378 protein-coding genes, 1 other RNA gene, 1 pseudogene and 1 riboswitch (2 of these 381 running past the window's edge) are annotated in these 461373 nt (G+C 39.9%); of the genes and pseudogenes, 206 read left to right on the top strand and 174 right to left on the bottom strand.

Features of this window, described 5'->3' with window-relative positions; translation table 11 throughout:
• Both ACTJKN_RS02890 and ACTJKN_RS02885 read left to right on the top strand, forming a co-directional pair.
• Positions 1-158, top strand: the final stretch of a protein-coding gene (locus ACTJKN_RS02890) for an SMI1/KNR4 family protein (RefSeq protein WP_440822519.1). It extends 280 nt beyond the left edge of the window; only the last 158 of its 438 coding nucleotides appear in the window; its start codon lies beyond the left edge, outside the window; the stop codon is at positions 156-158.
• A 1139-nt stretch (positions 159-1297) separates the two neighbouring features.
• Positions 1298-3526 (top strand): tetratricopeptide repeat-containing sensor histidine kinase, encoded by a 2229-nt coding sequence (locus tag ACTJKN_RS02885; protein WP_440822518.1) that lies wholly within the window; start codon positions 1298-1300, stop codon positions 3524-3526.
• A 402-nt stretch (positions 3527-3928) separates the two neighbouring features.
• On the opposite strand, the gene ACTJKN_RS02880 is transcribed toward ACTJKN_RS02885, so the two are convergent.
• Both ACTJKN_RS02880 and ACTJKN_RS02875 read right to left on the bottom strand, forming a co-directional pair.
• Positions 3929-5893: a sigma 54-interacting transcriptional regulator gene (locus ACTJKN_RS02880; protein WP_440822516.1), complete on the bottom strand. Its 1965-nt coding sequence runs from the start codon at positions 5891-5893 to the stop codon at positions 3929-3931.
• Between the two features lie 15 nt (positions 5894-5908).
• Positions 5909-8167, bottom strand: a complete 2259-nt coding sequence (locus tag ACTJKN_RS02875; protein WP_440822515.1) for a sensor histidine kinase — start codon at positions 8165-8167, stop codon at positions 5909-5911.
• A 236-nt stretch (positions 8168-8403) separates the two neighbouring features.
• Here ACTJKN_RS02875 and ACTJKN_RS02870 point away from each other — a divergent pair, with 236 nt between their 5' ends.
• The 3 genes from ACTJKN_RS02870 to ACTJKN_RS02860 all read left to right on the top strand — a co-directional run bounded on the left by ACTJKN_RS02870 (position 8404) and on the right by ACTJKN_RS02860 (position 12729).
• On the top strand, positions 8404-10947 hold the full coding sequence (locus ACTJKN_RS02870; RefSeq protein ID WP_440822513.1) for a BamA/TamA family outer membrane protein: 2544 nt from the start codon (positions 8404-8406) through the stop codon (positions 10945-10947).
• 172 nt (positions 10948-11119) lie between these two features.
• The gene (locus ACTJKN_RS02865; protein ID WP_440822511.1) at positions 11120-12103 is read left to right on the top strand and encodes a type I glyceraldehyde-3-phosphate dehydrogenase; all 984 of its coding nucleotides are present in this window, start codon (positions 11120-11122) and stop codon (positions 12101-12103) included.
• A 23-nt stretch (positions 12104-12126) separates the two neighbouring features.
• Positions 12127-12729 (top strand): pyridoxamine 5'-phosphate oxidase family protein, encoded by a 603-nt coding sequence (locus ACTJKN_RS02860; RefSeq protein WP_440822509.1) that lies wholly within the window; start codon positions 12127-12129, stop codon positions 12727-12729.
• A 355-nt stretch (positions 12730-13084) separates the two neighbouring features.
• Here ACTJKN_RS02860 and ACTJKN_RS02855 read toward each other — a convergent pair whose 3' ends face one another.
• The 4 genes from ACTJKN_RS02855 to ACTJKN_RS02840 form a co-directional block, all read right to left on the bottom strand.
• A complete protein-coding gene (locus ACTJKN_RS02855) occupies positions 13085-14080 on the bottom strand; it encodes an alpha/beta fold hydrolase (protein WP_440822507.1) in 996 nt (331 codons plus the stop codon).
• Between the two features lie 94 nt (positions 14081-14174).
• Complete coding sequence (locus ACTJKN_RS02850) at positions 14175-14591, bottom strand: DUF1348 family protein (protein WP_440822505.1); 417 nt, start codon at positions 14589-14591, stop codon at positions 14175-14177.
• 26 nt (positions 14592-14617) lie between these two features.
• Positions 14618-15406 carry an MBL fold metallo-hydrolase gene (locus ACTJKN_RS02845; RefSeq protein ID WP_440822503.1) on the bottom strand — a complete coding sequence of 263 codons (789 nt, stop codon included), beginning with the start codon at positions 15404-15406 and terminating at the stop codon, positions 14618-14620.
• Positions 15407-15894: 488 nt separating this feature from the next.
• Positions 15895-16929 (bottom strand): proline iminopeptidase-family hydrolase, encoded by a 1035-nt coding sequence (locus tag ACTJKN_RS02840; RefSeq protein ID WP_440822502.1) that lies wholly within the window; start codon positions 16927-16929, stop codon positions 15895-15897.
• A gap of 562 nt (positions 16930-17491) precedes the next feature.
• On the opposite strand from ACTJKN_RS02840, the gene ACTJKN_RS02835 reads away from it, so the two are divergent.
• Positions 17492-18091, top strand: a complete 600-nt coding sequence (locus tag ACTJKN_RS02835) for an FMN-dependent NADH-azoreductase (protein ID WP_440822500.1) — start codon at positions 17492-17494, stop codon at positions 18089-18091.
• 90 nt (positions 18092-18181) lie between these two features.
• Positions 18182-19564 (top strand): alginate export family protein, encoded by a 1383-nt coding sequence (locus ACTJKN_RS02830; RefSeq protein WP_440822498.1) that lies wholly within the window; start codon positions 18182-18184, stop codon positions 19562-19564.
• A gap of 165 nt (positions 19565-19729) precedes the next feature.
• Here the strand turns inward: ACTJKN_RS02830 and ACTJKN_RS02825 are convergent, their stop codons facing one another.
• From ACTJKN_RS02825 to ACTJKN_RS02815, 3 genes are all read right to left on the bottom strand, one after another.
• The gene (locus tag ACTJKN_RS02825) at positions 19730-21517 is read right to left on the bottom strand and encodes an amidohydrolase (protein ID WP_440822497.1); all 1788 of its coding nucleotides are present in this window, start codon (positions 21515-21517) and stop codon (positions 19730-19732) included.
• Between the two features lie 53 nt (positions 21518-21570).
• Positions 21571-22260 carry a hydrolase gene (locus ACTJKN_RS02820; RefSeq protein WP_440822495.1) on the bottom strand — a complete coding sequence of 230 codons (690 nt, stop codon included), beginning with the start codon at positions 22258-22260 and terminating at the stop codon, positions 21571-21573.
• Between the two features lie 146 nt (positions 22261-22406).
• Entirely contained in the window at positions 22407-23282 is an 876-nt protein-coding gene (locus ACTJKN_RS02815) for an alpha/beta fold hydrolase (RefSeq protein WP_440822493.1), read from the bottom strand.
• A 520-nt stretch (positions 23283-23802) separates the two neighbouring features.
• Here ACTJKN_RS02815 and ACTJKN_RS02810 point away from each other — a divergent pair.
• Both ACTJKN_RS02810 and ACTJKN_RS02805 read left to right on the top strand, forming a co-directional pair.
• Positions 23803-24639 (top strand): lysophospholipase, encoded by an 837-nt coding sequence (locus tag ACTJKN_RS02810; protein ID WP_440822492.1) that lies wholly within the window; start codon positions 23803-23805, stop codon positions 24637-24639.
• 97 nt (positions 24640-24736) lie between these two features.
• A complete protein-coding gene (locus ACTJKN_RS02805; protein ID WP_440822490.1) occupies positions 24737-25663 on the top strand; it encodes a LysR family transcriptional regulator in 927 nt (308 codons plus the stop codon).
• A 586-nt stretch (positions 25664-26249) separates the two neighbouring features.
• Here ACTJKN_RS02805 and ACTJKN_RS02800 read toward each other — a convergent pair.
• From ACTJKN_RS02800 to ACTJKN_RS02750, 11 genes are all read right to left on the bottom strand, one after another.
• Complete coding sequence (locus ACTJKN_RS02800; protein WP_440822488.1) at positions 26250-27446, bottom strand: MFS transporter; 1197 nt, start codon at positions 27444-27446, stop codon at positions 26250-26252.
• A gap of 121 nt (positions 27447-27567) precedes the next feature.
• Positions 27568-27819, bottom strand: a complete 252-nt coding sequence (locus ACTJKN_RS02795) for a hypothetical protein (RefSeq protein ID WP_440822486.1) — start codon at positions 27817-27819, stop codon at positions 27568-27570.
• A 65-nt stretch (positions 27820-27884) separates the two neighbouring features.
• Positions 27885-28505 (bottom strand): alpha/beta hydrolase, encoded by a 621-nt coding sequence (locus ACTJKN_RS02790; RefSeq protein ID WP_440822484.1) that lies wholly within the window; start codon positions 28503-28505, stop codon positions 27885-27887.
• 10 nt (positions 28506-28515) lie between these two features.
• Entirely contained in the window at positions 28516-29451 is a 936-nt protein-coding gene (locus ACTJKN_RS02785; protein ID WP_440822482.1) for a ring-cleaving dioxygenase, read from the bottom strand.
• 69 nt (positions 29452-29520) lie between these two features.
• Entirely contained in the window at positions 29521-30054 is a 534-nt protein-coding gene (locus tag ACTJKN_RS02780) for a DsbA family protein (protein WP_440822480.1), read from the bottom strand.
• 294 nt (positions 30055-30348) lie between these two features.
• On the bottom strand, positions 30349-30708 hold the full coding sequence (locus ACTJKN_RS02775) for a hypothetical protein (RefSeq protein ID WP_440822478.1): 360 nt from the start codon (positions 30706-30708) through the stop codon (positions 30349-30351).
• A 43-nt stretch (positions 30709-30751) separates the two neighbouring features.
• A complete protein-coding gene (locus ACTJKN_RS02770) occupies positions 30752-31144 on the bottom strand; it encodes a RidA family protein (protein WP_440822476.1) in 393 nt (130 codons plus the stop codon).
• 117 nt (positions 31145-31261) lie between these two features.
• On the bottom strand, positions 31262-32923 hold the full coding sequence (locus tag ACTJKN_RS02765; protein ID WP_440822474.1) for an FAD-dependent oxidoreductase: 1662 nt from the start codon (positions 32921-32923) through the stop codon (positions 31262-31264).
• Between the two features lie 18 nt (positions 32924-32941).
• On the bottom strand, positions 32942-34351 hold the full coding sequence (locus ACTJKN_RS02760; protein ID WP_440822473.1) for an ATP-binding protein: 1410 nt from the start codon (positions 34349-34351) through the stop codon (positions 32942-32944).
• A 37-nt stretch (positions 34352-34388) separates the two neighbouring features.
• On the bottom strand, positions 34389-35375 hold the full coding sequence (locus tag ACTJKN_RS02755; RefSeq protein ID WP_440822470.1) for an alpha/beta hydrolase: 987 nt from the start codon (positions 35373-35375) through the stop codon (positions 34389-34391).
• 184 nt (positions 35376-35559) lie between these two features.
• Entirely contained in the window at positions 35560-36348 is a 789-nt protein-coding gene (locus ACTJKN_RS02750; RefSeq protein WP_440822468.1) for an alpha/beta hydrolase, read from the bottom strand.
• Between the two features lie 209 nt (positions 36349-36557).
• On the opposite strand from ACTJKN_RS02750, the gene ACTJKN_RS02745 reads away from it, so the two are divergent.
• Complete coding sequence (locus ACTJKN_RS02745) at positions 36558-36779, top strand: hypothetical protein (protein ID WP_440822466.1); 222 nt, start codon at positions 36558-36560, stop codon at positions 36777-36779.
• Positions 36780-37201: 422 nt separating this feature from the next.
• On the opposite strand, the gene ACTJKN_RS02740 is transcribed toward ACTJKN_RS02745, so the two are convergent.
• Both ACTJKN_RS02740 and ACTJKN_RS02735 read right to left on the bottom strand, forming a co-directional pair.
• Positions 37202-37822: a TlpA family protein disulfide reductase gene (locus ACTJKN_RS02740; protein WP_440822464.1), complete on the bottom strand. Its 621-nt coding sequence runs from the start codon at positions 37820-37822 to the stop codon at positions 37202-37204.
• 430 nt (positions 37823-38252) lie between these two features.
• The gene (locus tag ACTJKN_RS02735; RefSeq protein ID WP_440822462.1) at positions 38253-39305 is read right to left on the bottom strand and encodes a sensor histidine kinase; all 1053 of its coding nucleotides are present in this window, start codon (positions 39303-39305) and stop codon (positions 38253-38255) included.
• Between the two features lie 86 nt (positions 39306-39391).
• Between ACTJKN_RS02735 and ACTJKN_RS02730 the strand changes: the two genes are divergently transcribed.
• A complete protein-coding gene (locus ACTJKN_RS02730) occupies positions 39392-39553 on the top strand; it encodes a hypothetical protein (RefSeq protein ID WP_440822460.1) in 162 nt (53 codons plus the stop codon).
• Here ACTJKN_RS02730 and ACTJKN_RS02725 read toward each other — a convergent pair.
• Positions 39540-40268 (bottom strand): LytR/AlgR family response regulator transcription factor, encoded by a 729-nt coding sequence (locus tag ACTJKN_RS02725; RefSeq protein ID WP_440822458.1) that lies wholly within the window; start codon positions 40266-40268, stop codon positions 39540-39542. The two genes, ACTJKN_RS02730 and ACTJKN_RS02725, sit on opposite strands and share 14 nt — an antisense overlap.
• Before the next feature lie 300 nt (positions 40269-40568).
• Between ACTJKN_RS02725 and ACTJKN_RS02720 the strand changes: the two genes are divergently transcribed.
• The 3 genes from ACTJKN_RS02720 (at position 40569) to ACTJKN_RS02710 (ending at position 42071) form a co-directional block, all read left to right on the top strand.
• Entirely contained in the window at positions 40569-41156 is a 588-nt protein-coding gene (locus ACTJKN_RS02720; protein ID WP_440822457.1) for a Crp/Fnr family transcriptional regulator, read from the top strand.
• A 131-nt stretch (positions 41157-41287) separates the two neighbouring features.
• Positions 41288-41758: a MauE/DoxX family redox-associated membrane protein gene (locus ACTJKN_RS02715; protein ID WP_440822455.1), complete on the top strand. Its 471-nt coding sequence runs from the start codon at positions 41288-41290 to the stop codon at positions 41756-41758.
• Positions 41759-41789: 31 nt separating this feature from the next.
• Positions 41790-42071, top strand: coding sequence for a hypothetical protein (locus ACTJKN_RS02710; protein WP_440822453.1), 282 nt, complete (start codon positions 41790-41792; stop codon positions 42069-42071).
• Positions 42072-42132: 61 nt separating this feature from the next.
• Here the strand turns inward: ACTJKN_RS02710 and ACTJKN_RS02705 are convergent, their stop codons facing one another.
• The 4 genes from ACTJKN_RS02705 to ACTJKN_RS02690 form a co-directional block, all read right to left on the bottom strand.
• Complete coding sequence (locus tag ACTJKN_RS02705) at positions 42133-43470, bottom strand: TlpA family protein disulfide reductase (RefSeq protein ID WP_440822451.1); 1338 nt, start codon at positions 43468-43470, stop codon at positions 42133-42135.
• Positions 43460-44833: a RagB/SusD family nutrient uptake outer membrane protein gene (locus ACTJKN_RS02700; RefSeq protein ID WP_440822448.1), complete on the bottom strand. Its 1374-nt coding sequence runs from the start codon at positions 44831-44833 to the stop codon at positions 43460-43462. The genes ACTJKN_RS02705 and ACTJKN_RS02700 overlap by 11 nt, the downstream gene beginning before the upstream one ends.
• Positions 44834-44840: 7 nt before the next feature.
• Positions 44841-47813, bottom strand: a complete 2973-nt coding sequence (locus ACTJKN_RS02695; protein ID WP_440822447.1) for a SusC/RagA family TonB-linked outer membrane protein — start codon at positions 47811-47813, stop codon at positions 44841-44843.
• Between the two features lie 256 nt (positions 47814-48069).
• Complete coding sequence (locus ACTJKN_RS02690; RefSeq protein ID WP_440822445.1) at positions 48070-48219, bottom strand: hypothetical protein; 150 nt, start codon at positions 48217-48219, stop codon at positions 48070-48072.
• 310 nt (positions 48220-48529) lie between these two features.
• Here ACTJKN_RS02690 and ACTJKN_RS02685 point away from each other — a divergent pair, with 310 nt between their 5' ends.
• Entirely contained in the window at positions 48530-48748 is a 219-nt protein-coding gene (locus ACTJKN_RS02685) for a helix-turn-helix domain-containing protein (RefSeq protein ID WP_440822444.1), read from the top strand.
• Positions 48749-49193: 445 nt separating this feature from the next.
• On the opposite strand, the gene ACTJKN_RS02680 is transcribed toward ACTJKN_RS02685, so the two are convergent.
• The 8 genes from ACTJKN_RS02680 to ACTJKN_RS02645 all read right to left on the bottom strand — a co-directional run bounded on the left by ACTJKN_RS02680 (position 49194) and on the right by ACTJKN_RS02645 (position 59474).
• Entirely contained in the window at positions 49194-50525 is a 1332-nt protein-coding gene (locus ACTJKN_RS02680; RefSeq protein ID WP_440822443.1) for a hypothetical protein, read from the bottom strand.
• Positions 50518-51564 (bottom strand): hypothetical protein, encoded by a 1047-nt coding sequence (locus ACTJKN_RS02675; protein ID WP_440822441.1) that lies wholly within the window; start codon positions 51562-51564, stop codon positions 50518-50520. Before ACTJKN_RS02675 ends, ACTJKN_RS02680 begins: the two co-directional genes overlap by 8 nt.
• Before the next feature lie 55 nt (positions 51565-51619).
• Positions 51620-53668 carry a hypothetical protein gene (locus tag ACTJKN_RS02670; protein WP_440822439.1) on the bottom strand — a complete coding sequence of 683 codons (2049 nt, stop codon included), beginning with the start codon at positions 53666-53668 and terminating at the stop codon, positions 51620-51622.
• 1 nt (position 53669) lies between these two features.
• Positions 53670-54122, bottom strand: coding sequence for a hypothetical protein (locus ACTJKN_RS02665; protein ID WP_440822437.1), 453 nt, complete (start codon positions 54120-54122; stop codon positions 53670-53672).
• A 2-nt stretch (positions 54123-54124) separates the two neighbouring features.
• On the bottom strand, positions 54125-55054 hold the full coding sequence (locus ACTJKN_RS02660) for a hypothetical protein (RefSeq protein ID WP_440822435.1): 930 nt from the start codon (positions 55052-55054) through the stop codon (positions 54125-54127).
• A gap of 367 nt (positions 55055-55421) precedes the next feature.
• Positions 55422-55658 (bottom strand): hypothetical protein, encoded by a 237-nt coding sequence (locus ACTJKN_RS02655; protein ID WP_440822433.1) that lies wholly within the window; start codon positions 55656-55658, stop codon positions 55422-55424.
• Positions 55659-56125: 467 nt separating this feature from the next.
• On the bottom strand, positions 56126-57274 hold the full coding sequence (locus ACTJKN_RS02650; protein ID WP_440822431.1) for a hypothetical protein: 1149 nt from the start codon (positions 57272-57274) through the stop codon (positions 56126-56128).
• 130 nt (positions 57275-57404) lie between these two features.
• Positions 57405-59474, bottom strand: a complete 2070-nt coding sequence (locus ACTJKN_RS02645) for an AAA family ATPase (protein WP_440822429.1) — start codon at positions 59472-59474, stop codon at positions 57405-57407.
• 257 nt (positions 59475-59731) lie between these two features.
• Between ACTJKN_RS02645 and ACTJKN_RS02640 the strand changes: the two genes are divergently transcribed.
• The 4 genes from ACTJKN_RS02640 (at position 59732) to ACTJKN_RS02625 (ending at position 64600) form a co-directional block, all read left to right on the top strand.
• Positions 59732-60436, top strand: a complete 705-nt coding sequence (locus ACTJKN_RS02640; RefSeq protein WP_440822427.1) for a class I SAM-dependent methyltransferase — start codon at positions 59732-59734, stop codon at positions 60434-60436.
• Positions 60437-60688: 252 nt separating this feature from the next.
• Complete coding sequence (locus ACTJKN_RS02635; protein ID WP_440822425.1) at positions 60689-61870, top strand: AAA family ATPase; 1182 nt, start codon at positions 60689-60691, stop codon at positions 61868-61870.
• Entirely contained in the window at positions 61870-62421 is a 552-nt protein-coding gene (locus ACTJKN_RS02630) for a DUF4276 family protein (protein WP_440822423.1), read from the top strand. Before ACTJKN_RS02635 ends, ACTJKN_RS02630 begins: the two co-directional genes overlap by 1 nt.
• A 217-nt stretch (positions 62422-62638) precedes the next feature.
• Positions 62639-64600 (top strand): hypothetical protein, encoded by a 1962-nt coding sequence (locus ACTJKN_RS02625; RefSeq protein ID WP_440822422.1) that lies wholly within the window; start codon positions 62639-62641, stop codon positions 64598-64600.
• Between the two features lie 315 nt (positions 64601-64915).
• Here the strand turns inward: ACTJKN_RS02625 and ACTJKN_RS02620 are convergent, their stop codons facing one another.
• From ACTJKN_RS02620 to ACTJKN_RS02580, 9 genes are all read right to left on the bottom strand, one after another.
• Positions 64916-65536, bottom strand: coding sequence for a hypothetical protein (locus ACTJKN_RS02620; RefSeq protein ID WP_440822420.1), 621 nt, complete (start codon positions 65534-65536; stop codon positions 64916-64918).
• A 325-nt stretch (positions 65537-65861) separates the two neighbouring features.
• Positions 65862-66074, bottom strand: a complete 213-nt coding sequence (locus ACTJKN_RS02615; RefSeq protein ID WP_440822419.1) for a hypothetical protein — start codon at positions 66072-66074, stop codon at positions 65862-65864.
• A gap of 100 nt (positions 66075-66174) precedes the next feature.
• Entirely contained in the window at positions 66175-66546 is a 372-nt protein-coding gene (locus ACTJKN_RS02610; RefSeq protein WP_440822417.1) for a hypothetical protein, read from the bottom strand.
• A 492-nt stretch (positions 66547-67038) separates the two neighbouring features.
• Complete coding sequence (locus ACTJKN_RS02605; RefSeq protein WP_440822416.1) at positions 67039-67398, bottom strand: hypothetical protein; 360 nt, start codon at positions 67396-67398, stop codon at positions 67039-67041.
• 79 nt (positions 67399-67477) lie between these two features.
• On the bottom strand, positions 67478-69304 hold the full coding sequence (locus ACTJKN_RS02600; protein ID WP_440822414.1) for a hypothetical protein: 1827 nt from the start codon (positions 69302-69304) through the stop codon (positions 67478-67480).
• 344 nt (positions 69305-69648) lie between these two features.
• Entirely contained in the window at positions 69649-70188 is a 540-nt protein-coding gene (locus ACTJKN_RS02595; protein WP_440822412.1) for a hypothetical protein, read from the bottom strand.
• A 728-nt stretch (positions 70189-70916) separates the two neighbouring features.
• Positions 70917-71732 (bottom strand): hypothetical protein, encoded by an 816-nt coding sequence (locus tag ACTJKN_RS02590; protein ID WP_440822410.1) that lies wholly within the window; start codon positions 71730-71732, stop codon positions 70917-70919.
• 13 nt (positions 71733-71745) lie between these two features.
• A complete protein-coding gene (locus tag ACTJKN_RS02585) occupies positions 71746-72126 on the bottom strand; it encodes a hypothetical protein (protein WP_440822408.1) in 381 nt (126 codons plus the stop codon).
• A gap of 108 nt (positions 72127-72234) precedes the next feature.
• Entirely contained in the window at positions 72235-74793 is a 2559-nt protein-coding gene (locus tag ACTJKN_RS02580) for a UvrD-helicase domain-containing protein (protein ID WP_440822406.1), read from the bottom strand.
• A gap of 416 nt (positions 74794-75209) precedes the next feature.
• Between ACTJKN_RS02580 and ACTJKN_RS02575 the strand changes: the two genes are divergently transcribed.
• The 6 genes from ACTJKN_RS02575 (at position 75210) to ACTJKN_RS02550 (ending at position 85789) form a co-directional block, all read left to right on the top strand.
• Positions 75210-78092, top strand: a complete 2883-nt coding sequence (locus ACTJKN_RS02575; protein WP_440822404.1) for a hypothetical protein — start codon at positions 75210-75212, stop codon at positions 78090-78092.
• Positions 78093-78101: 9 nt separating this feature from the next.
• On the top strand, positions 78102-78464 hold the full coding sequence (locus ACTJKN_RS02570) for a hypothetical protein (protein ID WP_440822402.1): 363 nt from the start codon (positions 78102-78104) through the stop codon (positions 78462-78464).
• A gap of 34 nt (positions 78465-78498) precedes the next feature.
• Complete coding sequence (locus ACTJKN_RS02565) at positions 78499-83880, top strand: DUF6443 domain-containing protein (RefSeq protein ID WP_440822401.1); 5382 nt, start codon at positions 78499-78501, stop codon at positions 83878-83880.
• Positions 83881-83882: 2 nt separating this feature from the next.
• A complete protein-coding gene (locus ACTJKN_RS02560; RefSeq protein WP_440822399.1) occupies positions 83883-84425 on the top strand; it encodes a hypothetical protein in 543 nt (180 codons plus the stop codon).
• Between the two features lie 373 nt (positions 84426-84798).
• Complete coding sequence (locus ACTJKN_RS02555) at positions 84799-85131, top strand: DUF6984 family protein (RefSeq protein WP_440822397.1); 333 nt, start codon at positions 84799-84801, stop codon at positions 85129-85131.
• Positions 85132-85156: 25 nt separating this feature from the next.
• Positions 85157-85789, top strand: a complete 633-nt coding sequence (locus ACTJKN_RS02550) for a hypothetical protein (RefSeq protein WP_440822396.1) — start codon at positions 85157-85159, stop codon at positions 85787-85789.
• A 328-nt stretch (positions 85790-86117) separates the two neighbouring features.
• Here ACTJKN_RS02550 and ACTJKN_RS02545 read toward each other — a convergent pair whose 3' ends face one another.
• The gene (locus ACTJKN_RS02545; protein WP_440822394.1) at positions 86118-87596 is read right to left on the bottom strand and encodes a UvrD-helicase domain-containing protein; all 1479 of its coding nucleotides are present in this window, start codon (positions 87594-87596) and stop codon (positions 86118-86120) included.
• A 191-nt stretch (positions 87597-87787) separates the two neighbouring features.
• Here ACTJKN_RS02545 and ACTJKN_RS02540 point away from each other — a divergent pair, with 191 nt between their 5' ends.
• The 21 genes from ACTJKN_RS02540 to ACTJKN_RS02440 all read left to right on the top strand — a co-directional run bounded on the left by ACTJKN_RS02540 (position 87788) and on the right by ACTJKN_RS02440 (position 111557).
• A complete protein-coding gene (locus ACTJKN_RS02540; protein WP_440822392.1) occupies positions 87788-91714 on the top strand; it encodes a PKD domain-containing protein in 3927 nt (1308 codons plus the stop codon).
• A gap of 20 nt (positions 91715-91734) precedes the next feature.
• Complete coding sequence (locus tag ACTJKN_RS02535) at positions 91735-95316, top strand: DUF6443 domain-containing protein (protein ID WP_440822390.1); 3582 nt, start codon at positions 91735-91737, stop codon at positions 95314-95316.
• 6 nt (positions 95317-95322) lie between these two features.
• The gene (locus ACTJKN_RS02530) at positions 95323-95769 is read left to right on the top strand and encodes a hypothetical protein (RefSeq protein WP_440822388.1); all 447 of its coding nucleotides are present in this window, start codon (positions 95323-95325) and stop codon (positions 95767-95769) included.
• Between the two features lie 207 nt (positions 95770-95976).
• The gene (locus ACTJKN_RS02525; RefSeq protein WP_440822386.1) at positions 95977-96420 is read left to right on the top strand and encodes a hypothetical protein; all 444 of its coding nucleotides are present in this window, start codon (positions 95977-95979) and stop codon (positions 96418-96420) included.
• Between the two features lie 6 nt (positions 96421-96426).
• Complete coding sequence (locus ACTJKN_RS02520) at positions 96427-96861, top strand: DUF3997 domain-containing protein (RefSeq protein ID WP_440822385.1); 435 nt, start codon at positions 96427-96429, stop codon at positions 96859-96861.
• 390 nt (positions 96862-97251) lie between these two features.
• A complete protein-coding gene (locus tag ACTJKN_RS02515; RefSeq protein ID WP_440822383.1) occupies positions 97252-97491 on the top strand; it encodes a hypothetical protein in 240 nt (79 codons plus the stop codon).
• Positions 97492-98387: 896 nt separating this feature from the next.
• On the top strand, positions 98388-98804 hold the full coding sequence (locus tag ACTJKN_RS02510) for a type IV pilin protein (RefSeq protein ID WP_138821434.1): 417 nt from the start codon (positions 98388-98390) through the stop codon (positions 98802-98804).
• Positions 98805-98905: 101 nt separating this feature from the next.
• Entirely contained in the window at positions 98906-99331 is a 426-nt protein-coding gene (locus tag ACTJKN_RS02505) for a hypothetical protein (protein WP_440822381.1), read from the top strand.
• Positions 99321-100745 (top strand): GspE/PulE family protein, encoded by a 1425-nt coding sequence (locus ACTJKN_RS02500; protein WP_440822380.1) that lies wholly within the window; start codon positions 99321-99323, stop codon positions 100743-100745. Before ACTJKN_RS02505 ends, ACTJKN_RS02500 begins: the two co-directional genes overlap by 11 nt.
• A 20-nt stretch (positions 100746-100765) precedes the next feature.
• Positions 100766-102721, top strand: coding sequence for a type II secretion system protein GspD (locus ACTJKN_RS02495; protein ID WP_440822378.1), 1956 nt, complete (start codon positions 100766-100768; stop codon positions 102719-102721).
• 2 nt (positions 102722-102723) lie between these two features.
• Positions 102724-103911: a hypothetical protein gene (locus ACTJKN_RS02490; protein ID WP_440822376.1), complete on the top strand. Its 1188-nt coding sequence runs from the start codon at positions 102724-102726 to the stop codon at positions 103909-103911.
• Between the two features lies 1 nt (position 103912).
• On the top strand, positions 103913-104458 hold the full coding sequence (locus tag ACTJKN_RS02485; RefSeq protein WP_440822374.1) for a hypothetical protein: 546 nt from the start codon (positions 103913-103915) through the stop codon (positions 104456-104458).
• Between the two features lie 547 nt (positions 104459-105005).
• Positions 105006-105848 carry a LytR/AlgR family response regulator transcription factor gene (locus tag ACTJKN_RS02480; protein WP_440822372.1) on the top strand — a complete coding sequence of 281 codons (843 nt, stop codon included), beginning with the start codon at positions 105006-105008 and terminating at the stop codon, positions 105846-105848.
• Positions 105849-105853: 5 nt separating this feature from the next.
• Positions 105854-106792: a hypothetical protein gene (locus tag ACTJKN_RS02475; RefSeq protein ID WP_440822370.1), complete on the top strand. Its 939-nt coding sequence runs from the start codon at positions 105854-105856 to the stop codon at positions 106790-106792.
• A 6-nt stretch (positions 106793-106798) separates the two neighbouring features.
• Positions 106799-107290 (top strand): hypothetical protein, encoded by a 492-nt coding sequence (locus tag ACTJKN_RS02470; protein ID WP_440822368.1) that lies wholly within the window; start codon positions 106799-106801, stop codon positions 107288-107290.
• Positions 107291-107292: 2 nt separating this feature from the next.
• On the top strand, positions 107293-107931 hold the full coding sequence (locus ACTJKN_RS02465; RefSeq protein ID WP_440822366.1) for a toxin-antitoxin system YwqK family antitoxin: 639 nt from the start codon (positions 107293-107295) through the stop codon (positions 107929-107931).
• Positions 107932-108024: 93 nt separating this feature from the next.
• Complete coding sequence (locus tag ACTJKN_RS02460; protein ID WP_440822364.1) at positions 108025-109263, top strand: hypothetical protein; 1239 nt, start codon at positions 108025-108027, stop codon at positions 109261-109263.
• Positions 109251-109616, top strand: coding sequence for a hypothetical protein (locus ACTJKN_RS02455; RefSeq protein ID WP_440822363.1), 366 nt, complete (start codon positions 109251-109253; stop codon positions 109614-109616). The genes ACTJKN_RS02460 and ACTJKN_RS02455 overlap by 13 nt, the downstream gene beginning before the upstream one ends.
• Positions 109597-110073, top strand: coding sequence for a hypothetical protein (locus ACTJKN_RS02450; protein WP_440822362.1), 477 nt, complete (start codon positions 109597-109599; stop codon positions 110071-110073). Before ACTJKN_RS02455 ends, ACTJKN_RS02450 begins: the two co-directional genes overlap by 20 nt.
• A 6-nt stretch (positions 110074-110079) precedes the next feature.
• Positions 110080-111219: a type II secretion system F family protein gene (locus ACTJKN_RS02445; RefSeq protein ID WP_440822360.1), complete on the top strand. Its 1140-nt coding sequence runs from the start codon at positions 110080-110082 to the stop codon at positions 111217-111219.
• Positions 111220-111371: 152 nt separating this feature from the next.
• Positions 111372-111557, top strand: coding sequence for a hypothetical protein (locus ACTJKN_RS02440; RefSeq protein WP_440822358.1), 186 nt, complete (start codon positions 111372-111374; stop codon positions 111555-111557).
• Positions 111558-111887: 330 nt separating this feature from the next.
• Here ACTJKN_RS02440 and ACTJKN_RS02435 read toward each other — a convergent pair whose 3' ends face one another.
• Positions 111888-112109 carry a hypothetical protein gene (locus tag ACTJKN_RS02435; protein WP_440822357.1) on the bottom strand — a complete coding sequence of 74 codons (222 nt, stop codon included), beginning with the start codon at positions 112107-112109 and terminating at the stop codon, positions 111888-111890.
• A 115-nt stretch (positions 112110-112224) separates the two neighbouring features.
• Here ACTJKN_RS02435 and ACTJKN_RS02430 point away from each other — a divergent pair, with 115 nt between their 5' ends.
• The 11 genes from ACTJKN_RS02430 (at position 112225) to ACTJKN_RS02380 (ending at position 136227) form a co-directional block, all read left to right on the top strand.
• A complete protein-coding gene (locus ACTJKN_RS02430; RefSeq protein WP_440822356.1) occupies positions 112225-112491 on the top strand; it encodes a helix-turn-helix domain-containing protein in 267 nt (88 codons plus the stop codon).
• A gap of 821 nt (positions 112492-113312) precedes the next feature.
• Positions 113313-116990, top strand: a complete 3678-nt coding sequence (locus tag ACTJKN_RS02425; RefSeq protein WP_440822354.1) for a hypothetical protein — start codon at positions 113313-113315, stop codon at positions 116988-116990.
• Positions 116991-117102: 112 nt separating this feature from the next.
• Entirely contained in the window at positions 117103-120402 is a 3300-nt protein-coding gene (locus ACTJKN_RS02420; protein ID WP_440822353.1) for a DUF6443 domain-containing protein, read from the top strand.
• A gap of 4 nt (positions 120403-120406) precedes the next feature.
• Positions 120407-120751, top strand: a complete 345-nt coding sequence (locus ACTJKN_RS02415) for a hypothetical protein (RefSeq protein WP_440822352.1) — start codon at positions 120407-120409, stop codon at positions 120749-120751.
• Positions 120752-121202: 451 nt separating this feature from the next.
• Positions 121203-121958, top strand: coding sequence for an ImuA family protein (locus ACTJKN_RS02410; protein ID WP_440822350.1), 756 nt, complete (start codon positions 121203-121205; stop codon positions 121956-121958).
• A gap of 6 nt (positions 121959-121964) precedes the next feature.
• The gene (locus tag ACTJKN_RS02405) at positions 121965-123473 is read left to right on the top strand and encodes a Y-family DNA polymerase (RefSeq protein WP_440822348.1); all 1509 of its coding nucleotides are present in this window, start codon (positions 121965-121967) and stop codon (positions 123471-123473) included.
• A 12-nt stretch (positions 123474-123485) separates the two neighbouring features.
• Entirely contained in the window at positions 123486-126725 is a 3240-nt protein-coding gene (locus ACTJKN_RS02400; protein ID WP_440822347.1) for an error-prone DNA polymerase, read from the top strand.
• A gap of 797 nt (positions 126726-127522) precedes the next feature.
• Complete coding sequence (locus ACTJKN_RS02395) at positions 127523-130885, top strand: hypothetical protein (RefSeq protein ID WP_440822345.1); 3363 nt, start codon at positions 127523-127525, stop codon at positions 130883-130885.
• Positions 130886-130891: 6 nt separating this feature from the next.
• Positions 130892-131332: a hypothetical protein gene (locus ACTJKN_RS02390; protein ID WP_440822343.1), complete on the top strand. Its 441-nt coding sequence runs from the start codon at positions 130892-130894 to the stop codon at positions 131330-131332.
• Positions 131333-131343: 11 nt separating this feature from the next.
• The gene (locus tag ACTJKN_RS02385) at positions 131344-135882 is read left to right on the top strand and encodes a DUF6443 domain-containing protein (RefSeq protein WP_440822341.1); all 4539 of its coding nucleotides are present in this window, start codon (positions 131344-131346) and stop codon (positions 135880-135882) included.
• 6 nt (positions 135883-135888) lie between these two features.
• Positions 135889-136227, top strand: a complete 339-nt coding sequence (locus ACTJKN_RS02380) for a hypothetical protein (RefSeq protein ID WP_440822339.1) — start codon at positions 135889-135891, stop codon at positions 136225-136227.
• Positions 136228-136312: 85 nt separating this feature from the next.
• On the opposite strand, the gene ACTJKN_RS02375 is transcribed toward ACTJKN_RS02380, so the two are convergent.
• The 3 genes from ACTJKN_RS02375 to ACTJKN_RS02365 form a co-directional block, all read right to left on the bottom strand.
• A complete protein-coding gene (locus ACTJKN_RS02375) occupies positions 136313-136456 on the bottom strand; it encodes a hypothetical protein (RefSeq protein WP_440822337.1) in 144 nt (47 codons plus the stop codon).
• 264 nt (positions 136457-136720) lie between these two features.
• A complete protein-coding gene (locus tag ACTJKN_RS02370) occupies positions 136721-136951 on the bottom strand; it encodes a hypothetical protein (RefSeq protein WP_440822336.1) in 231 nt (76 codons plus the stop codon).
• A gap of 56 nt (positions 136952-137007) precedes the next feature.
• Positions 137008-137421: a hypothetical protein gene (locus ACTJKN_RS02365; RefSeq protein WP_440822335.1), complete on the bottom strand. Its 414-nt coding sequence runs from the start codon at positions 137419-137421 to the stop codon at positions 137008-137010.
• Positions 137422-137617: 196 nt separating this feature from the next.
• Between ACTJKN_RS02365 and ACTJKN_RS02360 the strand changes: the two genes are divergently transcribed.
• The 7 genes from ACTJKN_RS02360 to ACTJKN_RS02330 all read left to right on the top strand — a co-directional run bounded on the left by ACTJKN_RS02360 (position 137618) and on the right by ACTJKN_RS02330 (position 141934).
• Entirely contained in the window at positions 137618-138187 is a 570-nt protein-coding gene (locus ACTJKN_RS02360; RefSeq protein ID WP_440822333.1) for a UPF0758 domain-containing protein, read from the top strand.
• 519 nt (positions 138188-138706) lie between these two features.
• Complete coding sequence (locus ACTJKN_RS02355) at positions 138707-139285, top strand: hypothetical protein (protein ID WP_440822331.1); 579 nt, start codon at positions 138707-138709, stop codon at positions 139283-139285.
• A gap of 63 nt (positions 139286-139348) precedes the next feature.
• On the top strand, positions 139349-140131 hold the full coding sequence (locus ACTJKN_RS02350) for a DUF3560 domain-containing protein (protein ID WP_440822329.1): 783 nt from the start codon (positions 139349-139351) through the stop codon (positions 140129-140131).
• On the top strand, positions 140124-140543 hold the full coding sequence (locus ACTJKN_RS02345; RefSeq protein ID WP_440822328.1) for a hypothetical protein: 420 nt from the start codon (positions 140124-140126) through the stop codon (positions 140541-140543). Before ACTJKN_RS02350 ends, ACTJKN_RS02345 begins: the two co-directional genes overlap by 8 nt.
• Positions 140544-140553: 10 nt before the next feature.
• The gene (locus ACTJKN_RS02340; RefSeq protein WP_440822327.1) at positions 140554-140772 is read left to right on the top strand and encodes a hypothetical protein; all 219 of its coding nucleotides are present in this window, start codon (positions 140554-140556) and stop codon (positions 140770-140772) included.
• Complete coding sequence (locus tag ACTJKN_RS02335; protein ID WP_440822325.1) at positions 140759-141073, top strand: hypothetical protein; 315 nt, start codon at positions 140759-140761, stop codon at positions 141071-141073. Before ACTJKN_RS02340 ends, ACTJKN_RS02335 begins: the two co-directional genes overlap by 14 nt.
• Before the next feature lie 417 nt (positions 141074-141490).
• Positions 141491-141934: a hypothetical protein gene (locus ACTJKN_RS02330; protein ID WP_440822323.1), complete on the top strand. Its 444-nt coding sequence runs from the start codon at positions 141491-141493 to the stop codon at positions 141932-141934.
• Positions 141935-142581: 647 nt separating this feature from the next.
• On the opposite strand, the gene ACTJKN_RS02325 is transcribed toward ACTJKN_RS02330, so the two are convergent.
• The 3 genes from ACTJKN_RS02325 to ACTJKN_RS02315 form a co-directional block, all read right to left on the bottom strand.
• Complete coding sequence (locus ACTJKN_RS02325; RefSeq protein WP_440822995.1) at positions 142582-142848, bottom strand: SMP-30/gluconolactonase/LRE family protein; 267 nt, start codon at positions 142846-142848, stop codon at positions 142582-142584.
• Complete coding sequence (locus ACTJKN_RS02320) at positions 142785-143267, bottom strand: SMP-30/gluconolactonase/LRE family protein (RefSeq protein WP_440822322.1); 483 nt, start codon at positions 143265-143267, stop codon at positions 142785-142787. Before ACTJKN_RS02320 ends, ACTJKN_RS02325 begins: the two co-directional genes overlap by 64 nt.
• A gap of 275 nt (positions 143268-143542) precedes the next feature.
• A complete protein-coding gene (locus ACTJKN_RS02315) occupies positions 143543-144469 on the bottom strand; it encodes an aromatic alcohol reductase (protein ID WP_440822320.1) in 927 nt (308 codons plus the stop codon).
• Between the two features lie 360 nt (positions 144470-144829).
• Here ACTJKN_RS02315 and ACTJKN_RS02310 point away from each other — a divergent pair, with 360 nt between their 5' ends.
• Complete coding sequence (locus ACTJKN_RS02310) at positions 144830-145246, top strand: winged helix-turn-helix transcriptional regulator (protein ID WP_440822318.1); 417 nt, start codon at positions 144830-144832, stop codon at positions 145244-145246.
• A gap of 519 nt (positions 145247-145765) precedes the next feature.
• Here ACTJKN_RS02310 and ACTJKN_RS02305 read toward each other — a convergent pair.
• The gene (locus ACTJKN_RS02305; RefSeq protein WP_440822993.1) at positions 145766-146167 is read right to left on the bottom strand and encodes a Pycsar system effector family protein; all 402 of its coding nucleotides are present in this window, start codon (positions 146165-146167) and stop codon (positions 145766-145768) included.
• Between the two features lie 1037 nt (positions 146168-147204).
• Here ACTJKN_RS02305 and ACTJKN_RS02300 point away from each other — a divergent pair.
• Positions 147205-148818: a recombinase family protein gene (locus ACTJKN_RS02300; protein WP_440822316.1), complete on the top strand. Its 1614-nt coding sequence runs from the start codon at positions 147205-147207 to the stop codon at positions 148816-148818.
• 250 nt (positions 148819-149068) lie between these two features.
• On the opposite strand, the gene ACTJKN_RS02295 is transcribed toward ACTJKN_RS02300, so the two are convergent.
• From ACTJKN_RS02295 to ACTJKN_RS02260, 8 genes are all read right to left on the bottom strand, one after another.
• Complete coding sequence (locus tag ACTJKN_RS02295; RefSeq protein WP_440822314.1) at positions 149069-149572, bottom strand: peroxiredoxin family protein; 504 nt, start codon at positions 149570-149572, stop codon at positions 149069-149071.
• 80 nt (positions 149573-149652) lie between these two features.
• Positions 149653-150570, bottom strand: a complete 918-nt coding sequence (locus tag ACTJKN_RS02290) for a DUF4625 domain-containing protein (RefSeq protein WP_440822313.1) — start codon at positions 150568-150570, stop codon at positions 149653-149655.
• Positions 150571-150629: 59 nt separating this feature from the next.
• Positions 150630-151103 carry a DUF4625 domain-containing protein gene (locus tag ACTJKN_RS02285; protein WP_440822312.1) on the bottom strand — a complete coding sequence of 158 codons (474 nt, stop codon included), beginning with the start codon at positions 151101-151103 and terminating at the stop codon, positions 150630-150632.
• A gap of 127 nt (positions 151104-151230) precedes the next feature.
• Complete coding sequence (locus ACTJKN_RS02280; RefSeq protein ID WP_440822310.1) at positions 151231-151938, bottom strand: DUF4625 domain-containing protein; 708 nt, start codon at positions 151936-151938, stop codon at positions 151231-151233.
• A 29-nt stretch (positions 151939-151967) separates the two neighbouring features.
• Complete coding sequence (locus tag ACTJKN_RS02275) at positions 151968-154400, bottom strand: TonB-dependent receptor (RefSeq protein WP_440822308.1); 2433 nt, start codon at positions 154398-154400, stop codon at positions 151968-151970.
• Between the two features lie 143 nt (positions 154401-154543).
• Positions 154544-154891: a hypothetical protein gene (locus ACTJKN_RS02270; RefSeq protein WP_440822306.1), complete on the bottom strand. Its 348-nt coding sequence runs from the start codon at positions 154889-154891 to the stop codon at positions 154544-154546.
• Between the two features lie 989 nt (positions 154892-155880).
• Positions 155881-156258: a hypothetical protein gene (locus tag ACTJKN_RS02265; RefSeq protein WP_440822304.1), complete on the bottom strand. Its 378-nt coding sequence runs from the start codon at positions 156256-156258 to the stop codon at positions 155881-155883.
• Between the two features lie 445 nt (positions 156259-156703).
• Complete coding sequence (locus tag ACTJKN_RS02260; protein WP_440822302.1) at positions 156704-156994, bottom strand: hypothetical protein; 291 nt, start codon at positions 156992-156994, stop codon at positions 156704-156706.
• Between the two features lie 419 nt (positions 156995-157413).
• On the opposite strand from ACTJKN_RS02260, the gene ACTJKN_RS02255 reads away from it, so the two are divergent.
• The 6 genes from ACTJKN_RS02255 (at position 157414) to ACTJKN_RS02230 (ending at position 164945) form a co-directional block, all read left to right on the top strand.
• Complete coding sequence (locus tag ACTJKN_RS02255) at positions 157414-160167, top strand: sensor histidine kinase (RefSeq protein WP_440822300.1); 2754 nt, start codon at positions 157414-157416, stop codon at positions 160165-160167.
• Positions 160167-160928 carry a LytR/AlgR family response regulator transcription factor gene (locus ACTJKN_RS02250; RefSeq protein WP_440822298.1) on the top strand — a complete coding sequence of 254 codons (762 nt, stop codon included), beginning with the start codon at positions 160167-160169 and terminating at the stop codon, positions 160926-160928. Before ACTJKN_RS02255 ends, ACTJKN_RS02250 begins: the two co-directional genes overlap by 1 nt.
• Positions 160929-161633: 705 nt before the next feature.
• A complete protein-coding gene (locus ACTJKN_RS02245; RefSeq protein ID WP_440822296.1) occupies positions 161634-162191 on the top strand; it encodes a hypothetical protein in 558 nt (185 codons plus the stop codon).
• 58 nt (positions 162192-162249) lie between these two features.
• Positions 162250-162717, top strand: a complete 468-nt coding sequence (locus ACTJKN_RS02240; protein ID WP_440822294.1) for a lipocalin-like domain-containing protein — start codon at positions 162250-162252, stop codon at positions 162715-162717.
• Between the two features lie 11 nt (positions 162718-162728).
• Positions 162729-163697 carry an NAD(P)H-quinone oxidoreductase gene (locus ACTJKN_RS02235; protein ID WP_440822292.1) on the top strand — a complete coding sequence of 323 codons (969 nt, stop codon included), beginning with the start codon at positions 162729-162731 and terminating at the stop codon, positions 163695-163697.
• A gap of 777 nt (positions 163698-164474) precedes the next feature.
• Positions 164475-164945 carry a 3'-5' exonuclease gene (locus ACTJKN_RS02230; RefSeq protein WP_440822290.1) on the top strand — a complete coding sequence of 157 codons (471 nt, stop codon included), beginning with the start codon at positions 164475-164477 and terminating at the stop codon, positions 164943-164945.
• A gap of 26 nt (positions 164946-164971) precedes the next feature.
• Here ACTJKN_RS02230 and ACTJKN_RS02225 read toward each other — a convergent pair whose 3' ends face one another.
• The 5 genes from ACTJKN_RS02225 to mqo all read right to left on the bottom strand — a co-directional run bounded on the left by ACTJKN_RS02225 (position 164972) and on the right by mqo (position 170852).
• A complete protein-coding gene (locus ACTJKN_RS02225) occupies positions 164972-166018 on the bottom strand; it encodes a cytochrome d ubiquinol oxidase subunit II (protein WP_440822289.1) in 1047 nt (348 codons plus the stop codon).
• Between the two features lie 30 nt (positions 166019-166048).
• A complete protein-coding gene (locus ACTJKN_RS02220; RefSeq protein ID WP_440822287.1) occupies positions 166049-167359 on the bottom strand; it encodes a cytochrome ubiquinol oxidase subunit I in 1311 nt (436 codons plus the stop codon).
• A 181-nt stretch (positions 167360-167540) separates the two neighbouring features.
• The gene (gene fumC / locus ACTJKN_RS02215) at positions 167541-168959 is read right to left on the bottom strand and encodes a class II fumarate hydratase (protein ID WP_440822285.1); all 1419 of its coding nucleotides are present in this window, start codon (positions 168957-168959) and stop codon (positions 167541-167543) included.
• A 28-nt stretch (positions 168960-168987) separates the two neighbouring features.
• Entirely contained in the window at positions 168988-169350 is a 363-nt protein-coding gene (locus ACTJKN_RS02210; protein ID WP_440822283.1) for a hypothetical protein, read from the bottom strand.
• Positions 169347-170852 (bottom strand): malate dehydrogenase (quinone), encoded by a 1506-nt coding sequence (gene mqo, locus ACTJKN_RS02205; protein ID WP_440822281.1) that lies wholly within the window; start codon positions 170850-170852, stop codon positions 169347-169349. Before mqo ends, ACTJKN_RS02210 begins: the two co-directional genes overlap by 4 nt.
• 533 nt (positions 170853-171385) lie before the next feature.
• On the opposite strand from mqo, the gene ACTJKN_RS02200 reads away from it, so the two are divergent.
• Positions 171386-173005: a Na+/H+ antiporter gene (locus ACTJKN_RS02200; RefSeq protein WP_440822280.1), complete on the top strand. Its 1620-nt coding sequence runs from the start codon at positions 171386-171388 to the stop codon at positions 173003-173005.
• A gap of 51 nt (positions 173006-173056) precedes the next feature.
• On the opposite strand, the gene ACTJKN_RS02195 is transcribed toward ACTJKN_RS02200, so the two are convergent.
• The 4 genes from ACTJKN_RS02195 to ACTJKN_RS02180 form a co-directional block, all read right to left on the bottom strand.
• A complete protein-coding gene (locus ACTJKN_RS02195) occupies positions 173057-174643 on the bottom strand; it encodes an MFS transporter (protein WP_440822279.1) in 1587 nt (528 codons plus the stop codon).
• A 1-nt stretch (position 174644) separates the two neighbouring features.
• Positions 174645-175703: an HlyD family secretion protein gene (locus tag ACTJKN_RS02190; RefSeq protein WP_440822277.1), complete on the bottom strand. Its 1059-nt coding sequence runs from the start codon at positions 175701-175703 to the stop codon at positions 174645-174647.
• A 1-nt stretch (position 175704) separates the two neighbouring features.
• Positions 175705-177096: a TolC family protein gene (locus ACTJKN_RS02185; protein WP_440822276.1), complete on the bottom strand. Its 1392-nt coding sequence runs from the start codon at positions 177094-177096 to the stop codon at positions 175705-175707.
• A 207-nt stretch (positions 177097-177303) separates the two neighbouring features.
• A complete protein-coding gene (locus ACTJKN_RS02180) occupies positions 177304-177882 on the bottom strand; it encodes an outer membrane beta-barrel protein (protein ID WP_440822275.1) in 579 nt (192 codons plus the stop codon).
• Positions 177883-179341: 1459 nt separating this feature from the next.
• Here ACTJKN_RS02180 and ACTJKN_RS02175 point away from each other — a divergent pair.
• From ACTJKN_RS02175 to ACTJKN_RS02145, 7 genes are all read left to right on the top strand, one after another.
• On the top strand, positions 179342-179572 hold the full coding sequence (locus ACTJKN_RS02175; protein ID WP_440822274.1) for a hypothetical protein: 231 nt from the start codon (positions 179342-179344) through the stop codon (positions 179570-179572).
• Positions 179573-179750: 178 nt separating this feature from the next.
• The gene (locus ACTJKN_RS02170; protein WP_440822273.1) at positions 179751-180467 is read left to right on the top strand and encodes a LytR/AlgR family response regulator transcription factor; all 717 of its coding nucleotides are present in this window, start codon (positions 179751-179753) and stop codon (positions 180465-180467) included.
• Between the two features lie 38 nt (positions 180468-180505).
• On the top strand, positions 180506-182704 hold the full coding sequence (locus ACTJKN_RS02165) for a response regulator (protein WP_440822271.1): 2199 nt from the start codon (positions 180506-180508) through the stop codon (positions 182702-182704).
• A gap of 404 nt (positions 182705-183108) precedes the next feature.
• Positions 183109-183468 (top strand): hypothetical protein, encoded by a 360-nt coding sequence (locus ACTJKN_RS02160; RefSeq protein WP_440822269.1) that lies wholly within the window; start codon positions 183109-183111, stop codon positions 183466-183468.
• Between the two features lie 115 nt (positions 183469-183583).
• Complete coding sequence (locus tag ACTJKN_RS02155; RefSeq protein ID WP_440822267.1) at positions 183584-184057, top strand: Dps family protein; 474 nt, start codon at positions 183584-183586, stop codon at positions 184055-184057.
• Between the two features lie 229 nt (positions 184058-184286).
• Complete coding sequence (locus ACTJKN_RS02150) at positions 184287-184484, top strand: hypothetical protein (protein WP_440822265.1); 198 nt, start codon at positions 184287-184289, stop codon at positions 184482-184484.
• A 261-nt stretch (positions 184485-184745) separates the two neighbouring features.
• Positions 184746-184946 (top strand): hypothetical protein, encoded by a 201-nt coding sequence (locus ACTJKN_RS02145; RefSeq protein WP_440822264.1) that lies wholly within the window; start codon positions 184746-184748, stop codon positions 184944-184946.
• A gap of 118 nt (positions 184947-185064) precedes the next feature.
• Here ACTJKN_RS02145 and ACTJKN_RS02140 read toward each other — a convergent pair whose 3' ends face one another.
• The 8 genes from ACTJKN_RS02140 to ACTJKN_RS02105 form a co-directional block, all read right to left on the bottom strand.
• On the bottom strand, positions 185065-186471 hold the full coding sequence (locus tag ACTJKN_RS02140; protein ID WP_440822262.1) for a DHA2 family efflux MFS transporter permease subunit: 1407 nt from the start codon (positions 186469-186471) through the stop codon (positions 185065-185067).
• Positions 186472-186558: 87 nt separating this feature from the next.
• Positions 186559-186741: a hypothetical protein gene (locus ACTJKN_RS02135; protein ID WP_440822260.1), complete on the bottom strand. Its 183-nt coding sequence runs from the start codon at positions 186739-186741 to the stop codon at positions 186559-186561.
• A gap of 29 nt (positions 186742-186770) precedes the next feature.
• Positions 186771-187004: a DUF2630 family protein gene (locus ACTJKN_RS02130; RefSeq protein WP_440822258.1), complete on the bottom strand. Its 234-nt coding sequence runs from the start codon at positions 187002-187004 to the stop codon at positions 186771-186773.
• A 54-nt stretch (positions 187005-187058) separates the two neighbouring features.
• Positions 187059-188315 (bottom strand): hemolysin family protein, encoded by a 1257-nt coding sequence (locus tag ACTJKN_RS02125; RefSeq protein WP_440822257.1) that lies wholly within the window; start codon positions 188313-188315, stop codon positions 187059-187061.
• Between the two features lie 205 nt (positions 188316-188520).
• The gene (gene budA / locus ACTJKN_RS02120) at positions 188521-189306 is read right to left on the bottom strand and encodes an acetolactate decarboxylase (protein ID WP_440822256.1); all 786 of its coding nucleotides are present in this window, start codon (positions 189304-189306) and stop codon (positions 188521-188523) included.
• A gap of 16 nt (positions 189307-189322) precedes the next feature.
• On the bottom strand, positions 189323-190972 hold the full coding sequence (alsS, locus tag ACTJKN_RS02115) for an acetolactate synthase AlsS (RefSeq protein WP_440822254.1): 1650 nt from the start codon (positions 190970-190972) through the stop codon (positions 189323-189325).
• 63 nt (positions 190973-191035) lie between these two features.
• Positions 191036-191551: an RNA polymerase sigma factor gene (locus ACTJKN_RS02110; protein WP_440822252.1), complete on the bottom strand. Its 516-nt coding sequence runs from the start codon at positions 191549-191551 to the stop codon at positions 191036-191038.
• A gap of 272 nt (positions 191552-191823) precedes the next feature.
• A complete protein-coding gene (locus tag ACTJKN_RS02105; protein WP_440822250.1) occupies positions 191824-192345 on the bottom strand; it encodes a DsbA family protein in 522 nt (173 codons plus the stop codon).
• A 442-nt stretch (positions 192346-192787) separates the two neighbouring features.
• On the opposite strand from ACTJKN_RS02105, the gene ACTJKN_RS02100 reads away from it, so the two are divergent.
• The 6 genes from ACTJKN_RS02100 (at position 192788) to ACTJKN_RS02075 (ending at position 199018) form a co-directional block, all read left to right on the top strand.
• Complete coding sequence (locus ACTJKN_RS02100) at positions 192788-193942, top strand: sensor histidine kinase (RefSeq protein ID WP_440822247.1); 1155 nt, start codon at positions 192788-192790, stop codon at positions 193940-193942.
• 91 nt (positions 193943-194033) lie between these two features.
• Complete coding sequence (locus ACTJKN_RS02095) at positions 194034-195077, top strand: cupin domain-containing protein (RefSeq protein WP_440822245.1); 1044 nt, start codon at positions 194034-194036, stop codon at positions 195075-195077.
• A 108-nt stretch (positions 195078-195185) separates the two neighbouring features.
• A complete protein-coding gene (locus tag ACTJKN_RS02090; RefSeq protein ID WP_440822243.1) occupies positions 195186-195875 on the top strand; it encodes a YoaK family protein in 690 nt (229 codons plus the stop codon).
• A gap of 124 nt (positions 195876-195999) precedes the next feature.
• The gene (locus ACTJKN_RS02085; protein WP_440822241.1) at positions 196000-196590 is read left to right on the top strand and encodes a Crp/Fnr family transcriptional regulator; all 591 of its coding nucleotides are present in this window, start codon (positions 196000-196002) and stop codon (positions 196588-196590) included.
• Between the two features lie 133 nt (positions 196591-196723).
• Positions 196724-197884, top strand: a complete 1161-nt coding sequence (locus tag ACTJKN_RS02080; protein ID WP_440822239.1) for an MFS transporter — start codon at positions 196724-196726, stop codon at positions 197882-197884.
• Positions 197885-197902: 18 nt separating this feature from the next.
• Positions 197903-199018, top strand: a complete 1116-nt coding sequence (locus ACTJKN_RS02075; protein ID WP_440822237.1) for an FAD binding domain-containing protein — start codon at positions 197903-197905, stop codon at positions 199016-199018.
• Between the two features lie 26 nt (positions 199019-199044).
• Here ACTJKN_RS02075 and ACTJKN_RS02070 read toward each other — a convergent pair whose 3' ends face one another.
• The 4 genes and pseudogenes from ACTJKN_RS02070 to ACTJKN_RS02055 form a co-directional block, all read right to left on the bottom strand.
• Positions 199045-201375: an FdhF/YdeP family oxidoreductase gene (locus ACTJKN_RS02070; RefSeq protein WP_440822235.1), complete on the bottom strand. Its 2331-nt coding sequence runs from the start codon at positions 201373-201375 to the stop codon at positions 199045-199047.
• Positions 201376-201383: 8 nt separating this feature from the next.
• Positions 201384-201731, bottom strand: coding sequence for a DUF7009 family protein (locus tag ACTJKN_RS02065; RefSeq protein WP_440822233.1), 348 nt, complete (start codon positions 201729-201731; stop codon positions 201384-201386).
• A 1-nt stretch (position 201732) separates the two neighbouring features.
• Positions 201733-202602, bottom strand: a complete 870-nt coding sequence (gene fdhD / locus ACTJKN_RS02060; protein WP_440822232.1) for a formate dehydrogenase accessory sulfurtransferase FdhD — start codon at positions 202600-202602, stop codon at positions 201733-201735.
• Between the two features lie 198 nt (positions 202603-202800).
• A pseudogene (locus ACTJKN_RS02055) lies at positions 202801-203133 on the bottom strand (recombinase family protein).
• A gap of 399 nt (positions 203134-203532) precedes the next feature.
• Here ACTJKN_RS02055 and ACTJKN_RS02050 point away from each other — a divergent pair.
• Positions 203533-203853, top strand: coding sequence for a helix-turn-helix domain-containing protein (locus tag ACTJKN_RS02050; protein ID WP_440822230.1), 321 nt, complete (start codon positions 203533-203535; stop codon positions 203851-203853).
• Between the two features lie 737 nt (positions 203854-204590).
• Here ACTJKN_RS02050 and ACTJKN_RS02045 read toward each other — a convergent pair.
• The 3 genes from ACTJKN_RS02045 to ACTJKN_RS02035 form a co-directional block, all read right to left on the bottom strand.
• Entirely contained in the window at positions 204591-207296 is a 2706-nt protein-coding gene (locus tag ACTJKN_RS02045; RefSeq protein WP_440822228.1) for an outer membrane beta-barrel protein, read from the bottom strand.
• Between the two features lie 134 nt (positions 207297-207430).
• Positions 207431-207622, bottom strand: coding sequence for a KOW motif-containing protein (locus tag ACTJKN_RS02040; RefSeq protein ID WP_440822227.1), 192 nt, complete (start codon positions 207620-207622; stop codon positions 207431-207433).
• Between the two features lie 8 nt (positions 207623-207630).
• Positions 207631-207894 (bottom strand): hypothetical protein, encoded by a 264-nt coding sequence (locus tag ACTJKN_RS02035; protein ID WP_440822225.1) that lies wholly within the window; start codon positions 207892-207894, stop codon positions 207631-207633.
• A 203-nt stretch (positions 207895-208097) separates the two neighbouring features.
• On the opposite strand from ACTJKN_RS02035, the gene ACTJKN_RS02030 reads away from it, so the two are divergent.
• Both ACTJKN_RS02030 and ACTJKN_RS02025 read left to right on the top strand, forming a co-directional pair.
• Positions 208098-210851: a glycoside hydrolase family 2 TIM barrel-domain containing protein gene (locus ACTJKN_RS02030; protein WP_440822223.1), complete on the top strand. Its 2754-nt coding sequence runs from the start codon at positions 208098-208100 to the stop codon at positions 210849-210851.
• A gap of 64 nt (positions 210852-210915) precedes the next feature.
• On the top strand, positions 210916-211920 hold the full coding sequence (locus ACTJKN_RS02025) for a 2-hydroxyacid dehydrogenase (protein WP_440822221.1): 1005 nt from the start codon (positions 210916-210918) through the stop codon (positions 211918-211920).
• Between the two features lie 75 nt (positions 211921-211995).
• On the opposite strand, the gene map is transcribed toward ACTJKN_RS02025, so the two are convergent.
• The 3 genes from map to ACTJKN_RS02010 form a co-directional block, all read right to left on the bottom strand.
• On the bottom strand, positions 211996-212796 hold the full coding sequence (gene map / locus ACTJKN_RS02020) for a type I methionyl aminopeptidase (RefSeq protein WP_440822219.1): 801 nt from the start codon (positions 212794-212796) through the stop codon (positions 211996-211998).
• An 80-nt stretch (positions 212797-212876) separates the two neighbouring features.
• Positions 212877-213488, bottom strand: a complete 612-nt coding sequence (locus tag ACTJKN_RS02015; protein ID WP_440822217.1) for a Crp/Fnr family transcriptional regulator — start codon at positions 213486-213488, stop codon at positions 212877-212879.
• A gap of 176 nt (positions 213489-213664) precedes the next feature.
• Positions 213665-214819: a helix-turn-helix domain-containing protein gene (locus ACTJKN_RS02010; protein WP_440822215.1), complete on the bottom strand. Its 1155-nt coding sequence runs from the start codon at positions 214817-214819 to the stop codon at positions 213665-213667.
• A 341-nt stretch (positions 214820-215160) separates the two neighbouring features.
• On the opposite strand from ACTJKN_RS02010, the gene ACTJKN_RS02005 reads away from it, so the two are divergent.
• Positions 215161-215340 carry a histone H1 gene (locus ACTJKN_RS02005; protein WP_440822213.1) on the top strand — a complete coding sequence of 60 codons (180 nt, stop codon included), beginning with the start codon at positions 215161-215163 and terminating at the stop codon, positions 215338-215340.
• A 94-nt stretch (positions 215341-215434) separates the two neighbouring features.
• Here the strand turns inward: ACTJKN_RS02005 and ACTJKN_RS02000 are convergent, their stop codons facing one another.
• Positions 215435-216160, bottom strand: coding sequence for a LytR/AlgR family response regulator transcription factor (locus ACTJKN_RS02000; RefSeq protein WP_440822211.1), 726 nt, complete (start codon positions 216158-216160; stop codon positions 215435-215437).
• Between the two features lie 121 nt (positions 216161-216281).
• Here ACTJKN_RS02000 and ACTJKN_RS01995 point away from each other — a divergent pair, with 121 nt between their 5' ends.
• Both ACTJKN_RS01995 and ACTJKN_RS01990 read left to right on the top strand, forming a co-directional pair.
• Positions 216282-216503, top strand: coding sequence for a cold-shock protein (locus ACTJKN_RS01995; protein ID WP_440822209.1), 222 nt, complete (start codon positions 216282-216284; stop codon positions 216501-216503).
• Positions 216504-216813: 310 nt separating this feature from the next.
• The gene (locus tag ACTJKN_RS01990) at positions 216814-217305 is read left to right on the top strand and encodes an anthrone oxygenase family protein (RefSeq protein ID WP_440822207.1); all 492 of its coding nucleotides are present in this window, start codon (positions 216814-216816) and stop codon (positions 217303-217305) included.
• Positions 217306-217475: 170 nt separating this feature from the next.
• Here ACTJKN_RS01990 and ACTJKN_RS01985 read toward each other — a convergent pair whose 3' ends face one another.
• Positions 217476-218747: a carcinine hydrolase/isopenicillin-N N-acyltransferase family protein gene (locus tag ACTJKN_RS01985; RefSeq protein WP_440822205.1), complete on the bottom strand. Its 1272-nt coding sequence runs from the start codon at positions 218745-218747 to the stop codon at positions 217476-217478.
• A gap of 294 nt (positions 218748-219041) precedes the next feature.
• Between ACTJKN_RS01985 and ACTJKN_RS01980 the strand changes: the two genes are divergently transcribed.
• Entirely contained in the window at positions 219042-220022 is a 981-nt protein-coding gene (locus tag ACTJKN_RS01980) for a helix-turn-helix transcriptional regulator (RefSeq protein ID WP_440822203.1), read from the top strand.
• On the opposite strand, the gene ACTJKN_RS01975 is transcribed toward ACTJKN_RS01980, so the two are convergent.
• The 4 genes from ACTJKN_RS01975 to ACTJKN_RS01960 are packed head-to-tail and all read right to left on the bottom strand — an operon-like array spanning position 220003 to position 223150.
• Complete coding sequence (locus ACTJKN_RS01975) at positions 220003-220353, bottom strand: transcriptional repressor (protein ID WP_440822202.1); 351 nt, start codon at positions 220351-220353, stop codon at positions 220003-220005. The two genes, ACTJKN_RS01980 and ACTJKN_RS01975, sit on opposite strands and share 20 nt — an antisense overlap.
• A 13-nt stretch (positions 220354-220366) precedes the next feature.
• Complete coding sequence (locus tag ACTJKN_RS01970) at positions 220367-221254, bottom strand: heme ABC transporter ATP-binding protein (RefSeq protein ID WP_440822200.1); 888 nt, start codon at positions 221252-221254, stop codon at positions 220367-220369.
• A gap of 10 nt (positions 221255-221264) precedes the next feature.
• Positions 221265-222308 carry a FecCD family ABC transporter permease gene (locus ACTJKN_RS01965; protein ID WP_440822199.1) on the bottom strand — a complete coding sequence of 348 codons (1044 nt, stop codon included), beginning with the start codon at positions 222306-222308 and terminating at the stop codon, positions 221265-221267.
• A complete protein-coding gene (locus ACTJKN_RS01960) occupies positions 222308-223150 on the bottom strand; it encodes a heme/hemin ABC transporter substrate-binding protein (protein ID WP_440822197.1) in 843 nt (280 codons plus the stop codon). Before ACTJKN_RS01960 ends, ACTJKN_RS01965 begins: the two co-directional genes overlap by 1 nt.
• A gap of 327 nt (positions 223151-223477) precedes the next feature.
• On the opposite strand from ACTJKN_RS01960, the gene ACTJKN_RS01955 reads away from it, so the two are divergent.
• From ACTJKN_RS01955 to ACTJKN_RS01870, 18 genes are all read left to right on the top strand, one after another.
• On the top strand, positions 223478-224209 hold the full coding sequence (locus ACTJKN_RS01955) for an HmuY family protein (RefSeq protein WP_440822195.1): 732 nt from the start codon (positions 223478-223480) through the stop codon (positions 224207-224209).
• Between the two features lie 7 nt (positions 224210-224216).
• Positions 224217-224975 carry an HmuY family protein gene (locus tag ACTJKN_RS01950; protein ID WP_440822193.1) on the top strand — a complete coding sequence of 253 codons (759 nt, stop codon included), beginning with the start codon at positions 224217-224219 and terminating at the stop codon, positions 224973-224975.
• Between the two features lie 30 nt (positions 224976-225005).
• A complete protein-coding gene (locus ACTJKN_RS01945; protein WP_440822191.1) occupies positions 225006-225971 on the top strand; it encodes a hypothetical protein in 966 nt (321 codons plus the stop codon).
• A gap of 87 nt (positions 225972-226058) precedes the next feature.
• Positions 226059-226646 (top strand): hypothetical protein, encoded by a 588-nt coding sequence (locus tag ACTJKN_RS01940; RefSeq protein WP_440822189.1) that lies wholly within the window; start codon positions 226059-226061, stop codon positions 226644-226646.
• Positions 226647-226814: 168 nt separating this feature from the next.
• Positions 226815-227792, top strand: coding sequence for a hypothetical protein (locus ACTJKN_RS01935; protein ID WP_440822187.1), 978 nt, complete (start codon positions 226815-226817; stop codon positions 227790-227792).
• Between the two features lie 52 nt (positions 227793-227844).
• Positions 227845-229074 carry a S41 family peptidase gene (locus tag ACTJKN_RS01930; RefSeq protein ID WP_440822186.1) on the top strand — a complete coding sequence of 410 codons (1230 nt, stop codon included), beginning with the start codon at positions 227845-227847 and terminating at the stop codon, positions 229072-229074.
• 48 nt (positions 229075-229122) lie between these two features.
• Positions 229123-231486, top strand: a complete 2364-nt coding sequence (locus ACTJKN_RS01925) for a TonB-dependent receptor (protein WP_440822184.1) — start codon at positions 229123-229125, stop codon at positions 231484-231486.
• A gap of 26 nt (positions 231487-231512) precedes the next feature.
• Entirely contained in the window at positions 231513-232079 is a 567-nt protein-coding gene (locus ACTJKN_RS01920; protein WP_440822182.1) for a biliverdin-producing heme oxygenase, read from the top strand.
• Between the two features lie 406 nt (positions 232080-232485).
• Positions 232486-233070, top strand: a complete 585-nt coding sequence (locus ACTJKN_RS01915) for an RNA polymerase sigma factor (RefSeq protein ID WP_440822180.1) — start codon at positions 232486-232488, stop codon at positions 233068-233070.
• 145 nt (positions 233071-233215) lie between these two features.
• Complete coding sequence (locus tag ACTJKN_RS01910; RefSeq protein ID WP_440822178.1) at positions 233216-234334, top strand: FecR family protein; 1119 nt, start codon at positions 233216-233218, stop codon at positions 234332-234334.
• A gap of 275 nt (positions 234335-234609) precedes the next feature.
• Entirely contained in the window at positions 234610-237942 is a 3333-nt protein-coding gene (locus ACTJKN_RS01905; protein ID WP_440822176.1) for a SusC/RagA family TonB-linked outer membrane protein, read from the top strand.
• Positions 237943-237974: 32 nt separating this feature from the next.
• A complete protein-coding gene (locus ACTJKN_RS01900) occupies positions 237975-239465 on the top strand; it encodes a RagB/SusD family nutrient uptake outer membrane protein (RefSeq protein ID WP_440822174.1) in 1491 nt (496 codons plus the stop codon).
• 30 nt (positions 239466-239495) lie between these two features.
• On the top strand, positions 239496-240305 hold the full coding sequence (locus ACTJKN_RS01895; protein WP_440822173.1) for a DUF4843 domain-containing protein: 810 nt from the start codon (positions 239496-239498) through the stop codon (positions 240303-240305).
• A gap of 10 nt (positions 240306-240315) precedes the next feature.
• On the top strand, positions 240316-241734 hold the full coding sequence (locus ACTJKN_RS01890) for a PKD-like family lipoprotein (RefSeq protein ID WP_440822171.1): 1419 nt from the start codon (positions 240316-240318) through the stop codon (positions 241732-241734).
• A gap of 69 nt (positions 241735-241803) precedes the next feature.
• Entirely contained in the window at positions 241804-242937 is a 1134-nt protein-coding gene (locus ACTJKN_RS01885; protein WP_440822169.1) for a redoxin domain-containing protein, read from the top strand.
• A gap of 24 nt (positions 242938-242961) precedes the next feature.
• Positions 242962-244830 carry a protein-disulfide reductase DsbD domain-containing protein gene (locus ACTJKN_RS01880; protein WP_440822167.1) on the top strand — a complete coding sequence of 623 codons (1869 nt, stop codon included), beginning with the start codon at positions 242962-242964 and terminating at the stop codon, positions 244828-244830.
• A gap of 69 nt (positions 244831-244899) precedes the next feature.
• On the top strand, positions 244900-245487 hold the full coding sequence (locus tag ACTJKN_RS01875) for a TlpA family protein disulfide reductase (protein ID WP_440822165.1): 588 nt from the start codon (positions 244900-244902) through the stop codon (positions 245485-245487).
• Positions 245488-245490: 3 nt separating this feature from the next.
• Entirely contained in the window at positions 245491-247167 is a 1677-nt protein-coding gene (locus ACTJKN_RS01870) for a trypsin-like peptidase domain-containing protein (protein ID WP_440822164.1), read from the top strand.
• 161 nt (positions 247168-247328) lie between these two features.
• Here the strand turns inward: ACTJKN_RS01870 and ACTJKN_RS01865 are convergent, their stop codons facing one another.
• The gene (locus ACTJKN_RS01865; protein WP_440822162.1) at positions 247329-248600 is read right to left on the bottom strand and encodes a peroxiredoxin family protein; all 1272 of its coding nucleotides are present in this window, start codon (positions 248598-248600) and stop codon (positions 247329-247331) included.
• 137 nt (positions 248601-248737) lie between these two features.
• Positions 248738-248844: riboswitch (SAM riboswitch) on the top strand.
• A 326-nt stretch (positions 248845-249170) separates the two neighbouring features.
• On the opposite strand from ACTJKN_RS01865, the gene ACTJKN_RS01860 reads away from it, so the two are divergent.
• Both ACTJKN_RS01860 and ACTJKN_RS01855 read left to right on the top strand, forming a co-directional pair.
• Complete coding sequence (locus ACTJKN_RS01860) at positions 249171-252338, top strand: SusC/RagA family TonB-linked outer membrane protein (RefSeq protein ID WP_440822160.1); 3168 nt, start codon at positions 249171-249173, stop codon at positions 252336-252338.
• Positions 252339-252349: 11 nt separating this feature from the next.
• Positions 252350-253783, top strand: coding sequence for a SusD/RagB family nutrient-binding outer membrane lipoprotein (locus ACTJKN_RS01855; RefSeq protein ID WP_440822159.1), 1434 nt, complete (start codon positions 252350-252352; stop codon positions 253781-253783).
• 147 nt (positions 253784-253930) lie between these two features.
• Here ACTJKN_RS01855 and ACTJKN_RS01850 read toward each other — a convergent pair whose 3' ends face one another.
• On the bottom strand, positions 253931-254131 hold the full coding sequence (locus ACTJKN_RS01850; protein ID WP_057933945.1) for a hypothetical protein: 201 nt from the start codon (positions 254129-254131) through the stop codon (positions 253931-253933).
• Positions 254132-254451: 320 nt separating this feature from the next.
• Between ACTJKN_RS01850 and ACTJKN_RS01845 the strand changes: the two genes are divergently transcribed.
• The 9 genes from ACTJKN_RS01845 (at position 254452) to ACTJKN_RS01805 (ending at position 272086) form a co-directional block, all read left to right on the top strand.
• Positions 254452-255474 carry a GntR family transcriptional regulator gene (locus ACTJKN_RS01845; RefSeq protein WP_440822157.1) on the top strand — a complete coding sequence of 341 codons (1023 nt, stop codon included), beginning with the start codon at positions 254452-254454 and terminating at the stop codon, positions 255472-255474.
• Between the two features lie 9 nt (positions 255475-255483).
• On the top strand, positions 255484-257076 hold the full coding sequence (locus ACTJKN_RS01840) for a solute:sodium symporter family transporter (protein ID WP_440822156.1): 1593 nt from the start codon (positions 255484-255486) through the stop codon (positions 257074-257076).
• Between the two features lie 380 nt (positions 257077-257456).
• Positions 257457-260732: a SusC/RagA family TonB-linked outer membrane protein gene (locus tag ACTJKN_RS01835; protein WP_440822154.1), complete on the top strand. Its 3276-nt coding sequence runs from the start codon at positions 257457-257459 to the stop codon at positions 260730-260732.
• 21 nt (positions 260733-260753) lie between these two features.
• On the top strand, positions 260754-262691 hold the full coding sequence (locus tag ACTJKN_RS01830; protein ID WP_440822152.1) for a RagB/SusD family nutrient uptake outer membrane protein: 1938 nt from the start codon (positions 260754-260756) through the stop codon (positions 262689-262691).
• A 20-nt stretch (positions 262692-262711) separates the two neighbouring features.
• The gene (locus ACTJKN_RS01825) at positions 262712-263935 is read left to right on the top strand and encodes a DUF4959 domain-containing protein (protein WP_440822150.1); all 1224 of its coding nucleotides are present in this window, start codon (positions 262712-262714) and stop codon (positions 263933-263935) included.
• Between the two features lie 114 nt (positions 263936-264049).
• Positions 264050-265258: a DUF4998 domain-containing protein gene (locus ACTJKN_RS01820; protein ID WP_440822148.1), complete on the top strand. Its 1209-nt coding sequence runs from the start codon at positions 264050-264052 to the stop codon at positions 265256-265258.
• A gap of 182 nt (positions 265259-265440) precedes the next feature.
• Entirely contained in the window at positions 265441-267780 is a 2340-nt protein-coding gene (locus ACTJKN_RS01815) for a glycoside hydrolase family 95 protein (RefSeq protein WP_440822147.1), read from the top strand.
• Complete coding sequence (locus ACTJKN_RS01810; RefSeq protein ID WP_440822145.1) at positions 267781-269823, top strand: alpha-galactosidase; 2043 nt, start codon at positions 267781-267783, stop codon at positions 269821-269823.
• Positions 269824-269875: 52 nt separating this feature from the next.
• On the top strand, positions 269876-272086 hold the full coding sequence (locus ACTJKN_RS01805) for an alpha-galactosidase (protein WP_440822142.1): 2211 nt from the start codon (positions 269876-269878) through the stop codon (positions 272084-272086).
• A gap of 480 nt (positions 272087-272566) precedes the next feature.
• Here ACTJKN_RS01805 and ACTJKN_RS01800 read toward each other — a convergent pair whose 3' ends face one another.
• The gene (locus ACTJKN_RS01800; RefSeq protein WP_440822140.1) at positions 272567-276553 is read right to left on the bottom strand and encodes a hybrid sensor histidine kinase/response regulator transcription factor; all 3987 of its coding nucleotides are present in this window, start codon (positions 276551-276553) and stop codon (positions 272567-272569) included.
• A gap of 717 nt (positions 276554-277270) precedes the next feature.
• Here ACTJKN_RS01800 and ACTJKN_RS01795 point away from each other — a divergent pair.
• The 10 genes from ACTJKN_RS01795 (at position 277271) to ACTJKN_RS01750 (ending at position 294862) form a co-directional block, all read left to right on the top strand.
• Positions 277271-280177, top strand: coding sequence for a SusC/RagA family TonB-linked outer membrane protein (locus ACTJKN_RS01795; RefSeq protein WP_440822139.1), 2907 nt, complete (start codon positions 277271-277273; stop codon positions 280175-280177).
• A gap of 9 nt (positions 280178-280186) precedes the next feature.
• Positions 280187-281815 (top strand): RagB/SusD family nutrient uptake outer membrane protein, encoded by a 1629-nt coding sequence (locus ACTJKN_RS01790; protein WP_440822137.1) that lies wholly within the window; start codon positions 280187-280189, stop codon positions 281813-281815.
• Positions 281816-281918: 103 nt separating this feature from the next.
• On the top strand, positions 281919-285008 hold the full coding sequence (locus tag ACTJKN_RS01785) for a SusC/RagA family TonB-linked outer membrane protein (protein ID WP_440822136.1): 3090 nt from the start codon (positions 281919-281921) through the stop codon (positions 285006-285008).
• Between the two features lie 12 nt (positions 285009-285020).
• Positions 285021-286766, top strand: a complete 1746-nt coding sequence (locus ACTJKN_RS01780; RefSeq protein WP_440822135.1) for a RagB/SusD family nutrient uptake outer membrane protein — start codon at positions 285021-285023, stop codon at positions 286764-286766.
• A gap of 280 nt (positions 286767-287046) precedes the next feature.
• Positions 287047-287322 (top strand): hypothetical protein, encoded by a 276-nt coding sequence (locus ACTJKN_RS01775; RefSeq protein ID WP_440822134.1) that lies wholly within the window; start codon positions 287047-287049, stop codon positions 287320-287322.
• Between the two features lie 458 nt (positions 287323-287780).
• Positions 287781-289214: a hypothetical protein gene (locus ACTJKN_RS01770; protein WP_440822132.1), complete on the top strand. Its 1434-nt coding sequence runs from the start codon at positions 287781-287783 to the stop codon at positions 289212-289214.
• Between the two features lie 6 nt (positions 289215-289220).
• Complete coding sequence (locus tag ACTJKN_RS01765) at positions 289221-290591, top strand: M60 family metallopeptidase (RefSeq protein WP_440822130.1); 1371 nt, start codon at positions 289221-289223, stop codon at positions 290589-290591.
• A gap of 190 nt (positions 290592-290781) precedes the next feature.
• Positions 290782-292239, top strand: coding sequence for a beta-N-acetylhexosaminidase (locus ACTJKN_RS01760; RefSeq protein ID WP_440822129.1), 1458 nt, complete (start codon positions 290782-290784; stop codon positions 292237-292239).
• 179 nt (positions 292240-292418) lie between these two features.
• Complete coding sequence (locus ACTJKN_RS01755) at positions 292419-293921, top strand: alpha-L-fucosidase (RefSeq protein ID WP_440822127.1); 1503 nt, start codon at positions 292419-292421, stop codon at positions 293919-293921.
• 665 nt (positions 293922-294586) lie between these two features.
• Complete coding sequence (locus tag ACTJKN_RS01750) at positions 294587-294862, top strand: hypothetical protein (RefSeq protein WP_440822125.1); 276 nt, start codon at positions 294587-294589, stop codon at positions 294860-294862.
• A gap of 228 nt (positions 294863-295090) precedes the next feature.
• Here ACTJKN_RS01750 and ACTJKN_RS01745 read toward each other — a convergent pair whose 3' ends face one another.
• Positions 295091-295873, bottom strand: coding sequence for an HAD-IIA family hydrolase (locus tag ACTJKN_RS01745; RefSeq protein ID WP_440822123.1), 783 nt, complete (start codon positions 295871-295873; stop codon positions 295091-295093).
• 212 nt (positions 295874-296085) lie between these two features.
• Here ACTJKN_RS01745 and ACTJKN_RS01740 point away from each other — a divergent pair, with 212 nt between their 5' ends.
• Positions 296086-296610 (top strand): hypothetical protein, encoded by a 525-nt coding sequence (locus tag ACTJKN_RS01740; protein WP_440822121.1) that lies wholly within the window; start codon positions 296086-296088, stop codon positions 296608-296610.
• Between the two features lie 21 nt (positions 296611-296631).
• Here ACTJKN_RS01740 and ACTJKN_RS01735 read toward each other — a convergent pair whose 3' ends face one another.
• The 4 genes from ACTJKN_RS01735 to ACTJKN_RS01720 form a co-directional block, all read right to left on the bottom strand.
• A complete protein-coding gene (locus ACTJKN_RS01735; protein ID WP_440822120.1) occupies positions 296632-297360 on the bottom strand; it encodes an esterase family protein in 729 nt (242 codons plus the stop codon).
• Between the two features lie 66 nt (positions 297361-297426).
• Positions 297427-298014 carry a GDSL-type esterase/lipase family protein gene (locus ACTJKN_RS01730; protein WP_440822118.1) on the bottom strand — a complete coding sequence of 196 codons (588 nt, stop codon included), beginning with the start codon at positions 298012-298014 and terminating at the stop codon, positions 297427-297429.
• Positions 298015-298267: 253 nt separating this feature from the next.
• Entirely contained in the window at positions 298268-299353 is a 1086-nt protein-coding gene (locus ACTJKN_RS01725) for a fatty acid desaturase family protein (RefSeq protein WP_440822116.1), read from the bottom strand.
• A 332-nt stretch (positions 299354-299685) separates the two neighbouring features.
• Positions 299686-299856: a hypothetical protein gene (locus ACTJKN_RS01720; protein ID WP_440822114.1), complete on the bottom strand. Its 171-nt coding sequence runs from the start codon at positions 299854-299856 to the stop codon at positions 299686-299688.
• 426 nt (positions 299857-300282) lie between these two features.
• Between ACTJKN_RS01720 and ACTJKN_RS01715 the strand changes: the two genes are divergently transcribed.
• From ACTJKN_RS01715 to cysM, 4 genes are all read left to right on the top strand, one after another.
• A complete protein-coding gene (locus ACTJKN_RS01715) occupies positions 300283-302889 on the top strand; it encodes a DUF7133 domain-containing protein (RefSeq protein ID WP_440822112.1) in 2607 nt (868 codons plus the stop codon).
• A 39-nt stretch (positions 302890-302928) separates the two neighbouring features.
• Complete coding sequence (locus ACTJKN_RS01710) at positions 302929-304812, top strand: heparinase II/III domain-containing protein (protein ID WP_440822110.1); 1884 nt, start codon at positions 302929-302931, stop codon at positions 304810-304812.
• A 217-nt stretch (positions 304813-305029) separates the two neighbouring features.
• The gene (gene epsC, locus ACTJKN_RS01705) at positions 305030-305842 is read left to right on the top strand and encodes a serine O-acetyltransferase EpsC (protein ID WP_440822108.1); all 813 of its coding nucleotides are present in this window, start codon (positions 305030-305032) and stop codon (positions 305840-305842) included.
• 10 nt (positions 305843-305852) lie between these two features.
• Positions 305853-306725: a cysteine synthase CysM gene (cysM, locus tag ACTJKN_RS01700; protein ID WP_440822107.1), complete on the top strand. Its 873-nt coding sequence runs from the start codon at positions 305853-305855 to the stop codon at positions 306723-306725.
• 10 nt (positions 306726-306735) lie between these two features.
• Here the strand turns inward: cysM and ACTJKN_RS01695 are convergent, their stop codons facing one another.
• From ACTJKN_RS01695 to ACTJKN_RS01685, 3 genes are all read right to left on the bottom strand, one after another.
• Complete coding sequence (locus ACTJKN_RS01695; protein WP_440822105.1) at positions 306736-307125, bottom strand: response regulator transcription factor; 390 nt, start codon at positions 307123-307125, stop codon at positions 306736-306738.
• A 15-nt stretch (positions 307126-307140) separates the two neighbouring features.
• Complete coding sequence (locus ACTJKN_RS01690) at positions 307141-307458, bottom strand: hypothetical protein (RefSeq protein WP_440822104.1); 318 nt, start codon at positions 307456-307458, stop codon at positions 307141-307143.
• A gap of 548 nt (positions 307459-308006) precedes the next feature.
• Positions 308007-309593, bottom strand: a complete 1587-nt coding sequence (locus ACTJKN_RS01685; protein ID WP_440822102.1) for a 7TM diverse intracellular signaling domain-containing protein — start codon at positions 309591-309593, stop codon at positions 308007-308009.
• Between the two features lie 155 nt (positions 309594-309748).
• Between ACTJKN_RS01685 and ACTJKN_RS01680 the strand changes: the two genes are divergently transcribed.
• From ACTJKN_RS01680 to ACTJKN_RS01645, 8 genes are all read left to right on the top strand, one after another.
• Complete coding sequence (locus ACTJKN_RS01680; protein ID WP_440822101.1) at positions 309749-311365, top strand: Na+/H+ antiporter; 1617 nt, start codon at positions 309749-309751, stop codon at positions 311363-311365.
• 154 nt (positions 311366-311519) lie between these two features.
• Positions 311520-312413, top strand: a complete 894-nt coding sequence (locus tag ACTJKN_RS01675; RefSeq protein ID WP_440822099.1) for a FimB/Mfa2 family fimbrial subunit — start codon at positions 311520-311522, stop codon at positions 312411-312413.
• A gap of 95 nt (positions 312414-312508) precedes the next feature.
• The gene (locus ACTJKN_RS01670) at positions 312509-313795 is read left to right on the top strand and encodes an ATP-binding protein (protein ID WP_440822097.1); all 1287 of its coding nucleotides are present in this window, start codon (positions 312509-312511) and stop codon (positions 313793-313795) included.
• A gap of 114 nt (positions 313796-313909) precedes the next feature.
• Positions 313910-314650 (top strand): 5-oxoprolinase subunit PxpB, encoded by a 741-nt coding sequence (gene pxpB, locus ACTJKN_RS01665; protein ID WP_440822095.1) that lies wholly within the window; start codon positions 313910-313912, stop codon positions 314648-314650.
• Entirely contained in the window at positions 314647-315651 is a 1005-nt protein-coding gene (locus tag ACTJKN_RS01660; protein WP_440822093.1) for a biotin-dependent carboxyltransferase family protein, read from the top strand. The genes pxpB and ACTJKN_RS01660 overlap by 4 nt, the downstream gene beginning before the upstream one ends.
• Before the next feature lie 2 nt (positions 315652-315653).
• A complete protein-coding gene (locus ACTJKN_RS01655) occupies positions 315654-316409 on the top strand; it encodes a 5-oxoprolinase subunit PxpA (RefSeq protein WP_440822091.1) in 756 nt (251 codons plus the stop codon).
• Complete coding sequence (locus tag ACTJKN_RS01650; protein ID WP_440822089.1) at positions 316406-317590, top strand: NRAMP family divalent metal transporter; 1185 nt, start codon at positions 316406-316408, stop codon at positions 317588-317590. Before ACTJKN_RS01655 ends, ACTJKN_RS01650 begins: the two co-directional genes overlap by 4 nt.
• Positions 317591-317601: 11 nt before the next feature.
• Positions 317602-320163 carry a M1 family aminopeptidase gene (locus tag ACTJKN_RS01645; RefSeq protein WP_440822088.1) on the top strand — a complete coding sequence of 854 codons (2562 nt, stop codon included), beginning with the start codon at positions 317602-317604 and terminating at the stop codon, positions 320161-320163.
• 491 nt (positions 320164-320654) lie between these two features.
• Here the strand turns inward: ACTJKN_RS01645 and ACTJKN_RS01640 are convergent, their stop codons facing one another.
• Positions 320655-320789: a hypothetical protein gene (locus ACTJKN_RS01640; protein ID WP_440822086.1), complete on the bottom strand. Its 135-nt coding sequence runs from the start codon at positions 320787-320789 to the stop codon at positions 320655-320657.
• Between the two features lie 195 nt (positions 320790-320984).
• Here ACTJKN_RS01640 and ACTJKN_RS01635 point away from each other — a divergent pair, with 195 nt between their 5' ends.
• From ACTJKN_RS01635 to ACTJKN_RS01615, 5 genes are read left to right on the top strand one after another with little or no spacing between them, the layout of a single operon-like run.
• A complete protein-coding gene (locus ACTJKN_RS01635) occupies positions 320985-322367 on the top strand; it encodes a mercuric reductase (protein ID WP_440822084.1) in 1383 nt (460 codons plus the stop codon).
• A 2-nt stretch (positions 322368-322369) separates the two neighbouring features.
• A complete protein-coding gene (locus ACTJKN_RS01630) occupies positions 322370-323329 on the top strand; it encodes an ABC transporter ATP-binding protein (protein WP_440822082.1) in 960 nt (319 codons plus the stop codon).
• Positions 323322-324893: an ABC transporter permease/substrate-binding protein gene (locus ACTJKN_RS01625; protein ID WP_440822080.1), complete on the top strand. Its 1572-nt coding sequence runs from the start codon at positions 323322-323324 to the stop codon at positions 324891-324893. The genes ACTJKN_RS01630 and ACTJKN_RS01625 overlap by 8 nt, the downstream gene beginning before the upstream one ends.
• Complete coding sequence (egtB, locus tag ACTJKN_RS01620) at positions 324893-326044, top strand: ergothioneine biosynthesis protein EgtB (RefSeq protein WP_440822078.1); 1152 nt, start codon at positions 324893-324895, stop codon at positions 326042-326044. The genes ACTJKN_RS01625 and egtB overlap by 1 nt, the downstream gene beginning before the upstream one ends.
• A gap of 7 nt (positions 326045-326051) precedes the next feature.
• A complete protein-coding gene (locus tag ACTJKN_RS01615) occupies positions 326052-327026 on the top strand; it encodes an L-histidine N(alpha)-methyltransferase (RefSeq protein WP_440822076.1) in 975 nt (324 codons plus the stop codon).
• Here ACTJKN_RS01615 and ACTJKN_RS01610 read toward each other — a convergent pair.
• Positions 327023-328096: an aminotransferase class V-fold PLP-dependent enzyme gene (locus ACTJKN_RS01610; RefSeq protein WP_440822074.1), complete on the bottom strand. Its 1074-nt coding sequence runs from the start codon at positions 328094-328096 to the stop codon at positions 327023-327025. The two genes, ACTJKN_RS01615 and ACTJKN_RS01610, sit on opposite strands and share 4 nt — an antisense overlap.
• A gap of 115 nt (positions 328097-328211) precedes the next feature.
• On the opposite strand from ACTJKN_RS01610, the gene ACTJKN_RS01605 reads away from it, so the two are divergent.
• Together ACTJKN_RS01605 and ACTJKN_RS01600 are read left to right on the top strand one after the other, a co-directional pair.
• On the top strand, positions 328212-328688 hold the full coding sequence (locus ACTJKN_RS01605; protein ID WP_440822072.1) for a DinB family protein: 477 nt from the start codon (positions 328212-328214) through the stop codon (positions 328686-328688).
• Between the two features lie 116 nt (positions 328689-328804).
• Positions 328805-329188 carry a VOC family protein gene (locus ACTJKN_RS01600; RefSeq protein WP_440822070.1) on the top strand — a complete coding sequence of 128 codons (384 nt, stop codon included), beginning with the start codon at positions 328805-328807 and terminating at the stop codon, positions 329186-329188.
• Positions 329189-329254: 66 nt separating this feature from the next.
• Here the strand turns inward: ACTJKN_RS01600 and ACTJKN_RS01595 are convergent, their stop codons facing one another.
• From ACTJKN_RS01595 to ACTJKN_RS01585, 3 genes are all read right to left on the bottom strand, one after another.
• Positions 329255-330451 (bottom strand): acetate/propionate family kinase, encoded by a 1197-nt coding sequence (locus ACTJKN_RS01595; protein ID WP_440822068.1) that lies wholly within the window; start codon positions 330449-330451, stop codon positions 329255-329257.
• Between the two features lies 1 nt (position 330452).
• Entirely contained in the window at positions 330453-332540 is a 2088-nt protein-coding gene (gene pta, locus ACTJKN_RS01590) for a phosphate acetyltransferase (RefSeq protein WP_440822066.1), read from the bottom strand.
• A gap of 744 nt (positions 332541-333284) precedes the next feature.
• Positions 333285-333503, bottom strand: coding sequence for a DUF6965 family protein (locus ACTJKN_RS01585; protein WP_440822064.1), 219 nt, complete (start codon positions 333501-333503; stop codon positions 333285-333287).
• A gap of 187 nt (positions 333504-333690) precedes the next feature.
• Here ACTJKN_RS01585 and ACTJKN_RS01580 point away from each other — a divergent pair, with 187 nt between their 5' ends.
• On the top strand, positions 333691-334353 hold the full coding sequence (locus tag ACTJKN_RS01580; protein WP_440822063.1) for a competence protein: 663 nt from the start codon (positions 333691-333693) through the stop codon (positions 334351-334353).
• A gap of 109 nt (positions 334354-334462) precedes the next feature.
• Here ACTJKN_RS01580 and ACTJKN_RS01575 read toward each other — a convergent pair whose 3' ends face one another.
• The gene (locus ACTJKN_RS01575) at positions 334463-335044 is read right to left on the bottom strand and encodes a DUF4142 domain-containing protein (protein ID WP_440822061.1); all 582 of its coding nucleotides are present in this window, start codon (positions 335042-335044) and stop codon (positions 334463-334465) included.
• Between the two features lie 272 nt (positions 335045-335316).
• Between ACTJKN_RS01575 and ACTJKN_RS01570 the strand changes: the two genes are divergently transcribed.
• Genes ACTJKN_RS01570 through ACTJKN_RS01560 form a run of 3 tightly spaced genes read left to right on the top strand, consistent with a single transcriptional unit; the run spans position 335317 to position 340304 of the window.
• A complete protein-coding gene (locus ACTJKN_RS01570) occupies positions 335317-337701 on the top strand; it encodes a TonB-dependent receptor (RefSeq protein WP_440822059.1) in 2385 nt (794 codons plus the stop codon).
• A 24-nt stretch (positions 337702-337725) separates the two neighbouring features.
• A complete protein-coding gene (locus ACTJKN_RS01565; RefSeq protein WP_440822058.1) occupies positions 337726-338967 on the top strand; it encodes a DUF4374 domain-containing protein in 1242 nt (413 codons plus the stop codon).
• A gap of 32 nt (positions 338968-338999) precedes the next feature.
• Positions 339000-340304, top strand: a complete 1305-nt coding sequence (locus tag ACTJKN_RS01560; protein WP_440822056.1) for a PepSY-associated TM helix domain-containing protein — start codon at positions 339000-339002, stop codon at positions 340302-340304.
• Between the two features lie 60 nt (positions 340305-340364).
• Here ACTJKN_RS01560 and ACTJKN_RS01555 read toward each other — a convergent pair whose 3' ends face one another.
• The gene (locus ACTJKN_RS01555) at positions 340365-340565 is read right to left on the bottom strand and encodes a hypothetical protein (RefSeq protein ID WP_440822054.1); all 201 of its coding nucleotides are present in this window, start codon (positions 340563-340565) and stop codon (positions 340365-340367) included.
• Between the two features lie 198 nt (positions 340566-340763).
• Between ACTJKN_RS01555 and ACTJKN_RS01550 the strand changes: the two genes are divergently transcribed.
• Positions 340764-341447: a Crp/Fnr family transcriptional regulator gene (locus ACTJKN_RS01550; RefSeq protein ID WP_440822053.1), complete on the top strand. Its 684-nt coding sequence runs from the start codon at positions 340764-340766 to the stop codon at positions 341445-341447.
• 267 nt (positions 341448-341714) lie between these two features.
• The gene (locus ACTJKN_RS01545; RefSeq protein WP_440822051.1) at positions 341715-342299 is read left to right on the top strand and encodes a molybdenum cofactor guanylyltransferase; all 585 of its coding nucleotides are present in this window, start codon (positions 341715-341717) and stop codon (positions 342297-342299) included.
• On the opposite strand, the gene ACTJKN_RS01540 is transcribed toward ACTJKN_RS01545, so the two are convergent.
• The 7 genes from ACTJKN_RS01540 to nirB all read right to left on the bottom strand — a co-directional run bounded on the left by ACTJKN_RS01540 (position 342294) and on the right by nirB (position 352934).
• Entirely contained in the window at positions 342294-343775 is a 1482-nt protein-coding gene (locus ACTJKN_RS01540; protein ID WP_440822049.1) for a rubredoxin, read from the bottom strand. The genes ACTJKN_RS01545 and ACTJKN_RS01540 overlap by 6 nt on opposite strands.
• Before the next feature lie 2 nt (positions 343776-343777).
• The gene (locus tag ACTJKN_RS01535; protein ID WP_440822047.1) at positions 343778-344281 is read right to left on the bottom strand and encodes a nitrate reductase associated protein; all 504 of its coding nucleotides are present in this window, start codon (positions 344279-344281) and stop codon (positions 343778-343780) included.
• Between the two features lie 301 nt (positions 344282-344582).
• Complete coding sequence (locus tag ACTJKN_RS01530) at positions 344583-348134, bottom strand: molybdopterin-dependent oxidoreductase (protein ID WP_440822045.1); 3552 nt, start codon at positions 348132-348134, stop codon at positions 344583-344585.
• A 42-nt stretch (positions 348135-348176) separates the two neighbouring features.
• Positions 348177-349544, bottom strand: a complete 1368-nt coding sequence (locus ACTJKN_RS01525) for an MFS transporter (RefSeq protein ID WP_440822043.1) — start codon at positions 349542-349544, stop codon at positions 348177-348179.
• Between the two features lie 38 nt (positions 349545-349582).
• Positions 349583-349978: a hypothetical protein gene (locus tag ACTJKN_RS01520; RefSeq protein ID WP_440822041.1), complete on the bottom strand. Its 396-nt coding sequence runs from the start codon at positions 349976-349978 to the stop codon at positions 349583-349585.
• Between the two features lie 59 nt (positions 349979-350037).
• Entirely contained in the window at positions 350038-350385 is a 348-nt protein-coding gene (gene nirD, locus ACTJKN_RS01515; RefSeq protein ID WP_029276048.1) for a nitrite reductase small subunit NirD, read from the bottom strand.
• Positions 350386-350420: 35 nt separating this feature from the next.
• Entirely contained in the window at positions 350421-352934 is a 2514-nt protein-coding gene (gene nirB, locus ACTJKN_RS01510) for a nitrite reductase large subunit NirB (RefSeq protein ID WP_440822039.1), read from the bottom strand.
• A gap of 251 nt (positions 352935-353185) precedes the next feature.
• Between nirB and cobA the strand changes: the two genes are divergently transcribed.
• Positions 353186-353950, top strand: coding sequence for a uroporphyrinogen-III C-methyltransferase (gene cobA / locus ACTJKN_RS01505; protein WP_440822037.1), 765 nt, complete (start codon positions 353186-353188; stop codon positions 353948-353950).
• Between the two features lie 340 nt (positions 353951-354290).
• Here the strand turns inward: cobA and ACTJKN_RS01500 are convergent, their stop codons facing one another.
• From ACTJKN_RS01500 to ACTJKN_RS01490, 3 genes are all read right to left on the bottom strand, one after another.
• Positions 354291-355010: a DUF481 domain-containing protein gene (locus tag ACTJKN_RS01500; protein ID WP_440822035.1), complete on the bottom strand. Its 720-nt coding sequence runs from the start codon at positions 355008-355010 to the stop codon at positions 354291-354293.
• A gap of 42 nt (positions 355011-355052) precedes the next feature.
• The gene (locus ACTJKN_RS01495; protein WP_440822033.1) at positions 355053-355304 is read right to left on the bottom strand and encodes a hypothetical protein; all 252 of its coding nucleotides are present in this window, start codon (positions 355302-355304) and stop codon (positions 355053-355055) included.
• A 128-nt stretch (positions 355305-355432) separates the two neighbouring features.
• Positions 355433-356782 carry an alpha-L-fucosidase gene (locus ACTJKN_RS01490; RefSeq protein WP_440822031.1) on the bottom strand — a complete coding sequence of 450 codons (1350 nt, stop codon included), beginning with the start codon at positions 356780-356782 and terminating at the stop codon, positions 355433-355435.
• A gap of 194 nt (positions 356783-356976) precedes the next feature.
• On the opposite strand from ACTJKN_RS01490, the gene ACTJKN_RS01485 reads away from it, so the two are divergent.
• The gene (locus ACTJKN_RS01485) at positions 356977-357828 is read left to right on the top strand and encodes an SDR family oxidoreductase (RefSeq protein ID WP_440822029.1); all 852 of its coding nucleotides are present in this window, start codon (positions 356977-356979) and stop codon (positions 357826-357828) included.
• A gap of 34 nt (positions 357829-357862) precedes the next feature.
• A complete protein-coding gene (locus tag ACTJKN_RS01480; RefSeq protein WP_440822027.1) occupies positions 357863-358687 on the top strand; it encodes an ion transporter in 825 nt (274 codons plus the stop codon).
• Between the two features lie 51 nt (positions 358688-358738).
• Here ACTJKN_RS01480 and ACTJKN_RS01475 read toward each other — a convergent pair whose 3' ends face one another.
• Positions 358739-359050 carry a hypothetical protein gene (locus ACTJKN_RS01475; protein ID WP_440822026.1) on the bottom strand — a complete coding sequence of 104 codons (312 nt, stop codon included), beginning with the start codon at positions 359048-359050 and terminating at the stop codon, positions 358739-358741.
• Positions 359051-359218: 168 nt separating this feature from the next.
• Here ACTJKN_RS01475 and ACTJKN_RS01470 point away from each other — a divergent pair, with 168 nt between their 5' ends.
• The 4 genes from ACTJKN_RS01470 to ACTJKN_RS01455 all read left to right on the top strand — a co-directional run bounded on the left by ACTJKN_RS01470 (position 359219) and on the right by ACTJKN_RS01455 (position 364568).
• Positions 359219-359902, top strand: a complete 684-nt coding sequence (locus ACTJKN_RS01470) for a DUF4142 domain-containing protein (protein ID WP_440822024.1) — start codon at positions 359219-359221, stop codon at positions 359900-359902.
• Between the two features lie 265 nt (positions 359903-360167).
• Positions 360168-361790, top strand: coding sequence for an FAD-dependent oxidoreductase (locus tag ACTJKN_RS01465; RefSeq protein WP_440822022.1), 1623 nt, complete (start codon positions 360168-360170; stop codon positions 361788-361790).
• A gap of 69 nt (positions 361791-361859) precedes the next feature.
• Positions 361860-363809: a glycoside hydrolase family 97 protein gene (locus ACTJKN_RS01460; protein ID WP_440822021.1), complete on the top strand. Its 1950-nt coding sequence runs from the start codon at positions 361860-361862 to the stop codon at positions 363807-363809.
• A 162-nt stretch (positions 363810-363971) separates the two neighbouring features.
• The gene (locus ACTJKN_RS01455; protein WP_440822019.1) at positions 363972-364568 is read left to right on the top strand and encodes an FMN-dependent NADH-azoreductase; all 597 of its coding nucleotides are present in this window, start codon (positions 363972-363974) and stop codon (positions 364566-364568) included.
• A 96-nt stretch (positions 364569-364664) separates the two neighbouring features.
• On the opposite strand, the gene ACTJKN_RS01450 is transcribed toward ACTJKN_RS01455, so the two are convergent.
• Complete coding sequence (locus tag ACTJKN_RS01450) at positions 364665-365027, bottom strand: response regulator transcription factor (protein WP_440822017.1); 363 nt, start codon at positions 365025-365027, stop codon at positions 364665-364667.
• Between the two features lie 281 nt (positions 365028-365308).
• Between ACTJKN_RS01450 and ACTJKN_RS01445 the strand changes: the two genes are divergently transcribed.
• Complete coding sequence (locus ACTJKN_RS01445) at positions 365309-365623, top strand: hypothetical protein (protein ID WP_230141584.1); 315 nt, start codon at positions 365309-365311, stop codon at positions 365621-365623.
• Positions 365624-365870: 247 nt separating this feature from the next.
• Here the strand turns inward: ACTJKN_RS01445 and mnmA are convergent, their stop codons facing one another.
• Positions 365871-366962, bottom strand: a complete 1092-nt coding sequence (mnmA, locus tag ACTJKN_RS01440; RefSeq protein WP_440822015.1) for a tRNA 2-thiouridine(34) synthase MnmA — start codon at positions 366960-366962, stop codon at positions 365871-365873.
• 352 nt (positions 366963-367314) lie between these two features.
• On the opposite strand from mnmA, the gene ACTJKN_RS01435 reads away from it, so the two are divergent.
• From ACTJKN_RS01435 to arsB, 6 genes are all read left to right on the top strand, one after another.
• Positions 367315-369600: a GH92 family glycosyl hydrolase gene (locus tag ACTJKN_RS01435; RefSeq protein ID WP_440822013.1), complete on the top strand. Its 2286-nt coding sequence runs from the start codon at positions 367315-367317 to the stop codon at positions 369598-369600.
• A 151-nt stretch (positions 369601-369751) separates the two neighbouring features.
• Positions 369752-371158: a DUF6794 domain-containing protein gene (locus tag ACTJKN_RS01430; protein ID WP_440822012.1), complete on the top strand. Its 1407-nt coding sequence runs from the start codon at positions 369752-369754 to the stop codon at positions 371156-371158.
• A gap of 225 nt (positions 371159-371383) precedes the next feature.
• Entirely contained in the window at positions 371384-371713 is a 330-nt protein-coding gene (locus tag ACTJKN_RS01425) for an ArsR/SmtB family transcription factor (protein ID WP_230141576.1), read from the top strand.
• Positions 371714-371751: 38 nt separating this feature from the next.
• Positions 371752-372318, top strand: coding sequence for a DUF6428 family protein (locus tag ACTJKN_RS01420; protein ID WP_440822009.1), 567 nt, complete (start codon positions 371752-371754; stop codon positions 372316-372318).
• A 19-nt stretch (positions 372319-372337) separates the two neighbouring features.
• A complete protein-coding gene (locus ACTJKN_RS01415) occupies positions 372338-372757 on the top strand; it encodes an arsenate reductase ArsC (protein ID WP_440822008.1) in 420 nt (139 codons plus the stop codon).
• Position 372758: 1 nt separating this feature from the next.
• Entirely contained in the window at positions 372759-373823 is a 1065-nt protein-coding gene (gene arsB, locus ACTJKN_RS01410; protein WP_440822006.1) for an ACR3 family arsenite efflux transporter, read from the top strand.
• Positions 373824-374024: 201 nt separating this feature from the next.
• Here arsB and ACTJKN_RS01405 read toward each other — a convergent pair whose 3' ends face one another.
• The 3 genes from ACTJKN_RS01405 to ACTJKN_RS01395 form a co-directional block, all read right to left on the bottom strand.
• The gene (locus ACTJKN_RS01405; RefSeq protein ID WP_440822004.1) at positions 374025-374876 is read right to left on the bottom strand and encodes an SDR family NAD(P)-dependent oxidoreductase; all 852 of its coding nucleotides are present in this window, start codon (positions 374874-374876) and stop codon (positions 374025-374027) included.
• A gap of 18 nt (positions 374877-374894) precedes the next feature.
• Positions 374895-375737 (bottom strand): SDR family NAD(P)-dependent oxidoreductase, encoded by an 843-nt coding sequence (locus tag ACTJKN_RS01400; RefSeq protein ID WP_440822002.1) that lies wholly within the window; start codon positions 375735-375737, stop codon positions 374895-374897.
• An 82-nt stretch (positions 375738-375819) separates the two neighbouring features.
• A complete protein-coding gene (locus tag ACTJKN_RS01395; RefSeq protein WP_230141565.1) occupies positions 375820-376731 on the bottom strand; it encodes a helix-turn-helix domain-containing protein in 912 nt (303 codons plus the stop codon).
• Between the two features lie 125 nt (positions 376732-376856).
• On the opposite strand from ACTJKN_RS01395, the gene ACTJKN_RS01390 reads away from it, so the two are divergent.
• The 5 genes from ACTJKN_RS01390 to fabF are packed head-to-tail and all read left to right on the top strand — an operon-like array spanning position 376857 to position 380246.
• Positions 376857-377444 carry a TetR/AcrR family transcriptional regulator gene (locus ACTJKN_RS01390; protein WP_440822000.1) on the top strand — a complete coding sequence of 196 codons (588 nt, stop codon included), beginning with the start codon at positions 376857-376859 and terminating at the stop codon, positions 377442-377444.
• A gap of 38 nt (positions 377445-377482) precedes the next feature.
• On the top strand, positions 377483-377968 hold the full coding sequence (locus ACTJKN_RS01385) for a PaaI family thioesterase (protein ID WP_440821998.1): 486 nt from the start codon (positions 377483-377485) through the stop codon (positions 377966-377968).
• A 12-nt stretch (positions 377969-377980) separates the two neighbouring features.
• A complete protein-coding gene (locus ACTJKN_RS01380) occupies positions 377981-378751 on the top strand; it encodes an SDR family oxidoreductase (RefSeq protein WP_440821996.1) in 771 nt (256 codons plus the stop codon).
• Positions 378752-378765: 14 nt separating this feature from the next.
• Positions 378766-378984, top strand: a complete 219-nt coding sequence (locus tag ACTJKN_RS01375) for a DUF2798 domain-containing protein (protein ID WP_440821994.1) — start codon at positions 378766-378768, stop codon at positions 378982-378984.
• 11 nt (positions 378985-378995) lie between these two features.
• A complete protein-coding gene (fabF, locus tag ACTJKN_RS01370) occupies positions 378996-380246 on the top strand; it encodes a beta-ketoacyl-ACP synthase II (RefSeq protein ID WP_440821993.1) in 1251 nt (416 codons plus the stop codon).
• Positions 380247-380546: 300 nt separating this feature from the next.
• On the opposite strand, the gene ACTJKN_RS01365 is transcribed toward fabF, so the two are convergent.
• Positions 380547-381197, bottom strand: a complete 651-nt coding sequence (locus tag ACTJKN_RS01365) for a YceH family protein (RefSeq protein WP_440821991.1) — start codon at positions 381195-381197, stop codon at positions 380547-380549.
• A gap of 175 nt (positions 381198-381372) precedes the next feature.
• Here ACTJKN_RS01365 and ACTJKN_RS01360 point away from each other — a divergent pair, with 175 nt between their 5' ends.
• The 3 genes from ACTJKN_RS01360 to ACTJKN_RS01350 are packed head-to-tail and all read left to right on the top strand — an operon-like array spanning position 381373 to position 385102.
• Entirely contained in the window at positions 381373-381996 is a 624-nt protein-coding gene (locus tag ACTJKN_RS01360; RefSeq protein ID WP_440821990.1) for a (2Fe-2S)-binding protein, read from the top strand.
• Positions 381993-382976, top strand: a complete 984-nt coding sequence (locus ACTJKN_RS01355) for an FAD binding domain-containing protein (RefSeq protein ID WP_440821988.1) — start codon at positions 381993-381995, stop codon at positions 382974-382976. Before ACTJKN_RS01360 ends, ACTJKN_RS01355 begins: the two co-directional genes overlap by 4 nt.
• 2 nt (positions 382977-382978) lie before the next feature.
• Complete coding sequence (locus ACTJKN_RS01350) at positions 382979-385102, top strand: xanthine dehydrogenase family protein molybdopterin-binding subunit (protein WP_440821986.1); 2124 nt, start codon at positions 382979-382981, stop codon at positions 385100-385102.
• Between the two features lie 144 nt (positions 385103-385246).
• Here the strand turns inward: ACTJKN_RS01350 and ACTJKN_RS01345 are convergent, their stop codons facing one another.
• The 4 genes from ACTJKN_RS01345 to ACTJKN_RS01330 all read right to left on the bottom strand — a co-directional run bounded on the left by ACTJKN_RS01345 (position 385247) and on the right by ACTJKN_RS01330 (position 388726).
• On the bottom strand, positions 385247-386860 hold the full coding sequence (locus tag ACTJKN_RS01345) for a S8 family peptidase (RefSeq protein ID WP_440821985.1): 1614 nt from the start codon (positions 386858-386860) through the stop codon (positions 385247-385249).
• A 154-nt stretch (positions 386861-387014) separates the two neighbouring features.
• Positions 387015-387611 carry a DUF4142 domain-containing protein gene (locus tag ACTJKN_RS01340; RefSeq protein WP_440821983.1) on the bottom strand — a complete coding sequence of 199 codons (597 nt, stop codon included), beginning with the start codon at positions 387609-387611 and terminating at the stop codon, positions 387015-387017.
• 52 nt (positions 387612-387663) lie between these two features.
• Positions 387664-388116: a GNAT family N-acetyltransferase gene (locus tag ACTJKN_RS01335; RefSeq protein WP_440821981.1), complete on the bottom strand. Its 453-nt coding sequence runs from the start codon at positions 388114-388116 to the stop codon at positions 387664-387666.
• Positions 388117-388234: 118 nt separating this feature from the next.
• Positions 388235-388726 carry a YajQ family cyclic di-GMP-binding protein gene (locus tag ACTJKN_RS01330; RefSeq protein ID WP_029275247.1) on the bottom strand — a complete coding sequence of 164 codons (492 nt, stop codon included), beginning with the start codon at positions 388724-388726 and terminating at the stop codon, positions 388235-388237.
• 76 nt (positions 388727-388802) lie between these two features.
• On the opposite strand from ACTJKN_RS01330, the gene ACTJKN_RS01325 reads away from it, so the two are divergent.
• The 3 genes from ACTJKN_RS01325 (at position 388803) to ACTJKN_RS01315 (ending at position 392474) form a co-directional block, all read left to right on the top strand.
• Positions 388803-389432, top strand: coding sequence for a hypothetical protein (locus tag ACTJKN_RS01325; protein WP_440821979.1), 630 nt, complete (start codon positions 388803-388805; stop codon positions 389430-389432).
• A gap of 100 nt (positions 389433-389532) precedes the next feature.
• Positions 389533-391593 (top strand): polyphosphate kinase 1, encoded by a 2061-nt coding sequence (gene ppk1 / locus ACTJKN_RS01320; protein ID WP_440821977.1) that lies wholly within the window; start codon positions 389533-389535, stop codon positions 391591-391593.
• The gene (locus tag ACTJKN_RS01315; RefSeq protein ID WP_440821975.1) at positions 391593-392474 is read left to right on the top strand and encodes a Ppx/GppA phosphatase family protein; all 882 of its coding nucleotides are present in this window, start codon (positions 391593-391595) and stop codon (positions 392472-392474) included. Before ppk1 ends, ACTJKN_RS01315 begins: the two co-directional genes overlap by 1 nt.
• Before the next feature lie 338 nt (positions 392475-392812).
• On the opposite strand, the gene ACTJKN_RS01310 is transcribed toward ACTJKN_RS01315, so the two are convergent.
• The 5 genes from ACTJKN_RS01310 to ACTJKN_RS01290 form a co-directional block, all read right to left on the bottom strand.
• Positions 392813-393166, bottom strand: coding sequence for a DUF5655 domain-containing protein (locus ACTJKN_RS01310; RefSeq protein WP_440821973.1), 354 nt, complete (start codon positions 393164-393166; stop codon positions 392813-392815).
• Between the two features lie 5 nt (positions 393167-393171).
• On the bottom strand, positions 393172-393897 hold the full coding sequence (gene pgl / locus ACTJKN_RS01305; protein WP_440821971.1) for a 6-phosphogluconolactonase: 726 nt from the start codon (positions 393895-393897) through the stop codon (positions 393172-393174).
• 105 nt (positions 393898-394002) lie between these two features.
• Positions 394003-395517, bottom strand: coding sequence for a glucose-6-phosphate dehydrogenase (gene zwf, locus ACTJKN_RS01300; RefSeq protein WP_440821969.1), 1515 nt, complete (start codon positions 395515-395517; stop codon positions 394003-394005).
• 29 nt (positions 395518-395546) lie between these two features.
• Positions 395547-396962 carry an NADP-dependent phosphogluconate dehydrogenase gene (gene gndA, locus ACTJKN_RS01295; protein WP_230141514.1) on the bottom strand — a complete coding sequence of 472 codons (1416 nt, stop codon included), beginning with the start codon at positions 396960-396962 and terminating at the stop codon, positions 395547-395549.
• A gap of 85 nt (positions 396963-397047) precedes the next feature.
• On the bottom strand, positions 397048-397806 hold the full coding sequence (locus ACTJKN_RS01290) for an ROK family protein (RefSeq protein ID WP_440821967.1): 759 nt from the start codon (positions 397804-397806) through the stop codon (positions 397048-397050).
• 163 nt (positions 397807-397969) lie between these two features.
• On the opposite strand from ACTJKN_RS01290, the gene ACTJKN_RS01285 reads away from it, so the two are divergent.
• From ACTJKN_RS01285 to ACTJKN_RS01255, 7 genes are all read left to right on the top strand, one after another.
• On the top strand, positions 397970-399190 hold the full coding sequence (locus ACTJKN_RS01285; protein WP_440821965.1) for a sterol desaturase family protein: 1221 nt from the start codon (positions 397970-397972) through the stop codon (positions 399188-399190).
• Between the two features lie 645 nt (positions 399191-399835).
• Complete coding sequence (locus ACTJKN_RS01280) at positions 399836-403009, top strand: SusC/RagA family TonB-linked outer membrane protein (RefSeq protein ID WP_440821963.1); 3174 nt, start codon at positions 399836-399838, stop codon at positions 403007-403009.
• Between the two features lie 10 nt (positions 403010-403019).
• The gene (locus ACTJKN_RS01275) at positions 403020-404585 is read left to right on the top strand and encodes a SusD/RagB family nutrient-binding outer membrane lipoprotein (protein WP_440821961.1); all 1566 of its coding nucleotides are present in this window, start codon (positions 403020-403022) and stop codon (positions 404583-404585) included.
• A 25-nt stretch (positions 404586-404610) separates the two neighbouring features.
• Positions 404611-406173 (top strand): DUF5689 domain-containing protein, encoded by a 1563-nt coding sequence (locus ACTJKN_RS01270; protein ID WP_440821959.1) that lies wholly within the window; start codon positions 404611-404613, stop codon positions 406171-406173.
• A 96-nt stretch (positions 406174-406269) separates the two neighbouring features.
• Positions 406270-407679 (top strand): calcineurin-like phosphoesterase C-terminal domain-containing protein, encoded by a 1410-nt coding sequence (locus ACTJKN_RS01265; RefSeq protein WP_440821957.1) that lies wholly within the window; start codon positions 406270-406272, stop codon positions 407677-407679.
• 17 nt (positions 407680-407696) lie between these two features.
• Positions 407697-408596, top strand: a complete 900-nt coding sequence (locus tag ACTJKN_RS01260; protein WP_440821955.1) for a glycerophosphodiester phosphodiesterase family protein — start codon at positions 407697-407699, stop codon at positions 408594-408596.
• A 26-nt stretch (positions 408597-408622) separates the two neighbouring features.
• Positions 408623-409318, top strand: coding sequence for a GDSL-type esterase/lipase family protein (locus ACTJKN_RS01255; RefSeq protein ID WP_440821953.1), 696 nt, complete (start codon positions 408623-408625; stop codon positions 409316-409318).
• 221 nt (positions 409319-409539) lie between these two features.
• Here the strand turns inward: ACTJKN_RS01255 and bioD are convergent, their stop codons facing one another.
• The 4 genes from bioD to ACTJKN_RS01235 all read right to left on the bottom strand — a co-directional run bounded on the left by bioD (position 409540) and on the right by ACTJKN_RS01235 (position 412652).
• Positions 409540-410148, bottom strand: coding sequence for a dethiobiotin synthase (bioD, locus tag ACTJKN_RS01250; protein WP_440821951.1), 609 nt, complete (start codon positions 410146-410148; stop codon positions 409540-409542).
• Positions 410149-411270 (bottom strand): aminotransferase class I/II-fold pyridoxal phosphate-dependent enzyme, encoded by a 1122-nt coding sequence (locus ACTJKN_RS01245; RefSeq protein WP_440821949.1) that lies wholly within the window; start codon positions 411268-411270, stop codon positions 410149-410151.
• A gap of 74 nt (positions 411271-411344) precedes the next feature.
• Positions 411345-411797, bottom strand: coding sequence for a hypothetical protein (locus ACTJKN_RS01240; protein ID WP_440821947.1), 453 nt, complete (start codon positions 411795-411797; stop codon positions 411345-411347).
• Positions 411798-411875: 78 nt separating this feature from the next.
• A complete protein-coding gene (locus tag ACTJKN_RS01235; RefSeq protein ID WP_086546492.1) occupies positions 411876-412652 on the bottom strand; it encodes an XRE family transcriptional regulator in 777 nt (258 codons plus the stop codon).
• Between the two features lie 133 nt (positions 412653-412785).
• Here ACTJKN_RS01235 and ACTJKN_RS01230 point away from each other — a divergent pair, with 133 nt between their 5' ends.
• Entirely contained in the window at positions 412786-413136 is a 351-nt protein-coding gene (locus ACTJKN_RS01230) for a GIY-YIG nuclease family protein (RefSeq protein ID WP_029275228.1), read from the top strand.
• Between the two features lie 92 nt (positions 413137-413228).
• Here ACTJKN_RS01230 and blaB3PEDO read toward each other — a convergent pair whose 3' ends face one another.
• From blaB3PEDO to ACTJKN_RS01215, 3 genes are all read right to left on the bottom strand, one after another.
• Positions 413229-414086, bottom strand: a complete 858-nt coding sequence (blaB3PEDO, locus tag ACTJKN_RS01225; RefSeq protein WP_440821945.1) for a PEDO-2 family subclass B3 metallo-beta-lactamase — start codon at positions 414084-414086, stop codon at positions 413229-413231.
• Between the two features lie 25 nt (positions 414087-414111).
• On the bottom strand, positions 414112-417285 hold the full coding sequence (locus ACTJKN_RS01220) for a peptidase MA family metallohydrolase (protein ID WP_440821943.1): 3174 nt from the start codon (positions 417283-417285) through the stop codon (positions 414112-414114).
• A gap of 171 nt (positions 417286-417456) precedes the next feature.
• Positions 417457-419913 carry a transglycosylase domain-containing protein gene (locus ACTJKN_RS01215; protein ID WP_440821941.1) on the bottom strand — a complete coding sequence of 819 codons (2457 nt, stop codon included), beginning with the start codon at positions 419911-419913 and terminating at the stop codon, positions 417457-417459.
• Positions 419914-420057: 144 nt separating this feature from the next.
• On the opposite strand from ACTJKN_RS01215, the gene ACTJKN_RS01210 reads away from it, so the two are divergent.
• A complete protein-coding gene (locus ACTJKN_RS01210; protein ID WP_440821939.1) occupies positions 420058-420936 on the top strand; it encodes a polyphosphate kinase 2 family protein in 879 nt (292 codons plus the stop codon).
• Here the strand turns inward: ACTJKN_RS01210 and rnpB are convergent.
• From rnpB to ACTJKN_RS01165, 9 genes are all read right to left on the bottom strand, one after another.
• An RNA gene (gene rnpB, locus ACTJKN_RS01205) (RNase P RNA component class A) lies at positions 420936-421318 on the bottom strand. The two genes, ACTJKN_RS01210 and rnpB, sit on opposite strands and share 1 nt — an antisense overlap.
• A 180-nt stretch (positions 421319-421498) precedes the next feature.
• Positions 421499-421921, bottom strand: coding sequence for a c-type cytochrome (locus ACTJKN_RS01200; protein ID WP_440821937.1), 423 nt, complete (start codon positions 421919-421921; stop codon positions 421499-421501).
• Between the two features lie 168 nt (positions 421922-422089).
• Positions 422090-422740 carry an SCO family protein gene (locus tag ACTJKN_RS01195; protein WP_440821935.1) on the bottom strand — a complete coding sequence of 217 codons (651 nt, stop codon included), beginning with the start codon at positions 422738-422740 and terminating at the stop codon, positions 422090-422092.
• A 145-nt stretch (positions 422741-422885) separates the two neighbouring features.
• Positions 422886-423149, bottom strand: coding sequence for a YHS domain-containing protein (locus ACTJKN_RS01190; RefSeq protein WP_440821934.1), 264 nt, complete (start codon positions 423147-423149; stop codon positions 422886-422888).
• A gap of 109 nt (positions 423150-423258) precedes the next feature.
• Entirely contained in the window at positions 423259-423690 is a 432-nt protein-coding gene (locus tag ACTJKN_RS01185) for a hypothetical protein (RefSeq protein WP_440821932.1), read from the bottom strand.
• A 10-nt stretch (positions 423691-423700) separates the two neighbouring features.
• Positions 423701-424678 (bottom strand): transporter, encoded by a 978-nt coding sequence (locus ACTJKN_RS01180; RefSeq protein ID WP_440821930.1) that lies wholly within the window; start codon positions 424676-424678, stop codon positions 423701-423703.
• Entirely contained in the window at positions 424641-425651 is a 1011-nt protein-coding gene (locus ACTJKN_RS01175; protein WP_440821928.1) for a cytochrome-c peroxidase, read from the bottom strand. The genes ACTJKN_RS01180 and ACTJKN_RS01175 overlap by 38 nt, the downstream gene beginning before the upstream one ends.
• A 27-nt stretch (positions 425652-425678) precedes the next feature.
• Positions 425679-426449 carry an MbnP family protein gene (locus ACTJKN_RS01170; RefSeq protein ID WP_440821926.1) on the bottom strand — a complete coding sequence of 257 codons (771 nt, stop codon included), beginning with the start codon at positions 426447-426449 and terminating at the stop codon, positions 425679-425681.
• A gap of 203 nt (positions 426450-426652) precedes the next feature.
• The gene (locus ACTJKN_RS01165) at positions 426653-427024 is read right to left on the bottom strand and encodes a hypothetical protein (protein WP_440821925.1); all 372 of its coding nucleotides are present in this window, start codon (positions 427022-427024) and stop codon (positions 426653-426655) included.
• 252 nt (positions 427025-427276) lie between these two features.
• Here ACTJKN_RS01165 and ACTJKN_RS01160 point away from each other — a divergent pair, with 252 nt between their 5' ends.
• Positions 427277-428008, top strand: a complete 732-nt coding sequence (locus tag ACTJKN_RS01160) for a hypothetical protein (protein ID WP_440821923.1) — start codon at positions 427277-427279, stop codon at positions 428006-428008.
• A gap of 124 nt (positions 428009-428132) precedes the next feature.
• Here ACTJKN_RS01160 and ACTJKN_RS01155 read toward each other — a convergent pair whose 3' ends face one another.
• Positions 428133-429869, bottom strand: coding sequence for a phospho-sugar mutase (locus ACTJKN_RS01155; protein WP_440821922.1), 1737 nt, complete (start codon positions 429867-429869; stop codon positions 428133-428135).
• 269 nt (positions 429870-430138) lie between these two features.
• On the opposite strand from ACTJKN_RS01155, the gene ACTJKN_RS01150 reads away from it, so the two are divergent.
• A complete protein-coding gene (locus tag ACTJKN_RS01150; RefSeq protein ID WP_440821920.1) occupies positions 430139-431452 on the top strand; it encodes an aspartate kinase in 1314 nt (437 codons plus the stop codon).
• 318 nt (positions 431453-431770) lie between these two features.
• Positions 431771-432937 carry a diaminopimelate decarboxylase gene (lysA, locus tag ACTJKN_RS01145; protein ID WP_440821918.1) on the top strand — a complete coding sequence of 389 codons (1167 nt, stop codon included), beginning with the start codon at positions 431771-431773 and terminating at the stop codon, positions 432935-432937.
• Positions 432938-433001: 64 nt separating this feature from the next.
• On the opposite strand, the gene ACTJKN_RS01140 is transcribed toward lysA, so the two are convergent.
• Genes ACTJKN_RS01140 through ACTJKN_RS01120 form a run of 5 tightly spaced genes read right to left on the bottom strand, consistent with a single transcriptional unit; the run spans position 433002 to position 438308 of the window.
• A complete protein-coding gene (locus ACTJKN_RS01140) occupies positions 433002-433214 on the bottom strand; it encodes a hypothetical protein (RefSeq protein WP_138821201.1) in 213 nt (70 codons plus the stop codon).
• A gap of 41 nt (positions 433215-433255) precedes the next feature.
• Positions 433256-434068 carry a hypothetical protein gene (locus ACTJKN_RS01135; RefSeq protein WP_440821916.1) on the bottom strand — a complete coding sequence of 271 codons (813 nt, stop codon included), beginning with the start codon at positions 434066-434068 and terminating at the stop codon, positions 433256-433258.
• A gap of 13 nt (positions 434069-434081) precedes the next feature.
• Positions 434082-434462 (bottom strand): SRPBCC domain-containing protein, encoded by a 381-nt coding sequence (locus ACTJKN_RS01130; protein ID WP_440821914.1) that lies wholly within the window; start codon positions 434460-434462, stop codon positions 434082-434084.
• The gene (locus ACTJKN_RS01125; RefSeq protein ID WP_440821912.1) at positions 434449-437109 is read right to left on the bottom strand and encodes a DUF3857 domain-containing protein; all 2661 of its coding nucleotides are present in this window, start codon (positions 437107-437109) and stop codon (positions 434449-434451) included. Before ACTJKN_RS01125 ends, ACTJKN_RS01130 begins: the two co-directional genes overlap by 14 nt.
• Positions 437110-437117: 8 nt before the next feature.
• The gene (locus ACTJKN_RS01120) at positions 437118-438308 is read right to left on the bottom strand and encodes an acyl-CoA dehydrogenase family protein (protein WP_440821911.1); all 1191 of its coding nucleotides are present in this window, start codon (positions 438306-438308) and stop codon (positions 437118-437120) included.
• A 112-nt stretch (positions 438309-438420) separates the two neighbouring features.
• Here ACTJKN_RS01120 and folB point away from each other — a divergent pair, with 112 nt between their 5' ends.
• Both folB and ACTJKN_RS01110 read left to right on the top strand, forming a co-directional pair.
• Positions 438421-438789, top strand: a complete 369-nt coding sequence (gene folB, locus ACTJKN_RS01115) for a dihydroneopterin aldolase (RefSeq protein WP_440821909.1) — start codon at positions 438421-438423, stop codon at positions 438787-438789.
• 1 nt (position 438790) lies between these two features.
• Positions 438791-440206 carry an FAD-binding oxidoreductase gene (locus tag ACTJKN_RS01110; RefSeq protein WP_440821907.1) on the top strand — a complete coding sequence of 472 codons (1416 nt, stop codon included), beginning with the start codon at positions 438791-438793 and terminating at the stop codon, positions 440204-440206.
• A 139-nt stretch (positions 440207-440345) separates the two neighbouring features.
• Here the strand turns inward: ACTJKN_RS01110 and ACTJKN_RS01105 are convergent, their stop codons facing one another.
• Positions 440346-440840, bottom strand: coding sequence for an acyl-CoA thioesterase (locus tag ACTJKN_RS01105; RefSeq protein WP_440821906.1), 495 nt, complete (start codon positions 440838-440840; stop codon positions 440346-440348).
• Positions 440841-440916: 76 nt separating this feature from the next.
• Between ACTJKN_RS01105 and ACTJKN_RS01100 the strand changes: the two genes are divergently transcribed.
• Both ACTJKN_RS01100 and ACTJKN_RS01095 read left to right on the top strand, forming a co-directional pair.
• On the top strand, positions 440917-441351 hold the full coding sequence (locus ACTJKN_RS01100; RefSeq protein WP_440821904.1) for an Hsp20/alpha crystallin family protein: 435 nt from the start codon (positions 440917-440919) through the stop codon (positions 441349-441351).
• A 394-nt stretch (positions 441352-441745) separates the two neighbouring features.
• On the top strand, positions 441746-443062 hold the full coding sequence (locus tag ACTJKN_RS01095; RefSeq protein WP_440821902.1) for a nicotinamide mononucleotide adenylyltransferase: 1317 nt from the start codon (positions 441746-441748) through the stop codon (positions 443060-443062).
• Positions 443063-443248: 186 nt separating this feature from the next.
• Here ACTJKN_RS01095 and ACTJKN_RS01090 read toward each other — a convergent pair whose 3' ends face one another.
• The gene (locus ACTJKN_RS01090) at positions 443249-444271 is read right to left on the bottom strand and encodes a S66 peptidase family protein (RefSeq protein WP_440821900.1); all 1023 of its coding nucleotides are present in this window, start codon (positions 444269-444271) and stop codon (positions 443249-443251) included.
• A gap of 615 nt (positions 444272-444886) precedes the next feature.
• A complete protein-coding gene (locus ACTJKN_RS01085; RefSeq protein ID WP_440821898.1) occupies positions 444887-445048 on the bottom strand; it encodes a hypothetical protein in 162 nt (53 codons plus the stop codon).
• A 348-nt stretch (positions 445049-445396) separates the two neighbouring features.
• Between ACTJKN_RS01085 and ACTJKN_RS01080 the strand changes: the two genes are divergently transcribed.
• The gene (locus tag ACTJKN_RS01080) at positions 445397-446692 is read left to right on the top strand and encodes a DEAD/DEAH box helicase (RefSeq protein ID WP_440821896.1); all 1296 of its coding nucleotides are present in this window, start codon (positions 445397-445399) and stop codon (positions 446690-446692) included.
• A gap of 169 nt (positions 446693-446861) precedes the next feature.
• Here ACTJKN_RS01080 and ACTJKN_RS01075 read toward each other — a convergent pair whose 3' ends face one another.
• From ACTJKN_RS01075 to ACTJKN_RS01060, 4 genes are all read right to left on the bottom strand, one after another.
• Positions 446862-448139, bottom strand: coding sequence for an OmpA family protein (locus tag ACTJKN_RS01075; RefSeq protein ID WP_440821894.1), 1278 nt, complete (start codon positions 448137-448139; stop codon positions 446862-446864).
• 236 nt (positions 448140-448375) lie between these two features.
• Entirely contained in the window at positions 448376-449038 is a 663-nt protein-coding gene (locus tag ACTJKN_RS01070) for a YdeI/OmpD-associated family protein (protein ID WP_440821892.1), read from the bottom strand.
• 72 nt (positions 449039-449110) lie between these two features.
• Complete coding sequence (locus tag ACTJKN_RS01065; RefSeq protein ID WP_440821890.1) at positions 449111-449641, bottom strand: RNA methyltransferase; 531 nt, start codon at positions 449639-449641, stop codon at positions 449111-449113.
• A gap of 62 nt (positions 449642-449703) precedes the next feature.
• The gene (locus tag ACTJKN_RS01060) at positions 449704-450870 is read right to left on the bottom strand and encodes a galactokinase (RefSeq protein ID WP_440821889.1); all 1167 of its coding nucleotides are present in this window, start codon (positions 450868-450870) and stop codon (positions 449704-449706) included.
• Between the two features lie 76 nt (positions 450871-450946).
• On the opposite strand from ACTJKN_RS01060, the gene ACTJKN_RS01055 reads away from it, so the two are divergent.
• The gene (locus ACTJKN_RS01055; protein WP_440821888.1) at positions 450947-451996 is read left to right on the top strand and encodes an aldose epimerase family protein; all 1050 of its coding nucleotides are present in this window, start codon (positions 450947-450949) and stop codon (positions 451994-451996) included.
• A gap of 2 nt (positions 451997-451998) precedes the next feature.
• The gene (locus ACTJKN_RS01050; protein WP_440821887.1) at positions 451999-452394 is read left to right on the top strand and encodes a DUF1398 domain-containing protein; all 396 of its coding nucleotides are present in this window, start codon (positions 451999-452001) and stop codon (positions 452392-452394) included.
• A 151-nt stretch (positions 452395-452545) separates the two neighbouring features.
• On the opposite strand, the gene ACTJKN_RS01045 is transcribed toward ACTJKN_RS01050, so the two are convergent.
• The 4 genes from ACTJKN_RS01045 to ribD form a co-directional block, all read right to left on the bottom strand.
• Positions 452546-453406 carry a nucleoside phosphorylase gene (locus ACTJKN_RS01045; RefSeq protein WP_440821885.1) on the bottom strand — a complete coding sequence of 287 codons (861 nt, stop codon included), beginning with the start codon at positions 453404-453406 and terminating at the stop codon, positions 452546-452548.
• A 75-nt stretch (positions 453407-453481) separates the two neighbouring features.
• Entirely contained in the window at positions 453482-454096 is a 615-nt protein-coding gene (locus ACTJKN_RS01040) for an IMPACT family protein (protein ID WP_440821884.1), read from the bottom strand.
• Complete coding sequence (locus ACTJKN_RS01035) at positions 454083-454952, bottom strand: EamA family transporter (protein WP_440821883.1); 870 nt, start codon at positions 454950-454952, stop codon at positions 454083-454085. The genes ACTJKN_RS01040 and ACTJKN_RS01035 overlap by 14 nt, the downstream gene beginning before the upstream one ends.
• A complete protein-coding gene (gene ribD / locus ACTJKN_RS01030) occupies positions 454953-456005 on the bottom strand; it encodes a bifunctional diaminohydroxyphosphoribosylaminopyrimidine deaminase/5-amino-6-(5-phosphoribosylamino)uracil reductase RibD (RefSeq protein ID WP_440821882.1) in 1053 nt (350 codons plus the stop codon). It lies immediately after the preceding gene.
• 80 nt (positions 456006-456085) lie between these two features.
• Here ribD and prmC point away from each other — a divergent pair, with 80 nt between their 5' ends.
• Positions 456086-456973: a peptide chain release factor N(5)-glutamine methyltransferase gene (gene prmC, locus ACTJKN_RS01025; RefSeq protein ID WP_440821880.1), complete on the top strand. Its 888-nt coding sequence runs from the start codon at positions 456086-456088 to the stop codon at positions 456971-456973.
• A 90-nt stretch (positions 456974-457063) separates the two neighbouring features.
• Here the strand turns inward: prmC and xerD are convergent, their stop codons facing one another.
• Entirely contained in the window at positions 457064-457963 is a 900-nt protein-coding gene (xerD, locus tag ACTJKN_RS01020; RefSeq protein ID WP_440821878.1) for a site-specific tyrosine recombinase XerD, read from the bottom strand.
• A gap of 60 nt (positions 457964-458023) precedes the next feature.
• Here xerD and aroQ point away from each other — a divergent pair, with 60 nt between their 5' ends.
• Positions 458024-458440 (top strand): type II 3-dehydroquinate dehydratase, encoded by a 417-nt coding sequence (aroQ, locus tag ACTJKN_RS01015; protein ID WP_440821876.1) that lies wholly within the window; start codon positions 458024-458026, stop codon positions 458438-458440.
• Between the two features lie 146 nt (positions 458441-458586).
• On the opposite strand, the gene ACTJKN_RS01010 is transcribed toward aroQ, so the two are convergent.
• Together ACTJKN_RS01010 and ACTJKN_RS01005 are read right to left on the bottom strand one after the other, a co-directional pair.
• Positions 458587-459600, bottom strand: coding sequence for a glycosyltransferase family 2 protein (locus ACTJKN_RS01010; RefSeq protein ID WP_440821874.1), 1014 nt, complete (start codon positions 459598-459600; stop codon positions 458587-458589).
• Between the two features lie 4 nt (positions 459601-459604).
• Positions 459605-460477, bottom strand: a complete 873-nt coding sequence (locus tag ACTJKN_RS01005) for a lysophospholipid acyltransferase family protein (RefSeq protein WP_440821872.1) — start codon at positions 460475-460477, stop codon at positions 459605-459607.
• 39 nt (positions 460478-460516) lie between these two features.
• On the opposite strand from ACTJKN_RS01005, the gene ACTJKN_RS01000 reads away from it, so the two are divergent.
• Positions 460517-461128 (top strand): WbqC family protein, encoded by a 612-nt coding sequence (locus tag ACTJKN_RS01000; RefSeq protein ID WP_440821870.1) that lies wholly within the window; start codon positions 460517-460519, stop codon positions 461126-461128.
• A gap of 3 nt (positions 461129-461131) precedes the next feature.
• Positions 461132-461373, top strand: partial view of a magnesium/cobalt transporter CorA gene (gene corA / locus ACTJKN_RS00995; RefSeq protein WP_440821869.1) — the 5' end (the start) only. The gene runs 880 nt beyond the window's last position; only the first 242 of its 1122 coding nucleotides appear in the window; its start codon is at positions 461132-461134; the stop codon falls past the right edge of the window.

Genomic DNA, 461373 nt, shown 5'->3' with positions numbered 1-461373 from the left:
TTGGGCTTAAAAGCCTTGGAGACGGGAACATTAATGTGATATTAACCCCCTTTATTGACCTTGACGAAGAATATCATATTACGATTGGTAGTTCATTTACTGACTTTCTTAAGAGAATGGATAACGGTGATAATTGGTTTAAGGATCATGAAAAATAGAATGATATGTACAGGCTTTCCTATGTGCATATTTCACTAATAGTGACCTCTCCATTTCAGTGCAAAGTGGCCGCCAAATTGATTGCCGAGTAAATACAATATTGTTCCTTTCCCTCTGAACAAATACCAACAACTCCTCCAACTGCTTTTTAGGTGTAGCAATTTACAAAATACTCCGTCCTGGAACTCAAGGTAATCCAAAAGCAGACCCCTGGACACCTTAAGTTATCCAATCTCAAAAAGTGCGATATAAGCAGCTCAGAAGGCATGACGGATTAACATATGCTTATAATCACGGGAGCTCACTACAGGCACTAAATTCGCTTAAATTCGACGAGATATCTGTTGATCTATGATCTAAAAAAGCGGATAAGACAACCAAAACGGTAGTGTTAAACGAAGAAGTAAGATCTGATTTTACCGATCCGTTAGATTGTGATGAATTAGTATTAATTTTTGTTTTCTATTTCTTATTCTAAATTATTTTGGCTTAGCTTCACGGGCACAAAGTCTCGATAAATCTTATATTTAAAATTCAACAGAACTTTAATAATGCTGATAAAAAATATACTTTTTTTGGTAAACCTATCGATCTAATATTCGCATATTATAATGCGACCGAAAAAGGTAATAGGCCAGTTTGGCCTTTACACAATTCAGCATAGGCCCGAATTTTGTACGTTGATCATCACCCAGTCCTAGCTTAGAAGCCTTAGCCGGAATGAGCTTTGGGAAATAACAGGGGATTTATTTACCTGATAGCCATTCATAAATGACTTATGATGACCAATCGCTATATGTTGAATGATTAATTCAGATTGTATCCCGTTCCCAGTACAGCATGAACGTTAACAATTCCACCAGTTACGAATGTGCCTTAAGCTACAGCATAGACCTATCCACAACATATTTTACTTATCCAAGCCGCGCGTAAGATCGCTGTTCCACATTCACAACCTTGTGTTGTATTGACTCTTTCATTGTGGATATTTAATAATCTTGGCGGTTATTAATATCTTTATAGATTAATACTAGGAAATCTTTAGTTCAATGATATGAAATGTTTGATTTTATATATAATCCTATTTTTCTCTGCAATATTTACACATGCCCAGTCGAGCAGGCTAGATGAGTTGCCTATGCCTGTACTGAGGCGGAAACTCGTTGCCAGCAAGGAGGATACAACCAAGGTAAAACTGCAGCTTGCGATTGGACATTTAATGCTATTGAAAGGCTTAAAGGGACCAAAAGATGTGGATTCGGCAATTCGGTTTGCCAACGAAGCCCAAGTTCTCAGCCGCCGGCTTAATTACCATTTCGGAATTATCAATTCAATGTTGTTAAGAGTGGAGACATTGTATGAAAGGGGGGATGCAAAAGCAGCAGTAAAACTTGCAGAAAATGCCCTTCTATTTTGTCGCCAAAATAACAATAGTGACGGAGAAGCAAGGTCTTATCACATGATATCAAAGCACTTTAGCACCAATTCACAGAGCGAACTTCGTACACGCATATGGTATAATGACAAGGCTATCGCCATATTTAGGAAAAATAAGAATTTCCACTCCCTTGCTGATATGTTAACCGTAAATGCAGACATGCTTTTTCAGGCCGATCGGACTACAGAAGCACTAAGATTCCTTTTTGAAGCGCTAAATCTGGGAAAAGGAGTAAGCATGAGAACTGTAGAGGGGATCTACTGGAATATCGGTAGAAACTCCTTCAGATTAGGGGACTACGATAATGCTTTAAAATATAGCTTGCTAGCCCGAGAAACCGCAAGAAAAGTTAATGATACAACAGCTCAAGTATGTGTTATCAACTTAAATATCGCATCCAGTTACATCAAGAAGCAGGATTACTATCGATCCATACCCTATTCTAAAGATGTCGTCAGCCTGGCCAAAAAGTATAATCATGAAGGACTTGTGCGCGAAGGAGCTTACCAGTTGGCCTCAGCATATACCCGTACGAACCAAATCCCCAAAGCATTGGCGGTACTTAATGAAATGAAAAGCCGTCCCGGCGGTTTTTTAAAAGATATTGCACTTAAAATAGAGTATATCAATACCTTGGTTTATGTTAAAAAGTTACCGGAAGCTAAAGAATATGTAAGCGAACTGGAAAGCTTATTGCCAAAAATCTATCCTGAAAACATCCAGCAGATAATGAACGTCCATAATGCTCTCGCTTATTACTATTCCGAGACCGGGAAAGTTAACAAGGCTTATAAACACACAGAGTTGCATGCGCATTTGGCACACAAATTAAATTATGCTAAGGGCATTCAGACCGCCGAATATCGATATTATCAGCTGGTCTCGCTGAAAGGTGATAAAAAGTCTGCTTTGGCGCATTTCCAGAAAGAAAAAGCGATTAAGGATTCGATTGATAATGTTTCTAAAGCCTACCAGATATCCCTGCTGCACATCGAAAATGCAGCAATGGATAGAAACAGGCATATTGAAATGCTTACTAAAGATGCGCTGATCAAAGATATTAAAATGAAACGCAATGAACTAATTCAACGCGTTACCATCAGTGGAATAATCGTACTGCTGATTGTTACTGGGCTGATCTTTAGCAGGTATCGGCTAAAGCAGCGAAGCAATGCCATGTTATTATCGCAGAAATTGGAGATCAACAACCAGAATAATGCGCTTAAGCACCTGGTATCATATAAAAATCAGCTTCTCGGAGAGAAGGATTTGCTTTTAAAGGAAGTGAATCATCGTGTTAAGAATAATTTGCAGATAGTCATGAGCCTACTCGCCTCCAAATCGGCTTATCTGTCCAGCGAAAGTGCCCAGCAGGCCATTTTGGACAGCCAGAACCGAGTTCGATCAATCGCACTTATCCATGATCAGTTATATAAAACAGACAATGTTACTCAAATTAGTGTATTCCTATACATTAACGAATTAGTGGATTCCTTATATGACTTCCTGGATGATGATATCAATAACATTGAGATATTCTGTGAGATTGAGGATTTCATGCTTGATGTTTCCCAAGCAATACCGATAGGTATAATCTTAAATGAAACAGTGACCAATGCTTTGAAGTATGCATTTCCCGATAACCAAAATGGAAAAATAAGCATTCGGGTTAAGAAAGTCGATATGTTCGTGGAAGTAATAATCAGTGATAATGGTGTAGGACTTCCAAGTAATTTTAACTTATCAAACGTAAACACACTTGGAATAAATCTTTTGAAGGGATTGACCCCGCAGCTTGGCGGCACATTTAACATCAAAAATAATAACGGATTGACGATATTCCTGAAATTTCCCTTAGAATCTCCTTCTCATGATTATGGCACTTTAGCTAACGAGCTGGCGGATCAAGAGCAACCATTGCGAGTATGAATCAGATGATATTGACCATAAATTGGTCGATAGTGGATAATACATTTATTAAAAAACTGCCTGCAAGGTATAAACGACGATTGGAGCAAATGGTAGGATAACCTAAACGACAATCGGTAAGTGATCCTTTTATCATAGGACTAAAATAGTCGCTTGTTTTTTAATTTAATTTCAGGGAAGTTATTCAAATCACATTTGGATTCCGATCAGTTAATGCATGTAATACAAATGCCTGAAGATTAAATAGCAGCTATACTCCTGCATCAATGGTAATACATTCAGTTTTCTGGACCTGTAAATAGAGATGATCCATAACTCCTTTATTTAAATTTACTTTTAATTATAGGGATAATCAAAAGTAATTGTTAGAGTCTTGCATCCTTTCTGTACTAATGTTTAATTTTAAATTTCCTGGGAAGGAAAATAATCTTGTCTGCGGATATTTAATTTCAACAATTTTGATTCCAATGTTGTGGGCTTAATTTTAAGCAAATCTGCAGCACCATTCTGCCCCCTAATTCTCCCATTAGCTATTTTGAGAACTGATATTAAATGGGCGCGTTCCGTCTCCATTTGTATCTGCTTAATATCGTCTAATGTTTCGATTGTGCTGATAGGGGACTTGCTAGTGGTCAGATCACTAAGTGGCTGCTTTAATGTTAATTTACTTGTTCCCTCATTTAATATAACAGAACGCTCTATTATATTTTCCAGCTCTCGTACATTGCCTGGCCATTGGTATTCATACAACTGCTCCATCATTTTTTCATCAACATCAGCTATAGGCTTATTGAATTCTTTACAGAATTTATTTTTGAAAAAGCTAACCAGCGCGGGAATATCGCTCTTGCGCTCCCTTAGTGGAACAATGGTAATTGGAAATATGTTAAGCCGATAATATAAGTCCAGCCTAAATTTCCCTGCCGCCACCTCTTTCTCCAGATTTCGGTTGGTTGCCGCAACCACACGAACGTCAACCTTAAATGGTGCATTGGCACCAACAGCATTTACCTCTTTTTCCTGCAGTACCCTGAGTAGTTTTACTTGCATATCTAGTGGAAGTTCTCCAATCTCGTCTAAAAAAATAGTTCCACCGCTTGCAAGTTCAAACTTCCCTTTTCTTTTTTCGGTCGCTCCCGTAAATGCACCCAGTACGTGTCCAAAAAGTTCCGATTCAATAAGCGTGGAAGGTATAGCTCCGCAATTCACCTGAATGAACGGCTGGTCTCTTCGCGGCGATAACTGGTGAACTGCACGTGCAATTTTCTCTTTACCTGTACCACTTTCCCCGAGTATCAGAACCGATGTATTGTATGGTGCAACCTGAACAGTAAGGTCCAAAGCAGCGAGCAGTAGAGAGTGGCGGCCAATAATTCCATTGAACTCATGACGCTCCAAAAGTTTTAGCTCATCATTAATGGGCTCCTGAGGGATTCCGATTACAGGAGAAATTGAAGGACGAAACATTTTCTCGGTAACATTACTCAGGTATTTCTTGAAGAGTTTTAATACTCCTGCGTGCTTCTGCGTATACAAGTCTCTTTGCCGACTATAAAACTGGTAGGAGAATGCAGTTCCGGCGCCAATATCCAATCGGAAAATCAGGTTAGATTCCATTTTGAAATGATCCATCCAAATTCTTTCGCTCGCGATTGTGGAATTGAGGTTGATCTCGATTTCCTCGGTGACATGCGAAAAGAATGCTGGTTCTTCAACGGTATTGAACGTTTTTTTGAGCAGAGATTGTTTTGGTTTCAGCGAGGTTATTAATTCAGTTTCAACAATGAACTCATATTCACTGAAACCTGTCCTTAAATAACCGCAGTTTACGTACCCACTAGCTGAATTAGCCTGGGTAACGATCAAATCAAATGGGATAAAGGTCCTGATCGCCTGACAAAGCTCCAATAATTTTTGCTTTGCTTCAGATTTTCCATTACTAATATCCATTAATTGTTTCTGTAATGATACTTCTTGTAAAAGCCTGGCCTCAAGATTGTTTTTCTGTCGGTACCAAGCAATATCCAGCGTTACGATTAGGTCTTTTTCACGAAAGGGCTTAACCAAAAAACCATAAGGATCGGTTTTTTTTGCTTCTTCCAACATGGCCTGGTTAGAATTCGCGGAAAGATAAACGAAAGCAATATGTTGTGCAGTCAATATTTTAGCTAAATCAATTCCTGAGCGCTCGCCATTAAGCATGATATCGAGTAAAACAATATCAGGCTTCTGCTTCTGCATCTGATCCAACGCTTCCTCGACGGATATCGCAATGCCGATTATGCTGTAACCTGCTTTTGCTAATATCAAACGAAGGTTACTTGCAACTATATATTCATCTTCAACGATGAGCACTTTTTTGGCCATAGGGTATAAATTTAGCTAAATTGTTTTTTCTGGATGAATGAATTTGATTTTTATTTGTACACCGTTATTATTTTCGATCTGAAACGTTCCCTTCAATTGCCTGGCAAGTCCCTGCATTAAGTCAAGACCAAGGGAATTCAAAGGTGATTTATCAATACCTTCCGGTAAGCCCGTTCCGTTATCCGCAATGAAGAGTAATAGATGGTCAGGACCTTCTTGCCCTAAAGAGATATTAACAATTCCAGCTTTGCTGTTCAGGAATGCATATTTTATTGAATTGACTATACTCTCGGTTATAATAAGACCTAAAGGAATAGCCTGGGTGACACCCAGGCTTAATTGTTCGATCTTCTGGTTAAAAATAATCCTGTGGTTATCATCAAAACTGTCACGAAGATAATGAATAAGTTCATCAATATATTCGGGCATAAATATCGTCGATACGCTATCATCCTGATATAACTTTTGATGAATCATTGACATAGCCTGCATTCTCCGCAAACTATCATTGACAGCCAAAATTGCAGCATCATTATCAAGATAGGTCGTTTGAGAGCTCAATAAGCTGGTAACCATCTGGAGATTATTCTTGACTCGGTGGTGGACTTCTTTAATCAACCATTCTTTCTCTTTCAAAAGCTTATCTTGTTGGGTGTTCATAGTTTCAAGGGAAGCATTTTTCTGATCCAATTCGCGCTGACTTTCTTCAAGTTCCCGGTTGGTTCTTTGTTTAAGCCGATATTGGCTAAATATAAGTGCAGTGATTATGGCCAGTAAAACGGACGCGGCAATGATAGCTTTTTGCATCAATTGCGTACGTTTCAATGCATCATCCTTAGCCTGCCCCGCTCTGGTAAGGGCATCAATATCGTTATTCTTTTTCTCCGTATCATTTTCGATTTGCAAAAGCGATACCTGATAGGCTTTGGTAACATTGTCTATCGAGTCTTTAATCCCCTGTGCCAATAAGTGGTGCTTAATGGCAGATTGATAGTTGCCCTGTAGCGAATCGAGCTTATAATACATAATTTCTACTGACCTGACACCTATAGGGAAATTAAAGGATTTGACAACTGCTGCGTATGCGTCTGCATATTGGTAGGCCAGTTTTATCTGTCGGGTCTCAATATAGTGAAAGGCGAGAAAATTATATGCAGTAATCCTATTGTTAAAATTGTCAGGTGGTATTTTTTTGAGAAGCCGTGTAACCTCGCCTGCATACAAAGCTGCCTGCTTATATTTTTTTGCATGGTTGAGGTTGCCTAGGAAGTAGGTCATGACATAAAGGGAATCCGCGTCATTCTTTGCATATTGCCAGACATTCCTCAACAATTTCATGGCATTATATAACTTATTGACTCTGGTATAGTTAAAAGCAGCAGAAATGGATATTGTAAAGATATAATCTGAATCTTTGTAATGCTTCGCGATTTCAAGCGCCTTTAACGCATATGGGAGCGCATTCTTATAATCCCTCATATAAGTGTATATACTTGAGGTAGTGAAGTTTATACTGGCAACGGTTAAGGTAGTGTCATTGACTGCTTTTGCTGATTTAATCGCAAGAAGCGAGTATTTTAAAGCGCTGGGAAAATCGCCAAGTTCATTCAGTGTTCGACCTATAAGCCAATATATTCCCTGAATGGACTTATTTCCGATCGCCTTATTAACATTGATGGCCTCAAACAGCATTTTTATTGCTTCCATATGTTGTCTGTTCAGCAGCAACATTTCCGCATCACCTTGTAAGGAAGAGGCGAGCCGATAAAAATTATGGGTTTTTCTGAAAATAACACTCGCTTTTCGGTAGTAGCCCATTCTCTTAACCAGTTGCTCTGGCTTCGATATGGAGTAGTGCTGCCCGATAACGATGTATGATTCCGCTATCCCCGTTGAGTCCATTATTTTAATTGAATAAGCTAAGGCCTGTCTTGCGGAGTTCAGGCCAGCCTTCGGCTCATTTTTCTTATTATATGAAAGTGCCCGCAGCAAAATGGCGTTAATGATGCCTTTAGTATATCCAATCCTGCGGCTTAAATACTCGGCATCTGCTGAAAACTTCATCGCTGAGTCTATTTCAAAGCCTCCACCGCCTGGCTTAACCAAAAGTACTCTTCCCAGAGCAATTTTTAGTTTTATCGTTGTCGTATCTGCATTGTGCCTGGAAAGCTGTTGTTTCAAGGTCGCGATTGGAAGTGCTTCCAGGTTGCTGTTTTGCGCCACTACAGAAATACTTGAAGCAATAAACACCATCAGCAGATTAAAAATTTTCATAAATAGGTTATGTTTCCTTAGGTATTCAAATTACGGTATAGGCTGGCGAAAGCCATCAAAACAACAGTAATAGTATTTATCAGAATTATAATAAATAGTGCCTTGGATTTTCAGATCGATATTGAATTATAAATATATTGATAGCATTTATGAATATCATTATTTCTGTTTATTCAGTTGTATGCTGACCTTCACGCATTCAACAGGACAATTACAGAATGCTAAAATTAATTGCTATGATTAGACAACATATTTTTTTTACTCTTGCTTTTTTGTTAGCCACTCCCACACTAAAAGGCCAGAATCAGAAACTGGATTCGGTTATAATAATACCCGTGGCAAAATACGATAGTGTGTCCAGATTGCACCGGCAAGTTTTTGGTGAAAACTATCGGAAAGATTATGCCAGGCCTGTCAAAGTTCCTGTTATCCGGCTCTCAGAAATTGCCGGTGGTCTTACCGCAATTCAAGCGGGAGGGGGGAATCAATCAAAAACACTGAGATTGATAGATGCCGCTGGTAAGGAATGGACGCTCAGGTCGGTAAAGAAATTTCCGGCGGTGTTACTTCCACTTCCACTTAGAGAAACATTTCTGCTAGATATTTTAGAGGATAACATGTCTGCGCAATACCCTTTCGGAGCATTGGTTGTTCCTGTTTTAGCTCAAGCCGTTGGGATTCCACATACTAATCCTTTGATTGGGGTTGTGGAGGGCGATATCGGGCTAGGGATTTTTGCAAAGGATTTTGTAAATACTCTCTGTCTTCTGGAGGAGCGGGAACCGCTGGGCGAATCAGACAATACCGCAAAAATGTTAAAGCAGGTAGCAAACAGTAATCGGTACCGGGTTGACTGGCAGACTTATTTAAAAGCAAAAGCATTGGATGTATTGCTGGGGGACTGGGATAGGCATGAGGATCAATGGCGTTGGGCAATGGAGGAGAAAACCGACAGGATTCAATACATTCCCGTACCTCGTGATCGGGATCAGGTATTCTACCGGTCGGACGGTATCGTGCAACGGCTTGCACAGTCCAGCTGGCTATTGCCCATGATGCAGGGCTATGAAAGAGATATTCGAAATATTAACTGGTTTTTATGGGAAGGCAGAAATTTAAACTCACAGATATTTTCTGGCGTCAGCCAGCTGGAATGGAAAAATACCATTAAAGAATTTTGTGCGGTTGTAACGGATTCCCTACTTTCCCAGGCATTGCTCAAACTTCCAGACCCGACAGATCCTGGTATCAAAGCGCAGATTCTAACGCAAATGAGAAAGCGGCGGGATGCGCTGCCTGATTTGATGGACCAGTATTATCTTTTTCTAAACAAAACAGTAGATGTGCCGCTCAGCGATCAGGATGAAATCGTCAGCCTGGTAGAAAAAGGCAATGGCTATATGCAGCTTGATATCTCCAGAGCCGGAGGGGGGAAAGCTGGCTCAAAGCTGATTCTCCAGCGGGAACTCGATCCGGCAATTACAAAAGAGTTGCGCATATTTCTTCGGGCGGGAAATGATAGTGTTTTCATGGAATCATTAAATTCAAAGATTAAGGTTCGTTTGGTAGGAGGGGAGGATATCAAAGATGTCAAGCTCAAGTGGAAGGGAAAGCCATTAATTTATTATGGAAAGCCTCAGGACCGTATTGACAGTTTTCATAACAAGCTGCGGACAAAATTGTCAGCCGATACCGCGAATTTCACTTATTACGCTACTAACCTTTATTCCCGAAAGCTAACTTTAGCCAATGTTGGTTTTAATGTAGATGATGGTGCCATGGTTGGCATTTCACATCGGTTCACCGCCCCGGGTTTTAGAAAACACCCTTTTGCAAGTATTCATTCGCTTTCTGCGCTATATGCATGGAATACCTCAGCTTTTAGCTTGCACTATCTGGGCGAGTGGATGAATTCAATTGGAAATCATGATATTCTTATTGATTTAGAGGTAAATGCACCGAACAACACACGCAATTATTTTGGCTCTGGAAATGAGAGTGTATTTGACCGTGAGTCCTCGCCTTTGAGTTTCTACAGGGCAAGGTTCAACCTTTATACCTTTAAGGCTTTGATAAGGAATCGCTGGGGTGCGAATAATGTTGCATTTGGCCCGTTATTCCAAAATTTTCATTATTCAGGATCAAAAAATATTGGAAAGTTTATTGAGCGTTATCTGGCGGGAGATAATTCTGGTATCCAGGTCAGTCAAAACAGTTTTCAGGCTGGTGCTGTCCTGCAGTTGATGATAGATAACAGGGATAAGGTAGTTCTTACGCAATCTGGAATCCTTTTGAAGTCAAGTCTTGAATTACTGACCGGGCTTGGGCAAAATGCCAGGCGCATTGGAGTGGTGAATTCTGAATTTACATTCTTTTTCAAACTGAATGAAAAAGGAAGTATGGTCTTTAGCAATCGCTTAGGTGGAGGTTTCAGTGCCGGAAAGCCTGAATTTTTTCAACTGCCATATTTAGGAGGCACCGATAACTTAACCGGTTATAGGAAGTTCCGATTTGCGGGTGATTACAGCGCGTTTAATAATGCTGAAATTCGGATAAGAATTGGATCATTTCTAAACTACATTCTTCCCGGGGAATTCGGATTCAATGCAATGCATGATTTCGGCAGGGTCTGGAAAAGGGGCGAGCATAGTGAACGGGTGCATCATGGTTTTGGGGCTGGGCTCTATTTCGCCCCAGCATCGTATGCGCGGATTAATTTGACTGCTGGTTATTCAAAGGAGGGGTTTTATCCTACGCTTACCCTTAAATCCCAACTATAATTTTCAAATAATACCCAAAATCACAGTGGGCTTATCGCTATAAATTCAAGAATAATTATTATTACTTTTCTGATTGTTGAATTCGCCTTGGGTCAAAATAAATTCAATAGGTTTACACAACTGTAACTCAAGGAATTCATAGGTTACAGGATAATTTTCAAAGCAAAAAAACATGAAAAAAATAGGAATAAACGGTTTAGGCCGCATTGGTAGAGCATCGCTAAAATTGATTCTGGATTCTGAGAATTTAAAGTTGGTTGCTGTAAATGACTTAATGAGTATAGAGAATGCTGTTTATCTCTTGAAATATGATAGTATTTATGGGCGGTATGAACGGGAAATTACCCATAGTGAAAATACGATTCATATAGGCGATAAATCTTTTCATTACAGCTCATTCCGGGAAATATCGGACCTTCCCTGGCGCGAATTTCAAGCGGAAGTGGTGATTGAAAGTACAGGGCTTTTCACCAACAGGGCAGATGCGGAAAAACACCTTGCTTCAGGAGCAAAATTCGTTGTTATATCGGGGCCAACCAAAGATACACCTACGATTGTCCATGGTGTGAACACCGAAGAAGGAAAAGTTAACATCTTCTCCTGCGCCAGTTGCACAACCAATAACATAAGTCCAATTATAGAAATTCTGGGCAGAAGAATTGGTATTAAAAAAGCGATTTTGAACACAACCCATGCCTATACTGCATCACAGACATTAATGGATGCTCCCTCAAAGAAGGAACCAAGAATGGGAAGAACAGCAGGAATCAACCTGGCACCAGCGGCAACAGGAGCTGCTCTTGCAACCACCAAAGCACTTCCGCAGTATGCTGGCAAATTTGACGGTGTAGCAGTCCGGGTTCCGGTTTCTGTGGGGTCAATTTCTGATATAACTTTTATCTCTGAGAGACCCACGACTGCAGACGAGATAAATGAGATTTTGTTAGCGGAATCTGTTTCAGAAAGGTATAAAAATGTCGTTGGTACAACAGATGAGCCGCTGGTTTCTACAGACATTATAAAGAGCCCGTTAGCTTCAATAGTGGATTTGGCGATGACCAGAGTGGTAGATGGTGATTTGGTAAAAGTGATGTCTTGGTATGATAATGAGTGGGGATTCACTAATCAGATGATTAGACAAATTAGTGTTTTATAAAAAGTTAAGCTTAAATTTAGTCTATGAACTACGCACAATTAGCCTTCACAGATTCAGTTAAGGCCTTACAGGAAAAGCTTGGCAGCCGGCTGAGTTATGAACGCATGGAAAAAAGAACTTTTGTTGACGGATTAACCGAATATGAAATTGACTTCATAAACCAGATAGATAGCTTTTATATTGCCTCATTTGGTGAGAATCAATATCCCTACATTCAGCACCGCGGAGGCCCTAAAGGTTTTATTAAGGTTATCGACGATACTTCAATCGGGATAGTTGACTTTACGGGAAACCGGCAATACATAACGGCAGCAAACATTTCCAAAAATCCAAATGTTGCACTCATACTTCTTTCCTATCCGCTGAAAGCGCGGCTGAAGATATACGCCAAAGCTGAAGTTGTCGAAATTGGTAAAAATCCGGGACTTTATGAACTTTTAAAACCCGAGAGTTATAAAAATAAGCCTGAATGGATGTTAACCTTTAGAATATCGGCTTACGACTGGAACTGTCCACAGCATATTGTACCAAAATATACCCTTGAGGAAATTGAGGAACTATTAAAGCCGCAGAAAGAATATATTGAGCAGCTTGAACAAGAAATCAAGAAATTAAAAGCAATTTAATAGAAACAGCGTTTCGGCTATAATTTCGCGTGTTGCTATGCGACTTTCTTTAAAATTTCAGACCATTAAGCGTTAATTTATATATTCGTTATCTACATAAAATAAAAAAAGAAAGACTACAGGGTTCTAAAATATCCGCTAATACATTTTAACCTCGACGAATTTCAGAACAACAGCATTGGTTTTTTAACAGCTTAAATAAAGTGGGCAATTCTTCAATTGCGAAAGTCCAGTTTAAATATTTTCGTACAGCTGCACAAATCGAAACCATACGCTACGATCCAGGGATAGAAATCAGCGCTTATTCTTTGCTGAATTAAATAAGGCCTTACATTTGGCGTGTAAGGCCTTATTGTTATCTTAATTTCTTCATAAAGCTTTGTATTAAACCCGCTACCTCTTCACCGCGTTCCTCTAAAAGGAAATGCCCTCCGGAAAAAAGATGAATTTCTGCATGAAGTAAATCTTTCTTGTAAGCGGTTGCTCCGGCGCCGGGGAATATTTTATCATTCTTACCCCAGACCAAAAGAGCTGGCGGCTGATGCTTTCTAAGGTAAGTTTGCCACTGCGGATATTTCGGGAAATTGTTTTTATAATCGCTAAACAGTACCTTCTGAATGTCTTTAATACCGGGCTGCTCAAAAAAGAAGTGGTCCATATTATAACTATCTGGACTGATGCGATTGGGTTGGTTTGAACCATATAGATACTGCTCCTTTATTCCTTCAAACGACATCATGTAATTAACAGCCGCTTTCAAGCCCTCGGTGTCGTTTGCGGCGCTTAGTGCACCAATTTTCTGTACATCCGGACCAATTCCTTCTACATACATGTTAGCGTTCTGAATGATTAATGCCTTAACCAATTCGGGCCTCCGATTAATGATTCTAAATCCAACTGGACCGCCATAATCCTGTAGATAAAAGGTAATGGAATTTAGCTTAAGTTCATCTATAAATTTTTCAATAATCTCTGATAAATGGTCAAAGGTGTAACTGAACGTTTCGGGCGAAGGACTACTGCTCATCCCGAATCCAGGATAATCAGGTGCAATTAGATGATAGTCAGGTGCCAGCTTCGTGATTAGATTCCTGTACATGTGGGATGATGAGGGAAAGCCATGCAAAAGTAATATGACTGGTTTTCCAAGGTCACCCGCCTCCCGATAAAATATTTCTGTATCCCCAACTTTGATTTTATGAAATTCGATAAGATTCGATGTTTGTGAATGCTTTTTTAATACAGGTGCATCCATTGGTTTTTTATTTCCTTGCGTATTTTGTGCGTGGGTTGTTGTCAAGCCTGTTGTTACTATTCCAACTACAATGATGAGAATGCTGAGTTTTTTCATTTTTCTTCTTTAAATCGTTTATTTCTGTTTAATCAAGTGGAAGCCGTCGCAGCGTGCGCTTTACGGATATTTACAATGTAAGTTGACAGAGACATCAGCATCGTAAACGCCTTTCAGTTTCATGGATAGCAAGGTCATTAATACTTGCATATCTCTTTCTCATTAATCCGTCTTCATCGAACTCCCAGTTTTCGTTACCGTAGGCTCTAAACCATTGGGATTGAATATTTTGGTACTCATACTCGAATCTAACCGCGATCCGGTTATCATGGAATGACCAGAGTTCCTTTTTAAGACGGTAGTTCAACTCTTTTTTCCATTTTTTTTCTAAGAATTTAACGATTTCTTCTCTTCCGTTAATGAAAGTGTCCCTGTTACGCCATTCGCTATCTAAAGTGTAGGCAAGGGCTATTCTAAGCGGATCCTGTGAGTTCCAGGCATCTTCCGCAAGTTGAACTTTTTGTAGGGCTGTCTGGAGATTAAATGGGGGTATTAACGGTATGGTTTCCATTTTTTTTTTTAATTTATTTACAATGCTTAATTGAATAGTTTTGTGGGGATTCCGGGTTCAAGAAAGATCAGCTGATTCCCGATACCTAAAATATTGAAAGCCTCCTGTAGATTGTCATTGTTTTCTGTGTAGTGTGACCAGCCTTCTGAGTGGACGGGCACTATTAGGGAATGCCTGAATGCAGCTGCGGTATCCAAGGCGTCGTTGGTACCCATTGTCAAATTGAAAGGACCACGGGGCCTTGCCGCGCCAGCGAAAATAAACACATATGACGGATTTATTTGCTTTGCCAGTTTTTCGATTTCATCGTAGTAAACGGTGTCACCGGTAATGTATAGACTCTGCATAAGCTCGCCCTGGATGCTCAGGTGGAAACCGACGACTTCGCCGGTTATTTTTTCGATACCGGAGGGTCCGTGCCTCGCAGGTGTGGCCGTAACAACCAGTCGGCCACCCGCAGGAATCTGAAATTCCATGGATTCCCCGGGAGAAAGACCAATACTGTTTCCTCTCAATCGTTCTGCCCCCGACCTGGTTGTCAGAACCGCACCGGTCTGGGCCAGAAAACGTCGACCAGCATGATCAAGATTGTCAAAGTGATGATCATGACTTAGCAAAACTACATCTACATATTCTGGGGGAATAACCGCAGGTCCTTTGAGTTTGGTTTCAGTCATGTGCTCGTTGAGTTTAAAAAAACTTCCAGCCTCATCCAATGTCGGATCTGTCATTAATCTTAAGCCTCCTATATCAAAGAGTACCGTCGGACCGCCAATATAGGTGACAGAAAAAGGTAGATTTTTATTCTTTTCCATTATATTTATATGCTAATTAAAGAATCATTTTTTTGGCATGTGCCACCGTTCAATAGATGATTTCCTGGATTTGATTTCTACTTCAATTGGAGGATTTTCAGTATTCGGGAGGCTTATAAAATAATTTAACTTATTATCGTAGACTGATTTGTATTTCATGCGCGTCGCAGTTTTGGCAAATGTGCTTCTACCGGCAATCGAGATTTGCAAAGAGTCAGGGATTTTGCCGCTGTCAGGGTTAAAAGTGATTTGTCCGGAAAAGAATATACTGAAGTAGGAGAATATCACTCCGCTTATACAAGCTAGTTTTTTCATTTTAATACTCATGGCTTAAAATTTAATTCTGATTTAAAGATTATGCTGCTTCCTTCTTTTTCAGTCAATCCCCACGGTGACTAAGAAATGCGCCTAGCTTAGGTAGTCTAAGGCTGCGTTATCTATGATCATTATTTCTGCGGAACATGCCTATTGCCAAGGCCTATCAGCAGTTATTTTTTATCAGCTACGAAACTTTCCTGATTTACATCTTTTAAAAAGCCGATAAGGGCGTTAAAGTAATTGCTCTGATCATCATACATGGCCATGTGGCTGCCATCCGGACATAGATATAGCCTGCTTTTGGGAATTAGCTGTGCTTCTTCTTTCATACTTTTAGGGTTCATCTCGTCATAAACCCCGCCGAGTACCAATGTCGGTACCTTGATGTTTGGTAATTTATCCCAGAAGTCCCAGTTCCGTAAGCTGCCAGTAACATGAAATTCATCTATTCCCTGCATCTGCAGATATATCGTCTGGTTGGGCTTTTTAAATGCTCTTACTAAGGGTTCTGGCCATTGCTCAAGAGGAAGCCGGCAAATCACCTTAGTGTAAAGTTTCTCGTTTAGGAGCGAGGAATAATCAGGAGAAGAATAAGCCTTAGCTCTATCCAATGAGTCAAACAATCGTTTTTCCTCTCCTGTAATGAGTTTCGACTTTAGCACAGCACTATAGTCAACAAAGTCCGCAATGCTGGCGGTCATGTTGGAAAGGACAGCACCCTTAACATGTTTCTGGTATTTGTTTAGGTATTCCATAGCCAGCAGGCTTCCCCAGGAATGCCCCAGAATGTAAAAGTTATCCAGACCCAGTCCCTTTCTTACCTGTTCAACTTCTTCAACAAAACGAGCAGTGTTCCAAAGTGTTGTGTCTGTAGGAACATCGGAATAGCCGCTGCCAAGTTGGTCATAATAATAAAATTCAATACCTTCTTTTGGGAGAAAGTCTTCAAAACATTCGAAATAATCATGTGAAAACCCCGGACCGCCATGTAAAAGCAAAACTTTGATTTTCCCTTCTCCAACCTTTTTCGTCCACACGTTATACTTTCCATCAATGGAAATGAGCTTGCTGCCACCTGTTTTTATGTTTCTTATTGCGTTGGACTGCAACTCCGTTCTCTTTTCGGGAGAGCCGCAGGCAATAACTAGAGAAATTGATGCGAGTATGAGCATCAGTTTGAAAGGGGTTTGATGTAGTGTTTTCATTGTATAAGGAATGTAATTTATTGTTATTGCAAGAGCCATGAACTTAGGCAGGATTACCTATCAGAATGAGGTGCCGGGATGCTGAATTCGTGCGAACCTACATTTTTTCTCCTTCCCAGATCAAACGGAAAACTTGCACGACAAAAATAATCCGGGACAACGTTTGTTTTATATAATGCTAATCATATAACTTATCAGCATTGTAATAATTGAGAAGGCACCATTAGGTTTTATTCCATAGTCTGATTTTCTACACTATTTTGATCGCCCGATTTTGTTGCCCGAGCTTTAAAGGGTTGCCTCGGAATTCAAGAGGCTGAGCCAGATTACCGGTAAATAAAATTTCTGTTTGCATTAAATCCAGGAAACTACGCAATATAGGTTGCCATCAAAAAACTGATAAATCATATCATTAAACTGCGATACATAGTATTGAGTTGCCAGCGTAGTTTTACTTCAGGAAAACAGTACATCAATACTCTTATCCCTCGGGGCGGTTACGCCGATTAATGCAGTTCGACTGGGGGTTGAGTTAAAAAAATATCCACTAAAATTAATGAATATGTCTAATATCCTGCAGATTATTTCAAGCCCAAGAGGTGGGGCGTCAAATAGTATAAAACTATCAGAGGCGATTATTGATAGATTGAAATTAAACTATCCTTCAGCCACACTACACATCAAGGATCTCACCAAGGCACCTTTTCCCCACCTAGAGGAGGTACATCTGAACGCTTTTTTTACAGATGTGGAAAAACATACCGGGGAGCATAGGGAGGCAATAAAACATTCTAATTCAGCAATAGAAGAGCTCAACTGGGCAGATTTTGTAGTGATTGGTGCACCGATGTATAATTTTGGGGTTTCATCAACATTGAAAGCCTGGTTTGACCACATAACCCGCGCAGGAATTACCTTTAAATATACTGACAAGGGCCCTATTGGACTGCTTAGTGGAAAGAAGGTTTTTCTTGCTGTCACAACTGGTGGCATATACAGCTTAGGGGAGGAAATAAAAAAGGATTTTTTAACTCCATATTTAAAATTCATGTTGACTTTTATTGGGATGAATGATATAACTGTATGCCGGGCCGAGGGATTTGCATTATCTGAAACGCGTGATACTGCCCTGGAAAAAGCGATTGGAAGCATCAAAATCTAACAGAAAAGGTTCGTTTCAGGCTGCCATGTTAAGCTCAAAGCGGTTTGACTGAGTTGGAGCAGACGCTTAGAAAAAGCAATTAGAAATGCAATGATTGGCATAAAGTATTTATTGAAAATATCAGCTTTAGTTTTGATTGCAGCCTTCGCTGGGGAAAATGTACAGGCACAAAGTTTTATGTTGCTTAGGTTTGATGAGGATTATACCCATCTGGCGGATTCGAGCAGAAACTTATATAACCGCCTGAAGCATTCACAAATTTTCTCTTCTGGTCCGGTGATACTGTCAATTGGCGGTGAAATACGTTCTGAGTGGGCACTTAAAGAGGATGAAAACTGGATTGCCAATCAGGGGTTCAATTACTCCTTTCTTCAGCGTTATTCCCTGCACGCGGGCGTTCGTTCCGGTGATAATTTCAGGTTTTTTGCGCAGTTAAACAGCAGCCTTGAAAATGGCAGTAAATATGCAGTTTCAACCTTAGATGAGGACAAGCTTGACGTTCAGGACCTTTTTATAGATTACGACTTTTCGTCCACTCCTGAACAGCAACTTCTACTTAGGATTGGCCGTCAAGAGCTCGATTATGGTTCGGGTAGGTTAATTTCAGTTAGAGACGGAAACAACAGTCGTCAGTATTTTACCGGTTTAAAGTTCTCTTACAATAAACCAAAGGTGAGAATTGATGCTTTTGTTTTAGCCATAGATAGAACTAATCCAGGCTTGTTTGACAATCAAACCAAATTGCAGGGAAACCTTTGGGGCGCCTATTCAGACATTAGGTCTGCTCAAACCGGTAATTTTGACTTCTATTATCTTGGTGCCATGCGGGAGCAGTCTCGATTTGAAGCGGGAACGGACAGGGAAGTCCGGCATACTGTGGCGATTCGTCACTGGAAGGATGATAAACTCTTTATGTATAATATAGAGACAGCCTACCAGTTCGGAAAGTTTGGTCAAAATCAAATCAGCGCATGGACGCTGGCTATCGAACTGCGTTATAGATTTAACGGGGTTAAATTTACACCGACGGTGAACCTGCGGAATGATTACATATCAGGAGACAAAAATGCATTGGATAAAAAATTGAATAGTTTTAACCCTTTATACCCGAAAGGTGGTTACTTTGGATTTAATCCGTTAATCGGACCATCCAACCTCATAGATATTCATCCATATCTGACACTCAACTTTACCGATAGATTTTTATTTCAGATCGACCTGGTTTATAACTGGCGGTATTCACTCCAGGACGGCATCTTTCACCCAAGTGGAAGCTTCAATATTGCAGGCTCAAATTCCATAGCGCGTTACATTGGCACGACCTATTTGTTGAGTGCAGATTACCGGATTAATAATCATTTTTCCTTGAGTGCCGGCTACCAATATTTTAGAGTCGGTGGTTTTATTAAAGACGTCGTTCCCATTAATGCAAACTCCAGGTTTTTCAATACACAGCTTTCTTATAAATTTTAATGCTTTTCCAGCTCCAGGATGGTTTGGGATTCGAAGCTACTAATAGTAAGCAGTTAACTTGTACTCGAAATCCTGGTTTGACAAGTGTAAAGAAGTTATATGCCAAAAAAAGGCAAATACTTAATTAAAAGTTTTGCCTTTGATGTTGAGCATTGTGATTTCTATTTAGCGGCTTTGATACTCGCTATAGAAATTGACCGGACTCCAATCCGGCAGTGCCTTTGGAACTCGCGGTGCGATTGTTTGATATTCCCGGGCGCCAAATATAACTTTGCCGTCCAGAATGGTTAGCACTGAGCGAATATCTTTTATTTTCTCCTCTTCAACGCCAAGGTAGTCAGCATTCAGAATGACCAAATCTGCCAGGAAATTTTTCTTCAGCATCCCGCGCTCGTTTTCCTGATGAATTAATGAAGCACTTCCCAGGGTATATATTTTCAGTGCGGATATCCTGTCCACCTGATTTTCGCTGGATGCGAATTTTAATCCACCCATTGACTTTCCGGATACAAATTGATAGATTCCGATCCAGGGATTGAAACTTGAGACCCTTGTGCCATCTGTACCACCCCCAACACGTAAACACTTGTTCAGCATTCTGCGGATGGGAGGTGTGTGGAGCGCAGCATTTTTTCCATATCTTGAAACAAATCCCTCAGCCTGGAAAGCCATGCGGTCTTGGATTGCTAACCCCCCGCCTAAAGCCTTTATCCGGTCTAGATTTGCATCGCTCACAGTTTCAGCATGGTCGAAAAACCAGGTCAAACCATTGAACGGTGTTTCCTGATTTACTTGTTCCATAACATTCAAAAATCTAGTGATACTCTCATTATAAGTTGCATGCAATCGAAATGGCCAACGGTTTTTTACCAGTTCACTTATTACCGCCTTCAGCTGATTCTCCATCGCCAGAGGAAGTTCAGGCCTTGGCTTGAGGAAATTTTCAAAATCTCCACCCGAGGCCACTAAGTTTTCCCCAGCGCCCAGCACACGATATTCAGTCGTCTGGTTTTTCACTTGAACGTCACTTTGATGTTCTGAAATATCAACCATACCGATCCATTTCAGGTAATCTTCCAATTCTGTTCCTGGTTTCTGAGCAAATAAGTAGTATGGTAACCTTACATTTAATTTCCGGCTAGTCGATAACATATCAGTAATTTGATAGTCATCCGGAAAATTCTGGAATCCGCCTCCGGCATCCATTACACTTGTCACACCCAATGAATTTAAATCGTATATGAACCGTTCTGTGGAATTGATTTTTTCTTCCATTGTAAGTTCGGGAAGCTTTGATAGTGTAGAATACAATATGAATGCATTGGGCTCGGCAACTAGAAGTCCTGTAGGTTCGCCATCCGGGTTCTTTTGGATTAGTCCGCCGGTTGGATTGGGTGTGTCGCCTGTGATGCCCAGGACTTGAATTCCCGCCTTATTTAAGAATGCTTGCCCATATAGATGCAAGATGAAGGCTGGGGTATCGCCTGTTGCAGCATTGATTTCATCCAGGGTAGGCAGGCGTTTTTCTTTAAACTGAAACTCACTCCATCCACCGACAACTCTTACCCATTGTCCTGTGGGTGTACGCAAAGCCTGTTCTTTGAGCATTGATAACGCGCCTGCCAGTGTGGTCACTCCATCCCACCTCAGTTCCGCATTATAAAACCGCCCACCGCGAATGACATGGAGATGGGAATCATAAATCCCGGGAATAACCGTTTTTCCTCTGGCGTCAATGACCTGTACATTCTTCCTGAGGTATTTTTTTATTCTTTGGTTACTTCCAAGTTCAATAATTCTATTACCCGCAATAGCAATTGCTTCAGCAGATGGCTGCTCGTCGTTCAGCGTGATGATTTTACCGTTTAGGATGATTTTGTCAACTTTCTGCTGGGAGAATACATTTCCCGAGAATGCAATGATCAAAAATATGGTTGTGTTTGTTAGTTTCATGACCTAGCGGAATGAAAGGGACAACGTTTATGCTGTCCCCGTGTATGTAATCCTTAATGTTTCATTACTTCCTTTGCATACTGGATGCCGATACCATATGCTCCTCCATATTGTTTAATAAGATCGGTAGTCGCATTGTACGTTTCTGATCTGGCCCAGTCTCTCTGCAGCTCTAACAGATACTGAAGTGATGTTATAGGGTGGACACCTGCTTTAACCATTCTGGTAATGGCCTGCTCGTGTGCTTCAGTGGAAACATCACCACTGGCATCAGTAATTACATACACCGTATATCCTTCATTGATCGCCGACAATGCCGGGCCAACTATACAAACACTTGTCCAGAGACCACCCATAACCAGTATTTTCTTACCCTTCCCTGTAATTGCCTTGTGCGCATTGACGTCTTCCCAGGAATTCATAGTGGTTCGATCAATAATAGTCGTTGAAGAAACCGGATAAAATGTACTGATTTCAGGAAATACAGGTCCGCTGAATGATTTTGCTGCCACAGTTGTGACCACTGTTGGTATGTTGAATATTTTGGATGCTCCGGCGCTCAATGCCGCATTATTCCTGAGCACTTCAATGGGCTGATTTTTGACAGCGAATGCCATCTGACTTTGATAGTCTATTAAAACCAGTGTATGGTTTGTAGGGTTCAGTAATTGCGGACTTGGCTTTTGTGCAAATCCATACATAGAAGTTATGAGACCAACTGATAATAGAATTAATTTTTTCATCTTATTTGATTTTGTAAAATAATTATGTGTGATAACAAATGTGTCTGCGCGGGACTTTTGTGTTTATTATGAAGCGCATATATTATTATTGGGGGAGGCTATCGCATCCAGAGCATAGAGTCCTACGGCTTAATACCCCCTAGGCTTTATGATCTTTTAATCTTACGGTCTAAAAAATTCTCAATTACTGCAGCCATCTCATCTCCCTTACTTTCAAGGGCAAAATGCCCCGCATCATACAAATGGTATTCAAGGTTTTTCACATCCTTTTTGTATGCTTCAGCTCCACTCACAGGAAAAATGTAATCGTTTTTTCCATAGACAATAAGCATTTCAGGGTTATGGTCTCTAAAGTATTGTTGCCATTTAGGATAGTTTGGTGGGTTAGTCCCGTAATCATAAAATAAGTTCAGTTGGATCTGGTTATTTTCGGGTCGTTCAAGATGGCGCAGATCGATCTCCCAATTATCAGGACTTATTACCGAGGTATCAGGTACCCCGTGAGTATATTGCCATTTTAACCCGTCCGGTTGATGAAAGGTTTCAAGCGTACTTTCTGCAGCTTTATCATTTCTGTCTTTCCAATAAGCCTTGAACGGGTCCCAGAAAGTTTCCAGGCCTTCTTCATAAGCGCAACCATTCTGGACAATCAATGTGTCAATTTTTTCTGGATTTGCCGAAGCGATCCTCCAGCCAACCGGGGCACCGTAATCCATCAGGTAAAGACTATACTTTGATATCTCCAGTTTTTGAAGCAAGGTGGAAATTATCTCGGCAAAGTTGTCAAACGTGTAATCAAAGTCTGCGATAGGAGGCTGTTCACTTCTTCCGTAACCAGGATAGTCAGGGGCGATTAAATGATATTTACCGGATAGACTGTCAATCAGGTTGCGGAACATGTGCGAGGATGTTGGATAGCCATGTAACAATACCAATGTTGGAGCCGTTTTCAGCCCAGCCTCGCGGTAGAAAATATTGACACCATTAATGTCAATGAATTGATACGTAGTTTGATTTTTCATAATCTTGCAATTAATTTTAACGTAAATATTGAGTGTACGCAGCTATAACTGATTTGTAATAGCGGCATATCAAAAGTACCGGCCAATGCCAAAAATTGTATATTAGCCTATTTATACCAGGTATTATTAAAATTATGAATGCCTAATTTCCAGATTCACACATAAGGTGATCACTACGTGGTGAGTATAACTATTGCCTGCCTATAATTAATTGACGAGGTCTCCGGGAATCGGCAATTTAAAACATTCCATAAAGTTGGTGGCTGGCACGAACAGCCAAATCCCATGAAGCCTTTCGGTGCAGGACGATTTCCCATCAGATATTTTGCTGATAGGTCAACTCCGATATTTTCAGAGTTTACTTTGTTTAAACTCCGAAAAAAATGGAGTTTTTTTTATCTGTGAATCAAAATGCATAATTAAAAATATTTTATTTATCTGATAATCAGTATTTTAAAATTAATTCAGTTTACGTTTGTCTTTTTTTTACTTATGGCACATAATTGACTACTCTTTGGTTATGAAGTCAAACAGTGAACAAACTGCAACGTTTTTAAATCAGAAAGGCCAGAACATTTTTTATCGGAACTGGAAAACTCAGGGCCAGCCTAAGGGAATAATTACAGTTATTCACGGACTCAACTCACACAGCGGATATTATCAAGAGTTTGCATATCAGCTTAACGAAAATGGTTTCGAGGTTTATGCGCTGGATCTGGTCGGTAGGGGACAGTCAGAAGGTGAAAGATTTTATGTACCTGATTTTAAGCATATATTGGCCGATATTGATACGCTCATCGGTATTGCGTCCGCCAGATACCCATTGCTACCGGTTTTCCTTTTTGGACATAGCGCAGGAGGTGTTTTTGCCGCTGCTTATGCTGTTAAAAACCAGCATAGACTTAAAGGGTTAATCTTAGAAAGTTTTGCATTTAAACTTCCGGCGCCGGCACCTGCTCTTGCAGCAATAAAATTCCTTGCCCGTTTTATTCCTCATATTCGGTTAGTCAAATTAACCAATGAAGATTTTTCCCGTAATGCCGCTCATGTTCTAAAAATGAACAATGACCCACTTCTTAGTCACGAAAGACAGCCTGCTAAGACGATGCAGCAGCTGTTGCTGGCATCAGAATATCTCGAAAAACAAATAAGTGCAATTGAGCTTCCGCTGCTGGTACTTCATGGTACCGCCGATAGAGCAACTTTGCCATCTGGAAGTGAATTATTTGAAAAACAGGCATCTTCTCCAAATAAGCTACTAAAACTCTATGAAGGTCATTATCATGACCTCCTCAACGATACATACAACGGAATTGTCATTCGGGATATTATCCAGTGGCTGACCGAGGCGATATAAATCGTGGGAGCAAAACAGCGAAGAGCCATACCGCTCTGCGAATGTTAACCCTGCAAGTTGTACCTAACAATTAGTAAAAAACTTAAACCAACAAACAATGATTAATCTAGAATGGTTCAGAACCTTTAAAGTAATTTATGAAGCTGGAACACTATCGGCTGCAGCAAAAGATTTGTTTATTTCCCAACCAGGTGTTAGCCTGCATTTAAGCTCCCTTGAATCTTTTGCCGGGCATAGGCTTTTTGATCGGGATACCAGAAAAATGGTAGCCACGGAAAGAGGGACAATGTTGTATAATTTTATAATCGACCACATGAATAAGCTGGAAGAAGCGGAACATATCTTCCGCAGAAAATCAAAAGCTGAAAAACCAACTGTTAGTGTGGGCATGTCAATGGAAATATTTCAGCATGTATTGGAGGCACACATCACAGATTTGCCCTTTAACCTGGTTACAAGGTTTGGCGACTGTCCGCAGATGCTCCAGGATCTGAACAATGGTACTTTAGATCTGATTCTTACTACCCTCAAGGGTACACAGCATAACCTTGATTATAGACCATTCAATACAGAAAAAATTATATTAATTTGTGGTAATCAGACCGACACCCAGGAATTTGAAGAACTCCTCTTACAAGATAACCGCCCGGCGCTTAGGGAATGGTTAAACAATCAGGTCTGGTATACTACAGCTTACGACATGGAATACCTTAAAAATTTCTGGTCAGCAAGTTTCGACGCACTGCCAAGTTTCAGGCCAAAATACGTAGTGCCTTCTTTTGCATCGATTTTAAGGTGTATGTCCAATAATAAGGGTTTCGCTGTTGTACCCGATTTCCTATGCGGTAAAGAACTCGCTGGAAAAGGTATAAAATTGGCATGGGATGGAAGTCCTGCTGTAGAAAATACCCTTTATTTTGCCAAGAGAAAAAACACCGCGTACCCGGACGAGATCAAATACCTTGAAGATATTCTAAATAAAAATTGGCCTGTTGATGAGCAGGTGTTATCATTGTTGGATTAGTTGATAGCATGTTACCCGTTAACGGATATTCATGAAAAGCTTGAGTTTAAGAAAGAAAGGATTTCTGGACTATAATGCACTATGATAATGTTAGTGCTTATTTCCGTTAGGCCCGGACCGCTGAACAAAGATCCTTGGTCGGGTATTTGCCATCGGTCTGTGTTTGAAGAACGGCATATAGAAACCATTCGCATTTCGCACCGGCGCAGTGCTTGATGCAGGTTGTTGTTACTTTCCCATCAGCTCAGCTCATAAGGCCGGTAATGCAAAGTGCTTCGCAGGTAACGTGATTTCAAAACGTAACTTCCGTTGGTGGCGATTGGTATGCAGTTTACATTCCAAAAATGTTCGTATTGATGCCAAGTATAGTTTTAGACTCACCAAGCAATAAGTCAGATCCATTATTGTTGTTTATTTAGCTTCTTTTTCCCAAACAACAATAATGGTTTTGTTGAAGGAAAATAATAAAGGGGAAAGGCGGATGTTTTTTTAGATTTACCGAACCTTAAAATCCGGAGGATATGGGCGTTTCTTTCGTCAAAAATATCTATACCCCGGATTCCTTCAAGGCTTAGTCGATTTGTAGCTAAATAACAACCGAATTGGCAAGGATAGCGTTTTTTCGCCAAACACGGAGCGAGATATAACCTAGCGCGATTACCGTTGAGATCAAAAATATTAACCCGATAAACATATCTATGCTGAGCAATGTCAACATCACTAAGGGGCCAACTCCGTAACCTCCAAATAAAAATCCTGTTCCATGAGCGGCGGGAGACAAAAGAGTTTGTCTTCCCTGAGGAAACTTCACGAGACCCACAAACAATGGCTGACTACAACCGAAGCCTATTGAAATAATGGCTAGCAGGCATTCAGCCAATCCTAAAGATAAATCACCCCAGAGTACTAAAAGCCCTAAAATGGTTAATCCCATGGTGGCGTATAGAACGGTTATCATTTTCTTATCCATCTGTAAACGGTGGATTAGAAAGGATACTACAAAACCGGGAAAACCAAAAATAAATAGTTCGGTCGCAATCTCAAATTCATTCAGGCGGTATTTAACTGTGAAATAATGGCTGATCCAAACGAAGACACCAGAGTGAAACAGGCCTGTAAAAAACGAAAAGCCGTATATAAATCCAGCTGTACGCTCCACAGTTTTTACCTCGCCGGCTTTTTCACAGGGCGTTATTGCCGGTGCGAATTTTTGTGCTTTCCCTATAAAGCAGAAAACAAACAGCAAAAAACATAGTATGCTTAGACATTGATATAGAGTTCGCCAGCCATAAATTCCATTTAACCACCCGCCAATGCTTGGGGAAAACGTCATACCCGTGGCGAGTGCAAAAACAACCGGTACGATACGCTCTAGAGACTTTGGCTTTTTAGTATAACAAATGCAGTGGAGAATAGCCATTGGCAGCAGAGTGCCGGTCCCGAAACCTATCAATGCCCTGGTTAAGAGAAAAAAAACTGCAGCCTGGCTGATACTTAACAAATAATTTCCTAAAGCCATAGAAGCAAGTGCGAGTAACAAATGCTTACGAATTGTAAGATTAATCTTTAAATAGGCCGTTGCTGCGGCGGCAATAGAAAATGCTATCGCAAATACTGGAATGCCAAGCGCAGGCAATGGAGAGGCAAAGTCCACCGCTAAACTCTGTGCGAGAGGCGCAATTAGATATGCTTGGAACATTACCAGCATACATGCCAATAAAGGAATGCATTCATGAGTTAAAGACAATAGTCTTTTTGAAGCGCATTTCATTTGTTGAATCATCAGTTGAAAATTTAATGTGGACTACTAATTAATTGCAAACCTGATGATCAGGTTTTATCATTTTAGGATTATAAATAGCGGGTTCTGGTTTTGTACCCAAGATTTTGACTTCGTGTAGCTTTTAGGTGGTACCCTCAATGAGCAGGATCTGCCCCGCCTGAAATTGCCTTTTTTCGCCCAGCGAAGTCTCTATCTCAACAGCACTATCTAGCAACACTACAAACTGCCGGTCCGGAGCTTGATGATAATCATTGTAATCTGGTTTGACTGTTCTAAAAGTCATTTCTTTGACTTGAAACCGACCAGACAGAAAGCCAAGGGGGCAGGCATCCGGAAGTGGATATTCGATGACCTGAAAAATTGGTCTCACCATCCACACCCGCATAGCCTCTCGTGATTATAATGTCTTTTTCATGCTATGCGCCTTATAATCTGAACCTAATAACGATTAAATATCCAGTTATTGGCAATATTAATTTCATCCATCAGGATGCCGTGTGATTTACCCTTGTATACTTCCAACCTGACATTTGCTTGTTGAATTTTAAGTTGTGTCACTGACTCTTTAACTCTAATCAGGGGCACGTGCGGATCCAAATCTCCTGTGGTTATCAATATCCTGGTTCCTGAAAGATCACCCTTATAATTATCGCCTTTCAGAACTTCTCCAATCAAGCCTCCGGTAAAAGCAATAGCACCGCCGTATTTCTTCGCATTTCGGCTGATATACTCCAGCATCAAGCATGCACCCTGAGAAAATCCCATGAAAAAGATCCTTTCCCGGGTTATACCATGATTTACTACATGCTTGACAAGTTCGTCTACAATGCTCAGTGAAAGGTCTATTGCCGGTTGATTGGTAGCAATCGGGGCTATAAAACTATAAGGGTACCAGCTATTGTGTGGCGCTTGAGGAGCGAATATGGCCATTCCCTCAATCTCAAGCTCATCACAAAGCTCCATTATATCTGAAGCATTACTGCCTCTACCGTGAATCATAATGAGTACACCTCCAGCTGAATCAATAGCCTGTCCGCCGACCAGATATTTTTCTTCCATCGCACTCATATTATATTAATTTAGGTAGTGTGATTTCAAGGGTTTCACGCAGCTGCTCATATTGCGCAGGTAACATCAACTTCTCTCCAAGGCTCTCCAGAGGTTCATCTACCGTAAAACCGGGATTTTCAGTGGCCAGTTCAAATAAAATCCCTCCAGGTTCGCGGAAATAAATCGAATAGAAATAGTTTCTGTCAATTTTTTCAGTGACCCTTAGTCCAAGCCCAACGATCGTCTCCCGGAATGCCATCAAAATCTTCTCATCTCTAACCCTGAAAGCGACATGGTGTACCGATCCTGTAGATACGTGTCCTGGAGTTTCAGATTTCCTAACTAAAAGATCAATGATTGCCGCATTTGGAACGGAGTCGGTAATAAAACGGAAAAGATCATCCTTTTGCTCAACTAATCGGTAGCCAAATACTTTTGTCAGTATGTGTGCTGTTGGCGCTAACTCATTGATCATTAAAGTTATACCGTTAAATCCCTTCAGGGCATTATTGACAGGCACGTCCGTGGATGTCCAGGGTAAGCGAGTATCTTCTTTCGAAGAACCTATCAGCTCCAAACGAAGTCCATCGGGGTCAAAAACTGTTAGATATGGATCGTTGAATTTTTCGGCTACATCGATAAAATTTATGCCATTCTTCTTAAAGCGTTGTTTCCAAAAGTCGATGCTTGACTTGTCTATGGAGTATCCTATCGAAGTGGCTTGACGTGTTCCAGGTCGTCCCGGTGGGATTCCTTCATTTGGAAAAAATGTCAAAATGCTTCCCGGTGTGCCCATCTTATCTCCATAATATAGATGATAGGTTTCAGGATCATCGAAATTCACTGTTTTTTTAATGAGGCGAAGCCCGAGTATACGGGAATAAAAATCATAGTTTCTTTTGGCATCACCGGCAATCGCTGTGATATGATGAATACCTTTAATCGTTTTTTCCATATTTCTTATTTTGTTGGAATGGGTTACTTAAATGATACGGCGGGATAATCGTGTCTGTCTATTGGTTGTTTAACCTCGCCCAGACAACCCGCTGAATATTTTTTTGGTTAATTCAAACAGCTCCTTCAAACTTCCCTGAAAAAAATCTCCATTTATCAAAAAGGCCGGAGTGCTTTTCAAACCGTCAAGATGCCCTGCCTGGAAATCCAAATGTATTCTTCTGTGTACATTTTCGCTGATGCTGTCCTTAAAAAACTGGCGCTTATCAAGATTAAACGATTCTGCAAGAGACAGGAATAAATCATCACTGCCAGTAGCCTGTGCCCGAAATACAGCATGGTGCATTTCCCCGTATCTGCCTTGTTTTCCTGCCGCTTCCACTGCACATTCGGCATCAAAGGCATAACGGTTTCTTGCTATGTAAGGATAGTTACGAAAGGTGAAAGAAAACCACTGACCACATTTTTTTAGGGGCTGCCTGATTGCTACATGCGATGAACGCGATAATGTGCATTGGAAATCCCTATATCCGATTAGGTGCAGAACCGGATTTTCTGCGCCCAAAGTATTTTCATTCAGCACCTGAAGTTTATCTCTAGTCATTCCCTGTTATAATTTAACTTGCAAATACGGGGTTATTAGTCTGGGCCGCTACCAGTTTTTTAGTTTCTTCCGCCTTATTGAAGAAGGTATCAACAATAGAATGGGATGAATGAATGTCTGGCTGCCTTAAATTGCGTCAAATCAACCATGTGATTAATTTTCAATAAAGTTCGCCTGAAATTTAAGAAATGGAAAATCACAGGAGTTATACCTGTTATCATTATTTTGATAGCCCTTTAGACTATCAATTGCGAGAAGGTTGATAGATAATATGATCCGGGACCGGCTGTTTTGTTAAGTTATTCCAATATGTCTTTCAATGAGTGCATACAGGGAAATAAGGTCAAAGGGCTTGCCAATATTCGCATCAAATATCCAACGATTCTTTTTCTTAAAAATGTTTTCATTGCAACTCATTGCAACGATAGGGAGATTCGGATATAAAAATTTCATTCGACAGCACCACTCTACGGATTTATCAGAAGGTAAAGATAGGTTAATGAGAATCAGTGATGGTGCTATACTTTGAATTAAATTAATCAGTTCCAGTTCGTGCCCGGAGTAACCAATAGCTTCGTAGTTATTCATTTCCAGCGCATGACAAAGAACTCCCAGCAGGTTGAGGTCCGGATCTATGATTAATATCGTTTTCATCTTGACGAATTACAGGTAAATTCTGTAAAGCTATGCCTGTTGTCTATTTCATGGCTACTATTTTTATCTCCACATATTGGCCAGGTAAAGCCAGTTCCTTTACGCCTAATATTGAACTGGCAATTCTTTTAGGGTCTGGATAAAACTTAGCGCCAATAGCCTTTCTTGCCTGAAAGCCTGCCTGCATGTCGGTTACATAAATTACTTCTTCAATGACATCATCTTCAATATAATGGAAGCCCTGCAAAAGTTTAAGTATATTTGCATAAGCTAACTCCATTTGCTTATCCATCCCTTCTGCCAAAACACCCTTTTCGTCGTGGCCTAACTGACCTGAAATATAGACCATGTTTCCATTTTTTACCGCCTGAACGTAACCGTAATCATCTTCCCATTTCATGTGGAAAGTGTTAAATTTTTTGTTTTCGTTAATCATGTCTTCCTTATTTTATTGTTAATCGATTTTTCTTTTAATTCAATTGAAAATTGAGCTAATTTCCCTGATGTGCATACTTACAATATTGTTCTCTGATATCGTTTTAAAACTGCTTAATTAATTCTCTGCTAAATATTTGTGGACAAAAGAAATTGCCATCGAACCTTCACCAACTGCCGAGGCTACCCGGCTCATTGCTCCGGAACGTACGTCTCCTGCGGCAAATATACCGGGGATACTGGTCTCAAGTAAGTAAGGGTCTCTTTTAAGCTTCCAGAATTCCCCAAACCTGCTGTCAGACCGCAAGTTTTGCCCGGTTCTAATAAAGCCGTTAACGTCCCGTTCAATAGCATCTCCCAGCCAATCAGTGAAAGGTTTAGCGCCTATAAAAATATACAATGCGGCCGCCTTGTGCCTGTCAAGGCGCTTGCTTTTTATATTTTCAATTAATAAATCCTCCAGGTGGTTCCCGCCTAAAGCCTCCCTTATTTTGCAAGTAGTCATAACCTCAACGTTAGGCAGGCTTTCAATTTGCTTGATAAGGTAGGAAGACATCGTACTTAATAAACTTTCTCGTCTGATGATTATATGAACTTTTTTAGCAAATTTAGAAAGGTAAACCGCAGACTGGCCTGCGGAATTGCCGCCTCCAACGATATAAACGTCCTGCCCTTTACATGAGGCCGCCTCGCTTACTGCCGCTCCATAATAGATTCCGGCACCTGTAAAATCGCTAACGCCCTTGGTATCGAGTTTTCTGTAATCGACCCCTGTAGTTATAATAACTGCCCGACACTTGATTGAGCTGCTATCATGGAGTGTTATGGTTTTGTAGTTGTCCATCTCGCTGATGGACAATACTTCTTTTGGAGAAAGTATCTCCGCGCCAAGTCTTATCGCCTGGCTGATCGCCCTTCGGGACAGGTCAGCACCCGTCAGCCCTGAAGGGAAGCCCAGGTAGTTTTCTATTCTCGAACTAGTTCCTGCTTGTCCGCCCGGAGCTTTCCGTTCTATTAACAGGGTTTTTAGACCTTCAGAAGCGCCATAGACAGCAGCAGCAAGTCCTGCAGGACCCGCTCCGATAATAACGACATCATACATTTCTGTAGTCACGTTCGCATCTGTCCCGATTCTTAATGCCAAAGAATAAACATCTGGCTGGATAAAAACTTTTCCCTCCTCGGTTATAACAATAGGTAAATCCTCTAAACTTAACCGGTTGAGTTGAAGTAACAAGTTTGCCTCCGGATCTTTCTCGATATCCAGCCATCGGTATGGAATCAGGTTGCCTGCCAGGAAATCCTTTAGCTTGTGCGAGAAGGGCGAATATTGGAATCCGATCAGCTTGATTCCTTTGAATTCAGGACGGTAATTAGCCTGCCAGTCGGAGAGGAGTTCATCCAGGACGGGATATAAACCTTCCCCGGCAGGATCCCAGGGCTTCATCAGGTAATAATCCAACTGGATACGATTTATGGCCTCTATGGCTGCCTGAGTATCGCTGTATGCAGTTAACAGTACCCGTTTCGCCTCGGGAAAAATGGCCATGGCTTCTTTTAAAAATTCGACACCCTGCATTTCGGGCATACGCTGGTCGCTGATAAAAATAGCAATGGCCCTGGACTGATTCTTCAATTCGGAAATGCTTTCTAAGGCCTGGTGGGCAGAACTACTGCTGATGATCTTATACTTTTTCCCATACTGGGATTTTAAATCCCGTGTGATTGCATGGAGGACTTGATGGTCATCATCTATCAAAAAAATTAAAGGTTTTTCCATTTTTATTTAATCTGTCATTCAATTTTGCTGATTGTCAATCGGGATGCAAACTGTAAAGACAGTGTTGCCCGGAACTGAATTTACTTTAACTGACCCACCATGTCTGAGTATAATCCTTCTGACATTTTCCAGCCCCATGCCTGTGCCTGTACCAATTGGTTTAGTCGTAAAAAAGGGATCAAAGACGTTATTTATGATTTCTTTGGCAATGCCAGGTCCATCATCGGTAAAGCTAACCTTGATGTTGTTGCGCTCGCGCTCGGTCACAATTGTTAGTGATCCCTGTTTATTTTCAAGTATGCTGTCAATTGCATTATCAATCAGATTGGTCCAAACCTGATTAAGTTCTCCGGTGTACCCATTTACCAGTGGAATTCCTTCGCCATAGCGCCTGATGATATGAACTTTTCCAGCCCTGATTTTATGTCCGAGCATTCGGATCGTATTATCCAGTCCATCATGTACATCTGTATATGACTTGTTTTGGCTACGGTCCATATGTGTGTAAATTTTGACTGATCGGACCAAATCTGATATCCGCGAGGAAGCAACCTGAATGTTATGAGCAATTTTTTCGGTAATAAGGGTGTGCGATAGACGCTCAAATACCGCTTCGAGTGCTTTTTGCGGAAGCTGCGATTTGAAAAAGTCGAGCGAGTCCTTGCCAATATTGAAATCTACAAAGATTTCGATCATCTCTTCAGTATGATGGATAGAATTACTATCCATCCAGTTGGTGATGCTATTTTCCTTTTGATCCCGCGCTTTGTAAGATAATTCAGTTTCCTGATATGCGGAGATAATTTCAATAAGGTGGTTATCTATTTCCGCGATGGGCACATTTCCCCAACATTCCACTGTTAATGAATTATTGACCAACCGATCGGCCCGAAGATGTGCTTTGAGTGCTGAAGCATCACTGATTAATGCGGAGGCCGGGTTGTTTAATTCATGAGCTAAACCCGCTGCCAATTTTCCAAGCGAGGCCATCTTGTCATTTTGTTGCTGAAGGGTCGTATAATTTTTGACCCTGTTGTTCATGATATGCACCAATGACTGCGTGAGTTCAAAATGTAAACTGATCATTTCCCTCACCATTAAGGTTTCAAAGGATAATACTTCGACCTGATCGAGTGCAAGTGCATTTAATGGTGCAATGTCGCTTCTTGAGTAGGGGAGGTATCCAAAGATATCACCCGTTTCCAGTGTTAAAAGATCTTGCCTTTCCTTTCCACGATAGATAAACATTAAAATATTTCCCTTCATTAAAAAATGTGGTCCATCAATTTTCCTTCCCTGCACCCCCACAAAGTCTCCTGCTTCAAATTTTCGGATCTTGCTGTGTCTGATCAGCCAGTTCAATTGTTCATGGGGAACTGTTGAAAGACTTACAAAATTCAATAACTGTTGAAGAAGGGGTGGCATCATCTGTTAATCTATATATGGAAAATAGGCTCATTTACACTTAAGCAGACAGATATTTTTGCAACTCAGCTGATGCGTGCGTAATCAGGGACTTCACCTGGGTTAGGTTTGCCAAGGGATTAAGCATACCGAAGTCATGGATCATTCCATTGTAGCGTATGGTGGTTACCTTAACACCCGCCTGATCCAGTTTTCGGCCAAATTTTTCACCTTGGTCCCGCAAAATATCAGCTTCTGCCACCTGAATTAATGTTGGGGGAAGCTTTTTAAGTCGCTTGCGTTCTGCAAGGACTGGGGAGATATAAATGCTATTTAGTGCCTGCTCATCGTTAGTATAGTTGTCGAACATCCATTTCATTTTTTGGGAAGTTAAAAACCTGTCATTGCCGTACTTATCATAAGACTTCCAGCTTGCCGTGTAGCTTGTTACCGGCCACATTAGTATTTGTAGTTTGATCTCGGGTCCCTTGTTTTCAAGTGCCCGGATAGCGCTGGCGATGACCATGTTCGCTCCGGCACTGTTGCCTACAAGAGCCATCCGTGTACCATCCAGACTATGGTTATGACCGTTTTTTGATAACCAGTCCAGTGTGGCAGAAATTTCATCCAGTGCCCGGGGATATTTCGCTTCAGGTGAGCGCGTGTAATTTACAAAAACGCCTGCTGTGCCTGATCGGACAACCAAATCCCTTACCATTCGTTTTTGGCTCGGATAGTCACCCAAAACCCAGCCCCCACCATGTATGAAAACAAAAAAGGGCAAAGTTCCTTCAATGTTCGCAGGTCTTAAAATATTAAGTTTTATCTTATATCCGCCTGAATCCATGCTCAGTTCAGATTCCTCAATTCCAGAATAGTCGGCTTCGCCGGATGCTTGAAGATCGGCGAAAGCTTTTCTCGCATCAGTAACCGATAAATTTACTGCTGTGGTCGATTTTAGGGCATTGAATGCTGTAAGGAATTTTTTTGTTTTTTTTGAAAGCGCTTTGTCTTTCTCAATCGGATATTGTTTTTCGATTTCTTCCATAATGTATAATGTTCAATTTCCGTTGCTGATGAATTAGTAAATAGCCCCTGAAACACCGGTAGTAAATTTGATCAACGGGATTGGAACAGATCAAATATGCGCTGCAAAGCAAGCGGTCTTGCAGCGCAATCTGATTGTACCGGAAAACTATATTTTTCCATCTCTTTAATAGTTAATATCCAAGTTATTTGACGGCCGTCGCCGCATCGGTGATAACTTTTGCAACCTGTTCAGGCTGCGAAATAAATACCGCATGACTTCCTTTTACTTCTGTGACTTTAGTGTTGGAACGCTTATACATTGCTTTTTGAATCGAGGGAACAAGGGTCTTGTCCTCGGTGGAAACTACCGCATAGGTTGGTTTTGTTTTCCATGCAGCACTAGTCAGCGGAGTTACAAAACCTTTGACATTAAAGGCACCCTGTGAGGCTGCCATAAACTCAGCTTGCGCTTTGGGAATATCCGCACCGAAACCCGCATGGAATTTTGCCAGATCATAATAAACCATCCCTTTCTCATCTGGATTAAGTATTCCGCTTTCCGGAGCTGGTGGAGCGGTCATTACCCACTGCAGCACCGTTTCTCCTTTGTCCGGTTGAAAAGCTGCTACGTAAACCAATGCAGCAACTTTGGGGTGGTCACCTGCCTGGGTAATAACAGCACCTCCGTAAGAATGGCCTACCAGAATCGTTGGACCATCTTGTTTATCCAATGCGAGTTTGGTGGTCGCAGCATCGTCTTCGAGTGAAGTCATTGGATTTTGAACCACTGTTACCTTATAGCCCTTTTTAGTCAGGATGGCATAGACAGCACTCCATCCCGAACCATCGGCAAATGCACCATGTACCAATACAACATTTTTAACTTGTGGAGCTTGTGCGGATAATTGCTGCGGAGTTGTAATCACGGCCAGTAATAACATCGCCAAGGTTCCTATCCTGGCCGATTTTTGGATTGATAATTTTGTTTTCATGTTTTTAAATTTATGGTTTAGGAAATATCTCTCAAGGCATTGGTTTCCCAGGACACTTTTTTTCGTTATATCCAGTACAAAGTTGGCGGTTTTCAGCGTTTTGCAAAATCATTTGAATTCTAGCAGTTATTAAAAATATGATGCTATAATTGAGTATAGGTTAAATACCTTCTTTAGAGAAAACAGGTAATTGTTAAAAATCAATGACTATGACCTGCAACAATCTGCCATATTCAGTTATCCCATATCATTTTGGTCATATGCTAATTACGCCAGGCAAAAATATTGTAATTACAGAGGCTGAAACAATGAAGAGGGGGCAACTTCTAGATAAGCAGATCATTGTTAGTGGGCTTTACAGGCCTTGGGAAGTTTGTGGAGGCGGCCACAGCAGCTGTGGCCAGTTTCAGTATGTGGCTAAGCGGTTTTAGCTAAGCGGCAAAGCTGTAGGCTATACAAGGGGCATTTCGATTTATATCGCTTCATCAAGCCGTCTGCCGGCAGGCTATAAATACCAATATATAAATCTTATAATAATACATTACCCAAACCAGCAAGCTGTGTTTGCTGTTCAGTTGGAAGCAAAATCGGGCTTGAAATAGAAATCGCCAACATCCATTACGATGCCGCCGAAACCAATTTCCTCCATACTAAATACAATCCTGACGGGGACAGTCTTCTGGGCGGGGACATTAGTTTTTTAGCTGGACCGGTTATACCCATACTAATGTATTTCCTTAGCGTGCCTTTCATCTGATTGACGGGACACAATTTTTATGTACCGCGGAAAGGCAGGAAATACTTTCCGCGGTTATGGGGTGCGAGCTTTGTTTCCTATCCCACTGAGGCCGGTTTATTTTCTTAGGTTTTCGATCTCCATGGAAATATTCTTTGCACCTTCTTCAGCGGTCTGGCCTGGCTGGAAACCTATGGATTTTGCACGCACAATACCCTGCTTATCAATAAATATCTTAGTGGGGATGCCCGGCATCACATATTGGAGGTAATATCTGTTCATTTTCCCATCTTTGCCATGCTCATCAAATAAAACATCAAAGTCGTATCCGGTTTCTTTCAGAAATTTTTCGACCAGGGTTTTATAATTCTTATCGACCTCCCTGGTATCGATGAAAAGAAATTTGACATCATCATTGTCTTTGTATTTATCCATGGCCAGCTTAACCGAAGGAAAGGAATCTCTGCAGGGAACGCACCAGGTAGCCCAAAAATCAAGTACAATAATTTTGCCCTTGTAATCAGAGAGTGAAACTGATTTTCCCGAAAGGTTCTTCAAAGTGAATGCGGGCGCAGGTTTGTTAAGCGTGCTATCGGGATCCTCAGGAGTGGAGTAGTTGCTTATTTGCAAGCTCGCGGAATGAATGTTGAAATCCAGATCCGTCGCCAGTGCTTTAGTGGCTTGGAAAATCAAAAAAGTAAATCCAAAAAGTAGAATTGTTTTAGTCAAATTGTTCATTCGTGTTTATATTTAATATCAATATTTAAAAGCTGAGGATTTTCGTTTTCTGCAGCTCTGGAGGCCATAGCCGATACAGTTGCTTTCTAACCATCCCAATTGGGCATTAACATCCGGCTAATTTCAAACTAAACGCAATAATTCTAATGATGTTGCATAGATTGAAATACTTAATTATGTGCATTGGCAATGGTATCATGTTGAATTCTGTTATTTTTTATAAAGTAGTGCAGGGGATATTGACGGTGATTAATAATATATGCTCCGTTTATTAATTTATCCCAAAGGAGCTGCTTGCTTGGATTTTTTCGTAACTAATCTATTCACCATTACTGAAAAACGCTTGTCACCACTCGCGGTAAATTTGAGCTTAGCATGATCTCTATAGCTTAGCTTCAACCTTTTTTCATGAGAGACTATGGCACTGAAATTATTTCCGTGATTTTTGATCCAAGGTGATTGTCAACTGCGTCTCAAAGCGGTTTACTTTGGTCCCATACACAAAATCGTAACTGTGCGGATATGCATGCGCAAGCCTGGCGCTGATATTTTTCAGTCCGGTCTGTCCCCCTGCAGTCTTACCGTCCGCTGCGGCCAGGTTACTGGTCCGGAAAGAGATTTCCTGCTCATTGGCATGGATCCCAATGTGGGCAGGGTGATCAGGATCGTTCAATATCCCGTGTTTGAATATGTTTTCGACCAGTGTCAGCAGGATAATCGGCAAAATTATGGCCTTTTCATTGCTGATATCCTTGGTATAATTCAGGTTAAGCTGATCTTCGAACCGCAGGCGGTTCAGCTTGATCAGGTTTTCCATCTGTTCGATTTCCTGGTTAAGCGGAACATGATCACTTTTACTGTCCTCCAGTGCATATTCCATCAGGTCTGTCAGTGCGGATATGGCCAATGATGCATTGGCCGGATTGTGTTTGGTGGCGTGCCGGATAAAATTTAGGGTATTAAAAAGCAAATGGGGATTGATCTGTGCCCGCAGAAAGTCTTTTTCTGCAATCACCAGTTGAGACCTTAGTCTTTCGATCTCCAGTGCCCGTTGCATCTCAAGCTCCCTTCGCTCCAGGTGTCTGTTAAGATAATAATAACCGCTGGCATACATGAGGAAAAAGCTTGCCCTCCAGATTGTGATCCCGAGGTATTTTAAGTTGATGATCAAGGGTGATGCCCTGAGCCCGATACGGCCAAGAAACAGATTCATAAGTGTTGCTGCCACCAGGTATAACACGCATTCGAGGATAACTGCCAGGAAGAAATACAGGAACCGGTTTTTAGCCTTAGTGTTCAATATCGGCATTATCCATAAGGCGTGCAGATAGAATACTGCAATGTTGATCGCATAGAACAGGACATAAAACAGAAAATTGCTGAATTTGCCTGCGATAAATCCGGCCAGCACGACCTCGACAAAGATGTAGGCCGTCCAGCAGATCAGGTGGATCCGCAACTCATTTTTGCTAAAATTTCGCATCTCATATAGTGGTTAAGGCATGTCATATAATAAAAATGTGCAGGCTGTCTGCCTTGGGTAAAATTGGTCAATCAACGCAATAGACCATGAAAAGCACAGCAAAAAAACTTCAAAAAAGAACACTATTTATTTTCAAAAGTGTAAATCAGCCGATCAGATCAACAGGGGGACCTACGACCACCAGTACAGATCCGACTACGGTACTGACCACAACGGCCAACACCGATGTTTTAACTAGCCGCCACTGAGCATGCCCTTGCGCAGGACTTCGGTAAATGCGTTCCGGTATTTTTCACCGATGGGAAGACATTCTCCGTTGCTCATAAAGGCCATATTGCCTTCAACTTTCTTCAAGTAATTGATTGAGATCATATGCGATTTACCGATCCTGATGAAGTCGGGATGTCGCATCAGGTCTCTTTCGAGTTGCTTAAGACCTATGTAGGTGATCTCGGTATTCTTGGTCGTAATAATCTTGATGTGGTTGAGCAGGGCCTCAAAGTAGATGATCTCGCTGTAGAACACCCGGATAAAACTATGCTTGGTATTCCCGGTCACAAAGGCGAACTTCTTTTCGCCGTATTCAATACGCCGGCTTTTTTCCTGGATTTCTTTTAACTGTTCCACTTTTTCGATCAGGCGTTCATGGTTGATGGGTTTGACCAGGTATCCCGATGCGCCTTCGTGGAACGCTTCTTCCGCGTAATTCCGGTGGGCAGTGGTATAGACAAGATGGTCACAATAGACTTTTAACATTCTTGCCCCTTCAATTCCGTTGGTAACCGGCATGCTGATATCACAGAAAACGATATCCACCGGGCCGAAATCCTGAAGGTTGCCAATAGCATCATTGACGGTATTGAATGTCGCACGCAGGTTGATCCCGGGTGTCAGCGATAAAAGGTCTCCGATTTCGGCGAGGGCATGTGGCTCATCATCGATGGCGATACTGGTAAGTTCCATGGGCAGAATAAGTTAAGCTATGCTGCAATATCGTAATTGTCTTTTAAATCAGCAAGCACAGGATTAAAACGGAGACAAAAGTCGCCATGGCTAATTTGCGATTTCATATAGTGGTTATCGGGTTTGCTATAATAAAATATCTTATTAGGCCTTTCGGGCATACCTTGACCGCTGAAATAATCAATTTTTTAACCGATCATTTCGGCCATCGTTCTTTAAACGGATCCGATAGGATTCTTGGATACAGGAGGGAGCTTAGGGCTCCCTTTTTTTTGGTCGGGGTGTATAGTCTATTCAATTATGGTCAGTAAAGAATACTTCGGGCAACTGCTCAGGGTACTGGAACGGCTGTGCCAGGTATCAGCGGAGTTTGAAAACAGATTGGAGCCATTGATCCGGCTCAGGCAGTTTGCCGGACCTAAGAATATTCTCAGGGCGGGAGAGGTGCAGCAGCAGATCTGGTTTGTGGCCGGCGGACTGGTCAGGGAGGTGAGTCTTTCGCCGGACACTGTTTCTGGTAGGACATCCTGGTTCTGGTACGAAGGTGACTTTGTATTTGCCCATCCGGGGTTTTTCGCCGGGCTGCCGAGTCTGGTGGAGATGGAGGCCTATGGGGGAACGGTGCTGTTGGAGTTACCCAGGATGGATCTTGCGGTCCTGATGCAGGATTTTGAGGAGGGATCATTGTTTACTGCAACGCTGCGTTACCGTAATGAGGCTGAAAGGTCTGCTCACATGGCGGATCTGATCAACCTCAGGCATGCTGAAATGGTGCGCAGGTTTCGTCGTGACCATAAATCGGCCTTCCTAATGGCGAGGGCAAAGGACATCGCATCATTTTTAGGGATCAAGGACAACGGTATCCATCGCTTTCTAAAGGGGCTTTGAGCCAGGTTTAAAAACACGGTTTTTGTCGCTGCTTTTCTAGTCAAAAACCTTCACCAGGCAGCGGTTTCAACTACGAGATTAGTACTGGCCTTTCCAAGGGTTGGAATGGCCAGAATGAAATGAACTGACTAATGACTGGAGAATACAGAACAAAATACTTTGCCAGCGAACTGATTATGCTGCTCTCATCACTGTTGCTGGTGCTGCTTTGGGGCTACGCAGGTTTTTCGAAGTTAGCGGACTACCACCGTTTCGTTCAGCAGATGCAGCTGGCCCCGGTGCCGCTGATGAAACAGCTTGCGCCCGTATTGGGAATTGCTGTTCCTTTTGCTGAACTGGTGTTGGTCGGGCTGCTGTTCAGCGAACGTTTCAGAAAGACCGGGCTTTTGCTCTCTTTCTTTTTGCTGCTGGCCTTTACAGCATACATATCCCTGATGCTGCTTTCGGGTCTCAGGCTTCCCTGTACCTGTGGCGGGCTGATCTCGAAACTCGGGTGGCAGCAGCACCTGTTTTTTAATGCATTTTTTATGCTGATTTCCCTGCTTCCTTTTATCTGGGGCAGGTTTTTTCCAAAGTATATTCACCGCGGAGTATATAAATAACCAATTTTTAAATCCTTAAATTTTAAACAAGATGAAAACAAACATTAAAACCGCAATTCTGGGCATTGCATTAATGGCCAGCGTTACCGGAGCTTTTGCTTCGGACATTTCTGAACTGATCAACGGTAAAGCGACTAACACCCACAGCTGGCAGAAATACCAGCCGGACGGAACCACGCCGGATGGTGATCCGCAACTTGGGGATTCAACAGGTCCGTTTGCTGATGAATGTAGTGGTGATAACAACGTTTGTGCCATCGGTACGCCGGTCGTGTCAGGGCAACAGACCATTACTTTACGCTATTCTGAATAAGTAGTTAGTTTGCTATTTTTTTCATGCCCCTGGCCAGTGTGGTCAGTGGCATGTTTGTTTATTACTTTCGCAGGTCAAGGATCTGAAGGACGGAGAAAAATTCATTTTGCACTTTGAATGTGTATCCATATTTAGCGAGCTCCTGGAAAAGCATTTCGGGCTTTAGTCCGTTACTGGCGAGTTCCGGTGCCTTGGAATAATCTAAATCCATGTCGAAGCGCTGCTCGCTGCTGGCTGTACGATCGATAAAGGGATAGGGCAGGGTTGAAGGTGGTAAGCGGCGGAACAGAAAATCCAGGAGTTCCGGAAGATTCGCATTGCGAATAACCAACTTGTGATCAGCGGTAAAGCTAAACTTTGGTTCGAGTTTGCGATTTGTTGCTGCTGGTAGTTTTTCCCCTTTAATTTTGCTGACTACTATGCAGGGGATTTTCTTACGCACGATTTTGGTTTTGATCATAAACATGCGCTCGATATCGGAATAGATATAGCTGGCGAAGAGTGAATCAGGAACAGTGTTAGGCAGGGTCAGTGAATAACAGAAAAGATTTTTTCGCTCCCACTCTCCGCGGTCCTGGTAAGGGTATTTCTGGTAAAAGCTGGCATCCCGTGTTTTAGGGCCAAAAAAACGGGAAGAGTCACTGGTATGCAGGTCCAGCATAATTGGCCGAATTCCGGGATTGAACCGGCTGTAGGCTCCCCAAAGAGCTCGGGTAATGCTTTGGTTAAACTGCGTATATTCTTTCATATTGCCCCTTTCTGGTGACCTTTCGCCATAAGGTATTCCCGGAATAAATGGGGAAAGGATGGACCGGTAGGTATAAATGGAGTCGGCCAGGTGAAAAGTTTCTTCGGGACGGAAACGGAAATTGTCTTTTTTTGTCCTGACGGCCAGTGCTGCAGGATCCCGGCCGAAAGTGAGTAGGTTTTTTTCGCTGATCTCTTCACCCGAAGTGATCGCCCTCACCGTTCCGCTCTGGTCAATCCAGATGTTGTGCGGGATTCCGCGATGGGGGAACATTTTTCCCAGCAAGGTATCTTCTGGAATGATCCGCTCAGAGATGGTTACAAAATCACTGTTCGCAGGTCGCTTCATATATTCGCTGATCACCGCTTTGGTTTGGTTAGTGACCAAAATTGCATGATATTTTCCCGGTTGTTTTTGGCTAAGGGAATCCATATACCTGATCTCCTTGATACAGGGTACGCACCAGGTCGCCCAAAAGTCGATAATCAGGGGTGCCTTTCGGTAGAGGTCGGAAAGCTTCATTTTCTTTCCGTTGTAGGTTTTGACCTCAAGATCGGGCAGTTTATCCCCGATTTGTAGCGGCTCTTGCGCGTAGGCGTTGCACCAGCCAAGGATGAAGACGATGATGCTGAGCTTAAGTTTAGTAACCATTGTTTTGTTTCAAATTAGGGTTGTAGATAATTTCATTATTGGGAATAGGAAAGGCTGCTGAGATACCGGCTTTCCAATTGACTTTTATGGGGACCATTGCCGCCTCTAGTTGCTCGTTGCGTTTAAGGTCCAGGAAACGGTGTCCCCATTCACCAAACAGCTCTGCTTTTCGTTCTTTAGCAATAGCTTCCAGGCAGCCTTCCTGGCTGATGTTTGAATTTATGGGATCAAGGCCTGCCCGGGCTCTGATCAGGTTAAGGTCAGTGCTTGCGCTGCCAGTCTGGCCAAGCTGTGCTTTTGCTTCTGCTCGGATCAGGTACTGTTCGGCGAGTCTTAAGGCCATAACAAATTCAGGTTTTGTGGTACTGGCTATGCGGTTCTTGTATTTAGCCGGGTAGGCGTATATCCGGGTTTGTCCGGAACTGGTTACGCTTGCCAGGCCTATCCATTTATTTTTGCGCAGGTCACCAGCTTCAAAACCGGAATAAAATTCATCCCTTAAGGGGAAAACAGGAAGCGTGGTTGGCGAAGCCGGAATGAGCTGCGCCACATCGGTCAGGAATCCGTTCACCATCCAGAGCTGGAAGATCACCTCCGGGCTCCCTGCGAGGAAAACATCTTCCGCTTTCACTGCTGTTAACTGGTAAACGCTGTTCGCGATCACTTTTGAAGATGCATTTATGGCGTCTTCCCATTCCTTGTTGTAAAGATGGACCCGGGCAAGCAGGGCCTGGCTGCTGGCTTTATTCGCCCGGATGCGGCCGGCACCTTGATAACTGTCCGTAAGGGCGGCGCTGCTTTCAGTGAGGTCACGCTTGATCTGGATATAGACCGAACTCTTGCTTACCTGGCTGGCGCTGCGGTTGAGTGCTACATCGGTAGAAAGGATCAATGGGATATCATCATAGCAATTGGCCAGGTAAAAGTAGGCGAATGCGCGAAGGAATTTAGCTTCGCCCGCAAACTGTTTTTTCGCGGTGGGAGATAGTCCTGCGGAGGCTTCTACACCTTCGAGTATCGTGTTGGCCTGATAAATAACGGAGTAAAGGTTGTTCCAAAGCGCGTTGTTGTTGGTATTGTTGCTCTGGAGTTTGCCATTTGCATATTCTAAATTGATCAGCGCGCTGGAGGTTGTATTATATTCATCAGCATACAGGCTGATGAATTTCATCGAGCTGTGTACGGTGCCTATGGTAAAATAGGCGCCCAGTAAAGCAGTGTTGGTTGTAGTACTGTCTGCAAATACAGTACCGCTTTCAACCTGGTTTTTGGATGCTGGTATGTCCAATAATTTTTCGCAGGAAGAACATAGGAAGGCCAGGGGTAGCAGTAAGACTGCCGTAAATTTTAATGTTGCTTTCATAGTGGTATCATAAACTAAGTTGAAGGCCTAAGACCAAGGTTTTCGAGGGCGGGATGTTCCTGCCGGTGGTGGTAGATATGGCCCCGGATTCCGGGTCCATTACTGCGGAGTTGCGGTGCCACAAAGTGTATAGGTTTTGTCCTTCGGCAAAGACCCTTAAAACGCTGAGTCCCATTTTTCTGGCTTCCTTAATGGGGAGCAAATAGGAAAGGGAGATATTTTTTAACCGGATATAGGAGGTATCAAAAATATTGGCTGAAGACTGTCCGTAGTAAAAGTCGAACTGCGTGGAAGGCGGAGGTACTGTTGAGGTGGGATTGGATGTCGACCAGGATTCCAGGTCGAATTCATTAAAAGTACCGCCGCCGCCTGGGTTCCGGTTAAGGCCGCCTTTTGTACGTTGCTTAACGAATTGTAAAAACAAACTAAATTCGAAGTTTCGGTAAGTAAGGGTATTGCCAAGTCCGCCGTAAAAGTCCGGGGCAGTTTTGCCAAGGGTAAAATTAGCATAGGGTGTGGCTGAGGCTTGCCCGTCCCTGCCGGCGTACAAAACCTTTCCTGTTGAGGGGTCGATTCCCAATGCCTGATAGCCTCTGATACGGGTGATATCATAGCCCAATTCATAAATGGCAGCGTAGCTGGAATTATCGAAGCGATCAAAGGACTTAAGCTTGTTTTTAGGAAGCGTGATGTTGAAGTTGCTTGACCAGCTTAGTTTTTTTCCTTTTAAGTGGGTGGAACTGATACTGAGCTCCCATCCGCTGTTTTGGATGACGGCGGGCAGGTTGGCCTGATAGCTGCTGAAACCGGTAATCAGCGGAATGGCGTAGTTCACGAGTTGGTCGGAGCTGGTTGAAAGGTAGTAATCTACGCTCAGGCTCAGGGCATCCCTGAAAAAGCCAAGTTCCAGGCCGATATCAATTTTGCGGGTACTTTCCCATTTGAAATCGGCATTGCTGATCCGGCTTGGGCGGATGATTGCAGTGCCCTGGTAACTGGAGGAGCCAGGGCTGTTGAAGGTAGAAAGGTAGCCGTAATCCGGAATCTGGTCATTGCCGGTGGTGCCCAGGCTGGCCCTTAATTTACCAAAAGAAAGTACAGGGAATTTTTCTTTGAGCCAGTTGAGGTTGGAAAAGATCCAGCTGCCGCCGATAGAACCAAAGTTGCCATAGCGGTTACCCGGACCGAAACGGGAAGAACCGTCCCGCCTTAAGGTTAGGTTTAAGATATAGCTGTCCTGCAGATTATAGGTAACCCTGCTGAAAAGGGACGCATATCTATATTGGGAGTCGCTCCCGGTGCTGACTATGGTTCCGGCAGATCCGGGATTTTCCATCAGGCTTTCCAGGCTAAAGTTGCTGCCAATGACGGACATGCGTTCCGTGCTTTTGCGTTGATAGGTTCCCCCCAGCAGAAAGGTGAGTTTATGTTTGCCAAAAGTGATGTTATAGTCGGCCTGAGGTTCGGTGATAAAGGACTGCGAGGTACTTTTAGTGAAATTGGTACTATTGGCTGTACCGGGTGGAAGCGATGAAGAAGGGGAAATAAAGGTCTGGTCGTAACTGCTCCGGGTATAACCTGAATTGATCTTAAAGCTTAAGTTGGGTAGCAGCCGGTAGGCGAGTTCTGCGCTGGTAATGCTGTTGTCAGTGGTGTTTTTACTTCGTGCATGGGTTTCGGCTTCAATATTTCCGGCATACCAGTTCGTAGTTCCGTCGGGCAGTGTCAGTGGATAATTAGGTGCGATGAGGAAACTCCTGTCAATATTGTTCACGATATTGCTCAGGTCGCTATATTGCCTGTTGAGCTGATTGGAGATCCTGATGCTGAATTTTTGGTTTTCTGAATAGTGTTGGAGTTGAGAGGATAGTCCGCCGCGGTAATAGCTGTTGTTTCCGGGCAGTACAGTTCGTTCATTCCTGAAATTTCCATTGACCGAGAAGGTGGTGTTTCCTTTTCCGCCGGATACCCTGGCCTGGAGATCAGTGGAACTGGCTGAGCGGCCAAAGATATAGTCTACCCAGTCGGTGCCCTGTGTCTGGCTCCATTGGGTAAGGTCGGGGGCATAATTGGTAGAAGCAGGGTCGGATGAGGGGATGAGTTTATCATTGGCAAAAGCATCCCTGCGCATCTGCAGATAAGCCTGCAGGTCGAGTAATTTTGGTTTGGCGCTGATCGTGCTGATGCCCTGGCGGATGTTGAGGTCGATTTTGGTAGCGCCGGATTGTGCTTTTTTGGTGGTAATCAGGACTACGCCGTTTGCGCCGCGGCTACCGTAGATCGAGGTGGCATCTGCGTCCTTGAGCACGCTGATGTTTTCGATATCAGCGGGGTTGAGGTTGCTCAATGGACTCAGGGCACCTGCGATATTGATCACATCGGTATTTCCTTTGCCGACGGGCGTCCCGTCATAAGGTACGCCATCTACAATGTAAAGGGGATCGGTACCGGCGACCATGGAGCCTTTACCCCTGATCTGTACATTGATGTTCCCGCCTGGAAGGCCATTGGTGGTTTGGATGAACACGCCGGGCATTCTGCCGGAGAGGGTGGAAAGGACATTGGTTACCGGCTGTTCTTCGATCTGTTTAGCGTTTATGGAAGAGATTGCTCCGGTGCTGAGCCTTTTTGTCGTTTTGCCATAACCGATGACCTGGACATCGTCGAAAGAACCCGTGCTTTCCTGCATGTTGATTTCCAGGTTTTTTAGGTTTCCGTTGAAGCTGATTTCCTGGCTTTGATATCCTGTGTAGGTGATGAGCAGGATGCCAGTGGCTGTTTTTGCGGTCAGCGTGAAAGTGCCGTTCTGTGAGGACTGGACGGAAGTATTTGAATTTTTAATGCTGATGGTTGCGCCGGACAGGGCTTTGCCGTCGCTTGCCGTGACGACCCGTCCATTGATCTGGGTGGTTGTCTGGGCGCTTAACCGGAATATTGGGCAAAGCGCGGCCAGTACAATAAATATTATTGTTTTTTTCATGTGGTTTGGGTTAGTTGTTGTTTACCCTGTTTGTTAAAAAACCAGGACGGGGGCCATGCTTGAAATAATCATTAACCGATGAAGGTGGCGGTCCCGCCTGGTCTATAGGGACTATTTAGTATGTTGTATTTTATGGTTTAATTTTTTGGTTTGGTGGATTTGGGTTGATGTAGTGGTATTGTTGTGGCATAGTTCTGCCCGTCCGATACATTATTAAAGAACCTGTTGCAACCAGAGGGGCAGAACTATGCCAAAGCTAGATGGGGTTTTTGGGCTTGAGCGCGTAAAGCCGGTCAAAGGGGTAGAAGGGATGGGGTTTTTGTGTGTGGAAAGGAAAAAACAGGGCAATACCGTTCACCAGTGGGAATGGTGTAGGGTGGGTTGCCTGATTGTTTTTTCTTTTCATGCTCGTATTGGTGATACGAGTCTTTGGTATGGAAAGCACTATAGCTGGGCTCTAAATACCACCTTGCAAGGCTTTCGACGGCCTGAGAAACGGATTTACAATAGAGCCCATAGCGCTATAGTGCGTTCGAAAATACGCAAAATATCGCCATAGGCATTAATCTATTGTCCCGTTCAATTGCATTTGTCGAAATTTAGCAAGCGAGACTCTTATTTAATACCTTAATTACTAATCAAATATAGTAATTGTTGTGTTAAAGCACAACAATTTTTTTATGTTTTTAGTCCAAATTTCTCAAAAGTTAATTTATATGAATGACTCAGAGAACAATTTAAAGAGGTTTGGTGAAAATTTGGCAAGAATAAAAAAAGCAAAAAAAATGTCTTACCGAAAAATTGCTGCTAATTGCGATTTGGAGCACAGTGATATTAAACGTTATGTGGACGGTAAAATAAATCCAACATTATTGTCATTATTAGATCTGGCGAAAGGACTAGGTATTCATCCTAAGGAGTTATTAGATTATTAAGCGAGTCTGAATTTACCTTCACAATGTTGTTAGAAGCCAAATAATCTCATTATTAATCAAAGCAAATTAAAAGTTGTCTTGATGCTTAACAAGTATATTTTGTCTATTAACTCAGGTTTAGTTAGGAAATAAGTCGTTCTGGTGAGATCTTTTTTAACTGTCAAATTCTACTTCCAGTTTTGAAGGGTACATGCTGATATAGAAAATGACAAAAAAAATTCGTCCTTACCAGTAATTTCCAATGGGCAGAATAACTATTCTATAAAATACTCGTATCCAATTATGGAAGAACATCCATATATACTACATGAACTCTTTAGCTTTAACCTTATTAGAAATTGACAAACTTGATTGATATTTACTTATTGTAATCAATTAACTAGTTAATAATTTGTGTCTTGAAATTAAAAAGTAATTAACTATCAAATTTATTTTGACAGTATCTTTATTTATCGTATTCCTCAATTATCGCATTAACCGCTTTTATTACTCCTAATGATTTGGCTGCTAAGCTAGCCTTCAGTAGATTTTTTACATTGGGATCTTTTATCGATTCTACAATTAAATTCATATCCTTTAAGCCACCGATAAAATCGATCCAACGTGATAATGGTTTACTTTGTAGTAATTTATACAGTACACGGTGGTCTGTCAATAAACATTCATCGAAGTAATATAACCAACGATCCTTTGTTACGTTTTTTAAAATATCGTTTGCAGGCCCCTGGGCCTCCCAAGAATTTCCCCACTGATTACCTAACTTAACGCAGAGGGTGGCACTTATGCTTAAAGGCAAAGCAGGAATTGGTATGACACTGCCCATATTAGCCAGAGCTCTCACCGCACTTGCTTCATAATAAAAATTGTTGCTACCCTCATGGACACCAATAATATCATTTGCAGCTTTAATAAAAGCATTTGAACGAAGATCTTCCGGTACGTAGTCAAATCCTTTCACTTTTAGTAAAAGCTTTTTCAGTCCACTTACTGCCGTTGATTTCCCCTCCGTATAAACTTCTGCATATGTTTTTCCTATTTGCCACTTTTCTGGCAACTTGAAGTCTGTCCAAATTTTGGGAATAATGAGATTAACATTTGCTAGACTATTTTCGAGTTGAGCACTTTGCTTTGTCTTAATCATTGATAATAGAATTCTCAAAGTAGCACGTTTGAAAAAATAAGGTGCTTTTAAAAGTTTTTTGACATTATTATCTTCGTCTGTCAATGTGCTTTCTTCAAGGGAATCCCGAAATTCCATGAAATTCAAGCTGAATTCAACCTTATGTTGCCCTAAGATGCTTTGAATGCATGATACAAGTACGGTCTGTGCATCTAGTTTAGTGAAAGATTCCTCTATATCTTCTTCATTTTCTTCACTTTCCTCTTCTGCCTCATTGAAATGACTTATCAAATCCATACTCTGCTTTAGACGAAATGCACTTTTGTTAGATATTAATCCTAAGTCTTTTGCCAATTGCAGAGCATCAAAATCTGTAATTACGTGTTGAAGATTTGTGAAGTCTGTTATGTCCTCTCTATCCAGCATTTCTCCTACAAATGCTCCGCCCATTTTGGCAAGCTGTGATTTTATGGCAGTTATAGTTTTATTCCAAACGTAGTTGCTCAACATTTGGTAATTACCACTCTCATAAGCTGCAACTATCTGATTTCTGTCCGAGGTTTTTAGTTGAACAGCGATGTCGAGAACTGAAGAAATGTCCTCTTTTTTAGATATCGTAATCTCGCTATTACTTTTCCATAAACTTGTATTACTCATGTTTTTTACTTTCAGTGTTACCGTCCTGTGATTGTATATATATTGCTTTAATCGAAGTAGATAATTTATTTTCTAAAACTGCAAATGTTCTACTTCTTGCACCTCCGTCTAGGTTTTCAGCTACATCTTTTGGATGTTTGATAAAAACATTATATGCCAAAACGCCACCTTTATTAGAAAAAACTGTTATGCCGTCACTCATTAGCATTCCAGCTATAATATTGAAAGCCCCATTGAGTTTTGAGTTTAATTCTAATGTATTTACAGCACTGAGCATCTTATTTAATTCACTTATTACCTCATCTACAAAGATAGGTTTTTCCAAAACTATTCCGTCAGTCAGTATTTTCGGATAAGATTTTTTAGAATCAACAACAACACTTAAATTCCCGTGACCATTTTGCATGACATAAAGAAAAAGCCGAGAATAAAAGGTACTCATTTGTTCCTTGACATTAGTATCCGCATTAGAAAGTAACTGGCTAACAAAATCATTCTGTGCCGTTATTATTGAATCGTCCATCGTACTACTTAAACCAAAGTTGATGGTTAAAACATTCCCTTTTACACCTTTTACTTCAACAATTTTTTCAGCGATTTGTCTTACGGCTATTAATGTTTCCTCAACGTTACCATCCTCTATAATGTTTTTAAATATAGGCATTGAAATAATAGTTGCTCCAGCTCGGAATAGCCCGAATTCAAATTTATCTTCATGCCTAAGAACGTAGATACACCATCCCCCGAAAGCAAGGGGTGCACACTTTTTTAATGCTCTTAATATTATACCGGGTAACCTTCCGCCTGTACCTATCTTGATAAATTCGGCGTTAATCAGGGTTGTCCTAATAGAACTCAAATTATCAGTAATATACACTTCCGGAAACAAATTTTTACCTTCCTCTTTATATGCTGAGATTTGGTTAACTAATTTAGTTAGTCCCATATGAGTGTGAGGACAGAACATACCTTCATTATGTAAGAATTCCTCTAATTCCTCCTCGAGTTGCTGATTTAGTGATATTGATTTGTTTGGCATAGGCTTCCGAGTATTTAATTCTAGATAAATTAGTTTTGAAGAAAATGTTAAACTTCTAAGCAACAGCAGATGACTGATCTCCACTTAGCTTTTTAATCAATTTTCCATCAAAAGTTATTAAATTGTACCTCAAGCCCAGGGTTGTAGATTTAAATATATTTTCATCATTATTGAAAGAAGCTGCCACTATTGTTTGGCACTTGTACGTAGCTAATTCTTTGAAAAAGATTTCCAAATCTTTATCTGACATTGAATGTTGCCCTGGTTCGTCAAAGATTAGGAGTTTTGGGTGATTTCCGTTAAACTTCTCTGAAGTAGAGTATAATGCGCATGTATAAGCCCAAATGGATCTAATTAAATCACTTGCTGATGAATCGAAAGCAATATTGTAATTGTTAATAGTAGGAATGAATTTGTCTCGGGAAATTTTAACCTCATTTGTTGGTTTACTACTATAATTATATTTATTTAGTAGCCGTTTGACCTCTGCTGTTAAGAAATCCAATTTTTTCTCGTCCTCGACGGAGAATGAATTTTTTGGTAAATCTTTCAATTGTCGCCTTGTGTCAGTCCATTCAGCCCCAATTTCCATTATTTTCACAATCTGTTGATCGATCTCAGCCTTTAATTTGTAGTAGAATTCCAATTGTTTTCTCAGCTCCATTCTGGTTTCGATTTGCGAAACAGAAGGAATTCTGTCATCGGTGATTAATTCTTTCTTTATTGATTTTATTTCAGATCTTAGATCAGAAATTTGACGAAGAAATTTTGTGTTTTTATCCTCTATGTCCAGTAGGTAGTCTCTATTGCTTTTGATAAATGCATTGACCATCTGCCTCTGTGACTTTAAATATTCAATATTATCCTCGATTAGCATTGGTTTTTGGAGGAGATCTTGAGGCAATAAACTATCGCTAACGGCTTGATGGCAGGTAGCACAAATACCCTTTGCGATGTCTAGTGAAACAATGCCTCCAAGCCTACTGATTTTTGCAACAGATTCATTTTTAGAAAGATCGTTTTCAATTTGGAGTAATTGATTCTTCAATAACTCTAATTTTTTTCTTTCATTGAATATTTCCAAATTCAATTGATCTGAGGCAAAAATAGACCTATTTAGCTTTTCTGTTAAGATGCTCAATTCATTTTGCCTCTGGTTTGTTAAATTGCCACTAGTTTTTACATCGATATCTTTTATTTCATTATATTTTTCTAATAATCTTTTTAAATACTCCGTAAATTCAATGTTTTCGTCTGGGGTAGGATAGTATAATGTTACCTGTTCTGAGGATTTGATGTCATGTGGTGTATCTTGTATTGATGTTGAAGAAATAGATCCTCTATTGATTAAGCTTTTAAAGATTTCCCAATTTAAGAACCATTTAGTTTCAAGATCTTTTTCGTTCTGCTTTAGTTTAGCTTTTTTGTTTTCGATTTGAAATGAGTCTAGCTTTAGAATGAATTCTATAACACGGGCTTCAACACTCTTTATTCCGAAATAGGGAATAGTTGCCAAAAAATTTGACCAACCTTTCTTCTGCTCAATAATAAATGATGCAAAAATTGTCTGTAGATATAGCTTCTTCTCAGAATCATCTACTGTAGAATGAACTTCTGGGACTTGCCAGCCTAAAAAGTTTTCTAGAAACATGTGGAACCCAAAATTTACGTCCATTGCACTACCGGCATCATGCACATACATCAATCGTTCATCGAAGTCAGCTCGCCCATTCTCTTGAAGTAGGAGAGAACCGTTGAATACACTGATGAGTTTATTACTTTTGTTTTGACTAATGATGTGTCGCTTTAGGGTTATCGTTTCTTGACCATTTGAGAGTTCACAAAAGACAGTTGATTCATTTACTCGAATCATTTCATTGCCAACTTCAATAAAATCCTTTAGCACTGACTGCATAGCTTTTTCGTTTCTACCACCAAGCAATTCTTCTAATCCAAGTGAGTAAAGTATAGATTGTAATAGCGTACTTTTTCCCGAAGAATTATTTGCAGCGATGATGTTAAGGCCTTGTTTGAATTCTTGGAACGATCCATATTCACCATTTTTTGTTTTTGCCTCAATCTTTAAAGCCTTTATTATTATCATGTTATTTTGATAAGTGGTTTAACAATTCATCAACTTTTTTCTCATTAAACTTCTTCCCGATCAAATTTAGAAAGCCAATCTCTTTTTCAAATGCTGTTGCATCATCCAAAATTTCACCAATAAGGGCACCCCCTTTTTCTGTTAATTTGAATCTATCTACTAATGTATCGATCAATCCTTCTGAGGAAAGAAATAAAATTGCCTGATTCAATGATGGTTCTATGTTAAAAATTGGGAGTTGAGGATTTCCATCTTCAACAATACTAATTAACTGTTTACGACGCTCCTCATTTTTTATCATCCAGCTAAAGAAATGCAGTTTTAAAAGTGATGAGGTATTACTTCTACTGGATATTTTTAGGATTAGGAGAATTACACACATTTTATATAACGGCCTAAATTCGGGATTCAGCGGAGTAGGCTTCCTGTTAAATGTTAATTTCTGTATAGCCATTTTTAAAATGATAACGGACATCGCAAAATCCAATCTGCTATGACATGATGGGTTAGTTCGTCAATCATCGATTCTGAAAGGGAATCGCTAAATTCGTTCGTCAGTCTTTTTTTAAGATCCTCTCTAATCTTAAGATACCTTTGATTATTATCTTCGGCGGGATTAATGCATAAATCCTCAACTTCGTTTTCAAAATTATTGACAACTCTTATGAAATTTTGGTACTGAACCTCAAAACTTGTTTCCCATTTTTTGATGATATCTTCTCCCTTTAAAAAATAATCGACTGTATGATATACAAATTTATCAACCTTCTCTTTAGTCTCCCTGGTAGCAGTCTGAAACCTTGCTGTATGTTTTGATAGTGCATTATTTATCAATGAAGGTTTATTTTTCTGAAATGTTTCTACCATGCTATCATGGTTTTGCAAATTAGATTTGAAGTCAAGTTTTTGCTTTGCTACACTTAAAGAAAATTGTAATTCAGGGTTTAAGTATTCGTAATCATGTATCAAGACCTCAATTTCTGGATCTATAAAAGATATTCCAGACTCCTTCAATTCGTTAGCCTTTTTATTACAATGCACGCGTAACTCTTTGCTTGTAACAATTGGAGTTAAGAAAATCCACCTTTTAATCTTAACTCCATTCAAAAGTTGTTTAATCTCTTTTTCATAGGTTTTTAGTTTACCTATATCGTCAGTAATCTTTGATCGTTGATTTTCGTATAGTTCCTTATGAGGGTAGTTTTGTTCAGGACTGTAACATTGATAAACATCGCCAGTTGATGAAATTAAACCGTCAATACCAAAGTCACCAGGTGATGCTGGTATTTCCTGATAACCAATTGATGAATATTTTATTTTGAGCGTTGATTGACAAAGTCTTTCCCAAGACTTACCATCCAATGGCCCAATATCGGTTGAGAACATAATTTATACTATTTTTTCAAATATATGCAAAGCTTTTAAGAATGTAAATGAGTTCTACTAATGATTTAATATCTCTTATAAGATTAAGTGATGTTTTGTGGGAAATGCGATCATTTTTTTAATCTGATTTGAATTTATTAATGCTTCCGTATATACTGATCATCTAATTTTACGACAACTGGACAAGTTGTAAAGTTATTGTACTAGAATAGGTAATCTAAATCTTTCATTATAGAAAATCATTTGGTACCATTTCCAGAAGCGCCGGGGTTTTATGGTGAATGTGCGGTATAGGATTTTGTTTGGGTTGGTGGGATGTTGTTTTTAAAGTGCTCAAATCTCATTTTCGCGACTTGGAAATTCTAGCTTATTCCGGTTTGTTCGATAAAGCTGAAACTTCCATCTTTGTTCTGGTAGTGGTAGTTTTCTTGCAGAAGAACTGCAATGGGGGTGTATTGCTGGTGATTATAGTGGCTGTTATGCTGTTTCTTTTTTTATGATACGATTTATTACATGGTCCTTTGCTGGCAGAGATTCTCCCTCCGGCTTCGTTAATATCTGATTTTGGGTCTGTGGATTTTTGTGCACGCAAAGCGCTTGCCATTCTGGCGGGTGTTTTGGCAGAACTTACACCTCCGGGGCCGCCGAGTCCGATAATAATTCTTATCGATATATTACCCGAGAAGATTTAATTGAATAGTTATGGTGGATGACCCAAAATGGAATCTACAAAGATGAAAAATCTTCCAAAGAGCTGCGCAACGCAAATTACTCGTGGTGAAGAGAAAATTTTGAGGTTCAAAAATAGCTTCTGTAAATCAGAAAAGCATATTTACCTCATAATAAGGCGATTGAGCTAGAAGGCTCATAATCCTCTAAATATTTAAGCGGTAGGTTTTCTCATATAGTGTGAAAGGACATTCTATCGAAACGGCAAGAAACTATTGTATACATCCTGAAGTCTTAGGTTGTCATAAGTTCTTCTAGGTAATTATTGCTCTCAATTTTTATTTAGGCCACCGCCAAACCAAAGCCATTAACAAAAAGAAATCGTTGATTTTTGCAATAGCTTTAACTATTGTGTATTTCCTCCAATTCTTTAATTTTTCTTGCCAGAGTTTGGGTATCTCCTAGGCCATCAAGTAATTCAAGCGCCCTGTTATAAAAAGGAAGGATCATTTTTGGAAATGACTTTTTTTTATGAGGGTTCTTTTCTTCGATCATCATGGCTTCTTTTATTTCTCCTGCCTTTATCAATAGTTTAGAAGTTCTGTATAACTCATCCTCCAAATTACGCTCAACAACTTTATCAATCAAGTTAAAAAAGGCAGCATCAGTAACCCTGATATTCCCTTTATTTTCATAGTAGTTTAATCGTTCATCGATTTCAATCTGCTCAATGGACGCAAAATTAAAAGTAAGGTTGTGTCCACCAAAAATGCCAAATCTTTCATCAGTCCATAAGCCTGAGTCATGCCATTCACCGAAAAAGCTAACCGTTTTAAAAAAACGCATTCCTCCTAGACCATTTGGCGTGCCAATGATTACTCCATTTTTACCCAACGGCGTATTATTTATCGGTTTATCCTCCTGATAAGAATTAAAATGATCTAAATAATTTTTCTGAAATGCGATAAAAAAGATGATCACTTCATCTACCAATGGATAGAAAAATTTGCCCGTATCAAACGACTTGTATATTACGCCGCTAATATTAATTTCAGCATCATGTAAAATGTACCGATCATCTTGTAGCGAATATGAACTATGAAAAAAAGAATTTCGGATACTGGGATAATGAATATTTTGAAAAAACTCAACGATAAAATTTTTCGCGGTATCGGTAAGCAATTCTATCAAGAAATCTTGTTTTTCGCCTATGCCAAGCAATCTTTCATGCTTTTTAGTCTTCCAAAAAAGGTAAGACGTCGCCCTCATCCCTAATATACCTCGACACAAATTTCCTATGATGTTATAAAAGTCGCTGTTCTCAAAAAACGTGGAGTATAACAGTGCCGCCATTCTTGTTTTTTCCTTCCCTGAATATTGATTGTAAAGTTCAATGTACATCTGCATGGCCTCAAACCATTCATGTAGATTAGCCTGTACTTGGGGAGATCCGATGCTCTTGTAATTGAGCAAAGTCATCACAAATTCAAATTCATTTTTAGCCTTAGCCTCATTAAAAAGGTTTTGAAGGTCATCGATAGCGTTTCCCATAAATAAATATATACCAAATTTAGGTTGAATTACTGCTCGTGCAATTGTACTGTAAGCCACCAGATCGAAAAGAGCAAATTGTCTTCAACGTCGTAGCCCATACAAAAAACAGTAAATTGAATATCTTTTTCTATACTAAATTTTTGCTGTCAATGAAATCCAATAGTTCCGTAACTAGCTTGGGAATTACTAAGCTTTCCTTTAAATCGGACCAGGTAAACTTTTTCTCCAAGATAGACTTGTATACATACTCGGCAAGACTTTTTTTATAGTCTCCCCTCAGTGTACCTCCTTGGCCCTCAGAAGTGAATTTTCTAAAACGTTTCTTTCCGTAGGAAAACTTGTCTGTAAAATAAGCACCTAACTTCAATGAGTCATCTCGAGAAGTAAAACATGAGTTCACTTCTTGCTCTTTACAACCAATCTCATCTATCAACCATTTTTTTAAGATGCGATCAGTTATGAGGTTTTCAATTTCCGGAAGTTCAGTGTTGAAATATTTAAAGTTCTTCTTTTTTATTGCCTTGTAGAATTCATGTTTGAGTTCTTTGTTAAAATCGGAATCGGCCAGCAGAAATACATTTGAATTAACAAAAAAAGATTTGATTTCCCGCATTACTAACTGATCGCCAGGATCGATGGAACTATCCATGAAGTCATAATGGATTAGATTGGAACCTGCATATTCGATAAAAGTAAAGTTCATTCCCTCAATGGGGGCGAGCCTTGCATTTTCTTCCCAACTACAATAAGCGTACATAAAAGCTCGAACATACAATCTGTCTGTGACGCCTTCTACCCAGATGGTGCAGTTGCTGACCAGTACTGAGGTGTTGAAAACGCCGAGCATTTCAAGGGTAGCATATTCATTGCCTGCAAATGATCTAATCGAGGAAGAAGTCTCGTCATTACGGCTGAAAACTAATATCTCGGTATCCGCAGTACTCAGAAGGGTTTCAGATAGTATATGGTTTGAATGGGTATTGATAAAATACCGATGGTTCTTTTTCAAAATAGCGGTGTTTTCCGAAATCGCTTTAATGAAAATGTTTTGAAAACCCGGATGAAGATTGTTTTCAGGTTCGTCTATGAAAATCCACGAATTGTCAGGCGCGGTAAAAATTGGAAACAACAAATTGATCACTGCCTGAACGCCATCGCCAAGATCATAAATGGCAACATCGTCCATCTCACCTGCAATAGAGAGGCGAATATGTTTATCGCTATTACCCTTGTTTTTTTGAGCAACAATATCAACTTCTCTGCCCTGAAAGAATACCTCGCTTATAAAAGACTCAAATTCAGTAAAGTCCTGTCGGCCTTTTTTTGATCCATTTCGTGCCAGTTCGATCTTGTCATATAAATCAAGACCGGTTTCAATACTGAGGGAGGGCACGTCTGCGAGACCATGCTGCTTGATTAAAGTTGATTTGAAAACATCTCCACTAACTCCTTCAAGCATCCTTGAAGATCTAAGAACAGGAATATAAACCATAGCCTTTCGAAAAGGCTCAAAACTTAGCGTATTTAGTTTAGTTAAATATGCAATTAATTTTCTGAAAATTTCAAGCTTAAGGTCAACGTGCTCGACCCAATCTCCCTCTGGGGTATTAGGCAGGGTTAACCTAATGTTGGATGCAATGTTTCCGGAAGCAGCAGGAAACGGGTTGCAATCTCCTGCATCTTGTATTTGAGTATACATCTTAAAAAGACAGTCGAGCACCGGCATTACCAGTGAAATGAGTTTCTTAATTTCTGAAAATCCCTCCTCAACAATAGTAAGTAGTAATTGATCGTTAATGTTTTTTAGGTGTTCGGCAAGCTTTCCCAAGTGTAACGAATTATTTGGCGAGCTGTGGACAGAAAAGTAATTATTCAGGTCTTGTGAAGCCTGGCTTTCATCAATCGATCCGCTAAAACCCACCATAATAATATGTTCATTGATACTTTTTGCAGAAACCGCAACAAGTGGCTTAAAGATTTCTAGACTTTCCAAATAATCTTGATTGAGATCAAAATCACCCTCTAATAAAAGTTTTGATTCAAGTTTGATAATATTCCGTAAAAACCGACTTTTCCGACTGTTATTAGCTCCGATAATGATGTTTACATCCTTAAGTTGATTTAAAAAGATAGCAGGTCGACCATTCTGTATGAACTCTGACTTGTTTATTGTATCCTGTAGACGAAGAAAATTCATGTATATTGAGAGATTAAATTTTGTGCACAATTTAGATTATTTTCACCTAAATTATCTGATTTTTCAACAGGTGCTCGTTTTTTTGAGATTGTAGATTTAAATACAATTGATGAACTATGTTTAACGCCGACTGAGCAGTTCCGGTTGGTTATAAGGAAATATGCCAAGGTGTTTCACTAACTTAATAAATAGGCTTGGGAGTCTTTGCTCTTTTCCGGGAAGTGAACTAACCCGCTAAAGTAAATAGGATAGGGGCGATGCGCTGCTGCACAAGACCAAGTGCTAACGCTGTCGTTTCTCTGGGCAATGATTTTCATCCCGGACTATTTGTAGGTATCTTTGCTCCAGAGATGAAAAGCGAGCATATACAGGAAACCTTCGGAAACATTGACATTTATATGTTCGACCAGTTATTAAAAGGCACTTATGATGAGTGCAAAATTGTTTTAGATGCTGGATGTGGAACGGGAAGGAACCTGCTTTACTTTTTAAGAAGTGGTGCACAGGTTTATGGGGTAGATCAAAATCCTGAAGCGATAGCAGAGCTTAAAAAGCTGGCCAGTGCCTTTCCCCATATCAATCCTGAAGAAAGTTTCAGCATAGGGCCTGTGGAACAATTGCCATTTGAAAATGAAAGTTTTGATCTGGTTGTTAGTTCTGCCGTACTGCACTTTGCAGAAAACCAGGAACATTTTGAAGCGATGTTAAGCGCCATGTGGCGTGTACTTAAACCCGGTGGGTATTTCTTCTGTCGCCTGGCCTCGGAAATCGGTATTGAATCACTGGTCCGTTTTATCGGAAATGGCAGGTATATTCTTCCGGACGGATCAGAACGGTTCTTGGTTAACCAGGAAATGCTGGTCAGGCTCACCAAAAAACTTGGGGGACAACTTCACGAGCCCATCAAGACGACGAATGTACAGAACATGAGGGCGATGACCACATGGTGTGTGCGGAAATAATATCCGATTTAAAAAGTTTAGCATAGCATATCCATCAGCTGTCACCCCATTTCGCTTTAAAGTGATCACCTATTCCGGAGCAAACATCTAGAAAGATGAGCTCACTTTAAACTTATGTTTCAGCAAAGTCCGAAATCCAGGATCATTTTAATAGATATCAATAATTTGGTTAAGCTCTGTTTGTACCGAGCTATCCAAGAGAATTAAAATTTTGCGTAAGTTTGTTTGAATCCAGAATCTAAAATAAAGAAGTTGAATACATATCTCAAAAAGGCTAAGTTAGCGGGTTATAGGACAATACGCAGTGTGGAAACTGAGTTTAAGCCGACGTTAAACATCATCATTGGAAAGAATGGAAGTGGGAAGACTAATTTTTTATCCTTCCTATACAACGTACTGCAACTGGACTTTAAAACATTCGGAATTTTCAGTTTTCAAATTGAATTGGGTGGCGAACATGGCTGTGAGATATCTGCCTCTCAGGGTTTAAAGACGATAAAAAATAAGAACAAGCCACTATCCAGATTTTTCATTAGTGATCCGTTGATTATCTATAAATCAGAGCAGGGATACAAAACTTTTCCCAGTGCGAAGGAGTTTCAAAATGAAATGCCTATGCTACTGGAGGGTGTTCAACTCATCTCTCATGGTATAGACAAGGAGGGATTTGATCTTTTACTGAATACTCCTTTGGGATTTTCTGTACAACTAGAAAATGGAACGAGTGAGGATCTCCTTTTTCAGGCGAGTACCGAGAATTCATTTTTCATAACCAGTGTATTTACTTCTTTGTTACTAAAGATTTATAGTTTGGATAGGGAGAATTCTTTTTCAGAGGACCTTTTAGATCAAGTTATTAATTTTACTTTTGATGACATATTAGAAAATATTAACTCTGATATCAGTGTCTATTTACCTATCGAAAAAGTACGGTTAAATCCAAACTACAAATTTTATGAGGATCTGGAGAATTCATCGCTCAAAGTTGAAGGCATTTTACTAGATTTTTATGTGCATGGAAGCTGGTTGCCATTTTCAAGTCTAAGCGATGGCACAAAACGGCTATTCTATATTTATGCTGAAATTTTGATATCCGGTCATTTTGATAATAGGCTAAAACTGATGCCGGCAAAAGATAAAATTATTTTGTTGGAGGAGCCGGAGCTTGGTATTCATCCCCATCAATTTCACCTGGTAATGCTATTTCTGCAGAGAGTGAGCAAGCATAATCAGTTGATCGTGACTACACATGCACCACAGGCATTAAACATATTTACAACAGAGGAATTGGATGCCGTTCATATCTGCTCGTTTAATGCAAATGAAGGAACAAGAGTAAAAAGATTGTCCCATGAACAGTTGACTAAAGCTAAATACTTTATGAAAGATATGTACTTGAGTGATTATTGGATGAACTCTGATCTCGAGGAATAGTGAAGGTAGGTTTAGTAGGCGAATCTCCGCACGACACGAAAAGTGTCCAGAATTTATTGTCGAGAATGTATCCTGAATTGGAATTTAAGAATCTCATCTCTAACATTCATGGTTCCATGCTGGATCACCAGCAAACCAAGAATAAACTTAGAAAAGAATTTGAATTCTCAAAGCCGGATGTAGTAGTATTTATCAGGGATTTGGATGCCTTGCTCAGTAATAGGGTAGAACTTAAAAAACGCTTGGAATATTTCCGGGAATTCAGGACGGTGGTTGATAAAAAGGCTGTATATATGTTGAATATATATGAAATTGAGGCATTGATTCTTTGTGATCTGGCTACATTTCGCGTTCATTACGGTTGCGAATGTGCTGAAGTCGGCGCTCCGCACGAAATTGAAGAGCCAAAGGAATTTTTAAAAGCTATTTATAAACGTTACAACGAAGTACACAATCCTGAATTGTTTGCAAAACTAGAATGTCAGCTACTGTTGGAGCGATCAAAACACTTTAGGGAATTTATTGCCAAATTTGATAGAGCGATTAATTAAGCGAATCTAATGGAGATTATTGCTGCCTTGAAGTTATTAATGGCATTTAAGGTGATTTAATGCGTGCAATCATATTGAGGGACAAAATCGGCAAAGGAATGTCGATAATGCAATCACAATAAGAGTCTCCTGTGGTTCTCAGTAATTTTCTGTGAATGAGATAGTTTATCGGTAAGAAAACCTGGTCCAAGAAAGGGCGGTTATAGAACATTTGCATATGGATTTAAGAAAAAAAATGAGGTCTGAAAGGGAATTAAATCCATTCAATGACAAGTTCGACGAAAGCAAGGTGATGAAAGTGCTTGCTGACCTCACGGGGTCGAAAAAACTTGAACAAGAAGGCCTGGGTATTTTTCTTACAGCCTTTTCTAGTATTCAGATGCACGGTTTTTATGTTGAAATTTATGATGTACTCAAGAAAAGAATTTTAAACAGCGGTACCGATACTAATATCTTGTCTGAAAGGCTAATCACTCTTACGAATAGGCATTACCAGATAATTATGGAGGCGGCTATGAAACGGGAGATAGCTGCAGAAAGCCATTTTGAGGATTCCTTTAAGAGGAAAATCCCGTCTGCTGACCCGAGTGTAGGAATGATAGAAACTGCTGCTGCAATGGAAACAGAAATTGATGCACTGCATATCTCATTGAATTTTATCTCTCATTTCAGGGGATTGCCTACATCCGATCCAGCTAAGCCAGATATTTCCTATGTTGAGGACTGCCGTTCTATCTCGAAATGGAGTTCCATACTATTTGTGGTCAAACATTGTTATGATGACTGTGTATGGAACAATGGGCAGATGGTTTTCAGTAAGGATAGTGGTGAGTTTCGTATTACGTTTGATGAGCCTAGAAACTTACTGCTCAACAAAGCCGGTTTTTACCGTCTTTTAAGAAATTCGCAGGCCGTGTACTACATGTTAAAACAGTGGCATCAGAAGACAACAAAGGTTGAACGTGGCGATGTTTTTTTTGAAGAACGGAAAAAAAACGTTCAGATTGCCAGTGTGGCTCACACTGCGGGATATGTATCATATTTGCTAGAAAGTGGTGAGGACAACGAGGAAACCGATTTCGAAATCCATAATAAAGCTGGTCTAGAGGCATATTATAACTACATTGATAATGTTTCACTTCCCAAAATGCCAACGCTTACATTGAACGACCTGGTTTGCATGTTAAGTCTTGTCCAACATCTGTTCAGAAAGGCTGCTCAAAACTGCTTCCGCTCTGATGTGATGAAAAGGGCAGATTTTGATAATTTTCCAGTAAAGATCAAGCGGCAGATGCTGAAGGAGTATTTATTAGAACGAACAACCTATAAATCGGATCAGGTGGACTCATTTATAGATCTGCTTACTAACCCTCAAGACAAGCGAATTAACTTCTGGAACTACCCCTTTGTCGCTTCGAATGAAGATCTCGTATTTCCGCTGTTGACCATAATAGACCCCATCTTACTCTACCTTATCGACAGGTGGCTTGAGGATGCAGGATATGATCTTGATAAAAGGGGGGGGTACTTTGAAAAATATATCAAAGCAAGCATTGCCAGGATCCTGAACAAGAAAAAATATTTTTTCTACATCCCAAGTTCGCCCAAGTTATATAATAAATCAGGAAAATACGAAGAGATCGATTTGCTTCTCAATCTGAGAGATATTGTGGTTGTTGGAGAAGTAAAGTGCGAAAAATATCCTATGGAGGTTAGAGATGGTCATAATGGTCTTGCGCGACTTAAACATGGCAGCCTGCAAGTTATCCGAAAAGCGGCATTTATACTTGAGAATGCTGATGACTTATCGGCCCAGATAGGAGAGATAAAAGGAAAGGAAATAGTAAAGCTCGTGATTACAAACTATCCTTTATATACTGGTTATGAGCTGAATGGCGTCGCAGTTGTTGACTATTTTTTAATCGAATCTTATCTGTCGTCTGGCCGGATTACAGGCAATGCAGTAACGTCTGAGAATGGATTTATAACGACCAGTGAAACATCCGAGATTGTACTACAAACATCCGAAGATGAACTGAATGCAAATTTCAAATCAAATATGTATTCACCAAAGGCGGTAGAGGAAGCCTTGAAGCTGGTAAAACTCACAACAAATAAAATAACTCCTGAAGGACTCAACCTCCAAATTTATGCGCAATCTGCCGAATATATTGCGTAGCTTATTATGGCATTATAATGCCAAACAAGCTTACCGCTCCAGAGTTAAGGTCTGATTTTATACCAGTTACAAATTATGAACGGCCAGATCTGGCAGCTGTTGCGATTTTCTATGTACTTACAGAAGGCTTTTATCTTCCTAAGTTCCGTTCCAGAATGTGGGTGTCTCAATGCAAGCAGAAGTGTACGAGACAGGGTTTTTGCGATTCAGCTCGGGAAAGCAGAACACTTTTATTACCTCTGTTTTCTATTCGGTTAACGCTCGAAAGGAAACAGAGATATTATTCTATACTTGTGAATGTGAAAAAATCACTTACTATTGAATTTCCAGTACTAGGTGATCTGGCTTCACGATTTGAAGGATATCTTCCCTCGTGACTAAATGATTATCGGCGGTAAGGATCTTACAGGCTAATTTTTCCAAAGCCATCCAGGAACCGGACTGGTTAATTAGTCTGTCGATCAGTTTATCAGATTTAATAGCGAGTAAAATGCCGTCAAAACCAATGTTCTCGTGAAAGTCAATCATCGCTTCACACCATAACTTATCGCTACCACTCAGAAAAGATGGAAGTGTATCCAGTTGTAAAAGAGGCAGCTTTAGATACTTCAGTTCCGCCATCGGACCTGCGACGGCAACACAATACCTCATCTTTGCCGCATTCAATAATGTTTCTTCTTCACTTGGTTTATATTGCACCAATCCGTCTAGAATATCGGCAATGATGGCCACCCCAGGTGTCAATAAGCCAAAGTCATATTTTGTTACACCTCCCCATTTTAACTCTTCGTTGATTTTTAATTGACAGGATAACACCTTAACCCCCATGAAGAGGGCACCTAGCACATGGCCAGCTTCGTGATGGGCCACTAATACCTTTTCCTGTGAGAACCCGTTAAAAATTTCAGCTACAGAATGTTTTGGATCAGTAATCATTGCCTATATAGTTTTATGGCCATTAATTGGTACTTCTTTAATATTAAAGTTTTAAGAGATATATGATGATCTATTTCGATTTCGTTCGGTTGATCAACTATTTCTTAGTTGTCTTGTGATTTTTATGTGCGCGAGAATAGCAATTAGGGCGGAAATAGCCTTTTTAAAGCGACGATCCAGCAGATGATACTTTGGTGTTTTACTTAGAATTAATTCCTTAGAGGAGGTTTGTCTGCGTTTTAGGCCAGTTTATTTGCGTTAAAGGCTGATTTTTTTGCGGGCATTAAATGAACAGTAAGTGTTTCATGTTGAATATATTTTCAATTTAGTTTGTATTGTCTGGTCGTATGTCTGCAATAAGTTTAAATGGAAATGTCATACCTCTACCATCTGCATCTGAAAGAAGTATGCTCAGATCTTCTGTGGTAGTGTTTACTACAATCGAAGTTAATATACCTGGAAATACATCTCCGTTTTTCATACTAACAATTACATTCATCCCTACTAGTTGGGCTGCTTTATTACTAAGTTCTTCCATTGGGGTCTTGTTTAATTGGATGCAAAAATAGTGTTTTTAGATGCATTATTTAGGCTAATTTCGCCTATAGTTCTGTAGACCAGCAATGGTTTCGACAAAGTTAATCAGGATTGCTTTCAGTTGTATTTGACCACTTTTGTAGAATTTTTTCCTCAAATTTTTTTATGAGATCGAGGCCATTAGTCATAATTTCTAACAAAGCAATGCAAAAGGTAAAATAGGTATCATCATTGACCATGTTTGCGATCATTAGTTCTTCTGCATTTAATCCAATCAATTTTATAGGGGAATGGTACCTGCGGTTCATATGGGCAACTTTGTTTCGGTATGCCCAAATGCTATCTATCGCTCGAATGACAGGTGATGTTTGGAATGGAACATCAAATAATTTGGACGCATTTTTAAACTTTGCAGACCAAGCTTCCCCTGTGGTAAATAATCCTGAAAGCTGATCAATATATTTCGATTTCATTTCCTCGAGCGAATTAAAAGTAACCAGATCCATTCTGTTCAATGTAAGGTCCTTAATGTCCAATCCTCGCCTCAGAAGATTGGAGTGATTCTTTAGCTGTAATCTAATGAGGTCACCCAGATAGAATTCGGTAGCAGCGGTGTAATTCAAAACCGCACTGGAAATTGCATTTAACCGAATTTCTTTGGTAAGAAAATCTTGTTCATTTATTGATCTGTCTAAGATGCTAGAAACTTCGTTATAGATGTTAGGGTGTGCTTGTAACGCGTGCTGTAATTTTAATGCCCAGGTTGAAAAATCGGAATCCCCGGCTTGGCTGTATAAAAGTAATTCTATTCTGATTCCGCTAAATGTGCTGAGTAATCTGGCTTGACACGCTGTAAACATGTGTTTTTAGCTAAGTTAAATTTATGAAATATATAATTTGAAAACTATTGGTGTTGGCAGAAAGCCCATTTTCCTAAATCCCCGTAAGGAGATAATACAAGGTCCTTAAAGTTGACTCAGGGGGCCATTTACGATTAAACTGTTTTCAGATTTAACAACGACACTAAAATATCTGTTTTCTGAAAGCCAATAACGCTTTTCGGAATTGAAAGGAATACCTTCATCTTGAAATTTTTGGATAAGATCCATGCCGATATTTCCTTCTTGTCTGAGTAGCTCGTCATGCAGAATTGTCTGATCATTTAAATCTTTTTCCAGCTGTTTTTGTAATTCGGTGGTCTCGTTAAACTTTCCATTATCCTTGGCCTGCTGAATTTTTAGACGGATATTACCTATCCTTTCTTTTTGATCTTTAACTTCCTGTTTTTTTGCAAAGTAAATGTTTGCTAGTTGCTCTGTAGTCATTTTTATGGGTTTATTTACAAGGTACCTTATTTTTGAGTTTTTTCCGCTCGAGCTTTTTTAAATTCCTTTGGTAAGTTGTTTACTTGCTAAACTTGCGGAACGCACTCACAATCTGAAAAAGGAAATAAGATACAACAACCCTGCTCAATAAATCAAAAAGGTAGACGACTGATGGATATTGATCAATGTTTTCTGTAAGGTCTTTGATGCGATGAGCTGGATTCAGTAGTATAGCCCACATTTTTATATTATCCAAAAAGACAATTTTGAGATTGAGCAACAGGTCATCAGGATCAAGACTGAAATGGTTGTAATCCAGTTTTTCAGAAGTTAAAAAGCCAACTGGGAGGTAACTCGCAAGCGAAAAAGGAATAAACCACCATAGTGCAGTTGTCCAGTTCTGACCAAATTTATTGGATTGACTAGCCCAAAGAATCAGGTACTCACTCCAGTTTTTTGGCCGCTGATATTTGGTGATTTGTTTATAGATCCTCATTTCTTGGGCTTGGAAGCGATGAACTTCAGGCATGTCACCTTGTTTATGGCTGACAAATTTAAGTTGCCTGTAGATCTCGCGTCTGGTGTTGAGCCAGGAGACCAAACTTGCCCGGCTCATGCTAATTAATTCTTTATCTTTTGTTTTAATACATTTTTGAAATTCCCGGTAATAGTAATATGAATCTGCAGCTTCCAATTGATCCACAGTAAACCAGGTAACTCCTAAAGTGGAAATTTCCGAAAGGATCACATCAGAAATTAAGATCTGTCTAAATGATTCCAAATCGGTTGCGAAGAATTGTGATTTTCCAAAATTGGTGTCGTGTATACTTAACATACTGGAATTGACTTCGCCTTTAGCATTTAATCCATCATTCATTGCCCGGACACCTGAAAAGATCAAAGCGGAATCATTGACAAATTCATTCATGTCAAATTCTCTTATTGAAAGTTGCCGGAAACTCATTTTTGCTGTCGAGTAGCCAGAAAGTTTAAAATAGTGAATTCTTAAGTCACTAAAAGAAATGTTTCCGACCAAGCTGGACGATGCTTTGATATTGCATTCCAATATTTCCGGGAGACTTTTTCCTGGGTTTTTCCTGCCATGTACATTGAATCCGCCTGCAAAGGTTGCGCCGCTGATGTCAAAAGAAGAAATACCAAAAGCATCGGAATGATCAGCATCATGATAGTTGATTTCAAATGGCTTTCTAAACTCAGCATCTAAAATGATCAAACCGCCATTAACTGTGTGGACTATCTCAAAACGTACATCGTCTTTGAACAATCCTCTGTTGAAGTCGATACCATTTTGTACACGGCATCTATAGAGGTATATATCACCATCAAAGTTATTTGCGCCGGCAAATGAGATGTTGTGACAGTTCACATCTGCGATGCTAACTCCATTTGCTACCTTATTAGACATGAGGCCTATAGTTTTTAAATTACAGGCGGCGAAAGTCAATTCATCTTTGAAATCATTTTCCGAGCAAATAACCGAAGCGTTGACGAGTTCAAGTAAACGAAATCTGACGAGCTGGTCAAAATTACTCCGGATCAGGCTGATATTCTTCTGGAATTGCTGTGTCGTGATGCTAAGCATGAATTTAAAATCGCACTTATTAAATTCGATTCCATCGGTGTCTTTTGCATCATTACAGATTACAGCTGTAAACTTTACACTTGCTAAAAAAGTGCATCCAAAAAATGATATTCCACTTCCTAGGTTAACACCGCTAAATTCAAGGACACCTGTGAAAGTACAATCTACAAAAGACAGGGATTGAATGAGGTAATTTTCAGGTGTAAAAGCATGAGGACCAACAGTAATGCCAGTAAATTCCAAAGGGGCGTATTGCAAAACTTCAGGGTAGAGGTCATACGGATCTTGGTTATTTGCTTTCATATTAGACAAAAGTTATTTGCCTGCAAGTTACGACAATCGAAAAGTGAAGTCATTCGAATGGGGAAATGTGGGCATTGCATTGTTAAGATTTTGGATGGATGCTTAATCCCTTTGCAAGGTGATCATAGATTTAGTTAAAATCTCCTTTTTCATGGTATTTCCGGCATTGCTATGAACAGGCTTTTCTGCACCAGGCCGATGGTCTTATTCATTGGTGGTTATGAATCGGTAGTTTGAGCGAGAAAGACAGATCAACACAAAAACACTGCCTTTAGTGATCGACAGTATAGCAAATACAACCTGAAATCTGTTTATGGTAAGAATCAAGATCCTACGGGGGTTGATCAATTTGGATATTTAGCAACAAAAGCCTTTCTTTTTTCTTCGATCTGAGCATCCCTTAATGGTTTACCCTTGGCCTCGTATTTCAGATTTTGCCATTCGAAGAGGAGTACCTGTTGCGTATAGGTAAGCAGTTGATTTATCTTAATATTAATAGGCTCGCCTTCTGCACATGGGTTGATTGCTGCATCTTTAACTTTATCTAGGTGTCTGACAAGATTTCTGTCTATCGAATTTTCTTCGTTGAGATGCAATTTGGTCAAACCGTAGCTTAGTTCGAGATCGCGAAACAATTGTGCAATTTTTTCACTACCAAATGATGCCTTGGACAGTTCTAATGCATGGGAGGTGAATTCGGCAACCTGTTTGCGTAGGCTTTCGATGTATTTCGCCCGTAGCCCGGTGACCTCCTTGATGTAATAACCATTCTTGGTCAGTTTCGATGTTCTGATTAGAGAATAAACAGAAAAACACAATGTAAGGAAGACTCCTATCAATGTGTATGATTCTTTGTACTTGAAAAAATTAAGGGTGTGGTCCATTTAAGAGTGTATTGATGAAGTTTGTTAACCAAAGCTAATCATTTTGCCGGATTTGTTTATCAGTTTTAGTACCTCTGAAGGCCTAGTTCAGCATATAGTCCATTTTGCTTATCCTTGCTAGTATATGCTCCAATTCATCTACCTTAAACCTAATTGCGTTAGGTTTATCACGGGACTTGGCCAATCCCATACCAGTTTCCTGGTCCCAGTCGGCAATCGTGGGGATCGTGGATAATTTATATTCAATTTCCATTTTTTGCACTTTCCTATATTTTATTGATAAAGAGTGGGAACGAGCTCGTTTTTCCGAAATATCCAATTTAGTGTTGTAGTTATATAGATATCAATGAAAATATCCCAATTAAGGCGATAAAATTTAATAAATTTGATTTAAACGCTTGATATTTTTGATTGATCCATTGATTTGATAAAGCGTATTGAAGAAAAACCGATATATGCTGACAGAGAACGATCATTTACTTTCCGCGCTTACTGTAAGAATCCAAGATGTGGAATTTGGAAACACCCTGGGGTCAGGCGTCATTTACAATTACGCAGCCTTAAAGGATAAAATCTACATACTGACGGCAGCACATGTACTTTTTGCTGATGGGGATGATTTGTTTTGTTAAAGGTAACGGTTATATAGCGTGGATTTTGGAAATAATCAAAGCCGTCCTAGTCACAGGTGGGGAAGGCTTTGAGTGTGTTTTGCTAATAGGAAAGCTCTAAAAAGTAATAAGGTTTATACCAACGATCAACCCGTGCCATACCTTCCCTCCATAGACCCATTTGCTGGCACCATAGCCTAGAACCCGGTCTGCACCTATAGCATAACCGATATTGATCGGACCTGTGCCGATCATCAGGAAGCCTCCATAGGAAATTACCGCTGATTTCCGGTCTCCAACAAGCCCGGGAGCATTGCTGGCGGCCTTCAATTCAGCTGCGGAGCCGCCGATCATAGGGCCTGCTGTAACAGCAAATGTTGAAATGCGCTTTCCCCAGATATTTTTCTCCGTATTGTAGGAATTCCAGGTATGTTTGAATCCGTAGGCGAGTGCGAAGCTGGTTCCAGTCTCAACCATTGGTGGAATTCTCGGTATCTCACCTTGTGGAATATTGCCCCTGAACTTTAACAGTATTGTCATAGCCTGGAGGCCATATTTGAATTCGGTATAGCGGAAGTATACTTTTTCTCCAGTGGCGTCATATTTTGCCTCCGGAAAATACAGACTTCCCATATTATCGGTTCTCCACCCCGCAGGCACAGTAGCTTTCTTGATTGGGACTGGGGCTTGAAAGTTAGGCCCAGTGGTGTCAGTTGCCTTGATTATGAGGTAATCGGGATTTTCGGTGATTGTTATTTCTACTGCCTTGTCTTCAACGGGCTTTAATTTTGAAAGCCCATCTACACCATTGCTGCCTGCATTGTTCCATTGGTAAACCGTGCTGCTTTTTGAGATACGGGCAACATTGCAAGCGGACATAGCCATAATAAAAATGGCACAAAAAATGAATTGGGAAAGCATTTTGGTCTTCATCTCGCAAGTGGGATTAGTGGACATTTTTTTTGATTTCACCATCCTGGATGATGTACTTGTTATCGGATTTAAAACTTACCGCCCCGGATTTTAGGATTGCAATTGCTGCAGCCGCATTTTCTGGCGGGAGCTCATAAAATTTGATGAGCTTAGGTACTGGCGACTGATCATAAATATAAATTTCGATTTTTTTGCCACTGTTTTCCAGGCATTGAGCAATCCTATAGGAGCCTATCGGAATAAGTTCTGAGATATTTAGTTTTTTATTGTTTGTGCCTGTAAAACTGTTATCTTTTTTGAAATGAATGGTCAGCGTTACGGCGAGGGCAATTGCCAAAGCCAAAGAGATTATTGGCCAGACCCATTTAGAACTGCCGGTTTGATTTTCTTTCATAGTGCATTAATTTAGTTATCTAAATTTATTCTTTATAGCTGTATTAGGCAATACCTAGTATTTAGTATTTTTTGTCGATTCTTTTAATGAACCTCTTTGTATCAATATTTATTTTGCAATAGCAGCCGCGCGCATAACCTGTTTGCACCGCGGATAATTGCTGCATCCCCAGAACTTTCCCTTAGCTGAGTTTCGCGCTATCATTATTCCGTCGCAGCTTGGGCATTTCTGCTGGGCGGTTTGTCTGTCTCCAATACCATGATCCTGGATGAGTTCAGCTAAGAATTTGCTCATGTTGTGTGGATGATATTGAAGATAGACCTGGTGGCGGGCTCTTGTGAGGGCGACATAAAACAGGCGCCTTTCTTCTGCATTTTCAAAACTGTCACCGTGCTGGAGCAGGTAACCTAAGATCGGATCATCGGCCATCTGGGAGGGAAAACCGTATACGCCGCTGTCCAGATCCAGCAGAATGGCCACGTCACAGGTCAGGCCTTTGCAGGCATGGGCGGTGAAATAGGAAAGCTTGAGTGTTGGAAAGGCTTTCTGCAGTTCCCTTAAGTCTGTGGGTGAATTGTGGTGATAGCGCCCGATCAGGAATACAGAGGCGGTGGCGTGATCTTTCTTGATCTTTGCCAGGGTATCTTTTAAAACATCAAATTTCTGCAGATCCCTTTGCGCTTTATTGCCATAACCGGTAACGGGGCTGAGTATAAAAGAGGGGCGGGTGGCCTTAAAAGGGGAGGACAGGTTTTTTTTCAGCTGGGAGGGATTTGCCTGGATAAAGCCGCTGCTTAAATTAAGTATCTCTTCGTTAAAACGGTAGGTCTGGAGTACGGCATTTTCGGCAGTGGTTCCAAAATGCCTGGAAAATTCGGTGATGATACTGATGTCGCTACCGGTGAAGCGGAAGATGGATTGCCAGTCGTCTCCGACGGCATAAAGTTTGGCTTCTGGATTGGCGGCTTTCAATGCCTTGATCAGGCCATAACGGCCCAGGGACATATCCTGAAACTCGTCCACTAAAATATAACGATACTTTTTATTGAATTCACCGCTGGAGATATAGTGGCTCGCATGGTTCACCATATCGTTATAATCGATACAGCCCGTGCGTTTGAGTTCAGCCTGGTAAGCTTCGCTCAGGGGCGCGAACACGCCCAGGAATACCTCAAAGCGCTGGTCTGTGGCCTTTTCCCTTAACTGCCCGATGGTGCTGTTATTGGACTTCATGAGATTCAGGAAGGTAAAGATCAGGCCCATAAAATCCTCGTAATCATCCAGCGCTTTGATCTTGGTCAAAATTTCGCCCGGGTCCCGTTTCCTCAAGGTTACTTTATAGCTGTCGAGGTGGATTTTTAGCGCTTTGAGCAGCGTTCCATTGCGGTTCTGAAAGGAATAGGTCTTGATCAGGCGGGTCCCGTATTGCTCATGGATCAGTTCCTTCCAGCGCATGCCGCTCTGGTACTGCTCGGTAGGGGTTTTAAAAGGTGGCCTGCATTTAAAATAAGCGGGAACATTGCCTTGCTCGTCAATGCCATAATGCTCATGGTAGATGTCGTATTCCGGCAGATAAAAATCAGGGGAATAGGCGCCAAAATCAGGGTTCTGGTCTTCGGGTTGCAGCGGATAAGTCCGCTCGTATTCAAAGTCCACCTGGTGCAGGTACAGGAAATTGGCGATCATCACTTCTTCTAGACTTTTGCATTCTGTCCCGTTCAGGCTCACATTGCGGAAAGCGCGCTCATGTTTGATCAGATCGTTTTCGGACGCAAATTCAAAGTCGTCCCGCGGCGGCCGGACAAAAAAAGAGATGAAATTAACGGCCTTCTGCGCAAAATCAGCATCAGTTAAAAACAGCCTGTCAAACTCCCGTTGCAAAAATGACTTGGCCCGGTAATCCTTGCCATCGAAAACGAGCTTTACCGGGTAGGGGCTGCAATACCGGCACACCATATTGCCGAAACCATTAAAGGTTTTAAAAGTGATGCCCCTGGCCAGTTCATCATCCCGCAGAAAATTACAGGTCCTGTCAAACATTTCATCCACGGCGGTATTGGTAAAAGAGATCACCAGCAGTTCCTCAGGTCTTGCAAGGTTCTTCTCCAGGATATAAGCGATTTTCGCACTGATGGTGGTTGTCTTTCCGGTACCTGCTCCGGCAATCACCAGGTTATTGTCTTCCTCACAGACTACCGCTCGCATCTGCTCCAGGGAAAGGGGATAGGCCTCCAGGCTGCAAAGGAATTCCCTGAATTCAGCAATCTCATGGGGGATAAAACGCTCATTATACGCTTTGCGTATGGCCTCCAGATTTTGATGGCTGTCCGCAAAACGGGATATTACCGCCTGTTCATCAAGATCCAGGCCGCAGTTGCGGTAGTTTTTTGGAACCGCCTCCAGCAGTTCACGATGCGCTGCGCGGAGGTTTAATGCATCGTAATTGGAGAAATATATTACCATATCCTGCTTTTTGGCGATATCCTTTAAAGCGGAAACAATATCGGGAATGAGTGCCCGGATGTTTTCTCTTCGCTCGAGTTCCTGCTGCCTGGTTTTAAGCCAATAGAGAAAACCACAGGAAAGAATGAACAGTACAACCTTTATGAATGCAGGAAGTTCATCAAACCAGTTGGGTTTTTGATATGGAAGTTTTTTTGGAGGCATTAATCAAAACAGTTGGACAAATATAACATTTCAGCGTGCTTTCACTGGCCGTGCTTAAGGCCGGTATGCTAGGAAATGCAACAAATCCGGCACAGGCACCTGTAGTGCTTGCTAAAATACCTATAACCAAATTGGACAGCCAGTTGGAAAAGGACTGCACTGGTCAATGGGACATCTTTCCTTCAGCACTCTTTCATCATCTGCATAACTAAAACGTTTTAAACAGGGACTGTAGGTTATATTAAAAATACGTACGTTCGTCAACAGAAAACCCTCGTTCGTCAAAAACTTTTATTTTTTTGTTTTTTCTTTTCGACATTCGGTCTGGCTATGGACCTGTTCTGTTGCCTTGCTTTAAGTTTTCATCGACCACTATCAGGAGGTGATGGGAGTAACCAAATTTATTATTGAAATTTATGACGCTCAAAAAGAAGTATTCTACCATTGCAATATGTTGCATTCTGTTTGGTAATGTTTTCTTTGTTTCAGGACAGACCAGTCTTCCAACGATAATCCCACCTTCGCCCGAAACACAGGCACTAATTAATTTGCCTCAGTTCAATTTAGGTACAGCCAATGGTTTGCCAGAAATTTCTATACCTATTTTCGAGGTGAAAAGTGGTACGCTCTCGTTGCCGATATCCATCAGTTATAATCCTCAGGGAAGAAAAGTAACTGATGTTACAGGGCCAGTGGGCATGGGCTGGTCGATCAACTGCGGTGGGGTTATTGCCAGAACGGTTTATGGTAAACCTGACGAATCCTCGTCATTTCCCAGTACTATGCCACAGGCTTACTCGCTTTCAAATCGAGATGACCATTCATTTTTGGCGGCGAGCTATTATGATGGCAATGGTACAGTTCCCGAGAATTATGATACAGAATACGATGTGTTTTCTTATCAATGTGCTGGGAAGTCAGGTAAATTTGTGTATGGCAAGAACGGGGTAACATATTTTTTTCCGTTTAGCAATCTAGTAGTTGATAGGGTTAATGGATTCCCTGGTACAATAACAGATGGCAATGGTGATGTCTACGAGTATGGAAGTACAGAAAGACAAACTTTTTCTAAAAATAGTCAATCAGCCAGTTTTTCGATCACTACAGCAGCATACCTGACAAAAATCAAATCAATTTATGGCGATGAAATTAATTTAAGTTATGTGCCACACCAGATTGAGGTAAACATGAAATCACAGACCAGGACACTTTATGACAATCAGACTGTTGACTGGATCGGTATGCCGAGCTCCTTTCTACAAGTACAAAATATGGCAACAACCATTAATTCAGGCAGGGTGTCGGAAATATCCTTTAAACATGGAAAGGTAGTTTTTGAATTTACAAACATGAATGATCAGATCCGGTATATCCGAATCTATGATTCATCGAATCAGTTGATCAGATCTTTTGAATTTGTCTATTCAATCCTGGATAACTCAAATTATGTATACGCTTTAGGGGGCAATCCGCAACTGCCGAACGTCGATAGCTATCGTAAACTCGATCAGATAAAGATCCTGGATAAAAACGGTAACCAGGTTCAGCATTATGGATTTGAATACAATCCATCAGAATACTTTCCCGTAGAAAGCAGGGATTATTGGGGATTTAGAAATTCCTCTACACAGACAAACCTTTTACCGGATTATTATACCAATTATAATGGAGGGACTTTAAATGTAGGTAACGGTGCTGACCGTACCCCGCATCCGGAATACGCTATGAAGGGTGTGTTAAAAAAAATAATCTATCCAACAGGTGGAACGACTGAATTTATATATGAGGGAAATAAGATCCTTAATGGTATAAACAATATTGTGAACGGTCCCGGGCTCAGAACCAAAGAAATCCGCTTTTTTTCTGAGGGACAGCTTGCCAGTTCAAAGACTTTTCAATACCCTGAATACGGCCAAACGGCTTTTTATCCGACAAGTAATTATCTTTACAGGGCAGAGGAATCCCGTACTTTGCCAAATTATAGGGTTTACAAGCCAGGCAATGACGACAATGACTATTATAATTTTTCGTATAGAAAAAGAGAATTTTCATCTGAGGTAGAAGCTGAATTACAGCCTTTAATGGATGCGGGAATATTTTACCCGACGGTAACGGAATATGTTAACGGTTCTACGGCTGTAGGCAAGACGGTCTATGGTTATGAAGGAGGCTATATTGGATTTCCAAGCGCGGTATATCCGCCGAGCGCTGGAATCTACAGCTCAGGAGGAGTAGTGATACAACAGGATGAATTTGCGCGTCATTATTATCTTCCCGCGCTGATACTGAATAATAGCCCCAGGTTAGGTTCTGTGACCCAGTTCAAATTTAATCCTGCTGCTCCGGATTTTTTTGAAGAAGTCAGCGGCACCGCTTATCAGTATACGATGAGAAATGGTGAACCCTTAAAAGGTCTCAAGATATTCAAATACCTGTTTTATCCACAGGATTATTATACTATCAGCTATGAGCAGCGTGGAAGCGTTATCGACGGTTTCCCTACCTATTCCTATGTCAATTATGAGATTCCAACCGGGAATTATGAACTGACCTCAGTAACCGAAGCTTTAGACGGGATCAGTAAAGTGAAAAACATTATTTATAATACCCACCATTTAGATAGCGTAACTACCAGTAGCTCATCAACGGGGGATGTGATCAGAACTGAAAAATTTTATCCCTTTGATTATCCATTAAATGTTGCAATGCAGTCATTGTTAACTAAAAACCGCATTACCGGTATCATAGAGAGTAAGGTTACCAATGTAACAAAAAACAAAATCATTGACGCGTCGAGGACAAATTACTTTGATTGGGGAAACGGGATTGTTGAGCCCAGTGTGATTGAAGGTTTTTCGACAACAGGCGGGCTGGAGCCTAGGGTAATTATTCATGGTTATGATCCCTCTGGAAAAATTAAAAGTGTCTCAAGGGTAAAGGGACCAAAGATATCTTACCTATACGGTTATAAAGGTGATTCTCCGATCTTGGAAATTGCCAATGCGGAATATGGCGATGTGGAAGCTGCAATAGGAGGCGAGTATAATGTCAACTATTATAGGATGTCAAATCCTGATAAAGCTACAGTTGACGCCCTTGTGGGAACTTTGCAGGGTGCATTGCCAAAAGCACAGATTAAAAGCTTTAGCTACCAGCCGTTATACGGCATGCGTAGCAGTACCGATGTCAAAGGTATGAGTACCTACTATGACTATGATGACTTTCAACGGTTAAAAACGTTGAAGGATCTTGAGGGAAACATCATTAGACAAAACGATTACCATTATAAACAACCATAATATACCAGTATGAAAACAGCGATTTTTGCATTTTTTATTTTTGCTTCATTATTGGCCCTGGGGGAAAGGGTTTCAGCCCAGGAAAAGAAAGAAATTCCACAAAGGCTTGAACAGCGGAACTACTACCGCAAAACGCTGCAGCTGGATTCGGTGAAGGCCGAACAGGTGGCGCAGGTACAGGCCGACTACAAAAAAAGTCTGGCCATTGTTGCAGGGGATTCGGCGCTGACAGACAAGGGCAGGCGGGCAAAGATCGACCTGCTGATTGCCGAAAAGAACAGGCGGCTGAAGATTATCTTAACTCCATTGCAGCAGCAAAAGGTGATACCGACAACCGAACGTGAGCCGGCCGGTGCGGTGAAGCAGTTCTAAAACCCATTCATTCTATTACAGTAAACCACTGACGATGAAATCTATTGACCTCTCTGTGCCCGGAGTTTCCGGATACCTGCGCAGCATATTATCTGTATTTTTTCTGTTTACTTTTTTTTCAACTGTTGCGCTGGCGCAGTCTGGAACTGTTTATGGTCCCTATGTGATCCCCGTAAATGCCTGTGGCCCGACTAGTTTTTCGGATTTTAGGAACAATTACGGTTATCCGAACAATTTTGGGCAGTCAAGCCCTGAGGTATGTTACTCCTTTAGCATTGCACAGGCCACGAATGTCAGTGTTTCGCTGTGCGGGAGCGATTTTGATACCTATCTCCATATCCTTGACCAGAACGGGTCGGTATTATATACCAACGATGATAACGGGATACTCTGCTCGGGAAGCACAAGATCCTCGCTCAGCCAGATCCTGCAGGCAGGTACTTATACCATTGTTACCGAAGGCTATTCCAGTTATACTGGCAATATCGCACTGGATGTGCAGATCCAGGGCGGGGGGGCAGCTTCGCCAGGTTCGGGCATGGCCGGGGCGATAAATGCGGGGACATTTTCATCCACGGGCAGTTTTACCGACACCAGGAGCAATGCGGCTTCCTGTCTGGGCAATACGCTGGGACAGCAAAGTAATGACATTTTCTACAAGTTTGTCTTAACGGGGACTTTCGATGTGGAACTGCTCCACTGTGGCAGTGGATTTGATACCTATCTTCATCTGTTGGATCAATGGGGTACTGAGATTACCTATAATGACGACAGTTCTTCTGGACCGTGTCCTGGATCCCAGGCGTACATAAAAACGACATTGGCCGCAGGAACCTACTATGTAGCGTCCGAAGGCTATTCCAGTAACACGGGCAATATCGTCACCACGATCAATATTTCTTCGGGAGGCTCCTCGCAGCTCCCTGTCGTTTCCTATACAAGTCCTTCCAGCCTCGGGCTTGGGATTCCGGTGAGCCTTTCGCCTACCAACAGTGGTGGTGCGGTTTCGGCTGTTGCTACGGCCAGTACACTTGCTGGGAGCGGCAATACGGGATCTGCAAACGGCAGCGGAAGCGCCGCAAGTTTTTACAACCCGCTCAATACCGCGGTAGATGCCCAGCGCAATGTTTATGTCGCCGATGGGGACAACCATATGATTAGGAAAATCAGTCCTTTGGGAGTGGTGAGTACCCTGGCCGGTGCTGGTTATCCCGGCTATGCGGATGGACAGGGAACCTCTGCACTGTTTCAGCACCCTTCGGCGATTGCCGTTGATGCTTCCGGGACGGTATATGTCTCTGATCAGCAGAACCACCGGATCAGAAAGATCAGTCCGACGGGAACGGTGAGCACGCTGGCGGGCAGCGGCTCTGCTGGTTTTTCGGATGGGAACGGGACCGGGGCAAGCTTCAGTAGTCCGATCGGGCTGGCACTGGATGCTTCAGGCAATCTTTATGTTGCCGATTACGGCAACCACAGGATCAGAAAGATTACCCCTGGTGGGACCGTAAGTACTTTTGCCGGGACGGGCGGAGCGGGCAATGTCAACGGTGCTGGGCTTTCTTCTTCTTTTCGCAACCCGATGGGGCTCAGCTTTGATGTTTCTGGGAATTTATATGTGGCCGATAGGCTGAACCACAGTATCCGTAAGATTACGCCTTCAGGAACCGTGAGTACCCTGGCTGGGAACGGGACTGCGGGATTTGTGAACGGGGCAGGGAGCGGGGCAAGTTTCAACTATCCAAACGGGGTGGCTGTTGATGCCTCGGGCAATGTCTTCGTTGCTGACCAGCAGAACCATAGTATCCGAAAGGTTAGCGGTTCGGGCGCAGTAACGACCTTGGCCGGTAACGGCAGTGCGGGCACGGTAAACGGGAACGGCCCGGTCATCCGTTTCAATTCACCCTATGGGCTGAGCATTGACGCAGGTGGCAGCCTGTATGTTGCTGAAAGCAGCGGACAGGTGATCCGAAAGGTCGGTACCGGTGCCTATTCGGTCAGCCCGGCGCTTCCCGCTGGTCTTTCGATCGATGCCGTGACGGGAGTGATCAGTGGAACACCGATCGTACTTTCCACGATGACGGCCTATACAGTAACTGTGAACGGTAGCTCGGGAAGTTCTACGGCAACGGTGATGCTCGAAGTGGCCTCGGTTGGTGCTTGTGTTACCCCTAGCGCTGATCAGAATTATATTATTACCTATACGCCAAGAATGCCTAATATGACTACGCCAGCTTCTGTGGTTGCAATGAGTTGTTATAAAGACGCCGTTCAAACGAGTATACAGTATTTGGATGGTTTGGGGCGCCCGTCCCAGAATGTTCAGGTCATGGGGAGTCCGACCGGAATGGATATTGTTCAGCCGATTACCTACGATGGCTTTGGGCGTCAGGACAGAAAATATTTGCCTTATCCATCCCAAAGCAATGGCGGTGGCTTTCGTACCGATGCGACCTCGCCAGGCTACGGGGTTTTTAATTATTACTTTCAATATTCTGCAGGAGTCAGCGGTCAACAGCTGGGCGATGCGCGTGTTATCATCCCTACCCCTTTTGGACAGTCGGTATATGAACCAAGCCCGTTAAACAGGGTAATGGAGCAGGGATTTCCAGGTGATCCATGGCAGCCTGTAACAGGGAGTAATACGGGGCATACAGTAAAGACAGAAAATGGCGCCAACGGGATTAATGAGGTAAGGCTTTGGGAGTTCAACCAAAATGGCAACGGGGCTGCGCATAACAATAACTATTATCCGGCCAAAAGATTATATAAGACGACATCAAAGGATGAGAACTGGACTGGAGGAAAGACAGGTATAACAGAAGAGTTCAAAGATTTCGATGGAAAGATGGTTTTAAAGCAAACTTGGAAAGACGAGAATACAGCACTTTCAACTTATTATATATATGATGATTTTGGCAATTTAAGATACGTACTGCCCCCAGCTGTGAATGATGGTGGACAGTCGGTGGTCAATAACTTCACAGAAGCAGACGACGTATGTAAGTACTTTATCTACTGCTATCATTATGATGGAAGAAAGCGGGTGGTGGAAAAGAAAATTCCTGGAAAGGGATGGGAATCTATTGTCTATAACGACCTTGACCAGGTCGTCTATTCCCAGGATGCTAACCAGTATAATCTCCACCAGTGGAGCTGGACAAAATATGATGCCTTTGGAAAGGTATTGATCACCGGTATCGAGAAAAACAATTATCTGTCGCGTACCGTGTTGCAAAACGATTATATCAATGTGATGGAAGCACCGATTTGGGAAGAGCGGACGGGTCAGAGGCCTGACGGTTATACAGCCCGTACACATCCAATGGCCGGAGAGGAGAATGCCAATATCGAATTTCATGTGGTGAGTTACTTTGATGACTATAATTTTCCTGGGGGAGGAACTTTTGGTTTTGCGCAGGCAAGCCCTATGACAAGAGGACTTTTGACGGGAAGTAAAGTGAAGATATTAGATTCACCAACATCTCTACTGGACATAAATTTTTATGATAATAAGGGACAGGTGGTTAAAAGCAGCGGACAGAATCATCTTGGGGGAGAGGACCATGTAAGTAATACGTATAGTTTTACAGGCGAAATACTGTCAAGTACCCGTCAACATCATAAAGCCGGAGGCCCAACCACAGCTGTTTATAACGAATACGAATATGATCATATGGATAGGGCTAGAAAAACTTTCCATAGGATCGGTGATGATCTGAGTAAAAGGGTATTGCTGTCTGAGGTGCTTTATAATGAAATTGGGCAGAACAAGTCAAAACAAGTCAACAATGGACTGAATACGAACAATTATGAGTATAATGAGCGTGGATGGCTGCGGAAGAGTAGTTCCACCGGTTTTGAGTTTGTTTTAAATTATAATATTGGTAATGCGGGGTCTTTTAATGGCAATGTCAGTGAACAGCTGTGGACTACTTCCGGAAGTATGCTCCAGGGATACACTTATGTTTACGATAAGCTGAACAGATTAAATCATGGTTATTCAAGCACGGGAAATAACGAAAAAGACATTGCCTATGATGCCATGGGTAGTATCCTTTCACTCACAAGGAATACAAATGACATCCTGAATTATATATACGAAGGCAATCGTCTGAAGACAGTAAGTGGAGCGGTTTCCAGGATTTATACATATGATGACAATGGGAATGCACTTAGTGACGGCGTGAATGGATTTATTTATAATATGCTTGATTTGCCGGTCCAGGTGAACGGCATTAATACAGCGACCTATACATATGATGCTACGGGTAAAAAACTTAAAAGGGTTACAACAGGGGGAGGGACCACGGATTATCTCAGTGGAATCCAGTACAAGGACGGGATAATCGACTTTATTGAGACTGACGAGGGGCTTGCCAAACGCATTAGCGATACGGAGTACCGCTATCAGTATAACTTAAAAGATCATTTAGGGAATGTGCGTTATACTTTTGATTCCAACGGAAATAAAATCCAGTCAGATGATTTTTATCCTTTTGGAAAATCTTTTAACAGCTTCGTGTCCGGAGAGAAAAATAATTATCTTTACAATGGAAAAGAGCTTCAGGAAGGGCTCGCACAGTATGATTATGGGGCAAGGTTCTATGATCCGGAAATCGGAAGATGGAATTCGATAGACCCGCTTTCCGAAAAGACATTTTCTATAAGCCCGTTCGCTTATACAGATAATAATCCGGTAAACAACATTGATCCGAATGGGATGGAAACCTATTACGGTGATGCAGCCCGGATAATGTATCAGCAACTTCGCGCTACAGGTGGGGGGCAGGATGCGGAGCATGTTTCGGATTTAGGGGAAGATCCACCTAAGAAAAAGCCCGGGTATTTTACAGCTTTTTATAAGAAGCTAGGTGAGAGCAATCCTTTCGATAAGGCCGGAAGAACATGGGAAGGTTGGTTAAGTTCCGGGTCGACTCTGGGAAGTGATATGTGGAATGCCGTTTCAAATACCTTTTGGACAACAGCCTCCTTATTGGACGGTAATACATATGTTAATTGGTATGATGGTCAAAAGGCATATTGGTCTATGTCAGCAGCAGATCGGGGAGCAGCTGACGGTGCGGCTTTTAATGCAATGGCTGAAGGAGCGATAACCAGTGCGCCATTAATATATACCGGTTTCGGAACTAAAAACGTCTTGAATTTCGAGCTGAACGGGGGCTATGGCCAGAAGATATGGAGATTTGAATTTATGTACAAGAATCCAAGGGCTAAAGGAGGGACCATATTTTCTTATACTTCCCCTAAAGTTAACGGTTTCAAATTTCGTCTAGATTATCATGTGGTAAAGGGCGTAGGAAAGTCGCTTCATTATCATACGAATTTTTCCAATTTGACTCTAGGTACCCATCGTAGTTTAAGTTATAAAAATTTTGGAAAAGCAGTAAAATAAATATGGACATTATAAACAAAACAACTGAAGGTGGAGTAGGAATTTTGACTATTGGATTTTTTAATATTTTTGATTCAATGGATGATAGAATCATTCTGAAAAATGCCTTTGAGAACCTTTTTGCTGTTGGCGATAATGTGTTCTTTTTCTTTCACAGAGAAGAAAATTTAATCGCATCAGATGAATTGGCTATCTTAAGAAAAAACATTCTTGAAAAAATTGAGGAAACTGGCGGGTTTAAATATCTTAATAGAATTGATGATCAAAGATTTGAGGCGATAGCCTATGCAAAACTTGATTATAATTTTCCAAATTTATTTATTGATTTATTTAAATACTATTACTCCTGCGATTTTTTTAAGCCTATCAATGACCTGACCTTTGATGAATATGAGGACTACATTGATGTTAATGGGACTGAAGATATTGACGGTGTGAAAATGATACAAAATAAGTTAACTGATATGATCTGTATAAAAGGTTTGGGCGCCGATCATATGGTCGTAAGCTACAATTTAGATTTGCATATGCCGGAAATTCTTTAAATAATATAATAGGGATTTTCTTTGGATGTTGACTATTCTAAATGAAAACAGCTGGCAGATTAAGGACACTCACCATATAATTATGGGGCCGCGATCAGCTAGCGTAGTAAGATCGCGTTTGGCCACTATTTATCCAAATAAAACCAATGGGATTAGAAGACATCCATACTGGCCGAGTTGGAAGTCTTTTTGTAAAGAAACCGTTTCCAGTTTAATTCCGTCAGCGCAAAACAGCTACTTAGCGTAAGGACTTAGGATATCGGAGGAGCAGTACTACCATAGTTCCCGGTTCGGTTATGACCATGTTGGAATATAAAGTGTAATGTATGGAGATTTAAAGATGGTACCTGGACTCAGTAAATCCCCAAGATAAATGATGAAAAGATTGTTAAGACAGGAAGAAATCAATCTGATTAGATGGCTGATTAGAGATGCTCCAGAAGGTGCTAAAATTAAAAACGAATTAGCAACAGTTTTTGTTGAGGAAATGGAAGATGGGGGGATGGGTAGCTTAAGAGTAGTTTCCGATAAAGAGCGCTTTTATTCAAGAGATATCGGTCAAGCTGAAATGCTCGATGAGGATGGCATTCCTTTAATAATTAGTGTAAATATTGATACGGATGGAAATTTTTTTGAACTCGATATATGGAAAGTTGATTTTTCTCCTCTGAAGAAAATTCCGGATATACCAGAGGGGTATGTGTAATGGTATGTAATCTTTAATTTGCATTATGTTTGGATTATTCAAAAGGAAAAAGATTCAATCTTGGGAAGTAGAGCTTTTAGAAAATACGCTCAAAGCTTTACCACAGGATTTTAAGGTATATGTTGAGCAAATAAAATTGGGATTACTAAAAGCTGTTTCGATCGGTAATCCATCGATCCCTGGTTACATTGGTTTTACACGTGATGCTGAGATATATAACGCTATAAATGATGCAAAGGGCCGGGATTTTGAAGTATATGGGATTTTAGTTTATGATTGTATTTCTAATTCTTATCTTGAATATTCCATTTTCTTTTCATTTGGTACTGTCGATGGATATGCCATCAAAAACCAGGGCAAATTTAAAATCGATACTACAAAAATCGATGTTTCTCATATGAGGATTAAGTTTCGTGACAATATCGATTTTGCTAAATTGAAGAAAATACTTAGTCCAAAGGAACTGGAGTTTGTTAATGCCAATGATGTTTATACGGTTAATTTAGATAACAAGGAATACTTCCATTTACTTGATATAGCGGATGGCGACTTCTATGGAATTGACCTCGAAAAAAATCTTTACAGGATTACACACGATCCACATCGTATTGAGAAAGTTGATATTGGTGTGATCGATATTTTTGAAGGTGGTCAGTAAATTTCTTAACGGCTAAGACTGTTATTTGGCTAAAAGAACAGTAAGAGATCCTATCGGGCATTTCGGCAAAAATGGCTTCACTTTCCGAGTTAAGCTGTCACTCCATTTCGCTTCAAAGTGACCGCCTGTTCCGGGCAAATTGGCCGTTCTGATCTCCTTAAACTTCGTTTTTCAAAATCAGATTATGGAGGGGCATCAAAAGCCTCACCATCGGCATTATATGTGTCTCTCCCGGTTTTGACAAATTTTCAAACTTGTTTTTCTTTACTTAGATAAACGTGAACGATTGAATTTCTTTTTCCCGTCGAAGATTGCGGCTAAGACCGAGTTATTTTAGGGCAGCCACGCGCATAACCTGTTTGCACCGCGGATAATTGCTGCATCCCCAGAACTTCCCCTTATCTGAACTTCGCGCTATCATAAGCCCTTCGCAACTCGGGCATTTCTGCTGGGCGGTTTGTTTGTCGCCAATACCATGATACTGGATAAGTTCGGCTAAGAATTTGCTCATGTTCTGCGGATGATATTGCAGATAGAGCTGGTGGCGGGCGCGGGTCAGGGCGACATAAAACAGCCGCCTTTCCTGGGCATTTTCAAAACTGTCGCCGTGCTGCAGTAAATGGCCTAAGATCGGGTCATCGGCCATTTGGGAGGGAAAGCCATATACGCCGCTATCCAGATCGAGCAGAATGGCTACATCACAGGTGAGCCCCTTACAGGCATGGGCGGTGAAATAGGAGAGCTTGAGTCCTGGAAAAGCTTTCTGCAGTTCTCTTAAGTCTGCAGGTGAATTATGGTGGTAGCGCCCGATCAGAAATACGGAGGCGGTGGCGTGGTCTTTTTTGACCTTTGCCAGGGTATCTTTTAAAGCATCAAATTTCTGCAGATCCCTTTGCGCTTTGTTGCCATAACCTGTTACGGGGCTGAGTACAAAAGGAGGGCGAGATGCCTTGAAAGGCGAAGACAGGTTTTTTTTCAGCTGGGAAGGATTTGCCTGGATGAAGCCGCTGCTCAAGTTGAGTATCTCTTCATTAAAACGGTAGGTTTGGAGTACGGCATTTTCGGCGGTTGTTCCGAAATGCCTGGAAAATTCGGTGATGATACTGATGTCGCTACCGGTGAAGCGGAAGATGGACTGCCAGTCGTCTCCGACCGCGTAGAGTTTGGCTTCTGGATTGGCGGCTTTCAATGCCTTGATCAGGCCATAACGGCCCAGGGACATATCCTGAAACTCGTCCACTAAAATATAACGGTACTTTTTATTGAATGCACTGCTGGAAATATATTTGCTCGCGTGGTTGACCATATCGTTATAATCGATGCAACCGGTGCGTTTCAGTTCGGCTTGGTAGGCCTCGCTTAGGGGCGCAAATACGCCGAGGAATATTTCAAAGCGCTGGTCTGTGGCCTTTTCTCTTAACTGTCCGATGGTGCTGTTATTGGACTTCATCAGGTTCAGGAAGGTAAAGATCAGCCCCATAAAATCCTCATAGTCGTCCAGCGCTTTGATCTGGGTCAAAATTTCGCCCGGGTCTCGTTTTCTCAAGGTTACTTTATGGCTATCGAGATGGATTTTTAGCGCTTTGAGCAGGGTTCCATTGCGGTTCTGAAAGGAATAGGTCTTGATCAGGCGGGTACCGTATTGCTCATGGATCAGTTCCTTCCAGCGCATGCCGCTTTGGTACTGCTCGGTAGCCGTTTTGAAAGGAGGTTTGCATTTGAAATAAGCAGGAACATTGCCCTGCTCGTCAATGCCATATTGCTCAAGGTAGATGTCGTATTCCGGAATGACTGACTCGTGGAACATTTTTGGGTTGAAAAACACGAAAGTTTATCGGGTAATAAAACGTTTTAGCATTAAATGTCACTTGATTTGGCCCGTTCGTCAACAGATTTGGCCCGTTCGTCAAAATGTTTTTTTGGTTGTTTACTGAAGCGCTAAATTGGCTGCCTGAATGGCCGTTTATGAACTTTTGGCCAGCTGTCATTTTGATTTTTATGAAGAGAACTATTTTTTTTGCGTCTGTAATGATGGTCCACATGGTGGGTGTTTTTACGGACGTTTTTTCGCAGATTCCAAAGGTTAATGTTGACCACATCTCGGGGGCGGCATCTGTGTCGTTGGCGCTATATAGTCTGCAGAGCGGGCGGCTTCCGCTCTCTATCAGCTTGAATTATCAGAGCAACGGGGTCAAGGTCAAGGATGTAGAAGGAAGTGGCGGGATGGGCTGGAATGTTCAGGCTGGTGGAGGGATCTACAGGGTTTTGAGGGGGCTTCCCGATGACTCGAAATTGGACAATTTGGGGAATCAGCGATTGGGTTGGCTCAACAATAGCAACGGCTCGAAGATCAACTCGTTTTCCATTCTTAATGATAACAGTCAGGGGACCTGTGCAGATGAAACAAACGATATTGCTTATCTGAACAATAACTTTTCTGACCTTTCGGATACCGAGCCTGACGTTTTTATTGTAAATGTGCCGGGTCTTAACTGCAAGTTGGTTTTTGATGCCGATCATAATATCAGGACAATTCCATATATGGACATCAAGGTAACCTATGAACTGGAGACGGGTTTGCCAACAAATTCCCCAAAGTATGGGCGGATTAACAGATTTATCATTGTAACTGCATCTGGAACAAAGTATACTTTTTCAACGGTTGAAACCTCAACCAGACAGACAGTTCCTTCGGGGCCGGCGTCAATTGGTTTTTTTAAAAGGGAATTTGAACAATATAAAAACGGAATTGAATACGTAAGTAGTTGGTATATCAACAGTATCAAAGATGCTGGCGATATCGGGTATGATTTTTCTTATTCTGGTGAAGGGCGGTCTTACGGAAGGAACAGGCTTGGGGTTTCACAGGGGACGGCAAATACAGCCGTTTACCCCTTCACTGTAACCTTATCAAGCAATAGCCCGATGCTCAGAAAGATCGGTTTTGGTGAATGGAACGATGTTCCGTTATCCCAAGGGATAAATTTTTATTACAGCTATGCATCGGCTTCCGGTGTACCTGTTATTGATTCAATCAGTGGAGTGGGCAAAAGTTTTTCCTTTGGTTATAATTCCTATAGGCCGAACAATAATGCAGCCCAGGCCCGTACGTTTCTTAATTCGGTCAGTCTTGGCCGGAAGCTTCAGTTGAGTTTTGATTATAATGGCATTTTGACCGGCAATTCTTTGATCAATCTCCCGGACTCGGGTTCGAAGGCGATCGATGTTTGGGGTTATCACAATGGAAGTTCTGCATCCACGCTTCTTCCACAGGTTTACATCAACCCTTCAAATGCAGGTTTTGAACGTTACCGGAATATAGGTGGTGGATCAGCCGGTGTTTATAACTATACGGTTCCCGGAGAGGCCAGGGCTGTCAACTACAGTGCAATGGTTGCGGGAATGCTCTCAACGATTACCAACAGCGAGGATGGGGGCACTAATTCTTTTGAATATGAGCCTAATGATTACTTTGATCAGACTGCGGGACAGGTTATTCAGGGAGGGGGGCTAAGGGTGAAAAAAACTACTTCTATCGGCGATGGGGGAAATGATATTGTAACCAATTACAGTTATCTGGATCCAGCAACAGGATTATCCAGTGGAAAGCCTATCACTGTTCCACTTCTTTCATTTACCACTCCATATTATGGTTCCGGTACCACCGAAAGTATGCTCCAGAATTCTGTTATGAGGCTGGAAGAGAATATTTCACAGGAAGAAAGCCGGATATTGTATGGGGCGGTCAAGGTTTCACAGCCGGGAGCGGGAAGTTCTCTGTACGAATATACATTGCCCGCGACAAACTGGGACAATAGCTGGGGTGCTGACTGGACGCCGACAGTGACTTATTATGGCAGGACAACATGCGCTGTCGGTGGGTATATGGCCACTGAAAAAAATGCATATCCTTTCGCACCGAATGCCAATTACGATTTTGAACGGGGATTGATCAAAAAACTTGCAAAATATGATGAGGCTGGAAACAAGGTAGCAGAATCAATATACAATTATCAACGTACCGGAGCCCCGGTGATGATCAATGCATTGAGGTTTGAAGAGAACGGAAATGGGATTTCCTATGCAAAATACAGCATATTTTCGAGCGTCGCAAACCTGACGGCCAGGGAGGAGAATACTTTATATTATCCCACTTCTGCAAGTCCTGAAAACCGTACAACTACAGATTACAGCTATAACAGTGCTTTCCATAAAGAATTGACAATGAAGGAGCAGACACAAAGTGATGGAAGCATCACCAGAAGCTATTTTAAGTATTTGCGGGACTATTCACCAGTACCGTCGGCAGATCCAATGGTACAGTCTATGTACAATATGGTTTCCAATGGTCTAAACTTACAGGTTGAATCTTATAACCAGGTGGAACGTAACGGGGTAAACCGTACTTTTTCCGGTGCAATGACCAGCTTTAAAAGATGGGACCTTAAGTACCGCAGCGATCTTAACCTGCCGGAGAACCGGCTTGGTTTTCAAAGCCCAACGGGGCTGAATGATTTTCAGCCTTCGACAGTTATTAACAGTATATTTTCAAAAGACAGCCGTTACCGGGTTAAAGAGCAGGTATTAGCATATGACATGGCCGCCAACGTCGCAACTTCGCTCATTGACGGGGTAAAAAGAAAAGGTGTAGTTACAGATTACCTGATCTCATTACCCGTTGCAGTTTTTGAAAATGCTTCGGTTTCGGAAATTGCCTACGAGAATTTTGAGGCGCGGTTCGTGGAAACCAATTTTGGCGTTAATGGTCATGCTCCGGAAAATGGCACCGGTGGGGTAGGAAGTTTTGTATCGCCCGCCAGGTCGGGCAACCTGGCCCTTAGTACGCCTGCAGGGACTGTCTTTTCCCGCACGGTCAGCAAACTGGAATCTAGAAAAAACTATGTTTTTTCCATCTGGATGAAAACCACCAGTTCTGGATCGATCAGCCTCACACTCAATAGCACAATGAGCGGAGCGACGGCTTACACGCTTCCTTATACAAATACTGCTGGGCTCTGGAAATACTTTGAAATCAAGGTTCCTGTTGCCAACATGTCTTCTTCGTTTACAATTTCCTTTCAGTGCTCTACGGCGGCGATTTTAGATGATATCATTTTTTACCCAGCCGAGGCAACTGTGTCAACCATCGGGTATGATAAAGATTCATTTTTGAAGACTTCATTGACCAATACCAATGGAAAGGCTGAATATTATCTTTATGACAAACTTCAAAGGCCGACCATCGTGCTGGACAATGATAAAAATATTAGGATCAGGAAGACCTATATATCAAAAACAGATCTGAGTACTTATAATGCATCCATCGTTTATGACACAGGCAGTGCCAACACCAACGTCCCGATCGCTTTTTCCGATGGTGCAAGTTTCGCTTCCAGCACCGGTGGGAAGGTGTATACCTGGAATTTCGGTGATGGCACGGCTACGGTAAGCAATACGCAGCTTCAGGGACAGATATCCCATACCTATACCCAGCCGGGTACTTATACGGTCACTGTAACGAAATACCTGGAACCTTATGGAACCACGTCAGCTACCAGGCAAGTGACAGTGACTAACGTTTCGAGTCAAGTGCAAGCATATGCTTATGCGACAATGACCGTGAAATTCTACCAGGGTGCGGTGCTTAAATACACACTTACCAATGCAGGTGGAGGGATTTTAGTTGATCCTGGTACCTATGACATACAGATTGTTGCCCCTGGGCAATATAGCTCGAGTAATCCTTCCGGATATAAATCTGTTAAATACGATGGCTATACAACCCCTACCACTGGACTGATCTCCGGCTGCCAACCTTCTCAGCCCGTAAATAATTATACGTATTTATTCAACGGGATCAACCTTACCGGAAAAAAGAATATCACATTCAGTCTCAGCATCAGCCAATGTTCATTACCAGAATAACAATTTATAGCGTTAGATACATGAAAATAAAATATTTCGCCTTTTTGATATTATCATTCATCATGGCCACCAGAGTGGTTCATGCGCAGAACCGTAGTTTTGTTCAGGAGGATGTGGTCAAGGTTTCCGGCATTTTAACCGATGTACAGGTTTCGGGGCTTGGTATCACCCAGCGCAACACAACAAGGATTTATTATGATGGTCTAGGAAGGCCTATACAATCCGTAGCGCTTTCTGCAAGTCCAGGCCAGAAGGATATTGTCCAGCCTATCGTTTATGATAATCTGGGTCGGCAGGCTACTGCTTATCTGCCATACGCTTCCGCTATTGCAGGGGGTGGTTATAGGAGCAATGCTATTAACGAACAATTGAGCTTTTATCAGACTTCGGGGCAAAAGACTGCGATGGACAGCAATCCATATAGCCAGAAGGTTTTTGAGAACAGTCCTTTGCAACGTGTATTGCAGTCTGGAGGTATAGGCAACGGGTTTCAACCGGGGCAGCACTTTAAAATCCTCTCGACCCGCTCGAATCTTGCGAGTGAAACGGTATGGAAGCGGGACCCGGATGGTACATATCAGGGAAATTATGCAACGGGCGCGCTTATGGTGACTTCTGGAACGGATGAAGAGGGCGCTCAAACGCTCATCTATACTGATCAGAATGGGAAAACGATACTTAAAAGACAATTGCTTGCGCAGAATGGGACGACATGGGCAGATACTTACTACGTGTACAATGATCTTGGTGGGCTAGTTTTTGTAATTCCACCAAAGGCGGTCGCGCTGATGGACGGTTATGGCAACTACAGCCTGCAGCAGCAAGATGTACAAAAGTTGCTCTTTTCCTATGTTTACGATGATAAGGCTAGGCAGGTTGAACGCACGGTTCCGGGCGGTGGTATAACTTATTTGGTTTATGATGCTTTTGATAGACTGATACTGGCCCAGGATGCCAACCTCAGGTCTCAGCAGAAGTGGAACTATATTAAATATGATAGCAGAAATACTCCGGTGGCGCAGGGGATTCATTATAATGGCAGCTATATCACAAGATCTGCAATGCAGGATTATGTCAATGGGCTGAATTTCGCCGCAAATTCCTCAGAACTGCGGAATGGTGATGCTGCTACCGGTTATTATACGAATAGCTGTTTTCCGAATGTGGATATTGAGCCTTTGGGCTACGCTTATTACGATGATTACGATCTCGATGGAAATGGTGCTGCAGACTATGCTTACCAGAATCAGGGAATGGCGGGAGAAGTACCGCAGGCTGATTACAGCAAAGGCATGCCTACTATTGTGAGAAAACGAAGTGTGGGTAACGGGCTGGCTAATATCTGGCTGACTTCGGTCATGTTTTATGATGCCAACAGCAATCAGATCCAAGAACAGACAAATAACCAACTGAACGCAGTGGTAAACAGTATAAGTACAAGCGTTTTCGATTTTGCTGCTAAGGTGATCAGGAGGAGAGCCGTGCAGGTGACTTCGGCAACAACTGTAGTGCACGCCGAATATATTTATGACCATTGGGGTAGGCTTAAGACTGTGGATGAAGGCTATAACTGGGGTGCAGCGGTGAGGATCGGAGCTTATGAATACAACGCGATCGGGCAATTGATCGATAGGAAACTGCACAGTACCAACGGTGGCGGAAGTTATCTGCAATCGGTGGATTACCGCTACAACATTCAGGGGGGGCTTACCAGTATCAATAACAGTAGCCTGGGGGTGGATGATCAGAACGATGAAAATAATGATGTATTTGGGATGGAACTGTTTTACAATCAAGGCGATGCTGGGATCGGCAGTTCTGGCTTATTTAACGGGATGATTTCTGCGGTAAAATGGAAAGTGAATGCACCGGGCGTTGCGATGGGCAATGAACGCAGTTATCGTTTTACTTATGATAAGCTTTCCCGGCTTAACGCTGCTGTATATGCTGAACGAAACGGAGGCGGCTGGAATAATAATGGCGCTTTTGATGAAAAGAATATCAGTTATGACCTAAACGGAAATATATTAACTTTACAGCGGAATGCGATATTGAACGGTAATATTGCTGCGGTTGATGATCTGAACTATAGCTATGATGGTAACCGCTTAAGCAATGTTTCCGATGGACTTGGGGGTGCTTATGGACTATTCGGTGTTAAAAACCTGACGGGATCGGGAGAGGGTTATGAATATGATGCATCGGGCAATATGACCGGTGACGCAAAGAAAGGTATCAGCCTTGGCTATAACGTATTGAACCGCACAGATAGAGTGACTATCAGTTCAGCAAACGGCAGGTACATTGACTATACTTACGAGGCTGGGGGAGGACTGATCCGTAAACAGGCTTTTGATAATTATAATCTGGTGAAGACCACCGATTATATCGGTGGTTTTGTATATGAAAACAATGTCCTGTCTTATTTTGGTATGGCAGAAGGCAGGGTACGCAACAACGGTGGTACCCTTAAGTTGGAGTACATGATCAAGGATCAGCAGGGTAATGTTAGGGTGAGTTTTGAAGAGCAGAATGGGGTTGCTGTGGTAAGACAGGAGAACAGTTATTATCCATTTGGGCTGACGATGCCGGGAAGCGTGATACCGACCGACGCAAACAGAAAACTGTATAATGACGGTAGCGAATGGCAGGATGATTTTGCTGATCTTCCTGATCTGCAGCAGACTTTTTACCGGATGTATGATGCGGCGCTAGGTAGGTTTGTGGCGGTGGATCCAATGCCGGAAGCGGGTGAGAGCCTTGGGACTTATCATTACGCAATGGATAATCCGGTGATGTTCAATGACCCGATGGGGGATGTATCCCAACGGTTATGGGATAAAGTTTTGAATTTTGCCCAGAACGGTACCGGCACGATGTTGGTGGACGGTATGCACTATTATGGCGATGAGGAAAGCCCACTTGAAAAGGAAAATGGAAGTTATGGCTATTACTCCTCGGGTGGGATCAAATTCTATAATGAAAATCATACTGGGGTATCCGATGTGAATGGCTCTTATACGGGCAATGCGTATACTGTTTGGAAATTTAATGCAATTGATACTAAAAGTCTTGGGAAAGTTGATAAAGGCGGACAAGCGGGTAACCAACTTGCTTTTGTAGGCGGAGCAGTTTTATCAGCTGGTTGGGCTGCCGATGGTTTAGATCCTGAACCTGTTACAAAAGTAATTGGAGCGGCGGTAATGATCGGTGTAACAGCGAAGGTTTTATATGATAATAGAACCTACCTTGCTAATTCTGCAGTGTCATTGTACAATAAGATGACGGGTGAGATTGATCGAATCGCTCAGAAGACTAAGGGGCCGAGAGGCTTTACATACGCTTTAGTAGCTAAATCATCAGGATTATATCCAAATGTAAGAGGGGGAACCACATTATTAAATGCAGGTGAAGTTTGGAAATATGGACAAACAACCTCCAGTGACAGATATTCAGATAATTACTTAAATACGGCTGGTTTGGAGCAAATAAATTTATTTCCTGGTAGTCAAATGGAAATTAAAATACAAGAAAAAATAATGATATATAGTTATTTTATAGAGCACGGGGCATTACCTCCTGGAAATAAAATTTTTAGATAAAAAAGTATGAACTTTGGATTAGCAGTAAATGTATCAGTTGAACTGAGAAAAAAAACGCATTATATCCACTTATTATCAGATGAGTTGGAAATGAGTTTCATGAATAAATTTTACGGGGACGACATAAAAAATTTTACTATTGGAATAGTCTGTGTGTCACCAGAATTTGATGAATTTTATAAAGAAAAAAAACCAAAATATACGAAAGGGACAAAAATTATAAACCCTGACGGTATACCTTTTACACTTGAGGATAATTTTGAGTACCGAATTAAAATTGATTATGAAAATTTTAAAAATGCTGATGAACTTGGGGCTAGGAAAATTTTAGCCAAAGAAATCCTTTCATCTTTAGTTATTTTTGAAAAGATGAAATCAAAAATAAAGGACTTTGATATGGGTAGCTTTAAGACAGATTTGGAAGAATATTTTAAAAGCCATGATTTGATTTAGCGTGTACCGAGACATTGAGTAGGAAGGTTGGTGGATTTTTTGGCTTTTATTTAGTAGCTACGGCGTTAAAGTGTGTATCTATAATGGGAAAGCCGTTCGGGTTAAATTTGTGTCGGGCCGAAATAACTGAATCGTCACCAACGTCGAATTAGGATATTAGATTGTCGTTAAGCTGTTGTAAAGTATTCACTTTCAACATGGCATGAATTGAGCTTTAGAGATCCAAATATAGTGAATGGAGACATGATATTAGCTAAAATGTTGATAAACAGTCAGATAGCCATGGAAGCCCCATTTAATATTGAAGCTTCGACATTGGATGTTAATGAGTATAGCCAAAAGCAGCTATGGCTCGAAAACATGAACATTAAGGAGTCAGGGGCTGTAAACTTGTTTCTTGGTGGTGTAAATTCCAAGTCTTTAGCCTTTGGCAAGTTAAAAATGGTTGCTTTGGGAAATGATCAATTTAAGATAAAGGACAATGTGTTTGATTGGAATATTGAAAGAGACCAATATAAAAATGCTATTATTTCTAATCGGAATATTGGTACTGCCATTGGCTGGTGGACTACACATTTTCTACCGGTAAGCTGGGTTTTGGGGGGCGATTTCAACGTTTCATTTTCAGGTTCAGTCAAAATAAAAAAATAAGAATGTATGAAATATAGGTTGAGAAAGATTTTGTTTTTGTTGTTTGGCGCGGCAGTCGGAACAATACTGGGCTGTGCAGAATATCAACCTACAAGTCTAGGGAATGGATATGTCGTCGATTTTAATATTAAAGGAGCGAAGCTATCTATATTAAATTCAAAAAATACTATTCTAGTGGAATCGCAGGTTCTTGGCTATGGATTCGATTCAAGATATATTGTTGCTTCACAAAGACCATGGGACAGTATTCCTGAATGTAAGTTTCTTAATGGAGAAAGCCCAGATCAATGTAAATTAGCATTCGAAAAAAGTAATTTTTGTCAATATTGGATCATTGAGAAAAAAAATGAAAAGGTTTTCGGGCCTTATAGTTTAGAACAATATAATGAACAGCATAGGCAGTTGGGCATTAATGCTGAGATTGAACTTAAAACTAGATAATGATAGCAGTTTTTTTAAAGTAGGTAATAGTGAAAACGGCTAAATCTATTAATGCCGAAAATGAGGGCAATACCTACACTTTAATGCCTGATTTTTATACACAAGTAATAGATTTTGATCTTTTTAATGAGATAAAAATAAATGATTAATAGTTTTGATTATAGAACGTTTTTTGACCATTAAAGACAAAATTAAATCCGAAAAGAATTTCATTGGTTAACTTTCTACTGTGCATTGAGATAAAGACGAAATGAATTGTAAGAGATGAGTTAAATGGTGTTGATAATCTTTCTTTTAAGTTTCCTGCCAGAATATTGCTTGTAGTATTTGTTATTCTTTCTGCCCCAGCTGTAATAACACATATCAATTGTAAAAACGGCAGGTAAATATTTGGGGGTAGCCGGTCAGTTATTGAACACAGCCGTTTATCTTTCTAAATCAATAGATCCAAATGAACATTTAACGACTGGTGACCATGTTGGGTTTTGGACTGGTACGGGGGTATTTGCAGCAGCTATGATGTTTAGCAATCCGGTTACGGCCGGAATTGCTATAGGGGATGGAGCACTTGAGTTGGGATTCTGGCTGTATAACGGTAAGTTGATAGCGCAGAATATTTTTGATAAATAGGGTTTTTGATAATATGATTTTAGATTTTTTGATTTTCATAACATATCGTTTTTTGACACCTATAAGAAAGGCCAGCCCGAAAGGTATGGTATTAAGAAGCTTAAATATTGTCTCAGTTATGATCTCTAACGTTTCTGTATTTATTTTTTCTGTGATTTATATGTTTTTGATCAGTCAAGGTATAATGCAATACAATAAGATCCTGGTCATAATCGTCATCATAATAATCTGGTTAATGGTCTTTTTATTGGTGCGAATAAGATATCGTACTAGTTTTCGGAATAAAATGAAACAGGCTAGCGAAAAATACATGATTAATAACAGAAACACTATCATTCTTTTTGTTATATGTTTTGTCGGCTCATTTTTAGTTGCGGGACTTGGAACCCTCTGTTTCCGGAACATTTTTTATAGATAAGAAAATTCAATCATTTTAAAGAAACATCGTAAAGATGAAAAGTCTTTGTTCACATAATGAACTTTGGATTAAATCAAATCAATAAGTAAATCCTGGTCGCGTACCGGGATTTACGGTTAAATATTGTTTTTTAACGATGACATTGCTAAAGTTTGGTTTTAGCAAGGTTATATTGCCGAGTGGCGAGTTCTTTATAGATATGTCCAATAAGGAAAAGTGAAAAACAATTCGTAGAATATTCCTCAATAATAAGTAATGTCATTTAGTTTGAAAGAATTCACCAAACGGCTTGAGATTTATAGTCTTTCGGTTTGTTTTGGATTTCAGTATGGATTTAATTCGTTCGTCACTTCAAAAGCCCTATTTGTCACTTGATTTCTTTCGTTCGTCAAAAATATTGGCATTTTTCCGATTTTATGTGCACTTTACGGTGTGTTAATATCCTTTGGGCATATTACCCGGCCAAACAGTTTATCCAATGAGAATACAGACTACCAAAAAACTTGATGCTTATACACTTACTGAGATCCTGATCGTACTTGCGATCATCGGGATCCTGATCCTGCTGGCACTGCCCAACCTGATGCCGCTGATCACCAAGGCGAAGACGACCGAAGCCAAGCTGCAGCTGGAACATGTGGCCAAGCTGGAGCAGAGTTATTTCTATGAACACTCAAAATATTCGGCCGATCTGGTGGAGATCGGTTTTATCCAGGAGAAACTGACCTCGGACGCGAAGGACGGTAAGGCCAATTATAAGGTTGAAGTGACAGCTGCATCCAACAATACTTTTACGGCAAAGGCCACTGCGGTGGCGGATTTTGATGGTGATGGGACTTTCAATGTCTGGCAGATTGACCAGGACAAGAATTTAAAGGAAATTGTGGCGGACTGATGTTGCTTTTGCAGGGTGGGATTATGATGGTACTTGTTGGAATGGTGTATCAGGATTTTAGGTTCAGGGGCATTTACTGGTGGCTTTTTCCGCTATTGTTAATGCTTTTTGTACTGGATATTTGGTTACGCTACGCTTTTGTCCGTCTGGCAGCTACGGCTGGAAGTAATATCATTTTTATTATTGTACAGATGTTCTTGCTGACCGCTTATGTTTCGCTCAGGAAGCGGAAGTTCACTAATATTTTTAAAGGTTACTTTGGGCTTGGGGATCTTCTTTTTCTCTTGTGCATCGCATTCTATTTTTCCTGTTTGAATTATATTGCTTTTTACCTGTTGAGCCTGATGATCGTGGTCGTGCTGACACTGATTTTTAGCGGGCGTAACCGCGCAGAAAAGGAAAAGATTCCGCTTGCAGGTTATCAGGCACTGTTCTTGATCCTGATCATGATTGTCAGTTTTCTTATAAAAAGCGTTGACATCCATTCGGACGAGGTATTTTTTAATCTTTTGCCTTATGGAAATTAGACCGGAGATATTGGCACTGGTGTCCAAGGAGACGGCCATGCAGTACAGGATATTTCCAAAAGAAAATGGCGCCAAGGGCGGAATTGAACTTTACTGGGACGGGAACGGCGATGAAGGATCTCTTAGAGATGAGCTTGAGGTCGTTCTGGGCTGTGGGGTGAGCCTTTCAGCATTGGAAAATGCAGAACTGAGCAGGTTGCTGTCCAAACATTATCTTGGTGATGTTTCGGTCGGCGCTGAAAAAAAAGAGGTTTCGGTAATCTCTGCCGGGGATGATTTTCTGGGGCTGCTGATCGAGGAGGCGAGAAGGCTTAAGAGCAGTGATATCCATATCGAGACTTTTGAAAAACGCTCCCGGGTACGGGTGCGGATAGACGGGATGATGATCGAGCGTTACCAGATCGAGAAGAAGGATTATCCTTCACTGATCAATAAGATCAAGATCATGGCCAACCTGGATATTGCCGAAAAACGACTGCCGCAGGATGGCAGGATCCAGTACAGTTCGGCAAGGCAGAGCGCCTTTGATATCCGGGTATCGGTACTGCCTACCCTTTACGGGGAAAAAGTGGTACTCCGATTGCTTAACAACAGCAGTACGGACATCGACCTGAATACTTTGGGATTGTCGGACCAGGATATGCGGCATTACCTGGAGGGGGTGCAGCGCCCGAACGGGATCATCCTGATCAGTGGTCCGACCGGATCTGGAAAGACCACTACTTTATATGCTACACTCAAACTGTTAAATAAAAGTACACGGAACATCCTCACGATCGAGGACCCTATAGAATATACGCTGGAAGGGGTTAACCAGGTGCAGCTCCGTGAAAATATCGGGTTGGGTTTTGCGGCTACGCTGCGTACTTTTTTAAGGCAGGATCCGGATGTGATCATGGTCGGGGAGATCCGTGACCCCGAGACGGCCAATATGGCCATCCGTGCGGCTTTGACCGGTCACCTGGTTTTGTCAACGATCCATACCAATTCGGCATGGGGTACGGTGGCCCGCCTGATGGATATGGGTATACCGGGTTTCCTGGTGGCCAATACGCTCAATACGACGGTGGCGCAGCGACTGGTGCGGCTGTTGTGCCCCGTCTGCAAAAAAGAGGAAGTGATGGATGAGGGACTTTATCCAAGACAGTTCCGGCCGCCTATAATGGTGGAGCGGCATTTCGTTGCTGCGGGCTGTTCAAAATGTTATTATACAGGTTACAGTGGCCGGAAGGCGGTCTATGAGGTCGTGCCGATCGATGCAGACCTCTCGCAGCAGATCAGGAACGGGAACATGGCCATTGATGGAGTATTGGCCGAAAAGGGAATCAATACCCTGTCCGGCAATGCCTTTTCACTTTTTGCCGATGGCCTCACCAGCCTGGAAGAAATTTACCCTTTATTGTTGGCCATCTAGATTTTTTTACGCTCAGAATAATGAAAAACACAACTATATTTTTTAAGACCGGTTGCCTGATGGTACTGCTGCTGATGCTAAGCTTCCATAACGGGTATTCGCAGGGTACCGAACAGTCGCAGCGGCTGAAAGCAGTGGAAGAGCGGCTGAAGAACCTTGCGGTAACGGTGCCGGGGCTTAACCAGCCCGTTCAGATCTCGATCTCGGGCGCCTCGGCGCAGGAGTTTTTAAGGGCGCTGGCCCAGTCGAACAACCTGAACATCAATATCGATCCCGGGCTGAACTTTAAGGTCTATACCAATTTCAGGAACGAAACGGCATTGAACGTGCTGCTTTTTATGGTAAAGGAATATGACCTGGACATCAATCTGATCGGTTCGATCATGTCGGTGACCAAGGCTGCGGTTGCGAAAACCGTTTTGGCGCCGCGGGATATCCGGGTGAACTACAATTCATCGAACGAATACCTGGGTTTTGAGCTCAATAACGATACCTTGGGCCAGGTGGCCAAAAAGATCAGCCAGCTTTCACAGAAAAATGTGGTAGTGCCGGTCAACCTGATGGACATAAGGGTAAGCGGCTTTATCGCAGCGGCTCCTTTTGAGGTGGCACTGGAAAAACTGGCCTATGCCAATGCGCTCAAGATGAACCGGACCAATGACGGGGTGTTCATCTTCCAGCCTTTGGCTGACGGTGAAGAACTTTATGTGAACGGGGACAATGCCACTGCGGTGAAAAGATCCAATAAGCCATCTGGACAGGGAGGCGGACAGCCACAGGGGAATTTTAACCTCAGTGCCAGAAAAGATGCGCAGGGTAACCGGACAGTAAGTGTTGATGCGCTAAATACCCCGATCCTGGACCTGATCAAGTCGGCTTCTGCCGAGGCGGGTGCAAATTATTTTATCTATTCGGATATCAAAGGTACGGTAACCACCAGGCTCAGTGGGATCGGTTACGATTCTTTTCTGACTGCGCTTCTGCAGGGTACCGAATATACCTATAAAAAAGATGGCGGGGTCTACCTGATCGGGGACCGGAAACTCGAAGGGCTTAGGGCCAACCGGATCGTGCAGCTGCAGCACCGTTCATTGGATACCATCCAGATGATGATCCCGACGGAATGGAAAAAAGGGGTGGAGATCAAGGAATTCAGGGAGCAGAATACGCTCCTGCTTTCAGGATCCTCACCGCAGGTGAATGAGATCGAGAACTACATTAAACAGATCGACCGCGTGGTGCCGATGGTGCTCATCGAAGTAACCCTGGTAGATGTGCGCAAGGGCAAAACAGTCAAGACTGGTATTTCGGCAGGGGTATCGGACAGCGTGAGGACCGGTGGCACCGTCCTGCCAGGACTTGATTATACCTTTGGTGCCAATTCGATCAACAGTTTTCTCTCCAGGCTGGGGCGGAACGGCTCGGTGAACCTGGGCAGGGTGACCCCGAATTTTTATGTAAAGCTCAGTGCCCTGGAAAATAACAGTAACGTGGATATCCGCTCGGTGCCGAAACTTTCTACGCTAAATGGACATTCGGCGAGCCTGAGCATCGGAAGTTCGCGCTATTACAGCCAACGGACACAGAACGTAATCCCTTCGCTCAATGCACAGACGGTGGTAACGGAGCAGTTTACAGAGGTGAATGCCAACCTGGAAATCGATATCAGGCCCGTGGTGTCAGGCGATGACCAGGTAACCTTGAATATCAAAGTGAATATCTCCGACTTTATCGGCAATCCACCGCTGAACGCGCCACCGCCCAAATCAACGAGTAAGTTTACTTCGATGATCAGGGCGAGGAATGAAGATATGATCGTGCTGGGCGGCCTGGAAAGGACAGAAAGTAATGAAAGCGGATCCGGTATCCCGATACTTTCCCGTATCCCGGTACTAAAATGGCTCTTTAGCAGCAGGGAGAAATCCAATAACAAAGTGGTGACCCTGGTCTTTATCAAACCTACAATCCTGTACTGATCATGTTTGCGCCTTTTGACCATCTGCTCGGGATTGAGATCGTGCTGCTCCAGCAGGGGCAGTACCGCTGTAGCTATGCTGTGGTGTACAGGAAGGGAAATGCCCTGGAGATCCTGGAACATAAAGAGGTTGAAGGACCTTTGGTAAAGGTGTTGGAATCCCTTCCACGGAAATATCCGGTGGCATTGGCACTGAGCGGAAAGGGGATACTGCATAAACAGCTCGAGGGTAAGGGGGATGGACAGTCCGGCCTTTTTAAGGAAGCTTTTCCCTCAGTGGAGAAAAAAGAATTTTATGTGCAGGAGCTCCTGCAGGAAAAGCAGGCCTGGATCAGTATTGTCCGGAAATCCCTGGCTGACGACCTATTGGGCAAACTAAAGTCTGCAGGGCTTAAGGTGTATGCCCTGAGCCTGGGTGGGCTGCCCCTTGTGGGAATATGGGGGATGCTCGGAGAAACGGACGCGGGATTTTCGGTGGATGGACATGTTTTTTCGGTGGCAGCGGATGGAAGCTTTTTAGGATACGGTTATTCAGAGGCGCAAGCAGGAGAGAGTAAGGTGTCTTTGGGCGGAAACAGCGTGGCTTCCCGGTCGGTATTGCCGTATGCGCTGGCATTCCAGCTTTTTCTGCATGACCGGGTTGAACTGGTCAAAGCTGAAAATGAGGAGGCCGACCTTGCTTTTGTCGCCTTTTTGGAAGATTCCGGCCTAAAAAAAATGATTTCAGTATTTATTTTTGTGCTTTTGGGCCTGCTGCTCATCAGTTTTTTTATGCTCAGTCATTATAACGCGGAGAATGCGGTTTTGAATGAAAGGGCGGGCCATCTGACGGCTACAGCAGACCAGGGTGATGTGCTGAAAAAAGAGATAGCGCTGCAGAAGACCCAGCTGAAGAAAATGGGATGGAACGGTGGATACAGTTATGCTTTTCTGCTGAACGAGATCGGAAGCTCCAGGCCCAGGCTGCTGAACCTGACGCAGGTGCAGTTTGGGGAGGAAAAGAAAACGGGTCCGCTGGAGCAGGCGGGAAATACGATAAAGATATCGGGAGAAACGGCCAACCTGAGCGCGGTAAACAACTGGATATTCATGCTTAAGGAAAAAAAATGGGTGCGCAGTGTCAAACTGTTGCGCTATCAGCAGGATATGGGCTCCGATAGTTATTTCTTTAATCTTTTGATCGGATATTGATATGTTGCAGAAATTAAGTCTAAAAACAAAAAAACTGGCCTTAGGGCTGTTGATGCTACTGATGCTCTATCTGGCCTATGTGCTTTCCTTTAAAAAGTCCATTTCGGCAGCAGTCCTCAACGCCCAGCTTAAATCGGTCGGTGCCGATGGGGGAGAACCGCCATCGGCGATTGCACATTTGGAGCGGGAGCATGGATTTTATCTGGCTGTACTGAAGGGCTATCAGGTACGGTCTGAAGACCGGGAAAGCAGGCTCTGGCAGTCGGTATCGGGGATGGCAATCACGACCGGGACCGCTATCGGTTTTTCTCCGGAAACGGTTACGGCATTTTCGGATACTGCAGCTGTGGACAGTACGGTGATTTTTGATCGTTTTACTTTTTCGGGCGGGTATAAGAACCTGGTGAAATTGCTGGATACGCTTTCGAAGGCAAAGGGGATCGGCAGGATTGCCGCTGCGGATCTTGGCAAGGAAAAGGCCTCTTCGCAGGAGGAGGGGAAAGAAAAACTGGTGCTCAGACTGAAAATTGCTGCGGTAAGAAGATGACCAAAATATGCCTGACATTTTATTTGTAATGTCTTAGCCGGTGCGATTTGATATCCCATGAAAAACCACCGCCTTGCGGAGTTGAAGTAAAAAACGACCGTAGTATATTATAATTGGTACACAAATAGAAAGAAAGCAGCTTTTTAATTGTGTTTTTGACACTTCATATCAGCAAATGTCGATTTTGAGAATTTCAGTCGTTTTTGAAGTCTTATTTTTATTACAGTTTTTTGATTTTCTGTTCGGTTTTAATGCGATGTTATTTGGCTTGAATGTGTGTTTTGGCGTTTGCTGTTGTGGATTCGCTGATTTCTTTTTTTTGTTGTTATTTTTTTGGAATATATTTTTTTATTGGGATATTGTCCACATAAATTTCTACTGACCATGGACTTATCTATTTCAAACGCTCTCAGTTCCGGCAGCCTTTTGCGGCACCGGAAACAATCCCTTTTTATTTGTTTTCAGGTTCGGAATTCAGGTAGCTGAAGTCAGCTACCGGCAATGGATCCTTCGTTTTTGACCTTAGAAACAAATTAAAATTACGCTCATGATAAGCTGTTACGTGATCGGTGAACTTTCCACCGTTGAGTCGCTCTGTACCTATATCCATGATTACCCGCTTACGGTCCTGAAGGGCTATTCGGTGCAGCGGCCCGAGAGTTTTGATGCAGTCTATTCGCTTAGGCCGGATATCGTCTTTATTGATTCGGCGCTGATAGGCCAACAGGACAGTTGGTTGGAACGCATCAGGCAGTTCTCTTCGGTTGTACTGGTATCTCCGGGGACCGAACAGGCTTTTGCTGCCTTTGAGCATTTCGCCTTCGATTACCTGATCAGACCGGTACCTTTTAACCGTTTTGTGAAAAGTATCAACAAATTCGACCATCTTTCCCATTTGGCCAGTTCTGTCTATGTCCAGAACAAGCCACAGGCTATTGACTCATTTTTTATCAAAGCGGATTCCAAGGGCTTTAAGGAGGTGCTGATCAGGTGTGATCGGTTGATCTATATCGAGGCGCTGCAGAACTACGTGATTCTGCATATGGAAGGGGGACAGCGTTTTTCCTGCCACAATTCAATGAAGGAAATGGAGGACAGTCTTTGCGGATCTTCTTTCAGCAGGATACATAAATCTTTTATCATCAATGAGGAAAAGATCACCTCGATCGAGGGGAATATCGTGATCATGAACGGGAATGAAACGGAAAGACTTCCTATCGGCAATACTTACCGGAAGGTTTTTTTTGAAAAAAAGGCACATAAGATGATCAGGAAACAGAAGACGGGAGTACAGGTACTTTCCTATTCCAAACTGGCGCTGTGGTTAGTGGGATTGGCACCCTTGATGGGCGAGATGATTGCATCGGTTGAGATTTTTATATGGGGCTAAGGAAAATGAAAAACAAAAGATTTTTGATATTGCTGCTGCCGCTATTGGCCGCCTGTAGTGAATTTATAGAACCATCGATCGGGTCACGGGAGATCGGTCTGCTTGCCCCTGCCAATCGGCTGGAAACCAATAGCTATCAGCAGACTTTCTGGTGGAATCCGATGGCTGATGCCCTTTATTACCGGCTTCAGGTGGTCTCGCCGCGTTTTGACAGTGTGAGCAAGGTTTTGCTGGATACGCTGATCAACAAGGATAAATTTGTCTATACCCTTGATCCCGGAAAATATGAATGGCGGGTGAGGGGAGAGAACGGCAGTAGTGCAAGCGCTTATGCGCAAAGGTCGCTGGTGATTTATCCTTCTTCTTTGAGCGATCAGGAGCTGCAGCTGAGCCTGCCTTCAAACGGTCTTTCGGTATCAAAGCCCCAGGTGCGTTATGAATGGCTGAAGCTCTTTGGTGCCACGACCTATAGGCTACAAGTGGACCGGAACAATTTTCTTGACGAAAAGAGCATGGACCTGAACATCACGACCGAAAACCTGGTTTTTCTGCAGACCCTGAGTGCGGAGGGCAACTACCAGTTTAGGGTAAGGGCAGAAAATGCAACACAGAACTCCAAATGGAGTACGATAAGAACGCTCACTTATGATGCCACCGGGCCTGAACGTCCTGTGCTGAGTACGCCCCTGAACAGGCAGCTGGTTTCAAGGCCGGTCAGACTGGTCTGGAACAAGGTTGCTGATGCGGACAAGTATGAGCTATGGGTGTACAAAAGCGATGGGGATACCCCCTACAATTCCAGTTATCCAAAAATCCTGACCGCAACCGAGTTGAGTTTTGACGCGGGGGATCCGGGCGAGGTGGTGGCCTGGAGGGTGAGGGCGTTTGACAAGGCGGGTAATGTGGGGGCATACAGCGAACTGCGGACTTTCACCATTCAGTAAGGGCTGATGAAAGACAAGAAAATGACCTATCTTTTGATCTGCGGTGTGGTGGTGGTATGGGGCGTGATCTTTTACCGCGTGTTTTCCGGCCTGGCATCCGAAGCACCTGAGCTGCCGGTAGCCAAAGCTCTTAAGGGGGGGTATTTTAACCTGGTCGACCATGCCGGCGATACGGTACGGCTTGATCTTTCCTATAGCGATCCCTTTTCGGAAACTTATACGGAAACACCGCCGGAAACGCTTTCTGAGAGGGGTGCATCAATTTCCCAGCCTCAGGTGGTACCTTTAAAGCCTAAAACGGACTGGTCGGGGATTGTGTATAGCGGCCAGCTCTATAACAGCGCGCAGCGCAGGCATGTGGCGATTATCAATGTCAAGGGCCGTGAGGTGATGCTCAGTGAGGGCGAGCGTGGGGAAGGACTGAAATTTATCAAACGCATAGGGGATTCCATCAAAGTGGAGTACCAGGGTGCAAGCCGTTATTTATCGATCAAGTAAAAATGAGATTTTTATATATAACTTTATTCCTGCTCCCGATGTGCACTTTGGTGTCCAGGGCGCAGCGTATGCGGAATTATTTCGACGCGGACAGCTATAACCATACCCTTAACTTTGAGGGCTATAAGGCAGTTTTTCGCTTGCAGTCCCCAGACAAAAGCCCCCAGGGAATCGAGATGGATGTGAAATATGCCTGGTTCAGCGGGAACCGGATCAACTGGACCCGGGGCGGCTATAGTGGTAAGCTCCTGGATGGACCCTACTCGGAATTCTATGAGAACAAGGCGTTAAAAACACAAGGGCACTTTGACATGGGCCTGAAAAGCGGAGAGTGGAAAAGCTGGAGTGAAAAGGGCATGCCGGATTCGGTGGTGAACTATTCCAATGGAAAGCTCAGCGGACGTTTTGAACGTTATGATGCATCAGGTGGGCTTTCGGTAAAAGGGAAATATCGTAAAGGACTGATCAACGGGAAACTGGAAAGGCGCGTTTCGGCTGACAGCGTGCTGGTGACCAGGTATAGAAACGGAAAGATCAGCCAGGAAAAACCTTCAAAGGTAAAAGCTTGGGTAAAAAAAATATTCAGGAAGGATAAAAAACGCACAGATGGAACAAAGGGTAAGGAGAGACCAAAAAACTAATGATTCCTGTGAAGATTGTTTCAGGGGTTTGACATTGGATGACTGTTGGTGGAACCTAGGTACTGTTGCTAAGCGCAATAAACTCCCAGGCCAATGTTAAAGGCCGGCGCACTGTATTTTGCGGTGATCTGCGCTTTTCTGATCGCGGTCATCTGTGCTTCGCTGATCATGATCGCGGCCTATTACAGGGAAAGTTATCTCAGGGAGCTTAGGCGGGCCAGACTGGAAAGAAACATGGATTCCTCGGTTGCCTATGTGTTAAAGCATCAGGGGGCTTTGGGGATGGACAGCATAAGGATGGATCTTTTGGGAGAAGGCACGGACAGCGTGAGCATCAACAGCGGCTTATGGGGAATTTTTGAATGTCCGGTCATCAGGGCTTTTGTCTCTATCGATACGATAAAAAAGAGTTTTTTGATCGGTATGGATACGCGGATGGATACCCTCGCACTTTACCTGAGCGATGAGGACCGGCCGTTGTCGGTCAGTGGCGATACCCGGGTTACGGGAGATGCGGAAGTTCCGAAATCGGGGATGCGTAAATCTTATGTGGAGAACAGGCCGTATTCAGGGGACAAGCTCGTTTACGGGAAGATATTGGAAAGCAGAAGGACACTTTCCCCGTTATCGGGAGATATGATCAAGGCGCTGAAAAAGGAACTGGATAGGGATGTTTCGGCAATGGAAGTGTTACCAGGGCAAAATATGCATGTTTCCTTTTTTGGGCCTAGGAAGGTATTTTCGGTTCCCTTGCAGGGAAAGATCACAGGGGAACTCTCGGGCCAGCTTGTGCTGCACTCGGATACTTCGGTATTTATTTCCAGGACCGCGAAGCTGAACAATGTTATCGTTTATGCGCATAGCATTACCGTGGAGGAAGGATTTGAAGGCAATTGCCAGCTATTTGCCAGGGATTCCATCGTTGTCGGGGACAAAGTGGTGCTGCATTATCCTTCGGTACTGGGATTGGTCGGAAAGGAGAAAGCGGTAGACCAGGCCAGGATTTTGGTGGGGAAGGATGTAAGTGTCGCTGGGATGGTATTTAGCTATGAGCCAAAAAGATCGGCGCTGCAGACTATGATCAGTCTTTCAGAGCGGACGAAGGTAAAGGGCGAGGTTTATTCAACGGGACTGATCAAGCTGGGTAAAGGCATGAGCGTGGAAGGCAAGATTTCCTGTAACCGCTTTATTATGCAGACGCCGACAACCTTGTATGAGAATTTTTTGGTAGATGTAACGCTGAACCGCAGGGCAAGAGATAGGCATTATCTTTCTTCGCCGTTATTTGAGGCTAAGAGACAACAGAAAGGGATATTGAAATGGTTAAACTAAAGGCTAAGAAAATAGAAGCTTCGACGCTGGTCGAAGTGCTTATTGCCATGGTCGTGATCATGGTGGTGTTTTCGGTGGCTATCGGTGTGTTCAGCAATGTGCTGAGCGGTGGGATTTCCCTGAAAAAAATGCAAGCGCAGGCACAGATGGAGGTGCTCGTCAAACAGTTCAGGGAAGAGGGTTTAAAGGAGGATCGGGTGCTGAAGATTGACAGCGTGGATTATGAACTGATCAGCAGTGAGAGTGATATGCAAGGCATGTCCCGGCTGGAGATCAGGGCAAGCGAGCGGGGAAGGTCCTTGGGCAATCTAAAATGTTTATTAAGCCGTGATAATGGAAAAGGGGAAGATTGAGGCTTATACACTGATGGAACTTGCGGTGGCCATGCTGCTGGCGGGACTCTGCCTCAGCATCTGTTATACCGCTTACGGGCTGATCGGGAATTATTTTAGTGCCTTTGAAAAAAAGAACAATAGTGCGCAGCTCGTACTTGGCCTGCAGCGGGCGATGGACAGGGACATTGATCGGGGGCGGGTCCTGCTTAGGACTGCTGATGGTCTTGAAATCCCTCAGGACAGTATTCTGGTCCGCTACCATTTTGGCGGCGGGATAATCAGCCGGGAGGTGGAAGGCTTGAGAACAGACACTTTTGTGCTTGTGCCGACAGAAATAGGTTTCCGCTTTGAGGGCCGGGAGGCTGTTGAAGGGGATACGGTTGACCGGGTGGGCTTTGTGCTCGCCCTGGAAAAAGGAGGGAAGGTCCCTATGGTGTTTAAAAAGTTTTACAGTGCCCAGGATTTATTCAGATAAGCAGCTATGGCATCAATAGATATATCCGCATACGGAAAAAAGAACAGACCAAAGGCGAAGCCTGAGGGTAATGGGCTATTGGAGCTGCTGGGCAAGGATATTTCCTTTGGTAACGGCCAGCTCAGTGACCGCAAAAAAGAGGGTTTTTACAATGAGCTGGCTACGCTGATCTGCTCAGGCATCGATCTCCGTTCGGCTTTGGAGCTTACGGCGGGATCCTATACCAATAAAAGGGATGCGGCGCTTTTTGCTTCGGTGCTACAGCAGGTGATCAGCGGAAAATCACTTTCGGAAACAATGGAGGGCGAAAAGAAATTCAGTGCCTATGAGTTTTACAGCATCAGGATCGGGGAGGAAACCGGTAGGCTGGCCGAGGTACTGGGTGAACTGGCGAAATACTACAGGGCCAAGATCAGCCAGCGCAGGAAGATTATTGGGGCAATCACCTATCCGCTGCTGGTGCTGGTGACCTCGTTTGCTGCGGTATTTTTTATGATCAAGTTTGTGGTACCCATGTTTGCTGACGTTTTCAAACGTTTTGGAGGCAAACTGCCTTATCTGACCTCATTGATCGTTAGTTTTTCGGACTGGTTCGACCATTATATCTACCTGATGCTGGGCATCATTGTACTGGTTGTGGTACTGGTACTGGTGAACCGGAAAACACCTTGGTTCAAGAAGTACAGCGCACTGACGTTACTGCGGACCCCGGTGGTGGGTGAGATCACAAAGAAGATCTACCTGGCACAGTTTGCCAATACGATGCGGCTGCTGACCGAGACCAATACCCCGTTGCTTCAGGCACTGGAACTGGTGCGGCAGATGATCACCTTTTATCCGGTAGAGCAGTCGCTCAGGCTGGCCCAGGGGGATATTCTATTGGGCAACAGTTTATCAACTGCATTATCCAAGTACGATTTTTATCCGGCGAAGTTTATCCAGATGATCCGCATAGCGGAAGAGGTGAACAAACTGGAGCACTTTTTTGAGCAGCTTTCCCAGCAGTATACCGAGGAAGTGGAATATAAGACCAATGCGATTAGTGGACTTTTAGAACCTTTGATTATTATCTTTCTAGGTCTAGTGGTTGGGGTGATCCTGATTGCAATGTACCTGCCAATGTTCCAGATGAGCAGTACTTTTTAAAATAATAGTCGTCAAAAAAAGTCATCACTCCCGAAGCTCAGTTTGTCACTTGATTCGGATCGTTCGTCAAAAAGGAAAGGAAGAAGCTACGGGACTATCCTGAAAATCTGAGCATTCGGGAGATCGTAAAGCCTTCATCTGTACTAAAGAAAATGTTCAGGATCCATAAACTGGATGGGTACAGAAAAATCCTGAACACCTGGCTTCACAATGTGCTAAGCACCTCCACCATGGAAGAAAGCCTGTCCAAATCTGAAGTAATCACCGTTTACGAACAATTGGTCAAACTGTTCGAGGCTACCTGGCTGGTTAGTCAGCGCATTGAGACAAAGGTTTAAATTCATTTTAACAGCTTCCCGCCAAAAAAAAATAGCTAGGTGTTTTAGGGCATTCAATAACATGTCATACTTTATGGCTGTTAGGTTTCCTTGACTGTAACTCTAATAATAGATATAAACGAGTATGTTCGTTTATGAAGAAAGTGTTTTTGCGACTCAGAACCTTCAGTCTATTTTTAAATGTTTTGCTGGTTATTTTCAAAGCAAAAGACAGGCTGTCATTTCCCCAGAAGCCCGAGCAAAGAATTTTATAGTATTGACCAGCATACCGCCGCACGCGTGCAGGATCTGTTACAGCCTATGGTACTGCGGATCAACCGTAATTTTTTCCTATGGCCGTTGCAGTAAATGCAACAGTCCTCTGTTATCTAAGTATGCGCTGAGTTCCCCCAGCCAGTTGTAACTAAACCCCTCTTTATTGATCAGTCGTTCAGGCAAAAGAGATGTGATGTCTTTTAATGTGACGAAATTCATTGCGCTACAGGCTTCACCGAATTCAGTACTAAAACCGAGTTTGTCGATAGGGGTCTGTAATAATTCCTCAATTTCCATATTTTTAGTTTCATGAAGCATTATAAAGGTACATTTTTTGTTTCTAATAAGATATCAATTGCGCTGTTTCTTTTTAAGAGTAGCTCTCGCGCATCATTTTGGTTTATTTTACGTTATGAGTAGAGCCAAAAACGAAGAGGAGAGCGAGAATATAAAGGAAGTTTTGAAATTGGTTGGTGCACGGATTCGTTCCCTTAGGGAAGCGAAAGGGGAACGGAACTACGAAAAATTTGCATTTAAACATGATCTTAACCGTACGCAGCTCCGGCGATACGAAAATGGGGAAGATCTGTATTTCTCATCTTTGCTGAAAGTGCTTTCAGCATTGGATATTACACTTGCTGAGTTCTTCAGCGACGGGTTTGATCCATCCGCTAAATGATAACGTAGATGAAGCATCAGACGTATGTTTTTATGATAGTGGGACTCCATGGGTAGAACCTACAAATCCATATAATATTTCTCTTGGGGAAAATTCATCGCCCAAGACATGAAATGAATTTTCGCGCCTTGTCTCTTTGGTATAATTAATCCTATTTTAAAACAATTAGGATTTTGTTCTCATCTTAGATATTGTCCGCGGTTTTCCGAGCAGCTCCTTCCCGACCATTATAGTTCCAATCCTTCAAACTCCCTAGATTATAATCCTTTTTAGGCTTAACCAACATTGCGTTACAATAAAACCTCTCTTTTGTTATTATTGCTTTATGTACAAATTCTAAATATGGAATAAAGATCGGTTTTGTCATATAAAATAGGCGGTTCATGTAAAATTTTTATTGCTTCTTTAATTTAGGAATAGTTTTGTTAAACAAATATCTAAATATGCTCCTCATTCCAATTACCCTGCGGTATGCATCAAAAAATGCACCCCTTGCCAAAAAACTATTATTGATTACCTCATTCTCTTGTTATCACAAGAATATGGTGTCTGGCTGCATCCCTTATTTATGTCTGCAGTATTGTTAAGGCATGTCAATTGAATCTTGACGCTACCTAACTCTGTTTCGTTTTTCCGTAAAGGCGTTTATTGTTTCTTATTATGATACAAATTACCCTGTCGCCGAAGGCGACCAGATGTATTGGTCGAAATGTATGCCGGGCAGGTGAGTGATTTCTCGCAAGCCAAATTTCCGTGATTAATCCTTAAATGCAGTGACTTTAACGAAAAAATATAAGTACCCAAAAACTCTTACCATATTTATGACTACAAGAAAAATTTTGCCGCTGTTCAGTTCCCGTTTTCAATCGCTTCTTTTGGCCTGGGTAGGTTCGAAAATCCTTTATATATATAGAGTTATTTTGGTGGCGGCAGTTGCAGCGATGCCGATTTTAGTTAGCGCGCAGTATGCCGGATTCAATATCAACAAATCCTTTCCCTCACCGGATGTGGCATCTCTTGGTAATTTTGCGACGCTCCCATCCAGCTCTTTTACCGGGCAGACAGACGTATCCATTCCGCTCTACAATGTGAGCTATAAGGATCTGGAGGTTCCCATTTCGCTCGCTTACTCTACCGGGGGAAATAAAATCGATGATCATCCTGGCTGGGTAGGGCTTGGGTGGACTTTAAAATCGGGGGGGACCATCTACCGTAAAGTTAACGGGATTTATGACGAACACCCTAAGCAGCTTGGAAATACAACCTATACCAATGAGATCTGCTACTACTATAATTGCGGAAGGGTTGCAGACGACTTTGGCAACGACCTTGCCATTGGCAAATACACACAGGTCGGTAGCAACGCGGCAGAAATTATAGATAATTCCTATGATGCCTTTCCTGATGAGTTCATCTTTAATTTTAACGGTTATTCCGGTACTTTTTTTCTCACAAGGCCCTATCACAACGGTCCTTTGGAAATAAAAGTTAAAAGTAATGGCGATTATAAGCTTAAGGCCGAAATAGTTACCATAAACAGTTTTATTGAATACGACGACTGGGTAGACAGCAGAACAAATACCGTTGTGAAGTCCCGTACAGACAGGAGCATCTACAAACTGAAAATCACGGATGACAAGGGGGTAATCTATATTTTCGGCGGTAACCCCAATGCCATCGAATTTAGCAACAATGGCGATTTTACCTATAATTTTAACAACATAGCCAATGCCTGGCATCTTACCGAAGTGATCTCTCCTTTAGGATACAAAATAGAGCTGAACTACAAAAAAGCAGGACGGGTTATTGTCCAATCACAGCAAAGGAATGCCCTGTTCTATGATGGCACCTATTCTTTTGGAAGCCGGCTGCTCTTGCTGTTTCAGAACGAATCGGGAAGTGTCTCTTATTCAGGCACACTCTCGCGAAAATCTTTTTCTATACTGAGTCCGTCCTATATCGAATCTATCGTGACACCGGCACAGACAATTGAATTTACCTCATCGGAAAGCAATCAGTTGAACTACCCTTATGCAACTGTCCAAGATGACAGGCAGCAACTGGAATCGATCACCAATCCGATCTACAAATGGGGTGCTACTGCCACGCACTGGCAGAAGCTGGATAAGATAAATGTCGTTGGGCTCAGGCAGATCAACTTTGATTATTTGGATATCGCATCGAGACGCATGCAGCTTAAAGGACTTTCAGTTGCCACAACCGCATCGGTAGTAAAGTCCAGATATGCCTTTTTCTACAATTCTGCCCTGCTTCCGCTCTATAATTCAAAAATGGCAGATCATTGGGGTTATTATAATGGCCGTTCTTATGCCTATAACGACAATTATATGGCGACAAGAGAACCTGTTGCAGCTTATTTGCCTGCAGAGATGCTTGAAAAGATAGTTTATCCTACAGGAGGGTATCTGACCCTGCAATACGAACCGCACACTTACAAAAAGATTGCCCGTCAATTCCCCTTCCTGATAGAAGACCAGACCGAGAATAAAATGGCTGGCGGTCTGAGGATCAGGAAGATTGTTGCCAGCTCTTTACACGGTGCGCTGCCCATTACCAAAGAATTTTTTTATCAAAAAGACTACGCGATCGATGGTACAGCATCTTCGGGGGTGCTGTCTGGGATTCCCAGATATACAAATACGGGGTCTGCAAGAAGTTCGACAACAAGTGGCAGCTTTTGGGGTTCTTCCTGGGGCAGCGCACAGGTCTATTATGGGAGGATGAGTGATAACAACAATTTGCCGATGAGCGATACCAATGGCGCGCACGTAACCTATTCGGAGGTTACAGAAAAGTCTGGTGAGGGATATACCGTATACAAATATTCCAACCAGGACAACGGCTACCAGGATAAGGCTCCCCAAAAAACAATAACAAATTATGATTCACAGTGGCATGAAGAAGGTTTTACCAGTATGGAGGCTTTTAGGGGCTTGCTACTAAATGTGAAGGCATTAGATAAGGAAAAGCATGCCGTTAAGGAAACAGCTTATGAGTACGCCGTTGATACGACCAGCAGCTACTATAAAGTTCCTTATTTTTATAGAAATACAGATAACTCCACTGGGTTTTTCATGTCGAGGGTTTCTGCGTGCTTATTTTATACCAAACCACCCTTGGTAAAAAAGGTAGAGGAAACGATGTATGACCTGGCAGGAGCTACATCGCTCACTACCGTAAAGGAAACAAAGTACTTCCCCGATAAATTTCCGTTGGGGAGTGCCCAAGATGATAATTACAAGCCGTATGAGGAGACTGCTTCAACCAGTGAAAGCAGCAACGTGTTGAATACCTATTCTTATGCCAAACAATTTGCCATGGCTACCAATGTTTACAATAGCATGGTACTTGCCAATATGGTTGCACAACCTATCGAAACGATTAGTTACCTAAACAGAACCGGAGAATCTCCTGTATGTACCGGCGCTTCAATCAGTACCTATTCGGAAGAAGGTGGCAAGATCCTGCCTCTCGAGCAATTGGTTTTCAGTCCCCTAGACAAATCGCCGGCAGAAAATAACCTGATCGCCACTGTGGGGGCTGCAAGTGGCCTTGCTTATGATACAAAATATAAGGTAAGGTTAAAATACGAAGGCTCTGATGCCTATGGAAACCCAAAGAGTATCATCCTTGAAGATAGCAAAAGAACAAATTACCTATGGAGCTACAAGGGTCAATATCCTATTGCCGAAATTGCAGAAGGAACCTATGCAGCCATAGAGGGTATGCTCGGGGAACCGGCAATTACATCGTTTAACAATTTAACAAATCCTGATAAAGCCGCGATTGATAATTTTATCGCACCGCTAAGGGCTGTGTCTCCTAAACTTGCTATAACTACCCGAACCTTTATACCTTCGGTTGGTATAGCCAGTTTAACGGACATGAAGAATATGACGACCTTTTACGAATATGATAGTTTGCAAAGGTTGTCTGTTATAAAGAACCAAAATAGTGACATCATCAAAACATTTACTTATAATTATGGACAGGACTCTGCTCCAGAATGGACAGATACCGGTGTAAAAACATGTGTGGCTGTTGGCGGCGTATTTACTGGCGAAGAGCTAATTGAGCAGGTTGATGGTAATCCCTCCAGTTCAACCTTTAACACCACAAGACAGGTCAGTCTTGGTAATACAGGTAAATGTGTTCAGCCAACGGTATATGCCAGGATGAGCCAAACCAATCTGAACATTACCACCAGAAGGAGATATGCCGACATTGTGGTTAGTTTTTATAGCGATGCCGCCTGTACCGTTCCTTTATCGGTAACCAATCTCACGGTAAGCTACAGGATGGAAAAGTACGATAACCTTTTGGATCCCGTAGACTCTACCGACTATTCAATAGTTATAAATGGCACAACGGCAGTTATTGCCAATCAAGCTATAATTCAGGAAAACAGTGTTTCCGGAGCGCTTGTTAATGTCTACCATTTTTTCTTAAACGCGTTGCCAACTTATACTATTCAATAATATGTATTGCGAAATTAAAAAATCTATGCAGTTGGCTAAATGGGCAATGTGCATGAGCAAAACTGCTGAAGAGGGCCAATTACGATCTACCCCGCTGTTGAGCCATCTCTTTATGAAGAAGCTTTTATTTACATTATTTTTTATCATTTTTTTAATCAGGACGGGATATGGGCAAAGTCCGAGCAATACCCGGAACTATGTTATGGAAAGTACGGTCAGGGCAGCCGGACATAAAACACTCAGCAGCCTTGTGGGTTTTCCTGTTGATTCTGTAAATCGTAACATCCGGTATTTCGATGGATTGGGCCGCCCGCTTCAGTCAGTGCAGTGGCAGGGAAGCCCGGGAAAAAAAGACATTGTGCAGGTAAATGAGTACGATGCCTTTGGCAGGGAGGTTAAGAAATACCTCCCTTACGCAGAACAGACGGGTTCGGATGGAAGCTATAAGCCTTTAGGGATTTCAATGCAGGGCAGCTATTACGGTACTGGTAGCTGGGATGTCAATGTGGTGAAAACCGGCAGCCCCTTTGCAATCACAAATTTTGAGGCCAGTCCGCTGAATCGCGCAGTTGAGCAGGGCTCGCCGGGAGATGCCTGGCAGCCTGTTACGGGCAGTACTTCCGGGCATACGGCCAAGATGGTCTATGGGAGCAATGCGGCAAGTGATGTGCTGTTATGGCAGGTAAATAGTTCTGGTGCATCGGCAGTCGCATATTACCCTGCAGGAAAACTTTTCAGTACGGTTTCAAAAGATGAAAACTGGGTATCAGGCAATGCCGGGAATACCGAGGAGTTCAAGGACATGGAGGGAAGGGTTGTGCTGAGGAGGGTATACAAAAGCGATACCGAGAAACTGAACACCTATTATATCTATGATGACCTTGGAAACCTGCGGTATGTGGTGCCGCCTGCGGTAACGGTCAATAGCTTTACGGAGCTGGAATCAGATCCTGTGTTCGGCTATTTTATCTATGGTTACCATTACGATGGTAGGAGACGCCTGGTGGAGAAAAAGGTGCCGGGAAAAGGCTGGGCGTATATGGTATACAACAAGTTAGACCAGATTACCCATAGCCAGGATGCCAACCAGCGGGAGAGCCACCAATGGAGCTGGATAAAATACGATGCGCTTGGCAGAGTAATCCTTACCGGCGTCGAAAATGGGCAGGGAATCGACAGGCAGGGAATGCAGAATTACAACAACGGTATACAGCCGCAATGGGAACTCCGTACCACTGCCACAACAGAAGGTTATACACATAGTACACATCCTGAAGTTGGTGAGGAATACGTGAATGTGGAGTTCCTGACGATGAACTATTATGATGGCTATGATTTTCCAGGGTATAATAGTGCCTATGCGCCCAGTGTTGCGGTAAGTGACAAACTAAACGGACTTTTAACAGGAAGTTTTGTACGTGTACTGGGCAGTACCACGAAACTATTGACGGTAACGTATTATGATGAGGATGGCAGGGTGAAGGAAACGGTGGCTGAAAATACCAAAGGTGGTAAGGACCGGACCGTGAACAGTTATAACTTTGCAGGGGAACTGACTTCAAGTGTGAGAACGCACGAGGCTGGTGGCGCTGTAACCACCATTATTTCCGGTTATGATTATGACCATGTTGGTCGCAAGCACAGCACCAACAAGCAGATCAATAGCGGCAGTGTAACAGGCCCGAACATCGTGCTCGATGAATTTGTTTACAATGAAATAGGCCAGCTGACCACAAAAAAGCTGCATAACGGCATGCAGAGCACTAACATAACCTATAACGAACGGGGTTGGCTGAAGAGCAGTATCAGTAACGAGTTCAGCATTCAACTGGATTACCAAGAAAACGGTACAAATCAGTACAACGGTAATATCAGCAGGCAATACTGGTCGCAGAACAGTTCGCCTTCCACTTCCCCTAACGTGTTCAGTTATGGCTATGATAAACTGGATCGGCTGACCAGCGGAACGAGCACTGGCATTTACATGAGCGAAGTGTTGAATTATGACAATATGGGTAATATCAACCAGCTAAGCAGGAACGGTGGCCCGATGAACCAGTATTATTATAACGGGAACAGGCTGGACAGGATCGATAATGTTGCAGGGAATTATGTGTACGATTTGAATGGTAATACTAAAACCGATGGCAGGACGGGGATGCAGCTAAGCTATAACCTGTTAAACCTGCCTTCGGGTGCAAGTGGTAATGGTAAGGTGTTGGACTATGTTTATGATGCAGACGGAACCAAACTGAGGAAGATCGTAACCGAAAATGGTTCATCCACGCTGCGGGAATATATCGATGATATTGAATATGTTTGGAACAACATCGATATCATCCGTACAGAAGAAGGGGTGGCACAGCGCAATGGAGATAACAGCTATAGCTATCATTATAATCTAACAGATCACCTGGGAAACGTGCGGTTTACTTTTGATGTTTACAATGGCCTGATCAGGCCGTTGCAGATGGATAATTATTACCCTTTCGGCAAGCGCAATCCTTTAGCTTCCGGAAATAATAAATATCTTTACAATGGAAAAGAAGTTCAGGATGAGCTGGGAGGGCAGCTGGATTATGGGGCAAGGTTTTATGATCCGGAGACCGGAAGGTGGAATGCAGTAGATCCTAAGGCTGAGCTTGGTCGGAGGTGGTCGCCATATAACTATGCATTCAATAATCCGATTATGTTTATTGATCCAGATGGTATGTGGCCAGGTAAGGGATTTTTTAGTGATGCGTGGAATTCTGCGCAAAGTTCTTTTAAAGGATATTATTCATCAGCAATTCGTGCTATCCAGAGCATCCCGTCACAAGTTAAGAGCTTAAAGGGGATGTCGGCTGGTCAGCTGGCTAAAACTTACGTGAAGACTTATACAAAAGTACTACCAATAAATGTTGTAATTAACAACGCCAAAGATGTTGTTCAAGGGGTAAAGGCCCTTGCAAAAGGTGATGGAAAATCTTTTGGAGACGCGGTTGGACGACAAGCGGCAAATACAACGACAGCGGTTGTAACCGAAGGAGCGGCTTCATTAGCTGGTAAAGCTGCCGGTGTATTAAAAACTATATCAACTGAGAGTTTTGCTGCAGATTTATCAGGCTTAGAAATAAAATCGTTTGCTGATTTAACAAATGATCCCATAAAGATTTGGGGTAAGTCTGCTGACGAGGTTGCTACTGGCTTAGGACCGGGTTGGACAAAAGGAGCTCTTAATGACGGATCTGCTGGATGGAAGTTTTTACAGGATGGTAAAGATGGGTTTGTTTCATATACCGAAGGTAATCCAAGACATGGTAATTCAGAATATTATAAAGTAAACAGTGGGCAAGGTAAAAACAAAGTTGTTGATGGAAATTATAAAGCAACTCCAAATGAGAAGTCAAAAACAATAAATGTAGACAATTAAAAAAATGATTGAATTATCGAATGTACATAACCTGTTAGTAGATGCGCTAATTATGGTTTGCGCAGACTTAAACGCAATTTCAGATAGTGATGTAGAAGATTATTTAAGGGAACTGGAAGGTGATTATTATACTTTCTTTGATATGAGTAACTTATTGCCATTACAAGAAGGTGGAATGTTGACTAGAGATCAAATAGATAACATAGCTGCGCTGAAAATTGTTATAAATAAAATTCCAGTAGCTTTATGGAATAAAGATGCTTTTAGGAATGATAGTCATTGGGAAGAAGCAAGAAAACTGTCAAATAGTATTTTAAATTCGCTTGGGGTTTCCAAAAGACAAATATAATAAAGATTGAGGCAAAGACACCAACAGCGTAATACTAAATCCTAAAGACTTAAAACATAAATGAAATTAAATTGTATCTCAGAATAACTACAAACAGTAGACTTGGAGATATTGGGGGAATATCCAGAAAGAAAGAGTCATTTTTGCATAACTATTGGAAAAGAATATACTGTTTTCGGAATGTCACTTTCTTCACATCAGCATGGTAAAGGATGTAACTCCCCCGTCGAATAGTGCTGTTTCTGGAAAAAGGTTCATAAAGCAAATTTAAATATTTTGTTTAATAACTAAAAATATTAGTATATATTATTCCTATTTGTTTTGTTTGCAGGGGTTTGTTAACAAATTTTCCTGTTTTATCCACATTCAAATATTTGCTAACATTTTTAGTATTATGTTTGTTGTTGTAATTAGTAGGCAAAAGGTTTGCCTGCTAATTAGGGGACGAATCATGGATGCAAAAAAGGAAATATTAATCAAACTTCAGCAGGACATCTTGCTGTGGCAGGGCTTTAAGCCGCAGGGCGGTACCAGGGCGGAGCGTGTCGGACTTGGTGAGATCGAACAGGTCTTCCCCGGTGGAGTCTTTCCCAAAAGGGCGATCCATGAATTTATTACCGTTTTGCCGGAAGATTCGGCAGCCAGTGATGGCTTTATTGCCGGGCTGCTTGCTGTCCTGATGCAGGATGGTGCGGCTTGCGTGTGGGTGGGTACCTCCCGGAGGTTGTTTCCTGCTTCGTTAAGCGCTTTTAACGTGGAACCCGATCGGATCATTTTTATGGATGTGCAGACAGAGAAAGAGGCGCTCTGGGTGACCGAGGAGGCGCTGAAGTGCCAGGGACTTGCGGCGGTCGTTTCCGAACTGAATAATCTGAGTCTCATAGAATCAAGGCGGTTGCAACTGGCGGTGGAGCAAAGCGGTGTTACTGGTTTTATCCTGCGCAAGGATGCCGGTAAAGCGGCAAGCACTGTGGCTACCGCCAGGTGGAAGATCAGTCCTTTGCCTACTGATACAGCTGATGGGATGCCTGGCCTGGGCTTTCCGCGCTGGCAGGTGGAGCTGTTGAAAGTGCGTAACGGCAAACCGGGCAGCTTTGTGCTGGAATGGGCGGGTGAAGGTTTCCAGGAGGTTAGCGATCATGCTGCCGTGAAGAAACTGGCTAATGAGGTGGTATGGACCGGACGCGAGGGCAGGCAGATTGGATAGCAGGTGATGCAAAGGCGTTTTGTCTCCATATGGTTTCGTCAGCTCCTGGCTGACTGGCAGCTGATCCGTAGGCCGGAACTCGTTGAGGTACCTTTTGTATTTGCAGCGCCAGATCATGGGCGGATGATGGTCACAGCGGTCAGCCCACTGGCCTTTGGTTCTGGGGTAGAAGCCGGGATGCGGGCGGCGGATGCAAAGGCGATCTGCCCGGGACTCGAGGTGCTGGACGATAAACCCGGACGTCCGCGGAATCTGCTGCGCAGGCTGGGAGAATGGTGCGTGCGGTATTCGCCCATCGTTGCCATTGATGAGTTTGGTATGGATGGGCTGCTGCTGGATGTATCCGGTTGTACGCACCTTTGGGGCGGGGAGCGTGAATATTTAAAAGAGATCGTTTCAAGGTTAAAGCATAAGGGCTATACGGTGCGGGTGGCGATAGCGGATACGCCCGGTGCCGCCTGGGCAGTTTCCCATTATGGTAAAGTAACGCCGCTGGTTCCCGCCGGTGGTCAATCTGAGGCTTTGCTCGGACTGGTGCCGGAGGCTTTGCGTCTGGAGCAGCCGGTACTGGCCAGGCTGCGCAAGCTGGGTTTTTACCAGATTAAAAGTTTTGTTTCTATGCCCAGGTCGGTGCTGCGCAGGCGGTTTGGCGGGGATTTTCTGTTGCGGCTGGGGCAGGCTTTGGGCAGCGAAGCTGAGGCGTTGGTTCCTTTGCAGGTACCGGTGCCTTTTAGCGAAAGGCTTGCTTGCCTGGAACCGATCAGAACGCGCACCGGAATTGAGATTGCCATTACCAATATGCTGGAAAGTTTATGCAGGCGGATGCAGACGGAGGGCAAGGGCTTGCGGACGGGGGTGTTGACAGGTCACCGGATTGATGGCAAAGTTGTGCAGATCGCTATCGGTACCAGCGGGGCTACCCATAGTGTTTCCCATTTGTTTAAGCTTTTCCAGCTAAAGATAGACCAGATCCGGCCGGGACTGGGAATTGAGCTGTTCGTACTGGATGCACCTAAAGTTGATGCAGTCGAAGTTCCGCAGGAGGAGATGTGGACTTCGCGGCCCGGAATGGATGACCAGAGTGTGATCAGGCTACTGGACAGGGTGGCGGGAAAGATCGGGCCGCAGGTGATCCACCGGTATTTACCGGCTACCTGCTACTGGCCGGAGCGGGCAGTGCTGCAGGCCAGCTCTGTTATCGAAAAGCCCGCAAGTGAGTGGCGGGTGGAGAAACCGCGGCCAACCGAACTTTTGAAACGGCCTGACCCGATTGAAGTGATGGCGCTGATCCCTGATCATCCGCCCGCTTTTTTTATTTACAGGGGCGTACGGCATCAGGTGGTGAAGGCGGACGGGCCTGAACGGATAGAGCGGGAATGGTGGCTGGATAGCGGCGAGCACCGGGATTATTATCAGGTGGAGGATGACCAGGGCCGCAGGTATTGGCTGTTCCGTTCAGGCCACTATAACGGAGATCAAAAGTACAAATGGTTTATACATGGATTTTTTGCTTAGAAAGGGGGCGTGATGGGATATAGTGAATTGCAGGTGACTTCAAACTTTAGTTTTTTGCGTGGCGCCTCACATGCCAGTGAGCTGGTCGGTCAGGCGGAGGCTTACGGTTATCATAAGATTGCGGTCACTGACCGGAATACTTTGGCAGGGATCGTTCGGGCGCATGCCGCTTGCCAGGGAAAGAAGGTGAAACTGATCCCGGCCTGCCGGCTGGATTTGCTGGATGGACCAAGTTTATTGGCTTATCCGACGGACAAAGAAGCTTATGGCAGGTTGTCGGCGTTATTGACGCTGGGAAACCTGCGGGCAGAAAAAGGTTCCTGTCATCTTTCCCGGGCTGATGTGTATGCGCATAGTAAGGGCATGATCTTTACCCTGGTGATGCCTGGGGTATTGAACCGCAGGTTTGAGTATGATCCGGATTTTGTTTTGGCATTGGCGCAGTACCGGGAGGCATTGGGTGGCCAGCTTTATCTTGCGGCAACACGGACCTACCAGGGGAATGACGATAAACTGATCTTCCGAACCGCGCAGCTGTCTGATTTTTACGGGATCCCGGTGGTGGCGACCAATGATGTGCATTACCATGATCCATCGCGCCGGGAACTGCAGGATGTGCTGACCTGCGTACGGGAGAAATGTACGGTCCAGGAGGCGGGTTTCCGTTTGCACCAGAACGCGGAGCGCTATATGAAAGAAGTGGCGGAGATGGAGCGTTTGTTCAGGAAGTATCCTTCGGCCATTAAGAATACGATGGTGATTGCTGAGGCCTGTAACTTTTCGCTGGACGAGCTGAAGTATGTATATCCTGAGGAGATCAACCGGAGCGGGCGCGCTCCGCTGGAAGAACTGGAATACCTGACCTGGAAGGGTGCGCATGATTTTTATGGTGAGGTGATCCCGGAAAAGGTGGTCAATATGGTGAATCACGAAATGGCTTTTGTCCGGCAGATGGATTACGCGAATTACTTCCTTTTTGTGGAGGATATCGTCCGGGAGGCAAGAAGCCGTGGGATTCTTTGCCAGGGCAGGGGATCGGCCGCAAACTCTGCGATCTGTTTTTGCCTGGGCATTACCTCGGTCAACCCGATGAAGTTTGACCTGCTCTTTGAGCGGTTCATTTCTTCTGAGCGGAACGAACCTCCGGATATTGATGTGGATTTTGAACATGAAAGGCGGGAAGAGATCATCCAGTACATTTATAACAAGTATGGCCGCGACAGGGCAGCGATTGTGGCCACGGTTACCCAGCAGCACCAGAAAGGGGCGATCCGGGATGTGGGCAAGGCAATGGGTTTATCGGTAGATACGATAAACCGGCTTTCGGGTTCGCTCTGGGAATATACGGATGAGTGGTTTGAAGGAAAACGGGTTACAGAATCTGGCCTGGATCCAAATGATCCACATTTGAAAAAAACGTTGGAACTGACCGGGCAGATGATGGGCTTTCCGAGACAACTGGGGCAGCATACCGGTGGTTTCGTGGTGACGCAGGGGAAGCTCACGGATTTATGCCCGATCCTGAATGCACGGATGGAAGACCGGACCAATATCGAATGGAACAAGGATGATATTGATGCACTGGGCTTTTTAAAGGTGGATGTTCTGGCACTGGGGATGCTGACCTGTATCCGCAAGACTTTTGATCTGTGCCGCGATCATTACGGCAGGCAATATACACTGGCCAATATTCCCCAGGATGATCCGGATGTGTATGATATGATCTGTCTGGCGGATACCCTTGGCGTATTCCAGATCGAAAGCCGGGCGCAGATGTCAATGCTGCCCAGGTTAAAGCCCAGGGAATTTTATGACCTGGTGATCGAAGTCGCGATCGTCCGTCCGGGGCCGATCCAGGGGGACATGGTACACCCTTATCTAAGGCGGAGAAATAAAGAAGAACCTGTGGTGTATCCTTCCAAAGAGTTGGAGGAGATTTTGGGGCGCACGCTCGGCGTGCCGCTTTTCCAGGAACAGGCGATGAAGATTGCGATTGTTGCCGCCGGGTTTACGCCCGCAGAGGCGGACGGCCTTCGCAGAAGTATGGCTACCTTCAAGTTTAAAGGAATGGTGAACCAGTATGAGCAGAAGCTGATTGAGGGCATGATGGGCAAAGGATATACCGAGGAATTTGCCCGCAGGATATTTAAGCAGCTGGAGGGGTTTGGAAGTTATGGTTTTCCGGAAAGCCATGCGGCCAGTTTCGCCCTGCTGGTCTATGTGTCCTGCTGGCTGAAGCATTATTATCCCGATGCGTTTGCGGCAGCTTTGCTGAACAGTATGCCTATGGGCTTTTACCAGCCTGCGCAGATTGTGATCGATGCACAGAAACATGGCGTGGAGGTAAAGGAAGTGGATGTGAACTGCTCGGGATGGGATAATCTACTGGAAGAAAAGACGGTGAAATATTTTACGGTCCGTTTGGGCTTCAGGCAGATCAAGGGATTGCGGGAAGAGGAGATGGAACTGCTGGTCTCGGCCCGGGGAACAGGATATAGGAGCGTTACTGCTTTGCGCGATGCGGGCGTATCGCTTGCTTCGCTGGAAAAACTGGCTGATGCGGATGCGTTCCGTTCAATGGGCCTTGACCGAAGGAAAGCCCTGTGGGAAGTTTCCGCCTTGCAGGATATGCCGGTGGAAATTTTCAGGGGCCAGCCTTCAGAAAGCGTATTGGAAACGCAGGTGGAGCTGCCGCTGATGAGTAAGGGGGAGCATGTCGTGCAGGATTATGCAACTGTAGGTCTGTCACTGAAAGCACACCCGGTGAGTTTTGTGCGCCCGCAATTGGATATGTTGAATATCCGGTCCTGTCATAAGATCAATAATGATTCCATCGACGGGCAGCTGGTCAAAGTCGCGGGACTGGTACTGGTTAGGCAAAGACCCGGAACGGCTGGCGGGGTATGTTTTATTACTATCGAGGACGAAACGGGCTATTCCAACCTGGTGGTGTTTGAGAAGTTGTTTGAAACCTTTAGAAAGGAAATACTGCATTCCAGACTGCTGATGGTAGAAGGCAGGTTACAGCGGGAAGGACAGGTGGTGCATGTGATCGTGAGCAAGTGTTTTGACTTTACCAAGATGCTGAGCAAGCTGGTTCAGCGGGAAACCGATGAACTGCCCGTGTTGACTTTGGCCAGGGGTGATGAGAAAACCGCGCCTTATCCTGCACAGGATAAAAGGTCACAGGTAAGGGAAGATGCTGGCAAAGGGGCTGGACAAGCTTTCCATGGCGGGAGGAATTTTAAATAAATGTCGAACAATATTGATTCCACTGGAAGGTGGTCTTCTAACCCTGCATAGTAATTGGTATTATTGCAGTTAGAATACTTTCATTATGGATAAAAGAATTGCTATACTTAACTTTGCTCGAGTTCCTGCTGTCTGGTTTTAAGCCAGTAGAGAAAACCACAGGAAAGAATAAACAGCAGAACCTTTATGAATGCAGGAAGCTCATCAAACCAGTTTGATTTTTGATATGGAGGTTTTGTTGGAGGCATTAATTAAAACAGTTAGGCAAATATAATATTTCAACAAGCTTTCTCATCAGCCTGGCTTCGCCTTCAGTAAAAACCGATGCTGTTTAAAGCATAGACGCAAATTATGATATCAGTTGCACATTACAGCGAAAGTGGCTCCTCATCACTTTTTTAAAATACTAGATAAACGTTTGTGTAACGTTTTTTTCTAATTGGACTAAAGAATGTAGGTTTTGTCAGGTAAAAGGGTGTGTTGGTGTAATTTTTTTGCAAAAGGATGATTACATGGAGAAATTGACCAAATAAACATTTAAAATATGCCATCTAACATTACTGCTCCCGACTCTCTTTCAATGGGTATTTACTGCCCCAATCGTAAAACATCAAAAAATATTGAGGCATCTAATCGGATGCCGCGCGAGTTTTTGCTGCAATGGTTAATCGTTGTGGTCGTTTGAAGATTTCCACCTAAGACTGTATTGCTTTATTAGTATTGTTTCAAAGTAAATTGGACATTGCTAGCATTAGCTTTGGTCAATTCCACTTTATATTCTCAAAAATTCACTCTTTATGAAGAATAACTATAAATTTCTTTTTGCGCTGTTGTTTTTATTCCTAAAACATCAACTTTCTTTTGGGCAGTTTGAAGTGCCAAAGGTCATTCCACCCTCACCTGATGTAGCATCCTTAACAAGATATGCAGAAATTCCTGTTAGCTACAGCACAGGTGTACCTGATGTAAGTGTCCCTATTTATACGGTTAAGACAGGGGGGATTTCTTTGCCGGTAAGCATTTCTTATCATGCAAGTGGGGTAAAGGTTAGGGATATTGCGAGTGTGGTCGGTCTTGGCTGGGCCCTGAATGCCGGTGGAACAATAGCAAGGACAGTTTTAGGCAGAAGAGACGAGAGCCTTGACTATATCTCCCCTTACAAAACTACAGATGACCTCCAGACTGCCCGAACCTCTGTTACCAGTGAAGGTGATGCGATCAATCTGATGCATCATTTTCAGAACATGAACAAAAATAATTTTGAGACACAGAGTGATAGGTATGCCTATAATTTTGGAGGTAAGTCAGGATTTTTTAGGTTTGACTGGATTAATGGTTCTGTACGGTTGATTCCGTATGCCCCACTTAAAATTACAAAGGAATACACCGATAATAATGTAGCCCCCCAGAATCTTTATTATGCCATAACGGATGAAACTGGTACAAAATATTATTTTCAGGCGGCAGAGTCGACCACACAGAACGGGATGTCGCCGACTACTGCGTGGAATTTAACAAGAGTGGTTTCCGCTGACCAAAAGGATGAGATAAAGCTACATTATTCTTCTGGTGAGGTTATTGTTCAGCTCTCGGAAGTTACTACCGTGGTGAGAAATCCAGGTAACGGGGATGGCGGTATGTATGGAGTTCCACCATCAACTGAATTTGTCCGGACCCCTATAGGAAGCCAGAATTACCCCAAGCGGCTGGATAGCATAACCACTGCAGATGCCGTTGTTAAATTTGAATACAGCGGTGACCGGGTGGATGGAAGACAGATGCGGTTGGTAAAGATTACTGTGAACAACAGGGTTTCAAATGATGCGATAAAAGAAGTTATTTTAGGGCAAAGTTATTTTGGTACCTCGACAGACCATACCTTGAGGATGAGGCTCGATGGGATCCAGGTGAAAGGCGGTCCGGATTCACAACCAGAGAACTATTCCTATTTGTACAACAATAATGTGCCTCCGGGATACTATACTACCAGTGGATATGTTTTTCCTGGCGGAAGTTCATTCCCGCCCTACATATTAGAAGATTATTGGGGGTACAGTGGTGGGGGCAGTGGAATTCCCAGTGAGTTTCTGGGTTTTTTAGATTCTTCGGAATCAAACCTATATGGAGGTAGTAGAAATCCTGTGGCGGCCTTGGTCCAGGATTGCATCCTGCAACAGATAAAGTATCCAACAGGTGGTAAGACGGTATTTGAATTCGAAAATAACAGGTCAGAAAACCCGAAATTTTATAATTATTTAAATCAGACCAATGCGAATAATGGGATAGTAGGCGGTCTGAGAATAAAAACAATAAAAAATTATTCGGATGAAAATTCACTGGCGTTTCAAAAAACATATACTTATGATGCTGTTGGATCTGAGCAGACCATTTCATCTGTGTTGTTCCGGTATCAACAGCCGATATACTACGGTAGAAGTATAGTGAATGATGGGAGCTATGGTGGGCATATTCCTTTAGGAGTAATTACCAGTAATGTTGCCACCTCTTCAAGTGTTTATCCATTGTCAATCATGTCCGGTTCCCCTGTTGTCTACGGACAGGTATCAGAATACAATGGAACGTTAACAGAAAATACGGGAAAGTCGGTCTTTACTTACCATATACCTTTTGACACAAAACTGGAATCTACTAATATATTAAGTGCCCCGAAATTCATCAACGAATTTACGATCGATAGGGGTACAACAAACCCATTGCTAGCGTCTAAAACAATCTATAAGAATATTAATGGCGTGTATACCAAGGTAAACCAGATAGAAAACCGGTATTCTCCCAGAAGAATGAACGAATTTCTAACGGGCATACGTGTTGATCAGGAGGTTCAGTTTAGGGATCTAACAGGGTACTTCTCTCCTGATCGGTACGACACTCCGTATTTATGGGAATATTTAAATTCATACACCTGGGAGGCAACGAAGGGGTATGAAGACGTAACAACGCTTGATACCACCATAACAACGGATTTTTCAGATCTAAATAATCCGGTGAGCCAAACCACGGTCTACAATTATGACAATCTTGATCACCTGATGCCTACCAAAAAGACCGTCACTGATAGTAAAGGAGGGAACATCACAACAGAGATGAAATATCCCCATGATTTTACCGGAACGCAGCCCTACACCGATATGGTAGATACCTATCATATGTGGGCACCTGTAGTTGAACAGCTAGATTACAAGAATTCGGTTACCCCATTGAGTGCAGTTAAGAACAACTATTACAATTGGGGGAATAATATTGTTGCACCGATAACTATTGCGGGCAAGACCGGAACGGGAAACTATGAATCCCGGGTTACTTTTGAGGGCTATGATGATCATGGGAAGATAAAGGGTGTCTCTAAAACAGGAGCTTCAAAAACATGCTATCTCTACAGTTACAGGTCACAGCATCCTATTGCTGAGATCAAGAATGCAGACTATACGACAGTAGAGTCGTTATTGGGAGGTAGTCCGGCTGTTACTGCTTTTAGTAATCTGGTCAGTCCCGACAAAACGGCGATCGATAACTTTCTTTTGCCGCTGAGGAACAATCTTCCCGATGCATTCATTTCGAGCTATGTGTACAAGCCACTTGTTGGTATGGTGAGCCAGACGGACGCAAAGGGTATAACCGTTTATTATGAGTATGATGCTTTCCAGCGGTTGAAACTGATCCGTGACCAGAACAATAATATTGTCAAGACCTATTGTTACAACTATGCAGGCCAGGTCACCGACTGTAATGCTGGCGGAGGGACGACAACTCCTCAGCCTAGCCAGGTCTATGCACGTATCGAGGTATTGAACCCGAGCTGGAGCGCTCCGATAGACGGGAGTACAACAGAGGCGGATATCTACCTTGCCCTTTATAGTGATGCGGCCTGTACGCAGCCGGTTTCTCTGCCGCAGGGCTTTGATGTGAATGTAAGTACTACGGGCACTTATTTTTACAATAACAGTTCTTCGGTTTCGAGCTGGCCGAATACCTATAGTGTGCCAGCCAATACCAGCCGTGTGCTGCTTGGCCGTTATGTCACCGATTCGTGGTACTCTTATTACGATCCTTATTATGGCACGATAATCAATTCAGAAAACTACACCTACCAGGTGGAAGACAACGGCTTAAATGTTTATATCCCCTCACCAACTTATTAGAAAACCATGAGCAGACATTTATATTTTCCATTATTCATCCTGTTGCTGATGGTGACAGGAATATCAAATTCATCTGGCCAGGAAGCTGGCAGGAGCAAAAAAGAGAAAGAAGAAACGGTGGGCAGGGAACTGGGCCTCGACAAAGATAAATCTGCCAGATTGGTGGAACGGCAGGAGCAGTACCGTGTGCAGGTGGCGGCTGTGCTGCAGGATACCAGCCTGCGCCCCCAGCAGCGCAGTGCCAGGTTAAAGGCACTGGCCCGGGAGCAGAGCGCCGCGCTCAATATCCTTTTGAGCCCCCAGCAACGGGAAAAGATGTCGGCTGCGATCAGTTCACGGAACGGGGCCCGAACAGCGGCGCACCAGAAAGAAATGGAATCCAGGCTTCCCGGGAAAAAGGACAAGAGATTGGCCGTTGACAGCACTAAAGTTAAACTAAAGAATTAATGCCTCTCCAGATGAAAACAGGAATAAAGATTACCGGCATATTTACCGGGCTTTTAGCCCTCTGTGCAGGCCTTGCAGGCCATGCGCAGCTTTCGGTCAGCTATTCGCCTTCAAGCCAGAGCTATGGTACAGGGAGCGCTATCTCTACACTTTCCCCGACAGTTAGCGGAGGTGCCGCATCAGCGGGCGGACAGACGACGACTACCTTTGTCAGCAGCGGGCTGTATAACCCGCTGAACACGGCAGTGGATGCGGCGGGCAATGTGTACATTGCTGATTCGGACCACAACCAGATCCAAAAAGTTACACCATTGGGTACCATGAGCATATTGGCCGGTTCCGGATCTGCGGGATCAACAGATGGTACGGGTACGGGGGCAAGTTTCCAGCACCCTTCTGCACTTGCTGTTGATGCTTCGGGCAATGTGTTTGTTTCCGATCAGCAGAACCACCGGATCCGTAAGATTACCCCGGCAGGGGTAGTGACGACCTTTGCGGGCAGCGGATCACCTGGCTTTGTGAACGGAACGGGGACGGGTGCAAGTTTTTACAGTCCGATCGGCCTGGCCTTTGATGCTTCGGGCAACCTTTATGTGGCCGATTATTCGAACAACCGGATCCGCGTGATTACGCCATCAGGTGTGGTGAGTACCTTTGCGGGCACGGGTACGGCAGGGTCTTCCAATGGCAGTGCCTTATCGGCCACCTTTCACAATCCGATGGGTGTGGCGGTGGATGCCTCGGGCAATGTTTATGTGGCCGACAGGCTGAACCATATGATCCGCAAGATCAGCGGGGGCACGGTGAGCACGGTTGCCGGTAACGGATCGATGGGCTCGGCGAGTGGTTATGGTACATCTGCTACTTTCCAGTACCCCAACAACCTGGCGGTGGATGGCTCGGGAAATATCTATGTGGCCGACCAACAGAACAATATGGTCCGCAAGATCGATGCTTCAGGTTATGTTTCGGCCTTTGCGGGCGCGACCTCTTCGGGTACGGTAAACGGTACGGGTTCGGGGGTAAGGCTGAGTTCGCCCTACGGCTTAAGTATCGATAGCCAGGGGACGCTTTATGTGGCGGAGATCGGAAGTCACTATATCCGCAAGATCGCCACGGCTGCTTTTACGGTTGCACCAGTGCTACCGGGCGGTCTGAACTTCAACAATACGAACGGCAACATCAGTGGGGTTCCAACGACAGCGTCTGCTGCAGCCAACTATTATATTACGGCTTACAATACCGCCCAGAGCAGTTCGGCCTTTGCGCTGAACATTACTATAATAGGTGGAAGTGTTGCGGGCATCCAGCCGAGTTACAGCCAAAATTTTGTTATGGAGACCGTTGTAAAAGAGGCCGGTGCAACCAGTTTGGCCCAGGTAGGCAGTTTGCCTGTTGCTCAGGCGAACCGAAACATTCAATATTTTGACGGGCTGGGCAGGCCTATGCAGGCCGTGCAGGTACAGGCAAGTCCAGGCGGAAAGGATATTGTGCAGCCCACAGCTTATGATGCCTACGGGAGGGAAACAGTAAAATACCTGCCTTATGCGGCGCAGTCGGCAAACAACGGAGCTTATAAAGCTGATGCTTTGATCCAGCAGTCGGATTATTACGGTATTAGCACCGGCTGGGATGCAAATGTGGTTAAAACGCCGGTACCTTACAGTGTAACGGTGTTCGAGGCTTCACCATTGAACCTCGTGGAGCAACAAGGTTCGCCGGGTGCAGACTGGCAACCTGTTACAGGCCGGACAGTAGTAAGTGAATACGGGGCCAATGTGGCGGGGGATGTCAGGAAATGGACGGTGAACAGTTCCGGTGCGAGTTCTGGAAGTAGTTATTATGATGCCGGAAAACTTTATAAATCTACTATAAAAGATGAGAACTGGGTACCTGGGGATGTAAAGACGGGTACAACAGATGAATATAAGGACCTGGAGGGACGGGTAGTGCTGAAGCGTGTCTGGGAAACGGATATTAAAAGCCTTTCGACCTATTATGTATATGATGACCTGGGTAATTTGCGCTATGTACTACCACCGGCAGTCAACCTGAACACTGATAGGTTATCCGCTGAGATCGCTGGTTTTACCGAATCGGATGATGTCTTCAAGGATTTTATGTACGGTTATCATTACGATGGCCGGAAACGGTTGACCGAGAAAAAGATCCCCGGCAAGGACTGGGAATATATGGTGTACAATACCCTGGACCAGGTGGTACTGACCCAGGATAAGATACAGCGTAATTCCAGCCAATGGCTGTTTACCAAATATGATGCCTTAGGTGGGACGATCATAACGGGGCTGTATACGGATTCAAGGGAACGCGGGCCTATGCAGGATTATGTGAATGGGCTGTTAGCTGATAACACCTACCAGTTATGGGAGGTGCGGAACAACAGCAATGAAAGCAACACCTATACGGGCTATAGCAACAATGCTTTTCCAAAAAGTGTAACCTATTACCATAGTATCAGTTATTACGATGACTATAACTTCTATAACAATACTTTTGGCCTGCCGATACTGCCGCAGGTCAGCGGTGGGCGTACCAAAACGCTGCTGACCGGAAGCCGGACGACGGTACTGGGTACCGGGACGATGCTGCTGAGCGTAAACTACTATGATGGGGACGGACGGGTAATCACGGCCAAGAGCGAGAACCATATTGGGGGCAGCGATGTGGTGGACAATGAGTGGAACTTTGATGGTAGCTTAAAGAACAGTACACGGGCGCATGTGGGGAACGGTGCGCTGACGACGATTGTTAACAGTTATGCCTATGACCATGTGGGCAGGAAGAAAACGACCAAGTCCCGGGTCAATGGCGGAGACCTGGTGACTTTAAGCAGCTTAACCTACAATGAGATCGGGCAATTGAAGGGTAAGGGACAGCATAGTACCGATGATGTGAATTTTGCGCAGCAGACTGGCTATACCTATAACGAGCGGGGCTGGCTGACCAGCCAGGCCAGTTCGCTGTTCAGTTTTACACTGGGCTATAACAGTGGCATTGCCCCGCAGTACAACGGGAATATCTCCGCGCAGACCTACACCAATGGAGGAGCTTCCAATACTTTTAACTATAGTTATGACAGGTTGAACCGTTTGACGGTGTCCAGTGCCGGGAACAGTTTGGGTGAAAGCATGAGCTATGATGTGATGGGGAACATCAAAACCTTGGGCAGGGATAACTACGAGACCAATGACTATCATATCGATCAGTATCAAGGCAACCAGTTAAAGACCATCAGCGGCTTTACCAATGGAAGTTATACCTATAATGAAAACGGGAACCTCACCATTGACGGCCCTAACGGGAATACAATTGGCTATAATTACCTGAACCTGCCGGTACAGGTGAGCGGGAGCCAGAACGTGAATTATACCTATGACGCAACGGGCAGGAAACTGATCAAGGTAAGTTCTGTAAACGGCAGGGTCGACTACTTTGATGGAATTGTTTATAAGCCCGATGGTACCATTGACTTTATCCAGACCGAAGAGGGGATCGCGCGTAACAGCAGCGGTGTTTATAGTTACGAATACAACCAGGCAGACCATTTGGGGAATGTGAGGGTGAGTTTCCAGAAGAACCCGGTATCGGGCACCGTGGATCCGATCCAGCGGGATGATTATTATGCTTTTGGTTTGAGAAAGGTTGCAAGTGGCGGAACAAATAAATATCTTTACAATGGCAAGGAGTTGCAGGAAGAGCTGGGAAGCCCGGGACACGGACAGTATGATTATGGTGCAAGGTTCTATGACCCGGTTATTGGAAGGTGGAATGTGGTTGACCCACTGGCGGAAGGCAGGGCTGAGATGACTCCTTATCATTATACCAGCAATAATCCCATCAACAGGATAGACCCAGATGGTCGATGGGATTGGTATAAATCTACAGATAATACAACAGTAAAATGGTTTGATGGAGATGGATACCAGGAAGGTTATAATAATATTGGGGCATCGAATGTCATCACAACGACTAATAAGGCTACCGGAGCGGTTCTTGGTTCAGTAAATCTAAATGATGATGGTTCAGCAACGAATGCGCAAACTGGTGAATTTGCAACTTCTTCAATAAGTGGTAACACTAAAATTGAGGCGAATCTAGAGGCTTCATCCATGCGTTCTATGAATTCAATGGGACAAGATTTAGCTATGTTAAGCATGAAATCTGTTGGAATGAGAGTCCTTGGAGAAATTGTTAATGCTTTATATCCAGCTGATAATCGCTACGATGCACCTAAAATTAAATTTCCAGAAAAGAATAATGAAATTGAAAAGCCACAAGGATGGAGAACTGAACCAACTAAAAAAGGTAATGGTACTATAACACGAGATCCAAATAGTGAACATAATTCAATAAGAGAAATGCCTGGAAATCCAAATAGTATTAATCCTGCACAGCACAAACCTTACGTAATCTATAGGAAAGACGGGATAAGTTATGATGCATTGGGTAGACCGGTAGATGCTAGGGATCCAGCTGCACATATTCCAAGAGATATATTTGATATTACTAAAATGCCTAAATTCGAATAACAAAAAATGAAAAAGGTCTTAGAAGATATATTTAATGATATTTTAGAAATATCGGATATAAATATGCAGAAAAAAATGTGGCTGAATGAAAATAATGACACTGGCTTAATATCATCTTATGTTGAATTAATGAATAGATTATTTGATGATAATAATTTTAGTTATGTGATAGAAAACGAGGCAATTGCTTTAGATTTAGAGCCCGAACTAATTTTTGCGCTCAAAACACTTAGAGATGCTCTAGATGGTTACGTTGATAAAGAAACTGATCAAGAAATTATCACAGATCCTAAATGGATTGAAATTTCGGAGCAAGCAAAATCAATTATCAAAATGTGGACATAATTAGACTCTATCTGGTCTTAGCCTCGCTAAGACAAAAATGTAAGTTAAATAACAAGCCCAGCAGTTTAAAAATTGCTGGGCTTCGTTATTTCTGTGCCAGTTCCAGTTTAATGAGCCTTGCTTTTATTGCTCCGTAAGTGCGAGAATGGAGTTTGGCGAGTTGGGTAATCTTGGCGCCTTCGCTGAAACGTTGTGTGAGCAGGTTATCTTCTTCTTCACTCCATGGCATTCCCTGGTTACCTTTTTCAGCTACCGCCCTAAGTTCATTAAGTGCAAAGGATAGCGCCCTTATGATTTCGGGCTGGTTGTACGGGCTATCGGCAGGAAATACTTCTCCGGTTTCGGGGTCGGTACCAGCGGCCAGAGCCTGAAGGATCTCCAGGGTTCTATCCTCGCTTTAAAGCTATAGATAAGTATGCTATCGGTGCCAGTTAGAAGGGTATTTATGATTGTAAACTCAACCTGGTATATTAATTTTTATATTTTGTTGATTCTATAGTCTATATCTTAAGGCTATATTTTTTGCAATAGCTTTAATCAGTCCATGGTCATCCTCAATTGTCCGTTCAAGGGCATCCCATTCTTTGTTTTGGTTTTGCACAAAGGTCAGTTCTTCACCTTGTAGACTGATTTTTATTTCCTTGGTTTCTTTATCGATGATTTTGCTGAGAACGGTATAGGTGTAATCTTTGTTCTCAACGGTGATGCGCATGGGTAGACTCATTGGAACAAAGATAATGGATTGAGGGCTTTGCTCGGAAATCTTTTATTCCACAAATTTCAATATTTGCTGCTGTTGTTGACGTAGGGGTCGCATTTCAGGTATAGGTAGTTTTCGTCCTCGTGCCAGCAAAAAGTAAAGCAGCATTTCCAAAGCCTGTTATTCTCTACGACCGCGCCAGTGCAAAATCTTTGGTCAAAGCCTTGTCTTTTCAGTTCGGTTTTCTTGACCATGCTTTCTCCGATATCTCCCGGTTTAAGGTCGTAATCCAGAAGTATTCTGTAATTGTTTTTTATTGCTTTGAGTACATCTGGAAAAAGCCTGTTTTCTTCTGCACGTTTTACTGACCGGATGCGGCTGTTGTAGTTGTTTTTGCAGTCTACGTTGCAGAAGATTTTTCCTGCCCTGCCGTGGAGTTCTTTTTCACAGTAGCGGCAGTGTGGTTTTTCAGTTGGTGCTGTGCGCTGGTTCATGGTTTTGTTACTGTTTTTCAATGGTTTATAGTACCTAATATCGGATAATTTTTTCTGAAAACTGTTAGGCTCTTTTGGGAACGGTTATCTTTTTCTGGAAATTGTTATCCGGTTTCGTTATCAGATAAGTTGATTTTTTCTGCTGTAATTTTTTTAACTGCATGGAATTTTGGTCTGGAATTAAATTTTATACGTGATGAAAAAATACAACATTTTGGTGTCGGAGACTTTCTCCCGTGGGAGAAGGCGTTATTTTTTGGATTATAAGGTTGCCAGTAACAGGAGTAATTATATCTGTTTTACCCGTAGCGATGCGCGAGGAGATGGTACTTACAATATGGAGCGCTTGCGTGTATTTCAGGAGGATTTTGAAATGCTGATCGAAAGCTTTTCTTCATTGATGATGATGGCCGCTCATTATGGGCAAGGCTATGAATCTATTCAGGATATGCGTCTTTTGAATCAGAAGGAGCTGCGGGGGATTAAAGCAATGGAAGTAGAGCTGCGGCCGCGGGAAAAGATGCTGGACAATGGTCCGGTTGCAATGACTGATACCGAATTGCTGGCCATGCTGATCGGTTCCGGAACGCCCAATGAATCGGCGATTGACCTGGCCCAGCGTATACTGGATAGTGTAGAAGGAAGTTTGCTGGAATTATCTGTTTTGGGTTTTTCCGGGCTTTGCCGTTTTGCGGGGATGGGAATTGCCAAATCGAGTTCGGTTATGGCGGCGATGGAACTGGGCAGGCGGCTTTGGCGGTATTAGATTTATGGATTTCTGATTTCTTTTTGCCCTTGGTATTCCGCCAAGGGCTTTTTTATTCTGGTTTCTTATGCTGATTAAAAAGACTTTGGATTTTTTGTGAAGGATAGATTTGGGAGAATGAGTTTAATGTGAGCGGTTAAGGTGCTTTTAACTGAACAAAATTTTGCTTCTACCTTTTTTGAGCACAAATTTCTGAACAATCCATTTTCCGCCAAGACCGGTGCCCTGCGGGTTTGCTGGAAAAAAATCTTCCCTGTGAGCTAGCGCTCACGAGGTTTTTTTTTCCGCAAAGTCTTGTCTTGAAAAATGGATTGTGTTCAGGTGAGGGTGACTATCAAAAAGGCAGGAGGCTCCTGCCGACTGATATTTTTTAAAACCCAGCGTACCATGAATATGATAAAAGGCAGAAGCCCTCCGATCCCAGTTTTTTGACCTTGTTAGCGCCAGAGGTGCTAGCAGGGTTTGGCGCCGATGGCGGCTGTTTCAATTTTTTTTACTCACATATTAATATTAAAAGTTATGAAAACGACAGTAATTAATTCCAGTGCAATTGCAAATAATGGTTCAGTGGATAATAAAGCTAATGGCTTGGCTGGTAGTGGTGCTGCCGCTTCTAGTGGCAGTGCAATTGTACCGAACAAGGATTTTGATAAGCCTTCGGATAATGCTAAAAAGGAGGTAGAAGCGCGTGAGGGGGCAAAGGTGGAAACTTTGAAGGCTAAAATGGATGCCGAAAAAGGGAAAACTGAGGCTGCGGAGAAAGCCGCGGGTAAAATGCCTGCGGTGGAGCTTAAACCTGTCAGGAATTTGGATTCTACGATTAAACTGGCTTTGGATCTGACCCGCCGTATCAACCAAAGGGGCAAGTTATTGGAAACCATCGGCACGTTGGAGGCTTTTGAGGTGGCGCAGCAGGATGATGCGGAGGAAACAGATGTTAATTTTTATCAGGGCTGTACGCTGACCATTGAGGATGATAACGGCAGGGAGTTTAGCACTAAAAACCCTTTTATCATTAAAGCAGTGGCGGCGGATGTTAACCGTCTTTGCGTGGATAAATTGGCAGAGATTGAAAGCGAGATTTTTATTCCTGCTTAAAATGCTGATGCCCTTTGGCGCGAGACCAAAGGGCATTTATTTTTTGATTTAATTTTTTGAGCGATGAAACACGATTTTAAAGAGCGCAAGGAAAACCGCATCAATTATGCGAAGGCTCAGGCTGCCAAAAACGAAAAAGAATCCGACCAGCTTTACAGCTCGGCCACCGATATGGCTTCTGTCATTCCCATGGGGCAACCGATTTTGATTGGTCACCATAGCGAAAAACGGGACCGCAGGTACAGGGAACAAATACATGATACCATGGGCAAGTCTGTTGAAAAGCAGAAAAAGGCGGCCTATTATGCAGACAAAGCAGAAACCATTGCCTCGAACGATGCTATTTTTTCCGATGATCCCGAGGCCTTAACAAAATTAAGGGAGAAACTTTCTCGGCTGCAAGCCCTGCAAGAGTTTATGAAATCAGCCAATAGGTGTTTGAGGAAACAGGATAAAGCCGCGTTTTTATTGTTGCCCTCAGCAACCGCTGAAATCTGGGCGCAGCTGAATGATACCAGCCGTGGTGGTTATGTTGGCTTTCCTTCTTACAGTTTGACCAATAACAATGCAAAGATCAAAACGGTCGAAAGCCGCATTAAAATGCTGGAGGCAATCGCAGCAAGGGCGGAATTTGATCAGCAGGTTGGCAGCGTTCGGATATGGGAGAACAAGGAGGCGGGTAGGCTGCAAATGATTTTTGATGGTAAACCGGTGGAGGAAATCCGTAAAGAGTTAAAACGTCACGGTTTCCGTTGGAGCGGTTCGCAAGGGGCTTGGCAGCGCCATATTTCTGATAATGCACTTTACTGGGCGAAGCTGATCGCTGCCAAAGTAAATAATGTTTGACCAGCAGGGGGACTCGCTTCCCCTTAGCTTAATTTATCAGCTTATGAAAGCTTTACATGAATTGACCAATACGATGAAAGGGAGACTTTTGTTTGATCTTTTTCCCGATGAAATGCCTGCGCTGCTGGATAACCTTGCAGAGGTGTGCGCTGATTTCCACACAAATCAAGAAGACTATAAAAAGAACTGGCATGATGGGTTTATGCCCTTTGATTATTGGTTCAGCCTATCCGAAGAATGTGCGGCCTTGCTTAAAAAGCACGGCCAAAAGGTGCGTAAAAACAGCAAGGTGTTCTCTGATCAGCTTTTTTACGGTTATACCGCGCTTTTTGTCAATGACCGCATTGTAAAGTATGCGGCCTGTTCGGGGAACAGCAAATTTAAACAGGCGGTAGAACTTTTTTATACTTAAACGATGAGCCATGAAACAATATATTACACACAATGAAGGGAATCTAATTGAAATAGATGACCTGCAGGCGGCGATTTATCAGGTGGCCGATTATATCCATTACCTGCACAGCGATGATGCGCCCGAGATGCACCGCTTTGATCAGAAGCGGCAGGTCTACTGGCGCGATATTTTTATCAAGTTGAACCTGTTAAAAAATAGAAAGGAGTCAGGTTATGATCACAATTAAGGTATCCTTGCTGTTAAGAGAGAAGCTGCGGGAAACAGAAACCGAGATCATCAGCGCAATACAAAAGGAACTTGGCCGTATCGGCAGGTGTGTGGATAGCAGGGAGCTGGAACACATTCCCTTTGATGCCGATTTAGAGGGATATATCGAAGGCCTGCGCTTAGATATACGCGGGACAATCTGGGTAGATACTTCATTTGAAGATATCAAAGAAAAACGGCTGATCGACTTTCTTTCAGACGGGGAGATATGCCTTGAGCTTCTGCTGGATCTGCTGACCCTGCTCGAAGAAATCAGTTAATTTTTCGGTTTGGCTTAGCTGCCTAAAGCCCTGATCGCTTTTGCGGGAGGGCCTTTTTTGCGGCGCTTTAAGTGATGGATGAAGTGAATCTGCCAGGCATCTAAGACGCTTTATTTGTCAGGATTTCCATTGATTGTTGAAGGCAGATCCGTATTTTCATATCAATCTACTGACAGAATTCTCTGAAAAAATATACTGCAAAGCATCTTACTAAAAGTATAATTGCTGCAATAATAAAAATTATCTTTTCCTTTCTTGATATCTTTGGATAAAAATTGGTTAAATCTTTTGCTATTTTGGAATCAAGCCTTTTGGCTAGAAGGCTTTTTTTGTTTACCAGATTTTTTGGCCGTGCGCTGTGGAAAAAATGCCGATTTTTATTCTGGGTGATATGGGTATCAATTTTTAAATTTGGATATGGGCTATACATTAAAGATTGGCCAGGCCATTACCTACACAGATCCAGAAACTGGTATTGAACGTATCGACTGCGAAAAGGTTTTTATGGAGGAAGCACCGGCGTTTGGTGAGGTGACCGATCACACCAATTTAAGGATGCCTTCCTATTCGGCCTGGGAGGATCTTGCGACTGCGTCCGGGCTCTACGATTTTTTCTTTGATCCGGATTATGGGCTATTGAACACTCCGGATGGGGCGACTGTATTGTCTATAGTGCACAAAACTGCCATCGATCAGGCATGCGCTGATTACGTCCAAAAGCATCCTACGGTGTTTTTGGTAAAGCACGAGGCTTCCCTGAGCGCGGAGGACTTTCATTTTGAGCGGCTAAGGTGGCTCAAGTTCTGGATTGACTGGGCACTTAAGAACTGTAGTAGGCCAGTTTTCGTGAACGAGCAGTAAGGCTTTTTTCTGCTCCTTGTCAATATCGGTAATATTCTTTTGAAGGATATCACCCACAAAAACATAGGTTTGCTTGGCATCGATTACCTACTAATACTCAGGCCAACCGATCTGTTTAAACTACTTAATCGAGTCTTTCATAAAGGTTTAGATTCCGCTTACCAACTGCGTTTTATTTCGTACGATCTTTTTATAATACCCATTGCTTAGGCAGCTTAATGCGAGTATTACATGGTCTTTCGTTGTTTGTTAAGGGATGTAGGTAGTGGGGCTGTATTCATGCTTTTTCTCATACAATCTATCATTTTTTACACAGGAATATACACTTATTTGAAGTTTGAGCGATAGTGACAGGTTCGACCCCCGGACGTACTAATGTCGAACCAGTTTATGGAAGATCTGGTGAAAATCGCCCATATACCACTAATATAACGTAGGAATATAACATCGGAAGTGATATGAGAATTATGAAAAAGCTTAGGTAGCTTAAACGATATACTAGGGTAAAAGATTATGAGTCTTTTACCCTTACCTGTCATATTAAGGGGCAGAATGTACTTTCCTTGCTTGCAAGCAATTTAAGATTTTTTTGAAACCGCAATATTTAAAGCCTTTTACGTATGTGTTTCAGCTTTTTTCAATGTGCCTCAATCTACGCCCTTTGTACGCATCGGTAGCTTATAAATTGTAGTTGAGGCAGTTATAAAAAGATCAGCACAGCTTTTACCGCCAAAAAAAACATTCGCTGTCCAAGGCTCTTTTACTTCAATATGACCTACCAGTATACCTGCCGGACTATAAATAAATACACCTTTTCCGGTCAAATAGATATTTCCCTGATTATCTAATGTTATCCCATCAGATCCATGATCGATGACCAGCTTCTGTCCGCTGAGCTTACCATTAGGTTCAATGGTATACCTGTAGGTTTTATTCCGCTCAATATCTGCAATGGCTTTTTCCCTTTTCCCCACGGCAGGTAATAAACTTTCTGCCCTTCTATTTCCAGCATTTTTCTGGTCCAGTAATCACGAGGATAATAAGGGTCTGTAAAATAGATGCCACCCTTCTTATCTGCCCAAAGGTCATTGGGTCCGTTCAGTTTCTTTCCATCCACATCTGACAGTAAAACGATAACTTTGCCACCATTGCTTATTGACCAGATTTCGTTTTTTTCATTCGCACAAGCAAGCAGCTGACTGCGACGGTTAAAGTACAATCCATTTGCACGGTCTGCTGAATCTTTAAAAAGCGAGAGATGACTTTCAGGGCTATATTTCCAGATTTTGTTATTGGGCTGATCAGTAAAATAAATATCCCCCTTTTTGTCCACTGCCGGCCCTTCTGTAAAGGAAAACTGCCGGGATATTAACTTCAGGCTATCCTGATTAAACAATTGTGCTCTTGTATCTAATCCCGTTAATATGAGAGTAACAATAGCAAAACTGTAGGACAGTATCTGCTAGAATTAAATGAATATAGCATAGTGAAATTTATAAATTAAAATTACCATTTTACCCAGGAAATCAAATCATTCGGGTAAATTCAATATGTGCAAAACCTGAATGATAAAACAGTCATCTAAGACATCTGTTCTACTAATTAGGTTTATTTGTTCCATTCAATATTATTTTCCGCCCATTGTCTTGCAGAGGTAGTTTTAATCGAATGTTGGAAATTGAAAGTTTTCTCAAGTTCCCAGGACACACCACGGCCATCTCCAAAAATAGATCTGTATTTTTTTACGAAATTGGTCGGGTCATTTTTCAAATCATTCTTCAACTCGTTAATATCGGATACAGTACGCTCAAATTTTTCTCCTGATAAGGAATCTATTACATCAGCAAACTGTCCATAGGTAATGGTATCACCACCGATATAAACTATAGTGTTTTTTATCTGGGGTTCTGCAAAAAATATTGCTGAGGTTAGTTTGCCGATATCCTCTGGTGTGGTAACGGTTACTGCAGTATCTGGACTACCCAAAACATTTACGATTTTTTTGTCAAAATCTACCAGCCCAAAGGATCTTTCGAAAAGATAGCTGGTAAACATACCAGTTGAAATGATGATCCATTCTGTGTTGTTCTGTGACCTGAGAAGCTCACGCACATCTAGCTGTTCATCGAATAAGTCTTGTGCGCTACCGCGACCAATAACGTCGAAGTCTACACCAAATTGCCATGGTAAGTAACGTTTTACTCCAGCATCAAGTACTGCATTTGCAAGTTTCAATTGAAATCCACCAGCTCCACTACCATATCCAGTACATGAAATTACAACATCGAAGTTTTTGAAAATAGATATCAAATCTGAAGATGGGGCGGACAGATCAGCGGCAAGTAAAGATGCCCCTAATGACCTGATTTCATCTACATTTCTTTTTTTCTCTTCATCGTCGGATTCGATTGTCGTACCACGGAGCAATACTGTGACTTTGACATTATTGTATTTTTTTGATTCGTGCGCTATATTGCGGATTACTGGCATGCCCAGTTCCCCAGCTCCCAAAATTAAAATCGCTTTATTTTCCATATCTATTATTTTTTTTATGATGTGCTGTATAAATGTTGCACTAACTGTGTTTTTTTTGCTTGAACAAATTTAGAATAGTTAAAGTGCTGAAAAGATAAGACACCCTTTGGTTTGTAAGTTACCTACAGGTTAGTATACTGATAATTAAGCTATTAATTTTATACAGAAATTTTTATTTTACATACTGAATACTTACCATTTTTTTAATTTATTTTGACCAGCTTTATCGCCCTGAAATAGCGTCAAAAACTGTCACTTAGATTTTTTTGGCCGATAGAAGAAATAGAAGAATCTGATCTCATTTTGTATATTAATTTGAGATAGATCCTGCTGAATATCTAATACACACAAAAATACGACATGGAAAAACTTATTACCGATGAGAAGATTGTAAAAGCCTGGGATGATATCTGTAAGGTTTTAAACAAAGATCATGATGCGCTGAAGGCCGACATCCTAAACCATGTTGGAAATAAATGGTCATTATTTATTGTACACGCTTTGGGGATTGATGGACGTATGAGATTCTCTGCGCTCCAAGACCACATCAATGGTATTAGTCAGAAAATGCTAACTAAATGCCTCCGTGAATTGGAACGGGATGGCTTGGTATCCAGAAGTGTTTACGCTGAAGTACCTCCAAGAGTTGAATACGCATTAACGAATCTCGGTATTGGTTTATTGGAACAGGTTACCCCACTTTGGTTGTGGATTGCCAACAACATTGGTCAATTTAAAGACTCAAGAGCAAATTATACGCATATAACTCCTGTTTAACTATAACTACTGGATGATGTGTTCTATGCTCTTTCCTGTCAATATTATCACTTAAATCTAAAACCTGTTTTAAAGGACTTTATGAAAGCTTGATTGCTAAAAGTCATCAGTATCAGAAAAATTAAAAACCTTATTTAGGGTAATTCAAGTGGCGATTTTTAGTAATGGGCAAAGCTGGACTCGAAGCATCGGCCAAAATATTCTAAGTCTTCTACTCCATTTAAAGCTTATGAACTATTTGCTTTGCAATAAGTTATTGATATGGCTAACCATGATCGGATAGTTAGCCATATTGTTACTTTTAATAATTCTTTCTCACGAGGCGTTCAATGATATCACGTTTAATCTTGCTTCTTTCTATGAACACTATAGTTACATTATAAACCTTTTTAGTTTCTTCAGATACCCAAATTGAAGTTCTTGTAATCTGTTATTGCATTGCAAATTTTCAATCTGATTTTGAATGAAACAGAATTATCCTCCAGGCAGACCTGAATAATATTATTGTCGTATATTTTATTACCCCAACAAGTGATTATGCCGTACCATTGATTGAAGAAATGTTAAAAATACAATTATTAATCCAAACATAAATACATTATAAGCGGCCCTTAATAACCTGTATTTTCTACCGAGAACTACTCCTTGTATATATTCGTCTTTGATAAGGCTCTGGTATAAAAAGTCATTATTACACAATACATGAGTCATTCCTGCAGAATAATCGTTTATTTTCATTTTGTAGAAATTTCCAAAAAAAAGAAGGTTCACTTTTTTAGTTGATAAATCTTTTGCCGTGAATTTGCCATTGGGGAGTGAAGGCCTGGTTGCTAGAATAGCGAGAATCAAGGCAATAAGACTAGTGGCCAGTAGAATGAGTGATGGAATTATTAAATGAAGTGTATCCTTTAAACGTCCAATCCCAAGACTAAAAATAGCTGATAGAATAATAGAGTTTACCGTAATGAGAATTTGTGTGCTTGTTTACTCTTGTATTCCTCATCAAAGCTAATTTCACATCACCAAATGTTTTATCTGGACTACTATCGTTACCAATAGTTCCATTATAAAAATAATCATGAATGCTCCTAGCGGAGCATGAGCCTTAATGTTCTCAGCCAATTTAAGATTTCTTTCTCGGATTTTTAATTCTTGAACATTTTTAGACCTATTTCTTGCTTGCTTTGCAGGAATGGTATAAATAAGACAAAACCCCATCAGTAGTAATATGGTAAATATGGCGATTCCATCTATATGTGTAAGTTTCGCTAAAACTGTTCAGGCTCTTTCGTGCCAAGCTGGCCACTCTCTTTGCAGCCATTACTCTTAGTGAATGACCTTGACTATCCTCGCAAATATAATTCATTTTTATATTTGCCTTCCATGCCTTATTTTTTCTGGGCAATGCAGTTATCGCTTCTGTATACTGCTGTATGGCTCTTATGGACTTTTTTAATAGGCTGTCGTTAAATTTAGGGGTGAATTGGAGGCTAAGAATTCGGCAGCTTATTGGTGAGTTAACATTTACTTTTATGTAGAGCTTTTAATGGGGTATAGATGTCTAAGGGTGGCTGACCGGATGTTGTACTCGGGTTGTGATTTTGCGATGCTTAAAACGCCTTAAAATAAGCCAAGTGACCAGTTTTCAGCGTATTAAGGTGGTCAGTTTAAGGGTTAATTAGTGGTTAGTTTAAAGGTATATTAACTGACCATTTTTGGGCTTAATCTCCACCCTGCGCAAGCGATTGAAATTCTGGCAGAACATGGAACAAAAGTTACAAAGGAAGAAGCAAAATTGATCTTGGACTTTATGTATAAATTTTGTATATTATCTGTTAATCAATTAGTTACAAATGAAAGGATGATAAAGAAATGAAAACCAGAAATGTCAATAATACAGTGGTATATCGGGATCGAAGAACGCATCGATTTGATCAAAAAGCACACTCAGTAATTCCATGCTAAATGTAAAGAAAATAGCATATTTATATATTCGGGTTAGTACCGATGAGCAGGCTGACCGTGGATTTTCTCAAAGAGATCAAGATCAAAGGCTTCATGAATATTGTGAAAGAAATGATTTACAGGTAGGCAAGGTTATTTATGAGGATTATTCAGCTAAGACTTTTAAAAAGCGTCCTGCATGGTCTAAACTGCTTGCAGACCTAAAAAAAACAAAAGGAAAGAAATGCAATATGATTCTTTTCACGAAATGGGATCGTTTTAGCAGAAATACAGCAAATGCATATAATATGATTGATGTATTAACTGCTATGAATATCGAACCAAATGCAATTGACCAGTATTTAGACTTGAAGGTGCCGGAAAGCAGGATAATGCTGGCAATATACATTGCAAGTGCAGAAGTTGATAATTTACGAAGAGGGTTGAATGTAGTTGTAGGAATGAGACGTGGTAGATTGGAAGGGAGATGGATGGGAAAAGCGCCAGCTGGATATGTTAATAAAATACGGGAAGATAAAACCAAATATATTGAATTGCAGGAGCCGGAAGCCTCACATATTAAATGGGCATTTAAAACATTGGCTGAAGGTACTTATGCAACAGATGTCACTTGGAATTTGGCCAGAGAGAGAGGTATGAAATGTAAGCGTAATACATTTTGGGCAGTTATACGTAATCCGGTGTATTGTGGTAAAGTGGTTGTTCCACCAGATGAACATAATGACATGTTTCTTTCCGATGGAAAACATCAGCCATTAATAAGTGAAAAACTGTTTTGGGAAGTACAGGACATACTTAACGGTAGAAGTAAAGTTCAAAGTATTAAAGCCGAAACGCCATTGAATTTGCCTTTAAGGGGATTTTTATATTGTCCTTTTTGTAATAGAACACTAACTGGCAGCCCATCCAAAGGAAGATCAGAATACTATTACTATTATCATTGTAAATCACCCTGCAAAGCGAGGTTTAAGGGCGATGATATAAATAAAGATTTTGAAAGAGAACTATTAAAATTCGTTCCTAAACCTGGAATGGCTGAGCTTTATAAAAAAGTAATCTGTGACATCACTGTGGATGACAAGGAAAATTTTGAAGTAAGCCGTAAGAAATTGATTAGTGAAATATCAGATCAAAACAATATCATAACTAAGATTAGAGCGATGCTTCTATCCGATGACCTTCATATAGATGATTATAAAATCATGAAATCGAAATGTGAGGAGAAGATAACAAGGTTAGAAGCAGAGCTAAATGATATAAAAGACAAAGCAGCAATAAAGACTGATTATGCTACACTTGTTGATGAAGCATTAAAAAGATTAAAAAAGCTGTATGAATTGTATTGTAACGGCACAATTGAACAAAAACGTTATCTCATTGGTTCGATCTTTCCAGCAGAATGGACAATTTTTGAAAATAAAGGTCGAACCGAAAAAGTCAACCTTGCAGCTCTACTTATCTATCAGATTAACAACACCTTACGGCATAAAAAAACCGGAGTTAGAACTAAAATTAGAACTAACTCCGGCTTGGTACTCCCGAAGGGAGTCGAACCTGTCTGTTATATATCTGTAAATCAGTTAGCTAATGCTCTTATCTCAGATTAAATCTTATGCGACCTATCATAACTGTATAATGGAACTGGTGAACAATAACTATATCAGCTATATCCCTTCCTATCATCCAATTCTTGGTAGCCAAATTGTTATACTCTGAGCAAAAGGGGAGCAGTTTTAAAGTGCATCCGACTAAATATCATTAAACTAATCTTTATCAATTCTTCCATTATGATTTTGCAATACGAATCAGATTTACACCTAGAATTTCCCGAAAACTATGACTACCTCATGCGGAGTCCTATACAGCCTCAAGGTGATATAATGATTTTAGCTGGAGATATTGTCCAAGAGCTGATTTTGGGTCGGCAATGGTTTTGAAGTCGAATTTGTTGTCCTTAAGATACTGCAACAGATCTTCCTTTGTTTCGCGGGCAATGGAAAGAAAAACCACATCCTTTTTTTTGAATTTTGCGACGATCTCATTTAATGGACGAACTTCAAGCTTGCAGGGTTTACAGGCAATAAACCAGAAATTCAATACCACTACCTTTCCTTTATGCCTGGCTAAGCTTACAGGCTTTCCCTCAAGGGTCTGTCCGGAGAACTCAGGAGCCGGAACGCCATCTAGCGCCCCCGGCTTTTCGATATCGTATTTGTGCTCACCGGTAAATTTGGAAAGGGCCTCTTCATAGGCATTGCGCTGAGCAAAGGCAACCTTTCCATTCAGCAGCATGATTATAAACAAAATAGTGCTCAATACGGGAATCCTGCAGGATTTTGTGTGAAGGTGCGGTTTTTTCATTGTATTGGATATTTCAACTGCCTTATACTTCTTATTTATAAAAAATAAGCCTTTATTGAAGGATATGTGATGAATAATTTCTAGTTATAGTTAATAGTGATGGGGATGCTTTTGAATACGCTAATATTGTGGGTTGTATTTTTATATAGAATTACCCATTGATATTGCCCCGATTCCCAAGCCTTTTCGCCAGTGATATTGTTAGGGGATGGTTCGTTATTGTCCATTGCTGCGCCTACAGTGATTGTTTCTCCTCCATATACTCCATTTGAAAGCTTAAGTGTAGAGATCTTTGCTGCGTTGCCAAGTCCCTTATGCTCTACCTTGGTCACCACAATGACCTTACTTAGGTCGAGTTTGTCTATACTCTCGGGATAATAGTTAGCCTTCTTTTTGATCAGCACCGAATACAGGATTCCATCATCTTTGATTTCGCTAACCTGAGCATGAAGGGTCATCTCATCTCCTTTTTTGAAGATCAGTTCCTTCTCCTCAAAAACGTCAGTATAATAGATCAGTGCACCGTTACGGGAAACAAAGTCTCTACCGATCTTGGGGTCGACCGGAAGATTTGCAGGATCCAGAATGATCAGATCTTCTTTGATCTCCAGTTGTGATCCGTTCTCGTCCTGAACAATTACCGCAAAATCATATGTTCCCTCCGGAGCGATAGCGGGAATGGTAAAATGCTTGTGTATATTGGTGTTTTTTGTGCCAATATATTCTGGCCAGGAGAGCTCAAATTTCCAGTTGGAAGCGTAGCTCTGCCCGGGCTTTTGAGATATGACCAGTTTGACATCTTTGATCTTAGTGGCAGCTAAGATGTCTGCATTGAAATGGAAGTCCCGGCCTCTCAGCGCCCGTTTGTTGTTGGCGGTACCGATCTCAACATTCTCAGCTGTAGGCTTCAATGCCTCCTGATCCGTGTTTTCCTTTTTGCAGGCAGAAAGGCCAGCTACGAGCAGCATCGCCGATAGCAATAGATTCTTGATTTTCATGATTTGAGTTTTTATTGATGTGTATGAGTCTGGATGCTTAGTTCAAGTGAGGGTGGTTATTATTTGATCTTTATACTTAGGCCTTTTATCGTTTGCCAGCCTTCTTTATCGGTCAGGCGGATCATAAAATGATAATCTCCCGGATCAATATCACTTGGAACGGTAATCTGCTGCTCCATCAGATATGACTTGTGATCTGGTGGAATGGAAAAGCTCTGTATCAGCAGAAAAGGCTTTACAGGAGCCTTAATGGCATCCATAGTGCATGTCTCCACCTCGGTGCTATGGGTATGGTGATCAAAATTGTGGTGGATATCAATGCTCAGGGATCCCAAAGCAGCATTATCATTAAGCAGCGCACGAAAGGTGAAGCGTTCACCGCGACTTAGTGTGCCGCACTGTTTGGGAAATGCGTTTGTGTCCGAAACATCAATAGTAGGATATTCAGTATCAATCTCCTTTTCGCCTTCTTTTTTACAGGCAGAAAGACATAAAACCGATAGCATGGAAAAATAAAAAAATGCTTTTTTCATTTTGTTGAAATTATAATCGATAACCTGACAGGATTGCCAGGTTATTTTGGGTTTATGTGTACCGCAATACGATATTTAATTGCTTCATATCGCAGCTGATGTTAATTATGTAACCGCTGAACAGGGACTATTTATCAAAGTGTTCCTCAAATTCGACTTCTTTTCCGCTCTGGTCAACTACTTGGAGGTGTACGTGGTAATGTCCTTTCGGAGCAGCCGCTACATCAATATGCTTGTGTAAGTTATAGGTTGTTTTACCTATCACCGCTGCATCTTCGTAGGTCACTTCTTTTTTCCATCCGTTGCCGTGCACTTCAAGCACTATTTTTGCTATTTTGTTGGGAGCGGTAATGGAAGCCTCTACATGTAGATCATTGCCAGCGGTATTTAAGCCTACTTCGAAACCAGTAGCCGTTGCAAGACTTGGATCTGCGGTTACCTGAAGATCGAACTCGACCTCGCTCACCTGTCCGTTCTGGTCGGTAACCTTGAGGTGGCCATGGTATAAACCTACTTTTGCATCAGCAGGCACATCAATATGTTTGTGGAATTCTGCGTTTTTTAAACCGGCAAATCCCTCTGTGTAGGTGGTGTTCACATTCCACCCGGCCCCAGATTCAGGATGAATCTCGAGTACCACATCTTTTATAATGCCTGGTGCACTGATCTCTGCTTCAATGTGGAGGTCGTTTCCTGGATGAGCGATCTTGCTGTTGCTTGTTCCAACCTCAAGTGCTGTAATGGACGGGGCTGGAGCGATTTGCTCATCTTTTTTACAGGCTGTAAAGGTAATCGCGAATAGAAAAAATAATAAAAGGGTTTTTGTTGTTTTCATGAGTTGGATTTTAATTGTTATTGAATAAATTAATGTTTGTTTTTAGTATGGTTAAATGGGATTTTAAGTGATAGCACGATATTTCTTCCCATCTCCGGCAATTCTATCAGCCGGTAAAAACTGGTATGGTTTAGATACCGTGTATTGAGCAGGTTCTGTGCCTGAAGACTCACTGATACGGTTTGGGTGTGAAATTTTATCTTCGTGCCAGCCTGTATGTTGATTAGCTGAAAACCTGGTGTTTTTTTCTCGGGTGGAACGATGTTGTTCTGCGCGCTGGTCAGCCTGTAGTCAAGCGAAAGGTAAGTGCCTTCTGACCTCTTTGTTTGAAATGGTGACCAGGTTAGGTTGAATAGCGCCGATGCAGGTGGATAGAACGGTAATGTGTAACCTGCCTTATCTCCGGACCGCTGCTCGGCATGTAGATATTCCCCAAGGACTTCGGCACTAAGGGTTCTAAGGAGTTTAACTTTGAACTGTAGTTCAGCGCCGTATCTCACCACGCTGCTCTGTGCATACTGAAAGATCTGGTTACCTGCCCCGTAATTTGTGTCATGGCCGGAAGTCGGGTTAAGGTAGATATAGTTTGAAAAATAATTATAAAAGGGACTAAACAGTACAGACCATTCATCAGCCTTCCACTCCAGGCTCAGGTCGGCCTGATAGGATTGTTCCGGTGAAAGGGAAGGATCACCGCGTTCGAAACTGAAATAATGGTAGTTAACCCCATTGGCGCCCAACTCTTTTGCTATCGGCATCCTGAAGCTTTTGCCGATATTGGCCTTCAGCGAAAAATTTTGCAGATTATAGTTTGCCCCAACAGACCATACCAGGCTGCTGAAGCTCCGGTTGAGATCAGATGAGCGGGCTACGTATTCTTCCCGAGTTATTCCGCCTGTAGAAATAGTGGAAGGAAACCAGTCTGTATACTTGAACATTTTGATCCGGCTATGATCAAAACGTAGTGCGGCATGGAGCAAGGTGTTATCATTCAATCTTAATCTGTCATAAACAAATGATCCAATTGAAAATTGCTTAAAGGCAGGCACCAAAAAGGTATATCCATTGATCCCGTTGTTCTGGTGCTCACCATTCAGGCCCAGGCTTAGCTCGTGTTTTCCAAGACTTACCTTATCGCGAAGGTTCGCTGAATAAACTACTTTATCAAACTCACGCTCCAGATCAGCGGGAATGCTCATAAAGGAAGGATAGACAGGCGGCATATAACCATGGTTGACATAAGTACTGAATTCCTTTCTTAAGTTCCGCTGATAGCCCACTTCACCCTCAATTCTATGCTTTCCGCTTTCGTAGACACTTTTGTTGATCAGCTTGAAATGATTAACCCTTTGATTTGGAAGCAAAATATCCCTGGATGATCTGTCATGCAGGACTGCATCAACGTTCCTTGGTTCCAGTCCGTGCGCGTTAGCGAAAAAGCCACTATTGCTAAAGGTATTGCTGAGATAAAAGATAGAACGGAACCGGCCACTTACATATCCGAGGTTTAAATGAGCGCCGGTTTCCCGTCCTGCAGTATTACGTAGGAAATTGTCCTTAAGTTTTACCTGATAGTCATATACGTAAACCGCATCTGTAGGAACCCTGTAGTCGCCATAATTCTGATAGGTAATTCTAGCGTCCAGGAACCAGCGGTTATTTCTTGCATATAAATTTACTGATGTACCAAAAAGACTATTATTGGTTTTGCCGATAAGATCTACAGATCCGCCCAAAGAATTTGCCATGGGAACAGGGGCGGGATTAATGGCTATTGCGCCGGCGATCGCGTCTGATCCGTAGATAAAGGACGCGGCCCCTTTGATTAGCTCAACTTCACTGGCAGCAAACTGATCGATCTCCAGGCCATGGTCAGCGCCCCATTGCTGTCCCTCGTGCTTAACCCCTTTATCTACCACAACTACTCTATTAAATCCAAGCCCACGGATCAGTGGTTTGGACTGTCCGGATCCTATGCCGATAGTTTTTATTCCCGGTAAGCGCTCTAATGTTTTCATCAGGCTTCCGCCCAGATTCCGCTGTATGAAGCTGGCATCAACAGTTTGTAGATTTAAGGATTCAGTTTTCCTTCGCTGCTCAATATGGTCATCCTCAATGATCACTTCCCGTAACTGCTTAACTTCAGCACGAAGCACGATGTTAATCTCACGATCGGATGCTTCGATATTGAAGGTTTTTGAAAGGGTTGTGTAGCCTAATCTTGAAAATATTAATGTTGTTTTACCACTGGAAAGACCATCGACCAGAAAATTACCACTTTGGTCAGTACCAATGAATCTGTTGCTTCCTGAAATGGTTATGGATACACCAGATAGCGGTTGGCTGTTATCATCGGTTATCCGCCCCCTTAAGTTGAAAGTTTGCCCAAAGGCATCCGAAAGCAATGCAATGAATAGAAAAAATGTGCAAATAAACTTTTGCGTGCTATAAAAATCTGACACGTATAACCAAGTAGTTGTCGGCTAATGGATCGCCCCAAAGGGCTGATCAAAAACCAGGTAAGAAAAAAAGGCTCATAGCATTCTCCTTTATGGAAAATGTGTTGACTAAAGATGCTGACGGCTCAGTTAATGAGCTGGCTGATTTAAGAAAAACAGGTTGGAGGGCCTTTATTGGTAAAGCCCTGAAGGGTAAATTCGTAGTTGCAGATACACGCGTTACACTGATAAGTTACTTTGACCGGTGATAGCACTATTATCTCCTGAGAAATATCTGTAGCGATATGCTTGCTTTGTTTCTGAATAATGAAATCACATATCTCACACTTTTCGACGGCAGATACCAGATCTGTAATAATGTTTTCCTCGTTTGAAGGAATAACGCTGTGGGCATGCGCCAGCTGCAAAATAGATATCGAAAGAAACAGCATAACCAGAAGCATCGATAAGAAACGGTGCTTTTTTCCAGGGGAAAGGTCTAGCTGTTTTTTCATTGCTACAAAGTTGCATTAAAAAAATTAATTGACACTTTAAATTTTGTATATTTTTGTAACAGTTTATATACACTGGATTATTTTCGATAATTCGAAGATGACTATTCGGAGTTTTTTGGAAATGAAAGGCAATCTTTCCAGGTAAAACAAAAGTATGACCAGCAACGGTTCCATATTAGGAAAGTTTATGTGTGCGTTGAATAAATATACCTGTCATAGTTTAAGTAGTCAGAGGCGCTTGCTAATATTACTTCCGTTTATTTTTTTATGCTATCAAGGATTTATTGAGCATGGTACTTGCTGCTTTCGGTTTTAAATGTAACTTCTTGCGTCCTTATTCTGACGGGTATTTAACAAAAGAAAAGTTCCCTTAAGTATCCTAAAACGCTTGGTATGATCATTACCTTTGCAGGTATCATCTCTTTGAGATATAAAACATCTGGGAAGAAACGAAACTGTCACAATAGCGAGTAATGAGTAATCCATAAAATGAGACCTCAATTGGCCTCGGGCTTGCCAAATGGAAATAATTTCTCTATTGAACTGAATAAATCTCAAGTACAAAATTCTTGATTACCGTTCTGTAAAAAGTAGCTCAATTGATAATTGTTGTAGTCAGATTGTGTAAGATGGTAATTGAGCTTGGCCGTCCACTTTGTCTTGTCGGTTAGCTGGGCGTGTGACTTGTTTTTGAGAAAAATGTGGAAGATTGAGCTGAAGGGAGAGGATGGGAAGGGGGGGGTACTGTGACCTCTGGCGTTTCCAGGACGGTAAAATGGCGTCCTTGCGTGGTTTTGTGATCCCGAATGGCTAATTTGATTAAGGGATAGTTTTTTAATGGAACCAACTGTTTTTTTGCGGATGCGGGACCAAAATACCGGATTGTCTGCGGAGGTTTTTCAGCGCTAGATTTTTGTAGTCCATAGGTACAAGTGTCAACGGGAAATTCGGAATCGATATGAAGTTTTATTCAGGAGGGATATCACTGCTTAACAAGCCGGATAAAAAGACCGGGAAGAATGAGACTTTAGGTATTCAAGTTTGTAGAAGAAATCCTCTGATAACGCGCTATTGTATAGTTTGGATAAAAAAGCTTCAATCATATCCACATCCGGGATAGCCATAGAATCAAAAAGCAGCATCCTTTGGAATTCTGTATCGGTATGTAAAATGCAGATGTATTTTCCTACAATGTTTATGCTTACTACATCATCGGTGTATATAGATTTTCGTATTTCTATATCTTGAGCATATTCTTCTCCAAAATGATTGATATTTTTAGAAATCTTATCTGGATCCTGGGTATAGCTCAGAAAGCTGTCATTGTTGTTGGCATCTATGTATAATACGATTGGGTCCTGCTTCATAAAGGTTCGTTTCTTAAACTTAATAAAGGTCGGGCGTAAAAACAAGTCATTTCATATTTTGCTGGCTATTGGTCAGAATGGCAAGGTGGCCATGTTTTTTATGGCCAATATACAGAATCCGTATTTTTGTTGGTTTGTGTAGTAAAAAGGGGACTTAAGAAGGGGATGAGTTGTTTTTTGCTGTCCCCTGCGGGCCGGGCCATCTGCTAGATCTTTTGTTCCAAGAGGATGCCGCGTCTGTCCCTGACAGGGGAGTATGTATATATGTAGGGATATTAGGATATTAATTAATTAATTTTTGACCTAAGCTTCCTCTATTTCGGAGCTATTTTCTATTTTCGCGCTGCAAGCCCATAGGGTCTGCACTTTTTATCTAAACTAGCGCTTTCAGGATTGAGGCGCTTTTTTTGTAAACCGGTACCATTTTGGACAGTATGATACAAATCTAGAACAGGTCTGAAAATAAACTAATCTGCTCAACTCCATATAGCTTGATATTCTGCTGAAGTATGTTTTTTAATAAATCAAACTCAGCTTGACCTTGTAAAAAAGATAATGCTGAACCTGATTCATTACGGAATTTGTCCAGTTCAGCAGGAGATAAGGATTTAATTTTGGTTGATATTGTGTTGATTGTATATGGATCAATTTCCAGAAAATAGTTATCGAACTTAATAGTATTGATAATCGCGTTGGTGAAGTAAGGGACTTCATTGGAGAAATGAAGCTCGCCCAATAACACAGAATTGTTTTTGCTGATTTCATCGAAAGCGTTGCTATTGTTTTTTTTAAAAGGTGGGGTAGTTTTTTTGAATCAAACTATCCATTAGGTGGTTTGTGAGTAACTGAAATTGGCAATGAACAGAGTTAGAATTAGTAGTTTGGTTTTCTTCATTTCTTTTTTGAAAGATAAGACAAATTGATTTTATTGCCCTGATGATTCAATAATATACCTCAAGGTATTCCATGGAGGCGGACCGAAGGGGGTTGAAGCTTGTCGATTTATTCGTCAGTAAGCCTATTCTTTAACCATAACCGCAGTAATCAACAAGATGAAATGGTATTATTGCAGAATAATAACTGATATATGTCATCTGCTCAATGAGGCCAAACGAAATAGATAGCTTTAAGTTCTTTTGTTTAAAACTTAGAAACATGAAACAAAAAACACTTTTAAGCCTTGGAATAACTTTGTTGCTTGGGCTTTCGCAACTCTTTGCTCAAAAACAGTATCCCACATCACCGCTCAAGACAGCTGACTGGTTTGAAACAGATATTCGAATCAATAATTTAACTCATACGTCCGATTATCGCTTTGATGTGAGGTATGAAGTCACAAGTAAAGCACAAAATGGCGAGTTAGCTTTTAAAGTCTCTATTGAACGGATGAGATTGAAATATGTTGATGCAAACAAGAATTGGTTTGGCTATGATTCCTACTATCCACCCTATGTTGAAAACAGAAAAAAAAATCTAACTAAACAGATTTATGAAATAACAGCAGATAGTCAGGGGAAAATATCAAAATTGAAGCTATTATCAACTGCTACAAAAGTCAGCTTCTCAGTAATTGATGTTAAAGCACAGTCTGCGGCACAAAAAACAGAATTTACAGCCGATAGGTTTTTTCCAACGGATCATTTAAAGCAAATTTCTGAAACAATAATAAACGCGCTAATTGCTGGCAAGCCCCAAGTTAAAACAGTAGACTTATCAAACTCTGCTAGTGAGAAAAACATCGCTAGTGCAGTTTTAAAATCGGCCTCTTTTAAACTATTGAGAAACGCAGTCATAAAAGGAAACATTACTAATTTAACTAAGGCAGATAGTATTTATTCAATTACTGATTGGGATGAAGAAATTTTTAGGTTTAATAAAAATGGATCTTTTAGTGCAAATATATTGGCGGGCCCAAATACAAGGCGTAGATGGGTTTTTGGTAAATTTGATGGGGATGATGACTTTGATGGATTTAAAACTTTTAGTCTGCTGTTGGAACCCTTAGATACGCTGATCGTTAAAGCAGATGCACTGAATTTTTACAACACCGTTTCTTTCGGAGGGAATGCAGCGGCGAAAGCGGCATTAAGTAAAGATCTGGTAGCTGTTGTTGACAACCAATGGGTTAATAAAAGTAATTATCGCTCTAAATCACTAAAAGAATTTATAGCTTTTCAAAAACAGGGACAAAAAGATTTTGATAGCATTTTAAAAAAATATGCTAACCGTGTTTCTTCAGAAATTTTAGACTATTGCAGAAAAGATTTTAAGTACGTGCAGGCCGGAACAAAACTGATGTATGTTTCTGAATACTGTAAAAAACAAAAACCGGATAGACTTTTAGATGAGCTCCCAAAAGGGTTCTTTCTAAGTATCGATACATTGCCAGTTTCAATGAGTGCTTCGGAAGGTGGTATGTATTATGGCTATTATCTAAAATGGTTACTTTCTTACCAGCAAACAAAATTAGGTTTGATCAATGCCGACCAGTACGGCTTCTATGCTGATTTTGCGACCGCTATGGCATCTTTTGAAGGATATCCCCTATACTTTTCTATTTATGAATCACTAATGGAAGTGCTTCACAAAAGTGAAGTGGAGAGTACAGAAAGGCTGAAAAATTATTATGAAGATTTCATCCATAATTGTGGAAATTCTTCGTTTACAGACCGAATTAAAGAACTATGGGCAAAAGCAAGGCTATGGGCGCCTGGAAATCAAAGTCCAGTGCAGAAACTCTTGTTAAAAGATGGAAGCAGTCTTGATCTTACCCAATTTAAAGGAAAGCCCTTAGTGTTAATTGTGAACAATAATAATCCTGATATATTAAAAGGGTACATTGATCTTATAAAAAAGCAAAATGGTAGTCAGGTTCATTTTGTTATTGCGCAGAGAAATTTCTCTTCGTTTGAAAAAAGCGACATTCATCAAAAACTGAAAGAGCTGAATAATGTCACTTATGTTGAATTAAGTTATGATGGAGATAAACAAGACACTTTTGACCTCTATTATCTGCAGACCAAGGTGTTTACCTTTAACTCAGACTTTAGAGTAATATCGGGGTACCTTATCAATGAATATCCTGGCGAAGTTAAAACCGATAAGGCTGAAGCTCATCTGGTGATACAGGAACTGATCAACAAAGCAATAGGTTCGGGTGTAATGACCAAAGAGCAAAAGGCAACATTAATCAATACAATACAGTGGAGCTCAGGCTCCGCTTTACTTACTTCGATAATTATCTTTTTGGTATATAGAGCAAGAGTCGCCGGCTTAAGGAAGAAAGCTTTTTTAAAGAACAAAATAAAGGATTTGGAGATCAAGGCTATACGGTCACAGATGAACCCGCATTTCATGTTCAATGCTTTGAATTCTATACAGTCCCTGATTAACAATTATCAGTACAAAGAAGCCAATGTTTATCTGGAGAAATTCTCGTTGCTGATGCGGAGGGTGCTGAATAATTCAGAGAAAACCTTTGTAACGCTTTCAGACGAGCTAGAGGCAATAACGCTCTATTGTGAACTGGAGCAGTTGCGCTTTAACTTTAAATTTCAGATTGAGATCTCTTCCGAAGTGAATATCCAATTGACGGAAATTCCAGGTATGATCATCCAGCCGCTTGTAGAAAATTCGATTCTACATGGCTTGGCCCAAAAGGGGGGGGCAGGACAACTTTTTGTAGGTATTAGTTGTGACCAGAAATACCTTAAAATTGTAATAAAAGATAATGGCGCTGGCTTAAAAGAAAGTTTAGCTGATGATAATAAAAGCTTTGGGTTAAAACTGGTAAGAGAACGGTTAATCCTGTTAAATGCTGGTGTAAGTTCGGGGGAATTACATTTAAGTAGTAATTTAGGCGAAAATGAGAGCGGTGTTACCGCTGTATTAACTATTCCAATAGATTGATGGGGGTTTTAAGAGCGATATTAGTTGACGATGAATTGAAAAGCAGGAGTAATCTGCGTCGGTTATTGGTGGAATATTGCGCAAATGTAGAGGTTATTGCCGAAGCAGGTTCTGCTATTGAAGCTCTTAATTTAATTAGGGAATTAAACCCAGATTTACTTTTTCTGGATATAGAAATGGGAGAGCTTTCTGGGTTCGACCTGCTAAAATTATTAAATGGACAGCAAAATTTTGAAGTTATTTTTGTTACTGCATTTGATAAGTATGGGATACAGGCAGTTAAGGCATGTGCTATAGATTACCTGCTTAAGCCCATTAATATTTTGGAACTGAGCAATGCGGTTGATAAAGCAGCAGTCCAGATCAATCCTAAAAAAGAGAATGAAAGGTTAAAGGAGTTGATTGCCAATATTGATAGGGGAGATGATGAGCAAAGGATTGCTATCCCTTTATCTGATAAAATAGAGTTCTTAGCCATCAATAAAATTATAAGGCTCGAAGCTGAAGGCAATTACACGCATATTTACCTGGATAATAATAAACAATACCTGGTCTGCAAAACACTAAAGGACTATCAGGAATTGCTTGAAGGTCATAATTTTATCAGAACACACCAGTCTCACCTGATCAACTTCCGCAAAATCTCTGCTTATGTAAAAACCGATGGCGGTTATATTGCCCTGGAAGATGGTAGTCAAGCGCCAATATCAAGGCAAAAAAGAGAAGAGGTTTTGCTTAAGGTTATGAAAGGAAAGTTTTAGACTTAGCCTGATGTTAAAAGACTTCATAATCGAAAATTAATTTCTCTTGGTTTTTAAGAAATTTAGAATCGGCCAAATACGAACAACATACTGGTTTATACAAGTTACAGACTTAGTAATATACCATAATAGTGAAATCTCAGTAATCTATTCTATAGATGTTCAATGTATGTAATCTAACTCGTCAGCCAAATTAATTATACGTTTTAAATCTGACACAAAGGTTTTCAAGAGAATGCCAATGAGGTGAGCAGCGAGGGAACTGAACCCCAGCTTAAAATCTCGCTCTGTATGATTTAAAAAACACTTTTGATAAATGACTCACCGAATCACTCACCTGTACTTTCTTAACTGCAAATGCTATTAGGTAAAGATATAAATTTTATAGTTAATTAAAAGTAGGCTTAATCAGTGATGTCAATAACATCCCCACCTGTATTTTTTATTCATTTTGAGTTACATTAAATAGTTTATTTAAAGCTACTTATAAAATTTATAAAATCAATGTGTATTTTTTTGCAATGATTTTTAAATATTCCACAGAGGATAAACCGAAAAAAGTATATCAGTTACTTAAACGATTAATTTAATCATTTCAACGATTCATTCCCTTGTTTCGTTGAATAGTGGCTGGCTGGCGGGGGAGATGGTGCTAGATTTACATCAGTAAACAACAAGAAACATTAAACTTAAATTAAAAATAACATGGAAATTCAACAAACTCCCGAAAACGCATTATCTCATTCAACAGTAACCGCGATCATCAATGCGCCATTTGAGAAAGTTAACATTGCAGACTGGCTTTTAAATCTACCTGATGCAGAATATCAGCGCTGCTCAACCCAGCACATTGGTGCAGCAATCAGCAGTACCTATGATGGACAGCCAGTATCATTAAACGTGGAAACCATTGGTGATGCGCTTATGGTTCAGCACTATGTGGCAGATGTTGCCCGCCCTGATTATTGCCGCATGCTTTCAATCTCGGATTCTATTACCAAAGGCGGCCGTACCAAGGTTCAGGTTTTGTGGGAATTAAAAGCGAGTAAAATTGATGATAACACGACCCTTTACACCAACGAAATCCACGCTACTGCAACTCCGGAAATGTTTGAATATATTAAAGAGCATGGCGTTAATTTAAAAGATGCTGCTGCTGCAAGACAAGCTGCCTCAGATGCACATAACCACGAAGAGACTCCTAACTTTGCAAAAAGCATTGAGAATAAAGCGTTAACTGGTAAATATAACCAGCCATTTTAGTCAGAGATTCATATCATTAGTTACGCGCCGATTGGCGCGTAACTCTATATAATACAATATGGAAACTAGTCTATTTAACCAGCTTATTGGATCCTGGACCCTAGTGGATCTTATCGAGGTACCCATAGATGGTGGACCAATTACTCATCCGATGGGAAAGGACGCAAAGGGTCTGATTATCTACAATCCAGATGGATTTATGTCTGCACAGATTATGAATCCAGAAAGAAAAAACTTTGCAAAAGAACATTATACAGGTGCTACAGCTGAGGAATATACCCAGGAAGGTTCAACCTATCTTGCATATTCAGGGCCATTTTCGCTTGATGAGGAGAAAAAGACCTTGACGCATAGCATGTATGTTTCTCTCTTTCCAAACTGGACTGGCCAGACGCAGAGCCGGATTGTCCACTTTGCAAAAGGACTATTACATCTGGAAAGTGGCAAGCCTTTTGTGTCCAACGGGCTTACAGTGACCCACAAGCTTACCTGGAAAAGAGTGACACAAACAAATGTTAGACCTTAACTTTAAACAAGATGAAAGCAATAGTTATAACGCACTACGGAAAAGCGGATGTTTTGCAACAACGTGAATATCCAACTCCAAAGGTATCTGTAGATCAGGTACTCATAGAGGTGAGGGCGGCAGGTCTAAACCGATCGGATGTCTTTCAGCGTGAGGGGAACTATCCCGCTCCAGCAGGTGTACCCGCTGAGATACTCGGACTCGAAGTTTCGGGTACCATAGTTGAGGTAGGGCCTGATGTAAAGGAGTTCAATGTTGGAGATAGGGTTTGCGCACTGCTAGCAGGGGGAGGGTATTCGGAATTTGTTGCTGTGGGCGAGGGGCAATGCCTACCGATTCCTACAGGATTGAATTTTGCAGAAGCAGCAAGTCTTCCTGAAACTGTCTATACTGTCTGGTCAAATGTATTTCAAAGAGGTTCTTTGAAGCCAGGTGAAACACTTCTTGTTCACGGAGGTAGCAGTGGGATTGGCATTACTGCAATCCAGGTGGCAAAAGCTTTAGGATCTCCTGTGGTCGTAACAGTGGGATCTGATGAAAAAGGCCAGAACTGCATCGAACTGGGTGCAGATTTTTATATCAATTACAAAAAACAAAATTTTGAACTTGAGCTTCAGGAACAGGGCGTTGACGTAATCCTCGATATGGTTGGTGGCGAATACTTGAGCAAGAACGTCAATATTTTAAAACCAGAAGGACGGCTTGTTCATATCAATGCTGTAGATGGCAACAATGTCGATCTTGACATTTGGAAAGTGATGATCAAGCGACTCACTATTAGTGGTAGCACGCTTAGAAGCCGCGATTATGATTTCAAAACAAAACTTTCAGAAGAGGTAAGAAAATATGTTTGGCCTTTGATTGAATCCGGGAAGTTTGTACCGGTAATCTTTAAGACTTTTCCGTTCTCAGAAGCTGCTGAAGCTCACAAATTGCTCGAAAAGAATACCCATACCGGAAAGATTATACTTGTTCGCTAAGGCATTATTGCATTGCTGATCTTAAGATACACATACACACATAATGATGGGCCGATTCGCTAATAGTGGATCGGTTTTTTTGTTTAGCTTAAATTTTTTGGAGCGATAAAAAATATCGGAAACTTAAAAGAATTGCCCTCCTGGGACTGCAACTCTCAAAAACGATGAAATCCTTCAAACGATTAATTTAAGTATTTCAACGATTTATTTCCTTGTTTCGTTGATAGGTGGGCATTTCGGCAAAAATGGCCAGCCGTTCCACATTTAAACTGTCACCCCATTTCGCTTTAAAGTGACCACCTGTTTCGGGGCAAACTGGCCGTTCTGATCTTTTGGTCAGCTTTTTTCGCAACTGGCTTTCGGGAATAATTTTTCAATTTCTGCATAAAATAAAGGCTCCTGGGAGCATATCTAATATTCGGGATGGACTACGGTCACTTCGCTGTTTTGAAGGGGGGATGGCGTTTTTTTACGTGTTCCAGTACCTGCGAGTGGATTTTGATCGCTAGAGAGGTCTGAATTGAGGATAAATCCGGCAGTAAGATGGATTAAACCGAAAAGTCCTGACGAAAATGGATTTGGATCCGAAGTGTATATTTGTTCAGAGGGAAAGGAACTTAGATGTGCGTCATCCGGTAATCAAATTGGTGGCCAGTTTGGACCGAAACAGAGGGGTCACTTTCACCGAAATACACACTAGGCTCTTACCTTGAATCTGGAGCAATTAAGGGTCCCAAGCGAAAACTGTTCGTTTCAGAAATAACCGAGATTATTGATATGAGAAAATCGCTAGACTTTACTGGCATACCGGAAGAGGATTGGCTAAGTATCAGAAAAATGTTCGAACAGGCTTCGCATCCTTCTCTTCGAGATGTTTTTGAAGATGCCAAATATCTGCGCCTACTAAATAAGGGTGCCTTGTTGAGTTTAAGACTTTCAGAGAGCTGGCGAATAAACCGAGATTATTCAGGAGCAAAAAATGCCATAAGAGATGCTCTGGTTCAAGAGCACTTTTCAATGTCTCATCGTACCTGGAACGGAATCTTTGTTATGACACTTCATAAATCCAAGGGAAAGGAGTTTAATGAGGTCATTATTTGGGAAGATCAATACCAGTCCATAGTTCCGTACATGGCCAATTCTGTTGCAATAGAGCAAGCCAAGCTTGTTTTGCGAGTAGGAGTGACCCGAGCAAAACAAATGACGACTATCTGTACTCCGGCCAAAAGTCCCTGTATTCTTGTATAACTTATGAAGTAAATGCGGGCATAAGATTAGTCTTTAGATATTCGCGTTTCATTTTCCGTATTACCGTTCTTATAAATGTTCTCCTGCCATTCAAAAGTATAAATGAGGTACCCCAATGCAGGTATGATTAGCAAGGTAGCGGCCATCAGAGTTATTGCAAGTACGTGTATAGTAAGTCCAGAAGATAATATTGTCCCTTGGTCTCCCTTTTTAATAAGGGAGTGAAGTATACCCCTATGAAAATCATTAAAAAGCACCAACTGGATCAGAATAACCTGTGCGGCCGCAAATAATCTTAACCATTTTGTTTCCTCGCTATTGATGATTATCCAAATCGCTATTGTCATTCCAATGATGATTATGGCTACGAGTATGCCCTGTATTCCAATTAGGTTTTTTAGCAAATCAAACCCATCGCCTATTGCTCCGATATTTGCAAGCATGAGTATAAAGGGAATGGATAGGGTCAACATAAATGCTTGGGACTTGATCATGAACCGATCATTACCATAATTTTTATTTCCCATAACATATAATGACGCCAGATAGGCACATACGACCACTGTGAGTAGTCCTATTGATAGAGGAAAAAGACCCATCCAGTTATACACGTAACGCTCAGAAAAACTTCCGCTAGCCAGCACTGTCTTTCCAGAATATATGCAGGCGCCAATCACTCCAATGAAAAATGGAGTAATAATGCTTGAAACAATGTAGATTACTTTATCAAGCTTTTTAAGCTCGTCCTTCACTTTGTCACCATTTCTAAACGAATAAGATGTTCCCCGAGCTATAATTCCCATTAACATGATTGTTAATGGTATAAACATAGAACTGGAGATATTAGCATAGAGGTCTGGAAATCCGACGAACGTAATTACGATCGCTAATATAAGCCACATGTGGTTGGCCTCCCATATCGGCGCAGTAGATCTGTGCATCATTTCAGTAATTTTTTTACTGTTCCTTTTCTCGCTAAGAAGCTCAATCATTCCGGCTCCGAAGTCAGCTCCACCAGTAATTAAATATATTGAAATTGATGCCCAGAGGTATACGATAACTATAGTTAACATTATAGAATTAATTAAGGGTTAATTGAATTGTTAGTTTGCCTCATAACTTGCGTCCAGCGATTGAATCTGCCGGTAAAGCATAGAAACTACCATACAGGAAAGCGATACATATACTACTGTAAATAGATAGAAGGAAAACTGAATTCCCGGCATAGGATTCACAGCATCTGCAGTCCGCATGATGCCCTGGATAATCCATGGCTGACGCCCGACCTCTGTAACCGTCCAGCCGGCCTCTACCGCAAGAAACCCGGCAGGTGTCATAATCGCATACATCAGCAGAAACCATCTTCTACCCATCCATCTTCGGAATTTGAAATTTGCCAACATGAACAGTAGACTTGCTCCAAGCATAAGCATGCCCAGGGCAACCATTATCTGAAAGGCATAATGCAATATCGCAACCGGAGGGCGATCCTTGGGAGCGAACTTATCCAGTCCGATAACTTCGGCCTTAAAATCATGATGAGCAAGAAAACTCAACATCCCGGGTAATTCTATTGCCCCTTTTAATTTTTGGGTCTTGGCATCATATATTCCGCCAATGACTAATGGAGCACTGGGGCCGGTTTTATAGTGCACTTCCATTGCCGCCAACTTTGCAGGCTGTCTTTTTGCCGCCCCTCGGGCAGATATGTCGCCACTCAAGGGTTGGATAAGACTTGCCACAAGGCCAAATGTTGCAGCTATTTTAAATGCTCTTTTATGAAGTTCCACACTCCTTTTTCGCAGCAGCAAAAATGCATGAACGCCTGCAACTGCGAAACCCGTCGCTGCAAATGCAGCTACTGTCATATGCAAGGCCTGAGAAAACCAAGCCTGATTAAACATTGCCTTTATCGGATCTATATTGGAAAATATGCCGTTTCTGTAAACAAATCCACTCGGAGCATTCATCCAGCTATTAGCCGAAACAACTAGAATACCCGAAACCACTCCGCTGACCCCCACGACTACACCAGTTGCCCAATGGAACCATTTGTTGAACCTTCCCCAGCCGTACGCAAAAAATCCCATCGCAATCGCCTCAACGAAAAATGCCGCTCCTTCCATGGAAAAAGGAAGTCCAAATATCGGCCCTGCATGTTTCATAAACTCAGGCCAAAGCAATCCCAGTTCAAAGCTTAGGACCGTCCCGGAGACTGCTCCGGTAGTAAAAAATATGGCCACTCCCTTAGCCCATGCGCGGGTAAGCAGTTCATAAACAGGGTCTTTTTTCTTTAGCCATATCCAATGTGAGACTGCCATGAAAAATGGCATCGCCATACCAATGCATGAGAAAACAATGTGAAAGCCCAGTGAAAGTGCCATCTGGGATCTTGCAGAGATTAGATCTGTCATAGGATCATTTTTAAATTTATATTATAGATATTTCAAGATTGCGTATCTGGCTTTTTTTTTGAAAAAATGGATTCGCTATACCAGCGCTCCTGCAGTACAGGTCAGGAGCATATGTCCAAGACCTGTACTTTTCAGGAACAATCCAATGAGATCACTTTTTGAACTATCGTTTATTTGGATCTTAAACCATTTTTTTCGGGTCAACGATCTCATCAAACTTTTCTCCGTCGATATATCCACTTGAAAGTGCAGCCTCGCGGAGAGTTAGATTTTTATTCATTGCCTCGTGGGCGATAGAAGATGCTTTATCGTACCCTATTACTGGACTTAATGCCGTCACAAGCATCAGGGAACGATTCAGGAATTCATTTATCTTTTCCAGGTTAAGTTCTGTTCCCTCCACAGAGTAAGTCCTGAATTTCTCAGCCCCATCTGCTAGTATACTCGCGGCATGCAGAAAATTGTTTATCACAATTGGTCTCATCGCATTCAACTCAAAGTTACCTTGGCTACCCGCAAAGGCAACTGCAGTGTCCTCGCCAATGACCTGGATACAAATCATGACAATCGCTTCACATTGAGTAGGGTTTACCTTTCCAGGCATTATACTTGAGCCCGGTTCGTTAGGTGGCAATATTAGCTCCCCAATTCCACAGCGCGGGCCTGATGCCAGCCACCTCATATCATTTGCAATTTTCATCAATGCTACTGCCACCCCTCTTAGAGATGCCATTGCCGCCACCATCGCATCAAGCGAGCCTTGTGCCGCGAATTTATTCGGTGAGCTCACAAATGGCTTTCCTGTAAGAAAAGCTATTTTGTCAGCAAAATTTTCTGCAAAGCCTTCTGGGGCATTTAATCCGGTGCCTACTGCTGTTCCGCCTTCAGCTATTTCGTAAAGTTTCTGCCTGCTATCCTTCACTCTCTGTATGGCATCGCTTAGTTGATAGGCATATCCTGACCATTCCTGTCCCACAGTAAGCGGAACTGCGTCCTGCAGATGCGTCCTTCCTATTTTAACTACATCTTTCCATTGATCTACTTTGGTATTCATGGCATCCACAAGATTTTCCAAAGAGGGAATTAATTGGCTGTCAATTGCCGTAACCGCAGCGATGTGCATCGCCGTTGGAAAACTATCATTTGAGGATTGACCCATATTTACATGGTCATTGGGGTGCACAGGTTTTTTGCTGCCAAGTTCTCCGCCCAGCAACTGAATGGCCCTATTGGAAATTACCTCATTGACGTTCATATTTGACTGCGTTCCTGATCCTGTCTGCCAGACATATAAGGGGAATTCTGTATCAAGCTTCTTCTCAATCACCTCATCTGCCACTTTTATGATGGTTTCTGCCAGCTCATCTGATAGCCTACCATCTTCCTGGTTTACAAGTGCTGCGGCCTTTTTCACGTATCCATAGGCATGATACACCTCTTTAGGCATTCTATCTTCACCTATTGAAAAGTGGACAAGGCTCCGCTGTGTCTGAGCTCCCCAGTAGTGTTCTGCAGGTACATCTATGACACCCATAGAATCACTTTCTCTTCGATTTCCGGTCTGACCGGTGCCGATTGCATTTGGAGTTTGATTTTCCATGTTATTTATCTTTATGGCGCTATCACTTCTATTCTCCGTCTGCAATGAAATGCGTATCTGCACCTTTCTCAAAAACAACATAGACGCGTTTCCATGGCTCATCATTTATCAATCGCCATTTATGCCCGCTTCCGGTATTGTCAATTGCCAACAATATATCTCCAGGATGGATAATGAAAGACTCGCCCGTTTTCGTGGTAAACTCCAGGACTCCCGAAAGGGTAATTACATATTGTGGGATAGGATCATTGTGCCAGTCAAATTCCGAGTTCGCAGGTGTTTCCTTAAATTGTGTATGTTCTGCTTTTACGAGCGCATCTTCGGCGATGCGGCCTGTTTTGAAATGGGAGTTTCCGTCTTCTCCCGTGTATAAAAGATATGCTTTGATCATGATTTTATATTATTAATGTTTAATACTTTTGCTGTTTTCTCTCTTAATTCCAGGCACAGCTCTGGATTGTCGATAAGAGACTGTCCATACGAAGGAATCATTTCTTTTAATTTTTCTGTCCAAACCCCGTTCTGTACCTTATCGTTGAAACACTTTTCCAGTACATCGACCATTATGGCTACGGCAGTCGAAGCTCCAGGAGAGGCGCCCAACATGGCAATAATACTATTGTCAGATGAGCCTACCAGCTCTGTGCCGAATTGAAGAATTCCTCCATGTACTGGATCTTTCTTGATAATCTGAACGCGTTGGCCAGCAACTTCCAGTTTCCAATCATCTTCGTTTACCTCGGGAAAGAAATCTCTCAGGGAAGCAAATTTTTCTTCCTTGGATTCAAGGACCTGGCCAATAAGGTATTTGGTGAGGGCCATGTTATCTCGGCCTACTGCAAGTAATGGCAGTATGTTATCTATGTCTATCGATCCGAATAGATCAAGGTAAGAACCGTGCTTTAGAAACTTGGTAGAAAATCCAGCATATGGACCAAACAGTAAGGATAACCTACCATCGATGTGGCGCTGATCCAAATGCGGAACGGACATCGGAGGAGAACCTACTGAAGCCTTTCCGTAAACCTTGGCCTTATGGCGAACAGCTAAATCCTCTCGATCGCAGCGTAACCAAACCCCGCTTACAGGAAAGCCTGCGTAGCCATGGGCCTCTGGAATTCCAGATCTCTGTAACAATGGTAATGAGCCGCCGCCCGCACCGATGAAAATAAATTTGGCAGTAATATAGTGGTGCTCGCCACTTCCCTCGTTACGGATCTGGGCCTGCCAGTTTTTACCCTCACGCTTAAGATCCTGAACCCTATGCCTGTAATGGGTGAAGACATTTTCCTTATCTCTAAGTGAGTCCAACAGGATATTTGTCAATGAACCATAGTCAACATCCGTGCCCGTTTGCATTCTTGTGGCTGCTATCGCTTCAGAGGGATCTCTTCCTTCCATGACCAATGGAATCCATTCCTTAATTACCTTGGCATCATCGGTAAACTCCATACCATGGTAATGAGGATCTGCAGAAAGGGTTTCAAATCTCTTTTTAAGATAACTTACATTATCTGCTCCAGTAACGAAGCTCATATGTGGCACTGAATTTATGAATGCCTGTGGATCTTTTATAATCCCAACGGAAACCAGGTAGGACCAAAGCTGGCGAGAAAGATCAAATTCGGTATTGACCTGAAGTGCCTTTGAAATATCTATTGTACCATCTGCACGTTCTGGCGTATAGTTTAGCTCGCAAAGTGCAGCATGACCTGTACCAGCATTGTTCCATGCATTTGAACTTTCTTGTGCCGGTTTGTCCAATACCTCATAGATCCTGATTTTGAGATTTGGATCCAATTGGTTGAGGATAACTGCTAATGTTGCGGACATAATTCCCGCTCCGATGAGCACTACATCGGGATGGTGGCTTGATGTGATCGAATCTTTCATAGTCTATGTTTTTAAGTATCTAAGCTTTTTGACCCCTTGACATTAATAAAAAAATGGCACGGCTTAATATCCTTTGCTGTTGAGCGCTTCCTGGACAACTCTCTGATAGAAGCTCTCGCGGAATTCTGCCAATGGCATCACCACTATTTTAAAATCCTGGAATCTTTTCTAGCTTTTGCATAAAATTATTGCTGTTGGAACACAATCGGATTTTGTAATCGTTCAAAAGTTAATTACTGTCGGTGAATTCAGGTTTTGAGCATATAAGAACAATTAGAGGAGGTTGGGAAATTATAAATGATCCATCTTTCATTTTATCTGCTATTTTGTAATGGATAATGCCATAAAGCGCCAAATTTCAAGATATCGAGTGATTAATCGTTGCGTCAAATAGGAAGGGCGTTAAGAACATATATAATCGTTAATCCACTTTATTTCGTAAAATAAAAATGGATTTGTAGTGGTTTTATAGGTTTAACTGTTTGGTTTTTAGATTTTTATCCTGTTGGTTGCTTTTTTGTAAGACATGTTGCATGCAATTTCCTTTATTACAATTTTTGATTTTGCTATCTGTGGCATTTATGCTCATAATGCTGGCCCAGAAGCTTAAGATATCCTATCCGATATTTCTTGTTGTCGCAGGGCTTGCCATCAGCTATATCCCAGGAATACCTTCAATGTCCATCGATCCTGAAGTAATATTCCTGATCTTTCTTCCTCCATTGCTTTACGACGCTGCATGGTATACCTCCTGGGACGATTTCATAAAATGGCGTAGGCCAATTTCCCTTCTGGCCTTTGGGCTGGTAATCATCACTTCTGTTGGGGTAGCCATAACCACATCCTATTTTATTCCGGGTTTTACGCTAGCGCTTGGATTTCTCTTGGGGGGTATCGTCTCTCCGCCAGATGCAATTGCGGCAACCTCCATATTAAAGAACATGAAGATTCCAAAACGAATCAATACCATTTTGGAAGGAGAAAGCCTAGTAAATGATGCCTCAAGTCTCATTGTTCTCCGCTTTGCCCTGGCTGCGGTCCTGACCGGACAATTTTCTATATCCGGAGCTATTTACGAGTTTTTTTCTAACACGATAATGGGCATATTAATTGGACTTTCTGTGGCTTACGTAATCTATCTGATCCACAAGTTTCTCCCAACAACTGCAAGTATAGATGCCGCATTCACCCTTGTAAGTCCCTATTTTATGTATCTGGCAGCCGAACAGTTTGAGTTTTCTGGGGTTATGGCAGTTGTTAGTGGTGGGCTTTTTCTCTCACATCGATCCACCGAGATCTTTGCAAATGGCCAAAGTAGACTCCAATCAATCAATGTATGGGCAACGCTGACGATCGTATTAAATGCTTTTGTCTTTATTCTGATCGGACTTGAACTTCCAGTTATTGTATCCGGACTCGAAGGATATTCTCTTACCGAGGCCACAATTTATGGACTTCTGATTAGTTTTCTTGTAATAATGATCCGGATTGCATGGATTTTTCCCGCAACATTTATACCTCGATGGATCTCAAGAAAAATAAGAAACAAAGAGGCAAGTCCTGGATGGAAAGGACCATTGGTAATTGGCTGGGCGGGAATGCGTGGAGTTGTATCATTGGCAGCAGCACTTTCACTTCCAATTTCGATGTCCGATAATCTACCATTTCCCAACAGGAATCTTTTAATATTCATAACGTTTGTTGTCATCTTAGTTACTCTAGTATTTCAGGGTCTTACCCTGCCATTACTTATCCGCGCAATAAGTATTATTGAAATAGATCCCATGGTTCCAGATAAAAAGCAGGAGGCCACGGTCCGTTTGAGACTTTTAAAAGCCTCTCTGAACATTTTAGAAGAGGATTTTTCAATTCAGTCGCAAGAGATAGATCTTGTTAACGACCTTAAGACCGATCTTGAGAACAGAGTCGAACATTTATCCAGAAGCCTTGAGTCAGATGAACTCGAAAAGGCCGAGAACAGTGAAATGGAAATCTTCAATAATATTAAAAGGCGTGTCTTAGGAGCGCAAAGACAAGAGCTGCACAGGATACGTAAGGAAAAAGAGTTCAGAGATGAAATATTAAGGAAACAAGAAATGGAAATCGATCTCTCGGAGATCAAGATTCCAAAACCAAAAAAGAGTATTAAATAGAATAGGGTTTGTATACTTGGTATTCCTTATGATTCATCGGCAATATTTTGCTTAAACAGGCACATCATGGATGCCATCCAAGGGTACCTTTTTATATTTTACGCTCGGACCAACTGCGATAATTAATATTACCATGGCCAGTAGAATGCTAATAAGCACGTAATAGTCTATTTCGGTTCTTATGGCGGCTTGATGGTCTATCACATTTTTGAGTAGCTGGTTGGCCGATAGCTCAAGGTCATGAGGATCGCTATATTTCCTCGCAAGAACTTGCCGATACTGGCTTAATCTCTGCTCTAACATCCCTCCATCTGCCGATAGGTTTTGTTGAAACCTGTCAATATGCAACTGGCTTGCAGACAGCTGAAAATAATTGATAAGTCCCATACTTAGTAATGTTCCTAAAAGACGTACGGAAATTGCGGTGGAAACAGCTGCACCCCCCAGTTCTAAAGGTACTGATGTGACCATATATACAATAATTGGTGCTAACATTAACCCAGCCCCAAATCCCTGTAAAAAAAGGGGAATGATAAAGGCCTGTTCCTCACCCTGGGAATTGAACAGAAAAATCATCCAGATTTGGTGCATTAACAGAAAAGAAAGTCCGCTTATCCAGATCATTCTAAAGGAAACCTTCGCAATCATCAGTCTTGAGGTAATCACAGTGCCCGCGATTGCTCCGATAATATTATAGATCAAGAAAAATCCAAGATGTGCTGGAGAGAAGCCTAAAGATTGAACAAAATAAGCAGTTGTGAAGTTAAATGCCCCTCTAGAAATATATAGGACCAGCAAAAGCAATGTGCCGATCCAAAAGTTTGTATATCTAAATACAGCGGTGGAAAGAAATGCTCGCTCAAGATGAGACTGCCTTAGGAAATGAGCCAAGACCGAAATGAAAAAAAGAAAAAGCGCTAGAAGTATTTTGCTACTTTCGAACCAATCAAGTTGCTGTCCATAAGTCAGCGTATAGGAGAGAGAAACCAAAGCTGTGGAATAGATGATGAAACTCTTCCAATCTACACCATGTATGGGAATACTCTCATTCAATCTCCTTTCGTTTAGGATGTAAAAAGCAAAAAGCCCTCCAGGAACAAATGCTATAGCGGTATATAGATAAAGTTTATTGTAGTCAATCTGATCTATCAGAGGTGCCGTTAACAAAATAGTAATTGGGGAAATACATAGGAGAATACAATAAAGTACTGAATAGCCAATCTCTCTAGATCGCTCCGTTCTAAGACTGCTGAAAATAAGATTGATACAAATTGCGACTAAGCTGATGTTGGCAAGTCCTTGGAGAAATCTGATTACAATCAGAACTGTGAAATCCCTTGTAAGATATGCAGCATAAGCCGTCGTTATCTCCAAGATGACGCTGATCACAAGATAATTTCTTGTTGAAAGAAAACCGGAAAGATGTCTCTCCAACGGGAAAAAGGAAACTACTCCAGCATATAGAATGATCAGGGAGAATTGTGCGTCATCCGAATCAATCCCGTAAAAACCACTTGCCGCGGCAATATTCGCCGTAGATATGCAAAATAGCAACAGATTTGGGATGAGGAGCATGAAAATGCATACCCTTATGCCCCATGGGGAAATCCCAGGTCTAAACGTGTCTTGTCCAGCCATATCACTTTATTACCTTTACTGTCATATTCATGCCCGAACGCAGCATGCCCTTGTCCTCATGCCCGTCGCTGAAGATGATCTTAATGGGAATACGCTGCACAACCTTTACAAAATTCCCCGTAGAGTTGTCCGGCGGTAGAAGCGTAAAGCTGGAGCCAGTTCCAGGTGAGAGAGACTGGATCTTTCCATGGAACAAAGTTCCAGGATATGCGTCCGCCTCCAATAGGACGCTCTGGCCATCATGTATCCCTGAGATCTGTGTTTCCTTAAAGTTTGCTACCACCCATTTGTCAATGCTCGAATTTACTATATTGGCAAGGCTCTGGTTTGCCTGTACAAACTGTCCAACCTGAATGGATTTTCTACTGATCTTGCCATGATAGGGCGCGGTGATTACTGTATAGGAGAGCGAAAGATCCGCTTGCTGTTCAAGGGCCTTACGCCTTTTTATCTCTGCTAGTATTCCGTCGCGTTCAACTCTATAATTATTGATCTTGGAAAGATCTGCCTGATAATTCGCCATAGCAGAAGCATATTCAGCACTGGACACATCCTGGGCCTCTTTTTTTGCCTCAACCTGCTGTCCAGTGGCCGATTCTTGACTAAGGAGCATATTATATCGCTCAAAATCTTTCTTTGCCCTTACCAGCTTAGCTCGGGCTGCATCAATCTGGTTCCGGGAAGCTTGTGCTAGCTTTTCGGACGTTTCTATGTTACTCTGAAGCACTTCGATCTGGGCACTGGCAGCATTGACTGCTTCTTGGGATTCTTGCTTTTTTGCATCATATTCTTTTGGATCGATTATGATCAGTGTATCTCCTTTTTGCACTTCCTGATTCTCTTCATACCTTATTTCTCTGACATATCCATCGACCCTGTTTACTAACGGATTTATATACTCCTGCACCTGGGCATCGTTGGTTTCTTCGTATCTGTAGAGATCGACCAATATCCGGATCCCTTTGTAAACTAGAAAAATAATGATAACAACGGCAAGATAAGAGGTTATCCTGGTTATCACTCGATCAGTGGCCGTAGGGCCTGTAATTGGCTTTTCCATATTATAATTTCCCTATTGTTTTCTGTAACTGATAAAAATGGTATTGAGCAGAAATTTGTGCTGAGGCGAGATCAAATCTAGACTGAAGAAGCTGAAGCTGTGCATCCAGATAATCGGTAATTAGTGCCGTTTGGTTGAAATAGCTATTTTTGAGGATTCTCTCATTTTCAGTTGCCTGAATGATATTGGATCGTGAAACCGATATACGCTCAGCATCATCCTTTAATGCCAACACGCTTTCTCGTATCCTGTTTTTTATCTCATCCTCAAGTCTGAGGTTTTCAAGAGACTGTTCACTCATTTCAAGCTTAGCCGCAACAATTCTATTGCCACCCTTGTACAAAGCTGATAGGGGATATGAAATCCTGATTCCAGCAGTTCCCAATCCGTAAACCGAAAGCGAATATGGGTAAAATCGTCCCTGGGGGTAATTGTATCCGTAATCTGCATAGAATCCTATTTTTGGTAGCATAATGGACTTGGCATCCCTTATTCCTATTTTTTTTACTTCCTGCTGTAATCTGGAAATACCAATCTCGTGAGAGTTTTCTATTGCCATAGCAAAATATGACTGGTAACTATTGATTTTCAGAGAGTCATTATCTATATTTTCCTCAGCCTTGATTATTTCTTCTTCCTGTTGACCCATAAGAAGATTTAGCTTTTGTGATGTCAGGGCAATCCGGTTCTCTATCTGGTGGCTCTGCAATACCTGCTTTGAGATTTTGAGCTCTGCTCGAAGGACATCACTTTTCAGCACCACTCCACTTTTATAAAGAGATGTAATCTGAAGTGCAACTTTTCGCTGCTCCTGTATATCCTGTAAAAGAAGGCTAAGGAAGCGTTGGTCCCGAATCAAGTCCAGGTAATATCCTGTTGCCACCAGTTTGATCTCTGAGAGGGTAAGCTCAATTTTTCGCTCCCCTATGTTCTTTGAAATTTTGGCTGCCTCAAGTTTCCGGTTCAGATTGTTTCCGTTATATATATTGAGGTACAACGAACTTCCAAAGCTATATGTGGTGTGCGTAAGAGGATAGTAGTTTGCCCGCTCAAAAAGGCCGTTCTCATATTGGGGCAGATTGCTCAGCTTGGTAAAGTCACCCGTAATATCAAGGTCCGGAAGTCTTTCTTTTCTGATGTCCTCAATATTCTCGGCTACAACCAGAAGTCTCAGCCTTTCGAGATTGACAGATCTGTCCAATTTGGAAATACTGTTAAAAACCTGGTTTAGGGTATAAGGGACCTCAACGGCCTTTTGTGGCAACTGCTGTCCGATTGAAGGATATGGAAAAAAAACAAACAATAGAGCAGAGATTACAATAAAGTTCATAACCCCTGAGTTCTTTTCCCTGATCCTTGAAATACATCTTAAATTATTTGCCACTGTTATCATTTCTTTATAATATTATTGGTGAACACGATCGTCATAATATTTCTTCTAAGCACATCCTTTTATTTGTCATTGGATTTTTAGTTAGAGATTTATCCCTTTCCCAGAGTATTTATCACGGATGACAATGAATTGAGTCGATCGCAACCAGGACTAAAAAGGTTATATGGAAACCCCAAAACAACATATAAATTGTTCCGGGGCGTTTTCCTAAAAGCCAAAAGCGTAGGCAACCCTTAAGGCGAATATATTGCCACTCGATCCACTCTGGGTAAATCTTGTATTGCTTTCATAACGAACCCCTGCATCAATCCTGTTCTTTTCTCCAACTGGGATAAGTATACCAACCTGAGGAGCATAAAGGAAGCTTGCTGAATTGCTATAGCCGACATCCTTTTTGTTTAGAATAAAACTTACTCCTGCTTCTCCCTGAACATATATATCGTTGATTAGGAAGTATTTCAGGCCTGCCTTAACGGGAATTAAATTGATGTCCTCTGGAGCTGGCGAAAGGTTCTTATCTGCAAAAACGGTCGTATATCCAGCATTTAACGTTGCAAAAAGACTATTGGAAGATAAAGGGATATCAGCCTGGATAGACCCGCCAAGGCTCCAGTTATAATTCGTGTTTAGTCTGCCCGATGCCAAGCCTGCATCTACACCAACGCTAAAGCGTGTCGGAGAAACGGTTTTGATCTCTATTTTTTCTATCTCTTGTGCGGATGCTGCGAAAGTTGCGAATGAGGAGATTGCTAAGGCCACTAGGCCGATTTTGATTGAATTTTTCATGATTGTAATTGTTTATTTATATATAATTAAGATAATTTGACTAATTAATGTGTATGCCCTAAGCATGATATATTTGGCGTTTCCTTCCGTTAAAAACTGGATGGGCCTTTTAAGTGTGTACATTGTTCGCTCGCTTACTATTGATTCGAATATTTCTCTAAATGTTCCCATCTTTCTCTAGGTTGATTACTATTTTTTATTTGTTGCTCAAAACTATTAGCTCCCCAATAAATTTGGCTTAGCCAATCGGTGAAGTAGTATCAACTCTCGTTGAAATGGGAAAATCGACCTTTAATCAGCTAAACACGCTACTGCCAAATCCCCCCAGTTCACTTTGAACCAGAGACGGTTTTTTCTTCTACAGTATTCTGTTTTTAGGAACTAGAGGGGCAGGCCTACATTTTGTTTGTTCATTATTTGCTATAATTGTATTCTGATTTGTCTGGAAGGATCGCTCAGGAATGAATATGCTAGCTATACCAATAATGATTTAACCGAACTTTTACGAGGTGGGGACAGGTATGCCTTTGAAGAAATCTATAGCCGATATAAATTTATCCTACATAATCACGCCTGGAACAAGCTACGGAGTAAAGTGGAAGCCCAGGATCTGATCCATGAGGTGTTTTCTATGGTGTGGGAAAAGCGCTAATCACTTACTGTAAAAAGAAATGTATCGGGCTATCTTTTCAGCTGTATCGACGAATCATTCCTGAACATGTCGGCACTCAAGAATCAAAGGACAGGTACATCAGCTACATCAAGCACTTTACGACTAGATGAGGAAATTGTTAATGACGTTGAACTATTGCCAAAGTGTAAAAAATAGATTTTAACGGCTTGGGGAGATATTTTTATGGAATAGCAAACTTTGAAAGCAAGAAAAGGAATAGTCATCAGAATCAATCTGAGGGAAGGATATGGTGTTAAAGAAGGTGAGAACCAACAGGGATATGATTCAATTTGCAGGGTAGAATACTAGATATTTTCCTCAGACAATATGTTGTATTTGAAGTCATCTTCTCGCAAAAGGGGCTGATAGCAGTTAATGTTTTGCGAATGGCTGGATATTAGCACTGCTCGACTTTGCCCCTCATGAGTTCCATAAGTTGAACCTGTAGGCAAATCATCCATTGGCGAAAGATTGGTGAACGGCTGGTAAAATCACTTTATTTCGCAATATGTTTTTGCTTAATAAACAAATAAAAGTGCATTTCATTGCGGCATACGGCTAATATGCGATTGGTAGACTAATTGCTTTATGGCCAATGATCGAAAGCAGGTTTTTGGCCAAAAAATATAAGCATATGATTGAGATAGAAACCAAATATGCATTTCCCTGCAGAGAAAGCGTAAAAAATAGGATTGTAATGTCGCCCATGAATACTTGCCAGAGTAATGCCGATGGCCGCTTAAGCGATGAGGATATTGCGTGGTTTGAACGCAGGATTAACGGGTGTTGGAAGAGGTTGCAACCCTGGTTGCACTTGGAAACATGGCTGTTGCCAATCCAGACTGGCCACGTCAGATTTCCAATCCAGGATTTGTTCCAAAAAGCCTTCCCCTGGGCAGGTCGGAGTTGGATAGTGCCGATGCGTCCGAAACGTTCATTGGATATCTTCGTTCTTACAATATGGTTCTTCCTGGGCAATACGAGCCAAATGAAAGCCTTGGGCTAATCCAAGTGTAAGCTTTTAACATAGTCAACAAGTTATGATGGCGATTTTTATAAAATAGTTACGTAAATCGGCGAAATAAAGTGAATGAAATAAAGTGTTGTTTTTTTTAAATAATTGAAAATTAATGTTTTATATATTTGGTACTATTCTTGATTTCTCGCGATAAACCAAACAAATTCCCAAAGCGCTATGCCACAAAATGGACAAAAAATCAAATGTTTGATTGTTGATGATAACCTAATTGCAAGAGAAAGCTTATTGGCACTTACCTGTCACGTCGACGATCTATCAGTTGTAAAGGATTGTGAAAATGCTTTTCTGGCCTACAATTATCTTCAGAACAATGAGGTAGATCTAATTTTTCTGGATATTGAGATGCCTGGAATGACAGGTATCGAACTTACCAGAAATCTATCGGGAAGGAAAAACCTGATTATTTTTACTACTTCCAACAAAGACTATGCTACTGAGGCATTTGATCTCAATGTGGCTGATTATCTTGTAAAACCGTTTTCATCACAACGATTCCTGCAGGCTATAGATAAGGCAAGGGAAATTCTGTATAGCAAAACAGAAGAGGTGGAGCTTGAAAATGGCGAGTTTATTTTCGTTCGTGACAGCAACATCGTCCGTCGCCTAAGATTAGATGATATCCTTTATGCTGAGGCTATGGGCGATTATGTAAAGTTTTATACCTGTGATAAGCTATTTGCTATTCATACCAGATTGAAGTCCGTAGAAGAAAGGCTGCCGAAAAGCAAGTTTATAAGAGTACATAGGTCCTATATCGTTTCCATTCAGCATATCGATACCCTCCAAGAGGGAGGGATGGTGATTAAAGGAACCTTTCTACCCATAGCCGATAGCTACCGCAAACAACTGCACAGATTGATGAACATTATTTAGCAAAGAATAAAGATCAAATTGACAACTTATTGCCTTTTATGAAACAAGACAAATCCCTGATGCCCGATAGCAGCTTCAGCTATATTATTTTTTCTGCTTTTTTGGTTGGTATGACCCTACTTATTTTTGTCCAATATACCTCTTCGAGAAATATGAACACCCTCATAGAGGGAAATAAAGAGCTTTTGGATGAACTCAGAACAAGTAACCATTTAAGGGAAATAGATCGAGACATTTTAGGCGTGGAGAGTAGAATCAGGGCAGCTATAGCTACAGATGATACCACCCATCTCGAGGGAGTGGAAAGCAAGATCGATGCGGTGAATATGTATCTTGATTCCCTTGATGATGGGAGTGAAGGACCCGCTGTGAAAGGATACTTGGAGCGACTGAACTTTCTCGCTCAGCAAAAAATCAATACTACTAACCACTTATTGGACCTGTATCACCGAACTGGGCGAATGAATGACACTACATCCATAGGTAATCCTCAGGCAAGAATTACCTCTGATGAAATTACCAACACAACTCATAAGATCTACAATAGCAGGCAGCTAAGAATGCAGAGCCTGATAAAGAAAATAAACGAAAGTGGAACAAAAGCAAAGGCTTACGGAAATGCCCTGATAGCGCTTTTATTGCTTAGCGGATGTGTCTTATGCTGGTTTATCACACGTCAATTCAGAAATAGGACACTATTAATTAATCAGCTAGATGATTCGCAAAGAAAATCGAGGGAAGCTTTAGGGATCAAAGAAAATTTTCTAGCCAACATGAGCCATGAAATCAGAACTCCACTTAATTCAATTCTAGGTTTCACTACGCTTCTGCAAAGACAGGAAATGGATTCACAGGCCCAGCACTTTGTAACCTCAATACAACAAGCAGGCGAAAACCTGCTGGCCATTATCAATGATATTCTCGACATCTCAAAAATAGAGGCAGGTATGATGCGGATTGTAAATAAGCCCTTCAGTATCCGTGGCCTGCTCCACTCCGTAGAGATTCTCTTTTCTGAAAGGGTCAGATCCAAAAACCTTGGTTACGTTACCGAAATCGATGATAATGTGCCAGATACCTTGATTGGGGATGCGACCAGATTGACCCAGATCATGGTCAACCTGTTAGGAAATGCCTTAAAATTCAGTGAGAATGGCTCACTTAAAATCGACGTCTCCATCGCCTCGAGTAGTAATAATTCAATTACGCTCAAGTTTAGGGTCTCAGATCAAGGCATCGGCATAGAAGCAGAAAAGCTGGAAAAAATATTTGATCGTTTCAATCAGGCAGATGATTCCATTACGCGAAATTATGGCGGCACGGGTCTCGGACTTTCCATCGTCAAGGACTTGCTTGAAATTCAAAAAGGAACAATCGAGGTAAACAGCAAAGTTGGAGAGGGGACAAGTTTTACCTTTGAAATCCCGTATCTTATATCAGCTGAATCAATTACCGGAGAAACTGTACGCTATAGGGTCATTGAACCTGAATGGGCGGGCAAATCGATACATATTATGGTTGTAGACGATAATGTGATGAACCAGGATCTTATGGCAAATGTACTAGGGTATTGGGGCTTTTCTTTTTCTATTGCATCGAATGGCAGAGAGGCTATAGAACAGGTCAAAATCGGACATTTCGACCTAATTTTGATGGATATCCAGATGCCGGAAATGGATGGCTATTCTGCAACGGTTTACATCCGAACAGAACTACATTTGGACATTCCGATTATTGCCATGACGGCCCATGCCATGTCAGGAGAACGCGAGAAGTGTATCTCTCTGGGCATGAATGATTACATTTCTAAACCTGTAAATGAGCAGGAATTATTGGATCTTATTGAGAAGGTAACCGTTGCTCATCCATCTTCAGCAGGCGTCTCACCATCTTTTGTTCACCTTAATCTCGATTACCTGAAAGACATGGGCAAAGGAAACGTTGCATATGAAAAGAAAGTAGTTGACCATTTCATCAAGCGTATTCCTGAGGACATCTGCGCGCTGCGCAAGGCCTGTAAAAGTGAAAACTTTGAAAAGATTAAAGAAATCGCACACAGCCTCCGTACAACCCTTGCTATAATGGGCATATTGGAAAGAACTGTTAAAATCCTTGATGAACTGGAATTTCCGAAAGAGAAAAAGCAAAATCACGAGCAACTGGTTTCGGCTCTTGAAATGACCTGCCAAGGCGCAGTAAGAGAGGCTGAAATATATCTGAAGCGACTTGATGCCTAAATTTTTAGCCTGCTTTTGGCTGTTTTTTTTATCTCTTAGTGATTGTCTAAAGTAATTTCTATCAAACCGATGTCAATGATTTTAGTCATAAATACCAACTTCCAAATTTAGATCGTAAGATTCTAGTATGCTGGGAAAGATTTTTTGATCATAGACTACACTTTGGCCAGGTGTAGTCTCCCTTTCAACCAAGATAAAATAACTTTCAATACCCTGCAAATAAAAATATTGCTTCTGGTTCAGCCACTATCTAACTTGAATGTTCCCAACTTGTAAATCTTGCTTCCTACCGATAGTTTAGGCAGTTCCAACGATCGGGATATAGATAGCTATTCATAAGCGGGTAGTTTTATATCAGCAGACCAAAATAAACTCAATCTATTGGTCAATAAAAAAGCAAGGATATGAAAACAATAAACCTAAATCCAGATATCGACCGCAAGGCGGCAACTATCTTGAACAATACGAGCAAAACAAACCTGCCATCTATCCGGCAAGAAAAAACAAGGAGCAGATTCCGTGCCTTTCTTGGCTGGTTCAACCATGAAACCCCTGAAAACCTAACCTTTATCCAAGCAGGTTTAAGAGGGGGAGCGCTGATTCTAATGCCTCTAATTCTATTAATCTTCGATTCATCATTACACACAGATGTTCTGCCCTTTCTAGTTCCGGTGATGTTCTATCTCGAGGTTACCGCCTTTACCATGTATTGCCCGATAAAGGCCTTCATTTCAACAGAGAAACTCCCAGAGCAGTTTGATTAGTGTCAAGCTGAATTATCTAACAATCGAAGGATTTAATAAGACTAAAAACTATTTAGTAGATCAAATAGAAGATTTTTAAAAATATAAATATTAAACATATAAAATAACCGAAAACATGAAAACAAATATTGGAATCAGCGAGGAAAACAGAAGCGCCGTAGCAGCACAGCTAGGAAAACTATTGGCAGATGAGTTCGTTCTTTATACCAAAACCAGAAATGCACATTGGAACGTTGAGGGTGCTAACTTTCATTCCATGCATATCTTTTTTGAGAAACAATATGGAGCGCTTGACGAGCTAATGGATAGCGTTGCCGAGCGTATCAGAAAAATTGGACATTATGCTCCAGCAACCGTTGCACAGTTGTTACAGCTCACACATCTGACCGAGCAGACTGATAGAAAAAACGACAGCCTGGGCTTCCTGAAAGATCTTTTGGCTGACCATGATAGTATTATCGAATTTCTTAGAGGCAACATCGATCCATTTGCCAATGAATTCAAGGATGCCGGAACCAGCGATTACATTACCGGCCTAATGGAAAAACACGAGGAAATGGCATGGATGATCAGATCTTATATGAAATAATTTACCAAAGTATATAAGTAAATTTGTCTAGCCCAACTGCGATCTTAAAAGCCGCAGTTGGGCTAGACTGTTTATAATATGTTTGTTCTTACGCATAGTGTTCCGGGTAAGTTATTTTCTTTCAACAGATACAGATAATTCTTGCCTGCATTTTCATATTTTTGCGGCCATATAAAAGTTACGATTTAAAATTTTAGATATGATATCGGCAGCAGAATAGGAAGACTTTATGAGAAAAGCACTCGGTTGCGGTAGGGACCGGACCAAGGGCGCACATGAGGAGGTTTTCGAAAGTTTAGAATTCCGGGCTGCAGATTTTCCTGAAACAACTGAACAGATCAGGGAAATTATCGAAAAGAAAAGGGAAGCATCTGCTCAATTTTTAGCCTATAACTGTGAAGCTATAGAGGTTGCACAATATCTTTGAACAGCCTTAAGGGCTTCTGAGGCTACTTTAAACCTTAATGCAAAGCAAATTGCTGAATTAAGAAAAATTGAAGTAAAAGGTACGCTACAAAGCATAGAGTCCGCTGTCTCCAAAGGGAAGGATATCCTCGACTGCACTATCGTCTATACTATCCAGACAGATCCTCTTCTCTCTAACTTTAAAACCAACGTCCAGCAACTTCTAAACGATTATAAATACCATTTTAAGGGGTTAAATACTATCAATGTGATCCTTAATCTTATGGGACCTTTATCTGAAGAAGCGGGTACTTTTGAGGTTAAGCAGGAAGAAAGTACCCTGGAGATTACCGCATACGTTATAGCTTTTTATAATGACGAGGGAAATCTAACTGGTTTTCACAAATTTTATGAGTTTAGGGGAGATTTAGAGGGACTTATACAGCTTGCGGTGAGAAAGTACAAAGATAAGGTTTCCGCCTAAATACTATATAGATAAATGCATCATTCTTACTTCCAGTGATATTGTTTTGGGTGCAGGGTCATCTCCCCACAGCAAAGCAATTGATGGAAACAATGATAAAGTGTAAGTTATTAGTACCCTATTGAATAGGGATGGGGCTGACCTTAACATTATGTCTTTCCGGCAATCTTTTAGCGGGAAACAAAGCCATTGCGATAACAATTGCGGAAATAATGAATCCAGCCTTGAGCGCAAGATGTTCTGCCATTTCCGGTGCTCTGCCTTCGGTGGTGAAGTAATGGCTGATAGAGATATGGAGTACACCGCTAAGCGCAATGCCAACCGATCCCCCCACTTGTTGGAAAAGGCTATTTAGAGAAGTCGCTGTTGCCGTTTGTTCCAGGGTTACCGAATTGAGCATTGTTGTAGATACCGGCGCCACAAGGAAACTCATACCAGTACCCCTAACAATCATTCCCAAGATCACCCAAACGATTGAGCTTCCCGTATCCAACACAGAGAATTGTAACATGGATACTGATATCAACGCAATTCCTAGCAAAGAGGGATTTCTTACAATTCCCCTATCAGCCAGTCTGCCAGCATAGGGACGCAGTGCGAGCATAATCAGGGCATTGGGAAGCAGCAATAAACCCGTCTGTATCTCAGAATAGCCCATCAATCCCTGAAGCAGAAAGGGAATGAAGAACAAGCCTCCATATAGTGCCAATGAGCGGATCAGGATAATTATTGTACAGTCAACGAATATTCTCGATTTGAATACACTAAGATCGATCAGCGGCACTCCATATCTTGTCGTACGGTAAAAAAGAACTAGGGAAATTACGGATGCAATAAAGCCTATCCCGCATTTCCACAGGCCCGACCCTGAATCCGAAGCTGCCGTTAGACTGTATTGGAGGACAACTATAAAGATTGCAAAATAGGTATATCCCTTCACATCAAAGCTTGGCCTGGTCACCGGCCTGTTTTTAAGAAATCCCAGATGTCTTGTACTTAGGTAGATTGTAAGCAGTCCGATCGGAATGTTGATATAGAATATACATGGCCATCCAAAATAATGTGTCAAGACCCCACCCAGGGTTGGGCCGATTGCTGGCCCCATCACATTTCCGATTCCCCACCAGCCGATCGCGGATCCCTTTTCGTTTTGCGGGAACTCCTCGCTCAATATGGCAAGAGAAGTGGGGGAGATTGCCCCTCCGCCTATTGCCTGCAAGATCCTGGCGAAAACAAGAAAGCCAATTGTCGAAGACAGGCTGCAGAGTAGGGAGCCCAAAGTGAAGATCATTATACTAATCAAAAACAGGCGGTAATATCCGATGCGCCTTTTCATCCAACTTGTAAGGGGAATAAAAAGACAAAACGAAATCATATATCCCGTTATCACCCATTCAATGCCAGCTATGCTTATCCCGAATTGTTTTTGCATAACAGGAAGTGATACATTAACGATACTGCTGTCCAAAGAGGCCATAAAAGTACCCAGCATCAGCGTAATCATAACCATTTTTTTGTCTCTCATCTTTCTGTTATTCGTCGGATTTCAAAATCGGAGCAGCAAACCAGTATAAGGTTCTTGCGCTATGTGCGAAAAATCCTTATAGGTTGATTATTTTTCGGTGTCAAGTTCAAATGAAGCCTCGGAAGACTTGTCTGCCTGTTCGAGCAGATCACTATCATGCTCGACCTCCATCTCAGGAGACATAGGTACAGCAACATTAAAAGGATCTTCCATCGCCATAAGTTCATCATCTGGATCTTCTGAAAGATCCTCTTTTTCGTAATTTATCATATTGGTTATTTTTTAGTTTTCTTTAGTATTTAGGGATTGTAATTGTCAAGGGTATCCGGATCTCTAAAATCGGCTTTGCCTGGGTTTTTCCCGCTATCCCTAAGCGCCCTTCGTTGTCTTAGGAAATCCCAGTATTCATCAAGTTCGTGTTTGATATTGTCCAATCTCTTATTTTCATCCAGACCCAGATTTCCATTTTCATAAAGATTCTGTTCTTCTGAAATAAGGTTTTTGATGTGGCTTAGTACTTCGCTATCTTTCATGTTATTTAGTTTTTTAATTAATTTTTTTTGCTGTTCTATGCGCTGATCGCATCTTTAGTATCTTGTTATCTTCAGTGATTCCGGGTTGGATATACTGCCTTTGTTAATTTCTATCTTGATCCCATTTAGGTCCAATATCTCTGTCCCGAGCCTTTCGCATTCCCCGGTAAACATTTCTCCAATCTCAAGATAGCTTTGCTCATAATCCCTGATCCATGGCAGGGAGAGCGTGTTCCTGATTCTCTGGAGATGTATATGAGCATCTGCTATCCATGTATTTGCATCTATCGAGTAAAAATACGCTGCATAACTCTCTTTCTCCGGAAGATCGCCAAATATCCCTTCCATGATGTCCTGCATGGCTACAATTCCAATATATTGTTCACTCTTGTCTATCACTGTGCAAAAGGCAATTCTTTTGCTTTTAAAGATCTGGAACATTTCTTTTACCTTTAGCTCTGCCTTGACCTTGCATGGAGGTATGATTGCATCTTGCCAATCTTGCCCCTTGCCTGTAAGAAAAAGTTTTATATCGAGTGTTCCTATGATATTGCTACTCTCATTTTCATATATCGGGAAATAGGAATATGGCCGCTTCCCAACATATGAAAGTATCTGTCCTCTATTCCAGTTTCGATCGATTGACATTACAAATTTTGAGGATTTCATGATATTTTTGGCCTTAAGGCGGTTAAAGCCGAATACATTCTGGTGAAACCACAGATCAAGTTGCTCAAGGGTTCCTTGTTTATAGGCCGTTGCCAATATCTGCATTAGGTCTTTTTCGGAAAACATCTTGTTTTCCGTTCCCTTGATCTTTAGCGTCTTAAGTATTAGCCGTGTACTCACTGTAAGTAGCTTAATAAATGGATAGGCTATTTTTGAGAATACAAGAAGAGATGGAGCGATATTAAGGGAAATCCTCAGCGGCATCTTCAGTGCAATAGACTTGGGTACTAGTTCTCCAAAGACAATGGTGAGATATGTTATCATACCTATTCCAAAGATCAATGCTGTAAAATGTGCAATCGTAGGATCCATGCCAGTACGCAATATCATATGCTCTAGTTGGGCAGCAATAATTCCTCCTCCGTATATTCCCTCCAATAGTCCCAATAGGGTAGTACCCACCTGTACTGCACTCAGGAATTCCTCTGGATTTTTAATCAGCTTCAGGATCCTCACTGCATTCAGCTCATGCAATTCCTTCCTCTGTTCAAGTTCTTCCCTACTAACTGAGATCAGGGCAACTTCTGCTAGTGAAAAATAGCCGTTCAAAAAAATCAGTATTATTACAATTACAATCGACATCTCTATTTCATTTATCGGTTCATAGTGCTGGCTTATCCATCTTTTTGTTTAAAGTAGCCACTTCCGGCTTTTATCAATTCCAGTATTCGTCGGATAGGGGCCTTTTTTCCATAAGCGGGGTAAATCAATCGTTGGGCGAGAAAAATACCGAACTAAAAAAAATCTTTTCTGTTCGGTATTTCCTATTGATCAAACCTGAAAAAGATTAGCCTTCTGCCTCTTTTATGGCCGATCCATTATCTGCACCCAGTCTTGCATTTTCGAAAGCTTCAGTTTCGGGTAGTGCGATATATACTGAAGAAAAAGTATCAATGCGAACTATTCCCCTATTGATTTTAAAGTCGAGTACATGTCCACCTCTTTTTTGCTCATCATCGATAAAATGGAGATGGTACCCAGCGACGCTAATCCCTTGAGAATAATCTGGAGATCTAAATCCTGCGAGTGTTCCCCGAAGTTCAGAAAAACCAAATATTTTCTCTTCTTTCGCGACCTCGGTTAGGGGCTTAAAAGGAGCCGACTGGATCGATACTGTACGTGTTTCCACACAGTAAAATTCACCATCTATTCTTATTGCATAGAAAAGATTCTTTGACAGCACGAGGCTGTCGATTAGCCCTTTGAGCTGCCGGCTATCCATTGGGCTTGTAATCTCATGCTGTATTTCTCCTTTAAAATAGGTAACCATAGCGAAAGGCGTTTTCTGCGATGGGTCAACTTCAGTTGCCGATCCATTAGACCTAAGCTGAAAGAACTTGCCGTCTATCGCTACCATTTCGCCATCCAGGTCATTGAATGTCCCCAGCCCGAAATCGCCATGTAAGGATAATTCCCCATATGTAATATTGCCTTCGTATACCCCGTTGATCAAGGCGCTCATGACTGAGCTCTGAAAGATTTGGTGAGCATGCTCTTGGTCGTTGTGTAGCCCATTTGCGTTGTTGTAATGGGAAATTACGTGCTTTTTAAGGTTTTTGCAGCAGAAATCCATAATTGTTTCTCTTTAGTTAATGAAAAATTCCAGGGTGAAGTTTTTTTGCCAGCTCAAGATTTTCGCTGTAATCGATCGGAATTTCTACTACCACTGGTCCTGGTATCTCCAATGCCTTTTTGATAACATCTTCCAGTTCAATTGGGGAGGTAACTCTCAGACCGACCGCTCCATAGCTTTCTGCATGCTTGACCGTGTCAATAGGTCCGAAATCTGTTCCGGAGGTACGTCCATATTTCAATTGCTCCTGAAAAGCAACCATGTTATAGGTGCCATCTTTCCAAACAAAGTGTACCAGATTGGCCTTCAGTCTTACTGCCGTTTCAAGTTCCATCGCAGAAAAGAGGAAACCCCCGTCACCTGATATCGAGATTACCTTTTCATGTGGATTGACAAGACAGGCTCCGATTCCCCAAGGCAGTCCGACACCGAGCGTCTGCTGCCCATTGCTAACCAATAGCCTCCGGGGTTCAAAAGAAAGAAAGTGGCGCACCATATAAATATAATTGGATCCCATATCCACTGTTACGGTAACATCGTCTCCAATCAGCTTTCTAAGTGTCTGTACAAAATATACAGGATGTACCAATTGATTTCGATTTGACGGCGTATTGGATATCTGCAAGGCAAACTGCTCGATCAATGGCAAAGCGGTAGGCAGTTCCACGATGTTTCTAGGTGCCAGTTCGGATGCGATAAGATCTACACTATCGGCAATATCACCAAGCAATTCTATTTCTGGCTGATAATGGTTGTCTATATCAGAAATAATCTGGTTAAGGTGTATAATGGTCGCATTATTATCCGGATTCCAGAATTCTGGGTCATACTCTACAGGATCATAGCCAATAGTAAGAATAACGTCTGCCATACTAAGTAATATATCCCCTGGTTGATTTCTAAAAAGCCCAACCCTGCCAGCGAAGCAGTTTACCAAAGATCTTGGAATAACTCCTGCCGCCTGAAAAGTCCCTACTACAGGGAAATTCGTCTTTGATAACAGGTTGCGGATCGCCGCCGCAGCCCTAGGTTCCGATGCACCCTGGCCTATGAAGATCACTGGAAGCTTTGCTTGAGACAATTTTTTGATTGCTTTGTTGATGTCATCTCTACTAGCAGCGCCATATCTCGGCTGTTGTATGGCAAGTGGGGAATATTCTGTTTTATTAGCCTGTATGTCTTGCGGAATAGCGACAAATGTTGCTCCGGCACGAGGCTCACTTGCAATCCTAAATGCATTGTTGAGGATTTCGGCGACATTATCCACGCTCTGAACCTGGATGCTGTATTTGGTTATGGGTGTCATTAGCGCAACAGCCTGCATGGATTGATGCGTTCTTTTTGCCTCCTCGTTCAATGAGACTGCTCCTGCAATTGCAACGATTGGATCTCCCTCTGTGGTTGCGGTAATCAGTCCGGTTGCTAGGTTTGAAGTGCCTGGTCCAGAGGTTACCAATACAACGCCTGGCTTGCCCGTCAGCCTTCCGATTGCCGCCGCTGCAAAGGCTGCATTTTGCTCATGCCTGCATACGATCACCTCAGGGCCATCATCCACTAGTGCATTGAATACACCGTCAATTTTCGCTCCAGGGATTGCCAGTATATGTTTTACATTCTGTGCCTTTAGACATTCCACTGTCATTTGGGCTCCGTTTAATTCTTTCATCTTGTTTTACGATTAGGTTAAATTTTTATTCAATGAGATTATTTTTGGTTTTTTAGTTACGATTTAGGCCACTTCGTAGCTCCTGAGTTCGAAAAGCATATCCTTAAGCAGTTTTTTCGCCGTATGGATACGTGTCTTGATTGTTCCAATAGGAACAGCATACTCCTCGGCAAGCTCGCGGTAAGTATGGCCTTCGAAATGCATGATAAATGGTCCTGATAGTTTTCCTGGAATCTTTGAAAGTGCCCTGCGGATCTCATCATTAGCTATTTTTCCAATAGCAAGGTTCGAGGCAGACTCATTCTGATTTAGCAGGCTTAAATCCGAGTGATCAACAAACGTTACTTTTTTGCTGGTCATGCTGTTGCATTTGTTCAGGAAGGTATTTTTCATGATTGTAAATAACCACCCGCTGAGATTAGTACCCTCGGTATAGCTTGAGATAAACCTGAAAGCTTTTAGGAAAGTGTCCTGCACAAGATCGTTTGCATCATCGGCATTTCCTGTAAACTTGATTGCATGCGCCATAAGTACTGCAGAGTGGTTCTCTATGGCTAAACTGATTTTATTTGAGGTCATGTTTTATTTTGGCAATAATGGAGAGTTGTCTTTTATTTATGTCCAAATTTATTTCCTCTTGCATTCAAATATATTTTCCTTTCGATGAAAAAGGGTTTGCCATCGTCGAAATGGACAATCTTCTAGGTGGGGAATAAGTAAAAGCCCAGGCCATATTATGACCTGGGCTTTTACATTCCATTTGTACGATTTCAAAGTTTCACGGTTTTATTATTTGCGCTTCGGCTAAAGCGAACTGGCTAGCCTACATTGCTTATTTCAGTCAAGGGCTGTTAAATAGATTCTAAGTAATTCAAAAATGGTCCTAGTTCCCAATCTCCATCATATCGTTGCCCATTTACAAAAAACGTAGGTGTGCCATTTACTCCTGATCTTGCTCCGCTATCGAAGTCCGAAGCGATCCTGTTTTCTATCTCCTTTGAAGAGATATCCTTTTTAAACTCAGTCATATCAAGGCCTAGCTGGATTGCATAGCGCTCAAGGTCATCTTGGTAAAGCTGCTCTTGATTCTCATATAGGATATCGTGCATTTCCCAAAACTTTCCCTGCTTTCCTGCTGCCTCAGCGGCACTTGCCGCATTTAGGGCATTCTCGTGCACCTCAGATAGAGGAAAGTTTCTAAAGATAAGCCTAAGCTTTTTACCAAGCTTACTTTGTAGTTGCTTGATTATCGGGTAGGCCATACCGCAGTATGGACATTGGTAGTCACCATACTCTACTATTTCTATCGGAGCTCCCAAGTCTCCCAAAATATGATCTCTTTTTCCTGTAGGGATAATTAATTTTCCTTGCATAATCTTTATGATTTATAGATTCTTATAATTGTTTTTTTTACCTGTTTCCAGTGCCATTTTATTTAAGTGTTTTGTTTAAGAGATGCGGACAGAAACAGCTGAGGTAATTTATAGCGCACATGCTGTGGACTGCTAAACTCTTTACGTTTTTATCTTGACAAAACTATTCCTCCACTTTAAAATTTTGGATGCATATTCGGTGGATTGGCTATTTGAATAGGTGAAAGGGCTTAAACGATATTTATGTCTGTTTAGATAGAATTGCAGAGATGATTCTAATCAAGGATGCTCAAAGTTTTCCCGTCGGTATTACATAGCCAAAGGAAATTTAAACCCCATATTTTAATTAAGTCATCTCAACGAGGATATTGCCAGTTTCACCGATTAGCATTATTGTTTTTTTGTTTTCGGCATAATTTCGAACAAACAAATGAACACAGCCATGGAAAATGACTACTTAAACCCAGCAATTTCGATCAACAGCAATATTCGCTATGGAAATTTACCGCTAGCGATGAATAGAACTACTGCAAAATGGCAGGGTCAAAATCAAATTCATCCCATTGGATATAATGATCACCTAAATAGAGCAGGGGTCGGATTTTGGCGTTTTCATTGCTCAGGCAGCCAACTAGAACTTTGTGCCATTTCAGCAAGAATGCTACAACTCAAAACTCTTCAAGGGCTGTGCGCGCTCTCAAGGAGAATTCATCCGCTATCCAGAAAAGGCTTTTTAATGAATATTAGTGAACTGGCAGATACAGGTAATGGGTTTGAAGAGGATTTACACATAGTATTGAAAGGGGGGGAGTCACGCTGGTTTAAGGTATGTGGAATATTGGAACAGCAGGAAGATGGTCCGCGTATGGTCTCTGGAACCATACTTGATATCACAGCATTTAAACTAGAGGAAGTAAGGCGAATGGATATGATGGCCTTTATGAGTCATGAGCTCAAAACACCATTAACTACGCTCAGACTTTATCTTCAAGCAGCTTCGAAATTTAGAGACCTTAGAAATGAGGATTTTTTTGACCATCAATTAGGTAAAGCGGATTTGCAGATTTCGGCTATGAATAATTTGATAAATAGTTATTTAAATAGTTCAATTGAAGAGAATTCAGCCACTATTTTACATAAGGTAAAATTTGATTTTTCTCAATTGCTATACGATACTGTCTCACACTATGCGGAAATAAATCCTGACCATGTGTTTAAAGTTGAACTTACCGAATCATTATTTATTGATGGCGATATAAATAAGCTTACTCAGGTGATCAATAACTTCATAACAAATGCAGTTAAGTTCTCATCGATAAACTGTTTTATAAAAATCAATTGTGAGAGGGTAGCTCAAGGGATTAGGTTTTTGGTAATGGATCACGGCATGGGGATAGCAAGAGCCGATCAAGAAAAACTTTTTAAAAAACATTTCAGGGCATCCAACGCCAGGACTGGAAATGTCAGTGGACATGGTTTAGGACTTTACCTAAGTAAGCAGATTATAGAATTGCATAAGGGTTCAGTGTTTTTTGAAAGCGAACTTGGCGTTGGCTCAATTTTCGGCTTCATAATTCCATCTACAATTGGTGATTGAAGCTTGAATTATTAGTTTCCTTATCTGATTTGGAACACTTTAGGTATGAGAAATATTAGATAATATCTTAAAATTATAAATACAAAATATTATGAATCAAGAGAAATTAAGTTTCAAATTTGAGTTAGAAAAAAAGGTACCTAGACCAGCTCCGGGAGGAATTACAAGGGGAGCATCTGTTAAGGATTTTCCTGCATCTGTTGGTCTGGCGGGCGTCTCCATGCGTTTGGAGCCAGGTGGAATGAGAGAATTACATTGGCACGCAAATGCAGCCGAGTGGGGTTATGTAATTACCGGGAGCATGAGGAATACATTAGTACATCCAGACGGTACAAGTTACATAGATAATTTCGAGCCAGGAGATGTTTGGTATTTCCCAAAAGGATATGGACATACCTTGCAGGCAACAGGAAGCGAGGAGTGCCATTTTATTCTGATTTTTGATAACGGAAACTTTTCAGAAGACCATACATTTAGCGTTACCGATTTTATAGCCAACACACCCAATGATATAGTTGCCCAGAACTTAGGATTAACTTTAGATGAGGTGAGACTGTTGCCTCATAGCGAGGCATATTTTGCCTTAGGACAGGTTCCTGATGACAGTTCTTTGATAGCGCAAGCCAGAAACGAGCCCGCATTGATGACCATGCACAGATATCCATTCCATGCCCAAAATCCAAGGGTAGTGCCTGGGGGTGGAAAACAGAGGATCGTATCTCAAAAGGAGTTTCCAATAAGCGCTACCATCACCGGCTCATTGTTGGAACTTGAACCGGGTGCCTTGAGAGAAATGCACTGGCACCCAAATGCCGATGAATGGCAATATTACATTTCAGGACAGGCGGAAATGACCGTTTTTTTGGCTGAAGCTACCGCGGTTACCGAAGAGTTCAATTCTGGAGACGTTGGCTATGTTCCGATGGGTGCAGGTCATTATATAAAAAATACTGGGACTGAGGTTTGTAGGATTTTGATAGGATTCAACGCTGGGAATTATGAATCGATAGATTTGAGCCAGTGGCTTTCCTCAAATCCCCAGGATGTGCTCGTTACAAATTTCGGAGTCTCCAAGGAGCTTATAGATAAGATGCCAAAGAGTGAACTGTTTATAAGGGCTGCCGGCAGAACATAGATCCACTTCTATTCCTTTTGGTCAGAACTCTATTATAAGGCGTATAACCTACCAAAACTAATTTCAGCCAAATTGGAACTGGAGACCTCAACTTTTAAAATTAAATAAATGGAAGATAAAAAACAGACTTTATGGTTGATAACAGCCATATTGACCGTCACCGCAGGCTATTGCGATGCCATAACCTTTGTTGCAGCAGAAAGAACATTCTCTGCGCATATTACCGGAAACTTTATCGTTTTTGCCTACCAGATGATTCAGGGTGGCGGGGGAGATACATGGGTCAAACTGCTAACCTATCCGGTATTCATGCTATCGGTACTGACCGGCGGTGCAATCGCGGCACGTTCGCTAAACAATCACGCAATGCTGTTTTTCGAAGGGATAATACTTTTGATTGGTGCGGTCATTGCTTACGCGTTTAGCGACATACCGAATTCATCGACAACATGGCCCATGTATCTTGTGACTATGTTCATTATATTCGCAATGGGCATCCAGAATACTTTTGGCAAGTTGTTTAACAAAGAAACCTACGGAACTACAACCATGATGACCGGGAACTCGACCCAGTTGGGAATTGACATTATGGGTTATTTCAGGACCGGGGTCAGCAGATGGCAATCATTAAGCACCATCTTCAGGGATCTGATTTCCCTTGCAGGATTTTTGACTGGCTGTTTGCTGGGTGCCTGGGCAGGTAAAACCCTTGGGCTAGAAGGTATATTCATACCAGGCTTCGTCTTGGTCATATGTTATTATTGCAGAAGGATATTTACCTCAGAACAGACTTTTTAAGGGCTTGCATAACAGAACTACATTCCACACCACGAGCTTTAAAACATGGATTTGCTCCAAACATTAAACAATCGCTATCTTAGTCTATCAATCAATTAAACATTAAAAATTAATAACTTATTCCATGACAGACTATGCCAAACTTAAGGTACATATCCAAAAACGCCATTTTTTTTCCGATAGCGAAGCGGATGATTTTTGCCAGAATTTCAAGATGATCAGGGTGAAAAAGAGGCAGTTTATTGTTCAACCTGAATTTACAGCGAAAAATAGATTCTATGTAGTGCAAGGTAGTTTCCGGGCTTACGTAATCGGGGATGAAGGGCAGGAACATACCATCCAATTTGCGATTGAGGATTGGTGGATAACCGACTATAATAGCTACATATTTCAGCAGCCGGCCTCAATGTTTGTCATGGCTTTGGAAGACAGCATCGTCCTGCAAATCAATTACGAAACTGAGCAGGAACTAAAAAAACGTAAGCACCTCTATGAATCTTTCTTCCGGGTACTTGCCGAGCATACAGCCGCGCACATGGCCCGTCGTGTCATCCTAAATTTGACAAAAACTGCCGAACAGCGTTTTGAATTCGTTCAGGAAAGATATCCAGAGATTGTAAATAGGGTACCACAATATGCACTGGCGTCTTTTCTGGGCATAACTACAGAATACCTCTCAAAGCTTCGCAATAAGCGCGTTTCTCAAAAAAGTTAATCTACTTCAACTTTTTATGTTGAACCAGTTCGTGATCATTTCCTAAACCATTTCATCTTCAGAGAGATTAAGACTTGCCAACTTTGTATTGTAACTGAAAGACATTTTTTACAAGAAAAAAATAAGAATAAAAATGGCAAATCTAACGAAAACCCAAGTATTAATTATGGCAGCTACCGCAGGTATTGCAGTTGCCAATGTGTATTACAGCCAGCCTATTTTGCAGGCAATGGCAACACAGTTTCATATCAGCATTGAAAAGGCTGGAAACATTTCTGTTCTCTCGCAAATCGGCTACGGGTTGGGGTTGTTCCTACTAACACCAATAGGAGATATGATTGAACGCAAAAGGCTTATATTATACCTGCAGATTGGGTTAGTTATTTCTCTTCTGCTAATGGCTTTCTCGCCTAGCTTAATCCTCCTGTATCTTGGCAGTCTCCTTATCGGCGTATTCTCCGTAGTAGCGCAGGTGATTCTGCCCATGGCTGCAAGTCTGGTCAAGGAAAATCGAGGAAAGATTGTAGGGCAAATCTTTACCGGCATTCTGATTGGGATCCTGGTAGCAAGGGTTTATAGCGGGTTTATCACTAGTGTTTTTGGATGGCAGTATGTCTACATTATTTCTGCAATGATGGTGCTGATCACAGCAATATTGATGCAGCGGGACTTCCCTTCAATACAAGAACGTTTTATCGGTACCTACGCAGGCCTTCTGAAATCGACTTTTGCCCAACTGGGAAGATTTCCACTACTGAGGAGAACCGCACTGACTGGGATGTTAGCTTTCGGCACGCTCAGTGCTTTTTGGGTAAGCTTGACCTTTTATCTTAGTGGCGCACCATTTAATTATTCAGCCTCAAATATTGGTCTTTTTGGACTTCTTGCTGCTGCAGGTGCCTTGATTGCTCCGGTATTCGGCAAACTGGCAGACAAAGGTTCCCCTTCGAGATCATTGGTTTTTTCTACAGCAATAACTCTAATCAGTATACTTCTACTAAAACTTTTTCCCGGGTCAATCGCTGCAATATGGGTTACGGTCATGCTTCTAGATATCGGTGTTCAAGCAACTCAGGTGACAAATATAGCTGTCATTTACACGCTCGATCAAAAGGCTAATAGTCGGATAAATACGGTTTACATGACCAGTTATTTTATTGGAGGTGCTTTAGGATCTTTCATCGCTATCCAATTGTATCAAGCCGGAGGATGGGGCTTATCGACCTCTTTTATGGGCGCTTTGGCCCTAGTAGCCATTTTAAATGTAGTGCTCACAAAACGTTTGTCTAAATAATAAAGCCAAAATAAGAAAATGAAAATAATAGTTATAGGAGGCTCGATAGGAGGGCTATGTGCAGGAATTGCACTTCTGGAAAGAGGCTTCGAGGTCGAAATTTACGAACGCTCAGCTAAAGGACTGAAAGATAGGGGGGCAGGGCTGGTTATCCAGCCAGATATGATGGAATATCTGATAGAAGCTGGCGTTTCAACAAGGGAGGTTTTTGGGGTGCTTGCTGCCCAGCGCCAGGTTCTTGATGATAATGGGAATCCTTCGTTGATTTATCCCAATGATACTGTCTTTACCTCTTGGAACTATTTATGGAAACAGTTGAGGAATTCCTTTCCAACCTCGAGATATCATCAGGGGTATGAGCTAACAGGCATTAGCGATCAACAGGGAAATGTTCGGGCGACTTTTAAAAACGGTGAGATAATCCAGGCAGATCTTCTCATCGGTGCAGACGGGGTGAACTCCACAGTTCGAGAATACCTGTTTCCTGGAATCCATCCACGCTATGCTGGTTACATCGCCTATAGGGGACTTATTCCCGAAAGTGAGCTTAGCGACAAGGAAATCGCTTTCTTTTCAGATAAATTCTCTATTTATCCATATTCAAATTCACATTTGCTCTGTTATACTATTCCTGGTCCAGAGGGTGAACTTAAAGAAGGGAAACGTCTTTTAAATTGGGTATGGTTTCAAAATAAATCATTAGCAGAGCTCAAGGGAATCTTGACCGATAAGGATGGAAGACCACATGAATTTTCCATCCCAGCTGGTCACCTCAGCGAAGAAAATTTAAGCGAGCTTAGGGCAAGGGCAGCGGCAGAGCTCCCCGAAATTCTGAGAAAAAGAGTGTATCAGACAAAAAATCCATTTGTACAGGTGATACTGGATATGGAGGTGCCAAAAATGTTCCATGGGAATGTTGCGATACTTGGCGATGCAGCTTATCTAGTACGTCCTCATACGGCTTCGGGATCGGCCAAGGCATATCGCGATGCCATTACCTTAGCCATGGCTATACAAGATACTTATAATCTGCAGTCATCGCTCAAGATATGGAATGATCAGCAAATAGGGCATGCGAGAGCATTGGCTATTCACGGTCGACAACTTGCACTTAGAAGTCAGCTAGGGAAATAACTTCAAGAAGAAGGGCAATATGGTAACTATTCGCTGATGATTGGAACATGCTTTTTGATCTTTATTCGAACGAACTTTGAAGCGGGCATATTGCTTTCTCCAACAACATTGTTGACAGATACCAGTACATTGGTTTCCGGAAAATAGGTTACCGTATTGCCCCTAGGAATACTATAGGAGACTATCACAAATAATGGGGCAATTCGCTCTATGCCATCATCGTAATTGTAGAGATCTACTTTATCGCCATTTTTAAAGCCAGCCTTTTGTATATCTTCTTCATTCATAAAAATGACTCTGCGCTCGTTCTTTATCCCACGGTACCGGTCTTCCAATCCATAAACAACAGTGTTGAATTGGTCATGGGTTCTGGTTGTTGCCATTAGGTATTCTCCATCTTCAAGCTTATTGTTGGGAACTTGGCTGATTGTAAAGGGAGCTTTATCAATATATTTTTCGGTTATAAACTTACCGTCTCTGGCTGCATTTGGCAAATAAAAACCACCCTTTTCCCTCACTCTCTGATTATAGTTTTCAAATCCAGGTACACACTTTTCTATTATATCCCTCACCTCATCGTAGCTGTCATGGTATTTATCCCAATCTACTACTGATCTCTTACCAAGTGTAGCTTTGGCCATTCTGCACACGATCTGGGTCTCATTGATTAGCCTGTCGGATACCGGAACAAGGATCCCTTTTGATGACTGAACAACGCCCATAGAGTTTTCTGTGCTTATAAACTGGGCCTCCCCATTTACTATATCTTTATCGCTTCTGGAAAGGGTTGGAAGAATGAGCGCTTCTTTTCCGTGTACCAAATGGCTCCGGTTCATCTTAATGGATACATGGACACTCAGGTCAAGCTTTCTCATTCCCGCTGCTGTATAAGAGGTATCAGGTGTTGCGGAAATAAAGTTTCCACCCATTCCAAAGAATACCTTGAGCCTTCCATCATGCATCGCATGGATCGCATTTACAACATCAAAACCATGTTTTCTTGGCGGTTCAAATCCGAATACCTCTTTAATCCTGTCAAGTTGCGCTACAGTAGGCTTTTCGTTGATGAGCATAGTTCTGTTGCCTTGGACATTGCTATGTCCTCTTACCGGACACAACCCAGCTCCAAGCTTTCCTATACTGCCTTTTAATAGTACAATGTTAACGATTTCCTTGAGCATCTCTACTCCGTTGGGCTGTTGGGTAAGTCCCATTCCCCAGCAGAAAATTATTCTTTTTTTGTATTTGAGCATTTCTACTGCCGACTCGATAAGCTCCAAAGAAACTCCAGCCGATTCAGCGAGCTTGCCAGCATCGTAGTTTTCGAACTGTGAAATATAATCCTGGAAACCCACAGTATTGTTTTCAATAAACTCTAAATCAAATATCCTTCCAGGCTCGGCCTTTTCAGCCTGATGAAGTAAAAGTTCTATGGCTTTCAGCAGAGCCATGTCACCGTTTATCTTTACTGGAAGGTAAAGATCTGCAAGCTGTACGCCACTTCCCAGCACCCCATTTAGCTGTTGGGGATTTCTAAACCCCATAAGACCTGCCTCAGGCAAGGGGTTAATGGCGATAATCTTTGCGCCATTAGCCTTTCCTTTCTCCAGCGCACTCATCATTCGAGGCGCATTCGTTCCTGGATTATGACCAATGATCACGATAACATCGGTGTCATAAAGATCACTCAGTTTTACTGTTCCCTTTCCAATGCCTATGGTCGATGCCAGTGCAGTTCCACTAGTCTCATGACACATATTCGAACAATCAGGCATATTGTTGGTGCCAAATTCCTTTGCAAAAAGCTGATAAAGGAAAGAAGTCTCATTACTTGTTCTGCCAGAAGTATAGAACGCTGCCTCATCTGGAGATTTAAGTCCGTTCAGGTGCGTTGCGATTTTCTTGAATGCATCATCCCAGCTTATTGGCTCATAATGTGTTCCTCCTTTAGGAAGGTACATCGGTTCGGTAAGACGCCCTTTTCTACCGATCTCAAAATCGGTGAGTTTTGCAAGGTCATACACCGAATTGGAGGCGAAGAAATCTGCTGTAACTTTTTTAGAAGTGGCCTCCTCAGCAAGTGCCTTTGCACCATTCTCACAATATTCTCCAACTACCGAACGCTCATCATCAGGATCCGGCCAGGCACAGCTTGAGCAGTCGAAGCCGCCTTTCTGGTTCATGGTCAATAGTGCCCGCATTCCGCGGAAGGGGATATCTTCTTCTACCAGATCTGCCATGGCCGCCAACACCGCAGGGATACCGGCAGCCCATTTTTTTGCGGGGACAACCTTTAGATTGAGAAGCTTATACGGGTTCTCCGCTGAAGGTACGCTATCTATTTTTTTATTTTCCATAACGATTCTTAAGCTAATAGCGGATTTGGATAATTATCACTCTGATCCTCCATTGTATTGTCAAGACAGGTGAAATCCTTTTCGATCAATAGCTTCAATGTTCCCGTATTTCCGGAAAAACCCACCCGATCCGTCGATTCGAGTTCATTGATCATCTCTCTTGGGATCTGAAGTGTAATCCTCCCATTTTCGAACGTTGCAGATAGGTTTCCAACCTCGGACTCCGCAATCGCATACGTAAATCTGCCGGTAAGAAAATCTGTATGCTCTTCCAGCTCCCCCTTTGCATGCAGGTTCCTGACATCGCTTTGTGTCAATCTAAATCTGATTGATTGTTCCTTGATTCTTATCTTCATTTTATTCAAAAATTATTCTCTCCGGCGAAGCGTATATATTAAAGCGATCCTCGCGGATAAATCCTATAAGTGTAATATTGAATTCTTTGGATAACTCGACCGCCAGGCTTGAGGGTGCACCTACAGCTACCACGATCTTAATTCCTGCCATAACCGCTTTTTGGATCAGCTCAAAACTTGCGCGCCCACTTAGCATAAGTATCCCATTATCCATTGGGACAGTTCCATTTTCCAATCCAGCACCGATTAGCTTATCAAGGGCGTTGTGCCTACCAACGTCTTCCCGGACCAGTAATAGCCTGCCATCTCTATCGAAAAAAGCACAAGCATGCAAACCTCCCGTCTTTCTGAATACCATTTGCTCTGCCCGAAGTCGCTCTGGCAATGCAATCAGTGTTCCGATGTCTATCTTGAATAATTCAACTTCTTCTGTTTTCGCATTGCCGACTGTTCTGATTGCCTCTATAGAGCCTTTTCCACAAACTCCGCAACTTGATGTCGTATAAAAAGACCGCTCTATTTCCGGTAATCTCGGGATGGCATTTTCACTTAGATCTACCAAAATGGTATTTTGTTTATTCTCTCTGCAGGCAATGAAAAGGTGTGCTACCTGTGAGATCTGTTCTCGGCCTGAAATTATGCCTTCAGTAAATAGGAAACCTATTGCTAGCTCTTCATCCGAGCCTGGGGTACGCATGGTTACCGAAATATTTGAAACATTGCGGTCGCCTACCGGGCCGTATGCTAATCTGATTTCCAAAGGTTCCTCGATTGCGAGAACATCTTCCATATCTGCAAAGTGCCCGTTATGGAATTTTTTGATCCCAATGTTAACAGTAGGGTGATTAGCTATACTTTCTGTGTTCATCATCTCCATGTTTTATTTCATAAGCAAATATTGTCGGCAAATACTCTATTTCCAATATTGTGCCACTCATTAATTTGCTGATGATTATGCTTTTGCAGTGTTTTTAGCTGTTGTCTATTCATGATATTTCGTCAATTTATGATCTTATCTCGCTACCTGCATACTAAGTTAAATTTAGCTAATTTTATCCCATAAAGTATATTATCCTTTCCGATCATTTTCGATTTCGGGCATGGCGAGATATATAGCCAGCATCAATTTATTCTCAGGAACATTTAAGTCGAGAGGCTGTTCTATGTCTTGCGCTTCAATACCCATTTTTTTTAATATGGCTATAGTCTGGTAGGCATCACTTGTATTTCTACTAAAGCGATCTCATCTGCTGAACAAGAGCAGGTCCGATTCATTTTTGTTCTTCTTTAGAAATTCGATTACTTGTTTCCATTCGGGACGGTTAAAAGTCTTCGCAGAAAAATCTTCAGTAAATATCTTTCTGATTTTAATGTTGTTAATTTGACAGTAGGTTTCAAGTATTTGTTTTTGACTATTTAGGGAGTATCCTTTTTCAGCTTGTTCATCGGTGCTTACTCTTAACTATAAATCTGCTATTTTCATATTCCTTAGTTTTTATTGAAAATTAGAAATCCTAATGAAATTAGTCATTTGACCCTTTTTCTGAATTTTCAAGTTTTACAAATAATGCTGCGATTTGAGCGATTTGGGCTATATCTGACGACGATATTAATTTGATTTGGGACCCCCAAAGGTGCTTCAATCAGTCATCATAGTGATTTAAAATAAACATTATTTAATCGAGTGCAAATCCTCAGAGGCGCTGCTCGATTTGCGCCTAGTACACCAATAGTCCAATCCCCCCAATATTGGATAATACCAGTAAAGTAATGCACAAAATTGCGGTAAATTAAATTTGCTATGGAACCATTTGGCTTTGAGAAACTTCCTGAAATTATCCGTCAGTTATTTGAAAAAGTGGAACGGATCGAAGAACTGGTATCAGATCTTAATCCAGTGGAAGACAGATCGAATGATCTTTTAACTGTAAAGGAAGCTGCTGACTACCTGAAGGTTTCCGTGCAATCCCTATACTCTAAAGTCAGTAGAATGGAAATACCGGTAAGCAAGCCGGGCAGGCGATTGTACTTTAGCCAATCGGAACTCAAAAATTGGGTTTCAGCTTCCAGACGTAAAACTGCATCTGAAATCATTCAGGAATCGCAAAGTAAAAGCAATTAATCTTGTACCATCAAATATTCCTATCGTGGAAAAAACATGAGGTGATTTAAGAGTCAAATAGCCAGCCAAGCTGATTTCCAGGCATCCAACCGGACCGTACTTTTTCCGGCTAGTGCAGATTAGCATTAATCGAAAGACTTAACACCCGAACAGTTATTTTGCGTAACCAGCACTCGCATTTACCTCCGGTGCTATTGCAAAACCACATTTGGATAAGCGACAGCATGCAAAAAACCGTCTTCTCAAATATTCACTCATCAAATATGAGGTGCTAAATGGTTCAATATCCAGCGAGTTATCAACATACGAGCGAGATAAACACCGCTGTTATTTTAGTTTTCGTATTGCAGATTTTTTGATGTAAAAATTTGATTTACAGGCAGATGTATTTTTTGTATTGGTAAATGATTGATAATCAAGTATTTGTGTGTGTTATCTATATTAAGATGATCTAAGTTTCAACTTTTCTTTGTGTCGTTAACTATATTTATTATCTAAATTTTCGGAGAGTTTTCAGCGTATAAATGTTGAGTCGTTATCGGAAAATCTCCTGCCGGGTAATGGCCCGAAATGAACTTCCTGCAACCCCTTGTCAGTCCGTACCAAACGGCCGTTCATTACCTTGACCAATGTTTTTTTGGATTTAAAATCTGTCTCTGAATAGCCAGGCAATTTTTAGAAGATAAGCGCAGATGATATTTAATCTCTCTTCCTCGTAAAAAAAATGTAAGCTAATCTTAACCACCAAATTTACGCACCCTATAGATGAGTGATAACATAAAATACCTTCCCAATCGGTTAACTTGCTTATCCACAATTACGTTATCGAACACATCTCTTGATATCCCTGAGTTTTGATCAAAAAGATCGAATCCTTCTACACGGATAGCGGCCATATCGTTCTTCATAAACTTATATTCCATTGATAAACGAAGCAATGTTGGATTGCGCACCGCAGTGTTATCAAAACCTGAGTTAATCTGTTTAGTGAAATCGTAGCCCAGAGTAAGGTCTTTAAAGAAATAATTGCGTCCTTCTATCCCACACTCGAAACGGTTAGATTGGCGGTCGGTAAACGTATCATTCGAATACTTGGTCAGGTTTTGCGAATAAGAGGTTTCTACCTCAAAATTTACGATATCTTTCAGGTCTACCCTAAACTCGAGTTCCTGGCGCCAGGCCATATTACGTGCTTCTATTCTGCTATTATCGGTAAAAGTAATGTTGTTGTTCAGTTGTCCCGAACCAGAATAGCCAATGGTAAACTTCCGCTCTGCCGAAAGTGGTTTACTAATGTCGTAATCGCCCTGTAAAGTATAGTATCCATCTGTATTAATGTAACTCGTAAGCTGATTAACAGTACCTGGTACACGCTCTTTAGTGGTTACAACCTTATCGTTAGTACGTTCGTACTTGAAATTGGCCATAATTACTTTTCCTGCACTCCAATCGGCTTGTTTGTAATGGGCATTGATACTGTGGATAAATTCGGGCTTTAGATTAGGGTTACCCGTAACCACGTTCTGGAGGTTCGAATTGTCGGATATAGGTTGCAATTGTAAGAATCCAGGTTGGTTATTTCTGCCCCAGTAATTCATATCCAGCGATTGTTGGTTAGAAAATTTATACGAGAACCGACCAGAAGGAATGAGGTTAAAAGTACGGTTAACGGTTTCAATATTATTACTTAAATTCTGCCCCTGAAGTAAGGCCGGCTGTGCGTTAATGCCCAGTGTATAGTTCAGCTTTTCGCCGATATATCTGTAATTTAACCCGACTTTATTGGTGATAAACTGATAATCGTAAATATTGCTAAGGTTTGGATTAAACACTTCATTGCCTTCAACTACGTTATAAGTATCTCTTGAATTATTTGTTGATGATCGGTTCCAGCTGTAGTTTACTTCTAAAAAGGTTTTTTTCCAAAGCGGCTCCATGTATGATGCCCCAATGTTAAGCCCTAAATTCCGGTTATTCTGGTTGTTCAGCAGGTTTTGTGCCGAATCGATTCCTTTACCCTCAAAATTGAAATACTTGTTATATACATTGCCATAATTTTCGCCGTTGGTGTAATTAATGTTACTCCAGGAACTCAGGTTCCGGCCTTTCTTCGAAAATTTATGGTTGTAAAATATGTTGGTACGGGCATTCAGGTTATTCGGATTACTGAAATTATTGCTTTCTCTTCGGGTAGACAAGGTATCCTGAGTAATAAGCGAGCTACCTGTATTATTGCCACTATTGGTATTATAGGAAAAATTCGGAGAAATTTTAAGGTAATTCATGGTATCTATTTTATACTCCAAATTACCGCCAAACCAATGGCTATAGTTATCGCTCTTACTGTTGTTTCGGGCATCTTCAAGTCTGCTCAGCGGATTTTGTCCTGCATCTTGTAAAACGGTTTGTGTATAGGTAGAACTAATGGTGTTGTTTTTATTGTTGTTAAAATTATATCCGGCATCTGCAGATAGTTTGGTGTTAAACTCATTTTTATAGTTAAGCCCGGCAACATTTCTGGTAGTAATACCATCGCCGCCACCACCACGCATATTGGCATTGGCCGAAGTGCCATCGAATGAAATCTGCCGTTCGCCCTTCATGCTATTTCCCCGTATATTGGTATTATAGCGACCGGCGTTGCCCAAACCTGCAGAGGCCCTGGCAAAATAACCTTTCTTTTTATCTTCTTCAATGGTCAGGTTCAGCACCTTTTCCGGCTCGCCTGTTTTAATGCCTGTAAGTTTGGCCTGGTCGCCATAATCGTCTATAAACTGAAGGTTTTTGATAATATCGGCAGGAAGATTTTTAATGGCTGTGGCTACATCTGTTCCGAAGAAATCTTTACCATTAACACGTATTTTGGTTACAGGCGATCCCTGACTGGTTACATTCCCATCCTTATCTACCTTAATACCGGGTAGTTTTTTCAGCACTTCGTCAACAGCATCGCCATCTCTAACAGGAAAGGCCTTGGCGCTAAAACTCACGGTATCTTCGGTTACTTTAACAGGAGGAACGCCCGAAATGACTACGCCCTCAAGTGTATTCGATGATGGTTTAAGCCTGATATCGGTGATGTTTAACATATTACCCTTTTCGATCTGATACTGTTTAATAAAAGTATCGAAGCCGATAAAAGCTGCTGATAAGGTAAACTGTTTAGATTTAATCTTATCCAACGCAAATGTGCCATCGGGATTGGCGGAGGTGCCTATACTGTCGGCACCGAATTTAATCCTGACTACTGCACCAGGTAATGGCAAACCTGCAGTATCTAACACTATACCCTTTATGGCATAATTTTGTGCGTTACTATTTATAAAAATACCCGCAAAGAGCAGGAATGGCAAAATCGATTTAGTAAAAACCCTCATGAATTTATTCGTGTGTGGCATAAAAGTACGGAGCAGCGCGTTAACCCTGTTCAGCGTAATCAACATGTTACTAATTTTGGCTATTTTAGCTATTGATGTGATGGCTTTCGATTCCTTTCCCTTGGCTATCAGGCCGAATGGAAGATCAAAGCTAATGATGGATGGTATTTAGGATTGGATTGCCATCTTAATTCAGGTATTTATTTAGTATGCGCTTTCAGTACTACATTCCGGCCAAGGGTTTTAAACTTTACAGTATTATCTTGTTCTACAGTAATAGTTATGTGGCCTGTTTTACTGGTGTTTATGTCGCTTACTTTGCCAAACTTACCGGAATGCTTTCCTTTAACCACAACGCAGTAGTCGCCATCTTTTAAATTTGTTGTTTCCATTTTAGTTTTTACAGGCCTGAGTTTGTTTCTGAACCCCGTAATTTTATTTCAGTATTTAATTGACTTAATTTAATTGCAACGGGTAACCAAGCGAGCATACAGCCCGGAATAACGGCTAGGAGCACAAAGTTTTGTTTTTTAATAATCAGATATAAAAGTGCACCAAACAGAAACAACATCAAAATAGCACCTCCAATTAACAGGCCGCTCAATTGTTTTTTCTGTTTGTTTAATTCGGTTAGGCTAAGTTCGGATAGTTTGTTGTTTTTCATAGCGGATCAGTTAGGCTTCTTAGTAAAATTATTAAATTTTTAATGTTTTTAAAACCCTGAAAGATTAAAGATGTAAAATGCTGGTTATTCAGTCTCATTTAAGTACAAATTCCATTATCTTGTAAACGTTCAGTTTAATAAATCCAAAACCATTATTTTTGGTTGAAAGCTGACGCTGTTTTAATGCTTATACCAAATATATCATGATCAAAAGATTAATACCTGTATTGTTGCTATTGATTTCTTTCGCGGGCTTTTCGCAGGAAACTACTAAAACCTATCTTTCAGGAACAGATAAAGACCATACCAAACAATGGGATTTTTATTGTACTGCAGGTCGTAAAAGTGGCATATGGACTAAAATACCGGTACCATCTAACTGGGAATTACAGGGCTTTGGAACTTACAACTATGGACACGATAAGGTTAAAGCCAGCGAACAGGGCATTTATCGTTATGAATTTCTGATTGGTAAAATAACAGGGAAAAAAGTATTCCTGGTTTTTGAAGGCGCCATGACCGATACTAAGGTTAGTATTAACGGAAAGCTGGCCGGAGACCTGCACAAGGGCGGATTTTATCGGTTTAAATATGATATTACCGCACTGTTAAAACCCGGACAGAAGAACCTATTGGAAGTTACGGTTGATAAAGTATCGGCAAATGCGTCGATTAATAAAGCCGAAAGAACGAGCGATTTTTGGATTTTTGGTGGCATTTTCCGCCCGGTTTACCTGGAAACTGTACCAAATAAATTTATAGAAAGAGTTGCGGTTAATGCTAAGGCCGATGGAACTTTTCAGCTTGATGTTTATGGGCAAAATTTGGCTGCAGATGATATTCTTGAAGCCCAGGTTAAAAAATTAACCGGCGAAAATGTGGGAAAAGCATTTACTGTAAAAGCGGATTTAGTGAATGGTATGCAGACCCTGAAGGCTACTTTCTCAAATCCTTTATTATGGAGTAGCGAATTCCCCAATTTATATCAGGTGGCTGTGCGGATCAAAAATAAACAGAAAATTATTCATCAGGTAAAACAAAAGTTCGGTTTTCGTACGCTTGAACTGCGTAATGGCGATGGTTTTTATGTGAATGGTTCGAAAATGGTTTTAAAAGGTGTTAATCGCCACAGCTTTTGGCCCGAAAGCGGACGTACATTAAGTCGCGAGGTACATTTAATGGATGTGAGGTTAATGAAAGAAATGAATATGAACGCCGTTCGCATGTCGCATTATCCACCCGATGCTGAGTTTTTGGATATCTGCGACTCGTTAGGACTGTATGTGATTAATGAATTAACGGGCTGGCAGGCAAAATACGATAATACAGTAGGGCACAGGTTAGTAAAAGAGCTTGTAATCAGAGATGTAAACCATCCATCTATTATTTTTTGGGCCAATGGCAACGAGGGAGGCTTTAATACCGATCTTGATAATGATTATGCATTATACGATCCACAGAAACGGACCGTAATTCACCCATGGGAGAAGTTTAACGGAACCGACACCAAACATTATCCGGATTATAATTATATGGTTAAGGCTGCTACATCAGGGAAGGAGGTTTTCTTTCCGACTGAATTTATGCATGCGCTTTATGATGGTGGTGCTGGTGCGGCTTTAGATGATTTCTGGAATCAAATGTTGATTCACCCGCATGGTGCCGGTGGTTTTATCTGGGCTTTGGTGGATGAAAACGTAATCCGTACAGATAAAAACGGCATTTATGATGGTGATGGAAACCATGCGCCTGACGGAATTATTGGCCCACATCGCGAAAAGGAAGCCAGTTTTTACACCATAAAAGAGATATGGTCTCCGGTTTTTGTCGATCTGCCAAAAATTGACAGTGATTTTAATGGTAAAATCGCAGTCGAGAACCGTTTCAATTTTACCAATCTTGATCAATGTACTTTTAAATGGAAATTGCTTAATTTCCCATCTGCTAACACAGCAGGAACAAAAGCTATCGTAAATGCCCGTGGCGCAACGGTTGCTAAGCTTAAGCCTGGCGCAAAGGGTATGCTCGATCTGGCTTTGCCAAAATCGTGGGCACAAAGTGATGCTTTATATCTAACTGCTTATGGGGCTGATAAGAAGGAAATATTTACCTGGAGCTGGCCGATAAAAACTGCCCGTTTGATTGCAGAGAAGCAAGAAACTACACTGTCCAGTTCAGGAGTAAAAGCCGAAGAAACTAACCAATCGCTCCTGATTAAACAGGATGGTGTTAGCTACTATTTTGAAAAAGCAACAGGTTATCTGGAGAAAGTTGTTAAGGGGAATACCATTATTTCTTTGTCAAAAGGTCCGGTGTTGGCTGGTGTAAATACCGAATTGAAAAATTTTAGTCATCAAGCAGAAGGCGCAAAGTATATCGTAGAGTCTGATTATCAGGGTGCTGGTGATTTGCAGGCGAAGTGGACATTTGAAACCGGAAAGCTGGTAAAACTCGAATATCAATTTAACCAGCATGGCGATGCTGATTTTATGGGTATTAGCTTTAATTATCCTGAGGATAAAATTACCGGAATGAAATACCTTGGCCGGGGCCCGTACCGGGTTTGGAAAAACAGGTTAAAAGGGCAGCAGTTCGGGGTTTGGCATAAGGATTATAATAATTCGATCACTGGCGAAACCTGGGGCTACCCTGAGTTTAAAGGTTATCATGCCGAAGTGAACTGGGTGACTGTAGAAAATAAGGAAGCCCCATTTACGGTTTATATACCCGATCAGGATACTTATCTGCAAATGTTAAGGCCTGCACGTGAAGCTGCGGCATTAAGCAACAACAATGTAGAGCCTGCCTTTCCAGAAGGGAGTATTGGTTTCTTAAAAGGGATAAGTGCCATCGGGACCAAGTTTCAGTCGGCTTTATTATTGGGACCTCAAAGCCAGAAAAACAAAACAGACGGAAAAACTTTCAAGGGGACGCTATTATTTGATTTTGGAAAGTAAGCGTTTTAATCCCTTAGGTTAAAACTGCACGGCAAAATCCTATTTAATCCGTATTTTTAACGATATGAAGATTGTATTTTTTTCTGCGAAGCCTTACGACCGTGAATTTTTTGAAAGCTGTAATAAACATTATGATTTTGAATTAGAATTTTGGGAAACTCATCTGGGGCCTCATATTGCTGACGCGATAAAAGTAGGTACTGATGCTGTTTGTGTATTTGTGAACGATAAATTAACGGCTGATGTTATAGCCATATTGGCGCAAAAAGGGGTGAAAATTATTGCTTTGCGTTGTGCAGGCTTTAACAATGTGGATCTGAATGCGGTCAAACAATACGGGATCCGTGTTTGCCGCGTTCCGGCTTATTCGCCACAAGCTGTTGCAGAACATGCAGTAGCCATGTTGCTTACCCTAAACCGTAAAACCCATAAGGCCTACAACCGCGTACGCGAACAGAATTTTTCGCTTTCAGGTTTAATGGGTTTCAATCTTTTTGACAAAACAGTAGGGGTAATCGGCACTGGGAAAATTGGCGCTGCTTTCTGTAAAATTATGCTTGGTTTTGGCTGTACTGTACTGGCTTCGGATCCTTTTGTGAATAAATCATTACAAAGTGGGGGAGTAAAGTATTTGCCTTTTCATGAAGTGATTAAAGAAGCCGATATTATTTCGCTGCATTGCCCGCTTACACCAGAGAACCATTATCTGATTGGATCAAATAGCTTATCCACAATGAAGAAAGGTGTTACGCTAATCAATACAAGCAGAGGTGGATTGATTAATACACGTGAAGTGATTGAGGCACTGAAAACAGGTCAACTTGCGGCGCTGGGAATTGATGTGTACGAACAGGAAGAACAGCTCTTTTTTAAAGATCTTTCAGGAAGTATTATTGGTGATGATGATATTCAGCGATTAATTAGTTTTCCGAATGTTTTGCTTACCGGGCATCAGGCTTTTTTTACGCAAGAGGCTTTAACGGAAATTGCGGAGTCTACCCTAAAAACGGTTAAAATATTATTAAACGATAATGCTGAAGAGATAGTTTCAGATGCAATATTGGTGTAATAAGACAGATGGTTACATGGAGTTTTTTGAGAAGCTGATCTCCCTAAAATCTCCATGCGCCCATTATATTGCTATTTAGTAATAAGACGTATTAAGATTGCTGTTCTGCTTTTCTGCAGCCTCAATAGGGGCATAATTAGAAAGAATAAGTGCTTCCCCTTTTTTCACGCATACATCATGCTCAAAATGTACAGATGGACTTCCATCAGCAGTTCTGATTGTCCAGCCGTCTTCATCTAGAAAAACGTCCTTTTTGCCCATATTTATCATAGGTTCTATGGCCACTACCAGGTTTTCTCTTAAGAGTAAACCATTGCCTTTTCGGCCATAATTTGGCACCTGTGGATCTTCGTGCATATCTTTACCTAAGCCATGGCCTACCAGATCTCTCACTACGCCGTAACCCTGCTTTTCGTTATGATTTTGGATAGCTGCACCAATATCGCCAATGCGTTTGCCCACAACAGCTTCTTTAATTCCAAGAAAGAGCGATTCTTTAGTTGTTTTTACCAGGTTCAGTATCGCTGGCGATACTTCGCCGATGATAAAAGTATAAGCATGATCGCCGTGAAAACCGTTTTTTATGGTACCCACATCTACTGAGATAATATCACCATCTCTGAGCTCATCTTTAGTTGGAAAGCCATGTACAACCACATCGTTTACCGAGGTAATAATATGAAATGGAAAACCATTATAGTTGTAAAAGGAAGGTATGGCGCCGTTATCAAGTATAAATTCGTTGGCTATCTTATCAATCTCAAGGGTTGTAACGCCTGGCTTTAATATCTTAGCTACTTCTGCAAGGGTATCGCTCACCAGTAGGGCACTGATCTGCATCAGTTCTACTTCTTCGTTGGTTTTATATAAAATCATTGCCGCAAATTTAGTAAAAGAAGCGGAAAGGAAAAAAGACAAAGAATTGAATGATAAAGGACTGAATATTTGTGCCTAAATTAAGAGCACAACCGGTAATCAAGTGTTAAAACTTTATTTCTGATTCTACTTAGGGTTTCTAAACGCATGCCAAGGTAGCTGGCCAGATAACGCTGCGGTATCCTGTTGATATCCAAATCGCTTTCCTGGAGTTTGCGGTACCTGCTCATTGCTTTTGGTATCCTGGCCAGGATTGATCTTTCTGATGCAGCATAATAATGAAGCGCCAATAGCTTTCTGCCGATTAGGTTGGCCTCTGGATAGTTTGCATACATCGAATCGATTAGGGTATATGGGATACAGATGAGTTGACATTCTTCCAGGGCCTGGAGATACTCTATCGAATGATCGGGCTGCTGATCGGGATGACGTATAGCGCCAATTAATTCATTTCCACAGCTAAACCAGGTGCTAATGTCTTTTTTACCATCTCGTACAAAGCCACGAACGAGTCCATGTACCAAAAAATATAGCGAAGCATTATTGTCTATTGGCGAAAGAATGTGTTTATTCTTTTTAACATGGATAAGTTTACAAGATCTTTCATGTTCGGCCTTAAAGGCTTCAGATAATGGATAGAATTGCTCAATATAATCGAAAAGCGGGCGTAAAAACGATGTTGAATAAGGCATAGTTAAGGCTTGTTTAGATTGCTGAGAAATGGATTAAAGCATACTCATTTGAAGTAACATACTCAGATGATGATCAGAAACCAAAGATATCTGGTATTTCAATGTTTAGAGAAATACAGCCTGGTTGTGGCCTCTAACGATACGATCGTTAGAGTAAAAAACGGGGTAATAACAGGTTAACGGCTTAATTCCTGTGCAAAATAGGTGGTTGGCATTAAGCCCGTTTCTTTTTTAAATGCATTATAAAATGTAGCCAGACTTTTAAAACCAGCTTCTGAAGCAATGGCTTCGATCGTTATTTTATCCGATTTGAGCGGATACTGTTTTAAAAAATGATCAACCCGGTAGCTGTTTATCCAGTCGCGGAAATTTTTGCCAATATGTTTGTTGATTACGAAAGAGCAATGGTGGATCGGGAGGTTAAGTTTTGCCGCCAGATCGATAATCTGAAAATCGTGCACCAGGTAAAGTTGTTCTCCTTCCATTATTTCTTTCATGGCAAGGGCGTAGTCAGACAGCTGCGCATTTAAAAGATTAATTTTTTTGACAGCTGTAGGTGTACGTTTTGGATCTTCTTCTGATAAAGGAGCTAATGGGGAATCAGTTTCAGTTTTCTTGGTTGCAATTTTTTTAGTCCAATCAACAGCCACCAGTAAGTAGCCATAAAAAATATAAGGCTTGTGAAGCGCATATAACAAAATGACTAATAAAGCCAAACAATTGAGCACAATAAAATAAGCATTAACATATGGGATGTGTAAGCTTCTTAAAATAATAGGCACTAAACTAAACAATTGGAAAAAGGTCGCAATCCGGAGAAAAAAGATGATCCATTTTCTGCCTTCACCTTCGAGTATCTGTTGTGGTTTGTTTTTTAAACGGAGTACTGCAATCCAGGTAAGGCACAAATAACCAAATACCAGTATTGGCCTAAATAAGTAATGGAAATATGGAGGAAACAGGCCACTTTTTGTTTTTAGCGAGAAGTAACCATTTTCAGCTAATTGGCTTCCTATCAATTCCCAATTGAGTGTTGCAGAGAAATGCCAGGGGATAACGTGGATAACAGCCAACAAAGCTGGTACAAAATGAAGCCATTCTATTTTTTGTAAACTTTTACGATCTTGAAGAAAGCCTGTTATATAAAGGTAAAAGCAAGCTGGGGCAGCATAATAAAACGGTGTAAAAGTTTGATGAAAAAAGGCTAAAGCATTAGGTTGGCCCGATTTAAAGAGCAGTGAGGTTAAAATCTGTCCAAACCGGGCAAAAAATATAACCGAAAGAAGAATGTTAAGCAGTTTATTCCCTTTTTTTGCGAAAAAAAGATGCATAGAGAATAAAAGTAAGAATAGACAACTGGTACTAACGAGCAGGTTTAAAGATTGCATATTTCCAACCAAGATAAAACATAATTGTTAAATTAAGTTACCTTCATTGTAAATTATGTTATCGTAAATGTTTGATGTACAAAATGCTAAGAATGAAATTTTTTGGCTAAAAATAGGCTGATATTGCTGCTATTACTGTTGCTTTTATACTATTCCGCAATAATGATTTAGCATAAACGTTTGTTTAATTTATAAAAAACAATAGTTTTGCGGCCCGTTTATTGCAAGCGGAAAGGAAATATATTTAATTAATGGATGTTTATCATCCCTATAAAAGAAAAATTATGGACAAATTTAAAAAAGTGCAAGATCTAATCTCTTCTGTTGAAGCAGATGTAACTAAATTTTATGATGGTGGTAATGCTGCAGCAGGTACACGTGTACGTAAAGCAATGCAAGAGCTAAAAGTTTTGGCCCAAGAGATTAGAGCTGAAGTAACTGATAAAAAAAATAGCGCTAAATAATTTGTTTTTCGCTTTTAAAAAGAAATCCCGCGTTTTACGTGGGATTTCTTTTTATGTGCCAGTCTAGGTCTTTGTCCTTTATCTATCCTAAAAGTTATTTATTCCGTTTACTCGTAATAAGTTTATCGGTGAAGAAATCACGAAAATCATTGTAGTAAAGGTCGCCAACAGTAAAGCTGGTGTGGTTTGAAAGTGTTACTCTTGTTCCCTCTACATGTAAAATATGATTGATGGAAATAATATAACCCCTATGCAGCTGGATGAAGCCCTTTTTAAGGTTCAGTTGTTCTTTAACGTCTTTCAAACTTAAATAAGCAATAATTATTTTCTCTTTTGTATGTATTTTGATATAGTTGTGAAAACTTTCAAAAGCAATTATATCGGCATAGTGAACTAAAACCGCTTTGTGGTCTTCTGATTTATTTTTGACCAAAAAATGAGTTTCCTGCCCTATATTTTCTATTTCTTTCTCAAAAACACGGTTTACCGTTAAGGCAAATTTAGCATAACCATAAGGTTTAAGTAAATATGCATCTGCTTCTGCTTCGAATGCTTCAAAGGCATATTCCTCATGAGAGGTGGTAAATATCAGTTTCCTGGTTTTCGAGCGGATTGCTTTAGAAAGTTCGAGGCCCGAAATCTGTGGCATTTGAATATCCATAAATATCACATCTACCTGGTCAATCTTTTTAAGTTCGTTCAGGGCCACTACTGGATCGGTGTAACTCGCCAGAAGTGTCATGTTTGGGGTATTCGCAATATATTTTTCAAGCCCTGAAATCGAGTTTTGCTGGTCATCAATGGCTATACACCTAATCATTTGTTAATCTTCATTGTATATATAACGAAATTACACCTTTTTATACCGAAAATAGAACGTTTTATCCTGTTTCGCTGTAAAGTTTCTTTCTGTTGGCTAATTTAAATTAAAAAAGTGCTTTATGATGTATACAGGAGTGATTAAATGGTATAATCCGATACGAGGTTTCGGATTTATTGCACCCGATGATGGAAAGGAAATGGTTTATGCAGATAACCAGAAATTGATAGGGATTTACCGTCGTTCTTTAGTTGTAGGAACCAAAGTCCGCTTTAATTTAGAACAAGGGCAGGTGGGATGCCAGGCTACTGATATTGTAGTTCTAAATATGGGCTTTGACTAACATTTGCACCGATCTGTAACGAAAACAGACCTATCTATGTAACCCGGTACTGAAAATAAGAACAGAATACGATCTTCGTTTACAATAAATGAAAATGTAGAATTTTAATTTAGACGGCGTTTGTTTGGGAGCAGTAAACATTAAAATTTTTTATTTAACATCTACCTATTAACTTTTCATATCTGGATTATCTCTCTTTCTTATCTAAATTGGCGCTCTTTTTTAGATGGGATTTATTTTTTTTCAGATAACGTTTTTGCTTAAATTCGTCACGCTCTTAAGAGTACGGATACATTTAAAGCAATTGTTTATGAATTTCAAAACCTTGGTTCTTTTGTTGAGTACAGTTTCTACTGCACTTATTGGTGGTCTTTTTTATGCGTACTCCTGTTCGGTTATTCCAGGCTTGGCGCGTCTTTCTGATGCTTCCTTTTTACAGGCTATGCAATCAATAAACCGGGCTATTTTAAATCCGTTATTTTTTATTTCTTTTATGGGTACGCTAGTTATATTACCCATAAGTGTTTGGTTTTTTAGAGAACAGCCTATGGTGTTTTACCTGCTTTTGGCGGCAACCTTATTATACTTTGGTGGTGTTTTTCTGGTTACCATAATTGGTAATGTACCCCTTAATAACCTTTTGGATGGGGCAGATCTTGGTAAACTTGATGCAACAGAACTAACTGCATTGCGCCAAAAATTCGAGCCAAGCTGGAATTTATTCCACCGGATCAGAACCATCGCCTCATTTATCTGTATTGTACTGGTAGCGTACGCAGCAATATTAAGCCGCAATGTTTAATGGGGGAACTGTTAGGAAACGGAGGTGAACAACAGTTTAGACTCCGAGGCTATTACGGTTTCGATAGCAGATATATAAAATTTATCGTTTTAATAAATTTGTTTATCCTGATCTGGTCGCTAGCTGTTATGTACTCCTCAATTTTAGCATGTAACCGGTATTTTGTCGTTTTATAAAATGGCCAGCATTTTTTTTGCCCTGTTGAAGGATATCGGCCAGGTATTGGCGCTATTGTTTGCGGCTATTCTATAATATTCTTTTGCCTTGTTTTGATCGCCCTGAAGGAGGTTAACATAAGCGCTTAACTCAAAAATAAAGTTCTTCAGCTTGGTGTCAATTCCTTTTTCGGCGCTTAAATTATCGAAAATTTCTGCCGCAGCTTTTAATCGTTTGTCATTAAAGCTTTCTATTTTAAAACCACCTGGCATTGCGAACCAATATTCCCATATCCCGCCATTAGCATGTTTGTTGTAACTATCTTTAATCAATTGAACGCCAACCTCCAGTAGTACACCATTGATGGTACTATCCCTTTTAACTGCATTTCTGCCTAAATCGAAGTAATGGTTGAGAGTAGGCTGTACTCCATTTTTGTTAATCTCATCCAAAATCATTTCCTTACGGTACATGGCCCGATCGCTCATTGAAAACTGCTCATAGGCAAAACCTGTAGCGAAATGATCGCTTATTTTTTCTAGCCTGTAGCCTTTGGCCAGTTCTTTCTTTAAATCGATTACATAAGGGTGTTCGAAATCGTGAAAGTGGTATATCGTAATGATTCCGCGTTTAAGATCATAGATATTGCTATAAATGGTAGATAGTTTTCCCTCCTGTCGGGTGCGGTTTAAGATATCGCGTAAAAAACGCACATTTATGGTTTTCGAATTTTTCAGGGCATCATCTGAGATATCATATCTTCTACATGAATAGTTTTTTGTTTTTAGGTTACCAATATCAAAATTTGTATTGATCTGGTAATGGTCGGATTTGATTAGTTTGGTCCCGGCATTGATGATGGCCGAATTTCCCAGTGCATCGGCAATTAATACTTGCGAGCTGATGGCGTAATCGTATTTTTCTAAGAAAACAAGAGCTTCTTTTACTGTTTTACATTTGCCAAGGATTTCAAAAAAAAGATCGCCTTTATAAATATTTTTAGGATGATATTTAGTAGGATCGATATTCTGAGCGGTAAAATCGTAAAACAGGCCATACTCATTCATAGCAGCTTGTGCCTGTAGGTCGGGAAGTCCAAAACACACCGAACCATATCTCTCGGCAGTTCTTGGATTAAACCAGATCCTTGCAAAACCCATATAATCATCCTCATTGGCTGCAGCATATGCCTCACCTTTTAGTGCGTATGAGATCACTGTACAGGCATAAATGTTTTGAAACAATATGGAACAAACCATAAGTGCAAATAGTAGTATTCTCTTCATTTTTAGTTTATTTTCCGTAGTTGCGAAGTCTGTGCCATTTATGGAGAGTATTGCTTTGAACTCATTTCGGATACTTCTTTTATAAAATCGAAACAAAACATGTCCATAATTGAACAGTTTTCGTTCGAAAACGAACAATACTAAAATCAATACTGGTTGAGGACTTAGCTAATCCCATCTTCCATTTATATCTTACTATAAAGAATGTAGATTAATTGCTCTTATTTAGAATTGATATAAATAATATTGTTATATTTGTTCTATCCCATGATTAAACATTAACCTAGACCGGAAATGATTGTAAAGGCAAGAATAGAGCATCAGAAAGATTTTCTGTTCATGGAAGAAATTCCAGATAAATATGTTCCCGATCACCGATTATCCGAAAAATCAATAACCATTAAAGATGCTCCGGTAGGCATTAAAAATTATCAGCTCTCTACCAATGGTCTTTTTTTGGTGCATTCTGAGATGAAATTTGATGGACCTGCCCGGATCCTTACCGAGGTAGAAGGAGAGGCCATTACCTGTCAGTTTATTTTTAGCAATAAAAACGGTGCGGGCGCTGCCGGTAAACAATCGGCGAAATACGGCCGGAGCAGGCATAACATCCGCTACATCCCCTCGGCAAAAGAAGCATATGATGTGAAGCCCGATGTAGAATTTGTATATTTTTTAATCGTACTCTCTAAAGATTATTATTTGCGTTTGGTTGATCTGTACTCTCCATTACATGAGCAATTTGTGCAGGAGATGGAAAAAGGGATTTCGACATCCTTTGCCGAACACGATCTTTTTATGACGCCAGAAATGCGCAGATCAATCGAAGCGATTATCACCTGCAGGCAGGATGGGGAATTGAAACGCCTGTTTACCGATGCCCGGATTACCGAACTGATTATGTACCAGCTGGAGCAGTTTAGTCAGCATATACAAGGCGGTAGAGAGTCGCTACTTGATCGCGATATCCCAAAACTTGAAGAAGCCAGGGAGATTCTGGAACGCGATTATATCGATCCACCAACCCATAAACAGCTTTCTAAAATGATCTTGCTTAATGAGTTTAAATTGAGAACAGGTTTTAAAAAATATTTTGGCAGTACCATTTACGATTTTGTAACCCGTTTAAGAATGGAAGAGGCCAAAAGATTAATTTTAGAAGAAGGAAAAAATATGTACGAGGTAGGCGTAAACGTTGGTTTTAAACATCAGGCCAGTTTTACCAATGCTTTCAAAAAATACTATGGCATTTTGCCTAGTGATGTGCGGCTCTGATCTTATACAAGATTAGTCTCGATCCTGCACTTTGAGCTTCGGCTATACCTGCTGCTTCCATTAGCTTTAGGTTCGTGTATACACAACCGATGCTGATGGGTGTTTTATCTTCCTTAAGCATTAGCCAAAGTGATTCGGGATGAATAAAATCGCTTACCTCCATCAGTTTAAACGCAATCCATAATCTTTTTTCGGAAAAGGACAGGCGTTTTAATCTACAGTACTCGTTTATTGCCTTTAAAAGTGTTTCTTTAAATGCGTCGGTACAGGCCGAATTAGGTAGCTGGCCAATAGTTTGTGCGGTATTGAATAGTTTTTGAATGTTTTCCATAGGTAGCGGAGATTTAAATCTTTACAGATTGGAGGTTGATTAATTCATCGGTTTCGATAGTTTTTAACTTATATATGGGTTGTTGTGTCGTTTTCAGATTGGTGTTAAATTTTCCGGCATCAAGTTTAATTTCCTTTGGTACAATAACCGTTTTTAGACTACTTTGGTCTGTATAGGCCTGTGCATGGATGCCAAATGCGGTATACATATGCTGAGGGGTAAGTACCTGTACAGGTGTTCCGTCCCACCATTTTCTACCATCTTTTAAAATAATAATGCGGCTGGCATACTGTGCGGCCAGGTTAACTTCGTGCAGTACCACTATAATCATGTACCCCCTTTTTGCCATGGCAGCGGCTATGGCCAGGGTTTGGTGCTGAAACTGAAGATCCATGTTATTAGTTGGTTCGTCCAAGAGTAATACAGAATCCTTATTGTCCCACAATTGGGCCATTACCCTTGCCAGGTGTACCCGCTGCTGTTCACCACCTGAAAGACTTAACATTGATCGGTCTGCAAGATCAGTTAATCCGCAGATTTCCATCGTTTCTGCAAGCGCAAGCTGATCATTTTTTGCCGATGATAAACTTTTAAAACCATAACGGCCCATCATGATGATTTCTTTCACGCTAAAGGCCATGGTAATGGGGTTGTGCTGCTGCAGATAAGCCCTTTTGGTGGCCAGTACTTTTCGGTTATAATGTTTAATATCTGCTCCGTATAACATGATTCGCCCGCTATCCGGCTTTCGTTCACCAGAAAGCAGGCGCATCAAGGTAGACTTTCCGGCACCGTTCGACCCTAAAAGCGCAACCATTTCGCCTGGCCTGATACTGAACGAGATATCTTTTAAAAGCGGCCTGTTGTTTAATTTATAGCTGATGGATTCTACTCTGAGCATAAACCGATATTTAATTAACTAATTTCTTTTTGTCTTTAATGAGGATATATAAAAATATGGGTGTGCCCATTAAAGCGGTAACCACGCCAATTGGCAATTCAATCGGCTGTACAATCAATCTCGAAACCATATCGGCCAATGTAAGTACCAATGCGCCCATTAATGCCGAAACAGGAAGCACAAAACGATGGTCCACTCCGCCCAACAAACGTGTAAGGTGGGGGATGAGCAAGCCAATAAAACCGATAATGCCCGAAACGGCAACAGAAGCACCAACAGCCATAGTAGCCAATACCACTACCATTATTTTGATACGGTTGGGGTTTAGGCCGATCAGTTCGACCTGATTTTCGCCAATTGCAAATAAATTTAAACCTTTTGCTAAAAATGGTAACCCGATTACAGGGATAATTACGAAAGGAAATAAACAGCTTACATTTTGCCAGGTTGCCCCGCCCAGGCTGCCCATCATCCAAAAGGTAATGCTCCTGAGTTTTTGTTCGTCGGCCAGATAAGTAACCAATCCGGTTAAAGCGCCAGCCATTGCATTGATGGCAATACCCGCGAGCAACATGGTCGAAACATTGGCCTGTCCATTGATTTTGGAAAGATTATATACCAACATGGCGGTAATGCCTGCACCGGCAAAAGCGCCAAAGGCCAAAAGGTAATACCCCAGCAGCTGACTCAAACTAGAAAATAACAGAGTTTCGAAAGCAATAATCAATACCGCCATTAACGATGCACCAGCCGATATACCAACCAAACTGGGTTCGGCCAGTGGGTTCCTGAATATTCCCTGTATGGCTGCACCAGAAATGCCCAGAGCAGCACCAACCAGTACACCCATTAGGGTGCGTGGCAGTCTGATCATCATAATTACCCCTTCGTTTATACCATGACCGGCGCTGCCAAAAATAGAAAACCCCATGGCTTGCGTTAGGGTGCCGATCACTTCTTTTATGGGAATGCGCATGGCACCCAGGGCTAAGGAAAAACAGATTGAAAGCAATAAACCTACACTCAGGCAGGTATAAATAACAGTTCTTTTCATTACAAAATACGGTTATTTAGTGCTTTAATGGCTTCGGGTAAACGATTACTGAAATTGATGAGCAGAGGTCCGTTCATTTCTATAATCTTTTTATTTTTTCCAGCATTGGTATAACTTACACCAGGGAGATCTAAAAAGGCTGCTCTTCCGCCTAAACTGCTTAATCCGAAATCGAACATTAAAATCACATCTGGGTTGCTTTTAATCAATGCTTCGGTGGTATAAGGTTTAAAATCGCTAAACTCCTGAATGGCATTTTTGCCTCCAGCCAATTTAATGATCTCATCTATGCTGCTGCCTTTGCCAGCTACATTCATGGTGCCAACGCCCCGTGCATAAATAAATAAAACCTTCGGGCTTTTGCTGCCCTTTTTTAGCTGACTTAATGTGGTATTGATGTTACTTTCTGTTTTTTGTGCGAGCTGTTCGCCACGCGCCTTATCGCCAATGGCAGCAGCGATTTGCCTGATAAATTTTGTTGCGCCCTTAACAGAAAATTCCTGGCGGATGGTAACCACCCGGATACCCAATGATTTAAACTGGTAAAGGTTTTCTTTAGAAAAATCTCCTTCAGGTACCAGAATAAGATCTGGACGGTAAGCGGTAATACTTTCAACAGAAAAGGAGCGGTTTCTGCTCACTTTAGGCAATCTGTTGATCTCTTCTGGCCATACACTGGTTACATCGGTAGCCAGAATATTCTTGCCATAACCCAATGCATTTACGGTTTCACTAATGGCACTGCTTAAGGTAATGATGCGCTTCGCTTGTGCAAGAACATATTGCGTAGCACTGAAATAAGAAACAATAATCAATACAATATAATACTTTTTAATCCTCATGTAGGCGATAGTTATAGGAACAAAAAAAGTGTTTAATTAATCTAAATACAAGTAATTAAGCAGGTAAGATATTTAACCCCAAATACAATTTTTAAAACCGATTTAGACCGAGGATTCTGTTATTTGTCTGTTTTTCAGTTTTTTATGGTTTTTTTTTTGAGACGGTAATCAATAAGATTTAGTTAAAACGAGTGATAAATAATACGCTTTGAACAAAAGAAAATACGGATTGAACAAATTAAAATACGGATTGAACAAACCATTTATGGAGGTTAATATGGATGTTTGCAGTGTTCTTATTTAGAATGATTAAAAATAATATCAGCGATGAAGTATATAAAACACAGTCGACCGATAAAGAGGAAAACAGTTTTAGCTGTTGGTTTTTTGTCATTGGTTCTCTCACTTGGTTCGTGCAAAAAAGATGATCCCGATCCTAACGAAGTTTTACAGGATGGTAAGAGTATTGTAGTTACCGATCTGGCTGGCGATACACAGGCCGCCATGGGAAATGGAACACCGGGCAAAGAAGTACGTGCATTTTATACTTTTCTTTTTCGCTTTAAAGATCAGAAACAGATCTGGATCCGTAATGCAGCTGATTCGGCACAATGGCTAAAGACAAAGGATTGGGACCTGGCCTTTACTGGCCCCTACAATAGCGAAGTTTATGTAAACGATAAAGATTATCAATATAACCCCGGTTATGGCGGAACGGCCAAAAGTGAGGTTATAATGCTTGAGCAAAGTTATGATACCGTTAATCAGGCTCCTTCTGATCAGGCTTTTAGTGCAAGCGAAGTAACTAAAATCGGCTGGGCATCGTCGGCAACCTCTAACGGATGGTTTTTCTATAGCCTCAGTTCGCACATTATGCAGGCTATACCCAACCGCACCTACGCCATTAGGTTACCTGATGGTAAATATGCCAAACTACAATTGATTAATGCCTATAAAGGCAATCCACCCAGTGTTACTGATTTAAACTGGCCTGCGCCTTATTATACTTTTAAATATTACGTACAGCAGGATGGAAGCAAAAATTTACAGACCAAATAATTTAAAGATGAACAATATTACTATAATAAATAAAGTGCTGTTTAAGTGGGCATCAACCTCTTTAATGCTGGCTGTGCTCTTTACGGGATGCAAAAAAGATGACATTATTTCTCCTGAACCTGGAAAAGAAATACCGACCAAAACCGAGGGTGGTACAGCATATTATAAATTACAGCGTATCGAAAACCTTGCTGTAGAAACGGATGATGCCAATCCAACCGTACCACCAACAGCTGTGCTGTTTAGCCTGGAAACAAAAGAAATAGTGCCCTTGCTATATGCCAAAACCAATCGCTGGGATGTTGGTTTTAATGGCCTTTACAATAGTTTTTTAAGTCCTAATAGCGGTCAGTCATCAGCAAGTTTAGGATCGGGAAGCACAGGTTTAGGTGCTATTACCATTTTGGAAAAATCATTTGACCAGGTAGTTGATGTGCCTGCAGATGCTACATTAAGCATCAGCAAATTTATTGGAACCGACAATGAAGGCGACTTTGGAGAAGGCATTGGTTGGTACCTGTACGATTTTGGGGGCACCAAGAGGGGAGACGGCAGTTACGATAAACAACATGTGGCTTATGCCATGCCCGAAAAACGCACCGTTATTGTCCGTACGGCCAAAGGCGATTATGCCAAGATTAAAATGATCAGCTGTTATAAAGATGCCTTTACTGCCGATAAATGGTTCAGAACCACCCCGCACATGTATTTCACCTTTGAATTCGTCATTGTGCCAAAAGGAAGCACAAAATTCGAGATTAAATAAACCCACGCATAAATCAATATCCATATTAAAATGAAGAATAAATTAACGCAGCTGCTTTGTATTATATTAACAGTTGCTACGCTTGCCGCCTGCAAAAAAACAATTGGTCTGAACCCACTTCCGGCAAATAAAATCACCGAATTTAAGGTTGCCGTATCCGATCAGAATCTATTTGCTGCGATAGATGAAACAGATAAAACGATTACACTCTATCTACCATATTATTACGAGTTAGACGTAATTGAACCTGTGATCAAACTCTCTGATGGTGCTAAATTGAGCGAGGCCATTCTGCCGGTAGAAGTATCGGATACAAAAAAGACCTATACGGTTATCGGTACCGATCAAACTACATCAACCTACAAACTGATCATCAAACAAAATCAGGAAGCACCATTGGTATTAACTGAACTGTCTACGGCGACCAGTACAGCTAATATAGCTATTGGTGGTGCGGATATTGCCCTACAGGGCAATTTTAATGTTTCAGATATAAAAAAGATCAAGGCATATCTCGTGGACCCCAATAATAAAGAATACGAATTTCTGGCATCTCCATCCTTTGGTGCCCCAGGTGTAACTGCATCTATGATAGGTACAACGAAAACCTATACTTATGGGAAATTAATGGCTCCTCAGATACTGGAACCTGGCGCATGCAAAATCAGGGTTAAAGTACAAGCTTTAACTGCAGAAATGAAGTTTCCGGTAAATGTAGTTTATGGCAGGCCAGGGATAAACTATGGTCCGGTTACGGCCAAGCAAGGCGGAACCTTTAAAATTCTGACCAGCACAACGGTATTTAACGATTTTAAAGAGTTTTATATCATGATAAACGGACAGAAAACCCTTTTGCCAATAGTTTCTTTTACCCGTACCGAGGCGATAATCCGCATTCCCGATACCGTTCCACCAGGGTTATATACACCAACTGCAGCATTTGGTACCTGGCCTTTGTTAACGCTAAACTGGGATGTTACCGTAACCGCAAAATAATACCTTTTACCATTTTATCATGAAAAACGATTCGGGAGATTATTCCCATTTACATAATAAAAAATCATAAATCTAAAAAAAATGAAAATGAAACTTTTAAAACTCACGTTTGCCATCGCAACTTTAGCCATATTAGGAACCGCCTGTAAAAAGGATGCTGTTCAACCAGATAACAAACTTGCTTTGCAAAATACAACTGCGTTAATCGCAGTTGGTGATACCGAAGCAGGTGTGGTAACCAATTCTTCTACTTCTCCAACCTCTTGGACTGCAGTAGGGTATGATCTGTTAAATAATGTTACAGCCACTACTGGCAATCAGGTAAACTTTGATAGTAACTTTAATGGGAATATCACCCCGGTATCTGGTTATAACCTGGGTTACTACGATTCTGCAACCATTACTGATGTAACTAACATTAATTTAACCGATGTTTCTTCAGTTACATTAGGTGCAATTAGCACTTTGGGTAGTAATACCACAACTGTAGTTGGATGGTATAATTATGACCGGGTTAACCGTACCATTACGCCTGTAGCAAAAAGATTTGCACTTGTAGGCGATGCTTCAACTGTAGCAGGTTCAACAGAACTTTATGCTGTTCAGCTTGATGGTGTAACCACTTCAGGTACATTTAACACTACAGTTAATTTCCACATTAAAAGGTTAAAATAAACAGGCCTTTAATCTGGCAGCATAAAAAAGGAGCGATACCACTAATATCGCTCCTGTAAATCATAAATACCCAATTGAGGGAATAATCCCCGAATCGTTTTTTAAATATAAGCCTTTGGTAAGACCATATTTGCGGGCCTAAAAATGCAAATCTAATAATTATTGATCATGAACACAATATACAAACGCTTCTTTACCAACTCATACTGGCCCTTATTTCTTTTATTATTTACGTTATTAGGCTCCTGTAAAAAGGAATATGAAAAATATCCGTATGCTGATATTATAAGCTTTACGGTAAAAGATGCTAATGGAGAGCCGCTTAAGGCAGTTGTTGATGCCAAAAACCTAACCTTATATTGGCCTCCAAATCAGGCTTTACCAGATAGTATTGCTCCTGTTATAACCATATCTGATCGCGCAAATGTAAGTCCGGCTTCTGGTAAAAAAGTAGCTTTTAAAGATAATGTAAAGTTTACGGTAACGGCACAAAATGGGAGTACAAAAGAATACCTGATTAAAAAGGTAATTAACCAACCGTTAATTAAAGTTTCGATGTTACAGGGGATTTTTACTTACAATGGAAAGGATTTTGCCAAAAGGGTGATTCCGGTTGTAATTATCGGAGATAACTTTATTACAGATCTTAACCAGACCAAAGTATTTTTGGTAAATACTGCCGATAATACAGAAAAAGAACAAGCAATAGCAAATATAAGTCCGATTTTGATCACCCTTAATCTGAATGCTTCTACTGTTAATGGTACCTATAAAATAAAAATTGTGTCAGGCTTAAGATCTTTTACGATAGATAGGTCCTTCGCAATTGCAAACGAAGCACCATTTTTCTCTGCAACTGAAATGTCTAAATTTCCTACTGCATTAAAACCAGGACAGGAATTTACCCTTGAAAGTACCAGCAGGATTGGGCTGGTCAACAAAATTTCATTCCGTTATCTCGAAACCAGAGCTTATTATGAATTTACAATCAAAGAAGCTAAAGATGGAAAATTAACTTTAAAAGTACCTGATAACATTCCTTTGGGTGAATATTATTTTTTTCAATTTACATATCCCGGTGATGAATATTATGCCGCCGGAACAGGTGGCAGTATTTTAGCCAACCGAATTTTTATTACAAACTGATAAAGTGAAGCATAGCTTAAATATATATATTACGCTCTTTACGCTGATTCTAATGGGAACCTCTGCCTGTAAAAAAGCGCAGGTTTCTGTTGATGATGCGGAAGACATTGTTTCGCCTACAACTGGTATGCGTAGCCAGTTTACGCTCGATTCTATTTTTCTATATGCCAAACAGGTATACTTATGGAACGAGATACTACCAAGTTATGTCGAATTTAATCCAAGGCAAAAATATGGGGCGATCAGTTCTGATATTACAGCTTTTCGGAAAGAATTGTTCGATATTTCGCAGCTTAAAATAAATGTTGCTACCGGTAGTCCTTACGAACTGCCTGTTTACTTCGAAAATCCAAAATACTCCTATCTTCAACCAGGAAGAAGTTTACCAGGCACTGGTGCCGGGGTGTTAAACTCAGGCACTGCTGTGTTAACTAGTAAGGTAATTACTCCAGGAAACACACCTGTTGCTTACCTGGCTTTGGCTTCCTTCCCTTCACTAAACAGTAGTAAAGCGGCCTTAGATCTGGCTTTTGCCGAATTCGCAGTTGCCAGTCCAAAAGCTATTGTAATCGATTTGCGGAGTAATGGAGGTGGTTATTTAGAAACTGCAGAATATATAGCCAATTTAATTGTTCCTGGTAGTTTAAACGGAAAGGTAATGTACAGCGAGGTATTCAATGCAGCCATGCAGAACGGTACCGTTCCGATATTAAAACATCAACCGTATTTAGATGCTAATGGGAAAACTACCATCTATAATGGTCGTAATGCGACCATGGCCGATGTAGATTATTCTGTTGCTGGTAATACCTATACATTCAGCAAAAAAGGGAATTTGCAAAGTATCCAGTCAATTTATGTAATTGTATCTGCAAAAACAGCCTCGGCCAGCGAAATGCTGATCAGTTGCCTAAAACCTTATTTTGATGTGAAACTGATCGGAGAGAAAACCTATGGCAAACCAGTGGGCTTTTTCGGGATCAATATCGATCAGTACAGTGTTTACCCCAGTAGTTTCCTTATTAAAAATGCCAATGGCTGGTCTGATTATTTTACAGGTATGCAGCCAGATGTAACGGTAAAAGGAGTAGATAATCCAGTTTTGGGAGACCCAGATGAGCTGTGCTTAAATGCCGCACTTTCGCTGATTAACGGAACTAAAAAACTTGCTGCAAGCAAGCTGGCCACAACAGATAAAATTACCAATGTTAAAGCTGACATTTTGCAGGTAAATAATATAGAAAGTGTGATGCTTGAAAACAGGTTACGATTAAGAAAATAAACAGGAAAGGCATAAACTTATCATAAAATATAATAGCACCAATTAAAAATGTTTAAACTATCCGCCATCATATTACTTCTTGTCACTTTCCATTTAACGGTTGCTGCACAAGATTATGGAAGTTTAAAAGGCACGGTTACCGATGAGTTTGATAAACCTTTGCGTGGTGCAACCATACGTTTGGAGCCTGACGGGCATAGCACCGAAACCGATGCCAAAGGAAATTTTAGCTTCAACAAGATATTTAGCGGTAATTACAATATTAAAGTAAGTCTGGTCGGCAAAATCAATCATCAAGCCAATATTAAAATTGGTTCTGTGGCTGCAAATAACCTGGTAATTAAATTATCAGGCGATGAACGCGAACTTAACGAGGTTGCCGTATCCGAAAACCGTGCTGCTCCAGATAACCTGTTAAAGTTAGAACGCAGCGCGATGCCTGTTACGGTAATTAGTAGGCGAACCATCGAATTAATGGGCAGTAGGAGGTTGGATGAGGTATTGAAAGAACAGACCGGGATTGCCATTGTAAACAACATTGGTGGTGGCGCAAGGTCAGTAGGTGTGCAGATGCAAGGTTTTAGCAGTGAATATATTATGATATTGATCGATGGTCAGCCAATGGTTGGCCGCAACAGTGGAAATTTTGATCTGTCCAGGATTAGTGTTTCCAATATCGAACGGATTGAAATTATTAAGGGTGCATCCTCCTGTCTCTTTGGAAGCGAGGCGCTCGGCGGGGCAATTAATATCGTAACCCGCTACGGCGCTTTACAGCCACAAGCATTGGTTGCAGCCAATTACGGAAGTTTGAATATTGCCGATATTACACTTGAGGGGGAAATACCTTTCGCTTCGCAAAGAGGATCGGCCAATATTTCTGCAAATTATTACCGGACAGATGGTTTTAATACTAACCCAAAATACATCCAGCAGGGTACCACTGCACCGCCTTATGATAATTATGCGTTGCAGGGAAGAGTCCGTTACCGCTTAACGCCAAAAAGTACCTTAGGTTTTAGTGGACGCTATGGGCTAAGGAAATCGTTTATGTCGAAAGATTTTGGTTTAGGCGTTATTTCAGAAGATAGCCAGGATGAGCAGGATTTAAACCTTTCCGCCACTTTCGATCATAACTTCAATTCGGGACTGCGCAGCATGAGCCGTTATTATTATACTAATTTCAGGTCAGATCAAAGTGTAGATTGGCAACAAACCAATAATAGCATTACCAAAGATGTTTTTGCGCAGAACCTGCACCGTTTCGAACAGCAGTTTGCCTATGGTGTAAGCAATGAACTTAAGTTTACAGGTGGTTTGGGTGGCAGTATCGAAAGTATGAATGATGTTTCGCTAACCAACCCTGGTTCTATAAGCACGGGTTTTGCTTTTCTTCAGGGCGATTGGCAGCTCACTAAACAATTGGGTATGGTTGCCGGGCTGCGTTACGATTTAACCAATGCCTACGGCAGTAAACTTAACCCCAGTTTAGGCCTGCAGTATAAAATTATCCCAACTTTAACCTTTAAGGCCGGTGCAGGTACAGGATTTAAAGCACCCGATTTTAAATCGAGGTACCTTGTTTTTTATAATCCGGCAGCAAATTACCTGGTTATTGGAAATGAAGTGTTGAGAAAAACGCTAAATCAGCTGCAGGCTCAGGGACAGATTAGTGAAATCAGACAATATCTATTAAACCAACTTGATCAAAATTTACAAGCTGAACGAAGCACTTCGTTAAATTTGAGTATGGAGTGGAAACCCAAAGAAAATATAAAAATAGAGGCAGGAGTTTTTCACCACACCTTACGCAACCAGATCAACAGCATTCAGGTAGCTACGGGCAGCGGAAACCGGAATATTTATACCTATCAAAACCTTCCGGAGGCCGTAAATAAAGGCATAGATGTTTCTTTTGCCATTAGTCCGGTTAAAAATTTAGAATTGAGCGCAGGTTATCAATACCTCATTGCGAAAGATTTAAGTGTAATTGATAGCATTAAAACGGGGCATTATCCTTATAACCAGAATATTCACGATCCTGCAACCGGAAACTCCTATGCGCCAAAACCTTCTGATTATTGGGGGATAGAGAACAGATCACGTCATATGGCCAATTTTAAGGTTTTTTATAATTATCGCCCTTGGGATGCCAGCCTAAATATACGGCTGAACTACAGAGGTAAATATCCCTTTGGCGACCGCAATGGAAACCAGTTTATCGATCGCTATGATACTTTCGTAAACGGTTTTTTTATGCTCAATACCGCTTTTGAAAAGAAATTAATGAAACAGCATTTGAGCATCAGACTTACGGCAGATAACATTTTAAATTATACCGACCGTTTAATGCCCGGACAGCCAGGGCGCATTTTGCTGGCCGGATTAACCTATCGTTTATATAAAGATTAAATTTCAAACACTATAAATTACAAAAGATGTTAAGTACAAATATTAAAGAGGCTACAAAAGCCGAACACCAAAATTTAGAGAAACAGGTTGTTTTAAAGCTAAAAGCAATCAGGAGCAATCAGGACTATGCAGATTTGTTGAAACATTTTTTTGCGTACTTCAGCCATATTGAAGAAACGATTAAACCTTTTATCACGGCATCGGTTCTACCGGATTATGCACAGCGTAGAAATTCGGGCTATATTAAAGCCGATATTTTAGAACTCGGCGCCGATATCACTGATCTTCCATTTACAACCGTACCAAAAATTGAAAATGCCTTACAGGCTTTAGGCGCATTATACGTATTAGAAGGTTCGATTATGGGCGGAAGTATTATCGTGAAGATGCTCGAAAAAGGAGGAGTAACCAATGGTATTTCTTTCTTTTCGGGTTATGGAGAAGCTACAGGCATGATGTGGGGCAATTTTATAGCTGTTTTAAATGCACAGGCAAAAACTGAGCAAGAAGAACAAGAGGCCGTTGTTGCAGCAAACGAAACCTTTAAACATTTTGCTTATGTTTTCGAAAAAGAACGGATGGGTACGGTTTAATACAACGTGATTAAGTTAACTCCTTTAGGCACTAGTAGAAATAATTTAACCACAAATAAAAAGGATGGACACAGAAATCAATCCGTGTTTATCTGCGTAAATTTGTGGTTAAAAACTAGTCCATCTGTCGACGACTCACCGGCTAAAAACCAAATATTCAACTTCATCTATTGGTTTTCGTGTTGAGGGATAAGCCTTGATTCTCCGTGCCATTTTTTGCATCAGGCTTATCCATTTTATGACTGTTTTTGTTTATAAAACCTTTCAAAATTGTTAAATTCCTTTTTTTGCAGGTAAAAAACACTTTTTCCATGCAAAAAATTACAAATATCAAGAGATAAGTAAGATAAGACCCGATACAAGACAATGAAACCGATTGTATTTATATTATCTTTGTGTTATCTCTATGCGTGTTTACGGTTCATATTCTGATAGCGAATTGGCATTCTTGTTAACTCAGGGTGATGAGCTGGCCTTTACCGAAATTTACAACCGATTTTATGGCTTACTTTTTATCCATGCCAATAAACGCTTAAATGATGATGAAGAAGCAAAGGATGTATTACACCAGTTGTTCGAGTCGCTTTGGGTTAAACGTTTACAGGTAGCACCTGATGGTAATTTATCAGCATATTTATATACAGCTGTGCGTAACCGTGTACTGGATGTGTTTGCGCATCAAAAAGTAGAAAGTAAATACATTGATTCTTTGCAGGATTATATAGATCAAGATCATGTGTCCACTGATTATATGGTGCGTGAAAAGCAAATGGCACTATTAATTGAGCGCGAAATTGATGCTTTGCCGCCAAAAATGCGTGAAATATTTGTTTTAAGCCGTAAAGAAAATAAATCTCATAAAGAAATTGCGCTCGAATTAGGACTTTCTGAGTTAACTGTTAAAACGCAGGTTAAAAAAGCACTTCGAATCCTTAAAACTCGGTTGGGGGTAGCAATTTATGTTGTTTTCTTGTTAAAGGCCTATAATTAACCGCTCTGGTTAAGATTAAAATTCGATTTTTTCCTTTAAATATGTGTTGAATGAAAATTTTTTAGAAAAAAAATAATTTTTCGATACCCCCAAGGCTATGTCTTCGCCGTATATATAACAATCAACCAAACTAGATTTCTTTTTAATGGAGAAAAATGCAAAAAAGCTTTTAGATAAATATCGTGCAGGCCATTGTACGCCAGAAGAAATTGCTATTGTAGAAGCATGGTATCTTCAGTTGCCTTTCGAAAAAGAGGCTCCTGATCACTTACTCATTGAAACCAGTAAACAAGAAGTATGGAACCGGTTAAGACCTCACGGAAGATCTGTAAAATTGGTCACGGTTAAACGCATTGCGATAGCTGCAGGTATTATTTTATGCTTTAGCGTAGGCCTCTATTTTATGGTAGGTCGTAATACTTTGCCATTAACAGCTAAAACGGAATTAAAAGATATTCTTCCGGGTGGGCATAAAGCAATATTAACGCTGGCTGATGGAACGGTGGTAAATCTGGATGATGCTAAAAACGGTCAGATTGCGAGTCAGAACGGTATCATCATCCGCAAGGCAAAAAACGGCCAGCTGGAATACATCATTAAAGAAATCCCGAATGCACCAGTTACGGGCTCCAATACTATTAGCACGCCCCGCGGCGGCCAATACCAGGTAAGCCTGCCCGATGGTACAAAAGTTTGGCTTAACGCAGCCACAACCTTAAAGTATCCTTATGCCTTTGCTAAAAACGAAAGGGTAGTAGAACTTAATGGAGAAGCCTATTTCGAAGTTTCGAAAGACCATATACGTCCTTTTAGGGTAAAAACAGACGCACAAACGGTAGAAGTATTAGGAACACACTTTAATATCAATGCGTACAACGATGAGCGTATCATTAAAACCACCCTGCTGGAAGGTGCCGTAAAAGTGAGCAATGCCTCTGGTAGTATGAACCTACAACCCGGGGAACAATCGAGGCTAAATATAAATACCGCTAAATTAATTATTGATAAGGAAATTGATATTGATAAAGAGATGGCCTGGAAGAATAATATTTTCTCATTTGATAATGATGATCTCCAGACGATTATGCGGCAGATTTCGCGCTGGTATGATGTAGATGTAGTTTATCAGGGCAAAATTACACCAGAAAAATATGTGGGAGAAATACCTAGGAGCAGCAACTTAGCAGAGGTTTTTAAAATATTAGAACTTAACCATGTACATATTGAGGTAAAGGGAAAAGTACTTACGGTATCAGGAAATTAAACAAGAATGGCTTTTCTTAAAAGAGCCGAGCAATCAACCAACCAATTCACAAACTAACTAAACTTTATGATGAAAAAACTACCAGAAATTTAGCACCCTACCTTTAAAAAAAACCGAAAGCGCGATAACGCTTCCGGTAGAAATTTGGACAAGCAGCTTGCTTCGAAACCCAGCTGCTATTTTTTAACCTCATTCATTACAAAGGTATGAAATTAACTACCCTTTACAACCCCGCGTGCGACATGCGGAGGGTAAAGATTAAATTTTTATTGGTCATGAAATTGACTACAATTTTACTATTGGTTGGTGCCTTACATGTTTCGGCAGCCACCTTTTCGCAAACCGTAACGCTCTCTCGAAGAAAAACTTCGCTTAAACAGGTTTTTAAGGAGATTAAAAAGCAAACTGGCTATTTTTTCTTTTATAAAGGTCAGTTGTTGCAGGATAAACCAGATGTGACAATAGAACTCGTTAAGGCTTCGCTAGTAGAGGCGCTGAATGTCGCTTTAAAGGATCAGAACCTCGGTTTTAGCATTGTTAATAAAACTGTCGTAATTAGTGGTAAAGCGGATTTACCGACACCAACGGCAGGTATTAACGCCAAAATTGAAGTTAAAGGTGTTGTCGCTGATAAAGCTACAGGAGAAACCATTCCGGGTGTTAATGTTTCCATCAAAAATGGTGCGAGTGTAGGCATTACCAACGAAAAAGGCGAATTCAAAGTCAATGTTGATGAAGGAAGCATTTTAGTTTTTAGTTATGTGGGCTACGACTTGTTTGAAACCAAGGTTACAGGAACTAAAACGTTAAACGTTAAGCTTACCTCTAAAATGACCCAAATGAACGATGTCGTGGTAACGGGTTATCAAACGATTAAAAAAGATAACTATACCGGTAACGCGATTACGATATCCGGAGATCAGCTGAGAAGGGTAAATCCACAGAGTTTGCTGCAAAGTATCGGAACGTTCGATCCTTCATTTAAACTGATAGACAATAACCTTGCAGGCTCCAATCCCAACAGAATTCCTTCTATCAATGTTAGAGGCGCTTCTGCACTGCCAAGCGGTGATGGGCAGGTATTGAGAAGAGATGATATTCAGGGCAGAGCGAACACGCCTGTTTTTATGCTTGACGGTTATGAAGTGAGCGTGGAGAAAGTATTTGATCTGGATGTGAATAGAATTGCATCGGTTACCTCTTTAAAAGATGCGGCCGCAACGGCAATTTATGGTTCGCGCGCGGCCAATGGTGTAATCGTGATTACCACTAAAACACCATTAGAGGGCAAATTAAGGATAGAATACAACTACGAATTGAATCTTACTGCTGCAGATCTAACTGATTATCAGGTGTTAAATGCAGCTGAAAAACTAGATTATGAAGTTTTAGCAGGATTATATAATTCTTCGAAGCAACAGGTATCTCAAGATCAGCTCGATGAAATCTATTACCATAAAAAAGCCAATGTTGTTGGTGGCGTAAACAGTTATTGGCTATCACAACCTCTTCGTAATACCTTCGGGCAAAAACATGCTGTAAATCTGGATGGAGGTTCACAGGCATTTCGGTACAATGTAAATCTTCGTTACCAAACCCGGCCAGGAGCAATGAAAGGGTCGGAAAGGGACCAATATTCGGGAGGAATGAGTTTCCAGTATAATGTGAAGAAAATTCAGTTTAGAAATGAATTGTCTATAACACAAATGGGTGCCACCGAATCTCCATATGGCGATTTTTCTAATTATGTACGGATGAATCCTTATTACCCGTTGCAAGACGCTAATGGCATGACGATGAGGATTTCTGATGTATATGAAAAACAAGATCGATCGAGAGAATATGTTTTTAATCCGCTGTTCGATGCTGGCTTAAGCAGTTTCAACAAATCGAAGTACACCGAAATTATTGACAACCTTTCTGCTGATGTAGAGGTTGCGAACAACCTTCGGTTAAGGGCGCAAATGAGTTTAACCAGCAAATCGAATTCTGATGACATATTCACCTCGCCACTGGCAAATAAATATTACCTGTACACAACAGATAAAATAGATGAAAAGGGCGAATACACGAACAGGGAAATGAAAGAAACCTATTGGGATAGTAACATCAGGTTAACCTGGCTAAAGCAGATAGGCGGTAGTTATTTTAACGCTTTAGTGGGTGTAAATGCCCGTACAGAGCTGCGCGATCAAAAAGAATTTACGGCTATTGGATTTGCTAATGATCGTTTTACCAGCATAGGCTTTGCCAAGGGTTATGCTGAAGATGGAAAACCGCAAAGCAGGCTTGAAAAAGCACGACTTTTTGGCTCTTTTTTTACGATGAACTACTCGTATAAAAACCGGTACCTGATGGATGGAACCGTTCGTATTGATGGTTCTTCTAAATTCGGAGTGAACAATAAACTGGCTCCTTTTTGGTCGTTCGGATTAGGATGGAATGTACATCAGGAGGAATTTCTGCAGGGTAATCCTGTAATTAGCCAACTTAGAATAAAAGCCTCGACGGGTCTCACAGGTTCGGTAGAATTTGATCCTTACTTATCAAAAACCATTTATAAGTATAATACCGGAAACTGGTATTCATCTGGTATTGGTGCCGGTGTAAACAGTTATGGAAATGATAACCTTGGGTGGCAAAAAACGAGGATGACGGATATTGGTATCGATATCGGGTTGTTTAAAGATCGTGTAATGATTACGCCGAGAATATATAAGAAGTTTACCAAAGATATTCTGGCCGATATTACCTTACCGCCATCTACAGGTTTTCTATCATATAAAGAAAACCTTGGCGATATGGAGAACAAAGGCGCTGAGCTGGGGCTAACTATAGATGCAGTAAGAAGCAAAGACTGGTCGGTAAACCTGAATGCAAGTATGGTTTCCAACAAAAACAAAGTGGTGAGAATCTCCAATGCATTAAAAAAATACAATGATAGGGCAGACGAGCTGCAGTCGGTAAAACCAGGAGATGGTGGTTATAGAGGCATTCCCTTACTTAGGTTTAGCGAAGGACAACCTTTTAATGCCATTTATGGTGTACGTTCGTTAGGCATAGATCCGGAAAACGGACGTGAATTATACCTCAAAAGAGATGGTACTCTTACATACGACTACGATAAGAGAGATTATGTTGTAATTGGCGATCCTAATCCTAAAGTGAGCGGTTACTTCGGTGGAACGGTTAACTACAAAAGATTTAGCTTGTATGTACAGTTTCAAACTTTTTTTGGAGGCGACAAATATAACCTGACACTGGTAGAGCGTGTTGAAAATGCTGATCCAAGATATAATGTTGATAAGCGTGTATTCGAAGAAAAGTGGAAGCAGTCTGGCGACCTCTCTTTTTATAAAAATATAGCAGATAATGGCGAGACGGATGTAAGTTCGAGATTTATACAGCCTGATAATCTGATCAACCTTCAATCAGTAAACCTTTCTTATGATATGAATAAAAAACTCGCATCTAAATTATCGATGTCGAGTCTCATGTTTCAGATAACGGCCAATGATGTAGTGCGCTGGTCATCAGTAAAAGAAGAAAGAGGCATTAATTATCCGTTTACCAGGAGTTTAACCTTTTCTGTCAGAGCAGCTTTTTAAGCTATTAATGAACAGATTTAAAATATAAAAACATGAAAATTAGATTTTTAATAGGCCTCATCTTCGTAACAGGGTTATTGAGTTCCTGCAAGAAATGGCTGGAAGTTGAGCCAGAATCAGAAATTGCTGCTCCAATTTTATTCAGTACAGAAAATGGCTTTATGGAAGCCATAAACGGCGTGTATAACCGCAGTACAGAATCAGATCTGTACGGTAAAGAACTCACATTTGGCACAACAGAGGTGCTGGCGCAAAATTTTTCGATGCGTGACGATGGACAGGATTATAGACAGACCTCATTATACAATTATAAACATGGCGAGTTTATCAAGCGTAAGGATAGGATTTGGACTGGTTTATACAATGCAATTGTAAACTGTAACCTGATCCTCGAAAACGTTGATGCAAAAAGAAACATTTTTAGCGGTGCCAATTATTCTATTGTCAAAGGCGAAGCACTTGCCTTAAGAGCATACTTGCATTTCGACCTGTTGCGTCTTTTTGCACCTTCTTATTTAAGAAACCCAACTGCAAAAGGAATTCCTTATGCTAATAAATACACAAAGGAGATTACTCCCGTTTCAAACGTATCAGAAACCCTTGATTTGATCATCAAAGATTTGGAAGAGTCGAAACAATTATTGATTGCAGATCCGATTCGGAGTGCCAACTATATTGTTAATTATCCCTTAGTTACCGATACACTGAAAAACACAGAAGAGAGAAATCCAAGTCTTTTCTTGCAGAACAGAAGGCATCGTTTAAATTATTATGCAGTATGTGGAACGCTTGCCAGGGTTTACCTTTATAAAAATGATAAGGTTAAGGCCTTACTTAATGCTAAGGAGGTGATTGACTCGAAAAAATTCCCGTGGACAGCAAAAAGTGATTTTGAGGCATTCGAAGATTCTAAGAAAGACCGTATCCTTTATAAGGAACTTGTTTTTGGCTGGTACATACCAGGTGCTGCAAAACAAATAAAAGACAATTGGTTTCAAAGTGGCACCCGTGGTTTTTATTTGATCGAGGATGCCGCAGATTATATTTACGAAAAGGCAACAGCCGGAGCGAGTGATTCCCGTTATAAATACTGGTTATCCGCTACCTCCAGCCAATCGTCAAGGTCTTACGATATCGTTAAATACCGCAGAAATCCATTAAGCACTGAGGCAGGTGCAAATTTACATTACCTGATGGCTCCTGCAATAAGGCTTAGTGAAATGTATTATATCGCTGCCGAGTGTTCCTATGCAAACAACTCCACAGTCGCAGTTAATTACCTTACACAGGTTCGTGAAGCAAGGCAAATAGGTGATCCTTTGACCATAAACAATGAAGAAGATTTATTAAAAGAGCTACTTAAAGATGCGCGTAAAGAATGGTTGGCCGAAGGCCAGTTGTTCTACATGTATAAACGGCTTAATAGAAGTATAATAGGGCAAACCGGGGTAACCATTCCTGCTTCTGATAACATTTTCGTACTTCCTCTTCCTAACGATGAGATTGTTTATGGTGGCAGATAAAACAATTTGAAATTCTATTAATAGCAAATTATGAAAATATATATATTAATATTCGCGATCATTTGCCTTGCCTCTTGCAAGAAAGCAGAAGAGATGCGTTTTGAACACAATGCTAATGTCTATTTCGATATTTATAACGGAGATAAAGACAGTATAGTAAGAACCTTTGCCTATAATCCTACATTGGCTCAGGATACCGTATGGCTACCTGTTCGTTTATCCGGAATCAGAACAGATGTAGAGCGGAAATTTAGTGCACGGGTAGATGCCGATTCTTCTACCGCCACGCCCGGAATTCATTACGAAGCTTTGAAAACCCAATATTCAATCCTTCCTAATAACGGATTAGGATACATTCCTGTGGTGATTTATAACAAGGATAAGGAACTTGAAAACAGGTCGGTTTCCATATTGATCAAATTAACCGGTACATCCGATCTAGGCATCGAAAACCCATATCTGATCAGGGCAAAAGTAGTGTTCTCTTCCAAATTGGAAAAACCAAATTGGTGGGATACCTGGCCGCTTCCCCCTTATTCGAGAACCAAACACGAATTGTTTATTCTGGTAACCGGGCAAACCTCCCTAACTACCGACGGACTGGACGCACCCAAAAACCTTTATTATATAGGTTTATTAACCACTATGCTAAATAATCCATTTAATTGGGTAACTAAAAATGAAGCAAAAGGTTATGTAATTGAAGAGGTAACTGCGGGTAATACCAATAGTTATTATTTCTACAATAAAAAAAATCCGGCCAAAAAAACGCTGTTGAGAAAAAACATGCAGAATGGTAAATATTATTTTATAGATGAAAACGGTAATGAGGTTATTTAAATATAAAAACATGGATATTAAAAAATTAATCTTGTTAATAATTGGTGTGGTTTCTCTTGCCGCATGTCATAAAGACCTTGGCAATTATGATATCGATATGCCTATTGAGCCTAAACTGGCTAACCTAGATTCTGTTTATACTGCAAGTGTAGGCGATAGTTTGATCATCAAACCAAAAATCGAAGGTGTTGATGCGGCCAATGTAGAACTTCAATGGAAAATCAGTGTAATGGAAGGGAATGACGTTCTTTATACCGGACCAGCTTTAAGGATCATATTCGGTTTACAGGCTAAAAGATACGCTGCCCGTCTTACCGTTTTCAACAAAGCAAACGGAATGAAATATTTCCATAACTTTTACGTAGACGGTGGAACCGAATTTGCCAGCGGTACAACGGTGTTGAGTGTCGAAAATGGAATAACACAGTTTTCATTTGTAAAACCAGATGGCAGTGTAAAGGCCCGTTTGTACAGGGCTATGCAGGGGAAAGATTTACCTGTAAACCCCACAAATTTATTTCTGCTAAAAAATACATTTACAAATGCCTTATTGGGATATTGGATTATTACAAAAAATGCTGGAATAAGGCTGGAGCCCAATACCATGCAGGAAGATCCAAAATACCCGAATACACTTAAGGATAACTTCTTTACACAACCAGATAATCTTGAGGTTGGTTCACTGATCTCGCATCCTCAAGGGGTAATGATGGGTGTTGTAAATGGTAAATTTTATGGTGGAACAACGAGTACATGGGATCAGGCAGCTACTTATGGAATGTTCGGCTTACCTGCTGATGGTGATTACGAATTGGCCCCGTCTTTTGTGATGAGCTTTACGCAATCGGCTACTTATTTTATTGGTTTCGACAAAAACAGAAAGCAATTTGTCAGGATCAATCTTTATGGAGCGCCTGTTTATTTTGGGACCCAATATGCGGTTACAACGACGAATGCTTTCGATCCTTTAAATGTGGGTATGGATCTTATTCATTTGGAGCAACTTAACAACGCAGATTGTTTTGCGTATTGTAAAGGAACCGATGGAAAGATTTATGAATTAAAGTTCAATGTGCAGTTTAACGGGCCGTTTACCTTTACGCCTCAACATAAACGTCTTTTTGCACGCCCGGAGTTAATTAACGAAAATACAAAATGGAGTGGTGCCAAGAATGGGGTCATCTATATTGCCAATGGTAGTAAAGTGTATCGGTATAATCCTGTAAATGAAGAACTCAGAGAACTGGCCACTAGCTTTAGTGGTAAATCGATTACGATGCTAAAACTTTCTGAAGATGAAGAAACCTTAATGGTAGGAACTGAAGAAACCGTTTCTTTTCTAAATATAGCCACCGGAATGAATGGTGTGCTCATTAAAAAGATCGAAGGCATCCCAGGCGCTCCTGTAGACATTGCAATTAGAAAATAACCTATTCCATGCTTAAGCCTTCAAAATCTTAGGCATGGAAATATTTAAATGATAAAGAAAAACATACAAATGAAAATTATAAAATTAGCAGTATTGAGCTTTTTGTTACCAGTTTTAAGCTGGGCACAAGCGCCAAATTTTAGTTTGACAGGTAAAATAGGCACACTGGGCAGTCCTGCCAAGGTTTATATCGATTATATGGACAATGGCGTAAGTCATGAAGATTCAGTAGCACTTGTTAACGGCAGTTTCAAGTTTACCGGAAATATTTCTGGCAATGCCTACGCCCGTATGGCACTCGATCATACTGGTGGCGGTAAAGGTAAGGCGGTTTATACCGGAGATGTGATTTACTTTTATTTTGGTAAGGAACAGGTAACGATCACTTCAAAGGATTCTTTAGAAAATGCAGTTTTCGCTGGTTCGAAGGTTTATCAGGAATATGATGCCTATAATAAAGCTATTGGTGGTACTATCATGGCGCTTACCAAAGCCGTTAATATCGATTTTAACCGTGGCACACCCGAGCAGCAAAAAGATACCGCTTACATGAAAGCAGTAGACCTGCGCTTCAGAAAAAACATTCAGAACAGAACCGACAAACAGTTTCTATTTGCTAAAGAACACCCAAATTCATACTTCGCTTTGGTAGCACTTTCAGAAGCTGCCGGAAGTAAGGTTGACGTGGCCAAAGTTGAACCGCTTTTTAATGCCTTGAACAAAGTTTATCGCGAAACAGACATGGGCAAAGAACTCGCGCAGCGTATTGCTGCAAGTGGCATTACCGCTGTTGGAAACGTTGCGCCGCTTTTTACACAGAACAATGTGGTAGGCAAGCCAGTTTCGTTAGCCAGTTTAAAAGGAAAAGTGGTACTGGTTGAGTTTTGGGCAAGCTGGTGCGGTCCCTGCAGGGCCGAAAATCCGAACCTGGTAAAACAATATCAGACCTATAAAGATAAAGGCTTCGAAATTATTTCAGTTTCATTGGATAATGTAAAAGAACGCTGGTTAGAAGCGATTGAAAAAGATGGTTTAGACTGGATTCATGTTTCTGACCTGAAAGGATGGAACAACGAAGTGGGCCGTTTATATGGCGTACGCGCAGTACCTGCAAGTTTTTTGGTAGATGCGCAGGGTAAAATTATCGGTAATGGCTTGCGTGGTGAACCTTTGAACAAAAAGCTTGCTGAAATATTCAATTAGTTATTGGCTGATAAAATATAGATGATGAAAAAGATGCTAACGGCATGCCTGATGCTGGTTTCGCTGCTCACTTTTGGAACGGCGAAATATCGGGAGAAAATTGCATTAAAGGTTTTGTATGTTGGGTATAATCCCGATAAGCCAATGCCGAAAAATGTAGTTTATTATTCAACTACTCCAAGTGTGGTCGAAAAAATATACAAAACCAGAATGGCAGATTTTAAAACCTTTTTGGAACAACGTTTTACCGAAGTTAAAGTGATAGATGTGGCTGATTATAAGGCAGAAATGTCTGATGAGGTTGATGTAACACTGATGGATGCCGGTCCGGTTAACATGCCTGCGAACTTTAGTCGCCCAATGGTTTTAATGCACGCCATGGCACCCAATGTGGGTTTACCTTTAGGTTTAAAATTCGACTGGTATTGCCAGTGTTTAGATGATGAAGCCCTGAACATCAAAACCGATCATCCCATTTTTAATACCCCGAACGCAGTAAAATTAAGCATGGTGAAAAAACCAACACCAGGTTCTTTTTTTAATGGTCATCAGGGAGTTGGTACACCAAAAGAAATGGATAGGTGGCAGGTGGTAAAACAGGGTTTTTCTTCCAAAGAACCTTATCTAATCGGCATGGTTTCGCATGGCGAAGGATTTAATGATTCGCCTGATGCTGAATCTATTTCAGGAGGCGTTTGCCTTAAAAATGCTGAAGCAGTGGCATTAGGTCGCCAGGGGAATTACTTTATGTGGGGTTTTGCAGGCTCTCCTGATTATATGACAGAGGAGGCCAAAGATGTTTTTGTAAACACGATCTGTTACATCAAAAAATTCGATCGTCTTTCGGCTATTGTTAAAAAAGTGCAGATCGAAACCCGTAGTGGTATAGATGAACTGATTTATCGGTTAAGCAAAGATCTTTATAATCAGGCCATTGTGTCAAGGCGTGAAGGGAACCTGCGTATGTTGAAAATGCAACAGGAATTAAAGGATAAAAAAGCAAAAGGAGAAGATATTGGCCATGGCAACGAAATGTTTTTGAAAATGCCGGTAACCAATGATACCCAGTCTTTTGGAGATTATGTAAAGGGTTATGTTGGAGATAGTTTATTTGCTGTTTATGGTACTAATATCAGTCTCTATCACAAGTATTACCGTCAAAATTATGAGTATTTCTATCCTTCTGGCGTGTATACCCTTCAGTTAGACCGCGATGCGCAAAAACTCGGTATTTCTAACCGAAAAGTGGCGCTTTTAGATAAATGTGTAGGTTTATTGGAAGCCAACAAAGAGGTAGCGATGGCCCAGCGCTTGCTTGAACGCTACACTACTCAAAAATTCGGCAAAGCAGCTGAATGGAGAAATTGGCTCAATCTAAACCGCAATAACCTGTTTTACACCGAATCTGGCGGTTTTAAATTCATGGTGAATACCTATGGAAAAAATGTTCCTGTTGGCCAACAACAAAGCTATCAATTGCCAAAAGCGATTGTAAGTGGTGAACCTACCACAGCCGATCCTGTAGCCGTTTCTGCAAGGTTTATTCCTGGTAATGGCAATAAAAAAGACAGTTTGCTTATCGAAGCCAAAATTTTAAAAGGCTGGCATATTTATGCTTATGTATCTAAAGATAATCCATTTGTGGTTACCGAAACCAGATTGGAACTTCCTGAGGGTGCAGTGGCCGATCAGGAATGGAAAACTACGGCAGCTATTCCATATCCCGGCAATGAGGGCATGTTTATTTTTGAAGGAAAGGCAAACTTTAGGATAATGGTCGATTACAGCAAGGCAAAAGCAGGCACTAAAATCAAATGTGGTTTATATTATCAGGTGTGTGACGAAACCAAATGTTACCCACCTAAAGAGAAGATATTGGAAATACTCATCTAATCCATCTATGCGCTCGGCATGGCCGGTAAAATGGCCTTGCCTTTTTTTTTAACCCCTTTAACCTAAAATATGAAATCTTTTTTAAGGCTTTGCCTCTTGGCTTCTTTGTGCCTGTTTGCACGTATTTCTGTATCAGCGCAAACTGCTGTAAACAAAGCTGATTCCTTGCAAAATAGGCTTTTATCAGAAATGATCGCCGTGCCTGCTCCCAATTTTACTTTAAAAGATCTCGATGGAAATGTAGTATCGTTAAAAGACCTAAAAGGAAAGGTAATTGTACTCGATTTCTGGTCGACATGGTGTGTGCCCTGCAAAAAATCTTTTCCTGCGATGCAGCTTGCCGTTAACACCTATAAAAATGATCCTTCTGTAAAGTTCTTATTTATCCATACCTGGGAAACCACCAAAACACCGGTTGAAGATGTAAAAAAATACATCGCACAATCGGGTTTTAATTTTCAGGTGCTGATGGACCTGAAAGATGAAGCTGGACGTAATGCTGCGGTTGAAGCTTACGACGTAACTGCCATCCCTGCAAAATTTATTATCGATAAAGCAGGCAACATTGTATTTAAACTAACCGGCTTCACCGGAACCGATGCCGCTGCGCTCCAGGAAATTTCTGAGCGAATTACATTGGCAAAAAATCATAAATAACAAATGAATAACTCCATAAAGGGAATAGCAGTAACGATAGTTATGCTCTTCAGCTTAAATGCTGTAGCCCAGAAAAAACAGGTTGCCAAATTTCAGAAAACCATTGCCGAAGCAGTTATAAAGGCCTACCCTGCAAGTGTACGGATGTGGGGCTTCGATGTACAGCAAAATCAAAGAACCAGTGCCCAGTTTAGTGGGGTGGTGGTTAGTGCCGATGGTTATATCCTAACCGCTGCACACACCATTTTGCCCGGTAAAAATTATAAGGTTTTTTTTACTGATGGCCGCGAATGCATCGCGCTGGCACTTGGTAAAATAGAAAATAAAGAGACGCCAGGCATTCCAGATGTGGGCATGATGAAAATTACCGATAAAGGCAACTATCCATTTGCAGAGATGGGTTATTCGGCAAGTTTGCTTAAAAACGAACCTTGTATCAGTATTTCATATCCCGAAACCTTAAATCAAACGCTGCCAACCTTAAGGTTAGGAAATATTGCAGAAGTGAAAAATGAATATGGTTTTATCCGCTCCACCTGCAAAATGGAACCGGGTGATTCTGGTGGCCCTTTATTTGATTATTATGGCCGCGTAATCGGATTGCACAGTGCCATTGATGTTTCAGAAGACATGAATTTCGAAATTCCTGTTGACCTTTACCGCCGTTATTGGACCGCTTTAAACAGCGAAAGACTTTATACCGCTTTCCCAGATAAGAAGGATAGTGTGAAAACAGATCCCTTGTTTTTGCAATTACAGAAAGATAGTAAACAAAAAGCTTTACATCCTGATTTTGATATGCCAACGCTTAAAAACACTTGCTTTTCCATCAAAAGTATGATAAAAGGAAAAAACCAGGATATTTATGCAATCTTATTGAATGTTAAAACTGCAAATGGCGCTAAAAAACAGTTTCTATTGAGTAAAAACACGATGGTTGGCGAACAAGCAAAAGGTGATATTAATGGAATTGTGGTGCCAATTAAACTAATTGGGAAAGATCAGGAGAACGACCTGGTTTTATTTGAACTTGACCAACGGATAGACGGTGGGATTGATTTAAATATCTCTGGTAGTGACAGCGTTAAAATCGAGATGGGTAAACTTCTTTACAGCATTGATCCTGCCGGCAAAGTGATGCACAGTGTTTTAGGCAGCACACTATTTAATTTGCCGAAAATTAATAGTCAACCTTATTTGGGCGCAATGGTGGTTTATAATTCCAGCCCCGTTCAGTTTTCGTTAATCAAAGCAGGCAGTCCGGCAGAAAAAGTAGGTATAAAAGTCGGCGATGAACTGATCAGTATGAATGGTAAACTGATAAAAAAAGCAAGTGAATTTGCACCTGAAATAATGAAATATTGGGCAGATGACGAAATTACTTTTGAATGGGAAAATGCTTCGGGTAAGATGAGTAAAACGCTAAAACTAGAGGGGCGGGGTCAATCGGTATTTAATCACCCGGCAGAGAAATTTGATGGAGGGAAGTCGGAGCGAAGAGATGGTTTTAATGCCATTTTTACTCACGATGCAGCCATTAAAGCCAATGCCTGCGGTTCTCCTGTTTTTGATTGGGAGGGTAATTTTTATGGGATTAATATCGCGAGGTTTAGCCGGACAACAACGGTAGTGGTTCCAAAGAAAACGATAATAGATTTTGTTTTGAAGACTATTCAATAAAGTATCTTCCTAATCTTGTCTAAAAATAAATGTCATTCTGAACGCAGTGAAGAATCTCAGGCTAAAGAGAGTCGGACCAAAACTTCTCTATTGGAATAAATCTATCTTAAAAAGATTCTTCACTGCGTTCAGAATGACAACAAAGGAATGAAATCATCAAGCTATTTCTTCAGCAACGTATCAATCTCTGTATTAAATTCTTTCACAAATTCATCATAAAATTTGCCGGTTGCCGGACCATTAAAACCGGTATGGATCTGTGCTACATTGCCCTGTTTATCAATGATTATTGTGGTTGGAAACGATAAAAAAGAATCGAGTGCAGGCAAGGATTCAGATACGACCTGTTTATCGGCAGTACCTGCAATAACCTGATCATATTCGATGCCAAAACGTTCACGGAAACGCGTCATCACCTTTTTTGCATATTCGGGTTCGGTTGAGCGTTCGTAATGCAAAGCAATAACTTCTACACCACGTTTCTTGTTTTCTTTATACCAGGGCGCTATAAAAGTAGCTTCGTCAACACAATTTGGGCACCAGCTTCCGGTTATGGTTAAAATCACCACCTTGTTTTTATATTTTTCATCCTTTAACGAAATCTTTTTGCCGTTTACATCAGGGAAACTAAAATCAAGCGTTTTGTATCCTTTTTTCAGGTAGGTAAGTTTATAAGGATCGGGCAGGGCAGCATCTTTATTTTTAGTTCCAGTAAAAGGCTGGCTTCCCCTTGCACCTAAAATTTCGCCGGTTAATGAGCCATCTGGCTGGAAAGTTCCTTTGTAATAGGAAGGAGAGGAGCCAATAAAGCTGGAAAGTTGAAATTCATTTCCTTCTACTACACCTTCCAGATAACGCGAATCGCCTGTTACACGTAGAAAAGTGCCCGTAAGTTTGTTACCCGTTTGCTTAAATAAACCTACGGTTTTCTCTTCCTTACCATTTGGCGATTTAAAAACCACATCATAACTGCCAGAATAGTCTGCCGCTGCAGGTCTATCTGTTGTTTTAAAACGGTAATTTTTCTTTTCAGCAACAATTACCAAAGGTTTACCAGCTTTATCCTGTTTTCTTAATGTACCCGTTAATTGATCACCATCTATCGCAAATGCGAGTTCATTATCAAATTGATCAAGTTTTACGAAAAGCGAATCGGCTACTTGTTTTACTAGGCCACCTTCGAAACTTTCTTCAGCATTGCGGAAATATAATTTTTGTTGACCGCTTTTTTCGCTGATTTCAAAGTTAAAAGGGATTTCTAATCCTTCCTTTACCTTGGCTATTCCACGCCAGTTACCAAGGGCAACAAAAGCATTTTGTTTTTTCTCTGTGCGCTTTGCTGCCTGATTATTTGTAAGTGCAATATGGTTCTGAGCGTATGTGAAAGTTATTAACATAGCCAATACGGCTGTTAAAAGGGATTTTAGTTTCATTGTGATGTGTATTTGACGACTAAATTAGTAGGCAAAGATATGGATGTAATTGGCAAAGAAAAAATATTTCAATAAAAATCTATAAAAACTATAGGATAAATGGAATAAGTTATACCTTTGCAGCAGTTATTTTAAAATACTTATCAAGAAAGGCGGAGGGAATGGCCCTGTGAAGCCTTAGCAACCATCTAATTTTTAGAAATGGTGCTAATTCCATCCCGGATGAATCTGGGATAGTTAAGTCAGTTGTTTGCGTTATCCTTTTAAGAATATATGGAGCACTTCTGATTTATGGGGTGCTTTTTTTTTGCCCTGAATGCGTTCTTGAAATTAAATTATGCATTAAATAAAATTATTCAAATGAAAAAAACAGACGAGCAAAAAGCCATTAATGCAAACCTTAATGCATACTTCCGAATGCGCATGCCCTGTTAAAATCGTTCTATTTTAACAGGCTTTTTTAGGCTTACCATTCCTTTATTCTCTTTAAAAACAAACATGGTTTTAGACGTGGCGGAATTGTTTTGCCAAAAAATATTATCCCTTTTAACTAATTATTAACTACACCTTATGTTTAAAAATTTAAAATCAATAACGTTTATCCTGCTGCTCTTCCTGGCGCAAAAGCTTTCTGCTCAGGATGTAACGGTTACCGGAACGGTAAAGTCGGCAGATGGCGAAACACTGCCTGGTGTTTCTGTATTAATAAAAGAAACTAAACAAGCCACCATTTCTGATGCAAAAGGAGCTTTTTCAATTAATGCACCCGATAAGGGCACATTGGTGTTTTCTTATATCGGCTTTAAGAGTCAGGAAATACAGATTAATAAAAATGCTGGCCCCATTTCGATTATTCTTCAGTCAAGCGATAATGCGCTGGATGAGGTAGTGGTTACAGCATTGGGTATTTCAAGGCAGAAGAAATCGCTTGGTTATGCTGTTCAGGAATTAAAAGGACAGGATTTGGCCGAAGCTAAAGAATCCAACCTGGTAAATGCACTTGCGGGAAAAATAGCTGGTGTTAGGGTAACCAATAGCCAGGGGAGCATGGGTTCCTCGCGTGTGGTCATCAGAGGGGAAACATCTATTGCGGGAAATAACCAGCCATTATTTGTGGTTGATGGGATTCCGGTAGATAATTCCCAGTTAAATTCGGCTGGGGCAAGAGATTACGCGAATACCATTTCGGATATTAATCCCGAAGATATAGAATCGATGAGTGTGTTAAAAGGACCAAATGCCGCTGCATTATACGGCTCGAGGGCTGCGGCAGGTGTCATCCTCATTAAAACCAAAACGGGTAAATCGAAAAAAGGATTAGGAATTGCCATCAATTCGAACGCGGTTTTAGAAACCTTGCTTACGCTACCCGTGTATCAAAATGCCTTCGGTCAGGGATCGGAGGGCAAATTTAGTTATGTAGATGGTGCGGGTAAAGGAATCAATGACGGGGTAGATGAAAGCTGGGGCCCTAAATTGGATGGTCGGCTAATCCCACAATTTTATTCGAAGGGAGTAGCCGTTCCATTTGTGGCGCATCCTGATAATGTACGTGATTTCTTCCAAACCGGATATTCATTAAATAATGGGGTATCTATTGCAGATGCGGGTGAAAAATACGACTTCCGATTATCGTACAACAACCTGAAACAGGTTGGTATAGTGCCTAACTCTGGTCAGGGCAAAAATTCGTTTGTGCTCAATACATCATTAAAAATAACACCGAAGTTAACGTTAACTGCCAATGCAAATTATAGCAAGCTTAATTCTGATAATTTACCTGGAACAGGCGGTTCAAGATCTACCAGTACCATGTTACAGTTTACTTGGTTCGGTCGTCAGGTTGATATCAACCAATTGAAAGATTATTTGGATGAAAATGGAAAAACGTTTAACTGGAACAATAGCTATTATAGCAATCCATATTGGGTAGCCTACGAAAATACAGTATCGCAAAACCGTAGCCGGATTATTGGAAGTTTAGCGCTTAATTATAAAATTATTGATGGACTTGATTTCAATTTCAGATCGGGAACGGATTATTATAATGATAGGCGCAAAGTTAGGATTGCCTATGGTACCAATGGAACACCTTTCGGTTCTTATACAGAGAGTGCCTTTACGGTAAGCGAAAATAATACTGATGCAACATTAAATTTTAACAAACAGTTAAATGATGATTTTAGTCTCGAATTGTTAGGTGGTGGTAACATCCGCAGGCAATATATCGAGCAGAATGATCAAAGTGCTCCTAAATTGGCCATCGCCGGACTTTATACCCTTAAAAACTCGCGTGATCCTCTAATTTCATCAAATAATTTATCAAGATTAAAATCGTACAGTGTTTATGCCTCTGGACAGCTTGGTTTCAGAAATTATCTGTTTGCCAACATCACGGCGCGTAACGATTGGTCGTCTACCTTGCCAGCGCAGAACAGGTCGTATTTTTACCCGTCATTTAACGGAAGTTTTGTAGCAACCGAAGCATTCGACATTAAAAGCGAAGCACTTAATTATTTGAAAATACGTGGAGGTTGGTCTAAAGTTGGTAAAGATGCCGATCCTTACCGTTTGATCAATACTTATGCATTTGGTGCGCCATTTAAAGGTAACCCACAGCTCACTACAGGAGCTATTGATCTTAAACCTGATCTTAAACCAGAAACCACTACTTCTACAGAACTGGGCATTGAAGCCGTTTTTTTTAACAAAAGGTTACGCTTAGATTTAAGTGCGTACAACACCAATAGTTACAACCAGATTTTGGCTGCTGATGTAAGTCAAAGTACCGGATTTACGTCAAAACTGCTTAACGCCGGGAAAATCAACAATAAAGGGATCGAGGCACAATTAGGCATTACTCCAGTTAAGAAAGCATTTACATGGGATATAGATTTCAATTTCGCAGCAAACAGAAGTAGGGTGATAGAGCTGGATGCTGAAAAATTCTTAACAAACTATGTTGTGGCTACCAACTCAGCACAGGTTATTGCCACAGTAGGGCAACCTTATGGATCATTGTTCGGAACAGCCTTTTTAAGAGATGGCAATGGAAATATTATTGTAAATGCTACAGGAGCACCAACTACAAACCCAACCAAACAAGTATTGGGAAAATATACACCAGATTGGATTGGCGGGGTATACAATACTTTTACCTATAAGGGCTTTAGTCTGGGTGTTTTGGTTGATGCAAGCATCGGCGGATCTATCTATAACGGCACTTACTCAACGGGTACCTATACCGGCGTATTGGCTTCTACATTACCAGGAAGAGCGGCAGAGTATGGCGGTATTTCTTACTATTACCCAGACAATGATAAAGCTAAAGGAACGGTAAGGGTAAACGGAACTGTCCCTGCGGGTGTTACCGTTTATGATGACGGGATAGTATTTGATGGCGTAACTGCCGATGGTAAACGCAATGAAAAAGTATTGCCTGCCCAACAATATTATAAATCATTCAGGAATATCGACGAATCGAGTATTTTCGACGCTTCCTATGTTAAACTTCGTGAGGTAAAGTTAAGCTATAATCTACCAGCCAAATGGCTTCGTCCGCTAAGCCTGCAAGGTGTTTCAGTATCATTAGTTGGCCGTAACTTATGGATTATCCACCGCAATACAGTAGATATTGATCCTGAAGTGGCTTTTAATACTGGCAACGGGCAGGGTTTAGAAAGTTTATCGAACCCAAGCACCCGCAGTTATGGCATTAACCTGAATGTTAAATTTTAAATCTTACCATCATGAAAAATAAAAAACTATACATACTGGCCATTTTGGCAATTGCGTTCGCATCTTGTAATAAAGAACTTGATGAGGTGAATATTAACCCGAATGCCCCTGAAATTCCAGTACCTGATTATTTACTTACCGGAACCACTAAGGCCACCGTTGATGCTTACTGGGGCGTAACCAACAACATGAACTCGAGTCTGCTCTTTGCCCAGCACTGGGCCAAAGTTCAATATACGGAAGAAGATCGTTTTATCTATTCGAATAGCAGTTTTACATCTTTATGGGCTACCGCTTATGCACAGAGTATTCCTGGATATAATAAGATTATAGAATTGGGCGATGCACAGGGAAATTCTGGTTATAGAGGAGTGGCCTTAATTCTAAGATCATGGGTATTTTTGTTACTTACTGATGCTTATGGCGACATTCCATATACACAGGCAGGGAAAATTAAACAGTTTATTACACCAGTTTATGATAAACAGAGAGATGTTTATTATGGTATTTTAGAAGATTTAAAGTCAGCACAAACCGCATTAAATTTAAAAACCGGAAATGCTTCTGGCGATATTATTTATTCTGGCAGTACTGAGGCTTGGAAAAAATTTGCCAATTCATTACGTCTTCGTATTGCGTTGCGCATAGCAGATAAAGAACCAACAAAAGCAAAACAGGTCATCGATGAGATTAAAACCGAAGGCGGACTTTATATTAGCTCTAATCTGGAAAATGCAAAACTTGATTATGATGTTTCCCCCCAGCAAAATCCTGTAGCAGCTTCATTCGAAACGAGAAACGATTACCGCATCAGTAAAACCATTGTTGATAAACTTGTTTCCTTAAGCGATCCTAGGCTTCCTGTTTATGCAAGTAGAACTGAAAATGAACCAAAAGGTTATGTAGGTATTCCAAACGGATCCACAAACTCTGAAGCGAGTGCAATTGGTTTAGCAAATTCTTCAAAACCGGGTACTTATTTTTTAGATCCCAAAGCTCCCGCAGTGATTTTTAGTTATGCTGAAGTGCTTTTTGACAGGGCAGAAGCTGCTGCCCGTGGTTTTACAACAGAAGATGCTGCAGATTTATATAAGCAAGCCATTACAGCCTCTTTACAGCAGTACGGAATAAATAATAATGATCAGATTGCTAACTATCTTAGTGGCGCTGCGGTACAATATGATGCAGGAAATTATAAAAAATCAATCGGTGAGCAAAAATGGATTGCTTTGTTTGGTCAGGGTTTAGAAGCCTGGGCTGAGCAGAGAAGGTTAGATTATCCGCAATTATCTGCATCTGTTAATACGGTGTTGAATGGCAAAATTCCGGTACGTTTTATTTATCCAGGTTCTGAACAATCTTTAAACGGACAGAATTATAAAAATGCCGTGAGCAGCCAGGGCGCAGATTTATTAACCACCAAACTTTGGTTTGATGCTTTTTAAGTGAATGCTATGGTTTTATCGTCGTGTCAGATGTTGCCACCTGACACTGATATCAAAAACGTCTCGATATAAATCGGGACGTTTTTGTTTTAAACCCTAAAGAAAGAGGTACCTCAGGTATGGATCTTCTTTAGTTCTTCCAGGTATTCATCTGGCTAAATCCTCAGCAGCATTGCTTGCCTTGGTTTTCAGGTCTTCAGTGTATCCTTTTGCTTTCTCTACCCATTCTGGAGCTTTATCTAGTAGTTCATCTACTATCGATTGTCCGGTAATTGGATCTTTTTTGGTGATATATTTTACGCCGGCATAAACTGCTGCGCCAATAATTGCTGTTTTTAAAATTCCCATGTTCTTTTTCTTTTTTTAGTTAAACATTTTGAGTTCGTTAAAAGTTTTAGACGATTTATATGTATGGTTGTTACAATTGCTGTTTTTAGTGGTAATTGCATCTGTCAGTTATTAAGGCAGGTTGGTTAGCAGTAAATTCATTATTATTGAATTAAAGATGCTTGTATTTAAAGCACTCAGGGTATTATTACTAATTGTAGGGGCTTTGTTGTTAATCTAGTGTTGACCCTTCGGCGAAATTTTTATACATAATCATTATTAAATTTATATATTTCGACCAAATTAACCTCCAGTAAATCGATTAAACCAAATATTGCTGCATGAATAAGGAAAAGCTGTTCAATGAAATTAAGGAGTTGAGCATCATAAATTCTTTCTCGAAACACGAACAGCTTGTACAGGGAATCATCAATGGCTTAAACCATAAATTGATTGCCAAGGGAGATATTCTACCTTCGGTGAACGAGATGATGAGAGAAACAGGCTTTGCTAAAGAAACGATAGGTAAAGCCTACAAAGAGTTAATTAGCAGGGGTATTTTAGAGTCAAAAAACCGCATGGGTTATTTTGTAGCAACCGATGATACCGAGCAACACCTTAAAGTTTGTCTGCTGATTTACGCTTTCGATACTTTTCAAGAAACCTTTTATCAGAATTTCCGAGATCATTTAGGCGAGAACATCCAGGTTGATGTATACTTCCACCACAATAATTTTAGTGTTTTCGAATCAATCATTAACAGCAACAAAGGGCAGTACGGCTTATATGTTGTTGCGCCTATAGAAAGTGAAGCTGCAAAAGAAGTATTGGAACAGTTACCCAAAGAAAAACTGCTCATTGTAGATCGGTATGTAGAACTTAAAGGCGATTATTCTTACATCGTTCAAGAATTTAAGAAAGCATCTTATAATGCTTTTTTACAACTGGCTCCCCGCATTAAAGAATTCTCCGAATTTGTTTTCTTTTTTAAACCTTCCTCTGCCGAACCAAATGAAGTACTGCTTTCGTTCAAACGTTTTATAAAGGAATTTAAAATAAATGGTGTAATTAAAAACAGTTACGAACCCGGAAGTATTGCACCCGATAAGGTTTATTTCACCATACACAACCTCGAACTTTGGGAAATGTTGAAGGATACCAAGGTAAAAGGTTTAAAAGTAGGTAAAGACCTGGGCATCCTTTCGCACAATGATGATAACGTTAAGGAAATCATTTTTGATGGTATTACTACATTTTCGATAGATTTTGCACACATGGGCCGTTTGGCTGCTGAGTTTGTATTGAGTTTAAAACCAGTTAAACATGTAATGGAAAATAAACTGATCAGAAGAAATTCACTTTAATACCATTGCGTGGGCACAACAGCAATCATCAGTTTTATTTTGTTTACGGTACTTGCCGCAACAATTTCTTATTTCAAAACCCGGAAAACACAAAGATCAACCATCAGTGGTTTTTTCTTTGCCAATAGAACCAATGGTTTTATTATTATTGGGGCTTCGTTGTTTTTTAGCAACATCAGCGCCAATCAGTTTATTGGCGAAAATGAATCGGTTTATATTAATAACATGTCGGTTATCGGGTGGGGGATCTCCTCTATCCTGGCCATGATCATTGTTTCCGAATTCTTTATCCCCATTTATTTTAAAACAGGTATCCGTACTATTCCCGATTTTTTGGAGAAACGTTATGATAAACAGACCAAAACCCTGGTATCGGTTGTTTTTCTTTTTAGTTATATCATCAATCTACTTCCATCGGTGCTGTATGGAGGGGCAGTTGCCTTTAGTAACCTGATCGATCTTTCAGGTTTCCATCTTTCTTATTGGGAGAGCATTTGGATATTTGTGTGGATTATGGGATTGATCGGCTCAGTTTACACCATTTTAGGTGGCTTTAAAGCGATTACAATTTCCGATACGGTATTAAGTGCAGGCATGTTGATCTTAATTATTGCATTACCTTATTACGGCTTACGTTATTTAGGTCATGGCGATTTCTTTAGCGGGCTCTCCACTGTACTTTCTACTAAAAAAGAACACTTAAATTCAATTGGCAACAGCCACGATGCTGTTCCTTTTTCTACCTTGTTTACCGGGATGCTTATTGTGAACCTGTACTATTGGGGAATGGAACAATACATCGTTCAGCAGGTGCTCGCTGCTAAAAGTTTGAAAGAAGGTCAAAAGGGAATTGCTTTAACTTGTTTTGCGAAATTGTTATGCCCATTGTTGATTAACATACCCGGTTTAATCGCAGTACACCTATATCCTGTATTAACCAATACCAATCAGGTATTTCCGTTGCTCATTAAAGATGTACTACCGCCGATTTTAATGGGTTTATCAGCTTGCGTACTTTTTGGCGCAGCAATTACAACCTTTAATGCAGGTCTTAACAGTTCGAGCACTTTATTTCTCCTTAATTTATACAAACCTTTTATGGAAAAGAAAGGGAAAGTATTGGCTGATAAAAGTTTATTGAGAACAGGACGGTTATTCCAGATTTCGGTATCACTGTTTGCCATGGCATTCGCACCCTTTATCATATTTTCGAAAAACGGATTTTATGAGTATCTGCAAAAAATCAGTGCGATATTTAGTCTCCCAATCTTTACTATTATTTTTCTCGGCTTTATTACCAAAAAAATGCCACCCATCGCTGCCAAAATCGGGATGATCTTTTTTATTTCCTGTTATGTACTTAGCGAATGGGTATTTACTATTCAGCTCCACTATCTGCATACGCTGGCCATTATTTTTTTTATTACCATTGTATTAATGCTTTTTATTTCGAAAATGCATCCCAATCAAACCCCATACACATTGGTGTTGGATAATAAAATAGAAATAATCCCCTGGCGCAGCAGACACTACTATCACGTGGTTCTGATCTCGCTGATGGCACTTGTCTTTTTTGTTTTTTCTACTTACATACTCGCTTAAGCGCACTTATTATTCTTAAACGTTTTATTTAAGAAACTTGGAATATTAATTTTTTTGTTTATCATTGTACCTGAAAATAATAGGATAGGATAGGATAGGTCAAAATACAATTGTTTGCTTGTGTTCCAGCGTTGTTTCTTTTAAAAAGGGCATAAGGTAATAGAGAAGCTAAGATCGTTTGTCCTCAATCCTGGATATATTTTCATTAACCAAATAACCCCAAATTATGAGAAATTTTACTACTTGTGCAGCAATGCAAACACCTCCTTCTATTGCTAAAGGATGGCTGGCAGATTTACAAAATCCAAAAAGAATTTAACACCTGTCGATTTACATCTATCTACAATTTTTTAATTCAATCATTTAAAAGCTAATGAGCAATGAAGCAATTATTTTTGTTTTGTGGGCACTTATCGGTGCCCAACAGGTTAAAAAATGCGATGATATCGGCAGGTACGATTCTTGTGTTTTTCCTGATTTTTATGCCCGCCACAGGTTTTTCTCAAACGGGAAAGAAAACCATTACGGGTAAGGTTACAGATACGGCAGGAGTTGCCATCCCCGGCGTTGTTGTTGCTACCGTTACTGGCACTAAGGCCGGTACCCAAACGGATAACAATGGTAGGTTTATTCTTGATGTGAATATCGGTGTTGAACTACGTTTCTCATTTGTGGGTTACATAGAAAAAAGGATAACAGTTACTGCAAACACAACTATCCTAAATGTTAAACTCGCAGAAAATGCTGTGCAGGCTGACGAGGTTGTGATTACAGCCTTGGGACAAAAACAGCGAAAGGAAGCCATCGTTGGTGCGGTAACATCTGTACGGCCTGGTGATTTAAAAGTGCCTGCCAGTAACCTTACCACCGCATTTGCAGGTAGGATAGCAGGTGTTGTTGCATTTCAGCCGAGTGGACAACCCGGTCAGGACAATGCTAATTTCTTTATTCGGGGAGTAACTACCTTTGGTTATAGAAGAGACCCGTTGATCTTGATTGATAATGTGGAAATGACGTCTTCTGATCTGGCGCGCCTCCAGGTGGATGACATTGAAAGTTTCTCAGTTTTAAAAGACGCAAGTGCAACGGCGCTATATGGTGCCAGAGGTGGAAACGGTGTAATTCTTGTTAAAACTAAAGAGGGGAAAGCCGGGAAAGCACAGATTAGCGTTCGCATGGAAGGGTCAACATCTTCGCCGATCAGCCCGCTGCAAATTGCAGACCCGGTTACCTATATGAAGCTTTATAATGAAGCCCTGAGCACAAGAAATTCGCCCGGAGCACCATACACTCCTAACAAAATATTAAACACACAGGCTTCATTGGCTGGCGCCCCTGGAAGTAATCCTTATGTTTATCCTGCGGTAAACTGGATGGATATGTTGTTTAAAAAAAATACATCAACACAAAGGGCCAATCTGAATATCTCTGGTGGTGGTGGTGTAGCCAGGTATTATGTGGCAGGATCTTTTTCGAATGATAATGGAATATTGAAAACGGATATCAGAAACAACAATAACAATAACGTTCGTTTTAAAAACTATCAGTTACGATCGAATGTAAATATTGATCTGACCAATACTACCGAACTGATTGTACGTTTATCGGGTAACTTTAATGAATATGTAGGCCCTATGACGAATGACCCCTCGTTTGCAACGGATCTATATAATATCGCAACACATACAAGCCCGGTCGATTTTCCTGCTTACTACGAACCAGACAAAGCCAATGCACGTGTTCAGCATATTCTTTTCGGTAACAATACCGAAGCTACAGTATTGCCCGATGGAAGCACACCGCCCACTTCTTCTACAGATGTAAAAAACATTAATCCATATGCTGCATTGTTGAGAGGAAACAGAAGATTTTCCGAATCGAGGATGCTTGCACAACTTGAGCTCAACCAAAAACTGGATTTCCTTACAAAAGGTCTGAATTTTAAAGGAATCTTCAGTACAAACAGATACGCAAGATTCGAATCAGAGCTGGCCTACGCACCTTATTTTTATAACGTTCAGTCATACGATAAAGCATCTAATCAATATACACTAAACTGGATCAATAATAAGCCCGATCAGGCCAGAGAATATCTAAACTACTACGCAGGAAAAAGTACACTTAATACCTTCCTATATCTACAGGGTGTACTTGATTATTCAGCAGATATTAATGAAAACCACAATGTAAGTGCTGCCTTGATCGGTACACAACAACAATTGCTCAATGCAAACGCCACTACATTATTTAATTCTTTACCATTTCGGAATCTCGGTCTTTCTGGACGTGCAACATACGCATATAAGAGTAAATATTTCTTAGAGTTCAACTTTGGCTACAATGGTTCGGAACGTTTCTCAGAAAACCACCGGTTTGGTTTCTTCCCAACTGTTGGTGCCTCCTGGATCGTATCTGGCGAGAAATTCTACGGAAACCTTTCCAATGTAATCAGCCGCATGAAAATCAGGGGCAGCTACGGTCTGGTTGGTAATGATGCGATTAGTGACAGGCGATTTTTTTACTTATCAGACGTTAACCTGAACGGAGGAAATCCGGCTTCATTCGGAACTAATCTTGGTTACTCGCATAACGGTGTTACGATCAACAATTATGAAAACAGGGATGTTACCTGGGAGGTATCTAGGCAGATCAATCTGGGATTGGAATTAACGCTCCTTAAGAACATAAGATTTACCACAGAGGTTTATAAAAACTTTAAGTCAGACATCCTCCAGGACAGAAAAGATATTCCGAGTACAACGGGATTGGAATCACAGATTTCAGCTAACATAGGGAAGGTAGAATCGCAGGGCATCGAATTCTCGCTTGATGGAAAACACAATTTCAGTAACGATTTATGGGTATCAGGGTTAGCCAATTTTACTTTGGCCAAAAACAAATATACACAATATGAAGAACCTGATTTTAGTGATAAGTACCGTCTGCACAATGGTGTTTCTCTTAACAGAAATTTTGGCTACATCGCAGAACGGTTATTTGTAGACGACAGTGAAGCCAGAAATTCCCCTAAACAGATATTCAGTACCAATGGTGTCGCGCCAATGGGTGGCGATATCAAATATCGCGATTTAAATAATGATGGTGTAATTGACGGTAAAGATCAAACATGGTTTGGAAACCCTACTGTACCCACAATTGTATATGGATTTGGTCTATCAACAGGTTTCAAAAACTTCGATCTTAATATGTTCTTCCAGGGACAGGCAGGTGTATCTTTTGTAATCGACCCGGGAAGAACGAGTCCGTTTATAAAAAGCCCCGACTCGTGGTTACCAGGTAATACCCAGGTGATTCAGCAGTTCGCTGATGACCACTGGTCTGAAGATAATCAGAATCTGTATGCATTGTATCCAAGGCTTGGAATAAACGGTGCGGTGATTGAAAACAACCGCCAGAATAGTTCGTGGTGGTTACGTGATGGCAGTTTCCTCAGAATGAAATCATTGGAAGTAGGTTATACCTTACCCCGAACGCTGGCAAGTAAGATTAGACTCAGGAATTTGAGGGTTTATTTCAGCGGACTTAACCTGGTAACGTGGAGCCCATTTAAGATGTGGGATCCGGAAATAGGTGGCAATGGATTTTCTTACCCGTTGCAGAAGGTGTACAACCTGGGCATAAATGTTAGTTTATAGTTTAAAACAAAGAATTAGGGTATGAAACCATTATATTCAAAAATTTTATACGCTGTTGTTATGGTATTGTCTATGGCATCATGCAAAAAGTACCTGAATGTTACGCCAGACAATGTAGGTACAATAGATTATGCTTTCAGAAACCGTAATGAGGCTGAAAATTATCTCTTTACCTGTTATAGCACGCTACAGCGGTTGCAGGAACCATGGATGGACGGAGGATTTTCTACATCGGGTGAAATTGTTTTCCCGGGGCAGAACGAATTGAACGATACGCAAGGCATTAATGCGGTTGGCTTTAACATGATGAGGGGGACGCAGACCAGCAACAACCCGGGGTTAAATTACTGGGATGGAAATGAGGGTGGGCAGGCGATGTTCAATGCCATCAGGCGCTGTAATACGATGCTGGAAAATATCGACAAGCCGATAGATCTTGGCGATACAGAAAAAAAGAGATGGATTGCTGAGGTAAAATTCCTAAAAGCCTATTATCACTTTTACCTGTTCAGGATGTACGGACCTATTCCAATCACCAATGTTAACCTACCGATTAACAGTTCGATAGAGGCTACAAGGGTGAAAAGGAAACCTGTAGATTCAGTGGTAAATTATATGGTTCAGCTATTAGATGAGGCTACGCCTGATTTGCCGACCCAGATCCAAAATCAGACACAAGAACTTGGAAGGGTTACCTCCCTTATTGCACGCGCAGTAAAAGCCCAGATTTTGGTAACTGCAGCAAGCCCATTGTTTAATGGCAACGCTGATTATGCCGGGCTCAGTAATAAAGATGGGCAACAGCTGTTCAACCCGCAAAAAGATCAACGAAAATGGGATCTTGCTGCCCAGGCCTGCGATGAAGCACTAAAAGCGTGTTTGGCAGCCGGACTGAGGTTACACACTTTTACTCCGACAGCAAATATGCCGGCAAACCTACCCCAGGAACTGATCAATGTACTTTCGTTTCAGACAGCAATTACCGACAAATGGGAGCAGAATACAGAATTGATTTGGGGCATGGCTCCGGTTTTCGGATTTGGAAAACAGGAAAGATGTATCCCTCGTCTTAACGCTGCCGCTGCCCTGAATATAGGTAGCGCCCAGGGTTTCTTCGCTGTTCCCATTGCGCAGCAAGAGTTGTTTTATACCAATAACGGCCTGCCTATTGATGAAGATAAAACCTGGGATTACAGAGACCGCTACACTTTAAAAACGGCAGGAACCGAAGATCAATACTACGTGCACAATGGATATGAAACTGTTAAAGCGCATTTTAAACGCGAACCAAGATTTTACGCATCTATTGGATTTGACGGCGGCGTTTGGTATGGCAACGGTCAACTGGGCGATCCGGCAAATGCAAACTATGTACAGGCACGTGGTACAACGAGTTTTGCAGGTCCGAAAGATGGGAGTCATACTAACATTTCAGGCTATTGGCCAAAAAAACTGGTCAATTATCTAACTGTTTATAATGATCGTCTATCTTACGAAGATTTCCATTTTCCATTAATGAGGCTTTCAGATCTTTATCTGCTCTATGCGGAGGCTTTGAATGAACAGGGAAAAAACTATTCTGAAGTATTGCCTTATATAGACGAGGTAAGAAAAAGAGCAAAAATTCCTACAGTTGCTGAAGCGTGGACGGCTCAGCTTTCTACAAGTCCTTTAAAATACAGCACGCAGGCAGGCCTTCGTCAAATCATTCATCAGGAAAGAAGGATTGAACTTGCTTTTGAGTGTATGCCAGGATGGGATTTACGCCGATGGAAAGAACTACAGACGGTAATGGCCAAACCGATGCAGGGATGGAGCATTTTCGACGATCAGGCGGTAAACTACTATCGTCCGCGTAATCTTTTTGTTCCGGTGTTTAATACAAAAGATTATTTATGGCCTATCAAGGCAGATAATCTGGCGGTTAATCCCAACTTAGTTCAAAACCCATTTTGGTAATATTTAAAGAAGATTTGATCATGAATATAAAAAAATATAGTTTTCCTTGTTTGATCATGCTGATTATTATTGGCATGGTGGCATGCAAGAAAAATAATGGCTTTAATACCATTATTTCTGAAGACACCACTAAGCCATTGGCCGTAAGCAATATTAAAGTCGACAATTTTAACGGAGGGGCAAACATTACCTATAACCTTCCCAATTCACAGAATATTCTTTACGTGCTTGCCAAGTACAAGATAAATGACAATGTAGACCGGGAGACAAAATCATCCTACTACCAGGACACGGTAGTGGTTGAAGGATTTGCAAAAGCAAAAGCATACCAGGTAACCCTTTATACTGTTTCGAGGGCAAATGTAATGTCTGATCCTGTTACCGTTACTGTTAATCCCTTAACTCCGGTTTATTCGGTTGTGCGTCCATCAGTAGATCTTTCCGCTGATTTTGGCGGGGTAAATATTAAAGCGGAGAACCCGCTAAAAAAACAGATCGGTATTGTGGTATTGAGTTATAATAACAATACTAAATCCCTGGAAATCGAGGATCAGCGTTTTACCAAAGATCCTAAAATAGATTATTCTGTTACGGGTTTTTCATCAACAGAACGTCGGTTTGGTGTATATGTTACAGACAGATGGGGCAATATTTCAGACACGCTTCAGAAAGCAATAATCCCCCTTGCCGAAGAAGCGGTTGACAAATCAAAATTCAGCGTATTAAACCTGAACACAGACAGCCCGATTGACTTTGGTTGGACGCTGCCGAATTTATGGGATGGAAAGCAGGATGGAAGTGGCTGGCATACGAGATATGGCGTTTCACTTCCCTATTCTTGTAGTTTTGGGATTGGAAAAACATATAAATTAAGTCGTTTTGTGCTCTACGAAAGAACAGGAGACCAGTATACCTACAAATTTGCAAATCCAAAACAATTTGCACTTTGGGGAACGAACTCATCTACGCCTACTGATGTTCAGCTTCCTGTAACAGCCGCAGAGGGTGCCGTTATCGGGAATTGGGTAAATCTTGGAAATTTCCGCTTTCCGGATCCGCCGTCGGGTAATCTCCCTACCGCAATCAATTCATCAGATAACGATTTTGTTAAAAACGGTGTGAGCTTTAAAGTACCAACTGCAGCCCCGCCAGTGAAATATCTCCGGATAGCCGTACAAACGGTGTGGGGTAACGAAGCGGCGGCTCACCTTATGGAATTTACTCCTTATGGAACTGCACAATAATATTAAAACCGAATCTGATATCAAATTTTAAAAAATGAAACTGCCACGATTTATTCACACAAAGAAATGGATAAACCGTGAAGGCTTCATCATCAGAAAAATAATTATATACGGATGAAAAATCTTATAATTTTAGCAGGCCTTTTTACATTGGCTATTACAATGGGCTGCAAAAAACAGCAAACAGATTTCAGGAACTTTTTTGATGGACATGAAATTATCTATACAGGTAGTCCCAAAGAAGTACTGAGCAGGCCCGGAAATCTTCGTGCACAGTTAAAGTGGAAATCGAGTTCCGACCCGAGTATTGTAAAGTATGTGATTTACTATAATAATAAAGTAGATTCTCAGGTAGTAGCGATCAATGGCAAAACAGATAGTGTTTTTGCGACGATACCGAACCTTCAGGAATTTGTTTATTCTTTTACGATATACTCTTATGATAAAAATGGGAACAAATCAATTCCAAAAGAAGTAAATAACGTAAAAGTATTTGGGCCAATTTACAAAAATGGCTTGCTGAACAGGGCTTACAATGCCGCTGAACCTTATGTTGTAAATGCTGACGGATCTGTTAAACTTAATTTTAATGCACCCGATACTATAAATACGGGTACGGTTATTAAATATACCAATGCATCAGGAATCGCTTCAGAACTTACGCTTTTACCTAAAGACAATTCTATTGTTCTTCCGAGCTACAAAACGGGGACTGAAATACAATACCTTTCTTCTTATATTCCGCAGAGAAATTCACTGGACATTTTTGCCGTAGGTGCCTATTCTGTTTTTCCAAGGGTTTATAATTATGTACTTTGCGATCGCTCGCTTTTTAGCGAAGTAAGCCTGCCTAATGATGCGCAGACATACGAATCGGGTACAAGCATCAGTAAACTTTGGGATGGAAGCGTAGGGCCACAGGGTTATCCGAATATCTTTCATAGTGCCGCTAATAGCGGAATGCCTCATGTAATCACATTCGATTTAGGTAAGACATATACCAATTTATCGCGCATTGAAGAAACAGGAAGGGATTGTTGCAATAATCCCGATCGTTTTGAGGTTTGGGGAATAGCCGATTTAACCAATGCCACAACTATTTTATCAGCCAGTAATAATGGCTGGCCAGCTGAAGCAACAAGTAAAGGATGGACCCTTTTAAAAGATGTAACCAGGACGGACGACGGCAAAAATGCAATAACAGCAGAACTGGATAATGCAGGGAAGCCAATTCGTTACATTCGCATTAGGATTAAACATGTAACCACCGGCGACGGTAATTATAGCAATATGAGCGAAATCAGGTTCTGGAATAAACAGTAATCTTTTATATAATTGAAATTTGATTAACTCAGTTGCGTCACCCTGAATTCATTTCAGGGTCTGTCATACAGGATAGATGCTGAAATAAATTCAGCATGACGATCGGGGTAGGCGGAGTCGCTAAAAAGATATGAATAGCGCTTCAAAAAATAATCCAATTAAATTCCAACACAAATGAAACCATGTATATTAAGCAATTAATCACTCTTATTCTATTTTCTTCCTTTTTTAGTATAAGTACCTCTGCCCAGCAGAAACCTTTAATGTTGTGGTACGATAAACCTGCCAAAATTTGGGAGGAAACCCTGCCCTTGGGTAATGGTAAATTGGGCATGACACCAGATGGGGGCATTAACAGGGAGAATATAGTGCTGAATGATATCACTTTATGGAGTGGCGGAAAACAAGATGCCAACAATTACGAAGCCTATAAAAGTTTGCCCAAAATTAGGCAGCTGATATTGGAGGGGAAAAACGATGAAGCACAGGAATTGGTTAACCGCGATTTTGTTTGTAAAGGGCAGGGATCCGGTGGCGCAACCTGGGGCAAATACCAAATATTGGGTAATTTGCAGCTTGATTATGAATATCCTGGTGTTAAAGATGCAAAACCTGAGATTTATAAAAGAACTTTATCGTTGGATAAAGCGTTGGCTACCACCGAATTTATGCTGAACGGTATAAAGTATAAGAGGGAATATTTTTGCAGTTTTGATGATGATGTAAATATCATCCGCCTCACCGCCGATCAACCTAATAAACTCAATTGTAATATTTCGATCAGCAGGCCAGAAAAAGCAACATTAGCTAGCCAGGGTAATGAACTGCTGATGTTTGGTCAACTGGATAATGGCACTGATGGTAAGGGGATGAAATACCTGAGCCGCGTAAGTACCACACTTAAAGACGGTACGGTAACAAGCGAAGGAAACATTCTTAAAATAAAAAATGCAACTGAACTGATTATTTACGTTGCGGCAGAAACCGATTTTAAACATGCAAATTTCGAAGCCAGGGTAAAACAGGCTTTACAAGCGGCTCAAAAGAAAGCTTATCGTTTAGAACTTGCAAATCATAGCGCAAATTTTGCTAAACTTTTTAACCGGTTAAAAATTAATTTAGGTGAAGGCGAAGCCACAAGCTTACCTACAGATGTAAGGTTAGACCGTTTTTATAAAGATTATAAAAATGATGTTTCACTGAGCGCTTTATTTTTCCAGTTTGGTCGGTATTTAAGCATCAGCAGTACAAGAGTTGGGCTTTTACCACCAAACCTTCAGGGTTTATGGGCAAACCAGATCAATACACCCTGGAATGGCGATTACCATTTAGATGTAAACGTACAGATGAACCATTGGGCTATTGAGCCTGGCAACCTTTCGGAGTTAAATCTTCCACTGGCAGAATTGGTAAGAAATTTAACAGGACCAGGTGCAAAAACAGCTAAAGCTTATTACAATGCCGATGGATGGATTGCCCATGTAATTACGAATGTTTGGGGCTTTACTGAGCCTGGCGAAAGTGTCTCATGGGGTGCATCAAATGCAGGTTCTGGCTGGTTGTGCAGTAACCTATGGGATCATTTTGCCTATAGTCGCGATTTAAAATACCTGAAAAGCATTTACCCGATCTTAAAAGGATCAGCTGCATTTTACCAAAGTGCGTTAGTTAAAGATCCAAAAACAGGTTGGTTGGTTACTTCACCATCGGTATCCCCAGAAAATACTTTTTACCTGCCCAATGGAAAAACGGCCAGTATTTCAATGGGACCAACCATCGACAACCAGATTGTAAGAGAACTTTTTAACAATGTAATTACGGCTGCTAAACTCCTTAAAACTGATGCAGCCTTTAGTGCTTCACTACAGGAAAAACTAAAATCTATTCCGCCAGTTGGCCTAATTAGCAAAGATGGCCGTATACAGGAATGGTTAGCAGATTATAAAGAAACCGATCCACAGCATCGCCACATTTCACATTTATATGGGGTATATCCTGCCGGATTAATTACGCCAACTGCTACTCCGGCATTGGCAGAGGCGGCAAAGAAAACACTCGAAGCGAGGGGTGATGACGGACCAAGTTGGTCAATTGCCTATAAACAGTTATTTTGGGCAAGATTGCAGGATGGCAACAGGGCTTTTAAACTGTTTAGAGAGATTTTAAAACCTACATTACGGACCGATATTAATTATGGAGCCGGCGGAGGCGTTTATCCGAACATGTTATCGGCCGGACCACCCTTTCAGATTGATGGTAATTTTGGCGCTACGGCGGCTATTGCAGAAATGCTGATCCAAAGTCATGATGGTTTTATCGAACTGCTCCCCGCAATTCCTGATGCCTGGAAAACTTTTGGTGAAATTAAAGGATTAAAGGCAAGGGGTAATTTTACGGTTGATATGGATTGGAAAGATGGTAAAATTACAAATTATAGAATCGCTTCGGCCGTACCTCAAAAGATAAAGCTAAAAATGAATGGTAAATTAACCGAAATAATGTCGAGCAAATTAAGTAAATAAATGGTTCTTAAATTTTTATTCAGGCATAAGTTATTCTTGATTTTACTGATCCTGCTGTTTTCTGAACGGTCTGCATCAGCGATTATGATCAATTATGGCCGGGCAGGAAAAATAGACTACAACCTTAAAACCGGCACTTTTAGGGTATCAGATGGAGCGGTGCAACTATTATTAAATGGTTTTTCGCAGGCAGCATATCAGAAAAAGATAATCAGTTCTAAAAATTACTCGCAGATTAGCTACACCAAAACAGTTATTATGGATGGTTTTGGGAAGGGTTTTAAACATGTTTTCTTGTTAAAGCAGCATGGTTTACCAACTATGCAACAGGTTTTTTATACCTATGCAGGTAAGAATTATTTTATGATCAGCCTTACTTTGCTAGGCACTGATCTATCCATCAACCATATGGTGCCTATAAATGGAAATTTAATCGATCAGGAAGCTTCGCAAGTACCAACCAGTTTATTTGTTCCTTTTGATAACGATACCTTTATTTCTTACAATGCTGTTCCGTTAAGGGCCAATACAAACAATCCAAGTGCAGAGGTTACGGCTTTATATCACGATCGATCCAGAAAAGGTTTTGTAATTGGCTCGATAGAACATAGCAACTGGAAAACAGGCATCATTACGGCTATGGATGGCGAAAAAAAAATAGATATACAGGCCGTTTGTGGTTATACAGCAGAAAGCATTACCCGCGATAAAATGGAACATGGTTATTTAAAAGGAAATATGATCAGTTCGTCGAAAGTATTTTTCAGTGCATTTGCCGATTGGCGTTCGGGTATGGAAACCTATGCACGAGCAAACCGGATAGCAGAACCGCCTATTATTTTCAAATGGAAAGCCGGAACTCCTGTGGGCTGGAACAGTTGGGGCGTAATGCAAGAGAAAATAACACTCGAAAAAGCCAATCAGGTGGTTGATTTTTTTGCTGATAGCCTAAAAACCTTTAGAAGCGATGGTGTAGCATATATCGATCTCGATTCTTATTGGGATAACCTGCTAAAAGGTGGCCTAACGGGCGACTATTCTAAACTAAAAGCCTTTGCCGATTATGCTAAATCAAAAGGACTAAAACCAGGAATTTATTGGGCACCCTTTGTAGATTGGGGCTTTGCAGGCGGCGGTAACCGCAAGGCGGAAGGAAGCGATTATACATTTGGAGAGATGTGGACCAAAACTGGCTCAGGCTACCATGACATTGATGGTGCAAGGGCATTAGATCCAACCCATCCGGGTACGAAACAACGCATTGTTACCGTAATTGAAAAGTTTAAAGAATGCGGTTTCAAAATGATAAAAATTGATTTTTTAGGTCACGCTGCAATAGAATCCAGTCATTTTTACAATTCAAAGGTTACCACTGGCATGCAGGCTTACAAAGAGGGCATGGAATTTTTGTTAAAACAGTTGGATAATAAAATGTTGGTTTACGCAGCCATATCGCCAAGTTTGGCTTCTGGTCGTTATGTACATGTACGCAGAATTGCCTGCGATGCCTTTAAATCGATAAAAGATACCGAATATACCTTAAACAGTGTAAGCAATGGCTGGTGGCAAACTTATCTTTACGATTATATAGATGCAGACCATGTGGTATTCTCCGATCAATCTGATCAGGAAAATACAGCCAGATTTTTATCAGCGATTGTTACGGGAACCTGCATTACCGGCGATGATTTTTCACGGCAAGGCAAATGGAACAATACAGCAAAGCGTTTATTGAACAATACTGAAATCATTAACGTATTAAAAGATGGAAAGGCATTTGTTCCGGTAGAAGGGAACAGAGGTAAATCAGCTTCACAACTCTTTGTAAAACAGGTAGGAAATGTAAAATACCTGGCCTTATTTAATTATAGCGATGAAGCAAAGCCTTTTATGCTTGACTTTCCTAAAATCGGTTTAAATATCGATGAAGTGTACAGCTATCAAAATTTGATCACTCAAAAAACTGAAAACTTTAAAAATAATCAGGCTTTAAGTGTGGCCGCAAAAGATGCCATTATCTTCAAAATCATACTTAAACAATAAAATAAATCAACTACTACCTATAAACATTACCCGATTAACATTGAAAACACAAATGAATAAGTCAGATCAGATTTCATATTACATCAAGCATGGCGCATTGGCCATTACCATTTCGCTTTTTACCGTTGGCAATGTTAAAGCACAAAGCATTATTCCTATTGAAACCGCACACAATGCATTGGTATTACAGGCCGATGTAAAGAAAGATGTAAACACCATTTTTTTTGGAAAGAAACTCAGTAGTAAACAAGAATATGCGCAGGTTGCCGGGCAATACAAACAAACTGAAGACTACACCGGGCAGCTAAATTCGGTTTATACACCTTCAGGATCGAGAAACCTGGTAGAACCAGCTATTAGCGTTACCCATGCCGATGGCAATAACTCACTCGATCTGAAATACGTTGATCATACCGTAACGGCTATTGATGATAACGTGAGTTTAATAAAGATCAGACTAAAAGATCCCGTTTATAATTTTGAGGTAACCTTATTTTATAAGTCTTTTTATAAACAGGATGTAATAGAACAATGGACGGAGATTAAACACAGTGAGAAAGGTACAGTGGTATTGCATAAATATGCATCGGCCAATCTGCACTTAAAATCACCACGTTTTTGGCTAAACCAATATCATGGCGATTGGGCTAAGGAAATGCAGCCTGAGCAAAGTGAAATTACCCACGGCATTAAAACTTTGGATAGTAAATTAGGAACAAGAGCCAATCTATTTCAACCTTCTGTTTTTATGATCTCTTTAGATAAACCTGCTGAAGAGAACGAGGGCAGTGTTTTGTATGGTACAATGGAATGGAGCGGTAATTTTAAGATCGATCTTGAACTGGATTATCAGGATAACCTCCGCATTATAGCCGGAATGAACAATTATGCTTCGCCATACAGCTTAAAATCAGGTGAAGTTTTTGCAACTCCTGCTTTTTTGTACACTTTTTCTGATCAGGGAAAAGGTGATGCCAGTAGAAAATTGCAAGATTGGGCACGTAATTATAAAATATTAGATGGAAAAGGCAGTAGATTAACCCTTTTGAATAACTGGGAGGCCACTTATTTCGATTTCAATGAGCAAAAATTGGCCGATTTATTAAAAGATACCAAAAAACTGGGTGTCGATTTCTTTCTGCTTGATGATGGTTGGTTCGGAAACAAATATCCACGTAACGATGATCATGCAGGGCTTGGCGATTGGCAGGAAAACAAGAAGAAATTGCCAAACGGAATAGCTTCTTTGGTAAAAGAGGCCGATAATGTAGGAACCAGATTTGGAATTTGGATAGAACCCGAAATGGTTAGCCCTAAAAGCGAACTTTATGAAAAACATCCGGATTGGGTGGTAAAACAACCGAACAGACCTGAATATTATTTTAGAAACCAATTAGAGCTCGATCTAAGTAACCCAAAAGTACAGGATTTTGTTTTTGGTGTGGTAGATGGCCTTTTTACTAAAAATCCTAAATTGGCCTATATTAAATGGGATTGTAATGCGGTAATTTACAATGCATACTCCGCACATTTAAAAAATCAATCTCATTTTTACATCGATTATGTAAGGGGATTGTATAGTGTACTGCAACGCATCCGTGCAAAATATCCAACAGTGCCAATGATGTTATGCTCTGGTGGAGGTGGAAGGGTAGATTATGCTGCCTTACAGTATTTTACAGAGTTTTGGCCTAGTGATAATACCGACCCCCTAGAGCGCATATTTATGCAATGGGAATACTCTTATTTTTATCCGGCCATCAGCAGCTCTAACCATGTAACCGATTGGGGAAAACAGCCAATAAAATTCCGTACCGATGTAGCCATGATGGGCAAACTGGGTTTTGATATTGTAGTGAGTAAATTACCTGAAAAAGAGCTTCAGTTCTGTCAAGAGGCTATTAAAAACTATAACGATGTAAAACAGACGATCTGGCAAGGTGAACAATACCGTTTGGCTAATCCACGTGCGGGCAGCATAGCATCGATGTTATATGTAAATGCGCAAAAAACAGAAGGCGTAATTTTTAATTACCTGGTCAATTATCGCTATGGTGAAAACAGTAAATATCCGATTAAATTGAACGGTTTAGATGCAATAAAGAAATACCATATTAAAGAAATCAACCTTTATCCAGGTACAAAATCATCAATAGATGCTACTAAAACCTATACCGGCGATTTCTTGATGAAAGTAGGCTTTAATCCTATTCTTAATACCACCAGAACCAGTGTGGTGTTAAAGCTGGAGGAGGCGAAGTAATAAAATTCGTCATTTCGACCGCAATGGAGAAATTTATTGAATGTTTTTAATGGTTTCTCCATTTTTTTACCTCAAAGAGCGCAAAGATGAGATTAATTAATATACATCCATCATCCTGAACTTGTTTCAGGATCTATTTGGGATAAAGACCCTGAAATAAATTCAGGGTGACGACTCTAGTGGGACGCTTCGTGGAATTAATCAATAGAAAGGGCCCTTAGGCTACGCTACCATTGACAGAGTCCAGAGAAAGCTCGTCGTCTCGACCGAAGCAACGCGGAGTGAAGATATCTTCGAACTATTTTATAGACAAAGTTTAAAGATTTCTCCATTTCGCTACCGATGGAAAATCGGTAAGCTTCATCTGATAGCTATCGGATCGAAATGACGATATTCTCTCTTAAATTCTCCTGTCATTTATATTGATTTTATAAAATAAATTACCCTTCAGGGTGACAAATCAAGGGGAGGAGAATCGACTCAAGACTCAAGACCACCGTTCATCACTTCCCGCGGACTTTTCCCAAACTGTTTTTTAAATTCCCTGCTAAAATATTTTGGATCGTTAAAACCGACCTGATAAGCCACTTCATAAATGGTAAACCTATTTTGTTTAAACAGCTCCATCGCTTTCTTTAAACGGATCGATTTAACAAAATCATTTACAGAAAGATTGGTGAGTTTCCTGATTTTTTTATACAGAATAGGCCTGCTCATACCCACCATCGAAGCCAGCTCAGATACTCCAAAATCTTCATCGGCGATATGTTCATCAATGTATTTTAAGAGTTTTAGCATAAAAGCTTCATCAATGGCATTAATGGTGAGCTCTTTCGGCTGTAAATGGATGTGTTTCAGGAATTTTTGACGCATTACCTGTCTCGATATCAGTAAATTACGAACGTTAAGTAAAAGCAGCTCCGGACTAAAAGGCTTGGTGATATAGGCATCGGCGCCGGTTTCCAAACCACTCACCTGGTGGATATGAGAAGAGCGGGCTGTAAGGATAATAACCGGGATGTGGCTGGTCCTTTCATCTTGCTTAAGTCTGCGGCAAAGTTCTATACCATCCATTATCGGCATCATAATGTCACAAATAATCAGATCAGGCAGTGTTTCAACAGCCGTTTCCCAACCCATTAATCCATTTTCACTTTCAGCAATCTGGTAGTTGTTGCCCACTAAAGAGGTAATTAATGATCTGATTTCGCTATTGTCTTCCACCACCAATATGGTTTCGGTTGAAATAGCAGTTTCTTTTTCGGGTTTTAAAATTGTTATCCCTTGTTCTGCTTGTTGCGTGTAGATATCAGGATGGTTTGGATAATCTTTTACGCCATCAAAAAGAGCCGTTTTAAAATGCGATTTTCCTTTCTTTAACCTTACGGTGAAATTTGTGAAACCACGTTCACCATTTTCAGCAGGTGTACTTTCTACGGCAATATGCCCTTTATGTTGCTCTACAATTGCTTTAGAAAGTGCAAGGCCGATACCTGAACCAATGTGGCTCTGCTGCTCGTCTACCTGAAAATAATCGCTGAACAGTTTTTTTAAACTTTCAGCAGGTATACCTAATCCATTATCAGAAATGCTAATGGCTACTTCATTATCCATTTCCAATAGAGAAACAGAAATTTTGCCACCTTTATCGCAGAATTTAAAGGCATTAGATAACAGGTTGAACAATACTTTTTCGAGCTGGCGTTTATCAAAAAACAAACTAATGTTTTCCTGCTCGTGTACAAACTCATACTGTATACCATTGGTTTGAGCAAGATGAGAGAAGGAGATGAAAATTTCGTTAGTAAAATCGACAATATTATCTTCTGTAACATGCAGGGTGAGATGCCCGGTTTCAGCTTTCCTGAAATCCATTAATTCGGTAATAAGCCGCATTAACCTGTTTGCATTATTTTTTATCGGAATAATCTGTCGATTTAGCTCATTATCAGTTTGATATTGCTTGGAAAGATTTTCTAAAGGGCCAAGAATTAAGGTAAGTGGTGTTCTGATTTCGTGTGCCACGTAGGTGAAGAAATTCAGTTTCATTTTCTGGATGTCTTCTGTGCGTTTAAGCAGCGCACGCACAAAAAGGTAACGTATAATTAAAAACAGCAGGCCCGAGAAGAAAGCCATATAAATAAGATAGGCCCACCAGGTAGCCCAAAAGGGTGGAAGCACCGTTATTTTAAGTGTTGCAGCTTTACCGCCAGGATTTCCATCATTATTATTTCCTGTTACCATAAAGGTATAATTGCCAGCAGGAAGATCGCTATAGGTAACACTGGGTACATCGGTTTTTACCCAATCTTTGCTATGGCCCTTAAGGATATAACGGTAAGTGTTTTTTTCTGGTTTAATGTAGTTTAGTAAAGCAAAACCGATGCTGAAATTGTTGTTACTGTGTTTAAAGGTAATTTGTTTGGTGCTTTTGATATCTTCCTTTAACAATCCATCTGGTGCATTTACCGCTACGGTTTGATCGAATAGTTTGAGTTCGGTAAAGGTGATTGGTGCAATATTCCTATTAATATCAATCTGGCTGGGATAAAAGGCTGTTAAACCATCGTAACCGCCAAAAAATAACTCACCACGGCCATCTTTTAAAAACGATCTGATATTAAAATCGTTACCTGCAAGCCCGTCGCTTTTAGTGTAGTTAATGAATTTTCCCGTTTTAGAAACTAATTTTGATAGCCCTTTATCGGTACTGATCCACAAGTTACTTTCCTCATCCTCAATTATTCCCAATACATTACCATTTGGCAGGCCATCTTTTTCGCTGTAGTTCTTGAATTTTCCGCTTTTATTATCGAAAATGCTCAAGCCTCCAAAAGAAGTTCCAACACAAATATTTCCATTTCGTATTTGAACAATGCAATTAATATGACCTGAATTTAAACTGCTTGTACTGTTTTTTTTATGATAATAGGCAGTAATTCTTTTAATGGATGGGTTGTAAGCATATAATCCGGCCATCGTTCCAATCCATAAATTTTTGGCTTTATCTTCAAAAATCACCTGAATGTATTTATTTCTCAGGTATTTCTCTAAAGGACTTTTAACCGTTGCATCAGCATATTTGTCATTTATTTTCTTCAATGTCGATAATCCATCTCTTGAGCCTACCCAAACCGTCCCATCACTACCTTCGGTTATCGCAATAACTTCATCGCCTCCAGGAGTGTTTTTCGTATCTTTAACATTGACTATTTTTTTGAAATTATGACCTAAAGGGTTAAATAAGTATAACCCACCGCGATGTGTGCCCACCAATAATTGACCTGTTTTATCAAGACAGAGTGTTTTGATTAGGTTCGAATTGAGCCCATTGTTGTTATTTGGTTCCGATTTATAGTAGGTAAAGGTGTTATTGCTCCTGTTTACATAATTTAAGCCGCCACCTTCGGTACCCACCCAGAGGTTATGGTATCGATCTTCGGCCATGGCACTTACAATGTTGCTGCTCAAACCTTGCTGTTTCTTCGAATTTCTAAAAACGGTAAATGGCGTTGCAGACGGGTAAACAACATTTGCCCCTTTGTAATAAGTACCCAAATAAACGGAGCCGTTAAGATCTTGAAAAATGCTGTGGATAGAATTCTGGCTCAAGCCACTTGTTTGCTCTGGGTCGTAACGGTAATTACTAAATTTCCGTGTATTTGGATCGAGGATACTTAATCCTTCCTGTGTACCGATCCAAATATTACCCGCTTTGTCGCAGGTAAGTTTTCTAATGTCATTATTAACAATCGAATTTTGATCTGTAGCACTGGTTTGGTATCGTTTAAAGGTTTTATGTTCGTAATCGAATAGGTTTAAGCCGTTGTAGGTACCTAACCAAAGCCGCTTTTGTTTATCGATTACAATACTTTTTACAGCATTAGAACTGATGCTGTTCTTGTTATTGGGGCTGTGCCTAAAAATCTCAAAGTAATATTTGCCTTTAACCTGGTAAATACGTACCAAGCCATTATAAGTACCTACCCAAAGGTTCTGTTTATCATCTTTAAAAATCGAGAAAATACAATTGAGTCTGGATTTATAATTGGGTTTTTCGAAAAGGAACTTCTTGAAAATCTGCTTTTCGGCATTTATAAGCAGGTTGAGGCCATTATCAGTACCTACCCAGATATTTTTTTGGGGATCTTCATATAAACATTCTACCGAATCGCAGCTAAAGGAATTTGCAGAACTCCGTTTATTGATGCGATAAAAGTGATCGGTTTTTTCATTGTAAATATTCAGTCCGTTTTCTGTACCTACCCATAATCTTCCCTTACTGTCACTCAATAGGGTGTTAACCACATTCTCCGAAATACTGTTGGGGTTATCTGAACTATTAGTGTAAACTTTAAAACGATAGCCATCATAGCGGTTTAACCCATGTCTGGTACCCATCCAAATAAACTGGTTTTTGTCTTGCGCAATGGCCATCACCGAATTTTGCGACAAACCATTTTCCATCCTGAGGTGGTTAAAAATAAGATGCTTCTGGGCGCACAAAGAGGTGCAAATAAAAAGCATTGACAAAAACCATAAAGCGTTTAAACGCAGATTCATAAAATTAAGCTAGTTTTTTGGCCATCTTATGGTTAGTAGAAGAACAGCCCTTGATGTATTTCCTTTAAATATAGCGCGAACTTATCAAAATATTAAAGGATTACAGTTTTTCTACCCTTTCATTTACAATTTTCGACCTTTTTGAATGAATAATACGCCAGTTTTGATTTAACAAAGTTGAGCAAACTATTCCACAATAACCAGTGGCACAAACTATTGATTAAATAAACTGACCAAACCAAAGGAAATGAAGAAAGCTAACCGAACAAACTAAACTATAGTCTATTCACGACTTTAAATTGACTAACCCAAATCAACTAATCAAAAAGATAACCAAAACAATGAAATTTAACCCAAACCAAGGGGGTACTATGCCGGTTTGCATATGTCCGCTGTTTCCGTTTACCATTTACAGCAATCGAATCAAAACTTCTGATGGCTATGCGAAGGCATAAATCCAATCTATTACACTAATAAATTAAATGTGAGTTGCTGCTTACAAATAATGAGGCATGCAGAAATAATTCTGGCTGTTAGGGCCAGATGAATAAAACCTACACTCAGCATTGGATTAGGCGCTTTCTGCATAACTAAAATTATAAACAAAATAAATTATTTTAAATGAAAGGAACTTATACTTCGATTATAAGACGGATGATACTGTTTGCAGTGCTATTATTTTTGGCAAACAGTGTTGATGTATTGGCATTCCCAAACCTTACAAATGCTTTAAAGAGCAAGAGATTTCAGGTACCGGCATCGGCCAAAAAAAACAATAAACAAATTCCCAACGATTCACTATCGAATTTGAGAGATTCTTTGAGAACCAAACTCAGGAATTCTGTAGCAGTAAATTTGCCAGTCAATGATGTTCCGGTTTTATTTGGAACGCAGAAAAATGTAAAAAGAATTCAATCTTCGGCTACCATAAGTGGAGAAGAACTGAAGAGTTTTCCTACGCCACAGGTGGGCTTAATGTTGTATGGGAAACTGCCAGGTTTATACGTAGTTCAAAATAATTTCCAGTTAGGTTCTGATGAACCTGCTATATCGTTAAGGGGAAGAACGCCATTAGTGGTAATTGATGGGGTACCACGCTCGTATCTAAGTATCGACCCCGAACAAATAGAAAGTATTTCAGTAATAAAGGATGCACTGGGAACTGCACTATATGGCATGAAGGCTGCCGATGGTATGTTGCTGATTACTACCAAACGAGGTGCAAATATGCCTAAGCAAATTACCTTTACCAGTCAGTATGGTATTCAGCAACAAATTGAACGCCCTGAATTTTTGGATGCTTTTAATTATGCCACCTTATTTAACGAGGCCCTGGCGAACGACGGGCGGCAGCCCATTTATACTGCAGCCGATTTGGATAAGTATAAAAATGGCACGAATCCGTTTACACACCCAAATGTAAACTGGACTGACGAAATTTTAAAAGCTACGGCACCTGTAAGCAGGCAAAACCTCAACTTGAGAGGTGGAAGCAATAAGGTTAGGTATTTTGTAGATCTCGACTACCTGAGCCAAAGTGGTTTTTTAGTTACCGATCCTTCCATCAATACTTATGAAACGAATAATAGTTTCAAACGGTATTCTTTCAGAAGTAACATAGATGTTGATTTAACAAAGAGTACAACGCTCAGTTTAAGCTTGTTTGGAAGAATAAGAAACAGCAATCAACCAGGGTCTACAGTGGCCAGTATTTACAGCACATTGTTAACTACGCCTAATAATGCCTATCCGAAATTTAACGAAAATGGCTCGCTTGGTGGAAACACAGAGTTTCAGAATAACCTGTATGGTATGTCCATAAAATCAGGGTACAGGCCATCGGTAAATAGAAATTTAGGGGCAGATATATCGTTAATGCAAAAGCTTGATACCTTTTTGCCTGGATTGTATGCTAGTGGCGCAATATCTTTCAATTCCTACTATAACGAGAATATCAATAGGAGTAAATCCTTTGCCGTGTATTCGCCGGTAGTAAACCCTGCCACCAACCAAACCAGCTATAAAACAATAGGTGGCGATGGTACCCAATCTAATAGTTCTTCTCCCACAGATTTAAACCAGCAGGTATTTTCCCGTTTCGATTTGGGTTATGATAAAACAATAAATAAAAATACTTTTAAAGCCCAATTGTTATTTATCAGAGACAGTTACGTTTTGGGTGGCGCTTTATCGCAGGTTAACCAATCGCTGGGTGGAAGGTTTAATTACGATTACGATAATAAGTATTTAGTGGAATTGGCCACTTCCTACATGGGGTACGACCGATATAAAGCCGGAGAACAGTGGGGCTTCTTTCCTTCAGTTGGTTTAGGCTGGAACATCGCCAATGAAAGTTTTTTTGCCAATTTGAAAAACACCATTAATTCGTTAAAACTGAGAACTTCTTATGGTTTAACAGCTACAAATGCCGCTGCAGGTTATTTCCAATACCTTCAAAACTTTGATAATGGCGATACCTTTTATAGCAGAAATCCGCTAACAACTTCAAATACCAAAGATGAAGGACCGCTAGCTAACCCAAATATTACCTGGGAGAAAGCAAAGAAATTTAATATCGGCCTCGATGCTTCAATATTAAAGGATAAAATATGGTTTACCGCCGACTATTATAAGAACAGTTACTATGATCTGTTGCAAAGCAGAAGAACAAATGCAAGTGCTGTAATCGGGGCTGTTTTACCGTCTGAGAATATTGGTAAAAACCAATATTCGGGTGTTGAGCTGGCACTTGGATATCAAAATCAAATAAACAGCTTTAAATATTTTATTTCTGCAAACGGCTCGTGGAGTGCAAGCAAAGTGATTTTTAACGACGAACCTTCTAGAAAAAATGCTTACGAATACAGAACCGGACAGCCTGTAGGGCAAAATTTTGGTTATATAGCAGATGGTTTTTATCACAACACTGCCGAGATTAACAACGGGCCAAAGGTTGACGGCTACCTCCCGGTTCCCGGCGATTTAAAATATAAAGATTTAAATAACGACGGTATCATAAACACTTATGATATGACCGCAATTGGTAGTACCAAGCCTGTTTTCTTTTACGGTGTAACCGGAGGGATAAATTATAAAGGATTAGACCTTTCATTCACCTTAAATGGTACAGCTAACAGAAATGTGTATTTCAACTTTATCAATTTTGCTTCGACCGGTGCAGCCGGTGGATATGGACAAGCTTTGGAAAGCAGCTTATTAAGGTGGACACCTGCTACCGCTTCCCAGGCAAAATATCCACGTTTAAGCGTTGGGAATAACCCAAATAATAGCCAGATTTCTTCTTTCTGGGTTAAAAACGGCAGTTATTTAAGATTAAGGAATGTAGAAATAGGTTATAGTTTACCCGGTAACCTGATTAAATCAATCGGTTTCACCAATATCAGGGTGTTTGCCAATGGCCTTAACCTATTAACCGCTACAACCTTAGATGGGGTAGATCCGGAAGTGTTGATTGGAAATGTACCCAATCAGCGGATATTCAATTTTGGTGTTAACCTTCAGTTTTAAATCTTGATTATGAATAATTATAAAAAATACTTCGCTATAATCTGCCTGTTATTTGCATTTGGCTGTTCGAAAAAATTTGAGGGAGAGCCCTTGGACCGTATAACCGGCGACTTAATTTTTGATCCTCTCGATAAGAATGCTGATTATGCAAAACAATTTTTAAACGGGACCTATTTGTTGTTGCCAGATTGGTACAACAGGATAGATGGTAGCTTTTTAGATGCTGGGACAGACGATGCAGTACCATCAAGAATAGGGACCCAGGCAGAATTTTACCGTGCCGGTAGAATATCATCCACAAGCCTTCCTGATGATGTTTGGAGCAAGAATTATATGGGGATCAGAAGAGCCAATCTCTTCTTAAGCAAAGTAGATGTAGTACCCACTACTGCAGTTTTAAAAACTCAGTTTAAAGCTGAAGCAAGATTTTTGAGGGCATACTTTTATTTCGAACTGGTTAAGCGCTGGGGCGGTGTGCCTCTAATTGGCGATAAGGTATTTACCATTAATGATGATATAAATATTCCTAGAAATACGCTCGACGAATGTTATGCTTATATCGTAGCTGAGCTGGATGCCATAAAAAGTTCATTACTGCCTTATGCCATTAGCGATGGAGATTGGGGTAGGGCGAATATCGGAGCCGCGATGGCACTAAAATCGAGAGTGTTGTTATATGCCGCCAGCCCCTTAAGCAACCCGACAAATAATATTCAGAAATGGACGCTAGCCGCACAGGCAGCAGCCGATGTTAAAGCATTGGGTTATACCCTGGTAACCGATTGGATTGCCAATTTTAATGCGACCAAAAACACCGAGTTTATTTTTATTAAACAGAACGCTTTAAATACAAATATCGAAATCAACAACGGTCCGATTGGATATTTGCAGGGTGTTGGCTTAACCAGCCCGTCGCAAAACCTGGTCGATGCATTTTTAATGCTTGATGGAAAAGCAATTTTCGATGCTGGATCAACTTATGATCCAAACAACCCATACGTAAACAGAGACCCGAGGCTAACAGCTACCATTATGCACAATGGCAAAAATTGGCTGGGAAGACCCATTGAAACATTTGAAGGTGGCCAGGATAGGCCAGGAGGAAATAGAACACAGACCAGAACCGGGTATTACCTGAGGAAATTCATGGGCAAATTTGAAACTTCTACTACCTACACCAATCAGGCCCATCACGTAATACTACTAAGGTATGCTGAAATTTTATTAAACCATGCCGAAGCGCTAAACGAATCGGGCGGAGCAGTTACCGATATCGTTAACAATTTGGTTTTAATCAGGAAAAGAGCAGGAATTCTTCCTGGATCAAATAATCTTTACGGCTTATCGCTTACGCTTAGTAAAGATGAATTGCGTAAAATAATTCAGAATGAACGCCGTATAGAACTGGCTTTTGAGGAGCACAGAACCTGGGATCTGAGAAGGTGGAAGCTGGCCGAAACTGAATTAAACAAACCAGTTAGAGGGGTGCAGGTTATCAAAAACGGAACAGCCTTCTCCTATACTTATTTCAATGTCGCAAATGCTGTTTTCGATACTAAGATGTATTGGTACCCCATACCACAGGCCGAAATATTAGCCAATAACAAAATGGTTCAAAACCCGGGATGGTCTAACTAATAAGGGCATAAATTTAAATAATGGATCATGCAGGTTTTCAGCTCATAGAAGTGAAATGGAAATCAGAATGGCTTCATGCCGATAAAAAAGAAACTATATACAGATGAAAAAAATACTGAATATAATATTGCTTGTGCTGATAACTAATTTAGTTTACGCCCAAACCAAAGTTGTACGGGGTGTTGTAGCAGATGATAAGGGTACAACGCTGATTGCTACAACTGTTACAGAACAAGAAAATCCAAAGAACATTGTGATCACAAACACCAGTGGCGCTTTTAGCATAAAAGTTGGTGCAAACAGTACCAAACTGATCATAAGCTCCGTTGGCTATATCACAAAAGTGGTAACCATTACCAGCCAACCTTTAAATATTGTTTTAAAAGAAGATAATTCAAATTTAAATGAAGTGGTGGTAGTAGGTTTTACCCCACAAAAGAAGATAACCAATGCTGGTGCAACCAGTACAGTATCTGGTAAAGAATTAAGACAGAGTCCTGCTGCAAGCTTCCAAAATGCACTTGCAGGAAGGCTTCCCGGCTTATTCCAACAACAAACCAGTGGCCAGCCAGGTGCCGATGCCGCTAATATTTACATTCGCGGGGTGAGTACCTATACAGGAGCATCTAACAGGCCATTGGTAATTGTAGATGATGTAGAGTACCCTTACGAGCAGTTAAGTCAATTAAATTCTAATGAAATTGAAACGGTTTCCATTTTAAAGGATGCTTCATCAACGGCTATATATGGTATAAAGGGCGCAAATGGTGTAATTGCCATTACTACCCGCAGAGGTACAATTTCTGCTCCTAAAATTACATTCAGAAGCGATTTTGGCTTTCAAACGCCAACCATTCGAAGAAAACCACTTGATTCTTATAATGCCTTAATCTTATTGAAAGAGATGGAGGTAAATGAGGGTAGAGACCCTAACCTGACTTTTCCGGGACTGGTTACCGAGGAAGCACTAAACCATTTTAAATTGGGAGATGATCCTTACCGCTACCCGAGTGTAAAATGGTACGATGAGGTGATGCGTAAAAATGCTTTGCAGCAGAGCAACAATATTGACATTGTTGGTGGTACTCAAAATTTAAAGTATTTCGTAGCACTAGGCAACGTTAATCAAAACGGTATTTTAAAAGAGGTACAAAAAGACGAAAATTTTAACAGCAATTATTATTTAAAAAGATACAATATCAGATCAAATGTTGATTTGAATGTAACCAAAACCTTAACCCTAAAGTTAGATCTTTCGGCCAGGTTTAATGAAATTAACCAGCCAAACCTGCCTGATGTACTGGCCGGTGGCGCAGTTTCTATTTGGCGGAGGTTAAGCAGCGGGCTTTTAAACCCATGGAATTACCCTGTAAAAAACGAAGACGGGAGTTACGGAGGCAGAAAATCTGCAACATTAAATCCTGTAGGTATTTTGCAGTATGCAGGTTACAACAGAAATTATAGTAATAACCTTAACTTAAACCTAAAGGCTAACCAAAATTTAGATTTTGTAACTAAGGGGCTTGCCGCAAGGGTAATTTTGGCCTACACCAATAATGTAGAGTTTAACCGATCGTTAACCAGAGGGCGTTTCCCTACTTATGCTTACCTACTGGGATCTGATGTCTTAGACCCTGTTTTTCCGGAGCTAAGTAGGTTGGATCCGCTTACGGCAGTTACTACATTTGATGCCAATACTTCCAATTATCCTGTTCGTAAGGTTAATGTACAAGGTATTTTAGATTATAACCGCCAGCTTGGAAACCACAATTTATACGGTCTAATCGTGTACAACCAGTTAACCGATATTTCTGGTGCTAATATTCCTGCGAATTTTAGAGGATATTCTGCGAGGGTAGGGTATAATTACAAATCGAGGTACATATTTGAACTGAATGGCGCGTATAATGGTACCGATAGGTTTAAAGCAAGTAAGCGGAATGGTTTATTTCCTGCAGTAAGTGCTGGCTGGAACATTAGTGAAGAATCCTTCTTTAAGAAAGCACTTCCTTTTATCAATTATATGAAAATCAGAGGTTCGCTAGGTACTGTTGGTTCTGATGATTTCCCGAATACTTACCGGTATATCTACGAAGAAATTTATAATGCCCCGGCAACGGCGGCAAACTCTTACTGGTTTGGCGATAATAACAGCTTACAGTATGGTATTACACCAGGTGCCCTTGCAAATGAAGATGTAAGATGGGAGCAGGAGCGTAAGTTGGATATTGGAACAGATATTAAATTGCTGAACAGTAAACTTGGGATAACCTTCGATTATTTTGATCATAAAAGGTACGATATTTTAACAGTTAGGGAAACTGTTCCTAATTTCTCAGGTATTACGTTGCCTCCGGTAAATTTGGGTATTGTAAATAATAAAGGTTTTGAACTCGACCTGTCATACCAGAATAAACTGTCAGAAAACTTATCCTATTTCGTTAAGGGAAACATTTCCATCTATAAGAATAAAATAATTTACCGTGATGAGCCCTATAATCAAGGTAATCCCTTGCTGATGCGCACAGGCCGGCCTATTGGTCAGATTTATGGATATACCAACATAGGTTTTTACAATGATGCAACCGATATTGCCAATAGTCCCACATCTGTTGGCCGGGCAGTTAAACCTGGCGACTTGAAGTATGCCGATATCAACAACGACGGAAAGATCGATCAGGGGGATATTGGCCCGATTGGCAATCCTAATATTCCTCAGATAAACTACGGCTTTTCTCTTGGTACAAGTTACAGGGGCTTCGATGTTTCAGTGCTATTTCAGGGGGCTGCAAAAGGAAGTTTAAGTGCGTCTACTATGTTTCAGATAGGAACTACCAATGGTACGCCTTCCGAAATACACCTAAAAAGGTGGACGCCGGAAACTAAGGAAACAGCTGAATTACCACGCTTAGGTGGTGCCAATTTTGATCAGTCTACCTTTTGGTTACGCCCAACAGATTATATCCGGCTCAAGAATGTAGAACTAGGCTATAACTTTAATAACAAACTGGTCAATAAAATCGGATTATCAAATGCCCGTATTTATGCAAATGCTGCAAATCTGATTACCTGGTTTAGCCTGAAAATTTACGATGTAGACCCTGAGTCTATAAATTCTACAGGAACGGTAGAGGCCTATTCATCCTATCCTCAACAAAAAATTGTAAACCTTGGCTTACAGGTAACATTCTAATATTATAAACAGATGAAAAATATAAATTATATAAAAACTTTAGCGTTGGTTGGCTTATTAGCGCTAGGTGCTGTTGCCTGCAAAAAAACTGATAGCAATAGTTTTTTGGATAAAACAGATGTGGGGCAGCTCAATGAAGCTACCGTATTTGCAGATAGTTTGTTAACATTTAGGTTTTTGACGGGTATTTATACCGGTTTGGCCGGAACATATTACCTAGACAATGGCTTAACAGGCGGTGGTCTGTGGTCGTACAGTGATGCATCAGATGATTCGGATATTGTATGGAGTGGTGCTACCGCACAAATAGCACCCGCCTTTAATTCGGCAACATTTCAAAATCAGGCCGATTTTAGCCGATTTAAGAACCACTGGAACAATTGCTACAATAACATCAGGCGTGTAAATGTTTTTTTGGCAAACGTAGACAGATCTCCAATTTCGGCCGGCAGAAGAGCAACTTTAAAATTAGAAGCCAGGTTTTTAAGGGCCTATTATTACTGGCATTTACTGCGTAATTATAGTGGCGTGCCAGTTATTGGCGATAAAGTATACGCCATAACCGATGATTTTGGTTTAGCCAGATCTACATTTGCCGAAACTGTAAATTATGTTGTTAGCGAATTAGATGCCTGCGCAGCTTTGCCTGTAACCACACAAATTGAAGATTTCGGACGGCCCACAAAAGGTGCCGCATTGGGCTTAAAATCAAAAGTTTTACTCTTGGCTGCCAGTCCGCTTTTTAACGGGCAAAACCCTGGTACAGGTGCCAATAAAAATTTGGCAGGTTACGATAATTTAGATAACAACAGATGGAAGCTGGCCGCTGATGCAGCAAAGGTAGTGATGGATATGGGCATATACAGTTTAGTGAAAGATAATACAACTGCCCCTGGTTATGGGTATTATCAGATGATGATTACAAGAAATACCCCCGAACATATTTTTCAGGTAATGAAATCGACAAACAGGTGGTACGAAGGTTTTCTGCTTCCGGTTTCCCGTGGCGGGCAGGCTTACTCTTATCCAACTCAGGAACTGGTAGATACCTATCCGATGAAAAATGGTAAGAATATTAAAGAAGCGGGCTCTGGTTACGTAGAAGCAGATATGTATAAAGATAGAGACCCCCGTTTTTATTATTCTATATTATATGATGGGAGCTTATGGTTAAACAACACCACAAATACCAAAACGGTAGTTAATTTGTACGCCAATGCGCCAGGCGATGGTTTAGGTACCTCCGGTTCCACTAAAACGGGGTATTTATACCGCAAATTTTGTCACGAAGGTGCTGGTGGCAATTTTGGCATATCCAATAATATTGGTTTGGTAGCTATCAGATATGCCGAAATATTACTGAATTACGCAGAAGCACTTAATGAATTTAGTGGGCCTGGCACAGAAGTGTATCAGGCTGTTGAGCAAATCAGGGAAAGAGCTGGTTTAGTGCCATTTCAATTGCCATTGCAGTTAACCAAAGAGCAAATGAGAGAAGTAATCCGCAATGAGAGAAGGGTAGAGTTAACCTATGAAGAAGCGACTAGATTCTTTGATATCAAAAGATGGAAACTGGCAGAAAATTTAATAAACGGTCCGGCCAATGGAATGCGTTGGACACGTAGCGGATCAACCGTTACCGGAGCTCGCTTTTCTTTTGAAACAAGGAGATTTACAAATCCTCAAATGTATTATTTCCCTGTCCCACAATCAGAAATTAACAAGAGTGCAGTACTGATTCAAAATCCTGGATGGTAAGTTAGTAGCTGGGGAGTTGTATGTTTCTTTACGACCAACCCGATAGGGAATCTTAAGCGATAAGCGTTAAGATTCCCAATTGGGCTGCAATCACAGCCGATTTTAAAGATTACTTCCGGATCTAATTTCCCCGCTTCATCATGATAAACGCAGTTATAAACCATTACACTATGCCTCATTAACTAATGAACTATTGACCAATGAACCAATGACTAGTAAACCAATGAACAATAGCAAATCAGTTAACAATTTTGAAAATTAACCGATTAACCAATACACAATGAATCCAATAACAAAAATCAGAACAATTGAGCCCATTATGTTTTATTCGGGGAAGGATGATGAACTAAAGGTTTTTTTAAACGAAACCGAATTTGGCGAACTGATTATCATTTCACTTTCTAATGATCATGTTTTAGTGAAAGAGGTACTGTTAGAAGAAACAAATGAAAAACTCGAGTGGAAACAGGATCATAAAGGACTGCGGATTTCGGTACCTGAGGAATTACAAAAAAGTGAAGGGGATATAGGGCGTGTGCTGAAGGTTATGTTCTAGTCGTAAATCCAAGTCGGCATCCAGATTTAATTGCCGCGTAGTGCCACCCTGAGTGATAATTTATTTATAAAAATCAATATTAATGGCAGGAGAATTTAAAAGATTAAATCTCCTCAGATTATCGTCATTACGAGAAGGTTTTTTCAGACGGCGAAGCAATCTTTATGGCAAGGATCACTAGCATGAAAGATTGCTTCGTTGTTCCTCCTCGCAATGACTACCTTTCTTTTGAATCTGTCAATGGTAGCATAGTCGAGGGATATTTTAATTGAGATTTAGCTGTTCGGCGCTTGGAGTCAGTTAACCAATTTTTATATTCTGACCATTAAGTAGTTAAGAAAATTAAGATTTAAACGATCGCTATGGGCTATCAACCATTAAACTAATGACTAGTGAACTAATAAACTAATGACCAATGAACTAATAATCAATTAACCATAAACCTTTAACCATTAAACATGAAAAACAAAAAACAACTTTGCTTTGCACTGCTTTTGATGATTTCAAGTGGTCTTTTAATGACTGCTTGTAAAAAAGCACCTGTTTCAGAACCAGAAACGCTTAGCACAAAACCAACTACATTGGCACTAAACTCGGGAACCACTCCGCCGAGTTTTGTTACCAATACCAAAAACCTGAATATTGTAATGTTTGTGCCAACCGATAATCCGGCGCTTTCTGATTACAAAACCCGCTTAACCTCTTTATTAGTGCATTTTCAGGGCTGGTTCCATACAGAAATGTTAAGGTATGGCTATGATAAATACATGGGATTGCCCAAAGTCGATTCAACCGGATTGGTGCGTTTTATCGAAATACCAGCTCAGTTTGCACAATCGGCCTATCCTTACGATGCCAGTATTTCTGCAACTAAAATCCTGAACGAAATTGCGGCTTACAAAGCTACACATGCTTCAGCGTTTTCAAATTCGAGCCATACCCTCATTTTATTGCCACAACGTACCGATGGCAGTTTTGATCAGCCTTTTTACGGTTATGGTAAAAATTGTTTCGCTACTGACAATTCAAACATGGCGGTTGATAAAATCCCTAATGCAACATCAAATTTACTTGGTGGCATGCTGCACGAGCTGGGACATGGTTTAAATTTACCACACAATCATGCCAAATATGCTTCAGAACAACCAACCTTAGGTACTTCTTTAATGGGATCAGGAAATGTAACTTTCAGTAAAGGACAGCCAACATTTTTAACCGAGGTTGATGCTGCCATTCTAAACCGTAACGAAGTGTTCCAGAATCCTTTGCCCACAGAAATACCTTATGAATCGGCAACCACCACTATTAATACACAATTTGCCTATAATGCAACAACCCAGGCTTTCAATGTTACAGGTTCATTCACAAGTAATAAAGAAGTAAATGATATCCTAATTTACATGGACCCCGATTTGGGCGGTAGCGATGCTGATTATAATGCCGTGGCATGGAGATCGAACCCAAGTACCGGAAATACAATTTCGGCAACCATTCCCTTTAGCGAGCTTTATTATAAAAACAACGAAGCTTACAACATCAAGGTAAAATTGCTATTAAAAAATGGCGGTAACGTAAGTAAAACCTATTCATTCTCATTTTTAAATGGTGTGCCACAAATTGGTGCAAATGGTTCTGCTAAATTTCATCAGAATGCCAGTTATGGTGGCTATGGCGTATCATTACCTGTTGGCCAGTATACCACAGCTGATTTAATTAGTCGTGGTATTAGTAATAACGATGTGTCATCTGTTAATTTAGGACTTGGTGTTAAGGTAATTATGTATGATGGAGATAACTTTACCGGAAGTAGTATCGAATTAACTTCTTCAAGTACTTATGTTTCTACCTTTAATGATAAGGCATCGTCTATAAAAGTAATTGCTGTAAACTAAACAGCTATGAAAAATCTATATCAAATAGGCTTATTTAGCCTCGCTTTTTCAATCTCTGTTTTAGCTTGTAAAAAGGCTAATAAACAGGCTGACAGTACGGATAATTTTAGTTTAAAAAATAAGCTAACCTCAACAGGTCCTGTATCTGCTTTGGTTGCTCCGGTTACTCAAACCTATACCGAAAACGTAGGAAGCCAGGCTGTAGCCAACAGACTAATTCAATCCAATCATAACGAAATGTTACCTACCGGATATTATGTGGCTGCAAATGATTCTATTTATGTTACGGTTGCCCAAACAAGCGGAAGCCGTTTGCCTCAGCTAGTATTAGGTACGCCTTTTAGAGATAATATTAGGCCAATACGTACATATTATACTTTACAGGTAGGTTTAAATAAGATTAAAGCCGATCAATATGGCGGAATGGCCTGGGTAAAATATGTAAGCAGTGCTACCCCGGCAGCTTCTGCAAGTCTTAGCTTTGGTAAAGGTTTTAAACCTGTGCCTTATTTTAAGAAAAATGTTACTTCAAATGCGGATTGGATAACCATGCTCGATAGCTTAAGTAATGTGCCTGATGTTATAATCGAAACCAGTAGGGCCATTGTGGTTGCCCGGAGAGATGATGCAATTACTTATAAAAGCGACGATCAGCAAGCTGTAAGTACTAAGATTGATCAGATTATTGATGCAGAAGATGCTTTTAGTGGCATTGACGGGTCTACATCCCTGCATACCGCCGGACCATACAAATATCTGATTACCGTTAAAGATCCTGCAAATTCAGGTGATTATATGGCTGCGGGGATTGGTATTTTTTATGTCCGCTCCTTAACCTATCGTATTCTGCAAAATGCAAATATTAGTGGGGTTTCGGGTTGGGGCTTATGGCACGAGGTTGGGCATATCCATCAACAAGGGCCGTGGACCTGGACAGGTTTAACAGAGGTTACTGTAAATTTATATTCTATGGCTGCAGAACGGTATTTTGGTGTTACACCTTCTCGCATGAACCGGGATGGGAAATGGACCTCGGTGGATAATTATTTTAGTATTGCTCAAGCCAACCGTAATTTTAACGGTACTGTTGCCAATGCAAATGACACCAGATTGGGTATGTTTTATCAGTTATGGCTTAAATATGGCGATGCCTTCTATATCACATTGCATAAACAGACCCGTACTGAAAAGCCTTCATTAGCTAACGATGCGGCTAAAATGCGTTATTTTATGCTAAAGGCCTGCACGATTAGCGGAAACGATTTAAGTGATTTTTTTAAAAAATGGGGCTTGCCTGTTACACAATCAGTTTATGATGAAATTACAGCTTTGGCTTTGCCAGCGCCCGCAGTTGATTTGACAACATTGAGAGATTAAATTAAAAATACACTCCGGAAAATTGGTTCCGGAGTGTAAAATATAAGTTAATGAAAAAAAAATACTTGTTTGCCTTATTTGCGATAGGTCTGGTAGCCAACCTGTTTGCACAATCGGCTCCGATAGATCAATTTAAATGAAACATGGGAACTCAAATTCCTGCTTACGTATTAAAAATAACAGCCAATTAATGAGGTTACTATATACATTATCTGTACTAATTATTTATTCAACTGCATTTGCACAACAACAACAACAACAACAAGGGGTTATTCCTATGCCAGTGCAATTTGTAAAAGGTAGTGGCTACTTTACACTTAGCAATTACAGTAGTATTGGTTACAGTAATGAACAGCTAAAAACAATAGCCTATTATTTTCAGAACGAATTATTAGGTCAAAAAGGAATTACCATTCAGCAGAAAGCAAAATCGGCAAATATTATGCTGGTACTAAAAGCAGAAAGGAAACATGCAGATTCATGTGCTTATCAGATCAGTATCAAGCCGGAGCGGATTATCGTTTCTGGCACACATCCGAATGGCATTTTTTATGGCGTGGTTTCGCTGTTGCAACTGGCACTAACCAATAAAAACAACCAGCTTCCTGCTGCTGAAATAAGTGATGCACCTGCTTATGGCTGGCGTGGCTTTATGCTTGACGAATCGCGTCATTTTTTTGGCAAGCAAAAAGTAAAGTCCATTTTAAACTGGATGGCCTTTTATAAACTGAATACCTTTCACTGGCATTTAACCGATGAACCTGCCTGGCGCTTGGAAATCAAAAAATATCCAAATTTGGCCCTTATTGGTGGCATTGGAGATTATTTAAACCCCAATTTGCCAGCACAGTTTTATACACAGGCCGATATTAGGGAAATTGTGGCCTACGCTGCCGAACGCTACATTAAAGTTATACCGGAAATTGATATGCCCGGACATGCTACTGCGGCCAATAAAGCCTATCCAGAATACTCAGGAGGCGGTTCAATAGGGCATCCAGCGTTTACGTTTAACCCTGGCCTGGAAAAAACCTACAGTTATTTAACCGATATTCTAAAAGAAACCAATGTGCTTTTCCCTTCGGGATTAATCCATTTGGGAGGGGATGAAGTGAGTTACGGAAATGAAAAATGGAAAAGCAATCCAGATATTTTAAAACTCCGCGAACGCGAAAAGCTTAAGGATGATGCTGCGGTAGAACACTATTTTATGAAACGTATGGCCGATTCGCTTTACCAATTAAATGCTAAAGCTATCTTTTGGGATGAAATGGCTGAAGCCGATCTGCCTAAAGAGAAAACCATTATGTTTTGGTGGCGCCAGGAAAAACCTGCTCAGCTTCGCACTGCTTTAAGTAAAGGTTATCCAACGGTTTTATGCCCACGCTTGCCATTGTATTTCGATTTTGTTCAGGATAGTACCCATCAATATGGTAGAAAATGGAACAAATTATATAGTCCGATTGAGCAGGTATACCAGTTTGATGCGCAGTCTTTTGCTGAAAATAAAAAAGAAAAACAACTTATTTTAGGTATTCAGGCAAACCTTTGGACAGAAACAGTAGATAATAGCACCCGTTTGGATTATTTGCTTTTTCCGCGGATTGCTGCCCCTGGCAGAAGCTGCATGGACACCGCAAAACCATAAAGATTTTAAAACTTTCAGTAATAATTTAACCAAACACTTGGCACTTTACAGCAAAGCAGGACTTTATTATTATCATCCCTTAAAACCTTTACAAAACCCAGAAATACCAGTTAAGAGAAAGAAACCATTAAATTATAAAGATTAACACACACACACACACACACGAATAAAATTTGATTATGAAGAAGATATTAAAGTTTGCCTTGGTTACCCTTGCTGCTTTAGTTGTAGAACACCCTGTAGATGCACAATGGACAGGGCCGAAGAGCAAACCTACAAAAGAAGTTGAAGTTAAATACGGAACCCTAACACCACCACACCGTACCGATGCCGATATGGAAGCCTTTCGCAGTTATGGTTTAGGGCAGTTTATCCATTGGGGAATTTATTCTATAGCGGGTAACGAATGGAATGGGGTAAGTGCAAGGGGAGGTGCGGCAGCATCAGAATGGATCCGCTCATGGGGCGGGCCTACAGCACCAAAAGATTGGATCAAAACTTATGATAACCTGTACAAGCAGTTTAACCCGAAAAACTTCGATGCCAAACGCTGGGCTAAACAAGCTAAGGATATGGGTGCGAAATATGTGATTTTTACCACCAAACATCATGATGGCTTTGCACTCTGGCCAACAAAATATTCTGATTATAATGTTTCGGCATCGCCGTATAAAAAAGATATTGTAAAACAGATTGTAGATGCCTACACCGCAGAAGGTATTGATGTATATCTCTATTTCTCGGTTTTAGAATGGAATAACCCAAATTATATGGGTAAAGCCCCAAAAACGGACGAAGAGAAAGAAAAATTCGGTAAATTTTTAGCTTATACCCGAAACCAGCTTCTAGAGCAATTGGATAACTATCCGAAAATTAAAGGTTTCTGGTTTGATGGTACCTGGGATGCCTCTTGGAAAAGTGCCTACGAATTTACCTACAATTTAGAAAAAGAACTCCGGGAAAAACATCCTGGATTAATTATCGGCTCGCGTTTCCGTAACGATGAACATGGCTCAAGACACTTCGATTCGAATGGCAATATTTTAGGAGATTACGAACAAGGCTGGGAGCGTAAGTTACCTGTAGAATTTGAGTGGTTAAACGGTAACGATTGGGATGCGGTAATGACTATCCCACCAAACGGTTGGGGATATATGAAAGATTGGTCGGGGATTTATACCAAAACCACCGACGATTTATTGGATATGTTGATGCGGTCGGTATCAATGAATGGCAATTTTGTACTAAACTTTGGGCCCGATGGCAATGGAAATATGCATCCTGAAGAGGATAAAATTGCAAAGGAAATTGGCGAATGGATAAAAATAAATGCCGAGGCGGTATATGGAGTGCGTCATGCAGCATTAACCCCTTCTAAATTAGGCTACTTTACTCAAAAGGCCGATAATCTTTATTTAACTGTTTTTAACCAACCCGTAAATGGTATTGTGCGCATTGCGGTGCCTAAAAATGCCAAACAGGTTCCAGGTATAGCTGCACTTTTAGTAAACAGCACGAATTTAACTTTAAAACAAGCAGACCTTGGTTTGGATCTGGATAAAAATACCTATTACGATATAATACTGCCAAAAGATTTTCAACCCAACAAAGCATTTGTAATTAAAATGAAACTGGTGGCGCCAAAAGCAAAAGCAGCAAAGTTAATGGATGCTAAAATGTAGTCAAAGTGGGTCTTTAAATTTTTACTCCAAAGATTTAAAGCAAACCATACTGTTATTATCGATCAAACCGGACTTCCCGATAAAAGGAGGCATTGGCCGAAAGGCTATAACCAGTTTTGATTTAAGATTTAAATGTAAACGACATGGTAATGAATAGGTTGATTAGTGCCCGAATTTTACCGTCTATACTAAGCGTACTTTAGACTGGTTATCTGATGTTACGCCTGGTAAATACATTTATTTGGTTAGTTAACGATTGCGTAGCGATGGATGTTTCTACGCAATCTTAATCCTGACCTCGTGGGTATACATCCATATCATAATTATCAAATCAAAAATCTTTGAGTCCGATATCTTAATATAAATCACAGGTGCAATAATGTAAGTCGCGGGTGCAGTAAAATAAATCACGGGTACGATAATATAAGTCTCGGGTGCGGTAATATAAATCTCGGGTGCGGTAATATAAATCGTGGGTGCGGTAATATAAAACGTGATTGCAGTAATATAAATCGCGCTATTGGCCTGATACATTTAATATTGAATTAAAACTGCACCATAACTTTAATAATTTCATAACGCTAGCTAACTATTTTACTAATAACATTGGTTCATCTTTGTTCAAAGACCTTAACCAAATAATAGGATAATTTAAGCACATTGATATGAGACTGATTTCTTGCGTAGCGCTTTTAATGGTTATACCAGCAGTTGGGCTTTTAACCAAAGCGAGTAAATTTACTGATGATAAAAGGCTTGAAGCCCCAGTACATGAGCATATTGTAAATGATTCAGCTTCATTAAAATTGTTTAATCACGTTGATACTGCTGCTAAATTTGAGGGTGCACCCGTTATATTTGCAAATGATTATCGGTTGAGTTTTTTTAAGCCTATATATATCCATTCAGCTACTTTATTTACAATTAATAAAACAAAGTAGCTCAATCAGTTACGGGTCTGTTATCAACCTCCGTTGTCTTTGAAAATTCTAACCTCTACCATTGACAGACTCCAATAGAAAGGTTCGTTATTGCGAGGAGGAACGATGAAGCAATATTTCATGCCCGTGATTCTTTTATAAATTTGTTTGATCCTTTATTCCAGTTTCTAAATGGTTCTCACTGCCAGATGGTAACACCTGGCAGCACGTTTAAGTTAGAAAATCAAACTACTTACCTTCCCACCAGGTCAAAGGAAACTTTATTTCATCAACAGAACTTGCAATCATATCGGGTTTAAAAGCATAATGCCCTAAAGTATCCTTGCTTGAGATGCCCGAAAGCACCAGAATGGTTTTATATCCCATTTGAACACCTCCCTGTATATCCGTTTCCATGGTATCGCCAATAACCGTAGTTTCACTGGTTTCTAATCCTAAAAATTTACGTGCCGAGCGCATCATCACCGGACTTGGTTTGCCTGTAACAAACGCTTTTCTACCTGTTGCTTCCTCAATCATAGCAGTGGTTGCGGCAATACCTAAATTATTCCAGCCTGGTTTTTTGGGCGATGGATCTCTGTTAGTGGTAATAAATTTAGCTCCCGCAAGAATCATATCAACAGCACGCTGCACCATTTCGAGTGTAAAGTTTCTACCTTCTCCCAGTACCACAAATTCTGGATCGGTGTTTACCAAAGTAATACCATGGTCGTGCAAACTGCTTAATAAACCACCTTCTCCCAATACATAAGCGGTACCACTTGGGCTTTGATCGGAAAGGAATTTTCCTGTAGCCATCGCACTGGTGTATACATGGCTTTCATCTACCTTTATACCTAACCCTTTAAGTTTGCGTACTACTTCCAAAGCAGTTCTCTGACTATTGTTTGTCATAAATGCAAAAGGAATATCTTCATCAATTAAGTTTTTAATGAATTTATCAGCACCAAATATCAATTCTTCCCCGCTATAAATCACCCCATCCATATCTATTAATAATCCTTGTTTCATGTTTTTGTAGATTTAATCTGTTTACCTGCAAACTTAATATTTTCTTGTTCAACCAATGTTAAAATAAAGTCTTTTGAACAGTCAGTTTTTTACTCAAATTAATCCCGTTGTGTTTAAATAGTATTTCTTTCTTGTTCATTTATTTAATAAAAAATTAATGTTCGAATTGTAGCATATCCTCAATTTCTGCCGTATTCATAGAAAATTAAATTATGAGAAACGCTTTTAAATTAACAGCCGCCTTTTTGATTGTATTAACCATTTTGAGTGCATGCAAAAAGAAAACCGATAACCCAATGGATTTTACCATTGATGCACAGAATCTAACGCCTTGTACTGAAGGAAGCTGCCTGTTTGAGTATGTTAATTATGCGGCAATGCCCGATCAGCAGATTGCACTTAACACCGGGCAATACCGGATTTTTTTGGCTACGAAGAGTAATAACTTTAGCACCACGCGGATATATATGCAAGCACCAATGCAGGGTGATAAATTTTTATTAAAGGATGCTGATATTATGGCTGGAAAGGTAAAACATCTGTTTTCTTGCGCTTCATGCGATTATTTCAACTTAACTCCAATTGCAGGTACAGTTAAAGGAATTAAAGTGGCCAATACTAATAATTCAGGCGAAAAATGGCTGCTGGATGCTCATATTGTTGTAGCAGCCGAAAAATCTAAAATACCTTTAGATACCATCCACATTAAACAATATTTTAATTTAGCCGTAAAATAGGATGAGGCGTTTATGTAATAATTAAATATACATAGGTGCCATTTTTCGCCAATAATGGGGGCGGTGTGCGTTGCTCTCCCAGGTATGAAACTGATTGGGTATACCTTTCTCCCATAACAGGCTGCTTAGGTGCTGGTTTCCAATTAGAAATGGATCCGTTTCACCTACGGCAAGAATAATTTCCATGTTTCTAACTGCTGATAGCAATCGATCGTCGTTTAGGTTGGCAATATATTGCGCCGGCATATTAAAATAAACCTGTTCATCGTGAAATCCGTTCAGCAGGTCTCTAAAATCGCCAATATTATCTGTAAGGTCATATCTTCCACTTATGCCAACGGCTTTTTTAAATAACCAGGGATATTTCATGGCCAGGTTTATGGCATGGTAAGCGCCCATACTACAGCCTGCGGTTTCTACATAATCGCCATTATTTTTCTGATAGATAAGCGAAAGTACCTCTTCGAGGAGGTATCTTTCGTATTGTAAATGCCGGTCTATCCGTACTGATGGAAATACCTCATCGTTATAAAAGCTTTCTCCATCTATGCTATCCACACAGAAAATTTGAAGTTCACCATTTTCAATCCGCTCACTTAAAGATGCTATAATTCCCCAATTTTCGTAATCATAAAACCTGGCCATCCGGGTAGGGAAAAAGATAACTGCTCTTCCGGCATAACCGAAAACCAATAGTTCCATATCCCGTTGAAGATTATGGCTGAACCATTTATGATATTCCCTGTTCATTGGCTTCAATTCTTTTATGGAAAATTAAGGCATGTATGTTATCGGGATATTAATTGCGCGTAAAGATTAACCTAATTTCGCTTTAACAGTAGTTGCCCACAAACGATAACCTTCTTCGCTCAGGTGCAATCCATCGTGATCGTAAAGTGCAGGGTTTGGGTTGCCTTCTTTGTTGAGCATTTTCTTGAATACATCAATAAATTTCCAGTTACTATTGAGTTTAATAATTTCGCTTTCGATGAGGTTATTGGTATATCTAAACTGATCGGCCATTTGCCAGCGGGTAAGGCTGGGTTTTAAGGAAATAAAATAACATGGCAATATGCCAAACCGCTGGTTAACTTTAACCATTAACTGCTGGAAAAAGATAAATATCTCCTCAGGGTTTCTACCGTCGCCAAGGTCGTTATCACCTGCATAAACCACAAGTGCTTTTGGCCTGTAGTCTATCATAATCCGCTCAAAAAACCAGACACATGCTGCTAATGTAGAGCCGCCAAAGCCTAAATTGGTTACTTTCATGTAATCAAAATCATCTTCGAGACTATTCCACAACCGGATAGATGAACTGCCATAGAAAATAACACCAGGATGCTCCCGATCTAAGCGATGCGCTCTTTCCAATTGTTTAACTTCTTCTTCATACCAGTACATATGGTTAAAGATAAAAAGATCTGCCTCTTGAAGAAATGTATTGTATGTTAAGTTTATGTTATTAGGTGTTGGTTTATTGGTTCATTAGTCATTGGTTAATTGGTCATTTGATTATGCATATTCCCAATTTTACTGGAGTTAAAACTTAATGTCCTGAACTTCTTAATGATGAAATAAATAAAATTTAAGGGCTTTATCATTAAGAGAATAAGAACATTAAGTTTGAATTATCGCCCTTAAATTAATAAAATCACTAAATTATTTCGGGCCGTCCCATTTTTTTTAGGATGCGGTAATGGGAGCGAAGTGCCGATAAGAAGGTGCTGTTTTCATGATAAGGCAGTCCAAATTCCAGAGCGGTTTGTTTTACAATGATAGAGATCCGCCCATAATGCACATGGCATATTTTTGGGAAAAGGTGGTGCTCTATTTGTCGGTTCAATCCACCAAGAAAGAATGCTGACATTGGCGATTGGGTTGCAAAATTAGCTGTAGTACGCATTTGGTGTTCGGCCCAGGCTTCTTCCATATTGCCTTCTGCATTGGTTATTGGAAAAGTTGTTCCTTCTACTACATGAGCCAGTTGGAAAACCAGACCCATGGTTAGGCCCTGAGCCATATGTAACACCACAAAACCGATTGCAATCTGCCACCAGGCAAGCGGCATAATCAGTATCGGTAAACCAATAAAAATAAAGTAGTACAGAAACTTATAGAAAAAGAGGTTAAAGTATTCAACTTTCGGGTGCTTGTTCTGGCAGGCACCGACACTTTTTTGAAAAAACTTTTTATAATCTTTACGAAATACCCAGGAAAGCGATGCAAGGCTATATAAAGGAAAAGCGTACCATTGTTGGAACCGCTGATGTGGTTTTAATTCATCTTCTGTACAGATGCGTATAAGGCCCGGTGCTACTTCGATATCTTCATCATGGCCAGGTATATTGGTATAGGTATGGTGTACCACATTGTGGGTAATGTTCCACACATACGGATTGGCACCAACCATATTAAAAAGAAAACTGAAAAAAGAGTTGATGCGTTTAGAACTCGAAAACGAACCATGAATGGCATCGTGGCAGATATTAAAACCAATAAATGCGCAAGTTGCACCGAGTAAAATGGTAAGTCCCAAAAGTATAGTGCTATGCACGTTTAAAAGGAGTATGGAAAAGTAAAGTGCCAGAAATATAGTAAGGAAAAGAAAGGCTTTAAACCACATCAGCACGTTGGCATTGATACTTCTATTGTTTTCTTTGAAGTCGTTGTTTACTCTGCGGCGAACTTCCGAGTAAAATGTATTCCCCGCTAAACATGGGAATTTTGCTTTTGATTTCATGATCTTGTGCGCTAATCTACCCCATGTACGAGGTCGATAACTCCAAGTTCATTAAGCTTTATGTATAACCTGGCTAATTGGCCAAGCGTAGTTATAAACGTAAACTATTTTGTTTTAGTTTTCGGCGAAGATAATAAATTAACCGTTGATGCACCCGGCAATCGTATTAAATAATTACAACTTTCTTAACCAGAAAGTAAATTAATTTACTTTACAGGCAATGGCTGTATTAAACAAATGAGATGAAAGCAAAACTAAGGCTAAAATATTACCCATTAATATTTTAGCTCCAGATTATATTCAATAGGAGAATTCAATTTAATTAAGACAGACTACTCGCTGTAGTTCCTCTTACTAGCAGCATAAATATGGTACCAAATGTAAAAAATCCATATTAATACTACTGTGCTATATACCAATTCGGGTTCAAAAGAATCCCTGGTAATTAACAGTGCAATGGAGGAGATCAGGGCAGTCAGGAAGAAATAAAGAATATTTTTCATAACGTACTGATTTAATGAATGTTGGATTTAGTAAATATAATAAAATATCTCTTTTGGAACAAGTGTTTTATGAAATAATTTACCTGATTCTGATGAAAGCGGTTTTTTATCCTGTTTATAAGGTGTTTTTTCGTCATTTAATTTGTGTTTTACTTGTTGTTGTGCATAATTATAGCAGTTTGAAGCTTATTTAGTTGCCTATAGTAATTAGTTTGAATTGTTGCTTTGAATTAGTGTGGATCTTTATCAGGATAACGTTTGTGAAGTTGTTTTACTTTAAAATGAAGTGAATAAGTTTGGAGGTCAATAAGTAAAAGTGTCAAATGGTTAAGAATTAACTTAAAATGCACAAAATTGTGGCACAAGAGAATTTATATTTTTTTGTAAGTTTACCCGGCAACCAACCAGAAACAATAACACACACAAATGATTAAATTTTCTTTAAGCTTAATTTCTTTTACATTAGTTTTTTTCGGATTAAAAAACTTTTTTAGCGAACCAAAAATACAACGCGTATCACCCCCTGAATTAACAATAACCAATTTTGCTGGACCTGATGTTACACCCAGTCCAGCTTGTTTAGCCGTAGCGCCAACTGGAGAAGTATATGTTGGTGTTGATATGATCGGCTCTTTAGGTAAAGATCCTGGTAAAGGTCATATTCTTAAATTGATAGATAAGGATAACGATGGTAAAATGGACGAACATGTAGATTTTGCCGAAGTGGATAATCCACGCGGTATTATTGTTCAAGGCAGCCAGGTATATGTATTACATACCACTTTTTCTAAAGAAACAAAACAGGCTACGGGTATGAATTTAGTTGTTTTCGAAGATAAAGATGGCGATGGAAAGGCCGATGGACCTGAAAAACCGCTTATAGAGCATATCAGTAATGCCAAATATATCCGTGAACGTGGTACCGACCATGCTACTAACGGCATCAGGATGGGAATTGATGGATGGATTTACATTTCTGTTGGAGATTTTGGATTCCATGATGCGGTAGATCGTTCAGGTAAAAAACTAACCATGTTAGGTGGTGGAATTATGCGTGTTCGTCCTGATGGAACTGAAATGGAAGTATATACCCATGGTACACGTAATGTTTATGATGTTGCTATCGATCCTTACATGAACGTTTTTACCAGAGAAAATACCAATGATGGCGGTGGATGGAACGTTCGTTTCTCGCACCACATACAATCCGGTGAATATGGTTACCCAGTGTTATTTCAGAATTTTACCGACGAAATTATTCCTGCACTTGCAGATTTAGGTGGAGGATCGGGTACCGGTGCATTATTTATGGACGAGCCGAACTGGCCTGAACAATATAACCATGTACCAATGATGGCTGATTGGGGCAGAAGCATGTTGTATATTCATAGAGTGACTGCTGATGGGCCAACCTTTACGCAGAAAGATGAAGAGTTTATTAAACTTCCTCAGATTACCGACCTTGATGTAGACGGTTCAGGGAGACTCTATCTATCGGCTTGGGATGGCGCTGGTTATTCTGGCAGCCCTAATAAAGGCTATATTGTTCGTGCAGTACCAAACAACTGGACATACAAAGCTTTTCCTGATGTTAAAAAAGCTTCAATTAAAAAACTAACCGAACTGCTTAAATCGAATAGCGCAGTAGGCCGTTTAACCGCTTCGCAGGAATTGGTTTTACGTAACAACAAACAAGCTATTGCAGCGGCCTTAAAAGTTGCTTCCGATCAAAGTTTAGCGCTTGATGTTCGTATAGCTGGTATTTATACCTATGCACAGCTCACCAAAGAAAACGGTATTGCAACTTTAGTTGAATTTACTAAAGATACAGCAGTTAAGGAATTTGCCTTAAAAGCACTTGCAGATCGTAAAGCCAATATAGACAAAGTACCAGTTGAGCCATTCTTAGAAGGTTTAAAGGATCCTTCTCTTCGTGTTCAGGCTGCTTCGATAATTGGTTTAAACCGTTTGGGCAGGGCGGAGGTTGCCAATGTGCTTTTACAAACCAAGGTACCTGCTTCATTTACTGCACCTGCAAAAGGTACTGAAGGTCCTCATGCAACACCAAATTCAGCCATTATTTTGCCTCACTTAGCTGTTAGGGCCCTGGTTGATCTTCAGGCGGTAGACGCTTTGCTTGCTGCAGTTAAAACTGAAAATTCTACCCTTGCGCTTTGGGCATTACGTTATATACATACCGAAAAAGCGGTTAACGGACTGATTGGAAACTACAAACAATCGACAGATGAAAAATTGAAACAACAGATTCTGGTTACTTTAGGTCGTTTGTATAAAAAAGAGATTGCTTACGATGCTACCTGGTGGTGGGGTACACGTCCTGACTCTCATGGACCATACTTTAAGGCTGTTTCATGGGAAGGTTCTCCTATTATCGAGAAATTTCTGAAAGAAGAGGCTACAAAAGCCGGAGCACAGGGAAAACAATTTTACGTTGATTTAAATGCGCGTCAAAGGATGGATATTCCTGAATTTGCCGAAGAAGAAAAAGTCGCGGCAGCTGAAGAACCAAAAATTGATCTGGATAAAATCAAAAACAAAAAGGGTCAGGTAGGTAAATCATCTATCGAAGATGTATTGTTGGCTATCAATAAGTTACAGGGCGATCCGTTGAAAGGAAAAAATATTTTCAATAGTCAGGGTTGTGTAGCCTGCCATAGTTTAAGTAAAAGTGAGAAAATGAAAGGTCCTTTTATGGGACAGATTGGCTCTATTATGAACCGTGAGCAGATTGCAGAATCGATATTAAAACCTAATGCTTCCATTTCTCAGGGATTTGCTTCGGTAATGATTACCGCCAAAGGCGACCGTACTTATATGGGCTTTATTACAGAAGAAACAGCAGCCAAAGTGGTGGTTCGTAATATTGCGGGAGAGGTTTTTACCATTAAAGCGGGCGATATTCTATCGAGAAAAGAAATAGAAACTTCGATGATGCCAGAAGGTTTGGCCAATTCATTATCATATGAAGAACTGGCTTCGTTAGTTTCTTTTTTATCTGAACAAAAGAAATAGTTTCTCACTATAAAATTTGAGAATGGTGATCCATAGCCCATGAGAAAAAATCAGCTTATCACAATCATAAGTACCATCATAACCTTGTTTTGCTCAACGTTTGCAGTAGGGCAAAACAAGGAAATTGATTCGACTTTTAAGATGCCTTCGCATCCAAGGTTATTGATAAGCCATGAGCTTGAAGAACAGATATTAGAAAATGTAAAGCGTGATGCGAAGTTTAAACAAATCCATCAAGCCATACTATCAGAGGCAGATCATGTTTTAAATAAACCCGTATTAGCGCGGGTGATGATCGGAAAACGTTTGCTTGATGTATCTAGAGAAGCACTTAAAAGGATTTATTATCTCTCTTATGCTTTTAGGCTTAACCATGATAAAAAGTACATAGCCAGAGCAGAAAAAGAAATGCTGGCAATTTCTGATTTTAAAGATTGGAACCCAAGTCATTTCCTTGATGTGGGTGAAATGACAATGGCTTTATCAATAGGTTACGATTGGTTATATCAGGATTTACCCCAATCAACCAGAAGTATAGTTGCCCTTGCCATTCTCGAAAAGGGAATACAGCCCTCAACAAACAATAAGTATAATAACTGGTTAAATATTACCAATAACTGGAATCAGGTATGTAATGCAGGCATATCATTTGGTGCAATAGCTACTTTTGAAGAACACCCGGCCTTATCTGCGAAACTCATTAACCGGGCAATAAAAAGTGTAATTCTACCCATGCAACAATATGCTCCCGATGGTGCTTATCCTGAAGGTTATGGATATTGGGAATACGGCACTTCCTTTAATGTGATGTTTATCAGTGCTTTGGAAGGCGTTTTTCATCAGAATTTTAATTTAAGTGGTCAGCCAGGTTTCCTTAAAACAGCTGATTATCTAGTTAATATGACAGCTCCTTCGGGCAAACCTTTTAATTATTCAGATAGCAGGGCGGTGGCAGAATTTAATCCCGCACTTTTTTGGTTTGCATCAAAACTGAACGATCCTGGTTTACTTTGGGTAACTAAAAAACAGCTCGATGAGCAAATGCCACTACAGAATAGGTTATTGCCATCGGCAATGTTGTGGGGTGCAAAACTATCGCTTAATAACATTCAGCCTAAAACTGCACATTTTTGGATCGGAAATGGCCCTAACCCCGTTGCTTTGATGCGGAGTTCGTGGAAAGATCCGCTGGCCACTTTTGTGGGCTTTAAAGGTGGCTCACCCGGCGTTAGCCACGGCCATATGGATGTAGGTTCTTTTATAATGGAATCGCAAGGGCTGCGTTGGGCCATGGATTTTGGGATGCAGGAATACGAATCGCTCGAATCGAAGGGTATTGATCTTTGGGGCAGTAAACAAAATGCAGAACGCTGGAAAATATTCCGCTATAATAATCTCGCACACAATACCCTTTCAATTGATAGTGCTTTTCAGCTTGTTAAGGGCAATGCTGCTTTCATCAATAGCGCTGATAATGGCCTGTTTATGAATGCCGTTGCCGATCTGAGTAGCTTATATGCTGATAAACTAAAAAAATCAATTAGAGGGGTGGCCTTGATCAATAAAAAAACCGTGCTGATCCGTGATGAAATAACCGTAGGAAACAACGATGTAACCCTTCGGTGGTCGATGGTTACACCTGCTACAGTACACATTATTGATAAGCATACCATAGAATTAAGTTATAAAAGCAAAAAATGTTATCTCTTTGTAGATACCAAAAGCGAAGTTAAAATGAAAACCTGGTCAACAGATCCGGGAACCGATTATGATGCTAAAAATCCGGGAACTTCTATTGTAGGATTCGAAGTAAGGCTCAAAGCTGATAGCGAAGCGGCCATATCAGTTTTTTTAGATGCCGGTAAACCATTACCAAGGAGCTTTTCTGCTAAACCGATAGCCAACTGGCCTAAAAATAAATAAGCTTGGTAGCTGATGTGTTTCCAGCTTTAACTTCTAAGGCTTGATTTTACTGATAATTCTTTCTAAAAGTTATATTCATGGATTTTATTGTTATTGTGGAGCAATTTTTATCATAAAATTGCATCAGTTGTTTTGGTTTAAAAAAACAAAACTTACATTAGCGATTAAATCTATATACCTAGTCGATGAGCAGATCGGGCAGGTATAACCACCAGTTATGGAAGACCATTTTTTTGAACAAATTATTAAGAACCCTCTTGAACAACCAAATATTCCACCCAATGAAGTGATATCCCTTTGGGCAGAAAAGCTAATTCAAGTGCTTTTTCCAGAAAATTCTCCTAAAGTATTTTCTACAATTATAGATGTAAAGGAATATATTGCTGTTTTGGAACTTGAACTTTATGATATCATATCGGCCAGTTGTAAGCTTAAAAATAGCGAGTGTAAAAATGCAGCAGGTCAGTTTTTTGAAGAGCTGCCAGAACTTTACCGTGTATTGAACACCGATATAGTAGCGATTTATGAAGGCGATCCGGCTGCACAGAGCAGGTTTGAGGTAATCAGAACCTATCCTGGTTTTTATGCCATTTGTTTCTACAGAATTGCCCATATGCTTTATAATTTCGGTATACCGCTGGTTCCGAGAATTCTTACCGAATATGCTCATTCTAAAACAGGTATCGATATCCATCCTGCAGCCAGTATTGGCGAATACTTCCATATCGATCATGGAACCGGGATAGTTATTGGCGAAACCAGTACAATAGGCCGTTATGTGAAACTTTATCAAGGGGTAACACTTGGCGCTTTGAGTGTTAAAAAAACATTAGCGGGCAGCAAACGTCACCCAACGGTAGAAGATAGGGTAGTAATCTATTCTGGGGCAACTATACTTGGCGGCGAAACCATCATTGGGCACGATAGTATCATCGGGGGGAACGTATGGCTTACTGAAAGTATCCCAGCTTTTTCTACGGCTTATCATTCTCCAATAATTACCATTAGAAACCATAAAGAAACCAATTAATATATTAAATATGGCAGGAATAATCGATCTGATCGGAAATACGCCAATGGCTGAACTTCAAAAGCTGAATATTAACCCAGCTGTAAGGGTATTTGCCAAATTAGAGGGAAACAATCCAGGCGGTAGTGTTAAAGATAGAGCGTCGCTTAATATGATCAGAAGTGCGATAGAACGTGGGGATATAGCTCCCGGAACTAAACTGGTAGAGGCCACAAGTGGCAATACCGGAATTGCATTGGCTATGATTGCAAGTTTATATAACTTAGAAATCGAACTGGTTATGCCAGCCAATTCTACGCGCGAACGTAAGGTAACGATGGAGGCCTTTGGTGCAAAAGTAACCTTATTAGAAAGTATAGAAGAATGCAGGGATTATGCAGAAGAAAAAGGTGTTTCGAAGGGATATTTTTTATTAAATCAATTTGCAAACCCTGATAATTACCTGGCTCATTATAAAACAACCGGACCAGAAATATGGCGAGATACAGAGGGGCAGATTACACATTTTGTAAGCTCAATGGGAACAACGGGTACCATTATGGGCTGCTCCCGGTTTTTTAAGGAAAAAGATAATAATATTCAGATTGTAGGCTGTCAACCTACCGAGGGTTCTTCTATTCCGGGTATCAGGCGTTGGCCTGAAGAATATCTGCCAAAAATATTCGATCCACAACGGGTAGACCGGGTAATGGATATTGCGCAGGAAGAAGCGACCTTAATGTCGAGAAGAATGGCTAAAGAAGAAGGTTTATTTGCCGGCATGAGCTCGGGCGGTGCCTGTGCAGCTGCTTTGAAGCTTGCCAGTGAACTAGATAAAGGAACCATTGTTTTTATCGCCTGCGATCGGGGAGACCGCTACCTGAGTAGCGATCTTTTTGGTTGAGCGTAAATCACTAATCTTGTTGGGCTTTTTTTGATAAAAGCATGCGAACCCTTTGAATAATGACCTCCATTTCGAAGGGTTTTTCTATGTAATCGTCCCAATGGGTTTTATAAAAAGCGCTATTATGGATGTTATTTCGCGATGACATGAGCAGGATGGGAATGGAACCATGTGCTGATAACTTTAATTCCGTGCATATGGCCCGTCCGTCGGTCATACCTAACAAAATATCGATCAAAATGATATCGGGTTTGAAAGCAGCAACCTTGGTGTGTAAATCAATTGCGTTTGAAAGATTCATCGTAATGTATCCTTCAAATTCGAAGATCATCTTTATGGCATCAAGTGTTGCAAGGTGATCTTCAATAATCAATATTTTTGGTTGGGATAAAGAGAACATTTCTTGTGTTATTAATTAAGGAAAGCTAAGATTACCAGTGCCTCGCTTTTTAAGCAACAACTCAAATATTTTCGAGTCCGTTCTGGTGAGGCTATCGAGAGAATTGCGCAGGCTTTGGTTTACCAGACTTAAATTGGTAAACATCGTTCTCAGGTTATCGTTTTCGTCTTTCAGCTCTAAAAGCTCATTGGCAATACCCCCAAAATCTCTAATCCAGCTTTCAAAACAGTTTTTATCAATTTCTAATGCGTTATAAATTTCTTCAGGATCTCGGCCGTTGTAAAATTCCTGGATGCTCTCGATTATTTTGGCGGGAGTGTTATTCGGTTTCATGGTTGGTTTCCAGATGCTGTTTGCGCAGAAGGCTAAACCGTCCCCTGTTTAGATCTCCTGCGGTACAGCAATGTTTTAAAAGTTTTCGTTTAAGGATAGAGACAAAGAAATAGAGGGTTTAAATAATATCAAAATTTTTATCTACGCAGTAATACGCACCAATTTTAAAGGTTTGGATTTCAGGTAGTAAAATAAAATGTAATTGGTATTCGGTTCAATATATATAGTTTTTGATGGATCAGCGTTTTAAATAAACCATGCCGCCAGGCGTGTAACAAATCATCCCGGAAAAGACCGTTTCTGTCGACATGGCTAAAAATATGAGTACAATCCAGACAAAATGCATTAAGCCTGTTTGTAAAAAAACGGTATCGCACCGCGTGCACTCTGTACAGCTATATGCAAAGAGGGTGCGGCAGGTGGATCTTAGCGGTACGCATTTCTACGCACAGGTATTCAAGTTGTTGTAGTAAAGCACGTTAAATGATTATTGCTAATTTATTGTTCAGATAAACGCAAAGAAAAAGTGATCTATTTTTGTATATTATTTAGGACGATTTGGTTAGGTCTAACATCCAGGCGTGCATATTCGTTTCGCCATCTATCCCCAGTTTTTTACGAATTCTATATTTGCGGCTTTCTACAGCACGTACACTAAGTTTGCAGGTTCTGGCAATTTCTTTGGTATCAAAATTTAGCCTGATGTAAGCACAAAGCGTTAACTCTGCAGGTAGTAATTGTGGTGAAATCTGAAGTAATCTTTCGATAAAGCTGGATTCAGCCTCGCTAAACCGATTCATAAATGAAGGGTCTCTGGCGTGAGCAAGTTCGATAAGTGCTTTTAAAGAAAAATGTTCAACAGGTTTTTCTGTTTTTGCATCGAGCTGTTTACGGTAACCTTCAACCTGTTCTTGAAGCAGAATACGTTGCCTCCGAAAATGCGCATTATGTCGCGTCAATAACCTTAACCGTTGGCCATAAAGACCGAGGCTGATGAGTATTCCTTCAATTATTCCAGCCAAAGTGAGTAAATTATAACTGTAAGATTGAAAGGGTATTAACTCAGATAAACAAAAAACAAGGTAAATAGAAGCCAAGGCCACGGGGATCCATCCCAGTACGTAACACCAGATAAGAGGATTTTTTTTAGCATAGCCGCGGATGATAATCACTTTAATGCTACTGAACAGAAAAAGCAATGAGGTTAATAAAAATAAAACATGTGTAAGGATATTGGTGATACTTCGGGCATCCCATAAAGAACAGATTAAGATTAAACCCCACCCAAACATTAATACCTTAAAGAATTTATTGAGCTGCGGAAGTTGGCGTTTAAGTTTTAAAAAATAGCTGTTAAACAGAATCGTAGCAATGTAACCAACTGCAATAAAAAAATGAGCATGTACTAATATAAACGGGGCTATTGGTGGACCTAGCAATAAACCATAGCCTTGAAGATAACAGACCATTACAATGAAATAAAGCAAAATGATCCGCGCTATATAAAGCGCAAAGAGTTTACTCCGTGTAACAACCAACATAAAAACATGAAAAATGAGGATCATCAATGCAATACCCATATAAATAGGTTGCACGCTATGTGCTTTAAATAAAGCATGGTTTAATACCGATTCGGTAACAAGCTTAACCGGTACAAGTAACGTATTCATCGCCCGCATTCTTACATACACTTCGCCAATTGGTGTTTTTACCTGCTTTAAGGGAAATACATAGCCGGTACCGAGAATGTTATCATTTTGTTTCAGGCTGAACATGCCGGCGCTTATCTGGTTTATCATCCCGCGTTCATCGCGATAAAATACAGTAATAGAATCGATGTTTGCATAATCGATAAACAGATAGGGAGTGGTTTGATTGTTATTTTTAAAACGGAGCTTCATCCACCATACTTTTCCGCTGGTGCCACCATTAAAAATTGCCGACTTGCCTTTTAAAAAACGTTCTGGCTTAAATTGCGCTACCTTTTCGAAAGATGTTGTTTCGAGCGTATCCTGCCAAAAGTATCCTGCTTTGCCAATGTTAATAAAAGTTTGTTTCTCCACCTGGATCACAGGTTGAGCTATGCAAAGGCTGCTTTCTATCAAAAAAGCAATGAGAATAAAAATGGTCTTCATTAATTAAACCAATGTAAAAAAGTTGGGATGACTTATTACAGGGGAGAAATTATAGCTTTATAATAGAAAATCCAAATTTTATCTGAAAAAAGAACATCATGTTAATGGTTTGGCATTCGCTTCAAATTTGTATTTTAGACCAAGCTCCAAATTATATGCACCAACTGATTATACAATACGCTTTCTTGCTTGCAATTATTCTGTTTGTGGTAATGCTCGCACAAAAAATCCGTGTGGCATATCCCATTTTATTGGTAATTGCAGGTTTAGCCTTAAGTTTTTTACCAGTGCTTCGTAATATTGAGATTGAACCAGAGCTCATTTTTGTAATCTTTTTACCTCCATTGTTGTATGAAGCTGCCTGGAACACTTCATGGAAAGATTTCTGGAAGTGGCGTAGGGTAATCAGCAGTTTTGCTTTTCCAATTGTTATTCTTACCTCTAGTATTGTTGCGCTAATTTCTCAAAGCCTAATTCCGGGTTTTACATGGGCCCTGGGATTTTTGTTGGGTGGTATTATTTCTCCGCCAGATGCGGTATCGGCATCAGCCATACTTAAAAATGTTAAAGTGCCTAAAAGACTCACCACAATATTGGAAGGCGAAAGTTTATTAAACGATGCATCCAGTTTAGTGGTGTTCCGCTTTGCTTTAGCCGCAGTAATGACCGGAAGTTTCGTGTTTAGTAAGGCTGCTGGTAATTTTGTGATTGTTATTGTAATGGGAATTTTGGTCGGAATTGTCGTAGCCTTAGTTTTTTATGCTTTGCACCGATGGTTGCCAACTACTACAAATATTGATATTATCCTTACTTTTTTAACGCCATATGTAATGTACATAACCGCAGAGGAGTTTGGATGTTCTGGTGTATTAGCTGTAGTGAGCGGTGGTTTGTTTCTTTCGGCCCGAAGAGACCAGATTCTTACCCACCGAAGCAGGTTGCAGGGTATAAATGTTTGGGAAGCGGTAGCTTTTGTGCTGAATGGCTTTGTTTTCTTGTTAATTGGTTTAGAGTTTCCGGTAATTATTCGTGGTTTGGGCAACGATGGACTTTTACCGGCCATCCGTTACAGTGCCATTATTTGCGCGGTTTTAATTGTTACGAGGTTCGCCAGTACCTATGGTGCTTTATATTTTACACGTTTCATTAGTCGTTATATTACCACTGCCGATCCCAATCCAAGTATGAAGGCACCCTTACTTTTTGGCTGGGCAGGAATGAGAGGAGTGGTTTCTTTGGCTGCAGCGCTTTCTATTCCGGTGGCATTAAAATCAGGCGAAGCTTTTCCTCAGCGAAACTTAATCTTGTTTATCACTTTTAGTGTAATATTGGTTACTTTAGTTTTGCAAGGTTTAACGTTACCCGCATTGATAAAATGGGTAGATATGCCCGATCCGGATTATACTGTTCCTTTCGAGCAACAAAAACAAATGGTGAGAAAGAAATTATCCATGTTATCGCTTAAAATCCTGGATGAAAAGTATCACGATGCCTTATTGCATAACGATATGATCAGATCGATAAAAATTCGGATTGAGGCAGAAATGGAATTGTTGAGAGATTGGGAAAAAGAAGAAAACATTTCAAGGTCTGACGGCTTTTATCACGACTATCGCATTGCACTTGAAGATATTATGGGTGAGCAGCGTATTTTATTGAAAGGACTAAATAAAAAAGAGCAGATTAATGATGAGCTGATTAAAGAACAACTAGAGCTGCTTGATCTGGAAGAAGAAAAACTTCGCAGGCATTTTAGTCATCGGGATATATAACCATCAGACTTCTTTTACTATACAATTGCTCAGTTTATGCAATTAAATGTATAATAATAATGGAGCAATGTATCCACATTGTGCGGTGCTATACATACATGTTTACACTACATAGCTGTAATTTCGGAGGTCGTTTACCTGATGAAATAAAGCTATGAAAACAAACTACTTTTTAAAAAGAATCATTTTATTGATGTTCTGGGGCCTGGCAATGGTTTCGTGCAAGAAAAATATCAATGAGCATCCGGAAGATGGCGGTAAAAAACAAACCGTAAAATTTATGGTTAAGGGAGCTAATGATGACCTTGGTGCATTGGGTGCTGAGGCAAATGTGCCGCTTAAGAATTTGATTAAGCAGTTAACCATTGTAGTCTATCAATCTTTTACCGGACAAGAGTATACCCGGGTTACCCAACTCGCTACCGATCCTAATTTTGGTGAGCTTAGTTTAGATCTCCCGCTCAATACCTATAATTTTGTAGCAATCGGTTCACGGTCGTTATTTGGTATCAACCAGTTTTATCAAGGTGCTACCAATACCGTTGTTTTGCCCTTTAATGATGGAAATATGCAATATTGGCAACCCAATCAGTCCCCATCCGAGAAATTGTATAAAACAGATGATACTTTTGTGGCAACCATTATGAATACTATAAATGCCAACCAGACTATTAATTTAAACATGGATAGGATTGTAGGTAAATTGGAAGTAATTGTAGAAGATGTGGCCAATTACGAAGTTGATGTAAATAACGAAGCAACAGGTTATCTATTTGCTGCAAAAACGTCATTTGGCAGTATTGAAAATGATTTCGGTTATATCGTAAATAACACAAAAGGTCCTATTAGTATTTATATTCTCCGCACAGATAAGCCTTTAGAAATTGAAGTAAGCGGAGGTGGAAAAAGGCGATCGCTTTCTGTTCCCGTTTATAAAAATAAAAGGACAGTAGTAAAAGGCAAATTATTAGAACCTATCGGTAAAGTTGGGTTTAGCTTTGTAATTAATGATAAATGGCTGGCTGATACTACACTCGTAACATTTTAACACAACTTATTTGATGTTGCATGTGTATAAATGCAATGTTTAATAGCTGCAATGATTAAAATATAATCATATATTTGCTAATTAATTTAGTAGGTATGTCGGTAAGAGTTAATATTACTTCGAAGGGAATACAAAAGGTTCTTAAAAATTATAATGAGAGGCAGGCCATTGCGGAGTACATTTGGAATGGTTTTGATGCCAATGCGAACACCATACGGGTAGATTATGTTGCCAATTCGCTTGGCCTTTTAGAGCAGTTAACCATTGCTGATAACGGTTATGGAATTAATTTTGATCGCTTACAACAAAAATTCGATCCTTTCTTCGAATCTGAAAAATCCATTCAGATTGTAGCGCCAAAGCATACCTCAAAAATGCATGGCCGTAATGGAGTAGGGAGGCTTACTTTTTTTACTTTTGCGCATGATGCCGTTTGGCACACCACTTATCAATCAGAACAAGGGTTTCGTTATGGCGAAATACACATTAGTACTGGTGGTTTAAATAGTTATAGTCACGATTTTACTACCGCTCCAAGCAATTCTGGTGAAACTGGAACAACTGTTTCATTTACTAATTTGAAGATCAGCCAGCAAGATGTAGAAGAAACGGTACTTCCTTTCCTGATAAACGAATTCTGTTGGTTTATTGAATTGAACAGGCATAAAAACTATTCGGTCATTGTAAATGGCAAAACATTGGATTTTAGCAGCAATGTTAAAACTTTAGAAGAGTTTAATCTTTTTTACCCCGATACAGCCGTTACTTTTAAGATTAAATACGTTCATTGGAAAGAAAACCTGCATAAAGAACTGTCTAAATATTATTTTTTGGCCGGTGGTGAAGAAATTTATAAAGATTACACCACTCTAAATAAAAAGAGCGACGATTATTTCCACAGTGTTTACATCGATAGCGATTTTTTTCGCGATTTCGATTTTAAGAGTTTTGAAAATGAAGGACAGGTGGCCATATTTGGAGCCGCTAAATCTTCCGCAGAGTACCGGTTTTTAATTAAAGCGTTAACAGAATATCTTAAAAGTAAACGTAAACCTTTTTTAAAAGAATATGCGAACCGCCTGATTGAAAGTTACGAGCAGGATGATATATTTCCCGTTTATGCTACCGAAAGAGAAAAAGAATTAAGGAAACCAGCGCTGGTTAATTTAATTAAGGGATTATATGAAGCAGAACCTAAATTGTTTAGTAGTTTAAATACCGATCAGAAGAAAACTTTAGTGCGATTGATGGATCTTTTAATGCGCGCTAACCTGCGTGATGAGATTTTTGAAATGTTCAATGGCATGATTGAATTAGAGGCCGAAGAGCAGGATGAGCTATTGCAATTGATAAAAGGCCTTGAAACGATGAAAAATTATTGATATTAATTAGTAATTTGTTGCCGACAAAAATAGCTAATCATTGTTTATAGCAGTAGTTTAGTTGTTAGGCCCGTTTTATGAAGATTACTTATTATTAAATCTTACTGTTTTTGTATGAATGAGCAGGTAGGATATTTTGGAACAGACATTCCCATAAAAATTTATGGATTGAGCGAAAAATCGGTTACAATAACATTCGGAACGGCAATAGATAAAGATTTGTTATGCCTGATCACCGATTTTAATCAATTGTTGTTGCAAAACCCTTTTTCTGGTTTAATAACCACAGTTCCGGCTTATACTACATTAACTGTTTTTTTTGATCCCTTAAATGTGATGTTATCAGATCTTCCAGGTCAGGTTTGTTTCGAAAAGGTATCAGCGCATTTAAATAAAATTGCACAGATAAAAAGAGAAAAATCAAGCACAATACCTGATAAACTGATTATTCCTGTACATTATGGTGGCGATTTCGGACAGGATCTTTCAACGGTAGCCCGCACAAATAAGCTTAGCGAAACTGAGGTAATTGATATACATACTGCCGGGCAATATATTGTTTTCATGATCGGCTTTGTGCCAGGTTTCGCCTATATGGGCGGAATGGATCCCAGGTTATCAACCCCCAGAAAAGAGGTTCCCAATGCTAGGATACCCACCGGATCTGTAGGTATTGCAGGCAATCAGACCGGCATTTATCCCATGGAAACACCTGGCGGGTGGCAGATTATTGGAAGAACACCATTAAAAATGTTTGATGTAAACCGCTTACAGCCATCCCTTTTAAAGGGAGGCGACCTGGTTACTTTTAAAGCCATTGGTATAGATGAATTTAATGCGTATGCTGAAATATGAGTATGAAAATCAGCATCATTAAGCCGGGTTTATTAAGCACCATTCAAGATATGGGACGATACCGATATCTTTCGCAAGCGGTACCTATATCGGGCGCAATGGATGAGCTGGCCCACCGATTAGCGAATAGAGCTGTTGGTAACGATGATAATAATGCGACCATTGAGTTTACCTATGCCGATGCTTCATTTAAAGCTGAAACACCTGTTCTAATTTCTTATTCTGGCGATGGTGGAACCTTAGTTTACAATAATGAAATAATGCCTGCAGAAAAGCCGTTGTTTTTTCAGGCTGGCTCCGTGATAAAGCTGATCCATAATGCAATTGGCGTGCGTACCTATTTGTCTATTGCCGGTGGATGGGATGTGCCTGATGTAATGGAAAGTAAAAGTACTTATCTTACTGCTGCTTTTGGGGGCTTTAAAGGGAGGGGGTTGCAAAAGGCAGATGTTTTGATCGGCGGTGCTTTACTTAGCGAAGTATCAGATCGAATATTGAATCATTTGATTGAAAGATCGTTAACCTATCCAAATTGGCGCATTTCGCGCGAAAGCTTACTGCCAGAGAATAGAAAAGCCATTAGAGTTGTACTTGCCAATGAAATCAGCTGGTTTGACGCAACATCCATTATTTCATTTTTAACCAGTTCTTATACCATTGATAGAAAGAGTAATCGTATGGGTTATCATTTATCTGGAAAGCCATTGGTGAGGAAAGTTAAAAAAGAATTGCTCAGCACAGCAGTAACACCTGGGGTTATCCAGGTAACCGGAAGTGGCGATTTGGTGATACTCATGGCAGATTGCCAAACAACAGGGGGGTACCCACGTATCGCCCATGTTGCAGCGGTTGATTTATCTTTATGTGCCCAGTTAAAACCGGGCGATACTATTCATTTTTCTGAAATTTCGAGAGATGAGGCAGAAGCGCTTTACCTTGAACGTGAACACGATTTATCGTTGATTACCATGGCAATAGGCCTTAAATATATTAAAACATGAAAATGATCGATCTTAATTGCGACATGGGAGAAGCATTTGGGAATTATACCATGCCCAATGATGAAAAACTGATGGATTATATTTCATCGGCAAATATTGCCTGCGGTTTCCATGCCGGCGATCCAGCTGTAATGCAGCAAACTGTAGCTTTAGCCTTAAAAAAAGGAGTGGCCATTGGTGCGCACCCTGGTTTACCCGATCTGCAGGGCTTTGGTCGTAGAGAAATGAAGATTACTCCAAATGAGGCTTATCAGCTTACTTTATATCAAATGGGTGCGTTAAGTGGTTTTGTCAAAGCTGCAGGTAGTAAATTGCATCATGTTAAAGCACATGGCGCATTGTATAATATGGCTGCAAAGGATATCGCTTTGGCAAAAGCCATTGTACATGCCGTTTACGATTTCGACCCTGGTCTGATCTTATATGCTTTAGCAGGAAGTAAGATGATTGATGAAGCTGAAGAAAAGGGGATTGTAACCGCATCAGAAGTTTTTGCCGATCGTAGTTATCAGGATGATGGTTTACTTACCCCTCGGTCAGCAGACAATGCTTTAATTACCAATGAAGAAGATGCCATCAATCAGGTATTGGGATTTGCTTTAAACCAGGAAGTAAATAGTATAAATGGAAATCGCATTGTGGTTAAGGCAGAAACGGTTTGTTTGCATGGCGATGGGGAACACGCTGTTGCTTTTGCTAAATTAATAGCCGAAAGGCTAAAAAAAGAAGGTATAGCTATTAAAGCCCCGACTATATGAAGCCAAAATACAATTGGAGTGTACTTTTAGGGGCAGCTTTTTTAATGGCTTCATCAGCTATTGGCCCTGGATTTTTAACACAAACCGCAGTTTTTACCCAGCAATTAGGGGCAAGTTTTGCATTTGTTATATTACTATCCATCATATTAGATGCCATTGCACAATTAAACATCTGGCGGATTATTGCTGTTGCCGATAAACCCGCTCAAGATATAGCCAATAAGGTATTTCCTGGCCTGGGGTACTTTATTTCTTTCCTGGTTTTTTTAGGTGGTTTGGCTTTTAATATTGGTAATATTGCCGGCGCTGGTTTAGGACTCAATGTATTATTCGGCATTAGTGTAGGGCAGGGTGCTGTAATAAGCGCAATTATGGCAATAGGCATCTTTATTTACAAAGAAGCTGGCAAGGCAATGGATGTTTTTGCTAAAACCATGGGGTTAATTAAAATTGTACTCGCCTTAATTATCGCTTACACCAGTTCGCCACCATTGGCAGAAGCTGCATTAAGGGCTGTTAACCCTACACAGTTTAGTTTTACGGCAGTATTAACCATAGTTGGTGGAACAGTGGGTGGTTATATCACCTTTTCGGGCGCTCACCGTTTATTGGATGCCAGACAAACCGGGATCCATAATTTAGGTGCTGTAAATAAAGGTGCGTTAAGTGCTATTGGATTGGCCTCTATTATGCGCTTATTGTTGTTTATTGCCGCTTTAGGGGTGGTAAGCAAAGGTTTTACCTTAGACCCATCCAATCCAGCTGCTTCAGTTTTTAAATTGGCCAGCGGCGAAATCGGTTATAAGATTTTTGGTGTAGTGATATGGGCTGCAGGGATTTCTTCGGTTGTGGGCTCAGCCTATACCTCCATTTCATTTATTAAGAGCTTTCACCCGCTGATCTTAAAGTTTAACAGAGAGATTATCATTGCCTTTATATCCATCTCATGCATTATTTTTATCCTCATTGGTAAACCCGTTAAAATACTGCTAACCGTAGGCGCCATTAATGGTTTTATTTTACCTATTGCATTAGGTATTATGCTTATTGCTGCCTATAAAACCAAAATTATTGCAAATTACAAACAACCTTTTTGGTTAACCTTAACAGGTTTAGCTGTGGTATTAACCATGGTTTGGATGAGTTATGGTACCATTATACAAATGATAAAAGGAGAATAAATCTTTATACAATGAATACGATTATCAAATATTTTTGCTTTTTCTTCCTATTAAGTGCTACCGGCTTTGCGCAACAAGGTGCAAATCCTGTAGCCGTTGAGCCTGGAGTTTCTCTTGCACTTGCAAGTTCCAGAAGTGCAGCAATAAGTAATATTCAATATAAACTTCATTTTACCATTCCAGCAGAACAAACAGCACCAATTAAATCAACTGAAAGTATTGATTTTAAGCTAAGTAAGCTGATTTATCTACAGATCGACTTTAGGAAGAACGCAGATCATATAAAACGGGTATTGGTTAATGGCAAAACCATATCGATTGATTTTCAAGCAGAACATATTTTAGTAAAGCAGGAGTATTTAAAAGTAGGTGCTAACCATATCGAGATTGGATTTATTGCGGGTAACGAATCATTAAACCGAAACAAAGACTTTTTGTATGCGCTTTTTGTTCCTGATCATGCCAGAACGGTATTCCCGTGTTTTGATCAACCCGATTTAAAAGCTAAATTCTTACTTTCGTTAACCGTTCCAACTGATTGGCAGGTAATGGCTAATGCTGTTAAAAAAGACTCATTTGAGCACGGGAGTTCTACTACCTATCATTTCGATAATTCAGATAAATTACCCACTTATTTATTTTCCTTCACTGCGGGTAAATACACCTTGATAAATAGGGAAATGAAAAATAATAAAATGGAATTTTTGCACCGCGAAACCGATTCAGCCAAAATTAAGCTCAGTGTAGATTCTGTTTTTGTAGCACATCGCGATGCCATCGATTTTTTGGAAGACTGGACAGCGATAAAATATCCTTTTCAAAAAGTGGGTTTTGTTAGTATTCCAGATTTCCAGTTTGGCGGTATGGAACATCCTGGGGAGGTACAATATAAAGCATCGGCATTGTTTTTAGATCAAGGTGCAACCAAAGATCAGTTCATTTCGCGTTCTAACCTGATTTCGCATGAAACCGCACACATGTGGTTTGGCGATCTGGTAACCATGAAATGGTTTAACGATGTTTGGATGAAAGAGGTTTTTGCCAATTTTATGGCCGATAAGGTAACCGAAAAATTAATGGGCAAAAGTACTTTCGACCTTAAGTTTTTACAAGATCATTATCCCGCAGCTTATGGTGTAGATAGAACACTAGGCGCTAATCCCATTCGCCAGCAATTGGATAACTTACAAGAAGCAGGGTCGATGTATGGAAATATAATTTACCATAAAGCACCAATTATGATGCGTCAATTGGAATTATTGATGGGAAAACAGAATTTTCAACAGGGTATAAGGGAGTATCTGAAAAAATACAGTTACAGCAACGCTACATGGAATGATTTGATTGCCATTTTAAGTAAATATAGCAAAAGTGATCTCCACAGTTGGAACAAAGTTTGGGTAAATGAACCTGGTAGGCCGGTTTTTAGTTATGATATTAAATACAACGGAGATAAAATTAGCGATTTAAGCTTAAACCAAAGCAGTGAGATGGGACAGCCACGGGTATGGCCGCAATCTTTTACAGTTAAGCTGGTTTACCCAACAGCGAGCAAGATTTTAGTTGTAGATGCTAAGCTTGCTAAGACAGATTTAATTGAAGCAATAGGTCTTCCAAAACCAAAGTATATTTTATTTAACGCAAACGGTGCTGGCTATGGTCTTTTTCCGATTGATAAAGAGATGATGGCAAATCTTTATGATCTTGCTGACCCCTTAGAACGGGCATCGGCCTATATCAATGCCTACGAAAATATGCTTTCGGGAAAAAGCACTAAGCCTAAAGAACTTTTGGCCGTATTTTTACAAGGATTGTCGGTTGAGAAAAACGAGATGAACCTCAGACTGATTACGGGATACCTAACCAATATTTACTGGACTTTTCTTACTGCTGAAGCACGGAATGCGATGTATGAAAGTATGGAGAAAACAATATGGAATGCAATGGAGCAACAGCAAACGCAAAATAATAAGAAGATTCTGTTCAATGCTTATCAGAATGTATATCTAAGTGCGGATGCCGGAAAACGCATGTATAATATCTGGCTCAAACAAACCGCACCAAATGGAATTAAATTGTTAGAAGATGATTATAGCGCGTTAGCCTTAACGCTAGCCCTTAAAACAGATACTGCAAATGCGATCTTAAAAGATCAGTTGGCACGGACCAAAAATGAAGACCGTAAAAACCGGCTGATTTATTTAATGCCCGCATTATCTTTAGATGTTAGGGAAAGAAATAATTTTTTCAACGGTTTAAAAGACCGGAAAAACCGCCAGAAAGAAGCTTGGGTAACTACGGCTTTATCTTATTTACATCACCCCATTAGACAAAAAACATCTATTCATTATCTTAAAGAAAGCTTAGATTTATTATTAGAAATACAGAAAACGGGGGATATATTTTTTCCGCAATCGTGGCTAGCTGCTATATTTTCGAGTTACAACAATAAAGAAGCAAATGCTGTTGTACAGGATTTCTTAAAATCACATCCTAACTACAATCCAAAACTAAAGGATAAAATTTTGCAGACTACAGATAACCTTCGCCGGGCACAGGTCATCGTGCATTAACTTTGATGCAAATAAATTTGTTACATACAGGTTTAAGAAGAATTTATACTTTTGTCGCGAGAGCGTTAATTTAGATTGAAAAGGGTAAGCATTAATTTGTTTGCCCTTTTCTTTTTTAGTCTGGGGCTGAAGTCATTGCCTTATTTCTTCGTTCAACATTCTCACGTCTTTTACTCAATGAAATCATTTTACCCAGTCAAATATGAGATAAACAACTAGTTATTTCATTAATTGTGAAATAAATTTATTTATATCATTTTTTGTGAAATAGAGTTGATTGTTTCTGTTACAGTTTCTCTATTTTATGTTTACATATGGAATCATGCGGGAGATATCGAAAATGGTGTAAATCGGGTCCTAAATAAATGAGTATTATTATGGAATAAAAGTAATCCAATGCGCCCAAAATAATTCTTTTACTTGGCCTAGATTTCATTTTCAGTTGCTTTTAACATAGGTGTTCCCTAACCTTGTTATACAAGTCTTAATTTCTAATTAAAAGACTCTGTTTGATTATTCAGATCGTCTAACAAGCTGTTTAATAAAATATCTCTTTTATCTTCAATTGAAGAATCATCCTGGATAAAAACGGTAAGGTTCGTGTTTTCTGTTGTTTGAGGCTGCATAAGGCTGCGGTTTATGTTTGTCAATTAAATGTCTACAATTATCTAACGTCGATTTTAAAATATAGTTTGTAACTTTTTTATTCGAACTTGTAATGTCTCAATTGGACATAGTATAAATTAATATAGACCAAACATTGGGCTAGTATTTAGGTTATATCTTTCAGAACAAAACAAATTCTATTAATCTGGAAATCGATGAAACACTACGACGCAATAATTATAGGTGCAGGACAGGCAGGAACGCCTTTGGCCAAAAAGCTTGCCGAAGCAGGCAAAAAAACAGCGATTATAGAAAAAAGGTTTGTTGGAGGTACGTGTATTAATGACGGTTGTACGCCAACAAAAGCAATGATCGCTTCTGCCAGAGCAATATATCAAGCCAGAAAAGCAACTGAACTGGGGGTAGAAGTTGGAGCGATCAAAATTGATTTTAAAAGGATAAAGCAAAGGAAGGACGATATCGTAAACCAGTTCAGGTCGTCATCTGAAAAGGGCCTTAAAAACACAAAGGGACTTGAACTGATATTTGGAACGGCCAGATTCAGTGGTGAAAAAGAACTGACCATTGCACTCAACGACGGCGGCGAAGAAAAAGTAACTGCAGAATGGATTTTCATCAACACTGGTGCAAAAACTACCATACCGGATATTGAAGGATTAGATGAAATTAATTATCTTACATCGACAACAATTTTAGATCTTAAAACAATTCCAGAGCACCTAGTGATCATTGGCGGAAATTACATCGGGCTTGAGTTTGGACAAATGTTTAATCGATTTGGGAGTAAAGTAAGCATTTTGGAAAAATCATCAGGCATATTGGCTAGAGAAGATCAGGATATCTCATCAGCACTTACTGAAATTTTAACCGACGAAAATATCGAACTGATCACTGATGTTAAAATCAAGAAAATAGCACAGGATAAAAAACAGATTAGCATAATGCTGGAGTCTGGGAAAATCAAAAAAGAAATAACAGCGAGTCATGTATTGGTAGCCGCAGGCCGTACTGCTCAGACTACAAATTTAACCCTTGAAAACTGTGGCGTAAAATTGGATGACAAAGGGCATATTCTTGTTAATGAAAAACTCGAAACCAATATTAAAGGAATTTATGCACTCGGTGATGTAAAAGGCGGCCCTTCATTTACACATATTGCTTATAACGATTATACCATTGTTTACCGGAACTTAATGGAGGGCACAAATTATTCTATTCACGATCGGCCGGTGCCATATTGCATGTTTACCGACCCTCAGCTTGGGCGGATAGGTATTTCTGAAAAAGAAGCAAAAGAAAAGAAATTGAATTATAAAGTTGCCGTTTTGCCAATGTCGAATGTTGCACGTGGTATTGAAACAAACGAAACTTTAGGGCTGATGAAAGCAATTGTAGATGCTGATAGTAAAAAGATACTGGGAGCTGCTATCCTGGCTTCAGAAGGTGGAGAAATCATGTCTGTTCTTCAAATGGCGATGGAAGGTGATATTACTTACGATAGGATCAGATATTGTGTATTTGCGCACCCTACTTATTCCGAATCGTTAAATAATCTATTTATGAAAATCGATAGCTAAATATGATCGAATTAAAAGGCATAAGTAAGAAATTTGGTGATACCCTAGCGGTAAATCAGGTCTCTTTTAAAGTAGAAGAAAAGGAAACGCTGGTATTGTTGGGCACAAGTGGCTGTGGCAAAACCACTACGCTGAAAATGATCAACCGGTTAATTGAGCCGGATGCAGGCCAGGTTTTTATCAATGGCGAAAATATAACCAATCAAGATCCTGATATTTTACGAACAGGAATTGGGTATGTGATGCAGAATATTGGGCTTTTTCCACACTATACCGTCGCTGAGAATATTGCCGTTGTACCGAAACTTTTAAAATGGGATAAAGAAAAAATTAAAGTCCGAACGCAGGAACTGATTGAAAAACTCCATCTTCCTGAAAATAGTCTGTCGATGTTTCCAAATGAGTTAAGTGGTGGCCAACAGCAGCGTGTAGGCCTGGCCCGTGCTTTGGTTACCGATCCTCCAATATTGTTAATGGACGAACCGTTTGGTGCTTTGGATAATGTTACCCGAACCAGTATCCAAAAAGAATTTAAGGGATTAGAAGAACTAAAAAGGAAAACCATTGTAATGGTTACCCACGATGTTCAGGAGGCTTTTGAATTGGCAGATCGCATTTGTTTAATGGATAAGGGGAAAATTATCCAGATTGGAACACGAAAAGAATTACTTTATCACCCGGTAAATGATTTTGCAAGAAAATTTTTAGCCGGACAAAGGTTAGCTCTCGAATTTAAAGTAGTTAAAATACAGGATATTTGGCCTTATTTACCTAAAGGAATACTACAAGATGGGAAAAGCCTGTCTGCTGATTTGAATGTATGGGATGCGATGGAATTGTTGCGAAGTTCTGATCGGAGCGAACTTCTGGTTTCTGGTGCCAATAAAGAAAGCAAAGCCATTAATTTCGAACAGTTAACCAAAGGATTTAATCAATTTCAAAACGCGCAGGTACATGAATGAGCATCAGCAAACTTTATGGCAATTTATGCATGAGCAATCTGATAAATTGTTTGCCCAAACCCTGCAACATGTTGGTTTAACGTTTATTTCCTTACTTTTTGCCATTGCCATTGGCTTACCACTGGGTATATTGATTGCCAGAAAAAGGAAACTTTCCGGAACAGTTTTAGGTATTGCCGGCGTATTGCAAACGGTTCCGAGTATTGCCTTATTGGGTTTTATGATTCCCGTTTTAGGGATTGGTGCAAAACCTGCAATTGTGGCGCTGCTGATTTATGCCTTATTACCAATCATCCGCAATACCTATACAGGCATTATTGGCATCGATCAGCATGTTAAAGAAGCGGCAATGGCAATGGGCATGAGCAAGAGCCAGATACTGTTAAAAGTAGAATTACCTTTAGCTATGCCCGTTATTTTGGCAGGTATCCGTACTGCAACGGTAATTAATGTAGGCGTGGCCACATTAGCCTCTTTTATTGCGGCGGGTGGATTAGGAGAGTTTATTTTTGGGGGCATTTCACTCAACAATACCAACATGATCTTAGCTGGGGCTATCCCTGCTGCTTTATTGGCCATTATTCTCGATGCCTTGCTTTCTCTGGTTCAGAAAATGAATTTTAAAAAGCTGAGAAAAGCATTATACATTTTGCCAGTTGTGATTTTAATTTTAGGTGGCTTTTATGCACTTCCGTCGGCTTATGGTTCTACCTTAACCGCTGGATTTACCCCTGAATTTATGGGTAGGCAAGACGGTGATCTTGGATTGAAATCTATCTACGGCTTAAAAATCCATACCATTGTAATCAGCGATGCGGTAATGTACAAAGCCGCTTTTTCAAAAGAACTGGATATAATTAGCGGTTACTCTACCGATGGCCGTTTGAAAGCCTTTGATCTAAAGATTTTAAAAGACGATAGAAGTATTTTTCCACCCTACTATGCTGCGCCAATTGTTCGGGATGAAGCCTTTAAACAATTTCCACAGTTAGAAGAAACATTAAATCTTTTAGCAGGCAAAATTACTGATTCGGTAATGACCGATCTCAATTACAGAACCGATTACCTTCACCAAACACCAGAACGGGTAGCAAAGGATTTCCTCATCAGTGCTGGTTTGTACAAAACACCAAAAAACGGACATAACGGTGTAGTTAGGATAGGCTCAAAGATTTTTGGTGAGCAATATATTCTGGCTGAAATGTACAGCATGCTGATTAGAGGGAATACTGATTATGAAGTTTCTACCAAAACAGGACTTGGTGGAACAAAAATCTGTTTTGATGCACTGATGAATAATCAGATCGATTTTTATCCCGAATATACTGGGACAGGTTTATTGGTTTTATTGCAACCGGATCCAAAAATTGCCAGGGAAATGGCGCACGATAAAGACAAAACTTATGATTATGTCTCCACCGAATTTGAGAAAAAGTTTAAGATCAAATGGCTTAAACCTATAGGTTTCAATAATTCTTATGCTTTAATGATGCGGCAAAAACAATCAAAAGATCTGAATGTTAATACCATCACAGATCTTAAAAACTATTTAGATAAAAATTAATGACACTGGTAGAAGAATACTTGCAGATCAGGAAATACTCAGAACAAATTTGCGAACCCCTGCAAACAGAAGATTATGTGGTACAGCCAATTGTGGATGTTAGTCCACCGAAGTGGCATTTAGGACATACTACATGGTTCTTCGAAACTTTTATATTAAGTCCATATTCTGTTAATTATCAGGTGTATAACGATGAATATAATTTCGTTTTCAATAGTTATTATGAAACGGTTGGCAATCGGGTAATCCGGACAGATCGTGGTAATTTAAGTAGACCGAGCGTAAATGAGATTTACCAATACAGGGCTTATGTAGATGAAGCCATGGTGAAATTCCTGGCCACTACACTAATAGATGAAGTAAAGGAGCTGTTGATTTTAGGTTTTAACCACGAGCAGCAGCACCAGGAACTTTTACTTACCGATATTAAATACATTTTAGGAAACAACCCGCTTTTTCCAACGTATTCAAAAAACCAAAAAGAAGTTTTAACCGTAGGTGGTATAGAACCGGGCTTTATCAATATTTCAGAAGGAGTTTATGAGATCGGTTATGCTGGAGCAGATTTCAGCTTTGATAATGAATTAAACAGACATAAAGTTTATCTGCACGATTTTTCAATCAGTAAAACATTGGTGAGTAATGCAGAATTTATCGAATTCATTAGTGCAGGCGGTTATGAAAATTTTAATTTCTGGCATGCCGAAGGATGGGATTGGGTGAAAAACAACAGCATTAGTGCACCTATGTACTGGCACTTAATAGACGGGAAATGGTTTAATTATACTTTAGCTGGTCTTTTACCAATCGATTTGACCGCACCGGTAAGCCACATCAGCTATTACGAGGCTTATGCTTTTGCAAGCTGGAAAGGCATGCGTTTACCAACTGAATTTGAATGGGAGATAGCCGCCGAACACTTTAACTGGGGCGAACGATGGGAATGGACCGAAAGTGCCTATTTGCCTTATCCAGGTTTTAGTAAAGCACCAGGCGCCATTGGCGAGTACAATGGGAAGTTTATGGTTAACCAGAAAGTGCTTCGCGGTGCATCAATTGCCACGCCCGAAAATCATTCACGCATTACTTATAGAAATTTCTTCCACCCACATTTAAGGTGGCAATATACAGGCATCCGATTAGTAAAATAGTATAGATATGACCACCACCACTATCGAAACAGCAACAGACAACAAAACACAGTTCCTTCAGGAAACCATAGCAGGCCTAAACTCCGAACCAAAATTTATGCGCTCTAAGTATTTTTACGATGCTACCGGAGACCGTATTTTTCAGCAGATTATGGAAATGGAGGAATATTATTTAACCAAAGCAGAAATGGAAATTCTGCAATACCAGGCCGATCAGATTTCTCAGGCGATAACCGCCGATGGGAGCGCTTTTGATTTAATCGAACTTGGTGCTGGCGATGCCACAAAATCCATTCACCTGCTCAAATCATTGCTGCATAATCAGCTGGAATTTAGTTATTTTCCGATTGACATTTCCGCACATGTAATTTCAGATCTGGAAGAAAGTTTGCCTAAAAAACTTCCCGGACTGAATATGAAAGGATTAAATGGTGATTATTTTGATATGCTCAAAAGTGCTACAGAACAATCTGGGCGCAGAAAAGTAGTGCTTTTTATGGGGGCAAATATCGGAAACATGAGTATCTCCGATGCCGGAAAATTCTGCTCGTCATTAAAAAAACTGCTTTCCCCTAAGGATTTGTTGATCATTGGATTCGACCTGAAAAAAAATCCCCAGCAGATTCTTTCTGCGTATAATGATAAAGGTGGAATTACCAGGTCATTTAACCTTAATCTGCTTCAGCGGATCAACAGAGAGTTGGATGGTAATTTCGACTTGAAAAATTTTGAGCACTACGCCTGTTATGATCCGGCATCGGGTGCCTGTAAAAGTTACGTCATCAGTTTAAAAAAACATATTGTTAATATTGGTCAAAATGCTATTCACTTTGCAGAAAACGAGCATATTTTTATGGAAATATCACAAAAATATTCGCTTAATGATATCGATCAGCTTGCAGAAAAAACCGGATTTAAACCACTTCAGCGTTTCTTCGATCAACATCAATATTTTGTGGATGCCATTTGGAGGGTAGGCTAGCTGCGGTTATCCAGAACCTGGAGCAGTTGATTTAAATCCTCTTCTGTATTATAATAGTGAAACGAAATCCTTGTGCCTGTTCCTCGTGGTGAGCAAAGGATTTTGGCTGCAGCGATTTTGTCAACTGTTTTTTGATCAAGCGGCATGCTCATAATGTTAGATTGATGTTTGCGCTCCAATGCCCAATCTGGAATTAAGCCTCTCGAATTTAATGCTAACCTGGCTTTGTTGGAAATTGCCTGTGCCGTTTTTTCAATCCAATCGAAACCGATTGTGCCAAGCTCATTTAAGCTTTCGTTTAGTGTGCCAAAATTTAAAGTGTCTAAATGCCCGGGCTCGAAACACATAGATAGGTGGTCTTTACCTTTTAAAAATGGGGCTGTAGGCAATTCGGCCAGTTTGTTTTTGCTGTAAATCGCATCTTTCATTTGATCGGAAAGAAATGCATAACCGTTTCCGTATCCAGCCAAAAGCCATTTGTAACCGCTTCCGATTAAAGCATCCAGGCCTGATTTTTCAAAGTTAAAATTTGTTGTACCTAAAAATTGAGTGCCATCACCGATCAATAAAAGATCTGGATATGTAGCTTTTAATTTCTGGATAAATTCATCATCCATTCTTAATCCATTAATGTATTGTACCATGCTAAATGCCAGCACGGTAGGCTTAAATTTTTCAATGGCAATGATGATGTTTTCTTCTAACTTTTCATCAATGGCTATGCTATGGTATTTAAAACCCATACTGATTACAGGATAACTTACAGATGGATATTCCTCTTCCAATAATAGAAAACGATGGTTTTTGTCCAAGCCACTCAATAAAGTATTAAAACCTACTGAAAAATTCTGAACCAGATAGGTGTTCTCGGATTTTGAACTGAAAAGTTTAGCTATGTTATTTCTGAGGCCGGTAATGATGGGCAGATTTTCCATTCTGAAAATACTTCCACCGGCAATGAAGTCTTGATCATGTTTAGTTCTCCATTCTGCCAGATTGGTAGATAAAATGCCGGAATTAGCAGTGTTGAGATAGGTATATGTTGTGAGGATCGGAAAAGATAGGTTCATGCCCAAATTTAAAAGAATTGTGCGTTAAAAAAATAGATGCTGCAACCGAAATTGATTTTTATACAAACCTATGAGAATCATGTTTGTTAGGTTAATACAATCTGCTAATGTTATTATGGAAAATCAAACATCGATACTGGTTACGGAACTTAAAAAATTATTAAATGGGGGTGGAGCGCATGTAGGGTTTAAAGATGCAGTTGCCAATTTGCCTTTCAATCTCTTAGGCGAAAAGCCTTACAACTTACCTTACAGCATTTGGCAATTGGCCGAACACATTAAAATCGCGCAGTGGGATATGCTCGAATTTAGTAAAGACGGATCGCATCTATCGCCTAAATGGCCAGATGAATATTGGCCTAAAGAACTGGCGCCTAAAGATGAAAATGCCTGGAACAATACACTAAAACAGATTGATGCTGATTTGAAAGAATTTATCGCTTTGTTAGATTCTTCAGATTTATATGGGCCAATTCCGCATGGCGATGGACAAAGTGTATTACGCGAAGCTTTGCAGATTGCCGATCATAATGCTTACCACATTGCCGAAATTGTTGTCATTAGGCGTTTATTGGGTGCCTGGAAAAGCTAAAAGAAGTTGTCTCGTTTGGGCCTGTACTTTGCCGCTTATGCAGCCTGTTACTATTGTTTTAATCCCTAAATTTAACTGTTCGTTCTTATGAAAAATTTGATTAAAAAAAAAGATATATGTTAAAAAACTCAAAAGCATTCAGCTCATTTTCTGTAGACGACGTACAGAAAGCAAAAGATTTTTATCAAGGCGTATTGGGTATCGAAGTTAAAGATAATCCAATGGGCGTAATTGAACTGGTTATTTCAGGATCAGCAAATGTATTACTTTATCCAAAGCCAAATCATGTTCCGGCAACTTTCACGGTACTTAATTTTCCTGTTGAAAATATAGATCAAGCAGCCGACGAACTTATTGCCAAGGGAATAAAATTCGAGATTTACAATGAAGAATATTTCAAAACGGATAGTAAAGGCATCTCACGGGGAAACGGAGGACCAAACATTGCCTGGTTTAGAGATCCTGCCGGCAATATTTTGTCCATTTTGGAAACCGATTAGGGCCTGCCTAGACTTCCGAAGTTGGCAAAGCGAAAAGGGCATAGCCAAACTTCGGAAGTCTTGCTATTAACCTAAAAGCTCAAAACATTGGTGGGCTATCTCATATTCTTCGTTGGTTGGAATAACCAGGATTTTTACTTTAGCGCTTGCCTTGTTAATTTCTTTCAATTCTCCATTATAAGCTGTATTTTGAGCTGAATCTAAATCAATACCCAGGTAATTCAGCTCCGAGCATACAGACTCACGCATGTTACTGTCGTTTTCGCCTACACCAGCGGTAAATACTATTGCATCTATGCCATTTAAAATAGCTGCATAAGCACCAATAAATTTCTTGATCCTATAGGCATACAGTTTTAGCGCCAAAATTGCAGCTGCATTGCCTTCACTAACCATTTTTCTAATGTCGCGCATATCGCTCGAGCCACCTACACCTAACAGTCCCGATTGTTTGTTAACCAGGGTACTCAACTGCTCTAAAGTATATCCCGAATGTTCCATTAAATGAAAAATAACCGATGGATCGATGTCTCCAGAGCGCGTGCCCATCATTAAACCGCTTAATGGGCCAAATCCCATACTGGTATCTATCGATTTACCATTTCTAATGGCCGTAATGCTGCAACCGTTGCCCAAGTGGATGCTTATAATTTTTGTATCAACTTTGTTTAGCCATTTATTGGCCTGCTCACTTACATATTTGTGGCTGGTACCATGAAATCCATACACCCGAATGCCATGTTCTTTGTAATACCATTCTGGAATGGCATAACGATAGGCCTGTTCTGGTATGGTTTGATGAAATGCCGTATCGAACACGGCAATTTGTTTCGCGTTAACAAAAGTCTGTTCGGCTACTTCAATACATTTATAATTAACGGGGTTATGCAGCGGCGCAAGGGAGAACAGCTTTTTGATGTGATGTTTTACCTCATCTGTAATAAGGGTTGCGCCTGCAAAATGCTCACCTCCATGCACTACTCTATGGCCAACAGCTGCAATATCATCAGGGCTCGCTATTACCGCATATTTTCCCTCAGTGAGCAAAGCTAAAACCTGTTTTAAGCCTTCGCCGTGGTTAGCAATAAAACCTGACTGTTCTATGCTATACTTTTCGTTGTTGCGATAAACTGTATGTTTAATAAACGAGCCTTCAATGCCAATACGCTCTACCAGACCGCTACAAACTGGCGCTTTTTCTGGCATGTTAAAAAGCTGGTATTTTAAGGAACTGCTTCCGGAGTTGATTACTAAAATGTTCATATTAAATATCTTGGCATTGGATCGCTGTAATTACAACGGTATTAAAAATATCATCTACCGTACAGCCACGGCTTAAATCATTTATTGGTTTGTTTAGGCCCTGCAGCATTGGGCCAATGGCAAGTGCGCCTGTTTCGCGCTGTACCGCTTTATAGGTGTTGTTGCCGGTATTTAAATCGGGGAAGATCAGTACACTTGCTCTACCTGCTACCTCAGAGCCTGGTAATTTTTGTTTACCTACAAGTGGATCTACAGCCGCATCATATTGTATCGGACCTTCAATTTTTAATTCCGGATGCCTTATTTTAACTATGGCAGTAGCTTCTCTTACACGTTCTACATCTTCGCCTTCGCCTGATGTACCAGAAGAATAAGATAACATGGCAATGCGTGGCTCAATGCCGAATTTGGCACTGCTCTCTGCTGATGAAATTGCTATTTCTGCCAGCTGTTGGGCAGTAGGATTGGGGTTAACCGCACAATCTCCAAATATCGCCACCCTTTCTGGCAGGCACATAAAGAAAATGGATGAAACCACTGATACACCTGGCTTGGTTTTAACAAACTGCAAAGCAGGCCTGATGGTGTGCTGAGTAGTATGAACTGCACCTGAAACCATCCCATCGGCATCACCTTTGTAAACCATCATGGTTCCAAAATAAGAAACATCAGTCATCATATCCCTGGCCATTTCGAGGTTTACATTTTTTGCTTTACGTAGTTCGTGCAAAGTATCTACATAATCGTTATAATGAGGCGATTGGACTGGGTTATGTATTTTTATAGTATTGGTATCCAGGTTTAATCCAAGTCTTTTAATCGTGTTGGTAATTTCGGTCGGATCGCCCAAGAGTGTAATGTCTACAATATCCTGTGTAATGAGTTTCTCTACTGCTTTTAAAATGCGTTCATCATTTCCTTCTGGTAAAACAATATGTTTTTTATCGCGTTTGGCCCATTTAACCAGTTGGTATTGAAACATGTGCGGGGTAATTCCCTGATAGCTGAATGTGATAATTTTATCATCAAGCGCTTTAATATCTACATATTTTTCGAAAAGCTCTATGGCGACTGCAATTTTCTTCTTGTTTTCAATTGTAATTTTGGAATGGATACTACCAATGGTTGTAGTGGTTTCGAAAGTTCCTTTTTTAACAGCTATTATTGGAATAATGGTTTGTAAACCTTCAATCAATTTAATAATCGGCTCATCTGGTAAACTGCCTGCGGTTAAAACAATGCCTGCAATTTTTGGGTAATTGGCTGATAAGTTGGCCTGAAGTGCGCCAATAATGATATCACCACGATCGCCAGGAGTAACAATAAGCAGGTTGTCTTTTATGTGCCTTAAAAAATTAGGCAACATCATGGCACCGGTCACAAAATTATCAACCTGGTTATCCAATAGTTCAGCTCCAAAAAGTACCTCACCACCCAGTGCCAATGTAATTTCTTTCATTGTTGGACTTTGCAGGCCAGTTTCAGTTGGAATAACGGCGATAAGTAACTCGGTGGGTAATTGATTGGTTAAAGCTTGTTTAATGCGGTCTGCCTCCTCTGGATTCACCATATTAGCCACTACGCCTAATACCTGTACATCTCGCAGCAGGAAGTTACGGTAAATGTTGATGGCCGATTTAAAAAGCTGACTTGCTGTTTTGTTCTTTCCCGATACCACTATTAAAACAGGTGCGCCTAAGTTTTTGGCCATTAAGGCATTCGATTCGAACTCAAATGCCATGCCTTCGCCTAAAAAATCGCTGCCTTCAATTACCGTGAAATCGTAATTATCTTCCAGTTTTTTATATTTACTGATAATGGTATTAATAATTGCTCCACTATCTTCTGCCTGGTGTAACATCTCTTGCCGGGTAAACGCAAAAGCATCCTCATATTTAACAGGGAGTGAGAAATAATCCAACATGGCTTCTACATGTTCATCTTTTTTATTCTGATCGTCTTGCGCAATAATGGGTTTAAAATAACCTACTTTTTGGGTTTTTGCCAATAACATATTGATCATTCCGAAAGCAATTACTGATTTTCCGGTATAGGGTTCGGCCGAAGCAATGAATATATTTTTAGTCATAAATAAGGGTCAATGTATAGGAATAACCAATCACGCCCAATATAGTTGGAAATATCTATTTTAAAAACTAAAAGAGGTTAAGTTTTTAATTGCATGATTAGAAAACGGGAGTCAATATTTCGATAGCCATAAATAGGAAAGGCATAAATTGGATGTATGACAAATACGATTTATCATCCGGAGAGGTAATTTATTGCATAAAAATCAATATAGATGACAGAGAATTTTTGTGCAGTATAAGCTGCGAGGTATCGTCATTGCGAGAAGGCTTTTTCAGCCGACGAAGCAATCTTACAACGATCGCTACTTGCGTGCGCTTTAAGATTGTTTCGTTCCTCACAATTATGAGCTTTCAATGGTAGAGGTTAGAATTTTTCAAATACATCGGCGTATCGGTGACAGCTTCATAAACTATTAAGCCTGATGCTTCTGTTAGGTAATGTTGTAAGGAGTTCGTTATCAATGATTTATAAATGAATCATTTTATGACTGAAACAGAGACTTTGTTATATGTTGGGAAGTGTCGTCATCTCGACCGTAGTGGAGTGATCTTTTAACATAGTTCAAAGATTTCTCCATTCCACTGTGTTCCAGTCGAAATGACGACCGTTCTTTGCAATCTGTCAATGATAGCCTGTTGAAAGGCCAGTTTAATAGATAGTGATGTTTCGATTACTTGTGTTCCGATTGAAATTGGCCCCTTTTTACCAATTGTGGGGCTGTAACAGCTAAATTGATTCGTTTTTATGCATTTGATTCAATCAATAACTTTAACATTTTTAGCCTGTGTATTAGTGGTAGGTTCACTTTTGCATCAGGATTAAGCTTTAAAGGCATTAAATGACTTTCAAGAAAATGGGCATAATCGGTAATTACGGTAGCCTGATTCAGATAAATTGGAACCTCTTGCTTTCCTGCCTGGGTAAAAAAATCTTCTAGCTGCTGTATTTCTTGGATGGTCATACTGCAAAGTTATCATTCTATTTTGAGCAGATGGAATTATTTTTTTTTGACAGGTGGTATCTGCCTAATGCTCAATCATAATTATTTTTAAATATTATATGTACTAAAAATTTTAGTTTAAATTTGTTTTCCCTAATTAATTGTTTTAGTGTTCTAATCACATTGAAAGAGAATGAACAATAGTGAAATGAAAAAAGATATCCTCCGTTCAGATATGATTCAGGATATTTCATCACTTAAAAAAGAATATTGCCGGAAGGAGACCGCATGGCACCGAGATTGGAAATTGGCTTTCCCGCCATCATTTAGAGAAATTGCTTTTTATGATGCAGCCAATGCCGATATACACCGTGCTGATGTATTTACCCCATCCGGTTATACTATCGAATTTCAAAATTCTCCGATTACATTGGCCGAGCTTAATAGCAGAGAGGCATTTTATCCAAATTTAATATGGATATTGAATGGTAAAAAATTTAAGGGATTTAAAATATTGAAACATTTGCCTGATGTGGATGATCCAAAGCTAAAGGATTACGAGTTTTGCCATTCCGATCACCTTTCGATGGTTAGAAAATCAGAGGTAATGCAGGGACTGCCCAATCCAAAAATACTTAATTTTTATCATCCCGAACTTCAGGGTATTAAACTCACCTCAAACCTGTATTCTTTTTGTTGGAAACAGCCACATAGTGTATGGTATTTAGCCACCGCAAAAATTATTGTAGATTTAGGTGGGCATTTTTTATATGAGCTAAAACAGCGTAAACAATTAAATGGAAATTATCCATACCTGAAAATGTTAAGTAGGAAAGCCTTTATCGATTGGCATACCCCGCCAGAGCTTTAATTATAACCTTCGAACAAATAAATCCAGTAATTAGGGATAAGATTAGAAGTGGCAAAAAATATAGCGTATTAAATTCCTTCATCTAAGAAATTTAATACGCTAAACCTCATTATTTCATGCTGTCATTTATTTTATTGATCATCACCAAATGGCTTTGAACAATTGGTGCAGTTTTCGTTGCAAAAGCTTTAAGATCTGCATCTTTCCCATCTCTTGATTCATCTTCCATTAATTTTAAGGTAGATTTATGGCCACTCACCATGGCATCAACATAAGCTTTATCAAAATCTGCGCCTGATTTTTTACTTAGGTCATCCATTTTTTTCTTGTGCTCATCGTCTACGGTGCTTGGCAGTGTAATGTTTTTTTGTTTCGCAATGGCCATTAATTCGGTATTTGCCATGCCGTGGTCTTTTACCATCATGGTTGCAAATTCTTTAACCTGCGGATTACTGCTTTTTTCGAGTGCCAGTTTTCCTAATTCTACTTCAGCCATACCGCCAACAGCTGCCTGTGTTGTAAACTTCGCGTCAGCTTCATCTACTGCAATCCCTCCAGTGGCAACTGTATTGGTTGAGCTGTCTTTAGCCATGTTTAAACTATCGGCACTTTCTTTGGCATCCTTGTTTCCTCCATTGCAGGCCTGAAATGCTAATGCAGAAATGGCCAATAAATAAATTAACTTTTTCATATACTTCGTTTTTTGTTGTATCTACATAAACATGTTTTAAACTAAAAGGGTTTTAAGCTTTTAAAATTATTGGGTGTAGGTAAATGTCAGGTGCTCAGCTGAGTAAGCCGGTTTTTGTAATAGGAGTAGTGGAGAAAGCCTAATATTTAACAATTCTTATTTGGACTTGATCTAAATAGAGGCTATATTTGCCGAAAACAAAAATGCCACACGGTTCAGACCCGTGTGGCTAAACCGGAAATCCGGCTCACCTTTAATCTCCATTAAAAGCCATGCAAATTAAGAAAATTTTGCTATTGGGCATGTTATGTGCCTGTGTAATTTTTACTTCTGCCCAAAACCGATTGTCGAGCATTTCAGGGCAAATCAAATCCAATGATGGAAATCCACTTCCCGGGGCTACCGTTAAAATCCACAAAACCAGTTATGGTACATTAACAGACCAAAGCGGAAATTTTAAACTCTTAAATATTCCTGTGGGTAAATACACCATACAGGTATCTGCAATTGGTTTTAAAACACAGAAAAAAGAGATCAATGTGGCTGACGGTCAGCCCGGTACTTTCAGTTTTAGCTTATCAGAATCTACCGAACAAATGGAAACGCTAAACGTTATCGGCCGAACAGCCAATCAGCAGGTTAACCGTCAGGCTTTCAATGTAACCTCTATTGATGCAAAGAAACTGCATAACAGTACACTTGATATTTCTCATGCTTTAGACCGTGTTTCAGGAGTGAGGGTTAGAGAGGCCGGGGGCTTGGGTTCAAGAATGGATTTTTCTTTGAACGGTTTTACAGGCAGGCAGGTTAAGTTTTTTATTGATGGGGTACCCATGGATAATTTTGGTTCATCATTCCAGATTAACAATATACCCATTAACCTTGCCCAGCGCGTAGAGGTATATAAAGGAGTAGTTCCTGTTTGGTTAGGATCGGATGCATTAGGTGGTGCAGTTAATATTGTAACCGATAATACAACGAAGAGTTATATGGATGCTTCTTATTCATATGGTTCCTTCAATACGCATAAAACAGCTGTAAATGTAGGATATACTGCGCCATCGGGATTTAAAATCCAGATTAATGCTTTTCAAAATTATTCAGATAACGACTATAAGGTTACTACAGATGTTGCAGATATTAATGGCCGTTATTTCAGAAACCAGGTGGTTAAACGCTTTAACGATACCTATCATAACGAGACTTTAATAGCCAGTGCAGGTGTAGTTAATAAATCATTTGCCGACCAGTTAATGTTCGGGTTAACCGTTGGACAAAACTATTCTGAAATACAAACAGGGGCCAGGATGGTAAGTGTTTTTGGAGACTGGCATAGAAAGGGCAGTATTTTAATGCCTACTGTTAAATATGCCAAAAAAGATCTGTTTGTTAAAGGATTGGATCTTCGTGTAAACGGAAATTTTAATTTCGGTACAGAACAAAATATAGATACGGTTTACCGTCGCTACAACTGGTTCCAGGATTATAAAGAATACCCTGGGGCAGGTAGCGAACGTGAACGTTCGATGTATAAATTCCGTAATAACAACGGATTGGCTACTGCAAACTTAAGTTATACTATTGATGAGCATCATTCCTTGTCGCTAAATAATGTATACAATAGCTTTAACAGAACAGGTTCTGATGAATTATATCCTGATGCCGAGAAATATGAGCAACCACGTATAAACAATAAAAATGTATTGGGTTTAGGTTATAAATTCAGTGCGTCTGAGAAGTGGAACACTTCGGTATTTGCAAAACAATTTTATCAATCAAATAAATATTCGCAAAGCTATAATCCAAGCGGTAACTGGGGCGATATTGCTTATTTAACACAAAAAAACAGCTATAGTAAAACCGGTTATGGTATTGCATCTACTTACTTTATTGTGCCAAATCTCCAGGTTAAAGCATCATACGAAAAAAGTTATCGTTTACCAGAAACCGACGAACTTTTCGGCGATTTATTAAATCTCGAAGGGAATATTGATTTAAAGCCCGAACAGAGCAGCAACTATAATTTAGGTTTTAGTTATCAGGCACAGTTAAACAAAATCCACCGTTTTAGTTTCGATGGAAATTTAATGTACCGCGATGCGAAAGACTTTATCAGACCAAGTTTAAATGCAAACCAAACTAAACAGGTGATGGGCAATGTAGCTAACGTAACCAATTTTGGGTTTGAATCGGAGGTTAGATATTCATTTAAGCAACTATTTACGGCAGGAGTAAACGTAACCTATCAGAATTTAAGAAATAATACCCGTTTTGAGCCAGGTCAAACCATGCAGAGCCCTTTATTTAGAGATAGGATTCCAAATATGCCTTATCTATTTGGTAATGCAGATGCCTCACTTTTCTTTAACAACGTGGGTAAAAAAGGCAATACCCTTACCCTTGGTTATAACGTGCTTTACGTTCATGCTTATTATTTATCGTGGCCGAGCCAGGGTACTTCAGAAACCAAATACGATATTCCCAGACAATGGATGCAGGATGTAAATGCTGTTTATACACTTGGCGGCGGTAAATATAATATTGGTTTAGAATGTAAAAATCTATTGGATAACCGCATTTACGATAATTTTTCTCTACAAAAGCCGGGCAGGGCATTTTATGCCAAGGTTAGATACTTTTTTAGCAACAACAGATAATTCCTAATCCTAAAATATTTTAATATGAAAACTAAATATATACTTCCTTTTTTAAGTTTATCCTTTCTGATCATCTTTTCGGGTTGCGACAAAGAACTGGATTCTTCAGAAGTTATAGATGTAGAAACCGAACTTACAGGGGCAACCAAATTTGTAATTTCTGCAACACCAATTGGTACTTCGGGCATTGCCGATTATTTATTGACGGCAAATTCTTTAGAATCGGGCATGGTAACCACTCAGGGAAACGGGATAGAACAAGATGGATCATACCGTTATTACCTTACACACAAAAACCGTTTTTTTAGTTTACTATACGGACAGGGAAATCCAGGTGCTGTTACATCTTACCGTTTAGATAGTGATGGAAAGTTAAATAAACTTTCAAATTTTCAAAGTGAAACCGTACATCTTTTTGCACCTGTGAAGGACGATGTTTTTACCATTAAAGTTCCTAGATCTGGAAATGAATTTGCAACCATGTTTAGGATAGATGCACGCAAATATCAGATTGTTGGTGAACAGCAGGTAAATATTGTAAAGCTTGCGGGCAATGGCGAAAGGGCCCACTTTACCTGGGCAACACAGGTTGGGGAAAAACTATTTATACCTTATATGAGTATTAAAGGCGCTGCGCCGGACGTATTTGGTACTTCATATCCCGACAGTTCATGGGTGGCCGTTTATAGTTATCCTGATTTAAAACTGGAGAAAATTATCCGTGATAACCGTACCAGTTATATCGGCGCCTATTTTGTAAATGGTTTGGTTGAAACCGATAATGGAGATGCCTATGCTTTTTCATTTGCAGCGGCAACAAACGCGGGCATTCCGACCTCCAAAAATCCATCGGCTGTTATCAGGATCAATAAAGGAACTACCGAGTTTGATAAAAGTTATTTCTTTAACGTACAGGAGATTTCTGGCGGACACCATATTGCGGGGCAAACTTATTTAGGGAAGGGTGTTTTTATTCTCCAAATGTATGCGCAACCCAATTCGCTTTTAGGTACGGCAAGAAAATTTGCCGTTGTTGATGTAATCAGCAAAAGCTTCAAATGGATAAGCGGTATCCCTGCCGATATCACCAGAACAACAACCATTAACAATTATGCGCCAAAAGATGGTAAAACCGGATACATAGGCATCACTACCGCGAGCGAAGGAAGTTATGTGTATGTATTCGATGCAGAAATTGCAGCCGCAAAAAAAGGCTTAAAGGTTGAAGGCGGAACAATCACGGCAATTAATGCCCTTCAATATTAAAATAAAACTTATAGGCTTAACTAAACAGAACAATGGCAACGGTAAACAAAACTATTCCAGCAAAGAAAAAAAATAAAGATTCGCTATTTAACAGAATCAATAAATGGCTTCACCTCTGGCTTGGCTTAATATCCGGCGTCATTGTTCTTATTGTTTGTATAACAGGCTGTATCTGGGTTTTTAATGAAGAAATTACAGGTTTATTGGAACCTGAAACCAAAATTGAAAAGCAGGATAAACCTGTGATTACACCCTCACAACTGAGTGCCATTGCGTTTAAGCTTTACCCTGAAAAGATTCCTTCGTATGCACAATATCAACAGGGAAGGGCGATCAGTTTAAATTTAAGGGGAAAAAAGGATGAAGGACGGCGCGGAGGAGGAACCAGTTTAAAAATTAATCCTTATACAGGAGAAGTAATCAGCAAAGTGGTACATAAAAAAGGAGAAGTCGATTTCTTTAGGTTTATCCTCAACGGTCACCGTTTCTTGTGGTTACCTTATGCCATCGGGAGACCAATTGTAAACTACGGAACCATGATATTTGTAGTTTTGTTAATTACCGGATTAATCTGGTGGTATCCTAAAAAATGGAATAAATCAACCCGTGATAAGAGCTTCAAAATTAAGTGGGGCGCTTCATTCAAAAGGGTAAACCTCGATTTACACAATGTGCTTGGCTTTTATTCTTTAATCTTTTTGCTTTTTATCGCTTTAACCGGAATGGTTTATGGCATTAAATGGTACAGCGAAGGCTTGTATTGGGTAACCTCTGGTGGCGATAAATTAGGCGATTTCCAACGTCTGGAATCAGATTCATTAGCCGTTGGGAAATTTTACACGCCTCAAAAAGCGATGGATCTGGCCTGGCAAAAAGTAATTCGCCGCCATCCAAAATCGCAGGGTTTTTATTATAATTTTCCCGATACTTCAAAAGCAAAAGCCACGATCAATATTACGGTTTATCCTAATACAGGTCAGTTTTACAATAACCAAGGGTATACCTTCGATCAGCATACTTTAAAAGAATTTAAACGCGAAGGTGTTTATGCTATTGCTTACGAAGAGGCTGGTTTTGGTGGGAAACTTCGCAAAATGAATTACGATATCCATGTGGGGAGTATTTTGGGTTTCCCAGGCAAAGTGATGGCTTTTTTAGCGTCACTAATAGGAGCAAGTTTACCTATAACTGGCTTTCTAATCTGGTATGGTAGGAAATTCAAGAAGAAAGATGCAAAGAAAGCGCCCGTTTTAACCGAAGGCGATAATAAGCCTGCTGGTTTTAAGCCGAGAGCTAAAATTCCGGTAAAAGTGGAAGAAGTTATAGAACAGGATTAATATTCAGGATATGATTAATTGAAAACCCGGACATTGTCCGGGTTTTCTTGTTTAAATGCCTTACAATTTTACCTTTTTAGCTTTTGGTTCTGGTTTTTCAGGTAATTGTATCGATAAAATCAAATCAATGCTTTCCGAGTTGGTTTCATAATCGGCTGCAATTTTTTCCCATCTTTTTAGTTCTGCTTGTAAGCTTTCGATTTCCTTACCCAATGATTCGATCTTATTCTGGATTGATTTTCTAACGTTTGTATTTGCCATAACACAAAATTATGATTTGATGGCATATCTTTAAACTTCTTTGAGATAAGAATGCCTGTAAAAAATGCTAAGTGTTCTCTTTCAATGAGTTTTATTCTTATAAAATTTTCAACAATAGTGAAGAATCACCGAATTTGTTTACGATACCAAATAATTGTGCAATGATTTGCTATTTTTACCCAACATCCCCAATAAAATATGAAGAAAAATAATAACTGCGATCTTAAAACCTGTTTTATGTGCCAGCTCACTTTAAAAGAGTGGCATCCTGCTATCGAGAGCCATAAACGAAATTTTATCGCTAAAAAAGGGGAAGTAATTATCAAAGAGGGCGATCCGGTGAGTGGTGTTTATTTTGTTACTTCGGGTAATGTAAAAGTGCATAAACAATGGGGCGATAAAGAACTGATTTTACGTTTTGCAAACGATGGAGCCATAATAGGACATAGAGGAATCAGCAGCAGTATTTCTACCTATCCAATATCTGCAACTGCTTTAGAAACCACCAAACTTTGTTTTGTAGATATCGATTTTTTTAAAACTACCATAAAAGTAAACCAGGAATTTGCCTACGGTTTGTTGATGTTTTATGCCGACGAGTTGCATGCCTCAGAAAAGAAAATGCGTAATTTAGCTTTAATGTCGGTTAAAGGAAGGCTTGCCGTAGCTATTTTAGGATTGAGAGATCAATTTGGATTAGATGCCGAAGGGTTTTTAAATTTGGCACTAAGCCGTCAGGATTTGGCTGCTTTTACCGGTGCAACCTACGAAACGGTTTTCAGGACGATGAATGAACTGTTAGCAGAAAAGTTAATCGTGGTTAGCGGAAAACAAATTGGCATTTTAAACGAAGCTGGACTAATAGATTTGAGCAGTAAGTAATCCTTTATGGATAATTTATTGTATAAAATATAAATGACGGAGAATTTAAAAGATTAAATCTCCTCAGATTATCGTCATTGCGAGAAGGCTTTTTCAGCCGACGAAGCAATCTTTATGGCAAAAATCACTAGCATGAAAGATTGCTTCGTCGTTCCTCCTCGCAATGACGACCTTTCTTTTGAATCTGTCATTGATGGCGATGTTGTCTTTTTAAGACATCTATTCGCTCGACTTAACTGATAATAGTTTTTTAATTATAGATATTATATGTTAGGAGTAGTTTTATGTGGCGGGCAGAGTTTACGGATGGGTACTGATAAAGGTTTGCTCAATCATCAGGATAGATTATGGGCACAGGTCGCAGCTGATAAATTAAGTGCGCTTGATCTCCCGGTAAAATTTTCAGTTAATCCATCGCAACAAGAAACCTATGAAGGTTATTTTGGGAATGAACAGTTGATTGTAGACGATCCTTCGCTTGATATTAGGGGCCCTTTATTGGGTGTACTTTCTGCTTACTTATTAAATTCCGAGGAAAATCTGTTCTTATTGGCCTGCGATATGTTGTTGATGGAAATCAGGTTGTTGGAAAAGCTAATCCATTCGTTTAAAGCTGATGATTCTTTTGAGGCTTATATTTTTACCAAAGATGGTCAGCAAGAACCCTTATGCGGGATTTATAAAGTTGACGGTTTGAAACAAATTGTACACCTGCTTCAAACCAATGGTTTGGCCAAACACAGCATGAAATACGTTTTAAGCAATTTGCGAGTTTGCGAAATTGCTATTGAGGACCAGGATTATCGTTATTTCAGTAATTTTAACTCACATGCCGAAATTAACGGCTTATAACAATTGCAAGGCCGATTGATCAATCTTAGTAAAATTCTCTTTCTCTCCTTCACAAAGCACACAACAGTAACCTTCGGGTAAATCTTTAAATGCCGTACCTGGGTTAATGTTGTTTTCAATTTCGCCAATGCGTTCGTTATATACTGTTAAACAATTATTACACTGGTATAAAAACTCGCCGTCTTTTTTTATCGCTTCTTCAGTTTGAAAGCTCTGTTTTTGATTACCTGTTTTAAGCGCATTTAAACGGTATTTGTAAAATTTAAATATCGAACGTCTTATTTGTTCCGGTAATAAAAAGCTAGGATTACTCCTGCTAAAAATTTCGCCGGTACGCTCGTTGGGATTAAAATCCTTAGCACACAAAATATCATAAACGGGGAGTAGTTTTAAACCCAATACATTAATCAAGTGGCGTTTTTGGATCAGGATGCTACTAAAAACCTCACTTTTTTTGCGTGTTTTAATGCCAAAGCAGATTCCAAACGTCCTGGTATCATCAATGCTTAAATGTTTAACAAGGAAACTTTTTAATGCCAAGCCTTCGTTACAATTGTCTTCCACCTGAAAGTTAAGTTCATTGGCCGCATGCCGCATATTGATCTCAAATTCTTCGAGCAAGCCATTCCAAAGGTTTTTATCTTTTTCATCAATTCCTTTTATAATAATGGTTTTCCAGGAGGTACAGCACAACTGACCGAGTTTGGTATCTAAACAAAGCTGGCAGAGTTTCTTTAAAAATGGAATGCTGAACAATTCATCTCGCCTGTAGATACCCAACCAATATTTATTGTTATACCGGTTTAAGCCCTCGTAATAAGGCAGGTTAAATGAAGATAGTGATACGGTTTTTTCGACTTGTTTAAGAATGAAATTTTCCTGATCTAAAAGTGCAAAGAGCGCTTCACCATTGGCTTGTGGATTATCTACAAACTGCGACTGGTTGTTTTTGATAATACCCTCCAGCGCTTTGGTAACCTGTGCAATATGGTTGGTGTAACAAAGCTGATTCCATTCATAAGTTACATTTGTTTTTGGAAACCGGATAATCAAATGCCAATAATGTTCGGATTGTGAAGACGCAATCCAGTTGATATTACCCGTTAACATGGGGGTAAAGCTTTGGTCGCTATCGCAGATATTAACCTTGACGGAAGGTTTAAAGTCGATGTCGTCTAAAACATCTTTGTATACCCCTTCAGTAAGCCAGGTTTTGCGGATAAAAATCTCTTCAGCAGGATAAGAACTGATAATATTCGGGAAATTATTGGAGTCTACTTCATAATCAATCCCAAGTTTATCCATTTCGCCTGTAAATATGGCAATATTGTAGGTTGTAGTATCAATCAATAACTGCTGGCGGAGGCCAAAACGAACATATTGGATCCGCGCTTTTGTTGCCGCAACCAGGATGTTATACAGGTTGCCTGGTGATATGATTCCGCCTGGAAAGTTAATGATGATGGTTTGATACATGGTTAGCTATTTAGAAGTCCAAATTCTACTACTGCCTTGGGAAAATTTTTGTTTTCATGCCCTGGTCTGCATAATTTTAAAAGCGCAAACCTTTGGATATTAGTGAGTTTTCGCCACTGGTTTATGGATAGCTGTAAAGCTAATTCTGTTGCCTTTTCTTTTAGCATCACAGGGATCTGATGTAGGTTTCCCCAATCGGGTAGCGGATCGATAGTTAGCGTGGTGGCTTGATTTCCAGTATATTTGGTAATCAGGCCAATCAAAAATTGATGATACTTATCTGTTTGTTCTTGAGTGGAAACCGGTAGTAAGGCCAGTTGGATCCGTTCCGATGGATGAAATTTGCTCCATTCAGCTAATTTTAGTTTTATTCCTGCGGCATCCATTTTAAAACGCACGATCATCGGGATACAACGCACATTTTCTTCAATAAAATCTTCTTCGAACTTAAAATATTCAATCCCTTTTAGGTTTTTAAATTCTGAAGGACCAAGTTTTACTTTCATCACTTTGTTTAATTTTAAATATTCTTTAGCAATCTATCGTCATTCCCGCGCAGGGGGGAATCTTAAAGCTTATTGTTTTACTATTTCCAATCGTTTTCTAATGAAGGGTTTGAAAAATCTGTCGTCATTTCGACCGCAGTGGAGAAATCTTTGAACTATCCATTAAACATACTTCAAAGATTTCTCCATTTCGCTGCGCTCCAGTCGAAATGACGATTTATCTTAGCCTATCATTCAAACTTCTTTGTTTGTTTTTTTTTAAAAAAACTGACCGCTAGGACTAACAAACGGCCAAAGTTTTTTATGTTCCTGCCAAAGCAGGTTTAGCTTCCGTTTTTAATACATTTACAAAAGAATCTAATATGGCTTTTACCTCGGGCCTGCAACTGCCACAGCCCATTCCGGCGCCAGTTAACTGGCAAAGCTGCAAATGATCTTTACAGCCATCTTTAATTTTGTTGATCAGGTTACCTTCGCCAACATTGTTGCAGCTGCATACGGTTTTGCCGATAATAGGTTCGGTTGTTTTGCCACTCCTTAATAATTGAAGCCGCTTTTCGCTCAACTCCATTTTATTTTCGATCAGGTTCCTGAATTCTAAAAACTCACTTTTATCGCCAATTAATATGGCTCCAACCAATTTATCGTTGTGTACAATACATTTTTTATAGTAACGTTTGGCTTTATCGATAAAAACAATTTCCTCATAAGTAGGGTCGTTGTTCGGTATTTCGGCCAAACCTAATGAACAGAGTTCTAAACTATGCATTTTTAGGATATTCATGAGCAGGCTGCCCTGGTAAAATTTAGCAATATCTCCACATAGAAATCGTGCTACTATTTCGGCCTGTTGTTCTGCCGCTGCGGTAATGCCGTACATCTGACCTTTAAACTCGGCAATTTCGCCAATGGCATAAATGTCTTTTTCGTTGGTTCTCAGGTACTCATCAACCACAACACCTCTTTTGCATTCTATACCTGCTTCTTTAATCAGTTCGGTATTCGGAACAGTGCCTATGGCAATTACTAAAGATTCACAATCGATCAATAAACCACTTTTTAAACGGATGCCCGAAATACTTTTTTCTCCGATAATCCGGTCTACTTCATCATTGTAAAAAACCTCAATGCCTTTGCTGATCAGTTCTTCATGTAATAATTGACTGCCCAAAGCATCCAACTGGCGACCCATTAATCTCGATATCCGTTGGATAATCGTCACTTTTGATCCTGTTTCAGCCAAAGATGTGGCCAATTCGATTCCCAATAAACCGCCACCAACAATTACTACTTTTCCATTTGTGCTATCCACATGTTTTTTAAAACTGTCGGCATCGTTACGGCTGCGCATGGTAAATATGCCGTTTAGTTTCGGGATATCTTTAAGCACAAAAGCCCTGCTTCCGGTGGCCAGGAGCAGAACATCATAATGGTGGGTTTCTCCATTACTATCGATAATGGTTTTATTTTCTTTGTTGATTTTTTCGATACCTAACCCACGGTGCAGCTTAATTCTATAATCGGTTTCCTCGCTATCGCTCATTTTAATGAGGTTATGCCAGGGTAAAGTGCCAATAATATAATCGGGGAGAAGTACCCTGTTGTAAAAAGGGAAATTTTCTTTGCTAAAGATCTCAATATCATCTTCGGTATTTAAAGCCCTGTAACTTTTAACAAAACCACAGGCACCAGCGCCCGCACCAATAACAATGATCTTTTGCCGGGCTTTTTGATATAATTTTACTTCTACAGCACTAAATTTAAAATCAGGTTCTTTGCTTAGTGGATCAACCAGGTTATTGGTGAGGTTATTCACCCGGTTAAGGTCACTTTTTAAGATTTTTCCCCAGTGCATGGGCATAAAAACCACTCCTGGTTTAATATCTTCCGAAAATTTTGCTTTTACACGAACATTTCCACGTAAACTGGAAATTTCGATAATATCATTGTCTTTAATGTTCCGAACTTCGGCATCAATTGGGTTGATCTCTAAAAAAGATTCGCTAATATGCTGGTTCAGTTTATTTACCTTGCCTGTTTTGCTTCGGGTATGCCATTGATCTCTGATCCTTCCGGTGGTTAAAATCAATGGATGTTCCGGTGTTAAAGCTTCCGATTGGTTTTGGTCATCAAATGATAAAATATTGGCTTTTTTATCGGGTGTGTAAAACTGGTGATCGGTAAATAACCTGGCTGTTCCGAAGGCCTTTTCTTGCTTCGGGTAAGGCCATTGAACGGCTCTTTTTTCCCTTAAAATCTCATAATTAAGGCCGCTGATATCAATGTTGGTTCCTTCCGTAAGGGCTGCGTGCTCGTTATATATTTCGGAAGCACTTTTGAAATCGAAGCCATGATAGCCCATTTTTTTTGCAAACCGGCAGATAATTTCCGAATCTGGTAAGGCTTCTCCAGGTGCTTCGGTTACTTTACTGAGATAAGAGATATAGCGGCCCGCATTGGTCATGGTACCCTCTTTTTCTACCCAGGCAGCTGCAGGTAAAACCACATCAGCGTATTTTAAGGTTTCTATTTTGTTGCTAATGTCCTGAACAACTACAAATTTCGCTTTTTTTAATCCTTCTTCGGCTATTCGAACATCAGGGAGGCTGATCAGCGGATTGGTGCATAAAATCCATACCGCTTTGAGCTTTCCGGTATTCAGTTCATCGAACATCTCTGTTGCAGTTAGGCCAGGTTTAGATTGTATGGTGCCTAGGGGGATCTGCCAAAACTTTTCGACCTCATTGCGGTGACTTTCGTTGGCTAAAACCCGATGTGCCGGCAATAAATTGCTTAAACCACCAACTTCTCTTCCGCCCATGGCATTTGGTTGCCCTGTGAGTGAAAAAGGTCCGCTTCCAGGTTTACCAATATGGCCGGTAATCAGATTTAGGTTGATTAAAGAGAGGTTTTTATTGGTGCCTACTACACTTTGGTTAAGCCCCATGGTCCACATGCTGATAAAACCTTTTGCATTGCCGATGTAAGATGCAGCCAAGCGGATATCACTTTCTTTGATGCCACAAATAACTGCTGCTTCGGCCAGTGAGGTTTCGAAAACGGTATTATGGTATTTTTCATAACCGTTGGTGCTGTTGATGATAAAATCAGCGTCGATTCTTCCGTCTTCAATTAAACATCTGCCAATCGCGTGGTGCAGGGTAATATCGGTACCTGGATTGAGTTGCAGATGGACATCGGCAAGTGAGCAGGTCTGCGTTTTTCGCGGATCACTGACAATAATCTTTAGGTCTGGTTTTTTTTGCCTTGCGGCTTCAACACGGCGCCAAAGGATAGGATGGCACCATGCTGGATTTGCGCCCGCAACAAAAATGCAATCGGCAATTTCAATATCATCGTAACTAATGGGCACAGTATCTTCACCTAAGCTCATTTTATAACCAACAACCGCACTGCTCATACATAAGCGGCTGTTGGTATCGATATTATTGCTGCCGATAAAACCTTTAATCAATTTGTTAACTACATAATACTCTTCCGTTAAACATTGTCCGCTTGCATAAAAAGCCACACTATCGGGACCATGTTTTTTAATCAGTGCTTTAAAAACGGCTGCTGTTCTTTCTAGTGCGGTATCCCAGCTTACCCTTTGGAGGGGCATGTTTTTGTTGTAACGCATTTCGGGATAAAGCAGCCTGTCGCTTTTGTCATTCGCCGTGTAATGAAGATTCATGCCTTTACTGCACAACATGCCTTTGTTTACAGGGTGGTTTTTGTCTCCTTCAACTGTTATCCGCTCATGGATATCTTTATTTACTACAATACCACAGCCCACTCCGCAATAGCAGCATGTTGTTGTATTATTTAGCGATATATTCTTTTCTTCTTTCAAATGATCAACGGTATTGTAGGTAGATTTTTACTTTTGGTATGACTATTTGCTCGGTGTAAGTACAAGATCTTCTATTTCCGCGCTTTTCTGTGCCATAACGGTTCTGAAAATAAATACAGCAATGCCAATTCCGAGAATGATAAAGCCTAGAAAAGTAAATGCACTGGTATAATCGATCAGGTCTTTTTGAATAGTATGCCCGTTTTCGATTACATTTTTAGTGGCATGACCAGCTTTGGCTTTAAACATAAATGCAATAAGCATGGCGCCGATATTTCCACCAGCACCTACAATACCTGCTACACTACCAACTGCAAGTGGATTAATGAAAGGAACAAGGCTATAGGTTGCTCCGTTGGCCATTTTTAAACTTAGACCGAAAACGAACATCATAAAAATAGCCATTCCAATATTGCCCGATTTTGCGAACCAGATCAGGCCGATTCCTTCTATCAGAAGCAATAGCGCAAGTAAAAGTGTTTTGCCATCAAACCCCCAGGTTTTACCAATTTTATCAGCAACAATTCCACCCAATGGTCTGGCAAAAACATTGATCCAGCCAAAAATACCTGCAACCATTCCGGCTATGGCAATTGTTGCGCCGAATGAATCAGTAAAAAAGATCGGTGCGAAGTTATCAACCGTTATTTCTACACCAAAACAGGCAGCGTAGGCAATGGTTAAAATCCAGGTACGGTAATCCTTTGCCGCGATTAAAAATGTGTTTTTGGTGCTTTTTATGTTTTCGTCTTTTAAATCCTTAAAATCTCCCTGTGGGGTATCTAAAGTATAACGGTGATATAAAAATGCACATACTAAAAGCATTACACCAGGGAAAATCATGGCATAACGCCAGCTGTCTTCAGTGCTGCAAAAGCCCAGAGCGGTAATGCCAGATGCGATTAATGGCATAAATAAATTGGCAGCACCGCCACCTGCATTACCAAAGCCGCCTGCTGTTGCATTTGCGGTTCCTTTAATGTTCGGAGCAAACATAATGGAGGTGTGAAATTGGGTAATTACAAATGAAGCGCCGATTACGCCAATGGCCAGGCGGAAAAGCAAAAAGGAAGTATAAGAATGACTGGTTCCGATTAATAAAACGGGAATGGCACACAGTACCAAAAGCCAGGTGTAAATGAGTTTGGGGCCAAATTTATCAATTAGCCGTCCGATCAGTAAACGGGCAATAATCGTAGCTGATACTGAAGCAATCTGAATGTTGCCCACCTGATCTTTGGTAAGGTGTAATTGCTCTCTTGCAATTTTCATTAAGGGTGCCATGCCGAACCAGGCGAAAAAACAAAAGAAGAAAGTTAGCCAGGTGATGTGAAAGGTTTTCATCTGAACACCTTTGAGCGAAAATATATTTAATTTATCTAGCGGTTTAGTAATGGAATTTAGTGTCATAACACTCTGTTTAAGCGTAAATAAATAAATGGGTTCTTTTAAAATTTATAGCCTAAGCCTACGCCAACGTTCCATTCGCCATTTTTAACTGCGGTTTTTGGGTTATAGTATAGCGGTACCTGTAAGGCTACATGGCGAAAGGCCGTTGTTAAACCAAAACCAAGGTTAGGGGTGAGGGCTGCATTTTTTGGTGCTCCGGCAGCAACTTTATCTTCTTTGATTCTTAAACTGGGTAACAACCCCAATAAAACGGTGTAAGGTTTTTTGCTGAATTTGATGCTCGGGCCTGTACAGTTTATAAAAGCACCATGATCGACATATCCGGCAACGATAGTACCATCGAATAAAACGGCTTTAGTTTGCGATTTAGCTGAAAAAAAGAACAAGGTAAGTGCAAGGCAGCCTGTTGCGGCTACATAATTAGAAATCTTCATGTCGGTTTGGTTTGGGTTAAATTTTTTAATCAGAAAAGTTTAAATCTTACTGGGTCAGGTTAAGATTTTGGCGTTGTACCAATGTAAACAGTTCCGTTTTCTATCTTTACAGGATAGGTTTTTATTGCGCATTCATCGCCGCTTAAACATTCGCCAGTGCTCAATGAGAATGTTTTTTTGTGGAAAGGGCAGGCTACCTTAGGCTCATCGGTAGTAGATCCAATCATTCCACGGCTTAATGCCATCTGTTTTTTGTGCGGGCATTCATTTTGTGTGGCGTACCACTCATTTCTTCTGGTGAAATAGAAAAGTGCAATCTGATCTTCACCATGTTTTACACAAACGCCACCGTTCTCAATGGCATCCTCGACTCGGCAGGCTGCTAGCCAATTTGATTGTTCATTCATGATTTTGGGTTTTCTAAGGTTTGTAAAGATTATTATTAAACTGTTTTCCATTCGGCGGTTCTTTTTTGTCCGCGCATCTCAACAAATTCTATAGTTGGATCTTTGTCTTCTGGTGCATTTACAAAATGAGAGAAGCGTTTTCTGATCGCAGGATTTTCTACTGCTTCCTTCCATTCGCATTTGTAAGAGGCAATTAAGTTTTCAATTTCGTTTTCCCATTGGGCCGCCATCCCTAAACTATCGTTAATGATTACATTTCGCAGGTAATCTATTCCCCCTTCCATTTTGTTCAGCCAGGTTGCTGTTCTGGTAAGTGGATCGGCGGTGCGGATGTAAAACATCAAAAATCTATCGATGTACTTAATACAGGTTTCACTATCTAAGTCTGTTGCCAGTAAAAGGGCATGTTGCGGTTTACTACCTCCATTGCCACATACATATAAGTTCCAGCCTTTTTCGGTAGCAATAATGCCGAAGTCTTTACTCTGTGCTTCTGCACATTCTCTGATACAGCCACTTACAGCTGATTTAAATTTATGTGGTGCACGGATGCCTCTGTATCTTTCTTCAATTTGGATAGCGAAACTTACACTGTCATGCAGGCCGAATCTGCACCAGGTACTGCCCACGCAGCTTTTAACCGTTCTTAAGCCTTTTCCATAAGCATGTCCGCTTTCAAAACCTGCAGCAATTAATTCCTCCCAGATAATAGGAAGATCGTTAAGGTGTGCGCCAAACATATCTATACGCTGACCTCCGGTAATTTTGGTGTAGAGGTTATATTTTTTAGCTACTTCGCCAATTACGATCAATTTATCGGGTGTAATTTCGCCGCCCGGAACCCTTGGTACCACTGAGTATGAGCCGCCTTTTTGGATGTTGGCCAGAAAACGATCGTTACTATCTTGGGCCACATCGTTTCCTTTTTTAAGGATCATTTCATTCCAAAGGCTGGCCAGGAGCGACGATACTAATGGTTTACATACCTCACAGCCATCATTTTTGCCTAAAGCATCCAATACTTCATCGTAACTTTTTAGTTCGTGGATATGAATAAGGTCAAAAAGTTCCTGTCGGCTATAGTTAAAGTGTTCGCAAATTACATTTTTGATATACTTACCTTGCGATTTTAAGGTATAAGTCATTAAGTCTTTAACCATTGGCAAGCAGCCGCCACAACCTGTACCTGCTTTGGTACATTTTTTCAGGTCGTCTATGTTTTCGCAAGAGCCGTCAGCAACTGCCGAGCAGATGTCGCCTTTGCTAACGCCTTCACAGCTACAGATCAACGCCCCGTCTGGTAAACCAGTAATTCCGGCTCCGCCAGCAGGTTCGCTTCCACCACGTGCACCCAGAATCAGTTCTTCGGGGTTTTCTGGTAATACAATCCGGTTATTAGAGGTCTGCAACAGCAGGTTGTAAGCTGTTGCATCTCCAATTAATATACCTCCTAAAAGGTATTGCCCGTCATTACTAACATTTATTCTTTTATAAACGCCTTTGTGTTTGTTTTCGAAGATGATGGTGCGGCAATCGGGTTCGGTAATAAAATTATCACCAAAGCTGGCTACATCGATACCGATCAGTTTCAGTTTGGTACTCATATCAAACCCTGTGAACGTTTTGTCACCTTCGCAAAGGTTTGCAGCCAGCACTTCGGCCATTTCGTAACCAGGAGCAATTAATCCATAAATCATTCCATCGTACAAAGCGCATTCTCCAATGGCAAAAATAGCCGGATCGTTGGTCTGCATTTTTTGATCAACAACAATTCCACCGCGTGGACCAACCTCGATACCGCATGCCTTTGCCAGTTCGTCACGTGGTTTTATACCAGCAGAGATGACAAGCATATCTACATCTAAAGCAGTATCATCGCTAAACTTTAGTGCGGTAATACGGCCATCGCCTTCAATACTTGTTGTGTTTTTATTTAAGTGGATCTGTAAACCAAGATCTGCGAGTTTAGACTTAAGCATATTGCTACCTGCAGCATCAATTTGTCTTGGCATTAAACGCGGTGCAAATTCGATAATGCTCGTTTTTTCGATACCCAAGTCTATCAATGCTTTAGCAGCTTCCAATCCTAATAAGCCACCGCCGATTACCGAAGCTGTTTTGGCTTTTTTGGCATAACCGCTAATCAGGTCAAGATCTTCAATGGTACGGTAAACAAAAACACCTTCTTTCTCAATACCAGGGATATTGGGAACGAAAGCACCTGAACCAGTTGCAAAAACAAGAATATCGTAATGATAATCAAGGCCACTGGCGGTGTAAACTTTTTGAAGTTCGCGATCTATTTTAACAATTGGATTATTTAAAAAAAGGGTAATATTTTGCTCTTGATACCAGTTTTCAGTAGAAAGAGAAAGATCATCAGCAGTTTTTCCGTTAAAATATTCACTTAAATGAACACGGTCATAAGCTCTGCGGGGTTCTTCGCCAAAAACGATAAGATTAAAAGAAGAGGTTTTTGATCTTAGCTTTTCGCAGAATTTATATCCCACCATTCCATTTCCTATTACGATTATTTGTGGTTCTTTCATAAATCTTAAAGGTATTTTGTGTTTTGTTGGTTTCTGTTGGTTGTTTTTTGTTTCGAATTATTTGTTTTGTTGTTTTTTATTGATAATAATCGATTCAAAAATACCTGTTTTGATATTTATATGATTTTTGATATTCAAATATAGGTTATAATTCAATAAAAAGTTGTTTTAGTGTGATTTTTATCATAAAAATTTAATTTTTTAATAAATTTTCATCACTTTTATGTTTAAATAGTTAAATCATTAAAATTATGAATCAAAAAACTAACGATTTTGGACTTTTTATAATGGGTGGAGGTCCTGGCGATCCTGAATTGATCACTATGAAAGCTTTTAATGTGCTAAAAAGAGCAGAAGTTATTCTGTATGATAACTTAAGTAATGAAAAATTGCTAGAAATTGCACCGAAAAGTTGCAAAATGATCTATGTTGGCAAGCAACCTTATGGAAAATACACGCCACAAGAGAAAATAAATGAATTAATTGTCGAAAATGCCCAGAATTACCAAGTAGTCGTGCGTTTAAAGGGTGGAGACCCCTTTATTTTTGGCAGAGGATTCGAAGAATTGATTTATGCAGAGGCTAGAGGCATCAAATGTCATTACATTCCAGGTATAAGTAGTATGCAGGGCGCAGGTTTTATTGATGTTCCTTTAACACACCGTGGCATTAGTGAAAGTGTTTGGATCCTTACCGGAACCAAGAAGGATGGAAGTTTAACCAACGATTTAAAGTGTGCCATGAAAAGTTCGGCTACAGTTGTTATATATATGGGTATGAAAAAAGTTGGCGAAATCTCTAAAGCTTATTGTGATGCGGGCTTGGGTGATATGCCTGCGGCAGTTATTCAGCATGCTACCTTGCCCAACCAAAAACAAGTAGTATGTTCAGTTCAAAATTTACAGGAATCTGCTGAACAGGCAGGCTTAACTTATCCTGCTATTATTATTATAGGTAATGTGGTGCAGGCAAAAGCTTATGCAAACTTAAATCAGGCAGAGTTGTTGTCAGCATAGATAGGTTCATTAGTTCACTGGTCATTGGTTTAATTTGTTAATTGCTCCATTTAAATAGTCCTCCGACTTTATAAAAAAAAGAATTATAATACTCCTGGTTTTGTTTAGAAAGCAATTGTTGTAGCTGTTTTTAATGTTCGTCCTGCTTTCTGCTTCAATCTTTTTTGCCCCTCACCTCAACTGGGCTCAGTACAAGCTCGCTCAGGTGACAAAAAAGGATTTCCGCGTCATACTCTATTGAAAGAACCCATAGAAAGATCGTCATCTCGACCGAAGAGCCGCGGAGTGGAGAGATCTTTGGACTATGATATTGAGATCAAATTTCGGACTCCAGACTAATCTAAAAATATTTATCGAGCGTTAAGCCATAAGTAAGGTTTAGGTTTTCGCTACTGGTAATGTTCAGTTTGTTATAGTTTAATGCTGTAGTTAAACTGATCCATTTGCGAAGTTTTAATCCAAGGGTTGCTGATGAACGGATAATGTAATCACCTTTTCTAGAGAAGGAATTCTGCAAAAAATGATTTCCATCAATAGTAATCAGGTTTTTGATTATAAAATGATATTGTAACCGTAACGAATTTCTATAAGTATGGTAACTATCGCCCACAATTAAACTGCTTTGATCGAAAAGCACCCCATTGCTGATGTTTATGTATGCATTTTCTTTATCTAATATGCTATAGGCAATTCCACCACCAGCAAGCAGCTGATTTTTTAATTTTAAGGAATAACTGGTATTATAATTCACCAAACCCCAATAATAAAAATGAGGAAAGGTTTTATACAGGTTAAAATTTAACGTGGTAGAAAAATCGTTATTGGTTAAATTGTTGTTCTGTTTGCCGTAAAGCCAGGCAGAAGTAGAATTTAACACGAAACTTTTCTTTTTAAGGCCAAAATTGAACGCATTATTCAACAAATAGGCACGGTCTTCATTTGTTCGGTTAATTGATCCTGTTGAAGTGAGTAATATATGGTAATTGGTGCTATCGCTATATTGAGCAAAGGATCTAGCATAACAAGAACAGAGTAAAAGTAATGGCACAAAAAGCTTCATAGCTATTTTAACATCGGCTGCCCCTAATATGTTTAGTCTGATTTAATTCAGATCGTACCATTTGGGTACAGGAATATATTCATGGTTCCAGATTACTTCATCCTTTTCATTTTTATAACCTGCAGAGATCAGTTTGATCCCGGGTTCTTCCTGCACAATCTCTTTTTTAAACCGATAAGCGTCTACCGTTAAATAATGGTAAAGTTTCTCCTGATCAATTTTATTTTCTGCTAGCAAGATTAACGCATTTTCGCCCGTTTTAAGGGTGTAAATAAAGCTGCCTTTTATTCTCATTTCTCTTGTTTAAGTTTTATACAAATGAGCATCGGAATATGTTTTATTCGTCTTTAAACACTCATCATTTATTCCACAAAAAAAGCCCGCAAGGTTTAACTTGCAGGCCAATAATTAATATGGGTAGATTAATTTACGGTCAATTCGATTACCGGAATTTCGAAATCGGGTTTTTTCTTTGGTAGTTTTAATACCAAGGTATTCCCGGTCGATTTTTCAGTGTCAATCTGTATTTCAGAGTTGTCATGTAAAAACTGTGCATATTTTGTTTTGTCTTTATATCCATCCAGCGTAATGTAACCCGTATTTGGGTATTCGAACAAATGCACATACAGTTTTTTTGTGTCGTTATTGTAAGTGAGTTTTACGCCTTCAGGCGCTTTAAATTCGATAGGGGCGAAAGTACAATGGTAAATAGATTTCGAATTGGCGTGCATCCAAAGACCCAGGCTATCTAATGCAATGTTTGCTCTGTTATCAAACTCACCACGCGCAGTAGGCCCAACATTTAACAATAAATTTCCTCCATTGGCTACTGAAGTAATCAACAGATCTAATAACTTCCTGTTACTTTTCCAGGTGTTTTCATCTCTGTGGTAACCCCACGAGCCTGAAAAGGTTTGGCAGGTTTCCCAAACTTTGCCGCGATATTTTTCCAATTCCTTTGGACTAACCTGTTCTGGTGTTTCGAAATCTGTACCATCTTCATAATCATTAAGATCCAGGCGGTTATCTACAATAATTTGTGGCTGCAGTTTTCTAATCTGCTTAAGTAGTGCTACCGAACCCCAATCATCACGACCTTTACCGTCTTTGCCCGGATAAGAGAAATCTGCCCAAAGAATGTCGATTTTGCCGTACTTAGTAAGTAGCTCGGTTACCTGATCGTACAGGTACTTGCGGTATTTGGCTATATCCCTGTTTTTATTTAATACCGCATATTGATCTTCATGATCTTTATCAGGCCTTAAAGGATGGTACTTATCAACAGGGAAATCGGGGTGGTGCCAATCAATCAGCGAATAATAAAAGCCTACTTTTATACCCTCGGCACGGAAAGCCTCAACAAATTCTTTAACCAAATCTCTTTTGGCTTGTGTATTGGTTGCCTTATAATCGGTGAATTTACTATCAAATAAAGTAAAGCCTTCATGGTGTTTGGTAGTTAACACGGCATATTTCATGCCTGCTTCTTTAGCTTCTCTGGCCCATTTTTTAGGGTTAAATAAATCAGGATTAAACTGATCGAAGTATTTCTGATAGTTTTCGTTGGTAATATGTTCGTAATTTCTTACCCACTCATGACGGGCTGGCAATGCATACAGGCCCCAGTGGATAAACATGCCAAAGCGTGCATCGGTCCACCATTCCATTCTTTTGGTTTTTTGGGCAGCGGTTTCATTGCCTAATCGTTTTTGAGCAAAGCCAGGTAAGGCTAAGCCCAGTATGAACAAGGCTGATAAAATTGTTTTTCTCATTTTCGGTTTCTTTTGGTTAGTATTTAAAGGACTAATTTACTGAGGTATATCCTTTCAAAATGATGGAATATGAGCAAAATATTAAGTTAAATTGGTTTAAGTTTTAACGGAGGTGGTTGAATTTCTTAAAACTTTGAAGATGCCATTCTTGTTTAATTGGCAGTATTGTGGAACTTAATTTGACAAAAGAAACGATGAAAACTCAAAAAACAGCGGCCAAACAAAACAAACAACCAGGGATAGAGGCAAAGATGGATCCAAGACCTGAAGTAATTAAAGCAAATTATAAGGGAGCAGGAAAACTGAATGATAAGGTTGCCCTGATTACCGGTGGAGATAGTGGCATTGGTCGTTCGGTGGCAGTCCATTTTGCAAGGGAAGGTGCCAACATTGCTATTGTTTATCTGGACGAAGATGTTGATGCAATAGAAACCCAGAAAATGGTCGAAGCTGAAGGTAAAAGTTGTTTATTGATTAAAGGAGATGTTAAAAATCCTTCATTTTGTAGAAAAGCAGTAGAAACAACGGTTAAAGAGTTTGGAAAGATCAATATTTTGGTAAATAATGCTGGTATGCAGGTTCCGCAGAAAGATCCCAAAAAAATTGACGATAAACAGTTGGAAGATACCTTCCGTACTAACATATTTGGCTATTTTTACTTTGCGCACGAGGTATTGGAATATTTTCAGGCAGGTGATACCATTATCAATACCACCTCGGTAACGGCTTATCGTTCTTCGCCAAATCTGATCGATTACTCTTCAACAAAAGGCGCAATAACTTCTTTTACACGTTCGCTAGCAACTAATTTAGCCAAAGCAGGTATTCGGGTGAACGCTGTGGCGCCGGGACCTGTGTGGACACCACTCATTGTGTCTACTTTTGATGAAGAAAAGATCAAGTCATTTGGATCTGAAACAGCCATGGAAAGGGCTGGTCAACCCTCAGAACTTGGACCATCTTATGTATTCCTGGCATCAGACGATGCATCATTTATCACCGGACAGGTAATTCATGTAAATGGTGGAGAAGTGGTAAACGGTTAATTTCTTTACCTTTAATGAAATTTAAACCATTTCCATGGCATCAGATCCACCTAAAGATTGGCGTTTTAAGCTTCATGAAGTTATTTACGAATCGAACACACCTGCAGGTAAAGCATTTGATGTAGGTTTATTGATTGCCATATTTTCGAGTATCATTGTGGTAATGCTAGACAGCGTTATTGGTATCCATCAGCAATACGGCAAACTGTTTAATATTATGGAATGGATTTTCGCTGCGCTTTTCACAGTCGAATACATTTTGAGATTGGTGAGTATAAGAAAACCTGTCAGTTATGTGATTAGTCCATTAGGCATTATCGATCTTATTGCATTGTTACCGTCTTATTTGAGTATCTTTTTTATTGGTGCACAATCTTTACTGGTTTTTAGGGCACTAAGGCTACTTCGTGTTTTCAGGATATTCAAACTCGGACATTTTTTAACGGAGATTAATTTTTTAACCCAGGCACTGAAAAACAGTGTGAGGAAAATCAGCATATTCCTGCTCACCGTTTTAACCATCACCGTAATTCTGGGCTCCATTATGTATTTGGTAGAAAAGCGTGAAAATGGATTTTCAAATATTCCCGAGAGTATTTATTGGGCCATCGTTACCATAACAACCGTTGGTTATGGCGATATTTCGCCCATCACGCCACTGGGTAAGTTTGTAGCCTCTGTAGTGATGCTGATCGGTTATGCCATTATTGCTGTACCCACCGGGATCATTACCCATGATATTGCTGTTGCCGCCAGACAGAAAAAAGAATTACCCGAATCTTGTCCGAGCTGTAGTAGGGAAGGGCATGATAACGATGCCTTGTTTTGCAAATATTGTGGCTCTTCTTTGTTTAAATAAAAATGCCAGATAATACTAACCTGGCATCTTTTATAACAGAAATAAATTAGCTTATAACATTTCGCTGTCTTCATCATCGTATGCATTCGGATCTTTATCCAGTTCTTCTATATCCGATTCGTTATAGTCATCCGTTTCTGTTTCGTCATCCTCATCTTCTTCGTCTTCCGGACCTTCAATTTCTTCATTTAATTGTGTGCCTTCGCCATCAGCATATTGCACTTCATCATCTGTATATCCCTCGTCTTCAGATAACTCTGGAGTAGCATGACCATCTGCTGCATTTCCTTCCGAACGGTTGATCTGGAACTGTTCGATGTTTTGAATTTCTTCTTCTGGTTGATTGTTTTCTAGATTTTCCATAGTAAAAGTCTTTTATAGTAGAACAGATTCAGATCAGATTAAGTTTAGAGAAAATTTAAAATCTTAAACCACTGGTGTTGTAAGATTTTTAAAGAATTGATCTGATTTGCTCAAACTTTTTAAATGTTAATGGGGTTTTATTTATGCATTTACCTTAATTACTTAACCATGAAAAACCATTTCAATACCAGAAAAATAGCAGTAGTGGGAATGATCATTTCAGCTACTTCATTTAATGCTGTTGCAAAAGCTGACTGGCATTATGCAAGATCATCTGATTACATTAATCAACAAGATAGTTTAACCACTGCACAATTTCTGCAACAGACAGCTATTGCCGGAATGAAAGAGGTATCGACCGGGAAACTTGCAGCAGAGAAAGCAACTGATCAAAAGATAAAGGCATTTGGCCAGATGATGGTTGATGATCATAGCAAGGCCAATGAAGAATTAAGGTCATTGGCGAAATTTAAGAAAGTAAATTTGCCAATGAGTAGGCCAGAAGGTGAATTACGACCAGATGGCAGGGTGGATTCATCACCTGAAAACATGAAAGACACCTCGAGGACTAAAAATGCCGGAGGTGAGGCAGGTAATACCGGTCTGGCGAAAAAAATCGTAAATGGTGCTACTGAAGCTGATGTGGCCAATGCGATTGAAAAATTAAATAAGTTAAGCGGGGCTTCATTTGATAAAGCTTATGTTGAGATGATGATCACCGATCATCAAAATGCGGTTGCATTATTTGAGAAAGCATCGAAATCTACCGATAATGATGTCAAAGCATATGCAAATAAATATTTACCAGTATTGAAAAAACATCTAAAACATATTCAGGCTCTGGCTAAATAATGACTTTAAGTTATTTAGCATTGTAACCTTGCTCTTACATTCTTCTAAAACGATTTATTGGCCTTGTAAGTTTAAATAATTAATATATTTGTTTAAACCTGGCCAATATATGTTTCCAATAAAACATTTTTCAGAGGAAGGATTTTTCATCCTTTCACAGCAAGAAAGTGAAACCCAATATGCAGAAATTTGTAGTAAATGCTGTAGGTTTTATTTGCAGACACTCCTCATACCAAGCAAGAAAATTTTCGTATGCTTTTTAGCCTTGAGCGCAATCTTTTTTACGGTTTATGCTAAGCCAAAAGCGGAACAGCATCAGGCAGATATTGTAATTTATGGCGGGACATCCGCTGCTATAATTGCTGCCGTACAAGCTACCAAAATGGGTAAAAGTGTTATCGTGGTTTCACCCGACCGCCATCTTGGTGGTTTATCATCTTCAGGGCTGGGTTTTACCGATACGGGAGATAAATCCGTAATTGGTGGCCTCGCCAGAACATTTTATCAAAAGGTTTATCAGCATTACCAGCAAGCTAGTGCCTGGAAATGGCAGAAAAAAGAAGCGTACGGTAACAAAGGACAAGGTACACCTGCTATTGATGGAACGGACCGAACTATGTGGATTTTCGAACCTCATGTTGCTGAGCAGATTATGGAAGATTTTGTTAAAGAAAATAAATTAAAAATTTACCGAAATGAATGGTTAGAGCGAAAACAGGGTGTAAAGATGAAAGATGGTAAGATTGTCAGTATCAAAACCTTATCTGGCAAAATTTTTAATGCAAAAATGTATATCGATGCTACTTATGAAGGCGATTTAATGGCTGCAGCTAAAGTAAGCTACCATGTGGGCAGGGAAGCGAACCATACCTATAACGAAAAGTGGAATGGGGTACAGGCCTTGGTCTTTCAGCATGCACATTATTTTAAAAATAATATCGATCCCTATAAAATTCCCAGAGATAAAACAAGCGGCCTGTTGAAGGGTATTTCTACTGATCAACCTGGGCCAAATGGAACCGCTGACGATAAGCTTCAGGCGTATTGTTATAGGATGTGCCTGACCAATAAAGCCGAAAACAAAATAGAGTTTCCAAAACCGGAACGCTACAATGCCGTGGATTACGAATTGCTGTTAAGGGTGTTTTATGCTGGTTGGGACGAGCTTTTTAATAAATACGATCCTATTCCGAACCATAAAACAGATACCAATAACCACGGACCATTTAGTACCGATTTTATTGGAATGAATTATGCCTATCCTGAAGCAGATTACATAAAACGGAAAGAAATTATCAAAGCTCACGAAAATTATCAAAAAGGATTAATGTACTTTATGGCCAACGATCCAAGGATGCCCGAAAAAATTCAGCAGCAGGTTAAAAAATGGGGTTTGGCGAAAGATGAATTTAAGGATAACGGAAACTGGCCCTATCAGCTTTATGTACGGGAGGCGAGGAGAATGATAGGAGATTTTGTGATGACGGAGAACGAAGTTTTGAGCAAAAAAGAAGTGCCAAATCCGATAGGGATGGGGTCTTACGCCTTAGATTCTCATAATGTGCAACGTTATGTTACGCCCGAAGGTTACGTGCAAAATGAAGGTGATATCGGCGTTAAAGCTCCAAGGCCTTACAGCATTTCCTATCAGGCTATCGTGCCCAAGAAAACCGAATGCAAAAATTTACTGGTTCCCGTTTGTTTGTCATCTTCTCATATTGCTTACGGATCTGTTCGGATGGAGCCTGTATTTATGATCCTGGGCGAATCAGCGGCCACAGCTGCGTCTTTAGCTATCGATCATAAAATCAACATTCAGGATGTAAACTACAATGAATTAAAAAACTTGTTGTTAAATCAAAAACAGTGTTTAACTTTAACTAACTAAAACGATTTATTAAGTTAGTAGGAATTAAACTGACCAAATAAATCTTCACAGAAAGAAACCCAATTAAATATGAAAAAACACCTATCACTGTTCATTTTTTTGCTGTTGTTCACCGTAAAACTTTTTAGCGCACCAATAGTTTTATTATCCCCCGATAAACGGATCAAAATATCGGTAGCCATTAAAGATAAAATTGGCTATGCGGTTACCTTTAATGGCGATCCTTTTTTGGCCAGTTCGTACTTACAGCTAAACCTGGATCAGGCGAAACTTGGTGCAAATCCCAAATTGTTGAAGAAAATATTTTCTTCGGTTAATACCAGTTCAAATCCAATTGTTCCGCTTAAAAATAGTACTGTACTAAATCAGTATAATTTATTGCGATTGGATTTTAAGGGCGATTTCAGTGTGGAGTTCAGGGCTTATAACGACGGAATTGCTTATCGTTTCATCACCAATAAAAAAGACTCTATCATTGTAAACAGTGAAGATGTACATCTTAATTTTAACGATCCGGTTAAAGCAGCTTATTTAGAAACAGGTGGTTTTAAAACTTCCTATGAGATTTTATACCGTCAAAACGAGCTGGGAAAAGTGAATAAAGAGAAGATGAGTGTATTGCCAATATTGTTTAATACAGGAAAATATAAAGCACTTTTATCTGAAGCAGATCTATATGATTATCCTTGTTTGTTCGTAAAAGCGACTGATGATAAAACAGTTGATGCCATTTTTCCAAAGGTGCCATTGGCTTTTGGAGAAGATGGAGACAGAAGTCAGAAAATTTTAAAAGAAGCTGATTATATTGCAAAAACAGCTGGCAAAAGATCATTTCCATGGCGTTTTTTGGTCATTACCGATAAGGATACCCAGTTAGCTGCGAACCAAATGGTTTATAAATTAAGTACACCCAACCAGTTGCAGGATACCAAATGGATAAAACCTGGCCAGGTTACGTGGGAGTGGTGGCACAATGCGTACGTTTATGGAGTAGATTTTAAATCGGGTTATAACCAGGATACCTATAAATATTATATCGATTTCGCTTCAAAGTTTGGTATTCCATATATTATTATGGATGAAGGCTGGGCAAAAACAACACTTAATCCTTTCGAACCTAATCCAACCATTAACCTGCAAGAGTTAATTGCGTATGGTAAACGAAAAAATGTAAAAATTGTACTTTGGTTTACCTGGCTGGCAGTCGAAAATAACTTCAATATTTTCGAAACCCTGGAGAAATGGGGAATTGCAGGAGTGAAAATCGATTTCATGGACAGGAGCGATCAATGGATGGTAAATTACTATACCCGCGTGGCTAAAGAGGCGGCTAAACACCATATATTGGTCGATTTTCATGGTGCATTTAAACCAGCTGGTTTAGAGGTAGCTTATCCCAATGTGCTCTCTTATGAAGGCGTTATAGGTATGGAACAAAATATTGGAGGCGGTTTGGCCACGCCGAACAACAACTTATTCCTTCCATTTTTGCGTAATGCTGTGGGGCCGATGGATTATACGCCTGGGGCCATGCGTTCGGCACATAAAGAGGATTATAAACCTAGCTGGGTAAATACCATGAGCATTGGTACCAGGGCGCATCAGCTGGCCATGTATATTGTTTTTGAAAGTGGTTTTCAAATGTTGGCCGATAATCCTTTTAACTATTTAAGAGAGCCCGAAACCACTTCGTTTATTACCAGCGTTCCCGTAACCTGGGATGAAACTAAAATTCTGGATGCAAGCGTTGGCGAATATATCGTTACAGCCAAACGTAAAGGTGAAAAATGGTTTATTGGTGCTATGGGCAACGATCAAAAACACGACTTGAAAATTGAAACCGGTTTTTTGAAACCAAATACAAATTACCAGATCACCCTGATCAAAGATGGCATCAATGCCGATTTTCAGGCAATGGATTTTAAACGTATCGTAAAACCAATTAAAGCAGGAGAAACAATCGATATCAATATGGTAAAAGACGGTGGTTTTGTTGCTGTAATCGAGCAAGTTAAATAACAAAATTAATGTTTTTGTTGAAGGAGCTTATCAGTTAAATAAGCTCCTTTTTTATTGGGATGAAGTAGCAACTATACCAAAGGATAGCGCTATCCTCTGGTATAGTAATAGCTTTTTGATACTTCGTATCTATAATTTTGCCAGACATAAAAAGGCAAAAAAATGAAAATATTACATCTTATATCAAGCCCAAGGGGCGAAGCATCTTTCAGTATTAAATTGGGAAATGCGATTGTTGAAAAATTACAGGCTGCAAATCCGGGAAGCACTTTAACTACACATGATCTTACCAATACCCCATTTCCACATTTGGAAGAGGTACACATCAATTCTTTTTTTACACCGCAAGAAAATCACACGGCAGAATTTTCGGAAGCGATAAAACATTCAAATGAGGCCATTGCCGAACTTAAAGATGCTGATGTGATTGTAATTGGTGCGCCGTTGTATAATTTCGGTATTCCTTCTACTTTAAAAGCATGGATCGATCATATTGCACGTGCCGGTCAAACCTTCAGCTACTCAGAAAAAGGCCCCGAAGGTTTGGTAAAAAACAAAAAAGTATATCTGGCGATTTCTTCCGGAGGTGTGTATTCAGAAGGACCGATGAAACCTTATGATTTTACAGAATCTTATCTAAGATCGGTTCTTGGTTTTATGGGTATGACTGATATTACTGCATATCGAGCAGAAGGCCTAAGCATCCCAGATTTAAAGGATGTGGCTTTGGATAAAGCAATCGAAAGTATAGCCATTTAAGTGGTTTATTAGCTCATTGGTCATTAGTTCTTTGGCAAATTGGTTGATTGTTCAAATCGACTAAGGACTGGGAACTAATGACTTTGGACTAAAAAATTATGCTACTAAATATTTCTCAACCCTACTTGCAAAATCATTCAGATCGAATGGTTTGTTGATGAAATCTTCCGCATCACATTTGGCCTTAACTGTGTTCAAGTGGTTATTAGCCGACATCATCATGACCGGAATATCATGTGTTTTAATATTTCGCTTTAGGGTATTGCAGATATCCAGGCCATTTCCATCAGGCAACATAATATCAAGAATTACCATATCTGGCAGGTGTTTGCTCATTTGAAACCAAAAATCGTTGGTGTTAGGGCAGGTCTTTACCTCGTAAAGTTCTTCGATCAATAAAAATTCGATGATTTCCCTGATACTTGGATTGTCTTCCACTACATAGATGCACTTTTTCATAAGCTCAACTTTTGTTATATAGATAACTAGTCTAGCTATCAGATGTTTAAGATAGTTATGCACAATACTGGAGTTATTAACCTTTTGATACGCCGTGTCATGCGTTTCTATAATTTTTGTGCTGACTAAAAAAAATATAAAAATAAATTTTGATACTAATTTTTTTAGTATAGATTTGCTTTTGAAGAGACAGGATACATCATAAGTAATCTGATGTATTTAATTGATGATTTTAAACAAAAAGCTTCTTGCTTGGTTTGCTGATATATTTATTTTTTTCTATGACCGTTACCGTTTTAGCCATATTCGAAACAGATTTTAGACCAGATCTTTCATTAGGTAAAATCATGAATGAAAGACTGAGGATTGCTGCTGCAGATCTGCAGGATATTCATTTACAACATTTACAGGCCATTGGGCAACGTAGTGATGATTTAGTGGTATATATAAGTTATAACCCCAAATATAAAATAAGATGGCGTGTTGTTAACGATGTGCCAGAGGATGTAGAAAATTTTGTAGCCCAAACCTGCGGTAATTTAGGTTATATCCATTGGAAAACAGCTTCTATTAATGTTTTTAAAGGGAGTGAATAAAAAAAGACTTCTATCGTGTATTTTATTGCGGTCGTCATTCTCGCGTAAGTGGGAATCTTAATTCGATAAACTTACTTTTATGATGGATCTATTATAAAAGTTTAAAATAAGTAGATGGTATGAAGATGCTGAACTAAATCCGATAGCTATCGGATCAGCATAATGAATCGTCTAGTTATAACCTGATAATCAAATAAAAAAACGAGTTACCATTGGCAACTCGTTTTTTATTAGAAGGTAGGGGACGTTAAACTAAAAATCCTCCGCCCAATAAATCATTTCCTTCGTAAAATACCGCCGATTGTCCTGGTGCAATTGCTGAAACATTATGGTCGAATACCACACGCATTTTATCTTTTTCCTGAACAATTGTACTTAACATACCTGCATCTTTGTAGCGGATTTTGGTAATCACATCATTCATTGGTTCTTCAATGCTTGCATATTTTATCAGGTTAATGTTGCGTACCATGGCTTCGCGGCGTTCAAGCTCATCAGCTTTACCCAAAACTACAGTATTGCTTTCTGGCAGAATCTGCGTTACAAACATGGGCTCGCCAAAGGCAACGCCTAAACCTTTACGTTGGCCAATCGTATAAAAAGGATAACCTTTATGTTGCCCAACAACCATTCCATTACTTAAAATGAAATTTCCGCCGGCTACTCTGTCTTCTAAATCTTCTACTTTATGTTTTAAGAAAGCCCTGTAATCGTTATCAGGTACGAAACAGATTTCGTAACTCTCCGATTTTTTGGCCAGTTCCTCTTGCCCCATATCTAAAGCCATCTGTCTGATATCAGATTTTGCAAAGCTGCCCAACGGAAATTTAGTTCGCGAAAGGTTTTCTTGCGAAACGCCCCAAAGTACATAAGATTGATCTTTATTTTCGTCTTTTCCTTTCGAAATTACATAACGGCCGCTGTCTTGCTGACGGATGTTAGCATAATGACCGGTTGCAATAAATTCGCAATCGAGTTTATTGGCACGTTTTAAAAGCGCTTCCCATTTAATGTGTGTATTGCATAATACACATGGGTTGGGAGTTCTTCCGGCAAGGTATTCATCAACAAAATTATCGATTACATAATCGCCAAATTCATCCCTGATATCAAGGATATAATGGGGGAAGCCATAGTTTACGGCAAGCGTACGGGCATCATTGATACTATCTAATGAGCAACAGCCGGTTTCCTTACTGCTACCACCAGAAGTAGCATAATCCCAGGTCTTCATGGTTAAGCCAATAACCTCATAACCCTGCTCATGCAACATTACAGCCGCTACCGAACTATCAACCCCGCCACTCATGGCAACCAGAATTCTACCGTGTTTACTCATCTTAAAAATATTGGATGCAAAAATAAGGTTTATTTAGCTGAAATTATTTAAAGCAAGTCAGTTACTTGTAAAAAGCGGTTGTTAAATTGCTACCGCTTGTTATTTAGGGCGCTAAGGTGATTCAGGTGGCCCAGTAATATCATCTGTGGTCTTTGGCAATAAAAAAGAACTCGCACAAATCTCGTAGGTTTTTAAAACCTACGAGGTTTGAATCATAATAAATTATATCTTCAAGCTTATAAAATGTATTTTTTGTTTTACTTAAACGTTTTAGTGTTATGTTTTATGCATATTTGAAGATAAATTAATACCTTAGAATTTTCAACAAAACAAGCTAAATTTTAAAACTGATATGATTAAAAAAATTATCCTGCCTTGTCTTTTGCTATCGGCCCTGGTTGCATCGGCACAGCAGAATCTGGTGCAGTATGTTAAGCCCATTATTGGTACATCTAAAATGGGGCATACCTATCCTGGCGCAACAGTCCCATTTGGCTCGGTACAGCTAAGTCCCGAAACGGATACTTTATCTTACGAAGTAAACGGAAAATATAATGGCGATGTATATAAATACTGTGCGGGTTATAAATATGAAGATAAAACCATTACCGGCTTTAGTCATACCCATTTTAGCGGTACTGGTCACTCCGATCTGGGTGATTTTCTCATTATGCCTACACAAGGTAAATTACAATTGAATCCTGGTACTGCATCAGATCCGAAAAGTGGTTACCGTTCGGCATTTTCGCATACCAATGAAGTTGCAGAGGCAGGTTATTATAAAGTAAAATTAGATGATGATAACATTACCGCCGAATTAACCTCAACAACGAGGGTGGGAATGCACCAGTATACTTTTCCTAAATCAGATCAATCGCACATTATTCTCGATCTGATGGCAGGTATTTATAATTATGAAGAAAAAACTGTGTGGACTTACGTTCGGGTGGTGAACGATACCCTGATTACCGGTTACCGCCAAACCAACGGATGGGCCAGAACCAGAACCGTTTATTTTGCGATGAGCTTTTCAAAAGCTTTTAAAAGCTATGGACGTAAAAGCTATGATGCCAAACAGGCTTATAGAGGCTTTTGGGGCAAGTTTAACCAGGAGCAGAACTTTCCTGAAATTGCTGGCAAAAAGTTAAAAATGTACTTCGATTTCGATACCCAGGAAGGAGAGAAGATTAAAATTAAATTTGCGCTATCGCCGGTTAGCCAGGAAAATGCTTTGCAAAATATGCGTGCAGAAATTTCGGGCTGGGATTTCGAAAAAGTGAAGGCTCAGGCACAGGCTACCTGGAATAAAGAATTGAATAAAATACAGGTAACTACTTCTAACGATAATAAAATCAATTTTTACACCGCTTTATATCATGCTTTTATCAATCCAACAACCTATACCGATATTAATGGCGAGTATAAAGGTTTAGATCAAGGGATACATAAAGCCGAAGGCTTTACCAATTACACCACATTTTCGCTTTGGGATACTTACCGGGCCCTACATCCATTCTTTAATATTATGCAGCCAAGCCGCAGTAATGATATGGTGAAATCGATGATGGCACATTACGATCAGAGTAGTTTGCACATGTTGCCGATCTGGTCGCATTATGCCAACGATAACTGGTGTATGAGCGGCTACCATAGTGTTTCTGTAATCTCTGATGCGATTATTAAGGGCACTTATAATGGCGACGCGAACAAAGCGTTGGATGCCTGCATTGCAACAGCAAAACACCGCGATTACGAGGGAATTGGCTATTATATGGATAAAGGTTATATCCCGGCAGAAAAATCGGGCATTTCGGTTTCCAATAATTTAGAATATTCTTACGATGACTGGTCTATTGCGCAACTGGCCAAGAAATTAAACCGTATGGATGTTTACGACGAATTTATCAAACGTTCTAACAACTGGAAAAACAACTACGATAGTGCTACTGGTTTCATGAGGCCTAAATTGGCAGATGGTTCTTTTAAAAAGCAATTCGATCCGAAAGATACCGAAGGACAGGGTTTTATTGAAGGAAATAGCTGGAACTACAGTTTCTTTGTTCCGCAGGATCCGGCTTCGCTGATTGAAATGATGGGCGGCAAAAAGAAATTTGCAACCCGTTTAGATACTTTGTTTACCATGCATTTACCCGACGAGTTTTTTGCGCATACTGAAGATATTACCCGCGAAGGTATTATTGGCGGATATGTACATGGTAACGAACCTGCACACCATATCGCTTACCTTTACAACTGGACCGATCAGCCATGGAAAACTCAGGCGCAGATCCGTCACATCTTAAACATGCAATACAAGCCTACTGCTGATGGTTTGGGTGGAAATGATGACTGTGGACAGATGAGCGCCTGGTATATGTTCTCTTCGTTAGGTTTTTATCCGGTAGCACCAGGTTCTGATGTATATTCGTTAGGTAGTCCGTTGGTTAATAATGCTGTAATTAACTTAGAAAACGGTAAAACATTTACTGTTGAAGCCATTAAACAAAGCGATAAAAATGTTTATGTAGAGAAAGTTTTATTGAACGGCAAAGAAATTACCGATCATAAAATCAAACATGCCGATATTACCAACGGCGGAAAGCTTACTTTTTACATGAGCGCAAAACCTAAGAAATAATTTTTCTCATCCCTGTACAAATTAAACCGTTGACTAATTTTAGTTAACGGTTTTTTATTTTAAATGAAAGCTATGTTTAATGCCTGTGGAATTTAAGATCTTTTAACATCTATAATCTAACCGATTAACTATTTTTATTTATTTTAATAGCATGACAAGAATAACGCTCACATTCGCATTTCTTTTATTACTAGGTATACCTACTTTTAGCCAGTTTTCAACCTCTCGTGTTCCAATCACAGAAGTTTTTTCTTCCAACGGAAAATTCTCGGTTAAATCTTATTCGTACGATGATGAATGTCCAACTACCAGAGGCAGATCTATAGTATACAAGGCCGATAAAGTAATGTATGAAATCAACCGTTCATTTGATGTATATACTTTTGACCGGTATTTCTTAACCATTTCGAATGATGGCTCCACAATAGCTTATCTGGCAAATGCGACTTATCATGATGATGGTTTTAAGAATGTTATTATCTATAAGGATGGAAAAAGGGCAGAAACTTATAGTACAAAGGAATTTTCAAGCTGTAATTCTGATGTAGAGAAATGTAATCTGTTTTACGATAATTCGAGTATGGTAATCGATTATCAAAAAAGCAAGCCAGAGCTTGTCGTATTTAAAGAAGGCACAAGTGATGAGGAGAAGTTTTTAAACGAGCAGTATGTGCTTAATTATAATGATGTTGTTTACTGTGTAGATACAAAAAAGATGGTAACGCTATATGATCTTAAAAAGCGTGAAATTATAAAAAAAGTTCCTTTCCGATCAGTTTATGAAAAGCTCAAAAAACTTAAACGCGAGATGCCAAAAACCGATTTTTTCGAATATGCCTATAAATACATTCCAGATTTTGTTATCAAGAAAACCAATAAAAAACTTGCAGTAGAGATAGAAAATAAGACTGGATTAAAGTATGTGGGGACAAACACCAGCGACTTTTATAATTATAAAATATATCGGATCGTTTTAGCGGGCTACCTTACAAAAAGCGGTAATTTTGAAATTGACACACTAAGCTGTGCCAAAGAAATTGATGAAAATAAAATTAGGGCAATAATGACGACCAATACTTTTGATGCCAGTTTTTTGTCGGAAAAAACAGAAAAACAATATTTCAAATTCTTTCTGGGCGGTTTCAGAAACCCTGTTGATTCTTTAGCTAAACAAGAACTTTTGATAGAGAAAGAAGAGCAAAAGAAGGAACGTGCCAAGCGTTTAACATTAGATTCTATTAATCATGTTTATATCCCCGTTAATCTTAACGATTGTTTTCTACAGTTAAATAAAATTTTAAAACCAATTGACAGGGAGATGATTAAAAACTTTAAAGAAAGAAGCGATGTATTGAGCTTACATCATGGATTGGGCATGTGGATCAGGAATAATTGGGGATTATGGGGTGGTTCAAGGTTACAAACTTACTTTGTGCAAAGGGGTTTTTCTGAGCCAGATGGAATGTCCAGTATCATTTTAGGCGAATATTACGGCTGGCTTAAGGGGAATCAGGAAGCTGGGCCCAAATTTGAATTAAAGCATCCCTTAAAGAACTAATGAATAAATAATGCAGTCGCGAGATATGACTAAAGTAAAATCAACAAACTCCCTGCAACAATCAAACCTCCATAAATAAGGTGTTTTCGTATCGATTGGTTCTTTTAAAATCAAAAAGGCCAATAAACTATCCAATTTTGTAGATAATCTGTTTCTGATGAAAATAGAAAATTAAAATAAATTTTGATATCTAAATTATCTATCGTAATATTGCGATATAAAATTATGGGACTTACCAAAACAGAAATTTTCACCGAAGAGCAGAATCAAATGGCAGCGTTATTAAAAGCAATGGCTCATCCTGCGCGGATTGCGATTCTTCAGCGTATCCTTAAATCGAATACTTGTATCTGTGGCGATTTGGTTGAGGAACTTGGCTTAGCTCAGGCTACTATTTCTCAGCATTTAAAAGAACTTAAAAATGCAGGTATTATACAAGGCACTATCGAGGGGGTGAGTATTTGCTATTGTATAGAACCTAAAACCTGGAAGTTATTACAAACACAGCTAGGCAATTTCTTTGCCTCATATAAAGGCGGACAGAACTGCTGTTAAAAATTTTTTACTTAAATCAATCGTTAAATTGCAATATTATGATCAATACATCTTATACAGAATGGAGCAGCTTTAAGGCCGAGCTTCAGCAACATCCAGAATTGGTATTACAGTTTCAATATTCACCAGGTAAATGGGTAAATGCCAATTATCACATCACCGAAATTAAACAGGCACCGATTGTTTCGGTAGACTGTGGAGGTGTGATGAACGCCTGGACCGAAATTATTGTACAGTTATGGGAACCTACTGAAGAAGAAAAGGGTAGGGCCATGCAGGTAAAAAAAGCATTATCCATTATAAATCTGGTAGAAAGCAAACTGCCGTTAAACCCTAATGGAATTGTGAAAATTGAATTTGGCAATTCTGCGTTCGATACGAGGCAGATGTTTCCAGGTGAATTTAAAATTGATGGGGAAAACCTGGTTTTGGATCTTACACCCGATGCTACCCAATGCAAAGCGATTAACCGTGGCGGAAGCTGTGGTACCACCGAAGCCGGCGAAGAATGTTGTGCGCCTGCTCAGCCGATAAAACAAAAAGTCGAACTGGTTAATCTAGTAGCTGATCAAAATAGTTGTTCTCCAGGAAGTGGATGTTGTTAATGATTCAAAATTTATAGGCATGAAAAATGTATTGGTGCTTTGCACCGGAAATAGTTGCAGAAGTCAACTGGCAGAAGGTTATTTGAAACATTTTGCCCAAAACACCGCCAAAATCTACAGTGCTGGCATCGAAGTTCATGGTGTTAACCCAAGAGCAATGAAAGTAATGGCCGAAGATGGAATTGACATTTCAGGCCAAACCTCTAACAATATCGAGGAGTATTTTGATGTGCCTTTTGATTATGTGATTACCGTTTGCGATCATGCGAAAGAAAGCTGCCCGTATTTCCCAACGCAGGCTATAAAACTGCACCATAACTTTCCCGATCCTGCAAAAGCCGTAGGTACCGATGAAGAAATCATGGCCGAGTTTAGAAATACAAGAGATCTGGTGAAGGTTTACATGAAAGATTTTGTAAACAAAAACCTAAAACGCTAATATGTCAGCAAATATTTGTGCACCGGCAGCTCAAAGAAAAAACCTCAGTTTTTTAGATCGTTATTTAACGCTGTGGATTTTTTTAGCCATGTTATTGGGGGTGGGCTTAGGCTTTTTATTCCCTTCATCAGCGGTCTTGATCAATTCATTTTCGAGCGGGAGTACAAACATTCCTTTGGCCATCGGATTGATCCTGATGATGTATCCGCCTTTGGCAAAAGTTAAATACCAGAATTTAGGCGAAGTATTTAAAAATGTAAAAATATTGAGCGCTTCGCTCTTTTTAAACTGGATAATCGGCCCGATTTTGATGTTTTTTCTGGCCATTGCATTTTTACATGACTATCCCGAATACATGGTTGGCTTAATTATGATCGGCCTTGCCAGGTGTATAGCCATGGTGGTGGTATGGAATGAACTTGCCGATGGGAACCGAGAGTATGCCGCTGGTTTGATTGCGCTGAACAGTATTTTTCAGGTATTGCTTTACAGTGTATTTGCCTATTTTTTTATTACGGTTTTACCACCCGTTTTTGGTTTAAAAGGCCTTTCTGTATCAATTTCCATTGCAGAAATTGCAAAGAGTGTAGGGATTTATCTTGGGATTCCGTTTGTACTCGGTATTATAAGTCAAAAAGTACTGATCAATTGGAAAGGCGAAGAGTGGTTTTATTCTGCTTTTGTACCGATGATTTCGCCTATAACCTTAATTGCCTTGTTATTTACCATTGTAGTGATGTTTAGTTTGAAAGGAGAATTAATTGTACAGATTCCGTTTGATGTACTGCGAATTGCATTACCCTTGGTGATTTATTTCGTGATCATGTTTGTAATCAGTTTTTTTGCGGGCAGGTATTTTGGAGCCGATTATGGCAAAAGTACCGCTATTGCGTTTACGGCAACTGGTAATAACTTCGAATTGGCTATCGCTGTGGCAATAGGTGTTTTCGGTATCCATTCAGGACAGGCATTTGCCGGTGTAATCGGTCCGTTGGTTGAGGTGCCAGCATTAATTGCACTGGTTAACCTGGCGCAATGGTTTAGAAGGCGATATTTTAGAACATAAGATCAACCTTTACTATTGCGAGGCACGAAGCAATCTTGAAGCTCACGCTACTAGCGGTCGTTGTAAGATTGCTTCGTCGGCTGAAAAGCCTTCTCGCAATGACGATTTCTTGCAGCAATAAATCCCTGCTAAAAACCTTTTGTCATTTATATTGAGCTTTATGTAATAAATTAAAACTCGAAATGACGATTGCTCTAGATACTACGCGCCAACCTCATCAAAATTAGTGGCGGTTGCTAAATATTTCCAATTGGCCATATCTCTTTGTACATCTGCAATTTTTGCATCAGCTACCTGATAAGCATCAGGGCCTAAAAATAAATGAAGCGGTGGGTTTTCACTTTTTGAAGCTTCAATAATCACCTCAACTGCTTTGGCCGGATCGCCTGGCTGTTGGTTATTGATGTCGTTTTGGTGTGCCGCTTGCGAGTCGCGTACCTCTTTGTAGGCATCAATTGGTTTATTCGGTACCGCTAATGATCCTTCAGTTAGGAATGCCGTTCTGAAATAACCTGGCTCTACAATTGTTGCTTTGATTCCCATCGATTTTACTTCAGCCGCTAACGATTCGGTAAAACCAACCACCGCAAATTTTGTAGCGCAATATATTCCGAAGCCAGGGAAGTTACCTGAAAAGCCACCGATTGAAGAAATATTGAAAATATGACCTGATTGTTGTTTCCGTAATTGAGGAAGTACTTTTCTGATGACGTTTAACGAACCAAAAACGTTCACATCGAAATTTTGGCGTGATTCTTTATCGCTTAACTCTTCTAAAGCACCCAGCATGCCATAGCCTGCATTGTTTACCACCACATCTATCTGACCAAATTTGCTGATCGTTTGGCTAACTGCGGTCTCTACACTGCTTTCATCGATTAAATCAACAGCTAGTGGCAAAAAGTTTTCGTGTTCACCAACTGCGTTTATTAAATCGCTCAGGCTTCTTGAAGTTGCAGCAACGCTAAGGCCATTGCTTAATAATGTTTTTACTAATGTAAGTCCCAGGCCTTTTGATGCGCCTGTTACAAACCATACTTTCTGATTTTCCATAATGTTTTTGTTATTGAGTTAATTTTTGTCGAAATCTGTTGAAATTGTAATGGCTTTCCAGTCTCTAAATTCCTTCTGTAGTGATTCTAACTTGTTGTTTGCTCTTTGAAAAGCGTCGTTTCCTAAAAGTAAATGAAGGGGTGGATTAGGCATACTTGCCAATGAGATCATTGCAGCAGCAGCTTTCTCGGGGTCGCCGATCTGCTGACCATCCATTTTTAGGTATTTGCTGTGTATTGCCCGCACTTCTTCGTATTCGGCAATTGGATTGGCAGCCAAAATCAACGAATCAGTAGTTAAAAAACTGGTCCTGAATGCACCAGGAGCCACGACAGTCACTTTTATGCCAAATTCTTTTAGATCTTCTGCCGATACTTCTGATAATGCAATTACAGCCGATTTTGCTGCTGCATATACCGCCCAGCCTGTTGCGCCTGCAATACCTGCAATTGATGCAATGTTGATGATATGTCCGGCTCGTTGTGCCCTTAAATAAGGTGAAGCTTTTCTGATGACATTCAGTGTTCCGAAAACGTTAACATCAAAACTGTTGCGTGTTTCTGCATCGCTAAGCTCTTCAATACTACCTCCGATTCCGTAACCTGCATTATTGAAGACTACATCGATTCTTTCGAATTTTGTAATAGTTGTCCTTATCGCATCCTCGACGCTTTGTTCATCGGCCAGGTTAACGGCTAAAGCAAGGAATTTTCCGCTATCATTATTTACTGCTTTTTTAAGTTCTCTGATATTCCTTGATGTGGCCGCAACATATTGGCCGGCATTTAGCAACTGATGAACCAAACTTAATCCTAAGCCCTTTGAAGCTCCGGTAATAAACCAAACTTTTTTCTTGCCCATAGTTTTTTCCTTTTTGTTAAGACAAAATTACAGTGCAAATGAATTCGTTTTATTACGTTAATCAAACTTATGATTACGAAATTCAAACAATTCGGTAAGAAGTAGGGGTGTGGTTAGTTAGTTTTTTGAAAAAGTTATTAAAATGTGTAGGCTCTTCAAAACCGAGGCAATAACCTATTTCTGATATATTCCAGTCGGTATGCTTGAGTAAGGCTTTAGCTTCACTTAATAAACGCTCAGTAATATAATGTGTAGTGGTTTTGCCAGTGGTTTCTTTAATTGCACGGTTTAAGTGGTTTACATGCACCGAAAGTTGCGAAGCATAATCTTTTGCTGAGCGCATGGTAAGCCTTTGCGTAGTCGTTTCGATGGGGAATTGACGCTCTAATAACTCCGTAAAAACAGAAGTGATCCTTGTATTGGCATCAGTATGTTTAAATAGTGTTTCAGATGGTTGTGTTTTTAGCGCAAAGTGTGTAATTTCAGTAATATAGTTTCTGAGCAAATCATATTTATAGATGTAATCCGTATTGATTTCCTCGAACATTTTATCGAAAATGCTTTCTATTTGAGCGTCTTGTTTTTCATTTAAAATATACGCTGGTTTCCCGCCGGGTACAAACATGGGTAAATCACCTATGTTTCCACGGATCTTTTCAGTAAAAAAAGCTTCGGTAAAAATGCAGAAATAACCTGTCACCTCGCTTTGTTTACCACTGGCCAGTTCCCAGGTATAAGGTACAAGCGGATTGAAGAAGATTAAAGCGGTTCCATTAATCTCAATGCTTTTGTCGGCATAGTGGTAAACGTTATGTCCGCGGGTAAGGCAGATTTTGTAATAATCCCTTCGGTTATAACTCATTGGCTTATGATCATCCCTTAAACAATCTTCTAACTTGAAAACGTTAAAATGCCCTACGCCGTTCCGTAGGTTGTCTGGTAAGAAACTAAATTTGTTCTGGTAAAAATCTTCAATGGTTTCTGGCTTATTCATAAAATCAAAGTTACAAAATTCAAACCTAAAATAAATTGATGTAATTAAAAGGAGATTTCGATGATAAAAATATTTGGATTAAATATACCGATTGGTATATATTTGCATCATCAATTTAAAAGAACATGACCAAGGCCGAAAAAACGAGAAATTTCATTGTAGAGAAAACGGCGCCTATTTTTAATATGAAAGGTTATGCAGGCACTTCTTTAAATGATATTACTGCTGCCACAGGCTTAACCAAAGGCAGTATTTACGGTAACTTCGCTAATAAGGATGAAGTAGCGCTGGCGGCTTTTGATTATAACCTTAAAAATGTTTCATCAAGGATAGATGCTGACATGAACAAACAGGTCAGCGTAAAGGATAAGCTTTTGGTATACATTAATATTTACCAAAAATTTATCGATGGTACAGTGTCAGAAGGAGGTTGTCCTGTTTTAAATACTGCAGTTGACGCTGATGATACCCATCCCGAATTGCGGGAAAAAGTTTTGAAAGCAGTTTTAGGCTGGAAAAATAAAATTGCTAAACTGGTTGAATCAGGTATTTCTACTAAAGAAATCAATGCAGATCACAATCCAGAGCAAGTTGCGTTAACAATTATTGCTATAATAGAAGGTGGCATCATGATTTCGAGGTTGACCGCAAAACCTGCACATTGGAATTTAATTATGGATTCGTTAAAAAAATATATCAATAGCCTCAGCTAAAAATTTTTAAACTAAAATATACCGATTGGTATTTTATTATGAAAAGAACCAGAACAATAACTTGGGAAGACCCAATGAAAGGAGCGAAGGAAGCTATGCAGATGGATGGTGTTGATTATCTGCAGGCCATGAGCGATCATAAATTTCCGCTGCCGCCATTATTACATACCTTGGATTTTAGTGTAAGCCTGATCGAAAAAGGCAATATTGTTTTCGAATTTACACCTCAGGAGTTTCATTACAACCCAATTGGCACTGTACATGGCGGGGTAATCACTGCTATTTTAGATTCGGCCATGGGCTGTTCGGTCCATTCGCTTTTACCTGCCGGAAAAGGATATACCACTTTAGAGCTGAAGGTAAATTTCCTGAAAGCCGTTACCATCCAAACCGGGAAACTCAAAACCGTAGGGAAGGTGATCAACCTTGGTGGACGTACCGCCTTGGTAGAAGCGCAATTAATTGATGAAAATAATAGCGTTTATGCTCACGCGGTGAGCACTTGTTTAATCTTAAAATTTTAAAAAAAACATATAATGAAAACTTCACAAAATACCGTTTTATTGATCGGCGGAACAGCTGGTATCGGTCTAGAAATTGCAAAACAGTTAACTGCTTTAGATAATCATGTAATTATTACTGGTAGAAACCAGGAACGACTAGATGCAGCTGCTGCATCATTACAAAATGTAACCACCATTCTTTCTGATGTGAGCAAGGCTGAGGATGTAGATCAATTGGTAGCCCGCATCAAAGCCGATTTTCCTCATTTAAATATCGTGATCAATAATGCAGGGAGAGCAATCCTGTATAATTTAGCTGACCCCAATCAGGATGCTTTTGCCAATGCAGAAGATGAAATGTTGACCAATTATTTATCGATTATCAGGATCAATCAAAAATTGCTGCCTGTTTTAAAAGCACAGCGCGAATCAGCTATCGTAAACGTTTCATCTATTGTGGCTTATGTTCCTGGAGTTACATTGCCAACTTATGCAGCCAGTAAAGCTGCACTACATTCTTACAGCACTTCGTTAAGGTTAAGTTTAGAAGAGACTGCTGTTAAGGTTTTTGAATTGATGCCACCACTGGTGGATACCGAATTCTCAAAAGAAATTGGCGGTCATAACGGCATTAAACCATCTGTTGTTGCAGAAGACCTTTTAGCTGCTTTGGCCAATGATGAATTTGAAATCAGGGTGGGCGATACCGCTAAAATTTACGAATTGTTCAGACAGTCGCCGGTTGATGCCCTGGATGTGATGAATGCCAACAGAAAATCCTGGGTTGATTCAGTACAGAATTAAAAAATATAGCAGGGATGAAAAAGAAGCTAGCATTTGCATTTATTATGGCGGTTTTTACTACAGGAATAGTTACTTTCGCGGCCATAAGTGTTAATCTTGGATTTACAGCGATCTTTATGAAAGTTTGGTTAAAATCATGGGGTATTTCTTACATTGTAGCCATCCCTGCTATATTAATTATTGCCCCACGCGTACAATCATTGGTCGATTATTTATTCAAGAATATTGACTAAAAATTATTAAAATGAAAAGAGTAGTAGTAACAGGTTTAGGTGCTATAACGCCACTTGGTAATACCGTTGAGCAATTCTGGCAACAGATATTGGCCGGAAAAAGCGGCATCGGTCCCATTACAAAATTTGATGCCAGTAAATTCAAAACCCGCTTTGCGGGCGAAGTAAAGGATTTTAATCCTGAAGAATACCTGGAGAAGAAAGAAATTAAAAAGTACGACCTTTTTACCCAATATGCAATCGGCTCGAGCGATCAGGCGATAAAGGATGCAGGATTAGATTTTACTGCAATGACCGATGATCAATTGGCCGAAGTTGGTGTAATCTGGGCAACGGGAAATGGTGGGATCGGTACTTTTGAAGCGCAGTTGGAAGAATTTCATGCAGGTGATGGAACACCAAGGTTTAATCCTTATTTCATTCCAAAAATGATTGTCGATATTGCCGCAGGAGCAATTTCCATCCGCCATAAATTGCGAGGACCAAATTATTGTACCGTGTCTGCTTGTGCATCATCTAATACTGCCATTATCAATGCTTTTGATACCATTCGTTTAGGGAAAGCAAGTGTAATGATTGCTGGTGGTTCTGAAGCGGCGTTAACCAAGTCTTCTGTAGGTGGCTTTAATGCCGCTCAGGCTTTATCTAAAAACAACGAGGATCCACAAGGGGCTTCTAAACCCTTTGATGCCGACAGAGATGGTTTTGTGATGAGCGAAGGTGCAGGGGCATTGGTGTTGGAAGATTTAGAACACGCTTTACAACGTGGTGCCCACATTTATGCCGAAATTATTGGTGGTGGAATGGCCGCTGATGCATATCACTTAACGGGAACTCCTCCTGATGGGATTGGTGCGGCTTTGGGTATGACAAAAGCTTTAAAAGATGCTGGAATTAGTGCAAATAAAATCGATTATATTAATGCACATGCCACTTCAACTGGGTTGGGTGATTTAAGTGAATTACAGGCGATTAACACTTTATTCAATGGTTTGCCAGTCGTAATTGGTGCAACTAAATCAATGACGGGTCATTTACTTGGTGCTGCAGGAGCGGTAGAAAGTGTAATCAGTATTTTATCGATCAGAGATAATGTGGTGCCGCCTACTATTAATACCAAAAATCTTGACGAAAACATTCCAAAAGGATTGAATTTTGTGTTGGGAGAAAGTATTAAAAAGGAGATCAATTATGTTTTAAATAATACATTTGGTTTCGGTGGCCACACCGCGAGTACTATTTTTAAAAAGTATGAGGCTTAGTCAGATTTTATAGATTTATTACAAAGTGCCTGGTTAATCGCCTGGCACTTTTTTTGTTTCATGTAGGCTTAAATCGTGTGTCATCTCGACTGGAGTGCAACGAAATGGAGAGATCTGTTATGTGAGATCTTACAATGGTCTTAGCGTCTCGCTAAGGCCTAATAATTTTCTGCCACGGAAACATAGAAGCACGGAAAATGTAATAAACGGTCTTCGATTACGCTCAGACCGACAATCGCTTTTGGTTATGCCAATGGGTTAGAAACCAATGAACCAATGCCTAATGAACTAATGAACCAATTACTTATCCATCAATAAATTAACAAGCTCTTTCAATTCTTCAATTTCCAGTTCTAGTTTCTCTATTCTGTTTTCCAGTTCAGTAGGATCAAATTGTGGGGTGCTTATTGTTTCGGTTTCAGGTTCTGAAGTGGTTTCGGCCTGTTCGCCTAAAAGATGAACAAAACGGGCCTCTTTTTGACCAGCTTTTTTTGCCAGTTGTTTTACAAATGCAGGTTCTTCATCAGATAGTTTCTGAAGCTGTTCTAAAACTTCTTCTATGCTTTCAAATTCATATAATCTTCCCGAATTGCTATTGATTTCACCAGGTGTTAATGGTCCGCGTAAAAGTAAAAGGCAGAGAATGGCCAACTCTGAAGGCACTAGCGGATAAACAATAGCAAGGTTATGTTTGTATTTAGTTGCCCGGCTTGACCCTCCTGTGGCAGTGGAGATTAAACCTTTTATTTTAAGTTGATTTAGTGTTAACGTTATGGTTTCCTCATCGTAATTTACCACCGGATTTCTTGAGCTTTTCTGGTTGCACGCGGCAGTTAAACTGTTCAAAGTCATTGGGTAATAATCGGGGGTGGTGCGGCTTTTTTCTATTAATGCGCCTAAAACGCGTTGTTCTTCTGCTGATAAATCGGGTAGTGGTTTTACGTTGTCCATGTTATAAAAGTATAAATTGGTTGAACATTTTGAAAATTATTTTGTTAATGATTTATTTCTAGTGAGTTATACAAAAATATTACTCGATAGAATAATTCTAAATTTCTGAATTACTATATTCTGAACTTTAGAATTACGAACTTAGGACTACATCCCAATATCCAAATATCCAATTATGAAATCTTCCGATCAGAAACCAAATCAGGGTGATAGCAGGCGCGATTTCCTCAAAAAAAGTTCGGTAATTACAGCCATTGCACTAACGCCGGGTGTTGCGGTTAAAGCAGCTGAAAGCAATGCCGATGAACGTTTCGCTCAACTTTTCGAGAAAATCCCATTAAAACTCACAGTAAATGATAAAGCATATCAAACTACGGTTGAGCCCAGGGTAACGCTTTTAGATTATTTGCGTGAAGAATTACACCTAACAGGCACTAAAAAAGGATGCGACCATGGCCAGTGTGGCGCTTGCACTGTTCATGTTGATGGACAGCGGGTAAATTCTTGCCTGAGTTTAGCCGTGATGAATGAAGGAAAGAAAATTACCACGATTGAAGGGTTGGCCAACGGCGATACTTTGCATCCTATGCAGGCTGCATTTATCAAACATGATGGTTTCCAATGTGGTTATTGTACGCCTGGTCAGATTATGTCGGCCGTGGCCTGTGTACGCGAAGGGCATACCAGTTCGAGAGCAGAAATAAGTGAATATATGAGTGGAAATATCTGTAGATGTGGTGCTTATCCTAATATAGTTGATGCGATTATTGAAGTTAAGGAAGGAGGCGAGAAGGTATGATCAATTTTCAATACTTAAGAACAACCACGGCAAAATCAGCAATTGCCTTATTGGTAAAAGATAAAAACGCAAAATTTCTGGCGGGTGGAACAAACCTGATCGATCTGATGAAAAGAGGTGTTACGGCACCCGAAAAACTCATCGATATCAATCATGTTCCGCTAAAACACATCGAACAGATTGGAAATAAAATCCATATTGGTGCTTTGGCTTCTAATTCGGCAGTTGCAGACAATGCGATGATCAAAGAGAAACTACCATTACTTTCCTGGGCTTTACAGGCGGGCGCATCTGCCCAATTGAGAAATGTAGCTACAGTTGGTGGTAATATGATGCAGCGAACCCGTTGTGGTTATTTTTACGATACCGAAATGCCATGTAATAAACGCCAACCCGGTACTGGCTGTGGTGCCATGGAAGGTTTTAACCGCATGCATGCCATTTTCGGGACTTCAGAAAAATGTATTGCCGTTCATCCAAGTGATATGTGCGTGGCATTAACTGCTTTAGATGCTGAAGTGGTGGTGGCCAGTGCCAAAGGAGAACGTAAGATATTATTTAAAGATTTTCATCGCCTGGCAGGAGATACGCCGCAGTTAGACAATAACTTAAAATCAGACGAAATGATTATCCGCTTAGAAATTCCTATAAATAACCTAGCCAAAAACTATCATTATCTTAAAGTTAGGGACAGGGCTTCTTATGCTTTTGCACTCGTTTCTGTAGCTGCAGCATTTGAGCTCAGCAATAATAAAATTACGGATATTCGTTTGGCAATGGGTGGAGTAGCGCATAAACCCTGGCGTTTAACAGCATCCGAAAATTTCTTAAAAGGAAAAGAAGCCACCTTATCGAATTTTGAACAGGCAGCCCAACTAGCCATGAAGGATGCAAAAGGTTTTGGAGGAAATGACTTTAAACTTAAACTGGCACCCAATACAATAATCGAGGCGTTGAATCTTGCAAAATCTAAAGCTTAGTTATGGAAAAGAGAATTTTAAAAGACGACAACGACCGCGTAGATGGAGTTTTAAAAGTTACGGGGCAAGCTAAATACTTTGCGGAATACGAATTACCAGGTTTAACCTATGGTGTTTTGGTGACCAGTACCATTACCAAAGGAAAAATTACAGCGCTCGATACCAAGGCGGCTGAAAAAGCACCAGGTGTTATTGCTGTGATTTCGCATTTAAATAAGCCATCGGCAGCTGCTTACGAGCAGGAAGGTGGTCCACAGATGAAGATTTTTTATACCGACAAAATTTTCTACAATGGACAGCCGATTGCAATTGTAGTAGCCAATACCTTCGAAAGGGCAACTCATGCAGCTTCATTGGTTAAAGCAACTTATGCTAAAGAGGATTTTAACACCGATTTTGAAAAAGCTTTAAAAGATCCTAAAGCGAAAAAACTTCAAGGTCAGGCCGACTATAAGCGTGGTATAGAAAACGCTTATAAAACAGCAGAGGTGAAGCTCGAAGAAAGATATTTCCTGCCTATCGAAACGCATAATCCGATGGAACTGCACGGAATTATCGCCGATTGGAGGCCAAATAACCAGCTTACTGTTTATGCCAAAACACAAGGCGTAAAAGCTACTCAGGGCACCATTGCAAATGTTTTTAAAATTCCAATGGAGAATATTCAGGTAAATTCGGAGTTTGTTGGCGGTGGTTTTGGTATGGCTTTACGCACCTGGCCGTTGGAAATTGCAACGGTAATGGCTTCTAAACATATTGGTAAACCTGTAAAAGTGGTGATTACCAGGATGCAGATGTTTACCATGGTTGGTAATCGGCCGGCAGCGATACAAACCATTGGTTTGGGCGCAAATAAAGATGGTAAATTAACAGGGATTACACACAGGGCTTATGGTGAAACTTCAACTTATGAGAACTTTACCGAAGGCGTGGTGAATATGGCGAAGTTTATGTACCAATGCGATAACGTAAATACGGCTTATGCCATTGTTCCGGTAGATCTTGGCGTTCCAATATGGATGCGCGGCCCTGGAGAGGCTACAGGAGCTTTTGCCCTTGAAAGTGCTATTGATGAAATGGCACATGCCCTTGATATGGACCCATTGGATTTCAGAATAAAAAACGACCCTGAAACCGATCAGCAGAAAAACAAACCCTTTTCGAGCAAAAACATAAAAGAAGCTTATAAAATCGGGGCAGAAAAAATAGGATGGAGCAACCGGAAAAATAAGCCAGGCAGCTTGATTGAAGGACCATGGCAAACAGGTTATGGCGTAAGTATTGGCGTTTTCAACGCCAATAGAGGTAAAGCTAGTGTGAAGGGCATTTTAAAGGCTGATGGATCGCTGCTTTTGCAAAGTGCAACAAGCGATATCGGCCCGGGAACAGGAACTGGCATGACTTTAATCGCCAATAAACTGCTGAAGATCCCTGTAAATAAAATTACTTTCGAATTGGGTGATTCTTCTTTGCCGCCCGCGCCTAGTCAGGGCGGTTCCGCTACGCTATCTACAGTAGGTTCGGCAGTTAATGATGTTTGTGTAGCGTTAAAATCTGCGATTGCGGAACTGGCTGCAAATTCGAATATGGATGCAACGGCTAATTTTGTTGATGTTTTAAAAAAGAATAATCTTCCGCAAATAGAAGTAACCAAAGAAAGTCAGGGGGGAAAGGAAAGGGATAATTACTCCATGTATTCGTTTTCCATCCACTTTGTACAGGTAAAGGTTCATGAGCTTACAGGCGTAGTAAAAGTGAGTAAAATCGTTTCTGTGGGCGATTCTGGTACCATTGTAAGTCCAAAAACGGCCCGAAGCCAGATGCTCGGTGGTGCTGTTGGCGGTATTGGCATGGCTTTAACCGAAGAATCTATTATCGACCACCGTTATGGAAGATATATCAATAATAATTTTGCCGATTACCATGTTCCGGTAAATGCCGATGTGCCAGAAATTGATGTTAACTTTATCAATAAACCCGATCCTTACATTAATCCGATGGGTGCAAAAGGAATGGGTGAAATTGCATTGATCGGTTTTTCTGCCGCTGTAGCCAATGCTGTTTTTAATGCTACCGGAAAAAGGATCAGGACATTGCCGATTACGCCGGATAAGATACTAGTATAATTATTTCGTTCAAATCCAGAGAAGTCAAGTTTTTAAAACTTGACTTCTCTAAATATTCTAAACAAAAAATGCGTTCCGATTTTATATCAGGACGCATTTTTTATGAAGATTCTTCGTTTTCGCTCAGAATGACAAACAGAAAAATTATTTCGCAACCGCTTTACCCGAGTAAGTTGCCGCTAACTTTAATGCATTGTAAGTATTAACAATTCCGCCACTGATACAAAGATCAGAGAATGGGATAGAAACTTTTTCTGCACCAGGTTCTTCACCTTTAGCATACTCTACGTTATGGTTAACTTTGGTAACCGATTTAACGATGATTTCTTTTACCTGCGCCGCAGTTAATTTTGGATAATACGAGCGGATTAATCCTGCTAAGCCAGCTACAACAGGAGAGGCCATACTGGTGCCGTCTAAATTTTTGTATTTAGAACCCGGTACGGTAGAATAAATCTGAACGCCAGGAGCAAAAACATCTACCTGAGTTTTGCCGAAATTAGAGAAACTGGCTTTTAGTGTTTCATCATCTTTAGGACCTGAAGCACCAACGGTAATCCATGATGCAATAGTCTTCTCATCTAAATCTTTGTGGTTAGGAAAATTATTTTCTACATCGATATTTTTATTTTCGTTCCCCGCTGCCTGAACGATCAATACATCTTTAGATACCGCATATTTCATAGCTTCATTAACGATGGCTTTGTTCCAGCTATAAGCCTTGCCAAAACTCATGTTGATTACTTTTGCACCATTATCAACAGCGTAACGAATAGCATTAGCAACATCTTTATCCCTTTCATCACCATTTGGCGTACAACGAACACCCATAATGGCAATGTTATCCGCTACACCTAAAATACCAAGTTTGTTGGTTCTATCAGCAGCAATGATACCGGCTACGTGTGTGCCGTGCATGGCATCAGGACCTGCAACGTCGTTATTGCCATAAAATTTCTCCTTAACGTTGTTTGGATCATCGCCAACTATTGAGCGTGGATCGTAATCGAGGTTTAAGTTATAATTGACCTGGCGCGTATAGTAATCCAGTCCTTCTACAATCTGATCTTCGTAAAAATCTTTGAAGCTACCTTTTTCTAATTGCTGGCTCAGTACATTTTGGATCCTGCCTTCAACCTCTGTAGATGGTTTGAAGTTTTTAAAATCTTCTATGGTTGGGTTTTCTTTACCGATTTTCTTCACTACAGCGTCTAAAGCTGTTTTAAAACCAGTAATACCTGCCAGATTTTCCCTGGCTTCTGCCAATTGTTTTTCTAAGTCGGCTCTTTCTGCTTTAAAAATTTCGAAATCTTTTTTATCTTTTTCTGCTACATTTGCGTCTGTAGTATTGGCAAAACGGACCTGATCGCGACGAACCAAACGGGTTAATTCTAAAGTTTCGAAGTTTACAGATTCTTTAGGGCCGCCAATAAAGTTCCAGCCATTTATATCGTCGATGTAGCCATTCTTATCATCATCCTTGCCATTGCCGGCTATCTCTTTGGTATTTACCCACATAATTCGTTTTAAGTCTTCATGGGTAGCTTCTACGCCACCATCATTAACTGCTACGATAACTTTAACAGATTTTTTACCTTTTAAAAGTTCTTTATATGCTTTTTCGGTACTGATTCCGAATGTACTATCACTTTTTAGATCAAGATTTTGCCAATTGGCTTTTTGCGCATTGGCCAAAGTTGGTACCGCACTCACAAGCGCAATACTTAACAGCGCGCTAAAAATTCTACTCTTATTCATTTATGTATTTTTGTATTAAACGGCGAAAGTTAATTTTAATTTTTTTATTGGAAGAAATTGTATTAAAAATGATGTTTTTCACACATTTTGGTAACGAAAAAAATCCTGAAATTCATTTTCAGGATTTTCATCTTTAAAATAAAATGACCTCTATTTATTTCATACTGGCAACGATTTTTTTCGCCATTTCATCATGAGACTCGATTACACTTAAAGTGTTGCCTGCCCAGCTTTTAATTGCCTGATCGCGGTTTTGCATCCCCGTTTTAAATAAAGCTACTGTTTTTTCATGATCGGTAACCATCATAACCATATAATGTTTGTCAAAAGCTGTGCCCGTCAATTTCTTCATTTCATCCAAATGAATCTGATCTTCGGCCGGCAATGCATCTGGGGTGATTACTTTTTTGTTTACAGCCAAAGCTTTCAATTCTGTATTGGCTTTTGTATGATCAGTTAACATTTTAGCGGCGAAATCTTTCACCTCAGCACTTTTTGCATTTTTCTGCGCAATCTTAGCGGCTTCAACTTCCATGATACCTCCAATTGCTGCTTTTCTTAAAAAAGTTGCACCCGCTTCATCAACACCCGATTCTGTGCTTTCTGATCCTGTAGCATGGTTGCCATTTACCATATTGGTATCGCCAGCAACACTGTCTTTTGTGGTTGCCGATTTCTTGTCTGCAGTTTGACAAGCCTGAAATGAAAGCGCCAGGGCAAAAGCTGTGGATAATAAAAATATCTTTTTCATGTTTTCTCTATGTTTTGATGTGTATGAAAAACAAGAGAGTTGAAAAAAGGTTTTATATCTGTTCTGATGCCTTACTGTATGCGTTTTGAATAACGATGCCCATTTGGCTTTCTGGATTTTTAATTGGCGAAAAACCGAATTGTTCATATAGGCCATGTGCATCTAAAGTAGCCAACTGGTAACGCCTCAAGCCTTGTAAATCCGGATGGAAGATCATAAACGACATCATCTTTTTTGATAAGCCCAAACCACGGTAACTTTCTTTCACGTATACATCGCAAAGCCATGCAAAGGTTGCCTTATCCGTTACCCAACGGGCAAAACCTACCTGTTCTGTTCCTTTGTAAATGCCAAAACAAAGTGAGTTTTCAATAGAACGTTTTACGGTATCTAAAGGAATGCCTTTTGCCCAATAAGATTCTACACTTAAATAATGATGTATGGCTTCGAGATCTAAAAGCTCTTTTTTATCGGAAAATATAAAACCGTTTTCGCTGATTTCCATTTTGATTAATGATTGAATTTTGAATGATTAAATGAGTGAATTTTTTCAAAATCCACTTAAAGAATTAGCTAAGTTTTCTAAGCCTCTCCACAGTTAACCTATTAACCATTTAAGCTTTCTAATTGCGCATATTAATAAACTGCAATGGCTGACCGAAATCTTCATTTCTACAAAGATTCATCACGGCCTGCAGATCATCGATTTTTTTTGCGGTTACTCTAACCTGATCGTCCATAATGGCAGGTTGAACTTTTAATCCACTGGCTTTGATCTTGGCCACGACCTTTTTTGCTGCTTCCTTATCTAATCCTTCTTTAATACTGATTTCTTTTCTGATCATGTTGCCGGAGGCCTGATGCTCATCGCCAAAATCTAAACTTTTCGGATCTAAATTCTGTTTCATCATCCGCGAGATAATGGAACCTTCGATTGCTTTTAATCGCATATCATCTTCAGTAACGATGGTTACTACGTTTGTTTTTTTATCGAGATCGATGGTACTTTTCGATCCGTTAAAGTCGAATCGGTTAAGAATTTCTTTTTTAGCATTGTTAATTGCGTTGTCTAATGTTTGCGCATCAACTTTACTTACAATATCAAAAGAAGGCATGGTTTTAGCTTTAAAGTAAAAAAATAAGTAGATTTAATAGAAATTAATCCATCCTCACAAAAAAACGAAAAATAATATGAAAACCACTAAACCGAAGTCCCAAAAAAAGATCACCAAAAAAGAAGTGAAGAAACAATTGGAGCAGTCGATTACGGATAAGTTCTTGGATGTGATCAAAAGTTTAGGTCATGATGTATCGGAAATTAGTACGGAGGTAGGGAAAGCAAGTAAGCGTGTGGCTAAAAAATTAACCAAAAAATTTACCATTGTAAAGGCAGATGTGGGACAGAAAATTGATGATTTGTTACATGCATCAAAAGAGAAAGCAAAAGCAGCGAAAAAACCAGTTGCCAAAGCGGTAAGTAAGTCTGAAAAAACTGCTCAGAAAGTGGTTAAAAAAGCCGTTGCAAAGGCTAAACCAGTAGTACAGAGCATTAAGGTTGCGGCAATAGAAACAGAAGAAAAAGCAGAAAAAGTATTGGCAAAACCGGTTGCAAAAGCAAATGAAGCTGTAAAAGATGCCACAACAGTTGCCAAAAAAGCGGCAAGTACAGCAAGTAAAGCACCAGCAAAAGCTGCTGCAGTAGTTAAAAAAGCAATAACGCCTGCTGCTACTCCTGCAAAACCAGCTCCTGTTGTTAAAAAAACGGTTGCTAAAACTGCTACATCAGTTAATAAAGAGACGAAAATACCTACTAAAAAATAAATTTGTTAACGTTAACGTGTAAATGAATTAACATCGATTTAACAAATTAATGTGCAGTTTTGAGCATCCCTGTTTTGGCAGGGATTTTTTATTTTTTTAAATGAGCAATAAGAAGATCCCTTTTTTAAACCGCGAAATCAGTTGGCTTTACTTTAACGAACGTGTACTGCAAGAAGCTGCCGATGAAACAGTTCCGCTGATTGAACGGATTAAATTTCTATCTATATTTTCTTCAAATTTAGAGGAATTTTACCGTGTGCGTGTGGCCACCATGACCCGGCTAACCAATCTGAACGATAAAGCTAAAGCACTTTTGGGTTTTAATCCAAAGAAAATTCTGAATGAGATTAAAAATATTGTTGTAAAACAGGAAAGAAAATTCGAACAGCTTTTCCAGGCTACGTTAATAAACGAGCTTGCTCAAAACAGAATTTTTATTTTAAACGATACCCAGCTGAATGTAAGCAGGGGTGAGTTTGTTAAAAATCATTTCAGGGATAAGATTTTATCTAATCTGGTTCCGATTATGCTGGATATGGATAAACCCTTTCCAGAATTGAAAGACCGGTATTTATATTTTTTTGTTAAACTTTCTAAAAAGGATACAAAAGTTAAAGAAAAATATGCGCTCATTGAAATTCCGCCTAATTTGCCGCGGTTTTTGGTTCTGCCAGAAACAAACGATCTAAAATTTATAATTCTGGCTGAAGACATTATCAGGTATTGTTTAGACGATATATTCTATGTTTTCTCTTACGATAATTTAGAGGCTTATTCGATCCAGTTAACACGGGATGCCGAATTGGATATTGACAAAAACATTAATGATAAGTTTATTGAGGATTTAAAAAGCAGTTTAGAGAAGCGCAAAAAAGGGAAACCAATGCGTTTGCTTTACGATTCGGCTATGCCCTTAAACATGCTTACTGTGCTGGTGAATAAACTCAAGCTTGAGGCTGAAAGTTTAATTCCGGGTAACCGTTACCATAAGTTTGGCGATTTTATTGCCTTCCCGAATGTAGGTAAAAAGGAATTGGAATATCCGCCGAATGTGCCTCTGAAGGTACACGATTTGCACAGAACCCAAAGTATGTTCAATAAAGTTGCCCAGCGCGATTATTTAGTGAATTTACCCTACCAATCGTATGACTATATTATTTTGTTCTTGCGTGAAGCTGCAATTGATCCGAAAGTAACCGAAATACAGATTACTTTATACCGGTTAGCCGAAAACTCAAAAGTAATCAATGCATTAATTAATGCTGCCAAAAATGGTAAAGCAGTTTCTGTTTTATTAGAACTTAAAGCCCGTTTTGATGAACAGGCTAATATTTACTGGACCAGCCGCTTAATGGAGGAGGGTGTTAAGGTAAATTACGGTTTAACCGACTACAAAGTACACTCTAAAATTTGTTTGGTTAAACGGATTGAAAAAGATAAGCCAGTTTACTACGCAAACTTAGCAACAGGAAACTTTAACGAGAAAACCGCAGGTTTATATTGCGACCATAGTATTTTCACCGCAAAGAAAGAGATTACCAACGATCTGGTAAAACTTTTTGATGCGTTGAGCAAGCGTACTGTAACGAAGGGATTTAAACACCTGATTGTTTCGCCGCTGGAGAGCCGATCGAAACTGGTCAATTTTATTAACCGCGAAATCAGGAATGCTAAACAGGGCAAACTGGCCTACATCATGTTAAAGGTAAATAGTTTAGCTGATGAAGGGATTATTGCCAAACTTTACGATGCGAGCAATGCCGGGGTTAAAGTTCAGCTGATTATCCGTGGTATCTGCTGTCTGGTACCTGGAGTAAAGGGTTTTAGTGAAAATATTACCGCCATTAGTATTATCGATAAGTTTTTGGAACATGCCAGGGTTTATATTTTTGGTAATAACGGTAAAAACGACATGTATTTATCATCTGCAGATTTAATGAGCAGAAATTTCGAACACCGTGTAGAGGTAGGATTCCCGGTTTTAGATCATGATGTGAAACAGGAGATACAGGATATTATCGATCTGCAACTGCAGGATAATACCAAATCGAGGCAGATCAATGCTTTGAACAATAATAAATACCATAAAAACAGATTAAGTAAAAAGATAAGGGCGCAGGTAGACATCTACAACTATTTAAAAACCAAGCATCAATCATAATGTTAAGATACGCAGCTATAGATATCGGTTCGAATGCGGTGAGGTTACTCATTGCTGATATTAGCAAACAAGACGGAAAATATAAGTACAAAAAGAACACCCTTATACGTGTGCCGCTCCGGTTGGGAGATGATGCATTCTTGGATCAATATATTTCGGAGAAAAAATCTGCAGATCTGGTAAAAACCATGACTGCTTTTAAAAATCTGATGGATGTTTATCATGTTTCAGAATATTTGGCCTGTGCTACATCTGCCATGCGCGAGGCCCGTAATGGAGAAGATATTGTGAAGCTAATTAAAAAGGAAGCCGACGTTACTTTAGAGATTATTGAGGGGCAGCGGGAAGCGAATATTATTTACGCTAACCATATTGAAGAAGAGTTAGATGAAAATAAAAATTACCTATATATTGACGTGGGTGGAGGTAGTACCGAACTGTCGGTTTTTGTAAAAGGTGCTCCGGAAGCATCGAGATCTTTTAATATAGGTACGATCAGGATGCTCGACAACCAGGACAAGGAAGAAACCTGGGATGAAATGAAAGATTGGGTAAAAGAGCATACAAAAGAATATAAACATTTGGCTGGTATAGGTACAGGTGGCAATATCAATAAATTGTTTCGCATGTCGGATGAGAAAGAAAATGCGCCTTTATCGTTGCAGAAGCTAAATTCGATGTATAATAAATTAACCAGTTATTCATTGAAAGAAAGAATTAATACGCTGGGCTTAAACCCCGACCGTGCAGACGTAATTATCCCGGCCTGTGAGATTTATTTAACCTTAATGAAGTGGACTGGTATAAAACAGATTTATGTACCTAAAGTGGGGATGGCCGATGGGATTATTAAATTGTTGATTGAAGAGAAATTGGATTAGAGACTTTTACCTGTGAACGTCAGCAATGACGGCCAATATTTTGTGTCAGATGGAAATATCTGACACAAAAATTTATTTTACTAAACTGTCGGATGGTAACATCCAACAGCACCCCTAAGGGTAATCCTACAAGGATCGTCCTCCTGAACTTGTTTCAGGATCTTTGGTCTTGAAAATTACTACAGCGCACTATAGGCCCTGAAACAAGTTCAGGGTGACGTATTTTGTTTAATCGATTTGGTGGTGGTGTCAGATGTTTCCATCTGACAAAAAAAAATATTTTTATTAAACTGTCGGATGGTAACATCCAACAGCAACTATTTTCTGGGTCACGTAGCTCACTCCATCGCCATCCTTAAAAAGCTTTTCACTTCATCATTGACGTCTTCTTTAAAGAAGATCCTCAAATGGTGGTTAAATTGATCCGTTCCTGGCACCTGTGCAATCTTAGTAAAGCAAAGATTGTTTTCATAAGGTTGATTGAAAGGAATAACCACATGAATAAAGTTTTTCCCCAATTGTGTAATGTATGCAAAATTGGTTTTTGATTCGATTGCAATCATGGATTTTGTAGGTCTGAGATTTATCTCTCCTAATTCGGTCAATTGCTCAACAAAAAAACGGAATAACCCTAAGGTATATTCCGTTTTTCCGTTTAAAAAGTCTGATAAATGTTTTTCTTCAGACATCATAATTTTTAATCTTCTAATAATTTTGTTGCGGCCTCATCGGTAAACCAGGTTAATTTTCCGTCAATCGGATCAATTAACTGGGAAGGATAAGTTGCAACATCTTTTTGCTCATCGCCAATAACATGTTTTAAAGCTTCGGCTTTATTCTCTCCAAAAACCAAAAATGCTACATTATCGGCTTTGTTGATTAACGGTGCAGTAAAACTGATGCGATACGTATCCAATTTCTCTACATAAACGGAAGCCACATTTACTTCTTCATCTTTAACCAAAGTGGTGTGTGGGAAAATCGAAGCCGTATGTGCATCATCGCCCATACCCAAAAGGATTAAATCGAAAATTAGATCTTCTCCGTTAAAGTGTTTATCGATTGCTTTTTTATATTCGATAGCGGCTTTTTCTGGAGCCAAAGTGGTATCAACGTAGAAAATATGGTCTTCTTTAATGCCTAATGGATCAAGAATTGTTTTTTTAGCCATTAATCCGTTGTAGTTATCATCATTGGCCGGAACGTTGCGCTCATCACCAAAGAAGAAGTATACTTTTCCCCAATCAATTCTGTGCTGACCTTCTGTAGCCAGAAGATGATAAAGTGCTTTAGGAGAACTGCCGCCAGTTAATACGAAATTAAAACGGTCGTTTTCTTCAATGGACATTTCTGCAATTTTAATTACATAATCTGCCAGATCCTGATTCAGTTCTTCTAATGTTTTGTATATGAGTAAATTCATTTTTGTAACTAATAAGAGCCGTTATGCTGCCCCGAATATTCGGGATCAGCATCTATCTTGAACAAGACCCTGAAATAAATTCAGGGTGACGACCCGGGTAAAAATTTATTCCTTATTCTTCAATGGCAAGTTAAACCAGTGGAAACCATCTCTTGCAATAAGTGCTTCAGCTTCTTCTGGTCCCCAGCTATCGGCAGGGTAGTTAGGGAAGTTGATTGATTTTTTGCTTTCCCATGTATTTAAAATCGGCATGACCAGTTCCCATGCTGCTTCTACCTGATCGCCGCGCATAAACAAGGTTTGATCGCCCATCATGGCATCCAATAATAAAGTTTCGTAAGCTTCTGGTGTATCGCCCTCGTAAGTTCCTTTATAATCAAACACCATATCAACTGGGTTTAATACCATATCCAATCCAGGTCTTTTGGCCTGCACCTGCATACGGATACTCATTTCTGGCTGTATGCTGATGACCAACCTGTTTTGTTGCCAGTTTTCGGTTACACCTGATGAGAAAATCTGATGCGGAACATCTCTAAATTGAATGGTAATTAAAGATGAAGTTTGGTTCAAACGTTTTCCAGTTCTTAAATAGAAAGGAATACCTTGCCATCTCCAGTTATCGATATGGAATTTAACAGCAGCAAAAGTTTCGGTATTAGAATGTGCATCAACACCTTTTTCCTGACGGTATCCAGGAACTTCCTTACCTTCAACCCAACCTTTACTATATTGACCCCGAACAGTATGGAAACGGATATCTTCAGCAGAAAAAGGACGCATTGCTCTTAAAACCTCCACCTTACGGTTCCTGATTTCATCGGCATCAAAATTAATTGGCGCTTCCATTCCAACCAAACAAAGCAATTGCAACAGGTGATTCTGAATCATATCTCTTAAAGCACCAGAACCTTCATAATAACCTCCACGATCGCCCACGCCTAACTGCTCGGTTACCGAAATTTGAACGTGATCGATATAAGACCTGTTCCATAACGGCTCGAACAATGCATTGGCAAAACGGAAAGCCATCATGTTTTGTACGGTTTCTTTACCTAAATAATGATCGATACGATAGATCTGCTTTTCTGTAAAAATAGTGCTCAATAATGTATTCAGCTCTTTTGCTGATTCTAAATCATGACCGAAAGGTTTTTCAATAACGATACGGCTATTGTCTTCGTCTTGCGTAAGTTTATATTTCTGCAAACATTCAGCAATAATCGGGAAGAAATTAGGTGCAACTGCCAGGTAGAAAATTACCTGTGTTCCGGCTCCAAATTCTTTTTGGTATTTTTCTACAGCTCCTTTTAGGTTTTCGAAAGTTTTTGGCTGGGCAAAATCGGTAGGACAGTAGTTCATTGTCTTTGCAAAATCGTCCCATTTCTCTTTTTTTACTTTTCCGCTGCGCGAAAACTGGTTTACAGCATCTTCTAAAGCAGCTTTGTAGCTATCGTCGGTAAATTCGGTTCTGCCTGTACCAATAATTGCAAATTTATCTGGCATGTAACCCTCAATAAATAAATTATATAGGGCAGGTGCTAATTTTCTTTTGTTTAAATCACCTGTTCCACCAAATATTACAAAAATGGTAGGGTTTAATGCGGTTTTGGTTTTCATTTTATGTTCTTGTTCGTGAATCTAATAGGTTATGATAATTTATTCCAATCAGCATGGAAAACACCATCTTTATCGATACGCTCAAAGGTGTGTGCTCCAAAGAAATCTCTTTGTGCCTGGATTAAGTTAGAAGGCATTCTAGCTGTGGTAATGGTATCGAAATAGGTTAGGGTAGACGCAAATGCAGGAATACCCAAACCGGAATTGATACATGCACTAATTGTTTTGCGTGTACCAGCTAAAGTACCTTTGATAATATTCTGGATACCGGCATCGCCAAATAAATGTTCTAAAGCGTTGTTTTTATCATAAGCCTGATAAATATCTTCTAAAAATTTAGCCCTGATGATACAGCCACCGCGCCAGATTTTAGCAATTTCCTGTAACTGTAAATCGTATTGGTATTCTTTTGAAGCCTGAACCAGTAAATGCATACCCTGTGCATAAGCACTGATCATAGAGAAGTAAAATGCATCTTCCAGTTCTTCAATAGTAACAGCTATTTTGGTGTCTTTTTTGCCAAAAGCCTCTTCTAAAGAAACCCTTAGCTTTTTGAATTTAGATAAATCGCGGTTAGAAACAGCCTCATTAATGGTTGGTACAGGTAATTGAAGTTCCATTGAAACCTCTGATGTCCATTTTCCGGTACCTTTTGAACGTGCCTCATCTTTGATCTGATCTAAAAGATCGTTTTGAGTTTCAGCATCTTTAAAAACAAAAATTTCGGCAGTAATCTCTAATAAGAAAGATTGTAACCTGCCTTCGTTCCATTTTTTGAATACCTTGTATATATCATCGTTTGAATAGCCTAAGCCATTTTTAAGAATGCCATAAACTTCAGCAATAAGCTCCATAATGGCATATTCAATTCCATTATGTACCATTTTAACAAAGTGGCCAGAAGCACCTGGGCCAATGTAAGTTACGCATGGATCGGTTCCAACTTTTGCAGCTACAGCATCAAAAACATCTTTAACTACGTTATAAGCTTGTTTATCGCCACCTGGCATCATACTCGGACCAAAACGTGCACCTTCTTCGCCACCAGAAATACCCATTCCGAAGAAATGTAAACCATCTTTCTCCAGTTCGTCGACACGGCGGTTGGTATCGGTAAAATGTGAGTTTCCACTATCGATAATAATATCGCCTTTACTTAAAAGTGGTTTTAGTTCTGCAATAACGCTATCTACAATTGGTCCGGCTGGTACTAATAAGATTAATGTACGTGGTGTTTGTAAGCTAGAAATAAAGCTTTCAATATCGTCAAATCCTTCTAAGTTGTGTTTCTTGCCTTCTTCTTCAAGTTTCGAGATCATTTTTCTGTCTTTATCGTAACCTGTTACAGAGAAGCCTTTATCAGCCATGTTTAATAATAAGTTCCGGCCCATTGTGCCTAAACCGATCATTCCCAATTTATATTTTTTTGAATCGTTATTTGCCATTTTTTATTTTTTATAATGCACCCAAAATTAGGATTTACAAATTAATATTGCAGCTATTGTTGTTAAAAGATTGTAATAAAGATTATTATTTTTTAGGCTCAACAGTAAAGATGTTGTACTTGTCGGCCAGTTTCCAAAGTTTTGCACCGCCTTTAATCCCGTCTCTGTTGGTTACAATTTTAATATTGCTTTCCAGTTTAAAGTCTATTTGTTTGGAATTGCCACCACCAATATATAAGGTATCATAATTGAAAACCGTTTTGTAGATTTCGATTACTTTTTTGAGCCTTTTATTCCAGCGTTCAGTTCCAATCTTTTCGAAAGCCTTATTTCCGATATAATCATCATAATCTTCTTCCTTGTTGATCGGGAAATGGGCGAGTTCTAAATGCGGCAGTAATTCTCCGTCGAATAGTAAAGCCGTTCCAAAACCCGTACCTACTGTGAAAACAATTTCAAAGCCTTTGCCCTCAACCACACCTAAGCCTTGTTGATCGGCATCATTTACCAAACGTACCGATTTACCTAACTCGTTAGCAACACGCTGCGCGAGATCAACATCTGTCCATTTGTTTTTTGCCAGGTTAGGGGCGGTTTTAACAATTCCGTTTTTAACATATCCTGGAAAACCGATCGATACGCGGTTATAGCTAACAGGAAAAGGCTTAATCAACTCTATAATTCCAGAAACAATATCCTTTGGAGTAGCTTCGGGCGGGGTTTTGCTTTTTAGATATTCGGTAAGCATATTTCCGCTTTCATCCAAAAGAACCGTTTTAATGCTTGTACCGCCTATATCAATAGATAATATATTGTTGTTTTCAGCTTTTTTATCTGTAGCCATAATTGTGTATTTATAATTTCGAAGTTCTACAAATAAATTAAAACAACAAACATTAAATGAAGATCGGAGTAATTTAGGTGTAATAATATATTCTATAAAATCTATGTATTTAATAGAATATATTTAAGTTTGTTCCGTTAAACTAAAAAAGACCACAAAAGTTATGACGGTAAACTACCTTGCATTTGCCATTCCAGCATTTTTTATTTTTGTATTTATTGAGTTTAGGATCGCCCAGCACCAAAAAAAAGCGAAAATATTTAAATATGAAAGTACGATTGCAAATTTTAGTGTAGGTATTGCCGAAAGGTTATTGAACTTATTTATTGCGGCGAGTTTTTATCAGGTGTACGATTGGGTGTATTTAAATTATTCGATTTTCGATATTTCTACAAAATGGTATGTATGGATATTATTGCTCTTGTCGACAGATCTTGTTTGGTACTGGTATCATAGACTCGGCCACGAAATTAATTTTTTGTGGGCTGCACATATCGTTCATCACCAAAGCGAAGAGTTTAATTTATCGGCGGCTGCGAGGATTACGACCATTCAAGCCATTTTTCGCAATGTGTTTTGGTGTATATTACCATTAATCGGTTTTCATCCTAGTATGATTATTACCATACTTTTGGCTCATGGAGCTTATTCATTTTTTACGCATACACAATTAATCGGTAAGCTGGGCTGGCTGGAGCATATATTCATCACGCCTTCTTTGCATGGTGTTCATCATGCTTCTGACGAAAAATACCTCGATAAAAACTATGGCGATGTTTTTGTATTCTGGGATAAATTATTTGGTACTTTTCAGGCCGAAGAAGAGGCGCCTAAATATGGGTTAACACATCCTATTAAAAGTTATAGTTTTCTATGGCAACATTTTCACTACTATTTAGAAATAGGAGAGGCGTACAAGCGTGCAAATGGATTTAAGGCCAAATGGAATGCCGTGTTCGGGAGCCCAGCGTTGATGGATCAAAACATCCGGCCCATTTTAGAAGAGCGTTACTTTCAAAATAAAATACAACGAGCTGCTAAACCTAAGTTTAAAAACTATTTAAATATACAGTTGGTAGCAATAGTTGCAATGCTTACTGGTACTACCTTATTTTACAGTTTTTTAACCTCATTTAATAAAGCTGCAATACTTATCTTTATCTTACTCACTTTAATCAACATTGGCGCACTTTTGGAACAACGTAAATGGATCTATTACCTCGAATGTTTCAGGTTCATATTAATTTTTGGCTATTTTTTCTACGCTTTTAACCTGCTTGGTTTTTTAATATTTCCGGTGATTATCTTAATTGCGCTTGAACGGACATTCTCTTTACGTAAACTTTACATGAAGCATGTATTTGAGTACGCAAAGGCAGGTTAGTTATGTTTCTTTATCTTTCGGTTTAGGTTGATATATAAATGTTACAACGCGATGTTTCGTTTTGTTGCTCTATTTATTTTCCTGTTAACATACCTTGTAATAAAATTATTACGTGGTGCTTTTGTGTTGATGATTTAATCTGCTGGCGCCTTATTTTTCTTTATACATTATTAATAAAGCCATTTTTGCTTTTTTTAGGAATAACTTGCTTATTCTATTCTTCTTACGATCATCGTTATTTCTGTCTGTTTAAACATTCAATTAAAAAATATTTCTTGCTGATTTATTTTATTGTTTTTAGTTTCGATTTGTTTTGTTAATTTTAATTAACGAAATATATAGTAAGTAAAACTAAACGAATCGCAATATATTTAGGCTGCTTTTCAATACGTTAATGTTTGCTTAATATATTTTTAACATAAACAGGCTTACTTTGCCCGCAAATCCGGACAAAATAAATCGCACATATGAACCCTATTACTAACCGGATATACTATAATAATTATGATCAAAAATTTTACTCAACAGATTTCGTGGCATCAATGCGTTCTGCATGTAAAGCAAAGCAGTCCCGATAATCACCAAAAGAAAAGCCGAACTTTTTTTAAGAGTAGACTAAAACGCTTTAGTTTTTTAGTTTGTATTATGCTGATACAGTTAATTTGTATTAATGAAAGTTTTGCGCAAACTCCGGCACAAAATATTGTAATTAAAGGTACGGTGTTGGATGACCAGGATGGTCAGATATTAATTGGAACAACGATAACGGATAACAATAAGAAGTTTTTAGGCGTGACCAATGAGAAGGGAAATTATACCATCACAATTGCAAAGGGAACTACTGTTCTTTATAATATGGTGGGCTATTCAACTTTGCGGAAAACGTTTAATAATAACGAAAACAATGCTACAATAAGGCTGGCTTCATCTAGCAGTCAGTTAAATGATGTGGTTGTTACGGCATTAGGCATAAAGCGTGAGGAAAAATCGTTAGGTTATGCAGTTTCTAAATTAGATAGTACGGCCTTTACCAATGCGGTTTCTAGTAACTGGACAGATGCTTTATCGGGCAAAGTTGCAGGTTTAAATTTGGTTAGAAATAGTGGCCCAGCCGGTTCAAATAAAATTATTCTTCGTGGTGAAAATAATTTGACAGGAGATAACGAAGCCTTAATTGTAATTGATGGCGTTGTGGCGAGTAGTTCGGCAAGGCGTACAGGCGGTACAGGTGGCGGTGTTTACGGTACATCAGGAGATATTATGCCTGCCGATTTTGGTAGTGGGTTAAATGATTTAAATCCTGATGATATAGAAAATGTAACCGTATTGAAGGGTCCTGCTGCATCAGCATTGTATGGACAGCGTGGAGCAAATGGGGCTATCATCATCACAACAAAATCTGCCAGTTTAAATAAAAAGAAAGTTAATATCTCTTTTACTTCAAATAGTGCATGGGAAGAAATTAACAAAAGTCCTGATAGGCAAACACAATACGGCGCTGGGGTATCTGGCAATTCATATTACTCATATGGAGCGAGTGCCGATGGAGCAAACACCAATTCTACAAGTTCTACTTATGGCCCTGAGTTTTCTCCTGGAGCGATGTTTTTTCAATATGACCCTGCAACCAGAGCGCAAGGATTAACCAGAACACCATGGGTGGCAACTCCTGATCCAATTGATGCATTTTTTAAAACCGGTTTCGAATCATCCAATTCATTTGGTATAGATGGTACTTATAAAAAAGTGGGTTTACGCTTCTCTGCAAGCCATGGCAATAACGAATGGATTGTGCCAAATACAGGTTTGGAGCGAACTACTGCGGCATTAAATATTACAAGTAACGTAACTAAAAAACTAAACATTAACGCCAAGGTGCAATATAGCAATAGAAAAAGCGATAATTTACCAGCCACGGGTTATGGTAATCAGTCGTTAATGTATTGGTTTATGTTTGCACAACCAAATATGAATATTGATTGGTATAAAGATTATTGGGCAACAAACTTAGTTTACAGACAGTTTACAAATTTAACTACCACTTTCCCTGAAGGCCCTTATGCTATATCAGAGCAATATTTAAACGGACAAAGACGGAATGGTTGGTTAGGAAACATCCAAGCGACTTATAGATTTACGGATGCATTGAGTTTAATGCTTAGAGCATCGGGAGATTTGAATAATGATGTTCGCGAAACTCTTCGCCCTTGGGATGCTGCAGGTAATAAATTCGCACATGGTTCTTATCGCGTTGCGGATATACGATCTTACGAAATAAGTGCCGATTTTTTATTAAAGTATAATAAACAATTAACTAAAGATATTCAGCTTACTGCCAATTTAGGTGGTAGCCAAATGCGTAATCAATACAACAAGCTAGAAAAAAGAGCTGATGGATTAGTTATTCCAAATCTTTATGAGTTAAGCAATAACGAAAATCCTTTAGTTTATGCCCCCGATACGGCACAATACAGGCTCAATAGCTTTTATGCTTTAGCTTCTTTAAGCTTTAAAAACTACCTTTATTTAGATATAACAGCCCGTCAGGATTGGAACAGTACATTAGCAACAATTACCAGAACTGATAATGTTGGTTTTTTCTATCCTTCTGCAAGTTTGGCTTTTGTTGCTTCCGATTTTTGGAAACTACCAAAAGTAATCAGCTTTGCTAAATTAAGAGCCTCTATTGCCAGTGTTGGTAGTGGTGGCACCACGCCTTACAGAACTGCTTATAATTATTTGTACGCAGCAGATGGTATTTACCCTGATAGCGCGATGAATAATCCACGTGTTTTGCCAAATCCCGATTTAAAACCACTAAAAACGACTACAATTGAGCTTGGTTTAGATTTAAAATTATTTAACAACCGATTAAACTTTGATTTTGCAGCGTATAGCGGAAACACCAAAAATCAGATTTTGAGTCGCATTGTTGATAAGGCCTCCGGTTATAACGTTCAAGTAATAAATGTGGGTAGGGTAGATAATAAAGGCATTGAGCTTGCCATAAATGCTACACCGCTAAAATCTCGTACTTTTAAATGGGAGGTAAATGCAAACTTCTCGGCCAATAGAAATAAAATTAGAGAACTGGCAGATAGTTCAGTTGTGTTACGTACTGGTGCGCTAGGTGGCGGACAAGTGGTTGCCAATGTTGGCGGTAGCATGGGCGATATGTATGGTAGAGGTTATTTACGTTCACCAGATGGGCAAATAGTTTTTAATCCGACCACAGGAGTAGCGCTAGAAAATCCTGATTTGCTGTATTTAGGTAACACAATACCTCAATTTAGGTTTGGTTTTGGCACTAGTATTACTTATAAAAATGTTAGTGTTAGTGCATTGTTTGATGCACAATTAGGCGCAGTTGGGCATTCTTTAACATTTTCTAGAATGGCATCGTTAGGTAAACATAGTATTACCTTGCCAGGAAGATATAATGGCATAGTTGGCGACGGGGTACTTCTAAATCCTGATGGAACATACCGTAAAAATGATGTGGTAGCCACCGATATGAATGCCTATTACGAATCACTTTATGGTAGTGGGCAAGCAGAAGGAAGCGTATTTAGAACGGATTACTTAAAATTTAGAGAAGCAAATTTAACATACAATTTTGGGCAAAAAGTGCTTAAAAGTATAGGTTTTACTAAATTGAGTCTAGGTGTTTATGGGCGTAACTTATTTATTTGGTCGCCTTGGCCAGCTTTCGATCCCGAGTTTGGAACATTAGCGGGAGGAGATATAGTTCAAGGTTTTGAAACAGGCCAATTGCCTTCTACCAGAACCTTTGGAGCCCGTTTAGTAGTTGGACTTTAATTTTATCAACATGAAAAATTATAAACAAACATTAGCATATACTTTTTTAGCCATTATTGGTTTAACCTTTAATTCTTGTACAAAAGACTTTACCGGAGTTAATACCGATCCTATTGGCAAGAGCACAACAACAGCAAACCAATTATTAGCACCTGCTTTAGTTGGTGTTCTTAACGCAAATATGAGCAGAAATTGGAATTTTAATAACCAACTAATGCAAGTAACGGTTGAAATTAACGATTCGGAAGGTCGTGTTTTTAGGTACGATGTACGAAGAACACAGGCAGATTATGCCTGGAACAATTGGTACTTGTTTTTAACTGATTTAAAAGATATTTATACCATTGCCAGCAAGCCAGAATCGCTAAACAAATCATATCAAGGCATATCACTTGTTGCTCAAACTTGGGTATCTCAATTATTAACTGATACTTATGGAGATGTACCTTATAGCGAAGCCAATTTAGGTAAAGAGGGAAACGTACAACCTAAATTTGACAGACAAAAAGATATTTATGCTGATATGTTTGCCAAATTAGAACAAGCTAACCAACTTTTAAAAGAGGGTACGCCAATTAATACCACTGGCGATCCTGTTTTTCAAGGCGATGTTTCAAAATGGAGAAGGTTTTGCAACTCGTTATATTTACGATTATTATTAAGGGCATCGGGCAAAGCCGAAGTTGCGCCAACTATAATTGCCAAAATAAAACAAATTGTTGATGGCAACCCATCAGAATATCCGATAATGCAAAATAATACCCACACGGCTAAAATTTTATGGAACGGAACAAACAGTAGTACCGCAGTTTTTTCATCACCATTTATGGTGAATATTAGAGCTGCTGATTTCAGGGGAATTCCTATTTGCAATTTCTTTTTGGGTAATCTGGTAACATGGGATGACCCCCGTATGAATAGTAATTTAACAGGTAACAATGTTAATCGTTTTTGTATAGATGCTGCACCAAATGGTGGTTTTGTTGGTATTCCAAGTGGTTATGCTCAGGGATCTGGTCTTTCGGTTTTATCTCACTTTAATTCTGATGCTGAAAATAAGCCCACCTTACAAACTGATCGTTTTACAGGTATAATTATGAATGCTGCCGAAGTTGATTTTATTTTGGCAGAAGCTGCTGCAAGAGGATGGATTAGTGGCCCAACTGAAAAATATTACTACAAAGGAATGGTTGATGCGATAAATTATTGGTTGCCAAATTACATCAGTACAACAACTGATAGTAGGTTTATTGATTATGTACAGGCAGCCAATTTAGATTGGGATTCAACACTTCCATTGGATAATACCACATCCGGAAATAGTCAGTTAGAGATGATTCATATACAAAAATACTACGCAATGTTTTTGGTGGATTTTCAGCAATGGTTTGAATATCGCCGTACCGGGCATCCTATTTTACCAAAAGGCCCCGGTTTGGTTAACAACCAAAAAATGCCAGCACGGTTAAATTATCCAGTGGTAACACAATCAACAAATCCAACTAGCTATAATAATGCAATAGCTGCACAAGGTGCTGATGACATAAATACCTTAATGTGGTGGCAGAAACCATAATTATTTAAAATTGAATTAAAAAGTTATGAATAAAATAATAAGAAATATGCTGTTTGCACTAGGGTGTATTGCAGTTATAATAAGTTGTAAAAGAGATACCGATTACGTATTATCAACACCGAGTATGTTTATCCCAAATGTTGATTTACGCAAAATTTATAAAAATACCGAAGTAACGCTTACAACCGAAAATATGCGTGGGGCCAGTATGGTTAAAGGGCAGGTAATTTCTGATCATTCTACCAATAATTTGCCATCGGGTTTGCTCATCATTCAAAATACTAGAATTGTTGGTGGGCTAGATTCATTAAGAGGTATTGCCATAAACATTGGTGTCGATGCCGCGAAATATGTTCCTGGCGATTCTGTTCATGTTAAAATTGAAGGGGGAGTGTTGAAACGTGTTGATGGTACGTTACAAATTATGGGAAAAACTGCTGCTGATGTTACTAAAATTGCTTCAGGTAAAACTTTATATATTTCGAGAGGATATGGCAATCTAATAGCTACTTATCCGGATAGGTACGAATGTACTTTGCTAACTATTTATAAATGTACATTCAATCCAACGTTATCTGCTACAGAAACCTTAGCAGGCGATAAAGTTTTAAATGATGGTACAAATGATTTCGGATTCTATACCGATCCAAAAGCGTCATTTGCATCTGTAAAGCCACCATATTCTGGTAATTATAAAGGGATAATAATCAATAAAATCGTTAATGACAAAATAGTTCCACAACTACGTATAACTAATGCTAATGATATTGGCGCTTTAAGCACTAACATTGATGCTCCTGAATGTGTAATTTCAGGCTTTATAAGTGATGTAAATGGTGGTGATGGCAACAATGAATACGTTCAGCTCAGGGCTACTAAAGATATTAATTTTGCCAACACGCCTTTTTCTTTGATAGTTTCTAACAATGCTGGAGCATCTGTACCAACGGGTGTACCAGCACAAGGTTGGGCAACTGGCCAGCAGCGTACATACAAAATAAATCTAACTTCTGGCACTGTAAGCAAAGGCGAATTTTTTTATGTTGGTGGTATAAATAAATTAATTAACGGCGCTAATTCTACATCAATTGCCTCATCAAAATGGATTAGGGCATTAGATTATAATAAGGTGAGCGATCGTTTTAACTCAGCTAGTACAGTTACTGGTAATGCCACCACGGGTTTAATGGCAAATACTGGTAATGCATTCGGGATGGCAGTATTTAGAGGTATTGAGGTTACCGGAGCTACTGTACCTATCGATGTATTGTGGGTTAGTACTGGCGGGCTATTATATCAATCTGGCGGTGCTCCTAATTATGGTGGAGGTTACAGAATTGGTAATACTGATATTTACGATATCATTAATCCTCAAAATTTAGTTCCTCAACCTTTTTACAGAGCAGGTACAAATACACAATCGTTAACCTATTTAACTGCAGATTTAGGCTATTTCTACCTTTTAGGCGGTGCTTATGATACAAAATTAAATAAATGGGTAAAAGCAAGAACGCAAACTCCAATTCTTTTAACTAAAACCTCAGCACTCAAAGATATTGAGCCTGCTAACGCAACTGAAATAAGATAATAAATTATAAAAAGTTAAAAATATCTATAAAAATCTTTGTCATCTGCGGAAGAAATTATTTTATATTCTTCCGCAGTAAATAAAAAATCATTCACAATGAATAGAAGATCCTTTATTCAAAAATCTGCACTCTTAAGTACAACGCTATTCGTTAGTATCAAAGCTTTTTCTTTTTCATCGCTATTAGAAAACAAAATTTCTGGTAGGATATTAAGTAAAGGAAAAGGAATAGCTAAGGTTGTAGTTTCAGATGGCTTTAACGTAGTTCAAACTGATAAATCAGGCTATTACACCATCGGAATTAATCCCCTGGCGAAATTTGTCTGGATTAGTACACCTTCAGGTTACGAATTTAAAACTGAAAGTTCTATTGCTAAACATTACGAAAGCGCATTAGGAAAAACCAATCTGAATTTTGAGTTAACACCGATAAAACAAAATGACAACCGTCATAATTTTATTATTTGGGCCGACCCTCAGGTCAAAAACAAAAAGGATGTTGCGCAGATGATGGAAACTTCAGTTCCGGATACGATAAAAATTATCAAAGCAATGGATCCAAAAATTCCGGTTCACGGTATTACCGTTGGCGATATTGTTTGGGATAATCATGAGCTATTTACTGATTATAATGCTGCCGTTACTAAAATGGGAATTCCATTTTTTCAGGCTTTAGGCAATCACGATATGGATTACAGAATGGGTGGTGATGAAACTTCTGACAAAACCTTTCAGGAGCATTACGGTCCAACATATTACTCATTTAACCGCGGAAAAGCACATTATGTTGTGCTAGATGATGTTCGCTATTTAGGCACTGAAAGAAATTATGACGGATTTATTTCTCAGGCTCAATTAGATTGGTTGGCAAAAGATTTAAAATTTGTGGCGAAAGACGCTTTGCTTATCATCAATCTTCACATTCCTGTGCATAATGCGGTGAAAAATAATACTGATTTTTATGCGGTTTTAAATGGATTCACAAATGTTCACATTATGTCTGGCCATACACATTACAATCGCAATGTGATAACCAATGGCATTTTCGAACATAATCATGGTGCAGTTTGTGGCGCCTGGTGGACGGGTCCTATCTGCGAAGACGGCACTCCGAGAGGTTACGGCGTTTATGAAGTTAACGGCACGGAGTTGAAATGGTTTTATCAGCCGACAGGCTCAACAAAAAAAGAACAGGTTCATATTTACGTCGATGATTTAACCAACCAGAAGCGACTGATCGCCAATGTTTGGAATTGGGATCCGGAATGGAAAGTTGAATACTTTTTAGATGGAAAAGCCATGGGGCCGTTAGAACAGCAGAAAGGTTACGATCCCTTATCAGTAAGTTTATATAAGGGTGATAAATTGCCCGCAGGAAGAGCATTTCCCGAACCAAGCAAAACAGACCATTTATTTGTGGCTCATTTTGAACCTTCAATCAAAAAGATAAAAGTCGTTGCTACTGATAGGTTTGGTGAAAAGTTTGAGGCTGATTTTACGGCTTAATTTAATAAGGAAACATTATGAAAATTTCGAAATCCTTGGTTGTGATTTGTATGAGTGTCATTACTCTTCAAGCGACTGCACAAGTTGCTGAATTTCCAAAATTTAGTGCAGAAGCACATCGTGGTGGGAGAGGCTTATGGCCGGAAAATACCATCCTGGCAATGCAAAGTTCGATGAAAATTGATGGCATTACAACCCTTGAAATGGATACGCACATTACTAAGGATGGTCAGGTTGTGGTGACCCATGATGATTATTTAAGTCCGGGTTTTATGCTTACGCCTGAAGGAAAGGAAATTCCATCAACTGATGCAAAAAGATATCCGATTTTTCAAATGGAATATAAGGATTTAAAACAATTCGACTTAGGCACAAAACCATTGGCTGGTTTTCCAAATCAGCAAAAAGTTAAAACAAATATTCCCTTGCTGAGCGATTTGATAGATGCCGTTCAAAAAGAGATAAAAAAGAATAAAACAAAACAATTTTTTTATAACATTGAAACAAAGTGCGATGCAAAAGGGGATGGCATAACCAATCCTGAACCTGCAGTTTTTGTCGAATTACTGATGGATGTTATCAAAAAGAAAAAAATCATGCCTTATGTGGTTATCCAGTCTTTTGATAAAAGAACAATTCAACTTATTCACGAAAAATATCCTGACGTAAAAACATCATTCCTGGCCGCAAATAAAAAATCTTACGAAGAAAATATTGCCGATTTAGGTTATAAACCCTTTATTTTAAGCCCCGTTTGGCAAATGGTGAATGAAGAACTGGTTAAAAAAGCACATGCAGATGGGGTAAAAATCATTCCCTGGACTGCCAATACTTTAGCCGATATTCAGAAATTAAAAGCCTTAAATGTTGATGGTATTATTTCTGATTATCCGGATATTTTAGTTCAGGCAAAATAGTATTTTAGCTTTGTGAAAAATAAAAAATGAAAGCCATTTTAAATAAGTTATTAATAACCATTGTTGTATTTACGCTCAGTTTTACAGCGGCTAATGCTCAGGTGGTAAAATGGGACAGTACTTACCGCCCTGGGAAATATGTTGAGCAGGTAGCGAAATTTAAAGCCGATCCAAAATCTAAAACAGATTTTGTCTTTTTAGGCAACAGCATTACTGCCGGAACAGATTGGGCTAAACTTTTAGACCTTCCACAAGCAAAAAACAGGGGGATTTCTGGCGATATTACTTTTGGTGTTTTAGCGCGTTTGCAAGATGTGATTGATGGTAAACCTTCAAAAATATTTATCCTGATCGGAATAAACGATATCTCCAGAAATATTCCGGATAGTGTGATCTTGAGGAATTATAAAACAATGATTGCCAGAATCAGAAAAGGATCGAAAAAAACAAAAATTTATTTCAATACACTTCTGCCAGTGAACAGTGCTTTCGAAAAATTTAAAAACCATTATGGCAAAGACGAACATATTCTTTGGTTAAATGATGAAATCAGAAAATTTACGGCTAAAAATGTAACGGTTATCGATCTGTATCCAAATTTTACCGATCAGGACAAACGTTTAAGGGCAGAACTTACCAAAGATGGTTTGCACCTTATTCCGGCAGGATACCAGGTTTGGGCAGAATTTCTTAAAAAGTCTGGTTATTTAACTGAGAAATAATATGATTTAGAAAGAAGTCAAGTTTCTAGACTTCTTTGGATTTATTGCGCTGTATTTAACCATTAATAGTTGCAGAAGCCTACATTCCTAAACCTGGTTGACGCGGTAGCTTCCGATTTCCTTCAAATCGGGACTACAAGCAGAAAACAGGACTAAACTTTAAATGCAGTACGACAACTGCTTTCCAAAAAAAATATGGTTTAACTGGTTTTTGGGCTTTGTTAAATAAAAAGGTTCTGGCCGGCAGTCAGTACTTTTTCTTTATCAATATTGTTAAAGCTAGGTATACTGCCTAGCTTTTTTATTTTGGTATATTGGAGAATGTATCTTTCCGTTTCCACATTCTCGTTACCATTAAAAATGATGCCTTTAACCGGAATTTCGTATTGTTTAAGCAGATTGACGGATAAAAGTGTGTAGTTAATACTGCCTAAATAATTTTGTGAAACCAATATCACTTCTACTTCCAGTTTTTTGATCAGGTCGATAATCAGTTCTTTTTCGTTTAAGGGCACCATTAAACCGCCAGCGCCTTCAATAATTAAATTGTTATTCGTTAAAGGCATATTGATTTTGTTCAGATCGATCTCAATACCATCTAATCTCGCAGATAAATGCGGTGATAGGGGTTGTGTTAATCTGTAGCTTTCCGGGTGGATAACCGTTTGCATATTGCTTATTAAACTACCTAATGTTATGCTATCGCTGGTATCTAAATCTCCCGATTGGATCGGTTTCCAATAATCGGCTTTTAGTTTTTCGGTTAAAATGGCACTGATTAATGTTTTTCCGATGCCTGTTCCAATGCCTGTGATAAAATATTTAGCCATTTAATTCAATTCTTTAAGATGATTAACCAACGAAATAATTTCCTCGTCGGTATTAAAATTGTGAAGACAGATTCTGAGCCTTTCTTTGCCTAAAGCTACCGTTGGGCTTAATATTGCCCGTACATCAAAACCTTTGCTTTGCAGTGCCTTAGCGGCCAGTTTAGTCGTTTCATTTGATGAAAACAAAATACCCTGAATAGTACTTTCACTATCAAGTGCATTAATGTTTTGCGCTTTTAACATTTTTCTAAACAATGCAATTTTTTGATGAATCAGCTGGTGATCAATCTTATTTAAGTGTTGGTATGCCGATTTAACTGCAACTATATTATGAATGGGAGCAGCTGTGGTGTAAATGAACGATCTTGCAAAATTAATAAGGTAATGGCGTAAGTTTTTACTTCCTAAAATAATGGCTCCATGTACGCCCAAGGCTTTTCCAAAGGTCACAATTCGTGCAAATACTTTATTGGTCAGGTTAAGCTGGTTGATCAACCCGCTGCCGTTTGCACCAAAAACTCCTGTAGCATGAGCTTCATCTACAATCAGGTTGGCCTGGTAGCGCTCGCAAAGATTCGCTATCTCTATTAGCGGTGCAATATCTCCATCCATAGAATAAACGCTTTCTACCACTACAAATATGTTTCCTTTTGCCAATTTCAGTTTGGTTTCAAGATCGTTTATGTCGTTATGATGGAATTTATAACGCATAGCGTGGCTTAACCTGCAGCCATCTATAATGCTGGCGTGAATCAATTCGTCAGTAATAATGGTGTCGCCGCGCTGCGGGATGCTTGATAATAGCCCTACATTGGCATCATAACCAGAGTTAAAGATTAATCCACTTTCAGCCATGTGAAAATCGGCAATAAACTGTTCGGTTTCTTCGGTAAGTGCGGTATTTCCGCTTAACAGTCGCGAACCGCCAGCTCCGTTCAGGTAATTAGGGAGTGTGGCTATGGTATTGTCAATCAGTTTTTTTAATTCGCTAGATCTGGCAAAACCTAAATAATCATTAGAACAAAAATCAAAAGGAGGGATGTTAGTCGATAAATTCCTAATCGAAAGGTTATCTTTTCGTTCCTGAAGTTTACCGTCAAGAAAATGTTCAATTTTGCTCATCGGTCAAAAGTAAAAAAAGCGCCCCGAATAATCGGAACGCTTTTAAAAATATAATTAATTAATGTTTGAACTATTTATCCTTGTGCTGGAGGATTAGAAACTACAGGTGCTTTGTCTCTTTTACCTCTTCCACCCATTCCTTTTCTCATTTTCTCACCCTTTTCTTTGGCTTCGGCACGGAATGCATCCATTTTGGTTTTTTGTTCAGCAGTTAAAATGCCATCTATTTTAGCTTTTTGCTCATCAAAAACTGCTTTACGTTCTTTCATTTTGCCTTTCATATCGCCTTGATCAGCAGATCTCCAAGCCTCCATTTTCTTTGCGTTTTCCAATTCAATGGCGTAAATTTTTGTTTTTTGATCAGCGGTTAAGCTTAGCTGTTTCTCTAATCTTGCGGTTACCTTTTCTGCTCTTTGCTCGGCAGTCATTTTAGGCATTGCCCGTCTTACTCTCTTTGTAGTGTCTTGAGCAAATGCAGCGGTTAATCCCATTACTGCAATTGCTATTGTTAAAATTGCCTTTTTCATGTTTTGTTTTTTATGTGTTTGTTAAATCAATAGATACATAAAAACGCAAACGGTTTAATCGGGCCTTGTTAAAAAGTGTTAATTTTTGTTTAACTGAGAGATTGACTTCTGCATTTGCGCCATCATCTGTGTTAAGGTTTCCATTGTTGGATCTGGTGCAGGTTCTGGTAATGAGGTAGATATATATGCCTTGGCTTTCCAGATTTCCAGGATGTCGTCGGCAGCAATTGTATAGGCATCATATACTTTATTATCTGATATCAGCTTTAAATCTTTATTCTCTCTGAAACGGTTACCTGCTCTTTTATATACTACACCTTCATTTTTACTAATCACGATATACGTTTCGCCGGTTTTTACTTCATTCCAGTTATCCAGGTATTCGCCAATGATCACACTGCCTGGTTGAACAGGTAACATACTATCGCCCATAATTTCAAAAGCCCTAAAGGTACCTTGTCTTAATGCGGCTAAGGGAAGTTGAAATTTCGGTAGGTCGCTAATATATTGAGGATCAGAAAAACCGTTCAAATAACCAGCGCTTGCTTTAACCGGAACCAATTCGATGTTTTCGCGATCGTTCTGATCAACCGAAATACTCAGTACCCTTAGGTTAGATCCCTGGCTTTTTGGCTTCGGTTTCCAGCTGTCAGATATTTTCTCATTGATGAATTCATCGATGGTAAGATCAAAATATTCGGCTATTTTTTTTAGCAAATCATATTTAGGTTCCGCCCGGTCTTCCTCGTAAGCACCAATGAGCGATCTCTTGATTTCCATAATATCAGCGAAATTTTGCTGCGTATGGCCTTTTTTCTTCCTGAGGTACTTTAAATTATTTGAAATATTTGACATAAAAATAAATTTTAAAATAAATTTGGAATTACTAAAATAGTTAGTAATTTTATGCTCATAAAGTTAGTAATATTATTTTGAATTGCAAGAGGGTATACTAAATAGTTTAGTTTTAAGTTTTAAACATAAGATCATGAAAAAGTTTGTTTATATCGTTACCGACAGAAATCGTACAAGTATGCACGTGGGCATGAGCTCTGATTTAATGAAGACACTGGATTTCTACAAACAGATGCCAAACTTGTTTTTTGATAACGGGCAGCAATTAACCCGTCTGGTTTATTTTGAAGAGTTTAAAACAGAAGCACAGGCTTTGCTGCGTTTTAAATCAATTAGTCGGTTTACACGCATGCAAAAAGAACGTTTGGTAAGATCTTGTAATCCGGATTGGATTGATTTAACTATAGGGCTCGATTTCGAAAATATTCTTTTACATCGGAATATAAGCAATCAGGTAAAACTATCATTTACGAGTTTGTCTTAATCCTTACGTTTATTAAACTAAAAAGAAATTAAACGGTCTTCATAAAAAAAGCGGTTATTTATATTAATCGCTTTTAAGAAATTAGGAATAGGCTAATTTTTTATTTTTTCGAGGAAAACATTTTCCAGATCTTGAAGATTTTTGAAAAATTTACTTTTATCCATAAAGACTTTAGGATTATAAGGGTCTCCTGATTTACGCTTATTATGGAGATCAAACTGACTTGCGTGAGAGGCAACCCAAAGATCAAAATCAAGCTTTTTCATTGCTTTAAAAGTTTCAGTATAATCTTTTTGGATATCTTTATATGATGCTATTTCTGAGAATTTTCTATCAACAATTATGGATGGCATATTGGCAATCAAAACTTTGTAGCTAGAATTTTTATCTTTCGTATCAAATATAAAACTACACGATCCTTTAGTATGTCCAGGATGGTGAAGCATTGTTAAAGTAGTGCTGCCTAATTTAATCTTATCGTTATTCTTCAATAGGAAATCTGGTTTTACAGGTTTGAAACTTATGCCGTATTTCCCAAGCTCATAATCCAATTTTCCGCCGGTTTCAAGAGCATCCGCATCTTTCTCATCTACATATAGTTTTGCACCGGTTTCTTTTTTAATCTCAGCCATTGCACCCAAATGATCAAAGTGGGCTTGGGTCAGGAGCAAAATTTTGATTGATTTATAATCAAATCCCAAAGTTTTTATATTTTCCTTTATTATTGGAAGCGAATTAGCTAAACCTGTATTTATTAATATATTTCCTTTTTCTGTTACAATTAAATAAGAAGCTAAATCATAAGTGCCAACATAATACAGATTACCTGCAATTCTAAATGGCGCTGTAGCTTGAGACCATTCTTTTGGATTATTAGCTGGCTCTGTTACTGTTTGAGCAAACCCCAACAGACTGCAAGACAATAAAACCAGTAAAAATATTTTTTTCATATGCAATTTCGCAATTAATTTCCTTTTACCATCCTGGAGCGAATGTTAAACCAAATACTCCAGTTTTAACATCTTTCCTTTGGAAAGGAATCGCATAATAAGGCTCCAATACAAAATAGCCAAAAACGTTAACCCGTAACGATATGCCGATACTCATTGCCGGTACACGTTCTGTTGTAGATTGATAGGTAACTGGATTTCCTTTATCATCTTTAACAGGAACACCACTGTTATCTAATACAGGTTCTGTAGTGTAAGTTGGCTCGCTTTTAAACTTTACCTTAGTGTCGTTTGTCCAGGCCAATCCTGCATCAAAGAATAAATTCAGATCAGAGAATAAAAATTTAGAAGGTATTGCGGCTAACTTTTTAGGTCCTGTAAAAGGTAAGCGTACTTCGAAGTTAAAAACGGCTATCTTACTTCCTGTTAACTGGTTAATATCGAAAGATTCTGAAGATTGAGCCGATGTACTTTTGTAAATTGAGTTTGATTCGTAACCTCTAATTAAATAAGGATAACCCAGATACATTGGATAAAGCCTGTCCGCATCTTTACCAATCCTTAAGGTGTTATAACTTCGTACGGCAAATGTTACTGGCTTAGCTCTCCAATATTTACGGAGATCTGCAGTTACACCAGCAAAATTATAGGTGCCAAAATACTTTTCCCCACTTACGCGATATCTAAAACCATCAAGCGGACCAGTAAGCCCAAAAATAGAGTTATCACCAATAAAGCCAGCATTTAACTGATAAAGTGTAAAAGAATTAAACGGAATGCCGTAATCCTGAGAAGCAACGTCATTAGAAATCCTGCTTTTGTCTGAACCAATGTAGTAACCCGCCGAATTGTAATAATTGCTATATCGGTCAACTCTATAACTATAATGTGAAAATGAGCCACCCAATTCAAATCTGTGAATTTTGCTAAATGGATAAGCCCCAAAAACCTGGATCTGATCTTCGAAAGTTCTAATAATATCAGTTCTGTCTGCTAAGGCATTAACAGTTTGATTATCACCTGTAGGGATATTTTCATATCCATAAGACCTAAATCCTGATACATAAGGGATGTGCGAAACAGCAGCCCCCCAGTTGATTCTGCTTTTCTGATTGATATAACCCACTAATCCACCAAAATCGTAAATTTCTCCGTTTACCGATAAATTTGCTATAATCTGGTTGGTTCCTAATATATCGCTAAACATACCCACAATACCACCTGAAACACCGGTTCCGAAACGGCTGGTAGAAACACCAACACCGCTATTTGCTAAATAATCTAACCTGAATTTCGGTTTGTAAGGCACGGTTTTCATCGAATCGGCTATGGTTTTTTCGAAACGATCAAAATTATTTAAATTAGAATTGATGATGTTTACACCAATGTTTTCCATTGGAGGAAGGATAGCCGCATCAAAATTTTCTTCCTGATTACCAATTCGTTTCGCTTTGAAGCTGCTTAACTTCGCATTATACAAAGTATAACGTTGGTAGCGATAATAGCTATATACAATATCGTCAGTTGTAGAAACTGAAATTGCAGGCGAAAATTCGGTAATCCCGCTAATTCCTGTAAAATAATCAGTTAACTGGTCTACTGTATTATCTGCGAAATTGTATTTATATAAATTCCTAAATCCATCTCTGTTAGAAAGGAAATAGATATTTTGACTATTTGAAGAGAACTGTGCATTTAGGTTATTTGCTCCTGGAAAAACATTTAAATTGCTCACCGTTTTAGAAGCAATATCGTAAACAGCTAGGTTTATTGGCAGTACGGCATTAATTACATTGGCCTGAATTGCAGCTCTATCTGATGAGAACACTAATTTTTTACCATCGGGAGAGTAACTGGGTGCATAATCAGAATATACATCATTAGTAATTTGAGTAATCGTTTTGGTGTCTAAATTGTAAGAGAAGATATCGCTCTGCCCTTCAACCATGCCCGAAAAAGCCACATCTTTTCCATTTGGCGACCAGGTTAAATTACCGAATTGCTGCACCTGATCCATCGCTGTTTGAGAAACTGTAGTTCCGTTTGAAACATTGATAATCATCATCTGGTTTTTACCATGACTGAAGATACTGAAGGCAAACTGTTTACTATCCGGCGACCATGCTCCAGCTGACTCTATAAAGTTGAAATCATCAATATGGCCGTTAGAAATCTGACTGCTCAGCTTTCTGATAATTCTGCCGGTTTTGGCATCTGCGAGGAATAAATCAATGCCAAAAAGGTCTTTTTCTGACATGAAAGCCAAATATTTTCCATCTGGACTAAGGGCAGGGGCAACGTTCATATTGCCTGCGTTTTTATTGTCGATGATTTTCGTACCCGTAATTTTGATCTGTGAACTATCTGCTTTTAACATTGGTTTATAATGCGCATCGATAGAATTTTTCCATAAACCCGACAATGTTTTGTCATCATAGCCAAAAGTATACCTGATGGCATTTTCATAACCATATTTTGCAGTATTCTTAAACAACGGAACGATGGTGGTATCACCGTACTGAGAACCTATGTAAGTCCAAAATGCCTGGCCATAGCGGTAAGGGAAATATTTGTTAGAGTTGGTTAAATCTTTCAACGAAGGGATATCACGGTTCAACATGGCATCGCGCATCCACATGGAAGTAAATGCATCCTTTTTTCCGATCGACAAGTATTCAGCCATACCTTCAACCATCCATAACGGTGTTTGCCCAACATTTTCCAAGCTAATCGAATCTTTTTCGAGCAAAAGATGGTATTGAAAAGCATGAACAAGCTCGTGACCTAAAACGTGTCTTGTTTGGCTATTCAGCTCCATAACAGGCATAATCACCCTGTTTTTTAGTGCCTCTGTAACTCCACCGGTACCAATTCCAATTTCTCCGTTAAGTGCTGTTGTTTGCTGGAAATCAGGATGGTTATTATATAGAATAATAGGGTTTTTCTTTAAAAAAGTATCTCTAAAAACTTCCTGATGCATTTTGTACCAGGTTTCGGCATCTTGCGAAAACCGTTTTAAAAGTTTCTCATTTTTGATATAGTAATAAATCTCGAAATGAGGTGTTTGCAAAACTTTAAAGTCGAGTTTTTTATACCTTACCTTGTTTTGTCCGAAATATTGGGCCTTAACAGAAAAAGAAAGAATAAGCAGAAGCACTAAAGAAGAATATCGCTTTAATAAAGTAGAGCCTATTTTCATATGTATGGTTTTTTAATGAAGTTCAATAATTTGCGAAAATGAAATTGTATGAGATTGGGAAATAAAAATAACAATTGTTTAAAACAGTATTAAAATTTTAACACTTTTTAGATTATTTTCTACTCAAAAGCGTAGATAGTTGATGCATCTGGTTATTTATCGCAATAAAAACTAAGGTTGATTGTTCTCACTCTCGTTCTTTTTCTTTTCTTTTTCTTCCTGACGTTGTTTTCTTCTCAATTCTCTTTCTTCTTTTCTGGTTAAAGGAACAGTAGCTGCCGGAGGAGTTTGAACAGGTTCAACTTTCTTTTCTTCTTTTTTTACTTCAGGTTCAACGGTTACAGGAACAACCGTTTCTGGTGTTTCAGGAACGGTAAAATCTGTTGAATCTACCGCTAAGCTATCGGTTGATGTGGTATCTCTTATAATTCGCGGGCTAGGGCAGTTGTAGGTTCTGGTAATATCAACTGTTGCTTTAGGGAATGGACCATAAGTATAACCGGATTTTGGATCGAGGTATACTTTCTCCATAAACTTAGCAAAAATGGGTAATGCCGTTCTGGAGCCTTCTCCTTGTTCCCCGTTTTTAAAGTGTGCCGTTCTTTCATCACAACCTACCCAAACACCAGTTACCAGATCTTTGGTTAAACCCATATACCAGGCATCAACATAATCAGAAGACGTACCTGTTTTACCGCCAATTTGATTGTTTTTTCTAAATAAATCTGGCCATTCCCATAACGCCTGCGATGTACCTTCTGGTTCTTCCATACCACCACGGAACATATAAGTCATTAACCAGGCAATTTCTTCTGTTAAAACCCTTTTTGTTTTAGGTTTAAACTCATCAATTACATTGTTATCCTGATCGGTAATTTTCTCAACTAGAATGGGGTCAGTTTTGATGCCTTTATTCATGAAGGTAGCATAAGCTTTTACCATTTCATAAACGGTAACATCGTTTGAACCCAAACTTACAGATGGAACAGACTCCAGATGGCTATCGATTCCGCACTCATGCGCATATTTTACAACATTATCCCAGCCTACCTTTTCGGTTACCTGAGCGGTAATGGTGTTTACCGATTTTGCCATTGCCCACCTTAAACTCATTTCGCGGTACGAAACACTGTAATCGGCATTTTTTGGCTCCCAATATTTTGTTTCACCTTTATCCTGATAAGCAATTTTAACAGGTTTATCTGTAAATTTATCACAAGGGCTCATCCCTTGTTCTAATGCCGTTAAATAAGCAAAAGGTTTAAAAGTAGAACCTGCCTGGCGTTTAGATTGATTAACGTGATCATATTTGAAAAATTTATGATCAATACCACCAACCCAAACTTTTATTTTACCACTTGCGGGTTCCATGGTCATCATTCCGGTATTCATGATTTTACCATAATAACGGATAGAATCTAAAGTAGAGAATAAAGTATCGCGATCGCCTTTGTAAGTGAAGATCTGCATCCTTTTCTTTTTATTAAAATAAGCGGTAACAGAATCTGGATTGTTAGGGAATTTCTTCTGTAAAAGCGCATAAATCGGCAAGTTTTTCATCGCCCTGTCGGGATAATTAACCTTTTGTTTTTCCGAATCATACCAAGGATCTTCGTTGCCCCACACATTATAAAACCTGCGCTGCAAAATCCTCATCTGATCGGCAACTGCTTCCTCAGCATATTTTTGAAGTTTAGAATCGATTGTAGTATAAATTTTTAATCCATCTTCATAAAGGTCGTAACCATTATCAGTGCACCACTTTTCCAAGTATTTTGCCACAGCAGCCCTTAAATAAGAGTCGCCATCGCTGCCATCCTGCATTTTGCCTTCTTTTAGTTTAATCGGCTCTTTAGATAATTCGGTTAAACTATCTTTGCTCAGGTACTTGTATTTGTTCATCTGTGCAAGCACCACATTTCTTCGTTCTAGAGCTTTTGCAGGGTTTTTGGTTGGATTATATAACGTTGTGCCCTTTAGCATCCCCACAAGCATGGCTGCGTCTGTAGTGGCTAAATCTTTTGCTTCCTTATCAAAGTAAATTCGGCTGGCTGTTTTTATCCCATAAGTATTGTTACCGAAAGAAACGGTATTCAGGTACATGGTGATAATATCATTTTTAGAATAATTAGATTCTAACTTTACAGCCGTCATCCATTCCTTTAATTTTACAATTAAGGTTCTTACCAACGGTATTTTGATCAATAATCCCTGCGATTTATTATAACGCGTACGATAAAGATTTTTTGCCAATTGTTGCGTAATGGTACTGGCCCCGCCATCTTTCCCTAAACCAACAACTGCACGGCCAACCGCTTGCACATCGATACCCCAATGTTTGTAGAAACGCACGTCTTCGGTAGCGACCAAAGCCTGTACTACGCTTGGTGCAATTTCATTATAATTTACAGGCGTTCTATTTTCTTTAAAGTATCTGCCAATCAGTTTTCCATCGGCGGTGTAAAGTTCCGAACCTACACGAAGGGTAGGCGCTTTAATATCTCGAACACTTGGTGAGTAGCCAAATAGCCACAAAAAGTTTAATTGAAGGGCAGAAAAGAAAATTATTATAAAAAATAAAAATATTGTAGAATAACGTAAGTACTTGTTTTTTATCTCTTTAAACATATTGGATAAGATGATCTTTAGGTAAAAGCTGTGGCGTTAAATATAAAAAACTCTATATGCAAATTAACGTATTTAATTTACTTATTTTTTAGTTCTATATTTAAATTGTTGATGCATCGATTTATCTAAAACCAATACATGATTATGAAAAACGAATTTAAAGGATTAATTGTACAAGGGGATAAGAAATTTTCTTTAAAAAGCCACAAAACAGATTATACTGGCGGTTATAATAAAGAAAAAGCTAAAGATGCATTGGTGAATTCGAAAATAGAACTCAATCATTTACAGGAGAAATTATATGCATCTGGAAAACATTCTGTTCTGATTATTTTTCAGGCGATGGATGCAGCAGGGAAAGATAGCGCAATCGAACATGTAATGAGTGGACTAAATCCACAGGGATGCCAGGTTTATAGTTTTAAAGTGCCAACCTCTGAAGAATATGAACATGATTTTTTGTGGAGACATTATAAAGCTTTGCCAGAACGCGGTAGGATAGGTATTCATAACCGTTCGCATTATGAGAATGTTTTGGTTTGTAAGGTGCATCCCGAATATGTTTTAAGCGAAAACATCCCAGGTTTTAGTGATGTAAAAAAAATCAATAAAAGCTTTTGGCAGCAGCGTTATAAAAGCATCAAAAATTTTGAGGAACACTTAATGGCCAATGGAACGGTAATTTTGAAGTTTTTTTTAAATGTGAGCAGGGATGAGCAAAAACAACGCTTTTTAGACCGGATAGATGACCCTACTAAAAACTGGAAATTCTCATCGGGTGACATTAAAGAAAGGGCTTTATGGGATAAGTATATGGAAGCCTATCAGGACGCGATTAACGAAACAAGTACACCAGAATCGCCTTGGCATATCATACCTGCCGATAAAAAATGGTTTGCCCGATTGGCAATAAGTGAAATTATTGAAGATAAACTAAAAAGCCTTGATCTGAAGTTTCCTGTTTTGGGTGAAGCAGAAGTGGCCAAACTCGACGAAACAAAAAGTATTTTATTAAGTGAATAAAAAAATGCAGGTCTATAAGCCGGGTTCTGTTTCCTGATTGCTCAGGATTTCTATCATTTATCCACTATAAACGTTGCCGTTTATCTCTAACGACCTACCCACTAACATCGGACGGGCAGCCCTACGTACGTTAGCCTATTTGGTCTTTCAACTCTCGGGGTTTACAAACCACTACAGTCGCCTGTAATGCTCGTGCGCTCTTACCGCACGTTTTCACCCTTATCCCGACGTAAAGTCAAGACGGTATATTTTCTGTTGCACTAATCCGTAATTCAGGTTTTCATTCCTGAACCCCTTTCCGTTAGAAAGCGAGATGCCCTGCGTTGCCCGGACTTTCCTCTCTCTCGATTTTACCCGAGACAGCGATAGAACAACCTGCATTTTGCGCAAAGATGAGGTTTTTTAACCACAAAGGCACAAAGAACACGAAGATTTATCTCCGGCTATCGTCATGCTGAATTTATTTCAGCATCTGTATTAATATTTAAGACCCTGAAATAAATTCAGGGTGACGTACTCAGTAAAAGAAAAATTGCCGAAATAGAAAATAATTAGAATCTGCCTATTTACAATTCTGCAAATCTTTTGAAACCTGCGAGTAGGGTACAAATCCCTGTTTATTGCCAAACGAATTGGTGATGTAAACCATTACCTGTGCTACATCAATATCAGCCAGTTCAGGGAAAGCAGGCATTTTTTCTTTGTATTCCTTGCCGTGGATGATTAGAGATTCGTTTGCCCCGTTTTTGATGAAACAAGCTAAGCGGTTTTTGTTTGTTTTTAAAAATACCGAATCGGTTAATGGAGGTGCAAGCTCACCCAATCCTTCACCATTTTCGCCATGACAATTTTGGCACTTGGCTTTATAAATATCTTTTCCGTTAGACATGTAATTCTGCAGATCGATTGTTTCCTGGTTTTGGCATGATACAATGATGCCTATGATAAAAAGAAAAAAGATGGAGTTGATGATGTACTTGCGCATTGATGTTTTGTTAATAATTAACCACAGATAAGGAAAGACACAGATTTAGCTATTTATCTGTGTTTATCCTATATATCTGTGGTAAAAAAACTAGTTGGTTATAGAGCAAATCATTGGAAATAAATTCTTTATATTTCATGTAGATCCGTGTCTCCGTGGCTAATAGTTTTACTTTTTGTACTCGGCCAATAAAACCGGAATATCCTTTTTCAATTGTTCTACCTGCTCTTCTTTAGTACCATCATAAGCACCGCGGATCCGTCTGTCTTTATCGATTAAAACCAGATATCCTTGGTGGATATATCCATCTTTAGCAGTACTATCTTCGCCAACAGCGACCAAGTAATTCTTTTCTGCCAGGGTATAAACACTGTCTTTACTTCCATAAAGAAACTGCCATTTTGGTCCGTCTACACCTAGTTTTTGAGCATATTTTTTTAAAACATGGGGTTTGTCGTATTTAAAATCGATGGTGTGTGATACAAACATCACATCCGGGTTGGTTTTAAATTCATTGTAAACCGTCATTAGGTTGCGGTGCATGGTAGGGCAGATGGTGGTACAAGAAGTAAAGAAAAAGTCAGCAATGTAGATTTTACCATCTGTTGCCTTATTCGTTGTTACTATGCTATCCTGGTTTAAGAAAGACCAATTTGGAATAGTTTGGTAAACAGTATCAATTTTCTCTATTCCAGCTGCATCTCTAACGGTTTCGGCATGACGTTCGCCATAAAAAGGTAGTTTTCTTTCTTGTTTACAAGCGGTAAATATGGAAACAACCAGCAGACAAGCTGCGATGTAAGCAGTAATTTTATTCATGATTTTATGTTAAAAGTGTAAATATACGAGGTATTCTGTCTAGAACGTTAATTGTTTCTAAAAGTCCGAGGTCAGATGTCCGAAAGTTGGAAGTTCTAACCTTTAAAATGTACGCGTTCCTATCTTCCGACCCCGGACTCCTGACTTAGTTACTTTTAATATATTTCGTCGGCTCTGTCACAAATTTCTGTTTACAGCTTTCCGAACAGAAACTATAAGTAACTTTATTATAAACCGTAGTTTTAGCTGTTTGAGCTTTTACTTTCATTTTACAAACAGGGTCTACCGTTACTTTCTTTGCAGAATCGATCAGGTTAGTTTTTGATCCGTTGATTACTGGTGTCGCATTTGATTTTAATGAAAGGGCTGTTAATCCAATTAGGATTATTGCAAAATTTAATTTCTTCATTTCGAATTGTTTTAAAGTTCAGGGCCGGATGTTCGAAGACCGAGGTTTAGATACTTAAATTGTTAAGCTATATGTCTTCGGACTCCTGACATCTGACTTCCCGACTGTTTTATTTAACTTGATATGCGTTTAGCAATGAATCTGATTCTCTCGTAACCTTGATATAACCATCTTCCACAGCTCTAATTTTCACCATTTCGGATTTATAATAATCAAGATCTTCCTGTGCTGTTTTTCCCTTAAAATCGTCTTTAAAGAAATGCATCCAATCCATCATTTTTTCATCAGCAGCATTTAATCGTATAATTAAATCGTTGATTTTTTGTTTTTGTAGCACCGAATCCTGAGCAAGTTTAATCTGATCTGAAACCAAGAGTTTATCTAATTTCATTTTATTCTTCACTACTTTTTCACCATCAATCATTAATTTATCGTGGATGTTAAGTACTTCCTGGCGTATCGCTTTCGAATCGGGTTCCGCTTTACAAGAAAAGAGAAGCGCTGTTGCTATGCTTAATAACAAAATGTTTAATCTGTTCATCTGCTGTGATTTAAAAATTATAAGTAATTCCAACATAAACCTTCCCGGCACTCATCGGGTGATCGGTTTCTGCTTCCCAGATATTCTTTTGAATACCTGCATTTAACGCCACATTTTTATAAAAAACATCTATGCCTGCACCTCCCATGAGGTTATTCATTACATGTTCTCCGGTTTTTTGGCCCTGGTATTTTTCTCCGCCAGAATATTCATAAAAAAACTGCGCTGATGGCATAACCTGAATATCTTTCCCAATTCTTTGGGTGTAAAAAATATTCAGAAAACTGGTCGTGCTGTTAGCAATACCTTCATCGCGGCTGTTGGTTCCGTTAACCTTGTAAGAGGTATTTAGGCTCGCCCCAAATTTTCCTAAACCTACCATGTAGTTCAGGTATACAAAACCATCGGTACTTCCTGTTCCGGCCTGCATCAGTGAGGAATAACGGATGCCAGCCGTGTTTTTAAAATCGTTTTTGCCTGTGGGTAATTTTATACCGGCCCCGGCAATCAATTGTTGTTTAAAATTACCTTCAAGCTTTTGCACGAGATGATAACCCGCATACAGATTAATATCACCCAGACTGGAAATAGAGGAAGTATATCCATTATAGCGCTCACTATTGGATACATAGGGTAAAATGGCATTGATTTCCAGTTTACTATTGATGAAATATTTACCTCTAACTTCTAAAGAACGGTAAAGTTCATAATCATCTGGATTACCCGCATGGTTGGTTATTGGTGAATCCTGACTTCGCGCTGGGATAAAGAAATTCCCTCCATTCGGGAATAATGAATGCGATTGTCCTTCGTAGCCGTTAAACGAACGGTAACGGTATAAAATGCTGATGCTGTTGCGGTTGTAAGATGGGGTAATGCCCATAAAACAGCCGCAGATATCGCAGGCAAAAACCTGGCCGCTCATGAGTACAAAAATTAAAATCAATAATTTACGACTCGCTGTATAGTGTGTTTTTGATAAATTCATTGTCTGTTAATGTTTTTAAAAATGCCTTGATCTGCTCTTTTTCTGTGGTATTCAAAGGGATGCCATTTTTTAGTTGAACGTCGAGATTTACTGATGCTTTAACGCTAGAATTATAATGTTCCAAAACCTCATCCAAGCTGTAAAAGCGACCATCGTGCATATATGGACTCGTATATTCGATATTGCGTAAGGTAGGCACACGGAACTTTCCAAAGTCTGAAGCTACGCCTGTAATGTGTGAACGCCCTTCATCGGTACTTACCAGATCTAATCCGTTACTGCGGTAAGAAAAATCAGTGAAAAATGGTTCTGTATGGCAGGAAACGCATTTTTCTTTGAACAGGTTGTAACCCGCCAATTCTGCAGAGGTAAAAGAAGTACCACTCTCTTTGCGCATTACTTTATCGTATTTCGAATTTCCTGAAACCAATACTGCGGTAAATTGAGTAATTGACTTTAAAATGAGCTGCGAATTGATTTCTGTTGAACCAAAGGCTTGCTTAAATAAATCAGGATAAGGAGCCGTGTTTTTTAGGAATGCGACGATTGTTTGTATATCAGTACCCATTTCGCAGGCATCTGTAATGGCATTAAGCGGCGAAGTTTCGATGTTTTTTACACCACCATCCCAGAAGAACGCTTTTTGCCAGGCCAGGTTAAAAAGTGGGGGCGTATTCCGTTTTCCCTGGCAATTATTTACGCCATGACTCACTTTATGATCAAGTTGTGTAAAAGCGGCAAATTGCTGGTGGCAGCTTCCGCATGAAACGCTTTTATCTGCCGATAAGCGGGCTTCGTAAAATAATTTCTTGCCCAGTGCAAAACCTGCATTATTTAGTTTATTATCTTCGAAATTGTATACCGGAGCAGGGAAGTTGGCAGGAATCGAAAAGGTAATTTTCTTTTCCTCAGGTGTTACTTCATCTTCATTCTTGCTACAGGCATACATCAACGCAATGCTTAAAAAAAGCATTGCGAAGACAGTTATTTTCCTTAACATTTAGTTGTGAATGTGATCTAAACGAAATAGTCCATTTGCATAATTATTGGCTACAATTACAGAATTTGCCCCACCCATGGTCATATTCAAAGTAGCGAAACTCACATCGGTTTTACCTGTAAATAATGCAGCTGCATTTACAATGAAGTGCATATTCGGTTTGCCATCGGTTCTAATTCGAAGTGGATTTGCCGCATTAATCTCCGTAGCAAAAGTTCTAATGGTATTGTTTGGATCGGTAACGCCACCAATGTGAAAAGTAATTGTATTTCCGGTTGCTGTTGATTGCGGGGAAGTTCCTTCTAATTTAACGAATATGTAACCGCTGTTCCAGGTCCAAAACATACCGTTGACCGGATCTAAAGCACCTGTTTGTGCACCGGCAAAATTACGGGCATAATCTACGCCAATGGTGTATTCAATTTTGGTGTAATCACCCGTTGGTACATCTTTTAGCGTAATATTTGTCGATTCATCTTTCGAAGCATCGATTAAAAAATAACTTTCCGGAATGAGATAAGTGGTTCCGTCAGCTTTGCTTAATTTGATATTGCTTACATAGTATTTAAATACATTAATCTTAAAATCTTCGCCTTTGGCATTTTTGTAAGTTGTGGTGTTTAAAATCAAAGGACTTCCATTTACCTGATTTTCAAATTCAATAGAGAAAGTAGATTTGGTATCTGCGGCAACTTCGTCGGTATTTTTTTTACAAGAAGATAATAATATAATAGGGCATAACAATGCCAGAAAGTATTGTGATAATTTCATTTTATGAAAATTGGATAAGTAAAAATTAATTTGCTGTCATTCTGAATGTAATGAAGAATCTCTGGCATTTAGTAGAAATTGGCATTACAGAAAATGGCAGGCCTAATGGTTGTTATAAATGAGATTCTTCGCTTCGCTCAGAATGACAGATAGCCATACTTTGCAATAGCATAAGCTTTCGCATAAAAAACAATAAAAAAGACTTAAGCTGTTTTCGGTGGATGAAAAATGGAAATGGAAAGATCTTTAACCGGTTTTTCGATGTAAAGATTTTCGGAAGTGATGATGAAATAAGGAAGATGGTGGTTTAATGCAATAGTCTGAAATCTTGGTTCAGCCTCTACAACTCTTTTCAGGTTTTCCTGAGCCTGTTTGTTTTTACCCTCAAGCTCTTTTAGTTTTTTAGCCAGGAAACATTGTCCATCACAATGTAATTCTGGATGTTCTTTATTAATACAAAATACACTTGTGATGTATTCTTTGTTCATTTTATACCCAGAATAGATTACCAATTGCATGCCGCCGTTAGAAACGGTACATGTAATGATAAGATATATTAAGATTTTTTTGAACATGGTATTGCGCTGCAAAAGTATTAAAGAAATTGGTTGCAGCAAAGAAAAATATATAGATTAATTTAAACACAGATTTTCACAGATAAACACAGATAAAAATATTGGAATTCCGTTTTTTTTTTGCCACGGAATTACAAAGGACACAGAAAATTTATTATTCGCACTTTTTCAGCAACTAAATCCTATAATTTCACCTGTGTTTTTAGTTCATCAGATTTTTATTTATCTTGCATTACACAAAAAATGAAACCTATGAAATTATTTAAAACTATCGCATTGATGATGGCATTATCCTCATGTGCCAAAAAAGAGGTACCAGATGTACCACCTACTTTTAACGATCCAAATTGGACTAGGATAGAAATTGTTGAGGGAAAAGAAGCCCATGCCGTTTATGGGAGTATTGATGATACATTAATGGTATCTACACTCACTGAAATCTATCAAACAACCGATAAGGGCAGAACCTGGCAAAAAACTAAAGTAAATCATCAGCCTATTTATGGTTTTCTGTCAGTTAGGGATACCATTTTTGCTTTAGAAGCAATTAGCCTGAAAGATAAAGCAAATCAGCGATTAGCAACTTTTAGTCAATATTTTAGCTTAGATAAGGGCTTTACCTGGGAGCGATGTTCTAAATATGATATATCAGAGAAACGATCTCAAGAATATGCAACCACTTTTTTAGATAACGAGGTTAAAATAAGAATAAAAGAGAATTTAGAGCCCATTAATGGCAATCCGAATCATAATTATATTTTGAAAAGTGATATTGAGGTTTTTAAAGATGGAACTTCAAAAATAATTCAGGTTCCGTTTGAGAATCAGCTTACCAATGTACATGTAGATAAATCGGGAAGGCTTTATGTTTCTGCAACAAGAAGTATTCACGATAAAAAGACTGGTAAATCTTTCTCTGCTGAAAAAAATGAGCCCGCCATTGTTTACATTTCTAAGAAAAATATAAAGCAGTTGATTGATTAAAAGTAGAATGTAATTGCCATGCTGATCTGATAGCTATCGGATCAGCAAGGCGGCACTAAACAAAAAAACACAGATGAAAATAATTCATCTGTGTTTATCTTTATATCTGTGGTTAAAATTCCATTTATGCCTGCAGATCAGCCATTACTGCTTTGATTTTATCATCAAGTTGTGCGTTAACGTTGTCAAAATCTTTTCTGTCTGCTAAAGGTGCATTTACGCTACAGTAGAATTTAATTTTCGGTTCAGTACCACTCGGGCGGGCTGAAACAATGCTGCCATCTTCAGTAATAAACTGTAAAACATCAGAAGTTGGGTAATCCAGTTTGGTTACTTTTCCGGTTGTCAAATCAGTTTCCTGACTTAATTCGTAATCTTTCAGTACTGAAACTTTCGAACCGCCCAATGTTGCAGGAGGGTTTTCCCTAAATTTAACCATCATGGCTTTAATTTCTTCAGCACCTGATTTGCCTTTTTTAGTTAATGAAACTAAATCTTCTTTATAAAGGCCATATTCTACATACATATCTAACAATGCATTGTATAAACTTGCGCCCTTATCTTTATAATAAGCGGTCATTTCAGAGATAAAAGCCGCAGAAACTACCGCATCTTTATCACGTACCAAATCGCCGATTAAGTAGCCGTAACTTTCTTCACCACCACCTATAAAGTATTTTTTACCTTCCAGTTCTGTCATTAACTGACCGATGTATTTAAACCCAGTTAAGGTATTGTAGTAGGTTACATTTTTCTTTTTGGCAATTTCTTCGATCAGGTTAGAGGTTACAATGGTTTTCACAATAAACTGATTGCCATCTAACTTGCCGCTGTCTTGCCAGGCTGATAACAGGTAATTGATTAATAAACTGCCTGTTTGGTTACCATTAAGCAATACCCATTCGCCATTATTATCTTTTACTGCAATACCTACACGGTCTGCATCAGGGTCGGTAGCCAAAACTAAATCAGCATCAATTTCCTTTGCTTTGTTCATCGCCAAGGTCAATGCGTCTTTTTCTTCCGGGTTAGGATACACCACGGTAGGAAAATTTCCATCTGGTGTGCTTTGTTCTTCAACCAGGGTTACATTTGTAAAACCAAACTGAGCCAAAGCTTTTGGCACCAGGGTAATCCCAGTCCCATGGATAGGAGAATATACAATTTTTAAATCGTGCTGTCTTTTAATGGCTTCCGGAGAAATCGAAAGTGCAGTGATTCCATCTAAATACAGTTTATCTACATCTTCTCCAATCAGTTCGATATTCGACTCAACACGGTCGAATTTAACTTCGTCGATACTTTTAATCTTATTTACTTCATCGATCACCAATTTATCATCAGGAGAAGTAAATTGACCACCATCTGCACCATAGGCCTTATAACCGTTATATTCTTTAGGATTATGCGAGGCCGTTAGCATTACACCGCTTTTGCAACCAAAGTGGCGCACAGCGAAAGAAAGTTCTGGTGTTGGTCTTAATGCAGAGAAGAAATAAACATGGATGTCGTTTGCTGAGAAAACATCTGCTGTAATTTTAGCAAAATAATCAGAGTTGTTGCGACTATCGTGCGCAATAGCAACCTTGATTTTTTCATGAGGGTACTTGTTGTTCAAATAATTGGCCAATCCTTGTGTAGCCGTACCAATAGTGTATTTGTTTATCCGGTTAGAACCCGCACCCATAATGCCACGTAGGCCACCCGTTCCAAACTCTAAACTTCTATAAAATGCATCTGATAATTCGGTAGTTGCATCTTTATCTACAAGGGCCTGAATTTCTGCCTTGGTATTTTCATCATAATTTCCACTTAACCACTGATTAATTGTGGCTTGTGTTGATTGGTCAATTGCCTGCATTGAGCTGTTTTTTAAATTTAATATCTGGTGTTGAACAAATTTTATTGAATGATGTTTGGTTGAAACGCATTTATTTCAGCCCATCCAAATTTTATTTTGTTGAGGGTGTTGCTTTTAAGCTGCTTTTGTTTAATTTCACGCCCCGATACAATAATAAAAGAAAATTACATATTCTAGTATTTAAAATTGAAACCATCATAATTTTCTATAGCCAAAAGTAAATAAATAAATTATGATAGCTTCATTACCGTTAAACAATAAGTAAGTAAATGAAAATATTAAAATTTGGGGGTACCTCTGTAGGTAGTCCTGAGCGCATGACGAAGTTGTTGGATATCGTTAATCCAAATGAAGAGCAGATTGTAGTATTATCAGCCGTGTCTGGTACTACAAATAGTTTAGTAGAAATTGCAAATTATTTTTTAGCTGGAGATAAGAAGAAGGGAAGCGGGTGCGTCGAAAATCTATACCATAAATATAAAGCTTTTGTTGTTGAATTATTACCTGCTGCCGAATTTCAGGAGCAGGGAAATGAAGTGATCGATTATCACTTTGGTTTCTTAGCTGGCTTAGCGAACGATATTTTTACTTCAATTGAAGAGAAAGTAGTGTTGGCCCAGGGAGAATTGTTATCTACAACTTTATACCATATTTATTTAAAATCGATCGGCGTACCATCAGTATTATTGCCTGCTTTAGATTTCATGAAAACGGATGAAGATAATGAGCCTGATATTCCTTTTACCACAAAACATTTAATGCCTCTTTTGGAGCAGCATAAAGACAATAAATTATTTATCACGCAAGGATACATCTGCCGTAACAGTTTTGGCGAGATAGATAATCTACGTCGCGGTGGTAGTGATTATACTGCATCGTTGTTAGGTGCAGCAATTATGGCGGAAGAAGTTCAAATCTGGACGGATATTGACGGCATGCACAATAACGATCCACGTATTGTTAAAGGTACTAAACCAATTGCACAGTTATCTTTTGATGAAGCAGCGGAGTTGGCTTATTTTGGCGCAAAGATTTTGCATCCTCAATCGGTTTTTCCAGCACAGAAATATAAAATTCCGGTTCGTTTGTTAAACACGATGGAACCTTCAGCTGCAGGTACTTTGATTACCCACGATAGCGAAAAAGGAAAGATCAAATCCATAGCAGCGAAAGATGGCATCACAGCAATCCGTATCCAATCGAGCCGTATGTTGTTGGCTTATGGTTTTTTACGTAGGGTTTTTGAAGTTTTTGAGCGTTACAAAACACCGATCGATATGATTACAACTTCTGAGGTTGCCGTATCATTAACCATTGATGAAACAGCTCATTTGCCGCAGATTATTGAAGAGCTGGAAAGTTTCGGAACAGTAGAAGTAGATACCGACCACAGCATTGTGTGTGTAGTAGGCGATTTCGGTTCGGAGAAGCATGGTTTCGCAAGCAGGGTTTTAGAAGGTTTAAAACACATTCCGATCCGTATGATTTCTTACGGTGGAAGCAACTATAACGTTTCGCTTTTAATATTAAGTGAGTATAAAACCGAAGCTTTAAGAAGCCTGCACAATAGATTATTCGAATAAGAGGAAAAAAGCGCCGATTATTACCAGCAATCCGATAAGAAAGTGAAAAGCCAGAAAGCTTGCCGGTAGCAAACCGTTTTTATGTTTTTTGTAAGAATTATACAATCCTGCAGAAAGGATAAGAATAATAAATATGGCGGCTGCTATCTTCATTTTTTGATAAATAAGAGGAACAGTACAATGAAGAGTAACACGATAAAAAACCGGATTTTTCCATTGTATTGTTTCTGGGTAATTCTTCCATGCTTTAAATCCAGGTAGTTACCCAAATAAATTAGCCCAAAGAATAAAATTAAAATTATAATAAGGAATTTGAACATGTTCGCCGATAAAGATATATCAAAGTTTAACAATATAGAAACGCCTTTTTACTACTATGATACCGATCTGTTGCAAAAAACCTTGCGCACCTGCGCAGATGCAGCGGCTCCGTATCAATTTCATATTCACTATGCGCTAAAGGCAAATTTTAATTCTGTGCTGTTAAACCAGATCAAAGAAATTGGTTTCGGTGCAGATTGCGTGAGTGCAGGAGAGGTTAGAAGAGCAGTAGAAGTAGGTTTCGATCACAAAAAAATCGTTTTTGCCGGAGTAGGTAAATCGGATAAAGAAATCAACGAAGCTCTTGATCTTGATATTTTCTGCTTTAACGTAGAATCTATCCAAGAATTAGAGGTACTAAATGAACTTGCAGGTAAAAAAGGTAAAATAGCTCAGGTGGCTATTCGCATCAATCCTAATGTGGATGCACATACACACCACAACATTACTACTGGTTTAGACGAAAATAAATTTGGGATCAACTCCTGGGATTTGCCAGAGTGCGCAGAAACTTTAAAAGCATCTACAAATCTGAAATTTATCGGTATCCATTTTCATATTGGTTCGCAGATTACCAATTTGGATGTATACAAAAACCTTTGTGTGCGTGTAAACGAATTTGCAGCCTGGTTTGAAGATAAAGGTTTTAACCTGAAAGTATTAAATGTTGGTGGCGGCTTAGGTATCGATTATTATAATCCTGATCACCAGATTCCCGACTTTGAATCTTATTTTAAGATTTTCAATGAATTTTTGACTGTTAAACCTGGTCAGGAAGTTCATTTTGAATTGGGCAGGGCATTGGTTGGTCAATCGGCTTCATTGATTACCCGTGTACTTTACATTAAAAACGGAAAGAAGAAAAACTTTGTGGTTTTAGATGCCGGTATGACTGAATTGATGCGCCCGGCACTGTACCAGGCTTATCATAAGATTGAGAATTTGTCTCAAATCTCAAATCTCGGTTCTCAAATCTCAGTTAAATACGATATTGTAGGGCCCATCTGTGAAAGTACCGATTGCTTTGGTAAAGAAGTAGAACAGCCAGAATCTTTCAGAGGTGATATTTTTGCCATCCGTAGTGCTGGTGCATATGGAGAGGTGATGGCTTCGAAGTATAACTTAAGGGATGCAATAAGATCGGTTTATAGTTCAGAGATATAAATTGTCATATTGAGCCTGTCGAAATGCTTCAAAGTTCTTCTACAGGCTCAGGATGACAAATCAATTATTTCTTCTTCGACGCTACAAATACAATTACACCAGCTACCAGAATAATACCACCTGCATAAGGAGGCCAATTGACGGATTTTTCTTTATCGGCAGATATTTGAATGGGACCCGCATCAACAATTTTTTCTTTTTTGGTGTAAGAGAAGCCAGTCCAGATGAGCATAGCAATGCCCACTACGATTAATATAATTCCTAATGTCCTGTTCATAATATTTATTTATATCAGAACAGTACCTGAGCCATTATGTTTTATTGAAATGAATAGCCAAAGCTTATTTTTTGCGCATAATTAACATTATCAGCCAGTTCATAAGAAAGAGAAAATCGCTTGATGTATAAGAAATAGTTAAAAACCCAACCGAATGAATTTTTCCCGTTAATTTCATCGTAAGCTTTTAAGCCAGATCTGAAACTATTTGCAAAATTAGGTGTGCCGCCAAGAAAAAATCTAAAAGCATGTCGGAAATCATGGTTATCCCTTACCCTCCAGATCACCTCTGTAGATAACCCAGTCGTCCAAAGTATCTTTTTGTTGGAAACGGCTACGTAGTCAGGAATATGGCTGTTATAAACCTCTTGTCTGAAATTGGTGTAATCGCCGCCCTCAAAGCTAACTGCATTTTCAAAATTGATATACCTAAAATCTGTATTCCCGTTAGCAGAGGTTTTGTGAAGGCCTGCAGAAAGTCTTAAACCAACACCACTTATCGATTTTTTAAAAGCCGGAAGATAATTCTTAAGATTCTCTTCAGTGTTGTCATTGTCTCCACCCGAGGCTTTTCCAATATAACCGTACATGCCATAAGAAATGTTTGATTTTTTAAAAGTGTGTGAACGGCTTATGTTTGCCATTCCGAGTTCGAAATCCGTACCAGCGCTTGGTGATATAGAACCGGCATAACTTGCTGATACAGAGGTTAAGGTTTTAATGCTATCGGCACCCATTGCTTTTGGCATATAACCCATGTTGTTCCCTAGGATAGCTGGTGTAAGCAAAGATGTGCAAGAAGTAAATGCACTAAGAAAAAGTAAAGAAGAAAGAGCGATAATTTTAGTTTTCATTTTTATCTTTTTGTTATTCGTCAAAGAAATCAACCAATCCACCCAGAAAATATTCCTGGATCCCATCTGTAAAATCTTTATAGTCTTCATCAGGAATATTGGTTTGTTTAAATTCCAGTGAAGTTCCTTTTTTATCTTCGTGAAGTTTTATGGTTACGATAGAAGGTTCGTTTTCTTCTCCAAAATACCATTGTTGAACAATCTGTTTGCCGTAAACAAACTCAATATTTTTGCCCGTAATATCTCCATCCCAGTAAGAAAATTCTGTTTCTGGCAATTCTTCAAACTCTACTTCAGCACCAGTCCAGAGTTTTATACTGGTTTCTTTGGTGAGGGCTAAATACACTTCTTCAGGTGGGGCAGGTATGTAGGTATATTTTTTAAAATCTTTCATTTTCTTCTATTCTATGTTGAGCCTCAAAATTAGAAGTATTATTTGGAATATGATTGTTGTGGAAATTTTTAGATAAATCTTGTATTAAAGCCATATTCCATAAATGTTTTGGATAGGTGAATACAAATGTTGCCTTAACACGCTCAGATTTTAAGAAGTATAGAATCCATATGGTTGCGAAAGCTCCCTGAATAACTAACCTGGTAATATCCGATATGTAACTATGGCCAGTACTGCCTCCGTCAACCCAAAAGGCGAGCATGATATCAAGTAAAAGAACAATAAATGAGGATATTTTAAATGCAATAAAAAAATAGGGTAGACTTTTTCTGCGGTTAAAGAAGGTGAAAATAATTAAAAGGCTGAAACTTAATAAGTATGCATTGGCTATGCTTTCAAAAATAAATGCAAACTTATATGCGAAGGTTGCAAACCTACTAAGGTTATCTAAATTGTCCCAGGTTGTTTGGTTGTACAAGCCAGATTTACCCATTGTGATCAGTATGCTTATGGGCGCTATTGAAATTCCAATTGCAATAACAATTAGCCAACCTCCAATCTGCTGAGCATTTTTAATGGCTTCCAGATCGAAGGGCTGCTTCCTGAAATAAAATATACAGGCCAAGCCACAAAATAACAGGAAAGCAAAGGTTGTTAAGCATATAAGCCAATAGTTTATATTCGCATAGGTAGTTCCATTATTTCCACAATAATAAATGCCATAAGATACCGCGTTTTTGATCTCCTTTTTATCTTTAATATACTGTTCTAAACTATTTGTTTCCAACACAGGTTTGAAATTCTGAAAATAATAGGATAGATGTAAAGTATCGAGTTTAGAATTTACAGAGAACAGAAAGCGGTAATTATCATTGTCTATTTTTATATTTTCTCTTTCTACATTAGCCGCGAAAGGAAGAATAACAGTAATCTCCTGATCAATATTGGAGGGGTATACTGTTGAAAGTGGTGCATCCCTGTATTTTTTTAGTGAAACGAGTTCATCTTCAATTAAATCGCCATAGAAATATGCTGACAATTTTGACTTGTTCGATTCATCTTTGGTCCAGAAATTTTTAATTTCATAATCTTCTGTTACCGTTATAATGTTTTCTTCCTCATCGTCTTCAACTTTAAGCGGTTTTTTTAAAGTAAGGCCAGGATAAATATCTGCGTAATAATCCAGATATGTTTTTTCATAATCATCAGCACCGTCTTCATTTAAATTTGCCCTGAAATCATCAGCATAATTATTAGAATAAGTGGTTACTATTTTAAGGGTTGTTTTTTCGTTTTTAGCGGTATCTCCAACTTTAAATACCGTACGCGATTTTGTTTTTCCAAGAAGACGCGATGGCGTTGCCATTAATGCGTTTGTTTCGGGTTTTATAACCAGAACATTAGCCTCATAAGGAAAATTGATACTCGTGATAGGGCCACGCTGATCAGAAATTGTTGGGTCTATATAAACATGCCTGTCATCAATTTCAGCCATAACCACTTCATGGTTAAATATCGTTGGGCTAGGTAATAAGGCCGCAGTTTCTTTTTCCAGGTAGGTATTGATGAAAACCGAATATGCTTTAATACCATTGGCGTTTAACAGATAACAGAGTAAAGTCGATTTATCTTTGCAATCGCCATAACGTTGTTGTAGTATTTTTTCAGGTGTGTTTGGGCGGTGAGAATATTCACCGATTTCGATTCCCATATAACGGATATCATCCTGAACAAATCTGGTAGCAAGCGTTAAATATTTTTTTTGATCGTTTTTTGATTTTGCTTTTAGCTCTGCAATTTTATCATTGATGATTTTAGAATTTTTTAGATCATAATTTTTTAAGTTCAAACCCCAATCTACGATTTCTTTCCAGCTGTTGTATTCAGAGATCTGGACCCTTGCGTAAGGATTGTAATATGATGGTTCGTTATCATGATCTGGATAGGTTTTAGTCATCATACTTTGCCACTCAAAAATATTCATCCCATTTTCAACCGTCTTTTTAAGTTTAGGGGTATTGTTGAAATCTTTGGTTTTAATATTACGTTTACTGTTGAATATTAGATTGTTGTAAACGTTAACGATCTGGCTTCCACCTTCGAAGTAGATTGTGTTTGAGTATTTGCTAAAAACAGGGTTATTTCCTTTTATGGTATAAGAATATTCGATGCGATCGCCTTTTCTGATATCATCAAGGATTAAGTAAGCGGTATACAAACCACTGTATATAAAACGGGAGAGTTCCTTTTCCTTTTGTATGATCTTAAATTTTTGGGCATCAAGCTTATCCATTGGTTTATTGTTCCTCCAGATGACCAGCTTATGAAAGATAAGTTTTTCATAGCTTGGGTTGTAAGCTATAGAAATTTCAGAACCGTTTTGAACACCATTGCCAGAGCTGATCTCGCGGATGAGGTGATGGTAATATTCATTGGTTTCGAGGTTATTCTGTTTTTCGAACAAATAAAGATAATACCCATCCTGGATATCTTTATTGGCTGGTTTTTTATTTGTCGTTACTACCTTCCGAAGCCATGCAGGTTCAGTTTTAGATGTCGAAAAATTTTTGCGCTGTGCTGATGACTCTAAAAATAAAGCAATAAGCGCAAACAGAAAGAAAATTTTGAGAACGTTCTTTTGAAACATATAGGAATTTATTTAAATGCGTTTAATCCGGTTACATCCATTCCGGTGATCAGTAAATGTATATCGTGTGTACCCTCATAGGTTACTACTGATTCTAAGTTCATCATGTGGCGCATAATCGAATATTCTCCGGTAATTCCCATTCCGCCAAGCATCTGGCGGGCATTACGGGCTATGTCCAGTGCAATTTCTACACTGTTTCTTTTGGCCATCGATATTTGTTCTGCAGAAGCCCTGTTTTCACTTTTTAATACGCCCAAACGCCAAACTAACAGCTGCCCTTTGGTAATTTCGGTCACCATTTCGGCCAGTTTCTTTTGCTGTAACTGGAAACCGCCAATGGGTTTTCCAAATTGTACACGCTCTTTCGAATAGCGTAAAGCGGTATCATAACAGTCCATCGCTGCACCCAAAGCGCCCCAGGCAATGCCATAACGTGCTTGGTTTAAGCAACCTAGCGGACCTTTTAATCCGCTTATTTCGGGGAAAATATTTTCTTTTGGCACTTTTACATTATCAAAAACAAGTTCGCCTGTAGCTGAAGCACGTAAACTCCATTTGTTATGTGTTTCAGGAGTCGAAAATCCTTCCATTCCGCGTTCCACAACTAATCCTCTTATTTTTCCAGATTCGTCTTTCGCCCAAACCACTGCAATATCGGCAAACGGTGCATTACTGATCCACATTTTGGCGCCGTTTAAAATATAGTGGCTCCCTGCTTCTTTGATATTGGTTACCATTCCGCCCGGGTTAGAGCCGTGATCAGGTTCTGTTAACCCAAAACAGCCCATCATTTCGCCACTAGCCAGTTTTGGTAGGTATTTTTTACGTTGTTCTTCAGTACCATAAGCATAAATAGGATACATCACCAAAGAACCTTGCACAGAGGCTGTAGAACGGATACCAGAATCCCCCCGTTCAATTTCCTGCATCAGAATTCCATAAGCGGTATAATCTAAACCTGCACCACCATATTCTACCGGGATAGTTGGTCCGAAAGCACCAATATCAGCCAAACCTTTAATGAGGTGTTTTGGAAATTCTGCTTTTTGTGCATAATCTTCAATAACCGGACTCACTTCCTTTTTTACCCAATCTCTGGCCGTTGAGCGAATTAATTTATGTTCATCGGTTAACAATTCGTCCAATAAATAATAGTCTGGTGCCTCGTAAAGGTCCTTTTTTACTGATTTGCTCATGTAATTTCGTGTTATCTGATTAAGAAATCGCGTTCATTTCAAAGGTAACAATTTACGGCAATGGGCATTATATTAGTGAATAAAAATTAATTTTGCAGCTTACAGAACATACATGAGCCATTTCAAACAAACCGTAGCCTTAAAAGACGTTAAATGCTTTGCCCTACATGGTTATTACCCAGAGGAGCAACTTATTGGAAATCATTTTGTTGTAGACTTAGTAACAGAATTTACGCCACAGGGTTTTGATGATGAACTGGCACAGACCGTTAATTATGAGGACCTGAATCACATCATCATGCAAGAAATGAAACATACACAAAAGCTTCTAGAAACAGTTTTGAAGAATATCATTTCAAGAGTTATCGAATTGTACCCTTTTGTTGAAATGGTTAATGTGAGTATGAAAAAACTAAATCCACCGATGCCTGGTCAAATTGGGCACTCTTTTGTTAAATTATCTTATACATCAGCAAAATAAAATGAATTTTACGAAGATCAATCCCGAAATTTTAGCAGAAATTAAGGCTGCAATAGGCGCAGATAAAATTTTTACTGATGTAGAAAGTTTAGATAAATACAGTCACGACGAAACGGAAGACTTACGCTATCAGCCCGAAATTGTGGTGAAACCAACTTCTCCCGAAGAAGTTTCTGCTTTACTTAAAATCTGTAACGCACATCATGTTCCGGTAACACCTCGTGGTGGTGGCACGGGTTTAAGTGGTGCCGCTCTGCCGATTTATGGTGGCATTTCTTTATCGATGGAAAAGTTTAAAGCCATTATCGATATTGATACTGAAAACCTGCAAGCAACTGTTGAGCCCGGGGTAATTACCGAAGAATTCATCAATGCTGTGGCGGAAAAAAGACTTCTTTACCCGGTTGATCCAAGCAGCAAAGGATCTTGTTTTATTGGTGGCAATGTAGCGCACGGTTCTGGTGGACCAAGAGTAGTGAAGTATGGAACGATACGTGAATACATTCTCAATCTCGAAGTGGTTTTGCCAAACGGCGATATCATTTGGACAGGTGCAAATACCTTGAAATATGCATCAGGTTATAATTTAACCCAGCTGATGATCGGTTCAGAAGGTACCTTGGCAGTGGTAACCAAAATCGTTACCAAATTATTGCCTAAACCTAGTCAATCAGTTTTAATGATGGGCTCTTTTAGTACCAATGAAGATGCATGTGCAGCGGTTTCTGCAATTTTTAGGGCAGGGGTAACACCATCGGCTTTAGAGTTTATGGAGCGAAAAGGGGTGGAATGGGTAATTAAATTTGATGATATTAAGTTCGATTTAAAAGATGATGTTGCTGCGTTATTGATGATTGAGTTTGATGGAGATGATTTGGATGATATTTTTAAAAACTGTGAGAAAACCAATGTTGTTTTAGAAGCGCATCACTGTACGGAAGTTTTATTTGCAGATACCGCTGCTCAAAAAGAAGAACTGTGGCGGATGCGAAGAACGATGGCCGAATCGGTAAAATCCAATTCCGTATACAAAGAAGAAGATACCGTTGTTCCGCGTGCGGCATTACCTAAATTAATCAATGGTATCAAAGAAATTGGTGCTAAATACGGTTTCGAAAGTGTTTGTTATGGCCATGCCGGTGATGGAAATCTGCACGTAAACATCATTAAAGCTGGAATGAGCGATGAAGACTGGAAAAACAAACTCAAATTTGGTATTGCCGAAATATTCGAATTAACAACAGCTTTAGGTGGCACATTATCTGGTGAACATGGAATTGGTTTGGTGCAAAAAGAGTTTATGCCGATCAAGTATTCTGAAATTCATCTTAATTTAATGCGGGGTATTAAAAAAGTTTTCGATCCGAAGGGAATATTAAATCCTGGCAAAATTATGCCTGATACCCCTAATCCCTAAAGGGGAATTATAGGGGAGGCGAAAAGGCAAGTTGATAAATATGAAGTGAAGTAGTCTCTAAGATGCAAGCTCATAAACATTTGGAGTTCAGGTTCTATTTTATCCTTAAGACATTACTAATGCGAAGTCAAAAGCCCCTTCAGGGGTTTGGGGTTAGCTGCTCAAACCCCAGCATTTTTTGCTTTTCTTCTTCGGGGATGGCGGTTGGTTTGCCGGTGGCGTAATCAACCGCAATGCAAACCGTTTTTCCTTTACTGCAGATGATCTCTTCTGTTCCTTTTATCTTAACGATCTGGTATTCCAGATCAAAACTGGTAGTGCCAATCCTCGATGTTTTTACGTGAATAGCAATTTTATCGTTCATTACAATAGGTAAAATGTAATCCAGTTCAGCATGGGCAATAACGATTCCGGTTTTTTTCCAATCCCATTTTATAATTTCTTCCCAATACTTTGTTCTGGCAATTTCTAAATAGGTAAAGTAAATGGAATTGTTTACATGACCCATCATATCGAAATCAATAAAGCGCATATGGATATTGGTTTTGTAGTTGAATTTGTCTGAAAAATCCTTTATTTCTGCCAATTTGTCTTTTGACTTGGATTTACTTTGCCAAAATGTCTTGAATATCATAAATTTTTGCTTTGGTATGTAAGTTGAATATGGTGTATTATCAATTTAAAAAAATAAAAAATAAAGAATAAGCGATATGACACTAGTAAATTTTAACAACAGGACCCGTAACACAGCTCCTTACTTTAACAATGTTTTCGATTCATTGTTTAGCGATGCAGTAACTAAAAACAAAATGGTTGATAAATCACCAAATGTGAATATTTACGAAAATGAAACTGCGTATGTAATTGAGTTGGCTGCCCCAGGTTTAAAGAAAGAAGATTTTCAGATTAATTTAAAAAAAGATACCCTTTCTGTTTGGGCAGAAGTTAAAAAAGACGATACCCAGGTAGCTAAAGATTTTACACGTAAAGAATTTGATTATAGCTCATTTGCCAGATCATTTAATTTACCTGATAGTGCCGATGGTGATAATATTACTGCTGAATACAAAGACGGTATTTTATCGATCAATATCAGCAAAAAAGACGATGCTAAATTACAGCATAAAGAAATTGTAGTATCGTAATAAAGATATTCTCGAGAGAGGATTTTCATAATAGTTTAGTTTTTTCAAAGGTTATGAATCTTGCATCAGCTGAGTTTGAGGTAAGTGTGATTGATTACTGATGCAGGTTTCATAATAGTTTAAGTTTAGGTTTTATAAGGTTAATGCTGGATGGCATTAACCTTATTTTTTTAATATACCGCAGTGCTCCAAAGGAACTTCTACGGAGGAGAAATCTGTCTAGTTGAATAAAGATTTTAGATTTCTATCCCGAAAGTTCGGGACTGTGCTTCATCCGATAGCTATCGGATCGAAATGATGTTGCCTCAAGCCCTTGCCATAGTTTAAGTATTTAGATTGATTTTAAGTTACAATCTTAAAATCACCTTAATCTCATTTTTTGTACTTTTGCGGGATGGAGAGAGAAATTCTGGATACAAAGCGTAAAGCACTTAAAATAAACCTTGACCCTCGAATTTACGGCACCTTTGCCGAGATAGGAGCAGGACAGGAAGTTTCGCGGAACTTTTTTAATGCTGGCGCAGCATCTGGAACTGTTGCCAAAACGATGTCGGCTTACGACATGACTTTTAGCGACGCTATTTATGGCGCAGAAACCAATGGCCGTTATGTAAGTCAGAACCGCCTTTTGCAGATGCTCGATCACGAATTCGGTTTACTTAATGAGCGTTTATCGGGCGAAAAGTACGAAAGCCGTACTTTTTTCGCTTTTGCTGATACCGTTACTACCCTGAATTATAAACGTACCAACGAGCCTCATGGTTGGGTTGGTATTCGTTTCCAGAGCGAGCCAGGTGGTTTACCAAATGAAATATTTTTCCACGTACGCTTGTTGGATACAGATGTAAACATGCAACAGCGTGTTTTAGGGATAATTGGCGTTAACCTACTTTATGCAGCATTTTACCACTATCAGGATCCAAAATTGATGGTAGAATCTTTGGCTGATAACTTAACCATCGGATCTGTAGAAATCGACTTGATTTCGGTAAAAGGGCCGGCTTTTCCAGATGTAGACAACATTCTGCTTAATCTGTATATGATTATGAAGGATTTCTCGGCGGCAGCAATTTTCGATGCCGATGCACATCCCCGTCAGGCCAAAGATCTTTTATACAAAAAGGATATCATGATTTTAAGGACTAAATATGGTCAGAAATCATTGCCTAACTTTAACCTGTTTAATAAAGCTACCGATCAGTTTAAACGTACAAATAAGGTAGAAGAGGGGAATCTAGCGGTAATGATAGAGGTTTTGTTAACCAATGTTTTAACGGATGGACAAGAAACCCCTGATGATATCGACCTGGAAACAGTGGCTAAAAGAGCACAGGAAATGTGCGATACGGGTAACATCGTGATCGTATCTAATTTTACCCGCCATAACCGCCTGGCGAAATATTTAGCAAGGTGCAAACCTAAAAGTGTTGGCTTGGCAACAAACATCAACAACTTAAAATTTGTATTTAATTCCAAAAATTTTACCGGAGAAAATTATTCAGGTCAGTTATTAAGCTATGTGAACGACATGTTTAACACCAATGTGCGGTTATTTGCTTATCCTTTCCTAGACAAAAAGATCAATCAGGTAATTACCACGGCAAATATGCCAGTTACGCCAGAGGCAAAACCTTTATTCGATTTCCTTTTGATAAATGGATATATTACTGATATTAAGGATTATAGTGAGGACGAGGTGAAGACAGTTTAGAAGTTAGAGTTTCTTTCGGATCATCATGCTGATCCGATAGTTATCGGATTTATTTTGCAAGTAGAAATAGTGTTTTCAATTGTCTTATAGCTGCTATGTGGTCAGCATTTTTCCTACAATAAAGCCCCTGATCCTGATGTGATAATTGGGGCAGAGTGACGATCGCATATAGAATAATGGTGGATGTTAAACCGTTCGTAATACCGAGCCGGTTTCGTTTACGATTAAGGTATGGTTTACACCACATTTTAAAGCAAAATTATTTCGTTGGTGCCCTACTGGGAAATCGAAAGCTACAGGGTAATTGTATTCCGTTACTTTTTCCAAAACAATATCATAAATGGTTTTTCCGAATTCTTCGCCAACATCGTCAGGTTTAACTTTAAAGCCACCAACGATTAATCCTCTAAGATTTTTCAGTTTGCCACTGCGTTTTAGGTTCCACAACATTCTATCAATACTATAAAGGTATTCGCCGGTATCTTCGATAAAAAGGATTTTACCTTTTGTATCTAAATCCGAATCACTACCTGCCAGAGTTTCGATAATACTCAGGTTTCCACCCACTAAAATGCCATCAACTTTTCCTTGCCGATTATTAATGTTTGTAGGAGCAGTGTAACCCATTTGCTCGCCAATTAAAGCATTTTTTACTGATAAAATCGTTTCAATCTGTATAGGCTCGGCTTTACTCCAATCATCAGGAAAACTATTGCACATTTTAGAATGGATAGAGGCAATGCCATAATTTTTGGACAAATGGCAATGTAAAACGGTAATATCACTAAAGCCAATAATCCATTTTGGATTTCTTTTGAACAAGGAGAAATCGAGTTTATCGATTATCCGTACAAAACCATAACCGCCACGTGCACACATAATAGCTTTGATTGTTGGATCATCGAGCATTTGCTGAAAATCAGCTAGTCTCTCCTCATCTGTTCCGCCATAGGTAAAATCGCGTTTGCCAATAGTATTGCCAACTTTTATGGTAAATCCCCAGCTTTGCATCTGTAAAACTGAAGGCTGGATTTGTTCTTGTGTAATATATCCTGCAGGACTCGTAATTCCGATGGTATCACCAGGTTTTAGATAGGGAGGGATCTTAAATGATGAACTTTCGTTTTCAACGGTATTGGCGAGTGTTTTAAAAGCAGGAAGTACGGTTGCAGTCGCAATAAAAGAAGAAAGGAAATGTTTTCTGTTCATCTAGAATATGAATGTGATGTTGATTGGGCTAATATAGGATTTAAAATATTCGCAAAAAAGAAAAGGGATTTATATCCATAAATCCCTTTTTTAAACCAAACAAATTAATCTGTAAAAGATTAGTATAATGTGAATTATATAAATAACCCAGAATGAAATAAAAAGTTTTGAGATTTTTGAAAAAAATAAAGCATATCATATTCATTGCCTACGAATTAACTTTTTAAATTACTGTATCTGCTAAATAGCCCTGATGGGAACGGAAATACTTTTGGCTCTGATATTACATTTTCGAAAACTTTCCAAAAAGATTGGAGTGGACAGCAGGAGCGAACCCTACTATGAGCACTGAAACTGCGCTTCCAATAATAAGGTTGGACATTTGGCCAAGATCCTTCCCTTAGGATGACAGCATCTATTTAAAAAGGTAAAGGCTACCCATCGCGGATAGCCTTTGCTAACAACAAAACAAATATAAGATAACCAAATCTTGCCTGATTGAGCAGAATCAGGATAAAGTGCTATGAGATACACTTTGCGGCCTAGTAATGGATTCGAACCATTGTAAAAAGTTTATGAAACTCCAACCTTCCAATCGGTCAACTGGCCCTGTTTTTATAGTTGCTTTAATGCCAAATAATCCCTTAGTTCTAAAATCTGTTCTTTATTTAAGCTATCTTCATCCTTTGCAAACACTGGTTCATCTGTTTCCATTTGTAGCGGATTAATGAGTTTCGGATATTCATCTATAGTTGGGTATTGAAAATAAATCGACATGATTTTAGCTTTTAATTGTTCAACATATTTTTTGTTAATGATTAATGTTGAGCAAATATATAAATAAGTATATAATATCTATGGATTTAGTAGTTATTATTTTAGGAAATATTGCAACTATTTCATTTTCAGTAAAATAATTTTAAAAAGAGTTGCTGTTTTATTGGAGATACTGCCCCGGACTAAAAAAATTGAATAAGAACAGACCCAATTTTCTTCAGTTAATAGTAAGTAGTAGAACTATAGTAGGCATGAACTTGCAACATTCATTTCCAGGCCTTTAAATTCAATTTCAGAAAAGCTAATTATTTTAAGGATATTTGCAGTTCAAACATTAAAATAGTAATTGTGTCTTTAGATAAATTAAAACTTAGCAAGCCACTTGTAGCGGCCATGACTGATGCAGGATTTTTAACTCCAAAAGAAATCCAAGCCAGAACAATGTCGCGCATTTTAGGTGGACAAGATGTTATAGCGGTGGGACCGGAGGGTTCGGGAAAAACAACAACTTATGTTTTAGCTACTTTAATGAAGTTGAAGTACGCTTTTGAGGAAGCACCAAGGGCTTTAATTTTAGTGCCAGATGCAGAACATGTTGATCATGTTCTGGAACAATTTAAATTATTGAACCGTAACAATACCTTCAGGATTTTGGGAATCGATAGCCGTGGTGCTGTTGATACACAGATGAATGAAATAACGGATGGTGTTGATATTATTGTTGCCGTACCTGATCGGGCTCGTGCTTTATATTTAAAATTAGCATTAAATACCAATAAAATACAGTTGTTTATTGTAGATAATGCAGAGCTTATTGTTAAAAAAGGCCTGCAGTTACCCGTTGTAGAATTGGCCAATAGTGCTTATAAATCTCAGCATGTAGTATTTACTGAGGTAATGCACGAGAAATTGAACCATATGATTTCGCCTTTCATGAAAGATTCTACCACAACTATCGAGGTAGATGAAATAGGCGAAAAGCAGGCAGAAGTTTATCAACAGATGCTTTATCAGGTGCCTAATTTCAGAACAAAGCTTAACCTGTTAACCTTATTATTAAACGATACTGAGGTTTTTGATAAAGTTGTGGTTTTTGTAAATACACGTTTAACCGCACAAACAGTTTATAAAAATTTTAATCAACATAGAGAAGGCGAGATCAGTATCTATCGCTCGCTGTTTTTTGATGATAAGGGCTATGATGACATTGAAGACTTTAAAGATAACCCAGAGGCAAGAGTTTTAATTGTAGCCAATGAGAATTTAGGCGAACTTAATATTGAAGGGATTCCTTTTATCCTGCATTTTGAATTGCCAGAGCAAAAAGAAACGTTAATTCAGCGTATTGTTAAACATGGGGATGAAGATGTTGTGGCAATTACTTTTTCTACCGATATCGAATTGATTGAAGTGAAAAAAATTGAACAGGCCATCGGCCAGAAATTAGAGGTAATGGAATTACCGGAAGATTTGAAAGTTGTTGATGCAGCTGCTAAACCGAAGAAAAAGAAAACTGAAGAAGATGAGGATACTGACCGTGGCGCAGCTTTTCACGAAAAGAAGGCCAGTAACTTGAAAAATTACAATTATAGCGCTGGCACAAAAGCCAAAATGACTTATAAGAATAAAAAGGGTTTGTCTTAAAAACTTCCTTGAGAATCGTCCTCCTGAACTTGTTTCAGGATCTTTACATAGAAGATTTTGTACGTCTTAAGAGATTCTGAAATAAATTCAGAATGACGGTATCTCTTTTAACAACAAAGCTCCTCAGATTTAATTCTGAGGAGCTTTGTTGTTTAACCGTTAATTCCAATTAGTATAAAGTAAACTCTACACGACGGTTTTGTTGACGGCCAGCTGCAGTTTTGTTTGTTGCAATTGGTTGGTCAGGTCCGTAACCTGTAGCTTCGATTCTTGATGCATTTGCACCTTGAGATACTAAATAAGCTTTTACCGATTCTGCTCTATCTTTAGATAAACGTAAGTTTAGTTCTCTACCGCCAGTATTATCAGTATGACCAGCTAATTTTAAGCTAAAGTTTTTCTCTACCAATAAGCCAGCAACACGGTTTAATGTAGCATACGATTTAGAACGGATGGTTGATTTACCTAAATCGAACTCTAAGTTAGAAATTGCATCTCTCACCACTTTACGATCGGCTTCGGTAATTACTTTGGTTTCTTTAATGATTTCGCGTTGAACTTTGATCGGACAACCAGAACCATCAACAACAGTACCTGATGCAGTACCAGGACATTTATCGAATTTGTTTGCTACACCATCATTATCATCATCGCCTAGATCTTTAGCATACTGCTCTCTATCGCGTTGTGCATTTTGCTCGGCGGTTGATAATGCTCTTCTTAATTCAGCACTTTCTTCAGCACTTTCTTTACGTAAGTTTGCTAACGAACTGTAGTTTTGCAACTGAGGTTTGTCTTTGCTACCCAGTGCAAACTCTACACCAGCGTGTGCATAAGCGAATCTGCTTTTCGGTAAAGATTCTGGAGATTTAATAAAATTAACATCATAACCTAAATCAATATTGATTCCTTTTGCAACACCTAGTTTAACACCGGCGCCTACTGGGATAAACCAGCCTTCTCTGTTATTGCTTTCGCTTACTACTGCACCACTCGTACTATAATCAGACGACATATAACCAGCACCACCTTTTAAATAAGGGATTAAAACTGCATTTTCTTGATTAATGTTGATATTGGCAACATTAAAAACAGCGGTTAATGCGCCAGACCATTCCACGCTTTGTTGGAAATCAGTAGTTCCGTTTGTCGATTTGATATCGCCTCTTAAAAAATCAGCCTGCAACCCTAAAGATGGTAAAATTTGCTTTCTAACATTTACTCCGTAACCGATACTTTTAAATTCTTTTGCGGTAACACTTCCCGAACCGAAAATAGTATTAGGAGAAAGTATGCCTCCATGTACACCTACGCTCCAGGTACGAAAAGATTTTTCTCCAAACCTAGAACCTGTTGTAGTGGTAGTTGGCGTTTCCTGTGCAAATAATTGTGATGATAAACCTAATAAAGCAATCAACATTGTTGATTTAGTAATTCTTGTATTCATGTTTTTCTATTTTGTAAATATTAGTCTCTTAACAGTTTTTATTTCATACTGTTTTGTATGGACTAAGAAAAAACCCTGCCAAAAGCATTATTTTTATTACAAATAGCATGTTATCAGAAGATTAGGAGGGGAAAATAATTTCACAAAAATGTTACCATCCAACTGAAATCATGTTTGTTTTTGTATAGTATTCTATACAAAAATTTAAAAAGAACCGTTGTGTAGTAGTTTAAATTCTACTTGTCTGACGGATTTTTCTTATTATTCAATAACATCTCCAATGTTTTTTCGAGCCTGTTTGTACGCGTCTTTTCCTGTTTTGCAGATAAAAGCCAAAGTACGTATTCTTTTCGATGGGAGTAAGCGAGTTGGTTAAAGAAGTCTAATGCTTTAGGATGGTTTTCTAAGAGGGTTTTTAAATCTTCAGGGAGTTTAACGGTTTTATTCACTGGATCTATATATTCGCCAAATTCGTTGGTCTTAATGTGATCGTTTCTCATACCTGATGGCTTTACCTCAGTAATGAACTTTAAACGCAGGGCAGTCCAGGTTTCATTTACTGCAGCCGATGCACAAGGCGTTAAACCAAACTTTTTAAGCTCTTGCCAGCTTTTCATCAGATCAAGATCAGATTTAATTTTTGAAGATTTTTTAGGATAGAATACCCAAAAAATAGTTTTTGCATCAATGTGGCAAATATTACTTTCGATTTGCTGGTTAAGTTGGTCTATGCTCGTGGCAAAAGTGATTAACACATTAAAATAAACTTCTTCAGTATATTTTATAGCAATATGTGGGTCGACCTCGCCAAAAATGGTAACCGCATCTTGGGGCGCATTTATTACCCTAACGGTGTAGTTAGGTTTAATATGAAGTTTTTTTAATAATAAATTTTCCATTTATAAGTCTGATCAATACTGTGTTCTTTGCGCCCTTTCTCTGTGTTCTTTGTGGTTAAAAAAATAGATGAATTACAACCTTAATTTAGCGAAGAAATCCCAAAAAACAATACCGGCAGAGATTACGATGTTGAAGGAATGTTTGGTTCCAAATTGAGGAATTTCGATACATTCATCAATTTTTGCCATCACTTCGTCGCTCACACCATCAACCTCGTTTCCAAAAATCAGTGCATATTTTTTATCCTGATCGGGCTGGAAAGTGTTCAGCATGATACTGTTTTCGGCTTGTTCTATTGCAATGATCTCATAACCCAAGGCCCTTAAGGCATCAACTGCCTGTAAGGTATCGGTATAATGAATCCAATCAACAGATTGTGTAGCGCCTAGCGCTGTTTTCTCAATTTCGCGGTGTGGCGGTTGAGCCGTTATACCACAAAGGATAACTTTTTCCAATGCAAACCCGTCGGCTGTGCGGAATATCGAACCTACATTGTGCATACTGCGCACATTATCCAACACCACCACAACAGGTAATTTTTCCTGTGCTTTAAACGCTTCAATATCCGGACGATTAAGCTCGTCTAATTTTAATTTTCTCATTATTTTAATTGATTACACAGATTGGGGGATTACACCGATTGGATATAATTTCGGAACTGTGCTTATCCATAAGTATATGTTATTAAATGTGGACCATTGCCAATCTCGCTAATGTAAATTGCAGCAGGGTAGCCAATCTTATCTACGTAATAATCGGTTAAATGTTTTGCAAAGTCTTCTTCAAAGCCTTTTTCTAACAAAGCTATCGCACAACCACCAAATCCTGCACCGGTCATACGGGCACCTATAACATGTTCATAATCAGCGCAAAAATCAACAACTGTATCCAGTTCTTTTCCGCTTACTTCATAAAGTGTTCTTAACGATTCATGCGAGGCGTACATCAAGCGGCCAAATTCTTCCAGGTTCCCGCCGTTTAAGGCTTTAGCCGCCAAATGAACCCGATCATTTTCTTTAACCACATGTGTTGCGCGGTTTAAAATAGTTTTATCTGTTATTAAATGGCTATGCAATGCAAATTTCTCGGCAGTTAATTCGCAAAGGTAATGAAGTGTTATTTCCTGGTTCAGCAATTTAAGGGCAGTTTGGCATTCTGTTACACGTTCGTTGTATTTAGAATCTGCTAATTCTCTTGGTTTATTGGTATTGATGATCGCCAAAACATATTTACCCAGGTCAACATCAACCATTTTATACTTCAAGGTTTCGCAATCTAACACTATAGCTTTGTTCTTTTCACCAAAGGCAACTGCAAACTGATCCATAATACCAGAATTTAAGCCTATAAAATCATTCTCAACCCGTTTGGCTATTTTAACCAGTTCCAGTTGATCATAACCAAGATTAAAATAAGTATTTAAAGCATAAGCAGTGGCGATTTCTATGGAAGCTGAAGAGGAGAGCCCTGATCCGATTGGAATGTTTCCATAAAACAGAAAATCCACGCCATTAATTTCTTTTCCATCCTTAATAAATTCGTTGATCACACCTATAGGGTAATTGGCCCATAAGCTGCCATCTTTATGGCTTGTGGTATTACTTGTTACCTCAGTTTGAACTTCAAAGTTTAAGCTTTTAAACCTGAATTTATGATCATTATTTGTGGCAATGGCTACCCAGGTACCTAAGGTAATGGCACAGGGCATAACCAAACCGCCATTATAATCGATGTGTTCGCCGATCAGGTTAATACGCCCGGGGGTAAAATAAACGGCATCAGCTTTTTTATGGTATTGCCCGGCAAATTTTTCCTCAAGGTTAATGTTCATTTGGCTAAAATATATTTATAAAAAGCATTAATAATAGTATGTTTGTTTAGGAAACAAAAGCCCTAAGTTACAATTTATGAGCGTTCAGCAAATACCTACCGGAAAAATTATTGATGGCGAAGAAGTTATCGCAATCGAACTAACCAACAGCAAAGGCACTTATGTGAAAATATTCAATTATGGTGCGATTATTAACAAATTTGTAGTTAAAAATGCTAAAGGCGAAAAGCAGGATATCGTTCTTGGTTTCGATACTTTTGATGAATATCTTGATCCGGCTTATCTGGCAAATGGGGCTTATTTAGGCGCTGTTGTTGGCCGTTATGCAAACCGCATTAAAAATGGCAGGTTCACCATTGATGAAGAAACCTACCAATTGGCACAAAATGCAGGTACCGATACCTTACATGGCGGTATTGTAGGATTTGATAAAAAAGTTTGGGAGGTTATTGAGCTGGGTGATGGACCACAATCGTCGGTTACGTTACAATATGAAAGTGTAGATGGCGAAGAGAATTTTCCTGGGAACCTGATCATTGATTTAACTTTCGAACTTACCGAAAATGATGAATTGATTTTAAGTTATGAAGCTGAAACTGATCAGGCTACTGCAATTAATTTAACACACCATGGTTATTTTAATTTAGCACCAAACGGAGGAAATATTAAAAATCACAAGCAGCAGATTTTTGCTTCAAATTACCTCGAGCAGGACAGCAACTATTCTGTAACAGGCAAATTGATCCCTGTTGAAGGTACACCTCTAGATTTTACCAAATCTAAAGAAATAGGGCAGGACTGGGACGAGAAAGAAGGATATGACCAAACTTTCGTTCTGGATAAAATCTACGGCGATTTATCATTAGCAAGTAAAACAAATGAAGAAGAAAGTGGTTTAGTTTTAAGCGTATATACCACAGAACCGGTAGCGCATCTGTATACTGCAAAATATTTGGATGTTAAAAATGGTAAAGGTGGAAAAGATTATGGAAGTTACGGGGCATTTTGCGTAGAAACACAACATCATCCAAATGCAGTTAATATTCCAACCTTTCCAAGCACTATTTTGAGGCCGGAGGATCTGTATACGCAAACAACGATTTACAAAGTTTCACTAATCAAATAATTATGTTCACCATCGAAGACATCCGTGCAGCAGAATCAAAAATTAAAACTGGTGCAGATTTCCCTCAGTTTATTAAAGAAATTAAGGAAATGGGTGTTAAGCGGAACGATGTATATGTATCTAATGGCTTGTCGATTTATTTTGATGATGAAGATAATGTGCAGCAGATCAGTCCTGATGAATATCCGACTTTGATTATAAATGATGAAGCATCTGCTGGTAAATTAACACATGCTTTGAAGATACATCAGCAGGGCGAAACAGATTATTTTACCTTTTGTAAGCAGGCTGCAGATGCCGGTGTAGAGAAATGGGTAACCGATCTGGAAGAAATGACCTGTATTTATTTGGATGCTGAAGGTAATGAATTGGTAAAAGAAAATATCCGTAAGGTTTAATCATTTCCGTGGTGTCAGATGTTGCCATCTGACACTTCTGGTTTTCCGCATGAATTAATATTTGAGGTTTGTGTGTGCGTTAGGCTTGTTTTTTTACCGTCTGAGACATCTTATAACAATTAAGTTAATATTAGTGATGACTCCGCCATAACTAAATTCTTTCAAGCACCATTTTTATCGCTTGCGCTACAATTTTGTTTGGCTCCTTGCTAAATTCGAAATTTACTCGACTGGCTAAAATGGCATTTACTGAAATTGCGTTGTGACCTAACACTTTGGCTAATGCATAAATCCCTGCAGTTTCCATTTCCAGATTGGTAATGCGGTGCTGATTGCTTTTAAAGCTATTAATCAAGCCAATAAAATCGGGAACAGCATTTTTAGCACGTACAATTCTACCCTGTGGAGCATAAAAGCCAGGCGCTGTAATGGTTATGCCTTTCGCCATGTCTTTTCCAATCGTATTCAATAATGTTTCACTCGCTGCCATTAAATATGGATTGATATTTTTAAGATGCCCAAAATGTGCTTTGATATCATCCATTAAAATCTGTTCATCACCAGATAATTTTTGAAGGTAATAATTCATTAAGGCATCCATTCCTAAACCGTAAGAAGAAGCTAAAATTGTTCCCATCGGAATATCCGGTTGAACAGCGCCAGAGGTGCCCACCCTGATAATATTTAATGAAGTAAGCTCTTTTTTAATTTCACGGGCTTCAAAATCAACATTAACCAGTGCATCTAACTCATTAAAAACAATATCAATGTTATCCGTACCAATACCTGTGGAGAGTACAGTAATGCGCTTTTTGCCCAAATAACCAGTATGGGTGATAAATTCGCGTTTACCTTTTTTAAATTCTATTTTGTCAAAATATTTGCTTACCTCGGCAACGCGGTCGGGATCGCCAACGGTAATTACAGTATCAGCAATATCGCCGGGTAAAAGGTTTAAGTGGTATATGCTGCCATCAGGATTGATGATTAAGTCGCTTTCGGATATTTTCATATTTGGTTTATCTTGCCCGTTGATTTCAATGATTCACTCAGATTTGTCTGTGTTCACCCTTTTAATTCGTGGTTATTAAACAGTTTGCAGGTATTTTAACTTAACACCTTCAATTTTATCAAATTTACTTAAAACCTGATTGAGTTGTGCTTTTCTGACTTCAAATTTCAATATACAATTGGTATCAAACTGTTGCGCCAAAATCTGTAAGTTCTCCTCTTTGCTCAACTTCATTACATCGTTCATTTGCAGGTATTCGAAATGCGCTTCGTAAACATCATTAACGGTTTTGCTGATAACCGAAGCTGCTTTAATTGCCTCAACACTAGCCGTTTTGTATGCATTAATTAAACCTGGAACACCCAGCAAGGTTCCACCGAAATAACGTACAACAACGATTAGAATATTAGTCAGGTCTTCCGATAATAAACAGTTCAGAATTGGCCTGCCTGCGGTGCCTGAAGGTTCGCCATCATCATTCATTCGATAAACAGATCGATCTGGTGTTAAACGATATGCATAACAAAAATGATTGGCCTTAACATGTTCTGCGCGAAGTTTGGTGATAACCGGCTTTAATTCTACTTCACTACGGATAGGATAGGCGTATGCAATAAATTTGCTCCCTTTATCTCGAAAGATACCCTCTGAGGCACTTTCGATGGTTTTATAAGAATCATCGAACAGCATTTTGCGATAGTGTAATGAAAATAATGGCAGCAATAGCGAAGATGATGCCTGCATAATTTAACTTGCTCAGCTTTTCTTTAAAAGCAATAACACCAATTAAGGTGCCTACTATGATTACACCTAAATTCATCGCTGCAAAAACGGTAGATGGATTTTCCGCCAGCGCTTTATGAGCTTTCATGTAAAAAAGGATATTCCCAAAATTGAAGAAGCCTAAAATAAATCCGCAAAGCACATTTACCAGTTGTATTTTTATTTTGCCAGCCATTACCATCGAAATTACAATAAGCAATGAAACCATAAATGAGAGGCAAAAAACAGTAAAAAGCGAAGTGGTATAAGGCAATTCTTTATATAATGCAATTTGTTTAAAAAGTACGTCGATTACCCCAAAACCGACGAAAACCATAATGGGGTAGAGCAGGCTTCCTTTGTTGCCTTCTTGCTGATCAGATTTTCTAAGAAAAGTTAAAAAAATAGCCACAAAACCAATCGCCAGGCCAATAATTTTCAGGTTATTAAAATCTTCTTTAAAAATAAAGTAAGCCGCCAGTATCGGGATAAATAGCGATAAACGTTGTGCGATATCGGTTTTAACAATGCCAAGGTTTTTTACCGATGCAGCAAGGAATAAAAATATCGACGGCAATAGAATAGCCAAAGCAATATAAATAGGCCATGGTGCGGTAGCAGTGATCAGTTTAACATCGGGCTTAAAAAAAAGAAAACATAAGCTTAATGCAGTAAAATAATTAATAGTAACGGCTTGAATAATACTGATTTGGTACCGTTTTGCAAGCTTTAATAAAACAGCTACGGTAACACTACAGCAAATGCTTAAAATAATGTAGATCATTTATTTGATGTCGTTTAGATAGATAGAGAGTTTGTCATTTCCGATTTGTATTGTTTCCTGCAGATTTCCATTAATGTTTGGAGAAGAAACCCCATCACTCCAGCTGGCAGATGAAGTAAAAATACGTGCTTCATCCCATAGGTTGGTATTTAAAAATTGATTTAAAATATTGGCTCCGCCTTCAATAATTACCGATTGCATATCCATCAGGTAAAGTTGAAAGGCGATTTTTTGCGCTAAATAAAAGTGCATATCTTCCATCTGGATATAATGGATATTGTCAATCACGTCAGTTTTAACCTCATTAAAGATAATGGTTTTGGCTGCTGCATTGAAGATATGGTTCGTTATTGGTACCTGAAGATTTTTGTCGATTACCAAACGGATAGGGTTTTTGCCTGTCCATTCACGAGCGGTTAATTGCGGATTATCCATGATGGCAGTTTGTTTGCCGATCAGGATTGCATCTTCTTCGCTACGCCATTGATGCGCCAAACGTTTGGCCAAAGCGCCGCTGATCCATTTCTGGTGACCATCCTTTGTCGCGAAATAACCATTTGCGGTTTCGGCCCATTTTAAAATGATGTAAGGCCTTTGTTTTTGTATCCTGGTAAAAAATCTTCTATTGAAATAGCGGCATTCATCATCCAAAATTCCACTGACCACTTTAATCCCTGCATTTCTGAGTTTTTCGATACCTTTGCCATCAACACCAGAAAAAGGATCTCTATTGCCAATCACTACTTTCTTTAGCTGGTGTTTTACCAATAAATCAGCACAGGGAGGCGTTTTGCCAAAATGCGCACATGGCTCCAGGTTAACGTAAGCAGTAGCCTGTTTCAAGAGCGTTTCAGCCTCATCGCCGTATTTATCAAAAACAGCTTTAACGGCATTGGGTTCGGCGTGCGATTTTCCATATTCCTGATGATATCCTTCTCCAATAATTTTGCCATCTACAACGATAACACAACCAACCATTGGGTTCGGACTAACATTCCCTAAAGCTAAGGCTGCTAAGTCAAGACAGCGTTTTATATAAAATTCGTCGCTCATTAGGGCAAAAGTAGTAAAAAAAGAGTCATGGACTTATCAAAAGAGAGCCGTTATCATCCCAATTAAGTAATTTTGTAAATATGAAGATAGGAGAATTAGCAGCGCATTACGAACTCGAACTTGAGCCTTTATACGATAGTAATGAAGCAAAAGCATTATTTAGTATTGCTGCCGAGCAAGTTTTGGCTTTATCTTCAGCTAAATTGATTATGCAAAAAGATATTGATCTCAGCTTTATCAATATGCAGAAACTTTTGAGCATCCTCAACGATTTGCAGATTGGAAAACCCATTCAGCATATTTTGGAAGAAGCCCATTTTTACGGTGCTGTGTTTAAAGTTAACGAACAAGTGCTTATCCCGAGGCCAGAAACAGAAGAACTGGTAGATTGGATCATTTCAGATAACAGTTCGCAATTTTCAGTTAATATTGACCATAAAATCAGTATTCTTGATATTGGAACCGGCTCTGGATGCATTCCCATCACACTAAAAAAACATTTGTCAAAAGCTGAAGTAGCTACATTGGATGTTTCTGCTAATGCCATCGCTGTAGCCAAAGAAAATGCTGAACAGATCAATGTGAAGATCAAATTTATTGAGGCAGATATTTTGACTTTCAAATCTGAAGAAAAGTTTGATACTATCGTAAGTAATCCGCCTTATATCAGAGATTTAGAGAAAGCAGATATGCATAGTAACGTGTTGGTATACGAACCACATTTAGCATTATTTGTTCGTGATGAAAACCCCTTAATATTTTATAAAGCTATTGCTGATTTTGCAAGAACAAACTTAAAACCCAACGGGCAACTTTATTTCGAAATCAACGAATATTTAGGTAACGCAACGATTGAAATGTTAGCTGCTAAAGGGTTTATTGACATTGAGTTAAGGAAAGACATGCAAGGTAAAGACAGGATGATTAAAGCTGGAAGTCCGATGTCCGATGTCGGGAGTCAGATGTGATGAAGTAATAGTATGGATTTCCCCTATATGTCCTCCTGAACTTGTTTCAGGACCTATAATTAAAGTTGCTTTAGTTTTTCTGCTCTTCAATTAAGCCCTCGGATGAAACTGCGTAATTACCTCTCTTAAATAATCTCTATCAATGTGCGTATAAATTTCTGTAGTGGTAATGCTAGAATGGCCTAACATTTCCTGTACAGCACGCAAATCGGCACCGCCTTCAATTAAATGCGTTGCGAAGGAATGTCTCAATGTATGCGGACTAATCGTTTTCTTTAATCCGGTAGATATAGCCAGGCTCTTAATCAGGTTAAAAATTGAAATACGCGAAAGTTTAGCGCCAAAACGGTTTAAAAAGATGAAATCTTCATAACCTTTTTTAATATTAGCATGCACACGTACTTCGTTGATGTAAATATCGAGCAGTTTTAAGGCTACGCTTCCAATGGGAACTAAACGTTCTTTATTTCCTTTTCCAATTACTTTTATAAATTCGATCTGTGGGAACAGATTTGAGATCCTTAATTCAGTTAATTCAGTTACACGCAAGCCGCAGCCATATAACACTTCCATAATGGCCTTATTGCGCATGCCATCAGGCTTTGAAGCATCTATGGCAGAAATAAGTTCGTTAATCTCGTAAATGTTCAATGTATCGGGTAATTTTCTGCTGAGTTTTGGCGCCTCAAGCAATGCCGTAGGATCATTTAAAATTACATCTTCCAGCATTAAATAGGCAAAGAAAGCTTTTAATCCTGATATTACCCTGGCCTGTGTACTGGCTTGCATGCCCAATTCATTCAGCCAAGAGATAAATGATTTTAGATCACTTATGTTGATGTCAGTTAGTTTGGGTTCTTCATTTAAAGATTGAAAATACTGGATCAATTTATCAATATCGCTCAGATAGGCATCAACAGAATTACCGGATAAGGAGCGCTCTAGCTTTAAATACGATTTAAATCCTTTAATATATGATGGCCAAAGCATGCTTTTATTTGAGATTTTTTATAACATTGCAACGTTACAACATTTTTAACATTACCAATCATGAAAATTCAAATTATTAACGGTCCAAATTTAAATCTCTTAGGCGTCCGTGAACCATCTATTTACGGAAGCACCAGTATTGAAGACTATATCAAAGAATTAAAAGCGGTTTATCCGGATATCGAAATTGAATACTATCAGAGTAATGTTGAGGGCGAAATTATTAATAAATTGCATGAAGTTGGTTTTAGTTATGATGGGGTAGTGCTTAATGCTGGCGGTTATACCCATACTTCTGTTGCCATTGCTGATGCAATTGCAGCTATTAAAGCTCCTGTGGTTGAGGTACACATATCTAATATTTATGCCCGCGAAGAATATCGTCATGTCTCTTTAACCGGTAAAAACTGTCAAGGTGTTTTAACCGGATTTGGTATGAATGGTTATCGTTTGGCTATTGAAAGTTTGCTGATTTAATCTACTCATATTACTTCTGTCAGATGGCAACATCTGACAGCACGCCAATAAAAGTTCAAAAAAATTAGCCGTCATTCCCGTGCAGACGGGAACTTAAAGCGCATGTAATACGATTCCCAATAAGTTGGAAATGATGATTCGCGATTTTACCTCAAATTCGAAAAATATTTAATTTTCTTAATAAAAAACGCCCAAACAACGCTGTTGTTATATACTCCGGTATGTTGGCTATATGATTTTTGAACGGCCTTCCGCTTTTTGTTCGTTTTTGAAAGCGATTTAAGAAAATGCCAATGGCCTTTGGTTACTGCCATTGTAAATTTAGGTTTCCCGGTTAGCAAAAAGTGCCACCATGCAATAAAATCAATAAACATCCTAATTGTTATTCGGAAAATGGCATCACTGGCAGGAAGGTTTTTCTGCATAATGATGAGGTTGTTTCTGAAATTGAGATAAGTTTTAAAAGGATTCTCCGTTTGCAAAGTTCCACCGCCTACATGGTAAACTTCGGCGTCCGGACAGTACATTATTTTATAATTCAGGTTCTTTAAACGCCAGCACAGATCTATCTCCTCCATATGAGCAAAAAGATCGGCATCTAAACCGCCCGCTTCTTGCCAGCATTTACTTTTAATAAAAAATGCAGCTCCACTGGCCCAAAAAACTTCTGCTTTATCATTGTACTGACCATTATCTAGCTCATAGACATTAAATAGCCTGCCTCGACAGAAAGGGAAAGAATAGATATCAAGATACCCCCCAGCAGCGCCTGCATATTCAAACTGTTCTTTATTTAACTGCCATTTAATTTTAGGTTGTGCTGCCGCAATCTGTGACTCGCTTTCCATTAAATCAATTACCGGCTTTATCCAGTTAGGGGTTACCTCTACATCCGAATTGAGCAGGATAAAATAATCGGCCTCAACACGTTCTAAAACCTTGTTATAGCCACCAGCAAAACCGTAATTCTGGTCGTTCTGGATAATTTTAACGCTAGGAAAGTTTTCTTGTAAAAACAAAACTGAATCATCGGTTGAAGCATTATCGCCCACAACAATTTGCAGATTATTATATTCAGAAAGCAAAATTCCAGGTAAAAATTGCTTTAAATATGCTTTTCCATTCCAGTTTAAAATTACAACGGCTACTGATGGGTTCATTCTTTTATTCGGGTTTAAATTTCCAGCGTTTATGGCTCCAAAGCCAGTATTGAGGCTGTTCTTTAATAATATTTTCTAAAAACTTAAAATGCAAATTCGTAATCGCAAACTCATCCATTTTAGCCGGATCGAGGCACATCGGCAAAACTTCTACATGATAATAACCTTTTTTTACTACACTGACTTTAAAATAGTATATCGGTCTTTTAGTAGATTTTGCTATTTTTTCTACGCCCAAAAGCGCAGCAGTTTGTTGGTGTAAAAAATCTACAAAGTATTTGGTTTCTTCTCTTGTAGGAGATTGATCGCTGGCAAAACACAAAAGTGTAGGTTCATTTTTATAAGTAGCCATACCGCGTAAAGTTTGTCGCATGGCAATGAAAACATTACCATATTTTGTACGCATACAATCAAACCAGGTTTCAAAAATTTTATTTTTGATGGGTTTAAAAATCACCATGGTTTTGGCAGAAATACTAAGTCCTAAAGCTAAAGTGCCCAATTCCCAGTTACCATAATGGCCTGTACAAGCCAATATACTTTCTCCTGCCGCAAAATGGGCTTCGAGCTGCTCCAGTCCTGTAAACTTTACCCTTTTTAGTGTTTCAGCTTTTGAAATGCTGCTCATTTTAATAATTTCGAAAATAAGTTCGGCCAAATAGAGGAAGAATTTTTTCTCAATAGCCTTAATTTCTACTGGAGATTTTTCGGGAAAAGAGTGAGTTAAATTCTGTCTGACAACTTTTTTTCTATAGCCTATTACGTAATAAAGCAGATAATATAGTAATCTTGCAAAAAAAAAGAGCAAAGATAAAGGCAGCAGCGATAACAGGTATAAAAAAAATACGCCAACGTGCGCAATCCCTCTTTTAATCATTATTTTTAAAACGTTTCAACTACAAACATAAATTTTCAAATGCAGAATACAGCTATACTTCCATTATTTTATCTTCCACCAGTAGGCTATTTTAGTTTATTACAAAAGCTGGAGGTAGATTTTTTAATCGAAAAACATGAACATTTAGCGAAGCAAACTTACCGCAACAGGGCCAGTATTTATTCTCCAAACGGAAAACTCGATATTACCGTTCCTGTGGTTAAAGGTTCAAAAACACACACGCAAATGAAAGATGTGCGGATTAGTTATGACTTTAAATGGCAACGTTTACATTGGTTGAGCTTAGAAAGTTGCTATAGAAGTTCGGCCTATTTTGAGTTTTATGAAGATGAACTTTCACGGTTTTATAATCAAAAATTTGAATTTCTTTTCGATTATAACCTCGAATTGGTAGAATGGCTCTCCAAAAAGTTGAAGCTCAATAAAAGCTTCGAAGTTACCACCGAATATTTTGATGATATTGCTCCTGAGCTGGATTTTCGTACCATTATGAATCCTAAAAAGGAGGACGATATTGTAAAAAATAAGCCATATTATCAGGTCTTTGAAGATAGACATCAATTTTTGTCCAACTTAAGCATTGTTGATTTGTTGTTTAACCAGGGTCCACAAGCCCGACTATATTTATAAAGTATGGGAAAAAACAAGCCGCGTAACCGCCATAAGCACTATAAAGTTCCAGCCCCAGGTACCAGTCCGGGTTTATACACTATTGATGAAGATGCATTAAAGCCAATTATTGTACTTCATATTTATAACGATAAAAGTTATAAAAAAGTGGAATTGGAGAATATCAATAATATTGATAAACTAATTGAAAATAAAGATTTCTGCTATTGGTTTGACATTAAAGGATTAGCAGATCCTAATATATT

This window comes from Pedobacter sp. 22163 (genome assembly GCF_052045595.1).
In the GTDB taxonomy this organism is placed as follows: Bacteria; Bacteroidota; Bacteroidia; order Sphingobacteriales; family Sphingobacteriaceae; genus Pedobacter.
The sequence above is the reverse complement of the archived record's forward strand: the minus strand, read 5'-3'. Positions and strand labels throughout refer to the sequence as shown.

Bases quoted from the DNA above. Each gene is read 5' to 3' on its own strand.
- ACTJKN_RS02885 (WP_440822518.1), top strand. From the start codon at position 1,298: ATGCCTGTACTGAGGCGGAAACTCGTTGCCAGCAAGGAGGATACAACC.
- ACTJKN_RS02880 (WP_440822516.1), bottom strand. From the start codon at position 5,893: ATGGCCAAAAAAGTGCTCATCGTTGAAGATGAATATATAGTTGCAAGT.
- ACTJKN_RS02875 (WP_440822515.1), bottom strand. From the start codon at position 8,167: ATGAAAATTTTTAATCTGCTGATGGTGTTTATTGCTTCAAGTATTTCT.
- ACTJKN_RS02870 (WP_440822513.1), top strand. From the start codon at position 8,404: ATGATTAGACAACATATTTTTTTTACTCTTGCTTTTTTGTTAGCCACT.
- ACTJKN_RS02865 (WP_440822511.1), top strand. From the start codon at position 11,120: ATGAAAAAAATAGGAATAAACGGTTTAGGCCGCATTGGTAGAGCATCG.
- ACTJKN_RS02860 (WP_440822509.1), top strand. From the start codon at position 12,127: ATGAACTACGCACAATTAGCCTTCACAGATTCAGTTAAGGCCTTACAG.
- ACTJKN_RS02855 (WP_440822507.1), bottom strand. From the start codon at position 14,080: ATGAAAAAACTCAGCATTCTCATCATTGTAGTTGGAATAGTAACAACA.
- ACTJKN_RS02850 (WP_440822505.1), bottom strand. From the start codon at position 14,591: ATGGAAACCATACCGTTAATACCCCCATTTAATCTCCAGACAGCCCTA.
- ACTJKN_RS02845 (WP_440822503.1), bottom strand. From the start codon at position 15,406: ATGGAAAAGAATAAAAATCTACCTTTTTCTGTCACCTATATTGGCGGT.
- ACTJKN_RS02840 (WP_440822502.1), bottom strand. From the start codon at position 16,929: ATGAAAACACTACATCAAACCCCTTTCAAACTGATGCTCATACTCGCA.
- ACTJKN_RS02835 (WP_440822500.1), top strand. From the start codon at position 17,492: ATGTCTAATATCCTGCAGATTATTTCAAGCCCAAGAGGTGGGGCGTCA.
- ACTJKN_RS02830 (WP_440822498.1), top strand. From the start codon at position 18,182: ATGATTGGCATAAAGTATTTATTGAAAATATCAGCTTTAGTTTTGATT.
- ACTJKN_RS02825 (WP_440822497.1), bottom strand. From the start codon at position 21,517: ATGAAACTAACAAACACAACCATATTTTTGATCATTGCATTCTCGGGA.
- ACTJKN_RS02820 (WP_440822495.1), bottom strand. From the start codon at position 22,260: ATGAAAAAATTAATTCTATTATCAGTTGGTCTCATAACTTCTATGTAT.
- ACTJKN_RS02815 (WP_440822493.1), bottom strand. From the start codon at position 23,282: ATGAAAAATCAAACTACGTATCAATTCATTGACATTAATGGTGTCAAT.
- ACTJKN_RS02810 (WP_440822492.1), top strand. From the start codon at position 23,803: ATGAAGTCAAACAGTGAACAAACTGCAACGTTTTTAAATCAGAAAGGC.
- ACTJKN_RS02805 (WP_440822490.1), top strand. From the start codon at position 24,737: ATGATTAATCTAGAATGGTTCAGAACCTTTAAAGTAATTTATGAAGCT.
- ACTJKN_RS02800 (WP_440822488.1), bottom strand. From the start codon at position 27,446: ATGATTCAACAAATGAAATGCGCTTCAAAAAGACTATTGTCTTTAACT.
- ACTJKN_RS02795 (WP_440822486.1), bottom strand. From the start codon at position 27,819: ATGGTGAGACCAATTTTTCAGGTCATCGAATATCCACTTCCGGATGCC.
- ACTJKN_RS02790 (WP_440822484.1), bottom strand. From the start codon at position 28,505: ATGGAAGAAAAATATCTGGTCGGCGGACAGGCTATTGATTCAGCTGGA.
- ACTJKN_RS02785 (WP_440822482.1), bottom strand. From the start codon at position 29,451: ATGGAAAAAACGATTAAAGGTATTCATCATATCACAGCGATTGCCGGT.
- ACTJKN_RS02780 (WP_440822480.1), bottom strand. From the start codon at position 30,054: ATGACTAGAGATAAACTTCAGGTGCTGAATGAAAATACTTTGGGCGCA.
- ACTJKN_RS02775 (WP_440822478.1), bottom strand. From the start codon at position 30,708: ATGAAAACGATATTAATCATAGATCCGGACCTCAACCTGCTGGGAGTT.
- ACTJKN_RS02770 (WP_440822476.1), bottom strand. From the start codon at position 31,144: ATGATTAACGAAAACAAAAAATTTAACACTTTCCACATGAAATGGGAA.
- ACTJKN_RS02765 (WP_440822474.1), bottom strand. From the start codon at position 32,923: ATGGAAAAACCTTTAATTTTTTTGATAGATGATGACCATCAAGTCCTC.
- ACTJKN_RS02760 (WP_440822473.1), bottom strand. From the start codon at position 34,351: ATGATGCCACCCCTTCTTCAACAGTTATTGAATTTTGTAAGTCTTTCA.
- ACTJKN_RS02755 (WP_440822470.1), bottom strand. From the start codon at position 35,375: ATGGAAGAAATCGAAAAACAATATCCGATTGAGAAAGACAAAGCGCTT.
- ACTJKN_RS02750 (WP_440822468.1), bottom strand. From the start codon at position 36,348: ATGAAAACAAAATTATCAATCCAAAAATCGGCCAGGATAGGAACCTTG.
- ACTJKN_RS02745 (WP_440822466.1), top strand. From the start codon at position 36,558: ATGACCTGCAACAATCTGCCATATTCAGTTATCCCATATCATTTTGGT.
- ACTJKN_RS02740 (WP_440822464.1), bottom strand. From the start codon at position 37,822: ATGAACAATTTGACTAAAACAATTCTACTTTTTGGATTTACTTTTTTG.
- ACTJKN_RS02735 (WP_440822462.1), bottom strand. From the start codon at position 39,305: ATGCGAAATTTTAGCAAAAATGAGTTGCGGATCCACCTGATCTGCTGG.
- ACTJKN_RS02730 (WP_440822460.1), top strand. From the start codon at position 39,392: ATGAAAAGCACAGCAAAAAAACTTCAAAAAAGAACACTATTTATTTTC.
- ACTJKN_RS02725 (WP_440822458.1), bottom strand. From the start codon at position 40,268: ATGGAACTTACCAGTATCGCCATCGATGATGAGCCACATGCCCTCGCC.
- ACTJKN_RS02720 (WP_440822457.1), top strand. From the start codon at position 40,569: ATGGTCAGTAAAGAATACTTCGGGCAACTGCTCAGGGTACTGGAACGG.
- ACTJKN_RS02715 (WP_440822455.1), top strand. From the start codon at position 41,288: ATGACTGGAGAATACAGAACAAAATACTTTGCCAGCGAACTGATTATG.
- ACTJKN_RS02710 (WP_440822453.1), top strand. From the start codon at position 41,790: ATGAAAACAAACATTAAAACCGCAATTCTGGGCATTGCATTAATGGCC.
- ACTJKN_RS02705 (WP_440822451.1), bottom strand. From the start codon at position 43,470: ATGGTTACTAAACTTAAGCTCAGCATCATCGTCTTCATCCTTGGCTGG.
- ACTJKN_RS02700 (WP_440822448.1), bottom strand. From the start codon at position 44,833: ATGAAAGCAACATTAAAATTTACGGCAGTCTTACTGCTACCCCTGGCC.
- ACTJKN_RS02695 (WP_440822447.1), bottom strand. From the start codon at position 47,813: ATGAAAAAAACAATAATATTTATTGTACTGGCCGCGCTTTGCCCAATA.
- ACTJKN_RS02690 (WP_440822445.1), bottom strand. From the start codon at position 48,219: ATGAAAAGAAAAAACAATCAGGCAACCCACCCTACACCATTCCCACTG.
- ACTJKN_RS02685 (WP_440822444.1), top strand. From the start codon at position 48,530: ATGAATGACTCAGAGAACAATTTAAAGAGGTTTGGTGAAAATTTGGCA.
- ACTJKN_RS02680 (WP_440822443.1), bottom strand. From the start codon at position 50,525: ATGAGTAATACAAGTTTATGGAAAAGTAATAGCGAGATTACGATATCT.
- ACTJKN_RS02675 (WP_440822441.1), bottom strand. From the start codon at position 51,564: ATGCCAAACAAATCAATATCACTAAATCAGCAACTCGAGGAGGAATTA.
- ACTJKN_RS02670 (WP_440822439.1), bottom strand. From the start codon at position 53,668: ATGATAATAATAAAGGCTTTAAAGATTGAGGCAAAAACAAAAAATGGT.
- ACTJKN_RS02665 (WP_440822437.1), bottom strand. From the start codon at position 54,122: ATGGCTATACAGAAATTAACATTTAACAGGAAGCCTACTCCGCTGAAT.
- ACTJKN_RS02660 (WP_440822435.1), bottom strand. From the start codon at position 55,054: ATGTTCTCAACCGATATTGGGCCATTGGATGGTAAGTCTTGGGAAAGA.
- ACTJKN_RS02655 (WP_440822433.1), bottom strand. From the start codon at position 55,658: ATGGCAAGCGCTTTGCGTGCACAAAAATCCACAGACCCAAAATCAGAT.
- ACTJKN_RS02650 (WP_440822431.1), bottom strand. From the start codon at position 57,274: ATGGGAAACGCTATCGATGACCTTCAAAACCTTTTTAATGAGGCTAAG.
- ACTJKN_RS02645 (WP_440822429.1), bottom strand. From the start codon at position 59,474: ATGAATTTTCTTCGTCTACAGGATACAATAAACAAGTCAGAGTTCATA.
- ACTJKN_RS02640 (WP_440822427.1), top strand. From the start codon at position 59,732: ATGCGCTGCTGCACAAGACCAAGTGCTAACGCTGTCGTTTCTCTGGGC.
- ACTJKN_RS02625 (WP_440822422.1), top strand. From the start codon at position 62,639: ATGGATTTAAGAAAAAAAATGAGGTCTGAAAGGGAATTAAATCCATTC.
- ACTJKN_RS02620 (WP_440822420.1), bottom strand. From the start codon at position 65,536: ATGATTACTGATCCAAAACATTCTGTAGCTGAAATTTTTAACGGGTTC.
- ACTJKN_RS02615 (WP_440822419.1), bottom strand. From the start codon at position 66,074: ATGGAAGAACTTAGTAATAAAGCAGCCCAACTAGTAGGGATGAATGTA.
- ACTJKN_RS02610 (WP_440822417.1), bottom strand. From the start codon at position 66,546: ATGAAATCGAAATATATTGATCAGCTTTCAGGATTATTTACCACAGGG.
- ACTJKN_RS02605 (WP_440822416.1), bottom strand. From the start codon at position 67,398: ATGACTACAGAGCAACTAGCAAACATTTACTTTGCAAAAAAACAGGAA.
- ACTJKN_RS02600 (WP_440822414.1), bottom strand. From the start codon at position 69,304: ATGAAAGCAAATAACCAAGATCCGTATGACCTCTACCCTGAAGTTTTG.
- ACTJKN_RS02595 (WP_440822412.1), bottom strand. From the start codon at position 70,188: ATGGACCACACCCTTAATTTTTTCAAGTACAAAGAATCATACACATTG.
- ACTJKN_RS02590 (WP_440822410.1), bottom strand. From the start codon at position 71,732: ATGAAGACCAAAATGCTTTCCCAATTCATTTTTTGTGCCATTTTTATT.
- ACTJKN_RS02585 (WP_440822408.1), bottom strand. From the start codon at position 72,126: ATGAAAGAAAATCAAACCGGCAGTTCTAAATGGGTCTGGCCAATAATC.
- ACTJKN_RS02580 (WP_440822406.1), bottom strand. From the start codon at position 74,793: ATGCCTCCAAAAAAACTTCCATATCAAAAACCCAACTGGTTTGATGAA.
- ACTJKN_RS02575 (WP_440822404.1), top strand. From the start codon at position 75,210: ATGACGCTCAAAAAGAAGTATTCTACCATTGCAATATGTTGCATTCTG.
- ACTJKN_RS02570 (WP_440822402.1), top strand. From the start codon at position 78,102: ATGAAAACAGCGATTTTTGCATTTTTTATTTTTGCTTCATTATTGGCC.
- ACTJKN_RS02565 (WP_440822401.1), top strand. From the start codon at position 78,499: ATGAAATCTATTGACCTCTCTGTGCCCGGAGTTTCCGGATACCTGCGC.
- ACTJKN_RS02560 (WP_440822399.1), top strand. From the start codon at position 83,883: ATGGACATTATAAACAAAACAACTGAAGGTGGAGTAGGAATTTTGACT.
- ACTJKN_RS02555 (WP_440822397.1), top strand. From the start codon at position 84,799: ATGATGAAAAGATTGTTAAGACAGGAAGAAATCAATCTGATTAGATGG.
- ACTJKN_RS02550 (WP_440822396.1), top strand. From the start codon at position 85,157: ATGTTTGGATTATTCAAAAGGAAAAAGATTCAATCTTGGGAAGTAGAG.
- ACTJKN_RS02545 (WP_440822394.1), bottom strand. From the start codon at position 87,596: ATGTTCCACGAGTCAGTCATTCCGGAATACGACATCTACCTTGAGCAA.
- ACTJKN_RS02540 (WP_440822392.1), top strand. From the start codon at position 87,788: ATGAAGAGAACTATTTTTTTTGCGTCTGTAATGATGGTCCACATGGTG.
- ACTJKN_RS02535 (WP_440822390.1), top strand. From the start codon at position 91,735: ATGAAAATAAAATATTTCGCCTTTTTGATATTATCATTCATCATGGCC.
- ACTJKN_RS02530 (WP_440822388.1), top strand. From the start codon at position 95,323: ATGAACTTTGGATTAGCAGTAAATGTATCAGTTGAACTGAGAAAAAAA.
- ACTJKN_RS02520 (WP_440822385.1), top strand. From the start codon at position 96,427: ATGAAATATAGGTTGAGAAAGATTTTGTTTTTGTTGTTTGGCGCGGCA.
- ACTJKN_RS02510 (WP_138821434.1), top strand. From the start codon at position 98,388: ATGAGAATACAGACTACCAAAAAACTTGATGCTTATACACTTACTGAG.
- ACTJKN_RS02505 (WP_440822381.1), top strand. From the start codon at position 98,906: ATGCTTTTTGTACTGGATATTTGGTTACGCTACGCTTTTGTCCGTCTG.
- ACTJKN_RS02500 (WP_440822380.1), top strand. From the start codon at position 99,321: ATGGAAATTAGACCGGAGATATTGGCACTGGTGTCCAAGGAGACGGCC.
- ACTJKN_RS02495 (WP_440822378.1), top strand. From the start codon at position 100,766: ATGAAAAACACAACTATATTTTTTAAGACCGGTTGCCTGATGGTACTG.
- ACTJKN_RS02490 (WP_440822376.1), top strand. From the start codon at position 102,724: ATGTTTGCGCCTTTTGACCATCTGCTCGGGATTGAGATCGTGCTGCTC.
- ACTJKN_RS02485 (WP_440822374.1), top strand. From the start codon at position 103,913: ATGTTGCAGAAATTAAGTCTAAAAACAAAAAAACTGGCCTTAGGGCTG.
- ACTJKN_RS02480 (WP_440822372.1), top strand. From the start codon at position 105,006: ATGATAAGCTGTTACGTGATCGGTGAACTTTCCACCGTTGAGTCGCTC.
- ACTJKN_RS02475 (WP_440822370.1), top strand. From the start codon at position 105,854: ATGAAAAACAAAAGATTTTTGATATTGCTGCTGCCGCTATTGGCCGCC.
- ACTJKN_RS02470 (WP_440822368.1), top strand. From the start codon at position 106,799: ATGAAAGACAAGAAAATGACCTATCTTTTGATCTGCGGTGTGGTGGTG.
- ACTJKN_RS02465 (WP_440822366.1), top strand. From the start codon at position 107,293: ATGAGATTTTTATATATAACTTTATTCCTGCTCCCGATGTGCACTTTG.
- ACTJKN_RS02460 (WP_440822364.1), top strand. From the start codon at position 108,025: ATGTTAAAGGCCGGCGCACTGTATTTTGCGGTGATCTGCGCTTTTCTG.
- ACTJKN_RS02455 (WP_440822363.1), top strand. From the start codon at position 109,251: ATGGTTAAACTAAAGGCTAAGAAAATAGAAGCTTCGACGCTGGTCGAA.
- ACTJKN_RS02450 (WP_440822362.1), top strand. From the start codon at position 109,597: ATGGAAAAGGGGAAGATTGAGGCTTATACACTGATGGAACTTGCGGTG.
- ACTJKN_RS02445 (WP_440822360.1), top strand. From the start codon at position 110,080: ATGGCATCAATAGATATATCCGCATACGGAAAAAAGAACAGACCAAAG.
- ACTJKN_RS02440 (WP_440822358.1), top strand. From the start codon at position 111,372: ATGTTCAGGATCCATAAACTGGATGGGTACAGAAAAATCCTGAACACC.
- ACTJKN_RS02435 (WP_440822357.1), bottom strand. From the start codon at position 112,109: ATGGAAATTGAGGAATTATTACAGACCCCTATCGACAAACTCGGTTTT.
- ACTJKN_RS02430 (WP_440822356.1), top strand. From the start codon at position 112,225: ATGAGTAGAGCCAAAAACGAAGAGGAGAGCGAGAATATAAAGGAAGTT.
- ACTJKN_RS02425 (WP_440822354.1), top strand. From the start codon at position 113,313: ATGACTACAAGAAAAATTTTGCCGCTGTTCAGTTCCCGTTTTCAATCG.
- ACTJKN_RS02420 (WP_440822353.1), top strand. From the start codon at position 117,103: ATGAAGAAGCTTTTATTTACATTATTTTTTATCATTTTTTTAATCAGG.
- ACTJKN_RS02415 (WP_440822352.1), top strand. From the start codon at position 120,407: ATGATTGAATTATCGAATGTACATAACCTGTTAGTAGATGCGCTAATT.
- ACTJKN_RS02410 (WP_440822350.1), top strand. From the start codon at position 121,203: ATGGATGCAAAAAAGGAAATATTAATCAAACTTCAGCAGGACATCTTG.
- ACTJKN_RS02405 (WP_440822348.1), top strand. From the start codon at position 121,965: ATGCAAAGGCGTTTTGTCTCCATATGGTTTCGTCAGCTCCTGGCTGAC.
- ACTJKN_RS02400 (WP_440822347.1), top strand. From the start codon at position 123,486: ATGGGATATAGTGAATTGCAGGTGACTTCAAACTTTAGTTTTTTGCGT.
- ACTJKN_RS02395 (WP_440822345.1), top strand. From the start codon at position 127,523: ATGAAGAATAACTATAAATTTCTTTTTGCGCTGTTGTTTTTATTCCTA.
- ACTJKN_RS02390 (WP_440822343.1), top strand. From the start codon at position 130,892: ATGAGCAGACATTTATATTTTCCATTATTCATCCTGTTGCTGATGGTG.
- ACTJKN_RS02385 (WP_440822341.1), top strand. From the start codon at position 131,344: ATGAAAACAGGAATAAAGATTACCGGCATATTTACCGGGCTTTTAGCC.
- ACTJKN_RS02380 (WP_440822339.1), top strand. From the start codon at position 135,889: ATGAAAAAGGTCTTAGAAGATATATTTAATGATATTTTAGAAATATCG.
- ACTJKN_RS02375 (WP_440822337.1), bottom strand. From the start codon at position 136,456: ATGCCATGGAGTGAAGAAGAAGATAACCTGCTCACACAACGTTTCAGC.
- ACTJKN_RS02370 (WP_440822336.1), bottom strand. From the start codon at position 136,951: ATGAGTCTACCCATGCGCATCACCGTTGAGAACAAAGATTACACCTAT.
- ACTJKN_RS02365 (WP_440822335.1), bottom strand. From the start codon at position 137,421: ATGAACCAGCGCACAGCACCAACTGAAAAACCACACTGCCGCTACTGT.
- ACTJKN_RS02360 (WP_440822333.1), top strand. From the start codon at position 137,618: ATGAAAAAATACAACATTTTGGTGTCGGAGACTTTCTCCCGTGGGAGA.
- ACTJKN_RS02355 (WP_440822331.1), top strand. From the start codon at position 138,707: ATGAAAACGACAGTAATTAATTCCAGTGCAATTGCAAATAATGGTTCA.
- ACTJKN_RS02350 (WP_440822329.1), top strand. From the start codon at position 139,349: ATGAAACACGATTTTAAAGAGCGCAAGGAAAACCGCATCAATTATGCG.
- ACTJKN_RS02345 (WP_440822328.1), top strand. From the start codon at position 140,124: ATGTTTGACCAGCAGGGGGACTCGCTTCCCCTTAGCTTAATTTATCAG.
- ACTJKN_RS02340 (WP_440822327.1), top strand. From the start codon at position 140,554: ATGAAACAATATATTACACACAATGAAGGGAATCTAATTGAAATAGAT.
- ACTJKN_RS02335 (WP_440822325.1), top strand. From the start codon at position 140,759: ATGATCACAATTAAGGTATCCTTGCTGTTAAGAGAGAAGCTGCGGGAA.
- ACTJKN_RS02330 (WP_440822323.1), top strand. From the start codon at position 141,491: ATGGGCTATACATTAAAGATTGGCCAGGCCATTACCTACACAGATCCA.
- ACTJKN_RS02315 (WP_440822320.1), bottom strand. From the start codon at position 144,469: ATGGAAAATAAAGCGATTTTAATTTTGGGAGCTGGGGAACTGGGCATG.
- ACTJKN_RS02310 (WP_440822318.1), top strand. From the start codon at position 144,830: ATGGAAAAACTTATTACCGATGAGAAGATTGTAAAAGCCTGGGATGAT.
- ACTJKN_RS02300 (WP_440822316.1), top strand. From the start codon at position 147,205: ATGCTAAATGTAAAGAAAATAGCATATTTATATATTCGGGTTAGTACC.
- ACTJKN_RS02295 (WP_440822314.1), bottom strand. From the start codon at position 149,572: ATGAAAAAACCGCACCTTCACACAAAATCCTGCAGGATTCCCGTATTG.
- ACTJKN_RS02290 (WP_440822313.1), bottom strand. From the start codon at position 150,570: ATGAAAATCAAGAATCTATTGCTATCGGCGATGCTGCTCGTAGCTGGC.
- ACTJKN_RS02285 (WP_440822312.1), bottom strand. From the start codon at position 151,103: ATGAAAAAAGCATTTTTTTATTTTTCCATGCTATCGGTTTTATGTCTT.
- ACTJKN_RS02280 (WP_440822310.1), bottom strand. From the start codon at position 151,938: ATGAAAACAACAAAAACCCTTTTATTATTTTTTCTATTCGCGATTACC.
- ACTJKN_RS02270 (WP_440822306.1), bottom strand. From the start codon at position 154,891: ATGAAAAAACAGCTAGACCTTTCCCCTGGAAAAAAGCACCGTTTCTTA.
- ACTJKN_RS02265 (WP_440822304.1), bottom strand. From the start codon at position 156,258: ATGAAGCAGGACCCAATCGTATTATACATAGATGCCAACAACAATGAC.
- ACTJKN_RS02255 (WP_440822300.1), top strand. From the start codon at position 157,414: ATGAAACAAAAAACACTTTTAAGCCTTGGAATAACTTTGTTGCTTGGG.
- ACTJKN_RS02250 (WP_440822298.1), top strand. From the start codon at position 160,167: ATGGGGGTTTTAAGAGCGATATTAGTTGACGATGAATTGAAAAGCAGG.
- ACTJKN_RS02245 (WP_440822296.1), top strand. From the start codon at position 161,634: ATGGAAATTCAACAAACTCCCGAAAACGCATTATCTCATTCAACAGTA.
- ACTJKN_RS02240 (WP_440822294.1), top strand. From the start codon at position 162,250: ATGGAAACTAGTCTATTTAACCAGCTTATTGGATCCTGGACCCTAGTG.
- ACTJKN_RS02235 (WP_440822292.1), top strand. From the start codon at position 162,729: ATGAAAGCAATAGTTATAACGCACTACGGAAAAGCGGATGTTTTGCAA.
- ACTJKN_RS02230 (WP_440822290.1), top strand. From the start codon at position 164,475: ATGAGAAAATCGCTAGACTTTACTGGCATACCGGAAGAGGATTGGCTA.
- ACTJKN_RS02225 (WP_440822289.1), bottom strand. From the start codon at position 166,018: ATGTTAACTATAGTTATCGTATACCTCTGGGCATCAATTTCAATATAT.
- ACTJKN_RS02220 (WP_440822287.1), bottom strand. From the start codon at position 167,359: ATGACAGATCTAATCTCTGCAAGATCCCAGATGGCACTTTCACTGGGC.
- fumC (WP_440822285.1), bottom strand. From the start codon at position 168,959: ATGGAAAATCAAACTCCAAATGCAATCGGCACCGGTCAGACCGGAAAT.
- ACTJKN_RS02210 (WP_440822283.1), bottom strand. From the start codon at position 169,350: ATGATCAAAGCATATCTTTTATACACGGGAGAAGACGGAAACTCCCAT.
- mqo (WP_440822281.1), bottom strand. From the start codon at position 170,852: ATGAAAGATTCGATCACATCAAGCCACCATCCCGATGTAGTGCTCATC.
- ACTJKN_RS02200 (WP_440822280.1), top strand. From the start codon at position 171,386: ATGCAATTTCCTTTATTACAATTTTTGATTTTGCTATCTGTGGCATTT.
- ACTJKN_RS02195 (WP_440822279.1), bottom strand. From the start codon at position 174,643: ATGGCTGGACAAGACACGTTTAGACCTGGGATTTCCCCATGGGGCATA.
- ACTJKN_RS02190 (WP_440822277.1), bottom strand. From the start codon at position 175,703: ATGGAAAAGCCAATTACAGGCCCTACGGCCACTGATCGAGTGATAACC.
- ACTJKN_RS02185 (WP_440822276.1), bottom strand. From the start codon at position 177,096: ATGATAACAGTGGCAAATAATTTAAGATGTATTTCAAGGATCAGGGAA.
- ACTJKN_RS02180 (WP_440822275.1), bottom strand. From the start codon at position 177,882: ATGAAAAATTCAATCAAAATCGGCCTAGTGGCCTTAGCAATCTCCTCA.
- ACTJKN_RS02170 (WP_440822273.1), top strand. From the start codon at position 179,751: ATGCCACAAAATGGACAAAAAATCAAATGTTTGATTGTTGATGATAAC.
- ACTJKN_RS02165 (WP_440822271.1), top strand. From the start codon at position 180,506: ATGAAACAAGACAAATCCCTGATGCCCGATAGCAGCTTCAGCTATATT.
- ACTJKN_RS02160 (WP_440822269.1), top strand. From the start codon at position 183,109: ATGAAAACAATAAACCTAAATCCAGATATCGACCGCAAGGCGGCAACT.
- ACTJKN_RS02155 (WP_440822267.1), top strand. From the start codon at position 183,584: ATGAAAACAAATATTGGAATCAGCGAGGAAAACAGAAGCGCCGTAGCA.
- ACTJKN_RS02150 (WP_440822265.1), top strand. From the start codon at position 184,287: ATGAGAAAAGCACTCGGTTGCGGTAGGGACCGGACCAAGGGCGCACAT.
- ACTJKN_RS02145 (WP_440822264.1), top strand. From the start codon at position 184,746: ATGGGACCTTTATCTGAAGAAGCGGGTACTTTTGAGGTTAAGCAGGAA.
- ACTJKN_RS02140 (WP_440822262.1), bottom strand. From the start codon at position 186,471: ATGAGAGACAAAAAAATGGTTATGATTACGCTGATGCTGGGTACTTTT.
- ACTJKN_RS02135 (WP_440822260.1), bottom strand. From the start codon at position 186,741: ATGATAAATTACGAAAAAGAGGATCTTTCAGAAGATCCAGATGATGAA.
- ACTJKN_RS02130 (WP_440822258.1), bottom strand. From the start codon at position 187,004: ATGAAAGATAGCGAAGTACTAAGCCACATCAAAAACCTTATTTCAGAA.
- ACTJKN_RS02125 (WP_440822257.1), bottom strand. From the start codon at position 188,315: ATGTCGATTGTAATTGTAATAATACTGATTTTTTTGAACGGCTATTTT.
- budA (WP_440822256.1), bottom strand. From the start codon at position 189,306: ATGGATTTCTGCTGCAAAAACCTTAAAAAGCACGTAATTTCCCATTAC.
- alsS (WP_440822254.1), bottom strand. From the start codon at position 190,972: ATGAAAGAATTAAACGGAGCCCAAATGACAGTGGAATGTCTAAAGGCA.
- ACTJKN_RS02110 (WP_440822252.1), bottom strand. From the start codon at position 191,551: ATGACCTCAAATAAAATCAGTTTAGCCATAGAGAACCACTCTGCAGTA.
- ACTJKN_RS02105 (WP_440822250.1), bottom strand. From the start codon at position 192,345: ATGCAAGGAAAATTAATTATCCCTACAGGAAAAAGAGATCATATTTTG.
- ACTJKN_RS02100 (WP_440822247.1), top strand. From the start codon at position 192,788: ATGGAAAATGACTACTTAAACCCAGCAATTTCGATCAACAGCAATATT.
- ACTJKN_RS02095 (WP_440822245.1), top strand. From the start codon at position 194,034: ATGAATCAAGAGAAATTAAGTTTCAAATTTGAGTTAGAAAAAAAGGTA.
- ACTJKN_RS02090 (WP_440822243.1), top strand. From the start codon at position 195,186: ATGGAAGATAAAAAACAGACTTTATGGTTGATAACAGCCATATTGACC.
- ACTJKN_RS02085 (WP_440822241.1), top strand. From the start codon at position 196,000: ATGACAGACTATGCCAAACTTAAGGTACATATCCAAAAACGCCATTTT.
- ACTJKN_RS02080 (WP_440822239.1), top strand. From the start codon at position 196,724: ATGGCAAATCTAACGAAAACCCAAGTATTAATTATGGCAGCTACCGCA.
- ACTJKN_RS02075 (WP_440822237.1), top strand. From the start codon at position 197,903: ATGAAAATAATAGTTATAGGAGGCTCGATAGGAGGGCTATGTGCAGGA.
- ACTJKN_RS02070 (WP_440822235.1), bottom strand. From the start codon at position 201,375: ATGGAAAATAAAAAAATAGATAGCGTACCTTCAGCGGAGAACCCGTAT.
- ACTJKN_RS02065 (WP_440822233.1), bottom strand. From the start codon at position 201,731: ATGAAGATAAGAATCAAGGAACAATCAATCAGATTTAGATTGACACAA.
- fdhD (WP_440822232.1), bottom strand. From the start codon at position 202,602: ATGATGAACACAGAAAGTATAGCTAATCACCCTACTGTTAACATTGGG.
- ACTJKN_RS02050 (WP_440822230.1), top strand. From the start codon at position 203,533: ATGGAACCATTTGGCTTTGAGAAACTTCCTGAAATTATCCGTCAGTTA.
- ACTJKN_RS02045 (WP_440822228.1), bottom strand. From the start codon at position 207,296: ATGTTGATTACGCTGAACAGGGTTAACGCGCTGCTCCGTACTTTTATG.
- ACTJKN_RS02040 (WP_440822227.1), bottom strand. From the start codon at position 207,622: ATGGAAACAACAAATTTAAAAGATGGCGACTACTGCGTTGTGGTTAAA.
- ACTJKN_RS02035 (WP_440822225.1), bottom strand. From the start codon at position 207,894: ATGAAAAACAACAAACTATCCGAACTTAGCCTAACCGAATTAAACAAA.
- ACTJKN_RS02030 (WP_440822223.1), top strand. From the start codon at position 208,098: ATGATCAAAAGATTAATACCTGTATTGTTGCTATTGATTTCTTTCGCG.
- ACTJKN_RS02025 (WP_440822221.1), top strand. From the start codon at position 210,916: ATGAAGATTGTATTTTTTTCTGCGAAGCCTTACGACCGTGAATTTTTT.
- map (WP_440822219.1), bottom strand. From the start codon at position 212,796: ATGATTTTATATAAAACCAACGAAGAAGTAGAACTGATGCAGATCAGT.
- ACTJKN_RS02015 (WP_440822217.1), bottom strand. From the start codon at position 213,488: ATGCCTTATTCAACATCGTTTTTACGCCCGCTTTTCGATTATATTGAG.
- ACTJKN_RS02010 (WP_440822215.1), bottom strand. From the start codon at position 214,819: ATGCATCTTTTTTTCGCAAAAAAAGGGAATAAACTGCTTAACATTCTT.
- ACTJKN_RS02005 (WP_440822213.1), top strand. From the start codon at position 215,161: ATGGACAAATTTAAAAAAGTGCAAGATCTAATCTCTTCTGTTGAAGCA.
- ACTJKN_RS02000 (WP_440822211.1), bottom strand. From the start codon at position 216,160: ATGATTAGGTGTATAGCCATTGATGACCAGCAAAACTCGATTTCAGGG.
- ACTJKN_RS01995 (WP_440822209.1), top strand. From the start codon at position 216,282: ATGATGTATACAGGAGTGATTAAATGGTATAATCCGATACGAGGTTTC.
- ACTJKN_RS01990 (WP_440822207.1), top strand. From the start codon at position 216,814: ATGAATTTCAAAACCTTGGTTCTTTTGTTGAGTACAGTTTCTACTGCA.
- ACTJKN_RS01985 (WP_440822205.1), bottom strand. From the start codon at position 218,747: ATGAAGAGAATACTACTATTTGCACTTATGGTTTGTTCCATATTGTTT.
- ACTJKN_RS01980 (WP_440822203.1), top strand. From the start codon at position 219,042: ATGATTGTAAAGGCAAGAATAGAGCATCAGAAAGATTTTCTGTTCATG.
- ACTJKN_RS01975 (WP_440822202.1), bottom strand. From the start codon at position 220,353: ATGGAAAACATTCAAAAACTATTCAATACCGCACAAACTATTGGCCAG.
- ACTJKN_RS01970 (WP_440822200.1), bottom strand. From the start codon at position 221,254: ATGCTCAGAGTAGAATCCATCAGCTATAAATTAAACAACAGGCCGCTT.
- ACTJKN_RS01965 (WP_440822199.1), bottom strand. From the start codon at position 222,308: ATGAAAAGAACTGTTATTTATACCTGCCTGAGTGTAGGTTTATTGCTT.
- ACTJKN_RS01960 (WP_440822197.1), bottom strand. From the start codon at position 223,150: ATGAGGATTAAAAAGTATTATATTGTATTGATTATTGTTTCTTATTTC.
- ACTJKN_RS01955 (WP_440822195.1), top strand. From the start codon at position 223,478: ATGAAGTATATAAAACACAGTCGACCGATAAAGAGGAAAACAGTTTTA.
- ACTJKN_RS01950 (WP_440822193.1), top strand. From the start codon at position 224,217: ATGAACAATATTACTATAATAAATAAAGTGCTGTTTAAGTGGGCATCA.
- ACTJKN_RS01945 (WP_440822191.1), top strand. From the start codon at position 225,006: ATGAAGAATAAATTAACGCAGCTGCTTTGTATTATATTAACAGTTGCT.
- ACTJKN_RS01940 (WP_440822189.1), top strand. From the start codon at position 226,059: ATGAAACTTTTAAAACTCACGTTTGCCATCGCAACTTTAGCCATATTA.
- ACTJKN_RS01935 (WP_440822187.1), top strand. From the start codon at position 226,815: ATGAACACAATATACAAACGCTTCTTTACCAACTCATACTGGCCCTTA.
- ACTJKN_RS01930 (WP_440822186.1), top strand. From the start codon at position 227,845: ATGGGAACCTCTGCCTGTAAAAAAGCGCAGGTTTCTGTTGATGATGCG.
- ACTJKN_RS01925 (WP_440822184.1), top strand. From the start codon at position 229,123: ATGTTTAAACTATCCGCCATCATATTACTTCTTGTCACTTTCCATTTA.
- ACTJKN_RS01920 (WP_440822182.1), top strand. From the start codon at position 231,513: ATGTTAAGTACAAATATTAAAGAGGCTACAAAAGCCGAACACCAAAAT.
- ACTJKN_RS01915 (WP_440822180.1), top strand. From the start codon at position 232,486: ATGCGTGTTTACGGTTCATATTCTGATAGCGAATTGGCATTCTTGTTA.
- ACTJKN_RS01910 (WP_440822178.1), top strand. From the start codon at position 233,216: ATGGAGAAAAATGCAAAAAAGCTTTTAGATAAATATCGTGCAGGCCAT.
- ACTJKN_RS01905 (WP_440822176.1), top strand. From the start codon at position 234,610: ATGAAATTGACTACAATTTTACTATTGGTTGGTGCCTTACATGTTTCG.
- ACTJKN_RS01900 (WP_440822174.1), top strand. From the start codon at position 237,975: ATGAAAATTAGATTTTTAATAGGCCTCATCTTCGTAACAGGGTTATTG.
- ACTJKN_RS01895 (WP_440822173.1), top strand. From the start codon at position 239,496: ATGAAAATATATATATTAATATTCGCGATCATTTGCCTTGCCTCTTGC.
- ACTJKN_RS01890 (WP_440822171.1), top strand. From the start codon at position 240,316: ATGGATATTAAAAAATTAATCTTGTTAATAATTGGTGTGGTTTCTCTT.
- ACTJKN_RS01885 (WP_440822169.1), top strand. From the start codon at position 241,804: ATGAAAATTATAAAATTAGCAGTATTGAGCTTTTTGTTACCAGTTTTA.
- ACTJKN_RS01880 (WP_440822167.1), top strand. From the start codon at position 242,962: ATGAAAAAGATGCTAACGGCATGCCTGATGCTGGTTTCGCTGCTCACT.
- ACTJKN_RS01875 (WP_440822165.1), top strand. From the start codon at position 244,900: ATGAAATCTTTTTTAAGGCTTTGCCTCTTGGCTTCTTTGTGCCTGTTT.
- ACTJKN_RS01870 (WP_440822164.1), top strand. From the start codon at position 245,491: ATGAATAACTCCATAAAGGGAATAGCAGTAACGATAGTTATGCTCTTC.
- ACTJKN_RS01865 (WP_440822162.1), bottom strand. From the start codon at position 248,600: ATGAAACTAAAATCCCTTTTAACAGCCGTATTGGCTATGTTAATAACT.
- ACTJKN_RS01860 (WP_440822160.1), top strand. From the start codon at position 249,171: ATGTTTAAAAATTTAAAATCAATAACGTTTATCCTGCTGCTCTTCCTG.
- ACTJKN_RS01855 (WP_440822159.1), top strand. From the start codon at position 252,350: ATGAAAAATAAAAAACTATACATACTGGCCATTTTGGCAATTGCGTTC.
- ACTJKN_RS01850 (WP_057933945.1), bottom strand. From the start codon at position 254,131: ATGGGAATTTTAAAAACAGCAATTATTGGCGCAGCAGTTTATGCCGGC.
- ACTJKN_RS01845 (WP_440822157.1), top strand. From the start codon at position 254,452: ATGAATAAGGAAAAGCTGTTCAATGAAATTAAGGAGTTGAGCATCATA.
- ACTJKN_RS01835 (WP_440822154.1), top strand. From the start codon at position 257,457: ATGAAGCAATTATTTTTGTTTTGTGGGCACTTATCGGTGCCCAACAGG.
- ACTJKN_RS01830 (WP_440822152.1), top strand. From the start codon at position 260,754: ATGAAACCATTATATTCAAAAATTTTATACGCTGTTGTTATGGTATTG.
- ACTJKN_RS01825 (WP_440822150.1), top strand. From the start codon at position 262,712: ATGAATATAAAAAAATATAGTTTTCCTTGTTTGATCATGCTGATTATT.
- ACTJKN_RS01820 (WP_440822148.1), top strand. From the start codon at position 264,050: ATGAAAAATCTTATAATTTTAGCAGGCCTTTTTACATTGGCTATTACA.
- ACTJKN_RS01815 (WP_440822147.1), top strand. From the start codon at position 265,441: ATGTATATTAAGCAATTAATCACTCTTATTCTATTTTCTTCCTTTTTT.
- ACTJKN_RS01810 (WP_440822145.1), top strand. From the start codon at position 267,781: ATGGTTCTTAAATTTTTATTCAGGCATAAGTTATTCTTGATTTTACTG.
- ACTJKN_RS01805 (WP_440822142.1), top strand. From the start codon at position 269,876: ATGAATAAGTCAGATCAGATTTCATATTACATCAAGCATGGCGCATTG.
- ACTJKN_RS01800 (WP_440822140.1), bottom strand. From the start codon at position 276,553: ATGGAAAATGGTTTGTCGCAAAATTCGGTGATGGCCATTGCGCAAGAC.
- ACTJKN_RS01795 (WP_440822139.1), top strand. From the start codon at position 277,271: ATGAAAGGAACTTATACTTCGATTATAAGACGGATGATACTGTTTGCA.
- ACTJKN_RS01790 (WP_440822137.1), top strand. From the start codon at position 280,187: ATGAATAATTATAAAAAATACTTCGCTATAATCTGCCTGTTATTTGCA.
- ACTJKN_RS01785 (WP_440822136.1), top strand. From the start codon at position 281,919: ATGAAAAAAATACTGAATATAATATTGCTTGTGCTGATAACTAATTTA.
- ACTJKN_RS01780 (WP_440822135.1), top strand. From the start codon at position 285,021: ATGAAAAATATAAATTATATAAAAACTTTAGCGTTGGTTGGCTTATTA.
- ACTJKN_RS01775 (WP_440822134.1), top strand. From the start codon at position 287,047: ATGAATCCAATAACAAAAATCAGAACAATTGAGCCCATTATGTTTTAT.
- ACTJKN_RS01770 (WP_440822132.1), top strand. From the start codon at position 287,781: ATGAAAAACAAAAAACAACTTTGCTTTGCACTGCTTTTGATGATTTCA.
- ACTJKN_RS01765 (WP_440822130.1), top strand. From the start codon at position 289,221: ATGAAAAATCTATATCAAATAGGCTTATTTAGCCTCGCTTTTTCAATC.
- ACTJKN_RS01760 (WP_440822129.1), top strand. From the start codon at position 290,782: ATGAGGTTACTATATACATTATCTGTACTAATTATTTATTCAACTGCA.
- ACTJKN_RS01755 (WP_440822127.1), top strand. From the start codon at position 292,419: ATGAAGAAGATATTAAAGTTTGCCTTGGTTACCCTTGCTGCTTTAGTT.
- ACTJKN_RS01750 (WP_440822125.1), top strand. From the start codon at position 294,587: ATGAGACTGATTTCTTGCGTAGCGCTTTTAATGGTTATACCAGCAGTT.
- ACTJKN_RS01745 (WP_440822123.1), bottom strand. From the start codon at position 295,873: ATGAAACAAGGATTATTAATAGATATGGATGGGGTGATTTATAGCGGG.
- ACTJKN_RS01740 (WP_440822121.1), top strand. From the start codon at position 296,086: ATGAGAAACGCTTTTAAATTAACAGCCGCCTTTTTGATTGTATTAACC.
- ACTJKN_RS01735 (WP_440822120.1), bottom strand. From the start codon at position 297,360: ATGAACAGGGAATATCATAAATGGTTCAGCCATAATCTTCAACGGGAT.
- ACTJKN_RS01730 (WP_440822118.1), bottom strand. From the start codon at position 298,014: ATGTACTGGTATGAAGAAGAAGTTAAACAATTGGAAAGAGCGCATCGC.
- ACTJKN_RS01725 (WP_440822116.1), bottom strand. From the start codon at position 299,353: ATGAAATCAAAAGCAAAATTCCCATGTTTAGCGGGGAATACATTTTAC.
- ACTJKN_RS01720 (WP_440822114.1), bottom strand. From the start codon at position 299,856: ATGAAAAATATTCTTTATTTCTTCCTGACTGCCCTGATCTCCTCCATT.
- ACTJKN_RS01715 (WP_440822112.1), top strand. From the start codon at position 300,283: ATGATTAAATTTTCTTTAAGCTTAATTTCTTTTACATTAGTTTTTTTC.
- ACTJKN_RS01710 (WP_440822110.1), top strand. From the start codon at position 302,929: ATGAGAAAAAATCAGCTTATCACAATCATAAGTACCATCATAACCTTG.
- epsC (WP_440822108.1), top strand. From the start codon at position 305,030: ATGGAAGACCATTTTTTTGAACAAATTATTAAGAACCCTCTTGAACAA.
- cysM (WP_440822107.1), top strand. From the start codon at position 305,853: ATGGCAGGAATAATCGATCTGATCGGAAATACGCCAATGGCTGAACTT.
- ACTJKN_RS01695 (WP_440822105.1), bottom strand. From the start codon at position 307,125: ATGTTCTCTTTATCCCAACCAAAAATATTGATTATTGAAGATCACCTT.
- ACTJKN_RS01690 (WP_440822104.1), bottom strand. From the start codon at position 307,458: ATGAAACCGAATAACACTCCCGCCAAAATAATCGAGAGCATCCAGGAA.
- ACTJKN_RS01685 (WP_440822102.1), bottom strand. From the start codon at position 309,593: ATGAAGACCATTTTTATTCTCATTGCTTTTTTGATAGAAAGCAGCCTT.
- ACTJKN_RS01680 (WP_440822101.1), top strand. From the start codon at position 309,749: ATGCACCAACTGATTATACAATACGCTTTCTTGCTTGCAATTATTCTG.
- ACTJKN_RS01675 (WP_440822099.1), top strand. From the start codon at position 311,520: ATGAAAACAAACTACTTTTTAAAAAGAATCATTTTATTGATGTTCTGG.
- ACTJKN_RS01670 (WP_440822097.1), top strand. From the start codon at position 312,509: ATGTCGGTAAGAGTTAATATTACTTCGAAGGGAATACAAAAGGTTCTT.
- pxpB (WP_440822095.1), top strand. From the start codon at position 313,910: ATGAATGAGCAGGTAGGATATTTTGGAACAGACATTCCCATAAAAATT.
- ACTJKN_RS01660 (WP_440822093.1), top strand. From the start codon at position 314,647: ATGAGTATGAAAATCAGCATCATTAAGCCGGGTTTATTAAGCACCATT.
- ACTJKN_RS01655 (WP_440822091.1), top strand. From the start codon at position 315,654: ATGATCGATCTTAATTGCGACATGGGAGAAGCATTTGGGAATTATACC.
- ACTJKN_RS01650 (WP_440822089.1), top strand. From the start codon at position 316,406: ATGAAGCCAAAATACAATTGGAGTGTACTTTTAGGGGCAGCTTTTTTA.
- ACTJKN_RS01645 (WP_440822088.1), top strand. From the start codon at position 317,602: ATGAATACGATTATCAAATATTTTTGCTTTTTCTTCCTATTAAGTGCT.
- ACTJKN_RS01640 (WP_440822086.1), bottom strand. From the start codon at position 320,789: ATGCAGCCTCAAACAACAGAAAACACGAACCTTACCGTTTTTATCCAG.
- ACTJKN_RS01635 (WP_440822084.1), top strand. From the start codon at position 320,985: ATGAAACACTACGACGCAATAATTATAGGTGCAGGACAGGCAGGAACG.
- ACTJKN_RS01630 (WP_440822082.1), top strand. From the start codon at position 322,370: ATGATCGAATTAAAAGGCATAAGTAAGAAATTTGGTGATACCCTAGCG.
- ACTJKN_RS01625 (WP_440822080.1), top strand. From the start codon at position 323,322: ATGAATGAGCATCAGCAAACTTTATGGCAATTTATGCATGAGCAATCT.
- egtB (WP_440822078.1), top strand. From the start codon at position 324,893: ATGACACTGGTAGAAGAATACTTGCAGATCAGGAAATACTCAGAACAA.
- ACTJKN_RS01615 (WP_440822076.1), top strand. From the start codon at position 326,052: ATGACCACCACCACTATCGAAACAGCAACAGACAACAAAACACAGTTC.
- ACTJKN_RS01610 (WP_440822074.1), bottom strand. From the start codon at position 328,096: ATGAACCTATCTTTTCCGATCCTCACAACATATACCTATCTCAACACT.
- ACTJKN_RS01605 (WP_440822072.1), top strand. From the start codon at position 328,212: ATGGAAAATCAAACATCGATACTGGTTACGGAACTTAAAAAATTATTA.
- ACTJKN_RS01600 (WP_440822070.1), top strand. From the start codon at position 328,805: ATGTTAAAAAACTCAAAAGCATTCAGCTCATTTTCTGTAGACGACGTA.
- ACTJKN_RS01595 (WP_440822068.1), bottom strand. From the start codon at position 330,451: ATGAACATTTTAGTAATCAACTCCGGAAGCAGTTCCTTAAAATACCAG.
- pta (WP_440822066.1), bottom strand. From the start codon at position 332,540: ATGACTAAAAATATATTCATTGCTTCGGCCGAACCCTATACCGGAAAA.
- ACTJKN_RS01585 (WP_440822064.1), bottom strand. From the start codon at position 333,503: ATGACCATCCAAGAAATACAGCAGCTAGAAGATTTTTTTACCCAGGCA.
- ACTJKN_RS01580 (WP_440822063.1), top strand. From the start codon at position 333,691: ATGAAAAAAGATATCCTCCGTTCAGATATGATTCAGGATATTTCATCA.
- ACTJKN_RS01575 (WP_440822061.1), bottom strand. From the start codon at position 335,044: ATGAAAAAGTTAATTTATTTATTGGCCATTTCTGCATTAGCATTTCAG.
- ACTJKN_RS01570 (WP_440822059.1), top strand. From the start codon at position 335,317: ATGCAAATTAAGAAAATTTTGCTATTGGGCATGTTATGTGCCTGTGTA.
- ACTJKN_RS01565 (WP_440822058.1), top strand. From the start codon at position 337,726: ATGAAAACTAAATATATACTTCCTTTTTTAAGTTTATCCTTTCTGATC.
- ACTJKN_RS01560 (WP_440822056.1), top strand. From the start codon at position 339,000: ATGGCAACGGTAAACAAAACTATTCCAGCAAAGAAAAAAAATAAAGAT.
- ACTJKN_RS01555 (WP_440822054.1), bottom strand. From the start codon at position 340,565: ATGGCAAATACAAACGTTAGAAAATCAATCCAGAATAAGATCGAATCA.
- ACTJKN_RS01550 (WP_440822053.1), top strand. From the start codon at position 340,764: ATGAAGAAAAATAATAACTGCGATCTTAAAACCTGTTTTATGTGCCAG.
- ACTJKN_RS01545 (WP_440822051.1), top strand. From the start codon at position 341,715: ATGTTAGGAGTAGTTTTATGTGGCGGGCAGAGTTTACGGATGGGTACT.
- ACTJKN_RS01540 (WP_440822049.1), bottom strand. From the start codon at position 343,775: ATGTATCAAACCATCATCATTAACTTTCCAGGCGGAATCATATCACCA.
- ACTJKN_RS01535 (WP_440822047.1), bottom strand. From the start codon at position 344,281: ATGAAAGTAAAACTTGGTCCTTCAGAATTTAAAAACCTAAAAGGGATT.
- ACTJKN_RS01525 (WP_440822043.1), bottom strand. From the start codon at position 349,544: ATGACACTAAATTCCATTACTAAACCGCTAGATAAATTAAATATATTT.
- ACTJKN_RS01520 (WP_440822041.1), bottom strand. From the start codon at position 349,978: ATGAAGATTTCTAATTATGTAGCCGCAACAGGCTGCCTTGCACTTACC.
- nirD (WP_029276048.1), bottom strand. From the start codon at position 350,385: ATGAATGAACAATCAAATTGGCTAGCAGCCTGCCGAGTCGAGGATGCC.
- nirB (WP_440822039.1), bottom strand. From the start codon at position 352,934: ATGAAAGAACCACAAATAATCGTAATAGGAAATGGAATGGTGGGATAT.
- cobA (WP_440822037.1), top strand. From the start codon at position 353,186: ATGAATCAAAAAACTAACGATTTTGGACTTTTTATAATGGGTGGAGGT.
- ACTJKN_RS01500 (WP_440822035.1), bottom strand. From the start codon at position 355,010: ATGAAGCTTTTTGTGCCATTACTTTTACTCTGTTCTTGTTATGCTAGA.
- ACTJKN_RS01495 (WP_440822033.1), bottom strand. From the start codon at position 355,304: ATGAGAATAAAAGGCAGCTTTATTTACACCCTTAAAACGGGCGAAAAT.
- ACTJKN_RS01490 (WP_440822031.1), bottom strand. From the start codon at position 356,782: ATGAGAAAAACAATTTTATCAGCCTTGTTCATACTGGGCTTAGCCTTA.
- ACTJKN_RS01485 (WP_440822029.1), top strand. From the start codon at position 356,977: ATGAAAACTCAAAAAACAGCGGCCAAACAAAACAAACAACCAGGGATA.
- ACTJKN_RS01480 (WP_440822027.1), top strand. From the start codon at position 357,863: ATGGCATCAGATCCACCTAAAGATTGGCGTTTTAAGCTTCATGAAGTT.
- ACTJKN_RS01475 (WP_440822026.1), bottom strand. From the start codon at position 359,050: ATGGAAAATCTAGAAAACAATCAACCAGAAGAAGAAATTCAAAACATC.
- ACTJKN_RS01470 (WP_440822024.1), top strand. From the start codon at position 359,219: ATGAAAAACCATTTCAATACCAGAAAAATAGCAGTAGTGGGAATGATC.
- ACTJKN_RS01460 (WP_440822021.1), top strand. From the start codon at position 361,860: ATGAAAAAACACCTATCACTGTTCATTTTTTTGCTGTTGTTCACCGTA.
- ACTJKN_RS01455 (WP_440822019.1), top strand. From the start codon at position 363,972: ATGAAAATATTACATCTTATATCAAGCCCAAGGGGCGAAGCATCTTTC.
- ACTJKN_RS01450 (WP_440822017.1), bottom strand. From the start codon at position 365,027: ATGAAAAAGTGCATCTATGTAGTGGAAGACAATCCAAGTATCAGGGAA.
- ACTJKN_RS01445 (WP_230141584.1), top strand. From the start codon at position 365,309: ATGACCGTTACCGTTTTAGCCATATTCGAAACAGATTTTAGACCAGAT.
- mnmA (WP_440822015.1), bottom strand. From the start codon at position 366,962: ATGAGTAAACACGGTAGAATTCTGGTTGCCATGAGTGGCGGGGTTGAT.
- ACTJKN_RS01435 (WP_440822013.1), top strand. From the start codon at position 367,315: ATGATTAAAAAAATTATCCTGCCTTGTCTTTTGCTATCGGCCCTGGTT.
- ACTJKN_RS01430 (WP_440822012.1), top strand. From the start codon at position 369,752: ATGACAAGAATAACGCTCACATTCGCATTTCTTTTATTACTAGGTATA.
- ACTJKN_RS01425 (WP_230141576.1), top strand. From the start codon at position 371,384: ATGGGACTTACCAAAACAGAAATTTTCACCGAAGAGCAGAATCAAATG.
- ACTJKN_RS01420 (WP_440822009.1), top strand. From the start codon at position 371,752: ATGATCAATACATCTTATACAGAATGGAGCAGCTTTAAGGCCGAGCTT.
- ACTJKN_RS01415 (WP_440822008.1), top strand. From the start codon at position 372,338: ATGAAAAATGTATTGGTGCTTTGCACCGGAAATAGTTGCAGAAGTCAA.
- arsB (WP_440822006.1), top strand. From the start codon at position 372,759: ATGTCAGCAAATATTTGTGCACCGGCAGCTCAAAGAAAAAACCTCAGT.
- ACTJKN_RS01405 (WP_440822004.1), bottom strand. From the start codon at position 374,876: ATGGAAAATCAGAAAGTATGGTTTGTAACAGGCGCATCAAAAGGCCTG.
- ACTJKN_RS01400 (WP_440822002.1), bottom strand. From the start codon at position 375,737: ATGGGCAAGAAAAAAGTTTGGTTTATTACCGGAGCTTCAAAGGGCTTA.
- ACTJKN_RS01395 (WP_230141565.1), bottom strand. From the start codon at position 376,731: ATGAATAAGCCAGAAACCATTGAAGATTTTTACCAGAACAAATTTAGT.
- ACTJKN_RS01390 (WP_440822000.1), top strand. From the start codon at position 376,857: ATGACCAAGGCCGAAAAAACGAGAAATTTCATTGTAGAGAAAACGGCG.
- ACTJKN_RS01385 (WP_440821998.1), top strand. From the start codon at position 377,483: ATGAAAAGAACCAGAACAATAACTTGGGAAGACCCAATGAAAGGAGCG.
- ACTJKN_RS01380 (WP_440821996.1), top strand. From the start codon at position 377,981: ATGAAAACTTCACAAAATACCGTTTTATTGATCGGCGGAACAGCTGGT.
- ACTJKN_RS01375 (WP_440821994.1), top strand. From the start codon at position 378,766: ATGAAAAAGAAGCTAGCATTTGCATTTATTATGGCGGTTTTTACTACA.
- fabF (WP_440821993.1), top strand. From the start codon at position 378,996: ATGAAAAGAGTAGTAGTAACAGGTTTAGGTGCTATAACGCCACTTGGT.
- ACTJKN_RS01365 (WP_440821991.1), bottom strand. From the start codon at position 381,197: ATGGACAACGTAAAACCACTACCCGATTTATCAGCAGAAGAACAACGC.
- ACTJKN_RS01360 (WP_440821990.1), top strand. From the start codon at position 381,373: ATGAAATCTTCCGATCAGAAACCAAATCAGGGTGATAGCAGGCGCGAT.
- ACTJKN_RS01355 (WP_440821988.1), top strand. From the start codon at position 381,993: ATGATCAATTTTCAATACTTAAGAACAACCACGGCAAAATCAGCAATT.
- ACTJKN_RS01350 (WP_440821986.1), top strand. From the start codon at position 382,979: ATGGAAAAGAGAATTTTAAAAGACGACAACGACCGCGTAGATGGAGTT.
- ACTJKN_RS01345 (WP_440821985.1), bottom strand. From the start codon at position 386,860: ATGAATAAGAGTAGAATTTTTAGCGCGCTGTTAAGTATTGCGCTTGTG.
- ACTJKN_RS01340 (WP_440821983.1), bottom strand. From the start codon at position 387,611: ATGAAAAAGATATTTTTATTATCCACAGCTTTTGCCCTGGCGCTTTCA.
- ACTJKN_RS01335 (WP_440821981.1), bottom strand. From the start codon at position 388,116: ATGGAAATCAGCGAAAACGGTTTTATATTTTCCGATAAAAAAGAGCTT.
- ACTJKN_RS01330 (WP_029275247.1), bottom strand. From the start codon at position 388,726: ATGCCTTCTTTTGATATTGTAAGTAAAGTTGATGCGCAAACATTAGAC.
- ACTJKN_RS01325 (WP_440821979.1), top strand. From the start codon at position 388,803: ATGAAAACCACTAAACCGAAGTCCCAAAAAAAGATCACCAAAAAAGAA.
- ppk1 (WP_440821977.1), top strand. From the start codon at position 389,533: ATGAGCAATAAGAAGATCCCTTTTTTAAACCGCGAAATCAGTTGGCTT.
- ACTJKN_RS01315 (WP_440821975.1), top strand. From the start codon at position 391,593: ATGTTAAGATACGCAGCTATAGATATCGGTTCGAATGCGGTGAGGTTA.
- ACTJKN_RS01310 (WP_440821973.1), bottom strand. From the start codon at position 393,166: ATGATGTCTGAAGAAAAACATTTATCAGACTTTTTAAACGGAAAAACG.
- pgl (WP_440821971.1), bottom strand. From the start codon at position 393,897: ATGAATTTACTCATATACAAAACATTAGAAGAACTGAATCAGGATCTG.
- zwf (WP_440821969.1), bottom strand. From the start codon at position 395,517: ATGAAAACCAAAACCGCATTAAACCCTACCATTTTTGTAATATTTGGT.
- gndA (WP_230141514.1), bottom strand. From the start codon at position 396,962: ATGGCAAATAACGATTCAAAAAAATATAAATTGGGAATGATCGGTTTA.
- ACTJKN_RS01290 (WP_440821967.1), bottom strand. From the start codon at position 397,806: ATGGCTACAGATAAAAAAGCTGAAAACAACAATATATTATCTATTGAT.
- ACTJKN_RS01285 (WP_440821965.1), top strand. From the start codon at position 397,970: ATGACGGTAAACTACCTTGCATTTGCCATTCCAGCATTTTTTATTTTT.
- ACTJKN_RS01280 (WP_440821963.1), top strand. From the start codon at position 399,836: ATGCTGATACAGTTAATTTGTATTAATGAAAGTTTTGCGCAAACTCCG.
- ACTJKN_RS01275 (WP_440821961.1), top strand. From the start codon at position 403,020: ATGAAAAATTATAAACAAACATTAGCATATACTTTTTTAGCCATTATT.
- ACTJKN_RS01270 (WP_440821959.1), top strand. From the start codon at position 404,611: ATGAATAAAATAATAAGAAATATGCTGTTTGCACTAGGGTGTATTGCA.
- ACTJKN_RS01265 (WP_440821957.1), top strand. From the start codon at position 406,270: ATGAATAGAAGATCCTTTATTCAAAAATCTGCACTCTTAAGTACAACG.
- ACTJKN_RS01260 (WP_440821955.1), top strand. From the start codon at position 407,697: ATGAAAATTTCGAAATCCTTGGTTGTGATTTGTATGAGTGTCATTACT.
- ACTJKN_RS01255 (WP_440821953.1), top strand. From the start codon at position 408,623: ATGAAAGCCATTTTAAATAAGTTATTAATAACCATTGTTGTATTTACG.
- bioD (WP_440821951.1), bottom strand. From the start codon at position 410,148: ATGGCTAAATATTTTATCACAGGCATTGGAACAGGCATCGGAAAAACA.
- ACTJKN_RS01245 (WP_440821949.1), bottom strand. From the start codon at position 411,270: ATGAGCAAAATTGAACATTTTCTTGACGGTAAACTTCAGGAACGAAAA.
- ACTJKN_RS01240 (WP_440821947.1), bottom strand. From the start codon at position 411,797: ATGAAAAAGGCAATTTTAACAATAGCAATTGCAGTAATGGGATTAACC.
- ACTJKN_RS01235 (WP_086546492.1), bottom strand. From the start codon at position 412,652: ATGTCAAATATTTCAAATAATTTAAAGTACCTCAGGAAGAAAAAAGGC.
- ACTJKN_RS01230 (WP_029275228.1), top strand. From the start codon at position 412,786: ATGAAAAAGTTTGTTTATATCGTTACCGACAGAAATCGTACAAGTATG.
- blaB3PEDO (WP_440821945.1), bottom strand. From the start codon at position 414,086: ATGAAAAAAATATTTTTACTGGTTTTATTGTCTTGCAGTCTGTTGGGG.
- ACTJKN_RS01220 (WP_440821943.1), bottom strand. From the start codon at position 417,285: ATGAAAATAGGCTCTACTTTATTAAAGCGATATTCTTCTTTAGTGCTT.
- ACTJKN_RS01215 (WP_440821941.1), bottom strand. From the start codon at position 419,913: ATGTTTAAAGAGATAAAAAACAAGTACTTACGTTATTCTACAATATTT.
- ACTJKN_RS01210 (WP_440821939.1), top strand. From the start codon at position 420,058: ATGAAAAACGAATTTAAAGGATTAATTGTACAAGGGGATAAGAAATTT.
- ACTJKN_RS01200 (WP_440821937.1), bottom strand. From the start codon at position 421,921: ATGCGCAAGTACATCATCAACTCCATCTTTTTTCTTTTTATCATAGGC.
- ACTJKN_RS01195 (WP_440821935.1), bottom strand. From the start codon at position 422,740: ATGAATAAAATTACTGCTTACATCGCAGCTTGTCTGCTGGTTGTTTCC.
- ACTJKN_RS01190 (WP_440821934.1), bottom strand. From the start codon at position 423,149: ATGAAGAAATTAAATTTTGCAATAATCCTAATTGGATTAACAGCCCTT.
- ACTJKN_RS01185 (WP_440821932.1), bottom strand. From the start codon at position 423,690: ATGAACAGATTAAACATTTTGTTATTAAGCATAGCAACAGCGCTTCTC.
- ACTJKN_RS01180 (WP_440821930.1), bottom strand. From the start codon at position 424,678: ATGAATTTATCAAAAACACACTATACAGCGAGTCGTAAATTATTGATT.
- ACTJKN_RS01175 (WP_440821928.1), bottom strand. From the start codon at position 425,651: ATGCTTTTTTTAAGCATTGCGTTGATGTATGCCTGTAGCAAGAATGAA.
- ACTJKN_RS01170 (WP_440821926.1), bottom strand. From the start codon at position 426,449: ATGAAATTATCACAATACTTTCTGGCATTGTTATGCCCTATTATATTA.
- ACTJKN_RS01165 (WP_440821925.1), bottom strand. From the start codon at position 427,024: ATGTTCAAAAAAATCTTAATATATCTTATCATTACATGTACCGTTTCT.
- ACTJKN_RS01160 (WP_440821923.1), top strand. From the start codon at position 427,277: ATGAAATTATTTAAAACTATCGCATTGATGATGGCATTATCCTCATGT.
- ACTJKN_RS01155 (WP_440821922.1), bottom strand. From the start codon at position 429,869: ATGCAGGCAATTGACCAATCAACACAAGCCACAATTAATCAGTGGTTA.
- ACTJKN_RS01150 (WP_440821920.1), top strand. From the start codon at position 430,139: ATGAAAATATTAAAATTTGGGGGTACCTCTGTAGGTAGTCCTGAGCGC.
- lysA (WP_440821918.1), top strand. From the start codon at position 431,771: ATGTTCGCCGATAAAGATATATCAAAGTTTAACAATATAGAAACGCCT.
- ACTJKN_RS01140 (WP_138821201.1), bottom strand. From the start codon at position 433,214: ATGAACAGGACATTAGGAATTATATTAATCGTAGTGGGCATTGCTATG.
- ACTJKN_RS01135 (WP_440821916.1), bottom strand. From the start codon at position 434,068: ATGAAAACTAAAATTATCGCTCTTTCTTCTTTACTTTTTCTTAGTGCA.
- ACTJKN_RS01130 (WP_440821914.1), bottom strand. From the start codon at position 434,462: ATGAAAGATTTTAAAAAATATACCTACATACCTGCCCCACCTGAAGAA.
- ACTJKN_RS01125 (WP_440821912.1), bottom strand. From the start codon at position 437,109: ATGTTTCAAAAGAACGTTCTCAAAATTTTCTTTCTGTTTGCGCTTATT.
- ACTJKN_RS01120 (WP_440821911.1), bottom strand. From the start codon at position 438,308: ATGAGCAAATCAGTAAAAAAGGACCTTTACGAGGCACCAGACTATTAT.
- folB (WP_440821909.1), top strand. From the start codon at position 438,421: ATGAGCCATTTCAAACAAACCGTAGCCTTAAAAGACGTTAAATGCTTT.
- ACTJKN_RS01110 (WP_440821907.1), top strand. From the start codon at position 438,791: ATGAATTTTACGAAGATCAATCCCGAAATTTTAGCAGAAATTAAGGCT.
- ACTJKN_RS01105 (WP_440821906.1), bottom strand. From the start codon at position 440,840: ATGATATTCAAGACATTTTGGCAAAGTAAATCCAAGTCAAAAGACAAA.
- ACTJKN_RS01100 (WP_440821904.1), top strand. From the start codon at position 440,917: ATGACACTAGTAAATTTTAACAACAGGACCCGTAACACAGCTCCTTAC.
- ACTJKN_RS01095 (WP_440821902.1), top strand. From the start codon at position 441,746: ATGGAGAGAGAAATTCTGGATACAAAGCGTAAAGCACTTAAAATAAAC.
- ACTJKN_RS01090 (WP_440821900.1), bottom strand. From the start codon at position 444,271: ATGAACAGAAAACATTTCCTTTCTTCTTTTATTGCGACTGCAACCGTA.
- ACTJKN_RS01085 (WP_440821898.1), bottom strand. From the start codon at position 445,048: ATGTCGATTTATTTTCAATACCCAACTATAGATGAATATCCGAAACTC.
- ACTJKN_RS01075 (WP_440821894.1), bottom strand. From the start codon at position 448,139: ATGAATACAAGAATTACTAAATCAACAATGTTGATTGCTTTATTAGGT.
- ACTJKN_RS01070 (WP_440821892.1), bottom strand. From the start codon at position 449,038: ATGGAAAATTTATTATTAAAAAAACTTCATATTAAACCTAACTACACC.
- ACTJKN_RS01065 (WP_440821890.1), bottom strand. From the start codon at position 449,641: ATGAGAAAATTAAAATTAGACGAGCTTAATCGTCCGGATATTGAAGCG.
- ACTJKN_RS01060 (WP_440821889.1), bottom strand. From the start codon at position 450,870: ATGAACATTAACCTTGAGGAAAAATTTGCCGGGCAATACCATAAAAAA.
- ACTJKN_RS01055 (WP_440821888.1), top strand. From the start codon at position 450,947: ATGAGCGTTCAGCAAATACCTACCGGAAAAATTATTGATGGCGAAGAA.
- ACTJKN_RS01050 (WP_440821887.1), top strand. From the start codon at position 451,999: ATGTTCACCATCGAAGACATCCGTGCAGCAGAATCAAAAATTAAAACT.
- ACTJKN_RS01045 (WP_440821885.1), bottom strand. From the start codon at position 453,406: ATGAAAATATCCGAAAGCGACTTAATCATCAATCCTGATGGCAGCATA.
- ACTJKN_RS01040 (WP_440821884.1), bottom strand. From the start codon at position 454,096: ATGCTGTTCGATGATTCTTATAAAACCATCGAAAGTGCCTCAGAGGGT.
- ACTJKN_RS01035 (WP_440821883.1), bottom strand. From the start codon at position 454,952: ATGATCTACATTATTTTAAGCATTTGCTGTAGTGTTACCGTAGCTGTT.
- ribD (WP_440821882.1), bottom strand. From the start codon at position 456,005: ATGAGCGACGAATTTTATATAAAACGCTGTCTTGACTTAGCAGCCTTA.
- prmC (WP_440821880.1), top strand. From the start codon at position 456,086: ATGAAGATAGGAGAATTAGCAGCGCATTACGAACTCGAACTTGAGCCT.
- xerD (WP_440821878.1), bottom strand. From the start codon at position 457,963: ATGCTTTGGCCATCATATATTAAAGGATTTAAATCGTATTTAAAGCTA.
- aroQ (WP_440821876.1), top strand. From the start codon at position 458,024: ATGAAAATTCAAATTATTAACGGTCCAAATTTAAATCTCTTAGGCGTC.
- ACTJKN_RS01010 (WP_440821874.1), bottom strand. From the start codon at position 459,600: ATGAACCCATCAGTAGCCGTTGTAATTTTAAACTGGAATGGAAAAGCA.
- ACTJKN_RS01005 (WP_440821872.1), bottom strand. From the start codon at position 460,477: ATGATTAAAAGAGGGATTGCGCACGTTGGCGTATTTTTTTTATACCTG.
- ACTJKN_RS01000 (WP_440821870.1), top strand. From the start codon at position 460,517: ATGCAGAATACAGCTATACTTCCATTATTTTATCTTCCACCAGTAGGC.